The 443,994-nt window shown below is 66.0% G+C and carries 448 protein-coding genes, 7 tRNA genes, 1 pseudogene and 2 riboswitches (1 of these 458 only partly in view); of the genes and pseudogenes, 264 read left to right on the top strand and 192 right to left on the bottom strand.

Translation table 11 applies throughout. The annotated features are described in order from the left end of the window. From msrB to VGV41_RS10505, 6 genes are all read left to right on the top strand, one after another. Positions 1-312, top strand: the 3' portion of a protein-coding gene (gene msrB, locus VGV41_RS10530) for a peptide-methionine (R)-S-oxide reductase MsrB (RefSeq protein WP_326863770.1). Its footprint begins 198 nt before the window's first position; only the last 312 of its 510 coding nucleotides appear in the window; the start codon falls outside the window, past its left edge; its stop codon occupies positions 310-312. 270 nt (positions 313-582) lie between these two features. Beyond that, positions 583-2,055 carry an asparagine synthetase B family protein gene (locus tag VGV41_RS10525; protein WP_326863769.1) on the top strand — a complete coding sequence of 491 codons (1,473 nt, stop codon included), beginning with the start codon at positions 583-585 and terminating at the stop codon, positions 2,053-2,055. A gap of 15 nt (positions 2,056-2,070) precedes the next feature. Further along, positions 2,071-2,862, top strand: a complete 792-nt coding sequence (locus VGV41_RS10520; protein WP_326863768.1) for a hypothetical protein — start codon at positions 2,071-2,073, stop codon at positions 2,860-2,862. A gap of 275 nt (positions 2,863-3,137) precedes the next feature. After that, positions 3,138-4,865: a flagellar hook-basal body complex protein gene (locus tag VGV41_RS10515; protein WP_326863767.1), complete on the top strand. Its 1,728-nt coding sequence runs from the start codon at positions 3,138-3,140 to the stop codon at positions 4,863-4,865. Positions 4,866-4,899: 34 nt separating this feature from the next. Beyond that, entirely contained in the window at positions 4,900-6,771 is a 1,872-nt protein-coding gene (gene flgK, locus VGV41_RS10510) for a flagellar hook-associated protein FlgK (RefSeq protein ID WP_326863766.1), read from the top strand. Position 6,772: 1 nt separating this feature from the next. After that, positions 6,773-8,257: a flagellar biosynthesis protein FlgL gene (locus VGV41_RS10505; protein ID WP_326863765.1), complete on the top strand. Its 1,485-nt coding sequence runs from the start codon at positions 6,773-6,775 to the stop codon at positions 8,255-8,257. Between the two features lie 43 nt (positions 8,258-8,300). Here VGV41_RS10505 and flaF read toward each other — a convergent pair whose 3' ends face one another. From flaF to VGV41_RS10485, 4 genes are all read right to left on the bottom strand, one after another. Beyond that, positions 8,301-8,666 carry a flagellar biosynthesis regulator FlaF gene (gene flaF, locus VGV41_RS10500; protein ID WP_326863764.1) on the bottom strand — a complete coding sequence of 122 codons (366 nt, stop codon included), beginning with the start codon at positions 8,664-8,666 and terminating at the stop codon, positions 8,301-8,303. Beyond that, entirely contained in the window at positions 8,608-9,042 is a 435-nt protein-coding gene (gene flbT, locus VGV41_RS10495) for a flagellar biosynthesis repressor FlbT (protein WP_326863763.1), read from the bottom strand. The genes flaF and flbT overlap by 59 nt, the downstream gene beginning before the upstream one ends. Positions 9,043-9,088: 46 nt before the next feature. Further along, positions 9,089-9,904, bottom strand: a complete 816-nt coding sequence (locus VGV41_RS10490) for a hypothetical protein (protein ID WP_326863762.1) — start codon at positions 9,902-9,904, stop codon at positions 9,089-9,091. A 171-nt stretch (positions 9,905-10,075) separates the two neighbouring features. Further along, positions 10,076-10,891, bottom strand: coding sequence for a flagellin (locus VGV41_RS10485; RefSeq protein WP_326863761.1), 816 nt, complete (start codon positions 10,889-10,891; stop codon positions 10,076-10,078). Positions 10,892-11,177: 286 nt separating this feature from the next. Here VGV41_RS10485 and VGV41_RS10480 point away from each other — a divergent pair, with 286 nt between their 5' ends. Beyond that, the gene (locus VGV41_RS10480) at positions 11,178-11,735 is read left to right on the top strand and encodes a hypothetical protein (RefSeq protein ID WP_326863760.1); all 558 of its coding nucleotides are present in this window, start codon (positions 11,178-11,180) and stop codon (positions 11,733-11,735) included. A 5-nt stretch (positions 11,736-11,740) separates the two neighbouring features. Here VGV41_RS10480 and VGV41_RS10475 read toward each other — a convergent pair whose 3' ends face one another. The 3 genes from VGV41_RS10475 to VGV41_RS10465 are packed head-to-tail and all read right to left on the bottom strand — an operon-like array spanning position 11,741 to position 13,649. Beyond that, the gene (locus tag VGV41_RS10475) at positions 11,741-12,211 is read right to left on the bottom strand and encodes a hypothetical protein (RefSeq protein WP_326863759.1); all 471 of its coding nucleotides are present in this window, start codon (positions 12,209-12,211) and stop codon (positions 11,741-11,743) included. Continuing rightward, the gene (gene flgJ / locus VGV41_RS10470) at positions 12,208-12,537 is read right to left on the bottom strand and encodes a flagellar assembly peptidoglycan hydrolase FlgJ (RefSeq protein WP_326863758.1); all 330 of its coding nucleotides are present in this window, start codon (positions 12,535-12,537) and stop codon (positions 12,208-12,210) included. The genes VGV41_RS10475 and flgJ overlap by 4 nt, the downstream gene beginning before the upstream one ends. After that, positions 12,537-13,649 carry a flagellar basal body P-ring protein FlgI gene (locus tag VGV41_RS10465; protein ID WP_326863757.1) on the bottom strand — a complete coding sequence of 371 codons (1,113 nt, stop codon included), beginning with the start codon at positions 13,647-13,649 and terminating at the stop codon, positions 12,537-12,539. The genes flgJ and VGV41_RS10465 overlap by 1 nt, the downstream gene beginning before the upstream one ends. Before the next feature lie 246 nt (positions 13,650-13,895). Here VGV41_RS10465 and VGV41_RS10460 point away from each other — a divergent pair, with 246 nt between their 5' ends. From VGV41_RS10460 to VGV41_RS10450, 3 genes are all read left to right on the top strand, one after another. Next, on the top strand, positions 13,896-14,306 hold the full coding sequence (locus tag VGV41_RS10460; protein ID WP_326863756.1) for a flagellar assembly protein FliX: 411 nt from the start codon (positions 13,896-13,898) through the stop codon (positions 14,304-14,306). A gap of 226 nt (positions 14,307-14,532) precedes the next feature. Next, entirely contained in the window at positions 14,533-14,946 is a 414-nt protein-coding gene (gene dksA, locus VGV41_RS10455; RefSeq protein WP_326863755.1) for an RNA polymerase-binding protein DksA, read from the top strand. 114 nt (positions 14,947-15,060) lie between these two features. Further along, a complete protein-coding gene (locus VGV41_RS10450; RefSeq protein ID WP_326863754.1) occupies positions 15,061-16,719 on the top strand; it encodes a tetratricopeptide repeat protein in 1,659 nt (552 codons plus the stop codon). A 45-nt stretch (positions 16,720-16,764) separates the two neighbouring features. Here VGV41_RS10450 and flgH read toward each other — a convergent pair whose 3' ends face one another. From flgH to flgF, 4 genes are read right to left on the bottom strand one after another with little or no spacing between them, the layout of a single operon-like run. Beyond that, positions 16,765-17,514, bottom strand: a complete 750-nt coding sequence (flgH, locus tag VGV41_RS10445) for a flagellar basal body L-ring protein FlgH (protein ID WP_326863753.1) — start codon at positions 17,512-17,514, stop codon at positions 16,765-16,767. Between the two features lie 56 nt (positions 17,515-17,570). Then, positions 17,571-18,566 (bottom strand): flagellar basal body P-ring formation chaperone FlgA, encoded by a 996-nt coding sequence (gene flgA / locus VGV41_RS10440; RefSeq protein ID WP_326863752.1) that lies wholly within the window; start codon positions 18,564-18,566, stop codon positions 17,571-17,573. 9 nt (positions 18,567-18,575) lie between these two features. Then, on the bottom strand, positions 18,576-19,364 hold the full coding sequence (flgG, locus tag VGV41_RS10435) for a flagellar basal-body rod protein FlgG (RefSeq protein ID WP_326863751.1): 789 nt from the start codon (positions 19,362-19,364) through the stop codon (positions 18,576-18,578). A gap of 17 nt (positions 19,365-19,381) precedes the next feature. Beyond that, positions 19,382-20,134: a flagellar basal-body rod protein FlgF gene (gene flgF, locus VGV41_RS10430; protein ID WP_326863750.1), complete on the bottom strand. Its 753-nt coding sequence runs from the start codon at positions 20,132-20,134 to the stop codon at positions 19,382-19,384. Positions 20,135-20,481: 347 nt separating this feature from the next. Here flgF and fliL point away from each other — a divergent pair, with 347 nt between their 5' ends. The 5 genes from fliL (at position 20,482) to VGV41_RS10405 (ending at position 27,334) form a co-directional block, all read left to right on the top strand. Beyond that, positions 20,482-20,997: a flagellar basal body-associated protein FliL gene (gene fliL / locus VGV41_RS10425; RefSeq protein WP_326863749.1), complete on the top strand. Its 516-nt coding sequence runs from the start codon at positions 20,482-20,484 to the stop codon at positions 20,995-20,997. Positions 20,998-21,004: 7 nt separating this feature from the next. Further along, entirely contained in the window at positions 21,005-22,198 is a 1,194-nt protein-coding gene (gene fliM, locus VGV41_RS10420) for a flagellar motor switch protein FliM (protein ID WP_326863748.1), read from the top strand. Further along, entirely contained in the window at positions 22,195-22,638 is a 444-nt protein-coding gene (locus VGV41_RS10415) for a DUF6468 domain-containing protein (RefSeq protein ID WP_326863747.1), read from the top strand. The genes fliM and VGV41_RS10415 overlap by 4 nt, the downstream gene beginning before the upstream one ends. After that, on the top strand, positions 22,635-23,564 hold the full coding sequence (locus VGV41_RS10410) for a flagellar protein FlbB (RefSeq protein ID WP_326863746.1): 930 nt from the start codon (positions 22,635-22,637) through the stop codon (positions 23,562-23,564). The genes VGV41_RS10415 and VGV41_RS10410 overlap by 4 nt, the downstream gene beginning before the upstream one ends. 92 nt (positions 23,565-23,656) lie before the next feature. Next, the gene (locus tag VGV41_RS10405) at positions 23,657-27,334 is read left to right on the top strand and encodes a tetratricopeptide repeat protein (protein ID WP_326863745.1); all 3,678 of its coding nucleotides are present in this window, start codon (positions 23,657-23,659) and stop codon (positions 27,332-27,334) included. A 54-nt stretch (positions 27,335-27,388) separates the two neighbouring features. Here the strand turns inward: VGV41_RS10405 and fliP are convergent, their stop codons facing one another. Both fliP and VGV41_RS10395 read right to left on the bottom strand, forming a co-directional pair. Beyond that, complete coding sequence (gene fliP / locus VGV41_RS10400) at positions 27,389-28,084, bottom strand: flagellar type III secretion system pore protein FliP (RefSeq protein ID WP_414705085.1); 696 nt, start codon at positions 28,082-28,084, stop codon at positions 27,389-27,391. 59 nt (positions 28,085-28,143) lie between these two features. Then, complete coding sequence (locus tag VGV41_RS10395) at positions 28,144-29,211, bottom strand: FliO/MopB family protein (protein ID WP_326863743.1); 1,068 nt, start codon at positions 29,209-29,211, stop codon at positions 28,144-28,146. Positions 29,212-29,488: 277 nt separating this feature from the next. Here VGV41_RS10395 and flgB point away from each other — a divergent pair, with 277 nt between their 5' ends. The 7 genes from flgB to cckA all read left to right on the top strand — a co-directional run bounded on the left by flgB (position 29,489) and on the right by cckA (position 35,555). Then, complete coding sequence (gene flgB, locus VGV41_RS10390; protein WP_326863742.1) at positions 29,489-29,887, top strand: flagellar basal body rod protein FlgB; 399 nt, start codon at positions 29,489-29,491, stop codon at positions 29,885-29,887. A gap of 30 nt (positions 29,888-29,917) precedes the next feature. Beyond that, positions 29,918-30,328 carry a flagellar basal body rod protein FlgC gene (gene flgC, locus VGV41_RS10385; protein ID WP_326863741.1) on the top strand — a complete coding sequence of 137 codons (411 nt, stop codon included), beginning with the start codon at positions 29,918-29,920 and terminating at the stop codon, positions 30,326-30,328. Between the two features lie 20 nt (positions 30,329-30,348). Next, a complete protein-coding gene (fliE, locus tag VGV41_RS10380; protein WP_326863740.1) occupies positions 30,349-30,669 on the top strand; it encodes a flagellar hook-basal body complex protein FliE in 321 nt (106 codons plus the stop codon). Positions 30,670-30,697: 28 nt separating this feature from the next. Continuing rightward, the gene (gene fliQ, locus VGV41_RS10375) at positions 30,698-30,961 is read left to right on the top strand and encodes a flagellar biosynthesis protein FliQ (RefSeq protein ID WP_326863739.1); all 264 of its coding nucleotides are present in this window, start codon (positions 30,698-30,700) and stop codon (positions 30,959-30,961) included. A gap of 46 nt (positions 30,962-31,007) precedes the next feature. Then, positions 31,008-31,778, top strand: coding sequence for a flagellar biosynthetic protein FliR (gene fliR / locus VGV41_RS10370; protein WP_326863738.1), 771 nt, complete (start codon positions 31,008-31,010; stop codon positions 31,776-31,778). A gap of 9 nt (positions 31,779-31,787) precedes the next feature. Beyond that, positions 31,788-32,858 carry a flagellar biosynthesis protein FlhB gene (gene flhB, locus VGV41_RS10365; RefSeq protein WP_326863737.1) on the top strand — a complete coding sequence of 357 codons (1,071 nt, stop codon included), beginning with the start codon at positions 31,788-31,790 and terminating at the stop codon, positions 32,856-32,858. Positions 32,859-32,975: 117 nt separating this feature from the next. Continuing rightward, a complete protein-coding gene (gene cckA, locus VGV41_RS10360; protein ID WP_326863736.1) occupies positions 32,976-35,555 on the top strand; it encodes a cell cycle histidine kinase CckA in 2,580 nt (859 codons plus the stop codon). Between the two features lie 4 nt (positions 35,556-35,559). Here cckA and VGV41_RS10355 read toward each other — a convergent pair whose 3' ends face one another. After that, positions 35,560-35,814, bottom strand: a complete 255-nt coding sequence (locus VGV41_RS10355; protein ID WP_326863735.1) for a hypothetical protein — start codon at positions 35,812-35,814, stop codon at positions 35,560-35,562. Positions 35,815-35,992: 178 nt separating this feature from the next. Between VGV41_RS10355 and VGV41_RS10350 the strand changes: the two genes are divergently transcribed. Then, the gene (locus VGV41_RS10350; RefSeq protein WP_326863734.1) at positions 35,993-36,925 is read left to right on the top strand and encodes a Tim44 domain-containing protein; all 933 of its coding nucleotides are present in this window, start codon (positions 35,993-35,995) and stop codon (positions 36,923-36,925) included. A gap of 7 nt (positions 36,926-36,932) precedes the next feature. On the opposite strand, the gene VGV41_RS10345 is transcribed toward VGV41_RS10350, so the two are convergent. After that, a complete protein-coding gene (locus VGV41_RS10345) occupies positions 36,933-37,292 on the bottom strand; it encodes a PilZ domain-containing protein (RefSeq protein WP_326863733.1) in 360 nt (119 codons plus the stop codon). A 293-nt stretch (positions 37,293-37,585) separates the two neighbouring features. Between VGV41_RS10345 and VGV41_RS10340 the strand changes: the two genes are divergently transcribed. From VGV41_RS10340 to VGV41_RS10325, 4 genes are all read left to right on the top strand, one after another. Continuing rightward, positions 37,586-37,789, top strand: coding sequence for a cold-shock protein (locus VGV41_RS10340; RefSeq protein ID WP_326863732.1), 204 nt, complete (start codon positions 37,586-37,588; stop codon positions 37,787-37,789). 161 nt (positions 37,790-37,950) lie between these two features. Then, positions 37,951-38,613, top strand: a complete 663-nt coding sequence (locus VGV41_RS10335; RefSeq protein WP_326863731.1) for a lectin — start codon at positions 37,951-37,953, stop codon at positions 38,611-38,613. A gap of 187 nt (positions 38,614-38,800) precedes the next feature. Then, positions 38,801-40,084 (top strand): GGDEF domain-containing protein, encoded by a 1,284-nt coding sequence (locus tag VGV41_RS10330; RefSeq protein ID WP_326863730.1) that lies wholly within the window; start codon positions 38,801-38,803, stop codon positions 40,082-40,084. A 31-nt stretch (positions 40,085-40,115) separates the two neighbouring features. Further along, a complete protein-coding gene (locus tag VGV41_RS10325; protein WP_326863729.1) occupies positions 40,116-40,826 on the top strand; it encodes a glutathione S-transferase in 711 nt (236 codons plus the stop codon). On the opposite strand, the gene VGV41_RS10320 is transcribed toward VGV41_RS10325, so the two are convergent. The 6 genes from VGV41_RS10320 to VGV41_RS10295 all read right to left on the bottom strand — a co-directional run bounded on the left by VGV41_RS10320 (position 40,827) and on the right by VGV41_RS10295 (position 45,629). Beyond that, complete coding sequence (locus VGV41_RS10320) at positions 40,827-41,303, bottom strand: cupin domain-containing protein (protein WP_326863728.1); 477 nt, start codon at positions 41,301-41,303, stop codon at positions 40,827-40,829. It lies immediately after the preceding gene. Next, positions 41,300-42,241 (bottom strand): DMT family transporter, encoded by a 942-nt coding sequence (locus tag VGV41_RS10315; RefSeq protein WP_326863727.1) that lies wholly within the window; start codon positions 42,239-42,241, stop codon positions 41,300-41,302. The genes VGV41_RS10320 and VGV41_RS10315 overlap by 4 nt, the downstream gene beginning before the upstream one ends. A gap of 64 nt (positions 42,242-42,305) precedes the next feature. Next, positions 42,306-42,701: an SET domain-containing protein gene (locus VGV41_RS10310; RefSeq protein ID WP_326863726.1), complete on the bottom strand. Its 396-nt coding sequence runs from the start codon at positions 42,699-42,701 to the stop codon at positions 42,306-42,308. A 5-nt stretch (positions 42,702-42,706) separates the two neighbouring features. Continuing rightward, positions 42,707-43,180 (bottom strand): SET domain-containing protein, encoded by a 474-nt coding sequence (locus VGV41_RS10305; protein WP_326863725.1) that lies wholly within the window; start codon positions 43,178-43,180, stop codon positions 42,707-42,709. 77 nt (positions 43,181-43,257) lie between these two features. Next, positions 43,258-44,697 carry an MFS transporter gene (locus tag VGV41_RS10300; RefSeq protein ID WP_326863724.1) on the bottom strand — a complete coding sequence of 480 codons (1,440 nt, stop codon included), beginning with the start codon at positions 44,695-44,697 and terminating at the stop codon, positions 43,258-43,260. Further along, entirely contained in the window at positions 44,694-45,629 is a 936-nt protein-coding gene (locus VGV41_RS10295) for a lactate/malate family dehydrogenase (RefSeq protein WP_326863723.1), read from the bottom strand. Before VGV41_RS10295 ends, VGV41_RS10300 begins: the two co-directional genes overlap by 4 nt. Positions 45,630-45,743: 114 nt before the next feature. Between VGV41_RS10295 and VGV41_RS10290 the strand changes: the two genes are divergently transcribed. The 4 genes from VGV41_RS10290 to VGV41_RS10275 all read left to right on the top strand — a co-directional run bounded on the left by VGV41_RS10290 (position 45,744) and on the right by VGV41_RS10275 (position 48,661). Beyond that, positions 45,744-46,691 (top strand): DUF5996 family protein, encoded by a 948-nt coding sequence (locus VGV41_RS10290; RefSeq protein ID WP_326863722.1) that lies wholly within the window; start codon positions 45,744-45,746, stop codon positions 46,689-46,691. Positions 46,692-47,669: 978 nt separating this feature from the next. After that, complete coding sequence (locus VGV41_RS10285) at positions 47,670-47,987, top strand: helix-turn-helix transcriptional regulator (RefSeq protein ID WP_326863721.1); 318 nt, start codon at positions 47,670-47,672, stop codon at positions 47,985-47,987. A gap of 60 nt (positions 47,988-48,047) precedes the next feature. Further along, the gene (locus VGV41_RS10280) at positions 48,048-48,371 is read left to right on the top strand and encodes a type II toxin-antitoxin system RelE/ParE family toxin (RefSeq protein WP_326863720.1); all 324 of its coding nucleotides are present in this window, start codon (positions 48,048-48,050) and stop codon (positions 48,369-48,371) included. After that, a complete protein-coding gene (locus VGV41_RS10275) occupies positions 48,368-48,661 on the top strand; it encodes a helix-turn-helix transcriptional regulator (RefSeq protein WP_326863719.1) in 294 nt (97 codons plus the stop codon). Before VGV41_RS10280 ends, VGV41_RS10275 begins: the two co-directional genes overlap by 4 nt. Positions 48,662-48,973: 312 nt before the next feature. On the opposite strand, the gene VGV41_RS10270 is transcribed toward VGV41_RS10275, so the two are convergent. Together VGV41_RS10270 and VGV41_RS10265 are read right to left on the bottom strand one after the other, a co-directional pair. Then, positions 48,974-49,897: a reverse transcriptase family protein gene (locus tag VGV41_RS10270; RefSeq protein WP_326863718.1), complete on the bottom strand. Its 924-nt coding sequence runs from the start codon at positions 49,895-49,897 to the stop codon at positions 48,974-48,976. 44 nt (positions 49,898-49,941) lie between these two features. Continuing rightward, positions 49,942-50,271: a helix-turn-helix transcriptional regulator gene (locus VGV41_RS10265; RefSeq protein ID WP_326863717.1), complete on the bottom strand. Its 330-nt coding sequence runs from the start codon at positions 50,269-50,271 to the stop codon at positions 49,942-49,944. Positions 50,272-50,875: 604 nt separating this feature from the next. On the opposite strand from VGV41_RS10265, the gene VGV41_RS10260 reads away from it, so the two are divergent. The 5 genes from VGV41_RS10260 (at position 50,876) to VGV41_RS10240 (ending at position 57,835) form a co-directional block, all read left to right on the top strand. Further along, complete coding sequence (locus VGV41_RS10260; protein WP_326863716.1) at positions 50,876-52,519, top strand: fumarate hydratase; 1,644 nt, start codon at positions 50,876-50,878, stop codon at positions 52,517-52,519. A gap of 355 nt (positions 52,520-52,874) precedes the next feature. Further along, positions 52,875-54,218: a substrate-binding protein gene (locus VGV41_RS10255; RefSeq protein WP_326863715.1), complete on the top strand. Its 1,344-nt coding sequence runs from the start codon at positions 52,875-52,877 to the stop codon at positions 54,216-54,218. A 180-nt stretch (positions 54,219-54,398) separates the two neighbouring features. Then, positions 54,399-55,274: a branched-chain amino acid ABC transporter permease gene (locus VGV41_RS10250; protein ID WP_326863714.1), complete on the top strand. Its 876-nt coding sequence runs from the start codon at positions 54,399-54,401 to the stop codon at positions 55,272-55,274. Positions 55,275-55,283: 9 nt separating this feature from the next. After that, complete coding sequence (locus VGV41_RS10245; RefSeq protein ID WP_326863713.1) at positions 55,284-57,140, top strand: branched-chain amino acid ABC transporter ATP-binding protein/permease; 1,857 nt, start codon at positions 55,284-55,286, stop codon at positions 57,138-57,140. Further along, positions 57,137-57,835 (top strand): ABC transporter ATP-binding protein, encoded by a 699-nt coding sequence (locus tag VGV41_RS10240; protein WP_326863712.1) that lies wholly within the window; start codon positions 57,137-57,139, stop codon positions 57,833-57,835. The genes VGV41_RS10245 and VGV41_RS10240 overlap by 4 nt, the downstream gene beginning before the upstream one ends. A gap of 16 nt (positions 57,836-57,851) precedes the next feature. Here the strand turns inward: VGV41_RS10240 and VGV41_RS10235 are convergent, their stop codons facing one another. The 3 genes from VGV41_RS10235 to VGV41_RS10225 all read right to left on the bottom strand — a co-directional run bounded on the left by VGV41_RS10235 (position 57,852) and on the right by VGV41_RS10225 (position 60,191). After that, a complete protein-coding gene (locus tag VGV41_RS10235; protein WP_326863711.1) occupies positions 57,852-58,691 on the bottom strand; it encodes an SGNH/GDSL hydrolase family protein in 840 nt (279 codons plus the stop codon). Continuing rightward, positions 58,619-59,767, bottom strand: a complete 1,149-nt coding sequence (locus VGV41_RS10230; protein ID WP_326863710.1) for an OpgC domain-containing protein — start codon at positions 59,765-59,767, stop codon at positions 58,619-58,621. The genes VGV41_RS10235 and VGV41_RS10230 overlap by 73 nt, the downstream gene beginning before the upstream one ends. Before the next feature lie 130 nt (positions 59,768-59,897). Next, positions 59,898-60,191 carry a ribbon-helix-helix domain-containing protein gene (locus VGV41_RS10225; protein ID WP_326863709.1) on the bottom strand — a complete coding sequence of 98 codons (294 nt, stop codon included), beginning with the start codon at positions 60,189-60,191 and terminating at the stop codon, positions 59,898-59,900. A 381-nt stretch (positions 60,192-60,572) separates the two neighbouring features. Between VGV41_RS10225 and VGV41_RS10220 the strand changes: the two genes are divergently transcribed. Continuing rightward, positions 60,573-60,893 (top strand): hypothetical protein, encoded by a 321-nt coding sequence (locus VGV41_RS10220; protein ID WP_326863708.1) that lies wholly within the window; start codon positions 60,573-60,575, stop codon positions 60,891-60,893. Here the strand turns inward: VGV41_RS10220 and VGV41_RS10215 are convergent. The 6 genes from VGV41_RS10215 to VGV41_RS10190 form a co-directional block, all read right to left on the bottom strand. Beyond that, complete coding sequence (locus tag VGV41_RS10215) at positions 60,890-61,045, bottom strand: hypothetical protein (RefSeq protein ID WP_326863707.1); 156 nt, start codon at positions 61,043-61,045, stop codon at positions 60,890-60,892. The two genes, VGV41_RS10220 and VGV41_RS10215, sit on opposite strands and share 4 nt — an antisense overlap. 119 nt (positions 61,046-61,164) lie before the next feature. Continuing rightward, the gene (locus tag VGV41_RS10210; protein WP_326863706.1) at positions 61,165-61,332 is read right to left on the bottom strand and encodes a hypothetical protein; all 168 of its coding nucleotides are present in this window, start codon (positions 61,330-61,332) and stop codon (positions 61,165-61,167) included. A 239-nt stretch (positions 61,333-61,571) separates the two neighbouring features. Next, positions 61,572-61,742, bottom strand: coding sequence for a hypothetical protein (locus VGV41_RS10205; RefSeq protein WP_326863705.1), 171 nt, complete (start codon positions 61,740-61,742; stop codon positions 61,572-61,574). Positions 61,743-61,801: 59 nt separating this feature from the next. Continuing rightward, on the bottom strand, positions 61,802-62,002 hold the full coding sequence (locus VGV41_RS10200) for a hypothetical protein (protein ID WP_326863704.1): 201 nt from the start codon (positions 62,000-62,002) through the stop codon (positions 61,802-61,804). Positions 62,003-62,382: 380 nt separating this feature from the next. Then, complete coding sequence (locus VGV41_RS10195; RefSeq protein WP_326863703.1) at positions 62,383-62,520, bottom strand: hypothetical protein; 138 nt, start codon at positions 62,518-62,520, stop codon at positions 62,383-62,385. A 125-nt stretch (positions 62,521-62,645) separates the two neighbouring features. After that, entirely contained in the window at positions 62,646-62,909 is a 264-nt protein-coding gene (locus tag VGV41_RS10190; RefSeq protein WP_326863702.1) for a hypothetical protein, read from the bottom strand. Positions 62,910-62,980: 71 nt separating this feature from the next. On the opposite strand from VGV41_RS10190, the gene VGV41_RS10185 reads away from it, so the two are divergent. Further along, positions 62,981-63,157, top strand: a complete 177-nt coding sequence (locus VGV41_RS10185) for a hypothetical protein (RefSeq protein WP_326863701.1) — start codon at positions 62,981-62,983, stop codon at positions 63,155-63,157. A gap of 272 nt (positions 63,158-63,429) precedes the next feature. Here VGV41_RS10185 and VGV41_RS10180 read toward each other — a convergent pair whose 3' ends face one another. Together VGV41_RS10180 and VGV41_RS10175 are read right to left on the bottom strand one after the other, a co-directional pair. After that, on the bottom strand, positions 63,430-63,615 hold the full coding sequence (locus VGV41_RS10180) for a hypothetical protein (protein WP_326863700.1): 186 nt from the start codon (positions 63,613-63,615) through the stop codon (positions 63,430-63,432). A gap of 579 nt (positions 63,616-64,194) precedes the next feature. Then, positions 64,195-64,611, bottom strand: coding sequence for a cupin domain-containing protein (locus VGV41_RS10175; protein ID WP_326863699.1), 417 nt, complete (start codon positions 64,609-64,611; stop codon positions 64,195-64,197). A gap of 1,072 nt (positions 64,612-65,683) precedes the next feature. Between VGV41_RS10175 and VGV41_RS10170 the strand changes: the two genes are divergently transcribed. Continuing rightward, entirely contained in the window at positions 65,684-66,022 is a 339-nt protein-coding gene (locus tag VGV41_RS10170) for a hypothetical protein (RefSeq protein WP_326863698.1), read from the top strand. Between the two features lie 266 nt (positions 66,023-66,288). On the opposite strand, the gene VGV41_RS10165 is transcribed toward VGV41_RS10170, so the two are convergent. Together VGV41_RS10165 and VGV41_RS10160 are read right to left on the bottom strand one after the other, a co-directional pair. Continuing rightward, on the bottom strand, positions 66,289-67,200 hold the full coding sequence (locus VGV41_RS10165) for a transposase (protein ID WP_326863697.1): 912 nt from the start codon (positions 67,198-67,200) through the stop codon (positions 66,289-66,291). Between the two features lie 153 nt (positions 67,201-67,353). Continuing rightward, positions 67,354-67,428, bottom strand: a tRNA-Val gene (locus VGV41_RS10160). 141 nt (positions 67,429-67,569) lie between these two features. Here VGV41_RS10160 and VGV41_RS10155 point away from each other — a divergent pair. Then, complete coding sequence (locus VGV41_RS10155) at positions 67,570-68,631, top strand: P63C domain-containing protein (RefSeq protein WP_326863696.1); 1,062 nt, start codon at positions 67,570-67,572, stop codon at positions 68,629-68,631. Positions 68,632-68,888: 257 nt separating this feature from the next. Here VGV41_RS10155 and VGV41_RS10150 read toward each other — a convergent pair whose 3' ends face one another. After that, a complete protein-coding gene (locus VGV41_RS10150) occupies positions 68,889-69,068 on the bottom strand; it encodes a hypothetical protein (protein WP_326863695.1) in 180 nt (59 codons plus the stop codon). A 295-nt stretch (positions 69,069-69,363) separates the two neighbouring features. On the opposite strand from VGV41_RS10150, the gene recA reads away from it, so the two are divergent. The 3 genes from recA (at position 69,364) to VGV41_RS10135 (ending at position 74,898) form a co-directional block, all read left to right on the top strand. Further along, entirely contained in the window at positions 69,364-70,449 is a 1,086-nt protein-coding gene (gene recA / locus VGV41_RS10145; RefSeq protein ID WP_326863694.1) for a recombinase RecA, read from the top strand. A 481-nt stretch (positions 70,450-70,930) separates the two neighbouring features. Beyond that, on the top strand, positions 70,931-73,588 hold the full coding sequence (gene alaS, locus VGV41_RS10140; protein ID WP_326863693.1) for an alanine--tRNA ligase: 2,658 nt from the start codon (positions 70,931-70,933) through the stop codon (positions 73,586-73,588). A 107-nt stretch (positions 73,589-73,695) separates the two neighbouring features. After that, positions 73,696-74,898, top strand: coding sequence for a cyclic nucleotide-gated ion channel (locus VGV41_RS10135; RefSeq protein WP_326863692.1), 1,203 nt, complete (start codon positions 73,696-73,698; stop codon positions 74,896-74,898). 31 nt (positions 74,899-74,929) lie between these two features. Here the strand turns inward: VGV41_RS10135 and VGV41_RS10130 are convergent, their stop codons facing one another. Together VGV41_RS10130 and VGV41_RS10125 are read right to left on the bottom strand one after the other, a co-directional pair. Then, entirely contained in the window at positions 74,930-76,141 is a 1,212-nt protein-coding gene (locus VGV41_RS10130) for an NADP-dependent isocitrate dehydrogenase (RefSeq protein WP_326863691.1), read from the bottom strand. Positions 76,142-76,361: 220 nt separating this feature from the next. Further along, positions 76,362-78,584 carry an NADP-dependent isocitrate dehydrogenase gene (locus tag VGV41_RS10125; protein ID WP_326863690.1) on the bottom strand — a complete coding sequence of 741 codons (2,223 nt, stop codon included), beginning with the start codon at positions 78,582-78,584 and terminating at the stop codon, positions 76,362-76,364. Positions 78,585-78,889: 305 nt separating this feature from the next. On the opposite strand from VGV41_RS10125, the gene VGV41_RS10120 reads away from it, so the two are divergent. Both VGV41_RS10120 and VGV41_RS10115 read left to right on the top strand, forming a co-directional pair. After that, a complete protein-coding gene (locus tag VGV41_RS10120) occupies positions 78,890-80,080 on the top strand; it encodes a TrmJ/YjtD family RNA methyltransferase (protein ID WP_326863689.1) in 1,191 nt (396 codons plus the stop codon). A gap of 110 nt (positions 80,081-80,190) precedes the next feature. Further along, positions 80,191-80,565 carry a hypothetical protein gene (locus tag VGV41_RS10115; protein WP_326863688.1) on the top strand — a complete coding sequence of 125 codons (375 nt, stop codon included), beginning with the start codon at positions 80,191-80,193 and terminating at the stop codon, positions 80,563-80,565. 3 nt (positions 80,566-80,568) lie between these two features. On the opposite strand, the gene VGV41_RS10110 is transcribed toward VGV41_RS10115, so the two are convergent. After that, a complete protein-coding gene (locus tag VGV41_RS10110) occupies positions 80,569-81,342 on the bottom strand; it encodes an HpcH/HpaI aldolase family protein (RefSeq protein WP_326863687.1) in 774 nt (257 codons plus the stop codon). Positions 81,343-81,420: 78 nt separating this feature from the next. Then, a complete protein-coding gene (locus tag VGV41_RS10105; protein ID WP_326863686.1) occupies positions 81,421-81,738 on the bottom strand; it encodes a DUF1476 domain-containing protein in 318 nt (105 codons plus the stop codon). A gap of 388 nt (positions 81,739-82,126) precedes the next feature. Between VGV41_RS10105 and purC the strand changes: the two genes are divergently transcribed. The 4 genes from purC to purL all read left to right on the top strand — a co-directional run bounded on the left by purC (position 82,127) and on the right by purL (position 86,173). Further along, the gene (gene purC, locus VGV41_RS10100; RefSeq protein WP_326863685.1) at positions 82,127-82,894 is read left to right on the top strand and encodes a phosphoribosylaminoimidazolesuccinocarboxamide synthase; all 768 of its coding nucleotides are present in this window, start codon (positions 82,127-82,129) and stop codon (positions 82,892-82,894) included. Between the two features lie 98 nt (positions 82,895-82,992). Next, positions 82,993-83,238, top strand: coding sequence for a phosphoribosylformylglycinamidine synthase subunit PurS (gene purS, locus VGV41_RS10095; protein WP_326863684.1), 246 nt, complete (start codon positions 82,993-82,995; stop codon positions 83,236-83,238). 13 nt (positions 83,239-83,251) lie between these two features. Beyond that, on the top strand, positions 83,252-83,953 hold the full coding sequence (gene purQ, locus VGV41_RS10090) for a phosphoribosylformylglycinamidine synthase subunit PurQ (RefSeq protein WP_326863683.1): 702 nt from the start codon (positions 83,252-83,254) through the stop codon (positions 83,951-83,953). Beyond that, complete coding sequence (gene purL / locus VGV41_RS10085; protein ID WP_326863682.1) at positions 83,954-86,173, top strand: phosphoribosylformylglycinamidine synthase subunit PurL; 2,220 nt, start codon at positions 83,954-83,956, stop codon at positions 86,171-86,173. It abuts the gene before it with no gap. A 161-nt stretch (positions 86,174-86,334) separates the two neighbouring features. On the opposite strand, the gene VGV41_RS10080 is transcribed toward purL, so the two are convergent. Further along, complete coding sequence (locus VGV41_RS10080; RefSeq protein ID WP_326863681.1) at positions 86,335-87,216, bottom strand: cysteine rich repeat-containing protein; 882 nt, start codon at positions 87,214-87,216, stop codon at positions 86,335-86,337. Positions 87,217-87,414: 198 nt separating this feature from the next. On the opposite strand from VGV41_RS10080, the gene VGV41_RS10075 reads away from it, so the two are divergent. The 3 genes from VGV41_RS10075 (at position 87,415) to VGV41_RS10065 (ending at position 88,423) form a co-directional block, all read left to right on the top strand. Beyond that, positions 87,415-87,654: a BolA family transcriptional regulator gene (locus tag VGV41_RS10075; protein WP_326863910.1), complete on the top strand. Its 240-nt coding sequence runs from the start codon at positions 87,415-87,417 to the stop codon at positions 87,652-87,654. 144 nt (positions 87,655-87,798) lie between these two features. Beyond that, positions 87,799-88,131 carry a Grx4 family monothiol glutaredoxin gene (grxD, locus tag VGV41_RS10070; RefSeq protein WP_326863680.1) on the top strand — a complete coding sequence of 111 codons (333 nt, stop codon included), beginning with the start codon at positions 87,799-87,801 and terminating at the stop codon, positions 88,129-88,131. 13 nt (positions 88,132-88,144) lie between these two features. Next, a complete protein-coding gene (locus VGV41_RS10065) occupies positions 88,145-88,423 on the top strand; it encodes a hypothetical protein (RefSeq protein WP_326863679.1) in 279 nt (92 codons plus the stop codon). A 9-nt stretch (positions 88,424-88,432) separates the two neighbouring features. Here VGV41_RS10065 and VGV41_RS10060 read toward each other — a convergent pair whose 3' ends face one another. After that, a complete protein-coding gene (locus tag VGV41_RS10060; protein ID WP_326863678.1) occupies positions 88,433-89,308 on the bottom strand; it encodes an aldo/keto reductase family oxidoreductase in 876 nt (291 codons plus the stop codon). A 94-nt stretch (positions 89,309-89,402) separates the two neighbouring features. Between VGV41_RS10060 and VGV41_RS10055 the strand changes: the two genes are divergently transcribed. Beyond that, positions 89,403-90,299 (top strand): LysR family transcriptional regulator, encoded by an 897-nt coding sequence (locus VGV41_RS10055; protein ID WP_326863677.1) that lies wholly within the window; start codon positions 89,403-89,405, stop codon positions 90,297-90,299. Here VGV41_RS10055 and VGV41_RS10050 read toward each other — a convergent pair. Beyond that, positions 90,296-91,210: an MBL fold metallo-hydrolase gene (locus VGV41_RS10050; protein WP_326863676.1), complete on the bottom strand. Its 915-nt coding sequence runs from the start codon at positions 91,208-91,210 to the stop codon at positions 90,296-90,298. The two genes, VGV41_RS10055 and VGV41_RS10050, sit on opposite strands and share 4 nt — an antisense overlap. 93 nt (positions 91,211-91,303) lie before the next feature. After that, positions 91,304-91,921, bottom strand: coding sequence for a 30S ribosomal protein S4 (gene rpsD, locus VGV41_RS10045; RefSeq protein ID WP_326863675.1), 618 nt, complete (start codon positions 91,919-91,921; stop codon positions 91,304-91,306). Between the two features lie 296 nt (positions 91,922-92,217). Between rpsD and VGV41_RS10040 the strand changes: the two genes are divergently transcribed. Beyond that, positions 92,218-92,844: a TerC family protein gene (locus VGV41_RS10040; protein ID WP_326863674.1), complete on the top strand. Its 627-nt coding sequence runs from the start codon at positions 92,218-92,220 to the stop codon at positions 92,842-92,844. Here VGV41_RS10040 and murI read toward each other — a convergent pair. The 3 genes from murI to rpe form a co-directional block, all read right to left on the bottom strand. After that, entirely contained in the window at positions 92,841-93,626 is a 786-nt protein-coding gene (murI, locus tag VGV41_RS10035; RefSeq protein ID WP_326863673.1) for a glutamate racemase, read from the bottom strand. The genes VGV41_RS10040 and murI overlap by 4 nt on opposite strands. Before the next feature lie 93 nt (positions 93,627-93,719). Continuing rightward, complete coding sequence (gene purB / locus VGV41_RS10030) at positions 93,720-95,030, bottom strand: adenylosuccinate lyase (RefSeq protein WP_326863672.1); 1,311 nt, start codon at positions 95,028-95,030, stop codon at positions 93,720-93,722. A 123-nt stretch (positions 95,031-95,153) separates the two neighbouring features. Beyond that, positions 95,154-95,831 carry a ribulose-phosphate 3-epimerase gene (gene rpe / locus VGV41_RS10025; protein ID WP_326863671.1) on the bottom strand — a complete coding sequence of 226 codons (678 nt, stop codon included), beginning with the start codon at positions 95,829-95,831 and terminating at the stop codon, positions 95,154-95,156. A gap of 256 nt (positions 95,832-96,087) precedes the next feature. Here rpe and VGV41_RS10020 point away from each other — a divergent pair, with 256 nt between their 5' ends. Further along, complete coding sequence (locus VGV41_RS10020; RefSeq protein ID WP_326863670.1) at positions 96,088-96,888, top strand: EF-hand domain-containing protein; 801 nt, start codon at positions 96,088-96,090, stop codon at positions 96,886-96,888. Here the strand turns inward: VGV41_RS10020 and VGV41_RS10015 are convergent. Next, positions 96,868-97,839, bottom strand: a complete 972-nt coding sequence (locus VGV41_RS10015) for a Na+-dependent transporter (protein ID WP_326863669.1) — start codon at positions 97,837-97,839, stop codon at positions 96,868-96,870. The genes VGV41_RS10020 and VGV41_RS10015 overlap by 21 nt on opposite strands. Before the next feature lie 114 nt (positions 97,840-97,953). On the opposite strand from VGV41_RS10015, the gene VGV41_RS10010 reads away from it, so the two are divergent. Both VGV41_RS10010 and VGV41_RS10005 read left to right on the top strand, forming a co-directional pair. Further along, on the top strand, positions 97,954-99,198 hold the full coding sequence (locus VGV41_RS10010) for an FAD-binding oxidoreductase (protein ID WP_326863668.1): 1,245 nt from the start codon (positions 97,954-97,956) through the stop codon (positions 99,196-99,198). Next, a complete protein-coding gene (locus tag VGV41_RS10005; protein WP_326863667.1) occupies positions 99,198-100,784 on the top strand; it encodes an FAD-dependent monooxygenase in 1,587 nt (528 codons plus the stop codon). The genes VGV41_RS10010 and VGV41_RS10005 overlap by 1 nt, the downstream gene beginning before the upstream one ends. Here VGV41_RS10005 and VGV41_RS10000 read toward each other — a convergent pair. Both VGV41_RS10000 and VGV41_RS09995 read right to left on the bottom strand, forming a co-directional pair. Continuing rightward, on the bottom strand, positions 100,781-101,008 hold the full coding sequence (locus tag VGV41_RS10000; RefSeq protein ID WP_326863666.1) for a KTSC domain-containing protein: 228 nt from the start codon (positions 101,006-101,008) through the stop codon (positions 100,781-100,783). The genes VGV41_RS10005 and VGV41_RS10000 overlap by 4 nt on opposite strands. 45 nt (positions 101,009-101,053) lie before the next feature. Beyond that, positions 101,054-102,043, bottom strand: a complete 990-nt coding sequence (locus VGV41_RS09995) for a P1 family peptidase (RefSeq protein ID WP_326863665.1) — start codon at positions 102,041-102,043, stop codon at positions 101,054-101,056. 83 nt (positions 102,044-102,126) lie between these two features. Here VGV41_RS09995 and VGV41_RS09990 point away from each other — a divergent pair, with 83 nt between their 5' ends. Next, positions 102,127-102,858 carry a cytochrome c biogenesis CcdA family protein gene (locus VGV41_RS09990; protein WP_326863664.1) on the top strand — a complete coding sequence of 244 codons (732 nt, stop codon included), beginning with the start codon at positions 102,127-102,129 and terminating at the stop codon, positions 102,856-102,858. 209 nt (positions 102,859-103,067) lie between these two features. On the opposite strand, the gene VGV41_RS09985 is transcribed toward VGV41_RS09990, so the two are convergent. The 6 genes from VGV41_RS09985 to VGV41_RS09960 form a co-directional block, all read right to left on the bottom strand. Further along, positions 103,068-104,198, bottom strand: coding sequence for a branched-chain amino acid ABC transporter substrate-binding protein (locus VGV41_RS09985; protein ID WP_326863663.1), 1,131 nt, complete (start codon positions 104,196-104,198; stop codon positions 103,068-103,070). A 62-nt stretch (positions 104,199-104,260) separates the two neighbouring features. Next, positions 104,261-104,638 carry a DUF6867 family protein gene (locus VGV41_RS09980; protein ID WP_414705084.1) on the bottom strand — a complete coding sequence of 126 codons (378 nt, stop codon included), beginning with the start codon at positions 104,636-104,638 and terminating at the stop codon, positions 104,261-104,263. Beyond that, the gene (locus VGV41_RS09975; protein ID WP_326863662.1) at positions 104,638-105,363 is read right to left on the bottom strand and encodes an ABC transporter ATP-binding protein; all 726 of its coding nucleotides are present in this window, start codon (positions 105,361-105,363) and stop codon (positions 104,638-104,640) included. Before VGV41_RS09975 ends, VGV41_RS09980 begins: the two co-directional genes overlap by 1 nt. Beyond that, positions 105,360-106,265: an ABC transporter ATP-binding protein gene (locus tag VGV41_RS09970; protein ID WP_326863661.1), complete on the bottom strand. Its 906-nt coding sequence runs from the start codon at positions 106,263-106,265 to the stop codon at positions 105,360-105,362. The genes VGV41_RS09975 and VGV41_RS09970 overlap by 4 nt, the downstream gene beginning before the upstream one ends. Continuing rightward, on the bottom strand, positions 106,265-107,632 hold the full coding sequence (gene livM, locus VGV41_RS09965; protein ID WP_326863660.1) for a high-affinity branched-chain amino acid ABC transporter permease LivM: 1,368 nt from the start codon (positions 107,630-107,632) through the stop codon (positions 106,265-106,267). Before livM ends, VGV41_RS09970 begins: the two co-directional genes overlap by 1 nt. 2 nt (positions 107,633-107,634) lie before the next feature. Beyond that, on the bottom strand, positions 107,635-108,552 hold the full coding sequence (locus VGV41_RS09960) for an ABC transporter permease subunit (RefSeq protein WP_326863659.1): 918 nt from the start codon (positions 108,550-108,552) through the stop codon (positions 107,635-107,637). A 136-nt stretch (positions 108,553-108,688) separates the two neighbouring features. On the opposite strand from VGV41_RS09960, the gene VGV41_RS09955 reads away from it, so the two are divergent. The 3 genes from VGV41_RS09955 (at position 108,689) to VGV41_RS09945 (ending at position 111,110) form a co-directional block, all read left to right on the top strand. Further along, positions 108,689-109,558 (top strand): sterol desaturase family protein, encoded by an 870-nt coding sequence (locus tag VGV41_RS09955; RefSeq protein WP_326863658.1) that lies wholly within the window; start codon positions 108,689-108,691, stop codon positions 109,556-109,558. Positions 109,559-109,709: 151 nt separating this feature from the next. Next, a complete protein-coding gene (locus tag VGV41_RS09950) occupies positions 109,710-110,600 on the top strand; it encodes a helix-turn-helix domain-containing protein (RefSeq protein ID WP_326863657.1) in 891 nt (296 codons plus the stop codon). Positions 110,601-110,627: 27 nt separating this feature from the next. Further along, entirely contained in the window at positions 110,628-111,110 is a 483-nt protein-coding gene (locus VGV41_RS09945) for a DUF3828 domain-containing protein (RefSeq protein ID WP_326863656.1), read from the top strand. 30 nt (positions 111,111-111,140) lie between these two features. Here VGV41_RS09945 and VGV41_RS09940 read toward each other — a convergent pair whose 3' ends face one another. Beyond that, positions 111,141-112,559 carry an MFS transporter gene (locus VGV41_RS09940; RefSeq protein ID WP_326863655.1) on the bottom strand — a complete coding sequence of 473 codons (1,419 nt, stop codon included), beginning with the start codon at positions 112,557-112,559 and terminating at the stop codon, positions 111,141-111,143. A gap of 331 nt (positions 112,560-112,890) precedes the next feature. Between VGV41_RS09940 and VGV41_RS09935 the strand changes: the two genes are divergently transcribed. Both VGV41_RS09935 and VGV41_RS09930 read left to right on the top strand, forming a co-directional pair. Then, positions 112,891-113,415: a hypothetical protein gene (locus tag VGV41_RS09935; RefSeq protein WP_326863654.1), complete on the top strand. Its 525-nt coding sequence runs from the start codon at positions 112,891-112,893 to the stop codon at positions 113,413-113,415. 30 nt (positions 113,416-113,445) lie between these two features. Next, on the top strand, positions 113,446-113,580 hold the full coding sequence (locus VGV41_RS09930) for a hypothetical protein (RefSeq protein WP_326863653.1): 135 nt from the start codon (positions 113,446-113,448) through the stop codon (positions 113,578-113,580). Between the two features lie 18 nt (positions 113,581-113,598). Here the strand turns inward: VGV41_RS09930 and pcaC are convergent, their stop codons facing one another. Together pcaC and pcaD are read right to left on the bottom strand one after the other, a co-directional pair. After that, positions 113,599-113,988 carry a 4-carboxymuconolactone decarboxylase gene (gene pcaC, locus VGV41_RS09925; protein WP_326863652.1) on the bottom strand — a complete coding sequence of 130 codons (390 nt, stop codon included), beginning with the start codon at positions 113,986-113,988 and terminating at the stop codon, positions 113,599-113,601. A 137-nt stretch (positions 113,989-114,125) separates the two neighbouring features. Further along, a complete protein-coding gene (gene pcaD, locus VGV41_RS09920; protein ID WP_326863651.1) occupies positions 114,126-114,905 on the bottom strand; it encodes a 3-oxoadipate enol-lactonase in 780 nt (259 codons plus the stop codon). A 145-nt stretch (positions 114,906-115,050) separates the two neighbouring features. On the opposite strand from pcaD, the gene VGV41_RS09915 reads away from it, so the two are divergent. From VGV41_RS09915 to VGV41_RS09900, 4 genes are all read left to right on the top strand, one after another. Further along, complete coding sequence (locus VGV41_RS09915) at positions 115,051-115,500, top strand: carbon monoxide dehydrogenase subunit G (protein ID WP_326863650.1); 450 nt, start codon at positions 115,051-115,053, stop codon at positions 115,498-115,500. Between the two features lie 188 nt (positions 115,501-115,688). Continuing rightward, complete coding sequence (locus VGV41_RS09910; RefSeq protein WP_326863649.1) at positions 115,689-116,159, top strand: (2Fe-2S)-binding protein; 471 nt, start codon at positions 115,689-115,691, stop codon at positions 116,157-116,159. A gap of 54 nt (positions 116,160-116,213) precedes the next feature. After that, positions 116,214-118,571: a xanthine dehydrogenase family protein molybdopterin-binding subunit gene (locus tag VGV41_RS09905; protein WP_326863648.1), complete on the top strand. Its 2,358-nt coding sequence runs from the start codon at positions 116,214-116,216 to the stop codon at positions 118,569-118,571. Positions 118,572-118,591: 20 nt separating this feature from the next. Further along, positions 118,592-119,392, top strand: a complete 801-nt coding sequence (locus VGV41_RS09900; RefSeq protein WP_326863647.1) for a xanthine dehydrogenase family protein subunit M — start codon at positions 118,592-118,594, stop codon at positions 119,390-119,392. A 65-nt stretch (positions 119,393-119,457) separates the two neighbouring features. Here VGV41_RS09900 and VGV41_RS09895 read toward each other — a convergent pair whose 3' ends face one another. Together VGV41_RS09895 and VGV41_RS09890 are read right to left on the bottom strand one after the other, a co-directional pair. Then, the gene (locus VGV41_RS09895; RefSeq protein WP_326863646.1) at positions 119,458-119,931 is read right to left on the bottom strand and encodes a GlcG/HbpS family heme-binding protein; all 474 of its coding nucleotides are present in this window, start codon (positions 119,929-119,931) and stop codon (positions 119,458-119,460) included. A gap of 8 nt (positions 119,932-119,939) precedes the next feature. Then, a complete protein-coding gene (locus tag VGV41_RS09890; RefSeq protein ID WP_326863645.1) occupies positions 119,940-120,926 on the bottom strand; it encodes a tripartite tricarboxylate transporter substrate binding protein in 987 nt (328 codons plus the stop codon). A gap of 218 nt (positions 120,927-121,144) precedes the next feature. Here VGV41_RS09890 and VGV41_RS09885 point away from each other — a divergent pair, with 218 nt between their 5' ends. Further along, a complete protein-coding gene (locus VGV41_RS09885; protein ID WP_326863644.1) occupies positions 121,145-122,014 on the top strand; it encodes a polysaccharide deacetylase family protein in 870 nt (289 codons plus the stop codon). 18 nt (positions 122,015-122,032) lie between these two features. Here VGV41_RS09885 and VGV41_RS09880 read toward each other — a convergent pair whose 3' ends face one another. Next, positions 122,033-122,989: a sensor domain-containing diguanylate cyclase gene (locus VGV41_RS09880; protein WP_326863643.1), complete on the bottom strand. Its 957-nt coding sequence runs from the start codon at positions 122,987-122,989 to the stop codon at positions 122,033-122,035. 161 nt (positions 122,990-123,150) lie between these two features. Then, complete coding sequence (locus tag VGV41_RS09875) at positions 123,151-123,945, bottom strand: helix-turn-helix transcriptional regulator (protein ID WP_326863642.1); 795 nt, start codon at positions 123,943-123,945, stop codon at positions 123,151-123,153. A gap of 98 nt (positions 123,946-124,043) precedes the next feature. Between VGV41_RS09875 and VGV41_RS09870 the strand changes: the two genes are divergently transcribed. Continuing rightward, positions 124,044-124,808: a class I SAM-dependent methyltransferase gene (locus VGV41_RS09870; protein WP_326863641.1), complete on the top strand. Its 765-nt coding sequence runs from the start codon at positions 124,044-124,046 to the stop codon at positions 124,806-124,808. A 35-nt stretch (positions 124,809-124,843) separates the two neighbouring features. After that, positions 124,844-126,415, top strand: coding sequence for a tetratricopeptide repeat protein (locus VGV41_RS09865; protein ID WP_326863640.1), 1,572 nt, complete (start codon positions 124,844-124,846; stop codon positions 126,413-126,415). Positions 126,416-126,603: 188 nt separating this feature from the next. On the opposite strand, the gene VGV41_RS09860 is transcribed toward VGV41_RS09865, so the two are convergent. Then, positions 126,604-127,122 (bottom strand): VOC family protein, encoded by a 519-nt coding sequence (locus VGV41_RS09860; protein WP_326863639.1) that lies wholly within the window; start codon positions 127,120-127,122, stop codon positions 126,604-126,606. Positions 127,123-127,214: 92 nt separating this feature from the next. Here VGV41_RS09860 and VGV41_RS09855 point away from each other — a divergent pair, with 92 nt between their 5' ends. The 10 genes from VGV41_RS09855 (at position 127,215) to VGV41_RS09810 (ending at position 136,805) form a co-directional block, all read left to right on the top strand. Beyond that, positions 127,215-128,135, top strand: a complete 921-nt coding sequence (locus VGV41_RS09855) for a MoxR family ATPase (protein ID WP_326863638.1) — start codon at positions 127,215-127,217, stop codon at positions 128,133-128,135. Positions 128,136-128,408: 273 nt separating this feature from the next. Further along, a complete protein-coding gene (locus VGV41_RS09850) occupies positions 128,409-129,752 on the top strand; it encodes a VWA domain-containing protein (RefSeq protein WP_326863637.1) in 1,344 nt (447 codons plus the stop codon). 54 nt (positions 129,753-129,806) lie between these two features. Next, positions 129,807-130,130, top strand: a complete 324-nt coding sequence (locus tag VGV41_RS09845; RefSeq protein ID WP_326863636.1) for an XdhC family protein — start codon at positions 129,807-129,809, stop codon at positions 130,128-130,130. Positions 130,131-130,306: 176 nt separating this feature from the next. Beyond that, positions 130,307-131,008 carry an XdhC family protein gene (locus VGV41_RS09840; protein WP_326863635.1) on the top strand — a complete coding sequence of 234 codons (702 nt, stop codon included), beginning with the start codon at positions 130,307-130,309 and terminating at the stop codon, positions 131,006-131,008. Then, entirely contained in the window at positions 131,005-132,627 is a 1,623-nt protein-coding gene (locus VGV41_RS09835; RefSeq protein WP_326863634.1) for a molybdopterin-binding/glycosyltransferase family 2 protein, read from the top strand. Before VGV41_RS09840 ends, VGV41_RS09835 begins: the two co-directional genes overlap by 4 nt. Positions 132,628-132,693: 66 nt before the next feature. Then, a complete protein-coding gene (locus VGV41_RS09830) occupies positions 132,694-133,095 on the top strand; it encodes a DUF4189 domain-containing protein (RefSeq protein WP_326863633.1) in 402 nt (133 codons plus the stop codon). 125 nt (positions 133,096-133,220) lie between these two features. After that, the gene (locus VGV41_RS09825) at positions 133,221-133,943 is read left to right on the top strand and encodes a helix-turn-helix domain-containing protein (RefSeq protein ID WP_326863631.1); all 723 of its coding nucleotides are present in this window, start codon (positions 133,221-133,223) and stop codon (positions 133,941-133,943) included. Further along, positions 133,940-134,704: an efflux RND transporter periplasmic adaptor subunit gene (locus VGV41_RS09820; RefSeq protein WP_326863630.1), complete on the top strand. Its 765-nt coding sequence runs from the start codon at positions 133,940-133,942 to the stop codon at positions 134,702-134,704. The genes VGV41_RS09825 and VGV41_RS09820 overlap by 4 nt, the downstream gene beginning before the upstream one ends. Beyond that, positions 134,701-135,633 carry an ABC transporter ATP-binding protein gene (locus VGV41_RS09815; RefSeq protein ID WP_326863629.1) on the top strand — a complete coding sequence of 311 codons (933 nt, stop codon included), beginning with the start codon at positions 134,701-134,703 and terminating at the stop codon, positions 135,631-135,633. The genes VGV41_RS09820 and VGV41_RS09815 overlap by 4 nt, the downstream gene beginning before the upstream one ends. A 23-nt stretch (positions 135,634-135,656) precedes the next feature. Next, a complete protein-coding gene (locus VGV41_RS09810; RefSeq protein WP_326863908.1) occupies positions 135,657-136,805 on the top strand; it encodes an ABC transporter permease in 1,149 nt (382 codons plus the stop codon). Here the strand turns inward: VGV41_RS09810 and bcsS are convergent, their stop codons facing one another. Both bcsS and VGV41_RS09800 read right to left on the bottom strand, forming a co-directional pair. Continuing rightward, positions 136,806-137,546 carry a cellulose biosynthesis protein BcsS gene (gene bcsS / locus VGV41_RS09805; RefSeq protein WP_326863628.1) on the bottom strand — a complete coding sequence of 247 codons (741 nt, stop codon included), beginning with the start codon at positions 137,544-137,546 and terminating at the stop codon, positions 136,806-136,808. It abuts the gene before it with no gap. Positions 137,547-137,643: 97 nt separating this feature from the next. After that, positions 137,644-138,423: a helix-turn-helix transcriptional regulator gene (locus VGV41_RS09800; protein ID WP_326863627.1), complete on the bottom strand. Its 780-nt coding sequence runs from the start codon at positions 138,421-138,423 to the stop codon at positions 137,644-137,646. A 92-nt stretch (positions 138,424-138,515) separates the two neighbouring features. Between VGV41_RS09800 and VGV41_RS09795 the strand changes: the two genes are divergently transcribed. Beyond that, complete coding sequence (locus VGV41_RS09795; protein WP_326863626.1) at positions 138,516-139,754, top strand: MFS transporter; 1,239 nt, start codon at positions 138,516-138,518, stop codon at positions 139,752-139,754. Here VGV41_RS09795 and VGV41_RS09790 read toward each other — a convergent pair whose 3' ends face one another. The 4 genes from VGV41_RS09790 to VGV41_RS09775 form a co-directional block, all read right to left on the bottom strand. Then, complete coding sequence (locus VGV41_RS09790; RefSeq protein ID WP_326863625.1) at positions 139,755-141,050, bottom strand: gallate dioxygenase; 1,296 nt, start codon at positions 141,048-141,050, stop codon at positions 139,755-139,757. Between the two features lie 86 nt (positions 141,051-141,136). After that, a complete protein-coding gene (locus VGV41_RS09785) occupies positions 141,137-141,673 on the bottom strand; it encodes a DUF488 domain-containing protein (protein WP_326863624.1) in 537 nt (178 codons plus the stop codon). Further along, positions 141,673-142,473, bottom strand: coding sequence for a DUF72 domain-containing protein (locus VGV41_RS09780; protein WP_326863623.1), 801 nt, complete (start codon positions 142,471-142,473; stop codon positions 141,673-141,675). Before VGV41_RS09780 ends, VGV41_RS09785 begins: the two co-directional genes overlap by 1 nt. Before the next feature lie 184 nt (positions 142,474-142,657). Next, positions 142,658-143,107: a carboxymuconolactone decarboxylase family protein gene (locus VGV41_RS09775; protein ID WP_326863622.1), complete on the bottom strand. Its 450-nt coding sequence runs from the start codon at positions 143,105-143,107 to the stop codon at positions 142,658-142,660. A gap of 72 nt (positions 143,108-143,179) precedes the next feature. Between VGV41_RS09775 and VGV41_RS09770 the strand changes: the two genes are divergently transcribed. Continuing rightward, entirely contained in the window at positions 143,180-143,665 is a 486-nt protein-coding gene (locus tag VGV41_RS09770) for an Rrf2 family transcriptional regulator (RefSeq protein WP_326863621.1), read from the top strand. A 139-nt stretch (positions 143,666-143,804) separates the two neighbouring features. Here the strand turns inward: VGV41_RS09770 and groL are convergent, their stop codons facing one another. Both groL and VGV41_RS09760 read right to left on the bottom strand, forming a co-directional pair. After that, entirely contained in the window at positions 143,805-145,442 is a 1,638-nt protein-coding gene (gene groL / locus VGV41_RS09765) for a chaperonin GroEL (RefSeq protein WP_326863620.1), read from the bottom strand. 143 nt (positions 145,443-145,585) lie between these two features. Then, entirely contained in the window at positions 145,586-145,903 is a 318-nt protein-coding gene (locus VGV41_RS09760) for a co-chaperone GroES (RefSeq protein ID WP_326863619.1), read from the bottom strand. A gap of 380 nt (positions 145,904-146,283) precedes the next feature. Between VGV41_RS09760 and VGV41_RS09755 the strand changes: the two genes are divergently transcribed. Continuing rightward, positions 146,284-146,553: an usg protein gene (locus tag VGV41_RS09755; protein ID WP_326863618.1), complete on the top strand. Its 270-nt coding sequence runs from the start codon at positions 146,284-146,286 to the stop codon at positions 146,551-146,553. A 108-nt stretch (positions 146,554-146,661) separates the two neighbouring features. Here VGV41_RS09755 and VGV41_RS09750 read toward each other — a convergent pair whose 3' ends face one another. Continuing rightward, positions 146,662-147,555: a leucyl/phenylalanyl-tRNA--protein transferase gene (locus VGV41_RS09750; protein ID WP_326863617.1), complete on the bottom strand. Its 894-nt coding sequence runs from the start codon at positions 147,553-147,555 to the stop codon at positions 146,662-146,664. Between the two features lie 266 nt (positions 147,556-147,821). On the opposite strand from VGV41_RS09750, the gene guaA reads away from it, so the two are divergent. Then, the gene (gene guaA, locus VGV41_RS09745; RefSeq protein ID WP_326863616.1) at positions 147,822-149,420 is read left to right on the top strand and encodes a glutamine-hydrolyzing GMP synthase; all 1,599 of its coding nucleotides are present in this window, start codon (positions 147,822-147,824) and stop codon (positions 149,418-149,420) included. Positions 149,421-149,431: 11 nt separating this feature from the next. Next, on the top strand, positions 149,432-150,226 hold the full coding sequence (locus VGV41_RS09740; RefSeq protein WP_326863614.1) for an LOG family protein: 795 nt from the start codon (positions 149,432-149,434) through the stop codon (positions 150,224-150,226). A 31-nt stretch (positions 150,227-150,257) separates the two neighbouring features. On the opposite strand, the gene VGV41_RS09735 is transcribed toward VGV41_RS09740, so the two are convergent. The 3 genes from VGV41_RS09735 to VGV41_RS09725 all read right to left on the bottom strand — a co-directional run bounded on the left by VGV41_RS09735 (position 150,258) and on the right by VGV41_RS09725 (position 153,380). Next, positions 150,258-151,358 (bottom strand): ionic transporter y4hA, encoded by a 1,101-nt coding sequence (locus tag VGV41_RS09735; protein WP_326863613.1) that lies wholly within the window; start codon positions 151,356-151,358, stop codon positions 150,258-150,260. 129 nt (positions 151,359-151,487) lie between these two features. Further along, positions 151,488-152,120 (bottom strand): glutaminyl-peptide cyclotransferase, encoded by a 633-nt coding sequence (locus VGV41_RS09730; protein WP_326863612.1) that lies wholly within the window; start codon positions 152,118-152,120, stop codon positions 151,488-151,490. A 39-nt stretch (positions 152,121-152,159) separates the two neighbouring features. Then, complete coding sequence (locus tag VGV41_RS09725; RefSeq protein WP_326863610.1) at positions 152,160-153,380, bottom strand: helix-turn-helix domain-containing protein; 1,221 nt, start codon at positions 153,378-153,380, stop codon at positions 152,160-152,162. A 117-nt stretch (positions 153,381-153,497) separates the two neighbouring features. Here VGV41_RS09725 and VGV41_RS09720 point away from each other — a divergent pair, with 117 nt between their 5' ends. The 3 genes from VGV41_RS09720 (at position 153,498) to VGV41_RS09710 (ending at position 155,432) form a co-directional block, all read left to right on the top strand. Then, positions 153,498-154,277, top strand: coding sequence for a DUF899 domain-containing protein (locus VGV41_RS09720; RefSeq protein WP_326863609.1), 780 nt, complete (start codon positions 153,498-153,500; stop codon positions 154,275-154,277). A gap of 132 nt (positions 154,278-154,409) precedes the next feature. Continuing rightward, on the top strand, positions 154,410-155,153 hold the full coding sequence (locus VGV41_RS09715) for a DUF899 domain-containing protein (protein WP_326863608.1): 744 nt from the start codon (positions 154,410-154,412) through the stop codon (positions 155,151-155,153). A 9-nt stretch (positions 155,154-155,162) separates the two neighbouring features. After that, complete coding sequence (locus VGV41_RS09710) at positions 155,163-155,432, top strand: hypothetical protein (protein WP_326863607.1); 270 nt, start codon at positions 155,163-155,165, stop codon at positions 155,430-155,432. A 52-nt stretch (positions 155,433-155,484) separates the two neighbouring features. On the opposite strand, the gene VGV41_RS09705 is transcribed toward VGV41_RS09710, so the two are convergent. Further along, positions 155,485-156,024: a helix-turn-helix domain-containing protein gene (locus VGV41_RS09705; RefSeq protein ID WP_326863606.1), complete on the bottom strand. Its 540-nt coding sequence runs from the start codon at positions 156,022-156,024 to the stop codon at positions 155,485-155,487. A gap of 86 nt (positions 156,025-156,110) precedes the next feature. Here VGV41_RS09705 and VGV41_RS09700 point away from each other — a divergent pair, with 86 nt between their 5' ends. Continuing rightward, a complete protein-coding gene (locus VGV41_RS09700) occupies positions 156,111-156,902 on the top strand; it encodes an SDR family oxidoreductase (RefSeq protein ID WP_326863605.1) in 792 nt (263 codons plus the stop codon). 84 nt (positions 156,903-156,986) lie between these two features. Continuing rightward, positions 156,987-157,337: an ArsC family reductase gene (locus VGV41_RS09695; RefSeq protein ID WP_326863604.1), complete on the top strand. Its 351-nt coding sequence runs from the start codon at positions 156,987-156,989 to the stop codon at positions 157,335-157,337. On the opposite strand, the gene VGV41_RS09690 is transcribed toward VGV41_RS09695, so the two are convergent. From VGV41_RS09690 to VGV41_RS09680, 3 genes are all read right to left on the bottom strand, one after another. Next, on the bottom strand, positions 157,334-158,239 hold the full coding sequence (locus VGV41_RS09690) for a LysR family transcriptional regulator (RefSeq protein ID WP_326863603.1): 906 nt from the start codon (positions 158,237-158,239) through the stop codon (positions 157,334-157,336). The two genes, VGV41_RS09695 and VGV41_RS09690, sit on opposite strands and share 4 nt — an antisense overlap. Before the next feature lie 143 nt (positions 158,240-158,382). Then, positions 158,383-159,207: a universal stress protein gene (locus VGV41_RS09685; protein WP_326863602.1), complete on the bottom strand. Its 825-nt coding sequence runs from the start codon at positions 159,205-159,207 to the stop codon at positions 158,383-158,385. A 131-nt stretch (positions 159,208-159,338) separates the two neighbouring features. Next, positions 159,339-160,370, bottom strand: a complete 1,032-nt coding sequence (locus VGV41_RS09680) for a TRAP transporter substrate-binding protein DctP (protein ID WP_326863601.1) — start codon at positions 160,368-160,370, stop codon at positions 159,339-159,341. Between the two features lie 189 nt (positions 160,371-160,559). On the opposite strand from VGV41_RS09680, the gene VGV41_RS09675 reads away from it, so the two are divergent. The 3 genes from VGV41_RS09675 (at position 160,560) to VGV41_RS09665 (ending at position 164,443) form a co-directional block, all read left to right on the top strand. Continuing rightward, positions 160,560-162,179 carry a peptide chain release factor 3 gene (locus tag VGV41_RS09675; RefSeq protein ID WP_326863907.1) on the top strand — a complete coding sequence of 540 codons (1,620 nt, stop codon included), beginning with the start codon at positions 160,560-160,562 and terminating at the stop codon, positions 162,177-162,179. A 183-nt stretch (positions 162,180-162,362) separates the two neighbouring features. Next, positions 162,363-163,991 (top strand): diguanylate cyclase, encoded by a 1,629-nt coding sequence (locus VGV41_RS09670; protein ID WP_326863600.1) that lies wholly within the window; start codon positions 162,363-162,365, stop codon positions 163,989-163,991. Positions 163,992-164,257: 266 nt separating this feature from the next. Next, positions 164,258-164,443 carry a hypothetical protein gene (locus VGV41_RS09665; protein ID WP_326863599.1) on the top strand — a complete coding sequence of 62 codons (186 nt, stop codon included), beginning with the start codon at positions 164,258-164,260 and terminating at the stop codon, positions 164,441-164,443. A gap of 10 nt (positions 164,444-164,453) precedes the next feature. On the opposite strand, the gene VGV41_RS09660 is transcribed toward VGV41_RS09665, so the two are convergent. Continuing rightward, entirely contained in the window at positions 164,454-165,419 is a 966-nt protein-coding gene (locus VGV41_RS09660; RefSeq protein WP_326863598.1) for a tripartite tricarboxylate transporter substrate binding protein, read from the bottom strand. Positions 165,420-165,437: 18 nt separating this feature from the next. Beyond that, positions 165,438-166,793, bottom strand: coding sequence for an FAD-dependent oxidoreductase (locus VGV41_RS09655; RefSeq protein WP_326863597.1), 1,356 nt, complete (start codon positions 166,791-166,793; stop codon positions 165,438-165,440). Positions 166,794-166,887: 94 nt separating this feature from the next. Between VGV41_RS09655 and VGV41_RS09650 the strand changes: the two genes are divergently transcribed. The 5 genes from VGV41_RS09650 (at position 166,888) to der (ending at position 171,114) form a co-directional block, all read left to right on the top strand. Then, positions 166,888-167,469 carry an NnrU family protein gene (locus VGV41_RS09650; protein ID WP_326863596.1) on the top strand — a complete coding sequence of 194 codons (582 nt, stop codon included), beginning with the start codon at positions 166,888-166,890 and terminating at the stop codon, positions 167,467-167,469. Positions 167,470-167,475: 6 nt separating this feature from the next. Beyond that, on the top strand, positions 167,476-168,303 hold the full coding sequence (panB, locus tag VGV41_RS09645) for a 3-methyl-2-oxobutanoate hydroxymethyltransferase (RefSeq protein WP_326863595.1): 828 nt from the start codon (positions 167,476-167,478) through the stop codon (positions 168,301-168,303). Between the two features lie 139 nt (positions 168,304-168,442). Beyond that, positions 168,443-169,099 (top strand): tetratricopeptide repeat protein, encoded by a 657-nt coding sequence (locus VGV41_RS09640; RefSeq protein WP_326863594.1) that lies wholly within the window; start codon positions 168,443-168,445, stop codon positions 169,097-169,099. A gap of 9 nt (positions 169,100-169,108) precedes the next feature. Continuing rightward, a complete protein-coding gene (locus VGV41_RS09635) occupies positions 169,109-169,654 on the top strand; it encodes a hypothetical protein (protein WP_326863593.1) in 546 nt (181 codons plus the stop codon). Between the two features lie 92 nt (positions 169,655-169,746). Next, complete coding sequence (gene der / locus VGV41_RS09630) at positions 169,747-171,114, top strand: ribosome biogenesis GTPase Der (protein ID WP_326863592.1); 1,368 nt, start codon at positions 169,747-169,749, stop codon at positions 171,112-171,114. A gap of 27 nt (positions 171,115-171,141) precedes the next feature. On the opposite strand, the gene VGV41_RS09625 is transcribed toward der, so the two are convergent. From VGV41_RS09625 to VGV41_RS09585, 9 genes are all read right to left on the bottom strand, one after another. Then, positions 171,142-171,882: an SDR family NAD(P)-dependent oxidoreductase gene (locus tag VGV41_RS09625; protein WP_326863591.1), complete on the bottom strand. Its 741-nt coding sequence runs from the start codon at positions 171,880-171,882 to the stop codon at positions 171,142-171,144. Positions 171,883-172,003: 121 nt separating this feature from the next. Continuing rightward, complete coding sequence (gene purF / locus VGV41_RS09620; RefSeq protein ID WP_326863590.1) at positions 172,004-173,488, bottom strand: amidophosphoribosyltransferase; 1,485 nt, start codon at positions 173,486-173,488, stop codon at positions 172,004-172,006. Between the two features lie 5 nt (positions 173,489-173,493). Beyond that, on the bottom strand, positions 173,494-174,099 hold the full coding sequence (locus VGV41_RS09615) for a CvpA family protein (protein WP_326863589.1): 606 nt from the start codon (positions 174,097-174,099) through the stop codon (positions 173,494-173,496). A 206-nt stretch (positions 174,100-174,305) separates the two neighbouring features. Continuing rightward, positions 174,306-175,706, bottom strand: coding sequence for a DNA repair protein RadA (gene radA, locus VGV41_RS09610; RefSeq protein WP_326863588.1), 1,401 nt, complete (start codon positions 175,704-175,706; stop codon positions 174,306-174,308). Positions 175,707-176,077: 371 nt separating this feature from the next. Continuing rightward, on the bottom strand, positions 176,078-176,359 hold the full coding sequence (locus VGV41_RS09605) for a hypothetical protein (RefSeq protein ID WP_326863587.1): 282 nt from the start codon (positions 176,357-176,359) through the stop codon (positions 176,078-176,080). An 89-nt stretch (positions 176,360-176,448) separates the two neighbouring features. After that, positions 176,449-177,621, bottom strand: coding sequence for an alanine racemase (gene alr / locus VGV41_RS09600; protein WP_326863586.1), 1,173 nt, complete (start codon positions 177,619-177,621; stop codon positions 176,449-176,451). 47 nt (positions 177,622-177,668) lie between these two features. Further along, on the bottom strand, positions 177,669-179,300 hold the full coding sequence (locus VGV41_RS09595; RefSeq protein ID WP_326863584.1) for a GMC family oxidoreductase: 1,632 nt from the start codon (positions 179,298-179,300) through the stop codon (positions 177,669-177,671). Positions 179,301-179,378: 78 nt separating this feature from the next. Further along, complete coding sequence (locus tag VGV41_RS09590; protein WP_326863582.1) at positions 179,379-180,884, bottom strand: replicative DNA helicase; 1,506 nt, start codon at positions 180,882-180,884, stop codon at positions 179,379-179,381. A 444-nt stretch (positions 180,885-181,328) separates the two neighbouring features. Next, the gene (locus VGV41_RS09585) at positions 181,329-182,579 is read right to left on the bottom strand and encodes a cyclopropane-fatty-acyl-phospholipid synthase family protein (RefSeq protein WP_326863581.1); all 1,251 of its coding nucleotides are present in this window, start codon (positions 182,577-182,579) and stop codon (positions 181,329-181,331) included. A gap of 228 nt (positions 182,580-182,807) precedes the next feature. Between VGV41_RS09585 and VGV41_RS09580 the strand changes: the two genes are divergently transcribed. After that, a complete protein-coding gene (locus VGV41_RS09580; RefSeq protein WP_326863580.1) occupies positions 182,808-183,308 on the top strand; it encodes a hypothetical protein in 501 nt (166 codons plus the stop codon). Positions 183,309-183,355: 47 nt separating this feature from the next. Here VGV41_RS09580 and rplI read toward each other — a convergent pair whose 3' ends face one another. The 5 genes from rplI to VGV41_RS09555 form a co-directional block, all read right to left on the bottom strand. Beyond that, a complete protein-coding gene (gene rplI / locus VGV41_RS09575) occupies positions 183,356-183,970 on the bottom strand; it encodes a 50S ribosomal protein L9 (RefSeq protein WP_326863579.1) in 615 nt (204 codons plus the stop codon). Between the two features lie 42 nt (positions 183,971-184,012). Continuing rightward, complete coding sequence (locus tag VGV41_RS09570; protein ID WP_326863578.1) at positions 184,013-184,975, bottom strand: hypothetical protein; 963 nt, start codon at positions 184,973-184,975, stop codon at positions 184,013-184,015. 166 nt (positions 184,976-185,141) lie between these two features. Then, positions 185,142-185,390 (bottom strand): 30S ribosomal protein S18, encoded by a 249-nt coding sequence (rpsR, locus tag VGV41_RS09565; RefSeq protein WP_326863577.1) that lies wholly within the window; start codon positions 185,388-185,390, stop codon positions 185,142-185,144. A 3-nt stretch (positions 185,391-185,393) separates the two neighbouring features. Then, on the bottom strand, positions 185,394-185,855 hold the full coding sequence (gene rpsF / locus VGV41_RS09560) for a 30S ribosomal protein S6 (protein WP_326863576.1): 462 nt from the start codon (positions 185,853-185,855) through the stop codon (positions 185,394-185,396). Between the two features lie 238 nt (positions 185,856-186,093). Next, positions 186,094-186,327 (bottom strand): hypothetical protein, encoded by a 234-nt coding sequence (locus VGV41_RS09555; RefSeq protein ID WP_326863575.1) that lies wholly within the window; start codon positions 186,325-186,327, stop codon positions 186,094-186,096. A 148-nt stretch (positions 186,328-186,475) separates the two neighbouring features. Between VGV41_RS09555 and fabD the strand changes: the two genes are divergently transcribed. From fabD to gmk, 7 genes are all read left to right on the top strand, one after another. Further along, positions 186,476-187,420: an ACP S-malonyltransferase gene (gene fabD / locus VGV41_RS09550; RefSeq protein ID WP_326863574.1), complete on the top strand. Its 945-nt coding sequence runs from the start codon at positions 186,476-186,478 to the stop codon at positions 187,418-187,420. Positions 187,421-187,443: 23 nt separating this feature from the next. Continuing rightward, positions 187,444-188,181: a 3-oxoacyl-[acyl-carrier-protein] reductase gene (gene fabG / locus VGV41_RS09545; RefSeq protein WP_326863573.1), complete on the top strand. Its 738-nt coding sequence runs from the start codon at positions 187,444-187,446 to the stop codon at positions 188,179-188,181. 234 nt (positions 188,182-188,415) lie between these two features. Next, entirely contained in the window at positions 188,416-188,655 is a 240-nt protein-coding gene (locus VGV41_RS09540) for an acyl carrier protein (RefSeq protein WP_326863572.1), read from the top strand. Positions 188,656-188,786: 131 nt separating this feature from the next. Then, entirely contained in the window at positions 188,787-190,052 is a 1,266-nt protein-coding gene (gene fabF, locus VGV41_RS09535) for a beta-ketoacyl-ACP synthase II (protein ID WP_326863571.1), read from the top strand. Positions 190,053-190,296: 244 nt separating this feature from the next. After that, complete coding sequence (gene mltG / locus VGV41_RS09530; protein ID WP_326863570.1) at positions 190,297-191,538, top strand: endolytic transglycosylase MltG; 1,242 nt, start codon at positions 190,297-190,299, stop codon at positions 191,536-191,538. 72 nt (positions 191,539-191,610) lie between these two features. Beyond that, positions 191,611-192,498: a YicC/YloC family endoribonuclease gene (locus VGV41_RS09525; RefSeq protein WP_326863569.1), complete on the top strand. Its 888-nt coding sequence runs from the start codon at positions 191,611-191,613 to the stop codon at positions 192,496-192,498. Then, entirely contained in the window at positions 192,495-193,166 is a 672-nt protein-coding gene (gene gmk / locus VGV41_RS09520; RefSeq protein WP_326863568.1) for a guanylate kinase, read from the top strand. Before VGV41_RS09525 ends, gmk begins: the two co-directional genes overlap by 4 nt. Before the next feature lie 18 nt (positions 193,167-193,184). Here the strand turns inward: gmk and VGV41_RS09515 are convergent, their stop codons facing one another. From VGV41_RS09515 to lptF, 7 genes are read right to left on the bottom strand one after another with little or no spacing between them, the layout of a single operon-like run. Further along, positions 193,185-193,775 (bottom strand): L,D-transpeptidase, encoded by a 591-nt coding sequence (locus tag VGV41_RS09515; protein ID WP_326863567.1) that lies wholly within the window; start codon positions 193,773-193,775, stop codon positions 193,185-193,187. Positions 193,776-193,785: 10 nt separating this feature from the next. Then, positions 193,786-194,631, bottom strand: a complete 846-nt coding sequence (rsmA, locus tag VGV41_RS09510) for a 16S rRNA (adenine(1518)-N(6)/adenine(1519)-N(6))-dimethyltransferase RsmA (RefSeq protein WP_326863566.1) — start codon at positions 194,629-194,631, stop codon at positions 193,786-193,788. Positions 194,632-194,635: 4 nt separating this feature from the next. After that, positions 194,636-195,664 (bottom strand): 4-hydroxythreonine-4-phosphate dehydrogenase PdxA, encoded by a 1,029-nt coding sequence (gene pdxA, locus VGV41_RS09505; RefSeq protein ID WP_326863565.1) that lies wholly within the window; start codon positions 195,662-195,664, stop codon positions 194,636-194,638. Continuing rightward, a complete protein-coding gene (locus VGV41_RS09500; protein WP_326863564.1) occupies positions 195,661-196,599 on the bottom strand; it encodes a SurA N-terminal domain-containing protein in 939 nt (312 codons plus the stop codon). Before VGV41_RS09500 ends, pdxA begins: the two co-directional genes overlap by 4 nt. 54 nt (positions 196,600-196,653) lie before the next feature. Next, positions 196,654-199,137, bottom strand: a complete 2,484-nt coding sequence (locus VGV41_RS09495; protein WP_326863563.1) for an LPS-assembly protein LptD — start codon at positions 199,135-199,137, stop codon at positions 196,654-196,656. Beyond that, entirely contained in the window at positions 199,137-200,243 is a 1,107-nt protein-coding gene (gene lptG, locus VGV41_RS09490; protein ID WP_326863562.1) for an LPS export ABC transporter permease LptG, read from the bottom strand. The genes VGV41_RS09495 and lptG overlap by 1 nt, the downstream gene beginning before the upstream one ends. A 5-nt stretch (positions 200,244-200,248) precedes the next feature. After that, positions 200,249-201,409, bottom strand: a complete 1,161-nt coding sequence (lptF, locus tag VGV41_RS09485) for an LPS export ABC transporter permease LptF (protein ID WP_326863561.1) — start codon at positions 201,407-201,409, stop codon at positions 200,249-200,251. A 361-nt stretch (positions 201,410-201,770) separates the two neighbouring features. Here lptF and VGV41_RS09480 point away from each other — a divergent pair, with 361 nt between their 5' ends. The 3 genes from VGV41_RS09480 (at position 201,771) to VGV41_RS09470 (ending at position 204,477) form a co-directional block, all read left to right on the top strand. After that, positions 201,771-203,267 carry a leucyl aminopeptidase gene (locus VGV41_RS09480; protein WP_326863560.1) on the top strand — a complete coding sequence of 499 codons (1,497 nt, stop codon included), beginning with the start codon at positions 201,771-201,773 and terminating at the stop codon, positions 203,265-203,267. A gap of 7 nt (positions 203,268-203,274) precedes the next feature. Beyond that, positions 203,275-203,730: a DNA polymerase III subunit chi gene (locus tag VGV41_RS09475; RefSeq protein ID WP_326863559.1), complete on the top strand. Its 456-nt coding sequence runs from the start codon at positions 203,275-203,277 to the stop codon at positions 203,728-203,730. A gap of 108 nt (positions 203,731-203,838) precedes the next feature. Next, on the top strand, positions 203,839-204,477 hold the full coding sequence (locus tag VGV41_RS09470; protein WP_326863558.1) for a hypothetical protein: 639 nt from the start codon (positions 203,839-203,841) through the stop codon (positions 204,475-204,477). Here VGV41_RS09470 and VGV41_RS09465 read toward each other — a convergent pair whose 3' ends face one another. The 3 genes from VGV41_RS09465 to VGV41_RS09455 form a co-directional block, all read right to left on the bottom strand. Then, entirely contained in the window at positions 204,478-206,346 is a 1,869-nt protein-coding gene (locus VGV41_RS09465; RefSeq protein WP_326863557.1) for an ABC-F family ATP-binding cassette domain-containing protein, read from the bottom strand. A gap of 578 nt (positions 206,347-206,924) precedes the next feature. After that, the gene (locus VGV41_RS09460; RefSeq protein WP_326863556.1) at positions 206,925-208,001 is read right to left on the bottom strand and encodes a tartrate dehydrogenase; all 1,077 of its coding nucleotides are present in this window, start codon (positions 207,999-208,001) and stop codon (positions 206,925-206,927) included. Between the two features lie 831 nt (positions 208,002-208,832). Next, a complete protein-coding gene (locus VGV41_RS09455; protein ID WP_326863555.1) occupies positions 208,833-209,357 on the bottom strand; it encodes a DinB family protein in 525 nt (174 codons plus the stop codon). A 126-nt stretch (positions 209,358-209,483) separates the two neighbouring features. Here VGV41_RS09455 and ndk point away from each other — a divergent pair, with 126 nt between their 5' ends. The 3 genes from ndk (at position 209,484) to VGV41_RS09440 (ending at position 213,017) form a co-directional block, all read left to right on the top strand. After that, the gene (gene ndk, locus VGV41_RS09450; protein WP_326863554.1) at positions 209,484-209,906 is read left to right on the top strand and encodes a nucleoside-diphosphate kinase; all 423 of its coding nucleotides are present in this window, start codon (positions 209,484-209,486) and stop codon (positions 209,904-209,906) included. 107 nt (positions 209,907-210,013) lie between these two features. Further along, positions 210,014-210,781: a TerC family protein gene (locus VGV41_RS09445; protein WP_414705083.1), complete on the top strand. Its 768-nt coding sequence runs from the start codon at positions 210,014-210,016 to the stop codon at positions 210,779-210,781. 106 nt (positions 210,782-210,887) lie between these two features. Continuing rightward, a complete protein-coding gene (locus VGV41_RS09440; protein ID WP_326863553.1) occupies positions 210,888-213,017 on the top strand; it encodes a molybdopterin oxidoreductase family protein in 2,130 nt (709 codons plus the stop codon). Positions 213,018-213,118: 101 nt separating this feature from the next. Here VGV41_RS09440 and VGV41_RS09435 read toward each other — a convergent pair whose 3' ends face one another. The 3 genes from VGV41_RS09435 to purM all read right to left on the bottom strand — a co-directional run bounded on the left by VGV41_RS09435 (position 213,119) and on the right by purM (position 215,562). Beyond that, positions 213,119-213,562, bottom strand: a complete 444-nt coding sequence (locus tag VGV41_RS09435) for a DoxX family protein (protein WP_326863552.1) — start codon at positions 213,560-213,562, stop codon at positions 213,119-213,121. 124 nt (positions 213,563-213,686) lie between these two features. Beyond that, positions 213,687-214,340: a phosphoribosylglycinamide formyltransferase gene (gene purN / locus VGV41_RS09430; RefSeq protein ID WP_326863551.1), complete on the bottom strand. Its 654-nt coding sequence runs from the start codon at positions 214,338-214,340 to the stop codon at positions 213,687-213,689. A gap of 148 nt (positions 214,341-214,488) precedes the next feature. Then, entirely contained in the window at positions 214,489-215,562 is a 1,074-nt protein-coding gene (gene purM, locus VGV41_RS09425) for a phosphoribosylformylglycinamidine cyclo-ligase (protein ID WP_326863550.1), read from the bottom strand. A gap of 131 nt (positions 215,563-215,693) precedes the next feature. Between purM and VGV41_RS09420 the strand changes: the two genes are divergently transcribed. From VGV41_RS09420 to ppx, 5 genes are all read left to right on the top strand, one after another. After that, a complete protein-coding gene (locus VGV41_RS09420) occupies positions 215,694-216,239 on the top strand; it encodes a CDP-alcohol phosphatidyltransferase family protein (RefSeq protein WP_326863549.1) in 546 nt (181 codons plus the stop codon). Further along, positions 216,236-217,351 carry an AI-2E family transporter gene (locus VGV41_RS09415; protein WP_326863548.1) on the top strand — a complete coding sequence of 372 codons (1,116 nt, stop codon included), beginning with the start codon at positions 216,236-216,238 and terminating at the stop codon, positions 217,349-217,351. Before VGV41_RS09420 ends, VGV41_RS09415 begins: the two co-directional genes overlap by 4 nt. Beyond that, complete coding sequence (locus VGV41_RS09410; protein ID WP_414705082.1) at positions 217,348-218,034, top strand: chromosomal replication initiator DnaA; 687 nt, start codon at positions 217,348-217,350, stop codon at positions 218,032-218,034. Before VGV41_RS09415 ends, VGV41_RS09410 begins: the two co-directional genes overlap by 4 nt. A 117-nt stretch (positions 218,035-218,151) precedes the next feature. Next, positions 218,152-220,368, top strand: a complete 2,217-nt coding sequence (locus VGV41_RS09405) for an RNA degradosome polyphosphate kinase (protein ID WP_326863547.1) — start codon at positions 218,152-218,154, stop codon at positions 220,366-220,368. Further along, positions 220,304-221,887, top strand: a complete 1,584-nt coding sequence (gene ppx, locus VGV41_RS09400) for an exopolyphosphatase (protein ID WP_414705081.1) — start codon at positions 220,304-220,306, stop codon at positions 221,885-221,887. The genes VGV41_RS09405 and ppx overlap by 65 nt, the downstream gene beginning before the upstream one ends. Before the next feature lie 15 nt (positions 221,888-221,902). On the opposite strand, the gene VGV41_RS09395 is transcribed toward ppx, so the two are convergent. Genes VGV41_RS09395 through VGV41_RS09385 form a run of 3 tightly spaced genes read right to left on the bottom strand, consistent with a single transcriptional unit; the run spans position 221,903 to position 226,092 of the window. Then, the gene (locus VGV41_RS09395) at positions 221,903-223,198 is read right to left on the bottom strand and encodes a DUF5677 domain-containing protein (protein ID WP_326863546.1); all 1,296 of its coding nucleotides are present in this window, start codon (positions 223,196-223,198) and stop codon (positions 221,903-221,905) included. A gap of 32 nt (positions 223,199-223,230) precedes the next feature. Beyond that, complete coding sequence (gene rnd, locus VGV41_RS09390) at positions 223,231-224,388, bottom strand: ribonuclease D (RefSeq protein ID WP_326863545.1); 1,158 nt, start codon at positions 224,386-224,388, stop codon at positions 223,231-223,233. Between the two features lie 45 nt (positions 224,389-224,433). Continuing rightward, positions 224,434-226,092, bottom strand: coding sequence for a thiamine pyrophosphate-dependent enzyme (locus tag VGV41_RS09385; protein ID WP_326863544.1), 1,659 nt, complete (start codon positions 226,090-226,092; stop codon positions 224,434-224,436). A 152-nt stretch (positions 226,093-226,244) separates the two neighbouring features. Between VGV41_RS09385 and aspS the strand changes: the two genes are divergently transcribed. Together aspS and metA are read left to right on the top strand one after the other, a co-directional pair. Continuing rightward, entirely contained in the window at positions 226,245-228,041 is a 1,797-nt protein-coding gene (gene aspS / locus VGV41_RS09380; protein WP_326863543.1) for an aspartate--tRNA ligase, read from the top strand. Positions 228,042-228,183: 142 nt separating this feature from the next. Then, positions 228,184-228,290, top strand: a riboswitch (SAM-I-IV-variant riboswitch). A gap of 54 nt (positions 228,291-228,344) precedes the next feature. After that, complete coding sequence (gene metA, locus VGV41_RS09375) at positions 228,345-229,307, top strand: homoserine O-acetyltransferase MetA (protein WP_326863542.1); 963 nt, start codon at positions 228,345-228,347, stop codon at positions 229,305-229,307. Between the two features lie 118 nt (positions 229,308-229,425). Here the strand turns inward: metA and VGV41_RS09370 are convergent, their stop codons facing one another. After that, positions 229,426-230,349 (bottom strand): pirin family protein, encoded by a 924-nt coding sequence (locus tag VGV41_RS09370; RefSeq protein ID WP_326863541.1) that lies wholly within the window; start codon positions 230,347-230,349, stop codon positions 229,426-229,428. 208 nt (positions 230,350-230,557) lie between these two features. Between VGV41_RS09370 and VGV41_RS09365 the strand changes: the two genes are divergently transcribed. Both VGV41_RS09365 and VGV41_RS09360 read left to right on the top strand, forming a co-directional pair. Continuing rightward, positions 230,558-232,162, top strand: coding sequence for an EAL domain-containing protein (locus VGV41_RS09365; RefSeq protein WP_326863540.1), 1,605 nt, complete (start codon positions 230,558-230,560; stop codon positions 232,160-232,162). 79 nt (positions 232,163-232,241) lie between these two features. Continuing rightward, a complete protein-coding gene (locus VGV41_RS09360; protein WP_326863539.1) occupies positions 232,242-232,556 on the top strand; it encodes a glycine zipper domain-containing protein in 315 nt (104 codons plus the stop codon). A gap of 310 nt (positions 232,557-232,866) precedes the next feature. Here VGV41_RS09360 and VGV41_RS09355 read toward each other — a convergent pair whose 3' ends face one another. Further along, positions 232,867-233,073, bottom strand: coding sequence for a hypothetical protein (locus tag VGV41_RS09355; RefSeq protein WP_326863538.1), 207 nt, complete (start codon positions 233,071-233,073; stop codon positions 232,867-232,869). A 187-nt stretch (positions 233,074-233,260) separates the two neighbouring features. On the opposite strand from VGV41_RS09355, the gene clpS reads away from it, so the two are divergent. Then, complete coding sequence (clpS, locus tag VGV41_RS09350; RefSeq protein ID WP_326863537.1) at positions 233,261-233,566, top strand: ATP-dependent Clp protease adapter ClpS; 306 nt, start codon at positions 233,261-233,263, stop codon at positions 233,564-233,566. A gap of 27 nt (positions 233,567-233,593) precedes the next feature. Here clpS and VGV41_RS09345 read toward each other — a convergent pair whose 3' ends face one another. Beyond that, positions 233,594-234,601, bottom strand: coding sequence for an NADP-dependent oxidoreductase (locus tag VGV41_RS09345; protein WP_326863536.1), 1,008 nt, complete (start codon positions 234,599-234,601; stop codon positions 233,594-233,596). A 216-nt stretch (positions 234,602-234,817) separates the two neighbouring features. On the opposite strand from VGV41_RS09345, the gene VGV41_RS09340 reads away from it, so the two are divergent. Continuing rightward, positions 234,818-235,345 carry a chromate transporter gene (locus tag VGV41_RS09340; RefSeq protein ID WP_326863535.1) on the top strand — a complete coding sequence of 176 codons (528 nt, stop codon included), beginning with the start codon at positions 234,818-234,820 and terminating at the stop codon, positions 235,343-235,345. Further along, positions 235,338-235,880 carry a chromate transporter gene (locus VGV41_RS09335; RefSeq protein ID WP_326863534.1) on the top strand — a complete coding sequence of 181 codons (543 nt, stop codon included), beginning with the start codon at positions 235,338-235,340 and terminating at the stop codon, positions 235,878-235,880. The genes VGV41_RS09340 and VGV41_RS09335 overlap by 8 nt, the downstream gene beginning before the upstream one ends. A gap of 82 nt (positions 235,881-235,962) precedes the next feature. Here VGV41_RS09335 and VGV41_RS09330 read toward each other — a convergent pair whose 3' ends face one another. Then, positions 235,963-236,502: a sigma-70 family RNA polymerase sigma factor gene (locus VGV41_RS09330; protein ID WP_414705080.1), complete on the bottom strand. Its 540-nt coding sequence runs from the start codon at positions 236,500-236,502 to the stop codon at positions 235,963-235,965. Between the two features lie 5 nt (positions 236,503-236,507). After that, on the bottom strand, positions 236,508-236,729 hold the full coding sequence (locus tag VGV41_RS09325; protein WP_414705079.1) for a NepR family anti-sigma factor: 222 nt from the start codon (positions 236,727-236,729) through the stop codon (positions 236,508-236,510). A gap of 205 nt (positions 236,730-236,934) precedes the next feature. Here VGV41_RS09325 and VGV41_RS09320 point away from each other — a divergent pair, with 205 nt between their 5' ends. The 3 genes from VGV41_RS09320 (at position 236,935) to VGV41_RS09310 (ending at position 239,371) form a co-directional block, all read left to right on the top strand. Further along, the gene (locus VGV41_RS09320) at positions 236,935-237,735 is read left to right on the top strand and encodes a response regulator (RefSeq protein WP_326863532.1); all 801 of its coding nucleotides are present in this window, start codon (positions 236,935-236,937) and stop codon (positions 237,733-237,735) included. A gap of 224 nt (positions 237,736-237,959) precedes the next feature. After that, the gene (locus VGV41_RS09315) at positions 237,960-238,985 is read left to right on the top strand and encodes an HWE histidine kinase domain-containing protein (protein ID WP_326863531.1); all 1,026 of its coding nucleotides are present in this window, start codon (positions 237,960-237,962) and stop codon (positions 238,983-238,985) included. 98 nt (positions 238,986-239,083) lie between these two features. Beyond that, positions 239,084-239,371: a hypothetical protein gene (locus VGV41_RS09310; protein WP_326863530.1), complete on the top strand. Its 288-nt coding sequence runs from the start codon at positions 239,084-239,086 to the stop codon at positions 239,369-239,371. 161 nt (positions 239,372-239,532) lie between these two features. Here the strand turns inward: VGV41_RS09310 and VGV41_RS09305 are convergent, their stop codons facing one another. The 4 genes from VGV41_RS09305 to VGV41_RS09290 form a co-directional block, all read right to left on the bottom strand. Then, positions 239,533-240,552, bottom strand: coding sequence for a Kelch repeat-containing protein (locus tag VGV41_RS09305; protein WP_326863529.1), 1,020 nt, complete (start codon positions 240,550-240,552; stop codon positions 239,533-239,535). A gap of 11 nt (positions 240,553-240,563) precedes the next feature. After that, entirely contained in the window at positions 240,564-241,403 is an 840-nt protein-coding gene (locus tag VGV41_RS09300) for a sugar phosphate isomerase/epimerase (RefSeq protein WP_326863528.1), read from the bottom strand. A gap of 15 nt (positions 241,404-241,418) precedes the next feature. Beyond that, complete coding sequence (locus VGV41_RS09295; RefSeq protein ID WP_326863527.1) at positions 241,419-242,663, bottom strand: hypothetical protein; 1,245 nt, start codon at positions 242,661-242,663, stop codon at positions 241,419-241,421. A 76-nt stretch (positions 242,664-242,739) separates the two neighbouring features. Beyond that, complete coding sequence (locus VGV41_RS09290) at positions 242,740-244,074, bottom strand: MFS transporter (RefSeq protein WP_326863526.1); 1,335 nt, start codon at positions 244,072-244,074, stop codon at positions 242,740-242,742. A gap of 516 nt (positions 244,075-244,590) precedes the next feature. On the opposite strand from VGV41_RS09290, the gene VGV41_RS09285 reads away from it, so the two are divergent. The 4 genes from VGV41_RS09285 to glk all read left to right on the top strand — a co-directional run bounded on the left by VGV41_RS09285 (position 244,591) and on the right by glk (position 250,807). Beyond that, complete coding sequence (locus VGV41_RS09285) at positions 244,591-246,567, top strand: ABC transporter ATP-binding protein/permease (protein ID WP_326863525.1); 1,977 nt, start codon at positions 244,591-244,593, stop codon at positions 246,565-246,567. Between the two features lie 2 nt (positions 246,568-246,569). Beyond that, on the top strand, positions 246,570-248,348 hold the full coding sequence (locus VGV41_RS09280; RefSeq protein WP_326863902.1) for a glucan ABC transporter ATP-binding protein/ permease: 1,779 nt from the start codon (positions 246,570-246,572) through the stop codon (positions 248,346-248,348). A 132-nt stretch (positions 248,349-248,480) separates the two neighbouring features. Further along, positions 248,481-249,821 (top strand): GH1 family beta-glucosidase, encoded by a 1,341-nt coding sequence (locus VGV41_RS09275; protein WP_414705078.1) that lies wholly within the window; start codon positions 248,481-248,483, stop codon positions 249,819-249,821. Continuing rightward, positions 249,821-250,807 (top strand): glucokinase, encoded by a 987-nt coding sequence (glk, locus tag VGV41_RS09270; protein ID WP_326863523.1) that lies wholly within the window; start codon positions 249,821-249,823, stop codon positions 250,805-250,807. Before VGV41_RS09275 ends, glk begins: the two co-directional genes overlap by 1 nt. Here the strand turns inward: glk and VGV41_RS09265 are convergent. Then, positions 250,764-251,291 (bottom strand): Crp/Fnr family transcriptional regulator, encoded by a 528-nt coding sequence (locus tag VGV41_RS09265; RefSeq protein WP_326863522.1) that lies wholly within the window; start codon positions 251,289-251,291, stop codon positions 250,764-250,766. The genes glk and VGV41_RS09265 overlap by 44 nt on opposite strands. 59 nt (positions 251,292-251,350) lie before the next feature. On the opposite strand from VGV41_RS09265, the gene VGV41_RS09260 reads away from it, so the two are divergent. Beyond that, entirely contained in the window at positions 251,351-252,034 is a 684-nt protein-coding gene (locus VGV41_RS09260; RefSeq protein ID WP_326863521.1) for a hypothetical protein, read from the top strand. A 288-nt stretch (positions 252,035-252,322) separates the two neighbouring features. Here VGV41_RS09260 and VGV41_RS09250 read toward each other — a convergent pair. The 3 genes from VGV41_RS09250 to VGV41_RS09240 all read right to left on the bottom strand — a co-directional run bounded on the left by VGV41_RS09250 (position 252,323) and on the right by VGV41_RS09240 (position 256,069). Continuing rightward, a tRNA-Gln gene (locus VGV41_RS09250) sits at positions 252,323-252,396 on the bottom strand. A 94-nt stretch (positions 252,397-252,490) separates the two neighbouring features. Further along, positions 252,491-253,693 carry an MFS transporter gene (locus tag VGV41_RS09245; protein WP_326863520.1) on the bottom strand — a complete coding sequence of 401 codons (1,203 nt, stop codon included), beginning with the start codon at positions 253,691-253,693 and terminating at the stop codon, positions 252,491-252,493. Between the two features lie 21 nt (positions 253,694-253,714). Further along, complete coding sequence (locus VGV41_RS09240) at positions 253,715-256,069, bottom strand: xanthine dehydrogenase family protein molybdopterin-binding subunit (RefSeq protein WP_326863519.1); 2,355 nt, start codon at positions 256,067-256,069, stop codon at positions 253,715-253,717. Positions 256,070-256,211: 142 nt separating this feature from the next. Here VGV41_RS09240 and VGV41_RS09235 point away from each other — a divergent pair, with 142 nt between their 5' ends. Next, positions 256,212-257,384 carry a Ppx/GppA phosphatase family protein gene (locus VGV41_RS09235; protein WP_326863518.1) on the top strand — a complete coding sequence of 391 codons (1,173 nt, stop codon included), beginning with the start codon at positions 256,212-256,214 and terminating at the stop codon, positions 257,382-257,384. Between the two features lie 48 nt (positions 257,385-257,432). Then, positions 257,433-258,134, top strand: a complete 702-nt coding sequence (locus VGV41_RS09230; protein ID WP_326863517.1) for an RlmE family RNA methyltransferase — start codon at positions 257,433-257,435, stop codon at positions 258,132-258,134. Positions 258,135-258,137: 3 nt separating this feature from the next. On the opposite strand, the gene VGV41_RS09225 is transcribed toward VGV41_RS09230, so the two are convergent. Then, the gene (locus tag VGV41_RS09225; RefSeq protein ID WP_326863516.1) at positions 258,138-260,480 is read right to left on the bottom strand and encodes a tetratricopeptide repeat protein; all 2,343 of its coding nucleotides are present in this window, start codon (positions 260,478-260,480) and stop codon (positions 258,138-258,140) included. 151 nt (positions 260,481-260,631) lie between these two features. Continuing rightward, the gene (locus VGV41_RS09220) at positions 260,632-262,050 is read right to left on the bottom strand and encodes an MFS transporter (protein ID WP_326863515.1); all 1,419 of its coding nucleotides are present in this window, start codon (positions 262,048-262,050) and stop codon (positions 260,632-260,634) included. A 317-nt stretch (positions 262,051-262,367) separates the two neighbouring features. On the opposite strand from VGV41_RS09220, the gene guaB reads away from it, so the two are divergent. After that, complete coding sequence (gene guaB / locus VGV41_RS09215) at positions 262,368-263,861, top strand: IMP dehydrogenase (RefSeq protein WP_326863514.1); 1,494 nt, start codon at positions 262,368-262,370, stop codon at positions 263,859-263,861. A 43-nt stretch (positions 263,862-263,904) separates the two neighbouring features. Here the strand turns inward: guaB and VGV41_RS09210 are convergent, their stop codons facing one another. Continuing rightward, entirely contained in the window at positions 263,905-264,639 is a 735-nt protein-coding gene (locus tag VGV41_RS09210; RefSeq protein ID WP_326863513.1) for a class I SAM-dependent methyltransferase, read from the bottom strand. A gap of 378 nt (positions 264,640-265,017) precedes the next feature. Between VGV41_RS09210 and VGV41_RS09205 the strand changes: the two genes are divergently transcribed. The 4 genes from VGV41_RS09205 (at position 265,018) to VGV41_RS09190 (ending at position 269,277) form a co-directional block, all read left to right on the top strand. Continuing rightward, positions 265,018-265,443, top strand: coding sequence for an MAPEG family protein (locus tag VGV41_RS09205; protein WP_326863512.1), 426 nt, complete (start codon positions 265,018-265,020; stop codon positions 265,441-265,443). 55 nt (positions 265,444-265,498) lie between these two features. After that, on the top strand, positions 265,499-266,806 hold the full coding sequence (locus VGV41_RS09200) for an RsmB/NOP family class I SAM-dependent RNA methyltransferase (protein ID WP_326863511.1): 1,308 nt from the start codon (positions 265,499-265,501) through the stop codon (positions 266,804-266,806). A 216-nt stretch (positions 266,807-267,022) separates the two neighbouring features. Beyond that, on the top strand, positions 267,023-267,955 hold the full coding sequence (locus tag VGV41_RS09195) for a hypothetical protein (RefSeq protein WP_326863510.1): 933 nt from the start codon (positions 267,023-267,025) through the stop codon (positions 267,953-267,955). Positions 267,956-268,113: 158 nt separating this feature from the next. Next, positions 268,114-269,277 (top strand): MFS transporter, encoded by a 1,164-nt coding sequence (locus tag VGV41_RS09190; RefSeq protein WP_326863509.1) that lies wholly within the window; start codon positions 268,114-268,116, stop codon positions 269,275-269,277. Here VGV41_RS09190 and VGV41_RS09185 read toward each other — a convergent pair. The 5 genes from VGV41_RS09185 to VGV41_RS09165 form a co-directional block, all read right to left on the bottom strand. After that, positions 269,261-269,848 carry a GDSL-type esterase/lipase family protein gene (locus VGV41_RS09185; RefSeq protein ID WP_326863508.1) on the bottom strand — a complete coding sequence of 196 codons (588 nt, stop codon included), beginning with the start codon at positions 269,846-269,848 and terminating at the stop codon, positions 269,261-269,263. The two genes, VGV41_RS09190 and VGV41_RS09185, sit on opposite strands and share 17 nt — an antisense overlap. Then, a complete protein-coding gene (locus VGV41_RS09180) occupies positions 269,845-271,095 on the bottom strand; it encodes a NupC/NupG family nucleoside CNT transporter (RefSeq protein WP_326863507.1) in 1,251 nt (416 codons plus the stop codon). The genes VGV41_RS09185 and VGV41_RS09180 overlap by 4 nt, the downstream gene beginning before the upstream one ends. An 88-nt stretch (positions 271,096-271,183) precedes the next feature. After that, positions 271,184-271,705, bottom strand: coding sequence for a hypothetical protein (locus VGV41_RS09175; protein WP_326863506.1), 522 nt, complete (start codon positions 271,703-271,705; stop codon positions 271,184-271,186). A 1-nt stretch (position 271,706) separates the two neighbouring features. Beyond that, a complete protein-coding gene (locus VGV41_RS09170) occupies positions 271,707-272,465 on the bottom strand; it encodes an SDR family oxidoreductase (RefSeq protein WP_326863505.1) in 759 nt (252 codons plus the stop codon). Positions 272,466-272,567: 102 nt separating this feature from the next. Then, positions 272,568-274,832, bottom strand: a complete 2,265-nt coding sequence (locus tag VGV41_RS09165; protein ID WP_326863504.1) for a putative bifunctional diguanylate cyclase/phosphodiesterase — start codon at positions 274,830-274,832, stop codon at positions 272,568-272,570. 508 nt (positions 274,833-275,340) lie between these two features. Between VGV41_RS09165 and VGV41_RS09160 the strand changes: the two genes are divergently transcribed. From VGV41_RS09160 to VGV41_RS09135, 6 genes are all read left to right on the top strand, one after another. Next, positions 275,341-276,108, top strand: coding sequence for a competence/damage-inducible protein A (locus tag VGV41_RS09160; RefSeq protein ID WP_326863503.1), 768 nt, complete (start codon positions 275,341-275,343; stop codon positions 276,106-276,108). A gap of 17 nt (positions 276,109-276,125) precedes the next feature. Further along, positions 276,126-276,641, top strand: coding sequence for a xanthine phosphoribosyltransferase (gene gpt, locus VGV41_RS09155; protein WP_326863502.1), 516 nt, complete (start codon positions 276,126-276,128; stop codon positions 276,639-276,641). A 185-nt stretch (positions 276,642-276,826) separates the two neighbouring features. Further along, positions 276,827-277,273 carry a cupin domain-containing protein gene (locus VGV41_RS09150; RefSeq protein ID WP_326863501.1) on the top strand — a complete coding sequence of 149 codons (447 nt, stop codon included), beginning with the start codon at positions 276,827-276,829 and terminating at the stop codon, positions 277,271-277,273. A 59-nt stretch (positions 277,274-277,332) separates the two neighbouring features. Then, positions 277,333-277,418 (top strand) — tRNA-Leu (locus VGV41_RS09145). 451 nt (positions 277,419-277,869) lie between these two features. Beyond that, on the top strand, positions 277,870-278,670 hold the full coding sequence (locus VGV41_RS09140) for a hypothetical protein (RefSeq protein ID WP_326863500.1): 801 nt from the start codon (positions 277,870-277,872) through the stop codon (positions 278,668-278,670). Between the two features lie 193 nt (positions 278,671-278,863). Beyond that, entirely contained in the window at positions 278,864-279,259 is a 396-nt protein-coding gene (locus VGV41_RS09135; RefSeq protein ID WP_326863499.1) for a hypothetical protein, read from the top strand. Between the two features lie 4 nt (positions 279,260-279,263). Here VGV41_RS09135 and VGV41_RS09130 read toward each other — a convergent pair whose 3' ends face one another. The 4 genes from VGV41_RS09130 to VGV41_RS09115 all read right to left on the bottom strand — a co-directional run bounded on the left by VGV41_RS09130 (position 279,264) and on the right by VGV41_RS09115 (position 284,342). Beyond that, positions 279,264-280,025 (bottom strand): HpcH/HpaI aldolase family protein, encoded by a 762-nt coding sequence (locus VGV41_RS09130; protein WP_326863498.1) that lies wholly within the window; start codon positions 280,023-280,025, stop codon positions 279,264-279,266. 75 nt (positions 280,026-280,100) lie between these two features. Then, positions 280,101-280,841, bottom strand: coding sequence for a helix-turn-helix domain-containing protein (locus VGV41_RS09125; protein WP_326863497.1), 741 nt, complete (start codon positions 280,839-280,841; stop codon positions 280,101-280,103). Positions 280,842-280,985: 144 nt separating this feature from the next. Beyond that, a complete protein-coding gene (locus VGV41_RS09120) occupies positions 280,986-281,981 on the bottom strand; it encodes a hypothetical protein (RefSeq protein WP_326863496.1) in 996 nt (331 codons plus the stop codon). 9 nt (positions 281,982-281,990) lie between these two features. After that, positions 281,991-284,342 (bottom strand): heavy metal translocating P-type ATPase, encoded by a 2,352-nt coding sequence (locus tag VGV41_RS09115; RefSeq protein WP_326863495.1) that lies wholly within the window; start codon positions 284,340-284,342, stop codon positions 281,991-281,993. A 45-nt stretch (positions 284,343-284,387) separates the two neighbouring features. On the opposite strand from VGV41_RS09115, the gene VGV41_RS09110 reads away from it, so the two are divergent. Then, positions 284,388-284,663: a metal-sensitive transcriptional regulator gene (locus VGV41_RS09110; RefSeq protein WP_326863494.1), complete on the top strand. Its 276-nt coding sequence runs from the start codon at positions 284,388-284,390 to the stop codon at positions 284,661-284,663. Between the two features lie 126 nt (positions 284,664-284,789). Here the strand turns inward: VGV41_RS09110 and VGV41_RS09105 are convergent, their stop codons facing one another. From VGV41_RS09105 to VGV41_RS09090, 4 genes are all read right to left on the bottom strand, one after another. Next, complete coding sequence (locus VGV41_RS09105; RefSeq protein ID WP_326863493.1) at positions 284,790-284,984, bottom strand: DUF2892 domain-containing protein; 195 nt, start codon at positions 284,982-284,984, stop codon at positions 284,790-284,792. Between the two features lie 135 nt (positions 284,985-285,119). Then, a complete protein-coding gene (locus tag VGV41_RS09100; RefSeq protein ID WP_326863492.1) occupies positions 285,120-286,142 on the bottom strand; it encodes a methionine synthase in 1,023 nt (340 codons plus the stop codon). Further along, positions 286,142-287,353, bottom strand: a complete 1,212-nt coding sequence (locus tag VGV41_RS09095) for an FAD-dependent monooxygenase (RefSeq protein ID WP_326863491.1) — start codon at positions 287,351-287,353, stop codon at positions 286,142-286,144. The genes VGV41_RS09100 and VGV41_RS09095 overlap by 1 nt, the downstream gene beginning before the upstream one ends. Positions 287,354-287,380: 27 nt before the next feature. Beyond that, positions 287,381-287,629 carry a zinc-finger domain-containing protein gene (locus tag VGV41_RS09090; RefSeq protein ID WP_326863490.1) on the bottom strand — a complete coding sequence of 83 codons (249 nt, stop codon included), beginning with the start codon at positions 287,627-287,629 and terminating at the stop codon, positions 287,381-287,383. 213 nt (positions 287,630-287,842) lie between these two features. On the opposite strand from VGV41_RS09090, the gene VGV41_RS09085 reads away from it, so the two are divergent. Next, the gene (locus VGV41_RS09085; RefSeq protein WP_326863489.1) at positions 287,843-288,988 is read left to right on the top strand and encodes a hypothetical protein; all 1,146 of its coding nucleotides are present in this window, start codon (positions 287,843-287,845) and stop codon (positions 288,986-288,988) included. 24 nt (positions 288,989-289,012) lie between these two features. Here the strand turns inward: VGV41_RS09085 and VGV41_RS09080 are convergent, their stop codons facing one another. Further along, on the bottom strand, positions 289,013-289,513 hold the full coding sequence (locus VGV41_RS09080; RefSeq protein WP_326863488.1) for a ferritin-like domain-containing protein: 501 nt from the start codon (positions 289,511-289,513) through the stop codon (positions 289,013-289,015). A gap of 113 nt (positions 289,514-289,626) precedes the next feature. Between VGV41_RS09080 and VGV41_RS09075 the strand changes: the two genes are divergently transcribed. The 4 genes and pseudogenes from VGV41_RS09075 (at position 289,627) to VGV41_RS23005 (ending at position 291,807) form a co-directional block, all read left to right on the top strand. Then, entirely contained in the window at positions 289,627-290,379 is a 753-nt protein-coding gene (locus tag VGV41_RS09075) for an alpha/beta fold hydrolase (protein ID WP_326863487.1), read from the top strand. Positions 290,380-290,488: 109 nt separating this feature from the next. After that, positions 290,489-291,319 carry a serine O-acetyltransferase gene (gene cysE / locus VGV41_RS09070; protein WP_326863486.1) on the top strand — a complete coding sequence of 277 codons (831 nt, stop codon included), beginning with the start codon at positions 290,489-290,491 and terminating at the stop codon, positions 291,317-291,319. A 71-nt stretch (positions 291,320-291,390) separates the two neighbouring features. Continuing rightward, a pseudogene (locus VGV41_RS23010) lies at positions 291,391-291,573 on the top strand (DUF3126 family protein); the annotation flags it as partial. Beyond that, complete coding sequence (locus VGV41_RS23005; protein ID WP_414705087.1) at positions 291,565-291,807, top strand: DUF3126 family protein; 243 nt, start codon at positions 291,565-291,567, stop codon at positions 291,805-291,807. The pseudogene VGV41_RS23010 and the gene VGV41_RS23005, both read left to right, overlap by 9 nt. A gap of 1 nt (position 291,808) precedes the next feature. Here VGV41_RS23005 and VGV41_RS09060 read toward each other — a convergent pair whose 3' ends face one another. Further along, positions 291,809-292,513 (bottom strand): hypothetical protein, encoded by a 705-nt coding sequence (locus tag VGV41_RS09060; protein ID WP_326863484.1) that lies wholly within the window; start codon positions 292,511-292,513, stop codon positions 291,809-291,811. Between the two features lie 148 nt (positions 292,514-292,661). On the opposite strand from VGV41_RS09060, the gene VGV41_RS09055 reads away from it, so the two are divergent. Together VGV41_RS09055 and VGV41_RS09050 are read left to right on the top strand one after the other, a co-directional pair. Further along, positions 292,662-292,985, top strand: coding sequence for a DUF6949 family protein (locus tag VGV41_RS09055; RefSeq protein WP_326863483.1), 324 nt, complete (start codon positions 292,662-292,664; stop codon positions 292,983-292,985). Positions 292,986-293,041: 56 nt separating this feature from the next. Then, entirely contained in the window at positions 293,042-293,572 is a 531-nt protein-coding gene (locus tag VGV41_RS09050; RefSeq protein ID WP_326863482.1) for a gamma carbonic anhydrase family protein, read from the top strand. 152 nt (positions 293,573-293,724) lie between these two features. Here VGV41_RS09050 and VGV41_RS09045 read toward each other — a convergent pair whose 3' ends face one another. The 3 genes from VGV41_RS09045 to VGV41_RS09035 form a co-directional block, all read right to left on the bottom strand. Next, complete coding sequence (locus VGV41_RS09045; protein ID WP_414705077.1) at positions 293,725-294,393, bottom strand: transglutaminase-like cysteine peptidase; 669 nt, start codon at positions 294,391-294,393, stop codon at positions 293,725-293,727. Between the two features lie 353 nt (positions 294,394-294,746). Next, positions 294,747-295,376 carry a PilZ domain-containing protein gene (locus VGV41_RS09040; RefSeq protein ID WP_326863481.1) on the bottom strand — a complete coding sequence of 210 codons (630 nt, stop codon included), beginning with the start codon at positions 295,374-295,376 and terminating at the stop codon, positions 294,747-294,749. Positions 295,377-295,436: 60 nt separating this feature from the next. Then, positions 295,437-296,042, bottom strand: a complete 606-nt coding sequence (locus tag VGV41_RS09035; RefSeq protein ID WP_326863480.1) for a PAS domain-containing protein — start codon at positions 296,040-296,042, stop codon at positions 295,437-295,439. A 430-nt stretch (positions 296,043-296,472) separates the two neighbouring features. Here VGV41_RS09035 and VGV41_RS09030 point away from each other — a divergent pair, with 430 nt between their 5' ends. Further along, complete coding sequence (locus VGV41_RS09030; protein WP_326863479.1) at positions 296,473-297,213, top strand: rhomboid family intramembrane serine protease; 741 nt, start codon at positions 296,473-296,475, stop codon at positions 297,211-297,213. 160 nt (positions 297,214-297,373) lie between these two features. Then, positions 297,374-297,805, top strand: coding sequence for a CBS domain-containing protein (locus tag VGV41_RS09025; protein ID WP_326863478.1), 432 nt, complete (start codon positions 297,374-297,376; stop codon positions 297,803-297,805). Positions 297,806-297,819: 14 nt separating this feature from the next. On the opposite strand, the gene VGV41_RS09020 is transcribed toward VGV41_RS09025, so the two are convergent. The 3 genes from VGV41_RS09020 to VGV41_RS09010 form a co-directional block, all read right to left on the bottom strand. Beyond that, a complete protein-coding gene (locus VGV41_RS09020; RefSeq protein WP_326863900.1) occupies positions 297,820-298,788 on the bottom strand; it encodes a patatin-like phospholipase family protein in 969 nt (322 codons plus the stop codon). 220 nt (positions 298,789-299,008) lie between these two features. Next, positions 299,009-299,614, bottom strand: a complete 606-nt coding sequence (locus tag VGV41_RS09015) for a flavin reductase family protein (RefSeq protein WP_326863477.1) — start codon at positions 299,612-299,614, stop codon at positions 299,009-299,011. Between the two features lie 14 nt (positions 299,615-299,628). After that, entirely contained in the window at positions 299,629-300,201 is a 573-nt protein-coding gene (locus tag VGV41_RS09010; RefSeq protein ID WP_326863476.1) for a nitroreductase, read from the bottom strand. A 188-nt stretch (positions 300,202-300,389) separates the two neighbouring features. Here VGV41_RS09010 and dctP (VGV41_RS09005) point away from each other — a divergent pair, with 188 nt between their 5' ends. From dctP (VGV41_RS09005) to otsB, 5 genes are all read left to right on the top strand, one after another. After that, on the top strand, positions 300,390-301,484 hold the full coding sequence (dctP, locus tag VGV41_RS09005; RefSeq protein ID WP_326863475.1) for a TRAP transporter substrate-binding protein DctP: 1,095 nt from the start codon (positions 300,390-300,392) through the stop codon (positions 301,482-301,484). Next, a complete protein-coding gene (gene dctP / locus VGV41_RS09000) occupies positions 301,481-302,518 on the top strand; it encodes a TRAP transporter substrate-binding protein DctP (protein ID WP_326863474.1) in 1,038 nt (345 codons plus the stop codon). The genes dctP (VGV41_RS09005) and dctP (VGV41_RS09000) overlap by 4 nt, the downstream gene beginning before the upstream one ends. A gap of 9 nt (positions 302,519-302,527) precedes the next feature. Further along, positions 302,528-304,519: a putative bifunctional diguanylate cyclase/phosphodiesterase gene (locus tag VGV41_RS08995; RefSeq protein ID WP_326863473.1), complete on the top strand. Its 1,992-nt coding sequence runs from the start codon at positions 302,528-302,530 to the stop codon at positions 304,517-304,519. A 73-nt stretch (positions 304,520-304,592) separates the two neighbouring features. Further along, a complete protein-coding gene (locus tag VGV41_RS08990) occupies positions 304,593-305,606 on the top strand; it encodes a hypothetical protein (protein WP_326863472.1) in 1,014 nt (337 codons plus the stop codon). Further along, on the top strand, positions 305,603-306,346 hold the full coding sequence (otsB, locus tag VGV41_RS08985) for a trehalose-phosphatase (RefSeq protein WP_326863471.1): 744 nt from the start codon (positions 305,603-305,605) through the stop codon (positions 306,344-306,346). Before VGV41_RS08990 ends, otsB begins: the two co-directional genes overlap by 4 nt. Here otsB and VGV41_RS08980 read toward each other — a convergent pair. After that, positions 306,269-306,955: a septal ring lytic transglycosylase RlpA family protein gene (locus VGV41_RS08980; protein ID WP_326863470.1), complete on the bottom strand. Its 687-nt coding sequence runs from the start codon at positions 306,953-306,955 to the stop codon at positions 306,269-306,271. The genes otsB and VGV41_RS08980 overlap by 78 nt on opposite strands. A gap of 146 nt (positions 306,956-307,101) precedes the next feature. Further along, positions 307,102-308,097: a CDF family Co(II)/Ni(II) efflux transporter DmeF gene (gene dmeF / locus VGV41_RS08975; RefSeq protein ID WP_326863469.1), complete on the bottom strand. Its 996-nt coding sequence runs from the start codon at positions 308,095-308,097 to the stop codon at positions 307,102-307,104. A 180-nt stretch (positions 308,098-308,277) separates the two neighbouring features. Here dmeF and VGV41_RS08970 point away from each other — a divergent pair, with 180 nt between their 5' ends. Together VGV41_RS08970 and VGV41_RS08965 are read left to right on the top strand one after the other, a co-directional pair. Beyond that, positions 308,278-309,693: an alpha,alpha-trehalose-phosphate synthase (UDP-forming) gene (locus VGV41_RS08970; protein WP_326863468.1), complete on the top strand. Its 1,416-nt coding sequence runs from the start codon at positions 308,278-308,280 to the stop codon at positions 309,691-309,693. Positions 309,694-309,773: 80 nt separating this feature from the next. After that, positions 309,774-310,085: a cytochrome c gene (locus VGV41_RS08965; protein WP_326863467.1), complete on the top strand. Its 312-nt coding sequence runs from the start codon at positions 309,774-309,776 to the stop codon at positions 310,083-310,085. A gap of 5 nt (positions 310,086-310,090) precedes the next feature. Here VGV41_RS08965 and VGV41_RS08960 read toward each other — a convergent pair whose 3' ends face one another. Then, entirely contained in the window at positions 310,091-310,423 is a 333-nt protein-coding gene (locus VGV41_RS08960; RefSeq protein ID WP_326863466.1) for a hypothetical protein, read from the bottom strand. 2 nt (positions 310,424-310,425) lie between these two features. After that, a complete protein-coding gene (locus VGV41_RS08955) occupies positions 310,426-312,615 on the bottom strand; it encodes a hypothetical protein (protein ID WP_326863465.1) in 2,190 nt (729 codons plus the stop codon). Between the two features lie 160 nt (positions 312,616-312,775). Here VGV41_RS08955 and VGV41_RS08950 point away from each other — a divergent pair, with 160 nt between their 5' ends. Next, positions 312,776-313,681: a hypothetical protein gene (locus VGV41_RS08950; protein ID WP_326863464.1), complete on the top strand. Its 906-nt coding sequence runs from the start codon at positions 312,776-312,778 to the stop codon at positions 313,679-313,681. A gap of 1 nt (position 313,682) precedes the next feature. Here the strand turns inward: VGV41_RS08950 and thrS are convergent, their stop codons facing one another. Both thrS and yidD read right to left on the bottom strand, forming a co-directional pair. Continuing rightward, positions 313,683-315,653, bottom strand: coding sequence for a threonine--tRNA ligase (gene thrS / locus VGV41_RS08945; protein ID WP_414705076.1), 1,971 nt, complete (start codon positions 315,651-315,653; stop codon positions 313,683-313,685). A 90-nt stretch (positions 315,654-315,743) separates the two neighbouring features. Beyond that, positions 315,744-316,082, bottom strand: coding sequence for a membrane protein insertion efficiency factor YidD (gene yidD / locus VGV41_RS08940; protein WP_326863462.1), 339 nt, complete (start codon positions 316,080-316,082; stop codon positions 315,744-315,746). 502 nt (positions 316,083-316,584) lie between these two features. Here yidD and VGV41_RS08935 point away from each other — a divergent pair. After that, complete coding sequence (locus tag VGV41_RS08935) at positions 316,585-317,685, top strand: hypothetical protein (RefSeq protein ID WP_326863461.1); 1,101 nt, start codon at positions 316,585-316,587, stop codon at positions 317,683-317,685. 6 nt (positions 317,686-317,691) lie between these two features. Here the strand turns inward: VGV41_RS08935 and VGV41_RS08930 are convergent, their stop codons facing one another. Further along, entirely contained in the window at positions 317,692-318,138 is a 447-nt protein-coding gene (locus VGV41_RS08930; protein WP_326863460.1) for an iron-sulfur cluster assembly scaffold protein, read from the bottom strand. A 259-nt stretch (positions 318,139-318,397) separates the two neighbouring features. On the opposite strand from VGV41_RS08930, the gene folE reads away from it, so the two are divergent. Beyond that, entirely contained in the window at positions 318,398-319,048 is a 651-nt protein-coding gene (folE, locus tag VGV41_RS08925) for a GTP cyclohydrolase I FolE (RefSeq protein ID WP_326863459.1), read from the top strand. A 143-nt stretch (positions 319,049-319,191) separates the two neighbouring features. Continuing rightward, positions 319,192-319,617: a phosphoribosyl-AMP cyclohydrolase gene (gene hisI / locus VGV41_RS08920; RefSeq protein WP_326863458.1), complete on the top strand. Its 426-nt coding sequence runs from the start codon at positions 319,192-319,194 to the stop codon at positions 319,615-319,617. 848 nt (positions 319,618-320,465) lie between these two features. On the opposite strand, the gene VGV41_RS08915 is transcribed toward hisI, so the two are convergent. Both VGV41_RS08915 and VGV41_RS08910 read right to left on the bottom strand, forming a co-directional pair. Continuing rightward, positions 320,466-321,335 carry a CoA ester lyase gene (locus VGV41_RS08915; RefSeq protein WP_326863457.1) on the bottom strand — a complete coding sequence of 290 codons (870 nt, stop codon included), beginning with the start codon at positions 321,333-321,335 and terminating at the stop codon, positions 320,466-320,468. Between the two features lie 4 nt (positions 321,336-321,339). Then, complete coding sequence (locus VGV41_RS08910) at positions 321,340-321,822, bottom strand: MaoC family dehydratase (protein ID WP_326863456.1); 483 nt, start codon at positions 321,820-321,822, stop codon at positions 321,340-321,342. Positions 321,823-321,964: 142 nt separating this feature from the next. Here VGV41_RS08910 and VGV41_RS08905 point away from each other — a divergent pair, with 142 nt between their 5' ends. Together VGV41_RS08905 and VGV41_RS08900 are read left to right on the top strand one after the other, a co-directional pair. Beyond that, the gene (locus VGV41_RS08905) at positions 321,965-322,885 is read left to right on the top strand and encodes a lytic transglycosylase domain-containing protein (RefSeq protein ID WP_326863455.1); all 921 of its coding nucleotides are present in this window, start codon (positions 321,965-321,967) and stop codon (positions 322,883-322,885) included. A 147-nt stretch (positions 322,886-323,032) separates the two neighbouring features. After that, positions 323,033-324,229: a DUF2336 domain-containing protein gene (locus VGV41_RS08900; protein ID WP_326863454.1), complete on the top strand. Its 1,197-nt coding sequence runs from the start codon at positions 323,033-323,035 to the stop codon at positions 324,227-324,229. A gap of 66 nt (positions 324,230-324,295) precedes the next feature. On the opposite strand, the gene VGV41_RS08895 is transcribed toward VGV41_RS08900, so the two are convergent. Together VGV41_RS08895 and VGV41_RS08890 are read right to left on the bottom strand one after the other, a co-directional pair. Continuing rightward, the gene (locus VGV41_RS08895) at positions 324,296-324,868 is read right to left on the bottom strand and encodes an Hpt domain-containing protein (protein ID WP_326863453.1); all 573 of its coding nucleotides are present in this window, start codon (positions 324,866-324,868) and stop codon (positions 324,296-324,298) included. Positions 324,869-324,881: 13 nt separating this feature from the next. Next, the gene (locus tag VGV41_RS08890; protein ID WP_326863452.1) at positions 324,882-325,430 is read right to left on the bottom strand and encodes a response regulator; all 549 of its coding nucleotides are present in this window, start codon (positions 325,428-325,430) and stop codon (positions 324,882-324,884) included. Between the two features lie 227 nt (positions 325,431-325,657). Between VGV41_RS08890 and VGV41_RS08885 the strand changes: the two genes are divergently transcribed. Next, positions 325,658-326,488 carry a universal stress protein gene (locus tag VGV41_RS08885; RefSeq protein ID WP_326863451.1) on the top strand — a complete coding sequence of 277 codons (831 nt, stop codon included), beginning with the start codon at positions 325,658-325,660 and terminating at the stop codon, positions 326,486-326,488. A 36-nt stretch (positions 326,489-326,524) separates the two neighbouring features. Further along, entirely contained in the window at positions 326,525-328,021 is a 1,497-nt protein-coding gene (locus VGV41_RS08880; RefSeq protein WP_326863450.1) for an MFS transporter, read from the top strand. On the opposite strand, the gene VGV41_RS08875 is transcribed toward VGV41_RS08880, so the two are convergent. The 3 genes from VGV41_RS08875 to VGV41_RS08865 are packed head-to-tail and all read right to left on the bottom strand — an operon-like array spanning position 328,018 to position 331,406. Next, positions 328,018-330,132, bottom strand: coding sequence for a xanthine dehydrogenase family protein molybdopterin-binding subunit (locus tag VGV41_RS08875; RefSeq protein ID WP_326863449.1), 2,115 nt, complete (start codon positions 330,130-330,132; stop codon positions 328,018-328,020). The genes VGV41_RS08880 and VGV41_RS08875 overlap by 4 nt on opposite strands. Beyond that, positions 330,129-330,614 (bottom strand): (2Fe-2S)-binding protein, encoded by a 486-nt coding sequence (locus VGV41_RS08870; protein ID WP_326863448.1) that lies wholly within the window; start codon positions 330,612-330,614, stop codon positions 330,129-330,131. The genes VGV41_RS08875 and VGV41_RS08870 overlap by 4 nt, the downstream gene beginning before the upstream one ends. 21 nt (positions 330,615-330,635) lie before the next feature. Beyond that, complete coding sequence (locus VGV41_RS08865) at positions 330,636-331,406, bottom strand: NAD kinase (RefSeq protein ID WP_326863447.1); 771 nt, start codon at positions 331,404-331,406, stop codon at positions 330,636-330,638. A gap of 15 nt (positions 331,407-331,421) precedes the next feature. On the opposite strand from VGV41_RS08865, the gene cutA reads away from it, so the two are divergent. Continuing rightward, positions 331,422-331,742, top strand: a complete 321-nt coding sequence (gene cutA, locus VGV41_RS08860; RefSeq protein WP_326863446.1) for a divalent-cation tolerance protein CutA — start codon at positions 331,422-331,424, stop codon at positions 331,740-331,742. Here the strand turns inward: cutA and VGV41_RS08855 are convergent, their stop codons facing one another. Continuing rightward, positions 331,743-332,999 carry a DUF1501 domain-containing protein gene (locus VGV41_RS08855; protein WP_326863445.1) on the bottom strand — a complete coding sequence of 419 codons (1,257 nt, stop codon included), beginning with the start codon at positions 332,997-332,999 and terminating at the stop codon, positions 331,743-331,745. A gap of 4 nt (positions 333,000-333,003) precedes the next feature. Beyond that, positions 333,004-334,440 carry a DUF1800 domain-containing protein gene (locus tag VGV41_RS08850; RefSeq protein WP_326863444.1) on the bottom strand — a complete coding sequence of 479 codons (1,437 nt, stop codon included), beginning with the start codon at positions 334,438-334,440 and terminating at the stop codon, positions 333,004-333,006. A 286-nt stretch (positions 334,441-334,726) separates the two neighbouring features. Here VGV41_RS08850 and VGV41_RS08845 point away from each other — a divergent pair, with 286 nt between their 5' ends. From VGV41_RS08845 to VGV41_RS08830, 4 genes are all read left to right on the top strand, one after another. Then, a complete protein-coding gene (locus tag VGV41_RS08845; RefSeq protein ID WP_326863443.1) occupies positions 334,727-335,002 on the top strand; it encodes a hypothetical protein in 276 nt (91 codons plus the stop codon). Between the two features lie 63 nt (positions 335,003-335,065). After that, positions 335,066-335,255, top strand: a riboswitch (cobalamin riboswitch). A gap of 206 nt (positions 335,256-335,461) precedes the next feature. Then, positions 335,462-337,363 carry a TonB-dependent receptor plug domain-containing protein gene (locus VGV41_RS08840; RefSeq protein ID WP_326863442.1) on the top strand — a complete coding sequence of 634 codons (1,902 nt, stop codon included), beginning with the start codon at positions 335,462-335,464 and terminating at the stop codon, positions 337,361-337,363. A gap of 75 nt (positions 337,364-337,438) precedes the next feature. Further along, positions 337,439-338,008, top strand: a complete 570-nt coding sequence (locus tag VGV41_RS08835; protein ID WP_326863441.1) for a hypothetical protein — start codon at positions 337,439-337,441, stop codon at positions 338,006-338,008. Positions 338,009-338,066: 58 nt separating this feature from the next. After that, positions 338,067-338,483, top strand: a complete 417-nt coding sequence (locus VGV41_RS08830) for a hypothetical protein (RefSeq protein ID WP_326863440.1) — start codon at positions 338,067-338,069, stop codon at positions 338,481-338,483. Positions 338,484-338,619: 136 nt separating this feature from the next. On the opposite strand, the gene VGV41_RS08825 is transcribed toward VGV41_RS08830, so the two are convergent. The 4 genes from VGV41_RS08825 to VGV41_RS08810 all read right to left on the bottom strand — a co-directional run bounded on the left by VGV41_RS08825 (position 338,620) and on the right by VGV41_RS08810 (position 341,337). Continuing rightward, positions 338,620-338,823, bottom strand: a complete 204-nt coding sequence (locus tag VGV41_RS08825) for a cold-shock protein (RefSeq protein WP_326863439.1) — start codon at positions 338,821-338,823, stop codon at positions 338,620-338,622. A 144-nt stretch (positions 338,824-338,967) separates the two neighbouring features. Then, a tRNA-Thr gene (locus tag VGV41_RS08820) sits at positions 338,968-339,039 on the bottom strand. A 171-nt stretch (positions 339,040-339,210) separates the two neighbouring features. After that, the gene (locus VGV41_RS08815; protein WP_326863438.1) at positions 339,211-340,839 is read right to left on the bottom strand and encodes an MFS transporter; all 1,629 of its coding nucleotides are present in this window, start codon (positions 340,837-340,839) and stop codon (positions 339,211-339,213) included. A 213-nt stretch (positions 340,840-341,052) separates the two neighbouring features. Continuing rightward, positions 341,053-341,337: a hypothetical protein gene (locus tag VGV41_RS08810; RefSeq protein ID WP_326863437.1), complete on the bottom strand. Its 285-nt coding sequence runs from the start codon at positions 341,335-341,337 to the stop codon at positions 341,053-341,055. Positions 341,338-341,497: 160 nt separating this feature from the next. Here VGV41_RS08810 and VGV41_RS08805 point away from each other — a divergent pair, with 160 nt between their 5' ends. Next, positions 341,498-341,911: a hypothetical protein gene (locus VGV41_RS08805; RefSeq protein ID WP_326863436.1), complete on the top strand. Its 414-nt coding sequence runs from the start codon at positions 341,498-341,500 to the stop codon at positions 341,909-341,911. Beyond that, a complete protein-coding gene (locus VGV41_RS08800; protein ID WP_326863435.1) occupies positions 341,908-342,588 on the top strand; it encodes a hypothetical protein in 681 nt (226 codons plus the stop codon). The genes VGV41_RS08805 and VGV41_RS08800 overlap by 4 nt, the downstream gene beginning before the upstream one ends. Positions 342,589-342,645: 57 nt before the next feature. Here the strand turns inward: VGV41_RS08800 and VGV41_RS08795 are convergent, their stop codons facing one another. Beyond that, on the bottom strand, positions 342,646-343,491 hold the full coding sequence (locus tag VGV41_RS08795; RefSeq protein ID WP_326863434.1) for an RNA methyltransferase: 846 nt from the start codon (positions 343,489-343,491) through the stop codon (positions 342,646-342,648). A gap of 180 nt (positions 343,492-343,671) precedes the next feature. On the opposite strand from VGV41_RS08795, the gene VGV41_RS08790 reads away from it, so the two are divergent. From VGV41_RS08790 to VGV41_RS08735, 12 genes are all read left to right on the top strand, one after another. Further along, positions 343,672-343,756, top strand: a tRNA-Tyr gene (locus tag VGV41_RS08790). A gap of 65 nt (positions 343,757-343,821) precedes the next feature. Continuing rightward, positions 343,822-343,895, top strand: a tRNA-Gly gene (locus VGV41_RS08785). 50 nt (positions 343,896-343,945) lie between these two features. Beyond that, a complete protein-coding gene (locus VGV41_RS08780) occupies positions 343,946-345,121 on the top strand; it encodes an FAD-dependent monooxygenase (protein ID WP_326863433.1) in 1,176 nt (391 codons plus the stop codon). A 53-nt stretch (positions 345,122-345,174) separates the two neighbouring features. Then, the gene (locus VGV41_RS08775; RefSeq protein ID WP_326863432.1) at positions 345,175-346,170 is read left to right on the top strand and encodes a tripartite tricarboxylate transporter substrate binding protein; all 996 of its coding nucleotides are present in this window, start codon (positions 345,175-345,177) and stop codon (positions 346,168-346,170) included. Between the two features lie 146 nt (positions 346,171-346,316). Continuing rightward, the gene (locus VGV41_RS08770; protein ID WP_326863431.1) at positions 346,317-347,183 is read left to right on the top strand and encodes an IclR family transcriptional regulator; all 867 of its coding nucleotides are present in this window, start codon (positions 346,317-346,319) and stop codon (positions 347,181-347,183) included. A gap of 15 nt (positions 347,184-347,198) precedes the next feature. Next, entirely contained in the window at positions 347,199-348,368 is a 1,170-nt protein-coding gene (locus VGV41_RS08765) for a zinc-dependent alcohol dehydrogenase (protein ID WP_326863430.1), read from the top strand. Between the two features lie 133 nt (positions 348,369-348,501). Next, positions 348,502-349,422, top strand: a complete 921-nt coding sequence (locus VGV41_RS08760) for an FAD binding domain-containing protein (RefSeq protein ID WP_326863429.1) — start codon at positions 348,502-348,504, stop codon at positions 349,420-349,422. After that, positions 349,415-351,292: a molybdopterin-dependent oxidoreductase gene (locus VGV41_RS08755; protein WP_326863428.1), complete on the top strand. Its 1,878-nt coding sequence runs from the start codon at positions 349,415-349,417 to the stop codon at positions 351,290-351,292. The genes VGV41_RS08760 and VGV41_RS08755 overlap by 8 nt, the downstream gene beginning before the upstream one ends. 23 nt (positions 351,293-351,315) lie before the next feature. Then, positions 351,316-352,311 (top strand): xanthine dehydrogenase family protein molybdopterin-binding subunit, encoded by a 996-nt coding sequence (locus tag VGV41_RS08750; protein WP_326863427.1) that lies wholly within the window; start codon positions 351,316-351,318, stop codon positions 352,309-352,311. A gap of 15 nt (positions 352,312-352,326) precedes the next feature. Beyond that, positions 352,327-353,175 carry an MBL fold metallo-hydrolase gene (locus VGV41_RS08745; RefSeq protein WP_326863426.1) on the top strand — a complete coding sequence of 283 codons (849 nt, stop codon included), beginning with the start codon at positions 352,327-352,329 and terminating at the stop codon, positions 353,173-353,175. Positions 353,176-353,201: 26 nt separating this feature from the next. Further along, positions 353,202-354,182, top strand: coding sequence for a tripartite tricarboxylate transporter substrate-binding protein (locus VGV41_RS08740; protein ID WP_326863425.1), 981 nt, complete (start codon positions 353,202-353,204; stop codon positions 354,180-354,182). Positions 354,183-354,195: 13 nt separating this feature from the next. Then, positions 354,196-356,088 carry a thiamine pyrophosphate-dependent enzyme gene (locus VGV41_RS08735; protein ID WP_326863424.1) on the top strand — a complete coding sequence of 631 codons (1,893 nt, stop codon included), beginning with the start codon at positions 354,196-354,198 and terminating at the stop codon, positions 356,086-356,088. Between the two features lie 3 nt (positions 356,089-356,091). On the opposite strand, the gene VGV41_RS08730 is transcribed toward VGV41_RS08735, so the two are convergent. From VGV41_RS08730 to VGV41_RS08720, 3 genes are read right to left on the bottom strand one after another with little or no spacing between them, the layout of a single operon-like run. After that, entirely contained in the window at positions 356,092-356,718 is a 627-nt protein-coding gene (locus tag VGV41_RS08730; RefSeq protein ID WP_326863423.1) for a NapC/NirT family cytochrome c, read from the bottom strand. A gap of 28 nt (positions 356,719-356,746) precedes the next feature. Next, the gene (locus tag VGV41_RS08725) at positions 356,747-359,203 is read right to left on the bottom strand and encodes an MtrB/PioB family decaheme-associated outer membrane protein (protein ID WP_326863422.1); all 2,457 of its coding nucleotides are present in this window, start codon (positions 359,201-359,203) and stop codon (positions 356,747-356,749) included. Between the two features lie 57 nt (positions 359,204-359,260). Beyond that, positions 359,261-360,499 (bottom strand): DmsE family decaheme c-type cytochrome, encoded by a 1,239-nt coding sequence (locus tag VGV41_RS08720; RefSeq protein ID WP_326863421.1) that lies wholly within the window; start codon positions 360,497-360,499, stop codon positions 359,261-359,263. 398 nt (positions 360,500-360,897) lie between these two features. Between VGV41_RS08720 and VGV41_RS08715 the strand changes: the two genes are divergently transcribed. The 6 genes from VGV41_RS08715 (at position 360,898) to VGV41_RS08690 (ending at position 366,557) form a co-directional block, all read left to right on the top strand. Next, positions 360,898-361,059, top strand: coding sequence for a hypothetical protein (locus VGV41_RS08715; protein ID WP_326863420.1), 162 nt, complete (start codon positions 360,898-360,900; stop codon positions 361,057-361,059). A 108-nt stretch (positions 361,060-361,167) separates the two neighbouring features. Continuing rightward, positions 361,168-362,571, top strand: a complete 1,404-nt coding sequence (gene ccmI, locus VGV41_RS08710) for a c-type cytochrome biogenesis protein CcmI (RefSeq protein WP_326863419.1) — start codon at positions 361,168-361,170, stop codon at positions 362,569-362,571. A 144-nt stretch (positions 362,572-362,715) separates the two neighbouring features. After that, complete coding sequence (locus VGV41_RS08705; protein WP_326863418.1) at positions 362,716-363,123, top strand: c-type cytochrome domain-containing protein; 408 nt, start codon at positions 362,716-362,718, stop codon at positions 363,121-363,123. Between the two features lie 56 nt (positions 363,124-363,179). Next, entirely contained in the window at positions 363,180-363,512 is a 333-nt protein-coding gene (locus VGV41_RS08700) for a hypothetical protein (RefSeq protein ID WP_326863417.1), read from the top strand. A 277-nt stretch (positions 363,513-363,789) separates the two neighbouring features. Further along, a complete protein-coding gene (locus VGV41_RS08695; protein WP_326863416.1) occupies positions 363,790-364,257 on the top strand; it encodes a (2Fe-2S)-binding protein in 468 nt (155 codons plus the stop codon). Between the two features lie 11 nt (positions 364,258-364,268). Continuing rightward, positions 364,269-366,557 (top strand): xanthine dehydrogenase family protein molybdopterin-binding subunit, encoded by a 2,289-nt coding sequence (locus tag VGV41_RS08690; protein WP_326863415.1) that lies wholly within the window; start codon positions 364,269-364,271, stop codon positions 366,555-366,557. Positions 366,558-366,615: 58 nt separating this feature from the next. On the opposite strand, the gene VGV41_RS08685 is transcribed toward VGV41_RS08690, so the two are convergent. Continuing rightward, positions 366,616-367,581 (bottom strand): tripartite tricarboxylate transporter substrate binding protein, encoded by a 966-nt coding sequence (locus VGV41_RS08685; protein ID WP_326863414.1) that lies wholly within the window; start codon positions 367,579-367,581, stop codon positions 366,616-366,618. Positions 367,582-367,687: 106 nt separating this feature from the next. Then, on the bottom strand, positions 367,688-368,098 hold the full coding sequence (locus tag VGV41_RS08680) for a MarR family winged helix-turn-helix transcriptional regulator (RefSeq protein ID WP_326863413.1): 411 nt from the start codon (positions 368,096-368,098) through the stop codon (positions 367,688-367,690). A 194-nt stretch (positions 368,099-368,292) separates the two neighbouring features. Between VGV41_RS08680 and VGV41_RS08675 the strand changes: the two genes are divergently transcribed. From VGV41_RS08675 to VGV41_RS08665, 3 genes are read left to right on the top strand one after another with little or no spacing between them, the layout of a single operon-like run. Then, positions 368,293-368,655, top strand: coding sequence for a Rieske (2Fe-2S) protein (locus VGV41_RS08675; RefSeq protein WP_326863412.1), 363 nt, complete (start codon positions 368,293-368,295; stop codon positions 368,653-368,655). Further along, the gene (locus VGV41_RS08670; RefSeq protein ID WP_326863411.1) at positions 368,642-368,977 is read left to right on the top strand and encodes a hypothetical protein; all 336 of its coding nucleotides are present in this window, start codon (positions 368,642-368,644) and stop codon (positions 368,975-368,977) included. The genes VGV41_RS08675 and VGV41_RS08670 overlap by 14 nt, the downstream gene beginning before the upstream one ends. A 27-nt stretch (positions 368,978-369,004) precedes the next feature. Next, the gene (locus VGV41_RS08665) at positions 369,005-370,258 is read left to right on the top strand and encodes an amidohydrolase family protein (protein ID WP_326863410.1); all 1,254 of its coding nucleotides are present in this window, start codon (positions 369,005-369,007) and stop codon (positions 370,256-370,258) included. Between the two features lie 16 nt (positions 370,259-370,274). Here VGV41_RS08665 and VGV41_RS08660 read toward each other — a convergent pair whose 3' ends face one another. After that, positions 370,275-371,453, bottom strand: a complete 1,179-nt coding sequence (locus VGV41_RS08660) for a 2-methylaconitate cis-trans isomerase PrpF family protein (protein WP_326863409.1) — start codon at positions 371,451-371,453, stop codon at positions 370,275-370,277. Positions 371,454-371,555: 102 nt separating this feature from the next. On the opposite strand from VGV41_RS08660, the gene VGV41_RS08655 reads away from it, so the two are divergent. Beyond that, complete coding sequence (locus VGV41_RS08655) at positions 371,556-372,545, top strand: D-2-hydroxyacid dehydrogenase family protein (protein WP_326863408.1); 990 nt, start codon at positions 371,556-371,558, stop codon at positions 372,543-372,545. A gap of 126 nt (positions 372,546-372,671) precedes the next feature. After that, positions 372,672-373,643, top strand: coding sequence for a tripartite tricarboxylate transporter substrate binding protein (locus VGV41_RS08650; RefSeq protein WP_326863407.1), 972 nt, complete (start codon positions 372,672-372,674; stop codon positions 373,641-373,643). Positions 373,644-373,858: 215 nt separating this feature from the next. On the opposite strand, the gene VGV41_RS08645 is transcribed toward VGV41_RS08650, so the two are convergent. The 4 genes from VGV41_RS08645 to VGV41_RS08630 form a co-directional block, all read right to left on the bottom strand. Next, the gene (locus VGV41_RS08645; RefSeq protein ID WP_326863406.1) at positions 373,859-374,977 is read right to left on the bottom strand and encodes an ABC-type transport auxiliary lipoprotein family protein; all 1,119 of its coding nucleotides are present in this window, start codon (positions 374,975-374,977) and stop codon (positions 373,859-373,861) included. 35 nt (positions 374,978-375,012) lie between these two features. Continuing rightward, complete coding sequence (locus tag VGV41_RS08640; RefSeq protein ID WP_326863405.1) at positions 375,013-375,525, bottom strand: hypothetical protein; 513 nt, start codon at positions 375,523-375,525, stop codon at positions 375,013-375,015. Between the two features lie 153 nt (positions 375,526-375,678). Next, on the bottom strand, positions 375,679-377,493 hold the full coding sequence (locus VGV41_RS08635) for an ABC-F family ATP-binding cassette domain-containing protein (protein WP_326863404.1): 1,815 nt from the start codon (positions 377,491-377,493) through the stop codon (positions 375,679-375,681). Positions 377,494-377,535: 42 nt separating this feature from the next. Then, positions 377,536-377,763: a hypothetical protein gene (locus tag VGV41_RS08630; protein ID WP_326863403.1), complete on the bottom strand. Its 228-nt coding sequence runs from the start codon at positions 377,761-377,763 to the stop codon at positions 377,536-377,538. A gap of 166 nt (positions 377,764-377,929) precedes the next feature. Between VGV41_RS08630 and VGV41_RS08625 the strand changes: the two genes are divergently transcribed. From VGV41_RS08625 to VGV41_RS08425, 41 genes are all read left to right on the top strand, one after another. Continuing rightward, positions 377,930-378,005 (top strand) — tRNA-Trp (locus VGV41_RS08625). Between the two features lie 126 nt (positions 378,006-378,131). Continuing rightward, a complete protein-coding gene (gene secE / locus VGV41_RS08620; protein ID WP_326863402.1) occupies positions 378,132-378,326 on the top strand; it encodes a preprotein translocase subunit SecE in 195 nt (64 codons plus the stop codon). Positions 378,327-378,345: 19 nt separating this feature from the next. Then, complete coding sequence (gene nusG, locus VGV41_RS08615) at positions 378,346-378,909, top strand: transcription termination/antitermination protein NusG (RefSeq protein ID WP_326863401.1); 564 nt, start codon at positions 378,346-378,348, stop codon at positions 378,907-378,909. 104 nt (positions 378,910-379,013) lie between these two features. Continuing rightward, positions 379,014-379,442: a 50S ribosomal protein L11 gene (rplK, locus tag VGV41_RS08610; RefSeq protein WP_326863400.1), complete on the top strand. Its 429-nt coding sequence runs from the start codon at positions 379,014-379,016 to the stop codon at positions 379,440-379,442. Between the two features lie 6 nt (positions 379,443-379,448). Beyond that, positions 379,449-380,150 carry a 50S ribosomal protein L1 gene (rplA, locus tag VGV41_RS08605; RefSeq protein WP_326863399.1) on the top strand — a complete coding sequence of 234 codons (702 nt, stop codon included), beginning with the start codon at positions 379,449-379,451 and terminating at the stop codon, positions 380,148-380,150. A gap of 595 nt (positions 380,151-380,745) precedes the next feature. Beyond that, on the top strand, positions 380,746-381,264 hold the full coding sequence (gene rplJ / locus VGV41_RS08600) for a 50S ribosomal protein L10 (protein WP_326863398.1): 519 nt from the start codon (positions 380,746-380,748) through the stop codon (positions 381,262-381,264). 47 nt (positions 381,265-381,311) lie between these two features. Then, positions 381,312-381,689 carry a 50S ribosomal protein L7/L12 gene (rplL, locus tag VGV41_RS08595; protein WP_326863397.1) on the top strand — a complete coding sequence of 126 codons (378 nt, stop codon included), beginning with the start codon at positions 381,312-381,314 and terminating at the stop codon, positions 381,687-381,689. Positions 381,690-382,115: 426 nt separating this feature from the next. After that, positions 382,116-386,237, top strand: a complete 4,122-nt coding sequence (rpoB, locus tag VGV41_RS08590; RefSeq protein WP_326863396.1) for a DNA-directed RNA polymerase subunit beta — start codon at positions 382,116-382,118, stop codon at positions 386,235-386,237. 139 nt (positions 386,238-386,376) lie between these two features. Beyond that, entirely contained in the window at positions 386,377-390,645 is a 4,269-nt protein-coding gene (rpoC, locus tag VGV41_RS08585) for a DNA-directed RNA polymerase subunit beta' (RefSeq protein WP_326863395.1), read from the top strand. Between the two features lie 573 nt (positions 390,646-391,218). Continuing rightward, positions 391,219-391,590 carry a 30S ribosomal protein S12 gene (gene rpsL, locus VGV41_RS08580; protein WP_115688380.1) on the top strand — a complete coding sequence of 124 codons (372 nt, stop codon included), beginning with the start codon at positions 391,219-391,221 and terminating at the stop codon, positions 391,588-391,590. A gap of 83 nt (positions 391,591-391,673) precedes the next feature. Further along, the gene (gene rpsG, locus VGV41_RS08575; RefSeq protein WP_326863394.1) at positions 391,674-392,144 is read left to right on the top strand and encodes a 30S ribosomal protein S7; all 471 of its coding nucleotides are present in this window, start codon (positions 391,674-391,676) and stop codon (positions 392,142-392,144) included. 27 nt (positions 392,145-392,171) lie between these two features. After that, a complete protein-coding gene (gene fusA, locus VGV41_RS08570; protein WP_326863393.1) occupies positions 392,172-394,250 on the top strand; it encodes an elongation factor G in 2,079 nt (692 codons plus the stop codon). A gap of 41 nt (positions 394,251-394,291) precedes the next feature. Further along, a complete protein-coding gene (gene tuf / locus VGV41_RS08565) occupies positions 394,292-395,482 on the top strand; it encodes an elongation factor Tu (RefSeq protein WP_326863392.1) in 1,191 nt (396 codons plus the stop codon). Positions 395,483-395,583: 101 nt separating this feature from the next. Further along, positions 395,584-395,892 (top strand): 30S ribosomal protein S10, encoded by a 309-nt coding sequence (gene rpsJ, locus VGV41_RS08560; protein ID WP_326863391.1) that lies wholly within the window; start codon positions 395,584-395,586, stop codon positions 395,890-395,892. 19 nt (positions 395,893-395,911) lie between these two features. Beyond that, positions 395,912-396,640 carry a 50S ribosomal protein L3 gene (gene rplC, locus VGV41_RS08555; RefSeq protein ID WP_326863390.1) on the top strand — a complete coding sequence of 243 codons (729 nt, stop codon included), beginning with the start codon at positions 395,912-395,914 and terminating at the stop codon, positions 396,638-396,640. A 1-nt stretch (position 396,641) separates the two neighbouring features. Further along, complete coding sequence (rplD, locus tag VGV41_RS08550) at positions 396,642-397,262, top strand: 50S ribosomal protein L4 (RefSeq protein ID WP_326863389.1); 621 nt, start codon at positions 396,642-396,644, stop codon at positions 397,260-397,262. Next, complete coding sequence (locus tag VGV41_RS08545) at positions 397,259-397,558, top strand: 50S ribosomal protein L23 (protein WP_326863388.1); 300 nt, start codon at positions 397,259-397,261, stop codon at positions 397,556-397,558. The genes rplD and VGV41_RS08545 overlap by 4 nt, the downstream gene beginning before the upstream one ends. A gap of 12 nt (positions 397,559-397,570) precedes the next feature. Beyond that, on the top strand, positions 397,571-398,404 hold the full coding sequence (gene rplB / locus VGV41_RS08540; protein WP_326863387.1) for a 50S ribosomal protein L2: 834 nt from the start codon (positions 397,571-397,573) through the stop codon (positions 398,402-398,404). A gap of 3 nt (positions 398,405-398,407) precedes the next feature. Further along, on the top strand, positions 398,408-398,686 hold the full coding sequence (gene rpsS, locus VGV41_RS08535; protein ID WP_326863386.1) for a 30S ribosomal protein S19: 279 nt from the start codon (positions 398,408-398,410) through the stop codon (positions 398,684-398,686). A 40-nt stretch (positions 398,687-398,726) separates the two neighbouring features. Continuing rightward, positions 398,727-399,116, top strand: a complete 390-nt coding sequence (gene rplV / locus VGV41_RS08530) for a 50S ribosomal protein L22 (RefSeq protein ID WP_326863385.1) — start codon at positions 398,727-398,729, stop codon at positions 399,114-399,116. Between the two features lie 10 nt (positions 399,117-399,126). Then, positions 399,127-399,825, top strand: a complete 699-nt coding sequence (rpsC, locus tag VGV41_RS08525) for a 30S ribosomal protein S3 (RefSeq protein WP_326863384.1) — start codon at positions 399,127-399,129, stop codon at positions 399,823-399,825. A gap of 24 nt (positions 399,826-399,849) precedes the next feature. Further along, complete coding sequence (gene rplP / locus VGV41_RS08520) at positions 399,850-400,263, top strand: 50S ribosomal protein L16 (protein WP_326863383.1); 414 nt, start codon at positions 399,850-399,852, stop codon at positions 400,261-400,263. Positions 400,264-400,268: 5 nt separating this feature from the next. Beyond that, a complete protein-coding gene (gene rpmC / locus VGV41_RS08515; protein WP_326863382.1) occupies positions 400,269-400,484 on the top strand; it encodes a 50S ribosomal protein L29 in 216 nt (71 codons plus the stop codon). 11 nt (positions 400,485-400,495) lie between these two features. Next, positions 400,496-400,747 (top strand): 30S ribosomal protein S17, encoded by a 252-nt coding sequence (gene rpsQ / locus VGV41_RS08510; protein WP_326863381.1) that lies wholly within the window; start codon positions 400,496-400,498, stop codon positions 400,745-400,747. Between the two features lie 49 nt (positions 400,748-400,796). Then, the gene (gene rplN, locus VGV41_RS08505) at positions 400,797-401,165 is read left to right on the top strand and encodes a 50S ribosomal protein L14 (RefSeq protein ID WP_326863380.1); all 369 of its coding nucleotides are present in this window, start codon (positions 400,797-400,799) and stop codon (positions 401,163-401,165) included. Then, positions 401,165-401,491, top strand: coding sequence for a 50S ribosomal protein L24 (gene rplX / locus VGV41_RS08500; RefSeq protein ID WP_326863379.1), 327 nt, complete (start codon positions 401,165-401,167; stop codon positions 401,489-401,491). Before rplN ends, rplX begins: the two co-directional genes overlap by 1 nt. Continuing rightward, complete coding sequence (gene rplE / locus VGV41_RS08495) at positions 401,484-402,161, top strand: 50S ribosomal protein L5 (RefSeq protein WP_326863378.1); 678 nt, start codon at positions 401,484-401,486, stop codon at positions 402,159-402,161. The genes rplX and rplE overlap by 8 nt, the downstream gene beginning before the upstream one ends. Positions 402,162-402,207: 46 nt before the next feature. Further along, a complete protein-coding gene (rpsN, locus tag VGV41_RS08490; RefSeq protein WP_326863377.1) occupies positions 402,208-402,513 on the top strand; it encodes a 30S ribosomal protein S14 in 306 nt (101 codons plus the stop codon). Between the two features lie 13 nt (positions 402,514-402,526). Continuing rightward, on the top strand, positions 402,527-402,925 hold the full coding sequence (gene rpsH, locus VGV41_RS08485) for a 30S ribosomal protein S8 (RefSeq protein WP_326863376.1): 399 nt from the start codon (positions 402,527-402,529) through the stop codon (positions 402,923-402,925). After that, positions 402,925-403,458: a 50S ribosomal protein L6 gene (gene rplF, locus VGV41_RS08480; RefSeq protein ID WP_326863375.1), complete on the top strand. Its 534-nt coding sequence runs from the start codon at positions 402,925-402,927 to the stop codon at positions 403,456-403,458. The genes rpsH and rplF overlap by 1 nt, the downstream gene beginning before the upstream one ends. 13 nt (positions 403,459-403,471) lie before the next feature. Continuing rightward, positions 403,472-403,840 (top strand): 50S ribosomal protein L18, encoded by a 369-nt coding sequence (gene rplR, locus VGV41_RS08475; protein WP_326863374.1) that lies wholly within the window; start codon positions 403,472-403,474, stop codon positions 403,838-403,840. 69 nt (positions 403,841-403,909) lie between these two features. Next, entirely contained in the window at positions 403,910-404,488 is a 579-nt protein-coding gene (rpsE, locus tag VGV41_RS08470; protein ID WP_326863373.1) for a 30S ribosomal protein S5, read from the top strand. Positions 404,489-404,495: 7 nt separating this feature from the next. Beyond that, the gene (gene rpmD / locus VGV41_RS08465) at positions 404,496-404,690 is read left to right on the top strand and encodes a 50S ribosomal protein L30 (protein ID WP_326863372.1); all 195 of its coding nucleotides are present in this window, start codon (positions 404,496-404,498) and stop codon (positions 404,688-404,690) included. Positions 404,691-404,744: 54 nt separating this feature from the next. Then, the gene (gene rplO, locus VGV41_RS08460; RefSeq protein ID WP_326863371.1) at positions 404,745-405,278 is read left to right on the top strand and encodes a 50S ribosomal protein L15; all 534 of its coding nucleotides are present in this window, start codon (positions 404,745-404,747) and stop codon (positions 405,276-405,278) included. A gap of 138 nt (positions 405,279-405,416) precedes the next feature. Next, positions 405,417-406,748, top strand: coding sequence for a preprotein translocase subunit SecY (gene secY / locus VGV41_RS08455; protein ID WP_326863370.1), 1,332 nt, complete (start codon positions 405,417-405,419; stop codon positions 406,746-406,748). Continuing rightward, positions 406,745-407,602, top strand: a complete 858-nt coding sequence (locus VGV41_RS08450) for an adenylate kinase (RefSeq protein WP_326863369.1) — start codon at positions 406,745-406,747, stop codon at positions 407,600-407,602. The genes secY and VGV41_RS08450 overlap by 4 nt, the downstream gene beginning before the upstream one ends. A gap of 162 nt (positions 407,603-407,764) precedes the next feature. Next, the gene (gene rpsM / locus VGV41_RS08445; protein ID WP_326863368.1) at positions 407,765-408,139 is read left to right on the top strand and encodes a 30S ribosomal protein S13; all 375 of its coding nucleotides are present in this window, start codon (positions 407,765-407,767) and stop codon (positions 408,137-408,139) included. 63 nt (positions 408,140-408,202) lie between these two features. After that, positions 408,203-408,592, top strand: a complete 390-nt coding sequence (gene rpsK / locus VGV41_RS08440; RefSeq protein WP_326863367.1) for a 30S ribosomal protein S11 — start codon at positions 408,203-408,205, stop codon at positions 408,590-408,592. Positions 408,593-408,707: 115 nt separating this feature from the next. Next, positions 408,708-409,724, top strand: a complete 1,017-nt coding sequence (locus VGV41_RS08435) for a DNA-directed RNA polymerase subunit alpha (RefSeq protein WP_326863366.1) — start codon at positions 408,708-408,710, stop codon at positions 409,722-409,724. Between the two features lie 116 nt (positions 409,725-409,840). Further along, the gene (gene rplQ, locus VGV41_RS08430) at positions 409,841-410,269 is read left to right on the top strand and encodes a 50S ribosomal protein L17 (RefSeq protein WP_326863365.1); all 429 of its coding nucleotides are present in this window, start codon (positions 409,841-409,843) and stop codon (positions 410,267-410,269) included. A gap of 177 nt (positions 410,270-410,446) precedes the next feature. Then, on the top strand, positions 410,447-411,289 hold the full coding sequence (locus VGV41_RS08425) for a cytochrome c (protein WP_326863364.1): 843 nt from the start codon (positions 410,447-410,449) through the stop codon (positions 411,287-411,289). Between the two features lie 153 nt (positions 411,290-411,442). Here the strand turns inward: VGV41_RS08425 and VGV41_RS08420 are convergent, their stop codons facing one another. Next, complete coding sequence (locus tag VGV41_RS08420) at positions 411,443-412,459, bottom strand: zinc-binding alcohol dehydrogenase family protein (protein WP_326863363.1); 1,017 nt, start codon at positions 412,457-412,459, stop codon at positions 411,443-411,445. Between the two features lie 225 nt (positions 412,460-412,684). Between VGV41_RS08420 and VGV41_RS08415 the strand changes: the two genes are divergently transcribed. The 5 genes from VGV41_RS08415 (at position 412,685) to VGV41_RS08395 (ending at position 418,535) form a co-directional block, all read left to right on the top strand. Next, the gene (locus tag VGV41_RS08415; protein ID WP_326863362.1) at positions 412,685-414,079 is read left to right on the top strand and encodes a DegQ family serine endoprotease; all 1,395 of its coding nucleotides are present in this window, start codon (positions 412,685-412,687) and stop codon (positions 414,077-414,079) included. Between the two features lie 103 nt (positions 414,080-414,182). Continuing rightward, positions 414,183-415,517 carry a replication-associated recombination protein A gene (locus VGV41_RS08410; protein WP_326863361.1) on the top strand — a complete coding sequence of 445 codons (1,335 nt, stop codon included), beginning with the start codon at positions 414,183-414,185 and terminating at the stop codon, positions 415,515-415,517. Then, positions 415,514-416,338: an arylamine N-acetyltransferase gene (locus tag VGV41_RS08405; protein ID WP_326863360.1), complete on the top strand. Its 825-nt coding sequence runs from the start codon at positions 415,514-415,516 to the stop codon at positions 416,336-416,338. The genes VGV41_RS08410 and VGV41_RS08405 overlap by 4 nt, the downstream gene beginning before the upstream one ends. 317 nt (positions 416,339-416,655) lie before the next feature. Beyond that, positions 416,656-418,005 carry an RluA family pseudouridine synthase gene (locus tag VGV41_RS08400; RefSeq protein ID WP_326863899.1) on the top strand — a complete coding sequence of 450 codons (1,350 nt, stop codon included), beginning with the start codon at positions 416,656-416,658 and terminating at the stop codon, positions 418,003-418,005. A 191-nt stretch (positions 418,006-418,196) separates the two neighbouring features. Continuing rightward, the gene (locus VGV41_RS08395) at positions 418,197-418,535 is read left to right on the top strand and encodes a hypothetical protein (RefSeq protein ID WP_326863359.1); all 339 of its coding nucleotides are present in this window, start codon (positions 418,197-418,199) and stop codon (positions 418,533-418,535) included. A 163-nt stretch (positions 418,536-418,698) separates the two neighbouring features. Here the strand turns inward: VGV41_RS08395 and VGV41_RS08390 are convergent, their stop codons facing one another. Then, positions 418,699-419,559, bottom strand: coding sequence for a formate/nitrite transporter family protein (locus VGV41_RS08390; protein ID WP_326863358.1), 861 nt, complete (start codon positions 419,557-419,559; stop codon positions 418,699-418,701). Between the two features lie 104 nt (positions 419,560-419,663). On the opposite strand from VGV41_RS08390, the gene VGV41_RS08385 reads away from it, so the two are divergent. The 6 genes from VGV41_RS08385 (at position 419,664) to VGV41_RS08360 (ending at position 423,281) form a co-directional block, all read left to right on the top strand. Next, positions 419,664-419,996, top strand: coding sequence for a metalloregulator ArsR/SmtB family transcription factor (locus tag VGV41_RS08385; RefSeq protein WP_326863898.1), 333 nt, complete (start codon positions 419,664-419,666; stop codon positions 419,994-419,996). Further along, positions 419,993-420,475, top strand: coding sequence for an SRPBCC family protein (locus VGV41_RS08380; RefSeq protein WP_326863357.1), 483 nt, complete (start codon positions 419,993-419,995; stop codon positions 420,473-420,475). Before VGV41_RS08385 ends, VGV41_RS08380 begins: the two co-directional genes overlap by 4 nt. Positions 420,476-420,510: 35 nt before the next feature. Beyond that, entirely contained in the window at positions 420,511-420,954 is a 444-nt protein-coding gene (locus tag VGV41_RS08375) for an SRPBCC domain-containing protein (protein WP_326863356.1), read from the top strand. A 34-nt stretch (positions 420,955-420,988) separates the two neighbouring features. Then, entirely contained in the window at positions 420,989-421,462 is a 474-nt protein-coding gene (locus VGV41_RS08370; RefSeq protein ID WP_326863355.1) for an SRPBCC family protein, read from the top strand. After that, the gene (locus VGV41_RS08365) at positions 421,459-421,962 is read left to right on the top strand and encodes an SRPBCC family protein (protein WP_326863354.1); all 504 of its coding nucleotides are present in this window, start codon (positions 421,459-421,461) and stop codon (positions 421,960-421,962) included. The genes VGV41_RS08370 and VGV41_RS08365 overlap by 4 nt, the downstream gene beginning before the upstream one ends. A gap of 113 nt (positions 421,963-422,075) precedes the next feature. Continuing rightward, entirely contained in the window at positions 422,076-423,281 is a 1,206-nt protein-coding gene (locus VGV41_RS08360; protein ID WP_326863353.1) for a GGDEF domain-containing protein, read from the top strand. A gap of 3 nt (positions 423,282-423,284) precedes the next feature. Here VGV41_RS08360 and VGV41_RS08355 read toward each other — a convergent pair whose 3' ends face one another. From VGV41_RS08355 to VGV41_RS08340, 4 genes are all read right to left on the bottom strand, one after another. Continuing rightward, entirely contained in the window at positions 423,285-424,232 is a 948-nt protein-coding gene (locus VGV41_RS08355; protein ID WP_326863352.1) for an aldo/keto reductase, read from the bottom strand. A 181-nt stretch (positions 424,233-424,413) separates the two neighbouring features. Next, positions 424,414-425,469 (bottom strand): 2-oxoacid:ferredoxin oxidoreductase subunit beta, encoded by a 1,056-nt coding sequence (locus VGV41_RS08350; protein WP_326863351.1) that lies wholly within the window; start codon positions 425,467-425,469, stop codon positions 424,414-424,416. A gap of 162 nt (positions 425,470-425,631) precedes the next feature. Continuing rightward, on the bottom strand, positions 425,632-427,476 hold the full coding sequence (locus tag VGV41_RS08345) for a 2-oxoacid:acceptor oxidoreductase subunit alpha (protein ID WP_326863350.1): 1,845 nt from the start codon (positions 427,474-427,476) through the stop codon (positions 425,632-425,634). Beyond that, positions 427,446-429,251 carry an FAD-dependent oxidoreductase gene (locus VGV41_RS08340; RefSeq protein WP_326863349.1) on the bottom strand — a complete coding sequence of 602 codons (1,806 nt, stop codon included), beginning with the start codon at positions 429,249-429,251 and terminating at the stop codon, positions 427,446-427,448. The genes VGV41_RS08345 and VGV41_RS08340 overlap by 31 nt, the downstream gene beginning before the upstream one ends. Positions 429,252-429,669: 418 nt before the next feature. Here VGV41_RS08340 and VGV41_RS08335 point away from each other — a divergent pair, with 418 nt between their 5' ends. Next, positions 429,670-430,443, top strand: coding sequence for an ATP12 family chaperone protein (locus VGV41_RS08335; RefSeq protein WP_326863348.1), 774 nt, complete (start codon positions 429,670-429,672; stop codon positions 430,441-430,443). Positions 430,444-430,571: 128 nt separating this feature from the next. Continuing rightward, positions 430,572-431,525: a hypothetical protein gene (locus VGV41_RS08330; protein WP_326863347.1), complete on the top strand. Its 954-nt coding sequence runs from the start codon at positions 430,572-430,574 to the stop codon at positions 431,523-431,525. Here VGV41_RS08330 and VGV41_RS08325 read toward each other — a convergent pair. The 3 genes from VGV41_RS08325 to VGV41_RS08315 all read right to left on the bottom strand — a co-directional run bounded on the left by VGV41_RS08325 (position 431,500) and on the right by VGV41_RS08315 (position 433,396). After that, positions 431,500-431,889 (bottom strand): DUF4260 domain-containing protein, encoded by a 390-nt coding sequence (locus VGV41_RS08325; protein ID WP_326863346.1) that lies wholly within the window; start codon positions 431,887-431,889, stop codon positions 431,500-431,502. The two genes, VGV41_RS08330 and VGV41_RS08325, sit on opposite strands and share 26 nt — an antisense overlap. Before the next feature lie 36 nt (positions 431,890-431,925). After that, entirely contained in the window at positions 431,926-432,447 is a 522-nt protein-coding gene (locus VGV41_RS08320) for a DNA starvation/stationary phase protection protein (RefSeq protein ID WP_326863345.1), read from the bottom strand. 112 nt (positions 432,448-432,559) lie between these two features. Continuing rightward, positions 432,560-433,396, bottom strand: a complete 837-nt coding sequence (locus VGV41_RS08315; RefSeq protein WP_326863344.1) for a tetratricopeptide repeat protein — start codon at positions 433,394-433,396, stop codon at positions 432,560-432,562. 88 nt (positions 433,397-433,484) lie between these two features. On the opposite strand from VGV41_RS08315, the gene VGV41_RS08310 reads away from it, so the two are divergent. The 6 genes from VGV41_RS08310 to VGV41_RS08285 all read left to right on the top strand — a co-directional run bounded on the left by VGV41_RS08310 (position 433,485) and on the right by VGV41_RS08285 (position 439,856). Then, positions 433,485-435,011, top strand: a complete 1,527-nt coding sequence (locus tag VGV41_RS08310; RefSeq protein WP_326863343.1) for an acyl-CoA carboxylase subunit beta — start codon at positions 433,485-433,487, stop codon at positions 435,009-435,011. Between the two features lie 41 nt (positions 435,012-435,052). Next, a complete protein-coding gene (locus tag VGV41_RS08305; protein ID WP_326863342.1) occupies positions 435,053-436,738 on the top strand; it encodes a DUF262 domain-containing HNH endonuclease family protein in 1,686 nt (561 codons plus the stop codon). 112 nt (positions 436,739-436,850) lie between these two features. Further along, positions 436,851-437,399 (top strand): hypothetical protein, encoded by a 549-nt coding sequence (locus tag VGV41_RS08300; RefSeq protein ID WP_326863341.1) that lies wholly within the window; start codon positions 436,851-436,853, stop codon positions 437,397-437,399. Between the two features lie 115 nt (positions 437,400-437,514). Then, the gene (locus VGV41_RS08295) at positions 437,515-438,825 is read left to right on the top strand and encodes an FAD-dependent oxidoreductase (RefSeq protein ID WP_326863340.1); all 1,311 of its coding nucleotides are present in this window, start codon (positions 437,515-437,517) and stop codon (positions 438,823-438,825) included. 96 nt (positions 438,826-438,921) lie between these two features. Beyond that, positions 438,922-439,347, top strand: coding sequence for a cupin domain-containing protein (locus VGV41_RS08290; protein WP_326863339.1), 426 nt, complete (start codon positions 438,922-438,924; stop codon positions 439,345-439,347). A gap of 80 nt (positions 439,348-439,427) precedes the next feature. Beyond that, positions 439,428-439,856 carry a cupin domain-containing protein gene (locus VGV41_RS08285; RefSeq protein WP_326863338.1) on the top strand — a complete coding sequence of 143 codons (429 nt, stop codon included), beginning with the start codon at positions 439,428-439,430 and terminating at the stop codon, positions 439,854-439,856. A gap of 7 nt (positions 439,857-439,863) precedes the next feature. Here the strand turns inward: VGV41_RS08285 and VGV41_RS08280 are convergent, their stop codons facing one another. Then, positions 439,864-440,781: an MBL fold metallo-hydrolase gene (locus VGV41_RS08280; RefSeq protein ID WP_326863337.1), complete on the bottom strand. Its 918-nt coding sequence runs from the start codon at positions 440,779-440,781 to the stop codon at positions 439,864-439,866. Between the two features lie 155 nt (positions 440,782-440,936). Between VGV41_RS08280 and VGV41_RS08275 the strand changes: the two genes are divergently transcribed. The 4 genes from VGV41_RS08275 (at position 440,937) to VGV41_RS08260 (ending at position 442,831) form a co-directional block, all read left to right on the top strand. After that, on the top strand, positions 440,937-441,287 hold the full coding sequence (locus VGV41_RS08275; RefSeq protein ID WP_326863336.1) for a diacylglycerol kinase: 351 nt from the start codon (positions 440,937-440,939) through the stop codon (positions 441,285-441,287). Positions 441,288-441,391: 104 nt separating this feature from the next. After that, positions 441,392-441,628: a DUF4160 domain-containing protein gene (locus tag VGV41_RS08270; RefSeq protein WP_326863335.1), complete on the top strand. Its 237-nt coding sequence runs from the start codon at positions 441,392-441,394 to the stop codon at positions 441,626-441,628. Then, complete coding sequence (locus tag VGV41_RS08265) at positions 441,609-441,857, top strand: DUF2442 domain-containing protein (RefSeq protein WP_326863334.1); 249 nt, start codon at positions 441,609-441,611, stop codon at positions 441,855-441,857. Before VGV41_RS08270 ends, VGV41_RS08265 begins: the two co-directional genes overlap by 20 nt. Positions 441,858-442,009: 152 nt before the next feature. After that, positions 442,010-442,831 (top strand): Abi-alpha family protein, encoded by an 822-nt coding sequence (locus tag VGV41_RS08260; protein ID WP_326863333.1) that lies wholly within the window; start codon positions 442,010-442,012, stop codon positions 442,829-442,831. 1 nt (position 442,832) lies between these two features. Here VGV41_RS08260 and VGV41_RS08255 read toward each other — a convergent pair whose 3' ends face one another. After that, complete coding sequence (locus tag VGV41_RS08255; protein WP_326863332.1) at positions 442,833-443,621, bottom strand: SDR family oxidoreductase; 789 nt, start codon at positions 443,619-443,621, stop codon at positions 442,833-442,835. Positions 443,622-443,994 lie beyond the last annotated feature (373 nt).

Below are 443,994 nucleotides of genomic sequence, written 5' to 3'. Positions count from 1 at the left end.
GGCTCGAGCGCGCTCGACCACGAGAAGCGCAAGGGTACCTTCGCCTGCGCCGGCTGCGACCTGCCGCTGTTCTCCTCCGACACCAAGTTCGACAGCGGCACCGGCTGGCCGAGCTTCTACCAGCCGCTGGCGGGAGCGGTGGCGACCAGGACCGACCGCTCGTTCTTCATGGCCCGCACCGAAGTGCACTGCGCCCGCTGCATCGGCCATCTCGGCCACGTCTTCAATGACGGGCCGAAGCCGACGGGCCTGCGCTACTGCATGAACGGGCTGGCGCTGAAGTTCGAGCCGACCCCTGCCGGCGCGTCGTGAGGGTGGCTCCCGTTAAGTCAAAATTCACCCTGTGGCGAATATGGTGAACGAACCCTGAATGCGCGGGCGGCGCCCTGTTTTCTCGCGATTCCGGGGCAAAAAGGCCTCGGGGGGAACCGGCGGCCGTCACCGAAAGGCATGCGCATGTGCGGGGTCGCGGTCGCCATCAACTGGCCCGAAGCAGAGCTTGTTGTTCAGCGGCTGATCGGCCGGATATTGCACCGCGGTGATGTCAGCGATCCCGTTGTGTCGCCGCGGCCGGACACGGCCATGGCCACCCGCCGGCTGCGCATCGTCGATGCCGAGCACGCCATCCAGCCGCAATTCTCTTTCGACGGGCAACTGGCTGTCTCGTTCAACGGCGAGATCTACAACCACGAGGAACTGCGCGTCGAATTGACCGCGCTCGGCGTGCCGTTCCGCACCGAATCCGACACCGAGGTGCTGGCGAACGCGCTGCAGGTCTGGGGCTTCGGCGCCCTCGAACGCCTTAACGGCATGTACGCCTTCGTTGCGGTCGACGTTGGCACCGGCGAATTCCTCGCGGCGCGCGACCCGTTCGGCGTCAAGCCGCTTTATGTCGTGCAGGCGGGGCAGGGCTTCGTGTTCTGCTCGGAGATGCGGCCCCTGCTCGACACCATCGAGCGGCATCAGGTCATGCTGCTGCCGCCGGGCTACGCGCTGTCGCGCAAGTCCTGCGCGCGCTTCAAGTCGCCGGTTTTCCCACGCTCCGCTGTGCCGACCGACGCCAGCCCGGAAGCGCTCGACTACATCCTGTCCGAGGCCGTGCGCCTGCGCCTGCCGCCCGATCTGCCGGTGGCGATCTCGTTTTCCGGCGGCATCGACAGCACGCTCATCGCCCACTACACGCGGCAATACCGGCCGGAGGCGCCGGGCTATTTCGTCGGCAGCGTGAACGCGCCGGATTTCCGCTATGCCGCCGATTACGCGGCGCAGACCGGCTTCGACCTGCGCATCGTGCCGTTCGATCCCGAGAGCGACGCCGTATTCGGCCGCATCGACGAGGTCGTCGCCGCCACCGAATCCTTCGAGCCGAACCTGGTGCGCGGCGCCGTCTGCTCACTGATGGCGGCGGAGCGCATGCACGACGATGGCTTCCGAGTTGCCTTGTGCGGGGAGGGGGCGGACGAACTCTTTTGCGGTTATGCGCCGCTCGAAATCGCCTTCGCCGAGAACGACGAGAATGCGCGCGCAATCCGCGAGGACTGCCTGGGGCTCATGCACCGCATCAGCCTGCAGCGCGTCGACCGTTGCGCCATGCGCCATCAGGTCGAGATGCGCGAGCCCTATCTCGATCCGGAGGTCGTGAATTATGCGCTCGGCCTCGAAGCCGGGGCGCTGGTGCGCGACTTGAACGGGCTGCCGAGCGGCAAGATGCCGCTGCGCGGCGTCTACAATCTCTATGCCGACCAACTGCCCGCCAGCATCCGCGACCGCACCAAAGTGCCGTTCGGGGAGGGCGCCGGGCTCGACGTCTCGCCGCAGGATTCCGGCTGGAAGCGCCGCTTCGACGCGGCGATCAGCGACGCCGACTTGAGCGACGGCCAGAAGGAATTCGCCGCCTTCAGCGTGCAGACGAAGGAAGAGCTCTATTATCTGCGCAAGCTCGCGCAGACCGTCGACGTCAATCGCGTGCCGCATCTGACCGACCGCGCCTGGATCTCCTTCCCGGTGGCGCGGCATCGCGAGAAGCTGAAAGCTTACGCGCACTCCAGTCTCTGATCCGAGGGACGATTCATGCCTGAGAAGATCAACCTCGTTGTCGGCACGCCTTGCTTCGGCGGACAGATTTCGACCATCTATTTCGCCTCGATGTTCAAGCTGCAGAAGGCCGTGCGCGACGTTGCCGACGTCGAGCTGAAGGTGCAACTGCGCGACGGCGATGCCCTGATCAACCGCGCGCGGGCGAACATTGTCGCGAATTTTCTCGACGATCCGACCGCGACGCATCTTCTTTTCATCGATGCCGATATCGGCTTCGAGCCGGCGGAGGTCTTCCGCCTGCTGGCGAGCGGCCACGACATGGTCGCTGGCGCCTATCCGATAAAGCGCATCGACTGGGCGAAGGTGCGCAAGGCGATCGCGGCGAACAAGGACAATATTGGCTCCGCCGCGCTCAATTACGTGCTGGAAGTCGACGACCCGGACAATATCGTGGTGCGCGAGGGCTTCACCCGCATCCGTTACGCCGGCACCGGCTTCCTGATGATCCGCCGGCACGTGCTCGAGCAGATGTGCCGGCACCATCCCGAATTGCAGTTCAACTTCGAGCACTCGGTGTCGGGGCTTGCTAACGCCAGCCGCAACCGCTTCGCGCTCTTCGAGTGCATGATCGAGCCGGTCACCCGGCTCTATCTCAGCGAGGACTTCAGCTTCTGCAAGCGCTGGACCGACATGGGCGGCGAGATCTGGGGTGACCTCCAGAGCCGCCTCAACCACGTCGGGCCGACCACCTATTACGGAGACCTGTCGACGCAGTTCTCGCCGGCCGTGCCGGCGCCGGCCGCGGAGCTGTCGAGCGTCGCCTGAGGCGGCGCGCCGGTCCTCACCTCTCGATCAATTGCAATTTCAAGCCCTGCGCCGCGCCGGCGCGGGCATTTTCGTGCGCGCCTAGGACTTGCCGGTGGCGCACCGGCAAAAACTGCCGGGCGGCGGCAAATCATCCCCACAGGCCGGCCAGCACCGCTCGCACAAGGATTTGATTTATCTGGGCTTTTCCTTGGCACGCGGATTGCGACAGCCATTGCGATCGTCCGTGCGCCCGCTCATCGGGCGTGAGCGTCGCGTGACAGTGGAGAGACAATATGGGTCTGTTTGGCGCGCTGAATACCGCAGTGAACGGTTTGCAAAGCCAGTCCTACGCCTTGCAAAACATCTCCGGCAACATCGCGAACTCGCAAACCATCGCCTACAAGGCGATCGGCACGAATTTTTCGGATCTGCTGCCGGACGCGCCGGCCAACGAGCAGATCGCCGGCGGCGTGATCGCCAGCTCGATGGCGACCAACAACGTGCAGGGCGCGATCACCAACGCCTCCGTTTCGACCTATATGGCCATCAACGGCGACGGTTATTTCGCCGTGCAGCAGCCGACCGGTTCGAACAGCAGCGGGCCGATCTACAACAGCAATCCGATGTACACGCGCCGCGGCGACTTCCAGATGGACCAGTTCGGCTACCTGGTGAACGGCGCCGGCTTTACGCTCGAAGGCATCCCGATCGATCCGAAGACCAATGCGCCGATCGGCAACGCCGTCGCGCCCCTGCAGTTCAGCAACGCCTTCCTGCCGGCGACGGCGACCACGACGATCAGTTATGGCGCCAACCTGCCGAGCCTGCCGCACACCGGCACCTACAATGCGGCGTTCCCGGGATCCGAGCTCCTCAATGTGACCGGCTTCCACAACGACCCGACCGTTGCCGGCACTGGGGTGGTCCAGGGCCAGGATGTCACCACGTTCCTGAGCGAGTCGCTCGATGGCGGCTCGGTGACCGCCTACGATTCGTCCGGTCAGCCCGTGAACACGCAGCTGCGCTGGGCCAAGACCAACAGCACCGGCCTGCCGGCGCAGAACGCCGCGCTCACCGGCACGACCGCGCTCGGCACGGTCGACGCCAGCGGCGGCAACATCACGTTCGACATCAACGGCACGACGGTTACGCTGCAGTCGACGTTCGCCGGCTCCGGCGGCGCGGGCAAGTACAGCCCCAGCGAACTGGCAGCTGCAATCAACGGCACCGCCGGCATCACCGTCAACGCCTCGACCGACACCGCGGGTCATCTGATCCTCACCAGCACCGGCACCGCCGGCGCGGCCGACACGGTGACCCTCAACAACTTCACGGGCTCGGGCAGCCCGAATGCCAGCCTGCTCGGCTATGCATCTGCGGCCTCGGTGACGGCGAACGGCACGAACGCCGACACCGGCACCGACACCTGGAACCTGTTCTACCAGACCAACTCGACCGCAAGCGGCACGACGACCGCCTGGCAGAACGTCGGCACCAACTTCACGTTCGACGCCACCGGCAATCTCAATCCGAGCGTCAGCTCGGTGCCGCTGACCGGCGTCACCATCGACGGCACCCCGCTCGGCAACATCGCCATCAAGATCAACGGGCTGACGCAGTTCTCGTCGACCAACGGGTCGGTGACCGTCACCTCCCTCAACCAGGATGGCTATCCGCCGGGCCAGTTGCAGTCGATCTCGATCAGCGACAACGGCCGCATCACCGGCAGCTTCACCAACGGCAAGAACGTCGACCTCGCAGAGGTACCGCTCTATTCGTTCGCCAGCCCGAACAACCTGAAGGCGCTCAGCGGCGGCGCGTTCGCCGTCACCGGCGATTCCGGACCGGCGCTGGTGGGCGCGAGCGGCAAGCTGGTCGGCGGCTCGCTGGAGGGATCGAATGCGGACATCGCCGACCAGTTCACCAAGCTGATCGTGACGCAGCAGGCCTATTCGGCCAACACGCGCGTGATCACCACGGCGAACCAGATGTCGCAGGACCTGCTCAGCATGATCCGGTAAGCGGCACGCGCCGCCTTGAGGTGAATTTCAGGCAATGAGTCTTACGCAGGCACTTTCGACGGCACTGAGCGGGCTGACCGTGACCCAGACCAGCATGTCGCTGGTCGCGGGCAACGTCGCCAATGCGCAGACGCCGGGCTATGTGCGCAAGACTCCGTCCATCACCGAGAACGCCTCGGGGACGATCGGCAGCGCCGTCCAGATCGATGCGATCAACCGGGTCCTCGATCAGTTCGTGCAGGCGCAGATGCGGACCGAGTCGGCGGGCGCTGGCTACGCCGACGCGGTCAGCAACATGTACAAGCAGCTGCAGGGCATCTACGGCACGCCCGGCTCAAGCGGGACGCTGGAATCGACCTTCAACAACTTCACTTCGGCGCTGCAGGCACTCGGCACGACGCCGAACGACGGGCCGACGCAGCTGACCGTGCTCAGCGCCGGGCAGGCGCTGACGCAGCAGCTCAACAGCATGTCGAGCAGCATCCAGTCGCTGCGCGGCGAGGCCGAACTCGGCATCTCACAGGACGTCGACACGGCCAATAACGATCTGCAGCAGATCGCGCAGATCAACAGGCAGCTCGCCTCCTATTCGAAGCAGGATTCGGCTTATTCTGCGCTCCAGGACCAGCGCGACGTCTATATCGACCAGATCTCCAAGCTGATGGACGTCCGCGTTATCAACAGCGACAACAACCAGGTGTCGCTGCTGACAAGCTCGGGTGTCCAGCTCGTTAGCGGCAGTCAGGCCTCGACCCTGAGCTTTAATGCTCAGGGCGCGATGTCGGCGCAGTCGCAATGGAGTGCGGACCCGAGCAAGTCCACGGTCGGAACAATTACGCTCACCTCGCCGAACGGAGCGAAGACAGATTTGATCGCCAACGGTGCGATCCGCTCCGGCGAGATCTCCGCCTATCTGCAGATGCGCGACACCACGCTGGTGCAGGCGCAGGCCCAGCTCGACCAATTCGCCGGCGCCATGGCGAGCGGCCTCTCCGATACGACGACGCCGGGCACGGCCGCCACATCGGGCGCGCAGAGCGGCTTCGACGTCGATGTCGGCTCGCTCTCGGCCGGCAATACGGTGTCGATCACTTACACCGACACGGCGACCAACACGCAGCATCAACTGACGTTGATGCGCGTCGACGACCCGTCCGCGTTGCCGCTGAAGAATTCCGCCACCTCCAATCCCAACGACAAGGTGGTGGGCATCGATTTCTCCGGCGGCATGGCCTCGGTCGTGTCGCAGATCAACGCGGCTCTCTCCTCGACCGGCATGACGGCGTCGAACCCGTCCGGCACGACGCTGCGGATCCTCGACGACGGCGCGGCGAATACCGTCGACGTGAACGCCATGTCGACGACGGCAACGGCGACGTCGCTGACCGGGTCGGTGCAACTGCCGATGTTCACCGACGGCGGCCAGCCCTATACCGGCGCGATCACGTCGGTCGGTTCGCAGAGCGTCGGTCTCGCCGGGCGCATCACCGTGAACGGCAGCTTGCTGGCCAACCCGTCCGCGCTCGTCGCCTACCAGGCGAGCACGACGTCCGCCGATGCGACGCGGCCCAACTTCATCTACGGCCAGATGGCCAGCGCCTCGCTGGGCTTTTCACCCTCGGCGGGGATCGGCTCGGCGGCTTCGCCTTACAGCGGCACCCTCAGTTCCTACCTCAGCCAGATCACCAGCGTGCAGAGCACGGCGGCCAACAACGCCACCAACCTTCAGCAGGGCCAGGACGTCGTGCTCAGCGCGCTGCAGCAGCGTTTCACCAGCACGTCGGGCGTGAATATCGACCAGGAGATGTCGAATCTGCTCACCCTGCAGAACGCTTACGCGGCGAACGCACGCGTGATGACCACCGTCAACACCATGCTCAACGCGCTGATGCAACTGGGCCTGTAATATGTCGATCAACTCCGTCAACAACGCGATGATCCAGTCGTTGGTCAACATGCGCTCGCAGTTCACGGATTTGCAGCAGCAGCTCAGCAGCGGGCAGAAGTCCCAGACCTACGCGGGTCTCGGGGTCGGCAGCGGCCTGACGGTCAGCCTCAACGCCCAGCTTTCCGCAATCAGCGGCTTCGACAACGGCATCGACATGGCGATGACGCGCGTCGGCCTGGCGCAGACCGCGCTCAACAGCATGGGTACTATCGGCGATACGGTGAAATCGCTGGTGCTGGAAGGCAACACCACCGGCGGCAACGCCAATACGGCGCAACTGACCGCGCAATCCTCGTTGCAGCAGATTCTGGGCCTGCTCAACACGCAATCGGGCAACGGCTACCTCTTCTCCGGCAGTTCGCCGGATCAGCCTTCGGTCGCCACCTACGACGACATCATGAACGGCAGCGGTACGCGCGCCGGCCTCACGCAGATCATCAGCGAGCGCAACCAGGCCGACCTCGGCGCGAGCGGGCTTGGCCGCCTGACCCTCAGCACGGCGGGCAGTACGGCTTCGGTCGCCGAGGACGCGGTGTCGCCCTTCGGCTTCAAACTGGCGGGTGTGACCTCGAGCCTGACCAATGCCACGGTCAGCGGGCCGTCCGGCTCGCCGGCGGCGGTCTCGGTCAACTTCACCGGCGCGCCGAACGACGGCGATGCGATCACGCTCAATTTCAACCTGCCGGACGGCACCACTCAGAACCTGACGCTGACGGCGACGTCACAATCGCCGCCGGGCGCCAACCAGTTCACCATCGGCGCCACGCCGGCGGCGACTGCGGCCAATTTCCAATCGGCGCTGACGACGGCGGTGGGCGGCCTCGCGGCCACGTCGCTGAAGGCTGCGTCGACCGTGACGGCCTCGAACGACTTCTTCAACGCGGACACCAGCAGTCCGCCGCAACGCGTGGCCGGTCCGCCCTACGACACCGCGACCAGCCTGACTGCCGGCACCGCGGCGAACACCGTCATCTGGTACACCGGAGAGGACGGCGCCGGCTCGGCCCGCTCGAGCGCGTCGACGCGCATCGATCCCAGCCTTGTCGTATCGTACGGCACGCGCGCGAATGAGAGCGCGCTGCGCAATCTCGTGCAGAACGTTGCGACGCTCGCGGCGGTGACGATCTCGCCGAGCGATCCGAACGGAGCGGCTCTGAGCACGGCGCTCGGCCAGCGGCTGAGCACGGCGATGTCGGGCGGGCCCGGCGTGCAGACGATCAGCGACATCGAAACCGAGCTTGCCGGTGCCCAGGCCTCGATGAACTCGTCGAAGAGCACGCACCAGCAAACGAGCGCGACTCTCACCAACATGCTGCAGGGCATCACCGGGATCAGCAACGAGCAGGTCGGCGCCGAATTGCTGTCGCTGCAGAACCAGATGGCCGCGACGATGCAGACGACGGCGATGCTCTACCAGACGAGCCTGGTCAACTATCTGAAATAATGAACCCGATTATGCGAATATGATCGCGGCAGCGGCGCGGTGATCAGCCGCGCCCGAGCAATCCGGCGGCGATCTCGCGATTGATGCGGATCAGCGGCGCCAGCGCGTCCGGCCGCGGATTGCACTGAATCGACAGCGTCTCGTTGAAGATGTAGATGCCGAGATTGGCGATGTTCTGCCGCAGGTTGGGCGGCAGCGGGTTCTCGGAATTCGTCGCGGACGAGAGGAAGATCGACCAGAGCTTGCGGTTGTTGGTCAGCGCGGCCTCGAGCTCGGCGCTGCGGTTCTCCCAGCCGTCGCGAACCGCCTGCAGGCGCGCCGCCGCATCGAGCAGAAGATCGGCCTCGAGCTCACGCGGGTTTGCGGTCTGCTTCGCGACCGCGCCGTAGGTCCGTGCTGCGTGATGCATGGTCGAGCAGTTCCTTCTCGTAGGCGATAAGTGCCTTGGCCGACTTCAAGGCCTTATACATCGCGCCGGTTATGATGTGATTACCGATCTCCTCGATGAACGGCCATGCGCTCGGCACGGCCTCCGCGAGTTCGCGCGTGAGCGTGAAATAGGTCTCGTGATGCGGGCGAGGATCGCGTGAGGTGTAGATGATCTGTACCGCCAGATAGATGCGCTTGGCCGGCGTGTCGGCCAGATCCGGCGTCATGATCTCCTTTTCGCGCAGGATCGGTGCCTGCCCTTCGATCAGCAGGCGCGTACGCTGGTCGCCATTGGTAACCAGGCACTCACCGAGGATCAGCCGCTCGCCAGGCTTGAGTTCAACCTTGAGGCCCATTTCGATCCGCTTTCTGCGTGTTCGAAGGCGCTGGCGAGCGCCGGGATTACTGGAAGAGTCTGAGGACGTTCTGGTCCGCCTGCGCGGCGAGCGACAGCGCCGTGGTCGAGAGCTGCTGGCGCGTCTGCAAGGCGAGCAGGTTGGCGCCCTCTTCGTTCGAATCGGCGAGCGTCAGGTTGTCGGCGCCGGTCTGCAGCGTGCTGATCATCGACTTGGTGAAATCCTGGCGGACCTGCACGGTCTGCAGGTTGGCGCTCAGCCCCTGCGACTGCGACCGCAACGTCGTCAATGCCGCGGTGAGCTGGGTCGAAGCGGCGCTGATGTCGGTGGCGCCTGACCAGTTGTTGGCGGAGGCGTTGATCGCCACGGCGCCGCTGGTCAGATCGGTGACGCCGACCACGGATACTTTCGAGGTCCCGGTCTCGTTCATCGTGACCGTGAGCGTGTCGCCGTTCAGCAGGTTGATGCCATTGATGCCGGAGTCCTGCGCGAGCTGGTCGATCTGACTCCGGATCTGGTCATACTGCGTGGCGAGGTTCGCGCGGATGGTGGTGTCGGTGGTTTGCTGCGCCTGGTTGACGATCGATTGCGCCGACTGCACCAGCTTGGTGATCGACGTGATGCCGTTATTGGCGGCCTGGATGGTGTTGATCGCCGTCGACATCGAGTCGAGCAGGGCGTTGAGGTCGTTGGCGCGCCCGGTGAGATTTTGCGCGGTGAAGTAGTTGATCGGATTGTCGAGCGCAGAGTTGACGCGCTTGCCCGTGGCCAATCGATCCTGGGTCTGCGTGATCAGGTCCGAGGTCTGCTGCAGCTGCAGCAGGTTCGACCTTACGCCGGCTGAGAGAACGATATTGCTCATGGCAGTCCCTTGTCTGGCGGAAAACCGACCGAGGTATCCGCCAACAATGAATTGTTAAGGTTAATGGGGCCTTAAAGCCGGGGACTGCGGTAAAGCCTCTTTCGGTAGCCGAGGGCAAAAAAAACGGCGGCCCGAAGGCCGCCGTTTCCATCGGATTTGACGCTCTGCCGATTACTGGAAGAGGCGGAGGACGTTCTGGTCGGCCTGCGAGGCGAGCGACAGAGCCGTCGTGGACAGCTGCTGGCGGGTCTGCAGGGCGAGCAGGTTGGCGCCTTCCTGGTTCGAGTCGGCCAGGGTCAGGTCGTTCGCGCCGGTCTGCAGCGTGTTGATCGTGGCCTTGGTGAAGTCCTGGCGGATCTGCACGGTCGACAGGCTCGAGCCGAGGCTCTGGGCCTGCGAACGCAGGGTCGTCAGGGCCGAGGTCAGCGCGGTCGAGGCGGCGGTGATGTCGGTGGCGCCGGCCCAGTTGTTGCTCGAGGCGTTGATCGCCAGCTTGCTGGCGGTCGTGTCGGTGACGCCGCTGATCGTGACCGAGGACTTGCCGGTCTCGTTCAGGGTGACCGTCAGGTTGTCGCCGTTCAGCAGGTTGATGCCGTTGAAGCCGGAGTCCTGCGCGAGCTGGTCGATCTGGCTGCGGATCTGGTCGAACTGGGTGGCCAGGCTGGCGCGGGTCGTGGTGTCGGAGGTCTGCTGAGCCTGGCTGACCAGCGACTGGGCCGACTGCACGAGCTTGGTGATCGCCGAGATACCGTTGTTGGCGGCCTGGATCGTGTTGATGCCGGTCGCCATCGAGTCGAGGAGGTTACCCAGGTCGCTGGCGCGGTTGTTGAGGCCCTGAGCGGTGAAGTAGTTGTTCGGGTTGTCGAGGGCGGAGTTGACGCGCAGGCCGGTGGCCAGCCGAGTCTGGGTCTGGGTGATCGCATCCGACGTCTGCTGGAGCTGCAGCAGGTTCGAACGGACGCCCGCCGAGAGAACGATAGAGGACATAGTCGGTACCTTTCTGGTCTATATGCCGTACTGGCGCTTGAATTCGATCCAGTGGATCGGTGCCTGTGATCTCACATACGTCCAAACGGGCGCTTAAAGGTTGTGGTTAATGTTTCGTTATTTTTATTGTCCGCGCCTGCTTTTGAATCAAATTCAAATTTGCGGGCGATTGAATTTGCAATCTTAATCCGCGTGGCAAGCGGGCTATGGGTTCTGCCGGGCACAGTGTCGCCACGATTTGTTAAGGACAAAGGCGGTAGTGGTAGCGCTTCCCGCGGGCGTTCCCATGAGTATTCAGAGCAGCGGTTCGTGGATTGCCGGTGCAATGGCGGCCAGCCAGAGCTCGCTCGGCGGCATCTTCGACGCATTGACGAGCGGCAATGACGGCTCGGTGAGTTCATTCTTGGGCCAGGCATCCGGCTACGCCAACACCTTCGCCTCGATCACGCAGAATACCGTGACCAGCGCGACGAATTTCTACGCGCAGATCGCGGCGAACAACCAGCAGACGCAGCAGCAGCAACAGCTCATGGATGCTCTTGCCCAGTTGCAGGCCCAGCAGTCGATGGTTCAGCCGCAGAACACGCTCGATCCGTATATCTATTTCTCGAACGGCTCGTCGCTCGATACGACCAACAATATCCTGACGATGCCGGATGGCAGCCAGATCGACACGACGACCGGGCTCCCTTATGTGGATCCCGCCGATCTGGTCGATCTCGGCGGCGGCTCCTATCTCAACAGCAAGACCAATATCATCACGCTTTCCAACGGCACGCAGATCGACGCCGTGACCGGTCTTAAGGAGAGCCAGGTCACGAGCACGAGCAGTAGCGGCAGTTGACGGGCCTAAAGGCTGCGGCTGACGGCCAGCGGCTGGCTGTTGCGCGGGGCCGGCGCGTTGGTGCGGCCGCTCGCACCGTAGGTCGAGGGCGCCTGACGCCGGTTCATCTCGCCGGAGACGCCGCGGATGATGCCTTCCGACACGGCGTGCGCGGTGGCGATCACCGTCAGGTTCGTTTGCAGCAGGCTCTGGAAGGCGGCGTGCCGCTCGCGCAAGGCGGCGAGGGCCTGCGGCAGCGCCTTGGCGATCGCCGGCTTGGCGGTGTTGACGCGCGCGCTCTCCGCGACGTAACGCTGCGCGAGCTCGGTCTTGCGCGGCTCGAGCGCGACCGCCTCGCGCAGGCGTCCCTTGCGCATGTGCGCGGTCTCTTCCTCGACCGTCTCGATCAGGCTGTCCATGATCGTGTTGAGGTTGGCGATCGCCCGCTCGGCTTCGGCCGCGGTCGAGATCGCCATATCGGTTTCGCTCGCGCTCACTGACGATGCTCCTGATGGGCGAGCAGGCTCTGATAGACTTGGCTGGCAATGCCGATGCCGCCGGCCTTGGAGAAGCTGCGCGCATACTGATCGGTCAGCATCGAGCGCCAGACGCCGGTGGCGCCGCTGCCGCCGAACGGGCCGTCGCCGCCGATGTCGGTGTACATCTGCTGGAACATGGAATTGAGGAAGACGGCCTCGAAATCGCGGGCGGCGGTTTTCGCTTTGGCCTGCGTCGAGGTATCGACCTTGCCCTGAAGCTGCGCGTTGTTGATGAGGTCGAGCGGCGTCAGGCCGGGCGGGGGGAGGGCGACGGTGGCCGACATCACATCACCTCGATATCGGCCTGGATGGCGCCGGAGGCCTTGATCGCCTGCAGGATGGCGATCATGTCGCGCGGACCGATGCCCAGCGAGTTGAGCCCGTCGACGAGTTGCTGCAGCGAGATGCCGTTCTTGACCACGGCGAGCTTCTTGCTGTCCTCCTGCACGCCGATGCGCGTGCGCGGCACGGTGACGGTCCGACCGTTGCGCGAGAATGGCCCGGGCTGGCTGACCTGCGGCGTCTCGGAGATCGTGACGGTGAGGTTGCCCTGCGCGACCGCAACGGTCGACACGCGCACGTCGCGGCCCATGACGATGATGCCGGAGCGTTCGTCGATGACGATCTTGGCGGCCTCGTCCGGCTCGACCTGCAACTGCTCGATGTCGGTGAGCAGCTTGACGACGTTGCCGCGGTACTGCTGCGGCACGGTGAGGCCGACGGTCGCCGGATCGAGCGGCTCCGCCGTCGGCACGCCGATATAGTCGTTGATCGCGGCGGCGACACGCTTGGCGGTGGTGAGGTCTGGATTGCGCAAGGCGATGCGCAGTTGGTTCTCGCGATTGAGATTGAAGTCGATCTCGCGCTCGATGATGGCGCCGTTGGCGATGCGGCCGACGGTCGGCACGCCGCGGACGATCTTGGCGGCCTCGCCCTCGGCCGCGAAGCCGCCGATCGCAACCGAGCCCTGGCCGACGGCATAGACGTTGCCGTCGGCGCCGAGCAGCGGCGTGACCAGCAGCACGCCGCCCTGCAGGCTCTTGGCGTCGCCGAGCGATGACACCGTAATGTCCATGCGCGTGCCCTGCGTGCCGAATGCCGGCAGGTTAGCGGTCACCATCACGGCGGCGACGTTGCCGGTACGCAGCGTCTGGCCGCGGATGTTGACGCCGAGGCGCTCGAGCATCGCTTGCAGCGACTGCTTGGTGAAAGGAATGTTGTTGAGGGTGTCGCCGGTGCCGTTGAGACCGACCACCAGGCCATAACCGATGAGCTGGTTCTGACGAATACCCTCGATATTCGCCAGATCCTTGATGCGCGAGGTCGCCCCGGCGCTGACCGGGATAGATAAAGCCATCAGTGCCGCAACGAGTGCGGTACGCAATGTCCTCGTCATCACTGCTCCCCAATGTGACGTATGACTGCACATCCTTATGCGATCCGCGTGCCACGTCGGCGCGGCCCCGCAAGGTCTTGAGTCAATGTGATTTTCCTGATTCGCCGGCGCAGTAGCCGCAGGGTCCGTGTCGGCAGAAAGCGGCTCAGGCGGCAAGTTTTGCCGGGCCCTTTACCCGCGGTTAACCATACGCGGGCAGGCTGTCACGCACGGGGGCACAGGCACTCGGCCGCTGTGGGGGATTCGATGCGCATCTATGGAGCGGGCGGCACCGCGCTCGCCGCCAAGCCGGGCGCCGCGCGACGCACCGCCTCCGGCGGCTTCAGCGTCGACGAGCAGGAATCCGCGCATGGCACGGCGCAGACCGGCGGTCTGCGTTCGATCTCCACCGTCGACGCGCTGCTCGCGCTGCAAGGCATCGAGGACACAACACAAAAGAAGAAGCGGGCGGTCGCCAAGGGCCGCCATGCGCTCGACGTGCTCGATCGCCTCAAGGCCGCGCTGCTGGACGGCACGCTGGATCAGTCGGCCGTGGCGCGCCTGAAGGTCGCTGCCGAAGGACTGACCGAGGAAAGCGGCGACCCCGGCCTCGACACCGTCCTATCGGCGATCAATCTCCGGGTTGCGGTGGAACTCGCCAAGGCCGGCGTCCAGTAGCCGGCTCCGGTATCCGCAAAGGGTCGGCGGAACTGCCTTCGGCGCAGGCAGGCGGCTGCCTATCCCTTGGCAAGTCACTGAATTGTCATAGAAATCTGGCTATGAACATGCCGCGCGGAAGGTGTTGTCCGCCTGCGGACGCGCGTATATAAGCCTGCCGCAAGTAGAGGGGTAGCACTCTACTCAACGACACAAGAAGACCGAAGAAGACAGGGGAGTCAGTGGGATGTTGGCCAAGACGGCGAACTATCGGCCCTCGGACAAGGAGCCGTTCATGAACGAGCGCCAGCGGGAGTACTTCCGCACGAAGCTCCTGGCATGGCGCGAGGACATCCTGAAGGAAGCCAAGGAGACCCTGCAGCATCTGCAGGAGGAGAACCAGAATCATCCGGATCTCGCCGACCGCGCTTCCTCGGAAACCGATCGGGCCATCGAGCTGCGCGCGCGCGACCGGCAGCGCAAGCTGATCGCCAAGATCGACGAGGCTTTGACGCGCATCGACGACGGAACCTACGGCTACTGCGAGGAGACCGGCGAGCCGATCTCGCTGCGCCGCCTCGAGGCGCGCCCGATCGCGACCTTGTCGGTCGAAGCGCAGGAGCGGCACGAGCGCCGCGAGCGGGTCTATCGCGACGACTGAACGGCCGCGCACGATCCATCCGCATTCATGAAGCCCGGCGCGCGCGCCGGGCTTTGTCGTTTCGTCTATCCTTGCGGTCGTGATTCTCCTCTGACTTAACGACTCGCTGCCGCAATGGCGCTTGCCCAGACCGCAATTCAAGGCGCGGACCTCGCGCCGCTCTTCGAGAAGGCGCAGGCCGCGCATCGCGACGGCGCGCTGGCGCAGGCCGAGAAGCGTTACAAGGCTGTGCTCGCGCGCGATCCGGCTCACGTCGGCGCGCTGCATCTGCTCGGCTATCTCAACTATCAGGCCGGCCGTCCGGCGCAGGCGATGCATTATCTCACCCAGGCGCTGAAGCAGAACGGCAACTCGTCCGAGTTGCTCTCCACATACGGCCTGGTGCTGCATACGCTCGGCCGCCTCGACGAGGCGCTGACGCACTACGACGCAGCGCTGGCGCTCGCGCCGGGCGATGCCGATCTCATCAACCGCCGCGGCACGGCGTGGCTGCGTCTCGGCCGCGCGGAAGAGGCGCTTGCAGCCTTCGACCGCGTGCTCGCGTGCGACCCGCAGCATGTCGACGCGCTGGGCAATCGCGGCAACGCGCTGGTCGCGCTCAACCGTCCGGAGGAGGCGATCGCGAGCTACGACGCCGCGATGCATGCCGGCGGCGAGAGCGCGCAACTGCTGACCAATCGCGCGCACGCCTTGCGGCGGCTGGACCGGCTCGACGATGCCGTCGCCGATCTCACGCGCGCATTGGCGCGCGATGCGAACTTCGCCGAAGCGACGTTCGAACTCGCGCTGGCGCAGCTTGCGCGTGGGGACACCGCCGAGGGCTGGTCGAATTACGAGCGCCGCTGGCAGACCGGCGCCTTCGCCGGGCACCGGCGGGATTTCAAGTCGCCGCTGTGGACGGGCGCGCAGAGCCTCAAGGGCCGCACCATCCTGCTGCACGCGGAGCAGGGCTTCGGCGATGCCATCCAGTTCGTCCGCTATGCGCCGCTGGTGGCCGAACGCGGCGCCAGCGTCGTGCTCGAAGTGCAGCCCGAGCTCGCACGGCTGATGGAGAGTGTCGCCGGCGTCGCGCGTGTCGTGGCGCGCGGCGATAAACTCGTGCCATTCGATTTGCACTGTCCGCTGATGAGCCTGCCGCGCGCGTTCGGGACCAGCGTCGCCACGGTGCCGGCTGCGATTCCTTATCTCCGCGTCGGCGCGGCGGAGGTCACAGCCTGGGCGGCGCGGCTGCCGCAGGGCAGGCCGCGCATCGGGATCTGCTGGGCCGGCCGCAGTTCGCACAGCAACGACAGCAACCGCTCGCTGCCGCTCGCCCGCTTCGCCGACGTGTGGGCCGGCATCGACGCGGATGTCGTCAGCCTGCAGTACCCGCCGAGCGACGAGGAGCGCGCGCTGTTGCAACGCCGCGGTGTCGTCGATGTGTCGGCACACCTGCATGACTTCACCGACACCGCCGCCCTGATCGAAAACCTCGATCTTGTCGTGTCGGTCGATACGGCGATCGTGCACCTTGCCGGCGCGCTCGCTGTACCGACATTGCTCATGCTACCCTTCGCCGCCGACTTCCGTTGGCTGCGCGAACGCACCGACAGTCCGTGGTATCCAAACGCCGAACTATTCCGGCAGCCGCGCTTCGCGGACTGGCAGCCGGTGATCGAGGAGGTGCGGGGACATCTCGCGCTTGTGCTGGCGACGCGGCGGCCCTCGCTCTCGCATCCGGCGCCAAAACGAGCACGGCCTCCGGCAGGGGAGCTACCGGAGGCCGCACCTTAGACGCCGATTCCGCTCGCGAGACGAAAACGGCGCGGGAGCTGAGAACTAGAACGGCAGGATCACGTCCATGACCTGCTGGCCGTAGCGCGGCTGTTGCACGTCGGTGATCTGGCCGCGGCCGCCATAGGCGATGCGCGCCTGCGCGATCTTCGAGGAGTCGATCGTGTTGTCGCTCTGGATGTCCTCCGGCCGCACGATGCCGGCGACCACCAGTTCGCGCACTTCGAAATTGACCCGGATCTCCTGCTTGCCTTCGACTACGAGGTTGCCGTTCGGCAGCACCTGCGTGACCACGGCGGCGACGTTGGTCTGCAACGCTTCCGAGCGGTTGACCGAGCCCTTGCCGTCGCTCGATGCCGTCGAGTCCGCAGTGAGGATGCGGCCGGGCAGGATCGCCTTCGCCGGATTGGGAATGGTCTTGCTGCCGAGGAAGTCGGTGATGCCGGAATCCTCGGTGTTGGTGCGGCTGCGCTGCGTCTCGTTGGCGATGATCGCCTTGTCGGTGATGTTCACCTGCACGGTGAGGATGTCGCCGACCTGGTGTGCGCGCTGATCCTTGAAGAAGGCGCGCGCGCCGCTGCGCCACAGCGAGTTGGGATTGTAGGAGGCGGGCGCCGCCGCCGGCATCGGCATCTGCACCGGCTTGTAGCCAGGCGCCGCCGTCGGATTGTCAATGGCGCTGAGCTTGGGCTGCTCACCGATATTCTTCAGCCGGTCGATGGCCGCGCAACTGCTCAGGGCGGAGCTGGTGAGCAGCGCCAGGCCGATCGCACGCAAGACTTTGTAAGGTTTCATCGGTGTCGCTTTCGGGAAGGGCGCGGCTGCGCCGGACGAATTCGAACTCTCAAGGACTAGCGGCCGGAGCCGCCGATCTGCGGAAGGTTGGCGGCAAGACGGGCGGTGCCGGTGATCACGGCCACGCGGCCGGGCCCGATGACGACGCCTTGCAGCATGCGCTTGGACTGTTCGTTGAGCACCGTGATGGTGTCGCCCTGGGCGCCGCCTTCGGTGGCTTTGCCGCGCACCGTGAGCGAGAGGCCGGGCATGTCGTAGGTGAGGGTGACGATGTCGTTGCGCTGCACGAGCTCGGGACGCGTCAGGTCGCTCGGGCGCAGCGGCCGGCCGCTCGGCAGGCTGTCGCGCGCGGCGAGGCCTACGACCTGGTCGCGGTCGGTGATTGCGTCGCGACTGACTTCGGCGCGCGGCTTGCGCTCGACGCCGATGTCGGAGTCCTTGAGCAGTGCGCCGCGCTCGACGCTATGCGCCATCACCAGCACCTGGATGGTGGGAATGGCCTGGCCGCCCAAGCGGAGCGTACCGCGGCTGTCGGCGCCGGTCGGCAGGTCGATGTCGGCGTCGAAGCGGTTGCTGCGGTTGTCGTAGCTGATGCGGGTGACGCGCGGCTCGCCCAGTGCCGACGGCGAGACATACATCGCCCGCAGCGTGCGGTCGAAGGTGACCATGAGGTCCTTGGCCGCTCCGAGCTGATATTGGTCCGACAGCGCGCGCGCGACCTCGTCCTCGACAGCCTTGGCCGGGATCATCCGCGCTGCGCGAGTGACGGTCACTTCGCTGATGCCATTGGTGTCCAGCCCGATGAGCTTGTACTGCCCCACGGCCTCGGCCACCGCTTCCGCCGGCACCGTGCCGGTCATGCCGAGGTCGGGGGCGCGGAAGATCGGCACTTTGGCGATGATGCCCGCGTTGTCGACGACGTCGCCGATGCGGACGAGATCGCCGTTGACGACGACATTGGCCTTGAGCACCGGGTGCGGCGTCGCGTCCTGCGCGACGGCTGCGCTGGTGAACGCTGCGAGAAGTCCGAGAGAGAGCATGAACCGCTTCATGACCGTGCCTCAGCGCATCAGGTTGGAGACCGACTGCATCATCTGGTCGGCGGCGGAGATCACCTTCGAATTCATCTCGTAGGCGCGTTGAGCGGTGATCAGGTTGGTGATCTCGGAGACGGAATCGACGTTGGACTGCTCGAGCATGCCCTGCTGCAGGTCGCCGGCGCCGTCCGTGCCTGGCAGGCCGTCGATCGGCGTGCCGGAGGCGGGCGTCTCCTGGTAGAGGTTGTCGCCCATCGGCAGGAGGCCCGCCGGGTTGATGAAGCGGGTCATCTGCAACTGGCCGAGAATTTGCGGCGTGGTCGAGCCCTGCGGGATGACCGAGACCTGGCCCTGCGCGTTGATGGTGAGGCCAGTCGAGTTCGGCGGAATGGTGATCGCGGGCTGAAGCACGTTGCCTTGCGGCGTGACGATGCGGCCCTGAGAGTCCATGTTGAAGGAGCCGTCGCGCGTATAGGCGAAGGTGCCGTCGGGCAACTGCACCTTGAAGAAGCCATCGCCGCGGATAGCGACGTCGAGCTGGTTGCCGGTCTGCGTCAGGTTGCCCTGCGTCATCAGGCGCACGGTGCCGACCGTCTTGACGCCGGAGCCGAGGTCGATGCCGACCGGCAGCATGTTGCCCTGCGCCGAGGTCTGTGTGCCGACGCGGCTGACGTGGTCGTAGAGCAGATCCTGGAATTCGGCGCGCTGGCGCTTGTATCCGGTGGTGGTCATGTTGGCGAGATTGTTGGAGATGACCTGGACATTGAGCTCCATGGCCATCATGCCGGTCGCTGCGGTGCTCAGAGCGCGCATGACTTAAAACTCCTTCATCAATTCGGTACGGCGGCCAGCTTGTCGATCGACTGCTGGCTGACGTCGCTCTGTTGCTGCAGCATCGAGGCGATCTGCATGTAGCTGCGCGTGATCTCGATCATGCGCGACATCTCGACGACGCCGCGCACGTTGGACTTCTCCAGTTCGCCCTGCACGATCTTGGCGCCCGCGGCGGCCTGCGGCGTCACGCCGGCCGGCGGTTTGAAGGTGCTGCCGCCGTCCTTCTGCAACTGCTGCGGATTGGCGAAATTGACGACGGTCAGCGTGCCGCGCACGCTGTCGGCGGTGGAATTACCCTGGCGCGCGCTGATGGTGCCGTCGGGACTGATCGAGATCTGCCGGTCGTTGGGCTGGAACGTGATCGGGCCGCCGCTGCCGAGGACGGGATCGCCTTCCGAGGTCACCAACTGGCCGGCGGGGTTGATCTTGAACGAGCCGTTGCGCGTGTAGCGCTGACCGCGCGATGTTTGCACCGTGAAGAAACCGTCGCCGTCGATGGCGACGTCGAGCGGATTGCCGGTGCGCTGCATCCCGCCGGCGTTCATGTCGTGCCAGACGCCGCGGTCGCGCACATAGCTGACGCGCGCACCCGCGTCGGTGCGGGCGGACGAGGACAGATATTCCTCGAACAGCGAACCGTCGGCCTTGTAGCCGGTGGTGTCGACGTTGGCGATGTTGTTGGCGACGACGTCCATTTCGCGGCTAAGCGCGACCTGGCGCGACAGTCCGATCAGAAACGTATTCTGCATCGGCAACTCCCCTGATCAGCGCGGCTGAGACGAACCCTCCCGAGGCGCGTCCCGACCGTTTCATCGGTACCGCCCTGGTTCTCCCAAACCCGGGCGGCTGCCGATCCTGTTGCAGCGGTCGTGCCAACTTTGATTTGCCAATGAAATCAGATCGATGATGAAAATTACCGGTCCCGGCGGCAGGGCAAAAAGCGCAATCGACCCGGCAAAAAATTCCCGGCGCCGGGGTCGTGGAAAGCATCTGTTAACCATGCCGACCTAGCTTGCCAGTGGGGGCGCCGTTCCGCGACGCGGCATGATTTTGCCGACGTCGTCCGCCGCTCCCGGGGTGGCAATCGGGGCTGTTCATGGCAGGCAAGACCAAGAAGAAGGCTGAGGCGGCTGACGCCGAGGCGGACACCGAAGAAGCCCCGAAGGCGAAGCCGAAATTTTCCCGCAAGATGATCATCATCGCGGCCGCCGCGGTGCTGGTGCTCGGTGGCGGCGCCGGCGGCTATCTCTTCCTTGGCCACGGCAGCAAGGTCGAGAAGCCAAAGGAGGAGGCGAAGGCGAAGCCCGCCACCTTCGTCGATCTGCCGGACGTGCTCGTGAACCTCGCGAACTCCGGCAGCGAGCGTACGCAATATCTCAAGGTCAAGGTCGTGCTCGAACTGCCCGACGCGGGGCTGGTCGAGCGGATCAAGCCGCTGATGCCGCGCGTCATGGACGCGTTCCAGACCTACCTGCGGGAACTGCGGCCGACCGATTTGGACGGCTCCGCCGGGCTCTACCGGCTGAAGGAAGAGTTGACGCGTCGGGTCAACGCCGTGCTGGCGCCGAACCACATCGACGCGGTGCTGTTCAAAGAAATCGTCGTCCAGTGAGCCACTGATGGCCGGCAAGGACCAGATCGATCAGGACGCGCTCGCCGCCGAATGGGGGCAGGCGCTCGACGCCGAGACCGAAGGCGCCGCGGCGGAAAAGGCCACGGGGCCCGGTGAGGAAGCCGCCGCCCAATGGGCGGCGATGGTCGACGACGGCGAGGCGCTGCAGGGCGGCAAAGGCGGCGCCGAGCGCATCCTCAATCAGGATGAGATCGACAGTCTGCTCGGCTTCAGCCTGTCGGACGTTTCGCTCACGGACAATTCCGGCATCCGCTCGATCATCGATTCGGCGATGGTCTCCTACGAGCGTCTGCCGATGCTGGAGATCATCTTCGACCGCCTCGTGCGGCTGATGACGACCAGCTTGCGCAATTTTACCTCTGACAACGTCGAGGTCTCGCTCGATCGCATCACCTCGGTGCGTTTCGGCGATTATCTCAACTCCATTCCGCTGCCGGCGATACTCGGCGTGTTCAAAGCGGAAGAGTGGGAAAACTTCGGCCTCGTCACCGTCAATTCCAGTCTCATCTATTCGATCATCGACGTGCTGCTCGGCGGCCGTCGCGGCCAGAGTACCGTGCGCGTCGAAGGCCGGCCTTACACCACGATCGAGACGAGCCTCGTCAAGCGTCTGATCGAGGTGGTGCTCGCCGACGCCGAGCTTGCCTTCAAGCCGCTGTCGCCGGTTCGCTTCAATATCGACCGGTTGGAGACCAATCCGCGTTTCGCCGCGATTTCGCGGCCGGCCAATGCCGCGATCCTGGTGCGCCTGCGCATCGACATGGAAGACCGCGGCGGCAACGTCGAATTGCTGCTGCCCTACGCGACGATCGAGCCGATCCGCGCGACGCTTCTCCAGATGTTCATGGGCGAGAAGTTCGGTCGCGATCCCATCTGGGAGGGCCATCTCGCCACCGAGATCGGGCAGGCACAGATCGAGGTCGACGCCGTGCTCTACGAGGCGCGCCTGCCGCTGCGCCGCATGATGGATCTCGAGGTCGGCGACACGCTGATGCTGGAGCTCAAGCCCGACGCCATGGTGACCGTCCGCTGCGGCGACATCACGATGAGCGAAGGCCGCATGGGCCGCGTCGGCGACCGCGTCGCCGTGCGCGTCGCCAAACAACTGCGCAAACCGCGCACCACGTTCGCCATGTTCGAGAAGGCGGACGAGTCTAGCAATCGCCTGGAGGTTCCGTGAGCTACAATCTGGGTCTTGGCATCGAGACCATGGTCTCTATCCTGCTGCTGCTGACCATTCTCTATTGCGTGCGGCTCAACAAGCAGCTCAGGCTGCTGAAGGCCGACGAGCAGTCGCTGCGCATCACCATCTCCGAGCTCATCACCGCGACCGAGATCGCCGAGCGCGCCATTGCCGGCCTGAAGCAGACGATGCGCGAGGGCGAGCAGGTACTCAGCGCGCGCCTGCAGCGCAGCGAGGAATTGTCGGGCGAGATCGAGCAGCAGATGAAGGGCGCGGAAGCGCTGCTCGCCAAGCTCACGCGCATCGCTACGGCCGGTAGACAGATCGAGCCGGCGGCGCCGGCCACCCCGGCGGCGCCGGATCCGAAGGCAGTCGCCGCGGCGGCGCAGGCTTTCACGGAACGGGCGCGCGCCCGCTTGAACGGACTGGCGGCGTGAAGAATTATTGGCGCGATGTCAGGCTCATTCCGATCGTGCTGCTCGCCACGATCTGCCTCTTCGTGCTCAAGGTGTCCGGGATTGTCTTCGACGGCGGCTATACGCTCGCCGAGCGGCTGCAGAATCGTGGCGAGCCCGAGCTGAAAGTCACCACGGGCGAGCACATTCCCGCCTACCCCAAGATCATCCGCGAGGACCAGCGTGGCCAGACCTTCGCCGAGGCCGAGCCCGCGGCCAAGCCCAAGCCGTGGGCGCAGGAGATGTTCAATTTTAACGGCGACAGTGCCGATATCACCGGCTCCGTCGGCGAGAAGGACAAGAAAGGCGAGGACGGCAAGGACGGCAAGGAAGCCGCCAAGCCGCCGGAGAAGGTGCAGAAGATCGACGGCATGGCGGTGAGCGACACCCCGCCGGGGGATACCAAGGTCGAGGTCGGCGGCGCCGTGGTGCAGGATTCCTCCCACATCGCCTCGGCTGGCGAGCGGGCGGTGCTGGAGCGCCTGCAGGAGCGGCGCCAGGAGCTCGACGATCGCAACCGTTCCCTCGACATGCGCGAAAGCCTGCTGAAGGCGGCGGAGAAGCGCATCAACGCCAAGCTGGCCGAGTTGCGCGGCATGGAGACGCAGGTCGACGGCGCCCAGGCGTCGCGCCTGAAGAGTAATGCGGCGCGCTTCAAGGATCTCGTCGCCATGTACGAGAACATGAAGTCGAAGGACGCCGCGCGCATCTTCGACCGGCTCGACCTCAAAATCCTGGTCGATGTGTCGACGCAGATGAAGCCGGCCAAGATGGCCGAAATCATGGGGCTGATGACGCCCGAATCGGCCGAACGGCTGACCGTCGAGTTGGCCAACCGCGCCGGCGGCAACGCCAGCCCCGCCGCCGACCAGTTGCCCAAGATTCAGGGCCGACCGACGGCGCGCTAGAGCGCGGCCAATTCGCCCGGCACGGTTAAGGCTCCGTTAAACGGCCGCCTCTAGGCTCTTGCTGCCGGCACTTCGCCCGGCTGGACGGCTTCATGACGGTTCTGCCTCCTCGTTTCATGGAGATGCCAGACCGCCCGTGGCGCGCGCTTGCGCGAGCGGGTGCGTTTGCCGTTGCCGTCATTGCCTCCCTGTTGACGTTGACACCGTCGGTGCGCGCGGCCGACCCGGTGAGCGGGCAGGTGCGCGTCAGCAAGGAGACCGGCTTCTCGCGCATGGTCTTTCATTTCGACGAAGAGGTGAAGGCCAAGGTCACCCTCGACGGGATGATCATGGTCATCAAATTTGCCAAGCCGGTGAACGTCGGCGTCGACAAGCTCAATACGCTGGCGCCCGACCTGTTCAGCGCCGCCCGCCGCGATCCCGACGGCAGCGCGGTGCGCATCGCGCTGGCGCATCCGGTCAAATTCAATGTGATTCCGGCGGCGGAGCGCCTGTTCATCGATTTCCTCCCGGAGAACTGGTCGGGCGTGCTGCCGGGCCTGCCGCAATCGGTCATCAACGAGCTCGCCGACCGCGCGCAGGAGGCGACACGGCTGCTCAAGAGGCGGAATGCGGAAGCGCCGCGCGGGCCGCCGCTGGTGCGGGTGAAGGTGGCGGTGCAGCCGACCTTCACGCGCTACGTCTTTCCGCTGCCGGACCAGGCCGACGTCGTCCCCGATCAGAGCGCCGGCAAGATCACCCTGCGCTTCGACCGGCAAATCCGCTGGGACCTCGCCGATGCGCTTGCGACGCAACCGCCGGGTCTGGTTTCGATCGCCGCGGAGATGGGCATCAATTCGACCAGCGTCACCTTCGTGCTGAACGGTGCGCCGGGAGTGCACAGCTTCCGCGAGGATCGCTCGCTGGTGATCGACATCGGCCGCGACGGCAGCCGCGCCGGCGCCGCCGGGCCGAGCGGGGCCAAGGCGGCCGCACCGTTGGTCATCGACGCGCCGCAAACGGTCGCGCCGTCCACGGCGAGTGAGGCGGTGCCGAGCGGGCCGCCGCCGAAACCGGCGCCGGCACCGGCACCGGCGCCTGCAGCGCAGCCGCCTGTTCCTCCGCCAGCCAAGCCGCTGGCCGAAGCGAAGCCGCAAGCTCCCATCGCAGCGACGGCAGCCAAGCCGAAGGACGACGGCCAGCCGCATCCGCTGGCGGAAGCGTCGAAAGCGGCGGCAATGCCCGCGCCCGCGCCGGCGGACGCCGATGCGCCGGTGGTGGCGGCGATGGACCACTCCGGCGACATGCTGAAGCTGACGTTCCCGTTCGCCGCGCCGACGCCGGCCGCGGTGTTTCGCCGCGCCGACATGCTGTGGATGGTGTTCGACAGCAAGGCGAAGATCGATCTCGCCGCGGTCCGCGGCGATCCGCGGGGCATCCGTAATGTTTCCCAGCGTCGCGGGGCCGACGGCGAGGAGATCATCCGCATCCAGCTCGACCGGCCGCGCCTCATCAGCGCGACCGCGGAGGCGGGCACCTGGACGATCGAGGTCGCCGACACATTGGTGCGGCCGCCGCAGCCTTTGTTGATCGCGCGCAGCGTGGTCGGCCGCGACCGCGCCAACATCGTCATTCCTTTCGTGAAGGCGAGCGCCGTGCATCGCCTTCGCGATCCGGAGATCGGTGACCGGCTGGTGGTGGTGACCGCGCTCGCGCCGCCGCGCGGCTTCCTCAAGGATCAACATTTCGTCGAGCTGCGCACGCTCTCCTCCAGCCAGGGCATCGTGGTGCAGCCGATCGCCGACGACGTGACCGCGGCGATTGCGCCCGACAAGGTCACCATCTCCCGTCCGCACGGACTGTCGCTCTCGGCGACCGCCCTCGCGCAGGAGCAGGGCGGTGGCGTCAGCTTCCAGGACGTGACCTTCGATCCGGAAATCTGGGGCTTCGACCAGCACGCGCAGTTCTTTCCGCGGCAAACCGAATTGCTGAACAAGGCCGCAGCGGCGCCGCCGGCCAGACGCAAGGCGGCGCGCTTCGCGCTGGCGCGCTTCTATCTGGCGCAGGACATGGCCACGGAAGCCAAGGCCGTGCTCGACGTCGCATTGCCGGACAAGACGGGCGACGACGACGTCGGCGGCAAGATCCTGCGTGCTGTCGCCGAGGTGCTGATGGACCGCCCGGACGAGGCGCTGGTGGATCTCGGCTCTCCCAAGATCGGCAACCAGCAGGGCGCCAATTTGTGGCGCGGCATCGCCTTCGCGCGCGAAGGCAAATGGATCGAGGCGCGCGAGGCCTTCAAGACCTTCGACAGCAGCGTGGCGACGCTGCCGCTCGAACTGCAGCGGCTGGCGATGAGAGAGGCGTTGCGCACCGACCTCGAGGTGAGGGACTACAGCGGCGCGGCGCGGCTCATCAACGAGTTCGAAACGATCGGCGTCTCGGCGCGGATGACGCCTGAGGTCGAAGTGCTGCGCGGCCGCCTAGAAGAAGGCCTCGGCCATAAACAGGAGGCGCTGACTCATTATCGGGCGGCGATCGCCTCGAACGACCGACGTGCGGCGGCGCAGGGGCGTCTGCGCGAGATCGAGCTGCTGTGGGGCTCGCACGAGATGGTGCGCAAGGACGCCGTCGGGGCGCTCGAGATGCTCACCACCGTATGGCGTGGGGACGAGACCGAGACCGAAGGGCTCCGCCTGCTGGCGCACCTCTACACCGAGGAGCACCGCTATCGCGATGCCTTCCACGTGATGAAGACCGCGATGCTGGCGCATCCGAGCAGCGACATCACGCGCAAGATCCAGGACGAGGCGGCGGCGACCTTCGACAAGTTGTTCCTCGGCGGCGCCGGCGATCAAATGCCGGCGGTCGAGGCGCTCGGCCTGTTCTACGATTATCGCGAGTTGACGCCGATCGGCCGCCGCGGCGACGAGATGATCCGCAAGCTCGCCGACCGCCTCGTCTCCGTCGATTTGCTCGGGCAGGCCGCGGAGCTGTTGCAGCACCAGGTCGACCACCGCCTCGAGGGCGCTGCGCGGGCGCAGGTCGCCACCAAGCTCGCGACCATCTATCTGATGGATCACAAGCCGGACAAGGCGCTCGCCACGTTGCAATCGACGCGCAGCAGCGACCTCAATAACGAGCTGCGCGACCACCGCCTGCTGCTCGAGGCGCGCGCGCTGTCCGAGCTCGGCCGGCACGGGCTGGCGCTCGAATTGATTGCAAACATGCAGACATCGCAGGCGATCCGTCTGCGCGGCGACATCCTGTGGGCGGCAAAGCGCTGGCGCGAGGCAGCCGAGCAGATCGAGTTGCTCTACGGCGACCGCTGGCGCGATTTCCGGCCGCTGAACGACACCGAGCGCTCGGACATTCTGCGCGCGGCGATCGGTTATGCGATGAGCGACGAATCGATCGGGCTGATGCGGCTGCGCGAGAAGTACGCGGCCAAGATGGCCGACACGCCGGACGCGCGCGCGTTCAACGTGGTGAGCGCGCCCATCGGCACCGACGGCGCCGAATTCCAGGACGTGGCGCGCCGCGTGGCGTCGATCGACACGCTCGCCGCCTTCATCAAGGACATCGAGACGCGCTATCCGGACGAGCAGGCGGCGAAGGCGAAAGCCAAGGCGAAACCTCTCGCCAAGCCCAAGCCGCCGGCTCCCGTGCCGGCGCAGACGGTGAAGACGGCGCCGCCCAAGCCGCCCGCGCCGCCGGCAGCGCCGAAGGGCGTGCCGCTGCGTCCAGATCCGGTGCCGACCGGGTCAATCCCGGAGCGGTCGCAGCGCTAGTCCGCAACGCGATGCGTCATGCTCCGCGCAGGCGGGGTAGCCAGCGCTTTCGCCCTAGTGCCCGTAGCTCTGGATCAGCGATCCCGCCACCAGGCTCCAGCCGTCGACCAGCACGAAGAAGATCAGCTTGAACGGCAGGGACACGACGACCGGCGGCAGCATCATCATGCCCATCGACATCAGCACCGACGCGACCACCAGGTCGATGATGAGGAAGGGCAGGAACAGCAGGAAGCCAATCTCGAAGGCGCGCTTGAGCTCCGAGATCATGAAGGCCGGCACCAGCACGCGCAGCGACATGTCCTCCGGCTTCGCCGGCGGCGGCTCCTTCGCCATGTCCATGAACAGCTTGAGATCCTGCGCGCGCACGTTCTGCTGCATGAAGGCGCGCAACGGCTGGACGCCGCGGTCGAAGGCCTGCTCGGCGGTGATCTGGTTGGCGATCAGCGGGCGAATGCCCTGATCGTAGGACTGCTGCAGCGCCGGGCCCATGACGAAGGCGGTCAGGAACAGCGCCAGCGACATGATGACGGCGTTGGGCGGCGTCGTCGCGGTGCCGAGCGCCGTGCGCAACAGCGACAGCACGACGACGATACGCGTGAACGACGTCATCATCACGAGGATGGACGGCGCCAGCGACAGCACCGTCAACAGCGCGATCATCTGGATGACGCGCTCGGTGAGCCCGGAGCCCTGGCCGAAATTGATGCTGACGTCCTGCGCACCCGCAGGCGACGTCATAACCAGCATCGCCGCCGCTACCCCGACCGCCACCGTCAACAGACGGACACGGCGGCCGGAATGGCCTGTCACGATTTACCGGATGGACGGCCGAGCAAACTGGCCATCTCCTCTTCCAGGTTGTCGTAGAAGTCCTGACCCTTCGCCGGCGCTTGCGGCTTCGGTTCGGGCTTGATGTCGAGCTTCGGCTCGAGGCGCGCGACGTTGGACTCGGACTTGAACTTCGGCTCGAACAGCGGCTCGGGCTTGACGTCGAGCTTGGGCTCGTTGCGCGGCTCCGGCTTGACCTCCAGCGACGGCTCGCTGCGCGGCTTCGGCTCGCGCAGGGCCGCGCGCACTTCGGCGGGACGCGCCTGCGCCAGCGGATCGGTCACCGGCGGGCGATTGTCGGGCGTGCGGCGGAGCGCCGCTTCGAGTTGGTGCGCCATGTCGGCGAGGTTCTGGTCATGCGTTCCCGCCGGCTCGGCGACCGGCTCGGGTGGCGGCGGCACGGCGGTCACGCGCGGCACGGGAGCGGGCGTCGGCTCCGCGCGCGGCGCGACCGGTTCGGGCCGCGGCGCGAGCGCCTGCGGCGGCAGTTCGGACGCGGCGAGGCGCGACGACAGTTCGGCCGCAAGCCCGCTCAGATTCTCGGCCGGACGGGCACGCGCGCCGGGCTCCGGCGCCGTCCACGGCTCTTCGGCTGCGGCGGCGCGGAAAGCCGCACGCGCGGCCGGCGCAACGGGCGCCACCGGCGCCGGGGCAGGCGGCTCGTTGATCGGCTGCAGCGGCCAGCCGTTGTCGACCGCCGGGGTCGTCCGCGCCGAATCGCGCGGCGGCGTGTCGATGCGGCCAGCCTCGCGCGGCGCACCTGCGCGCACGATGTTGGGCTCGATCACGACGTCGCTCGGGCCGCCGATCATCAAAAGGTGCTCGATGTTGTCGCGGCGGATGAGCACGAGCCGGCGACGGCCATCAACCGTCGCGGCGTCGATCACGGCGAGGCGCGGCTGCCGGCCGCGCGCCGAGCCGCCGCCCAGACGGGCCGCACCGAAACGGCGCACCACCCAGGCGGTGATGCCGATCAAGGCGAGCACCACCACGAAGGCGATGAAGAACCGCGCGGCCAACGGCAGGCCAAACAGGGAATCGAACATACGCAAGCTCCGCTCTGGTGCCGCCGCGATCGGGCGCGAGCCGCCCGAAGTGTTAATGGACGCAGGCACAATCTGCCGACCGCATACTAACAGAGTCTGGACAAATAAAGAGGGTTTTGCGCGAAACGGCGGGTTTGGCGCCCGGCGGGGTGGTTAATGCCGCCGTCGCGTCGGCTGTCAGCCGCCCGGTTTCTTTACCGGCCGTTAACCATACACCCGGCAAAGTCTGCCTACTGCGGCTTCGGCTCGCAGGAACCGCTCAAAACGGGGGCGCTCGATGGCACTTACCGACATACCGATCTTTTCGATGCTGCGCACCCGTCTCGAATGGGCGCAGGCGCGTCAACGCGTGCTGGCCGAGAATGTCGCCAACGCCGACACGCCGAATTTCCGCCCGGCCGACCTCGCGCCGTTGAAGTTCGATTCGGCATCGCACGGCGTGCAGCCGGTGCGGCTCGCCACCACCGAGACCGGCCACATTCCCGGTCTCGGCGACACCGGGGGCGAGTTCCGCACGCAACAGCGCGGGCAGTTCGACATCCGCGCCAGCGGCAACGGCGTCAATCTGGAAGACCAGATGATCAAGGTCGCCGCCAACCAGATGGATTACCAGGCCGTGTCGGCGCTCTACGCGCGCAGCCTCAATATGCTCAAGACGGCGATCGGCAAGGCCTGACGCAGCGCGCGCGCGACAAGGAGAAGACCGATGGACTTCCTCAAGAGCATGCAGATCGCCGCGACCGGCTTGCGGGCGCAAGCCGGGCGCATGCGCGTCATCTCGGAGAATATCGCCAACGCCGATTCGACGGCCTCGTCGCCGGGCGCCGATCCCTATCGCCGCAAGATCCCGACCTTCCAGACCGAATACGATCGAGCGGTGGGCGCCAATGTCGTCGAGCTCGGCAAGACGGTCACCGACAATTCCGACTTCCAGCTCAAATACGAGCCGGGCCATCCCGCCGCTGACAAGAACGGCAACGTCAAATACCCGAACGTCAACTCGCTGGTCGAGATGACCGACATGCGCGACGCCCAGCGCTCCTATCAGGCCAACGTCAACGTCATTACCGCGACGCGCGCGATGCTTCAGCGCACGATCGACATCCTCAAGGCCTGAGCAGCAGGAAACCCTCGACCATGGCCTCACCGATCAGCGCGGCCAACGCCTATGCCAGCATCGCGCGGCTGACCTCCAACAATCCTCTCGGCGGCGGGGCCGCCGCGGCGGGCGGCGACAGCAGCACAAGCTTCGCCTCGGTGCTCAAGCAGGCGATCGGCGAGGTCGACCATATCGGCCGCAATTCGGATGCGCAGACGCGCGCGGTGGCGAGCGGCAAGGCCAATATGGTCGACGTGGTCACCGCGGTGTCGGAGACGGAGGTGGCGATCGATGCCGTCGTCGCCGTGCGCGACAAGATCATTTCGGCCTACGAAGACATCATGAAGATGCCGATCTGACGCGGCGCGAGGCAGAAACAGGGACGTTATGACCGGACCGGAAGTACTCGACGTCGCCCGCGAAGCGATCATCACCCTCGTTGTCGTCTCCGCGCCGGTGATGCTGGTCGGGCTGGTCGTCGGCGTCGTCATCTCGCTCTTGCAGGCGCTGACGCAGATTCAGGAAATGACCATCGCCTTCGTGCCGAAGATCCTGGCGATCTTCGTGTCGCTTTTGATCGCGCTGCCGTTCATGGCCGAGAAGCTGCATATGGAAATGCTGCGAATCGCCGCGCGCATCGCTACTGGTTAGGGCGGCTCGTCGCGGTTCGCGTGACCGCGCACACCGCAGGCGCTTCATGCACGTCGATATTTCATTCCTGCCTGCGCTGGGGGCGGCCTTCATCCTCGCCTTCGGGCGGATCGGCGGCATGGTGATGCTGCTGCCCGGTTTCGGCGAAGCCAATCTGCCGGCGCGCGTGCGGCTCACCATCGCGCTGGTCCTGACCGCCGTGCTGCTGCCGCTGCACCGGCAGGCCTATGCGGTCAATCTCAACTCATTGGCGCCGGTGACCGTCGAGATGGTCGAAGAGGTCGTGGTCGGTCTCGTCATCGGCATGAGCGCGCGGCTGGCGATCTCGGCGCTGCAGATCGCCGGCTCGGTCGTGGCGCAGCAACTCGGCCTCGGCTTCGTCACCTCGATCGACCCGACGCAGGGCCAGCAGGGCGCGCTGGTCGGCAACTTCCTCACCGTGCTCGGCGTGACGCTCATTTTCGCCACCGACATGCACTATTTGGTGATCGCGGCGATGAACGACAGCTATGCGGTGTTCAAGCCGGGCGAGTTGCCGTTCGCCGGGGACGTCGCCAAGCACATGACGCAGGTCGTCGCCGCCTCGTTCCGCATCGGCGTGCAACTCGCGGCGCCGTTCATCGTGTTCGGACTACTGTTCAATCTCGGGCTCGGCGTGCTGTCGCGGCTGATGCCGCAGATGCAGGTGTTCTTCATCGGCCTGCCGCTGTCGATCCTGCTCGGGCTTCTGCTGCTGGTCGCGGTGCTCGGCGCCATGATGGGCACCTTCACCGATTTCTTGCAGACGGTGCTCGGCCAACTCGCGACTCCGCCATAGGGGCACGCGATGGCCGAGACGGACGACTCCGATAAAACAGAAGAACCAAGTCAAAAGCGCTTAGACGAAGCGCTGCAGCGCGGCGACGTCGTCAAGAGCCAGGAGGTCAACACCTGGTTCGTGATGGCCGGCGCCACCTTGGTGCTGATGTCGTTTTCCGGCGGCATGAGTCGCGACCTGAGCACGACCATGCGCGGGCTCATCGCCAATGGCTGGCAGATCCGCGTCGACGGCCCGGCGTTGCCCCATCTGTTCATGACGATCGGCGGCGAGATCATCGCGGCCATCGGCCTTCCGTTCCTCATCCTCATTATCGCCGCGGCCGCGGGCAACTTCGTGCAGCACCGGCTCGTCTGGTCGGTGCAATCGCTGACACCCGACCTCTCGAAGGTGTCGCCGCTTGCCGGGCTCAAGCGTCAGTTCTCCATGCAGGCGGTCGCCAACCTCGCCAAGGGACTGGTGAAGGTGGTGCTGGTCGGTGCCGTGCTCGCCGCGCTGTTGTGGCCCGAGCGCAAGCATATGGAAGCGCTGGTGTACGCCGACCCTGCGGCGCTTCTGCCCTTCACCGCCTCCCTGGCGCTGAAGCTGATGGGCACCGTCGTCGCCATGCTCGCGGTGGTCGCCGCCGGCGATTACCTGTTCCAGTACAGGCAATGGTACGAGAAGCAGAAGATGTCGCTGCGCGAACTCAAGGAGGAGTTCAAACAGAGCGAAGGCGATCCGACCATCAAGGGCAAGCTGAAGCAGATCAGGCAGCAGCGCTCGCGCAAGCGCATGATCGCGGCGGTGCCGAAAGCCTCGGTCATCATCACCAATCCGACCCATTTCGCGGTGGCGCTGCAATACGACCGCGGCATGCCGGCGCCCATCTGCGTCGCCAAGGGCGTCGACGCGCTGGCGCTGAAGATCAGGGAGATCGCCGGCGAGCACCGCATTCCGATCGTCGAGAACCCGCCGCTCGCCCGCGCGCTGCACGCGACCGTCGAGGTCGATCAGCCGATTCCGCCCGAGCACTACAAGGCGGTGGCGGAGGTGATCGGCTACGTCATGCGGCTGCGGCGGGCCGTCGCCCGCCGTTAGGCGGCGCGACACCGCTTATCCAGAGGGCGGCCGGGCAAGCCCTTGCGGCGGCGGGCGCTCTCAGGCACCAAGAACCTGGAGCTCGCGCTGCGGCGAGAGAAGGTCGCAAAGAGCGTCATGGCAGGCCAGGACCGGGCAGGGCAGAGCGGCGAACAAGGCGAAGCGCCGGGGCGGCCGGCGTTCGACAAGAGCCAGAGCGCGCCGCGCGGCGGCTCGGTCGCCATGGTGCTGCTGGTGGCCTTGTTCCTGGTCGCGGCGGCCGGCGGTCTCGGTTATGTCGGCCGCGAGCATGCCGAAACCTATATTGTCGGCCTGCTGGCGGTGCTCGGCACCATCGGTGTGTTTGCATTGTTCGCCTCGGCAGCCGGGATTTTGCGCTGGGCCGGGCGCGACGCCGGCCATCCGCTGCTCAAGGCGGTGGTCGACAATTCGCCGGAAGGCATCCTCGTCACCGATCACGCGGGCCGCGTCTTCTACGCCAACGCCACCTATCTCGACCTGACGGGCGCCGCCGGCGTCGACGACGTGCGACCGGTCGAGCGCGTCTTCATCGGCGACCCGGACGTCTCGGAACCGGTCTACCGCCTGCTGAAGGCGGCGCGCGAAGGCCGCCGCCTGCAGGAAGAGGTTCGGCTCGCCGGCTCCGGTGACAGCGCGCGCTGGCTGCGCATGCGTGTGCGCCCGCTCGGCACGTCGAAGGCGGACGCCCGCATGACGGTGTGGTCGATCGCCGATGTCACGCGCGAACGCGAGCGGCACGAGAACGTGTTCCAGGAGTTGCAGCACGCGATCGACTATCTCGATCACGCGCCGGCCGGATTCTTTTCGGTCGATGGCGACGGCAGCATCGTTTATCTCAACGCGACCCTCGCCACCTGGCTCGATCATGATCTCGCGCAGGTCGGCGCCGGGTCGCTCAAGCTCGACGACATCGTCGCCGGCGAGGGCGCCAAGCTGCTGACCACGATCGCCGCCGCGCCAGGCGAAGTGAAGACGGAGGTCATCGACCTCGATCTGCGCACGCGCGGCGGCAAACCGGTGCCGGTGCGGCTATTCCACAAGGTCGCATTCGGCGCCGACGGGCAGGTGGGCGCCTCGCGCACGCTGGTGCTCAACCGCGCGCGCGACGGCGGCAGCGAGGCGCAGCGCGCGGCGGAGGTGCGCTTCATGCGCTTCTTCCAGAACACGCCGATGGCGATCGCCACGGTCGACCGCTTCGGCCGCATCGGCCGCACCAATGTGCGCTTCGCCTCCGCCTTCGAGAGCGTGCTCAAGGCCGATGACCGATCCATCCTCAACGTGGTCGCCGAACGCGACCGCACGGCGCTGGAAGCCGCCATTCGCCAGGCGGCGGAAGGCCGCAGCGAGATCGCGCCAGTCGAAGCGGCGCTCGCGGGCCAGGCCGAGCGCTGGGCCAACTTCTTCGTGCTCGGCGTCGAGGATGCCGACGGGGAGGGCGAAGGCGAGGCGGCCATCGTCTACGCGCTGGAGACCACCGCGCAGCGCACGCTGGAGAACCGCATCCAGCAGCAGCAGAAGATGGACACGGTCGGCCAACTTGCCGGCGGCATCGCACACGATTTCAATAACGTGCTCTCCGCCATCATGATGGCGACCGATTTCCTGCTCAACGCGCACCGACCGACCGACCCGTCCTTCAAGGACATCATGTCGATCAAGCAGAACGCCAACCGCGCCGCTGCTTTGGTGCGGCAGCTGCTGGCGTTCTCGCGCAAGCAGACCTTGCGGCCGCAGGTGCTCGATCTGAGCGAAGTGCTCAGCGATCTCGGCATGCTCCTGAAGCGCCTGATCGGCGAGAAGGTCGCGCTCGAGGTCGTGCATGGCCGCGACCTGTGGCCGGTGAAGGCCGACATTTCGCAATTCGAGCAGGTGATCGTGAATCTCGCGGTCAATGCGCGCGACGCGATGCTTGACGGTGGCAAGCTCACATTGCGTACCGCCAATGTCGAGGCGAAGGATTCCGGCAGCTTCGGCACCAAGGGCATGCCGACGGGCGACTACGTGCTGGTCGAGGTGAGCGACTCAGGCACTGGCATTCCGCAAGACATCATTGAAAAGATTTTCGAGCCGTTCTTCACCACCAAGGAAGTCGGCAAAGGCACCGGGCTCGGCCTGTCGACGGTCTACGGCATCGTCAAGCAGACCGGCGGCTACATCTATGCCGACAGCGAGCCGGGCCGCACGACCTTCCGCATCTTCCTGCCGCGGCACGTGCCGACGGCGGCGGAAACGCCGGCTGGAGAGGCGCCTGCGGTCAGCGGCGCCATGTCGGCCGCCGACACGATGGCGAAGACCGCCGCCGACCTCACCGGTGAGGGCAAGATCCTGCTGGTCGAGGACGAAGAGGGCTTGCGTGCGCTCAACGCGCGCGGGCTGGCGTCACGCGGTTACACCGTGCTCGAGGCGAGCAACGGCGTCGAGGCGATCGAGGTGCTGGAGCGCGAGGGGCAGGTCGACCTCGTGGTGTCCGACGTGGTGATGCCGGAAATGGATGGGCCGAGCCTGCTGAAGGAACTGCGGCGGCGCGATCCGAACGTGAAGGTGATCTTCGTTTCCGGCTATGCCGAGGAGGCGTTCGCGAAGAACCTGCCGAGCCAGGAGCAGTACGCGTTCCTGGCCAAGCCGTTCACGCTGAAGCAGCTCGTGGCGGAAGTGAAGAAGACCCTCGCCGAGTGACGGCTCAGTTGCAGGCCTGCGCCAATCGGATTTTCGAGAACATTTCCGACTGCAGCCGGCAGGCGAACACGCCGTGGCCGGAGAACTGCGCCTGCGGCGCCTTGAAGTAGTCGGTTTCCATCATGGCCCCGGCGGCGCCTACCGCGATGGCAAGCTCGCCCGGCGACGGCGTCAGCCGCGGCGATTGCACCGGCTCCGGTTTGGCGAAGGCAGCGCCTGTCCATGTCAAAACCGTGGCGATGGCGAGAATTGCTCGCATGGCGCGTCCCTTCCAAATCCCGTCGGCGGTGAAATGCCGGCTGGGGCGACAGGTTCCTGACGCGACTTGACGATTGCGTGACGAAACCGCCGTGCCGGTTGCCGCAGCACCCCCTTACAATGGGCCGGAACCCTGCTTATTTTGTCTGCGCCGCTTCGGCGCTGGGAGACTTACGACCATGCTTCGTCACCGCTGGCTGATCGCGCTCGCCGCGATTGCGACTGCACTGGTGCTCGTCTCGGGCGACGCAGCCAATGCGCGCGCCGGCGGTGGGTTCTCCGGCGGCAGTCGGGGGATGCGCACGTTCTCGATGCCGGCGCCGACGCGCACGGCGCCGTCGGCATCGCCGGTGCAGCGCAGCGCCACGTCGCCGGCCTCCGGCACCAATTCGCCCTATCGCAGCGGCTATCGGCCGGGCTTCTTCGGCGGCGGCCTGTTCGGCAGCCTTGCCGCCGGTTTCCTCGGCGCCGGGCTGTTCGGACTGCTGTTCGGACACGGCTTCTTCGGCGGCATGCTCGGCTTCGGCTCGGTGCTCGGGCTCGTCCTGCAGCTCGTGCTCATCTACTTCGCCGTCAAGCTCTTCTTCGCCTGGCTGCAGCGGCGCAACGTGCCGGCGTCGGCCTATGCCAGCGGCGGCGGCACGAGCTATGGCTTCTCGCCGTCCGGCGGCGGCTTCGGCGCGGGCGCGGGCGCGGCAGCGCCGGCCTCGACGCCGATCACCATCGACAAGGCGGACTACGACGCCTTCGAGCGGCTCCTCGGCGACATCCAGGAGGCGTATTCGGCGGAGGACATCAGCGCGCTGCGCGCGCGGGTGACGCCGGAGATGCTGTCTTACTTCAACGAACAACTGTCACAGAACGCCAGCCGCGGCCTGGTTGATCGCGTCAGCGACGTGCGCCTCATGCAGGGCGACCTGTCGGAAGCCTGGCGCGAAGGCGATAGCGAATACGCGACCGTGGCGATGCGCTTCACGCTCACCGACAGCATGGTCGAGCGCGGCAGCGGTCGCGTTGTCGAGGGTGGCCAGCCGGAGCAGGTGACGGAGGTGTGGACCTTCGTGCGCGCGCGCGGCGGCGCCTGGGTACTGTCGGCGATCCAGCAAGCCTGAGAGTCGGCTATTCGTTCATCGCCGCGGCGACGGCGTGCTTTGCCTCGGCGGGGCTCACCGGCTCGAGCGTTTCCCGCTGCTGTGCCGGCAGCCGCCGCTCGAACGCCACGCCAACCTGGTTTGGCTTGCGCCACACGACGCGGCAGGTACGGCGGGCGGAACCGTCTGACGTGAGCCACAACAGGAAGCGTTCCGGCACCTTGTCGGAGTAGGGCACTTCCAGCCGCGCACCGGTATCGGAAACATCCGAGAGGAAGCAGCCCGCGGTACGCCCCGACTTGAACTCGACGCGGGCCGCATAGCGCACGGGTTGGCGCCTGCTCTTGCGCTTGTCCTTGCCGGAGGAGGCCTGGATGGAGGACGGCATTGCTGGTCCGCTGCCGAAGGTTAACGTCACGCGCCGAAACGGAGAACTCTAGGGCGGCACCGCTTACCAATTGCTGAACGGGCCTTGCGGCGGTCGGTATCCGGGCGGCTTTTCCGTTGACCGTGACGGGAAATCCGTCTATCTGCCCGCCGGCAACCTGGTTTTCGGCCTCTCTTGCTGACACGCTCCCGGCTTTGGGCTGCGACTCAAGTGACCCCCCAAAACTCGGATTGTTGCCGCCGGGACGGTGTTCGGCCCGGCGATCAACGAAGAGATGCTTGAAAGGAACTACGATGGCTACCGGAACTGTGAAGTTCTTCAATACCCAGAAGGGCTACGGCTTCATTCAGCCCGACGACGGCTCGAAGGATGTGTTCGTGCACATCACCGCAGTGGAGCGCGCCGGCATGCGTTCGCTGAACGAAGGCCAGAAGGTCAGCTACGACATCGTCACCGAGCGCGGCAAGCAGGCGGCAGGCAATTTGCAGCCGATGTGAGATCGCGCGTATCGTGAACGATATCGGAGCCCGGCGGAGACGCCGGGCTTTTTGATTCCGGCGCGACGTGCGGCGCCGGAATAGCGCCACCGCCGCGGTGTTCGTCCTCTCAGCCGATGGCCGGCACTTCGCCCTCGCCATGCGGCGGGGGAGACGTCCACATGATCGATATCCGTGTCGCTGCGCCGCTTGCCGCCTGTCTCGCGCTGTTCGCTCTGACGCCGGCGCAGGCGCAACAATCCAGCATGACCTTCTTCGTCACCAGCCACGGTCCGGGCAAAGGCGCGGACCTCGGCGGTCTCGCCGGCGCCGACGCGCACTGCCAGAGCCTCGCGCAATCGGCCGGCGCGGGCGGCAAGACCTGGCACGCCTATCTGTCCACGCAAGGCGCCGGCGCGGTGAACGCGCGCGACCGCATCGGCAAGGGCCCCTGGACCAACGCCAAGGGCGTCGTCGTCGCCGCCAGCGTTGCCGATCTGCACAGCGCGAACAACAAGCTGACCAAGCAGAACAACCTCTCGGAGAAGGGCGAGGTCATCAACGGCCGCGGCGACAAGCCGAACCGGCACGACATCCTCACCGGCTCCAGGCCGGACGGGACGGCCTTCGCCGACAGCGCCGACCACACCTGCAAGAACTACACGAGCGCGACGCAGGGCTCGGTGATGCTCGGCCACAACGACCGCGAGGGGCTGCGCGACGACGAGGCCTCGCATTCCTGGAACTCGTCGCATCCGTCACGCGGGCCGGACGGCGGCTGCTCGCAGGCCGACCTGCGCTCGACCGGCGGCGACGGGCTGCTCTACTGCTTCGCCGTCAATTGACCTGACGCACCACGGCGCGCGGCCGCAGGCGGGAAGCCCCGTCGCGGCCGCGCACCATTTCCCGTTGCAGCGAATCGATTTGCCACCTGTTGACTTCCCTTGGTAGCCGATTAGGCATACAAAGCCGGCGCCGGATCGTACGCAGGGGGAGAGGCGGCACCCGTTCGGGTCGGGCGCCGTTCTGGAAATGCCCGAACTGACCAATCTGCTGCTGATGATCGGCGAAGCGCTGATCTATTTCTTCGCCCTGAGCGCGCTGTTGCGGGCGCGCAAACGCATCGGCCTCGGCGCCTTCTTCTGCGCCCTTGGCGTGATGCATTTCCTCGAGACCTATCTCGCCAGCATTCTCTACGTGCCGCTGCCGTTCGGCATCCTCGCGTCGCCCGGCTCGACGGTGCTGTTCACCGGCAAGTTGATGATGCTGCTCCTGCTCTACATCCGCGAAGACGCGGTGGTGGTGCGCCAGCCGATCTACGGCCTGTTGTTCGGCAACGTGCTCCTGTTCCTCCTCGGCTACGTCATGCGCCACCACATCGTGCCGATCGACACCACGGCCGACTTCGGCTTCCTCGACCGCATGGGCGCGCTGATGGTGTGGGGCACGGCGGTGCTGTTCTTTGACTGCATCATCATCATCCTGCTCTACGAGCGCACGCGCGCCTGGTTCGGCGACCGCGTGCTGCCGCGGCTGGCGGTGGCGGGCGCGCTCGTCCTGACCTTCGATCAGTTCGCCTTCTTCGTCGGCCTGACCATGCTGACCGGCGCGGGATGGCACGTGCTCATCGGCGGCTGGGCGGCGAAGATGGGCGCGGTCGCGATCTACAGCGTGCTCGCCGCGCTCTATCTGCAACGCTTCGAGCGGCCGATGGTGCGCGCGCGCAACGCGCCGCGCATCTCCGACGTGTTCGACCTGCTCACCTATCGCGAGCGCTACGAGGATCTGCTGGCGCGCACCGGCTGCGATGCGCTGACGGGCGCGCTCGACCGGCATTCGCTCGAGGCGCACGGTCGCCGCTCGGTGGAGCACGCCGCGGCGGTCGCCAGCCCGCTGGCGCTGCTGCTGATCGACATCGACCACTTCAAGGATTTCAACGACCGATTCGGCCACGCCGAGGGCGACCGCATGCTCAAGCGCATCGCGCTCGACATCATGGCCGGGGCGCGCATCTCCGACTTCACCTACCGCTTCGGCGGTGAGGAGTTCGTGGTCGTTGCCGAGGGCGTCGATCCGGTGGAAGCGCATGCCATGGCCGAGCGCATCCGCCGCCGCATCGCCAACGCCGGCGCCGGCAACGAGCGCGAGGTGACGGTCAGCATCGGCGTCGCCAGCTGTCCGCGCGACGGCACAGATTACGACACGCTGTTCGAGCGCGCCGACAAGCGCCTCTATGAGGCCAAGTCGGGCGGGCGGAACCGCGTCGTCGACGGCCGTGTTTCCTCCGACGCCCACGTGCGCCTGATCGCGCGCTGATATACTGCCGGGCGCCGAAACGGAGGTGCCCATGCGCTACCAGCTCTTCTATTGGCCGGGAATTCAGGGACGCGGCGAATTCGTGCGGCTGGCGCTCGAGGACGCAGGCGCCGGCTATGACGACGTCGCGCGGCAGTCCGGCGGCATGGACCGCATGATGGCCATGATGCGCGGCCCGCGCGAGAAACGGCCGCCTTATGCGCCGCCGTTCCTCAAGGCCGGCAATCTCGTCATCGCGCAGGTCGCCGAGATCCTCTTCTATCTCGGGCCGAAGCTGAAGCTCGCGCCGAAGAGTGAAGCTGACCGGCTGTGGCTGCATCAACTCGAACTCACGGTGACCGACTTCGTCAAGGAAATCCACGACACGCATCATCCGGTCGGCACCGGGCTTTACTATCAGGACCAGAAAAAGGAAGCGAAGCGCTACGCCGAGGGGTTTCTCGGCGAGCGCGCGCCGAAATATCTCGGCTATTTCGAGACGGTGCTGTCGCGCAGCGGCGGGCCGTGGCTGATGGGCCGTCGCTGCACCTACGTCGACCTGTCGATGTTCCAGCTCGTCGAAGGGCTGCGCTACGCCTTCCCGAAAGGCATGAAGCGCATCGAGAAGAAGGTGCCCGGTCTCGTCGACGTGCACGACCGCGTCGCCAGGCGACCGGGCATCAAAAAGTATCTCGCGTCCGAGCGTCGCATCCCGTTCAACGAGGACGGCATCTTCCGCCACTATCCGGAGTTGGACGCCTGATCAACCCTGCGCGGCGAGCGTCTTGCCGGCGCTGGCGACCGGTTTGGCGCCGATCAGCGCGAAGGCAATGACGCAGGGCTCGCTGCCGTTGTTGACCCAGTCGTGGATGGTGCCGCGCTGGACCATGACGTCGCCCGCCTTCAGGCGCACCGGTCCGGTTTCCATCACCATGTCGATTTCGCCGGAGATGACCACGGCGTAGTCGATCGAGTCGGTGCGGTGGTTGCGCGGCACGACGCCGGGACCGAAGCTGACGACGCGGAAGACGCTGCCGTTGGCGATAGCGGTCGGGATCTTCTTGTTCGACGGGTCGTCGTTGCCGTCATTGTTCACCGGCAGCTCTTCGGTCGACCAGATCACGCTGTAGGTCGCGCCCGGCCGTGGCGAATGCTGGTTGGTGACCTGCTCGTCGATGAGCACCGTCGAGCGCCCCTGTGCGTCATGCCCGGTGACCACGCGGCGAAGTTTCAGTGTCATCCTTTTTCTCCTTTTTCTTGCAAAAGACTCTCTCGCGCGCGGCGTTTGCGGCTGTTCTCGTGCCAGAGCAGGAACAGGCCGGATCCGACCACGATGGTCGAGCCGGCGAGCAGCGGCAGCGCCGGGATATCGTGCCAGAACACGAAGCCGAGCAGCAGCGCCCAAACGAGCGAGAAATAATAGAATGGCCCGACCGCGGCGGGCGGCGCCAACGACAGCGAGCGGGTCCACCAGTACTGGCCGACGGCGTTGATGACGCCGTTGACGAGGAGCGGCGCGAGGTCGCCATTGCTCGGCCATACGAAGCCGAACAGCGGCAGTCCGAGCGCGAAGAACAGCGCCAGGAACACCATCTGGTACATGGTCAATGTTTCGGCCGACTCGGTCGATGTCATGCCGCGCACCGCCGCGGTAACGCTGCCGTAGAGCACGGCATTGGCGAGCGCGAACAGCGCGCCGATGCGAAAGGAGTCGGCGCCCGGCGCCGCGACCAGCACCACGCCGGCAAAGCCGACCAGCAGCGCGCCGCCGCGGGCCATGCCGATGCGCTCGTTCAGCCACCATGCGGCCAGCACGGTCGCGAACAGCGGCGCGGAGAAATTGATCGCGACCGCGCCGCCGAGTGGCATCAGGCTGAAGGCGATGATGATGCAGCTCTGCGCCACCGTCTGCGTCACGCCACGGGCGGCATGGCTGCCGAGCCGGCGCGTGCGGAACACGGCGAGGCCGGTGCGCGGCAGAATGAGCACCGCCGCCGTGGCGAGCGAGGCGAGGCCGCGGAAGAAAAGCACCTCGTCGAAGGAATAGGCGGCAACCTGCCACTTCGACACCGCGCTCGACACCGCGAACATCACCGTCGCGCCGAGCATGTAGACGATGCCGAGCGGCACATGCTCGGTGCGCAGGCGTGGCGCTGGTGCGGTGGTGTCGGCGGTCACGGACAGGGGGCCTCGGGCGGGGCGCCCTGCCTAGCACGAAATGCCGCCCGGTGCAGGAGCGGGTTCACTCCCGACAGCCGGCGCACCGGCAGCCGCGCTTGAAGTACAGTTCGACGTATTCCTCGCCGTAGTCGATGGTGATCTCGGCGCCGGGCGGGATGCGCTCGAGCGCGCGGTAGACCATGCGGTCGCCCTTGAGCACGGCTTCGGCATTCGGGTCGCAGGCGTGGTTGACGTAGCGGGCGAGGTTGCGCCGCGTGGAGCCGTCGATGGTCCAACGGGTGTCGATCTCGAACAGGTACTTGTTGCCGCGGCGGCGGTCGATCTCCTGCGCCAGCCTGGTCGGGATGCGGCGGCCCAGGTATTCGACGATCTCCGCCTGCTCCTCGATCGTCTCGGTGGCGAACAGGCCGAGGCCCGTGGCCGAGCGGCCGACCCGATAGGGCTTGCGTTGCGGCATTCCGGCTATCGCTTGCTGCCGGTCCGGGCCGCCCGAGCGGCCTTGCGCTTGCGCGCCACGCGCAGTTCGGCCGCGCGCTTGGCGCGCCGCTTGCGGCAACGCGAGCACTGGCAGTTCGACTTGCCGATAACGTTCTTCAGGTAGTCGCTGCCGTAGTTGTAGGTGATCTCCTCGCCCGGCTTGATCGCCCGCAGCGTGTAGACGAACACGCGTTTGCCGCGGATCGTCGAGTCCGCGTTCGGATTGCAGGAGTGGTTGAAATAGCGGGCGATGTTCCTGCGACTTTTGCCGTCGATGGTCCACTTGCTGTTGACCTCGAACAAATAGCGGTTGCCGCGGTTCTCGGCCTTTTCTGCCGTCTTCACGTCGAGCAGAGGGCCTTTGTACTCGGCGAGCCTGACGCGTTTCTTGATCGGTCTGGTGGCGAAGATCCCCAGGCCGGTGCGGGAGCGGCCGAGGCGAAAGGGACGTACGGGCATTGGCGTCTTTGCGTTGTCAAAGGCAGCGCGCGCAATGCCAGAAGTGCGCGTCACCGTCAAATAAAACAGGGGATGGTTCAGTGCGCCGATAACGGTTCGGCGACCTTTTCCAGCGACTGCCGCTCGGCGGCAACGCCGAATACCATTTCGATCGCGGCGGCGGCAAGCATCAGCACGGCGGCGGCGACATAGCCGTAGAACAGGTTCACGCGCGAGCCGGTGCCGATCAGGGTTCCGAACAGCCAGGGCGCGGCGATGCCGCCGGCGCCGGTGCCGAGCGAATAGAAGAAGGCGATGGCCAAAGCCCGCGTTTCCAGCGGGAATATCTCGCTGACGGTGAGATAGGCCGAACTCGCCGCCGGCGAGGCGATGAAGAAGACCGCCGTCCACAATGCGGTCAGCGTCATCACGGTCAGCGCATCGATCGCGAACAGCCAGCCGGTGATCGCGAGCAGCACCGCCGACAGCGCGTAGGTCGCCGCGATCATCTGGCGGCGGCCGATGGTGTCGAACAGGCTGCCCAAAAGGTAGACACCGAGCACATTGCCGAAGGCGAAGGGCAGCAAATAGAGCCCGGTGACGCTGGGTTCGACATGGAAGAAGCGGGTCAGCACCAGCGCGTAGGTGAAGAAGATGGCGTTGTAGAGGAAGGCCTGCGCCACCATCAGCGAGAAGCCGACCAGCGCGCGCCGCCAGTAACGGCCGAACACCGTGCGCACGATGAGGCCGAAGCCGAAGGTGTGGTGCGGATGCACCGTGACGGCGTCGTCTTCGTCGACCGGGGCGAGCCGCCGGTGCGCTTCCGCCGACACCAGCCGCTCGATGCCGGCGACCGTCTTTTCCGCCTCGGCCTCGTAGCCGTGGGTGACGAGCCAGCGCGGGCTCTCCGGCACGAAGCTGCGCACGAGCAGGATGCCCAAGCCCAATACGGCGCCGATGCCGAAACCGAGCCGCCAGCCGAGGTCGACTGGCAGGAGCGCGGGATCGAGCAGCAGCACCGTCGCGCCGGAGCCGAGCGCGGCGCCGACCCAGTAGGTGCCGTTGATCATGATATCGACGCGGCCGCGCACGCGGGCCGGGATCAGTTCGTCGATGGCGGAGTTGATCGCCGCGTATTCGCCGCCGATGCCGGCCCCGGTGATGAAGCGGAAGACGGCGAAGCTCCAGAAGTCCCAGGAGAAGGCGCTGAGCAGGACGCCGACGAGATAGGTCGCGAGGGTGACGAAGAAGAACAGTCTGCGGCCGAAGCGGTCGGTCAGCCAGCCGAACAGCAGCGAGCCGAGCACGGCGCCGGTCAAATAGAACGAAGCGATGAGGCCGATATCGGCGCTGGTGAAGTGCAGCGTCGCCGGTTCCTGCAGCACGCCGGAGACGGCGCCCATCATGGTCACTTCGAGGCCGTCGAGCACCCAGGTGACGCCGAGGCCGATGACGATGAGGGTGTGGAAGCGCGTCCACGGCAGGCGGTCGAGCCGCGCCGGGATCAGCGTCCGGATCGCCGCCGGCGCGGCCGTCATCCCTTCACCCGTTGCATCGCCTTGGCGATGCTCTCGGCGCTTCTGGTGAGCGCCGCGTCCTCCTCCGCCGACAAAGCCGGCGCCAGCACCGCGACGATGCCGCCGCGGCCGACGACGCTCGGCAGCGACAATGTCACGCCGTAGTGCTCGTGATAGCTGCCGATCGGGATGGCGGCGCGCTCGTCGCGGAGGATCATCTCGGCGATGCGGCAGGCGACGATGGCGATGCCGTACTGGCTGGCGTCGTTGCCCTCGATGATGGTGATGTTGGCGTAGCGCACGTCTTTCTCGAGTGTCTCGTGCATCGCCTTGGCGTCCTCGCCGCGGCGCTTGAGCAAGTCCGCGACCGGCACGCCGCCGATGCGCGCGGTCGACCAGGCGAAGATCTGCGAGGTGCCGTGCTCGCCGAGCACCTGCGCCTCGACGGTGGCCGGGTCGACGTCGAAGTGCCGGGCCAGGTGCACACGGAAGCGCTGCGAGTCGAGATAGGTGCCGGCGCTGATGACGCGCGTGTGGCCGGCGGCCATGCGCGCGACGTCGGCGAGCGGGTCCGGCGGGTCGGTCACCACGAGCAGCACCGCCTCGGGCGCCGCCTTGACGATGCGCGGGACGATGTGGCGGTAGATCGCCGCGTTCTTGTCGAGCAGCCTGAGCCGGCCCTCACTGTCGTTGCGGTCGGTGGCCCCGCCGGTCTTCTCGTTGATGCCGGAGGTGATCATGACGACGCCGCAGCCGGCGAGGTCGGCATCGTCGCCATCGCGGATGTCGGCGCGCGGCGACAGCGGCAGGCCGTAGCGGATGTCGGTCGCCACCGCGGCCGCCGTCTTGCGCGTGCGGTTGACGAGGACGATCTCGCGCGCGGTGCCGCGATTGACGGCGGTGAGCGCGCAGGCGCAGCCGACCTTGCCCGCGCCGATGATGCCGAGTTTCATGGAAGGCCTCCGGTGGTGCACGATGAACCCTCAAGGTGAGGCGGTGTTCCTTCGAGGCGAGCCCATTGTCCGCCGTGCGCGCGCCCGCCATGATGCTCTGCGGAGGTGCCCGCGATGACCGCCAATCCCGACCGCTGGCCGGAGCTCGCCGCCGACGCCTGGCGCGACACGCGCTCGACGCTGCATCTGATGACGCAGATCGTCGGCAAGATCCGCCTGGCGCTGACGCCGTGGCAGAACCATTCCTGGCACGTGCCGCTCTACATCACCGCGCGCGGGCTCACCACCTCGCCGATCCCCGACCGCGGCCGCTCGTTCCAGATCGACTTCGACTTCATCGACCACGTGCTGTGGGTCCGCACCAGCGACGGCCATTATCGCCAGGTGATGCTGCGGCCGATGCCGGTGGCGGAATTCTACGACGAGACGATGTCGGCGCTCGAGCAGCTCGGCATCGACGTCAAGATCCGCACCATGCCGAACGAGATCGCCGATCCGATCCCGTTCGAGCAGGACTTAACGCATGCGAGCTACGACGAAATCTACGTGCGCCGGTTCTGGCACGCGCTGTTGTCGGCCAACGACGTGCTGTCACGCTTCCGCACCGGCTTCCTCGGCAAGGTGTCCCCGGTGCATTTCTTCTGGGGCTCGTTCGATCTCGCCGTGACGCGCTTTTCCGGGCGCAGCGCGCCGCCGCATCCCGGCGGCGTGCCGCACCTGCCGGACACTGTCGCGCGCGAGGCCTATTCGCACGAAGTGTCGAGCGCCGGCTTCTGGCCGGGCGGCGGCGGCGTCTATGACGAGGCGGCGTTCTACTCCTACGCCTATCCGGCGCCGGCCGGCTTCGCCGAGGCGCGCGTCACGCCGAAGGAAGCATTCTGGTCGAAGGACCTCGGCGAATTCATCCTGCCTTACGCGGCGCTGCGCGCGAGCGACGAACCCGACACGACGCTCCTGAGCTTCCTGCAGTCGACCTACGTCGCCGCCGCCGTTCTGGCGAAGTGGGACCGCAGCGCGCTCGAGTGTTCGCTGGGCGTGCCGGGGAAGTGCCGCGCGGTGTGAGCGCTTTACCCTCCCCTGGAGGGGAGGGTGAAGAACGATCGCGACTCACGCGTCGTAACTCACCGATTCAAATTTCAAACAGCGCGCATGACTCATCGCCCGTATTCTTTGCTCGGCCCCGGGTGAGCCGTCATTCCCATCCTCATCGCGCTCCCCGAACCAGGGGAGCGGAGCGCCGGGAAACGCGGGAGCGTGCGAAGCTCCCTGAGCGGTCGGCGAGACCGCCCGAGACACCGTGCGAAGGCGTCTCCTTCCTCCTTGCGATCGGAGAAAGGCGCCTCCCGGCGCTCCGCACCCGGACAAGCTTGCGCCGTCCGGGCTATTTGTGCGGCGTTCTCCTTGAGGCCCCTTGGACCGCGCTTCCGGGAAGCGACGGGGCCCGTGTTCAAGCCCCCGATCCGGAGCAGTGGCCGCCGCTCCTTCGTCGCCGCCGCGTGCAGCCCATCGTTCCGTAGAACTGCGGGCAGCCGGTCATAATGCCGGCGGACGGCTGGCCAGGGCCTCCCGAGTGCGCAGGGTGCGTACCCTCCGCCCGCGGGCGCCGCATCGACCGGACCGTTTCCGGCCCGATGAGCGCGAAAGGCCGCATCTCCGGCCTTCCGTCCCACCACTGCTCCACCCTCACAGCGCCCCATGACGGCGCCCCTGGCGAGCAGGACGGGGCGAGGATAGGCATATGGTCCACTAGGAGTCAATAGTCCTAGTAAAAGAATTTGTACAACACCTCTCTCGTCCTGAGGTGCGCGCCGGAGGCGCCCTCAAAGGACCTGGGCCCGTCAATTGTCATGGCCGGGCTTGTCACGGCCATCCCGATCAGGCCGGCGCTGTGCCCCTCTGAGCGGGGCCACCGGGACATAAGGGCGTTCACGCCCGTCTTCGACGGGCTATGCCCGGTGACGACAGGGGGAGAGCGTTGCCGCTCACAGAGTTGAGCGGCGCGCGTGCTATAATTATTCCGAAAACCTCAAGAGACAGCAGATGGCGAAGAAATCATCAAGCAAGCGCGGTAACGTATTCGCCGATCTTGGCCTGCCCAATCCGGAGCAGGAACTGCTGAAGGCGCAGCTCACACTGCAAATCTACAAGATCGTCAAGGCGCGGGGGCTGACGCAGGCGCAGGCGGGCGCGGTGCTCGGCATCAAGCAGCCGCATGTCTCGGCGCTGATGCGCAACCGCGCCGGCAACTTCTCGGTCGGACGGCTGATGGAGTTTCTGACCGCGCTCGGCCAGGACGTGCGCATCACGGTGAAGCCGGCGAAGAGGCGGGTAGGGGGGATGGACGTGGTGGCGGGGTGAGCGGCGCCTGACGTTCGCGGCCCGCTTGAAGCATTATCGCATTAGCGCTATATAGCATTAATGCGCTGGACGGTGCTGTTTCTCAATGCGGTCGTGGCGTCGGAGGTTGCGGCGCTGCCGGACGATATGCGGGCGCGGCTCGCGCGGTTCGTCAGCATCATACAGGACCTCGGCTTCGAGGCGCTGCCGCGAGACAGCGTCAAGCATCTCGAGAGCAAGTTCTGGGAACTGCGCATAACCGGGCGCGACGGGATTTCGCGGGCGATTTATGTGACTGCGAGCGGTCAACGCGTGGTCGTCCTGCGGGTTTTCGTCAAAAGGACACAAAAGACGCCTCCGCGTGAAATCGAAATTGCGCGGCAACGCGCGAAGGACGTGACATGATCAAGTTCGACACACTGCACAAAAAGTGGATGAAGGACCCGGCGTATCGGCGCGAGTACGACGCGCTGGAGGAGGAGTTCGCGCTGATCGCGGCGCGGGCGCGGGCGGGCCTCAGTCAGGCGCAACTCGCCAAACGCATGAAGACGACGCAGAGTGCCATCGCGCGGCTGGAAAGCGGCCGGGCGAAGCCGTCGACGCGTACGCTCGCCCGGTTCGCTGCGGCGACGGGGCACCGGCTGAAGATCAGCTTCGAGCCGGTGAAGAAGGGGAAGAAGAAGGCCGGAAAATAGTTCTTGTCATGGCCGGGCTTGTCCCGGCCATCCCGATCAGGCGGGCACTGTGCCCTTCTGAGCGGGGCCACCGGGACATAAGGGCGTTCACGCCCGTCTTCGACGGGCTATGCCCGGTGACGACAGAATGGTGCGGCGGCGATGCGCGACCGCGCCGGCAATTCTGCAGTCGAGCGGCTGATGGAGGCTCTCGCCGCGCGCGGCGAGGCACGTGCGGATCACGGTGAAGCCGGCGAAGAAGCGGGTGGGGGAGGTGGAGGTGGTGGGGGGTGTAGGGCGCGTCAGTGCAGGTGTGGTGTGCCGTATCGAAGGCTACTTTTGTTTGACCGAGGCGACAGGACGTTCGGCACGCAGAGTTGCTCTTAGCGTAGCTGCGCGGGCTTTAAACAAGGGGTCGATCTGCCCTGCTGCTTCGAGGCGGCCGATCAACGGCAGTGATGCCTTTTGTTTCGCCTCGGACGATGTCGCTTCCGCAATCGCTTCAAATCCTTTTCTAATCTTCAGATGCAATTTATTGGGCACCTTGTTCCCGTCCGAGGTAATGCAGACACCTGTAATTACTTTCGGCGCGCTGGCCGCGAACGCATGGGCCTTGTGCGACTTCAAGCCGAATTTGGCAATTATCTTCCGAACATTGTGCAAAACTGTCTTTGAAGCAGCAGGTCCGCTCAGGGCCATATCGTCAACATAGCAAGTCATCTCGAGCGAGAGAGATTTTGCGAGCGCCTCTATTTCATCGAACATTGGTTTAAATGCGTAATATGCGATGATCGGGCTCGCGCTGCTTCCTGTTGGGAGGTGGGAATCGAACGTCAACAGGTCGGCCAAGATGCGAGCCACATCTCTGCGACATTTCATGCCCAGTTCGAAAAATTTCAGTATTGCGGCGTGGGGGACTGAAGCAAAAAATTTCTTTACGTCTATTTTGATAACTGGGACATCGGCAGAATGTTTTGCAGCGTTAGAAAGGTATGATTTGCCCGCGACGGCCGAATGTAGATATTCTGGGACTGATACCCGAGAAAGTAGGTTATGAACCCTGCGATGTAGTATCTGAAGCTTGGGCTTCGGCTCTTGGATAGCCCGAGCTTTGGCGGTCCCGGCATTGATAGTGAAAAGTTTGAAATTGCCTGCGTCTTTAGAAAGTTCTTCAAGATCTTTTATCGTGATCGAAAGATTGCGAGTCGAAAGGCGGCGTGCGAGGTCGGCCGGGAGGCGACCGCGTATAGCCAGCAATCTTCTATTTTCAAGTCGCTGCTGCGACGGCGGCTCATGTCTGCTCAGTGTTTAATTAGAGCGTGATTATCTGAAGTTTCTTGTAGCCATTCGAGCATTTTCATAATTTTGTCGGCGGTAAAAGCCCTTGTGCGCTCGCCAAAGTCCGCAGTTTCAGCTTTTTCTGCAAATAGCATCAATGAAGACAGCGGGATTCGAAAAAAAGTTGCATATCGCTCTAGAACATCAAGGCTTGCATTCTTATGACCGCCTTCTAGTTCGGATATGAAAGACTTTGATAATTTGAGTTTGTCTGCAAGCTCGACCTGCGAAAGTCGGTGATACTGCCGTATCAATTTTAGTGCCCGGGCGTACATTTGATCGGTCTTGGTCACTGACTTTCCTTTGCTGGATAACGTCGTACTGTAGATTGTGTTCATGGGAATTTGCTTAGAAGCCACCGAACATCAGCTTCAGAAGCCTTACTGCCCGCACCGTCCACACGAGGACGAAGATTGCAGTCATTAGCGTCCGCCTGGTAACGATCCGTCGGATAAATCCGCGGACCGTCTTCCAGAATTCGGTAAACTTCTGCTCGGCGCTTGGGGGGTCAGTGGTACTTACCATTGGCCATCTCCTTGTTCATCGAGGCGGAATTGCCCCGATGCCTTCGAACAAGGAGCATCTCGAACAGAAGGACCTCTAAGCTCCCAGCGAGCATCGCGCCTTGGATGCTCGCTCTAACTCCGCCGCTCGTCGTCTCGCGGCGGTCGCCACAGAGAGACGGGCACAAAGTTGGAGGGCTCTTGCGAGCCCCAAGGGCACCTTTCACTGCCCGGTTAGGAGGCATGAATGTCCAACCAAACGCGCGACAAGTATGAGACGCGAATCGCCTAGTGTCAATGAAAGTTCGCTGATGGCGAACTTGTCCACACCTTTGCGGTTGGGCGTATTTGATCTACTGGTGCGTAACTCCGCTCTACTTTTCCGGTGCCCCCCATGAACGCCCCCACAGCCCATCCCCTGCCGCCCTACCACCACACCGCGCTCTTTCCGCTCGGTCCGGACAAGACCAAGTACCGCAAGATCACGTCCGACGGCGTGAAGGTCGAAAAGGTCATGGGCGAGGAGGTGGTGACCGTCTCGCGCGAGGCGATCCGGGCTTTGGCCGAGGCCGCGTTCATCGACATCAACCACCTGCTGCGGCCGGCGCACTTGAAGCAGTTGCGCGCCATCCTCGACGATCCGCAGGCGACCGCGAACGACCGCTTCGTCGCCTACGATCTCCTCAAGAACGCCAACATCTCGGCCGGCGGCGTGCTGCCGATGTGCCAGGACACCGGCACCGCCATCATCATGGGCAAGAAGGGCCGCCGCGTCTGGACCGACGGCGCGGACGAGGGCGCGCTCGCCGAGGGTGCGCGCGACGCCTACCTGAAGAAGAACCTGCGCTATTCGCAGCTCGCGCCGCTGTCGATGTTCGAGGAGACCAACACCAAGTCGAACATGCCGGCGCAGGTCGAGATCTACGCCGAAGGCGACGACGCCTACAAGTTCCTGTTCGTCGCCAAAGGCGGCGGCTCGGCCAACAAGACGTTTCTCTTTCAGGCGACGCCGTCGATCCTGACGCACGACCGCATGCTGGCCTTTCTCAAGGAGAAGATCCTCACCCTCGGCACGGCGGCGTGCCCGCCGTACCATCTCGCCATCGTCATCGGCGGCACCTCGGCCGAATTGAACCTGAAGACGGTCAAGCTCGCCTCGACCAAGTATCTCGACGAGCTGCCGACCGCGGGCGGCGAGGACGGCCACGCCTTCCGCGATCTGGCGATGGAGCAGGAAGTCCTGAAGATGACGCAGGCGACCGGCGTCGGCGCGCAGTTCGGCGGCAAGTATTTCTGCCACGACGTGCGCGTTATCCGTTTGCCGCGACACGGCGCGTCGCTGCCGATCGGGCTCGGCGTGTCGTGCTCGGCCGACCGCCAGGCGCTCGGCAAGATCACCCGCGACGGCGTCTATCTCGAGGAGCTCGAGCATCATCCGGCGCAGTACTTGCCGGACGTCGACGAGGGCGCGCTCGGCGGCGAGGTGGTCAAGGTCGACCTGCGCCAGCCGATGACGGAGATCCTGGCGCAGCTCACGAAGTATCCGGTGAAGACGCGGCTGTCGTTGACCGGCACCATCATCGTCGCCCGCGACCTGGCGCACGCCAAGCTGCGCGAGCGGCTCGAAAGCGGGCAGGGGCTGCCGCAGTACTTCAAGGACCACCCGGTCTATTACGCGGGACCGGCCAAGACGCCGGAGGGCTACGCCTCCGGCGCGTTCGGCCCGACCACAGCCGGGCGCATGGACTCTTATGTCGACGCCTTCCAGGCGGCCGGCGGCTCGATGGTGATGCTGGCCAAGGGCAATCGCTCGGCGGCGGTCCGCGATGCCTGCAAGAAATATGGCGGCTTCTATCTCGCCTCGATCGGCGGCAGCGCGGCCAACCTCGCCGAGCACTGCATCAAGAAGGTCGAGGTGCAGGAGTATCCCGAGCTCGGCATGGAGGCGATCTGGCGCATCGAGGTCGAGGACTTCCCCGCTTTCATCGTCATCGACGACAAGGGCAACGACTTCTTCAAGGAACTCAATCTGGGTTAGGCGGCCCCAAAGGGGACGCTGGACGTCCGGTGCCCCAACTGCAAGTTTGTGCAGTGCACGCGGGCAACGCGCGTGCAGCAAATTGCCGCGCGCCCAGCCCACGCGGCCGGCGTAGGCTGCCTCCCCGACCAAAGAAGCATTGACGGCACAGGCCGCAAACCGGGCAAATGCATTATTGATCGTGGCGGGGGCCGCGCGCCGATCGGGCACGCGTGCCGGCTCGTCTCCAACGCTGAGCGGAACTACCGGGGGCGATCCGTGCGCCGGGCGACGGCGCGGCACGAAACGACAATCAGAAACTTTAAACCAAGCATTCGAGGGGGCGACTCGAATGACCTTCAAAGGGAGGAAACCTATGAACGATTTCAGGAACGGCGTGTCACGCCGCACTCTTCTTCAAGCGGGCGCCGGGCTGGCCGGCGCCGTGGTCCTGCCGGGCGGCATGGCCATGCCGGCCTGGGGCGCCAACGAGCCGGCGATGGGCACGTGGCCGGCCGGGTCGCAGGGCGACACCGTCAACATCGGCGCCGCGGTGCCGCGCACCGGCGCCTACGCGGTGCAGGGCGAGGACGAGCTCAAGGGCATGCAGCTCGCCGTCGAGCACATCAACGACGGCAACCCGCTGATCAAGAAGATCGCACCCAAGGTCACCAAGGGCGTGCTCGGCAAGAAGGTCAACCTGGTCGTCGCCGACTCGGGCGCCAAGCCGAACGACGCGGTGCAGGCGCAGCAGCGCTTCATCAACGACAACAAGATCGTGTTGATGACCGGCTCGACCTCCTCTGCGGTCGCAGTCGCGCTCAACAAGTTCGCGCAGCGCGAACACATTCTCTATGTCACCGGCATCTCCGGATCGAACGATACCACCGGCAAGGATTGCGTGCGCTACGGCTTCCGCCAGAACTTCTACGGCGAGACGGCGGCCAACGCGATCGGCCCGGTGCTGGTGAAGGCCTACGGCAAGGGCAAGAAGGCGGCGTTCATGACGCCGGACTACACCTATGGCCACACCGTGACCAAGTCGGTCAACGACTACCTGACCAAGAACGGCGGCTGGACGATGGTGACCAACCAGGTCTCGCCGCTCGGCACCTCGGACTTCTCGCAGTACCTGACCAACATCGCCAATTCGGGCGCCGAGGTCATCATCAACGTCAACTGGGGCCGCGACGCGGTGCTCTCGGTGCAGCAGGCCAAGCAGTTCGGCCTGACGCCGAAGATGAAGATGGTGATCCCGTATCAGATCCCGTTCCTCGCCAAGGAAGTGGGAGCGGCGCTGACCGAGGGCGTCTACGCCGCCACCGACTTCTGGTGGACGCTCGAGGACAAGTACCCGCTCGCCAAGATGTTCGTCGAGGCGTTCGACAAGAAGTTCGGCTACAAGCCGGAGTGGGGCGCCAACAACTCCTACATGTCGTTCGCCATCTGGGCGCGCATGGTCTCGGAGGCGGGCACGTTCTATCCGCCGACCGTGATCAAGCAGTACGAGAAGGGCGAGACCTTCCCGTCCACCGTCGGCGACGTGCACTTCCGTGCCGAGGATCACCAGCTCGTCCGCCCGGTCATCATCGTCAAGGGCAAGGCGCCCAAGGACATGAAGAACAAGGAGGACTACTGGGAGGTTGTCGAGGTGGTGCCGGGCGCGCCGCTGATGCAGAAGCCGGACGCCTTCGGCTGCAAGCTCGGCGATTACACCTGAGCCGATGACGCCGTAACCGCGTGTCCCGGGCGCAGCGCAGCACGCAAGTGATGCGCTGCAGACCCGGGACCCCGGTTGCTTTTTGAAGAAACCGGGACCCCGCATCTGCGGTGCAACGCTAAAGCGCTGCACCGCGTGCGGGGAACGCCACACTGGATACCGCCAAGACTGGGGCGCGCGTTGATCAACTGGGCCAACTTCGTTTCGCAATGCTTCAACGGGCTGGTGCTCGGCGCGCTTCTCGCGCTGATCTCGTCCGGCCTGACCATCATCTACGGCACGCTCGGGGTTCTGAACCTCGCGCACGGCGCCATGTTCATGCTGGGCGGCTACGCCGGCTGGGTGGCCTACACCTGTAGTGGGTCGTTCATCGTGGCGGTCATCGCCGGCTCGCTGTTCGTCATGCTGGTCGGCATCGTCGTGGAGCGCGGCATCATCCGCTCGTTCTACGGCCGCCCGCACGAAGACCAGCTGCTCGTCACCTTCGGCCTGAGCATCGTCTTCGTCGAAGCGACGCGCTTCTTCTTCGGCAGCCTGTCCAAGATCGTGCCGCCGCCGGCCGGCCTCGGCGGCATCGTCAATCTCGGCTTCATGTTCTACCCGACCTACCGCCTGGCGCTGCTCGGCATCGTCGCGGTGGCGCTGGTCGGTCTCTACATCGTCCTCTACCGCACGCGCATCGGCATGATCGTGCGCGCCGGCATCGAAGACTCGGTCATGGTCGATGCGCTCGGCATCGACGTCTACAAGGTGTTCATGCTGGTGTTCGGCATCGGCGCGATGGCGGCGGGCTTCGCCGGCATCGTCAACGCGCCGGTCGTGTCGATTTCGCCCGACGTCGGCGAGACGATCCTGGTGCAGACCTTCGTCGTCGTCGTCATCGGCGGGGTCGGCTCGTTCCCCGGCGCCGTGCTCGGCGGCCTGATCGCCGGCGAAATCATCAGCATCACCTCGATGTTCAACCCCGGCTACGCCTACGTCATGCTGTTCGCGGCCATGACCCTGGTGCTGGTGCTGCGGCCTTACGGCCTGCTCGGCACCGCCGGACGCGAGTAGCCCGACGCCATGGTCAGAAAACGTCCTGTTCTCGTCGAAGCGCTGACCGCGGTCGGGCTCATTGCCGCGCCGTTCGTGCTGCCGCATCTCGGCTTCTCGCCGGCCACGATCAACCGCATCCTCATCTGGGGCCTGTTCGGCATCGGCTTCGACATCCTGTTCGGCTTCACTGGCTTGTTGTCGTTCGGCCAGTCGGCGTTCTACGGCACCGGCGGCATGGTCGCGGCCTATCTGCTGACGCAGGTGAATTTCCCCTACACCATCCCGGCGGTATTCGTCGGTGCCATCGTCGCCGGCGTCGTCGGCTACGTGATCGGCCTCATCGCGCTGCGGCGCACCGGCATCTATTTCGCCATGATCACGGTGGCGATCGCCGAGGTGTTCTTCTTCGTCGAGTTCAATCCCTTGTCCGCCTTCACCGGCGGCGAGAACGGCCTGCCGGGCGTGCCGAGCCCGTCGATCTTCCTCGGCTTCATGACGCTGAAGTTCAACACCGACTGGTCGATGTATGTCTTCCTGGCGTTCTGGTATTTCGTCGGCCTGGTCATCGCGCTGCGCATCGTGCGCTCGCCGGTCGGCGCGGTGCTCTCCGCCATACGCGACAATCCACTGCGCGCCGCCGCGGTCGGCCACAACATCCAGGGCTACAAGCTCACCGCCTTCGTCATCGCCGCCGTCTATGCCGGGTTCGCCGGCGGCCTGCTCGGCCTGATGCAGGGCTTCATGCCGCCCGACGCCTTCATGTTCGACACGTCGGGTCAGCTCATCATGCAGACGGCGATCGGCGGCGCCGGCACCCTGTTCGGGCCGCTGGTCGGCGCCACGGTCTGGCTCTATCTCAGCGACTTCTTCCAGACGACATTGCATCTCGGCGCCACCTGGAAGCTGGTGCTCGGCATCGTCTTCGTGCTGCTGGTCGTGTTCCTTCGCCGCGGCATCGTCGGCGGCCTGGTGCAACTGTGGCAGTTCGCCACCGGCCGCGGGCCGACGCATCGCGAGGCGGCCGCATCCGATCCGCACGCGGTTGCGGCCAGCGCCGTCGCGGCGGCGGCCGCGCCGGTGATCGAGTTCGTGCCGTCGCCGCGCAGGCCAAAGCCGGCGAACGGCGGCGAATTGATCCTCGAGGCGACCGGCCTGACGAAGCGTTACGGCGGCATCGTCGCCAACAACAATATCGATTTCTCGGTCAAGCGCGGCGAATTGCGCGGCATCATCGGTCCCAACGGCGCTGGCAAGTCGACCTTCTTCAAGATGCTGACCTGCGAAGTGCATCCGACCGAAGGACGCATCACGTTCGAGGGCCGCGACATCACCGGCTTCGGCGTCACGCAAGTGTGCCAGTTCGGCCTGACCAAGAGCTACCAGGTCAACCAGTTGTTCACGCGGCTGACGGTGCGCGAAAACGTCACCATCGCCGCGCTCGCCGAGAAGCGCGGGCCGTTCCGGCTCGACCTGTTTCGCAGCGTCGGGGGGGTCGATGGGCTGACGCAGCGCGTCGAGGACACGCTCAAGCTCGTGCACCTGACCGAGCGTGCCGAGCTGCCGGTGTCCGAGCTCGCCTACGGAGAGAAGCGGCGGCTCGAGATCGGCCTGGCGCTGGCGACGGCGCCGAGCCTCTTGCTGCTCGACGAGCCGCTCGCCGGCATGAGCCCGCGTGAACGCCTGGAGACGGTGCAGCTGTTGAAGTCGATCGCGCGCGGCCGCACCATGATCGTCATCGACCACGACATGGACGCGATCTTCGAGCTTGCGGAAAAGATCACGGTGCTGCGCGAAGGCTCGGTGCTGGTGGAGGGGACGCCGGAAGAGATCAAGGCGAACGCGGCGGTCCAGGAAGCCTATCTCGGCGGAGTGCACGCGCCATGAGCCTGCTCGAAGTCAAAGGCCTCAACAGCTATTACGGCGACTCGCACATCCTGTTCGACCTCAGCCTGCGCGTCGAGCAGCACGAAGTGGTGGCGCTGCTCGGACGCAACGGCGCCGGCAAGTCGACCACGCTGAAGAGCCTGATGGGCGTGGTGGCGCCGCGCGCGGGCTCGATCGTGCTCGACGGGCAGGACGTCGCCGGCCGCCCGGCGCATGCGATCGCGCGCGCCGGCATGCAACTCGTGCCGGAGGACCGCCGCATCTTCGGCAGCCTCAACGTCGAGGAAAACATCATCCTCGCCGGCCTGACGGCGCAGGGGCGATGGCCGCTCGAGCGCATCTACGACATGTTCCCGCGGCTGAGGGAACGGCGCACGAGCCGCGGCACCGACCTCTCCGGCGGCGAGCAGCAGATGCTGGCGATCGCCCGCGCGCTGGTGCGCGATCCCAAGATCATCCTGCTCGACGAGCCGTTCGAGGGGCTGGCGCCGGTGATCGTGCGCGATCTGATGCTCGCCTGCCGCAAGCTGGTTGAGGCGGGACAGACCATCGTGCTGGTGGAGCAGAACCTCGCCGCGACGCTTGCGCTGGCGAACCGCGCCTACATCATCAACAACGGCCACATCGTGCACGAAGGTCCGACCGCCGAGATCAAGGCCGACCCGACCGTGCTGCAGCGCTGGCTGGGCGTCTGAAAATCCACCGCGCGGATCAGCGTTTGCCGGCCGGAGGCGGTGCCGCCGGCGGATTTGGCGGCCGGTTCGGCAAGTGCCTGGCGAACACGCCGAGGGTGATGGCGCGGGCGACATATTGCGAGAGGCAGTTATAGCCGGCCTCGCTGCGCTCGAACTCGTCGGCCGCCGGCATCGCCGCGTTGTCGCCGCGATTGAGAATCTCGACCGCCTCGAAGAAGCGCACGACGATGACGTGCTCCTGCGCCGCGACCTTGCGCAGCGTCTCGCGAATCTTGACGTAATGCGCGTCGCGCAGCATCTGCGGCGCGAATTGCAGGCCGACCAGCACGACGTCGACCTTGTGCGCCTTGAGCCATGCGACCTGGTCGTGCACGGTGTTGGCGAACTCCTCCGACGACACGTAGGCGAGCGCGTCGTTGGTGCCGACCTGCCAGAGCACCAAGTCCGGCTCCTCCAGCGCCACCTCGTTGCGCATGCGCACGGCGGCGGCGGCGGCGAGTTCGCCGGAGACGCCGCGATTGATGATCTCGATGCGGGTGACCTTGAGGGCCGCGTGCAGCATGTCCTCGATTTGCGCCGTATAGGTGCCACCGTGGCGGCCGATGCGGCCGGGCGCGGCGCCCATCGACAGGATGCGCAAGGTGCGGCCGGCGGCAAGCGCCGCGGCGACATTCGGCAGCGGCTGCTCGTCGTTCTGCGCCGCAGTGCCGGGCGCGCAGGCCTTCGACACGAGCGTATTCTCCGGCGCGGCGGCCGGTGGCGTTTGCGCGGCGGCGAAGGCCGTCAGCGCGAGGACGAGCGCGGCGCCGGCGATGCCGGCGCGGGCCGTCCGCGTTGTCGCGATTCCGCGAGCCATGCGGTGAATGCCATGATGATGATGCCGAGCAGTACCACGGCCGTGTCGCTGGCGACAGAGCCGCGATAATAGAGACGGACCACCTGCGCCGACAGGCTGAGCAGGGAGCCGATGCAGAACACGTACAGCGAATTGCGCCCGAGCATGGCGAGGAGGCCGATAAGCGCCTCGACCGCGCGGCCGATGACCCGCGCCTCGGCCGCCTTGCGGATATAGGGCCAGGCGAAGGAGAAGACCGCGACCAGCGACAGGAACTGAATGAGCCGCATCGGCGTGTCGAAGGTCTTGTCGGCGATGAAGAACAGCTTCGGATTGGGCACTTTGGTCGGGTCCGGCCACAGGTCGAACAGGTGGATGAGCGCGCCGGCGATCACGATCGGCACGCCGACGGCGCGCAGCCAGCCGATGTTGCGGCGGGCGAAGGCGCCGAGGCCGTGCCTCGGATTGGCGCAGGCGAAGCCGAGCACGAACACGCTCTGCCAGGCGAGCGGATTGAAGAACCAGGTGCCGGCGACCGGCCAGGTCGGCAGCGTCAGGCGGAAGGCGAGCACGCACACATAGATGCCGAGCGAGACCGGCAGCAGCAGCGACGGCGCGGCGCGGTCGAGCAGGGCGAAGAACGGCGCCATCAGCATCAGCACGACATAGAGCGGCAGGATGTCGAAATAGCCGAGCTGGTGCGTGAGCATCACCAGACCGATATGCGTCGGCACCGGGTCGGAGAAGACGGCGTCGGCGTTGTGCCATTGCAGCAGCAGGGGATTGTCGAGCTCGGTGGCGCTGAGCGCGAGCATGCCGATGGCCAGCATGGTGATCAGCACCTGCGCGGCGTAGATCTCGAGCGCGCGGCCGAACAGGCGCAGCATGACATCGCGGATCGGCCGTCTCTCGCCGCGGCCCTCGGCCATCAGCCGCAGCGACCAGCCGGCGAGGAAGACGAACAGGTCGGCGGCGTCGGCGATGGAGAAATTGGCCAAGGTGTAGTTGGCGTAGACGAGGCCGGGCACGTGATCGATGAAGATCGTGATCAGCGCGAAGCCGCGCCAGAAATCTACGGCATTCGGGGCGCGCGTCATGCGTGAACGAATCCGGCGTGCCGATTCTGTTGTCCGCGCCGATTGTCGGAAGCGCGGCACGCGCGGTCAAGCGCCGGCGCCGGCGCGGCCTTTGCGGCCGCGCGGCATGTTTCGGATCGGACGGGAGGCGTCAGCTCACGTGCAGGCCGTTGCCGTTGGTGCGGTGCAATTCGCCCTCCGGCCGGCGGGCGCCGTTGGCGCGGTCGCGCACGTTCTCGAGCACGTAGACGCGAATGGCCGAGGACAGGTTGGCGTTCGACCGCTCCCGGTCGATGCGCCGCAGCAGGCTGGACACCGTCAGCTTTTCGGCATCGGCGATGGCGCGGACTTCGGTCCAGAACGGATCTTCCAGACTGACACTGGTCTTGTGCCCGCCGATGACGACCGAACGCTTGGTCACGGCAGACTTCGTGAGGCCTTCCATTGAAACTCCCCCAAGGTTGGCGACAACCGGCTCAGGCTCCGGTTAGAGCCGCAACGCCTCAGGCGAGGGTTTGTTCCTGAAAAAGAATACCCGCGTAACCGCGTGTAATGTTTGGAGATTTCAGTCGCTTGCTGCGTCGGGCTTTCGACGTAAGGGTTCCCCCGCAGCGATTCGTCAGCGCGCCTGCGCGTCGTCCCGCGGCGGCCGCGGCAGTTCGATCACCGTGTGGCAGGTCTGGCAGTCGAAGCGGTCGAAGTCGCGCCCGTCCTCGCGGGTGCGCGAGCTCTGCATGGCGACCCCACAGATCGGGCAATGGCGGATGGGAGGTCTGGGATGCGAGGTCATAGCTTGCCCTGATGACGCATCGCCGCGACCGAGCCGTTGATCCAGGTCAATGCAGATGCGCCGAGGGCCTCGCCGGACGGCGAAAAAATTTCGGACGTGTCTGACTTACATCAAAAGCCGTATTGCGCCTTCGCCGACTATCAGGACATGTGGCAGCCCGTCGCCTCCGCACCGTTCGACTGTGACCTCGAACTCGCCGTCATCGACGCGGGCGATCCGCATGCGCTGGTGTTTCCCTGCCGGCGCATTCTGGGCAGCTGGATGAATGCGGACACGAAAGAGCGGCTGGACGTGCGGCCGACGCATTGGCGGCGCTGGGATGCGGCGCGAAGCGGCGCCGAAGCGGTCGCGCGCTAACGCCGCTTGCGATCCTTCGGCGCGTTATCGGCAATCTTGGCTTCTTCTTCGGCGAGCAGACGCAGCAGCATCCGACGGCGCTGCTCGTCCGTCTCCTTCTCGAGAAGACGGCGGTAGTGGTTGATGTTGAGTTGGGCGATTGTTTTGTCCATGCCCGACCTCCAAAGCGCGGAGAGGCCCTCGCGCACGGTTCCAAATATAACGCGCTCTGCAACTATTGCGAAGCGTGAAAACCGCTGACTATCTGTAATTATACCAAAATTGGACAGGATCAGCGCTTCGACGTGGGCAGCCGGAACGTTGCTTCCAGCACCTCGGCCTTGTCGGCGAGTTCGGTGCTGATCGTTTCCAGCGCTTCCTGTACCCGCGGGTCGGTGCTGCTGCGCGCGATCTGAGTGCAACGGACGGCGAGATTACGCAGATACGCTGCGATGCTCATTTGCTGCATCGGTGAGCCCCCAAGAACCGGATTTGTTCGCGCCGTCTGTGCGGCGCCTGACGCGGACTCATAGACGATGACGCCGCGTATTACCGCATGAATTCTGCGGCGCATGGTCGCGGCGGGCAGGAAAACTCACAACTTCGCGTTGAGCCGAAGTGGTTGTTTCAACACACGAAACGCGTGAGACCCGTTGCGTCGCGTATCGAACAGAATGCGCGCGCGGTGCGTTCGCCGGTTCAGTCGGATTCGACGGTGATGACCTCGCCGCAATCGCTGCAGCGGAATGTCTTCAGCTCCGGATAGGGCCCGACGCGCGGCGTCTTGCCGACGAGCTCGAGCGCGCTGCCGCCGCAGGGACAGGCGGGCGATGTCGGCTCCGACGCGGGATTGTCGTTGGCTATCGGCATGGCCAACACATCAGGCCAGGCGGGGTTTTGCGCAACTCAGGACTTGTGCGGAGGACGGATCAGGCGGGCGCGTCACCTTCCCGGCGCGGCGGCGTCTCGTAAACGAGATCGAGCTTTTCGTTCTCTTCCGCCTGCCGGGCGAGGCGCAGGTAGCAGCGCGCGAGATGCTCCCACTCGGACGTCAGCCGTGGCGTCTCGGCGAGGCGCGCCTTCGCCCGCAACCGTGACGCCAGCACGCGATACTGCTCGGCGGGTGTCACGGGGCTGACCCCTCCCAAGTGACGAGAATGTTGCGCCGCCCACGGTTCTTGTTAGGGGCCGGAACGTCCGGCCGCCGATTTCGTTCCACCGCGCTGTCGAAGCGCAAAGGCTCAGTCAGGCCGAGCGGGTTTTGCCTCCCATTGGACGTGGCCGCAGCTATCGCAGCGGAACACGGTGAAGCCGGTCGGCTGATCGAAGCGCTTCGGCATCGTGGTCAGATAGCGCAGCGCTTCTCCGCACCGTGCGCAGGCGAGTGGCGACCGATCGTCGGGATGAACCGTCATCACGCTTGGTTTTGGCGCGAGTCGTGGCGTGCTGTCTTGCGATCACCGGACAGAATAAGTGGATTGGTGCCACGTTACCGAACAATTTGCGGCGCTCAGGTCGTCAGGATGAGGCGGATCACGCCGGCCCAGAACAGCGCCGTCAGCAGCGCCATGGCCACCAGCATGAGCGTCGCGCCGAACCGGTGCCGCCATGGCGTGGCGGCCGGCAGGCTGAACTTCGATGGGGCCATGGACATCGACTCGGAGGTTCCTGCGAGGCAATCCGTCGATACTACCAGCATACCTGTACGTCAAGGTTGCAAAACAGCGCGGCTGCATCTTCATGGCGGCGCGTGGCTCGCAGGCGCCGCCGCGGTCAGCGCTCGACGATCTTGATCTGCGCGCAGCGCTCGCAGCGGAAATAGGCGACGCGCGGCGTGTCCTGCGGATGCGCATGGTCGCGTGGCGGGATCTCGGAAAGCAGGCGGAGCTTGCCGCCGCAGGCCGCGCAATCCGTGGGATCGGCAGAGTCCTCGAGCGTATCCATCTCGTAAATTTTACATAAAACGGCAATGATGTGTATGGCTTCCGACGTAACCCGCGAAAATGTGATTTGGCATTCATGCAAACCGGTGGCCACGGCGGCCGATCGTGGCCGGCAGTGTTAGCAGCCGGACCGACACGGTTCCCCGCGTTGATGTTTATCGATCCATGTCCGACTTCGACGAGCGCATCGCGCGCTATCGCACCCGCGCACAGGAATGCCTGGCGATCGCCGACCGGATCGGCGACGAGACGCTGCGCGCGCAATATATGGACGTCGCCGAGAGCTACCTGAAGCTCGCGGAGAGCGAACTCGGGCGCGCGGCGGCGGCGCGCACGTCGTAGCGGCTCCGCGCCCGGCGCGCGGCGGCCCCGGCGACCCGGATCGCGGTCGGTGCATTTTCTCGGGAACGTCTGCCGAATTGCCGTCTTAATAGGGGTGACAGGTCGGCGGCTGCGGTTTCGTCCCCCAAGCGAGACTCCCCCTCGTAGAAGCCCCCCGCCGGCCTTCGTCAGGTGCTGGGAGGCATCGAAAGGCCGCGCCCGCCAGGCAGACGGGCGCGGCCTTTTCTTTTCGTGGTGCTCGGTCCTGCGTGCCCGGTGCACGGCCGCCGCGCTCAGTGCAGCGCCGGCTCCGCTTCCGCTTCCACTTCCGGTGCTGCGGCCAGACGGCCGCAGACAGGGCACTCGAAGACTGCGATTTCGACCCCGCCTTTGCGCGGATCGTCGACGTGCTGCAGCGCGCGGAAATTCATCGGCACGCGGCATTTGGGGCAGATATTTCCCAGATGGTGGTCATCCATGACGCGACCCCGTCTCGTTCACTTTGGCAGTGATCCAAGCACGCGGGTGCAGCGACGTCCGCATGAAATGATGCAGAGGCGATTGAATTTTACGTGACCTGACGACTAACGGTCCGTCACCGGCTCGGGAAGCAGCGGTCGGCGGCGCCGCGCCGCGCTTGTTCGGGCGTGACGTACTTGCAAACCCACCCGGGACAACAAGGCCGCATGGCGCTGCATGGCCAGTACCCCTTTTGGCACGCCAGGGCCAGCCGGTGAGCCGGCGCATGAGGCCGCAGCGACGCCGCGAGATCGGGAGCGGTGTCGCGCGCCAGGACGGACGTCGGGGCTACGAGGACCGCAGCAAGAGCGAGCATGAGAATGTGAAGCCGCATCGATCCCCTCTACAGATGCCGTTCAAGTCAGGACGGCAGTCTGCACGGTCGGCCACGAAAGTCATCTACGGGTTGTGAAAAAGGGGCCTCATTTCAAAAGGGGCCAGTACCCCTCCCGTGTAGGAAGGGGCATTCTGCAATCTGAGGGAATCAAGTGAAAGAGGCCGCCAACTGAGGCGGCCTCTGGCATCCCGCCATGCTTCCTTTATTTGGCAGTCTTGAAAACATCGACCGCGATCAGGACGACATTATCCTTGCCGACGTTGCGGTGGTAATGTGTCGTGCTGCCGGGCGTAGCCGAGGTATCGCCCGGATGCTTGACCGTCTTGCTGCCATCGGCGAGCCCAACCTCGTCCGTTCCCTGCATGAAGTAAACGACGGCGGGCCGATCCTTGTGGCTGTGGAGCCCAATGTAGCCGCCCGGTTCGATGGTGAGGACGCGCATCCGAAGTTCCCGGCCAGCCATGCCTTCGATCTCGGGTGCCAAATCGACCACTGTAGTTTTGCTGGGCTTGAAGCCCTTGTTGCCTTTGGGAGCGTCCTCGGCACTGACGGTGTTTGCGGCCCACCCCAAGAAGATGGCCGAGGCGAGCAGTGCATAAGAAAACTTGCATAAATTCATGACTGTTTCCCCTGCTATAAACACGGCATAAATGGCCGGTATGGGGATAGTCGCCCTCGTCGCAGGGTCAGTCAAATGACCTCATTCAAAAGGGGCCAGAGTGGATGGAAAGGGGCCAGTACCCACAAGCCGGTACTGGCCCCTTTAGCCACAAAAGGGACCAGTGCTCCTAACCGATAGGGGCCACTGGGTGGGAAAGAGTAGAGAGCCTAAGCGCAAGCCGCCGGTCGGTATGCAGCTAGACCCCGGCATCAAGCGACCTGTCGAAATACTGCGCGAGTGCGGGGTTGAGACGTTTGAATCCTGCGAGGGTGGCCCGGGCCATGCCTTCGCAGACCCCACAATCAGATTCCACGGTCCGCCGGAGGCGGGATGGCGGGCGCTGGCACTTTGCTTAGCCTATGGCTTCCCAGTGCTGGCACTGCGGCGCGTGTGGGATGTCCTAGATGGACACGAGCCGACAGGGCCGCACTGGGAAGTCACTTTCAGAAGACGAATTTTCTAGCCCAGCTTAGCGCAAACACTGCACCGCGGCTTGAATCCAGTCCCGTCTTTACGGTGCCACGGCTTAATCGCCTTGCCATCATGGCAATCGTCGTGGTCGTGATAGACCTCGCGATGTTTGGGCGGATATTCCGGCGAGTCCGTGTGATAGGCAGGGACTTTAGCCATTGGCGTTTCTCCCCTTATGATTGCGGGGAAAGATTACGCCTCCACACGTAAGAGTCGAGTCTACCCCCAACCAGCCGCCGGCAAAACCATTAGCGCGCGAACGATTATTGCGCCCACGGAACGACGAAGTTCCGAAAACGTTTATTCGTTACTAGGTGGTGAAATTTTCGTCACAGTTCCCCTTGCATTAGGAACTATACGTACCTACTTGGCACAGGTCTGCCATCCGGCAGACGCAGAAAGGGCCGGAGGTGTTTGCGCACCGTCCGGCCCCTTAACCCCGCTTGGTGGCAGGGAATTTCGTGATCACGTTGACAGTTATGTAGGTACGTGTAGTCAACTGTCAAGTGAAGACTTAGTTCCTTGCTGCTAGGCTCCTTCGAAAAGGAACTAGAAGCAAATGGCTATCAATTTCGAAACCGCGAACCCGCAGGCTTTGCTTGCGGCATTTAAGAAGGCCATTGACGAAGGTCACGTCGTGACGTGGTCCTACGACGCCAATGGCAATTTCACGCACACGCCTTCGCAATGGAAAGACGAGGCCGTGCTCAGGCCGAGCATCTACACCGGATGGCTTGTGATGAACTTTTATCGCCGCAAGAGCGACAAGACTTCTCCCGGCCTGTACGCCGTTTATCACGGTCGCTTCATCGAATCGATGTTGGCACACTGCGATAAATTGTTCAGCAACGGGACGGCTACCTCGATGCCCACAAACGCCGACCGTTTGGCGGCATAAGCAATAACTTACTTTGCGCCGCGGGGAGACTGCGGCGCAAAGTTTCTTTCTTCGCAAAGCTCATATTCAATCGGGTTGCCGTCAACGATTCGTATGATCGTTTGGGGCGGTTCTTCTTTTTTCTTTTCGCGCCGGCGGTTCTCAAAATTTATAATCTCGGACAAGGCACTCTCCCGCGTTGGTTGCAGCAACCAACTGTGACTCGCGAAATGGGTCTTGACAACCAACCATGGCGAGTCCGGCCGCCGCTTTGCGATTCGCGCGAGTCAGGATTTCCCTCCCTCAATTACCCGAAAGCCTTTACGACGCTCCGGGGCAGTCGGGATTGGGAGCGGCGGAACAGCAATAAGCGCGGCCTCGATTAGATCGGCCACGGCCCATACCCGGTCGGTCAGCCCAAGCGCCATCGCTGGCGTCATCCGCAGGGCTTCATGCGTGCGGCACAGATTGTAGAACGCAACGTGCAGACTGATCGCCGCAAGGTGGCAGTCGATCTTCTTTGAGAAGCCGTTGCTAAGCCGGGCGAACCGCTTTGAGCCCATGCGCAGCGTCAGGTTCTGCCGTTCGACGTAGCTGGTCGAAATGTGCTCAGGATCGCCCTCTACGGCTACGCGCTCTACGGCTACTACCTGGGCCGGCGAATAGCGGCGGGAGGCTTCCGTTACATTCAGGTGCGTTACCGAATAGGTCTTGTTGATGACGCCGTGCGCGGCCCGGCCGGCGAAGGCATCGCGGATCGCGTTCTTGTAGGGGTGGAAGCCGTCCGTCGAAATCTCCGGCACGCCGATGACGCGCTGCCGAAGATCTTGAATGAAATCGTCCGTGGTCAGGCTGTCTCGCTTGCCGGTGCGATAGCCGATGATCGCGCGGGTCGAAGCGGCCAAGGCGACATAGGTGTACTGGTCGCCTTTGACCGGTGAGGGACGGCGCATCGGGCCTTTCTGCGGATTGCGCTTGTGGCCGACGTAGGCCCACAGCTCGTCACACTCGATCCGGTGCACCCGAAGGCCAACCATCATGCGGTCGTGCAGTTCGGCGCACCCACGGCCCACGCGCAGGGCAATGCGGGCCACCGTCTTACGGTCGGTATCGGTGAGGCGGGCAACGGCACGCTGGCCGACGCCTTCGCACAGCGCGGAAATGATCTCGACTTGCTTAGAGAGGGGCAGGTTGTTCACGGCGGGGCCAATCCGACATGTTGTGGGATTGGGCCGCGTGGAAAATCAGCGCCGTAGATGCTATATTACCTACGGTCCGATGCTCCGGGGGCCAATCCCGAGGTTGAAGACCAGGGGCCGTTTCGGGTGCAACCGAGGCGGTCCCACTAGATTTGGTGCAGCGAGCCAGGTTCGAACTGACGTTTCGGGGATGTAGCCCCCGCGTCCTTACCGCTAGACGATCACTGCTCCGAACACAGAAAAAGGCCTCGTCCGGGTGCAACCGGGCGGGGCCTTTGTGCTTCTGCGCCATGCTTAGCATGAGGCGATTATGCTTGACACAAGGGTCATGTCAAGCATATTTTTAGAGTGCCAAGCATGGAGAGCCAGATGGTCGAGAAAGATAAGCAGAAGGCCGGCAAGATAGGGGGGGCGCGGCGGGCTCAAGTGCTGCCTGCGCAGCGACGTGCGGAGATTGCTCGGGCCGGCGCTGTCGCCCGGTGGGGCTTAAAAGCTACGCACAAAGGGAGCTTCCAACAGGACTTCGGCATCGATGTGGAATGCTACGTGCTGAACGATCCGGGAAAGACTGCCGTTATCAGCCAACGCGGCATGGGTGCTGCGCTGGGGTTGACGCAAGGCGGTGGTCGGCTCGCGAGTTTCATCAGAGGCGAAAGGATGGCCCGCTACGTCGGGCGCGAATTAAGAGAAAAGCTCGAAAAACCTCTTGTTTTTCAGGGGCTAGCGCCGGGCGCGAACGCGCCGGCACCGGCTACGGTGCACGGCTACGACGTGACAATGTTGATCGACCTCTGCAACGCTATCATCGCGGCGGAGGCGGATCGTAAGCTTGGCAAGCGATATGAGAAGATCGCTCGACAAGCCCACATTATCGTCGGCGCTTCAGCGAAGTCGGGAATCCAAGGTCTTGTCTATCGGCTTGCTGGCTACAATCCGTCCGCCGAAGAAGTCATCGCTGCTTTCAAACTTTATATTCAGGAGGAAGCGCGCAAGTACGAGCCAGAGTTTCCAAGCGAACTGTATGTGCAATGGTACAGGCTTTATGGCATTCCCGTCCCTGAGCGCGGCAGGCCCTGGCATTTCAAATATTTGACAGTGAATCACATCTATTACCCACTTGCGCAAAGCAGCGGGAAGATTCTGGAACTGCTTAGGGCACACAAAGCGAGCGGCGGAGACCGGGCAAAAAAGCTATTCCAGTTTTTAAACGAGATTGGAACGCGCGCATTAAGAATGCACCTTGGTCGCGTTTTAGAAATGGCCGAGTCATCTTCGGACAGATACACATACGAGCGCAAAATCACCGAACGCTTCGGCGGTCAGCAATCTTTCGATTTCCCCGTGCCGCCACCGAAAGCGGAACATATGGCTCTTCCACAGTCCGCTGGTCCGCTTTTTGAACACATGGAATCGAAAGAGGCCGCCAACTGAGGCGGCCTAGGCGATGTTTCTATTCAGTGTAGCCCCTCAGTCTCAAGCGACTTGAGTCCGCGAGCAAGTATGAGCCACGCATTAGCGGCCGAGATGAGACGGTTGGCGCGGCGTTTATCGCGCAAACGTTCTGCCTCAGCCAACTTCGCTTCAGCTATGGCCAGACATTCGTCAGATGTGTGCATACTTACGATGCTATCGATTACGGCAACCAAGATCTGTTCGAAACAGACCACTAGGGTCGAATAGGCCGGCACCTATCCTTGCATTCGCCGCGCGACGGTTTCGCTCGTCCGCAGTTCCGCCAGCATATGCCTTAATTGGCGTTCGGCGTCGGGGCATTCATGCCCCTCGCGCTTAAGTGCATCGATGGTGTTGCGTTGCTGGTCGATCCTCTCCCGAAGGTCCAGCAAGCTGTCTGGCATGAGTTCGGTCATGGCCTTTCCCCATACAACGTCGCCGACAGGAAATTACAACCGCACCGATGAAACTCCATCTGTGCGGCGGCTGATAAAGCTAATGGAAAATGGGCGCGCCCAAAAGGGGCCACCGATCAATTCAAAAGGGGCCAATCACCATGGAAAGGGGCCAGTACCCACAAGCCAAAAAGAACATATTGCGAACTGAGAACAAATAGGGTACATTGGCTTTAACAGTCGATTCCGGCGGCGCCGAAACCCCTTTCGGCCTCGCGTTGTCGGAGGGTCGATTCCCGGCCATAAGGAGCGCGACATGAGTCAGCCTGCCCTGCGTCTCGTCGAAGGATCGTCCATGGATAAGTCGAAAGCCCTGTCCGCCGCGCTCAGCCAGATCGAGCGGCAGTTCGGCAAGGGCTCGATCATGAAGCTCGGCAAGAACGACAAGACCATGGATGTCGAGTCGATCTCGACCGGGTCGCTGGGGCTCGACATCGCGCTCGGCATCGGTGGCCTGCCGCGCGGGCGGGTCGTGGAAATCTACGGACCGGAATCCTCCGGCAAAACGACTTTGGCGCTGCACACCATCGCCGAAGCCCAGAAGAAGGGCGGCATCTGCGCCTTCGTCGACGCCGAGCACGCGCTCGACGTGGTCTATGCCCGCAAGCTCGGCGTTTCCACCGACGACCTCCTGATCTCGCAGCCCGACGCCGGCGAGCAGGCCCTCGAGATCGCCGACACGCTGGTGCGCTCCGGCGCCATCGACGTGCTGGTGGTCGACTCGGTCGCCGCGCTGGTGCCGCGGTCAGAGCTGGAAGGCGAGATGGGCGACGTGCAGCCGGGCTCGCAAGCAAGGTTGATGAGCCAGGCGCTGCGCAAGCTGACCGCCTCGATCTCCAAGTCGCGCACCATGGTGATCTTCATCAACCAGATCCGCATGAAGATCGGCGTGATGTACGGCTCGCCGGAGACGACGTCCGGCGGCAACGCGCTCAAGTTCTACGCCTCGGTGCGTCTCGACATCCGCCGCATCGGCGCGATCAAGGACCGCGACGAGGTCATCGGCAACCAGACCCGCGTCAAGGTGGTGAAGAACAAGCTGGCGCCGCCGTTCAAGCAGGTCGAGTTCGACATCATGTACGGCGAGGGCGTCTCCAAGATCGGCGAGCTGATCGATCTCGGCGTCAAGGCCGGCGTGGTCGAGAAGTCGGGCGCCTGGTTCTCCTATGACAGCCAGCGCATCGGTCAGGGCCGCGAGAACGCCAAATCGTTCCTGAAAGAGAATCCGGACATGGCCGCCAAGATCGAGGCGGCGGTGCGCCAGAATTCCGGTCCGATCGCCGAGGCGATCGTCACCGGCGAGTCCGAGAAGGACGACGAGGACGACGCGACGGAGGCGTAAAGAGCCGCCGCGGGCGGGGAGGGCGTATTTCCTTTCCGCCGGCCGGGCGCGGCCACCCCCGTGCCCGTTTGTTTCCAGGCCCATAGTCCCGCGTATCGCCCCCGTCGGCACCCGGCTGCGTAAAGCGGCCGCCACCGAGGACGGGGGCGAAGGCGTTTTTTCTGTATACGGCGTGACTCTCCCGTTCGTCCCCGCGAAAGCGGGGACCCAGCGCGGCATTGCTGTGCCGAAAGGTCCGGCTGGATTCCCGCTTTCGCGGGAATGAACGAGGAGGGGCCTGTCGGCGGCGCCAAGCAGAGGCCTGTCCCTCATCCGGCTCGGGCCTGACGGCCCTCGCCACCTTCTCCCCCGTAAGAACGGGGAGAAGGAAAGGGCCCCTTCCTAGACTCTCAGCACCCCCGCCGCTAAATAACCCCGGGTAAAACATCAAGCCGGGTGGGGATTTAGCCCCTGAGGCGCAGGGGCCGAGCAGTCAAAAGCGATGAGTGGCGTCAACGATATCCGCAAGAACTTCCTCGACTTCTTCGCCCGCAACGAGCACGCGGTCGTCCCCTCGTCGCCTTTGGTGCCGCGCAACGACCCCACCTTGATGTTCACCAATGCCGGCATGGTGCAGTTCAAGAACGTCTTCACCGGCCTGGAAAAGCGTCCCTATTCGCGCGCGGCCTCGTCGCAGAAATGCGTCCGCGCCGGCGGCAAGCACAACGACCTCGACAATGTCGGCTACACCGCGCGCCACCACACCTTCTTCGAGATGCTCGGCAACTTCTCGTTCGGCGATTACTTCAAGGAACGCGCGATCGAGCTCGCCTGGACTTTGATCACCAAGGAGTTCGGCCTGCCGGCCGACAAGCTCCTCGTCACCGTCTATATCGACGACGACGAGGCCTTCGGCCTGTGGAAGAAGATCGCCGGCCTGCCCGAGAAGAAGATCCTGCGCATCGCCGGCTCCGACAACTTCTGGCAGATGGGCGACACCGGTCCCTGCGGCCCGTGCTCGGAGATCTTCTACGACCACGGTGCACACATTCCGGGCGGTCCGCCGGGCACGCCGGACGCCGAGGGCGACCGCTTCATCGAGATCTGGAATCTCGTCTTCATGCAGTACGAGCAGCTGGCCTCCGGCGAGCGCCTCGATCTGCCGCGGCCGTCGATCGACACCGGCATGGGGCTCGAGCGCATCGCCGCGGTGCTGCAGGGCACGCACGACAACTATTCCATTGATCTCTTCCGCACGCTGATCGCCGCCATCGCCGACCTCACCAAGGTGTCGCCGACCGGCGCGCAGAAGGCCTCGCACCGCGTCATCGCCGACCACCTGCGCGCCTCCTCGTTCCTCATCGCCGACGGCGTGCTGCCGTCGAACGAGGGCCGCGGCTACGTGCTCCGCCGCATCATGCGCCGCGCCATGCGCCACGCCGAACTGCTCGGGGCGAAAGAGCCGCTGATGTGGAGGCTGGTGCCGGTGCTGGTGCGCGAGATGGGCCAGGCCTATCCGGAACTGGTGCGCGCCGAGGCGCTGATCACCGAGACGCTCAAGCTCGAAGAGACGCGCTTCCGCGCCACGCTGGCGCGCGGCCTCGCCATCCTCGACGAGAAGAGCGGCAGCCTCAAGCACGGCGACATGTTCGACGGCGAGACGGCGTTCACGCTGTACGACACCTACGGTTTCCCGCTCGACCTGACGCAGGACGCGCTGCGCGCGCGCGGCATCTCGGTCGACATCGCCTCGTTCACCGACGCGATGGAGCGCCAGCGCGAGAAGGCGCGCGAGTCGCGCTTCTCCTCCGGCGAGGTCGCGACCGAGACGATCTGGTTCGGCTTGCGCGAAAAGGTCGGCGCCACCGAATTCCTCGGCTACGAGACCGAGAGCGCCGAGGGCGTCGTCGCCGCGCTGGTCAAGGACGGCCACGAGGTCACGTCGCTGAAAGCCGGCGACACCGGCCTCGTCGTCGTCAACCAGACGCCGTTCTACGGCGAGTCCGGCGGCCAGGTCGGCGACACCGGCGAGATGCGCCGCGAGGGCGTCAGGCTCACCGTCACCGACACGCAGAAGAAGGCCGGCGACCTGTTCGTGCACGTGGTCAAGGTCACCGAGGGCACGGTGAAGGCCGGCGACCCGCTGCTGCTCGAGGTGGATCACGGCCGCCGCGGCGCCATCCGCCAGAACCATTCGGCGACGCATCTACTGCACGAGGCGCTGCGCCAGGTGCTCGGCGATCACGTGGCGCAGAAGGGCTCGCTGGTCTCGCCCGACCGCCTGCGCTTCGACATTTCGCATCCGAAGCCGATCACCGCCGACGAACTGATCCGCGTCGAGGACATCGCCAACGACATCGTGTTGCAGAATGCGCCGGTGACGACGCGGCTGATGGCGCAGGACGACGCCATCGCTTCAGGCGCACGCGCGCTGTTCGGCGAAAAGTACGGCGACGAGGTGCGCGTCGTGGCGATGGGCGAGGGCTCGGGCAATATGCTCGGCTGGTCGGTGGAGCTGTGCGGCGGCACGCATGTGCGGCGCACCGGCGACATCGGCGTCATCTCCATTCTCGGCGATTCCGGCGTCGCCGCCGGCGTGCGCCGCATCGAGGCCTTGACCGGACGCGCCGCGCGCAAGGCCGCCAACCATCAGGGCGAGTTGCTCAAGCATGCCGCGGCCGAGATGAAGGTCGCGGTCGAGGACATGCCGGCGCGCATCGCCGCGCTGCTCGACGAGCGCAGGAAGCTCGAGCGCGACCTGTCCGACGCGAAGAAGAAACTGGCGATGGGCGGCGGCGCTGCCGCGGGCGCGGCGGCTGAGGGCGTGCGCGAGGTCAATGGCGTCAAGCTGATTGCCCGCGCCATCTCCGGCATCTCGCCCAAGGAATTGCCGAGCCTCATCGACGAGGCGAAGAAGCAGATCGGCTCCGGGGTCATCGCCATCGTCGCGGTCAGTGACGAAGGCCGCGCCGGCATTTCGGTCGGCGTCACCGCCGATCTCGTGGAGCGCTTCAATGCCGTCGATCTGGTCAAGAAGGGCGCCGAGGCGCTCGGCGGCAAGGGCGGCGGCGGCCGTCCCGACATGGCGCAGGCCGGCGGTCCGGACGGGTCGAAGGCCGACGCGGCGCTGAAAGCGATCGAGGCGGCGCTCGCGGGTTAGCGGTCCCGCCAGGCGGGCGCCATGGTGTTGCCTCCGGGTTTGCTCGGAGGCGACCTGAGCGGGCGCGGATGTTACCGTCGGCATCGAACGAATCTGCCGATCACCGTATGACCCACGACGGCATCAAGCATTGGCGCAGGCGAGTCTACCAGGTGCTCGATCAGGGCCCGGTCGGCGACGGCACGGCCGTGCTCGTCGACCGTCTGCTGGTGACCTTGATCCTTGTCAATCTCGTCGCGGTGGCGCTCGAATCGGTGCCGCATCTGCGCGCGGCCTACCGGCCGCTCTTCGACGTCATCGAATACGTCTCGCTCGTCGCCTTCACCGTCGAATACGCCCTGCGTGTGTGGTCGGCGGTGGAATACGGCCCGCACCGCCACATGCCGCCGATGCGCGCGCGGCTGAAATACATGCTCAGCCCGGCCGGCCTCGTCGATCTCGTCGCCGTGCTGCCGTTCTGGTTCGCGCCGCTGCTGCCGGACGACCTGCGCGTGCTGCAGGTGCTGCGCATCCTGCGCTTCTTCAAGATCGCGCGTTATTCGCCGGCCATGCGTTCGCTGCTCGACGTGCTCTACCGCGAGCGGAGGGCGCTGTTCGGCTGCGTCGTCATCACGCTCGGCACCGCGCTGGTGGCCGCCGCGCTGATGCATCTCGCGGAAGGGCGCGTGCAGCCCGACAAGCTCGGCACCATTCCCGATGCGCTGTGGTGGGCGATCGTCACCCTCGGCACCATCGGCTACGGCGACGTCGTGCCGGTGACCGCGCTCGGCAAGCTCATCGCCACGGGCACCATCTTCCTCGGCCTCGTCATGATCGCGCTGCCGGTCGGCATCATCGCCACCGCCTTCGCCGAGCAGATCCATCGCCGCGATTTCATCGTCACCTGGGCGATGATCGCGCGCGTGCCGCTGTTCGCCGAACTCGACGCGGCCGAGATCTCCGACATCATGCAGCTCTTGCGCGCGCAGGTGGCGGAGGCCGGGCAGGCGATCGTGCGCGCCGGCGAGCCGGCGCATTCGATGTATTTCATCGCCTCCGGCGAGGTGGAGATCACGGTGCGACACGAGCGGCTGCACCTCGGCGTCGGCCAGTTCTTCGGCGAGGTGGCGGTGCTGCGCCGGGCGCGGCGCTCGGCGACGGTGACGGCGCTGTCGCGCACCAGCCTGCTCGTGCTCGACGCGCAGGACCTGCACGCGCTGATGCAGCGCGACTCGCGCGTCGCCGCGCGCATCAAGGACGTGGTGGAGAAGCGGGTCGGCCAGGAGGTGGTGACGCCCAAGGGCGACATGGTGACCGAGGAGATCAAGTAGTCACCTCTCCCCGCTGTGCGGGGAGAGGGAATTAAGCCATCGCCTTCTTCAAATTCTCGTCGATCTTGTCGAGGAAGCCGGTAGTCGAGAGCCACTTCTGCTCCGGCCCGACCAGTAGCGCCAGGTCCTTGGTCATGAAGCCCGCCTCGACGGTGTCGACGCAGACCTTCTCCAGCGTGGCGGCAAACTTCGCCAGCGCCGCGTTGCCGTCGAGCTTGGCGCGATGCGCGAGGCCGCGCGTCCAGGCGAAGATCGAGGCGATCGAGTTGGTCGAGGTCTCGTGGCCCTTCTGGTGCTCGCGGTAGTGGCGCGTCACGGTGCCGTGCGCGGCCTCGGACTCGACGATCTTGCCGTCCGGCGTCATCAGCACCGAGGTCATCAGCCCGAGCGAGCCGAAGCCCTGTGCCACGATGTCCGACTGCACGTCGCCGTCGTAGTTCTTGCACGCCCAGACGTAGCCGCCCGACCACTTCAGCGACGCCGCGACCATGTCGTCGATCAGGCGATGCTCGTAAGTGAGCTTCTTGGCGGCGAACTTGTCCTTGAACTCCTTGTCGAACACCTCCTGGAAGATGTCCTTGAAGCGGCCGTCATAGACCTTGAGGATGGTGTTCTTGGTCGACAGGTAGACGGGAAAACCGCGCGACAGGCCGTAGTTGAGCGAAGCCATGGCGAAATCGCGGATCGACTGGTCGAGATTGTACATGGTCAGCGCGACGCCGGAGCCGGGGAAGTCGAACACTTCGTGCTCGATCTTCTTGCCGTCGGGCGTGACATAGCTCAGCGTCAGCTTGGCGCCCTTCGGCACCGTGATGTCGGTGGCGCGGTACTGGTCGCCGTAGGCGTGGCGGCCGATGACGATGGGCTGCGTCCAGCCCGGCACGAGGCGCGGCACGTTGCGGCAGATGATCGGCTCGCGGAAGATCACGCCGCCGATGATGTTGCGGATCGTGCCGTTCGGCGAGCGCCACATCTTCTTGAGGTTGAACTCCTTCACGCGGCCTTCGTCCGGCGTGATGGTCGCGCACTTGATCGCGACGCCGACCTTCTTCGTCATCTCGGCCGCGTCGATGGTGATCTGATCGTCGGTCTCGTCGCGCTTCTGGATGCTGAGGTCGAAATAAAGGAGATCGATATCGAGGTAAGGGTGGATCAGCTTGTCCTTGATCAGTTGCCAGATGATGCGGGTCATCTCGTCGCCGTCCATTTCGACGACGGGGTTCGTCACCTTGATCTTCGTCATTTGTGGGAGCCACCTTTCGAGCACCGGCACCGGTCGTCGGGCTGGCGGAAAAATCGGCGCGCAGAGACGCCGCCGCAGCCACGGCGGGCTCTATAGCATTGCCTTTCTTGTCACGAAAGCCGCGTTGCGCGGCACGGCCGCGCAAACAAAAGGCTCGCTCGATGGGTTCGCCACCGAGCGAGCCTTTGTGCCGGAAAAATCCGCGTGCGCGGAGCGCGCCTCAGAGCGAGGCGAGCGCGGCGTTGAGCGTCGGGCTCGGCCGCATCGCGGCTGAAGCCCTGGCGTCGTCGGGCAGGTAGTAGCCGCCGAGATCGACCGGCTTGCCCTGCACGGCGATCAGCTCGCCGTTGATCTTGGCTTCGTTTTTGGCGAGCGTCTCGGCCAGCGGCTTGAAGCGCGTCTGCAGCTCCTTGTCCTTGCTCTGCGCCGCCAGCGCCTGCGCCCAGTAGAGTGCGAGGTAGAAGTGGCTGCCGCGGTTGTCGATCTCGCCGACCTTGCGCGCGGGATTGCGGTTGTTCTCAAGGAACTGACCGATGGCCGTGTCGAGCGTCTCGGCAAGCACCAGCGCCTTGGCGTTCTTGTAGGTATGGCCCAAATGCTCGAGCGACGCGCCGAGGGCGAGAAACTCACCGAGCGAATCCCAGCGCAGATAGCCCTCTTTCTGGAACTGCTCGACGTGCTTGGGCGCCGAGCCGCCGGCGCCGGTCTCGAACATGCCGCCGCCCGCCAGCAACGGGACGACCGAGAGCATCTTGGCCGAGGTGCCGAGCTCCATGATCGGGAAAAGATCCGTCAGGTAATCCCGCAGAATGTTGCCGGTGACGGAAATTGTGTCCTGGCCTTTGCGAATCCGTTCGAGTGAAAATTTCATCGCGTCGACGGGAGCCAAAATGCGGATATCGAGCCCCTTGGTGTCTTGATCCTTCAAGTACGTTTCGACTTTGGCGATGAGCTGTGCGTCGTGCGCGCGGTTCTTGTCGAGCCAGAACACCGCAGGGGTGTTGGTGAGGCGCGCGCGGCGGACGCCGAGCTTGACCCAATCCCGCACGGCTGCGTCCTTGAGCTCGCACATCCGGAAGATGTCGCCGGTCTCGACCGGGCGCTCGAGCAGCACCTTGCCGTCGTCCGCGACGACGCGGACCGTGCCGGTCGCGGACACTTCGAAGGTCTTGTCGTGCGAACCGTACTCCTCGGCCTTCTGCGCCATCAAGCCGACGTTCGGCACCGTGCCCATGGTCTTGGGATCGAATGCGCCGTTGGCCTTACAGTCCTCGATGACCGCCTGATACAGCCGCGCATAGGCGCGATCCGGGATCACGGCCATGGTGTCGTGCAGCTTGCCGTCGGGCCCCCACATGCGGCCCGACTCGCGGATCATCGCCGGCATCGTGGCGTCGATGATGAAATCGCTGGGAACGTGCAGGCCGGTAATGCCCTTGTCGGAATTCACCATCGCGAGGGCGGGTCGTTTGGCGTACTCGGCGGCGATGTCGTCCTTGATCGCCTTCTTCTCGGCGTCCGGCAGCGTCTCGATCTTCGACAGCAGATCGCCGAACCCGTTGTTGAGGTTGACGCCGAGCTTCTTCAGCGTGGCGGCGTGCTTCTCGATCACGTCAGCGAAGTAGACGGAAACGGCGTGGCCGAAGATGATGGGATCGGCGATCTTCATCATCGTCGCCTTGACGTGCAGCGAGAACAGCACGCCTTCCTTCTTGGCGGCATTGATCTGCTCGGCGAAGAATTTGCGTAGCGCCTTGGCGCTCATGACCGACGCGTCGATGATCTCGCCGGCGGCGATCGACGTCTTCGGCTTCAGCACCGTGACGGCGCCGTCGGCACCGGCCAATTCGATGCGAACGTTGGTCGCTTTGTCGACCGTGGTCGCGATTTCCGAGCCGAAGTAGTCGCCGCTCGACATGTGGGACACGTGCGATTTGGAGTCCTTGCTCCAGGCGCCCATTTTGTGCGGGTTCTTGCGCGCGTAATTCTTGACCGCGGCGGCCGCACGGCGGTCGGAATTGCCTTCGCGAAGGATCGGGTTGACGACGCTGCCGAACACCTTGCCGTAGCGCGCCTTGATGTCCTTCTCGGCGTCGGTCGTCGGGTTGTCCGGATAATCCGGAACGTTGTAGCCCTTGCCCTGCAGTTCCTTGATCGCGGCTCTGAGCTGCGGGATCGAGGCCGAGATGTTGGGCAGCTTCATGATGTTGGCTTCGGGCCGCAGCGTGAGCTCGCCGAGTTCGGTGAGTTCGTCGTTGATGCGCTGCGCGGCGGTGAGCTTCTCGGGGAAGGTGGCGAGGATGCGGCCGGCGAGCGAAATGTCCTTCAGTGTCACGGACACGCCTGCCGCGCCGACGAAGGCCTTGACGATCGGCAGCAGGGAATAGGTCGCGAGCGCCGGGGCTTCATCGACCTTGGTCCACATGATTTCGAGATTTGGCATCCTTGCACCTCTGAGCGCCGCGCTTGTTGGGGCCGGCCGGAAACGACATTGACGGGCGCGGTGGACCGGCCCTCGAATGGATTGTTCGCGGCGGGGACGGCCGTCAGCCGGGGATCCGGCCGACGGCAATTCGGCGCGCGCCCTATAGCATCCGCACATCGCGGGTGAAAGCCTTGTGCAGGATCAACGCCGGTCGGCGGAAATGCAGCCGGCGCATGGGCGCGGCCGCGCGCCGCGGCTTGACGCGGGCGGCCGGCTTGGGCAGGGGCTGCGATGAGGGCATTGGCCCGCTTCAGGAGCAGTGCATGCCGGGCGCCGGCACCGACAAGACCAGACGCTGGCTGACGACCCCCGCGCCGGTAGTGGTGCTGGTTCAGCCGCAGCTCGGCGAGAACATCGGCGCAGCCGCCCGCGCCATGGCCAATTTCGGCCTGTCGCGGCTGCGGCTGGTGAAGCCGGTGCAGGGCTGGCCGAACGAGCGCGCGACCGTCATGGCGGCGGGCGCCGACCGCGTGCTGGAGGGGGCCGAACTCTATGACAGCCTGGAGCAGGCGATCGGCGACTGCTCTTTCGTCGTGGCGACCACGGCGCGGATGCACGACCAGGCCAAGCCCGTGATCTCGGCCGAGCAGGCGGCGGCGGAGATGGCGCCGCGCATCGCGAGCGGGGAGACGGTGGCGCTGGTGTTCGGCCGCGAACGCTACGGGCTGGAAAACCACGAGGTCGGGCAGACCGACCGCATCCTGACGCTGCCGGTCAATCCGGCCTTCGCCTCGCTCAACCTGGCGCAGGCGGTGGTGATCGTCGGCTACGAGTGGTTCAAGCTTGCCGGCCCCGGCCTGCCGTTCTCGACGAGCGAGCGCTCGCCGCCCGCACCGAAGGAGCAGATCGCCGCCTTCTTCGCCAACCTCGAAGGCGAGCTGGAGAAAGTCGAGTTCTTCCGCCCGGAAGAGAAGCGCAACGTCATGCGCGTCAACCTGCGCAATATCTTCCAGCGCCTCGACATGACGCAGCAGGACGTGCGCACGCTGCACGGCGTGGTCAACGCGCTGACGCAGGGCCGCAAGGGCTCGGCGCGCGGCGGCGTGCTCGACCGCGATGAGGCGGCGCGGCTGCGCGCGCTCGTCAACGCGCAGGGGCCGGACGGCGAGCGTGCGCCGGCGCGCGGGCTGGCCAGGCTCTTGCGCAGGAATCCGACCGAGGCCGAGCGACTGCTGTGGGAGGCGCTCACCAGCGACCGCCGCTTCGCCGGCCGCGGCTTCAAGCGGCAGGTCCCGGTCGGGCCGCACATGGCCGACTTCGTCTCGTTCTCATTGCGCACGGTGATCGACCTGGTGCCGACCGAGGAGACGGCGGAGGCCGCGCAGCATCGCGCGGACAAGCGCGCCTGGCTCGCCGCGCACGACTACAGGGTGACCGAGGTGCGCACCGAGGACCTCGAGCGCGAGGTCGCGGCGGTGCTGGAGCAACTGGCGGCCGCCATCGGCCCGGCCTGAATGCGTATGCTTGCCAAGCGGTAAACCCGCGCCCCTTGCATTTCCATTTGTCTGCAATCGGATCGCAATGGACGCGCGCTAGGCTCGCCTGACACACATCAGGGGCACCCATGTCACGCATCATCCGCCTGGCGACCGTCGCCGCCGTCCTTCTCGCCGCGCCGGCCATGGCGCAGAACATCGTCATCCAGCCGCGCCTCGGCAATGCGCCGGGCCCGAAAGGCGACATCCGCATCAATGTCGGCATGAGCTTTTTCGTCGTGGCACCGACCGACGACAGCGAACCCGCCGTCAAGGCACAGGAGCAGGCGCGGCGCGTGATCTACGAGAGCGCCGCCCGCGAATGTGAGGTGTTGCGTAGCGCCATCGCCAGCGACTGCCGGCTCGAGTCGATCAACATCAGCGTCAACCGTCAGTACGGCAACCAGATTCCGCAGGGCTTCAATGTCAGCGGCAATTTCACCTTCCACGTCACGCTGAAATAGACGTCACGCCTTCAGCGCCTTGACCTGGGCGGCGGCGCCGTCGCGCACGAGGCCGAGGTCGCTGCCGACGGTGAGGAAGCGAAAACCACGTTTCGCCATCGCCAGCGCGCGCTCCGGATCGCGGCAATAGATGCCGGGGATCTTGCCGGCCTTCCGCGCCGCATCGCCGATGCGGTCGATGGCCTCGTCCACGGCCGGCGCGTCGATGTCCTGCGCCGTGCCGCCGCTCAACGCGGTCGACAGGTCATAGGGGCCGATGAACAGCGCATCGATGCCCGGCGTCGCCGCGATGGCGTCGACATTGCCGAGCGCCGTGCGCGTCTCGATCATCGCCAATGTCAGCGTGCCGTCATTGGCTTCGCGCAGGTAGTCGGTCGAGACGGTACGGCCCTGCAGCGGCATGGCGCGCAACGGCCCCCAGCTGCGCTCGCCGAGCGGCGGGTATTTGGCGGCGGCGGCGAAGGCGCGCGCATCGCCGGCGGTGTTGATCATCGGCGCGATGATCGCCTCGGCGCCGCAGTCGAGCGCGCGCGACACCGTCGCGTAATCGTTGAGCGGCACGCGCACGCCCGGCGTACTGCCCGCGTGATGGACGGCACCAATGCCGGCGATGAGGGAGGCCATGTCCCAGAGGCCGTGCTGGCTGTCGAGGATCGCCGCTTCGTAGCCGGCGCGCGCGACCGTCTCGGCGACCAGCGGCGAGGCGGCCGTGCACCAGGCGGAGAACACGGTCTCGCCGGCCCGCAGCCGGCGGGCGAGGGAAAAGGCGTCGGTCATGGCGAAGCACCCCGTCACGGTCCCGGATCTGCGGCGCAGCGTTGCACGCTGCACCGCGTCCGGGACACGGGCCAGAACCTAGCCGGTCTTCTTGGTGGTTTCGACCGCCTGCGACAACAGGGCGCCCATCTTGGCGCGGATCTCGGCTTCGTCGACCTTGCCGGCGAGGTCCTTCACCACCTTGCGCAGCACGTCGTTGTCGCCCGCCTCCTCGAAGTCGGCGAGCACGACCTCCTTGGCGTAGGCTTCGGCGTCGGCGCCGGTCTTGCCGAGCACTTCGGCGGCCCACAGCCCGAGCATCTTGTTGCGGCGGGCCATCGCCTTGAACTGCAGTTCCTCGTCGTGCGCGAACTGTTTCTCGAAACCTTCTTCGCGCTTGTCGAATGTCGTTGCCATACCGCCCCTCGTGGTCACGATCTCTCACATAACGCGTGGGCGCGCCTGCCGGATTGATTCAGCGCAACGAATGCCGTCGGCCGATGAGGCCGCCTTGCGCTCGCGCCCGCGCGTGCACACATTCTATCGTGTTCTATCGCGCCTTGCATATCGCCGCGCCAGGGTCAAGGCAACGTCCCGGCGCGCATTTGCGGCGAAAATGCGGAGTGGAAAACACCGGATCGGATCGATTGTGTCGCCCAGACCGTTGGGCTAGGTTGCCCACGTGTCCGGAGCTTCAGCGCGAGATTCGCGCGATTCGTCCGGCCCGCCGCCGCGGATCTCGATTTCGTTTGCAACAGGAGCCACGGCAAATCCGATGGACTTTCACAAACCACGGTACACTCCAATGAGCCGCCGTCGCCGCATCTATGAAGGCAAGGCGAAGGTCCTCTATGAAGGCCCCGAGCCGGGTACTTTGATTCAACATTTCAAGGACGACGCGACCGCCTTCAACGCCAAGAAGCACGAGATCATCGAAGGCAAGGGCGTCCTCAACAACCGCATCTCCGAGTACGTTTTCCAGCACCTCAACGACATTGGCGTGCCGACGCATTTCATCCGCCGGCTCAACATGCGCGAGCAGTTGATCCGCGAGGTCGAGATCATCCCGCTCGAGATCTGCGTGCGCAACGTCGCCGCCGGCTCGCTGGCGACGCGCCTCGGCATCGAAGAGGGCACGCAGCTGCCGCGCTCGATCATCGAGTTCTATTACAAGAACGACAAGCTCAACGACCCGATGGTGTCGGAGGAGCACATCACGGCGTTCGGCTGGGCCTCGCCGCAGGAGATCGACGACATCATGGCGCTGGCCATCCGTGTCAACGACTTCCTCTCCGGGCTCTTCCTCGGCGTCGGCATCCGTCTCGTCGACTTCAAGATGGAGACCGGCCGGCTGTGGGAGAACGACACGATGCGCATCGTCGTCGCCGACGAGATTTCCCCGGACAGCTGCCGGCTGTGGGACATCAAGTCGAACGAGAAGCTCGACAAGGACCGGTTCCGCCGCGACCTCGGCGGCCTGCTCGAGGCCTATACCGAGGTGGCCAAGCGCCTCGGCATCATGGCCGAGGGCGAGCGCCCGCAGGGTACCGGCCCGGTGCTGGTGAAAGGCTGAGGACGGCGTCCCGCCGTCATTGAGCCGAATCCGCAAGGATGCTAACCGGGGGCCCTGATGGCCCCCGTTTTGCTTTTAATTCCGCGTTGGGAACCCCGATGAAAGCCCGCGTCACCGTCACCCTGAAATCCGGCGTGCTCGATCCCCAAGGCAAGGCGATCGAGGGCGCGCTGCGCTCGCTCGGCGTCGAGGGCGTCGCCAGCGTGCGCCAGGGCAAGATCTTCGACATCGAAATCGAGGGCACTCCCGACCGCGCCAAGGCGGAAGCGCTCTTGAAGCAGGCGGCGGACAGGCTGCTCGCCAATACGGTGGTCGAGAACTATCGCGTCGACGTCGTCGGCTGAGGGAGGCTCCGCGATGAAAGCCGCCGTCCTCGTCTTCCCCGGCATCAATCGCGAGCGCGACATGGCGCGCACGTTGCGCCTCGTCTCGGGCACCGCGCCGGCGATGGTCTGGCACGCCGACAGCGACCTGCCGAAGGGCACCGACCTCGTCGTGGTGCCGGGCGGCTTTTCCTACGGCGACTATCTGCGCTGCGGCGCCATCGCGGCGCGCAGCCCCATCATGAAGGCGGTGCACGACTTCGCCGCCAAGGGCGGCCTCGTGCTCGGCGTCTGCAACGGCTTCCAGATCTTGTGCGAGGCGGGCCTGCTGCCGGGCGTGCTGATGCGCAATTCGCAGCTCAAGTTCATCTGCCGCGACGTCTATCTGCGCGTCGAGCGCTCCGACACGCCGTTCACGCGCGGCTACAATGCGGGCCAGGTGATCAAGGTGCCGGTGGCGCACGGCGAGGGCAATTACATCGCCGACGGCGAGACCGTCGCGCGGCTGGAAGGCGAGGGGCGCGTGATCTTCCGCTATTCCTCGCCGGACGGGATGATCGACCCGAACTGGAATCACAACGGCGCCATGAACGCCATCGCCGGCATCATGAACGAGCGCGGCAACGTGCTTGGCATGATGCCGCATCCGGAAAATCACGTCGAAGCCGCGCTCGGCTCGACCGACGGCCGCGGCCTGTTCGCCGGGCTCGTCGATCACCTGGCGAAGGCCGCGTAAGTGCTTCCGAACTCCACACCCATTACTCCCGAAATCGTCGCGGAACACGGCCTCAAGGCCGACGAGTACGAGCGCATCTTGAAGCTCATCGGCCGCGCGCCGACGCTGACCGAGCTCGGCATCTTCTCGGCGATGTGGAACGAGCACTGCTCGTACAAGTCCTCGCGGGTGCACCTGCGCGGGCTGCCGACCAAGGCGCCGTGGGTGATCCAGGGCCCGGGCGAGAACGCCGGCGTCATCGATATCGGCGACGGACTGGCCTGCGTCTTCAAGATGGAGAGCCACAACCACCCGAGCTACATCGAGCCCTATCAGGGCGCGGCAACCGGCGTCGGCGGCATCCTGCGCGACGTGTTCACGATGGGCGCGCGGCCGATCGCCTGCCTCAACGCGCTGTCCTTCGGCGCGCCGGAGCACGCCAAGACGCGGCATCTGGTGGCCGGCGTCGTCGCCGGCATCGGCGGCTACGGCAATTCGTTCGGCGTGCCGACCGTCGCCGGCTCGGTGCGCTTCCACGCGCGCTACGACGGCAACTGCCTGGTCAACGCCATGGCGGTGGGCATCGCCAGGAAGGACCAGATCTTCTATGCGGCGGCCTCGGGCGTCGGCATGCCGATCGTCTATCTCGGTTCCAAGACCGGCCGCGACGGCATCCACGGCGCGACGATGGCCTCGGCCGAATTCGGCGCCGATGCCGAGGAGAAGCGGCCGACCGTGCAGGTCGGCGATCCGTTCTCCGAGAAGCTGCTGCTGGAAGCCTGCCTCGAAATCATGGCCAAGGGCTGCGTCATCGCCATCCAGGACATGGGCGCGGCGGGGCTCACCTCGTCGGCGACCGAAATGGGCGCCAAGGGCGATCTCGGCGTCACGCTCGATCTCGACAAGGTGCCGTGCCGCGAAGAGGGCATGACCGCCTACGAGATGATGCTCTCCGAGAGCCAGGAGCGCATGCTCATGGTGCTCAAGCCGGAGAAGGAGCAGGAGGCCGAGGCGATCTTCCGCAAATGGGGGCTCGACTTCGCCGTGGTCGGCGAGACCACGCCGACCAAGCGCTTCATCGTCAAGCACCGCGGCGAGGTAATGGCCGACCTGCCGATCACCGAACTTGGCACGGAGGCGCCGGAGTACAAGCGCCCCTTCGTCACCGGCATGAAACTCGACGAGGTGGACGCGGCGACCGTGCACCCGCCGCATGCCAACGCCGACGCGCTCGAACTGCTGCTGGCGACGCCCGACCTTTGCTCCAAGCGCTGGGTGTGGGAGCAGTACGACCACGTCATTGGGGGCAACACCGTGCAGCGGCCGGGCGGCGACGCCGCGGTGGTGCGCGTCGAGGAGGGACCGAAGGCGCTGGCGCTGACCACCGACGTGACGCCGCGCTACTGCGAGGCCGATCCGTTCGAAGGCGGCATGCAGGCGGTCGCCGAGTGCTGGCGCAACCTGACCGCGGTCGGCGCGAAGCCGCTCGCCATCACCGACAATCTCAATTTCGGCAATCCCGAGAAGCCGGAAATCATGGGCCAGTTCGTCGGCTGCGTCCGCGGCATCGCGGAGGCGTGCAAGGCGCTCGACTTCCCGGTCGTCTCCGGCAACGTCTCGCTCTACAACGAGACCAACGGCAAAGGCATCCTGCCCACGCCGTCGATCGGCGGCGTGGGCTTGCTCGACAACTTCGAACAGTCGGCCAGCATCGCCTTCAAGCACGAGGGCGAGGCCATCCTCGTCGTCGGCGAGACCACAGGCTGGCTTGGCCAGTCGATGTACCTGCGCGATCTGTGCGGACGCGAGGACGGGGCGCCGCCGCCGGTCGATCTCACCGAGGAGCGCGAGAACGGCGAGTTCGTGCGCGGCCTGATCCTCGACGGCACCGCGAGCGCTGTGCACGACGTCTCCGACGGCGGGCTGCTGGTGGCGATCGCCGAGATGGCGATGGCAGGGCACATCGGCGCGGTGCTCGAGTCGGCGCCCGACGACGTGCCGGCGCACGCTTTCTGGTTCGGCGAGGATCAGGCGCGTTATGTCGTCACCGTGCCGGCGGCCAAGGTCGAGGCGGTGCTCGCGCGTGCCCGCGACGCGAGCGTGCCCGTGTGGCGCCTCGGCGCCACCGGCGGCAATGCGCTGACGCTGCCGGGCGAGCGGCCGCTTGCCGTCGCCGATCTGCGCGGCAAATTCGAAGCATGGCTGCCGGCTTACATGGCCGGCGAAGTCACCAACGCCTGAGACGTTTCCGCGGGCACTCTTCACCTCTCCCACAGGGAGAGGTCGACGCGCGTTAGCGCGTCGGGCGAGGGGTTACAAACTCATTGAGTCAGGAACCCCGCACCCCAACCCTCTCCCCACAGGGGAGAGGGAGTGCTCAGTACTTGTGGTGATGTTTTCGTTCAGTGCAGCGGAGCCGACACCTTCATCGCCGCGCGGCAGCGGAAGGTGAGGTTCTCCTCATGCGCGGTGAGGCAGGCGAGCATCTTGCCGCCGCCGAGACCGGCGCCGCGGCAGTGCCGGATGACATCGAGTTTGCAGGCACGCAGCACGACCGCGGCGTCGACGACCGGCGCCTTCGGCTTGTGCGGCACCGGCGCCGGCTTCACCGCCACCGGCATCGCCGGCGGCATGCCGCCCGCCGGCATCGAGGCGGCGAGATCGGCGACCGAGGTGCGGCAGTTCGGCGACAGCCGTGCGCGATGCGCCTCCAGGCAGGCGAACGCCTGCGGCCCCTCCGGGACATGCTTGCACAGGCGGCGGAAGTCGGCGCGGCAGGTGAACTTCAATGCCTTCAGCTTGGCCGGGTCGGGACCGGCGGCCGGCGGCGGGGGCGGTGGGGGAGCCACGGCGGCGACCGCCGGAGCCCGGACCGGAGCCGCGGCGGCCGGCTTGATCACGTGACGCGCCGGCGGCGGCGCGGCGACCACGGCCTTTGGCGGCGGCGCGACGGTGACCGTGGCGGCCGGGGGCGGCGGTGCGGCTGCAGCGGCAGGCGCCGGCGCCATGGTCTGCGGGGTCGGCTCCGCCTTGGCGGCGGCCGGCGCCGGCATGGTCGCGCGCACGGCCGACTGGCAGGCGCCGGACAGGCTGCCGACGTTCTTCTGCAGGCACATCAGGGCGTCCTTGCCGCCTGGCGTGACGCCCGAGCAGTGCGACATGAAGTCGGAGCGGCAGTTGGCGCGCAGCGCGCTCTGCTGCGCGCTGGTGATCTGCGCCTGCGCGGTCGTGGCGGCGAGGAGCGCTGCGCCCGCGGCCAGCGTCAAAATGATGCTGTGTCTCATCGTGAAGCCTCCGGTTTCGGTTTGTCTTGGTCCGCTTTCCGCGGACGTGTGCAAACCATTGTTACCGGCGGCGCGGATATTGTCAGCGGTAAAAATTTGGGCGCAAATGGCCGCTAGGAAACCGCATGGATTCGCGCGGGCCCGGCGTTATCGCGACGGAAGCGCCGCGCGCGGCGGCAAATGAAGGAGTTTCCGGCCATGGCGATGGACGCCGGCGAAATCGAGCGGCTGATCAAGGCCAGCATCCCCGACGCGCGGGTCACCATCCGCGACCTTGCCGGGGACGGCGACCACTACTCCGCGACGGTCGTGTCCGCCTCATTCAGGGGCAAATCGCGGGTGCAGCAGCACCAGCTGGTCTACCAGGCGCTCCAGGGCCAGATGGGCGGCGTGCTGCACGCTTTGGCGCTGCAGACGGCGGCGCCGGAGAGCGCCTGAGGGCGGCATTTCGGGGCGTTCACCGATTTCCGTGACCGCCCCTTGGGTTGGCGGGGCAATCTGCGGTACATATATCGGTCAAGAGGCGGTTCGATTCCGCGCCGGCACGAGGCCGCGCGGCGTCCGCCCAACAGGACGGAATCCATGGCCATCGAGCAATTCATCGACAACGAAGTGAAGAACAACGACGTCGTGCTGTTCATGAAGGGAACCCCGCAGTTCCCGATGTGCGGCTTCTCGGGCCAGGTCGTGCAGATCCTCGACCATCTCGGCGTCAGCTACAAAGGCGTCAACGTCCTCGAATCGGACGACATCCGCAACGGCATCAAGGCCTATTCGAACTGGCCGACCATCCCGCAGCTTTACGTGAAGGGCGAGTTCGTCGGCGGCTGCGACATCATCCGCGAGATGTTCCAGGCGGGCGAATTGCAGCAGATGCTGAGCGAGAAGGGTCTCGCCGCGCAGCAGACAGCCTGATGCGCACAGCGCCGTGACGAAGGTCCTCCTGGTCGTTGCGGCGCTGGTCGATCTGGCGATTGCGGTGCTGCTCGTCGGCGTCTCCGGTTTCGTCACCGGAGGTGGGCCGGAGAGCATGAATGCGGGCGGATTTGCCGCGGCGGCCTTTTGGGCCGCCGTTATCGTTTGTATCGCCGCGCCGGTCGTCGGCTTCATCCTCATCAAGAACGGCAGGACCGCCGCCGGACTCGCTGCCGCCTTTGTGCCGCCGGCCGGGGCGCTCGCCGCGTTTCTGCTGCCGGCGCCGTATTGAGGCCGACGGTTAGGCGGCGCGCGCCGCGATCCCGTCCAGTTCGCTCATCACTTGAGCTGACAGATCCAATTCCGCCGCAGCCAGATTCTCGCGCAGATGGGCGACCGACGAGGTCCCCGGAATGAGCAGGATGTTCGGGGCCCGCTTGAGCAGCCAGGCGAGCGCGACCTGCATGGGCGTCGCGCGGAGGCTTGCGGCGACGTTCGACAGGGTCGACGACTGCAGCGGCGTGAAGCCGCCGAGCGGGAAGAACGGCACATACGCGATGCCGTCGCGGGCCAGATCGTCGATCAGCGCGTCGTCGTGCCGATGCGCCAGATTGTAGTGGTTCTGCACGCAGACGATGTCGCATATTTTGCGGCCTTCGGCGATTTGCGCCGGCGTCACGTTGCTCAGTCCAATGTGACGGACCAGGCCCTTGCGCTGAAGGTCGGCGAATACAGTGAGCTGCGGTTCGATCGAGCCTTCGGCGGGGCCGTGCACGTCGAACATGCTGCGAAAGTTGACGACATCGAGCACGTCGAGCCCGAGATTGCGCAAGTTGTCGTGCACCGCCTGCGTGAGTTCCTCCGGGGACATGGCGGGAAGCCACGATCCGTCGGCGCCGCGGCGCGCGCTGATCTTAGTGACGATGACGAGATCGTCCGGATAGGGATGCAGCGCCTCGCGGATGATCTGATTGGTGATGTGCGGGCCGTAGAAATCGCTGGTGTCGATGTGATTGACGCCGGCGGCGACCGCTTCGCGCAGCACGGCGCGGGCGGCCTCGGGGTCCTTGGGCGGTCCAAATACGCCGGGGCCGGCGAGCTGCATGGCGCCGTAGCCGAGCCGGCGCACGGTGCGGTCGGCGAGGGCATAGGTGCCGGCTTTGTCGATGGTGGTCATGATCATCTCCCTTGCAAGATGAAGGGGAGATAGGCCTTTGCTTACCCCGCGATAATTCCGCACAATATGCACGGGCTGTACGGACTATCGAACAATGCAAGTGGACCTGGCTGATCTGAACGCTTTCCTGGCGGTGGCGCGGGCCGGCGGATTTCGCGACGGTGCGCGTGCGAGTGGCCTCAGCGCCTCCGGCCTGAGCGACGCCGTGCGGCGGCTCGAGGCAAAGCTCGGGGTCAGACTGTTGAACCGCACGACGCGAAGCGTGGTGCCGACCGATGCGGGGCGCAGCCTGCTGGAACGGCTCGCTCCCGCCTTGAGCGAGGTGGAAGCCGCGCTCGACGTGGTCAATGTTTTCCGCGATCGGCCCGCCGGTACGCTCAGGCTAAACGTGCCGGTGAGCGCGGCGCGCCTGGTCCTGCCGCGCATCGTGCCGGCGTTCCTCGCCGCCTATCCGGACATCAAACTGGAGATCGTCGCCGAGGACGCCTTCGTCGATGTGCTCGCCGCCGGCTGCGATGCCGGCATCCGCTACGACGAGCGGCTGGAGCAGGACATGATCGCGGTGCCGATCGGGCCGCGGGTGCAGCGCTTCGCTGTCGGCGCGTCGCCGGCCTATCTCGATCGCCGTGGCCGGCCCGCGCACCCGCGCGATTTGCTTGGCCACGACTGCCTGCGCGGCCGCTTTTCCAGCGGCATGATGACCGCCTGGGAATTTGAGCGCGACGGCGAGGTCGTGCGGGTCGATCCGGCCGGGCCGCTCATCGTCAGCGTCGGCACGGCGACCGATCTCGCCGTCGACGCCGCGGTCGGCGGCGCCGGCATCGTTGCGCTGTTCGAAGAGTGGCTGCGGCCGTATTTTGAGAGCGGCGCGCTCGAGCCGGTGCTCGAGCCGTGGTGGCAGAGTTTCTCCGGGCCGTTTCTGTATTATCCCGGGCGGCGTCTGGTGCCGGCGCCGCTGCGCGCCTTCGTCGATTTCATCAAGACAATCTAGGCAACCGATACGAAGCGATAGGCGCCGTCCTTTCGCTCGACCATGCCGTGGCCCGGATAGGGTAGGTGGAAGCCGATCAGGCGCGAGCGGTCGGTGGCGAGGCGGTCGAGCAACTTCTTGCGGGTCGCGACGGCCTGATCCGGGACGTGGTCGGCGGCCGGGCGCCATTGCGGATAGCGGAACGAGACGATCGCGTGCGTGAGCACGTCGCCGGCGATGATCAGCCCGTCGCCGCCGGCAAGCGCCAGCGACACGTGGCCCTGCGTGTGGCCGGGGGTGTCGAGCACGTGCACGCCGGGCACCACCTCGTCGCCCGGCTTCATCATTTTCACTCGGTCCTTGAGGGCCGCGTAATTGCGACGCGCGCCGGTGACAAAGCCCGCGCGCTCCGGCGGCAGGCCGCGCAGTGCGTTGTCGCCTTCCCAGAAATTCCACTCGTTGGCGGCGACATGGAACGTCGCGTTCGGGATCTGCAACTCGTCGAACTCGTCGACCGCGCCCCAGAGATGGTCGGGATGGCCGTGTGTGAAGATCACTTTGGTGATCTTGCTCTTGTCGATGCCGGCGGCCTGGAGATTGTCCCACAACTTGCCGGCGGTCGGCATGAAGCGGCCGCCCGAGCCCATGTCGATGAGGATCAATTCGTTGTCGCGCCTGAGTAGCGTGACATTGGTCGGCGAATTGTATTGCGTGCCGCTGATGCCGGATTCCTTAAGCACCGCGTCGCGCTCCTTGTCGGGCGCGTCGGTCGCCAGGAAGCTGACCGGCAGCACGAGATGGCCGTCGCTGACGACCGTGACCTCGAAGACGCCGTGTTTGAACGTCGTCGGCGCGGCGAAAGCGGGCAGCGCGGTGGTGGCAAGGCCGGCGGCGGTGGTGGCGAGAAAGGAGCGGCGGGTGAGGGCGGTCATGCTGGGGTCCCCGGACACATTCGCCCCCCTGAATAGCAAAATCCCCCGCCTGAGGGCGAGGGATTTGCACGCTCCTGCGAAGAGGACGCGAAATCAGCGCGAATAGTACTCGACCACCAGATGCGGTTCCATGCGGACCGCATAGGGCACATCGGTGATCGTCGGGATGCGCGCGAACCTGGCCGTGAGCTTGGCGGCGTCGAGCTCGATGTAGTCCGGCACGTCGCGCTCGGCGAGCGCCTGCGACTCGAGGACGAGCGCGAGCTGCTTCGACTTCTCCTTCACCTCGACGACGTCGCCGACCTTCACGCGATAGCTCGCGATGTTGACCTTCTTGCCGTTCACCAGGATGTGGCCGTGGTTGATGAGCTGGCGCGACGCGAACGGGGTGGGCGCGAACTTGGCGCGGAACACGACCGCGTCGAGGCGGCGCTCCAGGAGGCCGATCAGATGCGCGCCCGAGTCACCCTTCATGCGGATGGCGTCGGCGTAGATGCCGCGGAACTGCTTCTCCGAGATGTTGCCGTAGTAGCCGCGCAGCTTCTGTTTGGCCTTGAGCTGCACGCCGAAGTCGGACAGCTTGCCCTTGCGGCGCTGGCCGTGCTGGCCGGGGCCGTACTCGCGGCGATTCACCGGGCTCTTCGGACGACCCCAGATGTTCTCGCCCATCCGGCGGTCGATTTTATACTTGGATTCCAAGCGCTTGGTCATCGCGTCCTCGCGTTAATGTTGATCTTTGAGGAACCGCGCCCTCCTCTGACCGGGGTCTCCCCCGGCCCGACAGGAAAAGCCTCGAAAGCGCAAGGCCTTGCCACGGGTCGCGAAACGTCTCTGGCGGCCTTTCGGGCCGCCAGGACGCGGGGGTTGTAGGAGTGAACGCGGGCGGTGTCAAACCCTTATGCTCTTGCGGGCGGGCGGCCGAGAGGCCATTTTCCGGACCGTCAGGCCGGGCCCCTCTGGCAGTCATGGGACTGCGATGTCGGACTGATTGAGCGGGGCCCGTCCCAATGACGCTTCCTTTCGACATCACGCATCAGGCGCTTGCCGCGCTGTTCCAGGTCATCGTCATCGACTTGGTGCTGGCCGGCGACAATGCCGTCGTCATCGGCATCGCCGCCGCGGGCCTGCCGCGGCAGGACCGCACGCGCGCCATCCTCGTCGGCATCGCCGCCGCCACCATCCTGCGCATCCTGTTCGCCGGCGTGGCGGTGGAAATGCTGAGCATCGTCGGGCTCGTCTTCGCCGGCGGCATCCTCCTCCTCTGGGTCTGCTGGAAGATGTGGCGCGAACTGCGCGCCGCGCATCAGGTTTCGCACGATGAAGTGGCGGCGGCGCAGGCGCATGCGCCGCGCAAGACGCTGAAGCAGGCCGCCTGGCAGATCGTCGTCGCCGACGTGTCGATGTCGCTCGACAACGTGCTGGCGGTCGCCGGCGCGGCGCGCGAGCATCCTTGGGCGCTTGTGTTCGGTCTCGGCCTGTCGATCGTGCTGATGGGCGTCGCGGCCAATCTTGTCGCACGCCTGCTCGGCCGCCACCGCTGGATTGCCTATATCGGGCTGGCCATCGTGCTTTATGTCGCGCTGGACATGATCTGGCGCGGCTTCTGGCAGATCGAGGCGCTCGCGGGCGGCTAGAAGCCGAAGGCGGCCAGCGCCTTCTTCAATGTGGGCGGCGGCATGCGGCCGGAGGTAAATTCGATCGTCTGCGTGCCGGCGACGGCCGCGACCGGACGCTCGCGCAGCAGGTCGGCAACGCGCCGGGCGATCGCCGGCGCCGGATCGAGCCATTCGACCGGCCACGGCGCCACGCGGCGGAAGCGCTCCGCCAGCAGCGGATAATGCGTGCAGGCGAGCACGATGGTGTCGGTGTGTTGGCCTTCCTCGTCGAGAAAGCAGGGCAGAATCTCGCCCGCGATCTCGACGTCGGTCGCCGGGGTGCCGGCGAGCTCCGCCTCAGCGTAAGTGGCAAGCCGCGGCGATCCCACCAAAGCAACGTGGCAGCCGGAGGCGAATTCGCGGATGAGCGCGCGGGTGTATTCGCGGCTGACCGTTGCCTGCGTGCCAAGGACGGCGATGCGCTTCGTCCGCGATTGCGCGCAGGCCGGCTTGATCGCCGGCACGGTGCCGACGAAAGGCACGGTGAAGCGGGCGCGCAGGTCGGCGAGCGCGATGACAGAGGCGGTGTTGCAGGCGACGACGATCAGGTCGGGCGCGTGGCGGGCGATCGCCGCGCCGATGACGTCGGCGATGCGCGCGATCAGCTTGTCTTCCGGCTGGTTACCGTAGGGGAAGCCGGCGTCGTCCGCGAGATAGACGAATGCCGCGTCCGGCCGCGCCGTTTTGACCTCGCGGAACACGGTCAGGCCGCCGACGCCGGAATCGAACACAAGGATGGTCGGCGGTGGTGTCTCAGGCATGGCGCGGGCGAATGGGCGGGGCGTGTTTGGCTTGCTCAGTTAGCATGAACACATGTCCCGCAGACAATGGCGGTTCGACGGCAAAGCTCGCGCTCAGGCGGCGCCGAACACGCGCCTGAAAATCGTGTCGACGTGCTTGAAGTGATGGCCGAGGTCGAAATTCGCCTCGAGCTCCTTGTCGCTGAGCGCCTTGCGCACGTCCGGATCGGCCTTGAGCAGCGCCAGGAAGTCGTTGCTCTCGCCGCTCCACACCTTCATCGCGTTGCGCTGGACGAGACGATAGGCGTCCTCGCGCGCGACGCCCTTCTGCGTCAGCGCGATCAAGACGCGCTGCGAGTGGATGAGGCCGCCGAGCCGGTCGAGGTTCTTCTGCATGTTGGCCGGGTAGACCAGCAGCTTGTCGATCAGGCCGGTGAGCCGCGCGAGGGCGAAGTCGAGCGTCACGGTCGCGTCCGGCCCGATCATGCGCTCGACCGAGGAGTGCGAGATATCGCGCTCGTGCCAGAGCGCCACGTTCTCCATCGCCGGCGTCACGTAGGCCCGCACCATGCGGGCAAGCCCGGTGATGTTCTCCGACAGCACTGGATTGCGCTTGTGCGGCATCGCCGAGGAACCCTTCTGCTTCTCGGAGAAGAACTCTTCGGCCTCCAGCACCTCGGTGCGCTGCAGATGGCGGATCTCGATCGCCAGCCGCTCCATCGACGAGGCGATGACGCCGAGCGTCGCGAAATACATCGCGTGGCGGTCGCGCGGGATGACCTGCGTCGACACCGGCTCGACGGCGAGGCCCATCGCCTTGGCGACGTGCGCTTCGACGCGCGGATCGACCTGCGCGAAGGTGCCGACGGCGCCGGAGATGGCGCAGGTCGCCACTTCCTTGCGCGCCGCGACCATGCGCTCGCGCCCGCGCGAAAATTCCGCGTAGGCCTGCGCCAGCTTCAGTCCGAACGTTGTCGGCTCGGCATGGATGCCGTGCGAACGGCCGACGGTGGGCGTCATCTTGTATTCGAAGGCGCGGCGCTTGAGCGCCGCCAGCAGCGCGTCGAGATCGGCGATGAGGAGATCGGCGGCGCGCACGAGCTGCACGTTGAGGCAGGTGTCGAGCACGTCCGACGAGGTCATGCCGGAGTGCATGTAGCGCGCTTCCGGCCCGACGATCTCGGAGACGTGCGTCAGGAAGGCGATGACGTCGTGCTTGACCTCGGCCTCGATGGCGTCGATGCGGTCGATGTCGAACTTCGCATCCTTGCCCTTGGCCCAGATCGTCTTTGCCGCATCCTTCGGAATGACGCCGAGCTCGGCCATGGCGTCGGCCGCATGCGCCTCGATCTCGAACCAGATCTTGTATTTCGTCTCCGGCGACCAGATCGCGGTCATCGCCGGGCGGGAATAGCGGGGGATCATGTTTGTTTGCCGAAAATCATTGAACCCTGTCATCGCCGGGCTTGTCCCGGCGATCTCGCTTAGATAGGCACTGCGTCCCTTATCGGGATGGCCGGGTCAAGCCCGGCCATGACAAGCAAAGCCTCACGCCGCTTCGCCACGGGCGAGCGCTGCGGCGTTGCGGATGGCGGCGATGTTGCCCTTGTAGTCGCCGCCCTTGAATACCGCCGAGCCGGCGACCAGCACATTGGCGCCGGCGCGCACGACGTCGGCGGCATTGTCCTTGGTGACGCCGCCATCGACCTCGATGTCGACCGGCCGTCCGCCGACCAGCGCGCGCACCTGCGCGACCTTGTCGAGCGCGGCCGGGATGAAGGCCTGGCCGCCGAAGCCGGGATTGACCGACATGATCAGCACGAGGTCGACGAGGTCGATGACGTGCTCGATCGTCGACACCGGCGTACCCGGGTTCATGGTGACGCCGGCCTTCTTGCCGAGCGCGCGGATCGCCTGGAGCGAGCGGTGGATGTGCGGGCCGGCCTCGACATGCACGGTGATGATGTCGGAGCCGGCTTTGGCGAAGGCTTCCAGATAGGGATCGCAGGGCGCGATCATCAGGTGCACGTCGAAAGTCTTCTTCGAGACCGGGCGCAGCGCCCTCACCACGTCGGGGCCGATGGTGATGTTGGGGACGAAGTGCCCGTCCATCACGTCGACGTGGATCCAGTCGGCGCCTGCGGCCTCGATCGCGCGGATCTCCTCGCCCAGCCGCGCGAAGTCGGAGGCGAGGATGGAGGGCGCGATGAGAAGCGGCCGTGGCATGGACGGGTCTCCGTAAGGCGTCCGCGTACCATGCGGGGCGGGCACGGGCAACGCGGGGAGGGTCCGGCATCCCCGGCAAATTGACGTCGTCACCGGCAAGTTTTGCCGGGCGCCAGCGCCGGCCGTGGCGCGGGTGATCGCGCAAAAGGCCGCAATACCGGGCTTTTCGCCGGCCGAAGGTGGTGGCGCGGCTCTTGCGTGAGGGGCAGCGGGGCGAGCACTGCCGGCATCTGCCGGTGAGTAGAGGACATGCGTTATGTCGATGTCAGTCAACTCTACGTCGAACGCGTTATCGTATATCCAGAACCTGCTTCAGTCGATGTCGAGCGGCGTCGGCGGGGCAGCCAGTACCGATCCGCTCGACAACCTGTCGCAGCTCTTCTCCGGCTCGCCGGCGAACGGCTCGACCAATCAGAGCTCCACCAGCAATGCCTTCGGGCCATCCCCGCCGCCATTCTCCAGCGGCACGATGGCGGCGCTGATGGCGCTGCAGGGGCAGGGGGCGAACGGCGCGAGCGGCAGCGGCGGTGCGCAAGGCCTGTTCTCGCAGCTCGACACTGACGGCGACGGCTCGGTCAGCAAAACCGAGTTCGAGAGCGCGCTCGGCCAGTCCGGCGTCGACACGTCGAGCGCCGATGCTCTGTTCTCCAAACTCGACCAGAATGGAGACGGCAGCGTCAGCCAAAGCGAACTGTCGTCGTCGGCGCATCGCGGTCATGGGCATGGCCACGGTCACCACATGGAGGCGAGCGGCAGTGGCGGCGGCGGCGATCAAGGCGGGCTCGCTTCGCTCCTCAACTCGACGAGCGCCAACGGAGCCTCAACGCAGACCGAGAGCAACTCCGACGGATCGTCAACGACGACCATCACCTATGCCGACGGCAGCACCGTCACCATGACGACGCCGGCTGCTGAGCAGAATGGTGGCACGTCCGGCGACGGTACGAACGGACAGACGGCCGGCGGCTCGAACAGCAACAACCTGATCCAGCAACTGATCCGGCTGCAGGCGCAACTCGTCTCGCAGCAGGGCGCCTCAGTGTCGGCCGTGGCCTGATCTCTGTCCCGGCGGCGCGGTCAGCCGCCGGGCCAGCGGCCGCAACAGATGCGGCAGGATATAGGCGGGCACCTGCGCCGCCGCGAAATAGAGCCAAGCGGTGTCGGGGATCGCGAAGCCCGTCGCCGTCAGCATCAGCCCGAGATTGCGATTGCCGGCGGCAAGCCCGATCGCCAGCGCCAGGCCGCGGCCGGCCGGCAGGAACAGCAGCGTTCCGATTGCCGTCTGCGCCAGTGACAGGGCGAAGGCGAGCAGCGTCACCCCGGCCACCAGCTTCGGAACGCTGTAGATGTGCGCGGTGACGCCGTCCATCGCGGCGATGGCGAAGATCACGAAGCTCACGACGCTCAAGCCATCGATGCGTTCGCGCTGCCGCTCGAGCCGCCCCGATCCGACGAGCCGCCGGATCACGGTCGCGACGAGCGCCGAGCCGCTGATGATCAAAAAGAGCCTGACGCCCAGCGCCAACGGGGAAGCGAGCGCCTGGCCGAGGAAGAAGTGCGTGAACAGGCTGGCCGTGACCGGCGTGACCGCCACCGAGACGATGAGCGTCGCCAGCGTGAGCGCCACGTCGAGGCCGAGCAGCGCCGCGATGGCCGGCGCCGACATCAAGGCGGGCGCCGAGATCTGCAGCACCAGGATGAAATAGAGGCCGGGGAGCGTCTGCTCGACCGCGAGGACATGGAACAAGAGGCCGAGCAGCGCCGGCGACACCAGCATCAGCCACACGGCCGCCGCGGCGATCAGCCCCGGCCGCCGGAAATGCCCCTTCAGCGCCACCGGATCGACGCGCAGGAAGGCCAGGGTCAGCATGATCACGATGACCGTGCCGAGCGACGGCTTCAGCAGCGGCGGCAGGCCGGGTAGCAACAGGCCGATGAAGATGGAAAGCGCGGCGAGCAACGTGCCGTGGCGGCCGACGAGGCTCAGCAGGGCCGCGAGTGCTTTCATTGCGGGGAAGACTCCGCCGCCCGGCGGGGCGTGCCGACCTTGATAGCGTCTTCGATAGGGACGATCTATGCCGCGCGGGCGCGCCGCGCTAGGAACGGTGGAAAAGGAGAGGACATGGCACGCACCGATGCGATCGTGCTGGGCGCGGGGATCGTCGGAACGTCCGTCGCGCTGCATCTGGCCAAGCGCGGCCTGTCGGTGGCGCTGGTCGACCGCCACGGCGTCGGCCGCGAGACATCCTACGGCAATTCCGGCGTCATCGAAGGCAGCACCATCCTGCCGCCGGCGTTCCCCTCAGATCTCGGCACGCTGGCGCGGGTCGCGCTCAAGCAGGCGAGCCAGGCGAATTATCATCTCTCGTTCCTGCCGACGATCGCACCGTGGCTCCTTGCCTTCCGCCACTACTCGCAGCCGCGGCTGATCGCCGAGACGGCGCGCCTCAACCGGCCGCTGTTCGCGCGCGCCGTGGCCGAGCACGAGGCCTTGATGGAAGAGGCCGGCGCGACCGGGCTGTTGCGCAAGACCGGCTGGCTCAAGCTCTACCGGCGGGAGGATGCGCTGCGTACGATGCGGCTCGAGTTCGATCTGGCCAAGGACTTCGGGCTGCCGCTCGACGCGCTCGATTCGGCCGGCGCACAGGCGCTCGAGCCATCGTTGCGCCCGGTGTTCCGCCACGCGGTGTTCTGGCCGAAGGCGGCGAGCATCAGTGATCCGCTGGCGCTGACGCGCGCCTATGCCGCGCGCTTCACCGCGCTCGGCGGCGTCATGGTCAACGGCGACGCGCGGTCGCTGCACCGCTCGGCCGGCCGCTGGCGCGTGGAGACGGACGAAGGCGGGCTCGATTCATCGAACGTCGTGGTGGCGCTCGGGCCGTGGGCGCCGGACGTGCTGGAGCCGCTCGGTCTCAATCTGCCGATGGCGGTGAAGCGCGGCTATCACCGGCATTTCCGCGGCGAAGGCAACGCGTCGCTGGCGCGGCCAGTAGTCGACGTCGACTTCGGCTATCTGATCACGCCGATGCAGCAGGGCATCCGGTTGACGACCGGCACGGAGTTCGCCGCCCGCGACGCGGCGGCGACGCCGGTGCAGTTCGATCGGCTAATGCCGCGGGCGCGCACGCTCTTTCCGCTCGGCGAGCGCGCCGACAATGACACCTGGATGGGCTCGCGTCCGTGCTTTGCCGACTCGCGTCCGGTGATCGGCGCGGCGCCGAAGCTGCCGGGTGTCTGGCTCGGCATCGGTCACGCGCATTGGGGCCTGACGCTCGGGCCCATCACGGGCCGCCTCATCGCCGATCTGATCACGGGCGCCACGCCGGTGGTCGATCCAGCGCCGTATCGGGCTGAAAGGTTTCTGTAATGCCGCATGACACGCAGGTCGCCATTGTCGGCGGCGGACCCGTGGGCCTCGCGCTCGCCATTTCGCTCGGTCAGCGCGGCGTGCGCTGCATCCTCGTCGAGCCGCGGACGACCATGCACCGCATCCCGAAGGGGCAGAACCTCACCCAGCGCACGCTCGAGCATTTCTGGTGCTGGGGTATCGTCGAGAACTTACGCCGCGCGCGCATGATGCCGCCGGACGCGCCGATCGGCGAAATCACCGCTTATGGCGATCTGGCGAGCGAGTACTGGCACGCGCCGCGCGGGCGCGAACTGGTGCGGCCTTATTACTTTCAGGCCAACGACCGTATGCCGCAGTACTGTATGGAGCAGGTGCAGCGCGACAAGGTGATGACGCTGCCGGCGGTCGATGCGCGGTTCGGCTGGCGCGCCACGAGCGTGACGCAGGATAATGACGGCGTGCGCGTAACGATCGTCAACGAGGCGACGCAGCAGACGGAGACGATCACCGCCGACTACGCCGTCGGCTGCGACGGCGGCAACTCGCTGGTGCGCGAGACCTGCGGCATCGCGCGCAGCGGCACCGATTTCGACAAGCTGATGGTGCTGGTCGTGTTCCGCTCGCGAGACCTGCACGAGAAGCTCAAGCGCTTTCCGCCACGCTCGACCTATCGCGTGCTGCATCCCGACTTCGAAGGCTACTGGCAGTTCTTCGGCCGCATCGACGGCGAGGAAAGCTTCTTCTTCCACGCGCCGATCCCGCGCGACACCGAACGCGAAGGCTTCGATTTCCGCGCGCCGCTGCGCCGCGCCGCCGGTTTCGATTTCGCTTGCGACATCGACTATTCCGGCTTCTGGCAACTGCGCAACGCGGTGGCCGACACCTATCGCAACGGCCGCGTCTTCATCGCCGGCGACGCCGCGCACACGCATCCGCCCTATGGCGGCTTCGGGCTGAACAACGGGCTCGAGGATGCGGTCAATCTCGGCTGGAAGCTGGCGGCGAAACTGGAAGGCTGGGGCGGTGAGTCGCTGCTCGATTCGTATTCGGCCGAGCGGCAGCCGGTGTTCCGCGACGTCGCCGAGGACTTCATCGCCGCGCGGGTTCGCCAGGAGGGCGATTTTCTCGAACGCCACGATCCGGTGCGCGACCGCACCGCGTTCGAACGCGCGTGGGACGAGCATGAAGGCGATCTCGGCAAGCGCGTGCACCGTTACGAGCCGAATTACGAGGGGTCGCCGGTTGTGATTGGCCCGCCCGGCGGCACAAGCGGCGCGCATGGCGATCATTCTTTTACGGCGCGCGCCGGCCATCATCTGGCGCCGCAGCCTTTGTCGAGCGGATGCAACGTGTTCGAGGAGTTGGGGGCGGGCTTCACGCTGCTGGCGCTCGATGCGGCGTCGGACGAGGTCGACCGCTTTGCGGCCGCGGCGCAGGCCTGCGGCGTTCCGCTGAAAATCATCCGCGATTCCGCGGCTGGCGGGCGCGAGGCCTATGGCTGCAAATTCGTGCTGGTGCGGCCGGACCAGTTCGTCGTCTTCGCCGGCGATGTGCTGCCCGCAGATGCCGAAGCACTCCTGCGACGCGTGAGCGGTCGGGATTAGGTGCGGCTCGGCGTCGCCTTCCGTTCGGTCTTGATTTCGCGACAGGCGTAGTGGTCGCGGATGTGGCTGTTGAAATAGACGCCCTTCGAGAACGAGGCGCGGAAATTGGTCGCGACGTTCGGCGGCACGGCGTCATATTCGTAGACGCGGCCGGTCACGAAGGTGACGACGAGCCGCCGCCGCTCGGGCTGGTAGGTGAAGCTGGATATCACGCTCGACGGCATGCTGCGGTCCTCGCCGGAACAACGCAGTGCCGCCGTCTTGGTTCGCTAACGGCCGAAGCGATCCTGCCAGCTGGGCAGCGCGCCGGGGAAGGACAGGGCGGTCGCTGCGTAGACGCCGCGCGCGACGGCGCGGGCCATCACATTGCCGGCGATCATGCCGAGCTCGGCCATGCCGTAATGCGGATCGGGAAGCTCGATCGCGCCGGTCGCGGCGGAGAAGATCACGTCGCCGTCGAGGGGCGTGTGCACCGGATAAATGGCGCGCGCAAAGCCGTCCTGCGCCATGACGGCGAGGCGGTTGGCCTGCGCCTTGTTCAGCTTCGCGTCGGTGGCGATAACAGCGATCGTCGTATTCTCGCGCGGCCCGCCTTTGGCGCGGATGGCGAGATCGGAGGCACTCACCCGCGGCGCGACGCCGCGGCCCCCGAATTCGCCGTCCTGTTCGAACGGCGCCGCCCAGAAATGTGGTCCGTCGCCGACCGTCGTCGTGCCGACAGCGTTGACGACGACCAGCGCACCGACGGTGATGCCGGCGCGGGTCTTTGCCGAGGCCGAGCCGACGCCGCCCTTGAGCGTCGCGGTGGTCGCGCCGAGCCCGGCGCCGGCGCTGCCGAGGGTCATGTCGCTTGAAGCGCTCGCCGCGGCGGCATAGCCGAGCTCGCGATAGGGCGGATAACGGCCCCAGGCCTTGTCGCCGCCGTTGAGCAGGTCGAACAGGATGGCGCCCGGCACGATCGGCACCACGGCCTCGCGGATGCGGAAGCCGCGGCCCTGTTCGCGCAGATAGGCTTGCACGCCGGAGGCGGCGTCGAGACCGAAGGCCGAACCGCCGGAGAGCACGATGGCGTCGATGCCCTCGACCGTCTGCGCCGGATCGAGCAGCGCGGTCTCGCGCGTGCCCGGCCCGCCGCCGCGCACGTCGACGCTGCCGGTGACGGCGCGGTCGAAGACGACGACAGTCACGCCGGAGGCGAGGGCGCGGTCGTCGGCCTGGCCGACGCGGACGCCGGGGACGTCGGTGATGAGGTTGCGCATGGCATCACTCGCTTATCACATCCGCGCCAGCGCGACACCGGGCACCTTGCCAGCGCCATATTGGGCCGTGCATGTAGGCGGCCATGCATGACGTCACCTTTCTCGCCGCCCTGATCGCCGGTCTGGTCAGCTTCCTGTCGCCCTGCGTGCTGCCGCTGGTCCCGCCCTACCTGATCTTCCTCGCCGGCACCTCGCTCGAGCGCTTCGCCGACCGCGAGCCGGAGCGGCGGGTAAAGCGCGAGACGGTGCTGGCGGCGCTCCTGTTCGTGCTCGGCTTCTCGACGGTTTTCGTGGCGCTGGGCGCCAGCGCCAGTGTGATCGGCTCGCTGATCCGCGCTTATTCCGAACCGCTGTCGATTGTCGCCGGCGTCATCATCATCGTCATGGGCCTGCATTTCCTGGGGCTGACGCCGATCGCCTGGCTGCACCACCAGAAGCGGCTCGAAGTCTCGAAGCCGGTCGGATTGTGGGGCGCCTACGTGATCGGGCTCGCGTTCGCCTTCGGCTGGACGCCGTGCATCGGGCCGATCCTCGCCGCCATCCTGGCGGTCGCCGCGTCGCAGGAGACCGTGGCGCGCGGCGCAGGCCTGCTGCTCGTCTATTCGCTCGGCCTCGGCATCCCCTTCATCATCGCCGCATTCGCCGTCGAACCCTTCGCCAAGTTCCTCGCCCGCTTCAAGCACTACCTGCGCCGCGTGGAACAGACGATGGGCGCGCTCCTGGTGCTCACCGGCATCGCCTTCCTCACCGGCAGCCTCAATCAGCTCAGCATCTGGCTGCTCGAAATATTCCCCGGCCTCGGCAAGATCGGCTGAGGGCGTCTCGTGTCCCGGGCGCGGCGCAGCACGTGAGTGATGCGCTGCAGACCCGGGACCGCCAAATCCTCCGCATTTGCAACGGCCCCGGATCTGCGTCGCAACACGCAGCTTCGCTGCCTGCCGCGCCGCGTCCGGGGCAGGCAACAAAAAAAGCCCGCCTCGCGGCGGACTTTTTGCTCTTGTGCAGATTGTGTGGAGCGACAGCGTCACTTCATCTTCGAGCAGTCGCTGCCGGGGCATTCGACATAGCTGATCTTGCCGTCCGGCTGCTTCTTCCAGACGTACATCACGTAATCGAGGCGCGTGATGTCGCCTTTCTTGTCGTAGGAAAGATCGCCGATCACCGTCTTGAAGTGCATGCCGGAGTGCATCTTCTCCGCCACCTTCTTCGGCTCGAGCGACTTGGCCGCTTCGGCGGCCTGCTTGACCACCTGCACGCCGGCGTAGCTGTACAGCGTGTAGGCTTCCGGCTCGAACTTCTTGGCGCGGAATTCCGCGACGACCGCCTTGGCTTCCGGCTTGTTGCGCGGATCGGGACCGTAGGTCATCAGCGTGCCTTCGACGCCGGGGCCGCCGACCTGCGCGAACTCGTCGGAGGTGATGCCGTCGCCGCCCATCAGCGGCGCCTTGACGCCCTGGTCGCGCATCTGCCGCACGATGAGCCCGCCCTCGGTGTAGAGGCCGCCCCAGTAGACGAGATCGGCACCGGACTGCTTGATCTTGGAGACGAGCGCCGAATAGTCCTTCTCGCCGACATTGATGCCTTCGTAGAGCACCGGCTTCATGCCGCCTTTGGCCATCGCCTTGATCGTCTCGTCGGCGAGACCCTTGCCGTAGGTGGTCTTGTCGTGGACGACGGCGATCTTCTTGCCCTTGAAGTGCTTGACGATGTAGGCGCCGGCGACCTGGCCTTGCTGGTCGTCGCGGCCGCAGGTCCGGAAGATGTTCCACATCTTTCGTTCCGTAACCTGCGGATTGGTCGAGGCCGGCGTGATCTCGAGGATGCCGTTCTCCTGATAGACCTCCGACGACGGCATGGTGACGCCGGAATTGTAATTGCCGATCACGAAGCGGACGCCGTCGGCGGCGAAGTTGTTGGCGACCGAGACGCCCTGCTTTGGATCGGAGACGTCGTCGCCGTATTCCACCGTGATCTGCTTGCCGAGAATGCCGCCGGCCTTGTTGATGTCCTCGACCGCCTGGGCGACGCCATTCTTCATCTGCGCGCCGGTGGCCGCGCTCGGGCCGGTGATCGGTCCGGCCATGCCGAATTTGACTTGCGCCGAGGCCGTTCCGGCGGCCGCCAGGGCAAAGCCCGCCGCCAGGGCCAGGGTCATGGTCCTCATCATTTCTCGTTCCTCTCCAAATATGGCGCCGCGTGAAAACGCTTGAGCCTACCTCAGCGATTCTTGGCGCGCCAGCGCAAGGGCCCGTTCGGCTCGTTGATCCAGCGATACTGGCTGACCATTTGCTGGGCGCGGGCGGCGCGGAATCCGGCAAGGCCTAAGACGAGACATGTCGTCGCATCGACCAGATAGAAATGCAGCGACACCAGGGTCCCGTCGAACAGGCTGTAGTGGATGAAGCGCACGGCGGCGGCGAGGATGAGGCTGTAGATCGCCACCTGCCGCAGCGGCCGCCAGGTTTGTGCGATAGCGCGCCCGGTCAGCCAGGCGGCGCCGCCCCCGAGCGCGACGGTGACGAGGAAGAACACGCCGAAATTGTCCTCCTCGGCCAGGAGGTGCGGAATCGAGAAGGCGTGCGCCAGCCAGTCCATCAGTGGCGGCCTCCCTCGAGATAGGCCTGACGGATCTCGGGCCGTTCGAGCAACTCGCGGCCGGTGCCGGCGAGCGTGATCAGCCCGTTCACCATCACGTAGCCGCGATGCGCAAGCTTGAGCGCGTGATAGGCGTTCTGCTCGACAAGGAACACGGTGAGGCCAGTCTCGGCATTGAGCGTTTTGATGGCGTCGAAAATCTGCCGCACGATGATCGGCGCCAGCCCGAGCGACGGCTCGTCGAGCAGCAACAGGCGCGGCCGCGCCATCAAAGCGCGCGCGATCGCCAGCATCTGCTGCTCGCCGCCGGAGAGCGTGCCGCCGCGCTGGCCGATGCGCTGCTTCAGGCGCGGGAACAGGGCGAGCACTCGCTCGAGGTCGGCGTCGAAATTCGCGCTCTCGGCGACGGTGGCGCCCATCTGCAAGTTCTCGAGCACGGTCATGCGCGAAAAGATGCGGCGGCCTTCCGGCGCCTGCGCGAGTCTGAGCCGCGCGATCTCGTGCGTCGGCAGGTGGGTGATGTCGCGGCCGTCGAAGACGACGGCGCCCTCGCGCGCGCGCGGATTGCCGCAGACCGTCATCATCAAGGTCGACTTGCCGGCGCCGTTGGCGCCGATCAGTGTGACGATCTCGCCGGCATTGACGTTCATGTCGACGCCTTTGAGCGCCATCACGCGGCCGTAGAAGGTCTTGACGCCGCGCACGCTGAGCAAAGGCGCGGTCATGCGCGCACCTCCGCCGCCACCCGCGCCACGTCCTCGTCGTCGACGCCAAGATAGGCGGCGATCACCTTCTCGTCGTTGCGCACCACCGCCGGCGCGCCATCGGCGATCTTCACGCCGTAGTCGAGCACGACGATGTGGTCAGAGATCTGCATCACCACCGACATGTCGTGCTCGATGAGCAGGATGGAGAGCCCGTCGGCGCGGATCGAGAGCAGAAGCTCGTTGAGCTCGGCACTCTCGCGCGGATTGAGCCCGGCGGCCGGCTCGTCGAGGCAGAGCAATACCGGATCGGTCAGCATGGCGCGCGCGATCTCGAGCCGCCGCTGCGCGCCGTAGGGCAGGTCGCCAGCCGGATCGTCGGCGCGGGCGGTGAGACCGATGCGGTCGAGCCAGAAACGCGCGCGCTCGACCGCCGCGCGCTCCGCCGCGCCGTACGAGGGAAAGCCGAGCACGCCGAGCAGCGTGTAGCCGGAGGCGAGCATCAGCCGGTTGTGCTGCGCCACCATCAGGTTCTCCAGCACGGTCATGCCGGGAAACAGGCGGATGTTCTGGAAGGTGCGGGCGACGCGCGCTTGCTGCGCAACGAGATAATCGGGCATGCGCTCGAGCAGAAAGAGCGCGCCGCCGTCGGCTTTGCGGCTGCGCTTGCCGCCGGCGGTGAGCGTTTCCAGCGCCGACCATGCCGAGGCCTCGCCGTGGCGCAGCGCCAGGCGGCCCTCGCTCGGCTTGTAGAAGCCGGTGATGCAGTTGAATACGGTGGTCTTGCCGGCGCCGTTCGGTCCGATCAGCGCAGTGATGTCGCCCTGCCGCGCCGCGAACGAGAGATCATCGACCGCGACAAGGCCGCCGAAGCGCATCGTGAGATGCTCGACGCTGAGCAGGATATCGGCGGCCTCCGGCATCAGCCGTGGCCTTCGCCGACGAGGTCGGCGCTGATGGTCTTGCGCTCCTTGAGGAACACCGAGGGCGAGCGCGTCGAGATCAGCCCGCGCGGCCGCCAGATCATGATCAGCACCATCGCGAAGCCGAAGATCAGCATGCGGTACTGCGTCGGATCGAATGTCGGTCCGAAGATGTCCTTGAGGAAGTCGAGATTGCGCATGATCTCGGTGCCGCCGATCATGACGATGGCGGCGATGGCGACGCCGATCTGGCTGCCCATGCCGCCGAGCACGACGATGGACAGGATCGTCGCCGACTCCAGGAACGTGAACGATTCCGGCGAAATGAAACCCTGCCGCGCGGCGAAGAACGATCCGGCGAAGCCAGCGAACATCGCGCCCATGGCGAAGGCGGTGAGCTTGGTGTTGGTGGTGTTGATGCCGAGCGAGCGGCAGGCGATCTCGTCCTCGCGCAGCGCTTCCCAGGCGCGGCCGACCGGCAGCCGGCGCAGTCGCACCGTGACGTAACAGGTGAGCAGCGCCAGCGCGAGGATCACGTAATAGAGGAAGAGCGTGCGGTAGACCGGCGTGAACGGCAGATGGAAGACCGCGGCGAAGCCGTCATCGTCGGCGTTGAACGGGATGCCGAAGAAGCTTGGGCGCGGAATGCCGCTGATGCCGGCATAGCCGTTGGTCAGCGCGACGAAGTTGACGATGACGATGCGGATGATCTCGCCGAAGGCGAGCGTGACGATGGCAAGATAGTCGCCGCGCAGGCGCAGCACCGGGAAGCCGAGCAGGACGCCCCAGAACGAGGCGAGGCAGCCGGCGAGCGGCAGCAGGATCCAGAACGAGAAGCCGAACTCCTTGGCGAGCAGCGCGTAGGAGTAGGCGCCGACGGCGTAGAAGGCGACGTAACCGAGGTCGAGCAGGCCGGCGAGCCCGACGACGATGTTCAAGCCCCAGCCGAGCATCATGTAGATGAGAATCTGAATGCCGAAATTGTCGACCCATTTCAACGCGCCGCGGAAGCCGACGAGGCCGAGGATGATCGCCGGATAGACGATGACGAAGCCGATGGCGAACGGCACGAACCATTTGCCGACGAAGGTGCGCCAGGCGGGCACTTCGGCCTTGACCGGCCTTAAGGCGCGCCGGCGCAGCCAGGGATCGACGGCGAGTGCGTAGCAGAGGCGGCCGCAGCCGATGATGGCGACCAGTGCGAACAACAGCGGCCAGCGCGTCGTGAGCACGATTTCGTTGTGGATGTTGTTGATCGTCTGGAAGCCGATCAGCGGCAGGAACACGCCAAGCGCGATCAGTGCCGTAAGCGCCGCGTCGCGGAACGCGGCGGCGACGTCGCTGCGCTGCGCTTGCACCTCCGCCATCGTCACACCTTCTCGACGTCCGGCCGGCCGAACAGGCCCTGCGGCAGGAAGATGAGCACGATGGCGAGCACGGAAAAGGCGGCGACGTCCTTGTAGTCGATGGAGAAGTAGGCCGACCACATCGTCTCGATCAGGCCGATGAGCAAGCCGCCGATCACGGCGCCGGGCAGCGAGCCAATGCCGCCGAGCACCGCGGCGGTGAAGGCCTTCACGCCGGGCACGAAGCCGTCGGAGAAGGAGACGACGCCGTAGTACATCAAATAGAGCGTGCCGGCGACGGCGGCGAGCGCGGCGGCGATCACGAACGTCATCGAGATGGTCTGATCGACATTGACGCCGACCAAAGCCGCCATCTTCTGGTCCTGCTCGCAGGCGCGTTGGGCGCGGCCGAGCCGCGTCTTGGCGACGAGATACCAGAAGCAGGCGAGCAGCACGGCGGTGACGCCCCAGATGATGAGTTGCTTCAGCGACACGGTGACGGCGTAGTTGCCGTGGTTCATCAGCACGAACTCGCCCTGCACCATCGGCGCGATCGCCTTGTTGCGCGGGCCCTGGCTGACCTGCACGAAATTGGACAGGAAGATCGACATGCCGATCGCCGAGATCAGCGGCGCCAGGCGGAACGAGCCGCGCAAGGGGCGATAGGCGACGCGCTCGATCACCCAGTTCACCAGCGAGGTGAACACCATGGCGGCGATGAGCACGAGGAACAGCGCCAGCGCGACCGAGCCGATGCCCAGCATCGTCGTCAAAATCAGGAAGGCGATGAGCGCGATGAACGCCGACACCATGAACACGTCGCCGTGGGCGAAGTTCACCATGCCGATGATGCCGAAGACCATCGTGTAGCCGATGGCGATCAGGCCATAGATGGAGCCGAGAGTGATGCCGTTAATGAGTTGCTGGATGAATACGTCCATCCCGTCCCCTGCGCCTGCCGGAAGCCGCGCCCCACACGCGTAAACGTCCGTCCGACAAGCAGTATCAGGGCCACTTGCGAGCGGCAACGCCGGAGGGCCCGGCTGTGTTATTAACTCCGCGGCAAAGGAGTGCCCTTTGACGCCGGAGAGCCAGATTGCCATTCGCTTGGGCGCCGCCGCCGGGCTGTTCGCCCTGCTGGCGCTGTGGGAGTGGCGCGCGCCGCATCGCCGGCGCGAGGCCGGCCGGGGCGGGCGCTGGTTCGGCAATCTCGGCCTTCTCGCGGTGGACCTGATCGCGGTGCGGCTTATCGCGCTGACCGCAGCGGTCGGCGCCGCGCTCCTCGTCGCCGGCAACGGATGGGGGCTGTTACCTCTGCTCCACGTGCCGTACTGGCCGGCCGTGCTCGTCAGTATCGTGGCGCTCGATCTCGTCATCTATGCCCAACACATGGCCTTCCATCATGTCCCGGTGCTGTGGCGGCTGCACCGCGTGCACCATGCCGACACCGAGCTCGATGTGACGACCGGCCTGCGCTTCCATCCATTCGAGATTCTGTTGTCGCTGGCGATCAAGGTGGCAGCGGTGGTGGCGCTGGGCGCGCCGGCTCTGGCGGTGGTGGCCTTCGAGGTGCTGCTCAACGCCACCGCGATGTTCAACCACAGCAACGTCGCCTTGCCGCTGCGCCTCGAGCCGCTGGCGCGCTGGCTCGTCGTCACGCCGCAGATGCACGAAGTCCATCATTCGGCCGACCGGCAGGAGACCGACAGCAATTTCGGTTTCAATCTGCCGTGGTGGGACCGGCTGTTCGGCACCTATCGCGCCGCGCCGGCGGCCGGAGACGACGGGGTCGTCATCGGCCTGCCGGATTTTCGCGAGCCGGCCGAGCGGACGCTGCTGCGCCTGCTGACCCAGCCGTTCCGCCGCGGCGCAGCGTCAATGCAGGCCGCCGAAGGCCCAGATCAGCAGCAGGATCGGAATCGGCACGCCGAGCAGCCAGAGCAGTAGATATCGTCCCATGTGTCGCCCCTGTGATTGCCTTGTTCGCACAGGGGAACTCGTAAGGTTGCGGCCGGTTCCTCACGGGATTTGCACACCAATTTGATGGTGGACGCGCCGCTATGGCCTCCGGTTCCGCCCTCGCTTATGGTGTCCCGCCATGGCCACCGCTGCGCTGCCGCTCTTCCACCTTTACGGCGATCCGCCGGACGACCAGGCGTTCGATTTCATCCACATCGAGACGATCGCAGCCCGCTCCACGGTGCACGACTGGACCATCCGCGCGCATCGTCACCGCAACCTGTTTCAGATCCTCGTCATCGAAACCGGCGGCGCCGACATGAGCCTGGAGACCTCGACGCTGTCGTTCACCGCGCCGGCGGTGCTGCTCCTGCCGCCGCGCATCGCGCACGGCTTCCGTTTCACGCCGCAGGTGACGACCGGCTGGGTGGTGAGCTTCACCGAGGACGTGGCCGACGCGCTCGGCGAGCAGTCGGGACAGGCGATGGCGCGGCTGAAGACGCTCGGCGCCGATCCGCTTCTGCCGCTCGCCGACGCCACCGAGGTGGCGCGCGTCGTTACTTTGTGCCGCGAGCTGCACGCCGAGAGCTTCCTTGCGCGCGAAGGCTATCGTCTCGCCATGCGCGCGCTGCTGGCGCTGATCGCGATCGAGGTGGTGCGGCTGGCGGCGAGCCGCGCGCGCAGCGGGCAGGTGACCTTGTCGCCGGCCGATCCGCGCGTCGACGAATTACGCCGGCTGATCGACGCGCATTTCCGCAACGAGCGGCTGCTCGGCTTCTACGCCGAGAAGCTGAGCATGACGCCGGACCGCCTCAACGACCACGTCAAGCGCGCGACTGGCGTCACCGCCGGACATCTCATCCGCCAGCGCGTGCTGACCGAAGCCAAGCGTCAGCTCGTCTTCACGGGCCAGGCCATCCACGAGATCGCCTACGATCTCGCCTTCTCCGATCCGTCGCATTTCACGCGCTTCTTTCGCAAGCAGACCGGCATGACGCCGCAGGCGTTCCGCGACGGCAGGGGCGGTTAGGCGTACGCCATCCGTAATAGGTTCGGCATGCTCACTCGACGTTACGTGCTATGCGCCGCCGCCGCTCTCGTCGTCGTCGCCGCACCCGCTTTGGCGGCGGATGCATCGGCGCAGGCTTTCGTCACGCAGATCTACGACGCCTACAAGGGCAAGGATTCGAAAGGCCGGCCGCTCGACAGCGACGGTGCCATCCGCCGCTATTTCGAGCCGGCGCTGGCGGCCCTGATGATCAAGGATCAGAACGCGGCAGCCAAGCGCGGCGAGGTCGGTGCGCTTGACGGCGATCCCTTCATCGATGCACAGGATTGGGAGATCGACGCGTTCGACATCAAGGTTGTCGACCTCACGCCGAACAAGGCGCAGGCCACGGTCAAGTTCACCAACCTCGGCTCGGCGCGGACGGTCGTGCTCGATCTCACGAAAATCAAGAACGATTGGCGCATCAGCGACATCACCTGGACGCGGGACGGCAAGCGGGAGAGCTTGCGCGCCCTGTTCGTGAAGAGGTGAGCGCCTGACGCCGAAGGCCCTCGGCGGCGGCTAGGCGCTTTGTTTCAGCGAGTCCTTACGCAGGAAGACGACGGCGATCAGCGCGCCGAGCAGTTCCGCGCCGCCGCCTCCGGCCAGCGCTACATGCAGACCGGCGAGGAAATCACTCGCCTCTGCCGCCTGCGGTCCGGCATGGGCGGCAAACAACGCTCCGAGAATGGCGACGCCGAGGGTGGCGCCGACCATACGCGTGGTGTTGAGCATGCCCGACGCCGTGCCGGAGCGTGCCGGCGGCAACGCGGCGACCGCGACGCCATTGACCGGCGCCGTGTTCAAACCGAGGCCGATGCCGACGACCAGCAGTGCGCACTCGATCATGATGAGGCTGCTGGCTTTGCCGACGAAGGCGAGAGTCAGAGCGCCGAGCCCCATGCAGAGCATGCCGGCCGTCATCACCACGCGCGGGCCGAGACGGTTGTTCAGAGTGCCGGCGAACTGCGAGACCACGAAGAATGCGATCGGCATCGGCATCAAGTCGAGGCCGGCGAGAAATGGCGTCGTCCCGCGCACGGTCTGGAAGTAGAGCGGCATGATGAACAGGAGCGCGTACATGCCGAACGTCATCAGTCCGGCGCAGGCGAGCGAAGCCGAGAAGGTCGGCCGCCGCAGGAATTCGAGCGGCAGCAACGGTCCCGGCGTGCGGGCCTCCACATAGACCAGCAAGCCGTAGGCGGCGACGGCGAACGCCGTCGTGCCGAGGATGAGCGGCGAAGTCCAGCCCCAGTGAGATCCTTCGATGGCGGCGAACGCGAAGGCCACGAGGCCGGCGATGGCGAGCACTTGGCCGGGCAGATCGAGCCGTCGCCCCGCCGGCTCGGCGCTTTCCCGGACCGCAGCATAAGTGAGCGCCAGCGCCGCCGCGCAGATCGGCAGGATGAGATAGAAAATGCTGCGCCAGCCGATCGTGTCCACGAGCCAGCCGCCGAGTATCGGACCGATGATGAAGGCGAGGCCGTTACAGCTGGCCCACACGCCCATCGCATGCGCGCGTTCGTGGCGCTCGGGATAGGCGAGGGCGAGCAGAACAAGCGACATCGGTACCATGAAGGCGGCGCCCAGACCGCTGACCACGCGCCCGGCGATCAGCACCGTCGCGTTCGGCGCCAGCGCGCAGACGAGCGTGCCGACGATGAACAGAGCGATGCCGAGCACGAAGATGCGGCGCCGGCCGTACAGATCGCCGAGGGTGCCGCCGGTGAGCAGCAGGCTCGCATAGACGAGATTGTAGGCATCGACGACCCATTGCATCGCGCTGATGCCGGCGTGCAGATCGGAGCCGATGCTTTTCAGCGCGAGATTGACGACCGACGTGTCGATCTGCGCGAACAGTACGGCGAGCGAGCTCGCGATGAGAACGAGGCGCGGCGCCGTCTGCGCCGCCTTCCGGTTCGATGTCGCAGCCAAGGTCATGACAAGTCCTTTCGTGGCGTCCAGTGCCGGTCTCTCTCCCGACTCGTCCCTCTCGGATGCGGCGGCGCCTTGTGCGCCTCTGCTTCCAGCCCGGGAAACGAATGTTTGTGGTCGAAAGCATCACCGTTTGTGATCGGGTCCGGTGCCATCACACCGGTAGGTGGTCTTTTGGCTTGCGCGATCCCACCCGTTTCCTGCCGTGCCAGGCGCGGTGTTCCGCTAACTCGCCTGTGGTTAAGCGGCTAACAGGTAAGGTAAAGGATCGGTTTCTTTTGCCCGTAACAGTTGAAGCGAATACGCATGGTCTTGCCTGCAAGTCAGGGAGGACACCATGCGAAAAGCTTCGGCCGCGACCGTAGCGTTGATTGTCGCCATCGCCCTTTATTTCACGCTGAGCTGGGGCGTCGACGGCCTGCGGGCTCTGGCCTCGCCGAATTACGGCCTCGACGACGTGTGGCGTTCACAACTCGTCTTCGATGCGGGCCGTCTGCTTCATCTGACGCCCATCGGTCTCATCAAGCTCGCGGCCTTCTTCGCGGCGATGAAGGTCGCCGTCGCCGGCATCTGCGGCCTGCACATCGTCGATCGCCTGCGTTCGTTCGCCGGCGGTCAGGCCGATCCGCAGGTGCTCGAGGGCGCGCTCATCATCGTCGTGATGTTCGGCTTCCTCTCGGTCGTGCCGGCGGTCTGGTCGACCAATCCGTCGATCGTGCGGGAATACGCGATCCAGATCCTGCTGGCCTGCCTCGGTCTCGCGCTGTGCATCGCCGAACGCAATCTCGCCAGCCAGATCGTGCTGCCGGCCGAGGACGACGAGACGTCGTCCGCCGCAACCGGCTCGGCGCTGCATCCCTGATCGGTTGAAAAGCCATGGCGAGGCAGTCCGATGCTCGATCGTCTGATGCCGCTGCTGCTGCTCTGGGGCCTGCGCGGCGGTCTCGCCTGGTTCGTGATGCACGAATATACATTGGAGGTCACCCAGCGCCTGGACGAGGTCGTCCGCGCGCTGGGCGGAATGTAAGCGGACCGCAAGGTCCGCTTATTTGCTTTTGCCGATCTCCTCGATCACCGCGGCCGCTTCCTTGAATGCGTGATTGGCCGCCGGCACGCCGCAGTAGATGGCCTGCTGCGGGATGATTTCCTTGATGTCGTCGTGCGAGAAGCCGCCTTCGGTCAGCGCGGCGCGCACGTGCATGCGGAATTCCTCCCACTTGTCGAGCGCGAGCATCGTGCCGATGACCAGCACGCGGCGGGTGCGCTCGTCGTAATGCGGTCGCGTCCACACCTCGCCCCAGGCGGCGCGGGTGATGAAGTCCTGGAATTCTTCGGTGAACGGGTTCTTCTTGGCGTTGGCGCGGTCGACCCAGGCATTGCCCAGCACCTTGCGCCGCTGCGCCATGCCTTTTTGGTAGCGTTCGCGTTCGTCCATCGTGATCTCCTCGAAGCGCTTCACCCGTTCGTCCCCGCGAAAGCGGGGACCCAGGGTATCAATTGAACGACTCTCATTCGTGGCTCTGGATTCCCGCTTACGCGGGAATGAACGGAGGGTAGGGCGACGGCTCCGCCTTACTTGAGGAAATCGAGCACGGCCTTGGTGAAGGCCTGCGGCTGCTCGACGTTGGAGATGTGCGCCGCGTCGAGCGCGCCGAGACGGGCGCCGGGGATCGCCTTGGCGATCACTTCACCGTTCGCGGGCGGCGTTGCCGGGTCGTGCGTGCCGACGATGACGAGCGTGGGCGCCTTGATCGTCGGATTGCTGGCACGGAAGTCGATATCGCGCACGGCGGCGACGCAGGCCATGTAACCATCGTGATCGCTGGCGACGAACATCTTGGTCATGCGCGCGATCGCCTGCGGATCGCGCTCGCGGAAGCCCTTGGTGAACCAGCGCTCCATGTTGGCGACGACCATCTCATCCAGTTGGTGCTGCTCGAGGTAGCGCAGGCGGTCGACCCACGGCGCCTTGTCGGGATAATGATAATTGGTGTTGGCGAGCACCAGCTTCTCGACGCAGTCCGGGGCATTGGCGCCGAGCCACTGGCCGTCCATGCCGCCCATCGACAGGCCGCACCAGTTGGTCTTCTTCACGCCGAGCGCGTCGAGCACCGCGAGGATGTCGCGTCCGAAACGGTCGAAGCTGTAGGGGCCCTTCGGCGCGCCGGACTTGCCGTGACCGCGGCGGTCGTAGCGGATGAGGCGGAAGTGCCTGGCGAATTCGGCCGCCTGGTCGTCCCACATGTGCAGGTCGGTGCCGAGCGAGTTGGACAGCATCAACGGCGGCGCGCTCTCGCTGCCCGAGACTTCGACATTGATCGGACAGCCGTCGTCGGTGGTGATGGTCGGCATTCCTTCCCCCGTTTGTATCGTTCTTTGCCCAAGGCGCAGCAAAGCCACCCATTAGGGGAAGGCGAGGGATGCTGCAAACCTCTTTTCATTAGCCCCCGGAAGCCTTAAAGCCCGGGGTGTTCGAGTATCGAAGGAGACGGCTCCGATGGCGATGACGATGACGGGCGAGGTGCAGCTTCCGGCCTCCCGCGAGGTGGTGTGGCAGAAGCTCAATGATGCCGAGGTCCTCAAGGCCTGCATCCCCGGCTGCGAGGAGCTGAACAAGACCTCAGACACGGAATTCCAGGCGGTGGCCGTCACCAAGATCGGGCCGGTCAAGGCCAAGTTCAAAGGCAAGGTGCAACTCACTGACCTCGATCCGCCGAACGGCTACAGGATCTCGGGCGAGGGCGACGGCGGCATTGCCGGCTTCGCCAAGGGCGGGGCGACGGTGGCCCTGAGCGACAAGGACGGCGGCACGCTGCTGACCTACAATGTCGAAGCGCAGATCGGCGGCAAGCTGGCGCAACTCGGCCAGCGGCTGGTCAACGGCGCGGCCAAGAAGCTTGCCGACGACTTCTTCCGCAACTTCGCGGCGAGCGTCGAAAAGGCCTGATCGGTATACCGCCCGGCGCATTGCGCCGCTCTAGCCGCTTGACCCGGGCTGCGGCCGGGGTCCACACTTGCGACATGTTCCAGATCGAAACTGGATCGAAATCGCCTTGATTTCGCGCCCATGCCGTCGCCGTTTCCTGGGTGGGCGGCGAAAAACGGGCAATTCGGACGAAAAGTGGGAGGAATGAGATGCCGGCCGTGTCCATGACGGTGAACGGAAAGCCTGTCACCGGCGACGTCGAAGAGCGTACTTTGCTGGTGCAATTCCTGCGCGAGAACCTGCGCCTGACCGGCACCCATGTCGGCTGCGACACCTCCCAGTGCGGCGCCTGCGTCGTGCACATCGACGGCATCGCCGGCAAGTCCTGCACCACGCTGGCGCTGCAGTGCGAGGGCGCCAACATCACCACCATCGAGGGTCTGGCCGAGCCGGGCGGCAAGCTACACCCGATGCAGGAAGCCTTCCGCGAGCATCACGGCCTGCAGTGCGGCTATTGCACGCCCGGCATGATCATGGCCGCGCTCGACATCGTGCGCCGCAACGGCCACGACCTCGACGAGCACACCATCCGCGACCAGCTCGACGGCAATCTCTGCCGTTGCACGGGCTACCACAACATCGTGAAGGCAATCGCAGCGGGCGCGAAGGCAATGGCGTAAGGCGCGGCCGCCGCCGGACGACGGAAAAGAACAGTCAACTGGGAGGAGACCGCCATGAGCGCGACCGGCATCGGCGCGGCGGTGCGCCGGAAGGAAGACCTCCGCTTCGTTACGGGTAAGGGCCAGTACACCGACGATGTGGTCCGGCCGGGCGAGACCCGCGCCGTCTTCGTGCGCTCGCCGCACGCGCGTGCACGCATCAAGAGCATCGACGCCGCCGAGGCGAAAAAGATGCCCGGTGTGCTCGCCGTGCTCACCGGCGCCGATCTCGCCGCCGACAAGATCGGCAACCTCATCTGCGGCTGGATGATCCATTCGAAAGACGGCACGCCGATGAAGATGGCGCCGCATCCGGCGCTCGCGGCGGGCACGGTCAATCACGTCGGCGATGCGGTCGCGGTGGTGGTCGCCGAGACGCGCGCGCAGGCGCGGGACGCGGCCGAGAAGGTGACGGTCGCCTACGAGGTGCTGCCCGCGGTCGTCGATCCGGCGCAGGCCAAGAGCGGACCGCAGATCCACGATATCGCGCCGAAGAATACGATCTACGAATGGTCGCTTGGCGATGCCAAGGCCACCGAGGCGGCCTTCGCCACCGCCCAGCACGTCACAAGGCTCGCCATCGTCAACAACCGGCTGGCGCCGAACGCGATCGAGCCGCGCGCCGCACTCGCCGAATACGATGCCGGCAACGATCACCTGACCTTGTGGAACACGTCGCAGAACCCGCACGTGGCGCGGCTCGTGATCTCGGCCTTCGTCGGCATCACGCCCGAGCACAAATTGCGCGTCATCGCGCCGGACGTCGGCGGCGGCTTTGGCTCCAAGATCTTCATCTACCCGGAGGAAGTCGTCTGCCTGTGGGCGGCGCGCAAGATCGAGCGGCCGGTGAAGTGGACGGCGGAGCGGTCGGAAGCCTTTGTCACCGATGCGCACGGCCGCGACCACGTCACACAGGCCGAGCTGGCGCTCGATCTCAACGGCAAGATCCTGGCGCTGCGCGCGCACACGATCGCTAATCTCGGCGCCTACATGTCGACCTTCTCGTCGTCGGTGCCGACCTATCTCTACGCGACTTTGTTGTCGGGCCAGTACGACATCCCGCACATTTACTGCGAGGTCGACGCGGTCTACACCAACACCGTGCCGGTCGATGCCTATCGCGGCGCCGGGCGGCCGGAGGCGACCTTCGTCGTCGAACGGCTGGTCGAAGTCGCGGCGCGCGAGATGGGCCTCGATCCCGTCGACCTGCGCAAACGCAACTTCATCAAATCCTTCCCGCACCAGACGCCGGTGATCATGGCCTACGACGCGGGCGACTATAGCGCCTCGCTAAAAAAGGCGCTGGAGCTCGCCGACGTGAAGGGCTTCGGCAAGCGCAAGCGCGAGAGTGCGCGCCACGGCAAACTGCGGGGCCTGGGCTACTCGACCTACATCGAGGCTTGCGGCATCGCGCCGTCGCAGGCGGTCGGCTCGCTCGGCGCCGGCGTCGGCCTGTGGGAGAGCGCGGAAGTGCGCGTCAACCCGACCGGCTCGGTCGAGGTGCTGACCGGTTCGCACGCGCACGGGCAGGGGCACGAGACGACCTTCGCTCAACTTGTGTCCGAGCGGCTCGGTATTCCATTCGACAACGTTTCGATCGTGCACGGCGACACCGACAAGGTGCAGTTCGGCATGGGCACCTACGGCTCGCGCTCCGGCGCGGTCGGCATGTCGGCGATCGTCAAGGCGCTCGACAAGATCGAAGCGAAGGCGAAGAAGGTCGCCGCGTACATGCTCGAGGCGGCCGAAGGCGACATCGAGTTCAAGGACGGCAAGTTCACCGTCGCCGGCACCGACAGGTCGGCGGCCTTCGGCGACGTCGCGCTCAATGCCTATATCGCGCACAAGTTCTCCGGTCAGGACCTGGAGCCGGGGCTGAAAGAGACCTCCTTCTACGATCCGACCAATTTCACCTTCCCGGCCGGCTGCCACATCTGCGAGGTCGAGATCGACCGCGACACCGGCAAGACCGAGATCGTCAACTGGACCGCGGTCGACGACTTCGGCACCGTGATCAATCCGATGATCGTCGAGGGTCAGGTGCATGGCGGCATCGCGCAGGGCGTCGGCCAGGCGCTGCTCGAGGGCGTCGTCTACGACAAGGACGGCCAGCTCGTGTCCGGCTCATTTATGGACTACGCCATGCCGCACGCGCACGACCTGCCGTCGTTCAAGGTGGAGACGACGGAGACCAAGTCGCCGTCCAATCCGCTCGGCATCAAGGGCTGCGGCGAGGCGGGCGCAATCGCCGCGCCGGCGGCGGTCATCAACGCGATCACCGACGCTATCGGTACCGAACAACTGGCAATGCCGGCCACCGCGCAGGCGGTGTGGTCGGCGTTGCAACACGCGACTCCGCGACAGGCGGCTTAAAGGATTTACGGGAGACAGCAATGTACAATTTCACGTTCCATCGTCCGACCACGGTCCGCCAGGCGGCCGGCCTTCTGTCGCGCAATCCGGAAGCAAAGCTGCTCGCCGGCGGGCACTCGCTGCTGCCGGTGATGAAGCAGCGGCTGGCGCAACCCTCCGCGCTCGTCGACCTGTCGCAGGTCGAGGGTCTGAGCGGCGTCGAACTCAAGGGCCGCTCGGTGGTGATCGGCGCCATGTCGCGGCATGCCGACGTCGCCAAATCCGACGTGCTCAGGGAAGCGATGCCGGCGCTCGCCTCGGTGCCGGGCTCGGTCGGCGATCCGCAGGTGCGCAACCGCGGCACCATCGGCGGCTCGATCGCCAACAACGATCCGAACGCCGACTATCCGGCGGCATTGCTCGGTCTGGGCGCGACGGTCATCACCAATAAGCGCCGCATCGCCGCCGACGATTTCTTTACCGGCATGTTCTCGACCGCGCTGGAAGACGGCGAGATCATCACCAAAGTGAGCTTCCCGATCGCCAAGAAGGCGGCCTACGAGAAGTTCAAGCATCCGGCCTCCGGCTTCGCGCTCGTCGGCGTGTTCGTGTCGAAGCGCGGCTCGGAGATCCGCGTCGCGGTCACCGGCGCCGGCTCGAGCGGCGTGTTCCGCGTCACTTCGTTCGAGGAGGCATTGAAGAAGCGCTTCTCGCCGAAGTCGCTCGAGGGCTTGACCATTCCGGCGAGCGGCATGAACAGCGACATCCACGCCTCGGCGGAATATCGCGCGCATCTCGTCGGCGTGATGGCGCGCCGGGCGGTCGCCAAGGCGACGGCGTAAGCGCAACGCCCGCGAAATCGACGACGCGCGGTCTCGCGGCCGCGCGTCGTTTTTATTTGGTGAGGTTATTTGGTCCGGCGGACGTTCACTTTGCGGCCCATGCCGGCGCAGTCCTCGTCGGTCTTGAAGCCGGCGGTGCGGATGCCGAGCGCCGCCAGTTCCTCGTCCTGTTCTTCGGTGTCGCCGGTGACGCCGACGGCGCCGATCGCGTCGCCGCTCGCCGAGCGGATCAGCATGCCGCCGCCTTCCGGGAAGATCTTGTGGTCGGTGGCGGCGAACAGATACTGCATGAAGGCGGGCTTCTCCTCGTTGCGGATGCGCACGAGGCTCGAATTGCGGCCGAGCGCTAGCGCGGCGTAGGCCTTGCCGTAGGCCATCTCGAAGCGCGCCATCGAGCAGCCGTCCTCCTTCTGGAAGGCCTTCACGACGCAGCCCGGTTCGACGACGATGACGGCGAGCGGCCGGCATTGCAGCTCGACGCCGCGCGCGATGATCGCGGCAATGATGCGGTTGGCGGCGTCGAGCGTCAGTTGCGTCATGAAGTGTCCTACTGCGGTTTCAGGCCGGCCGCCGCGATGATCGGCAGCAGGTGCTTGCGTTCGGCGACGAGGAATTCGCGTGCGCCGGTCGGGCTGGCGTCCGAGCGCGCCTCCAGCCCGGCCGCGCCGAGCGCCTGATTGAAGCCGGGGTCCTGCACCACCTTCGCGGTGATGCCGGCGATCTGATCGACGACCGGCTGTGGCAGACCGGCCGGTCCCAGCACTCCGCAGGTCAGCTGCACCACCATGCCCGGCAGGCTTTCGGTCGCCGCCGGGATTTCGGGCGCGGCTTTCAGCCGCTGCGGCGCGCAGACCGCGAGGATGCGCACCTTGCCGGCGCGATGGAAGGCGAGCACCTGGCTTGTGACGTTGGGCGTCATCATCGGCAGCACGCCGGCGACCAGATCGATCAGGCCGGGACCGGCGCCGCGATAAGGCACGTGCAGGATCTTCGGCGCGCCGATGAGCTGCTTGAACAGTTCGCCGGCGAGATGCGTGACCGTGCCGGTGCCGGCCGAGCCGTAGGAGAGCTTGTCCTGATGTTCCTTCGCGTACTTGACGAACGCGGCGAGATTGGTCGCCGGCACGCTTGGATGCACCACGATCGCCGTCGACGAGGTGGCGATCATCGAAATCGGGGTGAAGTCCTTGGTCGGGTCGTAAGGCGGACGCAGCATCAGATAGGGCGCGATGATCTGGCAGCTCGTATCGCCGAACAGGAGCGTGTAGCCGTCCGGCTTGGCACGCGCGACGGTGGCGGCGCCGATCGTGCCGCCGCCACCGCCCTGATTTTCGACCACCAAAGTGCCGAGCGGCTGACGCATGCGTTCCGCCCAGTTGCGCGCGACCGCATCGACCACGCCGCCGGCCGCGTAAGGCACGAGCAGGCGTATGTTGCCTGCCGGATATTTCGTGTCGGCGAAAGCGCTGCCGGCCCGCAGCAGGGGCGCGGCGGCGCCGGCCACAGACAACGCAATGAATTGGCGGCGATCCATGGTCATTCCTCCCCATCCGTTCTGTTGTGAGTGCGGCGGGACTTCCGCCCGCCTTTGATCGATGGTGCGGGATGCTAGCGGGCCGCGTTACGGGAATCGAGCGCCAAATCGACGCCGCAGGCATGACCGCTCGCCGGATTTGCATATTGACTTCGATGCGTAATGACCGCATCAGCCGCAGGTCTCACGCTATTCAGGCCCGCGACAGAGGATCGATCATGTCAGCACCCGCGTCATCGAAGGGTTTCACATGGCCAAATGGCGCGCGCATCGCCGTCGCGGTCACGTGCCTGATGGAGAACTGGTCGGGTGACAAGGGGCCGCCGTTCTCGGTGCAGACCACGTCGCTCAAGCCCGGCACGCACGATCGGGCAGCGATGACCTGGGGCTGGTACGGCAGCGAGCGCGGCGTGTGGCGGCTGCTCAAGATCCTCAACCACAACCAGGTGCCGGCGACCTTCGTCGCCAACGCCTATGCGATGGAGCGGGCGCCCGCAGCCGTCGATTGCATGCTGAAGACGGGACACGAGATCGCCGCCCACTCATACACGCAGGATGCGCTGATGGCGTATCTGTCGCCGGAGGAAGAGCGCGCGATCATCGAGAAGTGCGCCGGCGTGTTCAGGAAGATGACCGGCGCGCCGCCGAAAGGCTGGCTCAGTCCGGTGCTGGCGCCGACGGCGCACACCGAAGAGCTGATCGCCGAGGCCGGCTTCCTCTGGTACGGCGACTATAACCACATCGATCTGCCGTTCTGCGTGAAAACGAAAAAGGGCACGCTGGTGGCGCTGCCGCATTCCGACTTCGCCGACCATCGCGTGCTGCGCGGCAATCCGCGCGACTGGTTCGATGTGTACAAGGACACGTTCGACTATCTCTACGCCAACGAGCCGACCTCGTTCCTCAACATCACCTTGCATTGCCACTTCGGCGGCCGGCCGTTGATGGCGGCGCAGCTCGACCGGATCTTGAAATATATCCGCGGTCATGCCGACGCCTGGCTGGTGCGGCACGACGAGCTGGCCGAGTGGATCAAGGCCAACGACATCGCCGAATGGACAAACCAGCAGCGTTTCTTCGGAACGTGATTGGCCGGTAAGGCGGCGCTAGAAGCGCATCTGCTGCGGATCGAACCAGCGCAACGTGTTGCGGCCGGCGGCTTTTGCCGCGTAGAGCGCCGCGTCGGCGCGCTTGAAGGCGTCGCGCGCGCAGCAGCCGGCGATCTGCGCAAGCCCGATCGAGGCGCCGATCTGGCAGCGCTGCCAGCCGCAACGGATCGGGCGGCGCATCGCCGCGATGAACTGTTTGGCGAGCAGCACCGGCGTGCCGGCGCCCGCGCACGGCGCGAGCAGCACGGCGAATTCATCGCCGCCGACGCGGGCGACGCTCCCAGCGTCGGCGCAGACGGCGGCAAGACGCTGCGCGGCTTCCTTCAGGCACTCGTCGCCGGCGGTATGACCGAGCGAATCGTTGATCTCCTTGAAGCCGTCGAGGTCGATGAGCAGCAGCGTGCCGCCCGTATCAGGGGCGCCATCCTCGCCGCAGGCCCGCGCCAGCCGCGCCTGGAACTGGTTGCGGTTGGCGAGTCCGGTCAGTTCGTCGAACTCGGCGAGATAGCGGGTGCGCTCGGAGCGTCGTCGCTCCTCGGTGATATCCTGCTTCAGCCCGAACAGCCGGGTCGGCCTCTCGCCCGCGCACTCGACCGTCGCGGTGATGCGGATCCAGCGCTCGCCGCCGTTCGGCGTCACGATGGCGGTGTCGAGATTGAAGCCGCTGCCTTCGGCGATGGCTCGGCTGCGGATCGTATTGAGTGTCTTCAGCGATGCCGCCGGGTAACGGATGAGGGTCTGGTTGCGCCTGAGCGGTGTGTCGCGCGGAATAGCGAACATGTCGTAGGTGCCGCCCGACCATTGCAGCGTCTCGTTCGTGAGGTCGCACTCCCACAGGCCGAGCCGCGCCGCGGCGGAAGCGCGCTCGAAGATGTCGCGACTGCGCGCCATCGCCGCTTCGTGGTTGCGGATGGTGCGGGCCTGCGCCTCGACCAAGGCGGTGAGCCGTGCCACGGCGGCGGCGGTCTCCTCATGCGAGGCGGGGTCCACGTCCGTGAACCTTTCGCCGAGCGCTCTGATTGTTCCAAGCCCGCGTGTCATCGAAATGCTGAAATGGCTGTGTCCCCGGGATCGTCGAGATTAGGACGGCAGCGATTAACAAAGTCTCCCCGTGATCACGCGCCCTGCGCCGCGGGAACCAGCAAGACGAACTTTGTGTCGGGCCGGTCTGCGGGGCTATAGCTGTATTGCCGGTAGGCGAGGGCCCCGTCCTCGGGATGCGTGAAGCCGCGCAGCCCGCCTTCGCGGCCGAGCACGGTCTGCGCGTTCCATTCGGCTTCGAAGAACGCGCTGTCGCGGCGCAAGCCCTCGACCATCTCGCGCAGGCGCGGATCGTTGAGGCCACGGCTGTAATCGGCGCGGAACTCGGCGAGCAGGCGCCGGGCGCGGTCCTTCCAGTTGCGCACGAGCTTGCGCGCCGTCGGCTCGATGAAGACGTACCGGAGCAGATTGCGCTGGCAGCCCTCGGTGAGCCAGCCGACGAACAGACGCTCGGCCGCCGGGTTCCAGCAGCAGGCGTTCCAGAGGCGGTCGAGCCCGTAGGCGGGATGCGTCACCGCGGCGACGGCGGCCTGCAGCGAGGCGGGCGCGTCTGCAATCTCGGCCGGCACGGGCGCTTCCGGATCGCGACGGTCGGCGAGTTCGAACAGATAGGCCCGCTCGGCGCGCGTCAGTGCCAGCGCGCGGGCAAGCCGGCTCAATGCATGGCCGGACACCTGCACGTCGCGACCCTGTTCAATCCACGTGCACCAGGTGGGACTGATGCCGGCCCTGGCGGCGAGCTCCTCACGGCGCAGGCCGGGCGTGCGACGCCGCCCGGCGACGGCTTCCGGCGCCAGGCTCTCGCGATGCGCGCGCACGAAGTCACCGAGCAGGCGGCGGCGGTCCGGGAGGCTGTCGGGATCGGTCATGGGCCGCTCCATGGCAATGCTTATACCAGGATAAACGACAATATTGTACCATGCTATCCGCCGCGCGACAGTGCCTTCGGCAAGCAAGGAGCACATCGATGTCGCGCGCGCATGAGACAGTCGTCGACGAACAGTTCGGCCCGCGGGCAAAGGCTTATGTCGAGAGCGCGGTGCATTCCGCCGGGCAGGATCTCGATGCATTGGAGATGTTGGTGCGACAGGCCGCACCGGCGCACGCGCTCGACCTTGGCTGCGGCGGCGGGCACGTCGCCTATCGGCTCGCCAAGCACGCCCGGCGCGTGACCGCGACCGACCTGTCGGCGGAGATGCTGGCGGCGGTGCGCGCGACCGCGGCGGAGAAGGGCCTCGCCAATCTGGATACCGAGGAAGCGCCGGCAGAGAAGTTGCCGTTTGCCGACGGCACGTTCGACCTCCTCGGCTGCCGCTACTCGGCGCATCACTGGCGCGATTTCGTCGCCGGCGTGCGCGAGGCGCGGCGGGTGCTCAAGCAAGGCGCGCCGGCGGTGTTCATCGACGCCTATGCGCCCGGCGATGCCCTCTACGATACGCATGTGCAGGCGGTCGAGCTGCTGCGCGACACCTCGCATGTGCGCGACTACACGTTGGCCGAATGGGCATTGGCGCTGGAGGGCGCTGGCTTTGCCATCCGCGCGCAGCGCACCTGGCAATTGCGCATGGACTACCCGGTGTGGATCGCGCGCATGCGCACGCCCGAGGTCAGTGCACGCGCTATCCGCGCGTTGCAGATGGCCGCGTCGGCCGAGGTGCGGGCGCATTTCGCCATCGAGCCGGACGGCTCGTTCATGCTCGACATCATGATGACCGAGGTCGTCGCCGCCTAGCGTCAGCCCGGCGCGCGGGGTGCTATCCTCGCCCGATGAGTCGTCAGACCGCTGCCGTCGATTGCACCAGCATGCTGCGCGACGCCATCGCGCTGCATCAGGCCGGGCGGCTCATTGACGCCGAGCCGCTCTATCGCGCGGTGCTCGCCGCCGCACCGGACAATTTCGATGCGCTCCATCTGATCGGCGTGCTCGCGCACCAGCAGGGGCGGCACACGGAAGCGGTGGCGCTGATCGGCGCCGCGCTGGCGCAACGGCCGGACGAGCCGGTCGGGCTCGCCAATCGCAGCGCGGCGCTCAATGCGCTGCGGCGCTTCGAGGAGTCGCTCGCCGATTGCGACAAAGCGATCGCCGCCAAGCCCGACCATGTCGACGCCTTCATCAACCGCGCGCTGGCGCTCAAGGAGCTGAACCGGGCGCACGAGGCGCTGGCGAGCTGCGATAAGGCGCTGCGGCTGAAGCCGGACAGCGCCGACGCCTGCAACAATCGTGGCCTCGCGCTGATTGCCTTGCAGCGGCCGGCCGATGCCTTGGCGAGCTACGAACGCGCGCTGGCGCTCGATCCACACAACGCCGAGGCCTGCAATAACCGCGGCCTCACTTTGTACGAACTCGGCCGCATCGACGAGGCGCGCGCCAGTTTCGATCGTGCCGTCGCGATCAGGCCCGCTTTCGCGCAGGCGTACTGGAACCGGGCGCAGGCGATGCTGCTCGCCGGCGATTTCGAACAGGGCTGGCGCGCGCACGAGTGGCGGCTCAAGGCGCATCCGGAATTGCAGCGCGCGTTCGCGCAGCCATTGTGGCTCGGCGACCGGCCGCTCGCCGGCAAGACCATTTTGCTCCATGCCGAGCAGGGGCTCGGCGACACGCTCCAGTTCTGCCGCTATGCGCCGCTGGTCGCCGCGCAGGGCGCGCGCGTCGTGCTCGAGGTGCAGAAGCCGCTCGTCGATTTGCTGCGCGATCTGCCGGGTGTCGCGACCGTGGTCGCCCGCGGCGAGGCGCTGCCCGAATTCGATCTGCATTGTCCGCTCTTGAGCCTGCCGCTCGCTTTCGGCACGACGCTCGAGTCGATCCCGGCGCAAATTCCGTATCTGCACGCGCCGGAGCGCGCGTTGGCGTGGGACGCGCGTCTGGGGAGCAAGCGGCCGCGCATCGGCCTCGCCTGGTCGGGCAATGCCGGCCACAAGCGCGACCGTGCCCGCTCGATCCCGCTTTACGCGCTGCTGCCGCTATTCGACCTCGAGGCGACCTTCGTCAGCCTGCAGAAGGACGTGCGTGCCGCCGATGCGGCCGTGCTCAAGCAGACGGCGAAGATCGTCGACGTCAGCACCGACCTCGACACGTTCGCCGACACCGCGGCGCTGATCGCCCAGCTCGATCTCGTCATCGCGGTGGACACCAGCGTCGCGCATCTGACCGGCGCGCTTGGCAAGCCGTTGTGGCTGCTGCTGCCGACCGCGCCGGACTGGCGCTGGCTCACCGACCGCCACGACAGCCCGTGGTATCCGGGCGCGCGGCTGTTCCGGCAGAACGCGACGCGCGCCTGGGGGCCGGTCGTCGCCCGCGTGCGCGCGGCGTTGCAGGAGTTGATCGCGCGAAGCTCATGATACCGGCTGAAGCAGCTCCGCGCGCATGGTCTGCTCCCTCTCCCCTGTGGGGAGAGGGTGGCGTGACTCTCGAATACTGTAACCCCTCACCCGGATCGCCCATCGCGCGTCGAAGACGCGCGCAAACGCGCTTATGGGCGATCCGACCTCTCCCTATGGGAGAGGTGAAGCAGGCGTTGTGCCCAAGCCTACGCCTTGTCCAATTCGGCTAAGAGATCGTGCAGGTCGAGCGGATGCGTGAACATCTGCAAGCTTCCGTCCGGCTTCTGCGGCCACTTGTCCTTCGGCCGGTCCCAATAGAGCTCGACGCCATTGTCGTCCGGGTCGCGCAGGTAAAGCGCCTCGGAGACGCCGTGGTCGCTGGCGCCCTCGAGCGGAATCTTGGCGATCACCAGCCGCTTGAGTGCGTCGGCCAGCAGCCGCCGGGTCGGGTAGAGGATGGCGGTGTGGTAAAGGCCGGTGGTGCCGGGGGCGGGCGGGTGCCCCCCGCGGCTCTCCCAGGTGTTCAGCCCGATATGATGATGGTAGCCGCCGGCCGAGATGAAGGCGGCCCCGGGGCGGGTGGTGGTCACCTCGAAGCCGAGGACGCCGCAATAGAAGGCGAGCGCCCGATCGAGGTCGGCGACCTTCAAGTGCACGTGGCCTATGCGGACACCGGCGTCGATTGTCTGGAATTCGCGGGTCTTTTCGGCAGTTTCGGTGGACATGGGAGCTATCCCTGGCTGGCCGGGAGCGGCTTTGCTACCCACATGTAAGCCGGCCCCCGGTTCGGATAAAGTGTCACGGAGGTGACCGAGGAATGTCTGTTACACCGCTCCCCACCAGCATCGATGCCACCGTCGACCTGCTCGGCAAGGCGGGCTACATCGCCGACCGCTCGCTGGCGACAGTGCTCTATCTGGCGTTGAAGATGGGGCGGCCGATCTTCCTCGAGGGCGAGGCCGGCGTCGGCAAGACCGAGATTGCCAAGGTGCTGGCGGCGAGCCTCGGCCGCAAGCTAATCCGCCTCCAGTGCTACGAGGGCCTCGACGTCTCCGCCGCGGTCTACGAGTGGAATTACGGCGCGCAGATGATCGCCATCCGTCTCGCCGAGGCGGAAGGCGGGGGTGACCGCGAGCGCATCGAGCACGACGTGTTCTCCGAGAGATTCCTGATCAAGCGGCCGCTCCTCCAGGCGCTGGAGCCGGACCCGGACGGCGCGCCCGTGCTGCTGATCGACGAGATCGACCGCACCGACGAGGCCTTCGAGGCGTTCCTCCTGGAAGTTTTGGCCGACTTCCAGGTGACGGTGCCGGAGCTCGGCACGGTCAAGGCGCCGCACCCGCCGATCGTCGTCGTCACGTCGAACCGCACGCGCGAGGTGCACGACGCGCTCAAACGGCGCTGCCTCTATCACTGGGTCGGCTATCCCGACGCCGCGCGCGAATTGAAGATCCTGCGCACCAAGGTGCCGGGCATCGCCAAGAAATTGTCGGAGCAGGTCGTCGCCTTCGTGCAGCGTCTGCGCAAGGAAGATCTGTTCAAGGTGCCGGGCGTCGCCGAGACGCTCGACTGGGCCGGCGCGCTCACCGAACTCGACGCCGTCGCGCTCGATCCGGCCACGGTGTCGGACACGCTCGGTGTGCTGTTGAAATATCAGGACGACATTGCCCGCCTCGACACCAGCAAGGTGAAGGCGCTGCTCGACGAGGTGAAAACGGAGTTGCGGGCGGCGGAGTAATTGGACCTATCGATGCCTGACCAATCGGACATCACGAACGAAGACATTCTTCGAAGTCTCACGGATGTGGGATCTTCGATACCGATCGGTTATCTGCCCCTCAATACAGTAGAAAACCTATTGTCGATGGATGTGAACGCTCTCGCATCGAGGCTGCACGGACGAGGCTTAAGAGCAAAAATCTTTTTATCGGCACAATGCAGCATCAAGAGCGGCGCGATCTATGCCTACGACGCCGACGCCTTGCAGCACCTTCTGGATCAGGAGCGAGAGATGCTTGCCGCCTGCCGTTGGCCGCGTGACGCAGATTCGTTTGTAGATCGCCTAGCCAAGGACTGGGTCGACGATCCGGATAATCCAATCGTTGCTGTAATCGAACGCGCTTTCGGAAATCGCGCTTTTTCCCAGGATGGAAGTTCTTCCGTCGGACAGGCCGGCAAACTCGCCGACAACATCCTCTATTTCGCGCGCGCGCTGCGCGCGGCCGGCATGCCGGTCGGGCCGGGCGCGGTGCTCGATGCGGTCGAAGCCGTGCAGGTGGCGCAGGTTGGCAATCGCGACGATTTCTATTGGACTCTGCACGCCGTCTTCGTGAAGCGGCACGAGCACTCTATCCTGTTCGATCAGGCCTTCCGCATCTTCTTCCGCCGCCGCGGGCTGATGGAGAAGATGCTCGCCGCCATGCTGCCTGAGACGCTGCCGTCGGCACCGAAGCCGCCGGAGGCGGGCGCGCAGCGCATCCAGGACGCGCTGTTTGCGGGCAACCAGCGCGAGCGCGAGCAGGAGGTCGAGATCGACGCACGGCTGACCGTCTCCGATCGCGAGGTGCTGCAGAAGAAGGACTTCGCGCAGATGACCGCGGCCGAGGTCGCGCAGGCGAAAGATGCGATTGCGCGGATGGCGCTGCCCTTCGAGTTGGTGCGCACGCGGCGTCTGGCGTCCTCGCGGCGCGGCCACATCATCGACGTGCGCCGGACGCTGCGCGCCAGCATGAAGGCTGGCGGCGCCGTCATCGACCTCAAATACATGGGGCCGCGGCAGAAGGAGCCGCCTATCGTCGCGCTCCTGGATATCTCCGGCTCCATGAGCCAGTACACGCGGCTCTTCCTGCACTTCCTGCACGCCGTCACCGAGCGCGAGAAGCGCGTCACCACCTTTCTGTTCGGTACCCGGCTGACGAACGTCACCCGTTCGATCCGTCAACGCGACCCGGACGAGGCGCTCGCTGCCTGCGGCGCCAATGTCGTCGACTGGGCCGGCGGCACGCGCATCGCCACCTCGCTGGCCGAATTCAACAAGCGCTGGGCGCGGCGGGTGCTGGGGCAAGGGGCGGTGGTGCTGCTCATCACCGACGGGCTTGAGCGCGATGCCGACGATACACTATCATTCGAAATGGACCGGCTGCACCGCTCGTGCCGCCGGCTGATCTGGCTCAATCCCCTCCTGCGCTTCGAGGGCTTCGAGCCCCGCGCCAAAGGGGTGCGGACGATCCTGCCGCATGTTGATGAACTGCGGCCGATCCACAATCTCGATGCCATGAGCGACCTGGTGCGCGCGCTCGCGGGCGCGCCGGTCAAGGGCCATGATCCGAAGGAGATGCTGCGGAGCGTGGCCTGATCTTTCTTACCTCTCCCCGCTTGCGGGGAGAGGGAGAACAAGCGGAGGTTTGCAATGCTCGCACGTGACGAAGACATCCTCAAAGCCGCCGAGGACTGGCGCAAGGCCGGGCGCGGCGTGGCGCTGGCGACGGTGGTCGAGACCTGGGGCTCGGCGCCGCGGCCGGTCGGCTCCAACCTGGTCATCGATGAGGAAGGCAACTTCCTCGGCTCGGTGTCGGGCGGCTGCGTCGAAGGCGCGGTGGTGACCGAAGCCATCGATGTGATCGATAGCGGAAAGCCGAAGATGCTGGAGTTCGGCGTCGCCGACGATGCCGCCTGGAAGGTCGGCCTCTCCTGCGGCGGCACCATCCGCGTCTATGTGGAGAAAGTTAGTTAGATTGTATCGCAGCTTGCTCGCTTCACCTCCCCCTGGAGGGGGGAGGTCGCCAGCCTGAGCGAAGCGAAGGTTGGCGGGAGGGGGTGAACTTTTAGGATTCACCCCACCCCGGCTCGCTTCGCTCGCCGACCCTCCCCCTCCAGGGGAGGGTGGAAGAATGAACCGGGAGTTCTCAATTGAAACTCGACATCCTCCACACCCTCAACACCGAGCGTGACGCGCGGCGCGCTGTCGTCGTCGTCACCAACGTCGAGAGCGGCGCCCAACGCATCGTGAAAGCGGCCGACATCGGCCGTGATCCGCTCGCCGACGTGATCGACAAGCGTCTGCGCATGGCGAAAAGCGGCATGGAGGAGACGGCCGAGGGCCGCGCCTTCCTCACCGTGCACGTGCCGTCGCCTCGGCTCGTCATCACCGGCGCCGTGCACATCAGCCAGGCGCTGGCGCCGATGGGGCAACTGCTCGGCTACGACGTGACCATCGTCGATCCGCGCACCGCCTTTGCCTCGCCCGAACGCTTCCCTGACGTGAAGGTGCTCGCCGAGTGGCCGGACACGGCGCTGCCGCCGTTGAACATCGACCGCTACACCGCCTTCGTTGCGCTGACGCACGATCCGAAGATCGACGATCCGGCGTTGCTGCATGCCTTGCAGAGGGACTGCTTCTACATCGGCGCGCTCGGCTCGAAGAAGACGCATGGCCGCCGCGTCGAGCGGCTGAAGCAGGCCGGCATCCCGGATGCGGCGATTGCGCGCATCCACGCGCCCATCGGCCTGTCGCTCGGCGCGGTGTCGCCGGCCGAGATCGCGGTCTCGATCATCGCCGAGATCACGCAGTCGCTGCGCGTGAGGAGCGACAAGGCGGCGGTAGCGGCATGAAATTCGGCGCGGTCCCGGTCGGCGAAGCGCTCGGCGCCACAGCGGTGCATTCGATCCGCCAGGGCGATCTGGTGCTCAAGAAGGGCACCTTGATCCGTGCCGAGGAAATCGCCGCGCTCAACGCCGCCGGCGTCAAGGAGATCGTCGTCGCGCGGCTCGAGCCGGACGACGTCTCGGAGGACCGGGCGGCGGCCGACATCGCCGCCGCGATCGGCGGCGATAACGTACGGCTCGATCGCGCCTTTACGGGCCGCTGCAATCTGTTCGCGGAAAAGGCCGGCGTGCTGGTGGTCGATCGCGACGCGGTCGATCGTCTCAACCGCGTCGACGAGGCGGTGACGGTGGCGACGCTTGCCGCCTACAAGCCGGTGGTCGAAGGCGAGATGATCGCGACTGTGAAGATCATCCCGTTCGGCGTCGCCGGCGGCGCACGCGACAAGGCGATGGCCGAGGCGGTGCGCGTGCAGCCGGTCATCCGCGTCGCGCCCTATACGATCAAAAAAGTCGGCATCGTCTCGACGCTGCTGCCGGGCCTCGCCGCCAAGGTGATCGACAAGACGCTGAGGATCACCGAAACGCGCATCGCGCCGGCCGGGGCGCGCATCGTCATGGAAAAGCGCGTGCCGCACGAGCAGGCGGCGCTCGCGGGCGCCATCGCGCAGGTGCGTGACGCCGGTGCCGAGCTTGTCATCGTGTTCGGCGCCTCGGCCATCGCCGACCGCCGCGACGTCATCCCGATGGCGATCGAGACCGCCGGCGGCGAGATCGAGCATTTCGGCATGCCGGTCGATCCCGGCAACCTGATGCTGGTCGGCCGCATCGCCGGGCAGCCGGTGGTCGGCGCGCCGGGCTGCGCGCGCTCGCCGAAGGAGAACGGCTTCGACTGGATCCTGATGCGGTTGCTCGCCGGCCTGCCGGTCACACGAGCGGACATCACCGGTATGGGCGTCGGCGGCCTGCTGATGGAAATCGTGACGCGGCCGCAGCCGCGCGCCGAGCCGCAGCCCGAGAAGGGCAAGCGCGTCGCCGCCGTCGTGCTCGCCGCCGGCCGCTCGACGCGCATGGGCGCGGTCAACAAACTGATCGCCGAGATCGGCGGCAAGCCGCTGGTGCGCATTGCGGCCGAGCAGGCGCTCGCCTCGCACGCATCGCCGGTCATCGTCGTCACCGGCCACGAGAAGGACAAGGTCGCGGCGGCGCTCGCCGGCCTGCCGGTGCGTTTGGTGCACAATCCCGATTACGCCGAAGGCCTCGGTTCGTCATTGCGCACCGGCATCGCCGCCGTGCCGGCGGAGGCCGACGGCGCCATTGTCTGCCTCGGCGACATGCCGCAGGTCGACGCACCGCTTATCGACAAGCTCATCGCCGCCTTCGATCCCGAGAAGGGCGCGCTCGTTGTCACGCCGACGATCGACGGCCGCCGCGGCAATCCGGTGGTGTGGTCGCGCCGCTTCTTCCCCGATCTGATGGCGGTGCAGGGCGACATCGGCGCACGCAACCTGATCGGCAGCTATGCCGAGGCGGTCGTCGAAGTGCCGGTGGCCGGGGAAGGCGCGCTGATCGACGTCGACACCCCTGAGTCGCTGTCGGCGGTCAAGGCGGAAATCGAACGCGCTTGAGACTCGAATCATTGAACCGGTTCCCCGACTCACGCCAGCTTGCCGGCAATTGGGGCAGGGGCCTTCATGGCAGAGGTCTACAGACCGTTCGCCCGCGTGCTGGTGGTTGCCGCCTTGCTGGCAGCAACCGCGACGCTGATGCTCGTCACGGTGCAGACCGCACGCGCCGCCGGCGCGCTGGCGATCGGCAAGTGCGGCGCCTATGGCGAGGCTTTTGACTTCCGCAGCATCGCGGACGCCAGCAAGAGCGCGCTCGCCAAGTGCAAGGACGAGAGCTGCCGCGTCGTCGCGACGGTGAAGCGCGGCTGCGCGGCGCTGGCGGTCGATTACGCCAACCCCTGCGGCAGCCATGGCTGGGGCAAGGGGCCGCGGCTGGGCGCCAGCCAGAACGTCGCGCTGCGCTCCTGCTACACCGACGGCGCCAAGGACTGCGTCATCCGCACCTTCTTCTGCGACGCCAAGGGCTAAGGCCCCCGGCCTCCGCAATTCAGCCCGGCATACGCTTTCCGACGCCAGCGGCATCCTCCGCCCTTGCGCCAGTCGCTCCCTTGTGCTAAATATGACTGACCGGTCAGTCATATTCGAGAAAACGCATGGCCAAGCGCAAGGTCGCGACAGCGAAGCGGGAAGGGCGGACGGAGAAGCGGGGAGAGTCCGCGTCCGATGCGGCCCGGCCACGCGCCGCCGCCACGCCAGCCGCCAAACCGGCGCGCGCCGGCAAGCGCGAGACGCAAAGCATCGCGCGGCGCGAGGCCATTCTCGCCGCGGCGCTCGACGAGTTCGCCGCGCGCGGCTTCGAGGCGGCGCGGCTCGACGACGTTGCAAAACGCGCCGGCGTCGCCAAGGGCACCATCTATCTCTACTTTCGCGACAAGGAGAGCCTGTTCCAGGAACTGATCCGTACGACGCTGACGCCGATTGCCGGCATCCTCGAAGGGCTCGGCACCGTCGATGTGCCCGTGGCGATCCTGTCCGAGCGGATCGTCGACATGTTCGTACGCGAGGTCTACGAGACGCGGCGCAAGGACGTCATCCGCCTCATCCTGTCGGAAGGCCGGCGCTTCCCGCAGATCGCCGAGTTCTATTATCGCGAAGTGCTTTCACGCATCATCGCCGCCGTGCGCGCGCTGATGCGTCGCGCCGCCGCGCGCGGCGAGGTGCCCGCCGGCCTCGTTGATTTTCCGCAGCTCGTCGCCGCACCCGGACTGATAGCCATCATCTGGGGCGGATTGTTCGATCGGTTCGAGCCGCTCGACGTGCGCGCGATGATGAAGACGCATGTCGATCTGCTGTTCGGCTCGCGGAGGGCTATATGAGAGTTTCCGCCGTCGCCGCCCTCGTCGTCGCATCGCTGGCGCTGGCCGGCTGCGATTCCAGCAACCCGAACGTGCTGCAGGGCTGGGTCGAGGCCGACCTCGTCTTCGTCAGTCCCGACGAGCAGGGACGCGTCGAACTCCTGAAGGTGCGCGAAGGCGATCGCGTGCACAAAGGCGATCTCCTGTTCACCGTCGACGACGGTCTGCAGGAGGCGGACGTCGCAGTGAGGGAAACTGCGCTCGTCAACGCGCAGCAGACGTTCACGCGCGCCAAGGAATTGCTCAAGACCGCGGCCGGCACGCAGAAGACCTACGACGATGCCGAGGCGGCAGTGCGTCAGGCCAAAGCCAATCTCGATTGGTCGAAGACGCGGCTCGAGCGGCGCACCGCGCGCAGCCCGGCCGACGGCACCATTCAGCAAATCTATTTCCGGCCCGGCGAGACGGTGGCGCCAGGCCGCGCCGTGCTGTCGTTGCTGCCGCCGGAGAATTTGAAGATTCGCTTCTTCGCGCCGGAGACGCTCGTTCCCGCCATCAAATACGGCGAGACGGTCGCGGTCTCCTGCGACGGCTGCGCTGCGGATCTGAAGGCGAAAGTGACCTTCATTTCCGGCAGCGCCGAATATACCCCGCCGGTGATCTACAGCCTCGATGAGCGGGCGAAGCTCGTCTACCTGATCGAGGCGCATCCGCTGGACCCGGACAAATTCCGCGTCGGCCAGCCGGTCACCGTCACGCTGCCGGGCGGAGCGGGATCATGACGTCCGAGATCGTCATCGATGTGCACGGCCTGACCAAGAAGTTCGACGGACGTGCGGTGGTGCGCGATCTGTCGATGCAGGTGAAGCGTGGCACGATCTACGGCTTCCTTGGCCCGAACGGGTCCGGCAAGACGACGACAATCCGCATGCTTTGCGGGCTGCTCACGCCGGACGAGGGCACCGGTACCTGTCTCGGCTTCGACATCCGCACCGAGACCGACAAGATCAAGCCGCGCGTCGGCTATATGACGCAGCGTTTCAGCCTGTACGAAGACCTCTCGGTGCGCGAGAACCTGGAATTCATCGGCCGCATCTACGGACTGGCGCGGCCGCGCGAAGCTGCGCGCGCGGCGATCGAGCGCCTCGGCCTGAAGGGGCGCGAGGACCAACTGGCGCACGAGCTTTCCGGCGGCTGGAAGCAGCGCCTGGCGTTAGGGGCCTGCACGCTGCCGAGTCCGCAATTGCTGCTGCTCGACGAGCCGACCGCCGGCGTCGACCCCAAGGCGCGGCGCGATTTCTGGAACGAGATCCACGCGCTCGCCGCCGAAGGGCTCACCGTGCTCGTCTCGACGCATTACATGGACGAGGCCGAGCGCTGTCACGAGATTGCTTACATCGCTTATGGCGAGCTCATGGTGCACGGCACCGTCGAGCACGTGATTGAAGGCTCGCATCTGTCGACCTACATCGTCAGCGGCACGGATGGCCACGCGCTGGCGGCGCTGGCGGACGAACTCGCGCACACGCCCGGCATCGACATGGTGGCGCCGTTCGGGACCAGCCTGCACGTGTCGGGGCGCGATCGCGCCAAGCTCGATGCCGCCATTGCGCCGTTCCATAGCGAAGGCTTCGACTGGAAGCCGTCGCATCCGTCGCTCGAGGATGTGTTCATCGACCTGATGGGCCGCGCGCGGGACAATTTCCAATGAGCGAGGCCTCGACCACGCGCGTCATGTCGGCCACGCCGCCGCGGCGGATTCCCGGCTCCGGTTTCGGGCGCAAGACCTACGCCGTGCTGGTCAAGGAGTTCATCCAGCTCAAGCGCGACCGCGTGTCTTTCGCCATGATCATCATGGTGCCGCTGGTGCAACTGATGCTGTTCGGCTACGCCATCAACACCACGCCGCGCGACCTGCCGACGGCCGTGCTGCTGCAGGAGTCGAGCGATCTGTCGCGTTCGATTCTGGCGGCGCTGAAGAACACGCGCTATTTCAAGATCACGCAGTTGCCGCACACCGAGGCCGAGATGGATCGCCTGCTCGCTTCCGGGCAGGTGCTGTTCGCCATCGAGATCCCCGCCAATTTCGAGCGCGCCGTGCGGCGCGGCGAGTCGCCGTCGATGCTGGTCGAGGCCGATGCGACCGATCCGGTGGCGTCGGGCTCGGCCTTGAGCGCGCTCGGCGAGGTCGTGCAAACGGCGCTCGCGCATGATCGCGACATCCCGGCCGTTTCGGCGATGCCGTTCCAGATCCGCGTGCATCCGCGCTACAACCCGGCCGCCGTTACCCAGCTCAATATCGTGCCCGGGCTGGTCGGCACCATCCTCACCATGACCATGCTGATCTTCACCGCGTTGTCGGTGACGCGGGAGATCGAACGCGGCACGATGGAAAACCTTTTGTCGATGCCGATCTCGCCGGTCGAGATCATGCTCGGCAAGATCATTCCCTACATCCTGGTCGGCTTCGTACAGGCCTCGATGATCATCGCCATCGGCGTGTTGCTGTTCGGCGTGCCGATCGTCGGCAGCCTGGCGCTGCTCGCGGCGCTCAGCACCCTGTTCATCGCCACCAATCTGTCGATCGGCTACACCTTCTCGACCATCGCCCAGAACCAGCTGCAGGCGATGCAGATGACGATCATGTTCTTCCTGCCGAACATCCTGCTGTCCGGCTTCCTGTTTCCTTTCGCCGGCATGCCGCGCTGGGCGCAATGGGTGGGCGAGGCGCTGCCGCTGACGCACTACCTGCGCATCACGCGCGCAATCATGCTCAAGGGGTCGTCGATGGGCGACCTGCGTCACGACGCGATCGCGCTGTCCATCCTGATGCTGGTGGCGATGACCATCGCGGTGACGCGCTTCCGCCGCACGCTCGACTGATCACTGCCGCATCGAAAGTCCGAGCCGCAGGTACGGACTCACCATGCCGTCGGAATCGCGCGCGACACCGACCGCCCAGGACCATTCGTAATTTTCCGCCCTGAGCTCGGTGATGTGCAGGCCGAAGCGCACGTGCCGGTATCCGTCGGAGCCGAAATATTGCGTCTCCGGCCCGATGTAGAAGCCGTCCTCGAACATGTCCTCGCAGACGCGCCAGCCGACGGCGAACCGCGCGGACATATTGGTCGCGATGGTGGACAATGACAGTTCCGAGGCGACCATCGTGTCCGGCGTCGGCTCGTACCAGAGCTCGGTCGCAAAGCGCACCCCGAAGTCGCTGCCTTGCAGGCGATTGCCGGGGTCGCCGGGCCACAGTTTGTGCCGCTCGATGTCGGGGCCGAAGAACACCTTGATGTCGACGCCGTGCCGTTTGATGCGCCAGCCGGGCAGCACCTGCAGCAGCCATTCCGCGCCGACCACCTGCTCGCCGCCGAGGTCGCCGGCGTTGTAGCGGTAGAGACCGCCCGACATCAGCACCTTCAACATCAGGCCGTCGTCGTCGAAGCCGCCGGGCGCGGTGAGGAAGCCGCCATAGGTGAAGGCGCCGTTGCGCCAGATGTCGCGGCCGGAAAACAGGATCGTGGTGGCGTCTTCGTCGTCACCGGCCTGCGCGTCGCCCACACACAAAAGCACCACGGCCGCGGCGGCGAGTGCCACGCTCCAGTCCCAGCCCCGACGCATGACGCCTCACAGACGCAACACAACGAGTACCAAAATACCTGTGCAATCAAAGCGCGTCGCTGTGGGTATGTCTACTAAAACGTGTGCTGCGGTTGTGTCAGCCGGCCCGGCGCAGCCGCCGCGGCGGGCCGCCGAGGATGCGGTGGACCATCGCTGAGAATGCGCTCGCGCTGGCGTAACCCACCGCGGTCGCCGTCTCGGCAACCGAGGCGCCATCGGCAAGACGGGCAAGGCCGTCGACAGCACGCAAACGTGCCCGCCATTCGGCAAAGCCGAGGCCGGTTTCGGCGCGGAAAATGCGGGCCAGAGTGCGCCGGCTGGCGCCGGCCTCGTCGGCCCAGCGGTCGAGATCGTGGTCGATGCTGCAGTCGTCGAGCAAAGCGCGGGCGACGCGCAAAGCGCGCGCATCGCGCGGCATCGGCACGTCGAACCGTCGTTCCTCGAGCCGCGCCAGCTCGGTGAGGATCAGGCGCGCGATGATTCCGCCGCGGCCGTTCTCGTCGAAATCGACGGGCTCGTGCAGCAACGCCAGGATCAGCTCGCGCATCAGGCCGGAAATTTCCACCAGCACAGGCTGCTGCGGCAGGCTCATAGCCGCGGTCGGATCGACATAGAGCGCGCGCATCTCCACCTGGCTGCGCATGGTGATGCTGTGCGGCCATTCCGACGGCAGCCAGAGCGCGCGCGCCGGCGGCAGGATCCAGGCGGCCTGCTCCGTTTCCACGCGGAGGATGCCGGACGAGGTGTGCAGGAACTGCGCCCGGCGGTGGATGTGAAGCTGGATGTGCTCGCCAGCCGTCCGCCGGCTCGCCATCACGGCGACCGGGCGCGGCGCGTCGTCCATGTTGGGCCGATAGATCGGCCGCGATCCGGGCACTGGCAGCTCCCTGGCCTGATCGCGACGAAAATCGACCGAACATCGCCAAAAGGCAAGCGGTATACCGGGCCTGCAATGGGAGAGTCGGGACGATGAACCCCACCACGGTCGGCCATTCCGGCCACGACGAGGCGCACAAGCGCCAGCTGATCGGCTTCCTCAACTGGGCGCACGGGCTCGATCACTTCGTGCTGCTGATCTATCCGACGGTGGTGCTCGGGCTCGGCGCCGTCTACGGCCGGCCCTATTCGGATCTGATCGTCTACTCGACCGCCGCCTTCATTGCTTTCGGCGTGTTCTCGCTCCCCGCCGGCCTGCTCGCCGATCGCTGGAGCCGGCGCAACATGATGGGCATCTTCTATCTCGGCGTTGGCGGCTCGCTGGCGCTCGCCGGGCTGGCGCCGAACCTGATCGTGCTCGCCGTGGCGCTCTTCGCGATCGGCACTTTCGCCTCGATCTATCACCCGGTCGGCATGGCCATGCTGATCGAGGCCTCGCAGGCGCGGGGCCGCACGCTCGCCTTCAATGGTGTTTGCGGCAATCTCGGCGTCTCGCTCGCCGCCGGCATCAGCGCGGCGCTGGCCGCCTGGCTCGGCTGGCGCATGGCGTTCCTCGCGCCGGCCGTGCTCGCGGTGGCAACCGGCGTCGTCTATCTGTGGGTGACGCCCGACGACCGCCACCACGCCAGGATGCGCAAGAAGACTGCGGCGGTGACGATGACGGCGCGCGAGGCGGTGCTGCTGTTCGGGCTGTTCATCGGCATCGCGCTCACCGCCGGCACGGTATTCAATCTCCTGACCATCGCATTGCCGAAGATCATCGACGAGCGGCTTGCCGCGCATGTGCCGCTGCTCCTCGCCGGCAGTGTCGCCACCCTGGTGCTGATCTGCGGCGCGATCGCGCAGCTCTGCGTCGGCCGCCTGGTCGAGCGCTTCCCGCCGCATGCGCTGTTCGCCGCGATCACCGCGCTCGGCTTCCTCGGCAATCTGTGGGCGGCCTATGCCGACGGCGTCATGCTGATGGTGGCGCTCGCGGTCGCCATCGCCGCGATCTACGGGCAGGTGACGGTCAACGACATCGTGCTGGCGCGCTACACCGCCGACGCCTGGCGCGGGCGCATCTACGCGGTGCGCTATTTCCTGCTGTTCGTCAGCGCCGGCGTTGCCATCGGCATGATCGCGCTTCTGCACGACAAGGGCGGCTTTCCGCTGGTGCTGGCGGCGAACGCGGCCATCGCGCTGGCGATGTTCGTGCTGACGGCGGGTCTGGCGGTGCTGGTCGGCCATGTGGAGCGGCGGCAGCCCGAGGCGATCGCACAGGCGGCGGAGTAGTCAAGCCACCGGCTCCTCGTCCCACGCGAGCCGCTTCGCATCCGTGCCGGCCACCGAATAGAGCGCGCCCGGCGCGTTACGCGTCTTCTGGAACTCTTCGAGCGTCTCGCCGCGCATGGCCGCGTAGATGTGCAGGTTGGACACGCCGGTGACCGCGCCGAGTTTCTCCAGCATGAAGAAGGAGACGCCGTAGCGGATCATCGTCCGCCAGTCGCGGCGGCGGAGCATGTCCTGCTCCTCCGCGGAGAGACCGGCGGCGCGGGTGGCCTGGTTCTCGTCGGCGAGGAAGGCGGCGCGCTTCTCCGGCACGATCAGGTCGTGCAGGAATTTGTTGAGGCGGAAGCCCTTCACGCTGCGCGCCAAAGTGAACGGGTAGGTGCCGGTCAGCGCCTCGGCGCCGGCGAGCTGGTGGCCGATATGGCGGCGATAGTCGGCATTGACGTCGGCCATCGGTTCGACCGCCTCGTTCTCGTAGATCGCGGTGGCGATGCCGGTCATCGAAGGCAGATAATAGGTGCGATGAAGGCACTTGATGTTCGCCGACAGCGCGCCGCGCATCACGAGCCACATGATCACCTCGGCGCCCTCCATGCCGCCGAGCCGCGCATAGTCGGCCTGCGTCATGCGCGTCAGCGTGACCGGGTCCTTCTCGATGAGGTCGAGGAAGCGCTCATCCCACGCCGTGTTGTTGAAGCCGGCGCGCTCGCCGTGCACCTGGTGCGACAGGCCGCCGGTCGCCACCAGCGCGACCTTGAGGTCTTCCGGATAGCTCTCGATCGCCTTGCGCAACGACTGCCCCAGCTTGTAACAGCGCAGCGCCGAGGGCACGGGAAACTGCAGCACGCCGACCTGCAGCGGCACGATCTTTCCCGGCCACGCCGGCTCGTGCGGCCACATCATCGACAGCGGCGAGAAGCAGCCGTGATCGAGCGGCTTCCCTTGAAAGAACGACATATCGAACTCGTCGGCGACCAGCGCCGCGCCGATATGGTGCGCGAGGCCGGTGTGCCCTTTGACCGGCGGCAGGTCGCGCACGCCGCCGCCTTCATCGGCGACGGCGTAGCTGTCGCCGACGCCCAGCGCGAAGGCCGAGTAGTGATCGAAGAAGAACGAGGTGACGTGGTCGTTGTAGATGACGAAAAGCACGTCCGGCTTCTGCCCGGCGAGCCATTGCTGCACGGGGCGGAACGCCTCGAAGATCGGCTTCCACACCGGATCGTTCTGCTTCTGCCGGTCGTAGGCAAAGCCGATGGCCGGCGTATGCGAAGCGGCGACGGCGCCGATGATGCGTGCCACGTGCGTACTCCCGGATGTCGTATCGGGGAGTCTGTTTCAGCCGCAACGGTCGGCGTTGATTCAGATCAAGCGCGCTGTGGTTGCGATCAAAACAGCGGCGGGATCAGGTCGTCGACCTTGAGCGGCAGACGCTTCTCGAGGTGCGTGCAGATGACCCAGCGGTGACAGGTCTTGGGATCGCGGCAGTAGCAGAGCAGGGCGATGCGTTTGCCGGACTTCACCAGATCGGCGAGCTCGCCGAGTTCGGCCTGCGGCTCCGGCGTCCTGATGTGCTTCTCGTAGATGCGCCACAGCGTGTCGCGATCGCCGGCGCGCGCGGCCTGGCGGCCCTCGGCCGGCGTGCCGAGCTTCTGAAAATGCAGATAGGCAATGCCGGCGTCGTCGAGCGAGGCGGAAAGCTGGCGCTTGGAGAAGCCCGGCCGGCGCGACGCGGCGACGGCGCGGACGTCGACGAGCATGTCGATCTTCGCCTGCTTCAGCTCATCGAGCACGGCGGCGGGCTTTGCCTGCTCATAGCCGATGGTGAACAACGACAGTACGCTGCCGGACGTCTTCTTGCGCTTGGTTGCGGCCTTCTTCTTCGCCGCCGGCTTGCGCGTCGCCTTCTTCGCCGTCTTCACCATTACGACACCCGTTCGATCAGCGCCATGGCGGCGGCCGGCGCGCGCACCTTGGCCTCGTGGATGAAGTAGATGAAGGTGTCGCGCGGCTCTTTCTTCGCCGCCTTCTTGTCGACGTAAGCGAGATCCGTCGGCGCGCCACCTTTGGACCAGGTCCTGGCGCGGTCGGCCCACGCATCGAGCGCCTTGGGCGGATAGCCGGCCTTGAGCTTCTCGTTGCCCTTCTGCAGCCGTGCATAGACGAAGTCGGCGGTGAGGTCGGCGATCTCGGTATAGGTCTCGTGCTCGGCGTAGCAGATGGCGACGCCGGCCTTGCGCGCCAGCGCGATGAAGGCCGGCGTCTTGAAGGTGTCGTTGCGCACCTCGACCACGTGACGCAGCGTGTGGCCGTCGAACGTCTTCGGCAAGAGATCGAGGAAGCCGCCGAAGTCGGCCTCATCGAACTTCTTGGTCGGGGCGAACTGCCAGAGCAGCGGACCGAGTTTCTTGCCGAGCTCGGTGACGCCTGACTCGAGGAAGCGTTTGATCGACTCGCCCGCCTCGCTGAGCACGCGCCGGTTCACCGCGTAACGCGGGCCCTTGAGCGCGAACACGAAGCCGTCCGGCACTTCGCTCGCCCAGGCGCGGAAGGTCTTCGGTGCCTGCGTGCGGTAGAAGGTGCCATTCACCTCGATGGAGGTGAGGTGCTGCGCGGCATATTCCAGCTCGCGCGCGTGCGGCAGGCCCTTCGGATAGAAGACGCCGCGCCATGGTTCGTAGGTCCAGCCGCCGATGCCGGCGTAGATTTTGCCCTGCAGTGTCATGCGCTTGTCACGTGTTGCCGATAATGTGCCTGGTAATCGCGATGCAGTGTAGCGTCTTTGTCATCGCGTGACGGCCACTTTCGAACGGGCGACGCCGGATGAACGCGCGCCAATTCGGGTGGTCGTTTTGTTTTGCCCGAGTTCCAGCGGGCCGCGCCACCCGAAAAGCGACAGGCCTCCAGTGCTACGCCGCTTCGACGGCGGGAGCGAGCCGCGAGCCGATACCGACGCGGTTCATGGCGTTCATCAGCGCGATGACGATGGTGAGGTCGCCGATTTCCTTCTCGCTGAATTCGGTCTTCACCAGCGCATAGTCGGCGTCCGGCGCGCCGGTCTGCGCGATATTGGTGAGGCTCTCGGTCCAGGCGAGGGCCGCGCGCTCGCGCGGACTGAAAAAGGGCGCCTCCTTCCAGGTGATCAGGCTGTTGACCTTGCGCTGGTCCTCTCCGGCTTTCACGAGGTCGCGCCAGTGCAGGTCGACGCAATAGGAACAGCCGTTGATCTGGGAGACGCGCAGGTAAACGAGGTCGACAAGCTTTCGGTCGAGACCCGAGGCCTCGATGTACTGATAGAGCGGGCCGAACGCCTTGTAGCCTTCGGGCGCGACCTGGCGAAGGTTGAAACGCTGCGACATTGCGAACTCCATTGCAAAAACGGCACAATCGTATTACGGATAAAAAATATCCGCTTAGAGGCTAGCGTCAAGATGCGATTGTCGGAAGGTGTCGAGTGGGCCGTGCATGGCTGCACGGTGCTGGCCGCATTGCCGGAAGGGCGCGCGCTCGGCCCGGCCGACCTTGCGGCCTTCTTCGAGGTGCCGAGGGCGTATCTCGCCAAGCAGCTGCAGGCTTTGTCGAAAGCCGGGATTCTGAATGCATCGCGCGGACCGTCGGGGGGCTACCGGCTGGCGCGGCGGACGGACGAGATCACGCTGCGCGACATCGTACTGGCGGTCGAAGGGCCGGGCCCGTCATTTCGCTGTCAGGAGATCCGCCGCCGCGGCCCGACCGGGCAGCCGCGCCGCTGCTATCCGAAGCCGTGCGGCATCGCGCGCGCCATGTGGGCGGCCGAGCGGGTCTACCTCGCCGAACTCGGCAAGGTCACGCTCGCCAGATTGATCGCGGAGGCGGCGTACGAGGTGTCGCCGGAGCAGCAGGCGGCGATGAGCCGTTGGCTCAAGCGGGTCGCGTAAGGCCGCGGTGCGCCGAAAAGCAGAAGGCCCGGGATCGCTCCCGGGCCTCCGCGTTGGTTGATGGCGATCCCGGATCTGCGGTGCATCACTTCGCTTGCGCTTGTGCTGCACCGCGCCCGGGACGACGCTTGCGCGTCGCTTAGAAGTCCATGCCGCCGCCCATGCCGCCCGGCATGGCGGGCGCTGAGCCCTTCTTCTGCGGCAGTTCGGCAACCATGGCCTCGGTGGTGATCAAGAGGCCCGCGACCGAAGCCGCGTTCTGGATCGCCGCACGCACGACCTTGGTCGGGTCGATGATGCCCTTGGACATCATGTTCCCGTATTCGCCGTTCTGCGCGTCGAAGCCGTAGGCGTACTGATCCTTCTCGAGGATCTTGCCGACGATGACCGAGCCGTCTTCGCCCGCGTTGAACGCGATCTGACGCGCCGGCGACTGGATCGCCTTGCGGACGATGTCGACGCCGTGCTTCTGGTCCTCGTTCGCGACCTTGACCTTCTTGAGGGCCTCGGTGGCGCGCAGCAAAGCGACGCCGCCGCCCGGCAGGATGCCTTCCTCGACCGCGGCGCGGGTCGCATGCATCGCGTCGTCGACGCGATCCTTGCGTTCCTTCACCTCGACCTCGGTGGCGCCGCCGACGCGGATGACCGCGACGCCGCCGGCGAGCTTGGCCAGACGCTCCTGCAGCTTCTCACGGTCGTAGTCCGAGGTGGTCTCCTCGATCTGCGCCTTGATCTGCGCCACGCGCGCCTCGATGTCGGCCTTCTTGCCGGCGCCGTTGACGATCGTGGTGTTCTCCTTGTCGATCGACACCTTCTTGGCGCGGCCGAGCATGTTGATCGTCACGTTCTCGAGCTTGATGCCGAGGTCTTCCGAGATCGCCTGGCCGCCGGTCAGGATCGCGATGTCCTGCAGCATGGCCTTGCGGCGATCGCCGAAGCCCGGCGCCTTGACGGCCGCGACCTTCAGGCCGCCGCGCAGCTTGTTGACGACGAGGGTGGCGAGAGCCTCACCTTCCACGTCCTCGGCGACGATGAGCAGCGGCTTGCCGGTCTGCACGACCGACTCGAGCAGCGGCAGCAGTTCCTGCAGACCCGACAGCTTCTTCTCGTAGATGAGAATGTAGGGGTCTTCCATCTCCGTGCGCATCTTGTCGGCGTTGGTCACGAAGTAGGGGGAGATGTAGCCGCGGTCGAACTGCATGCCCTCGACGACGTCGAGTTCGGTCTCGAGGCTCTTGGCCTCTTCCACCGTGATGACGCCCTCGTTGCCGACCTTCTTCATGGCTTCGGCGAGGAACTGACCGATCTCCTTGTCGCCGTTGGCCGAGATGGTGCCGACCTGGGCGATCTCGTCGTTCGAGGTGACCTTCTTCGAGTTCTTCTTGAGATCCTCGACGATGGCCTCGACCGCGATGTCGATGCCGCGCTTGAGATCCATCGGATTCATGCCGGCGGCAACCGCCTTCGAACCTTCCTTGACGATCGCCTGCGCGAGCACGGTCGCCGTGGTGGTGCCGTCACCGGCGAAGTCGGACGACTTCGAGGCGACTTCGCGCACCATCTGCGCGCCCATGTTCTCGAACTTGTCCTCGAGCTCGATCTCCTTGGCGACGGTGACGCCGTCCTTGGTGATGCGGGGAGCGCCGAACGACTTGTCGAGGACCACGTTGCGGCCCTTCGGGCCGAGCGTGACCTTCACCGCGTTGGCGAGGATGTCGACACCGCGGAGCATGCGGTCGCGGGCGTCGACGGAGAATTTGACGTCCTTAGCAGCCATTGTTTCGTTTCCTTCAGGTTGCGGACCTCATCCTGAGGAGCCGCGCGCAGCGCAGCGTCTCGAAGGATGAGCTGTTTGATCTGTTGCTCTCGTCCTTCGAGACGCCCGCCTTCGGCAGGCTCCTCAGGACGAGGGCTCTGCCCTTAAGCGGCTTTCTTTTTCGCGGCGGCGCCGCCTTCGATGACGCCCATGATGTCGGACTCCTTCATGATCAGGAGATCCTGGCCGTCGATCTTGACCTCGGTGCCCGACCACTTGCCGAACAGCACGATGTCGCCGACCTTCACGTCGATCGGGGTGAGCTTGCCGCTCTCGTCGCGGCCACCCGGGCCGACGGCGACGATTTCGCCCTGGCTCGGCTTTTCCTGCGCAGTGTCCGGAATGATGATGCCACCGGCAGTCTTCTGCTCGGCGTCGATGCGCTTGACGACGACGCGGTCGTGAAGCGGGCGGAACTTCATGGCAGTCCTCCTAGATAGTTGTAAAAGCTTGGGTTTTCGGCAGCTGACTGGTCCCCATATCAGCTCCCTGAAGTGGAGATGGGCGCCCTTTGGTGGGGAGCAAGGGGCGCCGGAAGATTTTTTAGCACTCCTCTCTCAGGAGTGCCAACAAAATCAAAAGCACGTGTGGCGCCGAGGGTTAACGGCGCGCGTCCGGAACTCGGCTGGCGCGACGGCGGTTTTCCGCACCCACGCCGGAAGGATCGTGGGGACGGTTGTTAGCAGGGCTGAGGCTCTGCTGCTAACGCCTTGATTTTAAACAGTTTGTTCAACGTTTCGGCTTGAAATGCACAGCGTAGCAATTCGAAACTTGGAGCGTTGAATCGATCGGGAGAACCGGAATGATCTCGCAGGACTTCCAGAAGCAGCTTGCCGGCTATGGCCTGACCACCGCGCAAATCCTGTACCGGCGTCCGGACCACAGTTGGCTGCTGCAGACCTATGTGTGGCAGGCGTACGACATGTTCCCCGCGTTCCCCGAACTGCACCGCTTCCTGCAATTCTGGCAGGAGAAGCTGGAAGGCCCGCTGCATTCCGTCCAGGTCGCGCACTGCAAGCTGATCAAGCCGGCCGAGCTCAAGCCGGTGAACGGCGAGTTCGTGCTGCATTAGGCTGTCGTCCCGGGCGACCGCGCGAAGCGAGGAAGGCCCGGGACCCATACGCCGCCGCCGACATGAGACGCTGCGGAGTCTGGTCCCGGCCCGCGCGGGGACGACGGATCAAGATCCCGGCTGCCAGTCGGCGACGACGTTCAAATCCGCCGTGACCGACCAGCGGCCAAGCCTGTCCGGCTTGCGCGCGACCGGCGCGAGCTTCGCCAGATACTCGGCGCGCGGCACTTCGCGGAAGCCCATGTCGCGGCAGGTCGGGGTCATAAGCTTGCCGTCGTTGAAGGCGTAGCCCCAGTGCGCCAGGTGCCAGTTGAGCACGGTGAAGCCGATCTTCGACGTGTTCGGCTCGAGCGAGAACTGCGATTCCGTCGCGAACGAGCCGCCGACCGCGAGGCCATAACCGCCGCCGGCGAGCTCGCCTGTCTCGTTCCACACCTCGAAGGAATGCGCGTAGCCGGCGTCGAACGCGTCGGCATAGGCGCGCATGATGCGCGGCGTGATCCAGGTGAGATGCCAGCGGCCGGCGCGCACGCCGGCGCAGGCCTTGATGACGCCTTCGAAGTCGCGGTCGAAGGTGACGGTATAGCGAGACTGCCGCATCTGCCGGCGCAGGCGCTTGGCGATGTGCAATTCGTCGAAGAACAACAGCGAGCGCGCGGGCGGCGACCACCATTTCAGCGGGCCGGCATGCGCCAGCGGATAGAGGCCGCGCCGATAGGCCTCGAGCAGCTTCGGCAGCGTGAGGTCGTGCACGATGCCGGCGAGCCCGGCCGGTGCGGCAAGCGCGCGCTCGGGATCGGGCAGGGCGTAATCGGCGGCCAGGGTCTCGCGCGCGCACATGCGCAGCAGCGCCGGCACCCCGGCGATCCGCTTCGGGGTCAGGCCCCAGGCGAGGCCGAGCGTCCAGCGCTCCGCCGCCTCCAGCATCGTCTCGCGGAAAAGCGTGTCGCGGCGGTTGCCGCCGTGCGTTGCGAAGGTGAGGCGTTCGGCGTGGAAGGTCACGGGCGCATTCCCAACAAGTGTCTTACAGTGCGCGCCATTTGTGGCACGGCCGCGGCTAACGGGCCGTTAGCCGGGCAGGACAATCGTCATGAACGCATCCTTAAAAGCCGGGTGAAAATGCCCGTGGCCGCTGCCCACAGGGGCCGGCCGCGCGGGCTTGACCCTGCTTTGTTTGCACCGCAAATACGGGTGCCTCCCTACGGTCGTTTCGGTCGATTCCATGTCGTTCGCGACGGGCCCGTCGGATCATACGAAACGGCAGGCCCATGACCGAAAAAACGTCCGAAAAAACGTCCGACAAGACCCACGACAAAGTCCTCATCGTCGACTTCGGCTCCCAGGTCACACAGCTCATCGCGCGGCGGGTGCGGGAGGAAAAGGTCTATTCGGAGATCGTGCCGTTCCAGAAGGCGGAGCAAGCCTTCAAGGAGATGAAGCCGAAGGCGGTGATCCTGTCGGGCGGCCCGGCCTCGGTGCACGCAAAGGACGCGCCGCTGGCGCCGCAGGCGATCTACGAGGCCGGCGTGCCGGTGCTCGGCATCTGCTACGGCGAGCAGGCGATGGCGCAGCAGCTCGGCGGCAAGGTCGAGGGCGGGCATCATCGCGAGTTCGGCCGCGCCGAGGTGGAAGTCGTTTCCGACAGCCCGCTGCTCGAGGGCGTCTGGCAGAAGGGGCAGAAATATCCCGTCTGGATGAGCCACGGCGACCGCGTCACCGAGCTGCCGCCGGGTTTCAGGGTGCTCGGCACCTCGCCGAACGCGCCGATCGCCATGATCGGTGACGACCAGCGCAAGTTCTACGCCACACAGTTCCATCTCGAAGTGATGCACACGCCGCACGGCGCCGCGATCCTGCGCAACTTCGTGCGCAAGATCGCCGGGCTGACCGGCGACTGGACCATGCGCGCCTTCAAGGACGAGGCGATCGACAAGATCAGGAAGCAGGTCGGCAAGGGCCGCGTCATCTGCGGCCTTTCCGGTGGCGTCGACTCGGCGGTCGCCGCGGTGCTGATCCACGAAGCGATCGGCGAGCAGTTGACCTGTGTGCTGGTCGACCACGGCCTGATGCGGCTCGCGGAAGCCTCGAAGGTCGTGACCATGTTCCGCGACAGTTACAACATCCCGCTGGTGCACGTCGACGCGAGCGACACCTTCCTCAAGGCGCTCGAAGGCGTCGACGATCCGGAGGTCAAGCGCAAGACCATCGGCAAATTGTTCATCGACGTGTTCGAGCAGGAAGCGAAGAAGATCGCAAAAAAGGGAGAAGGACCGGCGCAATTCCTGGCGCAGGGCACGCTCTATCCGGACGTGATCGAGAGCGTGTCGTTCACCGGTGGCCCGTCGGTGACGATCAAGTCGCACCACAATGTCGGTGGCCTGCCGGCGCGCATGAACATGAAGCTGGTCGAGCCGTTGCGCGAACTGTTCAAGGACGAGGTGCGCGCGCTCGGCCGCGAGCTCGGTTTGCCCGAAGTGTTCGTCGGCCGCCATCCGTTCCCCGGACCGGGGCTCGCCATCCGCGTGCCCGGCGCGATCACCAAGGAGAAGCTCGATATCCTGCGGCTCGCCGACGAGATCTACATCGAGGAGATCCGCCGCTCGGGGCAATACGACGACATCTGGCAGGCCTTCGCCGTGCTCTTGCCGGTGAAGACGGTCGGCGTCATGGGCGACTTCCGCACCTATGAGTATGTGGTGGGCCTGCGCGCCGTGACCTCGACCGACGGCATGACTGCCGACTTCTATGCCTTCGACATGAAATTCCTCGGCCACGTGGCGACGCGCATCATCAACGAGGTGAAGGGCGTCAACCGCGTGGTCTATGACGTGACGAGCAAACCGCCCGGCACGATCGAGTGGGAGTGAGGGGGCGGACGATGAGCTCATCGGATAAGCCAGTGGCCTCCGACCGCACCCACCTCCCGTCCTACACGCTTCCCGCGCTCGACCAGGACTTCATCCTGGGCGACTCGATGCGCGGCGTCCGCTTCCTGCTCGAATACGCCAAGGCCGAGGAGGCGCTGCGCAACTGGAGTGTGCGCTCGACCATCGTCGTGTTCGGCTCGGCGCGCGTGCGCGAGAACGGTCCGGGGCGGCAGGCCTTCTGGTACGATGAGGCGCGCAAATTCGGCCGCATCGCGTCCGAGCGCGGCGGCGCGCTCAAGCCGCACGGGCACACGCGCGACAATGTCATCGCCACCGGTGGCGGGCCGGGCCTGATGGAGGCGGCGAACCGCGGCGCGACGGACGCCGGCGCGCCGTCGATCGGTTTCAACATCGCGCTGTCGCACGAGCAGCAGCCCAATTCCTACACCACGCCGGAGCTGACCTTCAGCTTCCACTACTTCGCCATGCGCAAGATGCATCTGGCGATGCGCGCCAACGCGCTGGTGGTGTTCCCGGGCGGCTTCGGCACGCTCGACGAACTGTTCGAAACCCTCAATCTGCGCATCACCGGGAAATCGCCGCCGGTCGCGACCGTGATGATCGACCGCAAGTTCTGGCAGACCGTGATCAATTTCGACGCGATGATCGCGGCCGGCACGATCGATCGGACCGATTGCAGTCTCTTCGAGTATGCCGAAGACGCGGAGGAGGCATGGACCAGGCTCGCCGCGATCGATCTCAAGGCGCACGATGGGATCGCATCGGGCCGCGTCGATCGGCCGTGACGCGATCGGCTTCGGCCTCGGACGAGGCGGATTACGGCATCGCCGACAGCAGGATGAACACGGCGAAGATGCCGAGGTGAACGGCGCCCTGCAACACGGTGGTGCGGCCTGTGCCGAGCGTGATCGTGCTCACGAACAAGGTGAGCAGCAGCAGCACGACGTCCTTGCCGATCAGGCCGAGCGTCAGTTCGCGGTGCATCAGCACGGAGATCGCCGCCACCACGGGTATGGTCATGCCGATGCTGGCGAGCGCCGAGCCGAGCACGAGATTGACGCTGCTCTGCAGCCGGTTCAGCAGCGCCAAGCGCACCGAGGCGATGCCCTCCGGCAGCAGCACCACCGCAGCGATGACGACGCCGACCACCGCCTGCGGCAGGTGGGCTGCGTGCACCGCCTTCTCCAGCGGATATGACAGCAGCTTCGCCAGCAGGATGACGGCGGTGAGCGACAGCGGCAGCAGGATGGCGCTGGCCAGCGTCACGCCGTTCGACGGCGGCGGCTCATCCGCGTCGGTATCGTCCGCGCCGGCGAGATCGAGGAAGTAGTCGCGGTGGCGCACCGTCTGCACAAACACGAACACGGCGTAGAGCGCGAGGCAGACGAAGCCGACGACGACGAGTTGCACCGGCGCCAGCCCGCCCTCGGCCCCGCCGCGCACGAAATTCGGCAGCACCATGGTCATGACCGCCAGCGTGCCGAGCACGGCGAGCCCGGCCGAGGCTGCCTCGATCTGGAAGCTCTGCTCGCGGTGGCGCTGGCCGCCGAACACGAGACAAAGCCCGATGACGGCGTTGAGCACGATCATCACCGCGGAGAACACGGTGTCGCGCGCCACCACCGCGGTGCCGCTCGCGTCGGAGAGCATGATCGATACGATCAGCGCCACTTCGATCACGGTCACCGCGACGGCGAGGATGATTGAGCCGAACGGCTCGCCGACGCGCACCGCCAGCACCTCGGCGTGATGCACGGCCGCGAACACGGCGGCAGCGAGCAGGATCGCCGCCACGGCGCTGACGAGGCCGGAGCCGCCGGCGACGACGCCGGCGAAGGCGAGCGCGATCAGCACGCCGCCGGCGCCGGGCGCGATCCACGACCAGTGCGGGATTGAGACGTGGGCCTTGTGCGCCATGACGGATGCGATCAATGCGGTTCGTGCTGCGAGCGGCGATGTCGCGCCGGTCCCGGCAGCGCGCGCGACCTGAACCGCGCGCCTGTGCCATCCTTAATGCCGAAGCCGCCGCGAACGATCAAGTGGCGCTCAGCGCCGCGACCGCTTCACCACGCGCACCTTGCCGCTGGTGCCGCCGCCGCAGAAGAACGCGTCGCCGCCGTTCGATTCCAGGCCCGACACGATCAGACCGGGCGGCATATCCACCTGTTCGAGGACTTCGCCGGTCTTCGGATCGATGCGCCGTATTTCGCTCTGCTCGTCTTCCCACGTGCCGTGCCAGAGTTCGTCATCGACCCAGCTGACGCCGGTGACGAAGCGGTTGGAGTCGATCGTGCGCAGGATTTGGCCGCTCTCGGGATCGACTTGGTGAATCTCGCGCTTGCGATGCTGCGCGACCCACAACATGCCTTCGGCCCAGGCCATGCCGGCGGCGCCGCCTTCGGGCGTCGGGATGGTGGCGATGACGCGGCCGCTGTCCGGATCGATCTTTTGGATGTGCTCGCCGGAAATCTGGTAGAGGTGCCGGCCGTCGAAGGCGGTGCCTGCATGCGCGGGCACATCGAGCGAGCGCAGCATCTTGCCGCTCGCCGGATCCATCGCGTTCAGCCTGTCGCCGGTGGCGACCCAGACATTGGCGCCGTCGTAGCTGACCCCGGCCACATTGGTGACGTCCGGAAACGGGCCGTATTCACGGACGATCTTTGCTGCCGAGCGCTTCATGGTCGCATCCTCGATTTCCGATTGCCTGATGCGCACACCTTAGCCACCGGGCGGCGGGCCCGTGAGTAACAAGCTTGTCGGGAAACCGGGCACAGGCGGCGTCATCCATCGCCGCGCGCGGGCCTGACCGACCGATTGCACTTTGCCTTTGGCGGCGAGGGCGTCGAGCGCGCGCTGCACGGTGCGCTGGCTGGCGGCAAGCGCGAGCGCCAAGGCCGAGCTTGACCAGGCCTCGCCGTCGGCGAGCAGCGCCAGCACGGCGGCGTGCTCTTCCTCGTCGGGCCGCGCCAGCACGACGACGTCGCGCGCCTCGAGCGGCGCCAGCACGAAGCCGCCCGCCGTGGCGTCGATGCTCACGATCGCGCGAAGCGCCTTGCGCAGCCGGCCGATCTCGACGCGCAGCCGCGCGCGATGGGATTCATCGGCATGTTTTGCGCGGAACGCGCGGGCGAGCAGAACTTCGCGCGAGGCGTCGTGCGGCCAGGCGTCCGCGAGCGTGCGGGCAAGCGAGAACAGCACCGGCCGGCTGTCGAGAGGCACGATCGTCCCGGCGTGCCGCACCACGTGGCGGCAGGCATCGACGATCAAAGTCTTCGACGCGAGCAGAGTTTCGACCTCGTCGAGCCGCAGCAGCCTTTCGCTGCCGCGGCTGACGAGGCGTGCGGCGGGGGTGGTCAACGCCAACGCCGCGGTCTCGACCTCGGCCAGCAGAGGTCTGATGCGTGCGGCGCGCGCGGCCTGTTCGGCCCGTTCGAGAGCTGCGCGGGCTGGCTTCGTCCTGAGATGCCTGAGCGCAATGCCGGCGACGACGAGTTCGTGCGCCGCTCGCAGCGCCGGCGGCAGCGGCGAAGGATCGAAGCCTTCGAGCAGCCGCTCGGCCTCGCCGAGGCGGCCGATGAGGATCAGGCGGCGGATCGCGAGATAATGCGCGTGCGCGGCATTGATCCGGTCGCCGCGCGCCTGCAGCGTCGCGCGTGCGGTCTCGAGCGCCTTCACGGGCCAGCTCAGATCGCGCGACACCAGCGCGATCTCGGCCTCGGCGACGGCGCAGCGTGCGCGCGCAATTGTTTCCTTCGGACCGAAGGCGCGCGCCGCGCGTCGCAGCAGCAGCTTGGCGCGGGCGAGGTCGCCGAGCTGCGCCATAGCGATGCCGCGCAGCGCCAGCGCCGGGGCGTCGTCACGCAGCGCGATGAAGTTGAGGGCGCCGAGCGGGTCGCCGCCGGCGAGGGCATGCGCGGCGGCGGTGGTCAGCGAGTCCATTCAAATCCCGCCACACTTGTCACTCCTCCCGGCCGGATGCGCCGCCTAGGTAACGTTCACGCAAGACATGCGTGGACAGCGGACGACGATCCGAATGCCGAAGAACGGAGAGAAACGATGAACACGAACACCTCAGACGGACAAGGCGGCCAGCGTACCATGAAATCGCCGCCGATTGTGTCGCGCCGGGAGTGGGACGCCGCGCGCGAGCAAATGCTGGTGAAAGAGAAAGCCTTCACGCGCGCCGGCGACGCGTTGGCCGCCGAGCGCCGGCGAATGCCGTGGACGGCCGTGGACGAGGCCTACGTGTTCGAGGAGCCCAAGGGCAAAATGCGCCTGCTCGATCTGTTCGAGGGCCGCCATCAGTTGATCATCTACCGCGCCTTCTTCGAGCCGGGCGTGCACGGCTGGCCGGAGCATGCGTGCATCGGTTGCTCGCTCGGCGCCGATCAGGTCGGCAATCTCGCTCATTTGCACGCGCGCAACACGACGCTCGCCTACGCGTCGCGGGCGCCGCAGGCCGACATCGCGCGCCTGAAAGCGCGGATGGGCTGGGACATGCCATGGTACACGATCACCGACAGTTTCGATGCCGATTTCGGCGTCGATCAATGGCATGGCCACAACGCCTTCATCCGCGACGGCGAGCGGATTTTCCGCACCTACTTCATCAACAGCCGCGGCGACGAGGCGATGGGCACCGTCTGGAGTTATCTCGACATGACGGCGCTCGGCCGTCAGGAGATATGGGAAGACTCGCCGGACGGCTACCCGCAGGAGCGGCCGTACAAGTGGTGGAACTGGAACGACAGTTACGTTCCGAACGCCGCGCCAGACCCGAAATGGGTCGCGGTGTCGGATGCGGGCGAAGCCGCCTTTCGTAAGCGCGACAGTTAATGCGGGCGGCGCCGGTCGGCGAGCCCATTCAAATCCCGCCACACTTGTCACTCCCGGCCGGCGGCTGGCCGGCGCTAGATCGAACGCACGGACAAGTCCGGCGAGCCGCCGGATCACAAGAGGAGAAACACCATGACGACACATGTCATCGCATCTCGCGACGAATGGCTGGAGGCGCGGCGGGATCTTCTGGCCGCCGAGAAGGACCTGACGCGGCGCAGCGACGAGGTCGCGCGGTTGCGCCGGCAGATGCCCTGGGTGCGGGTCGGGAAGGATTACGTTTTCGAAGGGCCCGACGGCGCCGTGACGCTCGCCGGTCTGTTCGACGGCCGGTCGCAGCTCGTCGTGCAGCAATTCATGCTGGCGCCGGGCTGGGAGCAGGGCTGCAAGAGCTGCTCTTACATGGCCGATCACACCGACGGTATGCTCGCGCATCTTGCCGCGCGCGACACGGCGATGGTGGCGATCTCGCGGGCGCCGTTCGCCGAAATCGAGCGATTCCGCCGCCGCATGGGCTGGTCGTTTCCGTGGGTGTCGTCCAGCGGCAACGACTTCAACTACGACTACGGCGTCTCGTTCACGCCGGAACAGGTCGCCGACGGCGCGCCGAAGTACAATTTCGGCAAGCCCGCCTTCAGGGACGAGTTGCCGGGTGTGAGCGTGTTCGCCAAAGACGAAGCCGGCAATGTCTTCCATACCTATTCGACCTACGGCCGCGGCGTCGAGGTGATGATGGGGACGTACCGCATGCTCGATCTGACGCCGAAGGGGCGCGACGAGCACGACGGCCACCCGATGGCCTGGGTGCGGCACCACGACCGCTACGAACCGCAGCCGGTGGCGGCCGCCACCTCCTGCTGCGCGGCAGGTCGGTGAGGCGCGGCCATGACCGACGCGCCGATGTCTCCGGTCCTGCGCCACGATGTCGGCGCCTGCACGGGGGGCGGCGCCGCCGCTCCCGGCCTGGCGCGATGGCTCGGCCTCGCCGCCGCACCGACTTTCGCGCTGATGGCGCTGTGGAACTGGGCGTCGGGCGGTGCGCCGGACATGATGTGCATGCAGCATACATTGCCGCTGAGCGGCATGGGGACGATGTATCTTCTGATGAGCGCGTTCCATGCCGCGCCGTGGCTGCGACTGATCGCGGGGCGGTGACGCCCGGCCTGTCCGATGCGTGCGAGCGCGGACCTGGCCGGTCTTCGGCCAGCTAATCGAATGATAGCGACGCGCGCGTCCCGGCGAGAATCTCTTTCGACAGCGACTCGTCATCCACCAGTCGCGCCAGCAGCACGGCGCCGACCATCGACGACCAGGTCGCGACAGCCGCGCGACGCCGCTCCTTTTCCGTGCGGCCCTTGCTCTCGGCGGCGAAGCGATCGATCTGGCGGCGCAAAGCCTCGGTCATCGCGTGGCGCAGGTCGTCCGAGCCGCGCACGGCTTCACTGCCGAGGCCGGCGAACATGCAGCCGTCGGCGCGATTGTCGCGGTGCCGGGTGCTGAGATAGTTGTCGGCATATTGTTCGGCCGGCAGGTATTTCGAGGCGGGGGCGAGCGCCTGCGCGACCGCTTCCGCCATCAGCGCCTCCTTCGATGTGAAATAGCCGTAGAACGCGCCGTGCGTCAGGCCGGCCTCCTTCATGATGTCCGCGACCGAGACGCCGTCGAAGCCGCGCTGCCGGAAGAGCCGGCCCGCCGCGGCGACGATCTGCGCCCGATGCTTCGCAACCTGTTCCTTGCTGACTTTCATGTGAGCGGTCTCCAAACCCGCTTGACTTTATACATTACTGCTATCATGAATACAATCATGATGAGCATAATGAATAGGAGAGCGTCATGAATACCCAATTACCGTCTTTCCTGATCACCGGGGCGTCCTCCGGCATCGGCGCCGTCTACGCCGACCGTTTCGCCCGGCGCGGCCACAACCTCGTGCTGGTGGCACGCGACCGCGCGCGGCTCGAGGCCTTGGCGGGCCGGCTGCGCGCCGAAACCGGGGTTGCGGTCGATGTCCTGCCGGCCGATCTCGCGGTCGCCGAGGACCTCGCGCGGGTCGAACATCGGCTGCGCGACGACGACCGCATCGGCATCCTGGTCAACAATGCGGGGATCGCCGCACCGGGCACGTTCGCCGACGCCGCCATCGATAGCGTCGACCGCCTGATCCGGGTGAATGTGACCGCGGTGACGCGGCTTGCCGCGGCGGCGGTGCCGCGCTTCGTCGCGCGCGGCGAGGGCGCCATCGTCAATGTCGCGTCCGTGCTGGCTCTGGTGCCGGAGGTTTCACTTGGCGTCTACGGCGCCAGCAAGGCCTTCGTGCTCAGCCTGTCGCAGGGACTGCAGGCGGAGCTCGGCGGCAGGGGCGTGTACGTGCAGGCGGTACTGCCGGCGGCGACCCGCACGGAGATCTGGGAACGCTCCGAACGCGATATCGACAAGCTGCAGGGCGTCATGGAGGTCGGCGAACTGGTCGACGCGGCGCTGGTCGGCTTCGACAGACGCGAGGCGGTGACGATCCCGCCGCTGGCGGATGCCGCGCAGTGGGACGCGCTGGATGCTTCGCGCAAGGCTCTATTGCCGAATCTGTTCAACGCGCACGCGGCCCAGCGCTATCGGGCGGCCGGCTGACGGCTGTGCGCAACGCCGGCGGGCGGGCTTGTGCCGTCCGCCGCGCATCTGCTTTTCTGCGCCGTCCCACAGCGAGCATCGGCCATGCCCATCACCATCTACGGCATCAAGAACTGCGACACGATGAAGAAGGCGCGCGCCTTCCTCGACAAGCACAAGGTCGACTACGCCTTCCACGACTACAAGACGGCGGGCATCGACAAGGACAGGCTCGAGGTCTGGGCGAAGAAGGCCGGCTGGGAGACCTTGCTCAACAAAGCCGGCACCACGTTCAAGAAGCTGCCCGACAAGGACAAGGACGGTCTGAGCGAGAAGAAGGCGATCGCGCTGATGCTGGCGCAGCCGTCGATGATCAAGCGGCCGGTGCTGGAGTTGCCGCGCGGCAAGCTGCTGGTCGGCTTCAAGCCGGACGATTATCAAGCCGCGATCGGCTAACGCCGCGACCGTCGTGCGACCGGGGCGGCGCCGTCGATCAGCGCGATCAGCGCGCGCTCGGCCTGCGAGGGCGTGCGATCCTTGTGCCGCAGCGCCGAGAATTGGCGTTTCGGAAATTTGAAATTCAGCGCGGTCAGCGCGCCCGCGGCGATGGCATCCTGCACGACGAGGTGCGACAACGCGGTCGCGCCGGCGCCGGCTTCGACCGCGCTCTGCACCGCTTCGTTCGACGGCAGCTCGAGCGCGACGTCGAGGTCGCTTAGTGTAAGGCCGAGAGCGGCCAGCGCGGTCTCGAGAATGGCGCGCGTGCCGGAGCCGCGCTCGCGCACGACCCAGCGCATGGCCTTGACGTCGTCGGCGCGCAGCGGCTTTTTCGCGATCTTCGTTCCCGGCGGCGCGACCAGCAGCAGTTCGTCCTCGGCGACGACCGTGACGTCGAGCGGCGCGCCATCGACGCCGCCCTCGACGAAGCCGAGATCGGCGGCGCCGTCCTGCACCATGGCGGCGACGGTCTCGGTATTGCCGATGGTCAGGCTCAGTGTCACGCCGGGGTAGGCGGCGCGGAAGCGCGCCATCAGCGGCGGCAGCCAGTAATTGCCGACGGTCTGGCTGGCGGCGAGCGCCAGCGCCCCGCGCTTCAAGCCGGCGAGATCGGCGAGTGCGCCTTCGGCGGCGGCGGCACGCGCCAGAACCGCGCGCGCCTCGATCAGGAATAGGCGGCCGGCCTGGGTCAGCGCGATGCGGCGGCCGATGCGGTCGAACAACTGTGTCGCGTGCCGCGCCTCGAGCGCGGTGATCGCGGCGCTGACCGCCGACTGCGTCAGGTTGAGGTCGGCGGCGGCGCGGGTGACGTGCTCGCGCTGCGCGACGGCGACGAAGATGCGGAGCTGCTCGAGGGTCATGACCTGGGCGGACGCCGGCGACAGGAAAGGGCGCCGACTATGAGCCGCGGGACTGTTCGACGCAACCGATGAAGCAGCCGTTATCGTTCGGCCTAGTCGAACGGAGTGAAAAGTTTGGGCTGGAGGAGGTGAAAGTTTGGGGCTCAGCCGACCGGAACCGCCAGCACCGGGCAGGGGGCCTGGCGCAGCACCTGCTCGGTGGTCGAGCCGCGGATCAGGTCGAAGACGCTGCGGTGCCCCGCCGTAGCCATGGCGATGAGGTCGGCCGGCCAGTCATTGGCGGTGTCAATGATCGCCTTGACGACATCGCCCTTTCGCAACGCCACCGGCAGCACGCGGTCCGGCTCGTTGTGGCGGGCGATGCGCGGCGGCTCCTTGCCGATGTGCAGCAGGCGCTCCTCCGCGCTCATGCCGGCGAGCAGATGCGCCAGCCCCATGGCAAAGCCGACCGCCGCCGCCGGCTTCGGTCTTTGGTCGATCGGGATGAGCACGTGGTGCAGCCGCACCTCGCCGCGCATCTGGTCGACGAAGGTGCGCCCCTTGGCCGGCACGAACAGGGTCGGCGCGGTGGTGGCACGCGCGAGCTTTTCGGCGACTGAACCGTGCAGCCAGCGCGCGACGCCCTGGCGCGCTTCGGTGGCGAGGACCATCAGGTCCGGCTTGTGCTCGGCGATGAACCGGCGCACGCCGTCTTCCGGCGCCTGCGGTTCCAGATCGACCTTGGCGACGCGCATGCCGAGCCTCGCCTCCACCGCCTGCGGCGGCTCGTCGGCGTCCATCAGCCCCCAGCGCGCCAGCGTGTCACGCACGTGCGGGAAGGCCATGACGTCATCGTCGCCGCCCGAAGGCACATGCAGGATGTAGAGCATCGCCTTGGCGACAAGCGCGATCTTGAGCGCGTGCACGAAGGCGTCGGCGCTGGCATTGGAGAAATCGGTCGGGTGGAGGACCGTCGAGATCGGCTGCATGGCGTCAGAATGGGACGTCCTGCGGCGGAAACATTGCGTCAGATCAAGCCCGCCTGTTCGGCGGCGAGGGCAGGTTACGGAAAGACCCACGGCGCCCGCCATCGACAGAGCGGCGCAAGGGGGGCGAGTCTCTAGTGCCGTTCGACCGGGGCGGGGGTCTTGTCCGCCCGGATCTTCGCCAGCATCGTTTCCGCGAGCTTGAGCAATTGCATATGACGCGCGTCCGCGGCGGCCCAGGTGTCGACGATCTCCGCGAATGCCTTCTGCGCCGCTGCCCGATCGTCGGGCGACGGTGAAGCCACCTTGCGCCGCGGGTCCATCTTGATCTGCTCGGTCACCGTCTTGTCGAAGTCTTCGTACGCCTGGATATACTGTTGCGCCGTCCACTCGCCGCTGTATTTCGTGATCAGGGTCTTCGCTTCCGCAGGCAGGCCGTCGAACACCTTTCGGTTCATCACCAGTGCGAGCGGTGCGGGGCTGGTGCCGAGCAAATAGTGGTTCGTGGTGAGGCTGCCGAAGCCGACATCGAAGAGTTGAGCTCCCGCCACCGTGGCGCCGTCGATGGCTCCGGAGGCGATGGCGGGCGAGGTTTCGTTGAAGGCGAGCGGGACCGGTGTCGCGCCGAGCTTGGCGACCGCTTTGCCTTCCGTTGCATTATTGACGCGTATTTTCTGCCCCTTGAGGTCCGCAAGAGTTTTGAGCGGCTTGCGGCTGGTGATGATCTCTGGCGCGGTGCCGTACGCGCCGATGACCACAAAATCCTGATATCCGGCCAGCGCGCCCGCCGCGACGAGCCGGGTATAGGTCAGCGTCGCTTCGCGGACGTCGTGGAACAGACCCGGAAGTTCGACCACGACATTATCGGTAAACACGTCCGGGTTCTGACCGGGGACGATGAAAGCAATGTCGGCAACGCCGCTGCGCACCTGCTGCGGCAACTCGCGCTGCACCCTGCCTAATGCGCCGCTGAAATAGACGTCGATCTCGATCAGTCCTTTGCCGTCGCGATTGACGGCGTCCACGAACGGCTTGACCGCCATCTGGTAGGCGATGGAGCGATCCGAGGTGAAAAACGAGAGCTTGAGCTTGACCGGAGCCGCCATTGCTGTCGGCGGCAACAGCGTCAGCACGACAGTCAGCATTCGCAGGAGAGACGACCGCATAGCAAGGCTCCGACGGCCGGTGCGGCCGCGATCTTTGGTCGATGTAAGTGCAGAATCACTTCCGTATTAGTCCGTAGCGCCAGCGCGACGAAACGGAACCCGCGCAATGTTAACGCGCACTGCGCGGCCGCCGTCGGCATCGATTCAAATGTGCTTGATTTTCAGGGCAAATATCGCCACATGCACGGCATGAACGTACCACTGCGCGCCGATTCTGCGCCCCAGACGCCGCTCGCCGCCGAGGTCGAGCGGCGGCGCACATTTGCGATCATCTCGCACCCGGACGCGGGTAAGACGACTTTGACCGAAAAGCTGCTGCTGTTCGGGGGCGCCATCAATCTCGCCGGGCAGGTCAAGGCCAAGCGCGACCGCCGCTCCACCCGCTCGGACTGGATGGCGATCGAGCGCGAGCGCGGCATCTCGGTCGTCACCTCGGTGATGACCTTCGATTACGACGGCCGCGTCTTCAACCTGCTCGACACGCCGGGCCACGAGGACTTCTCCGAGGACACCTATCGCACGCTGACCGCGGTCGACTCGGCGGTGATGGTGATCGACGCCGCCAAGGGCATCGAGGCACGCACGCGCAAATTGTTCGAAGTCTGCCGCCTGCGCGACATCCCGATCATCACCTTCATCAACAAAATGGACCGCGAGGCGCGCGACCCATTCGAGATCCTCGACGAGATCGAAAAGACGCTGGCGCTCGACACCACGCCGATGACCTGGCCGATCGGGCAGGGCCGCGACTTCGCCGGCACCTACGACATCGCCACCGGCGAGATGCGTCTCGTCGGTGAGAACGACAAGACTGTCGACCGCCAGCCGCTCGACGTCGACGCGCTCGCCGCCAAGAACCCGATGCTCGATGCCGCCGCCATCAAGGAAGAGCTGGCGCTGGTCAGGGAGGCCTGCCGGCCGTTCGACATGCAGGCGTTTCGCGAGGGCCATCTGACGCCGGTGTTCTTCGGCTCGGCGCTGAAGAATTTCGGCGTCAAGGATCTGCTCGATGCACTCGGTGCGCTGGCGCCGCCGCCGCGTGCGCAGGATTCCAACCTGCGCCGCATCGATGCGCACGAGAACGCGATGACCGCCTTCGTGTTCAAGATCCAGGCCAACATGGATCCCAACCACCGCGACCGCATCGCCTTCGCGCGCCTGTGCTCGGGCAAACTGCGCCGCGGCATGAAGGCCAAGCTGACGCGCACCGGCAAGCCGGTGACCCTGTCGGCGCCGCAGTTCTTCTTCGCGCAGGATCGCTCGGTCGCGGACGAGGCCTATGCCGGCGACGTGGTCGGTATCCCGAACCACGGCACCCTGCGCATCGGCGACACCTTCACCGAAGGCGAGGACATCGCCTTCCTCGGCGTGCCGAACTTCGCGCCGGAGATTTTGCGCCGCGTGAAGCTCGGCGATCCGATGAAGGCGAAGAAGTTGAAAGAGGCTCTGCAGCAGATGGCGGAGGAGGGCGTCGTGCAGGTGTTCCGCCCGCTCGACGGCGCGCCGGCTTTGGTCGGCGTGGTCGGGCCGCTGCAGCTCGACGTGCTGAAGGTGCGGCTCTCGGAGGAGTACGGCCTCGACATCGGCTTCGAGCAGCCGGAATTCCAATTGGCGCGCTGGCTGTCGTGCCCGGAGCGCAAGACGCTCGACGAGTTCGTCTCCGCCAACTACTCGTCGGTCGCCGAGGATCTCGACGGCGACAAGGTGTTCATGGCGCGCAACCAGTTCATCCTCGACTACACGCGCGAGCGCGCGCCGGACATCGTCTTCACCGACATCAAGGACGTGAAGAAGGACAAGGCGGCGTAGGAGCCCGATCTCCGCTGCCGGCCCGATGCCGCGTCACCCGACGTGCCGCCGCCGACAGACCGGCACGACGGTGGTCGCCGGTTCATCGCCCGCCGCTTAGGAGTTTTACCATTGACGTAAGTCAATCGGCTCCTCCGCGGCCGATGCTAGGTAGCGGTTTCCGACCAGTCTGCGATTGGAACTATGCAGGAAACCCCCGATACGGTGCCCGGCTTTGAACGCGCCGTGCCCGGCGCCTCGCGCCCCGGCCGCGAGACAAACCGGTTGCGGCTTTACTTTCTCGTGCCGCTGGTGATCGCAATCCTGATCACCGAGATCGTGCCGATCGTCGGCGTTTACCAATTCACACACCGCAGCACCGGCGTCGGCGGCATTCATCTGCGCCTGTCGGCGATCGAGCTTTACAGCGACACGATCGAACAACACGCGCACGCGCTGGAAACGGCGCTGGATATCCTCTCGCATGACGACAACTTGCGCGACGCATTGGCGCGCAAGGACCGCCAGGAACTGCTCGAGCACGTCGCGCCGTTGTTCGCCAAGATGAAGCGGACCTATGGCATCACCCATTTGTATTTCGAAGGCCCCGATCGCGTGAACCTGCTGCGGGTGCATGAGCCGCAGCGCTACGGCGATGTCATCAACCGCGTCACCACGATGTTGGCCGAACGCACCGGTGCGACGGCGCACGGTGTCGAGCTTGGGCCGATCGGAACCTTTACACTGCGCGTGGTCCAGCCTTGGTTCGAAGAGCGGACGCAGCGTCTGCTGGGCTATGTCGAGCTTGGCATGGAGACCCCCGAAGCCGTCGAGCGCATCCGCAAATCGCTCGGCGCCCAAGGTTTCGTCCTCGTCAAAAAGGACCTCCTGGATCGGGCCGGTTGGGAGGAGGGTATGCGTGTGTTCGGGCGGACGCCCGACTGGGGACAGTTCCCCCGTTACGTGGTGAGTAGCCAGTCGCTTCCGCAAATCCCGCCGGAACTGGCGAAACGAATCGAGACCGATCAGTTGGAGACCGCTCCGGACGAGCCGGTCATTCAGGTCGGGCAAACCTATTACCGGCCGCTGTTTGTCCCGATCCAGGACGTCGGCGGCCGTCCCGTCGCCACGGTCGCCTTGCTCGTCGACGTGTCGCACGAGATTGACACCGCCCGACTTGCGCTTCTGCTCGGCGGCATCGCCTATCTGGCCGGCGGCATCCTCTTGTTCGTCCTTTTCTATCGCCTCGTCGGCTGGCTCGGACGGCGCATTGAGGATAATCAGCAGCGGCTCGAACAGCTTGCCACGCTCGATCCGTTGACCGGTCTCTATAACCATAAAATGTATGTTTCGATCCTGAACAACGAGATCGCCCGCGCGCAACGCCACGGCCGGCCGGTGTCCTTGTTGATCGTCGACATCGATTACTTCAAGAAGATAAACGATCGATATGGCCACATGGTCGGCGATCGGGTGCTGCGGCGAATGGGGGTTGTGCTTAAGGACTCCATGCGCCGCGAAAACAGTGTGTGTCGTTACGGCGGCGAGGAATTCGCCATTATCGTCCCGGAATTCGGGGCGGAGGCGGCTGTCGAGGTCGCGGAACGGCTGAGGGATGTGGTGGAGCAGACCGCTTTCGGCAGCGGCAAAGACCAGGACATCAGGATCACCATCAGTATCGGTGTTGCCGCGTTTCCGGAATTGGCCGGTTCGGCAGACGAACTGACCACGGCGGCCGACCTCGCGCTTTACGCGGCCAAGGGCGGCGGACGAAATCGCGTGTCGCGCTACATGAAGCCGGTCACAGGCGCCAAGGTGGACATTGTCCAGTGATCCGGCGGCAGGCGGCCGGTCGATCCGCGGCGAGGTGTGCGCGACGCAGCGAGCAGCGTGCATGGCAGGGCAAGCCCGGCCATGACGAAGTGCGCCTGGGACGCGGGGGAGGTCGCTTTAGGCCGCGTTACGTAAGCCCTGCTGCCCTAATCCCGCGCGCCAACGTGCTAGCGTCCACCGCGCAATCGTCATGAACGCGCTTGTGGGGGCACGGAATGGCACAGACATCTTTGCGGCAGACGACCGAGCTCGTACTGGGCGGGCTCATGGCCGTTTCGCTTCCCGCCGCCATTATCGGCGGGACGGTGGCCATCATTCGCTTCGGCGAACCCGATGCAGCCACCGCCACCTTCGTGGCGGACCTGTTCGCCTGGGTCTTCACCGCGGCGTTTCTCGGCGCGTTCGCTCTTGCCATGGCCGAGCGGCTGAGCGTGCCGCCGCTCGAACCCTGAGCAGCGGGCGCTAGTTCACCTTCACGTTCGCCGCCTTGATGACCGGCGCCCAGCGGGCGACCTCGCGGTCGATCAGCGCGCGGAAATCCTCCGGCGACGAACCGACCGGCTCCATCAAGGTGGCGCCGAGCTTCTGCTTGACGTCCGGCTGTTTGATGATGGCGACGACGTCCTTGTTGATCCTGTCGACCATCGGCTTCGGCATGCCGCCCGGCGCGATCAGGCCCATCCAGGCGTCGGCCTCGACGTCGATGCCGCTCTCCTTCAGCGTCGGCACATCGGGCAGATAAGGCGAGCGCTTCGCCGTCGAGACGGCGAGGATCTTCAGCTTGCCCGCTTTTGCCTGCGGCACCACCGAGATTGCCGGCAGGCAGCCCATCTGCGCGTCGTTGCGGATGATGGCGGTCACCGCCTGCGGCGACGACGGATAGGGCAGGTGCACGAGCCGCGTGCCGGCCTTGATGGCGATCGCCTCCATCGCGAGATGCGACAGCGAGCCGTTGCCGATCGAGGCGAAATTGTATTTGCCCGGATTGGCCTTGATCAGCGTGACGAGGTCCTGGACCGTGTTGACCTTCAGGTCGGGATTGACCGCGAGCGCGCTCGGCTGGGTGATGAGCTGCGTGACCGCGGTGATGTCCTTCTTCGGATCGTAGGGCAGCTTCGAGAACAGCAGCGTGTTGATGGCGAGCGGGCCGCCGATCGACACGCCGATGGTGCCGCCGTCGGGCGCCGCCTTCGCCACGGCGTCGGTGCCGATATTGCCCGAGGCTCCGGGCTTGTTCTCCACCACGAAGGCGCTGTCGGGATATTCCTTCTTCAGCCCGTCGGCGATGATGCGCGCGACGATGTCGGGGGTCGAGCCGGGGCCGAACGGCACCATGATGTGCACGATCTTGGCCGGCCAGGTCTGCGCCGGCGCGGGGGCCGCGGCGGCGACGAACAGTGCGGCGGCGAGAGCGATCTTCTTGAGCATTGCCTCAATCCTCCAGGGTCAGACGTTGCGGCCGAGATAGACGCCGCCGCCTTCCAGCGTTTCTTGCAGGTTCGAAATGCTAACATCGGCGCAGGCGCGATTGCCGGCAAGCGCCAGGTGCGCGGCGGTGCCGGCGGCTTCGCCCATGACGAAGCAGGCGCCCGACACGCGCGCCGCCGACTGGCCTTCGTGCGTCATCGAGCCGCAGCGGCCGGCGACGAGCAGGTTGTCGAACGGCGCGCCGGTTTCGGTCGTTGGCACCAGCATGCGATAGGGGAGTTGGTTGAAGCCGCGCGATCCGGGGATGTCCGGCCAGCGCCAGACCACGTCGCCGGCGACATGCATCTCCAGCGGCCAGCCGTTGACGCCGATCGTGTCGGCGAAATCGGCGCAGGCGGTGACGTCGTCACCCGTGAGCGTGGCGAGGCCCTTGATGCGGCGCGTCTCGCGGATGCCGAGCTGCGGCGGAATGTCGACGATATAGGCGTCGGCAAAGCCGGGCGCCTCGCGCTTGAGGAAGTCGAAGAAGGCGCGCGCCTGCCGGCGGCCATCGATCTCGCCGGCGCTCAGGGCGCGCGCGTCGGTGCCGTCGATCGGGCGGCCGTCGGCGTCCTTCACCTGCGTGACGTTCACGCGCCATTCGCTGGTGTGCTTCTGCGGCCTTATGATCGCGCCCTTGCGCGGGAAGGCGACGCCGCGCTTCTCGGCCTCCTGCATCAGCGCCGGCACGCTCTTCCAGGCTTCGCCGGCCTTGTCCGGATCGACGTTGTTCACGCGGAACATCATGCTCGGATAGAGCATGTCGTCCTTGTCGAAGCGTGCGCCGGCGAATGCGGCGAGATCGCCGTCGCCTGAGCAGTCGACGAACACCTGCGCCCGCATCGCCATGCGGCCGGACTTCGTCTCGACGAGCAGCGCCTCGATGCGTCCGCCGCGCGCCATGACGACGCCGACGGCGAACGCGTGAAACAGGATGTCGACGCCGCGTGAGACGAGGAGATCGTCGGCAGCAATTTTGTAGGCGGCGGTGTCGTAGGCCTGCGCATGGGTCTTGCCGAGCACGAGATGCGGCGCGTTCAGGCCGCCGAGCCGGTCGATGCGGCCGATGAGGTCGTCGGCGACGCCGTGCACAACCTGGCGAATGTCGCCGAACACGTTGGCGTGCAGGCCGCAGAAATTGGTGACGCCGGCGGCGGTGCCCATGCCGCCGAGGAAGCCGTAGCGCTCGACCAGCAGCGTCCTGCGGCCGTGGCCGGCGGCGCCGGCGGCGGCGGCGATGCCGGCGGGCCCGCCGCCGAGGACAACAACGTCGTACTCGCCGCCGACCGGCGTGCGACGTTCTGGCTCTGTGACAAAGCCGGCGGTTGCGGCCATCGCCGAATTCCCATGCGGAACCGCGGCTTGCATTGGCCGCGTCTATCCTCTACTGCGGCGGCGAGCGTTTGGGCAATCGCGCGGGACACGCGACATGGGATTGGCCGTCCTCGTTCTCGGCCTGGCGGTATTCATCGCCAGCCATCTGATAGTGACCTTCCGCGACGCGCGCGCGGCAGCGATCGCGCGCCTCGGCAAGCCCGTCTACCACACGATCTTCGGCGTCCTTGCGCTCGTCGGCGTGGCGCTGATCGCCTGGGGCTATGCGGACTACCGCGCGACCGAATGGACGCAGTTGTGGTCGCCGCCGCCGTTTATGCGCCACATCACGCTCGGCCTGATGCTCATCGCGGCGATCGTGCTCGTAGCCTGGCTGGTGCCGAGCCACATTCGCGCCTGGAGCAAGTTTCCGCTGCTCCTTGCGGTCAAGATCTGGGCCTTCGCCCACCTGCTGGTGAACGGCGATCTCGGCTCGATGATCATGTTCGGCGCGCTGCTCGCCTGGGCGGTCTATGCACGCATCGCCGCGAAGCATCGCGCCGATGTGGTGTTGCCGGCGGCGCCGGCGTCGTGGCTGAACGACGTCTTCGTCGTCGTCGCCGGTGTCGCACTCTATCTCGCCCTCGGCTTCTGGTTTCATCCGCACGTCATCGGCGTGCCGGTCTTCACGAGGTAAGCAACGATGTCCGTGCAGAGCGATATGCGCCGGTTGACCGCGCCCGATATCCGCGCGCGCAAGGGCGGCGAGCCGATCGTCATGCTCACCTCGTATCACGCGCACACCGCGTCGATCGCCGACAAGCATTGCGACGTCATTCTCGTCGGCGACTCGCTCGGCATGGTGATGCACGGCCTCGAGACCACCGTGCCGGTGACGCTCGACATGATGATCCTGCAGGGGCGCGCGGTGATGCGCGGCTCGCGGCGCGCGCTCGTCGTGGTGGATATGCCGTTCGGCTCTTACGAAGCGTCGAAGGAGCAGGCGTTCATGAGCGCGGTGCGCGTGCTCAAGGAGACCGGCTGCGGCGCCATCAAGCTGGAAGGCGGCAAGCGCATGGCCGAGACCATCCGCTTCTTGGTCGAGCGCGGCGTGCCGGTTATGGCGCATGTCGGCCTGACGCCGCAGTCGATCAACACGATCGGCTCGTTCCGCGCGCAGGGGCGCGACGAGGCCGACTGGGGCCCGATCGAGCAGGACACGCTTGCCGTGTCGCAGGCCGGCGCCTTCTCGGTGGTGATCGAGGCGGTGGCCGAGCCGCTCGCCCGCAAGCTGACGGGGGCGGTGCCGATCCCGACCATCGGCATCGGCGCCAGTAACGCCTGTGACGGGCAGGTGCTGGTGATGGAGGACATGCTCGGCCTGTCGCCGCGGGTGCCGAAATTCGTCAAGCGCTACGGCGAGCTCGGCCCCGGCATCGACAAGGCGATCGCCGATTACGCCGCCGAGGTCCGCTCGCGGGCCTTCCCCGGGCCGCAGCACGTCTATCCGATGAAGGTGCCCAAAGGCTGAGACCGGCTGGTTCCGACCGCCTCCCGCCCTTCAAAATCAAAGACTTGCCGGCCGTGCCTTGCCTGTGCCACATGGCTGCCTTACGGGGTAACCCTGCGCGGGGGGTCGAAACGGCGACGCGCGAAACCGGGAGAGCGGCGTGGCCGACATCTTTCACGAAGTCGACGAGGAAGTCCGGCGCGAGCGGCTGGCCCAGATTTGGGAGCGCTACAGCTGGCTGATCGTCGGCGTCTGCGTTCTCATCGTGGTGGGCGTCGGCGGCTGGCGCGGCTACGACTGGTATATCGCCCGTCAAGCGGCGATCGCCGGCAGAGAGTTCGAAACCGCGGTCACCCTGAGCGAGCAGGGCAAGGCGGCCGACGCCGAGAAGGCCTTCGCCAAGGTCGCCGCCGAGGCGCCGGGCGGCTATCGCATCCTGGCGCGCTTCCGCGCCGCCGCTTCGCTGGCGCAGGCGGGCAAGAAGGACGAGGCGCTGAAGGCCTATGACGCGCTGGCGGCCGATCCGTCGCTGACGCAGGCCTGGCAGGATCTCGCCTCGATCCGCGCCGGCTATCTCGTGGTCGACGCCGCCCCGCTGGCGGAGATGCAGAAGCGGCTGGTGCCGCTCGCCGATTCAAACCGCGCCTTCCGCCACAGCGCGCGCGACCTGCTGGCGCTCTCGGCCTGGCGCAACAACGACGTGGCCGCCGCCAAGAAATATCTCGGCATGATGTCGGCCGACGCGGAAACGCCGCCGTCGATCCGCTCGCGCGCCGACATGCTGAGCGCGCTGATCGCCGGCAACGACAAGAGCTGAGGACGTTTCATGCGCCGCATTTCCCGCGTTGTGACGGTGGCGATGCTGCTGATCGGTGTTGCGCCGATGGTGGCGGGCTGCGCCGACGGCGAGCTCGACATGGACAAGCTCGACGTGCTCGGCCTCAACCAGAAGAAGCCGCTGCCCGGCAAGCGCGAGGCGCTGTTTCCGAACGGCGTGCCGGGCGTGGAGCAGGGCATTCCGCCGGAATACATGAAGGGCAATCTCGCCCAGCAGCCTGGGGCGGCCGTTCCCATGGGGCCGCTGACGACGCAGCCCGCAGGCTCGCCGAACGCGCAGACAGCCTCCGCGGAGCCGCCGGCCGCCGAGCAGGCGAAGGAAAAACCGAAGGCGAAACCGAAGAAGCGCGTCGCCGCCCGTCCGAAGCCGACACGCGTGCGCATCGCGCCGAAGCCGGCAGTGCAGCCGGCACAGGCGCAGCCGGCCCCCGCCCAGGCCCAGCAGCAGGCGCCGTCGCCATGGCCGGACCAGCAGCAGTCGGTGCCGGCGCCGTGGCCGTCGGCGCCGCCTCCGGGCACCTTCAGCAAGCAGTAGAGCAGCGGTCCCAACGGGTCCCGCGCACGGGACGGCGACCGCCGTCACCGAACACGGTGCGTTTTGCGCTTGCACCGGCTAGATAGGGCCGCATGAGCTTCACCGTCGCCATCGTCGGCCGGCCGAATGTCGGCAAATCCACCTTGTTCAACCGTCTCGTCGGCCGCCGCCTGGCGCTGGTCGACGATCGGCCGGGCGTGACCCGCGACCGCCGCGAAGGCGAGGCGCGGCTCGGCGACCTCGAGTTCACCGTCATCGACACAGCGGGGCTTGAGGAGTCCGCGCCGGAGAGCCTGTCCGGTCGCATGCGGGCGCAGACCGAAACCGCCATCGGCCAGGCCGACGCGATCCTCTTCATGATCGACACCCGCGCCGGACCGACGCCCACCGACCACGCATTCGCCCAGATCGTGCGCCGAGCCGGCAAGCCGACCGTGCTTGTCGCCAACAAGAGCGAAGGCCGGCACGCCGAGGAGCGGCGGCTGCAGGCCTACGAGCTCGGCCTCGGTGAACCGGTGGCGATCTCGGCCGAGCACGACGAGGGCATGGTCGACCTCTATGATGCGCTGGTGGCCGCGTTGCCGGAGCAGACTGCCGCGCAGCGCCACGAGGCCGAAGCCGAGACGCGCGGTCCGCACGCGATCCGCGTCGCCATCGTCGGCCGGCCGAACGCCGGCAAGTCGACGCTCATCAACCGGCTCATCGGCGAGGAGCGGCTGCTCACCGGCCCGGAGGCGGGCATCACCCGTGACTCCATCGCCGTCGATCTCGCCTGGCATGGCCAGCCGTTTCAGCTCTACGACACCGCCGGGCTGCGGCGGCGCTCGCGCGTGGAGGAGAAGCTGGAGAAACTGTCGGTGGCCGACGCGCTCAACGCGGTGCGCTTCGCCGAAGTGGTGGTGGTGCTGCTCGACGTCGACAACGCCTTCGAGGAGCAGGACCAGCGCATCGCCGACCTGGTGGAGCAGGAAGGCCGCGCCATCGTCATCGCCGTCAACAAATGGGATTTGAAAGAGCACACGCCCGGCGCCATCGGCAAATTGAAGCAGCAGGCGGACGAGAAGCTGACGCAGATGAAGGGCGTGCCGCTGGTCGCGGTCTCGGGCCTCACCGGCGAGGGGCTCGACCGGCTGATGCAGGCGATCGTCGACGCCTATGAGGTGTGGAACCGGCGCGTGCCGACCAGCGCGCTCAATCGCTGGTTCGAGGAGGCTGTCTCCGCCAACCCGCCGCCGGCGGTGTCGGGGCGGCGGCTCAGGCTCAATTACATCACGCAGGCCAAGGCGCGGCCGCCGAGCTTCGTCGTGTTCTGCACGCGCGCCGACGCCGTGCCCGACGCCTACAAGCGCTATCTCGTCAATTCATTGCGCGACGTGTTCGAACTGCCCGGCACGCCGATCCGGCTGATGCTGCGGGAGAAGGCGAACCCGTTCGAAGGCCGGGCGAAGCGGAAGCATTGAGCGCCCCGCACGCGGGGAGAGAGAAGATCAGTCCGGCGCGCGGAACGACAAGAACCGGCCCTTGCGATACTCCCACACCTTGCCGTTCTCGCTGCACGCGGGCAGGCACAGCGGCACGATCGCCTTGGCCACGTCTTCCGGCGGCGTCAGCGTCGCCGGATCGACGCCCGGCCAGCCGCCCGCATACATGCGCGTGCGCGTCGGCCCCGGACTGAAGGCGTTGACCTTGACGCTCGTGTTCGCGCTCTCGGCGGCGTAGGTCTGCACCAGCATGTTGAGCGCGGCCTTCGCCGCGGCGTAGGGGCCGGTATAGGCGCGGCCGAGCCAGGAGAGGCCGGAGGTGATGAACACTGCGCGGCCGGCATCCGAGCGCTTGAGCAACGCGTCCATGGTGCGGATCAGCCACCAGTTGGCGGTGACGTTGACCGCCATGCTGTTCTCGAAGTCCTTGCGCTCGACATGATCGAGCGGCGACAGCGGCCCGAGGATGCCGGCATTGCCGACCATGACGTCGAGCTTGCCGTAGCGCTCGTTGAGCGCCAGCGCGAGGCGGGCGATGCCGTCGGCATCCTTCATATCGACCGGCACCAGCGTGGCCGTGCCGCCGGCCGTCTTGATCTTGTCGTCGAGCTCTTCCAGGCCGCCGGCCGTGCGCGCCACCGCGACGACATGCGCGCCGGCCTGCGCCAGCAGCAAAGCGAGCTCGGCGCCGATGCCGCGCGAGGCGCCGGTGACGAGGGCGATGCGGTCGGCGAGAGGTTTGCTCATTGTTTAACCCTCATCCTGAAGAGGCGGCGAAGCCGCCGTCTCGAAGGATGAGGCCTCATGGTTCGAGACGCGCCTTCGGCGCTCCTCACCATGAGGAGCCACGCAGGTCAAGTCTGGCTGATCAAATCGCCTCGGCCAGCAGCGACAATTGCCGCGGGCTCGCCTGCTGGGCGTTGAGGTCGGTGAGTGCCGTCGGATAATCGCCGGTGAAGCAGTGGTCGGTGAACTGTGGCCGCGCATTGTCGCGTCCCGGATAACCCATGGCGCGGTAGATGCCGTCGACCGAGAGGAAGGAGAGGCTGTCGGCGCCGATGAACTGGCGGATGCCCTCGACGTCGTGCGTGGCGGCCAGCAGCTTCTCGGCGTCCGGCGTGTCGATGCCGTAATAGTCGGGGTGCTTGATCGGCGGCGAGGAGATGCGGAAGTGCACCTCCTTGGCGCCGGCCTCGCGCATCATCTGCACGATCTTGCGCGAGGTGGTGCCGCGCACGATAGAATCGTCGACCAGCACGATGCGCTTGCCGTTGACCACCGCGCGGTTGGCCGAGTGCTTCATGCGCACGCCCTGGTCGCGGATCGCCTGCGTCGGCTGGATGAAGGTGCGGCCGACATAGTGATTGCGGATGATGCCGAGCTCGAACGGGATGCCGGCAGCGTGGGCGAAACCGACCGCAGCCGGCACGCCCGAATCGGGCACCGGAATGATCACGTCGGCATTGGCCGGCGCCTCGCGCGCCAGCTCCGCGCCCATCGCCTTGCGCACGTCGTAGACCGGGCGGCCGCCGACGATCGAGTCGGGGCGGGCGAAATAGATGTATTCGAAGATGCAGGGCCGCGCCGCCTGCGGCGGGAACGGCTTGTGCGACTGGAAGCCATCCTCGTCGAAGACGACGACTTCGCCGTTCTCGACGTCGCGCACATAGGTCGCGCCGATGATGTCGAGAGCGCAGGTCTCCGAGGCGAGGATCGGGCAGCCGTCGAGCTTGCCGATCACCAGCGGCCGGATGCCGAGCGGGTCGCGCGCGCCGACCAGCTTCTTGTTGGTCATGCCGACGAAGGCATAGGCGCCCTCGAGCTGGCGCAGGCCCTCGATGAAGCGGTCGACGAAGCGGTTGCGCCGCGCCCGCGCCACCAGATGCAGGATGACTTCGGTGTCGCTGGTCGACTGCATCATGGCGCCGTCATGGACGAGCGCCTTGCGCAGCGAGATGCCGTTGGTGAGGTTGCCGTTGTGCGCGATGGCGAAGCCGCCGCCTTCGAGCTCGGCGAACAGCGGCTGCACGTTGCGCAGGATGGTTTCGCCGGTGGTCGAATAGCGGACATGGCCGACGGCGGCGTTGCCGGGCAGGCGGTCGATCACCTCGCGCCGGGCGAACGTGTCGCCGACGAGGCCGAGCCGCCGCTCGGAATGGAAGCGCTTGCCGTCGAAGGAGACGATACCGGCCGCTTCCTGGCCGCGGTGCTGCAAGGCGTGCAGGCCGAGCGCGGTGATGGCGGCAGCGTCCGGATGGCCGAAGATGCCGAAGACGCCGCATTCCTCGCGGAGCCGGTCCGCCTCCAGATCGAGGGGAAGCGCCGGCTCGGGGGTCTGCGGGCGTGTGTGCATTGCCGTCAGGTTCCGCTGTTGCCCGCCGGCAGGGCCGGCGGCGTCAGTTCCGAATGCTGCTGATCGGAGGCGTCGGGGCCGTCCTGATCGTCGGGCTTCGGCTTCTTCAACCTCTTCAAGATGGTGCTTTCAGGGTCATCCGGCAACATCGACATCAGCCATTGTCCCGTGCTTTGCAGCACCACTTTCGACTTGGCCCCGCGCACCCAGTCCGGCTGGCTGCGGTCGGGAACCAGCCAGGCGAAGAAGATGAAGGCGACCACGACGATGAGGAGGCCGCGGCCGAGGCCGAACAGGAAGCCCAGGGTGCGGTCGAGGGCGCCGACGCGGCTGTCCAGCACCATGTCCGAAATGCGCACGGTGACGATCGAGACGATGATCAAAGTCAGCAGGAAGACGCCGCCGATCGACACGCCTTTCGACACCGTATCGCTGGGGAAATAGCCCTGCACCAGCGGGGTGACGCGCGGGAAGGCCCACAGCGTGACCACCGCCGCGATGCCCCAGGCGGCGATCGACAGCACTTCGCGCATGAAGCCGCGAATCATGGCCAGCAGGCCGGAGATCAGCATCACGACCAGCAGAAGGACGTCGAGCAGCGTGATCGGCATCGGCGCAGGCGCTCCGTCGGAGAGATGCCATCGGCCCTGACAGTGCTTGGGCTGAGTCGGGAGCAAAGCCAATACCGCGGCTCCCGATGCGGGCGGCAACTCGACCTGAATGCTATCCGTTGAACCTTTAGCGCCCGGCGAGGGCCCCGAGCCGATCGCCGGCGGCGGCTTTGACGCCCGCTATATAGCGGGGCGTCATCCTGCCGTCACCCGTCTTCTCCGGCGGATTGGGCGGCTTTGCGGCGGCCACGTGCGGCGATATCGGCGACCAGCGAGGCGAGATTGCCGATCTCCGTTGTCCGCAAGCCCGGATCGCCGCTCTCTCGCGCCGATTCCGGCACCACGGCGGCGGTGAAACCGAGCTTGGCCGCTTCCTTCAGACGGCTCCCCGCCTGCGCCACCGGGCGCACCGCGCCGGACAGCGATACCTCGCCGAAATACACGGCCTGCGGCGGCAGCGGCGCGTCGACCAGCGACGAGACGAGCGCGGCGGCGGCGGCGATATCGGCCGCCGGCTCCTGGATGCGCATGCCGCCGGCGACGTTGAGATAGACGTCGTGACCACCGAGGCGCACGCCGCAATGGGCTTCCAGCACGGCGAGCACCATCGACAGGCGGCTCGAATCCCAGCCGACCACCGAGCGGCGCGGCGTACCGAGCGTGGACGGTGCGACCAGCGCCTGGATCTCGACCAGCAGCGGCCGCGTGCCTTCCATGCCGGCGAACACGGCGGTGCCAGGCTGGCCGAGGTCGCGCTCGGAGAGAAACAGCGCGGACGGATTGGTCACTTCGCAAAGTCCCGCGCCGGTCATCTCGAACACGCCGATCTCGTCGGTCGGGCCGAAGCGGTTCTTCACGGCGCGCAGGATGCGGAACTGGTGCGAGCCTTCGCCCTCGAAGGACAACACCGCGTCGACCATGTGCTCGACGACGCGGGGGCCGGCAATCTGCCCGTCCTTGGTGACGTGGCCGACGAGGATGATGGCCGCGCCGGTGCGCTTGGCGAAGCGGATCAACGCCTGCGCCGCGCCGCGCACCTGCGTCACCGTGCCGGGCGCGGATTCGACCGTGTCGGTCCACATGGTCTGGATCGAGTCGATGACGATGAGCTTCGGCGTCTTGCCTTCGGAGAGGGTGGCGATGATGTCCTCGACCGAGGTTTCGGAGGCGAGCTCGACCGCCGCCTCGCGCAGGCCCAGACGCTCGGCGCGCAGGCGCACCTGCGCCACCGCCTCTTCGCCGGAGATGTAGACGGCGCGCTGGCCGAGGCGGGCGAGCGCCGCGGTCGCCTGGATCAGGAGGGTCGATTTGCCGATGCCGGGATCGCCGCCGAGCAGCAGCACGGAGCCCTTGACGAAGCCGCCGCCGGTGACGCGGTCCAGTTCGCCAATGCCCGAGGCGATGCGGGGAGCGTCGGTGGCGTCGCCGGCCAGGTCCTCGAGCTTGAACAGGCGGCCTTTGCCGGGCTTGCGGCCGGGGCCGGCGGGGCGGTCGGCGCCTTCCTCGGAGAGCGTGTTCCAGTCGCCGCAGGCCTCGCACTTGCCCTGCCAGCGGTTATAGGCCGCGCCGCAGTTCTGGCAGATGAAGGTCAGACCGCGCTTGGACATGGGAATCGCCTTGAAATGCTCGGGCCGACGCTAGTGGCGTCATGAGAACATTACAAGAACATTCGTTAAGAGAAAGCGACTTTTGGACACTCGCCGTCCGGCGGCGTCGAGGAGGGGGCTCGCTCAGGGCTTTGCTCCCGAACAACTTTGAGCGACCGAGCAGAAACCAGATCAAGACCTATCCGGCTGTCCCGGGCGACCGTTTAGGGCGTGTCGCCGATGCCTTCGTGAACTCGTTCGCGAGCACTCTCACCGGCCGAAAATACAGATCGACGGACTCGTGGATATCCTTCTTGACGACATCGAGAAATCGTCCTGACTCGGAAGCTCTTTTTTTAGACGTGCGCTGGGGGCGCGTACCGGCAGACTTGCTAGACATGGCCGCCTCCCTTTTTCAAACCCAACGCCATTTCCTTCAGGAGTTTCCAAACTTCCACAAAAATAAAGAACACGAAACAGACCATATCCGCCAAAAACAGCAAAATTTCGATTACGTGGCACCCAAGTACAATCTCATATGGCGCCCCGAGTCCCTCAATCCAATGTGCTCCGAGAGAAATGATTGTCGCAACGCCGGCAAAAATACCGAAAAGAACAGCGCCGACGATTATTTGAAAGATGAAATGGCCGATGACTTTGAGTGTCTCGGTCATGGTTCCTCCGCCATCGACGGAGAGCTATGTACACCAGAAGTTGTAAATCCGCAAACGGTAGCCTGAGCAAAATTGAAACGGCCGAATAGCTAATTCCGATAAACCCGGTGATACCTGCGCCCGAGACTGGTCAGCACCTCGTAGCCGATGGTGCCGGCGCGGTTGGCGAGATGGTCCACGTCGACCTCGTCGCCGATCAATGTGACGAGATCGCCGCGACGCACCGCCTTCTCGGGCAGCGCGGAAATATCGATCGCCATCAGGTCCATCGAGATGCGGCCGGCCAGCGGGCAGCGCTTGCCGGCGACGATCGCGTCGGCGCCGGGCGCCTCGTCGGTCGCGCTCGCCGCGCGCAGGTAACCGTCGCCATAGCCGACCGCGACCACGGCGAGGCGTGCGGCGTGGCGCGACCGCCACGCGCCGCCATAGCCGACGGCGTCGCCCTTGCCGATGGTGCGCACCTGCACGACGTGCGCCTTCAATTCGACCACCGGGCGCATCGGGTTCGCCTTGCCCGGCATCGGATTGACGCCGTAGAGCGCCGCACCCGGCCGCACCATGTCACAATGCGCGCCGTTGCCGAGGAAGATGCCGGAGGAATTGGCGAGCGAAGCGGGGATGCCGCGATACAAAAGCCGCACCTCGCGGAAGAGCGCTATCTGTTTCTGGTTCGCCGGATTGTCGGGCGTGTCGGCGCAGGCGAGATGGCTGAGCACGAGCGTGATGCCGTGGTTCTCGGCGCGGATGCGCGGCGCCAAAGCCGCCGCCTCGTCGGCGGAGATGCCGAGCCGGTTCATGCCGGTGTCGATGTGCAGGGCGGCGCCGCCGCGCCAGTCCTGTCCCGAGCAGAAGGCGTCCCACTCGGCCAGTTCGACCATGCTGCCGATCACCGGCCGCGCATTGGCCTCGGCGTAGCCGGCCGTGGTGTTCGGCAAAAGGCCGTTGAGGACGTAGATGGCCGCATCGGGAACCACGGCGCGCAGGCGGCGGGCCTCGTAGAGATCGGCGACGAAGAAGGTGCGGCAGCCGGCGCGGGCGAGGTGCCGTCCGACCGGCTCGAGGCCGCAGCCATAGCCGTCGGCCTTGACCACGGCGGCGCATTCCGAGGGCATGGCGCGGCGGCCGAGCGCGCGCCAGTTGGCTTCGATCGCCGCCAGGTCGATCGTCAGGATGCCGCCGGCCTCGGCCGCCGGCGGACCGGCGGTGGTGACCGTCTCCGGAGAGGCGGCAGGCGCTTCGGCGATGACGACGGGCTGGTTCATGACCGGTCCGGTTTACCGGGACGCGGCCTTTGCGTCCATCCGCGTGGTCATACCGCCGCCGGCTCCGGCGCGGGCCGGCCGCGGATGAAGTCGGAGGCCTTGTCGGCGATCATCAAGGTCGAGGCGTTCAGATTGGCCGAGATCATGCGCGGCATGATCGAGGCGTCGACGACGCGCAGGGCCTCGAGGCCGTGCACGCGCAGGCGGTCGTCGACCACGGCGGCCGGATCGGTGGCCGGGCCCATGCGGCAGGTGCAGCCGGGATGGAACGTGGTCTGCCCGCGCGCGGCCGCGGCGGCGAGGAACTCGTCGTCACTTTGCACCTTGGGGCCGGGATAGTCCTCGAAGGCCGTGTAGGGCGCGAGCGGCGCCGAGGCGAGCAGGCGGCGCGCGAGTTTCATGCCGGCGACGACGACACGCTTGTCGAGCTCGGCGGCGAGATAGTTGGTCTGGATCTCCGGCGGCGCGAACGGATCGGACGAGCGGATGCGCACATAGCCGCGGCTCTCCGGCCGCTGCTGCCACGAGGCGACGGTCATGCCGGGCTCGTCCTCGAGCTTGCCCTGTTCGCCTTCCTTGTAGCTCGCCGGCGTGAAGGTCAGCTGCAGGTCGGAGGTCTCCGCCGTCTCGCCGGAATGCCAGAAGCAATAGACCAGCGTCGGCGACAGGCCGAGGATGCCGCGGCGCGCGAAGCCCCACTTCAGCGCTTCAAGCGCCAGATTAAGTCCGCGCGCGCGTTCGTTGATCGACTTGGCGTTCTTGACGCGCGCGACCGAGCGCGGCGCGTAATGGTCCTGCAGGCCTTCGCCGACGCCTTCGAGCGCGTGACGCACGGCGACGCCGTGCGCCTGCAGCAGCGCCGCCGGCCCGACGCCGGACAATTGCAGCAGCTGCGGCGAATTATAGGCGCCGCCGGCGAGGATCACCTCGCAGCGCGCGCGCACCTCGGTGATGTCGCCGCCGCGGCCGCCTTTGGCGTAGCGCACGCCGACCGCGCGCCGGCCCTCGAACACGATGCACGAAACGTGTGCGTGCGTGCGCACGGTCACGTTCGGCCGCTTCATCGCCGGCCGCAAAAACGCGGTGGCGGCGGACACGCGGCGGCCGTTGTGGATCGTCCGCTGCGCGTAGGCGACGCCTTCCTGCGTCGTGCCGTTGTAGTCCTTGTTGCGGGGGATGCCGAGGCTCTCCGCGCCGGCGATGAACGCCTCGCACAGCGGATCGCGCCAGTTGATGTCGGTGACGGTCAGCGCCCCGTCACGGCCGCGATAGGTGTCCTCGCCGTCGCCGATGCGCCGCTCCATGCGCCGGAAGTAGGGCAGCACGTCGGCATACCCCCACGAGCGGTTGCCGTACTGCGCCCAGGTGTCGAAGTCGCTGCGCTGGCCGCGGTTATAGATGTGGCCATTGATCGACGATGAGCCGCCGAGCGTCTTGCCGCGCGGCGAGAAGATGCGGCGGCCGGCGGTGCCTTCGCCCGGCTCCTGCGCATAGCACCAGTTGATGCGCGTATCGTAGAAGGTCTTGATGAAGCCGGCGGGCAGATGGATGTATGGGTGCCAGTCGGTCGGCCCCGCTTCCAGCACGCAGACTGTGGTGCCCTGGTCCTCGCTCAACCGGTTGGCCAGCACGCTGCCGGCGGAACCGGCGCCGACGATCACGTAATCGAACGTATCCATTCCAAGTCCCGCGCGGCCGCGACGGTGCGGCCATGCGAAGCATGCCCGCGCAGGCGCGGCGCGTCTATGCGCAGCGCATCACTCGCCGAAGCGCGCGGGCAGGTGGTCGCTCGCCGCGAGGTTGGAGAACTTGGTGATCGAGCCGTCGAACTGCAGCTCGACCGTGCCGGTGGGGCCGTGGCGCTGCTTGGCGATGATCACTTCCGCCTTGCCGCCGACCTTGTCGGCGTCGGCGAGCCACTGCGCGAACTTCTCGCGGTCGCTTTCCAGCGGCTTGCGCATCACGTGGTAGTACTCCTCGCGGTAGACGAAGAGCACCACGTCGGCGTCCTGCTCGATCGACCCCGATTCACGCAAGTCCGAGAGCTGCGGATGCTTGTCGTCGCGGCTTTCCACCTGACGCGAGAGCTGCGACAGCGCGATGACCGGCGTGTTGAGCTCCTTGGCCAACGCCTTGAGCTTGGTGGTGATCTCGGTGATCTCCTGCACGCGGTTCTCGTTCGAGCGCTTGGTCGAGCCGGAGAGAAGTTGCAGGTAGTCGATGACAATGAGGTCGAGGCCGCGCTGGCGCTTGAGCCGTCGCGCGCGGGCGGCGAGCTGCGCCACCGAAATGCCGCCGGTTTCGTCGACATAGAGCGGCAGGTTCTGCAATTCGACCGAGTAGTCCTTGATCTTCTCGAAGTCGGCTTCGCTGATGTTGCCGCGGCGGATCTGGTTCGACGGGATTTCCGTCTGCTCGGAGATGATACGGGTGGCGAGCTGCTCGGCCGACATTTCCAGCGAGAAGAAGCCGACGATACCGCCGTTGACGGTGGTCTGGTGGCCATCGGGTTTCAGCTCGCCCTGCCAGGCCTTGGCGACGTTGTAGGCGATGTTGGTGACGAGCGAGGTCTTGCCCATGCCCGGGCGGCCGGCGAGCACGATCAGGTCGGAGGGCTGAAGCCCGCCCATCATGCGGTCGAGGTCGTCGAGCCCGGTGGCGATGCCGGAGAGCTTGCCGTCGCGCTGGAAGGCATGCGCCGCCATGTCGATGGCGGTCGTCAGCGCGTTCGAGAAGCGCTGGAAGCCGCCGTCGTAACGTCCTGATTCCGCGAGGTCGTAGAGCCTGCGCTCGGCGTCCTCGATCTGGTTCTTGGGCGAAAAGTCGACCGGCGCGTCGTAAGCGACGTTGACCATGTCCTCGCCGACCAGGATCAGAGAGCGGCGGATGAACAGGTCGTAGACCGTGCGGCCGTAATCCGAGGCGTTGATGATCGTCGTCGCCTCGGCGGCGAGGCGGGCAAGATACTGGTTGACCGTCATGCCGCCGATGTCGATGGCGGCGTCGAGGAAGGTCTTCAGGGTCACCGGCGTCGCCAGCTTGCCGGCGCGGATCAGTTCGCGCGAGAGCTGGAAGATGCGCTGGTGGATCGGCTCGAAGAAGTGTTCCGGCTCGAGGAAGTCGGACACCCGGTAGAGCGCCTCGTTGTTGACAAGGATGGCGCCGAGCAGCGCCTGTTCCGCCTCGATATTGTGCGGAGCAGTGCGATAGCTCGGGCCGGGGGCCTCGAGCGGCTTGCGGGCGACTGATTCGAGCGGAGCCATGGGAATGGATACGAGCTTTCGAAGGCAAAAAGGTGGTGATTCGATACTGCGCTGCAAACGCGATCGATGAACGCGGCGGGCTACTGAAAGATCGACCGCGGTTAAGGCGACTGCCCCGCGGAGGCATTAACAACTAGTGCCCGCGTGGGCGCGGCGCCATCGCATACGGCAGTTCGCGAGTCTTATCCACGCTAGTCACCGGGAGAAGAAAGACGGCGCTTGACGGCGAGGCGCGTGCGGCGTCACCGGCGCGTGCGACGGTGCGAGATTGCTCGATATCGTTATGAAGACAGCCCGCTAACTCATTGTCGTCCCCGGGCCTGTCCCGGGGACCCCGATAAGGAAGGCACCGCCGTGCCCGCCCTTAGCGAGATGGCCGGGACAAGCCCGGCCATGACAGTGGAGAGGTGAGTGCTCTCCCCAGAGCGGGGCGGGGAAAGCCGGTTACTCGCCCGCCAGCCGCAGCGGGGCCTGGCTGCGGCCCTCGCTGGCGCGCAAGCGCTGCTCCTCGCGGCCGATGTAATCGCGGGTCATCGGCGTGACGCCCTGCCGCTTGGTGATCTGGATCTGGAAGTTCATCATGTTCTGCTCGCGGAACGACATTTCGGAGGCCGCGAGATAGAACTCCCACATGCGCACGAAGCGCCGGTCGTAGATGCGCTCGGCGTCCTCGCGATGGGCGAGGAAGCGCTCGCGCCAGGCCTTCAGCGTCTCGGCGTAATGCAGGCGCAGGATTTCGATGTCGGTGACGAGCAGGCCGGCCTTCTCGATGTACGGCAGGACCTCGGAGAGGGCGGGGATGTAGCCGCCGGGGAAGATATATTTGCCGATCCACGGATTGGTGATGCCGGGCCCCTCCGAGCGGCAGATGGAATGCAGCACCATCACGCCGTCGTCGGCAAGCAGGTCGGCGGTCTTGCGGAAGAACTCGCGGTAGTGGCCGACGCCGACATGCTCGAACATGCCGACCGAGACGATGCGGTCGAACGGGCCTTTGACGTCGCGATAGTCCTGCAGGTTGAATCGGGTGCGGTCGCCGAGGCCCCTCTCGGCGGCGCGGGAATTGGCGATGCCGTACTGCTCCTGCGACAGCGTGACGCCGGTCACGTCGGCGCCGGTCATCTCGGCGAGATAGAGGCCGAGACCGCCCCAGCCGCACCCGATGTCGAGCACGCGCTTGCCGCGTGCGAGCAGGAGCTTGGCGGCGAGATGCCGTTTCTTGGCGAGCTGCGCGTCGTCCAGCGACGCGTCCGGCGTTTCGAAATAGGCGCAGCTGTATTGCCGGTCTGCGTCGAGGAAGAGCGAATAAAGCTGGCCATCGAGATCGTAGTGATGCGCGACGTTGCGGCGCGAGCGCTTGCGCGGATTGAACTGCACGAGGCGGCGCGCGAGGTAGCGCAGGATCCACTGCGGCCGCGACCATTGCGGCAATTCCGACTTTTGTCCGAGGGCGACGGCGAGCACGTCGGCGATCGAACCCTGTTCGACGACGAGCGTGCCGTCCATATAGGCTTCGCCGAATTTGAGCTCTGGATCGAGAATGAGGCCCCACTCGGCCGAGGGCGACGTGAGCCGCACCGCAACCGGGGTACCGGTGCCGTCACCGAACCTGAATGTCTTCCCGCGCGACGTGGTCAGCGTGAAGTCGCCCCGCCGCAGAAAAGTGCCCAACAGCACTTGAAGCAACCGCTCCATCGGCCGCCTCCATCACACGATACCGACACTAAATCAGAAGCCACCCGTCGCCCGTGGCCGTAACGTACCGGCCACAATTTCGTTCAACCATGATATTTGAACAAACTTCGGGGCGATCAGCAATGCCCCTGACGGACGGCCAGGCTTGCGCTAGAGAAATGCGTGGGACCGGATGCAGCGGGCAGCGCCGAAGGCGCGGTAAGGGACTAGAGACATATGACAAAATGGATGCGTTTCGTTCTGGCGGGCGCCGGACTGTGGGCCGCTCTGGCCTTCGCCGATGCGGCCCTGGCGCAGGACAACTTCGATGCCGGCAAGACCGGCGCCCAGCTTTACGCGGCAGACTGCGCGATCTGTCACAAATCGGCACAGAGCCTCAACCGCAACGTCGGCGGGCCGTTCGGCGGGGTCGAGAGCTTTCTGCGCGAGCACTACACGGCGAGCCGCGAAGCGGCCGCGGCGATCACGGCCTATCTGAATTCGGTGGGCGGCAGCCCCGCGGCGGCTGACCGGAAGCCGGCAAAGGGCAAGCGCAAGGCTGACGACAAGAAGAAGGACGCCAAGCCGGCCAAGCCGGAAGAAAAGAAAGAGAAAAAGCCGGAGGAGAAATCCGGCGACAAGCCGGCGGAGAAGCCGGCCGACAAGAAATCCGACAAGGACAAGAAAGACAGCGGGCAGGCCGCACACCCCAAGTCCGCCGCCATTGCCAGGGCGGCCGCGCGCGGCTGAAGGGGCGACGCCGGACCGGCCGAGCCGGTCCAGCGTCCCCGCGACGCTTATTTCTCGCTCGTTTCCTCGACCGCCCCGGCGGCGGCTTCCTCGCCTTCGCCGGCCTCCGGCTGCTCGAAGAAGGTCTCGGCATTGGCGGCAGCCGCCGCGGCCTCTTCTTCCTCGTCGGTGCGGCGGATGGTGACGTTTTCGCCGCGCTTGATGCGCTCGGCCTCGTCGGCGCTGCGGGCGACGATCACGGTCACCGACACCTCGATCTCCGGATGCAGCGCGATCGGCACCTTGTACTGGCCGATCGACTTGATCGGCGCATTGATGGCGACCTGGCCCTTGGCGATCCCGGCGCCGTCCTCGGCGATCAGGCGCGCGATGTCGCGAGTCGTCACCGAGCCGAACAACTGGCCGGATTCGCTGGCCTGACGCAGCACGATGAAGCTCTTGCCGTCAACCTTCGACGCCAGCTTGCCGGCATCGCCCTTGGCCTCGAGATTGCGCTGCTCGAGGTCGGCGCGCATGCCTTCGAACTTCTTCTTGTTCTCGGCGGTGGCGCGCAATGCCTGGCCGCGCGGCAACAGGAAATTGCGGGCGAAGCCGTCCTTCACGCGCACGGTCTCGCCCATCTGGCCGAGCTTGCCGACGCGCTGCAACAAAATCACTTCCATGGTCCTTACTCCTTCTGACTGTTCAGGTTGTCTCTAAGCATTTCAAACAAGCGTGCCGCGCCGCCGCGCGACACGCGCACGTAGATGGAAAACCGTGTCGGCGAGCCCGAGCAGGCTGAGCATCAGCACCGGCCAGCCGAAGACGAGGACCGAGGCGTAGATGCCGCCGATGAGGAACGCCCGGCTCGGCTGCCCGCGGGTGATGGCATGCAGCACGGCGAAGCCGAGGATGCCGTAAGCCATGACCAGCGCCGCGGTGGCGACGCCGGCGACGATGCCGGCCATGCCGCCGGCAAAACTGACGGCGAGCGCCACCGCCAGCGCGGCGGCGGCGAGCGGCGGAAAGGTCATCGCCGGGAGGTCGGGCCACGGGCGCGGCAGGCGTCCGGAGAATTTCACGACGCGGCCGGCGAGCCAGAGGTTGATGACGTTGGTGACGGTGGCCGCGACCGCCGCAGCCGGCGGTACCACGGCAACCATGAACTCGACCAACCGCTTGCCCCGGGCGGCTGCCTGAGCGTCGGCCGCGCCCGTTTTGACCTGCAGCATGCTCGACAGCGCGTCGGACAAGTGGGTGCGGAGGCTCGCGGCGTCGAGGCCGAAATTCGGGATGGCGACGAGCACGAGCAGCACGCCGAGCAGGGCCGCCCACAGCACCAGGCGCCCGGGCGGGTACCACTCGATCCCGGCTTCCGGCGCGCCATTAGTAATGGCCGGCACGGGGCGCCCGAGCATCGCGAGGTAGCTGAGCCACCAGGCAGGCACGGCGATGCCGGCGACGAAGGCGACGACGGAGACGCCGCCGAACAGCACGGCCACCGCGAGCGTGGCGGTCAGCGCCGCGAGCAGGGCGGCCCAATGGCTCCAGCCCAGCCCGGCGATCATCACCGGCAGCGGTGCCAGATAAAAGAGGATGATGGACAGGAACGAGCCGGACGCCACCGAAGCGAACAGCAAAGCTGCCGCGGCGCCCGCACCAATTCCGATGAGTCCAAATTGCATCATCACGAGCTGTCCCGCTCTGGTGAGCGGTTAGAGGCGGATCAGATGTCCGCCCCAACCATCGGCGCCCGGGCCGATCCCGGAAGCCTCGTTTCTCGCCTCATCCCGAGGAGCGGGCGTCAGCCCGCGTCTCGAAGGATGAGGCTATTCGTTCGATCCGCAGAGCGGATCAGCGAATGACGTAAGGCAGCAGGCCGAGGAAGCGCGAACGCTTGATCGCCTGCGCCAGCTCACGCTGCTTCTTGGCCGACACCGCGGTGATGCGGCTTGGCACGATCTTGCCGCGCTCGGAGACGTAACGCTGCAACAGCTTCACGTCCTTGTAGTCGATCTTCGGCGCATTCGCGCCCGAGAACGGGCAGGTCTTGCGGCGGCGGAAAAACGGGCGGCGCGCGCCGCCCTGTGCTGCGAATGCCATTGCTTATTCCTCCGAACCGGTGGCGGCGTCGTCGTCGCGGCGCGGGCGGCGCTCGCCGCGGTCACGATCGCCGAAGCTGCGCTCGCGGTCGCCGAAGCGGCCGCCGCGATCACCACGGTCACCGCGCTCGTCGCGGTCGCGATCCGACTTGCGCATCATCGCCGAGGGGCCTTCCTCGAGCTCGTCGACGCGGATGGTCAAATAGCGCAGGACGTCTTCGGAGAGGCGCTCCTGGCGCTCGATCTCGGTGACGGCGGCGGACGGCGCATCGACGTTGATGAGCGTCATGTGCGCCTTGCGGTTCTTGTTGATGCGGTAGGTGAGGGACTTCAGGCCCCAATACTCGTTCTTGGTGACCTTGCCGCCGAGGCCGCCGATGACGTCGGAGAATTGCTTGGTGAGGTCTTCGACCTGCTGGGCGCTGAGATCCTGGCGCGCCAGAAATACGTGCTCGTAGAGGGGCATGAGGTGCCTTTCCTTGTCTTGCCCATGAACCTCGACCCTGGCGCCTAGCCCCTCGAGCCCTTCGGGAAAGGCTCGAATGCTCTGAAGGCGGGAACACGGGACGCCGGGCTTTCGCCCTACCGGCTTCATGACCGAAGGTCATGTTTCCAGCCGTCCGTTCAGCTCCCAACCAAAGTCGATGGAGTGCGCGGGTTATAGGGGTTTTTCGGGCGAATGCAAGGCGGCGGCTCTGGTCGGTTCAGGCCGCCTGCGGGCCGCCACCCGTGTAGATGTGCTGGAGCCGATCGGCCAGTTCCACCGCCAGGTCTGTGCCTTCCTTAATCTGACGGACGGTTTCCGGCCGGTAGGACCCTCGGCGGGCACGGTGCAGGGCGGCAATCAGGATTTCCAAGCTTTGCGCCATGATCCGGCGGCGGAATTCGGGATCTGTGCGCGCGCGCGCCAGATCCGCCTCCGTCGCCAGCTCGCTCATGACAATTCCTCTTCAACCGGAAGTATAAGATTAAGCGGGAGAGTCTTGTTGTCTGGTTACCGAATACCCCTGTCCGCTTGACAGCGGGGTGAGCGCAGTGTCTTTCCGCCCCGATTTCCCCACATAGTGGCAGACGGTAAGGACAGGCATGGCGGTCGCGTTTGTATTTCCCGGGCAGGGCAGTCAGACGGTGGGCATGGGCAAGGCGCTTGCCGACGCCTTCGCGCCGGCCAAGGCGGTGTTCGCCGAGGTGGACGCGGCCCTCGGTGAAAGCCTGAGCACGACGATCTTCGAAGGCCCGCAGGACAAGCTAACCCTGACCGAGAACGCACAACCGGCGCTGATGGCGGTGTCGCTCGCCGTTATGCGCGTGCTTGAGGCCGAGGCCGGACTTAGCCTCGCCCGTGATGCCGCCTTCGTTGCCGGCCATTCGCTCGGAGAATATTCGGCGCTGGCCGCGGCCGGCACGTTCAGCGTCGCCGACGCGGCGCGTCTTTTGCGCACACGCGGGCAGGCGATGCAGAAGGCGGTGCCGGTCGGCGTCGGCGCCATGGCGGCTCTGCTCGGGCTCGACTATGACGCGGCGGTCGCCGTGGCGGCCGAAGCGGCGCAGGGCGAGGTCTGCCAGGCGGCGAATGACAATGGCGGCGGCCAGGTGGTCGTCTCCGGCAACAAGGCGGCGGTCGAACGCGCGGTCGAGATCGCCAAGGGCAAGGGCGCCAAACGTGCGATGCTGCTGCCGGTGTCCGCTCCCTTCCATTGCGCGCTGATGGCGCCCGCCGCCGAGGTGATGGCCGAGGCTTTATCGAAGGTGCACGTCATGGCGCCGGTCGTGCCGGTCGTCTCGAATGTGAGGGCGAGCGCGCTCAAGGATCCGGCGGAGATCGTCAAGGCGCTGGTGGCGCAGGTGACCGGCACAGTGCGCTGGCGCGAGTCGGTCGCCTATATGGCCGCGCAGGGCGTCAGCAAATTTTATGAAATCGGCGCCGGCAAGGTGCTGAGCGGCCTCGTCAAGCGCATCGCCGACGGTGCCATCGGAACCGCCATCGGCACGCCGGACGACGTCGCCGCATTCAAGGCCGCGAAGAACTGATCGCGAGCGGGGGAGACCTGGACATGTTCGATCTGACCGGCAAGGGCGCCCTCGTCACAGGCGCGACGGGCGCCATCGGCGAGGCGATCGCGCGTGCATTGCACGCGCAGGGCGCGACCGTCGCCATTTCCGGAACCCGGCGCGAGGTTCTCGACAAACTGGCCGGCGAACTGGGTTCGCGCGTGCACGTGCTACCCTGCGATCTTGGCGACAAGGATCAGGTCGAGGCGCTGGTTCCGGCCGCCGAAGAGGCGCTGCAGAAGGTCGACATCCTGGTCGCCAATGCCGGCGTCAACCGCGACAATCTCTTCGTCCAGCTCAAGGACGAGGACTGGGACAAGGTTATCGCGGTCAACCTCACCGCCACGTTCCGGCTCAGCCGCGCCGCCGTTTCGCGCATGATGCGCCGCCGGTTCGGCCGCATTATCGGCATTTCTTCCGTGGTCGGCTTCACCGGCAACCCGGGGCAGAGCAATTACACTGCCTCGAAAGCGGGCATGGTGGGCATGATGAAGTCGGTCGCCGCCGAATATGCGCGGCGCAACATAACTGCCAACTGCATCGCACCCGGCATCATCGTCAGTGCGATGACCGACAAGCTCAACGAGAAACAGCGCGAGGCGATCATGTCGCGCGTGCCGATGGCTCGGCTGGGAACGCCGCAGGATATTGCCGCCGCGGCGGTCTATCTGGCCGCCGACGAGGCTGCCTATGTGACCGGTCAGACCATTCACGTGAATGGCGGTATGGCCATGATTTAAGGGAGGAATCGGGTTTTCCCCGCCTTGCGGGGGCACTCCCTCGTACGCTGGTCAACGGAATTGAAGTGTGGTAACCGAAATTCGGCCCGGCTGGGGCGGCCGATGGCGGAAGTCGCTGGAAGATGTCCGCGATCGGAAGTCGTCTCAACCACCGTCCACCACGACGAGGTCAAACCGCCAAGGCTGCGTCCCGACTTCGGTCGCAGCCCAATCTGAAAAAGCAGAGGTTGAACGATGAGTGATATAGCCGAGCGGGTGAAGAAGATCGTCGTGGAGCACCTGGGCGTGGAGCCCGACAAGGTGACGGACCAGGCGAGCTTCATCGATGACCTTGGCGCCGACAGTCTCGACACTGTCGAGCTGGTGATGGCGTTCGAGGAAGAGTTCGGCTGCGAAATTCCGGACGATGCCGCGGAGACGATTCTCACCGTCGGCGACGCCGTGAAATTTCTCGAAAAGAATGCGAAGAGCTGAAGGTCGCAGGCGGCCGCTCGTTTCGCTTTTCATCTTTGTTCCTTCTGCTGCGCGCCCAAAGCGCGCAGCAGAATCAATAACGGCCGCGCAAGCTTGATGGCGTGCGTGGCTGCTTTCGCGCGGAGCCGGTCATGAGGCGCGTTGTCGTCACCGGAATGGGAATGCTCACGCCGCTCGGGTGCGGCGTCGAACCGACATGGTCGCGCCTGATCAAGGGCGAGAGCGGCGCCAAGAAGATCGACACGTTCGAGGTCTCCGACATCGCCGCGAAGGTCGCCTGCGTGATCCCGCGCGGCGACGGCTCGAACGGCACATTCAACGCCGACCAGTGGATGGAGCCGAAGGAACAGCGCAAGGTCGACGACTTCATCGTCTACGCAATGTGCGCGGCCAGACAGGCGCTCGACGACGCCGGCTGGCGTCCGACGACGCATGAAGACCAGTGCGCGTCCGGCGTCATGATCGGTTCCGGCATCGGCGGCATCGAGGGCATTGCCAAGACCGCCATCGATCTGCACGAGAAGGGACCGCGGCGGGTGTCGCCGTTCTTCATTCCCGGCCGCATCATCAACCTCGCCTCGGGCTTCGTCTCGATCGCCTTCGGTCTGAAGGGGCCGAACCATGCGGTCGTGACCGCCTGCTCCACCGGTGCGCATGCGATCGGCGACGCCGCGCGCCTGGTTGCGCTCGGCGATGCCGATGTGATGGTGGCCGGCGGCACCGAATCTCCGGTCAACCGCATGGCGATGGCCGGTTTTGCCGCTCTGCGCGCGCTCTCGACCAACTTCAACGACGACCCGACTCGCGCCTCGCGCCCTTACGACAAGGATCGCGACGGCTTCGTCATGGGCGAGGGCGCCGGCTGCGTCGTGCTCGAAGAGCTCGAGCATGCCAAGGCGCGCGGCGCCAGGATCTATGCCGAGGTGATCGGCTATGGCCTGTCGGGCGACGCCTATCACATCACCGCGCCGTCGCCGGACGGTGATGGTGCCTTTCGCTGCATGACCATGGCGATGAAGCGCGCCGGGATCGCCGCCGGCGATCTCGATTACATCAACGCGCACGGCACCTCGACGCCGCTCGGCGACGAGATCGAGCTCGGCGCGGTGCAGCGGCTGGTCGGCAACAATGCCGGCACGATCTCGATGTCCTCGACCAAGTCGTGCATCGGCCATCTGCTCGGCGCCGCCGGCGCGGTCGAGGCGATCTTCTCCATCCTCGCCATCCGCGACCGCGTTGCGCCGCCGACCATCAATCTCGACAACCCCTCGGTCGAGACGCCGATCGACCTGGTGCCACACAAGGCGCGCCAGCGCGACATCGACGTAACGCTGTCGAACTCGTTCGGCTTCGGCGGCACCAACGCCTCGCTGATCTTCCGCCGCTACAACGGCTGATAGAGCGCAACGCCATCTTGGCGCGCGCCAGCCGTCCACAGGGGACAAGCGCCGCGCGCACCTGCTTTCGCCATAATTATTCCTATCTTGCGGAAGCTTCTGCTATTTTCAGGTCTGCCATCGGCGAGCCGAGGGTGAAAGCGAGCGGGCGCCGCCGGGGGCGGCGGGCCCGGAGGCTGGCGTCCGACATCACGGGGAGAATGCGGCCAGTGAACGTGCCGGTGGCGATCAAAGGAGTGGGCGCGTGACGGGCTCGCCCAGCGACGTGCCGCCGCGTTCGCCTGCGCCGCAGAACGGCGGTCAGCCGCCATTGCCGCGCAGCCCGCGGGTCGCGCTGCAGCCCGAACCCGTGCCGCCGCCGCTGCGCCGCTCGAAGCGGGCGCGCCATCCGCTGGTGGTCGTCGGCAGCGCCTTCTTCACCTTCCTGATCGTCGTCGCCGTCGCGATCGGCACCACGCTCTACGTCGGCCGCCACCGCTTCGAGGCGCCCGGTCCGCTCGCCCAGGACAAGATCGTCAACATCCCGAAGGGGCTCGGCACCCGCGACATCTCCGACCTGCTGGTGCGCGAAGGCGTCATCGACCAGCCTTACGTCTTCGTCGGCGGCGTTGTCGTGCTTAAGGCGCGCGGCGATCTCAAGCACGGCGAGTATAAATTTCCGGCGCATTCCAGCGTCGCCGAGGTCATCGGCACGCTGATCGACGGCAAGGTGGTGCAGCACGCGGTGACCGTCGCCGAGGGCCTGACCTCCGAGCAGATCGTCGACAGGCTGCAGGAAAACACTGTCCTTACCGGACCGATCAAGGAGATTCCGGCCGAGGGCTCGCTCATGCCGGAGACCTACAAGTTCACGCGCGGTACCACGCGCGAGCAGGTCATCCAGCGCATGCAGCAGGCGGACAAGCGCGCGGTGCAGGAGATCTGGGAGCATCGCGATCCGGAATTGCCGCTCAAGAGCCCGGTCGAACTGGTGACGCTCGCCTCGATCGTCGAGAAGGAAACCGGCCGGCCGGATGAGCGCTCGCGTGTCGCCGCGGTGTTCGTCAACCGGCTGCGCCGTCACATGCGGCTGCAATCCGACCCGACAATCATCTACGGCCTGGTGGGCGGCAAGGGCTCGCTCGGCCATCCGATTCTCAAGAGCGAAAAAGACCAGCCGACGCCGTACAACACCTATGTCATCGACGGCCTGCCGCCCGGTCCGATCGCCAATCCCGGGCGCGCGTCGCTGGAGGCGGTGGCGCAGCCGGCGCGCACCAAGGATCTCTATTTTGTCGCAGACGGCACCGGCGGTCACGTCTTCGCCGAGACCTACGAGCTGCATCAGAAGAACGTCGCCAAATTGCGCGCGCTGGAGCAAAACGCCGCCACCGCGGCGACGCCAGCCGTCGATCCGCCGGCGGCGCATCCGGCTGCTGTGTTGGAACCGCCCACCGCGCCGGCGCACAAGCCGGCGCCGCGCGCGAAGCATCCCGTGCGGCACTAGCGCTTGTGAGCGCCGCGCGCCGCCGCTAAGGTCGCCGCGATTTCAGTTTTTTGTTTGAGAAGAGACGATCGCATGGCTCTGTCGAGCATGACCGGATTCGCTCGCGGCCATGGGGTCGTCGGCGCCTATGCCTGGAGCTGGGAGATCAAGTCGGTCAACGCCAAAGGGCTCGACATCCGCTTCCGCCTGCCGCCGGGCTGGGACGCGGTCGAGGTGGCGGCGCGCACGCGCGCGACTCAGGCGCTGTCGCGCGGCACGGTCTACTGCAATCTCACGGCCGCGCGGCAGGGCGTGCCGCCGACGGTGAAGGTCAACGAGCCGGTGCTCAACGCGGTGATCGCCACGCTCAATCAGCTCACCGGCAGGATCGACGCCGCGGCGCCGTCGCTCGACGGCATTCTCGCCCTCAAGGGCGTGATCGAGGTGACCGAGGAGGACGAGCGCGAGGACGAGCATCGCGAAGCCGAAGCGGCGATCCTCAAGGGCTTCGACAAGGCGCTCGCAGATCTCGACGCCATGCGCAAGCACGAGGGCGATACGCTCGGGCAACTCCTGACGACGCGGCTCGACGAGATCGCCGCGCTCACGGCGCGGGCGGAGGCGGCGCCCGGCCGCAAGCCGGAGGCGATCAAGGCGCGGCTCGCCGCGCAGGTCGCCGCCCTGATCGAGGCCTCGCAGCGGTTCGACAGCGACCGCCTCTATCAGGAGGCGATCATGCTGGCGACCAAGGCCGACATCCGCGAGGAGCTGGATCGGCTCGTGTCGCACGTCGCGCAGGTGCGCAAGCTGATCGCCGAGGGCGGTCCGGCCGGACGGCGGCTCGATTTCCTGGCGCAGGAGCTCAACCGCGAATCGAATACGCTGACGGCGAAAGCCAACGACGTCGAACTGACCAATATCGGCCTGCAGTTGAAGAGCGTGGTCGAGCAGTTCCGCGAGCAGGTGCAGAACCTCGAATGAGCGACGACGCCGACATCACGCGCCGCGGCATCATGCTGGTGCTGTCCTCGCCGTCCGGCGCGGGCAAGACGACGTTGTCGCGCAACCTGCTCGAGCAGGAGAACATCGACGATCCCGGCAAGCTGGAATTGTCGGTCTCGGCGACGACGCGGCCGCGCCGGCCGAGCGAGATCGACGGCGTGCATTATCATTTCGTCGCGCGGCGCCAGTTCGAGGCGATGCGCGATCGCGGCGATCTGCTGGAATGGGCGGAGGTGCACGGCAATTTCTACGGCACCCCGCGCGATCCGGTTGAGAAGGCGCTCTCCGAGGGCCGCGACGTGCTGTTCGACATCGACTGGCAAGGCACGCGGCAACTGCTCGAGAAGATGCGCGACGACGTGGTCACCGTCTTCGTACTGCCGCCGTCTGCGGCGGAATTGAAATCGCGGCTCATTCGCCGCGCCGAGGACAGCGACGCCGTCATCGCCGAGCGGCTGCGCAACGCGGCCGAAGAATTTCTGCACTGGAACGAGTACGACTACATCTTGGTCAACCGCGATCTCGACAAGAGCTTCGCGCGGCTGCGCGCCATTCTCACCGCCGAGCGCCTGAAGCGGGTGAAGATGCCCAATCTCGAGGGCTTTGTGTCGAGGCTGCTCGCCGATCTGAAGAAGATCACGCCTTAAGCGGCGGCGGATGCGCCGCTATTGATGCTGCACCACGACCTTGGTGCCGACCGGCACGCGCTGGTACAGGTCGACGATGTCGTCATTCACGAGGCGGAAGCAGCCTGACGACACGGCCTGGCCGATCGTCTCCGGCGCGTTGGTGCCGTGGATGCGGTAGACCGTGGTGCCGATATAGAGCGCGCGGGCGCCGAGCGGATTGCCGGGTCCGCCGGCCATCCAGCGCGGCAGATAGGGCTGGCGCTGGATCATCTCCGGCGGCGGCGTCCAGTCGGGCCATTCGGCCTTGCGGCTGATCTTGTGGATGCCGCCCCACTGGAAGCCGTCGCGGCCGACGCCGATGCCGTAGCGCAAAGCGACGTTGTTGCCGAGGATCAGGTAAAGGAAGCGGTCCGCGGTGTTCACGATGATCGTGCCCGGCGGATATTCGGTCCGGTAGAAGACGGGGCCGCGGCGATACTCGTCGGGCACCTTTTCGCTCAGCGCGGTGTGATCGACGCCCGGATCGACGTCCTGCATCGTCGGCGTTGCATCGTAGGACTGCGCTACGGCCGGTGTGACGGCGCTGAGGATCAGGAGAACGGCCGCGGCGCGGAGCGTGTTCGTCATCGGCGAGCCCTCATGGTTCGCGTGCAAGCGCGCGGGCCAGATTAACGAAGCCCTCGACGGAAATCTCCTCGGCGCGCGCGGTTGGCTCCAGGCCGGCGGCCTCCAGCAGCGGCATCGGATCGACGCCAAGCGACTTGAGGCTCTGGCGCAGCATCTTGCGGCGTTGGCCGAAGGCCGCTTCGGTCGCGCGCTGCAACAGAGCCGCATCGCAAGGGAGCGGCACGGGCCGCGGCACCAGGCGTACCACGCTCGACGTCACCTTGGGCGGCGGCACGAATGCCGATGGCGCGACATCGAATAGGATCTTGGCCTCGGTGCGCCAGCCGGCGAGCACGGCGAGGCGCCCGTAGGACTTGCCGCCAGGCTTGGCGACGATGCGCTCGGCGACCTCGCGCTGGAACATCAGCACCATGGAATCGTACCAGGGCGGCCACGGCTCGACCGTCAGCCACTTCACCAAGAGCGCGGTGGCGATGTTGTAGGGGAGGTTGGCGACGATGCGCGCTCGTTCGGGTCCGAGCGGTTCGCCGAGATCGACGGTCAGCGCGTCGCCGGCGACGACATCGAGCCGGCCGGGGTAACGCGCGGCGATCTCGGCGAGCGCCGCCATCGCGCGCTCGTCACGTTCGACCGCCACGACGCGCCGGGCGCCGAGCGCGAGCAAAGCGCGCGTCAGCCCGCCGGGGCCGGGACCGACCTCGACGACGGTGACGTTCTCGAGCGGCTCGGCCGCGCGCGCGATGCGCGCGGTAAGGTTGAGATCGAAGAGGAAGTTCTGCCCGAGCGACTTCCTGGGCGAAAGGTCGTGGCGGCGGATGACTTCGCGCAGCGGCGGCAGGTCGTCGATCTGGGCCATGCGGCTAGTTTACAGCGGCCGGGGTCCGCGCCGAAAGCCGGGCTGCGAGCTTGAGCGCGGCGACGAGACTTGACGTGTCGGCGCGACCGGTGCCGGCAAGATCGAAGGCCGTGCCATGGTCGGGGGAGGTGCGCACGAAGGGCAGGCCGAGGGTGACGTTGACGCCGTGGTCGAAGGCCAGCGTCTTGATCGGGATCAGCGCCTGATCGTGATACATGCACAGCGCCACGTCGTAGGTCGCGCGGGCGGCGGCGTGAAACATCGTGTCGGCCGGCAGGGGACCGCGGGCGTCGATGCCCTCGGCGCGCAATGCCGCAACCGCGGGGGCGACGATCTCGACGTCCTCGCGGCCGATGGTGCCGTCCTCGCCGGCATGCGGGTTGAGGCCGGCGACCGAAAGGCGCGGACGCGCGACGCCGAAGCGCGCCGCCATGTCGCGGGCGACGATGCGGCCGGTGTCGACGATGAGTCGCGTCGTGAGCTGCGCGATGACGTCCTTCAGCGGGATGTGGATGGTCACCGGCACCACGGCGAGCTCGGGCGACCACAGCATCATCACCGGCATCACGGGGCGGCCGGTGGCGCGCTCGGCCAAGCGCGCGAGGTATTCGGTGTGGCCGGGATCGGTGAAGCCGGCGCGGTAGAGCACGCTCTTGGCGATCGGATTGGTCACCACGGCGCCGGCCTCGCCGGCCATCACGTCGGCGACGGCGCGGTCGATCGAGGCGATCGCTCCGGCGGCACTGCTGTCGTCGGGCCGGCCCGGCGCGGCGGTGATGCGCGCGTCGAGCGGCACGACAGGCAGGCTGGATGAAAAGACGTTCGACGCCTGCCGCGGCGTCACGCTCCTGACCGGAACATCGTTGCCGAGCGCGCGCGCGCGGGCAGCGAGGAACTCTGGATCGCCGATGACGTAGAAGGGCGGTATTGCGAGCTCGCGGCGGCGCTGCCAGACCGCCAGGGTGAGATCGGGGCCGATGCCAGCCGGCTCGCCGAGCGTCAACGCCAGCGGGAGCCCGGCCGCGTGGCTCATTTGGATTTGTACTCGATCATCGCCTGCTTGCGAATCTCTTCGAGGTACTTCTTCGATTCGATCTCGAACCGCTTGGCGAAGATCTGCTCGCGCGCTTGCTTCTTGGCAGGAGTGTCGGAGCTGCTCTCGCGCTTGTTGCACAGCGCGAACATCTGCAGTCCCTGGTTCGTCGGCTCGGGCGTCGTCAGGTGTCCGAGCTCCATCGAACCGAGCAGTTGACGGAACTGCTCCGGAAGGTCGGCGGACGAGCGCGTGACCGGCTCGCGCACCGCGACGTCGCGCATGCCGCGCGCCATCGCGAGCCCCTGCGCGCACGATACGAAACGGTTGCGCAGCTCCGTGGCTTCCTGGAGTTTCGATTTCAGGAAGCCCTCGCTGCTGCCGCGCGGCGCCAGAACGATCACCGGATAGAGCGTGTAGATGTAGCCGACGCCAGTCGACGCTTCGTGGCTCTCCATCATCGCTTTTGTCACGTCGACGTCGTTGATCTCGAGCGATGCGGAGAATTTGCCGCGGATGAGCTGGTTCCAGGCCAGTTCGGCGCGGATGCGCGCCTTCAGCGTCTGCGGGTAAATGCCGCTGCGCATCAGCACTTCCGAGAACTGCTGCGGCGAGAGGTGCTGACGCGACGCCATGGTCTGGAAGGTGTTGTCGACATCGGCATCGGTGATGTCGATGGTGTACATCTTCGCCTTGGCGATCTTGATGCGGTCATCGATCAGATCCTGGATGACCTCCTGCCGTGCCGGCGTCTTGTGCGTCGACGCGGCCATCAGCTTCGATCGCTGGGCGATGTCCAGTTCGGTGATCGGGGAGCCGTTGGCGACGACGACGACCTGCGCGGTGGCGACGGCAGGCAGCATCAGGCCGCAGAGCGTCAGCACGGCGGCGGCAAGGCTGTTGCGAAGTCCCGGCATGACAGCGATGTGCGGCATCTCATCCATCTCCAACGCGGCCGGCCGGCACATGGCGGTCGGGGCACGCGGCTGTTACAGGCCCGGCAACGTGGCGCCCGAGCTCGACGTGCCCGAGGTGCCAACGGTCTGACTGACGTTGGTGCTCCCCAGCGTGCGCAAGCTCAGCTGCAGCATGATCTGGTTGTTCGTCGTGACGGTCGGGCCGCTGTAGGAATATCCTGTCACGTAATTCAAGGCCAAGATGAGGCAATCGTCGATGTAGCCGAGGCCCACATTGGTCTGGTTGAACTTGCCGGCATTGATGTCGTAGCGGGCGCCGCCGAACAGCACCCAGTCCGAGGTCAGCTTGATCTGGGCACTGCCGAGAACGCCCTGCCGTCGGTCGAGGAAGCCGATGTCGGGCTGCGCCGCATAGTCGCCGTACAGCACGCTGAAATTCCAGCGGTCGAACGCGAGCGAGGTTTCCAGCTCGAGCCGCTTCATGTCCCAGGTCTTCTGGTCGAGGCGATAACGGGAGCTGAAGGTGAGGACGGAGTTAGGCTGATAGGACAGGCTGCCGACGTAATCCGACATGGTCTGGTCGAGGCCGCTGTCGAGGCCGGTGTTGCCCGGGCCGGTCGCGGCGTAGGAGTTCACGCCGAACAACTGGGCCGACTGGCCGAACAGGGCGGTGAAGGAGCCGGCCTTGTTGACCTGCGCGGAGTACTGCAGGCCGTAGTTCGCGCGGCCGCCGCCTTCCTCGCGGTCCCAGCCCGCGAATTTGTCGACGCGGAACAGGTTGCTCGCGTCGAAGACGAAGCTCTGCGAGTCTTCGTTCGGCCAGTGGTTGATCTGCTGCTCGTTGGGGCGTGCGATGACCTGGGCGATCGGGGTGATGGTCTGCGTGCCCCAGGACTGGACGCTGATGAACGGATAGCGGTATTCGAGCCCAACCGTCGGCATCGCGCGAACGAGATTGCTGTCGCCGGTCTGGATGAAGTTGGAGACGTTCGGGTCGTTATTGACCTGCACCGAGGCGGCGTCGGCGCGCACCGAAACGAACGGCGTGAACACCTGGCCGAAGGAGTCGGTGATGCTGCGCCGCCACTGCGATTCCGCCGAGAAGCGCGTATAGGCGCCCGGGATGCCGCGGAGCACGCAGTTCGACGCGTTCACCGCCGGGTCGGCGGTGTTGCAGGTACCGGCGAGCGAGGCGGCGTTATTGATCGCCTCGAAGTCGGCCTGGCTGCGCGACAGGCTGGTCAGGTTGGTTTTGAAACTGACCTCGCCGCCCAGAACCGGGTGATCGACCGTGTAGTCGTAATCGACCACCGGATGGATGGTCGGAATATGCGTCTGCTGATCCGCGCCGGAGAAGCCGAGATAGTAGATCGTGCGCGCGTCGAAATAGCTGCGCTTGCCGACGCCGGTCAGATACAGCTGCGAAACACCTTCGCTCGTGACCGACAGACTCTCGGGATTCTGGCGATACGCCGACAGGCTCGGATTGTAGTCGTTCAGATAATACTTGTCCGACAGCAGGACCGCGTCCCAGCCCCAGACCCACTGGGTGTTGATCGCGAACTGGCCGTTGCTCTCCAGGCTGCCGCGCCACGGCCGGTCGGCGCCGGCGGTGAAGGCGCCGGGGTCGAGCTGGTTGATGCCCGATCCGCGGATCTGATAGGCGCCGTCGAGCAGACGCTGGCGGAACTCGCCCTGCATCAGCAGGCCCTGCTTGGTCGTGACCTTCGGCGCGACGGTCGCGTCGTAGTTCGGCGCCATGGCCCAGTAGTAGGGGACTTCGACGGCGGCGCCGTACACCGAGCTCGACGAGATGGACGGGATCAGGAAGCCGGTCTTGCGCTTCACCGTCGGATCCGGCGCCGAGAAGTAGGGGAGCCACATGAGCGACGTACCGAAAAACTCGATGCTGGCGTCCTCGAAATAGATCATGTGCTCCTTCTGGTCGTGGATGATCCGCGCCGCTTTCACCTGCCACAGCGGCGGCTTTGTCGGATCGTCCTTGCAAGGAGCACAGGCGGTGTAGACGCCATTGTGGAAGACGGTGAAGTTGCCCTTCGAGCGCTCGGCGCGCGCGGCGGCCATGCGCGTCTGATCGGGCGTGTCGAGACGGAGCGAGTCGACGAAGCCGTTCCGGTAATCGTCGGACAGATCCATGATCTGCCCGTAGGTGATCTTGCCGTCCTCGTCGGTAAGGCGGACGTTGCCTTCGGCGTGCAGTCGCTTGGTGGCCTGGTCGTAGACGACCTTGTCGGCTTCGAGCGTGGAGCCGCCGTAGTAGATCTGGACGTTGCCGACGGCCGCAACGCGTTTGTTGGTGTAGTCGTAGTCGATCTCGTTCGCCTGAACGAGCATCTGCTTCTGGCCGTGCTGATCGAGCACGTCTTTCTTTTTGACGGGCGGGGGCGCCTGCGGGAATGCCAGGGACTGCGCCGCCGCCGGCTCAAGCGCGAACGCTCCGCCGCACGCCACCAGCGCGAGGACAGCCAAAAAGCGCATTGCGCTGCGGCGAAGCCGACGCAGCGCGGGCTGACGAGCGCAAACCGGCGTCGTCATCAGCCGTCCTCCTGGTACAACAAAGCAACGAAGCCCGTGAGGCCTCCCACGAGCACAGGCAACCACGCGGCCAAAGCTGGATTCAGCAGCTCGGCCCTGCTCAGATCGTCAGTCATTTTCGAGAGAACATAAAGCAGAAACCCAGCTGCCACGCCACTTAAAACCATCTTTTGTACCCCGCCGAAGCGAAAGAACCGTAAACTGACGGCGGCGGCAAGAAGCACCATGGCGGCCATCAGAAATGGCTGGGCCAGGAGCTTCTGGAACTGCAATCTATAGCCTGCCGCGACAAGTCCAGCGTGCTCGGCGATCTTGATATACAGTGGCAACTCCCAGAACGGCACAGTTTCCGGGGTGGCGAAGCTTTCCCGCGCTTGCTCGGGCGTCAGATTGGTCTTCAGGCGATAGTCCGACTGCTTGCGCGGCGGTTCACTGAGGGTGAAGACGCTGGCGTCGTGCAGGACCCAGTCGCCGGGCTCGAGCACCGCCTCGCGCGCTTCGACCCGGCTGCGGAAATGTCCCCCCTTGTCGAAGACGAAGGCGGTCACGCCACTGAGATAGATGCCCTGTTCGCGCGTGGATTGCGCGTTGATGATGGACTGACCGTCGGGCGAAGTCTGGCTGAGCCAGAAGGCGCTGCCGGTGCCGCCGATGCCGGACACGCTGGCGTCGCCTTTGCCGAACAACTCGGCCTCGTAGCGCTTCGACCGCTCCTGCAGCAGGGCGGAGAGGGGATTGTAGATCGTGGTCGCGACGCTCCCGAGCAGGAACGCCACGATGAGGGCCGGGGCGATGAATTGCCAGGCGGACATGCCGGCGGCGCGGGCGATGACGAGTTCGAGCCGCCGCGACAGGCCGAGGTAGCAGGACATCGCGCCGATCAGCACGCAGAACGGCATGATGCGCTCGGTGATCTGCGGCACGCGGAAGATCGACGTCTTGGCGACCAGCACCGGGGAGACGTGCGGGAGGTCGCTCGCGCGACGCATGAGCTCGATGTAGTCGAGCAGCGCGACCAGCAGGAAGATGCCGAGGAACACGAGCAGCACGTTGCTCAGGAAGCGAAGGCCGAAATACCGTGCGAGTGTTCCTCCGGCCGTCGACATGGCGCTCACTGCGTGGCGAAACGCGCCGTCAGGCGCTCGGTGGCAACCGCGATCCAGCGTGACAGGAACGCCGGCGGTTCAAGGATGAGGCCGCGCCGGATCACCAGGTAGCCGAATACGAACGAGGCGATGACCGCGATGTACGGCACCGCCAGCATCCACGGCATATTGGCGCCGAACACCGTGGCGGCGAATCCGATGAGGCGCACCACGCCGACTCCGGTCACGGCGCCGAGCAGGGACATGGTCCGGCTCTGACGTGTCGTACGCGGCGCGCCGAGGTAGGCGAAGGCGATCACGACGAAGGCAAGCGGATAGAGCGGCGCCATCAGCCGGTCATGCAGCTCAGCGCGGAACTGCCCCGGTTGCTCGCGATAGAACTCGTCCTTCGGATCGGGAAACAAAAGCTGCCAGAGATACCGCTCGCGGATCGAATACTTCACCGCCTGCGGTCCGCCCGAAAACTGCGACAGGTCGAAGGCGTAGCGGTCGAAAGCCACCATCGTCGGTTCCTGCTTGCTCGGTTCGCGCCGCTGGATGACGCCGGTCTGCAGCACCAGGAACGTGCCGTTCGAATTGTCGACGAGCTCGCCGGTTTCCGACAGCACGCTCAGGCGCTCTTTCGGATTGCGCCGGTCGTCGAGGAATATCCCGACCAACTGGCCGTTCGGACGGCGCTCGCGGATGCGGATGGTCACGCCGCTTTCGAGCGAGGTAAAGCGGCCGGGCTGCAGGATCGTGCTCACCACGTTGGCGCGCACCTCGGTGAGCCAGTCGCGCAGCATGCGCAGGCCCTGCGGCGCGAAGTAGGCGCTGATCGCCGTGACCATGATGGCGACGACGATGGCGACGTTCATGAAGGCGCGGAACAGGATCCAGGGCGACATGCCCGCCGCATTCATGACGATGATTTCGGAATCGGTGGATAGTTTGTTGAGCGTGTGCACGACGGCGATCAGCAGCGCGATCGGCGCGATGACGAGGACGAGCAGCGGGATGATCAGGCCTGTGATGCCGACGAAGACGAGCACCGACTGACCCTGGCTCGTCATGATGTCGACGTCGTGCAGCGCCTGGGTGACCCAGATCACCGCCGTCAGACTGATCAGCACGACCAGGAACGCAGCAAACGTCGTGCGGAAGATATAGCGGCTGATGGACCTCATCCGCGGCGTCGTCCCCCAATCCGGCAAGCCGGCGTGCCGCCCGACTCCCCAGTCGGACGCGCGACACTGAATTCTAACCCAAAGCGCCGCTCCCCGGACCCTTGATCGGCCCACAAAGTGGCCGGGCAAAGGCAGGACGCGGTCGGTATGCACAACGAAAAGTTAAGGCAGGGCCTTAGCTTAGACCCACGTCGTGCCCGTGCCGAACGATTCTCGCAAGCGAATTGCGGGTAAAATACAACGTATGCGTGTTATGCCGCGGGTGGGCTACTCGAAACGATCCGATTTCAGGCTGGCAGCGCTACGCAGGGCGCGTCATAAGGCGGCGAGGCGATGCCAGCGACAGTTCGAGGAGCCCTGGATGACCAATGCCGTGAAGCTTGGATTTGGCCCGTTGAGTGCCCCGGCCAAGGGCAGTCTGGTCGTCTTCTGCGATGATGGGCTGAAATTCGGTCCCGCCACCCGCAAGCTCATCGGCGCGGCGGCCGATCTCGTGCAGCGCGCCGCCAAGAGCGAACGCTTCACCGGCAAGGCCGGCTCGAGCCTCGATCTGATCCATCCGGAGGGGCTCAAGGTCGCCCGCCTGCTTGTGGCCGGGATCGGCAAGCGGAGCGAGCTCAAGGACTTCGTCAGGCTCGGCGGCGCCGTCATGGGCAAGTTGCCGAAGGCCGCCAGCGAAGCCACGTTCGTGGCCGAACTGCCCGACGGGCCGCTCGACGCGCAGCAGGCCGCGGATCTGGCGCAGGGCGCGCGGCTGCGCGCCTACACGTTCGATCGTTACAAGACCAGGCGCACGAACGACGACGCGAAGGGCGACAAGCGCAGTCTCACCGTGGCGGTCGCCGATGTCGCCGCCGCGCGGCGCGCTTACGGCGCGCGCGAAGCGGTCATCGACGGCGTGCTGATGGCGCGCGATCTGGTCAATGAGCCGGCCAACGTTCTCTATCCGGCGGAGTTCGCGCGCCGCACCGGCGTCTTGAAGAAGGCCGGCGTCGCCGTCGAGGTATTCGACGTCAAGGCGATGGAGAAGCTCGGCATGAACGCGCTGCTCGGCGTCGGGCAGGGCTCGGCGCACGGCAGCCGCATGGTGGTCATGCGGTGGAACGGCGGCAAGAAGGGCGAGGCGCCGGTCGCCTTCATCGGCAAGGGCGTCTGTTTCGACACCGGCGGCATCTCGATCAAGCCGGCGGCGAGCATGGAGGACATGAAGGGCGACATGGCGGGCGCGGCCTGCGTAGTTGGACTGATGCAGGCACTGGCCGCGCGCAAGGCCAGGGTCAACGCCGTCGGCCTCGTCGGGCTGGTCGAGAATATGCCGGACGGCAACGCGCAGCGCCCCGGCGACATCGTCAAATCGATGTCCGGACAGACCATCGAGATCATCAACACCGACGCGGAAGGCCGCCTCGTCCTCGCCGACGTCGTCTGGTATGCAGCACAGCGCTTCAAGCCGAAATTCATGATCGATCTGGCGACCTTGACCGGCGCCATCATCGTGGCGCTCGGGCAGGAATATGCCGGCATGTTCGCCAACAATGACGAACTCTCCGCGCGGCTCACGACCGCGGGCGAAGAGACCGGCGAGAAGGTCTGGCGCATGCCGCTCGCCGCCGAATACGACAAGATGATCGATTCCAAATTCGCCGACGTGAAGAATACCGGCGGCTCGCGCTGGGGCGGCGCCATCACCGCGGCGCAGTTCATCAAGCGCTTCGTCGACGACAAGATCCCGTGGGCGCATCTCGACATCGCCGGCACCGGCTTCGACTCGCGGCAGAACGACGTCAACCGCAGTTGGGGCTCCGGCTGGGGCGTGCGCCTGCTCGACCGGCTGGTGGCGGATCACTACGAGCGCTGATGGCATCATGACCGAGGTTCTCTTCTACCACCTGCAAGGCGGCCAGCGGCTCGACGGCGTGCTGCCGACGCTGCTCGAACGCTCGCTCGAGCGCGGCTGGCGCGTGGTGGTGCAGGGCGCTTCGGAGGAGCGCATGGAAGCGCTCGACGCGCATTTGTGGACCTATCGCGACGATAGTTTCCTGCCGCACGGCACCTGGCGCGAGACGGAAGCGGCCGAGCAGCCGATCCTGCTGGCCATGACAGAGAGCAATCCGAACGGCGCCAGCGTCCGCTTCCTCATCGACGGTGCGCCGCTGCCGCCCGACGCCGAGGCGTACGAGCGCGTCGTGCTGGTGTTCGACGGCGATGACGATGACGCCGTCGCGGCCGCACGCGCGCAATGGACTGCAGCGAAGGAGCGGGGCTTTGAAGCGACCTATTGGCAGCCGGACGACAGCGGCCGCTGGGTCAAACGGGCCTGAGATGCGCCTGGACGGCTTGCCGCCTGCCTTGCTGATGACGCAAAATCCGTCTTAACGGACAAGCAGATAGACTTCCCGGGGGAATCCGTTTTGCTGAATTTCCGACCTTTGACCAGAAAAGCGCTGATCTGCGCCGCTGCCCTCGCGCTCGCCGGGTGCTCCGCGTCGAAAATTTTCGACGACAAGAACGAGGGCGGGTTCTTCTCCAAGCCGATCGACCTCTTCAGCAGCCCGGATTGGGCGAAGCCGACGACGACGAGCGTCCAGTTGGGTCCCACCGGCCCGGTGAGCCCGGAGGACCTGGTCGGCCCCGACGGGCAGTGTCCGCCGGCGCCGCCGGCGCCGGCACAGGCGTCCGCGCCGGCCCCGGCGCCCGCCACGGAGGCGTCAAAGGCCGGCATCGGCTTCGAGGGCGGTCTGGAGTCGCCGGGCGCAGGCGGCGCCGCGGCGCCGGCGTCGACCGGGATGGGCGGTATCGCGCTCGGCATGACGGAGTGCGACGCCGTGCGCCGCGCCGGCACGCCGAGCAATGTGGCGATCAGCTCCGGCGCGGGCGGTCAGCGCCGCGTCGTGCTCACTTACCTCAGCGGCACCTGGCCGGGGATCTACACGTTCACCGGCGGCCGCCTGAAAGAGATCGATGCCGCGCCGGAGCAGTCGAAGCCGAAAGCACCGCCGAAGAAGCGCAAGGTCAAGCGCGCCAAAAGCGCGCACAGTTCGTCCACGGAACGCGAGTACGTCCGGTAGTCACGCGCTTTCGAGCGCGTGACTGGCGGTGAGCCATTCCTCTTCCGCTGCCGCAATCGCCGCCGCCGTGTCGGCGCGCGATTTGGCGATCGCCGCCGCCTTCGCCGCATCGCGGGTGAACAGGCTGCCGTCGGCGAGCGTGGCGTCGAGCTTTTCCAATTCCTTCGTCAGCCGCGCGATGTCGGCTTCCGCCTTCTGCACGCGCTTGCGCAACGGTGCGGTCTCGACGCGCTTGTCGGCGGCCGCCTTGCGCGCCTGGGCGCGGTCGGATTGCGGCGTGGCCTTTTCCGACGCGGCTTTGCCGCCGCGCTCGCTCAGCACGAATTTCACATAGTCGTCGAGATCGCCGTCGAAGGGCGTGACGCGGCCGCCCGCCACCAGCCACAGCCGGTCGGCGCAGGCTTCCAGCAAATAGCGGTCGTGCGACACCAGTATCACCGCGCCGGGATATTCGTTGATCGCCTCGATCAAGGCCGCGCGGCTGTCGATGTCGAGATGGTTGGTCGGCTCGTCGAGGATGACGAGATGCGGCGCCTGGAACGTGGCGAGCGCGAGCAGCAGCCGCGCCTTCTCGCCGCCGGACAGGTTCTTCACCGCATTGTTGCCGGCGTCGCCGGAAAAGCCGATGGCGCCGACGCGGGCGCGCACCTGCGCCTCCGGCGCGTCGGGCATCAATTCGCGCACGTGATCGTAGGGGCTTTCCTCCGGATCGAGTTCGTCGAGCTGGTGCTGCGCGAAGTAGGCGACCTTCAAATTCGCCGCGCGCGTGACAGTGCCCTGCATCGGTTCGAGCCGGCCGGCGATCAGCTTCACCAAAGTCGACTTGCCGTTGCCGTTGGCCCCGAGCAGGGCGATGCGGTCGTCATTGTCGACGCGCAGCGTGAGCTTCGACAAAACGGCGCGGCCGTCATAGCCGACGGTGACGCCGTCGGCGGCGATGATCGGCGGCGACAGCAGCTTGTCAGGCGCGGGAAAGGTAATCTCGCGCACCTCGTCGACGGTGAGCGCCGCGATCGGCTCCATCTTCGCCAGCATCTTCAGGCGCGACTGCGCCTGGCGCGCTTTCGTCGCCTTGGCGCGGAAGCGGTCGACGAAGGCCTGCAGGTGCTTGCGCTGCACCTCCTGCTTCCTGATCGCCTTCTGGTCCAGCACCATGCGCTCGGCGCGCTGCTTCTCGTAAGCCGAATAGCCGCCGCGCCATAAGGTCAATTTCTGCTGCTCGAGGGCGAGGATGTGCTGCACCGAATGATCGAGCAAATCGCGGTCGTGGCTGATGACGATCAAGGTCGCCGGATAGCGGGCGAGGTGGTCCTGCAGCCACAAGGTGCCTTCGAGATCGAGATAGTTGGTCGGCTCGTCGAGCAGCAAGAGGTCGGGCTGCGCGAACAGAGCGGCGGCGAGCGCGACGCGCATGCGCCAGCCGCCGGAAAACTCCGAACAGGGACGCTGCTGGTCCTCGTGCGAGAAGCCCAAGCCGGCAAGGATCGCGGCGGCGCGCGCCGGCGCCGCATGCGCGCCGATGTCGGCGAGGCGCGTCTGGATCTCGGCGATGCGGTGCGGATCGGTGGCGGTCTCGGCTTCGGCGAGCAACGCCGAGCGCTCGCGGTCGGCCTTGAGCACGACCTCGACCAGCGGCTCTGGCCCGTTCGGCGCCTCCTGCGCGAGGCGGCCAATGCGCCAGCGCGGCGGCAACGTGACGTGGCCGCTCTCGGCGGCGTAGTCGCCGGCGATGACGTTGAACAGCGTCGACTTGCCGGTGCCGTTGCGGCCGACCAAACCCACGCGCGCACCCTCCGGGATGCGCACGGACGCATCCTCGATCAGCGTGCGGCCGGCGATGCGGACGGTGAGGTCGTCGATGATCAGCATGGGCGCGGGTTGTGACGGAGAAGGGTTGACGATGCAAGCCATCCACGCGGCCGCATCGGTTTGAATTTCCTTCGTATGATTTTCAGCGCCGCGTCTTGTTGGCTGACGGCAAATATGGCAGCGTTTTCTTTCCTCGACCGTCCCACGCCATGAGAGAACAGATGAAACGCTTCATTGTTATCTTATCGTTCCTTCTACTGTTCGGTTTGCAATCCACCCTCGTATCAGCCGCGGTCACTACTCAACGCATTGGCAGTACATCTCCGATCACATTTGTTGCATCCAAATGTTGGCTACAAGGTGGGAACCCGCATGATAGTTGCAATCGTCCATGGTGGGCGTGCATTGCTGAGGTTAAGCGAGTGCACGGCAACTTTGCACCGTCGCTCAACGCAAAGTGCGATCAGGCGCGCCGCCAATGCGAGGCCAGACTTTGTAAGTAACCGCCTGAGGAAGGCGCGGCGAGGGCGCGGGGATGCAAGATTCGCCGTCATCCTGAGGTGCTCGGCGCGACAGCGCCGAGCCTCGAAGGATCTCTGAGCCACAGGTCCTTCGCGACCTCAGGACGACGGGAGAGATCAAGCGAGCGCCTCCGCCACCGCCTTGCCGCACTCGACCGTGTTCGCCGGACCTTTCAGGTCGCGCGTGCGCAGTTTCTCCTGCGTCAGCACGGTCTCGATCGCCTTGACGATGGCCTTGGCCGCGTCGTGCTCGCCGACATGGTCGAGCATCATCGCGCCCGACCAGATCTGGCCGATCGGATTGGCGATGCCCTGGCCGTAGATGTCCGGCGCCGAGCCGTGCACCGGCTCGAACACCGACGGAAATTTGCGCTCCGGATTGATGTTGCCCGACGGCGCGATGCCGATGGTGCCGGTGCAGGCGGGCCCGAGATCGGACAGAATGTCGCCGAACAGATTGGAGGCGACGACGACGTTGAACCAGTCCGGGTTCATGACGAAGCGCGCGGTGAGGATGTCGATGTGGAACTGGTTCCACTTCACGTCGGGATAGTTCTTCGCCATCTCCTTCACGCGCTCGTCCCAGTACGGCATGGTGATGGCGATGCCGTTCGACTTGGTCGCCGAGGTGAGATGCTTCTTCGGCGTGGCGCGGGCGAGTTCGAACGCGAACTTGAGCACGCGGTCGACGCCGATACGGCTCATCACCGTCTCCTGCACCACGACCTCGCGGTCGGTGCCGGGGAACATCTTGCCGCCGATCGCCGAATACTCGCCTTCGGTGTTCTCGCGCACGACCCAGAAGTCGATGTCGCCCGGCTTGCGGCCGGCGAGCGGCGAGGGGACGCCCGGCATCAGCCGGACAGGACGCAAATTCACGTACTGATCGAACTCGCGGCGGAACAGGATCAGCGAGCCCCACAGCGAGATGTGGTCGGGGACGCGGTCGGGCATGCCGACGGCGCCGAAATAAATGGCATCGTGCTGGCCAATCTTGTCCTTCCAGTCCTCCGGCATCATGCGGCCATGCTTCTCGTAGTAGTCGCAGCTGGCGAAATCGAAATGGTCGAGCTGCAGCGCGAAGCCGAACTTCTTCGCCGCCGCCTCGAGCACGCGCAGGCCCTCGGGCACGACCTCCTTGCCGATGCCGTCGCCGGGAATGACGGCAATGCGGTGGACGCGATTGGTGGCCATGGGGGTTTCCTCTGCGCAGACGTGTTGTTGTGAGACGCCTTCAACCATTCCGTTCAGGTCGGCGCAAGCCTGTCGCGAGGACGGCGCGTGAGAAGCAGACGCGCGTCATCGCCCGTATTCTTTGGTCGGCCCCGGGCAGGCCGTCATTCCCTTGTCTACTTCTCGTCTCCCCGAGGGGAGCGGAGCGCCGGCAGACGCGGAGGGGTGCGAACCCTCCGGTGGGCGGTTGGCGAAACACGCCCGATGGGACGTCTTACGAGCGTCCCGTTCCTCCTTGCGATCGGAGGAACGCGCCTCCCGGCGCTCCACTTGCGGCGTTCTGCGACAAGGACGGGCCGCGCTTTCGAGAACGTGGACCAGCCACGCCTGTCAGCCAGCTCCTGGCGGCAGGTCCTAATGCCTGCGAGCGGAGCCCCGCCATCGCCCGAGTGCTTCGGGATACGTTTCCCCGAAGCCCGCGGCGCCGCATCAGTCGACGGCGGGGTTTCCCCGTGGCGCCGACCCGGCGAGGTCCGGCCGTATCTCCGGCCTTCTCCTCGCCGCTGCTCCGTCTTCACGGCGTCCCATGACGACGCCCCTCGAAGAGCAGGATGGGCCTACAATAGGCATATCAGCCTAGTAGGTCAATAGTCCGCAGAAAAGAATTTGTGCTCTTCTAATCCCTCCCCTGGAAGGGGAGGGTGGCTCCGCGCGCAGCGCGGAGACGGGTGGGGTCACGTCGCAATTCAGAGCACCCCCACCCGGCGCGCAAGAGCGCGCCACCCTCCCCCGCAAGCGGGGGAGGGATAAGAAGAGGCCCTTCGCGGCCTGCACCTCAGCCTGACGCCGACCTCACACCATCGACGTCAGCCCGACGCCCGTCTCGCGCTGGTAGATGATCAGGTCGAAGCTGGGCGTCGCGTCATTGCCGACGATGGACGACAGGAGCGCGTGCGCCTGGCCGCGGTGGTGGGTCTGGTGGTTGAAGAAATGATCGAGCGCCGGCATCAGCGGCTGCTCGATGGTCTGCGGCCGCACCACGGTCGTATAGCGCAGCGCGCCGTTGAGGTCGGCGTCCGACAGCCGGTCGATGTAGCGGGTGATCAGCGTGTCTTCCTTGCGCCGCGCCGCGCGCAAGGCCTCGAAGTCGTCATAGAGGATGGCGTCGAGCGAGGGCGGCTTCGGACCGACGCCGGTGAAGCGGCGCATCCAGATGCGGTCGCCGACCAGCAGGTGGTTGAGGGTACCGTGCAGCGACTTGAAGAAGGCGCCGCGGTCGGCGCGGTAATCGGCGTCGGACACCGTGGCCGCGGCGGCATAGAGCCGCTCGTTGCACCAGGCGTTGTAGCCGGCGAACATCCGATAGCGCGATTTCATGGGTCCTCCCGGCCCGCGGCGCGATCTTGCCGCCCCGGGGACCTCCCGGTATAAGCCGCCGCAAATCAGCCGTTCCAACGATTTTCGGTCAACCGACCGATCAATTCCACTGAAGGGATGTCCACGATGGCGCTCGAGCGCACCTTTTCGATCCTCAAACCCGACGCCACCGAGCGCAACCTGACCGGCGCGATCAACGCCATGATCGAGAAGGCGGGCCTGCGCATCGTCGGCCAGAAGCGCGTCCGCATCACCAAGGAACAGGCGCAGCGCTTCTACGGCGTGCACAAGGAACGGCCGTTCTTCGGCGAACTCGTCGAGTTCATGACCTCCGGTCCTGTCGTCGTGCAGGTGCTGGAAGGCGAGAACGCGATTGCCAAGTACCGCGAGGTGATGGGCGCGACCGACCCGGCGAAGGCCGCCGAGGGCACCGTCCGCAAGGTGCACGCCAAGTCGATCGGCGAGAACTCCGTGCACGGTTCGGATTCGCCGGACAACGCCAAGATCGAGATCGCCCAGTTCTTCTCGGAGAACGAGATCGTCGGCTGAGGCGGTTCCGCCGCCGCCGATCCTGAGGCAGTCTGTTACGGCCCGTTCCCGATCACCGGGGGCGGGCCGTTCGTCTGTCTAGGGCGTTATCGGATCGGGGAGGGGACGTGCACAGTTTCAGCGACATTCTCGATCCGGCCGGCTGGAGCGCCATGCTCGCCGCGGCCTGGGTCGACATGGGCCGCGCGGAGTTCTGGACCGCGCTGGCCAAGATCGTGTGGATCAACATCCTGCTGTCGGGCGACAACGCGGTCGTCATCGCGATGGCCTGCCGCGGCCTGCCGGCGCGGCAGCGCGTCTGGGGCATGGTGCTCGGCGCGGGCGTCGCGGTCGTCCTGCGCATCCTGTTCACCGGCGTCGTCGCGTCGCTGATGCTGCTGCCGTATCTCAAGATCGTCGGCGGCGTCTTGCTGTTCTACGTGGCGGCCAAGCTCCTGGTGCCCGACGATTCCGATCGCAATGAGACCGAGGCGGTGCAGCATCTGTGGCGCGCCGTCCGCATCGTCGCGCTCGCCGACATCATCATGAGCCTCGACAACGTCATCGCCATCGCGGCGGCCGCCGACGGCCGCTTTGCGCTGCTGGCGATCGGCCTGGCGCTGTCGATCCCGCTGATCGTCGCCGGCGCGGCGCTGATCATGTCGCTGCTCGACCGGTTCCCCATCCTGGTCTGGGCCGGCGCGGCGCTGCTCGGCTGGATCGTCGGCGAGGTCATCGCCACGGATCCGGTCATCGCCGGAACCTTGCACGCCGCCTACGACGCGGGGACCGTGACGGTCGTCGACTATGTCGCGGCGGCTGTCGGTGCCGTGCTGGTCCTGACGGTCGGCGGTCTGTGGCGGCGGGCGAAACGGCCGCAGGAGAGCCCGGTCTAGGAACTGTCATGGCCGGGCTTGTCCCGGCCATCCCGATCAGGGAGGCAGTGCCTTTCTAATCGGGGTCACCGGGACAAGCCCGGTGACGACAACTATAATCCCGGCCATGAATCAAACCGTGCGGCTCACCGACGGCAAGCGGATCGGCTATTCCGCCTGTCCGCACGATTGCCCGTCGACCTGCGCGCTCGACATCGAACTCGTCGACGACCACACCATCGGCCGCGTGCGCGGCTCGAAGGACAACGACTACACGGCCGGCGTCGTCTGCGCCAAGGTCGCGCGCTACGCCGAACGCGCCAATCATCCGGATCGGCTGCTGCATCCGCTGCGCCGTGTCGGACCGAAAGGCTCCGGCCGCTTCGAGCGCATCTCGTGGGACGACGCGCTCGACATCGTCGCCGAAAAATTCAACGACGCCGAGCGGGCCCACGGCGCCGAGAGCGTGTGGCCGTATTTCTATGCCGGCACGATGGGGCTGGTGATGCGCGACGGCATCAATCGCCTGCGCCACGTGAAGAAGTATTCGGGCTTCCATTCCACCATCTGCGTCAATCCGGCCTACACCGGCTTCGCCGCCGGCGTCGGCCGCATCGCCGGACCCGATCCGCGCGAGATGGCGAAATCCGATCTGGTGGTGATCTGGGGCTCGAATGCCGTCAACACGCAGGTCAACGTGATGACGCACGCGACGCGCGCGCGCAAGGAACGCGGCGCGAAGATCGCGGCGGTCGACGTCTACATGAACGGCACCATGGAGCAGGCCGATCTGCCGGTGCTGGTGAAGCCGGGCACCGACGCCGCGCTCGCCTGCGCGGTGATGCACTGCCTGTTCCGCGACGGCTTCGCCGATTGGGACTATCTCGACACGTACACCGATGCGCCGCGCGAACTGGAAGCGCATCTCAAATCGCGCGATCCGGCCTGGGCCTCGGCGATCACCGGCACGCCGGTCGACACCATCGAGGAATTCGCCCGGCTGATCGGCGAGCGCAAGCGCGCCTATTTCCGCCTCGGCTACGGCTTCTCGCGCTCGCGCAACGGCGCCGTCTCGATGCATGCGGCGAGCTGCATCGCGGCGGTGACCGGCGCGTGGCAGTACGAAGGCGGCGGCGCCTTCCACAACAACGCCGACATCTACAAGCTCGACAAGCGCACGATCGAGGGGCTCGACGCTTTCGATCCGACGGTGCGCATGCTCGATCAGTCGCGCGTCGGCGCGATCCTCACCGGCGACCGCGAGGCGCTGTTCGGCGGACCGCCGGTGACGGCGATGATCGTGCAGAACACCAATCCGGTATCGGTCGCGCCCGACCAGACGAAAGTGAAGCAGGGCTTCGCGCGCGAGGATCTGTTCGTCTGCGTGCACGAACAGATGATGACCGAGACGGCGCAGGTCGCCGACGTCGTGCTGCCGGCGACCATGTTCACCGAGCACGACGACATCTATCGCGGCGGCGGCCATCAGTACCTCATCCTCGGGCCCAAGCTGGTCGAGGCGCCGGGCGAATGCCGCGACAACCATTTCGTCATCTGCGAGCTGGCGAAGCGCGTCGGCGCGACGCATCGCGGTTTTGAGATGACGTCGCGCGAGCTGATCGACGAGATGCTGCAGGTGTCGAAGCGCGGCACGCTCGCCGAACTCGAGGCGAACCGCTGGCTCGACTGCCAGCCGCCGTTCCGGCAGTCGCATTATCTCGACGGCTTCCCGTGGCCGGACGGCAAATTCCGCTTCAAGCCGGACTGGAAGACGGTGCCGTTCCGCAGCCCGTATCTGTCGGGGCCGGTCGAGCGTCTGCCTGCGCTGCCGGATTACGTGCCGACCAGCGAGGCTGCCGACGCCGCGCATCCGTTCCGGCTGGCGACGTCGCCGGCGCGCGGCTTCCTCAATTCCACCTTCAACGAAACGCCGACCTCGCTGGCGCACGAGAAGCGGCCGACGGTGATGATCCACCCCGATGATGCGGCCGCGCTCGGCATCGCCGAAGGCGACAAGGTTGTGCTCGGCAATACGCGCGGGCAGGTGCGGCTGCACGCCCGCCTGTTCGACGGCGTGCGGCGCGGCGTGCTGATCGCGGAATCGATCTGGCCGAATGCCGCCTACGAGGACGGCTGCGGCATCAATTCGCTGACCGGCGCCGATCCGATCGCGCCGTACGGCGGCGCCGCCGTGCACGACACCAAGGTGTGGGTGCGGCGTTCCCCGGATGCTGCGCAGCATGGAGCGCACGCGTAATGCTGCGCTGCTGATCCGGGGGGGCCGGTTGGTCTCAAGAAAGCGCGGGCCCGGGTCTGCAGCGCACCGCTATCGCGCTGCGCTGCGCCCGGGACAGGAAATCAGAGTTCCTTGCCGATCATGCGATCGACGGAGTAGGGGCCGCCGCCGCGGAGCGCGATGGCCAGGAAGATGATGCCCCACAGGAAAGTGAATTCCATGCGGCCCCAGCCGTGCGGCATCATCACTATGAAGGCGATGACCGCCATCTCGATGGCGATTGCGGCGGCAAAGAAACGCGTGAACAGGCCGATGGCGACGCAGAGGGCGCCCAAGCTCTCCAGGGTGATGGCGCCGTAGGCGAAGGCGGTGGCCGGCTCGAAGCCGGACCGCGCCATCGAGGCGGTGATGGCGGCGACGCCCGCGTGCAGCTTTCCCCAGCCGTGGGTGACGAGGATGGCACCGGCCGCGACGCGGATCAGCGGATACCAGAGGTCCGATGTCGCGTTGTAAAATCCGGCCAGGCCCGGAAAGATCAACGCCGGTTCGCCGCTGCTTCTCTGCATTTCAACCCCTCATTGAATGGACTCCGCCCCGGCAGAGTCGCGATCGGACACTACAACACCGCCCGGGGTGCCAATATTCATTGCTTCGTGATCGCCCGGCGCGAAGTTTCAATTTATGTAGATTTTAGTCGAGCGGGACGATGAGAGCGGTATGCGGCGCGGCGGCTTTCGCAATGCGGCAACGATTGCCCGCGACGCTGACGCGTCCTTCCGCCACGAGCCGCAACGCCAGCGGGTAGATGCGGTGTTCCACCGCAAGCACGCGCGCCGCCAGCGCGGCTTCGGTATCCTGGTCATGGACGGGAACCGCGCCCTGGGCGACGATCGGGCCGGAATCCATCTCCGGCACCACGAAGTGCACCGTCGCGCCGTGCAGTTTCACCCCAGCCTCCAGCGCGCGGCGGTGGGTGTCGAGCCCCTTGAAGGAGGGCAGCAGCGCCGGATGGATGTTGAGCATGCGCTGCGGCCACTGTGCGACGAACCACGGCGTCAGCAGCCGCATGAAGCCGGCCAGGCAGACGAGTTCGATGCGGTGCTGGACCAGCACATCCTGCAACGCGCGCTCGAAGGCGGCGCGGTCCTTGCCGAAGGCGCGGTGATCGACGGTTGTCGTGGCGATGCCTGCGGCGGACGCGGTGGCCAGCCCGCCGGCGTCCGGCACATTCGACACGACGAGAGCGATTTCCGCCGGATAGTCGGCGCGCTTCGCGGCCTCAATCAGCGCCGCCATGTTCGAGCCGCGGCCGGAGATCAGGACGGCGACACGCGTGCGGCTCATGTCGGCCTCTCTTCACCTCTCCCATAGGGAGAGGTCGACGCACGAAGTGCGGCGGGTGAGGGGTTACAGCATCTCCACGTCAGGAACCCCCTCACCCCAGCCCTCTCCCCGCAGGGGAGAGGGAGCCCTCTGTGCCGGTGGCGAGTCATCAGCTTTGGAGATCGAGCGCGCCGCGATAGACGACGCGCTCGTCGCCTTCGGCGCGGATGACGTGGCCGAGCTCGACCACCTGTTCGCCGCCGCCTTTGAAGGCGTCGGCGACGCGCGCGGCGTCCTTTGCCGCAGTGACGACGATCATGCCGATGCCGCAGTTGAAGGTGCGCAGCAGTTCGTTCTGCGCGATCGTGCCCACGGCGGCGAGCCACTTGAACACCGGCGTCACCGGCACCTGGCCGAGATCGATGCGCGCGCCGAGGCCCTTCGGCAGCACGCGCGGGATGTTGTCGGGGAAACCGCCGCCGGTGATGTGGGCGAGGCCCTTCACCGCGCGGGTCGTCCGGATCGCAGCGAGGCAGGATTTCACGTAGATGCGCGTCGGCGTCAGGATCGCTTCGCCGAGCGACTGCTCGGGCGCGAACGGCGCCGGCGCGCTCCACGGCAGGCCGCTCTTCTCGACCACCTTGCGCACCAGCGAATAGCCGTTCGAATGCACGCCGGAGGAAGCGAGGCCGAGGATGACGTCGCCCTCGGCGATATCGTTACGCGGCAGGATGCCGTCGCGTTCGGCGGCGCCGACCGCGAAGCCGGCGAGGTCGAAGTCGTCGCCGGCATAGACGCCGGGCATCTCGGCGGTCTCGCCGCCGATCAGCGCGCAGCCGGCGTCCTTGCAGCCGGCGGCAATGCCGGCGACCACGGCGGCGCCGGTCTCCGGCGCGAGGCGCCCGCAGGCATAGTAGTCGAGGAAGAACAGCGGCTCGGCGCCCTGCACGACGAGGTCGTTCACCGACATGGCGACGAGGTCGATGCCGATGGTCTCGTAGCGGCCGGTGTCGATGGCGATCTTGACCTTGGTGCCGACGCCGTCGGTCGCCGCCACCAGCACCGGATCCTTGAAGCCGCAGCGCTTGAGGTCGAACAGGCCGCCGAAGCCGCCGATCTCGGCGCCGGCGCCGGGGCGGGCGGTGGCGCGCACCAGAGGCTTGATCAGGTCGACCATCCGGTTGCCGGCGTCGATGTCGACGCCCGCCTGCGCGTAGGTCAATCCGCGCTCGTCTTTCGCCATGGCGGCCCTCGTTTGCGTGGGGGTCGTACGTTGGAATCGCAAGTCGTGCAATGGCCCCAAGGCCGCTATATTCTGCCGGTTAATCGAGCGGCCGGCCTGCGGGTTGGGCTGCTTCAGAAACCGGGTCACCTTTGAGCATTCCGAACCTCATTACGCTGGGACGTATCCTCCTGGTTCCGATCGTCGTTTGGGCGATCTCCTCCGGGGCGATGTGGATCGCTTTCGTGCTGTTCCTCGCCGCCGGGGTGAGCGACGCCGTCGACGGCTTCCTCGCCAAGCATTACGGCATGACCACCGTGCTCGGCGCCTACCTCGATCCGCTGGCCGACAAGGCGCTGCTGGTCTCGATCTATGTGACCCTGGGGGTCAACGACCTCTTGCCGCGCTGGCTGGTCATTTTGGTGGTCTCGCGCGACGTCATGATCGTCGGCGGCGTCATGCTGTCCTGGCTGGTCGGCAGCCCGGTGAAGATGCAGCCGCTGATCGTGTCCAAGCTGAACACGGTGGCGCAGATCGTGCTGGTCTGCGTCGTGCTCGGCTCGCTCGGCTTCCACCTGTCGCTGGGGATCGCGACCCAAGTCCTGATGTACCTGGTGGCGGCAACCACGCTACTCTCGGTGGCGGCCTATCTCACGGGATGGATGCGCCACATGAACGCGGCTACGGCGAAACAATGAATCCGCTGACGCCGGCCACGCTTGTTCCCGATCCGCGCGGACGCGACGGCATCCGCCGGCAGGTGATGTTCTGGCTCGGCGGCTTCGCCGTCATCGTGCTGGTGCTGTGGCTGCTCAGCGACATCCTGCTGCCCTTCATCATGGGCCTGGCGATCGCCTATCTGCTGACGCCGCTGACCGACCGCATGGAGCGGCACGGCGTCAACCGCCTGGCGGCGGCGCTGCTGATCATCACCGTCGTCGTGATGCTGTTCGTGCTGCTCGTGCTCTTGGTGGCGCCGGTGCTCGGCGGACAGCTCGCTTCGTTCATCGACAACATCCCGCTCTACGTCAGCAAGCTGCGCGCGCTGATGACCGATCCGAGCCGGCCCTGGCTGCAGAAGCTGCTCGGCGTCGGCTTCAACACCGACAAAGGCATCAGCGACCTGGTCAGCCAGGGCGTCGGCTATCTCACCTCGTTCCTCAAATCGCTGTGGTCGGGCGGCCGCGCGCTCGTCTCGCTGTTCTCGCTGCTGGTGGTGACGCCGGTCGTCGCCTTCTACCTGATCTACGACTGGCATCGGATGATCGACAAGGTCGACAGCTGGATCCCGGTCAAGCAGCGCGACACCGTGCGCGGGCTGGCGCGGGAGATCGATGCCGCCATCGCCGGATTCGTGCGCGGGCAGACCGCGGTCTGCATGGTGCTCGGCTCCTTCTATGCGGTGGCGCTGACGCTCAGCGGCCTGAACTTCGGCCTTCTGCTCGGTCTCATTTCCGGACTGATCACCTTCATCCCCTATGTCGGCTCGATGACCGGGCTGGTGCTGTCGCTTGCCGTCGCGGTGGCGCAGTTCTGGCCGAACTACACGTCGATCCTGACGGTGCTCGGCATCTTCCTGTTCGGCCAGTTCCTCGAGGGCAACGTTCTCTCGCCCAAGCTCGTCGGCGAGAGCACCGGCGTGCATCCGGTGTGGCTGATCTTCGCGCTGCTGGCCTTCGGCTATCTGTTCGGCTTCGTCGGCCTGCTCGTCGCCGTGCCGCTCGCCGCGACCATCGGCGTCCTCGTCCGCTTCGCCCTCACGCGCTATTTGCAGAGCTCGCTCTATACCGGCGAGGATGCAAGCGCATGACGATGTCATTCGGTCCGCGTCAGCTGGTGCTCGCGCTCGACCACGCGGTGAGCTACGCGCGCGACGATTTCCTTGCCGGTCCGTCGAACGCGGCGGCGCTGGGGCTGGTCGAGCGCTGGCCCGACTGGCCCAATCGCGTGATGGCGCTGGTCGGGCCGGAAGGTTCGGGCAAGAGTCATCTCGCGGCGATGTGGGCGGAGATCTCCGGCGCGCGCGTGCTCGCCGCCAATCTCCTGAGCGAAGAGACGTTGCCGACCGCGCTCGCCACCGGTGCGCTGGTGCTTGAGGATCTCGAACCGGAGGGGCTCGACGAGCGCGCGCTGTTTCATCTCATCAATATGGCGCGGGAGGAGGGGGCTTACGTGCTCATCACCGTCCGCACGCCGCCCTCCGCCTTCAAGGTTGCGATCCGCGATCTCGGTTCGCGGCTGCGGGCGCTGCCCGCGGTCACGCTGAGTGCGCCCGACGATACGCTGCTGCGCCTCGTGATGGTCAAGCTCGCCGCCGACCGCCAGATCGCGCTCGATCAGGGCGTGGTCAATTACGTCGCCAACCGCATCGAGCGCTCCTTCGCCGCCGCCCGCGCCGCCGTCCTGCGGCTCGACGAGGAGTCGATGCGGATGCACCGGCCGGTGACCCGGGCGCTCGCCGCCGAGCTGTTCCGCGAGGACGCGGGCGCCTGACGAAGACGAAACCATTTCGGTGGTATTGGCTTGACGCATGGGGGGCCCGGAGGGCGAACTGTCATCCGGACGCCATGAAACCCGGCTACCCCCGGTGCTTCAGGCAGGATTCTGAGCATGACGCCGCGCGGCCAAGCTGTTGCAACTGCTGAGGAAACGGCTGTCGAGCCGGCGCCGGCCACCGCCGCGCCGCCCGCCGCCGGGGACCTGCGCCAGAGCCCGGGCCGCTTCATCAACCGCGAACTGTCCTGGCTGCACTTCAACCGGCGTGTGCTCGAGGAGGCCGCCAACGAGCACCACCCGGTGCTCGAGCGGGTCCGCTTCCTCTCGATCTCGGCCAACAACCTCGACGAATTCTTCATGGTGCGCGTCGCCGGCCTCAAAGGGCAGGTGAAGCAGGGCATCACCACGCCGAGCCCGGAAGGGCTGACGCCGGGCGAGCAACTTGTCCGCATCGGCGAGGCCGTCGCCTCGCTCGCCAGCGATCAGCAGAAGCGCTGGCTGGAGCTGCGCGCCGAGCTCGCCGGCAAGGGCGTGACTTTGGTCGATGCCGACGACCTCAAGAAGGCCGAACGCGCCTGGCTGGAAGAGCACTTCCTCACCCACGTTTTCCCGCTGTTGACGCCGCTGGCCATCGATCCGGCGCACCCGTTCCCGTTCATCCCCAATCTCGGCTTCTCGCTCGCGCTGCAATTGTCGCGCGGCAAGGACGGCAAGGCGATGAACGCGCTCATCCGCATGCCGCAGAAGATCGACCGCTTCATCCGGTTGCCCGGCAGCGGCGACCAGGTGCGCCTCATCACGCTCGAGGGCGCGACCTGCGTGTTCATCGGCCGCCTGTTCCCCGGCTACAGCGTGAAGGGGCAGGGCGCCTTCCGCGTCATCCGCGACTCGGAAGTGGAAATCGAGGAAGAGGCGGAAGATCTGGTGCGGCTGTTCGAGACGGCGCTGAAGCAGCGCCGCCGCGGCTCGGTGATCCGCCTCGAGATGAACACGTCGATGCCTGCGGAATTGCGCAACTTCGTGCAGCGCGCCTTCGCGGTCGCCGACGACGAGGTGTTCCTTGTCGACGGCGTGCTGGCGCTCAACGACCTGTCGCAGCTGACGCGCATCGACCGGCCCGACCTCGAATTCGTGCCGTACAATCCGCGCTATCCGGAACGCATCCGCGACCATGGCGGCGACTGCTTCGCCGCCATCCGGCAGAAGGACCTGATCGTCCACCACCCTTATGAATCGTTCGACGTGGTGGTGCAGTTCCTGCAACAGGCGGCGCGCGATCCGAACGTGGTCGCGATCAAGCAGACGCTCTACCGCACCTCGGCGGAGTCGCCGATCATCAAGACCCTGGTGGAAGCCGCGGAGGCTGGCAAGTCGGTGACCGCGCTGGTCGAGCTCAAGGCGCGCTTCGACGAGGAAGCCAACATCCGCTGGGCGCGCGACCTCGAACGCGCCGGCGCGCAGGTCGTCTACGGCTTCATCGAATTGAAGACGCACGCCAAGCTGTCGCTGGTCGTGCGCCGCGAGGCCGGCGCGCTGGCGAGCTACGTGCACGTCGGCACCGGCAACTATCATCCGGTGACGGCGCGCATCTACACCGATTTGTCCTTCTTCACCGCCGATCCCGTGATCGCCCGCGACGTCGCGCGCATCTTCAACTACATCACCGGCTACGCCGAGCCGGGCGAGCTCGAGGCGATGGCGATCTCGCCGATCATGCTGCGCAAGCGCATCCTCGACCACATCGCGCAGGAGATCGCGCACGCCAAAGCCGGCCGGCCGGCGGCGATCTGGATGAAGATGAACGCGCTGGTCGATCCCGGCATCATCGACGCGCTGTACGAGGCCTCGCGGGCCGGCGTCGCCATCGACCTCGTCGTGCGCGGCATCTGCTGCCTGCGCCCGGGCGTGCCGGGCCTGTCCGAGAACATCCGCGTCAAGTCGATCGTCGGCCGCTTCCTCGAGCACGGCCGCATCTACTGTTTCGGCAACGGCCACGCGCTGCCGCACGCCAACGCCTCGATCTACATCTCGTCGGCCGACATGATGCCGCGCAATCTCGACCGCCGCGTCGAGGCCTTGTGCCCGATCCTCAATCCGACGGTGCACGAGCAGGTGCTCGGGCAGATCATGGTGGCGAACTTCAAGGACAACGAGCAGAGCTGGAAGGTCTTGCCGGACGGGTCTTCGACGCGCATAAAGGCGGCGCCGGGCGAGGAGCCCTTCAACGCCCACAAATACTTCATGACCAATCCGAGCCTTTCGGGCCGTGGTAAATCGCTCAAAGAATCGTCGCCCCGCAGCCTCATCCGTCAGCTCTCGCGCGAAGCGTAAAGCTCCGCGCCGCCGCGGTCCTGCGCCGAAAGGGCGCCTCGATCACGGCCCGCCGATCGCCGTCATCGACATCGGCTCGAACTCGGTCCGCCTCGTCATCTACGAAGGCCTGACGCGCGCACCGACGCCGATCTTCAACGAGAAGGTGCTCGCCGGTCTCGGTCGGCAGGTACAGACCACCGGCCTGCTGGCGCCGGAGGCGATCGAGACGGCGCTGTCGGCGCTGCGCCGCTTCCGCGCTCTGTGCGACGTGCTGGAGGTGCAGCGCATCTGGGCGATCGCCACCGCCGCCTGCCGCGACGCCGACAACGGCGAGGCCTTCATCGCGGCGGCCGAGAATATCTGCGGCGTGCGCATCGATATCCTCTCCGGCAAGCGCGAGGCGCAACTGACCGCGCTCGGCGTCGTCTCCGGCATCTACAAGCCCGACGGCATCGTCGGCGATCTCGGCGGCGGCTCGCTCGAGCTCGTCGACGTGCGCGGCGACCGCGTGCGGAAAGGTTTGACGCTGCCGCTCGGCGGCCTGGCGCTGCAGGACATTGCCGGTAAGTCGATCAAGAAGGCGGAAGCCTTCGTGCAGGACAGCCTGTCCGGCCTCGACATGCTCAGGCTCGGCCGCGACCGCACCTTCTATGCCGTCGGCGGCACCTGGCGCGCGCTGGCGCGGCTGCACATGTGGCAGACCGGCTATCCGTTCCACGTCATGCATAATTACCGCATCCCGGCGCGCGAGGCGCTCGAGTTCTCGCGGCTGGTGCATCGCGTCGACACCGAGACTTTGTCGAAGATCGAAGTCGTCAACGCCGCCCGTAGGCCGCTGCTCGCTTACGCGGCGCTGGTGCTGGAAAACCTCGTGCGCAAGATCAAGCCGCGCGACGTGGTGATCTCCGTGCTCGGCGTGCGCGAAGGGCTCCTGTACGAGCTGCTCGGCCAGCGCGAGCGCGACAGCGATCCGCTGGTCACGGCGGCGGCCGAGCTCAATCTCTTGCGCTCACGCTCGCCGCGGCACGGCGAGGAGCTGATCGACTGGACCGATCGCTTCATCGCTTCGTCGGGTCTCGACGAGACGCCCGACGAGGTGCGGCTGCGCCACACCGGCTGCCTGCTCGGCGACATCGGCTGGCGCGCGCATCCGGACTATCGCGGCGAGCAGTCGATGAACCTGATCGCGCACGGCGCCTTCGTGTCGATCGATCATCCGAGCCGCGCTTATCTCTCGCTGGCGGTGTTCTTCCGCCACGTCGGGCTCAACGAAGAAGAACTCTCGCCGCGCCTGCGCGAACTGGCGACGCCGCACATCCTCGACCGCGCGCGCGTGCTCGGCGCGGCGATGCGCGTCGCCTACATCCTCACCGCGGGCCATGACGGCGTGCTGCCGCACACGCCGATGCGCGTGAAGCGCGGGCGGCTGACGCTGCATCTGCCGGGGCAGTTCGCCGGACTGGCGAGCGACCGGCTCGCCGGCCGCCTGCGCCAGCTCGCGCGCCTGGTCGGCCGCGAGCCGGCGTTCGAGTTCTGAGGCGCACGGCGACGTTCAGCGCGCGACCTGTGACACACGGGGACTTTTACGTCGCGCACCTCGTTGGCGCGCATTCCTTCTAAATGCCCGGTCGTCGGCCTTCAGTTTAGTGTGCGCCGCCAACAAGCTCGTACCGACTTCATCGGCCAATGCATGCATCACTCTCATTGCGATCTGATTGTCGAGGGTGGGACAGAAGGTCAGAAGTAGGCTGGACATCTGTACGAGCGAGAGTGCGGTAACGTGGCCCGGATCTGCTAGGCCGGCGTTGCTTGGCCCCGCGAGCAATGTATTCGATCCACGGACTAATCCGAGTGTGAAGAATACACCTTTCGGATTTGCGTGCACGTTATGGCTAGCCATCCGGTAATATGGAGCAAGATAATCTATGCCAGCGCCTTCCTGAATGTCCGCGATGCTCGGATTGCTTTTTCCAAGATGCTTGGACGCCCAGCCTTGAGGGTTAGCAAAGTGTGGCCCGTATAGGGCTAGGGCGGACGCGCGGTCAGCTTCAATTTTACGCAGAGTATTATCAGATAGCGGCCTTTGTCCGAGGCGCCTCTGGTGTCGTTGGTATTGAATCGCTGCTTTGCGGGATTCAATCACTTCATGATGTTGATATCGCTCTGCCAATTCGTCGCCGTGGCGCTGAAGGAGATAACCGACGGCCGCGATCTCGTGCAGTGTCCGCCAGCGGGCCATAGCGCCATCTGCAAAACCGTTGCTTAGGAGGCAAAGTATCTCTTCGGCGACTTGGCACGAGCGCGCGTGGAGTTTAATGAGGATATCGAACGCCTTCTTAGATTTCTGGCCGTCAGTTCTTCCAATTACGTTGTTTGTTTCGCTGCCGTATTCACGCGCTATCGTTATGAGCATCCGTAATTTGCCGAGGCCGTCGCCCCAGCGATCCTGTAGGCGCTTGCGAAAGCTATCGAGATCGCGTCGCTGTGCTCGAGATTCGGTCGGCCATTTGCGTTTTAGTGAGCGTAGAAGGCTTTTGGATTGTTTCTCTGTAATCTGATGGATCAGTGCCGGAAATTGATCCAAAAATTTTTGAGACTTCCTCTCCAAATATCTAATATCTGAGTCAGTAAAACTTATTGATATCTTGCGCTTGCGACTGTTTTTGTTCCCGTCATCGAATTCAAAAGTCTCGAGCTTATCGACCAGAATTGTGTCGGCTAGCTGCTCGCGTTTCTGCCTGGATAGTTTAATGCCTTGAGCGCGCAGCTTTTTATCGAGCAAGTTTGCAAACAGCAGACGCGGAAGCTGTTCAAGCCAAGCGTCGATCGTCTTCTGCAGCGTATCCATGCCGATGAATGTTGGTTCACGGGTGGTGTTGTCTACGCGGTCTCGTCCTTCTCCACCGCCACGACCTTGCCCTTCTCCACGGCGAGCGCGAGCTTGCCGTGCTTCAAGGCGAGCGCCTTGTCGCCGAACAATTCGCGCCGCCAGCCCTTGAGCGCCGGCACGTCGGCTTCGTCGTCGGCGGCGATGTGGTCGAGGTCGTCGACGGTGGCGATCACCTTGGCGGCGACGCCGTTCTTCTCCGCCGTCATGCGCAAGAGCACCTTCAGGAGTTCGACCGTCGCGCCGCCATTGGCGGCCGGGCGGAAGCGCTCGAGCCGCGGCAGCGTCTTCGGATCGCGCTCGACGCCGCGCTTGACCGCCTCGACGATCTGCTCGCCCCAGCGGGAGCGCTCGAATCCCTTCGGCAGCGAGCGCAGGTGGCCGAGCCGCTCGATCGTGGTCGGCGCCTGCACGGCGATGTCGCCGATCACCTCGTCCTTGAGCACGCGCGAGCGCGGCACATCGCGCGACTGCGCCTCGCGCTCGCGCCAGGCGGCGATCTCGATGAGCACCGCCAGCTCCTTCGGCTTGCGCACGCGGCTCTTCAGCCGCTCCCAGGCGCGCTCGGGATCGGCGCGATACGTGTCCGGCGAGGTCAGCACGTCCATTTCCGCCGACACCCAGTTGGCGCGGCCGCGCTTTTGCAGGTCCTCGTCGAGCTTCAAGTAGACGTCGCGCAGATGCGTGACGTCGGAGACGGCGTAGACGAGCTGCGCGTCGGAAAGCGGCCGCCGCGTCCAGTCGGTGAAGCGGTGCGACTTGTCGAGCTGGTCGCCGGTGATGCGCTGCACCAATTGGTCGTAGGAGATCGAGTCGCCGTAGCCGAGGACCATGGCGGCGACCTGGGTGTCGAAGATCGGGTGCGGGATCTTGCCCGCCATGTTCCAGACGATCTCGATGTCCTGGCGCGCGGCGTGGAAGACCTTGACCACGTTCTCGTTGGTCAAGATGTCGAACATCGGCGCCAGATCGATGCCCGGGGCGAGCGCATCGACGACGACGGCCTCGTCGGCAGTCGCCATCTGCGCCACGCAGAGCAGGGGGTAATAGGTGGTCTCGCGCAGAAACTCGGTGTCGACGGTCACGTAGCGATGCTTCGCCATGCGTTCGCAGACGGCCGCGAGTTCCTCACTCGTCGTAATAGGCTCCATGTCAGGGCGACCTAACCTGATCCGGGGGCACCGTGACAAGCCGCATTATCGCCCTCGCACCGGCGGCATGTGGATGAACTCCCACGGGCTGGGCATCGGTCCCACCGGGACCTCGATTACGGTCGGCTCGCGCGCGGCGAAGGCCTCGCGCAAAGCGCGGCGGAGTGCCTCCGGGCCGTCGGCGCGGCGCCCGGCGGCGCCGAAGCTCCCGGCGAATTTGACGAAATCGGGGTTGGCGAGGTCGCAGGCGATCAGCCGGTTACCGAACTGCTCCTCCTGGATGCGGCGCACATTGCCGAAGGCGCCGTCCGAGAAGACGACGGCGACCAGCGGAATGCGGTGCCGCATCGCCGTGGCAAGCTCGTTGGCCGTGTACATGAAGCCGCCGTCACCATTGATCGACAGCACCGGCACGTCCGGCCGCGCGTGCTGGACGCCGAGCGCGGTGGCGTAGCCCCAGCCGAGATTGTCCTGATAGCCGGGCGAGAGGAACGTGCGCGGCTTATAGACGGGCAAGGCCAGGCGGGCGGCGAAGCCGATCTGCGTGACCTCGTCGACGGTGATGCCGTCTTGCGGTAACTCGGCACGGATCGCCGCGATGAAGGCGAGCTGCGGCGCGAGCTTCGCCAGCCGGGCACGCATTCTGGCCTGCCGCTGCTGCATTTCATCGCGGCGCGAAGGGCGGGCGGCGTTGAAGCGCGGCAGGTCCGCGATCAGCCGGCGCAGGATCGGCGCGGCGTCGCCGACGAGCGCCACTTTCGGTCGGTGCTGACGCGCCGGCTCCTCCGGGTCGGCGTCGACGCGAACGATGGCGAGGCTCTTGTCCATGCCCCACTGGGCGAACGGGTAGAAGAGCCGCGTGCCGATCGCGAGCACGGCGTCGGCCTCGCCCCACAGGTCGCGGCCGATCGGCAGGTTCACGGAGAACGGGCTCGCGTCGGAGAGCACGCCGCGCCCGCGGCGATAGGACAGGACCGGCGCCTGCAGCATCTCCGACAACTGTGTCACTTCCGGCGAGGCATCCTGAGCACCGCCGCCGACGACGATGAGGATGCGCTTGGCCTTGCCGAGCAGGCGTGCCGCCGCGCGGACCGCGTCGTCATCGACCTTTGGCGCGCGGGGCGGGGCGGGTGGCGTAATTGCACCGACTTTGCCGCGCTTGCCCCAGACGTCCATGGCGCATTCCAGCACCGCCGGGCCGGGGCGGCGCGTGGCCATGGCGCGGACGGCGCGGGCCGCCTTGGCCGGCGCCTCGGCCGGGCCGGCGAGCACGGCGTGGTGGTCGACGAGGCGGGCGACGATGCCGGTCTGGTCACGGATTTCGTGCAGGTGGCCGAGGTCGCGGCCGAGGCCGGCAGCCGGGATCTGGCCGATGAGGCCGAGCACCGGCGCGTTCATGCTGTAGGCGGTGAGCAGCGCCGCGCCGGAGTTCAGCAAGCCCGGTCCGGGCACCACGGCATAGGCCTGCGGCTTCCCCGTCGCTAGTGCCGCGCCGAGCGCCATATAGGCCGCGCCCTGTTCGTGGCGGCTGTGCACCACCGCGAGCCGGTCGGAGGCGCGCTGAAAGGCATCGAACAGGTGGTCGTTATGGACCCCGGGCAGGGCGTAGACGGTCTTGAGCCCGTGCGCGAGCAGGGTCTCGACCGTGGCCTCGGCGGTCGACAGTTCGGCGGTCTTTTTCTTGATTTTGACGGCTCTGGGCATGGTCACGTCCGGCGCGGAAACAGGCCGCCAATGTGAAGTCGGGCGGTGGTCCTGTCGAGGCGCTTGCCTTGACAAAGCCGACCCCCCATGCGCTTTTCGCGCGCCTCCACTCACCCTCGGAATCGGCACCGGAACACGGCAAGAGACCCGATATGCATCGCTATCGCTCCCACACCTGCGGCGCACTTCGCGAGGGCGATATCGGCCAGCATGTCCGGCTGTCCGGCTGGTGCCACCGCATCCGCGACCATGGCGGCGTGCTGTTCATCGACCTGCGCGACCACTACGGCCTCACCCAGGTCGTCGCCGATCCGGACTCGAAGGCGTTCAAGCTCGCCGAGACTCTGCGCTCGGAGTGGGTGGTGCGCATCGACGGCAAGGCGCGCAAGCGTCCCGCCGGCACCGAGAACCCGGACCTGCCGACCGGCCAGGTCGAGGTCTATATCGAGGAGATCGAGGTGCTCGGCCCCGCCGCCGAATTGCCGATGCCGGTGTTCGGTGATCAGGAGTATCCGGAGGACATCCGGCTCAAGTACCGCTTCCTCGATCTGCGCCGCGACAAGCTGCACAGGAATATCATGCTGCGCGGGCAGGTGATCGACTCGATCCGCCGGCGCATGAAGGAGGGCGGCTTCTTCGAATTCCAGACGCCGATCCTCACCGCCTCGTCGCCGGAAGGCGCACGCGACTTCCTGGTGCCGTCGCGGCTGCATCCGGGCAAGTTCTACGCGCTGCCGCAGGCGCCGCAGCAATTCAAGCAGCTGATCATGGTCGCGGGCTTCGACCGCTACTTCCAGATCGCGCCGTGTTTCCGCGACGAGGACGCGCGGGCCGACCGTTCGCCCGGCGAGTTCTATCAGCTCGATCTGGAAATGAGCTTCGTCACGCAGCAGGACGTGTTCGACGCGGTCGAGCCGGTGGTGCGCGGCGTGTTCGAGGAGTTCGGCCAAGGCAAGAGCGTGACGCCGAAGTTTCCGCTCATCCCGTACGCGGAAGCGATGGCCAAGTACGGCAGCGACAAGCCGGACCTGCGCAACCCCATCGTGATGCAGGACGTCAGCGACGCCTTCCGCGGCTCCGGCTTCAAGATCTTCGCCAACATTCTCGCCAACGACTCCAAAGCGCAGGTGTGGGCGATCCCGGCGCCGAAGGGCGGCAACCGCGCCTTCTGCGACCGCATGAATTCGTGGGCGCAGGGCGAGGGCCAGCCCGGCCTCGGCTACATCTTCTGGCGCGAAGGCGAGGAGGGCGGCGCCGGTCCGCTCGCCAAGAACATCGGTCCGGAGCGGACGAAGCAGATCGCCGACCAGCTCGGCCTCGGCATCGGCGACGCCGTGTTCTTCGTCGCCGGCCTGCCGAAGAATTTCGTCAAGTTCGCCGGCCTCGCGCGCACGCGCGCCGGCGAGGAGCTCGGCCTCATCGCGAAGGACAAATTCGAGTTCTGCTGGATCGTCGACTTCCCGATGTACGAGTGGAACGAGGAAGAGAAGAAGATCGACTTCTCGCACAACCCGTTCTCGATGCCGAACATGGGCGTCGAGGAATTCCTCGCGCTCGACCCGAACGACCACGAGAAGCTGCTGGCGATCAAGGCAATCCAATACGACATCGTCTGCAACGGCACCGAATTGTCGTCGGGCGCGATCCGGAACCATCGCCCTGAGGTGATGAAGAAGGCCTTCGCCATCGCCGGTTATCCGGAGGAAGTGCTCGAGCAGAAGTTCGGCGGCATGCTGCACGCGCTGTCACTCGGCGCGCCGCCGCACGGAGGCATCGCGCCCGGCATCGACCGCATCGTCATGCTGCTTGCCGGCGAGGAGAACCTGCGCGAGGTGGTGCTCTTCCCGATGAACCAGCGCGCCGAAGACTTGCTGATGGGCGCGCCGTCGGAAGTTACGGCGAAGCAGTTGCGCGAGCTCAATATCCGGCTGGATCTGCCGAAGAAGTAGCGGCGCCCGCGCGGGCCGCGTCCCACGAATGATAAGGGCCGGGCCTTTGCTTGGCCCTTTTGCGTTGGGCCGGCCGTTGCCAGGCAGCCTGCCGGGCGGAACCGGGGATCTTGCAAAATCGGCCCGGAGAGCATAGGACTATTGCCGACATCAAGAGTTGGGCTTTGCCCGACGCCAACCTGCTTCCCGAGCAAGGTGGCGCTCCCCGAAAGGGAGGATGTGGCCGAACCGGCAACGAAACGGGTCAGTCACAGTCGGTCATGCCTGGCGAAGTTTGCTCGCTGACGTGAGGACCGACAGTCCATGCCGATCAAGATTCCGGACAACCTGCCCGCCCGCTCCGTGCTGGACGCGGAAGGCGTGATGGTTCTGACCGAGACGGACGCCATCCGGCAGGACATCCGGCCGATGCGCATCGGCCTGCTCAACCTGATGCCGAACAAGGTGAAGACCGAGACGCAGTTCGCGCGTCTGCTCGGCGCCTCGCCGCTGCAGGTCGAGCTGACGCTCGTCAAGATCACCAACCACGTGCCGCGCAACACGCCGACCGATCACATCGTCTCGTTCTACCGCGACTGGCAGGACATCCGTGACCACAAGTTCGACGGCTTCATCATCACCGGCGCGCCGGTGGAGACCCTGCCGTTCGAGGAAGTCACGTATTGGGACGAGCTGCGCCGCATCTTCGACTGGACGCAGACCAACGTGCACGGCTGCATGAACATCTGCTGGGGCGCGCAGGCTGCGGTGCACCACTTCTACGGCATGAATAAATACGCGCTGAAGCAGAAGATGTTCGGAGTCTATCGGCACCGCATCCTGGCGCCGGCCTCGCCCTATCTGCGCGGCTTCTCCGACGACTTCTCAATTCCGGTGTCGCGCTGGACGGAGGTGCGGCGCGAGGACATTCCGAAGAACAGCGGCTTGACCGTGTTGATGGACTCGGACGAAGCGGGGCTGTGCCTGCTCGACGATTCCGCGCACCGCTCGCTGCACATGTTCAATCACATCGAGTACGACTCGAGTTCGCTGGGCGAGGAGTACTTCCGCGACGTCGCCGCCAACGTGCCGATCGCGGTGCCGAAGAACTATTTCCCCGACGACGATCCGCGGCAGCCGCCGCTCAATCGCTGGAAGAGTCACGCGCATCTTCTGTTCGGCAACTGGATCAACCAGATCTACCAGACGACGCCGTACCGCGTGACCGACATCGGCATCACCGCGACCGACCGTACGGGCCGCGCGCAGGCCATCGCGGCGGAGTAGGCTTGGTGTCCCGGGCGCTGCAGACCCGGGACCGCCATGAGCGCAGAGCCTCGTGCGGTCCCGGATCAGCGGTGCACCGCTAGCGCGCTGCACCGCGTCCGGGACACGCTTGCGCGTGTCACTTCTCCGGCAGCGGGATGAACTCGATCTCGTCGCCAGGCACCTTGCCGAAGTGGCCGGCCCTCCAGTCGGCCTTGGCCTGCTCGATACGATCCTGGCGCGACGACACGAAATTCCACCAGATGTGACGCGGCCCATCCATCGGCGCACCGCCGAGGATGACGAAGTGCGTATCGGTGGCGGCTTTGACCGTGATGCGGTCGCCGGCCTTGAACACCAGCAACTGCCCGGCTTCGAAGCGGTCGCCGGAAATGTCGACGGCGCCATCGATGACATAGAGCGCGCGCTCGTCGTGATCGGGATCGAACGGCAGCGTCGCGCCCGCGGTGAGATGCACGTCGCCGAAGAAGGTCTCGTGCACCACCGGCACCGGTGATGCCGCGCCATAGAGCGAGCCGACGACGACGCGCACGTTCTTGCCGGCCTCGGATACGACCGGAAATTCCTTGACCGCGTGATGCGCGAAGCCGGCGTCCATCTCCTCCTTCGCCGACGGCAGCGCCACCCACATCTGCAAGCCGTGGATCGGCTCGTGGTCGACGCGGTGCGAGCCGGGCGTGCGCTCGGAATGCACGATGCCGCGGCCGGCGGTCATCCAGTTCACCTCGCCGGGACGAATCGCCACCGCGGTGCCGAGCGAGTCGCGATGCATGATTTCGCCGTCGAACAGGTAGCTGACAGTGGCCAGCCCGATATGCGGATGCGGCCGCACGTCGAGCCCCTTGCCGCCGCGGAATTCGGTCGGCCCGAAATGGTCGAAGAAGATGAAGGGGCCGACCATGCGCGTGCGCGCCGAGGGCAGGGCCCGGCGCACGGTGAAACCGTCGCCGAGGTCGGCGGTGCGCGGCACGATCACGTTGGCCAGCGCGTCGCAGGCATAGGCATCGCCAGCCGCCGGGTCCTTGCCGGGAGAAAAACTCATGATGCGTGCTCCTTCTGACCGGCGGGACTGTGCGCGCCCGAGGCCGGGGCTGCAACCCGCCGGAATTTACCGTTCGCTAATCATCGCGGCCGCCGTCATCGGCAACCCGACGATGGCCGCTGCCAAGCTTTAAGCTTAACGCTCCCTTTACGGCAGGTATGCGTTGATGGACGCCTCGCGAAGGGGCTGGGCGGATTCCGGAATCCGGATGGGACGTGTTGCGCGCGTGCTGACGCGCCGAAACCTGATTGCCATCGTGGCTGGCGCCTTCCTCGCCAGCGTGCCTCTGCTCGTCTTCAATTTCTGGCTCGGCAGCCTCATCGACCGCCAGGGGCAGGCCGAGATCGACAGTGCCGCCAATCGCGCCGTGGCGCTGGCCGATGCGCGCCTGGCGCAGACGCTCGCTGCACTCGACGAACTCGCCGCCCAGAAGGTGTCGTCCTGCGACGCCGGCACCGCCGGGACCCTGAGCCGCGCCGCCTTCCAGGCGGCGCCGGTGAAGGAGATCGAGATCCTGTCCGCCGACGGCCGCAGCCTGTGCGAGGATAGCGGCCACGCGCCCGGCCTCGTTACGCTGCTCAGCACGCAGGCCGTGCCGTCGCGGCCCGGCGTCTGGCTCGACTTCCTGCGCGTCGACGAGACCGAGACGATGGTGCGGCTGCGCCGTCCGGCCGTTTCAGGGTCGAACCAGCTGGCGGCGCTGGTGCCGCTTCTGTTGCTGTTGCCGCAAGCCTCCATGAATGGCGGTCCGCTGAGGGCCTATGCCGGGCTCGTCACCGCCGATGGCGTCTCGATCGGCGGCGCGGGCGCGCGCCCGGACGCGAGCGATGGCGCGATCCTTACCGCGCAAGCGAGCTCCGGTGTCTTCGGCTTCCAGAGCGAGATCGCCGCGGCGCGCGGTTCGCTGCCGGCGGAGCATGGCGGCCTCCGCTGGCTCGGCGTGCTGGTCTCCGGTCTCATCATCGCCATTGCCGGCGTGCTGGTCGTGCTGCTGCCGCGGCGCAACGGCAACGACCCGGTCGCGCAATTGACCGACGCGCTCGCCGCCGGCGAGTTCGTGCCGTACTACCAGCCGATCGTCGATATCCGCTCCGGCCAGCTGCGCGGCGCCGAGGTGCTGGTGCGCTGGCGCAAGCCCGACGGCAGCCTGGTGCTGCCCGGCGCCTTCATCCCGCTCGCGGAGTCGAGCGGCCTGATCAAGGAACTGACGCTCGATTTGATGCGCCGCGTGTGCGTCGAGTCGGGGCAGGCGCTCGGCCGCCGGCCGGCGCTCAAGATATCGTTCAATTTCGCCGGCAAGCTGTTTGCCGACGAGACCATCGTCAAGGACGTGCGCAAGATCTTCCTGAACTCGCCGATCAAGCTGACGCAGGTCGTGCTGGAGGTCACCGAGCGCGACCCGATCGAGAACCTGACGCAGGCGCGCCAGATCATCGCCGCGCTGCAGGGGCTCGGCATCCGTATCGCCATCGACGACGTCGGCACCGGCCACAGCGGTCTGTCCTATATGCTCAAGCTCGGCGTCGACATCATCAAGATCGACAAGATGTTCGTCGACGCCATCGGCACCGATCGTAACTCGACCACCATCGTCGAGACGCTCGTCGACCTCGCGCACAACATGCGTATGGACGTGGTCGCCGAGGGCGTGGAGAATTTCGAGCAGGTGATGCACCTGCGCGAGGTCGGCATCCGCTCGGCGCAAGGCTACGTGTTCGCGCCGCCGCTGCCGGGCGGCGCGTTCCTGCAACTGGTCGAGGCGATCGACCCCGTCGGCGGCGGGCGCGAGGTGGCGGACCAAGAGGCGGCCTGAGCCGGCATTTGACCATCGTCAAATGCGTCAGGTCCGCGCGCGCGCATACTCGCCCCCGACAACCAAGGGGGTAAGCTTCATGCGACGGATCTTCGCGGCGCTCGTTTGCGCCGGCCTACTAAGCGCCGCCATGCCGGCGGTGCCGGCAGCGGCACAGGACAACACCATCGGCGGGGCGATCATCGGCGGTGGCGTCGGCGCCATCATCGGCGGCGCCGCCACGGGCAAGGCCGGCGGCGCCATCGCCGGCGGCATCATCGGCGCGGCAGCCGGCGCCATGCTCGGTTCGCAGCTCGAGCCGCGCCCGCACGGCTATTACTGGTATCAGGAGGATTGTTGGCGGCGCTGGCGCGACGGCAGCTATCATCGCGTGCATCGCCGCTACTGCTATTGAGCGGCATTCACCGCGTGAAATGAAAATGGGCGGCCTCACGGCCGCCCAAGTCTTAAACGCCACGCGGGAGGAACCTCGCAACGGGTCGGCAACCCGGCCGGCCCGCGTGACCGAATTCTGTATCGATTAGTCGGCCACGCCCGCGTCGATTCGTCAATTGCATTTCATGAGATTGTCACAGGTTGATTCGGCGCCGTAAGCCTCGGGCTGCCGATCAATCCGGTCCAGGAGCCGGCCAACGCGATCGGACGCCGCTGTCAGCCATTCGCGAGCGTGGGCGCGTGCGCCTGGCCGGCTCCTGAAACCGCGTTCAAGCGGCCGTCTCAATCTCGATGGCGTAGCGCGCCGAGGTCTCGAAGGCATAGCCGCAGGTGTCGCAGGTCCACAGATGGCGGACCCGGCCGCCGTCCTCCTGCCACTCGGACCACTCCGGGAGGTACAATTGTGCACCGCATTGCTGGCATTCGATGTGCGCGCTCTCGAAGGCTGCGCGCCTCTTGGTGCGGAACGGGTTCATGGGGCTTCCTCCAGTTTTTAGGCGGCGCTTCGCGCCATTGCAGCTCTCCCCACCCCATGTACGCGGCCTGTATGCTAGCGGCATGACAGCGCGAATGAAGCAGCAAGGCTGACGTAACTGCCTTGCGGGAACCGCCCATCGCGTCGGAAGATAGACAAGGCGAGCCCCGAAAGCTTCCGGAGGCGCGATGAGTCGGATCTCCGTCAAGACGCGCACGAAGACCAAAACGAAGACAGAGCGGCCGAAGCTCTACAAGGTCATCCTGCTCAACGACGACTTCACGCCGCGCGAATTCGTCGTGCTGGTGCTCAAGGCGGTGTTCCGGATGAACGAGACGACGGCCTATCGCGTGATGCTCACCGCGCATCAGAAGGGCGCCTGCGTCATCGCCGTCTATACGCGCGACGTGGCGGAGACGAAGGCGAAAGAAGCGACAGAGCTCGGTAAGTCCAAGGGCTATCCGCTCTATTTCACCACCGAGCCGGAGGAGTAGCCGCGCCGTCGGGCTTCGGATTGCTCATCAGCCGTGCCGCAAGCGGACCAGGAGCTTGCCGCTGTTCTCGCCGCGATAGAGCTGCGCAATGGCGCCGGGGCAGGCCTCGATGCCGTCGAGGATGTCCTCGCGGCAGGTGAGCCGCCCGGCGCGGATCCAGTCGGCCAGCCGCACGATCGCCTCCTCGTAGCGGTGCGCATAGTCGAAGATGAGCAGGCCGGACATGCGCGCGCGCTTCACCAGGATGTGCCGCTCGAGGCGCGGGCCCATGGGCGGCGGATCCCAGCTCGCGACCGACGCAGTGCCGCAGATGACGATGCGGGCGCCGACCGAAAGATGAGTGAGCACGGCGTCGCTGATCGCACCGGCGGTGTTGTCGAAATAGACGTCGACGCCGCGGCCGCAGGCGGCGGCGAGTTGGTCCTTGAAGTCGGGCGCCTTGTAGTCGATCGCCGCGTCGTAGCCGAACGTCTCGACGCAGGCCCGGCACTTCGCCGCGCCGCCGGCGATGCCGACCGTTCGGCAGCCGGACAGCTTCGCGATCTGCCCGACCGCCGAGCCGACCGCGCCGGCGGCGGTCGACACGACCACGGTGTCGCCCGGCTTCGGCTGGCCGAGGTCGAGCAGACCGAAATAGGCGGTGAGGCCGTTGAGGCCCAGCACGCCGAGCGACAGCGACAGCGGCAGGTCGCTCTCGCGAACCTTGCGCGTCACCGCGGCCGGTTCGGCGACGGCGTATTCCTGCCAGCCGAGCATGCCCATGACCTTGTCGCCGACGGCGAACTGCGGGTGCTGCGAGGCGACGACCTCGCCGGAGGCGAAGGCGCGCATGACCTCGCCGATGCCGACCGGCGTCGAATAATTCGCCGCGGCGCTGACCCAGCCGCGCATCGCCGGCTCGGCGGAGAGGAAATCGTTGCGCACGAGGAACTGGCCGTCGCGCAGCGGCGGCACCTCCGCCTGCCGGAGCGTGAAGTTCTCCGCCTGCGGAATGCCGTTCGGGCGCGAGGCGAGGCAGACCTGGGTGTTGCGCATGGCGTCGTTTGAGTGAGGCGAGGGGAGGGCCAGCCTGCGGCCTTACCGCGCGACCGTCAATGTGCGCGGCAAGGCCGCCATGCGGCTGCGGCGAGGCCAATTCAATTGCCAAAGCCACGACTCCGTCGCACATTCCCGCCGCTTCTCAACCCGTGGCCGCCCGTGACTCTTCCGCCGCATTCGCCGCCAGCGGCGCCTACAGCGCCGCCCTCGGTCGTGACCATCTTCGCCGTCTTCGCGCGCATCGGCTTGCTCAGCTTCGGCGGCGGCCTGAGCGGCTGGGTGTTTCGCGAAGTCGTGGTCCTGCGCAACTGGATCAGCGAGGAGGAATTCCTCTCCGGTCTCGCGCTCGCCCAGATCCTGCCCGGGACCAACATCGCCAATCTCTCGGTCTACATCGGGCAGAAGCTGCGCGGCGTGCCGGGCGTCGCCGCCGCGCTGGGCGGACTCCTGTCAGGCCCGTTCTTCGCCGTCATCGCCCTGGCGAGCGTTTATGACCGCTTCCGCAACATCCCCTATGCGGATGCGGCGATGGACGGTGTCGCAGCGGCAGCGATCGGCCTTTTGCTGATCATCGTTTTGCGCGGCACGCGCCATTCCGCGCGCAAGCCGGCCGGAGCGGTTGCTCTGGCCGCGACCTTCATCGGCGTCGGCGTGCTGCATGTCTCGCTGCTCATCGTGGTCGCCGTGGTCGGCCCGCTATCGGTGCTGGCCGCATGGCTCGGAGGCCGCGCCGATGCGTGACGATAACGTGCTGATCGCCTTGGTCGCGGTGTTCGTGCCGCTCTCGTTCGCCTCGATCGGCGGTGGCACGAGCATCCTGGCCGGCATCCAGCATCAGGCCGTCGACGTGCATCATTGGGTGACGTCGCGTGAATTCGTCGACATGTTCGCCATCTCTCGCGCCGCGCCCGGTCCCGGCTCGCTGCTGACGACCTTGATCGGCTGGCACATCGCCGGCTGGGCCGGCGCGCTGATTGCGACGCTCGCACTTTACGTGCCGTCGTCCTTGCTATGCTACGGCGTTGCCTTCGTCTGGCGGCGGCATCGCGGCAAGGTCTGGCACACTGCGCTCGAGGAAGGCCTCGCGCCGGTCGGCGTCGGCCTGATGATGGCGGGTGTTCTTGTGATCATGCAATTGAGCGGCGGCGGGGTGCTGCCCTGGCTGCTTGCGCTCGGCACGATGGCCCTGCTGTTGCGCTGGCCGAAGCTGCACCCGCTGCCTTTGTTCTTCATGGGCGGCGTCATCGCCGTGGTCGTGCGCGCTGCGGTCTCCTGATGCGCCTTCCGCCGAGGCGCGAGCGAAAAGAAAAGATCGGCCTTGTCCGGCCGATCTTACAGTCGCGCGAGGAAAATGAACTCTACTCGCCGCTCGCCAGCACGGCGCGCACGGTCTCGTCTGGGCCGAAGTCTTCGGCGCTGTTCACGTGCATCAGTTCGGCCAGGCGTGTGCGCGCGCGGTTGACGCGCGATTTGATGGTGCCGACGGCGCAGCCGCAAATATTGGCCGCTTCTTCGTAGGAGAAGCCGGAGGCGCCGACGAGGATCAGGGCCTCGCGCTGATCCTGCGGCAGTTGCGCCAGAGCCTCGCGGAATTCGCGGTACTCGACCTGGCCGTACTGCTCCGGCTGCGATTTGAGCGTTTCGGCGTAATGGCCGTCGCTGTCCTCCACTTCGCGGCGCCGCTTGCGGTATTCGGACCGGAAGTGGTTGCGCAGGATGGTGAACAGCCACGCCGACATGTTCGTGCCCGGCTGGAATGAATCGATATTCGCAAGCGCCCTCAACAGGGTTTCCTGCACCAGGTCGTCGGCGCGATCGACGTTCCCGCAAAGCGAGATCGCGAAGGCGCGCAGACTTGGCACCGCGCCGAGGACGGCTTTGCGGACTGACTCGTCCATTGCCATTAGTGCCCGTCCTTGCTGCCGTTGTTGTCGAGACGATTGAGAAGGTCGTTGAAACGGTCAGGAACGCCCTGGTTCAGGACCTCGTCGTACATGGCGCGCAACTGCTGCCCGAGACGGGCCTGGACGTCGCGGCCCAGTTTTGCCGGCTTGGCAGTGGTCTTCTTGCGAGTGGCGGCGGCTTCCATCGGGTTCTCTTGTCCCACGGGCTTACGCTCGTTCATTGGCTCTCACCCCAACCACCCTGTGCTGATCGCGGCATCTGGCGGCCCCTCCGTGTGTTCTGTCGAAACCCATGACCTGCCATATGGTTCCCCGGTTTGAGGGAACTTTTTGGGTTGGGGCACGTTGTTCGCCGCAGTAGCATCTTCGCTCGGGGGCGGGGGCCAGCGTGCCCCTTTTCTGGCCCGCACAGTTCGGGAGGGATTTTTGTCGACATCTCAGGCAGTTGCGCAGCATCTTCCGTATCTCCGCCGGTATGCCCGGGCGCTTTCGGGCAGCCAGGCCTCCGGCGACGCCTATGTGGCGGCCACCCTCGAGGCCGTCGTGCAGGACCCCAAAGTGCTGGAGCAGGGGGCGTCGACCCGAATCGCGCTGTACAAGCTGTTCACGAAAATATGGAATTCGGTCAGCCTGAACGGGAAAGCGGGCGCCGCCGAACTCAACCAGCCGGTCGAGCGGCACCTGGCGCAGATCGCGCCGAAGCCGCGTCAGGCCTTCCTGCTCATCGCGCTGGAAGGGCTGTCCGAGGACGACGCGGCCAAGGTGCTGGACATCGACGTGCCCACCTTGCGCGACCTGGTCGAGGATTCCGGGCGTGAACTGGCCGCCGAGATCGCCACCGACGTGCTGATCATCGAGGACGAGACCTTCATCGCGCTCGATCTCGAGGGCCTCGTCGAAGGCCTCGGCCATCATGTGCTCGGCGTTGCCCGCACGCACAGCGAGGCCGTGGCGCTCGCCAAGCAGAAGCGGCCGGGGATCATCCTCGCCGACATCCAGCTCGCCGACGGCTCCTCCGGCCTCGACGCAGTCAACGAGATGCTGCGCACCTTCGAGGTGCCGGTCATCTTCATCACCGCCTATCCGGAGCGCTTCCTCACCGGCGAGCGGCCGGAGCCCGCCTTCCTGATTGCCAAGCCGTTCCAGCCGGCGACGGTGTCCGCCGTTCTCAGTCAGGCCCTGTTCTTCGAACGCAACGCCCGTCCGCGCGAGCGCCGCGCCAGCTGACGGCGCATCGACCGCGCCCGGCGCAAGCCGGGCAGCAGGTTGGCTGTTCGCGATGCCGTCTTTTGGCCGGCATCGCGGCGGCGCAGGGCGCCCCCGCGGCAATGGATGCAACGGGAGGGTGACGAGGCGCGTTAGTCAGGTCTGTCCGCGTGAAATGGAGTGACTCCCGTCTGGCCTGTCGACGGGTCCAATCGCGGCGAATGGCGGTTTGTGCGGTGAATGCGTTGATCCAGAACCCTGATCCGGGAGACCAGACGAGCGAGCTGCAGCGCCTGCGCCAGGAGAACGAACGGCTGCGTCGTTATGAAAGCGCGCTGCGCGGCTCGCAGGTCAGCGTCTATACGCAGGATCGCGCCCTGCGCTACTCGTCCGCGAGCGGCCCGATGTTCGGTCATGCCGCCGACGCCATCCTCGGCTGCACCGACGACGAAATCTTCGCCCAAGGCGCCGGCGCCGCGCTGATCGCGCTCAAGCGCGAGGTGCTGACCAACGGCGAGTCGCGGCGCGGCGAGGTGGCGGTCGAAGGCGGCCCCGGGCCGCGCTGGTACGACCTGCACATCGAGCCGCTGCGCGATGGCGGCGGCACGATCACCGGACTCGCCGGAACCGTGGTCGACATCACCGAGCGCAAGGAAGGCGAGGCGCATCTGCGTCTGTTGCTGCGCGAGCTGACGCACCGCTCCAAGAACCTGCTGGCGGTGATCCAGGCGATGGCGCGGCAGACCGCGCGCCACGCCGGCTCGACCGAGGCGTTCCTGACGCAATTCGGCGCTCGGCTGCAGGCGCTGGCGGCCTCGCACGACATTCTGGTGCGCGAAAGCTGGTATGGCGCGTCGCTCGAGGAGCTCGTGCGCTCGCAGCTGACCGCCTATATCGACCGCCACGACAGTCAAATTGCCTTTGCCGGCCCGGCGATCGCGCTGAAGCCGGAGGCGGCCCAGAGCCTCGGGCTGGCGCTGCACGAGCTCGCCGCCAACGCTGCCCGGTTCGGCGCGCTGTCGGTGCCCGACGGACGGGTTTCGTTGATGTGGGAGCGCATGGCGGCCCACGATGGCGACGGGCTGTCGCTCGACTGGCGCGAGGAGCTCGGGCCGCCGGTCAAGCTGCGGCGCAAGAAGGGCTTCGGCAGCATGGTGATCGAGCGCAACCTGGCTTTGGCGGTCGGCGCGAAGGTCGATCTCGATTTTGCACCCCATGGCCTGCACTGCCACATCGTTATTCCGCCAAATCACATCGTGGCCCTGCGCTGAATCGACTTCACTGATTCGCGAGCGGCAGGAACGGAAGCATCCGGCATTCGTTTGTCTGACGTGTCCGCAAGCGCTTTGCGCGGACGCGTGGAGCGGATATGCGCGGGGTTTTCACCTTATTTGCGGGAATGGCGGCGGGCCTGGTGGTCGGCCTTGTCGCGCCGCAGGTCGACTGGGGTTTCGCCGTCGGCGCGCGTCCGCTCGTGCCCGCGGGCATGACGACGCAATCGGTGAATCGCGGGCACAAAGGCGACCGGCTCGATATGCCGGAGGTGCGCGTCGGCAAGCAGCCGGTTCCGCCGGCGAAATTGCTGATGCATGGCTGCGAGCCGGCCGCGAGCCCGCTGTCCGCGTCCGGCCAGGTGCCCGGTCGCTGCGCGGCTTGATCCGGGTCAATTGCAAATCAATTTGTCACTTCCATAACGTTGGAACTTTCGTTCCGCGCGCGTGTTGGCGCACGATTTCACGACGCTAAGCCCACCGCGCCGACTGAAAATGAAACGGCCGCCTCACCGGGCGGCCGTTTTGCTTTGGTGGGCGGTTCGCCTCAGTCGAAGGTGAAGGCGTCGTGATAGGCGCCCTGCACCTGGCCGCCGGGGACCGGGCCGCCGCCGGGCACATGCACCATGTTGCCGATGACGGCGACGGTGGCGCCGTGCAGGCCGTGGCGCGGGATCGGCATCGGCGTGCCGGCTTCCCACGCGTCGGTCTTCGGATCGTAGATCTCGTTGGTGCCGAAGACGTGGCCCGTGGCTTCCCCTCCGAACACGACGATCTTGCCGCCGATGTAGACGCAGGACGGGCCGGAGCGCGGCGTCGGCAGCGGCGCGCGGAACGACCACGAGTCGCTCTGCGGATCGTAGACGGCGTTGAGCCCGGTATTGAAGTCGTAAGAGTCCATGCGGCCGGCGATGGCGTGGATTTTGCCATCCACCACCGCGACGCCCATGTGGTCGCGCTGGCCGACGAAAGGCTGGGTCCCGGTCGAGCCGCGCATGGCGGCGCGGTCGGAATACTTGTTGCTGGCCGGGTCGTAGACCTCATGCCATTCCACCGAACGCACGTCGCGGCCGCCGAGCAGATGGATCTTGCCGTCGAGCACGATCGCCGAGATGGCGCCGCGCGGGCGCGACAGCGGCGCGATCGGCGCCCACTGGTCGGTCGCCGTGTCGTAGACGAAGCATTTGGAATGCGGGCAGCGGTTCTGCTCGACGAAACCGCCGAACGTGTAGATCTTGCTGCCGATGGACACGCCGGCGACGTGGTTGCACGGGTGCGGGAAGGGCGCCTTCAGCGACCACTGCTTGGTCTTGGAGTCGTAGACTTGATGGAAATCCTGATCGACGCGGTGCTTGGCATAGCCGGCGATGACGTGGATCTTGCCCTGACATTCCATGACGGCGTGCTCGCCGGTCGGGATCGGCAGCCGCGGCATCTCGACCCAGCGGCCCGGATTGGAGGCTTTCGGAGCAACGCTTGTGATGTAGCGCTGCTTCTCGACCGTCTTCGGAATGTCGGTGACGCTCTTGTCGTTCAGTCCGAGAAAGAGCGGAAGCTCTTCAGCCATTGTCGTGCTCCTCAACCTTGATAACTCGGGACGGCGTCCCGCAACAGTTTCCTGGTGAGCTCGACGCCTTCGCGCGCGACGTCGTAGGGAGAACGCTCCCACTGCTCGGGATTGGGCGCCTCGTAGCTGAGATAGCCGGTGTAGCCCTTCTCGTAGAGCAGGCCGAGCATCTCCTTCCACTTCACCACGCCCTTGCCCGGCGGCAGCCGGTCGGTCGGTCGGCGCACGCCGGTCACCGGGCTGGCCGACAGGTCGCTGTACTGGAAGCAGAAGATCTTCTCGGCCGGCACGTTCTCGAAGCCGCGGCCGCCGGCGCCGGAACGGGTGAAGTGATAGGCGTCGATGAGATAGCCGCAGTTCGGCTTGTCGGCGCCTTCGATCAGCTCGGTGAGCACGGCGAGCGTATTGAGCACGTCGTGTTGCGAATTGAACTCGATGCCCAGCTTCAGCCCGTATTCGGCGGCGATGTCGCCGGCGCGCTTGAGATACTTGATGGCGCCCGAAATCGGGCCCTGCACCTGGCCGGGCGCGCTCATCAGCGTGTCGCAGTTCATCGCCACGGCGTTCTCGCAGGACTCGCGGAAGTCCTTGAACAGCCGGTCGCTCTCCGCGCCGGTGGCGAACAGCCAGCCATATTCGACGCCGAGCACGCCGACGGGAATGCCGCTCTTTTTGACGAGGTCGAGGACCTGCGCGTTGCTCATGCCGGCCTCGTAGCAGCGCTTGAAATCGGTGCGGCGCAGCTCGACCGCGTCGAAGCCGCCCTGTTTCGCCGCGTCGAGCGCCGTGGCGAGCGGCGTCGTGTCGATGGTCCACATGTGCAGGGCGAGACGCCCGAACTTGTCCGTCATCCGTGTTCTTGCTCCCTAGAGGCCTTCGTATTGCAGGACGTACAGCCCGGCGTTGGTGTCGGTGAGGTACATCACGCCGTTGACATCCACGTAAACGTCGCAGGACTGGATCACCTTGGCCGGGTTCGGCCGCTGGTCGACGATGCGCTCCGGCGCCGGCGGCATGAAGTAAGCGAGCTGCTTGGGCTGGAAGGCGTCGCGGATGTCGTACACCCTTAAGCCCGCATTGTGATAGGTGGCGAAAATCAGGTCCTCGCTCTGGAACGCGCCGGGCCGGTTCTCGTGCAAGTTATGCGGGCCGAACTTGGCGCCCTTGGCGCAGAAATCCTCTTCGGTCGGCGTCGGCAGGGTCGCGATCGACACCGGGTTCTCCGGCGCGCGCACATCGACGATCCAGGTGTAGGCGAGGCCGTTGGCGCAGTTCGAGGCGGTCGCCTCGTCGGCGAGGATGAGCAGGTTGCGGCCGGGCAGGGGCAGCGGCGTGTGCGCACCGCCGCCGAAGGGCGGCGAATAGTTGCGGTGACTGAGGAGCTTCGGGTGCACCGGATCGGAGAGATCGTGCACCGTGAAGCCGCCGTCGCGCCAGGCCGCGTAACCGAGATTGCCGGCGCTGATCAGGTGATGCAGCGCCGTGCGCTTGCCGAAGGAGGCCGGCTTCTCCTCGCCGCCGGCGCGGTGCATGCCCGGGAGCCACCAGCGGCCGGCGAGCGTCGGCTTGGCCGGGTCGCTCATGTCGATGATGGCGAGCACGTGGTCGATGAAGCCCTCGAAATGCACCGACACGTAGGCGTAGCGGTCGCCGACCCACCAGATGCGATGCGCACCGAAGCCGGGCAAGTGCAGGAATGCGATCTCGCGCGGCGAGGCCGGCTGCGACACGTCGAACACGCGCACGCCGGCGGCGAAAGGCTGCTCGGTCTGCACCGCGTCGATCAGCGACTTGCCGTAATAGTCGGCCTGCGTGGCGTATTGCTGCATCGCCCAGATGTTCGGGCCGTTGACGGCGATGAGGATGTCGCCGGCGATCTGCAGATGGTGCGAACGCGTGTTCTTCGGCGCCGGCACAAAGGCGACGGTCTTCGGATTGAGCGCGTCGCGCACGTCGACGACGGAGAAGCCGTCGGCGAACATGTGGCCGATGAAGGCGTGCCCCTTGTGCAGGATCACCTGCACGCCGTCGGGCCGGCCGCCTTGATCGTCGCGGGAGAGGAAGCGGATGCCCTTGCCGGTCGCGCCGGGAACGGTTCGTTGCGTGCTCACGCGATGACCTGCCGTCTGGAAAGTGCGAGGCCCGGCGCCACAGGACGCCGGGCCTCGTTCACGTCTGCCGTCGTCCTCAGCCGGTCGGCGGCGCGATCTCGTCGAGGCCGCGCTGACGGGCCTCCGGCCCGAGTTGCGTCACGCCGATGGCGGCGATGACCAGCAGCACCGCGATGCAGGCGAATACGGCGTTCAAGCCGTAGCCCTTCTGCACCCACGGGATGGCGATGAAGATGCCCGCGGTCGAGAGGCGGCCGACGCCCGCCGCCCAGCCGAAGCCGGATGCGCGCGCATTGGTCGGGAACACCTCCGAGGCGAAGATCTGCATCGAGTTGCCGGCCACCTGGATGAAGAACACCATCACGAAGCCGGCGACCAAGAGCTCGGTGTCGTTACCGACATTGGCGAAGACGATCGCCATGATGCCGGCGCCGATGAAGGCGCAGACCGAGGTGATCTTCCGGCCGTATTTGTCGAGGGCGTACATCATGAACAGGCTGGCCACCGGCACGGCGAAGTTCATGCCGAGCGTGAAGGTCAGCGACTTCGTGATGGTGAAGCCCTTGTCGTGCATGATGTTCGGCAGCCAGCCGCCGAGGCCGATGGCGACGCCGAAGAAGGCCGAGAAGCAGACCATGCCGGCGATGACGCGCACCGGGAAGCGGCTGAACACCAGGGCGAACGGGTCGGTCTTGGTGTTGCTCGCCGCGTCCGTGGACAGCGCCTCGGTCGGACGTTTGAGGCCGAGCCGCTCGAGGATGTCGAGGGCCTCGTTGCCGCGGCCGTGCGTCGCGAGGAAGCGCGGCGACTCGGGCAGCGTGAAGCGGAACAGCCAGACGATGAGCGCGCCGATGCCGATCACGATCCAGATGCCGCGCCAGCCGATCTGATCGCGGAAGGCGAGGGTGAACAGCGTCGAAAGCGGCCAGACGCAGGCGCCGCCGATGAAATGCACGAAAGCGAGGATGCGTCCGCGGATCGCCTTCGGTGAATATTCGCCGGCATAGGCGAAGGCAAGCGGCTGCTCGCCGCCGAGGCCGAGCCCCGCGATGAAGCGGCAGGCGACCAGCATCCAGGCGGTCGAGGCGAGGCCACCGAGGATGGTGAAGACGCCGAAGATCAAGAGGTTGAATTGATAAACCGCCTTGCGACCGAAGCGGTCGCTGAACTCGCCCTGGGCGATGCCGCCGATGAACATGCCGAACACCGTGGCGCTGCCGATCATGGCGGCCTCCCCGGGGGTGGCGAACTTGGTCGAGATCATGTCGGGGATGAGCGCCCCGAGCACGATCAGGTCGATGACGTCGAAGAAATAGCCGGCGGCGATCAGCGAGATCACCTTGTAGTGCAGCTTCGACAGCTTCGCTTCGTCCAAAGCGTTGCCGACATAGGCTTCGATTGTTTGAGCCACAGCGTTCCCCTTCCCCGATTTCTGGTTGTCGTTGCCGGGATGTCCCCTGTGGAAAGGATGGTCCAGATTGTCGCACTTGGCCAGCGCTTTGCGCGCGAACGGCCGCGTTCCGTGTTGATGACGCGCCGGTTTTCGATTTGTGAAAACGACAGCAATGTTGGCCAATTTTGGTGTGCGCCCCAGTGGTGCCACTGCTGCGGCGCGGCAAAGACGCCAAATGCTGCTGAGGCTCTTTTGGCAGCGATGGCCAGACAGACGATTTCACGCCCGGAAAGACAGCTCATCCAAAGGGCGGAACCCCCGGCATAGGAAGCTCAGGCGCAGTCCTCGCAGCGGCAGTCATCGCGCCGCCGTTCGGACTTCCTGCATTGGAGCTGCGCTCCGCCGGCGCCGTCAGACATCTGTTCCTATCGAGAACGACGACCGCCGAGGCGCAGATCGTCGCTCCGAGGGATGGGCGCGCCGATTGACGTGCATCAACGCGCGATCGCGTTTCGAGCCAGAAGATTAAGACAAATGAGCCCGTTCGGGCAGGCCATTAAACGCGGCATGAAGACGGACGTTGAATCTCCTGTTCCGCCTCCGGCTCCGCGGGTTCCGCCGGGGGGCGTGTCCGGATTGCTGCAGCCCGTGCCGCCGGTCGCGGCAATCGTGCCGCTGGCCGCAGGAAAGCCTGCTTTTGCCGAAGAAATCGCGGCCGCGCCCGCGGAAAAGTTCAATCTTGTGCGCGACCTGAGCTTGTTCGCCCGGGTGCTGCGGCGCGCGGAAGGCGGACGACTTGTGCTGGCAATCTATGTTGCCTCGATCGCCGTCACGATCGCCAACATGCTCGCACAGGTGCGGCTCAACGTGTGGAACGGCCAGTTCTTCGACGCGGTGGGGCGGAAGGATCTATCGGCTTTCATCCACCTTCTGTGGACGTTCATCGCCATCATCGCGGTTCTCCTGGCGCTCACGGTGGCGCAAACCTTCCTGCAAGAGCGCTTGAAATTTCGGCTCCGTGAATGGATCGCGCGTCACCTTTTGGTCGAGTGGCTCAAACCGATGCGGATCTATCAGCTCAGTTTCGCGGGTCTGTACGGCCGCAACCCGGATCAGCGCATACAGGAGGACACTCGGCTTCTCGGCGATTACAGCGCCGACCTCGGCTGCGGCATTGTCTATTCTCTGCTTCAGATCGTCGCCTTCGTCGGCGTGCTGTGGGCTTTGTCGGCGCAGGTCACGTTCCAGGTGGCGGGTTATCAAATCGCCATTCCCGGGTACATGGTCTGGTGTGCCCTGGCTTACGCGCTGATCGGCTCCGCTCTGACCTGGCTCGTGGGGCGGCCGCTGATCGCGCTGAATGGCGAGCGATATGCCCGCGAGGCGGAATTCCGCTTCGCTCTGGTTCGGGTCAACGAGTCCGGCGAGAGCATCGCGCTGCACGGCGGTGAGAAGGACGAGCGTCGGCATCTCGAAGCGGCGCTGACGGCCGTCGTCGACACCATGCGGCGAATTTCCTCCTCCCTCGCGCAACTCACCTGGATCACGTCGGGAACCGGATGGCTGTCGCTGGTCGTTCCAATTCTCGTCGCCTCGCCAGCCTATTTCGGCGGCGCGTTGTCCCTCGGGGGCCTGATCATGGTGGCGGGCGCCTTCGCCCAGGTTCAGGGCGCAATGCGGTGGTTCGTCGATAATTTTTCCCGTCTTGCCGATTGGCGCTCGGCAATCCATCGGGTCGCCCGCTTCCGCGAGGCGCTTGACGGCCTGCCGGCGGTGGAGGCCGGCTCCCCGGAAATAAAGCGTGCACTGCATCCCGAAGGCCATCTGGCCTTCGACGGCGTGCGTATTCTTCTGCCGGACGGACACATCGTCATTGAAGACGCCAGCGTGACCGTCACGCCGGGCGAACGCGTTCTGATCGTCGGCGAGACCGGCGCGGGGAAATCGACGTTGTTCCGCGCAGTCGCGGGGCTTTGGCCGTGGGGTGCGGGGACGATACTCACGCCGCCGTTGGAGACAATGGCGTTCCTGCCGCAGCGGCCGTATCTGCCGCTCGGCACATTGCGCAATGCCGTGGTCTATCCGAGCCCGCCCGATGCTTTCTCCGATGTGGAGGTGCGACAGGCGCTGCAACGTTGCGATCTCGGCACTCTCGTCGCGAAGCTCGACAAGGTCGATCGCTGGGACAAAGAGCTGTCGCTCGGCGAGCAGGAGCGCTTGGCGTTTGTGCGGCTGCTTCTGCACAAGCCGAGCTGGGTCTTTCTTGACGAAGCGACAGCCGCGCTCGACGAGGATAGCCAGCGCCGCGTCATGAGCCTGTTCAATGAAGAATTGAAAAATACGACTGTGTTGAGCATCGGACATCGGCCCGATCTCGCGGCGTACCACACCAGGACGCTTCAGCTCGTCCATGGTGTTGACGGTGACCGCCTCAGGCTCAAGCCGGCGCCAACGCCGCCGCCGCGACGGCGCTGGCTGCAACAATTGGGCGACTGGTTGGGGGCTGATTGATGCTGGGCATCATTCGTCTGTACGGCCGCGTTCTCGCGCTGCTTGGCTCCGATAGCCGGGTCGCATGGACTTTGGCGGTGGCAAATGTGGCGCTGGCATCCGCGCAATTTGCCGAGCCGGTGCTGCTGGGTCGAATCATCGACGCGCTGACGGGGGCGCAGACGCGCGGCGAACCGCCGTCGTGGCCGCAATTGAGCGTGCTACTTTCGGCCTGGGCCGGATTCGGACTTTTCACCATCGCCTGCGGCACCCTGATCGCCCTATATGCCGACCGACTCGCGCACCGTCGCCGCCACGTCGTTCTCACGGACTATTTCGAGCACGTGCTGCAGCTTCCGCTCACCTATCACGGCAACACCCATTCCGGGCGGCTGATGAAGGTGATGTTGCAGGGCACCGACGCGCTGTGGGGGCTGTGGGTCGGGTTCTTTCGTGATCACCTCTCCTCTTTCGTCTCCTTGCTCGTGCTGCTCCCAATTTCCCTCTTCATCAATTGGCGGCTCGCTCTCTTGCTGATTGCTCTGTGCATCGTTTTCGCCGGGCTAACCGCGTTGATCGTGCGCAAGACGCAGCACCTGCAGAGCCTGGTCGAGCGTCATTACTCCGATTTGGCGGAACGTGCGTCCGACACCCTGGGCAACATCGCACTGGTTCAGAGTTTTTCGCGGCTCGAAGCGGAAGTCTTAGAGCTGCGCCAGATCGTCGAACGCCTGCTGGCCGCGCAGATGCCGGTTCTGTCTTGGTGGGCGCTCGCTGCGATGTTGACCCGGACGTCAACCACATTGACCGTGCTGGCGATCATCATCGTCGGGACGGTATTTCATATCAACGGTCAGGCGACCATCGGAGAGATGGTCACCTTCATGAGTTTTGCTGGACTCATCATTAGTAGACTCGAGCAGACGGTCACCTTTATCAACCGGGTGATGATGGAAGCGCCGCGCTTACGTGAATTCTTCCAGGTGCGGGACACGGTCCCGGCCATTCGCGACTTGCCGGACGCGGTCGATCCGGGCCGTCTCGGTGGGCTTGTCGAGTTCAAGAACGTTTCGTTCTCCTATGATGGAAAGCGGATCGCGGCAGCGGATTTGAATTTCAAAGCGATGCCGGGCGAGACGATCGCCCTGGTTGGTGCCACCGGTGCAGGTAAGTCGACGGCCATTGCACTTCTATACCGCGCCTTCGATCCGCAGTCGGGCGTGATCGAGATCGACGGCGTTGATATCCGCAAGTTCAAGTTGCTCGCGTTGCGCAGAAACATCGGCGTCGTTTTCCAGGAAGCGCTGCTGTTCAATCGATCGATTGCCGACAATCTTCGGGTCGGAAAGGCCGATGCGACCGACGCCGAGATGCGCGACGCCGCCAGGCGCGCGCAGTGCCTTGAATTCATTGAGCGGAAGTTCGAGGGCTTCGAACGGAGGGTCGGCGAGCGGGGGCGTTCGCTGTCCGGCGGCGAGCGCCAGCGGCTATCGATTGCGCGAGCACTACTGAAGGATCCGCCGATCCTTATTCTCGACGAGGCGACCAGCGCGCTCGATACCGACACCGAGGCAAAAGTCATGCTGGCACTGCACGAGGTAATGAAGGGGCGCACCACCTTCGTCATTGCGCATCGGCTGTCGACGGTGCGCAACGCGTCCCGCATCTTCGTGTTCGACGCAGGCCGCATCATCGAGGCCGGGACATTCGACGAATTGGTGAGGGCAGGCGGCCGTTTTGCCGCTCTCGCCAAGACTCAGTTCATTTCGGCTGAGCCGATGGCACTGCCGGCCGCTTCATAGAAAACGAGCACGGCGCCGGGGGCGGTCTGTAGCAGTTGAACGAGATCACATCGACGGCGCGCGCTGCGGCGTATGTCTCAATGGGAGAGGGGCGGGGGCGCCTATCGTCCCGGCTGAACAATGGAGCGACGATTGTCCGCGAGCGATCCGACGAAAGCCGACCTCTCTTATCCGGACCTTTCGGCGTTGCGGCTCGGCTTCGTCTGGGGCGTTTCCACGTCCGCCTTCCAGATCGAGGGCGCCACGCAGGCGGACGGCCGCGGCCCGAGTATCTGGGACACCTACGGACGCCTCAAGCAGACGACGAGCGGCGATACCGGCGACGTCGCCTGCGACCACTACCACCGCTATCCGGAAGACATTGCGCTGATGCGCGGCCTTGGCCTGCAGGCCTACCGCTTCTCGGTGGCGTGGCCGCGCATCCTGCCGGCCGGGCGCGGCGCCGTGAACGAGCCGGGGCTCGCCTTCTACGACCGGCTGATCGACGCCATCCTCGCCGCCGGCATCGAACCGTGGCTCTGTCTCTATCACTGGGACCTGCCGCAGGCGCTGGCCGATGCCGGCGGCTGGACCTCGCGCGACAGCGTGCAGTGGTTCGCCGACTACGCGGCCATCGTCGCCGCGCGCTATGGCGATCGTGTCAAGCGTTTCGCCACGTTCAACGAGCCGTCGATTTTCTCAATATTCACCTGGGCTCTCGGCGCGCGCGCACCCTCCGACATCGCCCCGCTGCATCGCGCGATCCATCACATCAACCTCGCGCACGGTGCGGCGGTCGATGCGATCCGCGTCCACGTCGCCGACGCCGCGATTGGCGTCATCCACAACGTGCAGCCTTGCCTGCCGTCGACGCCGGACGATGCCGGAGCGGCGCAACTGTGCGCGGCCTACTGGAATCTGGCCTTCCCCGAGCCGCAATATCGCGGCGTCTATCCGGAACTGCTGCGGCCATCGATCGAGCCGCATATCCGGCCGGGCGACCTCGACCAAATCCGCCGGCCGCTCGACTGGTTCGGACTCAATTACTACGGCCCGAGCTACATGCGGCGCGACGACACGGTGCCGGTCGGGTTCAATTTTGGACCGCAGCCGGAGGGCACGGCGACCACGCCGAACGGCTGGGCGGTGTCGGCCGATGCCTTCCGCGACACGCTCCTCGACGTTGCCGCCTATGGCGTGCCGGTCTACGTCACCGAGAATGGGCTGGGCGCGCGCGAGACACCGGGCGAGGTCGCCGACACCGCGCGCATCGACCACCTGCGCTCCTACATTGGCGCGATGAATGCGGCGGCGGCGCGCGGCGCCGACATCCGCGGCTATTTCGTCTGGTCGCTGCTCGACAATTTCGAATGGGATTCCGGCTACGCCGTCCGCTTCGGCCTCGTCTCCGTCGATTACGCCACGCAGAAACGCATTCCCAAACTGTCCTACGGCTGGTATCGCGGATTGATCGAAGCCGCGCGGAGCCGCTGATGGACGACATGGGAAACGGTATTCTGCTCGCCGACGTCGGCGGCACCAATGTCCGTTTCGCCGTGCTGCGCGGAACCGCGCTGGGGCCGGTGACGTATCTCGAAGTCGCCGATCACGCGAGCTTCGCCGATGCGGTGGCGGCCTATCTCGCCCTGGCCGGGGGAACCGTCGGCGAGGCCGTACTGGCGGTGGCGGGCGTCGTGACCGCCGAGCGTTGCGCGCTCACCAACAACGACTGGATCGTCGACGCCGTCGAATTGCGCACGCGGTTCGGTCTTTCGTCCGTGCATCTCGTCAACGACTTCGAGGCGATCGCCTGGGCGTTGCCGCAGCTGGTGCCCGCCGACCTCAAGCAGATCGGCGGCACGCGCCCTGTGGCCGGTGCACCGATGGCCGTGCTTGGCCCGGGCACGGGACTCGGCGTCGCCGCCTGCGTGCCGCACAGCGGCGGCGATTTCATCATCCACAGCGAAGGCGGGCACGCCACCGCGCCGGCCGGCAATGCGCGCGAGGCGGCGGTCATCGCCGCGCTGCGCGCCGAGTTCGAGCATGTGTCGATCGAGCGGCTCTTGTCGGGCCCGGGGCTGGAGAACATCTATCGCGCACTGGCGGCGATCGACCGCGCGCAGCCGCCGGAGCGCTCGGCGGCGGACATCGTGAAGGTGGCGCGCGATGCGACGTGCCCGGCCAGCCGCGCGGCGCTCGACATGTTCTGCGCCATGCTCGGCGACATCGCCGGCAACCTGGCGCTCACTTTCGGCGCCAAGGGCGGCGTTTACATCGCCGGCGGCGTCACCGCGCGTCTCGGCGGCGAGATCGATCGCTCCGCCTTCCGCACCCGCTTCGAGGCGAAGGGTCGCATGCGCGGCTACGTCGCGCCGATCCCGGTCTATCTGATCGTGCACAGCGATCCGGCCTTCGTCGGCTTGCGCGCGCTGACGCTTAGCGGCGCTTCGCGATCTCGCGGTAGAGTGCTTCCGGGCTGACACCGAGCTCGGCGGAAAGCCGCATCCATTCTCCTCGCGCCGGAAGCGCGCCGTGCCAGCCGAGCCAGGCGTCGAGGCGCGCGGCGACGGTTTTCATGGACAATAGCTCGGCATGGAAACGTGCATGCTGCAGCTCATGGGCGAAGCGCCGGATGAGCGCCGCGGCGAGCGCGGGGCGCTGCTCCATGCGCGCGAGCAAGGCCGGCTTCGACACGGCCCATAGGGCCGACTTCGCCACGGCGACGGCATCGCAGTGGTATGTGTCCGAATACAGTGACGCTTCCGCCAGAATGGCGCCCGGTCCGGCCCGCTGGAGCACGATCGGCGCGCCGGACTCCTGATGCCGCACCAGATGGACCGCGCCGGCGGTCACGAAAAACATCTGCCGGACCTCATCACCCTGCCGGAAGACGGCTTCGTCGGGTTCGAAGGCAAGCTCGCGCCGGGCGAGGTCCTGCAGGAAGGGGTCCAGATCGTCGAACATGATAGCAATCATGTTCTAACGGGTGCGCCTGTGGCAAGCACGGGTCAAAGGAGTCCCCCATGCGTCATCTCATTGTTCTGAGCTTACTGCTGCTTCCGGCTGCCGCGCTGGCCCAGCAGCCCGACCATCCGCATCACCCCGCCATGGCGCAGGCGGGCGCGCCCGCGAGCGGTCCGGCAATGAGCGGCATGCCGATGGATCACGCGCAGATGAACCACATGCAGATGATGCAGCAGATGGGTGCGATGCATCAGGGCGGCAGCATGGGCGCGATGCATGCGCACGGGAGCGCCGCGGCGCCGACCGAACCGGGACAGTCGGCCTTCGCCGCCATTCAGGAGATCGTGCAGATCCTCGAGGCCGACCCGCGCACCGACTGGTCGAAGGTCGACATCGAAGCCCTGCGGCAGCATCTCATCGACATGAACAACGTCACTTTGGCCGCGCACGTTGCCGGCGAACCGATCGACGGCGGCATGAAGTTCGTCGTCACCGGCGACGGCGCGGTCCGCGACTCGATCCGCCGCATGACCACTGCGCACGCGGCGACCATGGATGGCTTCGGCGGCTGGCACTTCGCCGCCAAGGATACCGACGGCGGTTCGATCTTCGAAGTGCGCGTGCCGCCGCAGGACATGGCCAAGCTCAAGGCCCTCGGCTTCATCGGCACGCTGACGCTCGGCATGCATCATCAGGAGCATCATCTGATGATCGCCCGCGGCGAGCATCCGCACGCACATTGAGCGCTCAGTGCTCCTCGCGCTCGAGCGCATCGAGCGCGGGCAGGAGCGTCGCGACGCGGTGCACCACGAACGCCGGTCGGCGAGGCGCCGATAGTTGTCGACCACCCAGTTGAATGCGCCCTGCACGGTGACGAAGGCGGCTGCGCTCTGCGTCAGTTCGCCGAGGCTCATGGCGCCCTCGGACCCGTCGGTCGCGGCAAGGATGCGCTTCATCGGTTCGTCACCCGGCAAGGTCGGGCGAGCTTAGGCCGGCGGCGAGGGACGGCAAATTGAAAAGGGAAAGGCGGCTGGCTGGGGAACTAGGATTCGAACCTAGACAAACAGAGTCAGAGTCTGTTGTGCTACCGTTACACCATTCCCCAACGGCCGAGGGGGCCGCGCGAAGCGGCCCGCAAGCGCCCTTCACATGGGCCAAAGCGGCTGCTTTGACAAGCCCTTATCTGCCCTGAAGTGACCTCATCCCCGGCGGCGGGGCCGGCTCGCCACGGTGGCGGTGGCGACCAGCGTGCAACCCGCCACCACGAGGAATACGAGGCGCGGGCTGCCGTGGTCCATGATGGCGCCGAACACCAGCGGCGCGACGATACCGCCGATGTTGAAGCCGGTGGTGACGAAGCCGAACACTTTGCCGAAGGAGCCGGGCGGGGTGACCTCGCGCACGATCATGTCGCGCGAGGGCATGATGATGCCGGAGAAGAAGCCGGCGAGCGACATCGCCGCGATCAACGCGGCGGTCGGCAGGTCGACCTCGGCGAGGAGCAGCATGAAGGCCGTGGCGGCCGCCAGACCGCTGGCGGCCACGAGGCCGTGCCGCCGCGTGCGGCTGGCCAGCACGCCGCCGATCAGCACGCCAATGGCGGTCAGCAGCAGGTTGCCGGTCAGCGCCGCGTTGGCGATGGAGACCGGGGTGCCGTAGAGCGCGCCGAAGGCGACCACCGAATAATTGTAGATGCCGCCGCTGAGCATCGCGAGCAGGACGAAGAAGAAGAGGTTGAGCAGGATCGGCGCCGACAGCAGCACATGCCAGTCGGGCCGGCCGCCGCTCCGCGCGGTCTTGCGCGGCGGTGCGGTAGGGGCGGGGTCGCGCACCGCGATCAGGACGAGGGCGACGAACAGCCCGAACACGGCCGCGCCGAGGAAGGCGCCGCGCCAGCCCCACAGGCTCTGCATCAGCAGCACGCTCGCCGGCGTCACCGCCGAGCCGAGCATGCCGGCGAAGGTGTGCACCGAGAAGGCCTGGCCGATGCGCTCGCCCCGGACGTGCTGCGACAGCAGCGCGTAATCGGCGGGGTGATAAACGGTGTTGCCGACGCCGGCGAGCCCGAACATCGCCACCAGCACTGCGAAGGAGTGGACGAGCCCGGCCACCGCAAAGGCCAGCGCGCCGAGCAACAGCCCGGCGATCAGCAGCGTGCGCGCGCCCAACCGGTCGACGAGGAATCCGGCCGGGGTCTGCAGCACGGCCGAGACGACGTTGAAGGCGGCGAAGGCGATGCCGATCTCGGTGTAGCTGACGCCATAGGCCTCGCGCACGAACGGGATGAGCGGCGCCAGCAGCAGGATGTAGAAGTGCGAGACGAAATGCGCCGCGCTCACCGCGCCGACGACGCGCCAGTGCGAGGGACGAGCGGCAGCGACCGCGTCGATCGTCTGCGTCATGTTTGCCCCGGCGCGTCGCGGTCAGCGCCGCGGCGGCGCGTTCTGGATCGCCTGCCAGATGCGCGCCGGCGTCATCGGCATCGGCAGGTCGCGGACGCCGTAATCGGACAGCGCATCGATCACCGCATTGGCGACCGTCGGCAGGCCGCCGGAGCAGCCGGCTTCGCCGCAGCCTTTGGCGCCGACCGGATTGGTCTTGGTCGGAATGCCGCGGTTGATGACGGCGATGTCGGGCGCGTTGTGCGCGCGCGGCATGGCGTAATCCATGAACGAGCCGGTGAGCAGTTGTCCCTCGGCGTCGTAGACCGCGCCTTCGAGCAGCGCCTGGCCGAGGCCCTGCACGACGCCGCCCTGGATCTGGCCTTCGACCAGCATCGGATTGACCACCGTGCCGAAATCGTTGACCGCCGTGTACTTCACCACGTCGGCGTTGCCGGTCTCCGGATCGATCTCGACCTCGGCGACGTGCACGCCATTGGGGAAGGTGCCGGGCACCGGCTCGGTGACGTGGCTGATGTCGAGCGAGGCCTTGCTGCCGTCGGACAGTGTCAGCCCGCTACGCACGCGCTCGGCGAGCTGCATGATGTCGACGGCGCGGTCGGTGCCGGCGATGACGAAGCGGCCGTTGTGGAATTCGATGTCGCCGGCGGAGGCTTCCAGCACCTGCGCGGCGATGTCCTTGCCTTTCTCGATCACCTTGTCGGCCGCCTGCATGATGGCGGTGCCGGACAGCATCGCCGAGCGCGAGCCGCCGGTGCCGCCGCCCATGACAAGCTGGTCGCTGTCGCCCTGCAGGAGCTTGATGCGCTCGAACGGCACGCCGAGCTTCTCGGTCAGGATCTGCGCGAACGGCGCGGCATGGCCCTGGCCGTAATCGAGCGTGCCGGTGACGATGGTGACGGTGCCGTCGTCGTTGAAGCGGATGCCGCCCATCTCGGTGGTGCCGGCGGCGGTGGTCTCGACGTAGCAGCCGACGCCAATGCCGCGCAGTTTGCCGGCCTTCTTGCTTTCGCGCTTGCGCTGCTTGAAGCCGGCCGCGTCGGCGGCTTCCAGCGCGGCGTCGAACAGGCCGGGGAAGTCGCCGGTGTCATAGGCCATGCCGGCGGCGGAATTGAACGGCATGTCCTTGGCGCGGATGAAGTTGCGGCGGCGCAATTCGAAGCGGTCGATGCCGAGCTCGGCCGCCGCGTAATCCATCATGCGCTCCATGTGATAGGCGCCCTCGGGGCGCCCGGCGCCGCGATACGCGGAGACCAAAGTGGTGTTGGTGAACACGCACTTCGTCGATACTTCCATCACCGGCGTGCGGTACATGCCGACATTGTTCTTGGTGACGTTGAGCGTCGGCAGCAGCGGCCCGAAAGCGGCGAGATAACCGCCCATGTTGCCGTAGCCGGCGAGCCGCAGCGCCTGGATGATGCCGCGTCTGTCGAAGGCGGCTTCCAGCGTCATGTCGAAGTCGCGGCCGTGATGGTCGGAGACGAAGCTTCCCGAGCGCTCGTCGGTCCACTTCACCGGCCGCCCGAGCACCTTCGCCGCGTGCAGGATGCAGACATATTCCGGATAGGCGGCGGCCTTCATGCCGAACGAGCCGCCGACATTGCCGGTGAGGATGCGCACCTGCTCTGGCTTGGCGCCGAGGATGTCGCGCATCATGTTCTTGAGGCCGAACACGCCCTGGCTGCACGAGTGCAGCGTCCACTTCTCGTTCGCCTTGTCGAATTCGCCGATCGCCGAGCGCGGCTCGATCGAATTGACCACGAGGCGCTGGTTGACCATCGGCAATTTGACGACGTGCGTGGCCGCGGCGAAGGCGGCGGCGACCTTGTCGGCGTCGCCGTAATGGTAGTCGAGGCAGACGTTGTCGGGCACCTCGTCATAGAGCACCGGCGCGCCGGGCTTGGCCGCCTCGCGCGCGCTCATCACCGCCGGCAACGGATCGATATCGACGACGACCGCCTCGGCCGCGTCCTTGGCCTGAGCGATCGTCGTGGCGACGACGCAGGCGACCGGGTCGCCGACGAAGCGCACCTTGTCGGCGGCGAGCGCCGGGCGCGGCTTGTAGCGGATGGGCGAGCCGTCGCGGCTCTTGATCGGCAGGTTGCATTTCAGGCCGCCATAGGCGGCGAGATCCTGCGCCGTGAGCACGGCGAGCACGCCGGGCATTCCTTTCGCCGCGGCGGTATCGATGCCGCGGATCACCCCGTGCGCCGCCGTGCTGCGCACCATCACCGCATAGGCCTGGCCGGTCAGGTTGATGTCGTCGGTATAGCGGCCCTGACCCTGCACCAGCTTGGGGTCTTCGCTGCGCTTCACCGGCTGGCCTATGCCGAACTTCATCGTGGCCAGAGCGGCTTCGGTCGTCCTGTCGTCCATGCCGGGGTGCTTTCGGATGCGTGGCTTTTGGGGCGGAACTGGTCAGATAGAGCACGCCGCCCGCTTGTACAAGAATGGCCGGAGCGGGTGAGGGTTGCGTCGCGGGCTCGCGCTGTTAGACTTTTCGCCGACGAGTGGAACAATGCCGCACCGCGTACGGAGCGCGGCGGTCTGGGGCGGCAGGAAGGTTTTGAGTGTGAGCGGCGAGGCCGGAGAGATTCCGGGCCTCGACCCCGCCGTTGATCGAGCGCCGCTTACGCGCGCCCGGTGGGGTCGGCGGTCGCCTGACAGACCCAGGGCCGGTGAATCCGGCGACCAGGGCGGCCCGACCTATGCCGCGCTCGATCTCGGCACCAACAACTGCCGTCTGCTGGTGGCGCGGCCCGCGGGCGACGGCTTCCGCGTCGTCGACGCCTTCTCGCGCATCGTTCGGTTGGGCGAGGGCGTATCGCTGTCCGGCCGCCTGAGCGAGGCGGCGATACAGCGGGCAGTCGGCGCACTCGCCGTCTGCCGCGCCAAAATGAAGAACCGCGGCGTCACGCGCGCGCGGCTGATCGCCACCGAAGCGTGCCGCGCCGCCGAGAACGGCGCCGAATTCCGCGATCGCGTGGCCAACGAGCTCGGGCTCGTCCTCGAAGTGATCGACCGCGAGACCGAGGCGCGGCTCGCCGCGACCGGCTGCACGCCGCTCATTGATCCGCAGGCCGAAGGCGTCGTGCTGTTCGACATCGGCGGCGGCTCGTCGGAGCTGGTGCGGCTCGACCGGTCGCAGGCAACGCGCCACGGCCCGCCGCTGCCGCGCATCCGCGGCTGGGTGTCGCTGCCGACCGGCGTGGTGACGCTGGCCGAGCGGCATGGCGGCATCAATGTTACGCGCGAATCCTACGAGGCGATGGTCGTCGAGGTCGGCGGCTACATCGCGCCGTTCCTGCGCGAGCATGGCGAAGGCGGCACCCACGGCATTCACATGCTCGGCACCTCCGGCACGGTAACGACCATCGCCGGCGTGCATCTCGACCTGAAGCGCTACGACCGCAACCGCGTCGATGGCTGCTGGATGAGCACCGCGGAGATCGCAGGCGTGGTCGATCGCCTGCTGGCGATGAGCTACGAGGAGCGTGTGGCGAGCCCGTGCATCGGCCCCGACCGCGCCGATCTGGTGCTCGCCGGCTGCGCCATTCTCGAGGCGATCCGCCGCGCCTTCCCCTGTCCGCGCCTGCGCGTCGCCGACCGGGGGCTGCGCGAAGGCATGCTGGTGCAGATGATGCGCGACGACGGCGTCTGGGGCAGCGGCGGGCAGGCGGCGGCAGGCTAGCCTCATTCGCTCTCCACAAAGCGCGCCGGGCCCGCTACATAGCCGGCTATGGCAACGAAGTCCGGCAAGAGCGGCAGCGGCGTCCGCGCCCTGAAGGTGCGGGTGAAGACGGCGGGCAAGCGCTCGCTGTCCTCGAAGCTGTGGCTCGAGCGCCAGCTCAACGATCCTTACGTCGCGCGCGCCAAGCGCGAAGGCTACCGGTCGCGCGCCGCCTTCAAGCTGACCGAGATCGATGACAAGGCGCATTTCCTGAAGAAGGGCGCGCGCGTGGTCGATCTCGGCGCGGCGCCCGGCGGCTGGAGCCAGGTCGCGGCCAAGCGCGTCGGCGCGCCGGAGAAGGGCAAGGTCGTCGGCATCGACATCCTGCCGATGGAGCCGGTGCCCGGCGTCACGTTCGAGGTCATGGATTTCCTCGATGCGTCCGCGCCGGAGAAATTGAAGGCGATGCTCGGCGGCGAGGCCGACGTCGTGCTCTCCGACATGGCGGCGAACGCCACCGGCCACGCGCGCACGGACCATTTGAAGATCATGGCGCTGGTCGAGCTGGCCGCCGATTTTGCGCGCGAGGTGCTGGCCCCGGGAGGCGCGTTCCTGTCCAAGGTGCTGCAGGGCGGCACCGAGGCGTCGCTGCTCGCGGGCCTCAAGCGCGACTTCGCGTCGGTGAAGCACATCAAGCCGCCGGCGAGCCGCGCCGATTCCGCCGAGCTTTATCTGCTGGCCACCGGTTTCCGCGGCGGCGCGAAGCCGTGACGATCAGCGCCAGACGTCGCTGAAGTTCGGGTCGCGCGAGCCGGCGCGATAGTAGCGGACCTGCGGTTGCCGCCGTACCGCCGGACGCCGCTCGACGACGCGCTCCGCGTGCTCGAACTCCGCGCGCAGACGGCGCTGCTCACGCTCGCGCGCGGCGATGCGGCGCTCGCGCTCGCGGCTCTTCGCCGTCGCGGCGTGTGGATGCTGCTCGGGCCGTCCATGGATAACGACCGAGCGCTCGCGGGTGAGCGTGCGGCTGTGCGCGGCGGGGTGATCGTGCGCGATGCTGCCGGTCGACGGCGCGTCGACCTCTTCTTCGCGCGTGGCCTCGACCACCGGTGCCGGTTTGGCGGCGACCGCGGCCGGCTGCGCCGGCTTCATGGTGGCCGGCTGCGCCGGCTTGGCGTCGGGCAGGGGCACCGACGCTTGTTCGACTTTCGACGCCGGTTTGGCCGGCGGCGGAACGGCGGCTTCGACGGCGGGCGCCGCCTGCGGCCGCGGCGCCGGCTGTTTTGCGCTGTCCTTGACCGGTGCCTGCCGCGCCAGCTTCTTCTGCTGCGCCGCCTCGCGCTTCTGCTCACGGTCGAGCGCGACGAGATGATCGAGCGCTTTCTTGGCGTCGGCCATCTTGCGGTCGCGCATGAGCGCGGCGCGGTAATCGCTCATCGCGCGGTCGGTCTGGCCGGCCTGCTCATAGGCCAACCCGCGCTGATAGAAGGCGCGCGCGTTCTTCGGCTCGAGCGCGATCAGCCGGTCGTAGCTCTCCGCGGCCTTGGCGTAGCTCTTCGCCTGCATCAGCACCGCGGCGCGCGCCTGCAGCACGCCGACGTTCTTCGGCTGTTTGATCAGGATCGCATCGTAGTCGGCGACGGCGCCTCCGGCATCGCCGGTGGTCTGCTTCAGTTGCGCGCGCGCCATCAGCCAGTCGGTCCGCTCGGGCGCGCGCGCCACTGCCGCGTCGAGATCGGCAAGCGCGTCGTCGGCCTTGCCGGCGGACTTCTCCAGCATCGCCAGATCGAAATAGGGCGCCGCCGGCCGCGGATCGAGCTTGATCGCCGCGCCGAGATCGGCGATCGCCTTGTCGGTGTTGCCCTTCGCCTTGTAGATCGACGCGCGCGCCATCAGCGGCGCCGGGCTGATGCCGCCGAGCGCGATCGCTTTGTCGAGATCGGCGAGCGCCTTGTCGTTGTCGTGCTTGGCGAGGAAGATCTGGCCGCGCTCGCCATAGGCCAGCGCGTTCTTGCCGTCGCCGTCGATGGCCTTGTCGAGATCGGGCAAAGCGTGCGCGTAGTCCTTCTTGCGCGCCAGCGCCGCGCCGCGCAGCGCGAAGGCAGCCGCGTTCTGCGAGTCGGCCTTGAGAATGGCATCGGCGTCGTGCACGACGCCGGCGAGGTCGCCCTCGTCGAGGCGCAGCGCGCCGCGCACCTTCAGCAGATCGGTGCTCCACGTGAACTTCAGCGCGCGGCCGATGTCTTTCATCGCAAGCTTGCGCTCGCCTTTCGCCGCGTAGGCCTCGGCGCGCAGCCTGTAGGTCGCCGGCCGCTTGTCGTCGGCGGCGACGGCGCGGTCGTAGACGGCGAGCGCCTTGTCGAGGTCGCCGCGCTTCTTCCAGATGCCGGCGATCGCGGTCAATGCCGGGATGTTCTTGTCCTGCCGCCGCGCGGCTTCCTGGTAATCGGCGAGCGCGCCGTCGAGATTGTTGCTGTCCTCGCGCGCCTGCGCGCGCAGCATGTAGACCGACGCGTCCGGCGCGGTCTTGAGCACGTGGTCGAAGTCGGCCTGCGCCCTGGCGTAGTCGCCGGTGCGCAGATAGAGCTCGCCGCGGCCGCGATAGGCGCCGGCGTCGCCGAGGCTGATCGCCTTCTGGTAATCTTCCAGGGCGCCTTCGGTGTAGCCGAGATCGCGGCGTACGGTGCCGCGGTTGACGTAGGGTGAGGCGGTGTTGGGATCGAGCTTGATGGTGGCGTCGTAATCCGCCAGCGCCTGCCCGTAATTGCCGCGCACGTACCAGGCGTTGCCGCGGTTCTGGTAGGCGGGCGCGAAATCCGGCGCGAGTTGGATCGCGCTGTTGAAGTCGCCGATCGCGTGCGGCGCGTCGCCGCGATCGAGATAGGCGAGGCCGCGCAGCTCGTAGGCGACGCCGAGCGGCTTGCCGCGCAGCCGGCCGGAATTCAGCAGCGCGGTGCAGGCGGCGATGCGCTGGTCGGCGAGGCCTTCCGTCTGCGTCGCGCACATGCGCAGGTCGCGCGTCTGCAGCGCGCGCGCGGACGTCGTCGGCAGCAAAGCGACCGCGACGGCCGCCACCGCGGCGCCCCGCATCAGCCACGCTGCCCCAAGAACACGCATTACGCTCACCGCCAAGAATGCCGAACGTTTAACAATACCGGTTAACCATATTCGGGTCCATGATATCGATGCGCATTATCGCTTTCTGCGCATGAAGCTCGCAACATCGTTAACGTCTAAAATTTTATTCAAATGCGCGTCAGGCCCGCGCTCACGCCGCCGTCTCTTCGGTCGCCGGCTTGCGCAGATGCGTGCGGTTGGACAATTCGGCGCCGGCCTCGGTGTGAAGCCGCATGAAGAACAGCACCGAGATCATCGAGACGGCCGCGACCGCGAGGAAGGCGGGGGGGAAGTCGTTTGCACCGAGTTCGCCGCCGCCGCGGATGCGCTGGGTGATGTCCACGGCCAGCGCGCCGAAGGCGACGCCGGTGGAGATGGCGAGCTGCTGCGCCACGCTGACGAGCGAAGTGGCGCGGCTGACGCGCTCGGGTTCGATGTCGGCGTAAGCGAGCGTGTTGATGCTGGTGAACTGCAGCGAGCGGAAGAAGCCGCCGATCAGCAGCAGCCCGAACATCCAAAAGACCGAAGTGGTGTTGGTAAACGTCGCGCAGACGGCAAGGAAGCTGGCGCTGATGACCGCGTTGGACAGCATCACGGTGCGAAAGCCGAAGCGGCGCAGGATGCGCGCCGCCGCCATCTTCATGGTCATGGCGCCGACCGCCGAGGCGAAGGTGACGAGGCCGGACTGGAACGGCGTCATGCCGAAGCCGATCTGCAGCATCAGTGGCAGGAGGAACGGCAGCGCGCCGATGCCCATGCGGAACACGAAGCCACCGACCACGCTGGTGAAGAAGGTCGGGATCCGGAACAACGCCAGATCGAGCGCCGGATGCGGCGTGCGCTTGGCGTGCACCAGATAGGCGACGATGGCGACGGTGCCGCCGCCGATCAGTGCGGCGACGATCCACCAGGGCAGGAAGTTGAGGCCGAGGACCGAGAAGCCGAAGGCGACGCCGGCGATGCCGACGCCGGACAAAGTCATGCCGACGAGATCGAAGGGCGCGTGATGTTCGACCTTCAGGTCCTCGATGTAGCGGCTGGCGAGGATGATGCCGAGGATGCCCATCGGCACGTTGATGAGGAAGATCCAGTGCCAGGTGGCGTAGGTGATGATGAAGCCGCCGACGGGCGGTCCGAGCACCGGGCCGATCAGCGCCGGCGTCGTCACCCACGTCATGGCGTTGACCAACTCGCGCTTGGGGATGGTGCGCACCAGCACGATGCGGCCGACCGGCGTCATCATCGCGCCGCCCATGCCCTGGAGGACGCGGGCGATGACGAAGTCGGTGAGCGAGCCGGACAGCGCGCAGCCGATCGAGCCGACGACGAAGACCGCGATCGCAGCGCGGAACACCGTGCGCGCGCCGAAGCGGTCGGCGGTCCAGCCGCTGGCGGGAATGAAGACAGCGAGAGACAGGAGATAAGAGGTGACCGCGAGCTTGAGCGCCAGCGGATTGGTGCCGAGGTCCTTGGCGATGGCCGGCAGTGCCGTGGCGATGACGGTGGAGTCCAGGTTCTCCATGAACAGCGCCACCGCGATGATCAGCGGAACGACCCGGTCGGCGCGCATCAGCATGGACTCCTTCGGCGACAATAGGGGAACGGCGGCCAAAGGAAAAACATGCGGCTGGGGACTTTGCGGGCGGGGCGGGCGGCGGCAGGTGCGGCCCGCTTCAAGCGCGATCGGGTGGCGGAAGGAAGACACATTCCACCGCCGGAGTTCATAACAGCCATCCGGCGAATTCCCTAGGAATCGGCGGGGACCCATGCTATCGACCCACGCCAACCCAAAAGCGGGCCGGAACGGCGTGGGGAAACCCCCGCGTCAGGCTTATTTTCAGCCTCAAACCGGTGTCACGCGCCCCGCGGGTGTGATGGAGTTGGCAGATGGCGGACAACAGGAACGCAAGCCCGCGCGAGGCGCTGACCTTCGACGACGTGCTGATCAGGCCCGGTCTGTCGGAGGTTTTGCCGAGCGACGTCGATGTCCGCTCGCGCATCACCCGCTCGATCCCGCTCAATCTGCCGATCGTCGCCTCGGCCATGGACACGGTGACCGAGAGCCAGATGGCCATCGCCATGGCGCAGGCCGGCGGCCTCGGCGTCATTCACCGCAATATGGAGCCGCATGAGCAGGCGGCGCAGGTCCGTCAGGTCAAGAAGTTCGAGAGCGGCATGGTGGTCAACCCGCTCACCATCGGGCCGCAGGCCGCGCTGCAGGAAGCGCTCGATTTGATGAAGGAGAACCGCATCTCCGGCATTCCGGTGGTGGAGGGCGGCGGCAATGGCGGGCCGGGCAGACTGGTCGGCATCCTCACCAATCGCGACGTGCGCTTCGCCACCGATCCGCGTCAGCGCGTCGCCGAGCTGATGACCAAGGACAAGCTCATCACCGTGCGCGAGGGCGTCAGCCAGAGCGAGGCCAAGCGGCTGCTGCACCAGCATCGCATCGAGAAGCTGCTGGTCGTCGACGACCAGTATCGCTGCGTCGGCCTCATCACCGTGAAGGACATCGAGAAGGCGGTCGCCAATCCGAACGCCTGCAAGGACGAGCAGGGCCGCCTGCGCGTCGCCGCCGCCACGACGGTCGGCGACAAGGGCTTCACCCGCACCGAGGCGCTGATCGCCGCCGGCGTCGACCTGGTCGTGGTCGACACCGCGCACGGTCATTCGCGCCTGGTGCTCGACGCGGTCACGCGCATCAAGAAACTGTCCAACCTCGTGCAGGTGGTCGCCGGCAACGTCGCCACGTCGGAAGGCGCCAAAGCGCTGATCGATTGCGGCGCCGACGCCATCAAGGTCGGCATCGGCCCGGGCTCTATCTGCACCACGCGCATCGTCGCCGGCGTCGGCGTGCCGCAGTTGACCGCGATCATGGATTGCGTCGACGCCGCCCGGGCCACCGGCACGCCGGTCATCGCCGACGGCGGCATCAAGTATTCCGGCGATCTCGCCAAGGCGATCTCGGCCGGCGCCGACTGCGCCATGGTCGGCTCGCTGCTCGCCGGCACCGACGAGACGCCGGGCGAGGTATTCCTCTATCAGGGCCGCTCGTACAAAACCTATCGCGGCATGGGCTCAGTCGGCGCGATGTCGCGCGGCTCGGCCGACCGCTACTTCCAGCAGGACATCAAGGACAGTCTGAAGCTCGTGCCGGAGGGCGTCGAGGGGCAGGTCGCCTACAAGGGCTCGGCCTCGACCGTGCTGCACCAGCTCGCCGGTGGCCTGCGCGCCGCCATGGGCTATGTCGGCGCCAAGGACATCCCGTCGCTGCACCAGAAGGCGGAGTTCGTGCGTATCACCGGCGCCGGCTTGCGCGAAAGCCATGTGCACGACGTGACCATCACGCGCGAGAGCCCGAATTATCCGACAAGGGTGTAGGCCACTCTTCGTTCGAGTCGGATACGAAGTGCCAGGTCCTGCCTTATTGAGGTTTCTGATACTTCAGCACGAACTCATCGATTGGCGTGGGCGCGTGGAAGACGATCACGTCGCGGGTATCTTCCGGATGACGCAGAAAATTGCCTGTCCCAACAAGCTTGAACCCGGCCGCTTCGACTTCCTTTCGCAAGACCGCTTCCTCGATGCGGTGTAACGTCTTCCCGACAGTAGCCCCATCGCCCGCTTTTGCAGAGTGGTCGGCGATCACCAGGTAGCCGCCCGGCTTCAACGCCGCAAAGAGCTTTCGATTCATTTCGGCACGATCGACATGCATGTATGTCATGTCGTGATATGCGAAGAAAAACGTGATGAGGTCGAGGTTGCGCACCTCCGGCGGCAGCGGGTCGTCGTAGTTCCGCACGATATGGACGACGTTCTTCATCACGGGGTTCTTGCTGCGTGCGTCAAACTTACCCTTGACCTGCCGCTCGAGGACTTCCGCCGAGTCCTGGGCATAGACGACGCCATTTGGACCGACAGCCCGCGCCAGGAGCTCGGTCGTGTAGCCAGCGCCCGCTTCCATATCGAGCACCTTCATGCCTTCTTTCACACCGGCAAAATTCAACAGTTTGACGGGATCGCGGCGCTTGTCGGTGTTTCGGTCGGCGTCGGTTCGATCGGGCGCGGAGACGATGGCGTTGTAATCTTGCGCGACCGCGTGCGTTGACAACGTGCTCGTAATCGCCAGCGCCGCAAGCGTCGCGAATATACGTTTCATGACTTTTTTGCTTTCGCGCGTGAGTGAGGACTGGCACGGCCGGCGAGTCTTTCGCGCCGCCTGCTCATTCCGGGATCATGATGCCATGATAACCGGCCTTCGACTTCCAAAACTAGTCACACCGTCACGACATTGCAACGCGCTATGAGCCGCTCAAAGGCAAACTTGCGCAAAGAACAGGGCGGCGTGCGCTGCTCGTTCCCCCGCCTCGTCCGCGTTGCGACGATCCGGAAGGCCAAAACCCGTCCACTTCCGGTCAGGGTCGGGAGCCGATCAAGGGCGCACCGCGGACTGAGGTTGGCTGGCGGCTCAACCGTCTGGATGGCGCGTGTCGTGCCGATCTGCTAGAGCGGCGGACGTGATCGCAAGGCAAAGCCGATGACCATTCGCTTCGTCCTTCTTCCGCTGTTCGTCGAGGTGCTGCTCACCTTCGGCCTGTACTTCTGGATGGCGTGGCTTCGCACGTCGCTGATCCGCAGCCGCGCCGTGCATCCGCGCGACATCGCGCTACGCGAGCCGAACTGGCCGCCGCATGTGCTCCAGGTCGCCAACGCCGCGCACAACCAGCTCGAACTGCCGCTGCTGTTCTACGTGCTGACGATCCTGTCGATCATGACGCACCACGCGGACGTGATTTTCATCGTGCTCGCCTGGATATTCGTGCTGTCGCGGCTTGCCCATGCTTGGGTGCACACGACCAGCAACCGGATATCGGTGCGGGGCCCCGTGTTCGGCCTCGGCCTACTGGTGCTGCTGATAATGTGGCTGATCTTCATCATCCGCATCCTCACCGGGCTGCCCTGAGCGGGGCCGCGCGCTTTTCCATTGAAATGACCGCGGGCAACGGCTAGGTCGCGGCATGACCCCCGCCGCCCGCCTGTCCGCCGCCATCGAGGTGATCGCCGCCATCGATGCCGAGCGCCGCCCCGCCGCCGACGCGCTGAAGGCCTGGGGCCTCGCGCACCGCTTCGCCGGCTCCGGCGACCGCGCCGCCATCGCCGGGCTCGTCTACGACGCGCTGCGCCGGCGCGCCTCGAGCGCGTACTTGATGGGCGCGGAGACGCCGCGCGCCATCGTGCTCGGCATGCTCAGGCGCGAGCGCGGCCTCGACGCCGACGCGATCGCCAGGCTCGCCGACGGTTCACGCTTCGCGCCCGAGCCGCTCAGCGATGACGAGCGCACGCGGCTTGCGTCCGGCGATCTTGCCGGCGCGCCGCCGCATGTCGCCGGCGACTACCCCGAGTGGCTCGACGCTGCTTTCGCCGCCACCTTCGGCGACGAGCGGGCGGAGGAGGGCGCGGCGCTTTCCTCGCGTGCGCCGCTCGACCTGCGCGTCAATACGCTGAAAGCGGAGCGCGAGCAGGCGCTGGCGCAGCTTGCCGACCTCGGGCCGGAACCGACGCGCTGGTCGCCCTGGGGCCTGCGCATCCGCCTTGCCGCCGAGGCAAAGAGCCCGGCGGTCCACGCCGAACCGGCGTTTCTGAAAGGTCTTGTGGAAGTTCAGGACGAGGGCTCGCAGCTTGCGGCGCTGTTCGCCGGCGCCAAGCCTGGCGAGCAGGTGCTCGACCTCTGCGCCGGCGCCGGCGGCAAGACGCTCGCGCTGGCGGCGATGATGGCGAACAAGGGGCAGATCTTCGCCACCGACGACGACAAGCGCCGGCTGGCGCCGATCCACGACCGGCTCAAGCGCTCGGGCGCCCGCAACGTGCAGGTGCGCACCCCGAAATCCATCGGCGGCGAGATCGACGACCTCAAGGCGCGCATGGACCTCGTGCTCATCGACGCGCCGTGCACCGGCACCGGTGCGTGGCGGCGCAATCCGGACGCCAAATGGCGCATGCGTCCCGGCGCCCTGGAACAGCGGCAGAAGGACCAGGCCGAGGTCCTCGACCGCGCCGCTCCGATGCTCAAGCCCGGCGGCCGCATCGCCTACGTGACCTGCTCGGTGCTGGCCGAGGAGAACGGCGGCCAGGTCCGCGCCTTCCTCGCCCGTCACCCGAGCTTCACGGCGGCGCCGGCGGCGGACGTCATGGCGCCGCTCGGCGAGCGCGCCTTCCTGTTCGGCAAGGCGGTGCGGACGACGCCGGAGGGCCTGCTGATGACGCCGCGGACCACCGAAACCGACGGCTTTTTTGTCAGTATCCTGCGGGCGGGTCAGGCTCCTTAACCAAATCGCTATGGGGACAGGTGCACTTTCCCCGATTGTGCCGCAATCACGGCCCAATAAACCCCCGAAGTTCCTATGTCTGAGCCGCACGACTTATCCAGCCGAGGCTTCCCTCCCATGTTGGTGGCGACGCGCGATCCCTTGCCCGCTCCCGGGGCGCATGACGGCTCGTCACGGCCGCCGCACGTCCCGGTTCATTCGCGCTCGAGCCGCATCATGACGGCGATGCAGATCGCCGGCTCGGTGCTGGCGATTCCGGTCGGCCTGGCCAGCGCCTATTCGGTCTATCGCGCCAATTTCTCGACCGACACGACCTGCCAGACCTTGCGCGCCAACATCATCTCGATGCTCGACCGGAAGCTCGACCCCACCACGCAGCGCATGCTGGTGCGGCACGACGTCGAGACCTTCGAGAAGACCTGCGGTGGCGTCGATCCCGACGCCGAGGCCGCGTTCCGGACGCTGCTCGCCATCGGCAAGGGCGCGCCCGCGCACGTCGCCGCGCCAGTGAAGCATGTCGAGGCGCCGGCGCGCGTCGAGCCGAAGGCGGCGAAGGCGGAGCCGGCGCACGAGGCGCCCAAGCTCGAGCTGCGCGCCGCCGTGCCGGCCGAGCCGGTGAAGGAGCACGCGCGCGAGGCTGTCCGAGAGCCGGCGAAAGTCACGCCGAAGGAGACGGCCAAAGACGTTTCCCACCCGCCGGCCAAGGAGTTGCCGAGAGACGCCAAAGCTGAGGTGAAGGAGCAGGCCAAGCCTGCCGTCGCCGACATCGCGCCGCTGCAGCAGCACGATCCCGCCGCCGACGCGCAGTGGGTCGACGCCGTGCGCAGCGCGCTGACCGCGCATTCGGAGCAGGCCGTCGAGGCGGCGCCGGTCGTGCGCGGCGCGCCGCCACGCGCCCTCGGCGAGATGGCGTCCGCGCCGTCAGCGACGAGCGCGCCTGCGACCGCCGTACCGGCAGCCACCATCGCAGCTCCCGTGCTTCCGCCGCCAACACAGGTCGGCGACCCCGATCGCACCGTCGCCGCCGCGGCGCCGGCCGCGAAGCCTGACCATCCGGTGCCGCCGGGCTCGATTCCCGATCAGGACGGTGCGGCCCCGAATGGCTGGCTGAGCAAGGTGCCCTTCGTCGGCCAGGTGCTGGCGAAGTAAGGGCGCGTCCGCGCTCCGACCGGCGCGGGTTACGCCCGGTCACATGAAATCCGGTCATCGAACTCATCGAAAACTTTGACGCCGGATTCGGGTGGCGTGCGCGGCCGCAGCCGCCTACCTAGGGCGGACGCAATGTTCCGTCCGGCGACGTCGTTCTCATGAAATCGTTTCTCGCGCGCTTCTTCCTGATGCTCGGCAACATCGTCATCGGCCTGTCGGTGCTCGCACCGGCCGGTATGCTGAGCCAACTCGCCGACGGCCTGCACGTCGGCATTCACGACGCCGGCCTGCTCGTCACCTGGGGCGCGGTGGTGCTGTGCGTCGGCTCGCCGCTGATGGCGTGGCTGACGACGCGCATGGACCGCCGCCTGCTGCTGGTCGGAACGCTGATCGTTGTCGCCGTTGCGCAGGGCGCATCGGCGCTGGCGTCGAGCTACGGCGCCGTGCTGGCGCTGCGGCTGGCAATGCTCGCCATCGCGGCGATCTATACGCCGCAGGCGGCGGCCACTGTCGGCCTCATCGTGCCGGAGGCGCGGCGGCCGAGCGCCATTGCCTTCGTCTTCCTCGGCTGGTCGCTGGCGGTCGCAGGCGGCCTGCCGCTCATCACCTTTCTCTCCGCGCATTTCGGCTGGCGCGCCGGATTTGTCGTGCTTGGCGCGGTCTCGGCGGTCATCGCCGTGCTGGTGTTCGCGACGCTGCCCCGCGGGCTGGCCGGCAAGCCGCTGTCGCTGGCGAGTTTCGCCACCATCGCCCGCAACAAGCGGCTGATGACGATCCTGATCGTGACCATGCTGCAGATCTCCGGCCAGCTCACCGTCTTCGTCTATCTCGCGCCGCTGCTGCGCCGGCTGATCGGCGCCGACAATCTCACCGTCGAGGGCTTCTTCGCGCTCTTCGGCGTGGCTGCGCTCGTCGGCAACATCGTCGCCACGGCGGTCGTCACCGCGCTCGGCACGGAGGTGACGCTGGCGCTGTTCCTGGCGGCCACGACGCTCGGCCTGGCGATGTGGACGTTGGGTGCGGCTCTGTTCGCAGCAGCGGCCGTCGCCATCTTCTTCTGGGGGCTCGGCTTCGCTGCCGTCAATTCGATGCAGCAGGCGCGCCTGGCCGAGACCGCGCCGGATCTCGCCAGCGCGTCGATCGCGCTGAACACGTCCCTTGTCTATGTCGGCCAGGCCGTCGGCTCCGGCATCGGCGGTGTGTTGTTCGCACGAGGCGCGTTCACCGCCATGGGCACTGTCGGCATCGCTTTCATGATCGCCGCCTGCGGACTGGCCGCCGTCACCTGGCAGCGCCGGCGGGTGGTCACCGCGACGCCTTGATCTGCGCGAGCAGCGCCTCGACGTGCGGCAGCATGCGCGCGACGACGATGCGGTAGCCTTCGGCATTGAAATGCGCGTGGTCGCGGGCGCGGTACTTTCCGGGCGGCAATCTGAATTGCGCGTAGGGCACGTGCGCGGCGCGCGCGATGCCGGAGAGATCGAGCGAGCCGAGGCCGATCAGCAGCACGACGATGCGCCGCTTCTGCAGGACGCGCACGATTTCGGCGACGTTGGCGCGCATCTTCGCCGCCGGAATGTGCAGGCGCAGATCGTTGGTGCCGACCTCGACCAGCACGATCTTCGTGTCGGGATCGACGGCGAGATCGAGCCGGTGCAGCGCGCCGGCCGAGGTGTCGCCGCTAATGCCGGCGTTCTTCACGACAACGTCGTGGCCCTTGGCGCGGAGCTGCCGTTGCAGTTCGGCCGGATAGGCGTCGGTGCGCGCCACCAGCCAGCCGGCGGTGGCGCTGTCGCCGAGCGCGACGATCTTCAGCGGTGCGGCTTGCGCGGCGAAAACGCCTGTGCCAACGACGACGATCAGCAGCGCCGCGAGCGTGCGAAGCAAACTCAATTCAACACCCCCACCATCGCCCCCATCAAACACGTCGTCAGCGTGCCGGACACGATCGTCTTCGGTCCCAGCGAAACGATATCGGCGCGGCGCTCCGGCGCCATCACGGTGAGCCCGGCGATCATGATGCCGAGCGAGCCGAAATTGGCAAAGCCGCACATCGCATAGAGGAGAATGAGTCGCGAGCGCGCGTCGAGCGCGTCGGCCGGCAGTTTGGCGAGCTCGAGATAGGCGATGAGCTCGTTCAAGACCGTCTTGATGCCCATCAGCGATCCGGCGGTGACCGCCTGATCCCAGGGAATGCCCATCAGCCAGCACACCGGCGCCATAACGAGTCCGAGCAATCGTTGCAGCGTGATCGACGCGCCGGCGACATCCGGCAGCAGGCTCAAAATCGCATTGGCCAGCGCCACCAGCGCCACGAGCACGACCAACATCGCGATGATGTTGAGCAGCAGTTCGAGCCCGGCGGCGGTGCCGCGCACGATGGCGTCCATGGTCGAGTCGGCGATGGCGCCGACCTCGACATGCCCCATGTCGGTGCGCTGACCCGGTCTGTCCGGCACCATCAGCATGCTGATGAGCAGCGCGCCCGGCGCGCTGACGATTGAGGCGACCAGGATGTGGCCGGCGACGTCGGGAATGACCGTCTTGAGAATGGTGGCGTAGAGCACGAACACGGTGCCGGCGATGCCGGCCATGCCGCCGGTCATTACCATGAACAGTTCGCCACGCGTCAGCCGCGCCAGATACGGTTTGATGAACAGCGGCGACTCGACCATGCCGAGGAAGATGTTGGCCGCCGTCGACAGGCCGACCGCACCGCCAATGCCCATGGTGCGCTCGAGCAGCCAGGAGAAGCCGCGCACGACCGGCGGCAGGATGCGCCAGTGGAACAGCAGCGTGGTGAGCACGCTCATCACCAGCACGATCGGCAGCGCCTGGAAGGCGAGGATGAAGTCGGCGCCCGGCGTTTTCAGGTCGAACGGCAGCGTGCCGCCGCCGAGATAGCCGAACACGAACGAGGTACCCGCGCGCGAGGCCTCGCCGATCGCATCGGCGGCGCGGCCGACCAGCGCGAACGCGACCTTGAGCTGCGGCACTTCCAGCAGAAGCACGGCGGTGGCGACGGTGACCGCAAAGGCGACGCCGACGCTTTTCCAGTCGACGGCGCGGCGGTTCTCGCTGATCAGATATGCGAAAGCGAGCAGGGCAAAGACGCCCAGCGCCGATTGCAGGTGCAACATCCTGAGCCCTCATCCGGCGCTGCGCGCGCCGGCCCCATGCGCACGATGCGCGATCGGCTCTGGCAAGGCAATGCGCGTGCCATGCCGTTTACGGCTGCGGCGGCTCGACGCGCCGCCGCACCATCGACAGCATCAGGTCCCAGGCGTTGCGGATGTTGAAGCCCAAAAGCAGCAGCACGGCGGCGGCCAGAAGCTCGAGCGACCACGGCCAGTGCCGCAGCATGGTCACCGCCGCGGCGAGCATCGCGGCATAGGCGATGCAGGGCATGAGTCCGTAAGCGAAATGGTCGGTGATGAAAGTCGTCCATCCGTTGCGGACTATCTGTACGGCGGCATAGGCCGAAACGCCCAGTCCCGCCGCCGCGCAGATCCCGATCGCCAACGGTACGACCGCCTCGTGCGACGGCATGAGTGCCAGCGCTGAGACGAAGAACACCTCCGAGAAATGGATCACCACCGAGGTGAAGAAGGCGCGCGTGGCGCCGGCGCGGGCTTCGGTCAGGAAACCGGCGCCGAGCGAGACGGCGACGAAGAGCAGCGCAACCAAGGTCGCGCCCGCAGTGCCGACCAGCACATAGAAATCGTGCCAGCGCTCGATCTCGCCCGGCATCTCAGCCGCGGCCGACGAACGGCATCGTGTTGGCCATCACCGTCATGAACAGAACGGTGGTGTCGAGCGGCAGGCCGGCGATGTAGACCACGGCGGCGCCGACGCTGTCGGCGTCCATGCGCGGCTCGATCATCTTGCGGCCGTCCGGCTGCAGCACGCCTTCGCCCTGCACCATGCGGTCGGTCAACGGCGTCGCGGCATTGCCGATGTCGATCTGGCTGACGCAGATGTCGTATTTGCGTGTGTCGAGCGAGGTCGACTTGGTCAGGCCGGTGATCGCGTGCTTGGTGGAGGTGTAAGCCACCGAATACGGCCGCGGCGTATGCGCCGAGATCGAGCCGTTGTTGATGATGCGGCCGCCGCGCGGCGACTGGTCCTTCATGATCCTGATGGCTTCCTGCGTGCACAGGAACATGCCGGTCAAATTGGTCTGCACCACGTTCATCCAGGTCTCGTAGGGCAGGTCCTCGAGCGGCACCGGCGGCGCGCCGATGCCGGCATTGTTGAACAGCACGTCGAGGCGGCCGAAGCTCGACTTCACCGTGGCAAACAGCGCCAGGATCGACTCGCGTTTGGAAACGTCGGTCGGCACCGCGAGCGCCTGCGCGCCGATGGCGTTGATCTCGCCCTTGACCTGCTCGAGCGGCTCCGGCCGGCGTCCGGCCAGCACCAGGCTGTAGCCGGCCTTGGCCAGCGCCACCGCCACCGCGCGGCCGACACCTGTGCCCGCGCCCGTGACCATTGCGATCTTCGCCGTCATGGCGTCTCCCCGTCGTGAATTTTCTGATGGCTTCCGCATAGCAACAAATCGGCGCCCGCGCCATGCGGCGCGCGCCGGCAACGCCAATACGGTCGTGTGCGGTCAGCTCGCCAGTGCGGAGGGCAGGTCGGCCGGGAGGAAAGCGCCGGGGCGGCCGAGACGGGCGGTGATCTCCTCCGCCTTCATCGACGCACCGAAGCGGAAGCCCTGCATGAAGTGCACGCCGGCGGCGCGCAGGAACAGGTGCTGGTCGGCGGTCTCGACGCCCTCGGCGGTGACCTTCATGCCGAGGCCGCGGCCGAGGCCGACCACGGCGTGCACGATCGCCGCGGCGTCGGCGGCCTTCTCGATCGAATGCACGAAGCTGCGGTCGATCTTGAGCTTGTCGAAGGGATAACGGCGCAGGTACTGCAGGCTCGAATAGCCGGTGCCGAAATCGTCGAGCGCGATGCGCACGCCCATCGCCTTCAGCCGCAGCATCGCCTGTTCGGCGCTGTCGACGTTGCCGAGCAGCACGCTCTCGGTGAGCTCGAGCTCGAGCCGCTTCGGGTCGAAGCCGGTCTCCTCGAGGATGCGCTCGACCTGGCCGACGAATTCGGGACGGCGGAATTGCAGCGGCGACACGTTCACCGCCACCGTGAGGTCCGCCCAGGCGTCGCCGTCGAGGCAGGCCTGACGCAGCACGAAGGCGCCGAGCTCGACGATGCAGCCGGTGTGTTCGGCGAGCGCGATGAACTCCGCCGGCGAGACGTCGCCGCGGGTCGGATGCCGCCAGCGGCAGAGCGCCTCGACGCCGGCGAGCTTCTCGCCGCTCTTGTCGACGATGGGCTGATATTCGACGCGCAGGTCGCCGATGGCGATGGCCTCGCGCAGGTCGCTCTCCAGCAGCTTGCGGCTCGACAGCGCCGCGTCCATCTCGGCGTCATAGATGCAGGCGCGGTTGCGGCCTTCGTTCTTGGCGCGGTAGAGCGCCATGTCGGCGTAACGCATGACGTCGGCGGCGCCCGGGCAGGTCTTGTCGATGACGGCGATGCCGATCGAAGCGCCGATGACGATGTTGTGGCCGCCGACCGAGTAGGGCGTGCAGATCGCCTTGATGATGCGCTGCGCCAGCGTCTGCATGGGCTCGGGGCCGTCGGCGATCGGCGAGATCACCGCGAATTCGTCGCCGCCGAGGCGCGCGACCAGATCGCCGCCGCGCAAGGTGTTGGACAGGCGCAGCGTGACGTTGCGGATCAGCTCGTCGCCGATGTGATGGCCGAGCGTGTCGTTGACGTCCTTGAAATGGTCGAGGTCGACGTAGAACAGCGCGGCGGTGCTGCCCGAGTTGCGCACGTCGGCGATGGTGTTCTCCAGCCGCTCGCCGAAATAGATGCGGTTGGGCAGGCCGCACAGGGGATCGTGCATCGCCAGGAAGCGCAGGCGCGATTCACCGGCAGCGATGGTCGCGGCGGTGCGGCGCATGTAGCGCAGCACGAAGGCGGCGAGCAGGGCGAAGCCGGCGAGCGCCACGGTGATGAACGGCGCGACGCTGTGGACGATGTCCGTGCCGGGCTGCTTCGGCGTCCAGGCGAAGCGGGCGATGATCGAGCCGTTGGGGGCGTGGATCTCGTCGACGATCTGGCTGGTCGCCGGGCCCGCCTTGTGCGCCGGGCGCAGGTCGCTGAGGCGCAGCTGGTCCGCGAGCATGTCGAGCAGGTCGAGGTCGACGAATTTGACGGCCACCATCAGCGGCGCGGCGAGCGCGTCGCCTTTGTCGCCCGCGACGGGCGGCGCAACGGCGGCGGCGGCGATCACCGCCGGGCGGCCGAGCAGGCGCATGAGGACTGCGACATGCGAGCGGCTGTTGGCTTCGGACGGATCGAGACGCAGCGCCGTTTTTGGCTCGGCGGCGTCGCCGTGCATGAAGGCGGCGAGGTCGGCGAGCGCCGGTGCGGCGGCGCTCAGCCAGTTCGGCGCCGGGGCGCCGCCGCTGCCGACGGCAAAGATCTGCTGGCCGCGTGCGTCGAGAATCGCCAGCGCGTCGTGGTCGAGGAAATTGTCGACCCACGGCGCGATGCGTGCGTTCATCCAGCCGGGATTGGCGTGGTCGCGGATGTTGCGCACCGCCTCGCCGGAGGTGGCGACGCTCTCGAGGTCGCGCAGCATGCGCCCGCCATAGGTCGCCAGCGCGCCGTTGAGCAGTTGCCGTTCATGACCGAGGGACACCTCATCGGCGCGCCGCGCCGACGACAGCACCGTCACCACGATGCAGACGATGGCGACGGCGACAATGGCGCCGATCGGCACGACGACGCTCAGCCGCGCGCGATCCCAATGGCTATAGGGCCGCTGCTCAGGTCTGCCCTGACGCGTCGATGACGGCACCGATGTCCCCTAAGCTTCGGTATGGCCTTGCATTTCCGGGGGAAATCTAAGGTGGTAAGTCTTGCCACGGTCTTTCAACTCACATGGCTAGATCGGCAAATTGGCATATCGCGCGTCAATTCATGGCCGGCGGTTAACGGGCGCTTAATGGCGCCACCGCGGCGCGGCCGGAATTGGAACTTCACGCCGGCGCGCGAGCTCGCCATAGGCCGGACGCACGGCGCCGTCGCGGCCCTGCATTTCGTCGAACGCGGCAACCATGACACGTCCCCAGCAGCGGGAGCGCCTCCTTAGGACGGCTCCGCGACAGCGCGCGGCAAGCTTCAGGCCAATGAAAAAAGCCTTCGAAATCCGCACGTTGCTCGGCCGGCGCGCAGCCAGCGCGGGAGCGTTGCCTATTTCTTGGGCGGCCCCGGATGGGGACAACCGGGCGTCCGGCCGGAGCGCGCTTGAGCCGTGGGAAGGGGCGGGCTAGGTGTTCGCGAGGCGACCCGCCAAGGTACTCCCCATGACCGTCAGTCCCGAGATCGTCACCGCCGCCGTTCTGGTCATCGGCGACGAAATCCTGTCCGGCCGGACGAAGGACAAGAACATCGGCTACATCGCCGACTACTGCACCGCCATCGGCATCGACCTGAAAGAGGTGCGCGTCATCTCCGACGACGAGGCGGCGATCATCGCCGCGCTCAACGCGCTGCGCAGCACTTATACCTACGTCTTCACCACCGGCGGCATCGGTCCGACGCACGACGACATCACCGCCGACTGCGTCGCCAAGGCTTTCGGCGTGCCGCTCGACGTGCATCCGGAGGCGGTGGCCATTCTAAAAGAGCGCCTCGCCAAGACCGGCGGCGAGCTCAACGAGGCGCGCCTGCGCATGGCGCGCGTGCCGCGCGGCGCCGCGCTGGTCGCCAACAAGGTGTCCGGCGCGCCCGGCTTCTGGACCGGCAACGTCATCACCATGGCCGGCATTCCCGCGGTGATGCAGGCCATGCTCGACGAGGTCGCGCCGAAACTGAAGACCGGCGCCAAGTTGATGTCGGAGACGATCCGCGCCGACGCCAAGGAAGGCGACATCGGCTCGCCGCTCGCCGCGGTCGCCAAGGCGCATCCGGAAACCATCATCGGCAGCTATCCGTTCATCGACGACAAGCTCGGGCCGAACACCAACATCGTCGTGCGTGCGCGCGATGCGCAGAAGCTCGCCGCGGCGAAGGCGGCGGTGGAGGCAATGCTGGCGCGGGTGCATGCCGAGGTCGCCACGACGACGAAGTGAGTCAGGAGAAATCCTCGATGGCGAAAGCGACCGAGCCGCCGCATCCGGAAAAAATCTTCCCCGTCTCGTGGGACCAGTTCCATCGCGACTCGCGCGCGCTCGCCTGGCGGCTGCACGCGGCCGGGCCGTTCGACGCGCTGGTCTGCATCACCCGCGGCGGCCTGGTGCCGGCGGCGATCGTTGCGCGCGAATTGAACGTGCGCATGATCGAGACGGTCTGCATCGCCAGCTATCACGACTACAAGAATCAGGGCGACATCACGGTGATCAAGGGCGTCGCCGCCGAGATCACGTCGATGCGCGGCGAGGGCAAGGGTGTGCTGATCGTCGACGACCTGGTCGACACCGGCAAGACGGCGAAGGTCGTGCGCGAACTATTGCCGGCGGCGCACTTCGCCACCGTCTACGCCAAGCCGATGGGCCGGCCGCTGGTCGACACCTTCGTGACCGAGGTGTCGCAGGATACCTGGATCTACTTCCCGTGGGATACGGGGCTGTCTTACGTGCCGCCGATCCGCGCCGGCGGAGAATGATTGCGTGCCTCGGACGCATCGCGGCACGTAAGTGCTGCGATGCAGATCCGGGGCCTTCGCAGATGCCGGCGCCCGCGACGGTCCCGGTTCTGCGGCGCACCGCTGACGCGCTGCGCCGCGCCCGGGACACGTGGCCGGAACGGTGGGCTTCGTGTAGGATGGCAAAAAACCGCAGGGAGCCCGCCATGACCGCCGCCGCCGCCAAGCACGACGCGCCCGATCTCATGTCGCGCCACGTCAAGCCGGACGAGATGCCGTGGCAAAAGCTGCAGTTCCCCGGCTGCGAGATCAAGCCGCTGTATTTCGATGCGAAGACCGGGCAGGCGACGCTGCTGTTCAAGATGGAGCCCGGCGCCACGCTGCCCGACCACGAGCACGCGCTGCTCGAGCAGACCTACGTGCTGGAGGGCTCGCTGGTCGACAAGGACGGGCCGGAGGCGGGGCTCGAGGTGAAGGCCGGCGAATTCGTCTGGCGGCCCGGCGGCAGCCGGCATTCGGCCTGGTGCCCGAACGGCGGCCTGATGATCGCGATCTTCCAGGTGCCGAACAAGTTCTTCGGCACGGACGGCAAGGTCACCGATCCCAACGGCAAGGACTGGGACGCGGCCTGGGGTCACGTCTTATCGAGATAGATTTGCAACGTCTCGCGTCGGGCTTGAACGCCGCGCGGGACGCGGCGCAAAGCCCACGTGCGGACGTGGCGGAATGGTAGACGCAACGGACTTAAAATCCGTTTCTCGTAAGGGAGTGAGGGTTCGAGTCCCTCCGTCCGCACCAGATATTTTCAATGGCTTACGAATGTCGTTTTGAAAATTGATACTCGACCAATGCCGGCAGCTTGCACAAAATGCTTGTATCGAGCGCGGCATCCTCTAGCGCGCTCTCCGGAGGAGCCTGCATAGCTGGGCACCGCTAGCCGTTTGGTTGCGCTACCAGCACCGTCAAGGCGGCATCAATTAGCCCCCCCCACGGTCACGCTCGCCTTTAGCAGCTTCTCCGAGGATACATTCGATCAGCAAGTGCGGCTGATGCTGACGCGCTGCCACATAGGCCACGCGTCATCTGGAGGCAGTGAGCGGGGTCGCCATGGTTCGTGCGCCCATTTACTGCCACGCAAATTACGCGCGGCTCGTGTCCATGGTAGGTCGCCGAATGCGCGGTCCGCGGTCGGCTTGACCACACGTGCAGCGAGTGCTGCATTAGGTACGAGCTTGGGGGAGAGAGGGGAATGTCTGCAGAAACTCAAAATGCTCCGGATCCGAGCCACCCAAATCGCGAGAAACAAAGCCGTCGCAGAAGGCTGACCGGCTACTTAGAGGAGCACGAACGTATCTTCAATGTGCTCAACACAACGATCACCGCGATATTCACAATTATCCTTGCCAGCTCGACCGTCCTCCTCTGGAAAGAGACGAAAGACCTTAGAGATTTTGCGCAGGAGCAAAGCGAAGATATGAAGGCCTCGATTCCTGAGGCCGCGCGTTCTGCCGCTGCAATGCAGGACGTTGCTAAAGCAGTTGCTAACAGTGCGAAAGCAGCGAATGAGAGCACGACGTTGTTCCGAGAGGCTAACGTCAGGCAGATGCGCGCCTATGTGACAGTGGGTTTAGGCGGCGTCGTTAGGCAGGACACGAAGACAAATTATCATTTTGAGGTACGGATGGTTCTCCAGAACCTTGGCAATACGCCAGCATATAACGTTCGGACTGTCTCTCGCGCGGGAATCTTCGATTTCCCGCCGCCGAAAAACTTCCCGTTTCCCATGATAGACGCGACTGTCCCTAAGGGCGCCGTCGTCGGCCCGCATCAGAATTACATCATCACGGCATTCGCGGATAAGCTATATTCCGATGAGGATATCAATGAAGTCGAATATGGATCAAAGAAGCGGCTCTATGTCTATGGAGCCATTACCTACGAAGACGCGTTCGGGATCAAACGACATACCAACTTTTGCCAAGTCATTTTGTACCTGAAAAACAATGGCTTTATGAGCCAGAATTCTGTGAAATATAACGACTCCGATTGATTCATGCTAAAGTGCTTGATGCATCACGCTTGGCCGTCAAATCGAAGGGTTGCGAGCCGATCCAGCGATGCGCGGTCTTCATACCCGTTACAGCGCGGCAATGCATGTCCTGCAATCGAGTCCGCGCGAATCAGTTCTTCGTCCGTCCGCCTGGCACGCATCCTGCATTGCCTTCCTCAAAGAGGAGGTTGGCATGCGAAGAATCGCCACGGTGCTCCTTGTGCTTACGGGTGCGGCCCTGATTTCGACACCGGCCATCGCGCGGTGGAAGCAGGACCACGCCAAGGCCGGTCCCGAGGAACGGGCCTGGTATCAGCGGCAGGAAACCACGGCCGAGACGCGCAAGCGCCTCGGCGCGAAATGGTACAAGTTCTGCTGCGACGATGCCGACACGGTCAAAGCGAAGTTCGCGCTGAAGGAAGACCGCTGGTTCTACCAGGCCGCCGGTGACGGCGAATGGCGCGCCATTCCGCAGGACGCCGTGCAGCAGGATGTGCAGACGCCGCACAGCGAGTCGGTGCTGTTCGTCGACGCGACCTATCTGCACGCCGGGCCGGTGTGCTTCTTCCCCGGCGGCGCAGGCGCCTGAAGCTCTAGCGCTTCGCCGCGTCGAAGAACGCCTTCGCGCCGGCGCCGATGAGCCGCGGCGCGTGCGTGTAGATGTAGCGCACGCCCTGGCCGATGACCTTGCCGACGTTCTCGGTCGAGGCCGGCATGCCGGGCGTCTTGCCGGCGCGCACGATCTTGGCGATCGTCGCGTCGATCGCCTGCGCCACCGCGGGCGCGGCCGGGTTGCCGGGGAAGCCGAGCGACTGCGACAGGTCGGACGGGCCGACGAAGAACACGTCGACGCCGTCGACCTTGAGGATCTCGTCGACGTTCGGCAGCGCCTCGGCGTGCTCGAACTGGACGATCACCACAGTCTCGTCGTTGGTCTTTTTGATATAGTCGGCGGCCGAGCCGGAAAAGCCCCAGTCATCCGGCCGCGTGCCGGCGGCGAGCCCGCGGCCATGCGCGCTGCCGAACTTGACCGAGGCGACCGCGCTCCGCGCATCGGCGGCCGTGTTGACGTGCGGCACCTGCACGCCGGCGACGCCGCGGTCCATCAAGACCTGGATGTCGATCACCGTGTTGAGCCGCGGCCGACCGATCGGCGTGATGCCGGCCGCGTCGGCGGCGATGCACATCAGTTCGACGTCGGCGGGCGACAGCGAGCCGTGCTCACAGTCGAGCAGCACCCAGTCGAAACCGGCGAAGCCGAGCATTTCGACGAGTTGCGGCGAGGGAAACATCACCGAGCAGCCCAGCGCCGGCGCGCCCGCGGCGAGTTTCGCCTTCATCCGGTTTGGTTTCATGCCCGCGCTCCCCGACACCGCTGTTCGCGCTCCGGGCGGAGCGCGACCGAACGGTGCAGGCCCGGCGGGCGAGCGTCAAGCGCGCTCGGGGGCGTCGGCCTGCGGCTGGCCGTGGTGGTTCGCGCCGTCGATGAGGATGCTCGGCTTGGCGAACTCCTCCAGCCGCTGCAGGTCGTCGACCTGGATGTCGCGGCCGGAATTGTGCACGCCGTAGCGCACGAGATAAGCGAGATTGCGCGACAGGTTTTCCGGCGCCATGCCGAGGCGGGAGGCAAGGATGCGCTTGTTGAACTTGAGTTCGACGCTGCCTTTGTTGCCGCGCGCGGTGCAGCTTTGCACGATCCACGCCGCCAGACGCTCGACGCTGGTGCGCAGCTTCTCGTTCATCAAGAGCCGCATGATGTCGCGATAGGAGTCGGCCAGTTCCTCGGCCACGGCGCGCGAGAAGCCGGCATCGCGGCGGAACGCCTCGCGGAGGACATCGGCCGGGATGCTGAGCGTGCGCGCGGACGAGACGGTGCGCACCGACTTGATGGCGACGGCGTTGCTGATGATGGAGGGCAGGTGAATCGCGGTCACCGGCTCCTCGACTTCGATGGTCGCGCTCTGGCCGTTGTGCCCGGCGAAAAGCTCGACCGCCCCTTCGACCAGGATATGAAGAACGCGCGGGCGGTCGCCCTCCTTGCCCAGCATGGTGTTCTTCGGGAAGCGATTGACCATGGCGGCGTCGCGCAACGCCCGGAAGTTCGCTTCGCTGATCGCAGCGAACAGCGGCGTCGCCCGCACGAGATCCCAGTCCGACAGAGGGTATTGCATGAAAGCCCCACAAAATTCATGCATTTGAATATTTACACCCTCACACAAGGCCGCTCAACGCGGCATTGATAAAGGTCAATCGGAAAACGATTTGGACGACGGCAAGCGGGCCCCGCCTTGGAAGTGGTCTTATGATGCCACCAATCAGGGCGCCGGCCGGACCACCACCAGCGACCCATCGGCCAGCCCCAGCGCGACCGGCGGTTTGGCGCTGTCGGCCAGCACGGCCATATCGGTCGCGGCCGCCGCGGGCAGGGCGATGCTGCCGATCTCGTGCGCCTGCGGCGTGAACCCGATGAAGTGGAGCCGCGTGCGATCCATTGACGGCACGGCGAGGTCGGCGACGCCGTCGCCGTCGAAGTCTGCCACCGCGTCCATGTCGATGGCGCGGGTGCCGGCAATGTGGTCGGCGGCGTCGGGCACGGCCGCGCGCTGGCGCAGCCGCCCGCCGTCATAGGTCCAGAGCTGCAGTTCGCCGACGACGTGCGGCTGGCGCACCAGCGCGATCTGCTTGTTGTCGTTGCCGGCGCCGGTGAAGTCGGCGATGCCGGCGACATCGAGCCAGCGATGCGGTGCGCCCAGCGCCGGCGTCTCGGCGACGATCTCGTAGCGGTTCTTGCGCAGACCGATGACCGCCAGGCTGGAGCCTTGCGTCAGCGACGATTTGATCAGCACGACCTCGTCGTGTCCGTCGCCGTCGAGATCGACAATGCGTGGCTTGAGGTCTTCGAACACGGTATCGGGCTTGAGCTTGACCGTCTGTTGCGCACCGTCGCGGCGGACGATTACGACTGCGCCGGCCTCGAGCTTGTCGCCGAGAATGCCGTGGTCGTAGCGGTCGGTCGGCTCGGCGAGCCAGGCGCGCGCGATGTCGCCTGAGCCGATGGCCACATGGCCGTCGGGTAGCGCCCCCTCGGGCCGCTCGATCTTCGGGCCCTCGTCGAGGAAGGTCAGGACTGGCCCCTTGTCGCCGATCGTCAGCCGGTACCAAAGCCCGCCGGCATTGACGTCGACGCTGCCGTCGACCGTCTCGATCGCGTCGACGCGCGCCGGTGTCGGCACGGTCTCGATGCGCCATCCTGCCGCCTGCGCCGCGGTGCCGATGAGCAAGGCGAAAGCAGCGACGATGACGGGACGCATGCATACTTCCTAGAGCGAGACGCGGCGCAGCCGCAGCGCGTTGCCGACGACGCTGACCGACGACATGGCCATGGCCGCGGCGGCGATCACCGGCGACAGCAGCAGGCCGAACACAGGATAGAGCACGCCGGCGGCGATCGGTACACCGGCGGAGTTATAGATGAAGGCAAAGAACAGGTTCTGCCGGATATTCCGCATCACCGCCGCCGAGAGCGCGCGGGCACGCACGATGCCGGTGAGGTCGCCCTTCAACAAGGTGATGCCGGCGCTTTCGATGGCGACGTCGGAACCGGTGCCCATGGCGATGCCGACGGCGGCGGCGGCGAGCGCCGGTGCGTCGTTGACGCCGTCGCCGGCCATGGCGACGACGCGGCCCTCGCGCGTGAGCTTCTCGATGACCGCGCCCTTCTGGTCGGGCAGCACCTCCGCCTCCACTTCGGTGATGCCGAGGCGGCGTGCGACTGCCTGCGCGGTGGTGCGGTTGTCGCCGGTGAGCATGACGACGCGGATGCCGGCCTCGCGCAGCGCCTCGAGCGCGGCCGGGGTCGAGGCCTTCACCGGATCGGCAATGGCGATCACGCCGGCCGCCTTGCCGTTGACGGCGAGGAACACGGCGGTGGCGCCGTCCTGGCGCATCTCCTCCGCTTGTGGCCCGAGTGGCGTCGTATCGATGTTCAGTTCAGTGAGGAAGTTGGCGTTGCCGAGCGCGAGCCGTTTGCCTTCGACCATGCCGATCACGCCCTTGCCGGCGGGCGCATCGAAGCCGCGCACCGGAGCGAGTTCGAGCTTGCGCTCGGCCGCGGCGGCGACCATGGCCGCGGCGAGAGGATGCTCGCTGCCGCGCTCGACGCTGGCGGCGAGACGCAGGATCTGCGCCTCTTCGAAACCGTCATCGGGTGCGACGGCGACCACCTTCGGCTTGCCCTCGGTCAGCGTGCCGGTCTTGTCGACGACCAGTGTGTCGATCTTCTCCATGCGCTCGAGCGCTTCGGCGTTGCGGATGAGCACGCCAGCCTGCGCACCGCGGCCGACGCCGACCATGATCGACATCGGCGTGGCGAGGCCGAGCGCGCAGGGGCAGGCGATGATGAGCACGCTCACCGCCGCGACCAGCGCGAAGGCGTAACGCGGCTCCGGCCCGAACGTCGCCCAGGCGGCGAAGGCGAGGATGGCGGCGGCGATGACGGCGGGCACGAACCAGCCGGCGACCTGATCGGCGAGGCGCTGGATCGGCGCGCGCGAGCGCTGCGCGTTGGCGACCATCTGCACGATTTGCGCGAGCAGCGTGTCGCGCCCGATCTTGTCGGCGCGCATGACGAAACTGCCCGAGGTGTTGAGCGTGCCGCCGATGACGTGCGCGTCCTTCTCCTTGGTGACCGGCATCGACTCGCCGGTGACCATGGATTCATCGAGCGAGGAGCGGCCTTCGAGTAAGGTGCCGTCGACCGGCACCTTATCGCCGGGGCGCACGCGCAATCTGTCACCGACATGCACTGCGTCGAGCGTGACCTCCTCGTCGCTGCCGTCGTCCCTGACGCGGTGCGCGGTGGCCGGTGCGAGATTGAGCAGCGCGCGGATGGCGCCGGAGGTCGCCTCGCGCGCGCGCAATTCGAGCAATTGCCCCATCAGCACCAGTACGGTGATGACGGCGGCGCTCTCGAAATAGACTGCCGGCGCGCCGGCGTGGCCGCGGAACGCTTCCGGAAAGACGCCCGGCGCGAAGGTCGCCACCACGCTGTAGATGTAGGCGACGCCGGTGCCGATGGCGATCAGCGTGAACATGTTGAGGTTGCGCGTCAGGATCGACTGCCAGCCGCGCACGAAGAAGGGTGCGCCCGCCCACAACACGACCGGCGTCGAGAAGGCGAACTGGATGGTATTGGATAGCGTCGGATCGACCCAGTTGTGCGCGCTGACGACGTGCGCGCCCATTTCCAGCACGAACACCGGCAGCGTCAGCGCCAGCCCGATCCAGAAGCGGCGGGTGAAGTCGACGAGTTCCGGGTTCGGGCCGGTGTCGGCCGACGGCATTTCCGGCTCGAGCGCCATGCCGCAGATCGGGCAGGAGCCGGGGCCTTGCTGCCGGATCTGCGGATGCATCGGACAGGTGTAGATCGCGCCCTCGACCACCGGTTCCGGTTCGCGCGGGCCGAGATATTTCTCGGGCGTGGCGGCAAACTTGGTGCGGCAGCCGCCGGAGCAGAAGTAATAGGTCTCGCCCTTGTAGGCGTGCTTGTGCGGCGTGGTCGCGGGATCGACCGTCATGCCGCAGACCGGGTCGATGACGCCACCGGCCGCCGGCGCAGCGTGATCGTGATCGTGCCCGGCATGGCCGTGATGTGCGTGCGCGGTGTCGGTCATGACGAGACCCTTGCGATGGATACCCTAGGGGGGTATATAGACGGCATGAAGACGAACAGCAAGAGCGGCAACCTGAAGCGCCTGAGCCGCATCGAAGGCCAGGTCCGCGGCCTCGCGCGCATGGTCGAAGAGGACCGCTACTGCATCGACATCGTCACCCAGATCGGCGCCGTGCGTGCCGCGCTGCGCCGTGTCGAGGAGGAGATCCTGCGCGAGCACGTCGCACATTGCGTCGAGCACGCGATCTCGTCCGGCGACAAGGCCGACCAGCGGCGCAAGGTCGCCGAGCTCATGGACGTCATGGGCCGCGCGGGGCGGTGAGTATCCGGCGAAGGAGCCGCATCTTTCGATATGTCATGGCCGGGCTTGTCCCGGCCATCCCGCTTAGGCGTGCACAGTGCCCATCTAAGCGGGGTCACCGGGACAAGCCCGGTGACGACAGAAGCGTCACTTCGTCGAGCAGCCGACCACCGTATAGGCGGGGCAGTAGCCGAAGATCGCGGTGAGGATCGGCACCACGCCGATCCAGCCGACCCAGGCCCAACTCGTGCCTGGCGCGATCCAGCCGAGCGCGAAAGCGATCAGGGCGAGGCCGACGACGACGCGCGCGATGCGGTCGAACGTTCCGACATTGACGGTCATGAGCAATGCTCCATGCGAAAGAATGGAGCGCAGGCTACCCGCTGGCGGCAGGCGGGAGTTGACCGGGATCAACAAAGGAGGGCAGGGCTGCCCGGGTCAAGTCCGGGCATGACCCGGAGGGTGTGGCACGTCGGTTCAGCCGAACCGCTCCCGCGCCAGCTTCGCGCCGGCGCCGAGCGCATTGAGCTTCGCCTCGGCGATGTCGCGCCGCATCGGCGCCATGCCGCAATTGGTGCAGGCGACGATTCTATCCTTCGGCACGAACTGCATGACGTCCTTGATGACGGCAGCGATCTCATCCGGCGTTTCGACCTTGTCGGTGGCGACGTCGATGACGCCGGCGAGCACGTCCTTGCCTTCGAGCAGGCCGAGCAGCTTCATCGGCACATGCGAGTGGATGACCTCGACCGAGACCTGGCCGATGCGGCTCTTCGCCAGCGCCGGAAAGATCTTCTCGTACTGACGCCATTCTTCGCCGAGCGCATTCTTCCAGTCGATATTGGCCTTGATGCCGTAACCGTAGCAGATGTGCACCGCGGTGCTGCATTTGAGGCCGTCGACCGCCCGCTCGAGCGCCTCGACGCCCCAGGTCGGCACTTCGTCCATGAATACGTTGAAGGCCGGCTCGTCGAACTGGATGACGTCGACGCCGTCGGCTTCGAGCGCCCGCGCCTCTTTGTTGAGCAGGTCGGCGAAAGCAAGCGCCATCCTGGCGCGGTCGCCGTAGTGCGCGTCGGCGACCGTGTCGGCGATGGTCATGGCGCCAGGCAGGGTGATCTTCAGTTTCTTCTTCGTGTGTGCGCGCGCGTGCTTCGCTTCGGCCTGATGCACGCGGCCCTTCAGCGTCAGCGCACCGCGCACCACCGGCACCATCGCCTTGTAGCGGTCGGCGCGGATGCCCATCTCGACCTTGTTGGCGAAATCGATGCCGTCGACGAATTCGAGGAAGCCGTGCACGAAGTGCTGGCGCGACATCTCACCGTCGCAGACGATGTCGATGCCGGCATCCTCCTGCACTTTGATTGCGAGCAGCGTGGCGTCGAGCTTGGCCTGCGCCAGCGCGTCGCCCGCGAGTTGCCACTTCGGCCACAGCTTGTTCGGCTCGGCGAGCCATGCGGGTTTCGGCAGGCTGCCGGCGACGGTCGATGGAAACAGCATCAGGCGAGGCTCCCGGTTTCCTCAGGCGAACGCCAAGTATAAATCCAATCGTAGTGCGCGCGCAGCCTGTCGCCACCCATGAATTTCATGCCGAGATTGCGGACGAGCGCTTCCGGCCCACTCCGCCCATAGATAGTGCCTTGCTTATGCGAGACCTGCTGCGCCCGCGCGGTGCGCAGGCGGCGCGCGCCTTCATAGGCGCGCAAGGCGTCGGCCGGGTCGTCGCGATATTCCTTCAGGCACCAGGCGAGCACGGCGGCGTCCTCGATCGCCATGCCGGCGCCTTGCGCCAGGAACGGCAGCATCGGATGCGCGGCGTCGCCAATCAGGCTCACCGGCCCTTCGCCGCCGCGGAAGGCGGCCTTGCGCTCGTACAGCGCCCATTTGAGCCAGCGCTTCGGCGTGGCGATCAAGTCGCGCGCGCGGTCATGCCAGGTCCAGCGGGCGAAATGACGCAGGATCTCCTTCGGCTCGCCGGGCGCCGACCAGCCGGCCTCGTTCCATTCGTCGTGCACGATGCCGACGATGTTGATCAGCGAACCGCCCTTGACCGGATAGTGCACGAGGTGCGCATCGAGCCCGAGCCACAGATGCACGAAGGGGGCCCGGAATTCGGCCGGCACACTGTCGGCCGGGATGAGCGCGCGCCAGGCGGTGCGGTGCGCGAACTGTGCCGGCCGCTGCCGCTTCAGGCGGGCGGCGACGTTCGACCAGATGCCGTCGGCGCCGATCAGCACCATGCCGCGCTCGTCGAACACCTGCCTGTCCTGCCGGCCGAGCACCGAGACGCCCTTCACATGCGCGGCGAAGTCCTCGACTCGCGTGCCGAGCTTGAGCGTGATGTCCATCGACGCTTGCGCCGCCGCGACCAGCGCGGCCTGCAGATCGGCGCGATGCAGCACCCAGAACGGCGCGCCGTATTTCTTCTCGGCATCGGCGAGCGGGATGCGCACGATCTCGCGCCCCGAGCCGCCGGACATCACGCGGATGGCGTGCGGCGCGACGGCATGCGGCAGCAGCCGCTCGCGTAAGCCCAAGGAGGTGAGGACGCGCGTGGCGTTCGGCGAGAGCTGCAGCCCGGCGCCGGTCTCGAGCAGTCTGTCGGCCTGTTCGAGCAGCGTCACCCGCAGGCCGGCCTTGGCCATGGTGAGCGCCGCCGTGAGCCCCGCGATCCCGGCGCCGGCGACGATGACGTGGCGCGCCTGCGTCAAGGACGTAAAGCTCCGGTCAGGCGGCGGTCAGGCGGCGTGGATGGCGGGCATGGCGCATGCCGCCGGCCGCGCCGAATGCGGGTCGAGTGTCGGATCGAATTTGTACAAGGTCGAGCAATAGGAGCAGATGATCTCGCTGTCGTCGCCCATGTCGAGGAAGATGTGCGGGTGATCGAACGGCGGCGTCGCACCCACGCACATGAACTCCTTGGCGCCGATCTCGATGACCGGCACGCCGGGATCGTTCTGGAAATGGGGGACGACGTGTTCCGCCATGAAGAAACCCTCGTGAATCGACGCAAACGGGCTGATTTGCGCGGCACCATAGCGGGGGCGGCGCGGCGTGCCTAGGCCCGTGAAGCGCGCGTCAACCATGCCGCCTGCGGCATCGGAACACCACGGAATCGCCGGGATTTTTCTCCATCGACAGGCGGCTGGCGGATAATCGCCGGACCGCGAGTCGCTGATCGCCGCGGAAAGGATCAGGGCATGCGCGACGCGAAAGGATTCGCGCCACCGGAGTTCCGACAGGAGCCGCGCCGTGCACGGCTGTGGCCGGCCGTGCTTGCGGCTGTGCTGTTCGCCGCGCTGGTCGCCTGGCTGGCGCCGCGCGGTTGGGACGCCGGGCACGCCTTTGCGCAGGAGAGCGATCCGGCGGCGGTCGCCGACCGCATGCTCGACACGAAATTCAATACCGACGTCGCGGCGTCCGGCATCGACGAGGCGCTGGCGGCGAACGACGCCGATCTTGCCAGGAGTTATCTCGACCTCGCCGATGCGCGTCACGTTGCCGTTGGCGACGACCGGCGCAAAAAGGTCGCGGCGGCGGTCGCCGATGCCGCGAGCACGACCACGGCGATGAAGAGCTTCGCTTACGGCTTCGTCAGCGGCGAGCCGACCGACGCCACGAGCTTCGCCGGCACGGCACTGGGTGATCTGTTCGTGTTCGGTGACATCCGCGACGCGGTGCGCGAGGGCGGCCGGCTGGCGATGGGCGAGAAGGCCGACACTTTGGTGCTCGGGCTTGCCTGCGTCGGTCTCGCCATCACCGCCGGCACCTATGCCACGCTCGGTGCAGAGGCGCCGGTGCGCGTCGGGCTGACCATGGCGAAGGTCGCCCGCAAGACCGGCCGGCTGAGCGAAGAACTCGCTGCATCGGTCGGCCGCATGTTGCGTGGGGTGGTCGACTGGGGCGCGCTGAAGAAGGCGATCGCCGGGGTGTCGGTCACCGAGCCGCAGCTCGCCGTGCGCGCCGCGCGCGATGCGGTGAAGGTCGAGCGCGCCGGCAAGCTCGTCGATCTCGCCCGCGATGTCGGCACCATCGAGGCGAAGGCCGGCACGCAGGCCGCGCTGGAAAGCCTCAAGGTCGCGGAGACGCCGCGCGAGATGTCGCGCGTCGCCAGGCTTGCCGGGAAGGAAGGCGGCAAGACGCGGGCGATCCTGAAGATCGGCGGCCGCACCGCCATCATGCTCGGCGGGGCTGCGCTCAGTCTCGCGAGCTGGCTGATCGGCGCGCTTATCGCCGTGCTGGGCTTCGTCGCCTCGCTCAAGCGCGGGGTCGAGCGCATGACCGAGAACCATTTGCGCCGGCGCAAGATCAAGCGTCAGCGCGCGGAGTTGCTCGCCGCGCGCTGACGTCTGTGACTGACAATCCGGCTTTTACGCCAGTTGCGCCTGGCGGTTCACCGACTTCTCGGCGAGTTTGTTCAGCAGCTTGTCGGTCTTCGATTCCTCCTCGAGCGTCTTCGACAGCAGGCCGACCGCATCCTTCAGCCCGAGCTCCTGCGCCCAGGTGCGCAACGTCCCGTAGCGCGCGATCTCGTAATGCTCCACCGCCTGCGCCGCCGCCAGCAGTCCGGCATCGAGCGCCGGCGAGTCTTTGTACTCCTCGGCGATCTCCTGGCCTTCCTCGACCAGGCCCATAATCGCCGGGCAGGTCTTGCCGTGCGGCTCCTGCTTGATCAGTGCGAACACCTGCTCGAGGCGCGCGACGTGTTCCTCGGTCTCGGTGCAGTGCTTCTCGAAGGCGGAAGCGAGCTCCTCGGACTGCGCCGCTTTCGCCAGCTTCGGCAGGGCGGTGAGGATTTTCTTTTCCGCGAAATAGATGTCCTTCAAGCTCTCGTGAAAGAGCTCGTCGAGTTGTTTCGGTTGCTTGGCCATACGCCTCTCCTTTGTCGGAACAGCAACACGGCGGCGCGCGATACGTTCCGGTCGGGCATTTGCGGGGGCCGCGAAATGCGCTAGAAGCCGCTTTCTTTTGTCATGAGCGTGACGTGCCGATATTCACACACGACGGCGTCGACATTTCCTATCTCGATGAAGGCGAGGGCGAGCCCATCGTGCTCGTGCACGGGTTCGCCTCCAACAAGGAGGTCAACTGGGTCGCGCCCGGCTGGGTGACGACGCTGACGCGCGCCGGCCGCCGCGTCATTGCACTCGACGACCGCGGCCACGGCCAGTCGAGCAAGCTCTACGACCCGGCGCTGTACAGCACGGCCCTGATGGCCGGCGACGTGCGGGCGCTGCTCGATCATCTCGGCATCGCCCGTGCCGACGTGCTCGGTTACTCGATGGGCGCGCGCATCACCGCGTTTCTCGCCGTCGACCATCCCGACACTGTGCGCTCCGCCATTCTCGGCGGCCTGGGCGTCCATCTCGTCGAAGGCGTCGGCTTGCCGACCAGCATTGCGGCAGCGCTCGAGGCGCCGAGCTTGCTCGAGGTGCCTGACCAGCAGGGCCGCATGTTCCGCACCTTCGCCGAGCAGACGAAGTCGGACCTGCGGGCGCTTGCCGCCTGCATCCGCGGCTCGCGGCAGACGCTGACGCGCGCGCAGGTGGCCGCCATCCGCGCGCCGGTGCTGGTGGCGGTCGGCAGCAAGGACGACGTCGCCGGTTCGGCGCACGAACTCGCCGCCCTCATTCCCGGTGCACAGGCGCTCGATATCCCCGGCCGCGACCACATGCTTGCGGTCGGCGACAAGGTGTTCAAACAGGGCGTTCTCGACTTCCTTAACCAGCGCGCATGACAGACCCGCGCAGCGGCGCGGGCGACATGTTTCGTATCTCCTGAGCTCTCCCAATCTGTGCTAGAAGGAATATGTAGGGGTCCTGAGAGGCGTCGGAGAATATTATTCTATGGCACAGCTTCAGACGCGGCCGGCGAAAGGCCTCGACAAGGTCGATCCGGTCTGGTCCCGCATCCGCAGCGAGGCCGAGGACATCGCGCACCGCGAGCCCGAGCTCGCCGCCTTCATCTACGAGAACATCCTGCATCACGACACGCTGGAAGGTGCGGTGACGCATCGCATCAGCCAGCGGCTCGATCATGCCGATGTGTCGGCGGAACTGATCCGCCAGGCCTATCGCGACGCGCTCGAGGACGAGCCGGCGCTCGGCGAGGTGTTCCGCGCCGACATCGTCGCCATCGTCGACCGTGATCCGGCCACCACGCGCTTCTGCGAGCCGGTGCTCTATTACAAGGGGTTCCACGCCATCCAGACGCACCGTCTGGCGCACTGGCTGTTGAGCAAGGGCCGCAAGGATTTCGCGCTCTATCTGCAGAGCCGCGCCTCGGTGGTCTTCCAGTGCGACATCAATCCTGCGGCGCGCATCGGCCGCGGCATCTTCCTCGACCATGCGACCGGACTGGTCGTCGGCGAAACGGCGGTGATCGACGACGACGTCTCGATCCTGCACGACGTCACGCTCGGCGGCACCGGCAAGGAGCACGAAGACCGGCATCCGAAAATCCGCCGCGGCGTCATGATCGGCGCCGGCGCCAAGATCCTCGGCAATATCGAGATCGGCCATTGCGCGCGCATCGCGGCCGGCTCGGTGGTGATCAAGCCGGTGCCGAACAATGTCACGGTCGCCGGCGTGCCGGCCAGGATCGTGGGCGAGGCTGGCTGCCCCGAGCCGTCGCGCGCCATGGACCAGATGCTCTCCGGCGTCATGCTCGACGGCTGAAAACCGGCGTTGGATGGCGCTTGCGCGGTCGCTCCCGATCGGGCATAGGCGTCCGATCATAAGGAGCGGCCGTGAACGTCCAGGAAATCAGAAAGCTCGACGCCTACCTCAAGAAGCTCTTCGGCAACGCGCAAATCCGCGTCGTGCCCAAGGCCGGCGACGAGGCGAACGTCTTCATTGGCGAGGATGAGATCGGCGAACTGACCGCCGATGAGGACGAGGGCGAACGTTCCTACAATTTTCGCATGGTGATCCAGCTCGGCAGCGATCCGAGCATCCAGCCGGTGCCGGCGCTCAACGCCTATCTCCGCCGCCGCTTCGACAACGACAATATCCGCGTGGTGACGCGGCCGAAGAAGATGGACTCCCTCGAGGCCTATATCGGCGAGGAGTTCCTCGGCGTGCTGTTCGTCGAGATCGAAAAGGGCCGCCGCTCCTACATCTTCGAATTGCCGATCCTCGACGTCGACCTCGAGGGCGATCTCTAGATCATTGCGGATGTAGCCGCGCCGTCAGCGTATCGACCGCGCTTGCGACCTGTTGCCAGTTGTCCAGCCAGGCGCGCGGAAAGCGGAAGGTGAGGTCGGCCTCGCCGATCCTTTTCTCCAGCAAACAGCTGCCCGAACCGATCACGCCGTGCGTGGCGCAGCGGGCGAGGAAGTGCTGCGGGTTGTTCGACTCGAAGACCAGCTCCTCGCCGGCGTAGGGCGTGTCCTTACGGAAGCCGCGCAGCGTCAGCCCCGGCGGCCCCGCGACCGGTTCGGCCACGAGATAACGCGGATAGATGGTCTCGACGCGCTGGATCGGCGACATGGTGCCGTCGGCGCCCTCGATGGAGATGAACAGCCGCTCGAGCGGCGTCGGCGGCGCGCCCGGCGGCGGCGATTTCTCCGCGGGGTCGGGCGGGGTCAGTGTCGGCCAGACGTAAGCGAGATCGACGCGCGCCTGCGTGCCGGGATGGCGCTGCACGCGCATGCGGATGGCGGCCGGTTCGATGTTGAAGGCCGTGCCCGCTACCACGATCGGCAGCGCCGGCGCGTCGAGCGCCACAGGTGCGTCCGGCCAGCGTGGCCAGAGCAGGTAGCCGACATAGGTCGCCGCCACCGCCCCGGCGATCAGCAGCACGATAAGCGGGGCGGCGAGGGGGCTGTGGCCGCGGCGGCGGCCGCGACGCGTGGTATGGGCGAAGGCCATTGCGCTGGTCCAAGTCCCTGAAGGTACGGCGTTTCGGGACGCGCCTCCGGATATAGCCGCGCATCCGTTAACCACCCGTTAAGCATGATGTGGCGGCCGGCCGGCCTCTCGGGCCTAATGGCGGCCTGTCCCGTGTTGAGGCCGCGTCATGACCCCGCAATCGATCCAGATGCTCATGTCCCTGGCGATCGGCTTTGCGGTGGCCGGCCTCTGTTGCTCCACCTATCGGCTCGTCACCGACCGCTTGCCGAGCTTCACGCTGCTGCATCGGGGGCCACGCCCCGCGACCTTCGCCGCGCTCGGGCTGCTCTTGATGTCGGCGCCGTTCCTCATCATGCGCAACACGCTGCTCGGCGGATCGGGCGAGGGCCGCTTCCGGGTGGTGTTCTTCGCCACCCTGGTCGCCGGCTTCTGGAGCCTGATGTCCGGTATGGTGGTGGTGATGACGCTGCAGGCGCTTTTCCTCACCTGAGCGCTTTTCTCCTCCGGCCGCTTCGGGCAAGTTCGCCCGCCTGACGGAGGACAAGCATGCCGATCTACGAACTCGACGGAGCCAAGCCGGAATTCCCCGGCGAAGGCGACTACTGGATCGCCGAGACGGCGACCTTGATCGGCCGCGTTCGCCTCAAGCGCAATACGAGCGTGTGGTTCGGCGCGGTGCTGCGCGGCGACAACGAGTGGATCGAGCTCGGCGAACGTTCGCAGATCCAGGACAACGCCACGCTGCACACCGATCCAGGCTTTCCGCTCACCATCGGCACGAATTGCGTCATCGGCCACAACGTCATCCTGCATGGCTGCAGCATCGGCGACGAAAGCCTCGTCGGCATGGGCGCGATCATGCTCAACGGTTCGAAGATCGGGAAGAACTGCCTGGTCGGGGCCGGCGCGGTCGTGACCGAAGGCAAGGAGTTTGCCGACAATTCGCTGATCGTCGGCGCGCCGGCGCGCGCTATCCGCACGCTCGACGACAAGGCGCGGCAGATGATCCTCGGCGGCGCCGACATTTATGTGCGGCGGTCGCAGCAATACGCCAAGGCGCTCAAGCGCATCGGCTGAGCCAATTTAAAAAAGGTGCGGCCGGGCTTGGGGGAGCCCGGCCGCGCGCAGTCCCGGTCTGGGGACGGGGAGGGGTGGGGACGTGACCGGGACCGCGTGTCTCCACCGATACTCTTTGCGATGCGCGCGCCCCGCCGGCGCGCGCCTCGTCGTCAGCGTGCCGAGACGAAAGCCGGCGCCGTGCGCGGCTCGCCCAGCGAAACCCATGTGTTCGGATCGGACTGCGACTGCCGCTTGACGAAGCGGTAGCCGGTCTTGTTCCAGGCGACGATCCGGTTCTCCTCGTTGTCGAGGATGAACTCGCCGCGGTTGGTCTTGACCGTGAGCACGGCGTGCCCGTCGCCCTTCTTGTCGCGTACGACGGTGATGAGCAGCGCCTCGCGCGGCCAGCCCGCCTTCATCAGCATCCGGCGCTTTTGCAGGACGTAATCCTCGCAATCGCCGTAGCCGTCGTCCGGATAATTCCAGCGTTCGACCACGCCCCAGTGGTCGAGATCGGTCATCGGCTTGACGGTCTCATTGACCCAGTTATTGACCTTCACCAGATCGGACCAGGCCTTCGGCGTGAGCACGATGTCGCGCGGCTGTGACGGCCTGGTCGCGCATTCGCCCTTGTATTCGGCGCAGAACTCGACCCAGCCGATCGGCGCGCGGGTGTTATCGCCGACGCTGGCGTAGCTCGCATTCGGCATTTGTGCGGCGCCGTGACCGATGGACCCGGTGCGATCGGCGGCATGTGCGCTGCCGGCGGCGAACGCCGTCATGCAGGCAAAGAGCAGCGCGCCGCCGGCGCGCAAACCCTGATGTGTACGCTTGAACATTTTGTTGTGACCCCATCCCTGTCGTGGGGCCAGATGTCGCATGAAGCTTTTGCGGTGCCGCTAAATGGAACCCGCGAATTTAAAATCAACACGAGTCGAATGCGCGGAGAATGATCGCAAATCTCAAATCGAATACGGATAAAAATGGAGAGAATACGATTTGTCTAAAATTGTCGGCATTCACCGTTGCAGGCGCGGCAGTATGCGTGTTTTGCGCGGTCGCGGCGGCGCGCGTTTACCGTGATCGCGGCAGCGGCGTGGCGGTAGAGTCGGGCCCAACGGCACCTGCACGCGCGCAAAACACGCGTCCGGACGCCGACAAGTCGAGCGATGCGATTAAGGGAAAAGAGAGGCTATTCGCCGGTAACGCCGTCTTCGACGAAATCCGAGTGCTGCAGCCGCGTGAATTCGATGGCGAAGCCGTCCTCGATATGACGGACGACGCGGCCTTGCGTCTTGCCGATCATGATCATGGCGCCGACGACGGGGCGCAGGTCGGGTGCGATCGAGATCGCGGCGCCCGACTGCGACAGGTCGATGACGCGGCAGGCGACGTTGACGCCGCTCGGCAGGATCAGCCGCGCGATCGGATTGCGCGGCGAGAAGCGGCCATGGCGGCGGTCTTCCGGCAGGTTGAGGATCTGCCGGTTGGCGAGCCAGGTGAGCTGCGCGGCAAGCTTGTCGCGCTTGCGCAGTGTCGCCGAAATGCTCATGGCGAAGCCGTTCTCGATGAGGCGGGAGATCTTGCCCTCGAGCCGGCCGAGATGGTCGACATAGGCGATGACGCGTTCGCCGGGATTGCCAACCACCGGAGCGACCAGGGCCATGCCGCCGGGCGACATGTCGATGACCTGACACGGAAATTCGCGCCGATCGGCGAGCATGTAGCGACCGAGCAGGTTGACCTTGACCCGTTGATGGCGCCGGCGTTCTTGCGCCAGCGGCAGAACCCGCGGGCTCTTCAGCTGCGTTGCGGCGGCCATTGGCGACACGTTCTCCGATAGTCGCCCAACCTATTGCCCTATTGTTAACGGGGGGTTGATTCAGCGGCCGCGATCGCCGCTCGGCGCTTCGCGGCCGCCGGAGTAGACGACGAAGCCGTGGCGCGGCCGGCCGCCGCCGGCGCCGGAGACGAAGCGGGGGGCGGCTCTGCCGCTGTCTTCGCCGAGATGGCGGAGGCTACGGAGCGAAAGTTCCACGACCGGCTTCTCGCCCAGCCAGTAAGGCGGCACGACCGGCGCCAGCACGCCCATCGCGCGAATGCGCGCGAGACCGGTATGCGCCAGCGGCAAGATCAGCATCTCGATGTCGGTCACGGAACCGTCGGCGGCCGTTCCGACCAGGCCGGCGACGGCGCCGGCGGCTTCCTCCGTCACGACCGTGACCAATTCGTCGATCTGCTTGCGGCTGTCCTCGCTCCACAACGCGGCGAAGGACTCGCCCTTGATCTCGCGGCCGAACAGCGCGCAGACCCGCGTTCCGGCGAGGCGGAAGCGCAGTTGGTCGACAAAATCGGCCGCCAGCATGAAGGTGTCGCCGAGGGCCTGGCGGATTTCTCCTGGATCGATGTCGGCGCGGTCCGGCGCCGGCCGGTTGCGCCGGCGGTCCTGCCAGTAATCGAGCACGAGAGCGGAGGAGACATGTTTCATGAGCGCCCACCTGTTCCACCGCGGGACGGTGCGGGCTCTCATCTGTCCCTCGGCGGGACACACGGGCCGGCTTTTCGCCGCGGTGTGACGTGAGCAGCGAGAGCCGTGCCGCCGGAGCGGGCGCGCGAAGGCCGCCGCGGATTAGTGTTAAAACCGCAATCCGCTTGGACGCGCGGCGGCAATCACCTACCGTGCTCGGCGAGAAGAAGGCGCCCGGCTCCAGGACCTCCGGCGCTTCAACTGATGAGGGCCGCTTCTGAGCGGCGATGTCATTGCGCCGGCGACGGCGCCAGCATCACCGGATGTTCGGCTCGAAGGAGGGCGAAAGCCCTCCTTTTTCTTTTGTGCGCGCCTATCTTGGGCGCGGGGCGCTTCGGCTTGCAGTGACGCCGGCAACGGCGTAAGGCGGGCCGCCCACCGGAACCTTTCCGTGAATCGCGAGCCCCTGTTCAACGTCCCCACCGTCGTCGCCGCGCTCGTGGCGATCATGGCTCTCATCAACGCCATCTTTCAGTATGCGCTGGCGCCTGAGCAGCAGGAGCTGGTGCTGAAGCTGTTCGCATTCATACCGGCCCGGTACGATGCCTCGATATTTCCATATCCCGGCGGCTTTGCGGGCAACCTCTGGACCTTCGTCACCTATTCGTTCCTGCACGCCAGTTGGATGCATTTCGGCGTGAACGCGATCTGGTTTCTGCCGTTCGGCAGCGCGGTGGCGCGTCGTTTCGGCACGTGGCGGTTTCTCGCTTTCTTCGCCGTGACGGCCGCGGCGGGCGCGGCGATGCATCTGGCGACGCATGCGGGCGAGCAATATCCGATGATCGGCGCCTCGGCGGCGATCTCGGGCACGATGGCGGCGGCAATGCGCTTCGCCTTCCAGCGCGGCGGACCGCTCGGCATGCTGCGCACCAATGACGAGGACGCCTACCGCGTGCCGGCGCTGCCGCTCTCCGGCGTGTTGCGCGACGCGCGCGTGCTCTTGTTTCTCGCGGTCTGGTTCGGCGTCAACATCGTGTTCGGCGTCGGTACCTTTCCATCGCTGACCGGCGGCGAGACGGTGGCCTGGCAGGCGCACATTGGCGGCTTCCTCGCCGGGCTCCTGTTGTTTGCCTGGTTCGATCCTGCGCCGGATTTGCCGCAATACGACGATTCCACCGCAATGCGGTCTTAATCTTCGCCGCGCTGCAGCGCAGGATTGATTTGACGGAACGGCAAGGCGGCACAATCGTTGGCGCTGAACCGGCGCGTGTCATGCCGGGCCGGACGAAACAGGCGCTCGAGCCGGAATACGGTTCGTTGTTCCGGTCTCCTGCGCTGACAGGGAGGCTGCCGTGAAAGTCATCGACATTCTGGCCGCCAAGGGCGGCGACGTTATCGGTATCGAACCCGCGGCGACACTGGAGACGGCGGCGAAGCTGCTGTCCAAGCATCGGATCGGCGCGGTGGTGATCTGCGGTGCGGGCGGACGACTCTCCGGCATCCTGTCGGAGCGCGACATCGTACGGGCTGTCGCCCGCGAGGGCGCGGAGGCCCTATCGTTTCCGGTTGGGCAGGTGATGACGCGCGACGTGGTCACCTGCGACGAGAACGATACCTGCGCCGAGATCATGGAGCGGATGACGGCGCACAAATTCCGCCATCTGCCGGTGTTGCGCGACAATGCGATCGTCGGACTGATCTCGATCGGCGACGTGGTCAAGCAGCGGGTCGAGGAGATCGAGCATGAGTCGGAGGCGATGCGCGATTATATTCGCAGCGCCTGAGCGCCGCTTGCGCGCTACTTGCCGCCGGCGCCGCCATTGCCGTCGGCGGCCGGGGTGAGCGCCGCGATCGCCTCGTTGATCTGCTCCAGCGATTTTTCCGCCGCTTCGGCGCCGATTGCGATGGCGTCGCTGCCGCGATGGAAGTCGAACCAGCCGATCGGACCCAGCCGCGGACTGATCAGCACGTCCGGCGGATCGCCGGCGAGGCGCGCGCGCGTGATGCGGTCCTGCATCACGTTGAAGGCTTCCACCATCACTGTCGGGATGCCGGGACGGCCGCGCCGGCCCAGCATCTTGCGCCGGAGCGACGGTTCGCGCCGGAACAGGCCGCGCAACCCCGGCACGCGCGGCAGCGTCGCGGCCGCGGCTTCCGCCAGATCCTCTTCGTCGGAGCCATGGCTGGCGATGATGGTGCCGCGGCCGAACAGATCGGAATTGAGATTGACGGCAATGACCAGCCGCGCGCCGAGCGCGCGCGCCGCCGACACCGGCACCGGGTTGACCAGCGCGCCGTCGACCAGCCAGCGGCCGCCGATGCGCACCGGCGGGAAAATGCCGGGCAGGGCGTAGGACGCGCGCAGCGCGTCGACCAGACGGCCGTGCGTCAGCCAGATTTCGTGGCCGGTGTTGAATTCGGTGGCGATGGCGGCGAAGCGCGTCGGCAGGTCGTCGATGCGCATGTCGTGCAGGCCCGCCTCAAGCGTCTTGGCAAGGTGATTGCCGGTGATGAGGCCGGAGCCCGACAGGTTGATGTCGAGATAGCTGATCACGCTGCGGACATTGAGGCTGCGCGCCCATTGCTCCAGCGTGTCGAGCTGCTGGCCGGCGTAGGTGCCGCCGACCACCGCGCCGATCGAGGTGCCGACGATGACGTCCGGCACGATGCCGTGCGCAGTCAGGACCTTGAGGACACCGATATGCGCGAAGCCGCGCGCCGCGCCACCGCCGAGAGCCAGACCGATGCTCGGCCGCTGCGGCGGCACAGGGGCCTCGGATGTGGCGGTCTCACCGTGGTTAGACCGGGTGCGCGCGAACAGTCCTTCGAAAACCAAGTCAGGAGTCTCCCCTGATGTCAGGAATGATCGGTCTGGGGCGAGCCCTGCACAAGTCCGACGCTACAACATGGTGAAAACGGCTGGTGCGGCAATCGTGTGACCGCAATGCGCGCCATGCATAGTCGGACGGTAAAAGGCGGCCCCCTGCTCAGGTTTCGGGGCGGGTCATCGAAAAGAGCGCCTCGACCACGGCGTATTGGTCATAGCCGCAGCGGGCGATCGGCTTCAGCGCCGCCGTGTCGAGCGCGCCATTAACAACGTACCGGTCGTCGATATGGACACCGATCACCTCGCCGAACACGACATGGCTGGCGAGCGGCTGATGCTTGTGGGTCTCGAGCGGCACGATGCGCACGAGCTTGCATTCGAGTGCGCAGGGTGCGGCGGCGACTCGCGGCGGCTTCACCAGGACCGAGGGCGCGGCGGTCAACCCGGCCCGCTCCATCTCGTTGACGCCGTGCGGCAGCGGCGCCGAGGTGGCGTTCATCGCATCGCGCAGGTCCCAGGTGGCGAGATTGCAGACGAACTCGCCGGTCTCCTCGATGTTGCGCACCGAGTCCTTGCGGCTCTCGCTTGCGAACATCACCATGGGCGGCCGGCTGTTGATGCCATTGAAGAAGGAGTATGGCGCGAGATTGACCTCGCCCCTGGCGCTGACGGACGAGATCCAGCCGATCGGCCGCGGCGCCACGATCGCCTTGAACGGATCGTGTGGCAGCAGGGTGCGGTCGCGCTTGTCGCAAGCGTAGAACATCGGCACCTCGCTTCTCAGGACGCGGGATAGCGGGTGACGATGTCGGCGAGCGCCGGACGGTCGCGCTCCTCCGGCGGCTTGCGCGGCCGGCCGATATGGACGAAGCCGGCGATGCGCTCATGCGGCGCAAGGCCGAGCCGGTCGAGCACGGCGCGGTCATAGGCATACCATTCGGTGATCCAGCTTGCGGCGTAACCGCTGGCGTTTGCCGCGACGACCAGCGCCATCGCCGCGGCGCCGGCGGACAGCTGCTGCTCCCATTCCGGAATCTTCACGTGCGGCGCGGCGCGGCTGATCACCGCGATCACCACCGGCGCGCGGGCGAGACGATTGCGCTCGAACGCGAGCTGATCGGCGGTCGCCTCAGGATGCAACTCCTCGAAGCGGCTGGCGATGATCGCGCCGGCGTTCGCGCGCGCCGCACCCTCGAACACGATGAAACGCCACGGCGCCAGCTTGCCGTGGTCCGGCACGCGCGAGGCGATCGTCAGCATCGTTTCGATCTCGGCAGCGCTCGGCGCCGGCCCGGTCATTTCGATCGGCTTCACCGATCGGCGGATTTTCAGGAGTTCCAGGGCGTCGGGCATTGCTTATCCTCGATACTGCGATGTCGGCGGCGCTAGCACAGGCGCGCAGAGCCGACAAATTCCCGTGCAGCCTGCGGAATCGAGCGCCGCCCGCGGAAACCGGGGCATTTCAGTAGCATCATACTACTTGGCGGTGAAGCTGGTTGATGAAGCGCAATGTCTCCAGGTGTCTTCGGAACGAAATAAGAATGATCGGCGATGCCGATCAGGTCGTCGACTCGGCGCAGGGACGACCGCGCGCCGGGCTTCAGGGTCACATCGAGGACACCGCGCGTATGGTCACGATCGTTCGGCTTCTCATATTTCTCGCGCTCCTATCGTGTCCGGCGACGCTGGCCGCCGCGCCGGCCACATTGAAGATGTCGTATTACACATCGGATCGGTCGAGCGTCTATCAGTGTTTCGTCAGTCCATTTATCGAAGCGATCAACAAGGCGGGCGCCGGAGTTATCGAAATCAGTGTTCTGTTCAGCGGAGGCTCCGCCATACCGGAGCAGCCGAAACTCGTTCGCGACGGAACGGCGGATCTCGCCGTAATCATCCCCGGCTATTCACCCCAGGAGTTTCCCGACACCTTAGTTCTGCAATTGCCGGGCCTTTATCGCGATGAGCACGAGGCGTCCATAATCTACGCGAGGTTGGCCGGAGCGGACGCGCTCCGGGATTACCAGCCCTTCGTCTTTGTCGGAGGATACGTTTCGCCCGGCGAAGACATTCACAGCCGAAAGCCGCTGACGGGGCTGGGCGACCTCAAGACTCAATCCATCCGCGTCAACAACCTCGTCGAAGCTGACGTTTTGCGGATGCTCGGTGCGACCCCGGTCCTGCTGCCGATCAATCGCACGATGGAAAATCTCAACGACGGCAAGCTCGATGGCGTGACCGTCCCTGACTATATGGTCTTTGAATTCGGGTTCGGCCGTCTGACCGCGCATCATTATCTGGCTGGCCTTGGTGGCGCGGCATTGGCGATCGTGATGAACAAGGCGAAATTTGACAGTCTGTCCCCGGCTGCGCGGGCGCTCGTGAAAAAGTACGGCGGCGAATGGCTGGCGGCACAAACGTCCGCCTGTGTGGCCGCCAAGGGCCGGGAGGTTCTCGCGGGACTGAAAGCTGACGCGCGACGCAAGGTGACAGAGCCGTCGCCTGCAGACCTTGCGACGCTGCACACAGTCTACGCCTCGGTGGTCGACGCCTGGGCTGCCGAGAGTCCGCACAACCGCGAGCTCCTCGCTTTGGTGAATGCGGAACTGGCCAAGCTGCGAAAGGAGACTCCGCGATGAAACCGTGCGTCCCAGGGCGAGCGATTGAACGTGCGGCGACCTGCTTCGCCGCACTCATTACGCTGCTGCTGCCGTCCCTGAGCCTCGCCGCTCCGGTGGAACTCAAGCTGGCATTCTTCACATCCGAGCAGAGCGACACCTTCCGCTTCGGGGTCAAGCCATTCGTCGATGCCGTCAACGCCGAGGGGCAGGGCCTTGTCAGCATCAAAGTCTATTCGGACGGAAAGCTCGGCAAGAACGTGGCCGAGCAGGCGCAGATGGTGCTGACCGGGGTTGCCGATATCGCCTGGGTGGTGCCCGGGCAGACGCCGTATCGATTTCCCGACAACGAGGTGCTGGAGATGCCCGGCCTCTTTCGCGACGTGCGGGAAGGCTCGCTTGTGTACACACGTCTTGTGGCGTCCGGCGCCCTCCGCGGTTACGACAGCTTCTTTGTCATCGGCGCCTTTGCGAGCGCACCGAGCATCATCCACAGCCGCAAGCCGATCAGATCGATCGCCGATTTCAGGGGACTCAAAATACGCACTAATAATACAATGGAAGCGGAGACGCTCGGGAGATTCGGCGCCATTCCGACGGTGATGCCTGCGTCGATGTTGGCGGACGCCTTGGCCAAAGGCACTGTCGACGCGGCCGTCGTCAGTCCCACGGGCCTATTCCAGTTTGGCGCGGCCGGCTCCGCCAAAAACCATTTTCTGCTCGCCATCGGAACAGCGCCGCTGCTCGTCGTCATGAACCGGCAACGCTTCGAGCAATTGCCCGACTCGGTAAAGGCGTTGATCCGCAAGTACAGCGGCGATCAGGCTGCGACGACATGGAACAAGTTCTTCGGGGCCAGCGAACAGGCCTCGCTCGATAAGATCAGATCGGATCCCACTCGCACGGCCGTCGAGCCATCGCCCGCCGACCGGAAAACCGCACAAGATATCTACGCGGCGCTGCTTCAAGGCTGGGCGGCAAAAGCCCCGCGCAATGCCCGGACCCTCGCCGCAATCGAAGCCCAACTCGCAACCATTCGCGCTGAGAAACAGTGAAGGCGCCTCATGAATCCGCTCTCCAACATCACGCTACGGACGTCGGTCGGGCTGCTGTTGGCAATTCTCGCAACGCTGGTCGGCGGCACCTGGCTCACCGTGAAGGTGACGACGGACCATCTGCTCTACCGGAACGCTACCGAGACGGCGCGAAACTGGGCGCAGTACTTGGCCAGCAACGTGACCGATCTGGAACAGATCGCCGCCGGCGAAAAGCCATCGTCGGCCAGTATGCAGTTTTTCCGCGCCACCGCTCGCTCCGAGAATGTCTATCGCTATGTCATTTTCAACCGATACGGCTATTCGATACTCGTTTCTGATCGTGGCGCCGTAACCGCTGTAGAGGTCTCTGACCATAGCGCTATGGCGGCGCAGTCCCTCAAAAACATCGAGACAATTGTAGATGCCAGGGCGGGCACCTCGGCGGGCGAGCCGAAATATTTTGCCGAAGCATTCGTTCCGGTCATGCTCGGAGGCCGGCCAATCGCGGTCGTGGCCGCCTATGTCGACCAGGTCGACGCGCGCGACGATTTCTTCTCGAGCTCCTTGTTGGCCGCCGTATCTTTATGCGGCCTGACGACAATCGCATTCGGCCTTCCGGCCATCGCCTGGTACCGGCGGACGCGGGAGAAAGAGCAGGCCGACCGGCGCATCCACTTTCTGGCCCACCACGACACGCTGACGGGGCTCGCCAACCGCGCGCGTGTGATCGAGCGACTCGAAGCGGCCCTGGCCGTGCGTTCGTCGACCGGCGGCCAGGTGGCGCTGCATTTCATCGATATCGACCACTTCAAGCAGGTCAACGATACGCTCGGCCATGACGGCGGCGATTTCCTGCTCAGGGCGATCGGTGAACGCTTGCGCGCGATCGTTCGCGTCGAAGACATGGTGGCCCGGCTCGGAGGCGACGAATTCGTCGTCATTCAGACAAATGTCGCGGACAAGGCCCAGGCCGAAGCATTCGCGCATCGCATCATAGAAGTCTTGAGCACCGGCAGCTTTTTCAGGGAGCAGGAAATCCGGTCGACGTTCACCATTGGCGTCGCCCTGGCGCCGGGTGACGGCAATACGGCGGAACGGCTGCTCAAGAGCGCGGACCTGGCGCTGTATGCGGGCAAGGCGGCTGGCCGCAATTGCATCCGCTTCTTCGAGCCCGAAATGGACGCGATGCTGCAGAGGCGCATCGCGCTGGAAAAGCTGATGCGCGAAGCGGTGGCGCACGACGGCTTCGTTCTTCACTACCAGCCGGTGTTCGAGATGGACAAAAAGATTCTGGTGGGCTTCGAAGCGCTTGTCCGCCTGCCGGCGCCGGACGGCACGCTGATGCCGCCGGATGTGTTTATCCCGCTTGCCGAGGAAATGCGGCTCATCGACAAGATCGGAGCGTGGGTGCTGCATGAGGCCTGTCGGGTGGCCAAGACCTGGCCGGGGCAGTTGACGGTGGCCGTGAACCTCTCGCCGGCGCAATTCGAATCCGGGATGATCGAAGCCGAGGTCGCCGACGCCTTGCGGGAATCCGGGCTTGCGCCGCGTCGCCTCGAATTGGAGATCACGGAAAGGATCCTGCTCGATAATACCGAGGCCGTTATCGGCACGCTGGGGCGCCTGAAACAGATGGGCGTGTCGATCGTTATGGATGATTTCGGCACCGGCTACTCGAGCTTGAGTTACCTTTGGAAATTCCCGTTCGACAAGATCAAGATCGATCGCAGTTTCATGGAGAGCTTCGAAAGGTCGGGTCGCGACGTCGAAACTGTGGTCAGAACCATTATCGCGCTCGGCCGCGAGATGAAGATGCGCGTGACAGTGGAGGGTGTCGAAACGGCGAGCCAGGTCGACTTCCTCTACGACGCCCAAGCCGATCAGGTGCAGGGATTCTATTTCGGCCGACCGGTGCCGGCGAAGGCAGTAAGCGCTGATCTGCTGGCGCGGTTCCTCAACTCGGCGGATGCGCCGGAAGCTCAAGACGCGCCCGGGACGCCAGCCGGTAGTAACGCCTAGAGCGGCGTTTCCGGAGGCAATGCGATCGACCTGGCTTGAAATCGCCGCGATTTCGACCGAAAACGGCGCGGTCATGCCTCGCCCCCCGATCACCGCAGCGTTGGCGCGGCGGCTTTTGCCGCTGATGGCGCTCGTCGTCTCCTGCCTGATGGTCGGGGCGGCGTTGGCCCAGGGCGCCGGCAATGGCGGATTGCTCAACGCCGCGTCCTCGGCCGGCATGATTTCGCCGAACGGCGCCGACGTCTTCGGCCCCGGTGGCGTGCTCGGCTCGCCCGGCCAATCGCTGATTATGCCCAACGGCTCGCCCGCAACCCCGATGGTGCCCGCCGGGCAGGTGGCGCTGGCCCTCGCCGCTCGCTTCGGCAAGGACGCACCGCCGATCGCCGGCGGACTCGAATGGCGTATCTATGCGGCCCGCCCCGACGCGCAGGGCAATTTTCGGTTGGTGCGCGAGGACAAGGCGCCGGCGCCGACCATGGTGCTGCCGGCGGGCAACTACATCGTCCACGTCGACTTCGGGCTCGCTACGGCGGTCAAGCCGGTGGTGCTGCGCGGACCGACGATCCACGAGATGTTCGACCTTCCGGCCGGCGCCCTGCGCATGGAAGGCCGCGTTGGCAACGCCCGCATCCCGCCGGGCCAGATTTCCTTCGAGGTCTACAAGGGCAGCCAGTTCGAGCCGGGCGATCGCCGGCCGATCGCCGAGCACGTGCCGACCGACGGCGTGCTCGTCGTGCCCGAGGGCACCTATTACATCGTCTCGAACTACGGCGACGCCAATTCGGTGGTGCGCTCCGACATCCGCGTCCAGGCCGGCAAGCTCACCGACGTCACCGTCAATCATCGCGCCGCGGCGATCACGCTCAAGCTCGTCACCGAGAAGGGCGGCGAGGCGCTCGCCAACACTGCCTGGTCGGTGCTGACGCCGGGCGGCGATGTGATCAAGGAGTCGATCGGCGCTTTCCCGCGCGTGATCCTCGCCGAAGGCGAATACCGCGCCATCGCCCGCAACGAGGGCAAGGTCTACGAGCGCGAATTCAAGGTCGTCGCCGGCGTCGACGGCGACGTCGAGGTGATGGCGCAGTGACGGACGCCATCGACGCCTTCAGCCGCATCGACCCGAAGCGTGCCGCGCTGCTGCTCGACGTCGACGGCACTTTGATCGACATCGGACCGTCGCCGTTCGAGGTCGACGTGCCGGACGAGCTGCGCGCGGCGCTGGCGCGGCTCATCGACCTCACCGACGGCGCGCTGGCGCTGGTGAGCGGCCGGCCGATCCGCGATCTCGACACTTTGTTCGCGCCGCTGAAGCTGCCGGCCGTCGGCGGCCACGGCGCCGAGACGCGCTTGCACCGCGACGAGACGCCACGGCGCATCGCCGATCTGCCGGCAAGCCTGCGTGAGTATCTGATCTCCGCCGTCACGCCCGATCCGCGCCTCGCCTACGAGGACAAGGGCTATTCGGTGGCGCTGCACTTCCGCAAGGCGCCGGAGCACGAGGCGCATCTGCGCTCGCATGTCGACAAGGGGCTGGCGATCTACCCGAAAGACCAAGTCGAGGTGCTGCCCGGCAAGGCGATGCTCGAGGTCAAGCGGCCCGGCATCAGCAAGGGCGCGGCGGTGCGCGACTTGATGACGAGAGCGCCGTTCGGCGGACGCAAGCCGGTCTTCATCGGCGACGACGTCACCGACGAGTCGGTCTTCGCGGTGATGCCGGAGCTCGGCGGCGAGAGCTTCTCCGTCGGCCGGTCATTCGCGGGCGTCCCGCACATTTTTGCCGAGCCGGCGGACGTCCGCCGCGCGCTGGCGCGGCTCGCCGGCGTCTGACGCGGCCCACCGGCTCGTCGGCAGCCTGCCGCTCGCATTGAAGCCCGCGATGATCTCCTTGCCGGTCGGCGGATTGTAGCTGGCGATCTGCGGATCGTCCGTGAGCGGTCCCGCGGTCCAGTTCTCGCCGGGAAGCGGCGTGACGACGACGTTGTTCAGCAAGCCCAAATGAAAGTCCGGATCGAAATAACGCATCGTCCGGTCGCTGAGGTCGATGATGCGGCCCGGCGCCAGCGGACCGACATCGTTGACCCTGACGATCGCTTTCATGTCGCCGCATTCGACCAGCGCAAAGGTCGGCCGGTAGTTGCGGCCGAAGCGAATGCCGCCGAACCGGTCGCGCAGATCGGTGCGGATGGCCGCCGTCCAGGTATCGGGATCATAGAATTCGCCCGACGCCGTCTCGAAACCCTCCGGCTGGTTCAGTGCGGCGAAGGGATCGTAGGTCGAGGCGATGCCGAAGATGCCGTCCTCGATCGTCAGCATGTCGTAGTGTGCGAGTTTCGCCGGCATCGATTCGAGCGGACCGGCAAAACCTTGCCGGGCCGGCAACAGAATCAGTGCGGCGAGTGTAAGCAGAAGCAGCCGGAAGACGTTCTGTCTTTGCACGCTGGCCCCCGAACGAAATTGTCGTTCGAGGGCGATTCAATCGATCACCGATAAAGTCGACGTAAAATGCCGAAGTACAAAATCCGACCGATTTTTAAGTAAAAGGCCGTCGCTTCAGCCAGCAATCCGTAACGTGTCGTCGTCGCTCATGCGGCGGCCTTGTCGTGATCGGGGCAGGGGTGCACCTCGACCGTGACATGGCTCAGGCCACGCAGATGCGCGATGCGGCGCTTGTAGACGGCCGGATCCTGCGGCCGGTCGCTGACCATCGAGACGATCGCGGCGTGATGGCCGGGGCCGAGCCGCCAGACATGCAGGTCGGCGATGCGGTCGCCCTTGATCTCCAGGTGGCGGCGGATGCGGGCGTCGAGGCCGTTGAGCGGCACGCGGTCGAGCAGCACCGCGGCGGCGTCGCGGATCAGCGTCGCCGACCAACTCAGGATGACGCCGGCGCCGACGATGCCGATGATCGGGTCGGCCGCCGACCAGCCGAACATCCAGCCGACGCCCAGGCTCGCGATCGCCAGCACCGAGGTGGCGGCGTCGGCCAGCACGTGCATGTAGGCCGCGCGCAGGTTCAGGTCGCGGTGGTGGTGTTGGTCGCCGTCGTGCGCGTGGTCATGATCGTGGTCGTGGTGATCGTGCTCATGGTGAGCGTGGCCATGCCCGTGATGATGGTGGTCGTGACTGTCGCTGAGCAGCCAGGCCGACACGACATTGACGACGAGACCGACGGCGGCGATGGCCATCGCCTGGCCATAGGCGATGGCGACCGGATGGAGGAGCCGCAGCGCGCTCTCATAGGCGATGAGGACGGCGATGATGGCCAGCACCACCGCGCTCGTGAAGCCGGCGAGTTCGCCGACCTTGCCGGTGCCGAAGGCGTAGCGCGGATCGTGCGCGCGGCGGCGCGCGTAAAGATAGGCCCAGCCGGCGACGCCGAGCGCCGCGGCATGCGTCGACATGTGCCAGCCATCGGCGGTGAGCGCCATCGAGCCGAACAGCGAGCCGCCGACGATCTCGGCGACCATCATCGCCGCGGTAATCGCCACCACGGCCCAGGTGCGCGCCTCGTTACGGGCGTGGTGCTGGCCGAGAAACACGTGCTCGTGTCTCCAGCGATCGAGATCCTGGCTGTGCATGGCGATTCCTCAATGCGGTGCCATTCTACGTAAATCATGCGGCATCGCGAGTCTACGCAGGATCAGTGCGTTGAACTTAAACGCGTTTCGCGCGTTGTTCCTTCCGGGATCATTTGCCGCACACCGGTTCGGCCGCGATTTGTTATTCAACGACTGCGTCTGACCACAAGGAGACGATAATTGCCGAGGCTCGTGGTCGTATCCAATCGCGTCGGCATTCCGGATGGCGGTACGCGTGCCGGCGGTCTTGAGGTTGCCATACGGCCGGCGCTGAAGCGGCGCGGCGGCGTCTGGTTCGGCTGGAGCGGCAAGATCACCGACGAGGAGCCCGGGAAGGCCAGGACGACTCTGGTCGAGAATGTCTCGTACGTGACAGTCGACATGCTCCGCGACGATCACGAGGAGTTCTATAACGGCTTCGCCAACCGCGTGCTGTGGCCGATCCTGCACTACCGGCTCGACCTCGCGGAATTCAGCCGCCGCGATCTCGGCGGCTATTTCCGCGTCAACGAATATTTCGCCCGCAATCTGGAGAATCTGCTGCGGCCCGACGATGTGGTCTGGGTGCACGATTATCACCTCATCCCGCTGGCCAGGGCGCTGCGCGATCGCGGGCACAAGAACAAGATCGGTTTTTTCATCCACATCCCGTGCCCGCCGCCGGAGATACTCACCGCGTTGCCCAACCATGAGCGGTTGATTCCGGCGCTCGGCGCTTACGACGTGATCGGACTGCAGACCGAGACCGACGCCGGCAATATCTGCCGCTATTTCGAGAGCGAATGCCACGTGCGGCGAGTGGAGGACGGGGCGTTCGATTTCGACGGCCGCCATGTGCGCGTCGGCGTGTTTCCTGTCGGCGTCGAGACCGAAGCCCTGGCGCGGCTCGCACGGCGCGCGATCGAAACCGCCTTCGTCCGCGAGGTGCTCGACAGTCTCTCCGGGCGCGCCATGATCATCGGCGTCGACCGCCTCGACTATTCGAAGGGCATTCCCGAGCGGCTCAATGCCTTCGAGTCCTTCCTGACCCATTTTCCCGACTGGCGCGGCAAGGTGACCTATCTGCAGATCACGCCGCGCAGCCGCACCGGCATTCCCGAATACGCCGACATCGGTCGCGTTGTCGGCGAGACGGCCGGCCGCATCAACGGAAAGTTTGGCGAGGCGTCGTGGACGCCGCTGCGCTACATCAACAAGGCGCACAGCCGCACCGCGCTCGCAGGCCTCTACCGCGCCGCGCGTGTCGGCCTGGTGACGCCGCTGCGCGACGGCATGAATCTGGTCGCCAAGGAATATGTGGCGGCGCAGAACGCGGACGATCCCGGCGTGCTCATCCTATCGCGTTTCGCCGGCGCCGCGCAGGAATGCGTGGCGGCGCTGCTGGTCAATCCTTACGATCCGGAGGCGGTCGGCGCGGCGATCAACCGCGCGCTGGGAATGCCGCTTGCCGAGCGGCGCGAGCGGCACGCGCATAACTTCCGTGTTCTGGTGAAGAACGACCTGACGCACTGGGCCGAGCGATTTCTATCGGCGCTGGAAGGGCGGCCGGCACCGGCACCCGTCCAGTACGTGCCGCGCGTCGCCAGCGGGCATTGAAGCGGCTATTGATTTAAGTCACGGCGGCCGCGCGGCGGCTGCGGCATGAAGGCACGGCCATGTCGCCGAGGATCAGCCCGATGTCCCGCTTTATCACCGCGGCCGTTGCCGTTGCCGCCGTTGCCATGCTGAGCGGTCCCGCCCGCGCGGCCGACGCGGAGCAGGGTGGGGTGCTCGCCAAGCGCTGGTGCGCCGCCTGCCACGTCGTTGCCGCCGATCAGGTGCGCGGCTCAACGCAGGCGCCGCCGTTCTCCGAAATCGCCAGGAAGCCGGGCTTCGATGCGGGCCAACTGGCGCTTTATCTGCTGCTGCCGCATCCGCGCATGCCGGACATGAACATATCGCGCGCCGAGGCGGCGGATCTCGCCGCCTATATCGCCGCGCAGCATTGACCCGCTTACTTGCGCGCCGGGGCGCGGTCGGCTTTTGCCGCCGGCATCGGCGGCAGGCAACTGAGCGAGCCGATCGTATTGGCGCCATATTGCACGAAGCCGGTCGGCGTCGGCGGCGTATGCGCCGCAGTGATCGGCAGGTAGATGTAGCACACGACACCGTCGATCGGATCGCGCCAGCGCTGGATGACCGTATCCTGCAGCGGCCCGGCGAACTGGCGCTCGAGCTTCATGCGCGGCAGCCCGGCCCACTCGCCGCCATTCTGCGCCTGCGCGGCGAAGGAGGCGGACAGTGTGGCGCCCGCAACGAAAGTCGTCAGCAGAATTTTGCGTTTCATTGTCACCATGCCATTTGTAAGCCGACCCGGCCACCGACCTGGTTGCGGTCGACGCCATAACCGATCGCCCCTACCGCCACGAGATTGTCGGTGAGCCGCAGCGCGCTCTGCACCGCGAAGGCGTTCTGACCGGCGAACGTGCCGTAGTTGACGCCGAGCGCGTAATGTTTGTGCTCGGGCAGGCTGCCGCCGCCCATCGCCATGGCCATGGCGACGCCGGAATTGGCGTCGTCGATGCGATGGTTGGCGTCGTCGATCTGGTTCTGCAGGCCGTTGATCTGGCCTTGCAGGCCGGCTGCGATGCTCGCCGTGGCGTTTTGCAGTTGCGTGAGATTGACCGCATCGGTGCCGTCCACCGCCGCCGCCACGTTGGTGACGCGCCGCTCGTTGCCGGCGGAGCCGACCGACACCGTGTTCGACGCGGTCGCGATCGAGCCCTGGCCGATGGCGACCGAATTCGTCGCGCCCGCCTGCACCGTGGCGCCCTGGCCGATGGCGGTGGAATTGGCGGCGGCGGCGCTGCTGTTCTGGCCGAGCGCGACCGATTGCGTGCCGCCGGCGCTGGCGCCGTCGCCGATGGCGGTGTTGCCGGCGGCGCCGACGCTGGCGTTGTTGCCATAGACCGACGCGTTGGTGAAGTTGTTGTCGGTCGCGCCGGGCCCGATCACCACCGAATTCGCGGCCGACACCGAGTTGGTGCCGATGGCGATGGCGTTGGTGCCGCTGGCATTGCTGTTCTGACCGATGGCGATATCGCTGGCGTCGGCGGCGGATGCATTGGTGCCGAGTGCGAGCGCGTTGCTGCCCGAGGCCGTGGTGCCGGCTCCCACGGCGGCGGAGTTGCTGCCGGTTGCCGACGCCGCGGTGCCGCTGCTGTTGACTTGAACATAGGTCGAGCTGCCGCCGCTCAGCCCAGCAAGCGTGTTGCTCAGGCTCGTCAACGTGCTGTCGACCGCGCTGAAGGCGCTCGCGACATTTGTATAAGCCGTGCCCTGGATGGTGTAGCTCGGCGCGGTGAGCTGACCGGTCCCATCTAGCACCGCGCCGAAGGCGCTCGCGATGCGCTGGTTGGCGGTGTAGAGCTCGCCCGCCGTGGCGGCGTCGGTCGAGCCCGAGGCAATCGTGCCGTCGGCGACGTTGACGATCTTGCGCTCGCCGCCCACCTTGCCGACCGACACCACATTGGCGACGTTCGCCACCGAATTCGAGCCAATGGCGACCGAATTGCTGCCGCTGGCGCCGACCTGAGCGCCATTGCCGATCGCGATGCCGTTGGCTGCGGCGGCGTTGACAAAAGCGCCGTGACCGGCACCTGACGATGAGGCGCCGCCGATAGCGATCGAATTGGTGCCGTTGGCCTGGGTATTGGCGCCGGTCGCAATGCTGTAATTGCCGACGGCGACGCTGGAGTTGCCATAGGCGGAGCTGCTTGATCCGCTGGCCGTGCTGTTATTCCCGAACGCTGAACTGCCCGCACCGGAGGCTGTCGCAAAGGCGCCGGCCGCAGAAGCTGAATTGCCTGTCGCGCTGGCGCCCGCACCGAGAGCTATGCCGTAAAGGGCATTCACATTGGCGCCGGCGCCTAAGGCAACCGCGCCGGAGGTCGCGCCCGAGCCGGCCTGTGCCCCGTTGCCGATGGCGATGCCGTTGACAGCCGCCGCATCGACATAGGCGGCGTTGCCGGCGCCGCTGGCGCTGTTGCCGCCGATGGCGATCGCGTTGGCGCCGTTCGCCTGCGTGTTTGTGCCGGTCGCGACGCTGTAGTCGCCCGCTCCCTGCGAGGATTTGCCAAGGGCGGTTGCCGCAGTGCCTGTGGCGTTACTGCCGACGCCGAACGCCGACGCGTTCGTGTTAGAAGCTGTGCTTGAGTAACCGAAGGCGCTGCTGAAATTGCCGGTGGCGGACACGCCGGCACCGACGGCCGTGGAAAACGTCCCGCTCGCCGTAGCGTTCGAGCCGAACGCCGAGGAGTTTCCGGCAGTCGCCGCCGCGTTCGTGCCGCAGGCTATGGTGCTGCCGGCCGTCGCCGTCGCGCCATCGCCGGTACCGGTCACAGTGCTGTCGCAGACGAACTGCGCCGCCGCCGGCTGCGCCGCCAGGCATGACGCGACCACCACCAAAAGCAGGGCGGCCGTGCGCAGCGATGGCAGGACGCACAGGGCCGCGCAGTTGCGCCGCCGGGAGTCGGGCACTGCGCGGCCCCTTTGACGCTGCTGCGGTTCGGTTAACAAAAAATGAGCCCCCTCAACCGTTTCGGACCCTAGAAGGGGACGTCTTGGGCGCAACTGTAGAAATTTGGGTACATCTCTGGTTTATGGTTCGCCTGTGAGCAGTCAGGCCTTCGCAGAACTCATGGTCGCGGCGCCGACGTCGCGGCAGGATGTGGCGCCGCCGGCCGCCGTTGCCGCTTTGCGCAACCAGGCCGGCTTTGCTGCTGCCATGCGGGCGTCGGCGGCGGGGTTGGTGAAGCTCTACCAGGGCAGCCATCTGCTCAACTGGCTGATGGACGACCGCGGCCGGCTGCTGTTCGGCTATTTCGCCCTCTATCTGCACGCGACGCGCGATCCGGCCGACCCGGCGTCGGGCTTGAACCCGACGCGCATGCGCATGCTGGCCTGCGATCTCGGCATCTGCAGCCCCGGCCGCGCGCTCGCCATGCTGTCGCTGATGCGCTTCGGCGGCTATCTCACGCCCGATCTCGAGGTGGCCGACCGCCGCCAGCGCCGGCTCGTCGCGACCGACAAGCTGATCAATCTTCTGCGTGAGCGCTGGCGCATCCATTTCGCCGCGATGGCGCCGCTCTTTCCCGATGGCGCGGCGATGCTGGCGGCGGTCGACGATCCCGCCTTCACGCGCGGACTGATTATCGCCATGGTCGAGCGCTTCCGCGAGGGTTTCCGCGTCACGACCCACGCGGAGGACATGGGTCTGTTCGGCGAACGCAACGCCGGCATCCTGATCTGCTCTTATCTGATCGCCGCCGGCGAGGCCGACGACACGGTGCCGCCGACGCGGCCGGTGCCGATCTCGATCGCGGCGCTGGCACGCCGCTTCGCCGTGTCGCGACCGCATGTGCTCAAGCTCTTGCGCGACGCGGAAGCCGCCGGGCTCATCGCCCGCAGCGGCGACCGCGTCCTGTTCAAGCCGGCGCTGGCCGAAGGCGCACGCAATTTCTTCGCGACGATGTTTCTTTACTACGCCGGCTCCGCCCGCGAGGCGATGGCCGCGGCAAAGCCCGCGGGCAGGGCGGCGGGATAGGCTACTCCCTCGCCCGCTTCAAATCCGGGGGCAACGCTTCCTCGGCCAGCATCGTCAGCGCTTCGTCGAGCGGCAGCACCTGCTGCTTGTCGGAGCCGAGGCGGCGGATCGACACAGCCCGCGTCTCGGCTTCCTTCTTGCCGACCACCAGCATCACCGGGACCTTGGCGAGCGAGTGCTCGCGCACCTTGTAATTGATCTTCTCGTTGCGCAGGTCGCCGTCGACGCGCAGGCCGCGGCGCCGCGCCGCCGCAACGACCTCGGCCGCGTAAGCGTCACCGTCGGAGGTGATGGTGGCGACGATCGCCTGCTTCGGCGCCAGCCACAGCGGCAGGTGCCCGGCATAATGCTCGAGCACGACGCCGAGGAAGCGCTCCATCGAGCCGCAGATGGCGCGGTGGATCATCACCGGCGTCTTCTTCGAGCCGTCGGCGGCGATGTAGAAGGCGTCGAATCGCTCGGGCAGATTGAAGTCGACCTGCGTCGTGCCGCACTGCCAGTCGCGGCCGATGGCGTCGCGCAGCACGTATTCGAATTTCGGCCCGTAGAAGGCGCCTTCGCCCGGATTGATCGCGGTCTTGATCTTCTGGTTGTGGCTGCGCGCCTCGATCTGCTTGAGCACGTCCATCATGATGGTCTCGGCGTGGTCCCACGCCGCGTCGGAACCGACGCGCTGCTCGGGGCGGGTCGAGAGCTTCACCGTGAGATCGCCGGTGAAGCCGAAATCCTGATAGGTCGACAGGATCAGGTCGTTGATCTTCAGGCACTCCTCGGCCATCTGCTCCTCGGTGCAGAACACGTGCGCATCGTCCTGCGTGAAGGCGCGCACGCGCAGCAGGCCATGCAGCGCGCCCGACGGCTCGTAGCGGTGCACGATGCCGAACTCGGCGAGCCGCAGCGGCAGCTCGCGATAGCTCCGAAGCCCGTGCTTGAAGATTTGTATGTGCCCCGGGCAGTTCATCGGCTTGATGGCGAAGACGCGCTCGTCCTCGGTATGCTCGCCGGCCGAGGTCGCCTGGAACATGTTCTCGCGGAACCAGCCCCAGTGGCCCGACGTCTCCCACAGCGACTTGTCGAGCATCTGCGGCGCGTTGACTTCCTGGTAGTCGCCTTTGAGTCGCCGCCGCATATAGGCGACGATCTCCTGAAATATCGTCCAGCCGTTGGCGTGCCAGAAGACGGTGCCGGGGCCTTCCTCCTGGAAGTGGAACAGGTCCATCTCGCGGCCGAGCTTGCGATGGTCGCGCTTCTCGGCCTCTTCCATCTGCTTGAGATAGAGGTCGAGCTCTTCCTGCTTGGCGAAGGCGGTGCCGTAAATGCGGGTCAGCATCGGATTGTTCGAGTCGCCGCGCCAGTAAGCGCCGGCCACCTTCATCAATTTGAAGGCGTTGCCGATCTTGCCGGTCGACGTCATGTGCGGACCGCGGCACAGATCGAACCAGTCGCCCTGCTTGTAGATCTTGATGGTCTGGTCTTCCGGAATGGCGTCGACCAGCTCGACCTTGAACTGCTCGCCCATGTCGCGGAACGTCTGCTTCGTCTTCTCGCGCGACCACACTTCCTTGGTGAAGGGTTTGTCGCGGGCGATGATCTCCTTCATCTTCTTCTCGATGACGGGGAGGTCTTCCGGCGTGAACGGCTGGTTGCGGTAGAAGTCGTAATAGAAGCCGTTCTCGATCACCGGGCCGATCGTCACCTGTGTGCCCGGCCACAGCGACTGCACCGCTTCGGCGAGCACGTGCGCGGCGTCGTGCCGGATCAGTTCCAGCGCGCGCGGGTCGTCGCGGTTGACGAACTCGATTTTCGCGTCGTGGTCGATCGGATCGGCGAGATCGGCGAGCGCGCCATCGAGCGCCATGGCGACGGTACGTTTCGCCAGCGAGGGCGAGATGCCCTTGGCGATGTCGAGGCCGGTTGTGCCTTGAGGGAATTCACGGCGCGCGCCGTCCGGGAAGGTCAACGTGACCATCATCGTCTCCTTGTGGCTCACTCCCACGAACGAGCGTGGGTAAGCGGGATGTCGCGGGGCAGGGGTATAGCAGCCGGAACCGGCGGCGCAACCTCACGCCGTCGGCGGCATCTCGTTGGTCCCGCGCCAGCGGCCGTAGCGCCAGGGCAGGTACCAGCGGGCGTTCGCCGGGGCCGCGGCCGGCACGAAATCGAGGCCGTGCGTGCCCCAGGGGTGGCAGCGCAGCAGCCGCGCCAGCGTCATCCAGCCGCCGGCCCACAGCCCGAACCGGCGGATCGCCTGGTCGGCGTAATCGGAACAACTGGGCAGGTGCCGGCAGCGCGGCCCGATCAGCGGCGAGAGCGTGTAGCGATAGACAGCCACCAGCGCGCGTCCGGTGAGTCGCGGCAGACGGCTCAAGAAATGCGTCGGCGGGTTGTGCTGACTGCTCACGTAAGATCCGGGATGCCGGCCAAAGAAGTTCCTGACTGGACTGCGAGATAATCAAGAGCGGAGAGCGTACAATAGTTTAGGCGCGAAGTTCCAATGCAATGGAACTGCTTTTCTCTTCATCACGACGTCTTTGGATAGCCATTTTTTTTATCTAGACCCCCGTCCACTTGCCGTTTTAAATTTGACACGAGCAAAGCGGGGGTCTGTGCGTTGCGTCATGCTCGCGCGCACGAACGCCGGCAAGCCATGCTTGCGGCGGCACAGGGAAGAAAGGGGAAAGATGTTCCGTTCCCTTACGGTCGCGGCCGCGTCGATATGCGCGGCCGGAATCCTTCTGTTCCCGGCGGCCAGTGGCGCGTCGGGACCGGGCGATCCAATGCATTTCGCGCTACGCCAACAGGGGCCGACGCAGATTTGCGGGACGACGTGCAAAACCTACGTCGTTGCATCCGGAGCCATAACAGCGGATACGCCCGCCGAGTTCCTGACCTTCGCAAAAAATTTGCAGCTCAAGGGCACGCTGGTCGTCCTCGACTCGGAAGGCGGTTCCGTGCACGGCGCGATCAAGCTCGGCCGTGAAATCCGCAGGCTCGGACTGGACACCACCGTCGGCCATGTCACCGATCTCAAGCCGGTCGGCAGCGACGCGCCGCGCGGCGTCTACGACCCGCACGCCGACTGCGAATCGATGTGCTCGTTCGTGCTGCTCGCGGGCATCCACCGTTCGGTTCCGCCGCAGGCGCGCCTGATGGTGCACCAGATCTGGCTCGGCGACCGCCGCGAGGATCCCACGGCGGCGACCTATTCGGCCGAGGACCTGGTGCTGGTGCAGCGCGACCTCGGCAAGCTCGCGGTCTACACCGCCGAGATGGGCGGCTCGATGGCGATGTACGACCTGGCGCTGCGCATCCCGCCATGGGAGCCGATGCACGTCATGACGCGCCAGGAGATCGCCGAGATGGGCGTCGAGACGCAGCCGGCCCCGGACCAGCCTTCGAGCGCCAATGTTGCGTCGGCGCTGCCGGCCGAGCCGGCGGCCACCGTGCAGCCGGCCACGCTGACCGATGGCGCCGCCGACGTCACCAAGATCAGCGAGCGCGACTGGGCCATGGTGGCTCAATCCGGCGCGGCCTCACTGGCGCGCCGGCATCCACTTACCGTCCAGGGTGACGATATCGGCAGCTTCGACCTGCACGTCTCCTGCACGACGAGCGGCTCCTACAACGCCGTGTACATCGAGCATCGGCATGAGGGCGACGACGTGCCGCTCGCGCACGCGGTGCGCACGGTCACGTTGCGTGCGGCCGGGCACGAGGCGGCGCTGAAGGTGGTCGGTTCCGATCGCCACGGCCCGGACGAGCTGGTGACCTACGCCACCGGCACGATCCCGGCCGCCATGATCGACGACTTCGGCGCGCAGGGCGACCATTCGATGTTCATCGACACGCGCAGCAAGCGGCTGTTCACCAGCATCCGCATCGGCAACACCGGCGTTGCGGCCAACCTGCCGCGCCTCGCCGCGACCTGCGCGATGCCGTCGGTGCAGCAGAAGCGGGCGGCGCTGGTGCGGCCTACGCCCGGCGCGGTCGCCTCGGCGCAATAGGAAGGCCTATTCGGCGGCCTGCTTGCCGGCCGCCTCGATCTTGTCGAGCGCCGAGACCACCGCGTCGAAGGTCAGAAGCGTCGAGGCGTGCCGCGCCTTGTAGTCGCGCACCGGCTCGAGCACCGCAACGTCGGCGAAGCGGCCGGTCGGCGGCGCGCCGTTCTCCTTGAGCATCTTGCGCACGGTTTCGCGCAGCTCGCGCAGCTCGGCCGGCTTCGCGCCGATGATGTGCCGCGCCATGATCGAGGAGGACGCCTGGCCGAGCGCGCAGGCCTTCACGTCGTGGGCGAAGTCGCTCACCTCACCGTGATCCAGCTTGAGATCGACCGTCACCGTCGAGCCGCACAGCTTGGAATGGGCGGTGGCGCTCGCATCCGGCGCGGGAAGCCGTCCGAGTCGGGGGATATTGCCCGCAAGTTCGAGGATTCGGGCGTTGTAGACGTCATTGAGCATGGGAATCGGGCCAGATCGGCAATGAACCGGTGCATTGCCTCGTTCGTGTGATGCAATATATAGGGGGCAGCCCGGTGGCGCGAGAAGGGGTTCTTGGCGCCCGTCATGGTGACTTCAGCCATGCCGAACGGGCATGCGGCGTCCAGACGCTCCGCATTGGACTAATCGGTCCATTTGCGGGTTTATGACGCGGCCACCCCGGTGACACCCCCGGTCCCGTCTCTTTCAGGCGCGGTCCGGTCGAACGGAAGGACCGTCAATGGACGCCAAGAACAAGATTGCCACGCCCTGGTCGGAGCAGGGCCGGTCGGCTCATGTGTGGGCCGCGCCGCAGCCGGCCGCACCGCGCCCCTCGCGCGAGGCCGCCGAGGCCGCCGTGCGCACGCTCATCGCCTATGCCGGCGACGATCCGGCGCGCGAAGGCGTGCTCGATACGCCCAAGCGCGTGATCGATGCTTACGAGGAAATCTTCCAGGGCTACCGCGAATGCCCGGCCGAGATTCTCGACCGCACCTTCGGCGAGACCGCCGGCTATGAAGACTTCGTGCTGGTGAAGGACATTCCCTTCAACTCGCATTGCGAACATCACATGATGCCGTTCTTCGGCAAGGCGCACGTCGCCTACATGCCGGTGGATCGCGTCGTCGGCATCTCCAAGCTGGCGCGGCTGGTCGACACCTATGCCAAGCGCCTGCAGACGCAGGAGCACATGACCTCGCAGGTCGCGACCGCGATCGAAGAGGTGCTCAAGGCGCGCGGCGTCGCGGTGATGATGGAAGCCGAGCACATGTGCATGTCGATCCGCGGCGTGAACAAGCCCGGCGCGCTGACGGTGACCACGCACTTTGCCGGCGACTTCAAGGACGCGACCGAGCAGGTCCGCTTCATGAGCCTGCTGCGCGGGCGCTAACCCACTTCAGTCCCTCACCCTGAGGAGCGCGCCGTCAGGCGCGCCTCTCGCGGGGTGAGACCCCAGCCATTTCCGACTCGTCCTTCGAGACGCCGGCCTCCGGTCGGCTCCTCAGGACGAGGGCGTTGCTGTATGGTTCCTTCATGAGCGCATCCTCCGACATCGAAGAAGGCACGACGCTGACCCCGCGCTACGACGCCAATGGCCTCGTCACGGCGGTGGTGACCGACGCGGCGAGTGGCGAACTGCTGATGGTCGCGCACATGAATGCCGAGGCGCTGGCGAAGACCATCGCCAGCGGTGAGGCCTGGTACTTCAGCCGCTCGCGGCAAGCGCTCTGGAAGAAGGGCGAGACCTCCGGCCATGTCCAGCGCGTCCTGGAACTGCGCATCGACTGCGATCAGGACGCCGTCTGGCTGCGCGTCGCACAGGAGGGCGCAGGCGCCTGCCACACCGGCCGAAGGTCGTGCTTCTACCGCAAGGTTCCGCTCGGGCAGAGCGGCGCGGTGAAGCTCGAATTCGCGGAAGCGCGCGTGTTCGATCCGGATACGGTCTATCGCAAGCCCTGAGCAGGCGTTCCTGATTTGCCGATTTAAGCCAGGCTCTTCGCAAATTCCGGTTGCGAGAATGGAATTCGCGGCGCTGACGGCGTTGGCATCTCCCGTCGTCTTGAGACGCCCGTGCGCCCTCGCTTCGAAGGACCTGTGAGCCTCATTTGACCGCGGCGCGCTTATGCCCCTTGCCGGGGAGGGATAGAAGGCAACTGCACAAATTCTTTTAATTAGGACTATTGACCGGTCCTATCCGCTGGCGTATGATCCCATCGTCCGCTTCAGCCGGGGGCGTCGTCGCGAGGCGTCTCGATTGACGGGAGCGGATGCGGTGCCCGCGGGTCCGGCCACGAACGCAGGCCGAACCCCCGGGCGGCGACGGGGCTCCACTCGCAGGCACTAGGACCTGCCGCCAGGAGCTGGCTGACAGACGTGGCTGGTCCACGTTCTCGAAAGCGTGGCCCGTGGCCGTACTGACACCGCCGTGGCGCGCCGAGAGGCGCCCGCATGTTTCGAGAGAGACATGCGGCTCAGGCTACCAATGACGCGCCTCATCGGCGCGCCACGCCCTCGGCTTATGAAGCCGAGAGCAGGGAAGGCCGGCTCACCCGGGGCCGCTCAAACAACACGGGCGATGAGTCATGCGTGGCGCGAAGCGGGCAGGTCCGCCGCGCGCAGGCTGTTTGACAGTTGAATACGTGAAAAGCGGACGCGGCTCGTTTCCCGTTCATTCCCGCGAAAGCGGGAATCCAGCGCCGAATCACAACTGGGCCCCCATCGCATGTCGGCTTTAGCCGACTTGCGCGCTTTAATGGCGGACATCAGGTAAACCTGATGTCCGCGCACGGGGGCGAACGCAGAGACTATCAATGCCCCGTGCGCGCCAGCAGCGCCTGCGCGCGTGCGAGATGCGGGCGGTCGTACATCTTGCCGTCGATGGCGACCGCGCCGGCGCCGGGCTTGGCCGCGAACGCGGCGACGACGGCCTTGGCCTTCTCGATCTGCGCCTGCGACGGCGTGAACACCTCGTTGAACACCGGCACTTGCGCCGGATGGATGGCGAGCCGCCCGGTAAAGCCGTCGCGGCGCGCGAGCTCGGTGTCCTTGCGTAACGCGTCGAGATTGCGGAAATCGACATGGATGGTTTCGATCGCCGGCAGCTTCGCCGCGGTGGCGCCGAGCAGGCACACGGCGCGGGCGAGGCGGTAGGGCTCGGTCAGCGAGCCGTCGGCCTCGCGATTGGCCTCGGCGCCGATCTCGGCGGCGAGATCCTCCGGTCCCCAGGTCATGCCGATGAGACGCTTGCTCGACCCGCGGAACGTGCCGGCGAGGAACAGGCCTTGCGCCGACTCCACCGTCTGCGCCAGCACCTTGATCGTGCCTTCGGCGAGACCGGCGAGCGCTTCCTGCGCGGCGAGCTTGGCATCGAGATGCACGACGCTGGCGCCGCCTTCCGCCTTAGGAAACAGCACCGCGTCCGGTCTGCCCGGCACGATGGCCGCGAGATCGTCGTCGGTCATGCCGGTGTCGAGGCCGTTGATGCGTACCAGCAACTGCGGCCGGTTGGCTTTAGGCGCGTTGCTCTTGAGGAAATCGAGCGCCGCGGCCCGCGCGGCGCCCTTGCGCTCCGGCGCGATCGAATCCTCGAGGTCGACGATGACCGCGTCGGCGCCGCTCGCCACCGCCTTGTCGAGCTTGTTGCCGCCGTCGGCGGGGACGAACAGAAGGGAACGCATGTGTCTATTTCGGCCGCTTGATGATGAACACGTTGCGGTGGCACTCGGCGACGAGCTTGCCGTCCTGCTTGAAGCACTGATGATGGAATTCGACGATGCCGGCGTTCGGGCGCGACTTCGATTCGCGCTTGGAGACGACGGTCGTCTGGCAACGCACGGTGTCGCCTTCGAACAGCGGGTTGGGGAAGCGCACGTCCGCCATGCCGAGATTGGCAATGGTCGTTCCGACGGTCATGTCGGAGACCTGGATGCCGATCATCAGGCCGAGCGTGAACAACGAGTTCATCAGCGGCTGGCCGAACTCGGTCTCGGTCTCGCAGAAATGGCGATCGATGTGCAGCGGCTGCGGATTGAGCGTCATGTTGGAGAACAACATGTTGTCCATCTGCGTCACCGTGCGCGTGTAGCGGTGCTCGTAGAGCTTGCCGATCTCCATGTCCTCGAAATAGAGGCCGCCGCGCCAGTGCCGCTGCGCCGTGTCAGTCATCGCCGTCTCCTCGTTCGGGGCCCGCGGGCCGCCGTTAATCGCTCGTTTACCATAATCGCCCAAGGTTCTTAACGGCTGTTAGTAGCCAACCTCAAGCAACAATCGTCAGCGAGCAGAGGCCAGCGGGGCCGGGGCAAAGTCAATGGCCGTCGACAATGTGAGCGCCATCCTGCCGCAGATCGCGGGCGCGATCCGCCAGGCGGCGAGCTCCACCGGCGCCAGCTTCGAATACCTGCTCACCACCGCGCAGATCGAATCGCACCTCAACCCCGGCGCGCAGGCGGCGACGTCCTCGGCCGGCGGGCTCTACCAGTTCATCGACCAGACCTGGCTCGCCACCGTGAAGAATGCCGGCGCGGCCTTCGGCCTCGGCCAGTATTCGCAGGCGATCGTGCAGGCGCCGGATGGCCATTTCGAGGTGCCGAACACCGCGGCGCGCACGGCGATCATGAAGCTGCGCAGCGACCCGAACGTCAGCGCGGTGATGGCCGGCGCCTTCGCGCGCAACAATGCCGCGCAGCTCGCCTCCAGTCTGGGCCGGCAGCCGAGCGAGGCCGAGCTCTACCTCGCGCATTTCCTCGGCGCCGACGGCGCCGGCAAGCTCATCTCGGCGGCGGTCAGCAATCCGCAGGCGAACGCGGCGGCGATGTTTCCGCAGGCCGCTGCCGCCAACCGCACGATCTTCTACGACGCCGCCGGCCGGGCGCGCAGCGCGGCCCAGGTCTACGGCCAGCTGACCGGCCGATTCGACGTGGCGCGCGCGCTCACCTTCTCGGGGAGCAAACCCGCTCAGGCGGTTCCGGACACGGCCGGCGTGACCCGGGTCCTCGCTGCCGCCAACGCCAATGTCCAGCAACCGGTGAAGGACACGCGGCCGCTGTTCGAATCGATCTTCACCGACCGGGTGGGCGCGGCCATGTCGCCCTCGGTGACCAGCCTGTGGGCGCCGACCGGCGCGACGGCGACGCCGACGGGCCCGATCTCGCCGGACAACGGGCCGCGCACGCTCGATCTCTTCACCGACGGCAAGCCGAACCTGCGCGGCATGTTCGGCGCGAGCTGACCGCGGCACGTTGAAATCGCGGCGCTTTCGGGCCCGGCGTGCTTAATGGCCCCTCAAAACTCATGGTGAACGGTTTGTTAGTGGTCGGGCGCTAGGCTTCTCGTCGGCCGCCGCGGTGGGCGTCCGTTGTCGCGTTGGTACCAGTTCATGATTGTCCGTCAGTTCCTTCATTGGGTCCGCGCTGCCCGTCCCGGCGAACGCGCCGAGGCCACGTCCGCGCTGGCGCGCGCCTATCTCCATTCCGATCTCTCCGTCGACGATCTCGCCGCCGCTGAAGGCGCGATGATCATGCTGCTCGACGACCCCTCGCCGCTGGTGCGGCAGGCGATGGCCGACGTATTCGCCTCGTCGCAGAAGGCGCCGCCGGTGGTGGTGCATGCGCTCGCCAGCGACCAGTTCGAGGTGGCGCAGCCTCTGCTCGATCGCTCGCCGCTGCTCGGTGATGACGATCTCGTCGACCTGATCAAGGCCGGCAAGCCGCCGGTGCAGTTGGCGATCGCCGGCCGGCCGCTGCTGACCACCACGGTCGCCGCGACAATCGCCGAGGAGGCGACCGCCGAAGCCTGTCTGACGCTGCTCGAGAATTCCGAGGCGAACATCACCTTGAGCTCGGTCGAGCGCATCATCGACCGGTTCGGCCATCTCGCCCCGGTCCGCGAGAACCTCTTGGCGCGCGATGACTTGCCGATGTCGATGCGGCAGGCACTGCTGTCGAAGCTGTCGCGCACGCTCGCCGGCTTCGTCACCGAACGGCAGTGGCTCGGTCCGCAACACGCCGAATACGCGGCGCGCGAGGCCTGCGAAAAAGCGACACTCGCGCTCGCCGCCGAGACTCCCTACGAGGAGGTCGGCGAACTGGTGCAGCATCTGCGCCGCAGCGGCCAGCTCACCGCGGGCATGCTGCTGCGCGGCCTGCTGTCCGGCAACGTCGTGCTGTTCGAGGAGGCGCTGGCGGAGCTGTCGCAGCTGTCGATCGACCGTGTCACCGGACACGTCCACGACAAGAATCTCGCCGGCTTCCGTGCCCTCTATCTGAAGGCGGAGTTGCCGGAGATCGCCTATCCGGCGTTCCGCGCCGCGCTGACCGCCTTGCGCGAAGGCGTGCTGGTGGGCGAGAGCGGCGGCGCCGCCCGGCTCAAGCGCCGCATGGTGGAGCGGGTCATCGATCTGTGCGCGGCAGAGCCGTGCGATACGGCGCTGTTCGCGCTGCTGCGGCGCTTTGCCGTCGAAGCCGCGCGCGAAGAAGCGCGACTGTTCTGCGACGATCTCGTCGCCGACGCGGCGATCGGCGCCAGAAGGCCTGCAATGACGCCCGCGATCACGGATGCGCGCGTCGCGGCCTGATGCGCCGCGGCTGAGCAATCACATCTTGCAGGATTGAAGAGGGCAGGCGGTGCCGGCCCCGCTTGCTCACATCGGGGCGAGCGACGGGCTCTTGATCTGTTCCAGCACCTCCGGCCGGTTGCGGTTCTCGGCCGTGAGAAACTCGTCGGTGACCTCGCGCAGGCGAGTGGTCAGCAACGAGGCCAGTTCACGCGCATCGGAGCGCGCATACTCGCGGTAGATGGCCCGGACGGCATCGACGTGCTGGTCGACGAGCACGGCGGGAATGCGCTTGGCGTCGGGCGTCAGTTCGATCAGCCGGCACAGGCTGTCGGCGGCCGACGCGACCGCCGGGAAGCCGAAGGTCGCGGCCTGGCCCTTGAGGTCGTGCGCCGCGTGAAACAGCGCCTCTTTTGCCTCGGTGCTGAAGCCTTCCGACGCCACCGTGCGGCGGGCCCGATCGAGACGCTCGCATTCCGATTCCATCCAGCCGTTGAATTCGCCGGCCAGCTCGGCCAGCGCTTGTTCGGCGCGCGCGATTGGATCGTCGCTCGGATCGAGCGGCTCTCGGGACACCGCCTTGCGCAGCTTGTTCTCCGGCACGATCACTTCGTGATCGCCGTAGGTCGCGACAGCCGCGGTGTTCTTGCTGGACGCCATGGTTTCCTCTTTTTCAGGCCTGCGTGCGGACCTTGTCCAGCAGCGGCGCCTGGCGAATGACGTCGGCCTTGGTGTTGCCCTTGCGGCGCTCCGGGCCGATATAGCTTGGGTTGACCAGACGTCGCCGGTCCGGACCGAAATAGGCGGCGGTCTTGATGAAGGGCCGCGGATTGGCGACGACGTTGACGATGCGCTCGTAAAGAGCTTTCGCGGAAATGGGCTTGGCCAGGAACTCGGTGACGCCGGCATCGCGCGCGGCCATCACGCGCCGCTTCTCGGAATGGCCGGTCAGCATGATGATCGAGACGTACGGGTTCGCGTTGGCGCCAGGCTGCCGGATCATCTGCGTCAGTTCGAGGCCGTCGAAGATCGGCATCGCCCAGTCGACGATGATGATGTCGGGCACGTAATGCGTGAACGCCTCGAGGCCCGACGCGCCGTCTTCCGCCTCGTAGACTTCGCGCGCGCCGAAGCCATGCAGCAGCGTGCGCAGGATTCTGCGCATGTGCGCGTTGTCGTCGATGACGAGAAAACGCAGCTTATTGAATTCGATACGGACCATAGTGCCCCCGGTATCAGGCCTCACGCCCCCGCCCGATTCCGTCCCCGCAACCTATCCATGCGGCCCTTAAGGATGGGTTTAGACTCGGGGCACAGCGGTCGCCATGGCCGGGCCCGTTGTCGTTTCCGGGCATTTTGGTCTGGATTATTCGCCGCCGCCCGGTCATTTTGACACGAATGGACAAGCGGGTTCGGTCCGTCCGGACACCGGCGCTGGGGGAGGCCGCCATGAAGTCGATCCTGATTCCGACCGAAGACCACGACACGATGCAGGCGGTGCTAGCGACCGCTCTGGTCGTCGCGCGCACCTTCGACAGTTACATGGAAGGTTTCGCCATCCGTCCGGCGGTCGGCACGTACGTAACCGTCGAGCCGGTCTCGAGCCTCGCCATTTCCGGCGCCTTCGACGAAGACACCGCGCGCGAGGCGCAGGCGCTGTTCGAGAAATTCATGCAGGGCAACGGCGTACCGCGGATGGGCGAGGGGCCGACCGTGCTGTCCTGGGGCTGGCCGCGCAGCGAGGCGACCGACGATGCCGCGCTCGGCAGCTACGGCCGGGTGTTCGACCTGATCGTGCTCGGACGGCCGGGCCGCGACGTCGAGAACGCGCGCATGCCGCCCTTGGAATCCGCGCTGTTCGAAAGCGGCAAGCCGGTGCTGATCGTGCCGAAGACAGCGCCCACGGTGATCGGGCGCAACATCCTGGTTGCCTGGAACGGCAGCACGGAGCAGGCGCATACCAACACTTTGGCCATGCCGTTCCTGAAACGCGCCGAGCGCGTGACGGTGCTCACGGTCGAGGGCAATATCGCCGACGGTCCGTCCGGCGAGATGGCGACGCAGAACCTCCGGCGGAACGGCGTGAAGGCGACGGCATTGACGGTAAAATCCGCGTCCCGCACGCCGGGCGAGATCATCCTGGACCACGCGGCATCGCTCGGTTGCGATTTGCTGGTGAAAGGCGCTTATACGCAGAGCCGGCTTCGCCAGATGATTTTCGGTGGCGCGACTCGCCACATTCTTGCAAATGCAGCCTTGCCGGTGCTGATGGCTCACTGAAGGGCGGCGGGCCAAACCTTTCGGGATTTCTCCGCCTTGTCGAATGAGCTCGAGCAGCAGGACGGCGCCGCGGTCCCCGCGAAGCATCCTGCCTTTCTCACCGTGTTCCCCTCGATCATGCTGCCGATGTTTCTGGCGGTGGTCGACCAGACGATCATCGCCACCGCGCTGCCGGCGATCGCCGCGGCCACCGGCGAGGTTGAGCGCGCTTCCTGGGTCGTCATTTCCTACCTGATCGCGGCGACGATTGCCGCGCCGATCTACGGACGCCTCGGCGATTCGTTCGGCCGCAAACCCGTGATGTACTGGGCGCTGGCGCTCTTCATCGTCGCGTCGGGATTGTGCGCGGCGTCGCCGACCATCCTGCTGCTGACGCTCGCGCGCATCCTGCAAGGTTTGGGCGGCGGCGGGCTGATGACTTTGTCGCAGGCGCTGGTCGGCGAGACCATTCCTCCGCGCGAGCGCGCACGCTACCAGGGCTATCTCGCGGCGGTGGCGGTGTGCGCCAACACCTTCGGCCCGGTCGCCGGCGGCTATCTCACCGAGCATTTCGGCTGGCAGTCGATCTTTCTCGTCAACATTCCAATCGGACTGGCCGCCGTGCTGCTGACGATGCGGCTGCCGGTGCATCATGGGGCCCGCGCGAAGTGGCGCGCCGATCCGGGCGGCCTGCTGTTCTTCACCATCTTCGTCACCGCGGCGCTGCTGGCGCTCGAGGAAGTGCAGCACGGCGATCCGTCGCGGCTGCCGGTCGGTGGCGCCTTGCTCGCGGCCGGTCTCATCGCGCTCGCTTTGCTCGTGCGCCAGGAGAATCGCACCGACTCGCCGCTCATTCCGCTGAAGCTGTTGCGTATGCCGGAGATCTGGCACAGCGACGCGCTCGCCGCCTGCCATGGCGCCGCGCTGGTGTCGCTCATCACGTTCCTGCCGGTCTATCTCGAAGTGGTACGCGGCACGACGCCGTCGGAAACGGGTCTGCTGCTGGTGCCGCTCACCATCGGCATCGGCGCCGGTTCGCTCATCACCGGACGCCTCGTCAGCACGACAGGGCGCACCACGGTGTTCCCCATAACGGGCCTCATCCTCGTCACCGCCAATCTCATGGTGCTCGCCTTTTTCGCGCAGTCGCTCGGCACCTGGAGCTTCGTGGTCCTGCTCCTGTGGAACGGGCTGTTCATGGGAACGGTGATGGGCGTGGTGCAGGTGACCGTGCAGAGCGCGGCCGGCACCATGCGGCTCGGCGAGGCGGCGGCCTCGGTGCAATTCTCGCGTTCGATCGGCGCGGCCTTCGGCACGGCGCTGGTCGGCACCATGTTGTTCGGGTGGCTAGCGATCAGCAATCCGGACGCGGCGCGCGCCTTTGCCACCATGGTCCAGCATGTCGGCGGCGACGCGCCGCCATTATCCGCGGCGCAGCGCGCGGCGATCCTGCCCGACATCGTCAGCGCCTTCCGCGCCGGCTTTCTGTTGATGGCCGCCTTTACCGCCGGCGGCCTGCTGCTGGCGGCGACCAATCCGTTGCGCCGCCTCTAATCCTTAAGCAGCGCCGCCATGATGCGCTCGCGCGTCAGCGGCAGATCGCGGATGCGGGCGCCGAGCGCGTGCGACACGGCGTTGCCGATCGCCGCCGCTGTCGGCCCGGCGGTCGCCTCGCCGACGCCGAGCGGGACCGGGTCGCGCGTATTGATGAGCTGGATGTCGATCTCCGGCACTTCCGAGAACTTGAGCACCGGATAGGTCTCCCAGTCGAAGGAGGCGACGCCGTTGTCGAAGCGCACCTGCTCCTTCAGCACCCAGCTCGCGGATTGGATGATGCCGCCCTCGAGCTGGTTGATGGCGCCGTCGGGATTGACGACGAGGCCGGCGTCGGCGGCGGCCCAGACGTGGCGCAGCCTGATTTCTTCCTCGACTTCGAGCTCGACGACGACGGCGCCGTAGGCCGCCTTGTTCTTGTAGCGGGCAAAGCCGATGCCGCGGCCGACGCCGGTGCCGCCGGCCGCCTGCGCGTCCCATTTGGCCATGGCCGCGACCTTCTCGATCACCGCACGCGCGCGCGGATCGCCAGTGATCGACAGGCGATAGGCGACCGGGTCAACGCCGGCGCGCTCGGCGAGCTCGTCGATGGCGCATTCGAGCGCGAACACGTTGGGCATGGCGCCAAGGCCGCGCAGCGAGGAGACGCGGATCGGGGTCTCCGCCACCAGATGCTGCAGGATGCGCTTCTGCGGAATGTCGTAGAGCGGCTCGGCGTTGCGCGTGGCACCGCCGCCGTTCGATTCCGGCACGTCATTGAGCGGCGGATCGGCGGGATGCTCGGGGAGGGCGTAGGCGGCGAGCAGGTTGGCGCCGCTGCCGGGACGGCCGTTGTGTGTGCCGCTCCAGATCTCTGCCGTCCAGTCGGCCGGCTTGCCATTGGCATCGACGAGCGCGCGCACCTTGACGACCATCGCGCTGGTCTTCGGCTCGTAGACGAACTCCTCCTCGCGCCGCCAGCGAAGTCGTACCGGGACGCCCGGCGTCTGCATGGCGATGATGGCGGCGTCGGCGGCGGCGTCGTCGGCGCCGTTATGGCCGTAGCAGCCCGAGCCCTGCACATGCTGCACGGTGATCTGCTCGGGCGCGAGCTTGAGCGTGCGGGCGAGCGCACCGCGCAATGGGAAGACGCCCTGGCAATGCGTCCAGACGGTGAGGTGGCCGTCCTTGAAGAGCGCCAGCCCGCAGGACGGCGAGATCGAGGCATGGGCGAGATAGCCGCGCGTATAGGTCGCCTCGAAGCGCTGCTTGCCCTGCGTATCCGTACCCTCGGGCGCGCCGAATTTGATGTCGACCATCGGCCGCTGCAGCAGCCACGCGGCCTCCTGCTGCGAAGCGGCGGGCTGCTCGACGTTGTTCCAGTTGATCGCGGTGAGCGCCGCGACCGCCGCGCGGTCGACCGCGGTCTCGTCGTCGCCGACGATGGCGAGAAAATTGCCGTTGCGGACGAGCGTGACCGGGGCTTTGGCGGCGCGCTTGATCGCCGCCTCGTCGATCGTGGCGATGCTCGCGCCGCGGCTCGGTTGCCGCACGACGCGCGCATGGCGCATGCCGGGCAGGCGCATGTCGTGGATGAATGCCGGCGCGCCGAAAACCTTGTCCGGCAGATCGAGGCGCGGGGTATTGGCGCCGATGGCGACGAACGCGCTGACCGGCTTGGCCGCGCCGGCGCCGGTCGCTGCGACGGCGAGGTTCACCTGCGGCGCCAGCGTCCAGTAATCCTCGCCGGTCGGCTGGCCGTCGCGCAGGATGGCGCCGTCGCGCACGCTCAGGACGTGCGGATCGCACGCGAGCCTCTTCGCCGCCGCCGCCATGAACAGCGCGCGCACGTCGGCGCAAGCCTGACGCAACGCAATGCCGCCCGCCTGGATCGACATGCTGCCGGCGGTGTAGCCCTCGTTCGGCGTCGTTTCGGTGTCGCCAGAATGCACGCCGATGCGCGCGAGCGAGACGTCGAGTTCATCGCTGGCGATCTGCGCCATGGCGGTGAGCACGCCCTGGCCGAGTTCGACGCGGCCGGTGAGCACGGTGACCTTGCCGCGCGTCGGGAACGCGATCCAGCGGTCGAGCCGCGGGTTGTCGTGCAGCATGGCGGGGAGGGGGGCGTTCATCGGCCGCCTCCGTTGCGCATCACGACGGCCGCCTTCTCGATGGCGCGCAGGATCCTGTTGTGCGAGCCGCAGCGGCAGATGTTGCCGTCGAGCGCCGCGGCGATCTCGGCGCGCGTCGGCGCCGGATTCTTGTCGAGCAGCGCCTTGGCCGAGACGATGATGCCGGAGAGGCAATAGCCGCACTGGCCGGCCTGCTCGTCGAGGAAGGCCTGCTGCAGCGGGTGCGGCTTCTCCTTCGTGCCGAGGCCCTCGATGGTGACAACCGCCTTGCCGGCCACCGAGTACACCGGTTTGGCGCAGGATTTCTCTGCCGCGCCGTCGATCAGCACCGTGCAGCAGCCGCATTGCTCGAGCCCGCAGCCGAAGCGGGTGCCCATCAGGCCGAGTGTGTTGCGCAGAACGTCGAGCAGTGGCGTGTTGTCGCTCAGCGGCGTCACGCTCACGGATTTGCCGTTCACTTCGAAATTGACGGTCTGCGTCATCCCGGCCCCCGCCCGGACTGTCTAGACACCGAACTGTTCGCGCAGGATGCGGTCGTCGAGATTGTGCCCCGGGTCGAACAGCAGGTTGATGGCGATCGTATGGTCCATCGTCACTTCGACGCTGCGCACCGAGCGCACCTCGTCGTGGTCGGCGACGGCCGCCACCGGCCGCTTCTCGGCCTCCGTCACCTCGATGGAGATCGTCGCCTTGTCAGGCAGCAGCGCGCCGCGCCAGCGGCGCGGGCGGAAGGGGCTGATCGGCGTCAGCGCGAGGAGCGGTGCGTTGATCGGAATGATCGGCCCCTGCACCGACAGATTGTAGGCGGTCGAGCCGGCCGGCGTCGCGACCAAGAGGCCGTCGGCGATTAATTCCGACATGCGCTCCTGTCCGTCTATGAGCACGCGCAGATGCGCCGCCTGCGCGCTCTGCCGGAACAGCGACACTTCGTTGATGGCGCGATGCTCGTGCACCTTGCCGCCCGCGTCGGTGGCGCGCATCAGCAGCGGATGGATAATCGTGGCTGTCGACTCGTCGAGCCGCTCGCGCAAATTCTCCACGGCATAATCGTTCATCAGGAAGCCGACCGTGCCGCGGTGCATGCCGTAGATCGGCTTGCCGGATTTCATGAAGTTGTGCAGGGTCTGCAGCATCAGCCCGTCGCCGCCGAGCGCGACGATGGCATCCGCCTGCGCCGGTTCCGCGTTGCCGTACATCGCCGACAGCCGCGCGTAGGCGTCGCGCGCCTCCGGCGTCTGGCCGGCGACGAAGGCGATGTTGTGAAATCGGCTCATGAGGACCCGGAAACGATGGAACGCGCGGTGCTCGTGTATACGACATGGCCCTCGCTTGTCGAGGCGGAGCGCTCCGGCCGCGTTTTGGTCGAACGGCGGCTGGCGGCCTGCGTCAACATCTTGCCCGGGATGATCTCGCATTACTGGTGGCAGGGGAAGCTCGAGCGCGGCGAGGAGACGGTCGCCCTTTTCAAGACGCGCGCCAGCCTTGCCGAGCCGCTCCGGCAGGCGGTGAAGGAGGCGCACCCTTACGAGACGCCTTCGATCATGGTGATGCCGATCGAGAGCGTCGACGCCGACTACTACGCGTGGATTCTCAAGGAGACGGAGCGGTGATCAGGCGCTGATCACCAGCCTGCCCATCGGCTTCACGCCGGCGCTGCCGGGAAACACCTTGTCGTCGAGCGCATGCGCATCGACGCGCAGGTGATCCCGTAGCACACCCTTGAGCACCGCGCGCAGGTCGGTGGTGGGCTTGAGGTCGCGGTTCTCATAAAGATGCACATCGTTGACGCCCGGCCAGTCGGCGACGACGCGGCCGCCCTTGAGCGCGCCGCCGGCAAGGAAGGCGACGGTCGCGGTGCCGTGATCGGTGCCGGCGGTGCCGTTGATGCGTGCGGTGCGGCCGAACTCGGTGACGACCGTCACCACCGTTTCTTGCCAGGCCGGACCCATGCCGCTCTCGACCGCAGCCAGCGCGCCATCGAGCGCGTCGAGCCACAGCGCGAGATGGCCGCTGGCCGCGCCTTCGTTGGCATGTGTGTCCCAGCCGTCGAAGGCGAGCGCGCCGATGCGCGGGCCATCGTCGCGGGCGAGGAATTTCGCCGCGGCGCCGGCGGAGTCGGCAAAGTACTTTTTGATGTAGGCGCCGGGGCCTTTCTGCGCCGGCATGCCGCCCTTTTGCGGGCTCATCGTCAGGCCGCCTTCGCGGGCAATCTTCGCGAGATCGACGCGCTCTTCCAGCGCGCGCGCCAGCGCCGGATCGGTGTGGCGATAGAGATCGAGCAGGCGCATCACGGTGTCCTGCGTTGCCGGCGGCAGTTTCGGCGGCGTCCATGACATCACCGGCGCGGCGCCGCGCACGATCAGCGGCGTCACCGGGCCGACGGCGAAGGCCTCCTTGCCGCCGCGCGCGCGCTCGGCCGGCGTCATCGTCGCCAGCGCGCGATTGAGCCAGCCGGTGTCGCTGGCGCCGGGCTTGATGAAGCCGCTTTCCAGCACATCCTGGCCGTCGAAATGCGAGCGCTCGCGATAGGGCGAGGCGACCGCATGCACGATTATGGCGTGGCCGGCGCGGTACATGCGCGCGAGGTTGGGCATCGCCGGATTGAGCGCGAAGAAATTATCGAGCGGCAATGCCGGGGTGGCGCTCGTGAGCGTCAGTGCGTTGTCGCCGCGCAGTCGCACCCAATCGGGATCGCCGACCGGCGCGACCGCGGCGAGCCCGTCGAGCGCGCCGCGCAGCACGATGGTGAGGAAGCGCGGATCGCGCCCTTCCGCCAGCGCCGCGCGAGGCAGATGCGTCCAGGCGAACAGCACGCCGGAAGCGAGCAGAAGTTCGCGCCGGCTCGGAGCGTGGAAGACGTTGGTCATGGCATCACCGTCTCTGGAATTCGGGCGACATGAGGAGCAGTGCCAGCGCCTGCGGCCGGCTCTCGGCGCGGCGCACGGTCTGCCGCGTCTCGGCGGAGGCGAGGGGACCGAGCACGGCATCGACCATGGCGTCCGGCTCGCTGCCGTCGTTGCCGACGAGGCGGGCGGTCTGGTTGGCGATGTCGAGGCGCTCGGCCAAACCGTCGATCCAGGCGGCGCTGTCGTCGGAGAAACCCTTCGGCGCCGGTGGCCGCCACAACGGTTCGCCGAGCAGGTTCTGCGTGTTGACGAGGCGGCGCACGTCACGGATCTGCAGGCCGCTGGCGCGCATTGCCGCCATCATCCATTCGCCCGGCTTCTTCAGCTTCGTGCGCGGCGCTTGCCAGGATTCCGGCGCGGTGACGAGCGTCTGCGTCACCTGCATCAGGTCGCCGCCGGTATCGTGGAAGCGCCTGGCCAGACGATCGACGAGATCGGGCGGCGGATTGTCGGCGACGAAATGCCGCGCGAGCTTGGTGGCAATGTGCTTCGCCGTGGCCGGGTGATGCGCGAGCATTTCCAACACGGCGCGGCCCTGGGCGAAACCGTCCTGCGCATAGCTCTTGCCGAGCACTGTCTGCGCACCGGGCTCGTGCATGCGTTCGTTGAACCAGAACTCGCCGCCGCGCTCGGGAAAGCGCCGCGGCGGGTAGACGCTCCAGCCGGTGATCACCTTGGCGAAACTCGTGACGTCGGCCTGCGTGTAGCCGGAGCGCACGCCGAGCGTATGCAACTCCATGATCTCGCGACCGAGGTTCTCATTCAGTCCCTTGTGCTGGCGCGCGCCGGCGATCGAGTCGGGTCCGAACGAGCGGGCATTGTCGAGATAGAGCAGCATCGCCGGGTGAGTTTCGGCGGCGATGAGCATGTTGGCGAACTTGCCGAGTACGTGCGGACGGATCGCCTCGCGCTCGTAGGCGCCGCACAGCGAGCGCACGAGGCCCTTGTCGGCGGAGACGCAGAAATGGTTCGACCAGAACCACGTGAGCCGCTCGACGAGGCCGACGTCGGCGTCGAGCGCGGCCTGGTAGTGCGCCTGGGCCTCGCTGAGATAGATCTTCTGCGGCAGCGGCGGTCCCGGCTTGCGCACCGACATCTCGTTCGTGTCGCCGCCGGCCATCGTGTTCGGCGCGGCCATGTCGGCGGACGCCTGCATACGGCGCGCCTCGCGCTCGCGCTTCTTCTCCTGCTGGAAGGCAACGGTGGCGCGGGCATCATCGGCGCCGCTCGCGAGCGCCGGATCGTCGATGGGCCTGGGGCCGGCCTTCAGTTCGGCGGCGAGCGCGCCGCGCGGGTCGGCGGCGACGCGCTCGATGTCGCCGGTTTTCGGACCGAAGCCGAAGCGATGCAGCGCCAGCGCCGCCTGCGCGCGGGAATCGGAAGAGACGGGATCGAGCGCCATAGCTCTCTCGACTGCTGTTGTCCGCCCCATGCGGCAAATTGAACGTGAGTCATGTCGAGACTAAGGCATCTGCGTTGGCGAAAGATGAACGCGCGATGAATATTCAAATCAAATGTCCGCGTCACGGCGTCATCGAGCGGGGCATGCAGGTGAACAACAGATAACGGCGTACTTCAGAACGCATTCAGTGCGCGACGCGCATGCTGGCACTCATGATCGAGAAGCAGTCGATCCGCCGGGATGAACGCCGGGGCGCACGGCCGCCCGTAGCCAGAGAGGATTCCCCATGCTCAAGAAAATCGCCTTCGCGCTCGTCGCCGCGAGCCTGATCGGAGCGCCCGCCCTCGCGCAGGGCACGACGCCGGCCAATACGCAAACCACCACGACCAGCGCGCCGCGGGCGACGACGAAGACCGCGGTCAAGACGCATGCCATGAAGAAGCATGCCAAGATCGTGCGCCATCACAGGAAGATGGTGAAGCACGCCAAGGTGCACACGAAGAAGCACGCCAGGCACGTTGTGCATCACGCGGTGAAGCACCCGGTCAAGAAGCCGAGCTGAGCGCTCCGCACAGGTCAAGCGCCGCGTGTTCACGCGGCGCTTGACTCTGCACAGGCTTCAGCGCCACATTTTCGCCGTGCTGGTTCCCCGGGCAACCGGGGACGAAAGAGGGAACACGGGATTTATCCGTGGCTGCCCCCGCAACTGTGAGCGGCGAGCTCGCGTCCGCATGGCCACTGGGAAACCGGGAAGGCCGGACGCAACTGGGCGACGACCCGCGAGCCAGGAGACCTGCCAGCGCGGTCACCCAACCGGTGGACGGGGCGTCCATACGGAGCGGTCTTTCGCAGCGGTGACGGCAATGCCGGTGCGAAGGCCGTGCGGCGGGTGAATTCTCCCTCCAAACGTCTTCGAAACGTCAGCGTCGCGCGCGTGCGTGCGTCCGCCGTTTCTTCGCATCGGTCCTGATGTCACCGATGCGCCCGTCCTCGACGGGCGCAAACGAAGGAACGTTGCGTGATGAGGACGAAACTCTCTCTCGCGTGCGCGGCCATGGGTGCCGCGGCGCTGATACCGGCGGCACAGGCGCAGGAGCAGCCTGTGGTATTGCCGCAGATCGTGGTCAGCGCGACCACGGTGCCGACGCCGTCGAGCGAAATCGCCAATTCGGTCACCGTCATTACCGCCGAGCAGCTCCAGCGTGAGCAACGGCGCACGGTCGCCGATGCGCTCAACACGGTGCCCGGGCTGCAGGTCGTGCAGAACGGCTCTCCCGGCGCGCAGACCGCGGTGTTCATCCGCGGCACCAATTCGAACCACGTCAAGGTGTTCATCGACGGCATCGACGTGAGCGACGCCAGCAATCCGAACGGCGCCTTCGATTTCGCGCATCTCCTGACCGCCGACATCGACAAGATCGAGGTGCTGCGCGGGCCGCAGAGCGGCCTCTACGGCGCCAGCGCCATCGGCGGCGTCATCTCCATCACTACCAAGAAGGGCGCCGGCCCGGCCAAGGTCAGCGGCTTCGTCGAAGGTGGCTCATACGGCACCTTCAACCAGGCGGTCGGCGTCAGCGGTTCGCAGGACCGGTTCAACTACAGTTTCAACGTCGCGCACTTCCGCTACGAGAACCAGCCGGTGACGCCGGCCTATATGTTGCCGCCGGGCGGGCAGGCGAAGGGCAACGCCTACGACAACAAGACCTACTCGACGCGGCTTGGCTACGACGTCAGCAAGGACCTGAGCTTCAATCTCTACGGTCACTACACCGACGCCGTCCTTCACTATTCCGACGACACCACCGATCCGGTCACCTTTCTCGGCGAAACTTTTCCGACGCAGTCGGTCTACAAGAACTACAATTTCTACGGCCGCGCCGAGGCGGTATGGAAGACGCTCGACGACCGACTTGTCAATACCTTCGCCGTCAACGAGACGAACTATGCGCGCTCGAACGCCGATCCGGCGCCGAACCCGCCGACGTCCTTCGAGTCATCGGCGCAGAAATACGAGTGGCGCGGCGCTCTCACCGTGCTGCCGGGGCAGGTCATCGTTGCCGGCCTCGAGCGGCAGAACGAGCGCGCCACCAGCGACAACCTCGACGCCAAGACCGGCAACCAGGCGGGCTTTCTCGAAATCCAGTCGGAGATCGCCAGGCGGTTCTTCTTCGTCGCCAACATCCGCCACGACGACAACGACTCGTTCGGCGGCCACAATACCTGGCGCGTGGCGCCGGCGTTCATCGTGCCGGGCACCGAAACCAAGCTGAAGGCGAGCTACGGCACCGGCTTCAAGGCGCCCGATCTCTACCAACTCTACGGCAACGGCCCGTTCGGCTTCGTCGGCAATCCGAACCTGCTGCCAGAAACGAGCCGCGGCTACGACATCGGCTTCGAGCAGCCGCTGTTCAACGACCGCGTCCGCTTCGGTGTCACGTACTTCCGCAACGACCTGCAAAACCTGATCGACTACAACGCCGCCTTCACCACTTTGGTGAACATCGGCGAGGCCGCGACCTACGGTGCGGAAGCCTTCGTGCAGGTGGCGGTGAACGATCATCTGCGCGCGCGCGTCGACTACACCCGCACGACCGCGCGCGATCTCGACAAGGGCACGGACCTGCTGCGCCGGCCGCGCGACAAGTATTCGGCGACGGTCACCTGGCAGCCGATCGACAAGCTCACGATCTCGCCGACGGTCATCTATCTCGGCCGCTGGCTCGACATCAACCGCTCGACCTTCGTCAACGAGGAGGGCGGCCGCGTGTTGGTCGTCAATCTTGCCGCCGAATACGCGCTCGATCCGCACGCCACCGTGTTCGCACGCGTCGACAACCTGTTCAACAAACAATACGAAGAGCCGCTCGGCTGGCTGCAGCCGGGGCTGTCGGCCTATGCCGGGGTGAAGTTCAGCATCGAATAGCCTGCCTGGCGAGGCCTGTCCCGCCGCCGCGTCCATGCGGTAGCATGGGGTCGCGAATCTCACGGGGGGGTGACCATGAAGACGAGCCGCATACTGATCGCGGCACTAAGTCTGACGGCGGCGGTGTCGGCCGCCGCCGCCGACGACATCGGCGACGCCATCGACGCCGCGCGCAAATCCTACCAAGCGGGCGACCTGGGGCACGCCAAGGAGTCGCTCGACCTTGCCTCGCAACTGATCGGGCAGAAGAACGCCGAAAGCTTCGCGGCGCTGCTGCCGCCGGCGCTGCCGGGCTGGACGGCGGAGAAGGCGCAGGCCAACGCCGTCGGTGCGGCCATGTTCGGCGGCGCCTCGGCGGCTTCGCGCACCTATACCAACGCCAAGGGCGACTCCGTCGAGGTCTCAATCACCGGCGACTCGGCGATGATCATGCAGTTCGGGCCGATGCTGAACAATCCGGCGCTCGCCGGCGCCATGGGCAAGCTGATCCGCGTCGGCAGCCAGCGCGCCGTGCAGACCAACGACGGCGACGTGATGATGCTGATCGCCAACAAGTTCATGGTGCAGGTGCACGGCTCGGCCGACGCCGCGGCGAAACTGTCCTATGCGCAGGCGGTGGACGTCGCCAAATTGGTCAAAATGTAGCGGGCCGCCAGAAGGAGCGGCGGCCTTGGTTGTGAGGAGACGATTGACGATGCGGTGGATGGCGCCTGGTTTGATCCTGACCGGAATGCTCGCGCTCGGCGGCTGCACGACCGACCTCGGCCCCACGCCGAGCGACCTCAAGGCGCAGTGGGAGGGGCAGAACGTCTACCCGCAGAACTTCAAGGCGGACCTGCTTGCCTTCCTGCGCACCTATCTCAACGATCCGACGGGGGTGCACAGCGCAAGCGTGGCGCAGCCCACGCTGAAGGACCGTGGCCCCGGGCAGCGTTACATCGTCTGCCTGCGCTACAACGCGCGCGACAACACCGGTGCCTATACGGGGATGAAGACCGGCGCGGCGGTCTACGTCTCGGCCAAGCTCGACGACTTCGTCGACCAGCCGAAGCAGGTGCAGGAGCTGTGCAAGGATGCCGTCTACGCGCCGTTCCCGGAACTGGAGAAGCTGACGCGCTGATAAGCGACTGCCGAAATGACTGCATTCGCGCGCCCGGTGCACGGGCGCACGATATCCGCCGGGCCGGGCGGCTCGGCGGGACAGATCGATGAGACAGAACGACGCTTAACGTCAGTCTAGGTCAGAAGACTCAGGGTCACTTGACCTTGAGGTTCTCCGCGGACGACTTTCCGCGGTTCTCGACGAGTTCGAACTGAACGCTCTGTCCTTCGTTCAGCGTGCTAAGTCCGGCGCGCTCGACAGCCGAGATGTGCACGAACACATCCTTGCCGCCGTCTTGCGGCTGGATGAAGCCGTAGCCTTTCGTCGGATTGAACCACTTAACGGTGCCCTGAGGCATGCTAGATCTCCGAGGGGTATTGCTAACCCCGGCAGTCTGGCACACTCCGAAACCGTCGAAAAGGCCGTTTCTTGGCCGTCGCGGTCGCGGGACGGCTTTATTTTTCGCGATTTCGGCTGGTCTGCTGCGCCTCGGCGCTGCCGGTGCCGGGTGAGGGGATTGAACCCCCGACCTTCGGTTTACAAAACCGCTGCTCTACCGCTGAGCTAACCCGGCGGACCGGTGGCGCTTTCGGACTGCTATCAGCGTCGCGCCCGGGCGACAAGCGGAGCAGAGGGCACGGGCGAGGGCCGGTATCAGGCACAAAAAACGCCCCGCAGCCGAGCCGCGGGGCGCTTCGTTCCGTAAAGGGCGCGGCAGCGCTTCCACGCCGCCCCGCCACACACGTCACATCGTCTCGATATCCCGGTCCTTCGTCTCCGGCAGGAAGATCAGGCCGATGACGAAGCTGAACGCCGCCACCACGATCGGGTACCAGAGGCCCGAGTAGATGTTGCCGGTCGCCGCCACGATCGCGAACACGGTCGCCGGCAGGAAGCCGCCGAACCAGCCGTTGCCGATGTGGTAGGGCAGCGACAGGCCAGAGTAGCGAATGCGCGTCGGGAACAGTTCGACCAGCCAGGCGGCGATCGGCGCGTAGACCAAGGTGACGTAGATCACCAGGATCGTCAGCAGGATCACCGTCATGACGTAGTTGATCTCGGCGGTGTTGGCGCTGGCCGGGTAGCCGTGCTTGGTGATGGCGTCGCCGAGTTTCTTGACGAAGTCCGGCGTGCCGGCCTGGATCGTCTCGTCGCCGATCTTGACGCTCGCCTTCGTCCCCGCCGGCGCCGCCTGATTCTGGTAGTTCACCGAGCGCGCGACCAGCGCCGACTTGGCGACGTCGCACGACGAGGTGAACTTCGCGGTGCCGACCGGATTGAACTGGAACGAACATTCGCCCGGATCGGCGACGACCGTCACCGGCGCCGAGGCGATGGCCGCTTCCAGCTTCGGGTTGGCGAAGTGCGCGATGCCCTGGAAGATCGGGAAGTAGGTCACCACCGCGAGCGCGAAGCCGGCGAGGATGATCGGCTTGCGGCCGATCTTGTCCGACAGCCAGCCGAACACGAGGAAGAACGGCGTGCCGATCACCAGCGCCACCGCGATCATGATCTGCGCGTTGATCGCCGGCACCTTCAGCGTCTGCGTCAGGAAGAACAGCGCGTAGAACTGTCCGCCGTACCAGACGACGGCCTCGCCGGCGGTGGCGCCGAGGAGCGCGTAGATCGCGATCTTGGCGTTCGACCATTCGCCGAAGGCTTCCGACAGCGGCCGCTTCGAGGCCTTGCCTTCGTCCTTCATGCGCTGGAAAAGCGGCGACTCGTTGAGCCGCATCCGGATCCAGATCGACACCGCGAGCAGGATCGCCGAGAGCAGGAACGGAATGCGCCAGCCCCAGGCGGCAAAGTTCGGTTCGCCCTGCGTAGTGCGGATACCGAGCACGAGCAGCAGCGCCATGAACAGGCCGACGGTCGCCGTCGTCTGGATCCACGACGTGTAATAGCCGCGCTTGCCCTTCGGCGCATGCTCGGCGACGTAGGTCGCCGCGCCGCCGTACTCGCCGCCGAGCGCGAGGCCCTGCGCAAGACGTAGACAGATGAGGATCACCGGCGCGATGATGCCGACCGACGCGTAGGACGGCAGCACGCCGATGAAGAACGTGCCGACGCCCATCAGGCTCATGGTGATGAGGAAGGTGTATTTGCGGCCGATGAGATCGCCGAGGCGACCGAAGAACAGCGCACCGAACGGACGCACGGCAAAGCCGGCCGCGAAGGCGAGCAGCGTGAAGATGAAGGCGGCGGTCGGATTGACGCCGGAGAAGAACTGCGCTGCGAGGATCGGCGCGAGCGTGCCGTAGATATAGAAGTCGTACCACTCGAACACGGTGCCGAGTGACGATGCGAAGATGACCATCCGTTCTTCGGACGTCATTCCACGCGACGTAAAGCCGGTGGCTGTTGTCGTGGACATGGGCGCTTCCCCAGAGGTTGCAGTTCGTGGCTGGGGAACAGCCTTGCGTAAAGGCCCGCTAGTGCCTGCGTGTCATTCCGAATGCCGTCCCCGCGGTAAAGCTATCCACCTGCGAGGGCGCCGTCTCTGAGTCACGAGTCTTAAATCGAAAGTCGCACACTTTATTTGCGTGGGCGATGCAGCAATAAACGTCTTATAAAAAACAGGAATAATTTACATGTTGATTGTCAATTTCTCCAGGATGTCGATCAACCAGGCGGCGGCATGCAGCACCGCGAGACGCTGCGCCAGCTTCGACTTGCGGAATGTGTCGTTGAGCAGCTTGAGCGCGCGCTTGTAGCCGGGATGGCGCTGCGCGCCGTCGCCGAGGGCACGCAACCGCTTCACCAGCTCGGTGCGTCGGTTTTCCAGCTCGTCGTATCGCTGACGGAAGGTGCCGCGCGGCTTGTCGCCGATGGCAGCAGAGGAAAGCGGTCGGCGGGTTGGCGTCGTCGTCATTAATCGTGCCTGCTCACGTCGCACTCGGATTCGCGGTGCCATGGTGCCTTGCTTGGCAGCGGGGAGGCAAACGGCACCGCGATTAATGTTACCCCACGAATGAAATCGGCAGGGTAAAGCAATCGTATACACTGCGTACCGTCGTGAGGAGTAGCGGCGGATGCGTATCTTCGGCCTCGCCATCGCAGTGGGTCTCGGCCTTGCCGGGACGGCCTCCGCGCGCGCGGCCGACCTGCCGCTGGTGCCGGCCCCCGACCGCAATGTCGGCTTGCACTATCACGCCTTCGGACGGCACGTCGCGCCGCTCGTCATCTGGGATTATGAGCCGGGCGTCGTGGTGCGCGCCTGGTGGCTGCCGCCTTGGCGCCACCGCCATTACTACCCCGCCACCGGCGAGCGGCCGCGGGTCGGCCGCCTGGAGGATTCGCGGGCGCGGCGCGCGGCGGTCGAGCCGGCCGAAACCTATTACCGCACCTGGACGACCACTTCCGCCTTCGTCCCCGAACGCCCGGCCGCGCCGGTGCGCGAGGACGTACCGGAGGCGGAGCCGCGAACGGAGCCGCCGCTGAAATGAAGACCGTGAAGCGCCTCACCCCGATTGGCATCCTGCTGGCTGCCCTGGTACTGCCGGCCGCAGCGCAGGCGCAGGCCTATGCCTCGGCGCAGCCGGCGCCGCTGTACCCGTACGCGGTGCAGTCGGGGCAGGGCTACCAGCAGCCTTACGCGGTCGAGGTGGCGCCGGGCCGGTACGTGATCCATCGCCCCGCGGCGCCGAGCGCCTACCCCTACGTCCGCTGCGCCCGCGATTGCGACACCGCGCCGGCGGAGCATCATGCGCACCGCCGCTTCGATCGTCCTCCGGAGCACAACGATCCGGCGCTGATTGAGCAGCTGCGCCACCGCGCCGGGAAGAAGGTCAAGCGCGACGTCATCAACACGACCAGGATCGTGCGCGAGAAGCCGATCGTCATCGAGCACGAGCGCGTGGTCGAGGATCCGCCGCGCGTCATCGTGCGCCGGCATTACGTCGAAGATGCGCCGGCCAAGCGAAAGCGCATGGCGACGGTGGAGACGGAAGTCGCGCCGCCGCATGGTGGCGCGCGCGAAGGCAAGGCGCGCGTCATCCGCGCCGAGGCGGAGGTGACCATTCTCGGTCCCGACCGCATGACCATCCGTCTGTTCCGCAAGCGCGCGACCAACGCCAAGGCCGAAGCGACCAAGGCGGACGCGAACAAGGCCGACGCGAAGTAGCGCGAGCGATGAGTTAGCGGGAGCGGCGGCGGGCTGGGGGGCCCGCCGTTTTGCTTTTCAGCGCCGGCGGAGGGCGCGGGTGGCGACGTAGAGCGACAGCGCCGCCGCGTTCGAGACGTTGAGGCTCTTGATTTCGCCGGGCACGTCGATGCGGGCGAGTCTGTCGCAGGTGTCGCGTGTCAGTTGGCGCAGGCCCTTGCCCTCGGCGCCGAGCACCAGAGCAAGAGGCGCACGCAGCGGCAGATCGGCAAGATCGGCTTCGCCCTCGCTGTCGAGGCCGACCAGCAGGAAGCCGCGCTCGCGCAGCTCGGTGAGCCCGCGCGCCAGATTCTGCACCTGCACCAACGGCACCAGCTCGATCGCGCCGGAAGCAGCCTTGGCCAGCGCACCGGCCGCATCGGGGCTGTGCCGCTCGGTGGTGACCATGGCGGTGGCGGCAAAGGCCGCCGCCGAGCGGAAGATGGCGCCGACATTGTGCGGATCGGTGATCTGGTCGAGCACCAGCACGATGCCTTGCGCGGGGAGGTCGGCGATCGCCGGCGAGGGCAGCGGGTCGGCCTCGAGATAGAGCCCCTGGTGCACGGCGTCGGGCAGGAGGCGCTCGTCGATGGCCGACGGCCGCACCACGTCCGGCGTCACTGTAATGCCTTCCTCCGCGAGGCGGCGTGCCGCGTTCTCGGTGGCGAGCAGCCGGCGGACATGACGGGCCGGATTGCGCAGCGCCGCGGTCACGGTGTGCCAGCCATAGAGAAGGGCGGGACCGTCGGCCTCCGCCGGGCGCAGACTCTCGCGGCGGGCGCGGGCGAAGCGCTCGCGCCGTTCGACCTGCTCGCGAGTGGCGCCCGGCTTTTCGCCGGCTTTGGCGCCGGAGCGGGGCCGGGCGGGGGGCGGTCGTGAAGCCATCGACGGGATCCGGGTTGGCCGCCCGGCGGGCGGGCGGCATGGGTTTTCCGTGCCTTACGCGATCCGCCGCCGGGCGAACAGGCCTCCATTGACTTCCACCGGTCGGCTGACCATAAAGCCGCAACCCCGACAGCGTCGGTTCCGTTTTCTCTGAGCGGTCAACGCTGTGCGCAAGGGTTTGGGAGAGTGTCCCGAGCGGCAAAGGGGGCGGACTGTAAATCCGCTGGCTATGCCTTCGTAGGTTCGAGTCCTACCTCTCCCACCAACCTTCGCGCCCGCCGGAAAGCCTTGGCCAAGGCAGCCCAAATCATCTAAATGGCGGGCCGGCGCGCGGGTGTAGCTCAATGGTAGAGCAACAGCCTTCCAAGCTGATGACGAGGGTTCGATTCCCTTCACCCGCTCCAATCCCTCTCCCAGCACCCATCTCGACCTTGCGCGCGCATCCGGAGTGAGCATGAAGCAATCTGAGCCTCTGATCGGAGTCATCGGCGCCGGCATCGGCGGCCTGGCGGCGGCGGCGGCGCTGCGCGCCCGCGGCTTCAACGTCCGGATCTTCGAGCAGGCGCAGAAGTTCGCGCGCGTCGGTGCCGGCATCCAGATGACGCCGAACCCGATGAAGGTCCTGCGCGCGCTCGGCGTCGAGCCGGAACTGCGCCGCATCAGCTTCGAGCCGGTCTCAGGCCTCAACCGCGATTACGATTCCGGCGCCGTCACCAACGAGCTGCCGCTGCGCACGGCGATCGAGGCGCGCTACGGCGCGCCGTATCTGTGCGCCCACCGCGCCGACCTGCACATGGCGATCAAGAACGTCGTGCCCGATGAGGTGATCTCGTTCGGCCGCAAGCTCGCCGGCATCGATCAGGGGCCGTCATCGGTGACATTGACATTCACGGACGGCACGGCCGAGCAGGTCGACGCGCTGATCGCCGCCGACGGCGTGCATTCGATCGTGCGCGACGCCATGCTCGGCAAGGAAGAGCCGCGCTTCACCGGCCGCGTCGCCTACCGCACGACGTTTCGGGCCTCGCTCCTCGGCGACAAGCAGATCGCGTCGTCGCGCACCAAGTGGTGGGGACCCGACCGTCACATTGTCATCTACTACGTCACCGCCAACCGCGATGAGGTCTATTTCGTCACCAGCCAGCCGGAGGATGCCGGCTGGATGACGCCGGAGTCGTGGTCGACCAAAGGCGACGTGAAGGCGCTGCGCGAGGCCTTCTCGGCGTTCCATCCCGAAGTGCGGCACGTGCTCGATTCATGTCCGGAGGTCTACAAATGGGCGCTGCTCGCGCGCGACCCGCTCCCGCGCTGGAGCGAAGGCCGCGTCGTGCTGCTCGGCGATGCCTGTCATCCGATGCCGCCTTACATGGCGCAGGGCGCGGCGATGGCGCTCGAGGACGCGATCGTGCTGGCGCGCTGCCTTGACGGGGTCGAGCCCGAGGGCTTCGCCGCCGCGTTCCGCCGCTATGAGGCGAACCGCAAGCCGCGCGCCAGCCAGATCCAGCAGAACTCCGGCAAGAACACCTGGATGCAGCACAACACCAATCCAGACTGGGTCTACGGTTACGACGCCGTGACGGCGCCGCTGACCGAAAGCACCGTCGATCCGGCGGTGAAGATCGCGTCCTGACGAAGCGAACTTTCAAAGCAAAAACAGTTCAAGAAAAGGTGGGGGAGAAAACGATGAATGTGCAGAACAAGCGGTGCCCGATGCTTGGCGCCACGCTGGCCATTGTTGCGGCGTTGACCGTCGTTGCCGCGCTGCCGGCGTCGGCGGAGACCTATCCGTCGCGTCCGGTGACGATCATCGATCCGTATCCGGCCGGCGGCCTCGGCGACATTCTGCCGCGCGCGATGGCGCAGGTGCTGCAGGAGCAGACTGGACAGACCTTCATCATCGACAACAAGCCGGGCGCGACACAGGTGATCGGCACGCGCATCGCCGCGCACGCCGCGCCGGACGGCTACACGATCCTGTTCGGCAGCGTCACCAGCATGGCGCTCAATCCGATCCTGAAGAAGAATCTGCCGTACGATCCGCTCAAGGACTTCGAGCCGATCGCGCTGACCTACGAGTCGCCGATGTATCTCGTCACGCGTCCGGGGCTGAAGGTGAGCTCGGTCAAGGACCTCATCGCGCTGGCGAAGAGCGAACCGAAGAAGCTCACTTATTCATCCGGCGGCGTCGGCTCGTCGTCGCATCTCGCCGCCGAGCTGTTCAATACGATGGCGGGCACGTCGATGACGCACGTGCCGTATTCCGGCACGGGCCCGGCGATCCGCGACACGATGGCGGGCGTCGTCGATCTCACCTTCACCGCCTCCGGGATGTCCTACGCGTCGCAAGGGCAGGTGAAAGCGCTGGCGACGACCGGCGCGACGCGATCCAAGAGCGCGCCGAACGTGCCGACGCTCGCCGAATCCGGACTGAAGGGATACGAGGCCACCATCTGGTTCGGGTTCTTCGCGCCGGCCGGTACGCCGAAACCGGTCGTCGAGCAGCTTTATGCCGAAATGAAGAAGGCGGTCGACTCGGGTGCGCTGCGCGACCGGTTACGCGCCGCCAATGACCAGGTCGAACTGGTGGCGCGGCCCGCGGACGAGTTCCGCAGTTTCATTGCCAAGGAAACCCAACGCTGGCGTGGGGTGACCGCGGCCGCGCACCTGAAGGCCCAATAACAGCCGTTGTCCTCTCTATACCCCCGCCCGGGGCGGGGGCTCTTTGCGAGATTTCGACGTAATGGAAAACAAATTCGGAAGGGTTGAAAAAAGGCGTTGATTCCTCCGGCGCCCTGGGCTTTTCTGCTGTCCGTCCGGAGCGCCCGATGGAATCTGCAGCAATCGAGACGAACGGAGCCACGCTGAACGCCGAGCGGCCTGCATCCGATGCGGCGCAGGCGGGCGTGCGCTCGGTCAAGCGCGCGCTGTCGCTGGTCAACGCCATCGCCGAGGCCGGCGGCGAGGCGGCGCTCACCGACCTGTCCGCGCGGACGAGCCTGCCGGTCTCCACCTGTCATCATCTTCTCAAGACGCTCATCGATTGCGGCTACGCGGCGCAGGTGCCGGGCAAGAAGCTCTATGTGCTCGGCACGCGCTTCATCCAGTTGAGCCATGCCTGCGTGAATTCCGACCTGCCGCGGCGGGCGCAGCCTTTCCTCGAGGCGATCAGCGAGGCGACCGGCGAGACCGTGCATCTCGCGGCCTTGCAGGGGAGCGCCATCGTCACCGTGGCCCTGCGCGAGGCGCGGCACGCGATCCGCGTCGACGCCGGCGGTGTCGGCAAGCTGGAAGCGCCGCACGCGACATCGATCGGCAAAGCGATCCTCGCCTGGCTGCCGGAGAACGAGATCCGCCGCGTGCTCGCCTCAGGCATGACGCGTTTCACCGAGCATACGATGACGGCGTTGCCCGAACTCATCGAAGCGCTGCGTCAGGTGCGCCGCGAGGGCGTCGCCTTTGACAGGGAAGAGTTCATTCCCGGCGTCATATGCATCGGCGCGCCGATCCGCGATCAGGCTGGCGCGGTGATCGGCGCGATCAGCGCCTCGATGCCGAAGATGCGGGCGAGCGACGAGCACATGGCCATGACGCGTGCCGAGATCCTGTCGGCGACCCGCGCTTTGTCCGAGGACTACGGCGCCGCGCCCGAGGCTGGCGCGGAGCAAACTACCAAAACGACCATTCCGAATTAGCTCCTGGGAGGGACGATGTACTCACCGTCTGGCGTGAAGACCAACCATAACGAATTTCCAATTCCCGACCGGCAGCGCGCTTGGGTGCTCGGCGAGCCCGGCCAGTTGAATTTCACCGAGAAGCCGGTGCCGGTGCCGAAGAAAGCGGAGGTGCTGGTGCGCATCGATGCGGTGGCAATCTGCGCGACCGACCTCGAGATCATCTATCACGGTCCGCCGGCGTCGATTCAGGGCGGTCTGCCGTTCAACAAGAACTTCACGCCGGGCCACGAATACATGGGCACGGTGGTCGCGCTCGGACCGGGCGTCGACGAGTACAAGATCGGTACCCGCGTCGCGGTCGAAATCCATGCCGGTTGCGGCCAGTGCAAACGCTGCCGCGAGGGCATGTACACGTCGTGCCACAACTACGGCCTCAATTACGGCGACGTCGACAAGGGTCACCGCGCCAACGGCTTCACCACCGACGGCGGCTTCTGCGAATACCAGGTGAACCACGTCAACACGCTTGTGCATATCCCGGACGAGATGTCGGACGAGGAGGGGACTCTCGTCGTCACCGCCGGCACGGCGATGTACGCGCTGACCGAGCTCGGTGGTCTCGTTGCCGGCGAAAGCGTCTGCGTCACCGGACCGGGACCGATCGGGCTCATGGCCGTCGCGGTCGCCAAGGCGCTCGGCGCCCAGCCTGTGATCCTCACCGGCACGCGCGACAACCGCCTGGAGATCGGCAAGCAGCTCGGCGCCGACGCGGTGGTCAACATCCGGAAGACGCCCGATGTCGTTGCCGAGGTGAAGAAGCTCAACGGCGGCAAGGGCGTCGACTACGTGGTCGAATGTTCGGCCGCGACCAGCGCGGTGAACGATGCGGTGCGCATGGTCAACCGCGGCGGCCGCGTCTGCCTCGCCGCTTTCGCGCATGAAGAGGTGCCGGTCGATGTCGCGCATATCGTGCGCAACAATATCTACCTCTACGGCATCCGCGGCGAGGGCAAGAGCGCCACGCACCGCGCCGAAGCCTTCATGCAGCAGAAGCGCTTCGATGCGACCAAGATTCACACGCACACCTTCCCGCTCGACGATCTGCCGACGGCGATCCGTTACGCCAAGGACCGGGTCGAGGACGCGATCAAGGTGGTGGTGAAGGCGAACATGGGCGCCGCGCAGAAGGTGGCGGCGGAGTGACTGTTGTCATCGCCGGGCCGGCGCGCAGCGCCGTGACCCGGTGATCCCGCTCAGGCGGGCAAGGCTGTGCCAAATGAGTCGGGATGGCCGGGACAAGCCCGGCCATGACATGCCGAGTTCGGTTCGAGGGCTCATGCTTATCTGCGAGAACTACATCGTTGCATCGACCCTGACCGACGCTTTTGCGGCGATGGCGCGGTATGGCGACCGCGGTCGCGTGGTCGCCGGCTGCACCGACACGCTGCCCTGGGCGCGCGAGGGCCGGGCTGGCGATGTCGAAATCGAGGCGCTGATCGACATCAGCAGGATTCCCGAACTCAATGTGCGCGAGCTGCGCGGCAATAAGGTTCGCATCGGCGCGGCGACGCCGATCCAGCGCTTCCTCGACGATGCGGCGCTTGCCGAAGCGATGCCGGCCATGCCGCGCTGCGCCGTGTGGTTCGCCGACGACCAGATCCGCGCGCAGGCGACGGTCGGCGGCAATGTCGTCAATTCCTCGCCGGCGGCCGACGCGACACCCTGCCTGCTGGCACACGATGCGCAGGTCGAATTGGCGCGCAGCGACGGCGGGCAGATCGTGCGGCGGCGCATGGCGCTCGCCGATTTCGTACAGGGTCCCGGCCGCACGGCGCTCGGCGAGGGCGAATTGGTCACGGCCATCGAGTGCGACGCATTGCCGGGTTATGGCGGCGCCTTCGAGAAGGTCGGCCATCGGCGCTCGCTGGTGATCTCGACCGTGTGCCTTGCTGCGCTGCTCAAGCTCGACGCATCCGGCCGCAGCATCGTGGACGTGCGATTGGCCATCGCCGGTATCGGCCCGACGCCGCAGCGGTTGCGCGAGGTCGAGGCCGCGCTGCGCGGTGCGACGCTCAATCTCGAGACGCTCGAGCGCGCGGCGGAGATGCCGGTGGCGCTGGTCGCTTCGCGCACGCGGCAGGAATACCGGCGCGAAGTGGTGCGCGCCTTCATGATGCGCGGTCTGATCAATGCGGCGAAGCGCACCGGCGCCGATGCGGCCCTGCTGTCCGGCGATCTGGAGGCGGCCTATGCCTGATTTTGCCTTCACTGCGACGATCAACGGCCGCAAGGTTCGCCGCACCGCGCAGCCGCACCAGCGGCTGCTCGACTTCCTGCGCGACGATCTCAACCTGACCGGCGCCAAGGAAGGCTGCGGCGCCGGCGAATGCGGCACCTGTTCGGTGTTCGTTGACGGCGTGCTGATGAAATCGTGCCTGCTGCCGGTCGCGAAGGCGCAGGGCGCGGTCATCGAGAGCGTCGAGTCGCTGGCGGCGACCGGAGAACTCTCGGTGCTGCAGAAGGCCTTTCACAAGGCCGGCGCCAGCCAGTGCGGCTACTGCATTCCCGGCATGGTGATGGCGGCGACCGCAGCGCTGCGCGCCAATCCCTTCGCCGGCCGTGAGGAGATCAAGGAGCGCCTCGGCGGCAACATCTGTCGCTGCACCGGCTACCAGAAGATCGTCGATGCCGTCGAGCTCGCACGGGATGTCGGCAATGGCCGCCTGCCGGCGCAGGCGCTCGACGAAGTCGCAGCGCCGGACGGCGACTTCATCGGCCGCAACATTCGCCGTATCGACGCGCCGAGCAAGGTGTCCGGCCGGCTGAAATATGCCGGCGACATGACCATGCCGGGCATGCTTCACGTGCAGGTGCTGCGCTCGCCGCATCCGCACGCGCGGATCGTCTCGCTCGACACGAGCGCGGCGTTGGCCATGGAGGGCGTCGAAGGCGTCATCACGTCGGCCGATGTGCCGGGGCAGGATGGTTTCGGCGTGTTCGTGCACGACCAGCCGGTCATGGCGCGCGACAAGGTCCGTTACGTCGGCGAGGCGATCGCCGCGGTGGCGGCCGAGGACCTGCTCACGGCCAAGCGCGCGGCGGCGGCGATCAAGGTCGAGTACGAGCTGTTGCCGGCGGTGTTCGATCCGGAAGCAGCGATGTGCCCGGGGGCGCCGGTGCTGCACGACTACGCGCCGGACAATATCACCAAGCACATTCCGATCCGCGTGGGCGACGTCGATGCGGCGTTCGCGACCTGCGATCTGGTGGTCGAGGAGAATTACGAGACGCAGCCGATCGAGCACGCCTATCTCGAGCCGGAAGCGGGCCTCGCCTACGTCGACCATGACGGCGTCGTCACCATCGTGTCGCCAGACCAGAACATCACCCATCACCGGCACATGCTGGCGAAGATCATCGCGCAGCCGATTTCGAAGGTCCGCTTCATCATGAGTCCGGTGGGCGGCGGCTTCGGCGGCAAGGAAGACATGATCTACCAGGGCATGCTCGCGCTGCTCGCAATGAAGACGCGCCGGCCGGTGCGCCTTGTGTTCACGCGCGAGGAGTCGATCCTGTCGACGGCGAAGCGTCATCCGTCGCGCACGAAACTGCGTATGGGGCTGACGGCCGATGGCCGCATCGTCGCTTCGCATTTGACCATGATCTGCGACGGTGGCGCCTACGGCCTGTCGACCGAAGGCGTCATGCGCAAGGCGGCGATCCTCGGCGCCGGGCCGTACGCCATTTCGAACGTGCGCGTCGACACTTACGGCATCTACACCAACAACACGCCGTCGGGCGCCTTCCGCTCCTTCGGGGCGCTGCAGACCCAGTTCGCGACCGAAACGCATCTCGACATCTGCGCCGAGCGGCTCGGGCTCGATCCGTTCGCGATCCGGCGCATCAACGCCATGCGCGACGGCGCGATGACGCATACCAAGCAGACGCTCGGCACAGTGAGCCTGACGCGCGTGCTCGACGCCGCCGAGAAGGCATCGGGCTGGGAGGCGGGCGCGCCCGCGTCGCGCGGGGCGACACGAACCGACCTCGACCGCGCCGACACGCGGCCGCCGGTTGCGCTCGGCGCCCGCTTTGCCGCCGAAAACAAACAAGAGGCGGCGGAATAATGGCCCGTAGGCGCGGACGAGGGATGGCGGCTTGCTGGTACGGCATCGCGCGTACCGCGACGGTCGATCGCGCCGCCGCCTGGGCTGAGATCGACGACGGTGGCTCGGCCAAGATCGTCACCGGCGTCACGGAGATCGGCGAGGGCATCCTCACCGTGCTGGCGCAGATTGCCGCGCATGAGATGGGCGTGCGGCCGGAGCATGTGGTGATCGGCGACAACGACACCGCCCGCGCGCCCGAGGCGGCGCACGCCGGCGCGACGCGGCAGACCTACATGATCGGCAACGCGGTGGCGCTCGCCTCGCGCGAGGCGCGTGGGCGTCTGGTCGACGTTATGGCTGAACTGTGGAAGGTCGAACCCGCGACGATCCGGACCGGCAACGGCGAAATCTGGGCCGAGAACACCAATCACCGCGTCAGCATGGGCGAGGCGGTGAGTTGCGCCAAGAACCGCGGCGTGGTGCCGGTCGGCTCCGCCACCTTCGGCACCGACACGACTGCCATCGCCGATGCCGAAGGCGGCGACGGCGCCGGGCGGCCGTGGCAGGCCTATGTCTTCGGCTGCCAGGTCGCGGAAGTGGAAGTGGATACCCTAACCGGCGAGGTACAGGTGCTCGGCATCTGGGCGGCACATGACGTCGGCCGCGCCGTCAATCCGCAGGGCGTCGAAGGACAGATCGAAGGCGCGGTGGTGCAAGCGCTCGGTCAGGGTCTGATGGAGGACTACAAGCTCGAGCAGGGCCACACCTCGACGCCGGGCTTCGCCAAATACATCCTGCCGACCGCGCTCGACGTGCCCAAGGTGAACTCGATCATCGTCGAAGATCCCGATCCGATCGGACCGCTCGGCGTGAAGGGCATCGGCGAGCCGGCGATGGTGCCGACGATCCCGGCGATCATGAACGCCATCTACGACGCCGTCGGCGTGCGCATCACCTCGCTGCCGGCGACGCCGGAAAAGGTGCTGATGGCCATTCGCGAGAAAGAGCGGCGCGCGACCGGGCAGGCGGCGAGGTAGGCGATGATGGCGGGGATGGCGGAACGCGTGGAGAGCGAGACGCCTTTCGGCGCCGATCTCGGCGTCATTCGCCGTCTTGCCAATCTCATCCCCGGCGCCAAGCCGACGGCGGTCAATGGAATCCGCGTGGCTGCAAGCATCCGTCCGCGCAAGCTGGTCATCGTCGGCGGCGACGATACGCCGGTGACCATGCCACGGACCGCGTTCCAGGTCGTTTATCCGGACGGCACGGTGATGCTGGACGCTGGGCTGGACGAGGCGACGCATCGCTCGTTTTCGACGCCGGACAGGCCCGAGCCCTATTTCCCCGAGGCCTTCGCGCAGGTCGAGCGCGCGCTGGAGCGGGCGCGGATGATCGTGCTCACGCATTTCCATGCCGATCACGCCGCCGGCCTGACCCAATCGCCACATTTTGGCGCTCTGGCGGCGAAGACGATCGTGTCGGTGGAGACCGCGCGCTGCCTCGTCGAGACGCCGCACCGGCCGCATCTGACAATGTCGCCGTCCGACGTCGCGCGCATGAACATCATTACCTACGACCGCACTCTCGCCGTCGCACCGGGCCTGGTGCTGATCAAGGCGCACGGTCACAGCGCCGACCATCAGATGGTGTTCATCGCGCTCGCCGACGGCCGCGAGATCCTGCATAGCGTCGACGTCGGCTGGACGCTCGACAACATCCGCGCCGTCAAGGGCAAGGCAGCGCCCTGGGTCAAGGAAGATGTGCCGGCAGTAATCGGCCAGTTGCACTGGCTGAACGCTATTCTGCGGCAGGAGCCCAACGTGCGGCTGCTGGTGACGCATGACGACGCGCTGTTTGCGTCGATGGTTGCTGAAGGAGTGATTGGATCGGAACTGCAATAGCTCAAAAACGAGAAAGGGAGGAAACAATGATCGGAAGAATCAAAAGCGCACTCGTTGTGATCGCGGCTGTAGCGGCCTTGTGCGGCGTCGCCCGCGCCGACGGCTATCCGAGCCGCACGATCACGATGATCGTGCCTTACCCGGCGGGCGGGCCGAGCGACGTCGTCGCCCGCATCATCGCCGACGGCATGAGCAAAGTGCTCAAGCAGACCATCATCATCGAGAACGTCGGTGGCGCCGGCGGCACCATCGGCACCGCGCGCGTCGCCGAGGCTGCGCCCGACGGCTACACCTTGCTGGGCGCGAGCATGGGATCGCACGTCTCTGCGCCGGCGCTCTATCCACACCTCAAATATGACTCGACCAAGGATTTCGAACCGATCGGCCTGGCGCTGCACGCGCCGGCGGCGATCGTCGCGCGCAAGGACTTTCCGGCGAACAACTTCGCCGAGTTCGTGGATTACCTGAAGAAGCATGGCAATGCCGTGAAGCAGGCACATGGCGGCATCGGCTCGTCGTCCCATATGGCCTGCCTGCTGTTCACCTCGCATCTCGGCCTGCATCCGCAACTAATCGGCTATCGCGGCACCGGACCGGCGCTCAATGACGTCATCGGCGGGCACGTCGACTTCTTCTGTGAGCAGGTGGTGAGCGTGAAGGGCGCGATCCTCGGCGGCTCGATCAAGGCCTTCGCCGTCTCGGGCGATGCCCGCTCGCCGGCGATCCCGAACGTGCCGTCGGCGAAGGAAGTCGGCGACCCTGACTTTGCCATCAATATCTGGAGCGCGGTCTTCGCCCCGAAAGGCACCCCGAAGCCGATCGTCGACAAGCTCTCCGCTGCGCTCGACAAGGCGCTCGACGATCCGGCGCTGCAGAAGCGCATGATCGATCTCGGCGGTACCGTGCCGCCGAAGGCCAATCGCGGACCGGGCCCGCTGGCGAAAGTGCTCAAGACCGACATTGCCCGCTGGAACCCGATCCTGAAGTCGGCCATGGCCGCGAAGTAAGACGAGGAAGGCGATGCTCAGTCCCGCGCACGAGAACGAGCCGACGCGTGCCATGCGCGAGCGCGCCCGCATTGTTGCGGGCGCAGGTTCGCTCGTGCGTGCGATTGAGGTCGGAGCATTGCCGAAGCTGGTGGATGCCACTTTGGCGGAGGCTCTGGTCCTGGGACTGCTCAAGCAGGGGGTGAGCAAATACTTTGCCATTTTTGGACACGGCTCGACCGAACTCGGCAATGTGCTGCGCGTCTACGAAGAGGAGGGCGTCACCCGCACGCTCAACTGCCGCAACGAGGTGGAGATGGCGCATGCTGCGACGGCACTGCGCTGGCAGTACGGTGAACTCAGCGCGGTGGTGACCTCGATCGGTCCCGGAGCGCTGCAGGCCTTTGCCGGTTCGCTGGCGGCGGCTTCCAACGGCGTTGGTGTCTATCACATCTACGGCGACGAAACGACGTACGGCGAAGGCTACAATATGCAGCAGGTGCCGAAGGAGGAGCAGGGGCTGTTTGGCCGCATAACTGCAGTGCTCGGCCAGTCCTATGTGCTGCACACGCCGGAGGGCCTGCGCGATGCGCTGCGGCGCGGCGCGCTCTGCGTCAATCATCCCTATCGCGCGGGTCCGTTCTATCTGCTGCTGCCGCTCAACACGCAGCCGGCGCGGGTCACCGTGAACCTTTCTGCCTTGCCGGAGCAACCGCAACTGCCGAAACTGGCGCCCGCCGGCGACCTCGAGCTCGCGCGGGCGGCGGAACTGATCGGCGGCGCGGCGCGCGTGGCAATCAAGGCGGGCGGCGGCACACGCGGCCATGACGCGGCAGTGCGGCGGCTGGCGGAAGCGTCCGGTGCGGCGGTCGTCCTGTCGCCGGGATCGACCGGCGTCTTACCTGACGCACATCCGCAGAACATGCACGTCGGCGGCTCCAAGGGCTCGATCAGCGGCAACTACGCGATGGGCGAGGCGGAGCTGCTGATCGTCATCGGGTCGCGCGCGGTGTGCCAGGCCGACTGCTCCGGCATCGGCTACAAGAAGGCGCGCGCGGTCATCAACATCAACGGCGATTTCGCCGATGCGCTGCATTACAACAACACTTTGGCGCTGTCCGGCGACATCGGTATTATCTGCGCGCGGCTCGCGGAGCGCGTTGCGGCGTCGCGCGCCGCGGATGGCAAAGCCGCGTGGCTCGCCGCCTGCGCCGGCAAGAAGATGGAATGGCAGGCGTTCAAGCAGCAGCGCTTCGACTGCCCGCCTCTGCAAGACGAGGTCTGGCAGCGGCCGGTGTTGACGCAACCGGCGGCGATCAAGGTCGTCGCCGACTTCGCCAGGCAGATCGGCGCGGCAAAGCTGTTCGACGCCGGCGACGTGCAGGCGAACGGCTTCCAGATCGTCGAGGATGACCGGACCGGCGACACCTATACGGAGTCGGGGGCCTCCTACATGGGCTTCGCCGTCAGCGGCCTGTTGGCCGGCGGCCACGCCGCCGTGCCGCGCTACAGCATCGCCTTCACCGGCGACGGCTCGTTCATGATGAACCCGCAGATCCTCGTCGATGCGGTCGAGCATGGCGTGCGCGGCATGATCGTTATCTTCGACAACCGCCGCATGGCAGCCATCACCGGCCTGCAATTGGCGCAATACAACGCGGATTTCCGTACCAATGACGGCGTTGCTGTCGATTACCTGCAACTCGCCGCGGCGGTGGAAGGCGTGCGCGCGCTGCATGGCGGCTACAACGCGGCGGCGCTGCGCCAGGCGCTGGACGAGGCGCATGCGCATGATGGCCTCTCGGTCGTGCATGTGCCGGTCTACGCCGGGCCGGACGAGCGCGCCGGGCTCGGCGCCTGGGGTCAGTGGAACGTCGGCAACTGGTGCGAGGGCGTGCAGGCGGAGTGGGTCCGGCAGGACCTCTGATCGCTAGTCCTTCTTCTTCTCGTCGTCATCCTCGTCGGGCATCTTCGGCAGGTGGTGCGCGATGCCCTTGTGGCAGTCGATGCAGGTCAGGCCGGCTTTCAGACCCGGCATCATGCCCTTCTGCGCCGCGTCCGACATCTTGTGGATATCGAACGCGTCTTCGCTGTGGCAATTGCGGCATTCGCGCGAGTTCGTCGCCTTCATTGTGTACCAGACGTGCTGCGCGAGCTCGAGCCGATGCGCCTCGAACTTCTCCGGCGTGCCGACGGTGCCGAGCATCTTATGCAAAAGCTCGTTGCTCGCCTGGATCTTGCGCTGGAGCTTGAAAATCCATTGGTGCGGCACGTGGCAGTCGGAGCAGATCGCCCGCACGCCTTTTGGATTCTTGTAGTGAATGGACTGCTTGTACTCCTGGTACACCGTGTCGCGCATCTCGTGACAGCCGGTGCAGAATTCGAGCGTGTTGGTCGACTCCATCGCCCAGTTGAAGCCGCCCCAGAAGATGACGCCGCCGATGCCGCCGGCGATCAACAGAGCGCCGAGCGATACGCGCGAGCTCGGGCGCCAGAAGAACGTCCAGGCGCGCGCGAGCCATGCCATCAGCGGCGTCAACTTACCTTCTTTGGCCATGGCAGTGTCCTGTGCTGGGCAGGCCGTCCTACCACTTCACCCCGAGCGAGGCGCCGATCAGGTGGGCGTTGTAGTTGGGGTTGTCGTAGGCCATCCAGGTCATGAAGCCGGTGCTGCCGACAACCGAATTCATGTAGGCCTGCATGATGTCCTGGTCGAAATTGTCGACGCTGTTGCGCTCCCACACGTAGCGCAGCTTGGCGTAGGCGGTGCCTTTGATGCCGAAGACCCGCACCGCGTCTTTATCGAACGTATATTTCGCCTGCGCCTCCAGCCGCTGCCATTGCCCTTTGATATCAGGATACTGCGGACTGGGTTGCGCGCCGCTGTCCGAGTACTGCGGCCCGCTGCTCTTTGACAGCGACATGGTGTAGCTGAGCTTCATATCGAGCTTGTCGGGAATTGCTCTCCAATTGACGCCGCCCATGAAGGTATTCACTCGATCAATGACATCCGTGTGGAACGTGTTTGCGGGTGTCAGAGCGGCGGTGCCGGTGACGGAAGTGTATTTCAAGTTTTGCTGGTACTGCTCGTTCATGTAGGACAGCAGGAACGTCGTCGACGGGTTAACCGCGTAGGCGAGTTCGATGCCTGCCCGGACGGCTTGCGAGCGGCTGAGGCCGAGCTCCGTCGCGCTGATCGAATAGTCGTCGACCTGATAGCCAAACGTCGGAGTGACTGTAAGGCCGCGAATGACGTCGATGGCGACCGAGAACTGACCTTTACTCCGCGCACGATTATCCAGATAGAACTGACGCATCGCCGTGGACGAAATCGTGTTGCAGTTGGCGGCGGCGCAGGTTGTGCTGGCCCATTGGAAGATGCTGTTAGCGGTGGAATTATAGTTGTCATACATGCGATCGGAATATGACCAACTTGCGCGCGTCGCCAGCCATATCCATGGCTTCCAATCGACGAACGCCTTACCGGTATGTTCGTTGGTGACGTCGGCGTCGGCGCGGGTCCAGTTATAGCGCTCGTAGCCGTAGCCGACGCCCAGGTTCCATTCGCGCGAAGGCCGCCAATCGAGGTCGGCGCCACCATTCTGTTTCGTGTAGGAAACCGAAAGGCTGTGCACCTTGGTGTAGGATGCGCTGGTCGACGACGCGAGCTTGGTGTCGGTGACGACCCAGTCCGGAAATAGCAATTCTGGCGTCTGATTGTCGAAGTCATAATAACGGTAGCTGAACTTCGATTTGAACTCGGGCGTGATCTGCGTCGTCACCACGTTGTTCGAGAGGAAGGTGTTGATCTGGCCGTTGAGGCTCGATGCCGGCAGAGTAGGGGGCGCGCCCATGGAGGCATAGGGCGTGGCGGTACCGCCGTTGTAGACGGTCGCCGCGCTGGTGAACGGGATAAAGCTCTCATTCTGCCGCATCATCGTATAGGCGAGGGTGCCCATGTAGCGGCTCTTGGCCGGCAGGTCCGCGCCCAGCGTCGAGGTGAAGCCGTGCGCCTGATTGTCGGGCCACAGCCCCATGGTGGCGAAAGGACTCGACGGCGACCCGTTGCTCGCGGTGGTGCCGCCGCGAGCGCATTCGCCCGGACCCGATCCGGTGCCGCAGAACGGGTTCTCGACGCTGTAGGAACTGCTGGCGTCCTGATAGACCGAACCGGCGTAGCCGAGCTTGACTGTGAACAGCTTTCCCCAAGGCGCTGTGCCCTGATACTCGCCGTTGATGCCGAAGTTCTGGGTCGTGTCGTCCACCGGTTTGGGGACCTGCGCGGTGACGCCTGTCGCTCCCGGTGAGAAAACGACGCCTTCGACCTGCGTGCCCCAGCGATGCATGTTCGAATAGTCGACGTGGATGTCCCAGGCCGTCGTCGGCGTCCAGCGGAAGTCGACCGTCGCGGTGTCGCGCCGGATGCCGATATCCGTCGTGTGCAGATTATTGGTGATGTCCCGCTGGACGGCGGTGGCGTTGGCGCCGGGGAGGGTCGCGTTTGTGCACCCGGTCGGCGGTTTGCCCGCGACGCGCGTACATCCGGCATCCTTGAACAGTGTATTGGACAGCCCGGCGGGCAGCGTCAGCGTCGTCGTGCCGACGCCGTTGTAGAGGGTCTGCGCGTTGGTGCTGTAGATGTGTGGCGTCTGATCCCAACCGACGCCGACGTAGTATTCTCCGGCCTTCGATCCGTTTACTTCGAAGCGCTGGTCGTTGTAGCCGACATTGTCGGCCCAGAAGTCGACGTTCCAGAGTCCATCCTTGGTGCCGAAGTTCAGCCAGCCGTCGGTGAATGGGCCGGGGCGGATGTCGCTGTATTCGTAGTACTTGCCGAGGCTCGTCTGGCCCTGGCTGGCGACGCCGTCCTTGCCAGGATTGTTGAGGAAGAAGCGGCCACCGGCTTCGACGTTGCCGTGGAATGCCCACCAGGTGTCCGCAACGGAAGCAGTTTCCGCGGACTGCGCCGCAGCGGGGGTCATATATGCAGCCGCTGCGGTGAGCGCCGCAGCCGCCGTCGAAAATAGCACTCGTCGTTTCATGTCCTGCGCCCCCCGGGCAGCACAACTTCACAAGCTTCAATCACCCGCACGCGCCCGCTAGCGATGCAGCAGCGCTCCCGACGGACTGTTGGTGCCGTGTACTTCGGTATGACAGTTCTGGCAGGAGCGGCTCATCGCCTGCGGGACGAGAGGTCCTGTTACGTTGCCGCCGTGCCCGAAGGTGTGGCACTCGGTGCACAGGCGCGGGCGCGAGACCTTCAGCATGAACTCGTTCACGGAGCCATGCGGGTCGTGGCAGTTCAGGCAATTTTCCCGAACGGGCAGGTGTTCGAACAGGAAGGGGCCGCGCTTCTCGGCGTGACACTTGTAACAGGTGTCGTTGATCGAGGCCGTCCGCAGCAGGCCCTCGGTGAAAGAACCGTGCGGATTATGACAATCGGAGCAGACGATCTTGCCTTCGCCCAGCGGCATATGCGAGGAGCGCGCCATCTGCGCGCGCCGGTCCTTGTGGCACTGGAAGCATGTGTCGGGCTCGAACGCGGTCTTCAGCTGGAATTTGCGCGAGACCGTCTTCATGACCGTGTGGCAGTCCGTGCAGGCGAGCCCGCGGGTCTCGTGCACGCTGCCGCTCCAGTAGGTGCGCTCGCCGCGTTCGTGGCAGCCGAGGCAGATCGTGTTGTTCTCCGCTGCGGCGCGCGAGGGGTCGTCCTTGCGGAAGGAGATAATGCCGCCAACGCCGCGGCCGCCGCCAAGGCGTGCGTGCTCGGAACCGGGGCCGTGGCAGGTTTCGCACTGGATCTTGCCCTGCTTCATCAGGCGGCCCATCAGCGTATGGCCGAAGCCTTCGGCTTGGCTCGTGTGACAGCCGAGACAGACCTTGGTGCCGACGTAACTGGCTTCGACCGTCGGTTTGGAGGCGCGGACCGGCTTGGCGGCCGGCGCAGTTGCCTGCTCCGGCGTTGTCGGCGCGTCCTTGTGGCCGCTGAAGAACTCGCGCAAGGCGTCGACGGCGTTGTCGGCCTCGGCAAGCTTGATCGTCGGCGCTAGTACGGATTGTGGCGCGCCGATATCGCGAACAAAGTCACGCAGCGCCGTGAGGCTGCCATCCGCCCGGTCGCCGGGGGCGGCAACGACGGCTTTCATGTAGGCTTGGAGATTGGCAACCGGATCGGTGATCGCGCTCGCCGCGGACGCACGTGATAGGCCGAAGAAAAGCAACAGGCTGCCGAGCGTGCAGGCCGCCACCAGGACTCGCGCGGCTACGCGGTTGCACTCGACGCGTCCGCCCGGCTTCTGCACGGACTGCGCAGAGCCTTCGCCCATGACTGCCGACATTACAGCCACCCCTTACCAAGATCGGAGTGTCGGTAATTGCAAAAGTCCGATCAAGCGGATTGTTATGTTGAACCACTTCGGAAACCCGGGATTCGTTGACGCTTATCAAAGAACATGGCCGAGCATGTAGATTTGACATCGCGCCTTGACCAAGATCAAAAACTTTAAAGTCTTGTCTTGTGCTTGCTGCATGCGTGGGCAACCAATTTTGAAGTTGCCATTCGTTGTCTGCGCGCACTCAATAGCGACGTTCGATGTTCGTTTTTTTGCGATGCAATCCGATCAACGACTCGAAGGAGAGCTACATGAAAACAATGTTATATAGGTCTCGCGCTTCGTCCAAAACGTTGGGCGAGCGCGTCGGCGTTGCGATCGGAGTCGCGAGCTTACTGTTTGGGATGGCTCAGATCGCAATTCCGACCGCCGCCCAGGCCAAGCCGGAATTCGCAGCGCAAACCGGTCTGCCGTGCGGCCAGTGCCACGTGAGCCCGGCGGGTGGCGGCAAGCTCAAGGCGTTCGGCGAGAAGTTCAAGGCGAACGGATTCAAGCTCAAGAAGTAGGGTTTTGCGTTTGCGTACAAATGAAGGTGATGCATTCCGACGTTGGTCCCCAACGCCGAAATGCATCGCGCTTTCGCAAGAGGCCCTTGCCGGCGTGCTGGTGCGACAATGACGTTATGGTTCGCCTTCGCAGTGATGACGGCGCTCGCCGCCATCGGTATCGTCTGGCCGTTATGGCGGAAGCACGACGCGCACCGCTCCGGCAGCGATGTCGTCGTCTATCGCGACCAACTCGACGAGATTGGGCGTGATCGGGTGCTGGGTCTGATCGGTCCCGCCGAAGCCGAGGCCGCGCGCATCGAAGTATCGCGGCGGATGCTCGCGGCGGCCGACCAGGGTAAGAGGATCGAGAAAGCGCCCGACGCGCCGCGGTGGCGGCGGCACATGGTGTTCGCCGCCTCGCTCACGGCGATAACGCTTGGCGCCAGCGCTCTTTACCTGCGCCTCGGCACGCCGAGCATGGCCTTCGAAGCCTCCACGCCGGCGCGGGCGTCCGCCGTTGCGGCAGGCGACTCTGTCGAGCAACTGGTTGCGCGAGCCGAAAACTACCTGACGCAGAATCCGCGGGATGCCCGCGCGTGGGAGGTGCTGGCGCCGGTCTACATGCGGGTCGGCCGCTACGGCGACGCGGCCAACGCCTGGCGCAACGTCATCCAGTTGTCGGGTGAGAATGGCGACCGGCTCGCCAATCTCGGCGAAGCGCTGGTGGCCGAGGCGAACGGCGTCGTTACTGCCGACGCCAAAAGCGCTTTCGTGCGCGCCACGGCGATCGATCCGAAATCAGTGAGCGGGCGCTATTATCTTGCGCTCGCGGCGGAACAGGACGGCCGCCGCGACGAGGCGGCACAGATCTTCCGCAGCCTTGTCGCCGATGCGCCGCCGGGTGCGCATTGGGTGGCGCAGGTACGCGATGCCATCGCCCGCCTGGACGGCCAGCCGGCGAAGTCGTTGCCCGGGCCGACGCCGGCGCAGATGCTCGCCGCCGCCAAAGAGCCGCCGACCGATCAGCAGGCCATGATTCGCAGCATGGTGGCGCGGCTCGCCGCCCGGCTGAAGCAGGATGGCTCCGATCCGGACGGCTGGGCGCGGCTCGTGCGCTCGTATTCGGTGCTTGGGGAGCCGGAGCAGGCGCGCGCAGCCGCCGCCGACGCGCGCCGGGCACTCGCCGCCGATCCGGACAAGCTCACCAAACTGGAGTCCGCGCTCAAGGGCGACGGGCCGGAAGCCCCGCCGGCCACCTCGGCTGCAACGCCGCCCGCAGCGCAGGCCACCATGCCGCAGCACGACGTGGCCGACATGGTCGCGCGCCTGGCCGCGCGGCTGAAGCAGACGGGCTCCGACCCCGAGGGCTGGCTGATGCTCACGCGCTCCTATGTGACGCTCGGCCAGAAGGACAAGGCCGCAGGCGCTATCCGCGACGCGCGCCAAGCCTTGGCGGGCGATCCCGACAAGCTTGTCCAATTCGATGATTCGATCAGGCGCTTCAACCTCGAGGATGGATTGCACCGCTGACCGGCGGCAGCAGCGGCTTTGAGCGGCGCATGTTGATGTATCTCAAGCCGCTCAAGGGACGACGGACGCAGACTTTCCGTGTCGCCGGGTGATTTCCATGTTCATCGGCGGCGTCGGCGATGAGACCAGGAATAGGAGATTGATATGAACCGCTATCTTTTCATTTGCGCCGGCACCGTCCTCCTCGGCGTCGGGGGCGTGGTGGCCGATGGCGTGCTCAAGTCGGCGCAGGTCTGCGCGGCGGAAGAGCAGGTGAGCTTTAAGGGGGACATCCAGCCGCTGCTGAAATGGCGCTGCTCCGGGTGCCACGAAGGCACCGGCGAGGGCGTGCAGAAGAGCGGGCTCGATCTGTCCAACTATGCCGGGCTGATGAAGGGCACCAAGTTCGGCCGCATGGTGATCCCGGGCGATCCGGAAAGCAGCAACCTGATGATGCTGCTCGACTGGCGCGTCGCGCCCGCGATCCGCATGCCGCACGGCAAGAAGCAACTGTCGAGCTGCGACCGCGACGCGATCCGTACCTGGATCCGGCAGGGCGCGAAGGACAACTGAAGCTACGGTCCCGGCTAAGGCACAGGCGCGGACAGAACGCGACGAGGAGACGTTCGATGTTGATCTACCGGTTCGCCGCATTCCTGACCGTCGCCGGTGCCGTCGGCTTCGCCATTTCCAGCCTGATCTTTCCGAGCGGCGCCGCCGGGCCGGTCTTCGTCGCCGCCGCGCTGTGCACCATCGCAGGTCCGCTGCTGTTTTTCTGCACCGTGATGATCGAGGTGTGGCTCGAATATTGGGCGAGCGGACATCCTGTGGTCCGCTTTGCCGGGTCCATCCCGACGGCTGGCCCGTCGTCTCCGGCCGCCGACCACTGGACGCCGGAAGGCTTGTTGCGCGAGCCGAAAGGCCCGATGAGTCCCCTCAGAGGCCGGGGCGACGAGCGCTGATGCGGCCTTAATGCGGTCGCGCGATCGCGGGCTGGCGGTGTTTGAGGTCGTGCAATATCGACTGCCGCCGCGTTGCAGGGCAGGTCAGTTTCACAGCTTTTCGCCCGGTTCCGCTCCGTTGGCCCGGGATAACCGATCACATTTTCTTTTCGCCATTCCCAAGCTTCCCGTTCTTGCCTAGCCTTCGGAGAAGAGCGTCGGCGAACGACGCCTCAACAAGACCGGCGAGGGCGGCGGCATCCGCCGCCTGTCGCGGCAGGCCAGGGAGCGACACGCCATGAATCAAAGTTTTACCCTCAATGTGAACGGGGTCAGTCATAAGATCGACGCCGATCCGGACATGCCGCTGCTCTACGCCTTGCGCGACGAGCTTGGGCTGAACAATCCGCATTTCGGTTGTGGCCTGGCGCAGTGTGGCGCCTGCACGGTGCATCTCGACGGTCAGGCGACGCGATCCTGCGTGACGCCGCTGTCGGCGGTCGGCGATGCGAAGGTCACCACTCTCGCCGGGCTCGGCACGCCGGAGAAGCCGCACCCTCTGCAGACGGCGTATGTGGAAGAGCAGGTGCCGCAATGCGGCTACTGTATCAACGGCTGGATCATGACCGCCGCCGCCTTCCTGCGTGACAAGAAAAAGCCCACAGAGGCCGAGATCAAGGATGCGCTGTCCGGCCTCAAGTGCAGGTGCGGGACGCACGTCAGTATCCTCAAAGCGGTCAAGCGCGCCGCCACGATGATGGGTTGAGGGAGGGCGTCATGACCAAGCACGAACACCGCAACGTTTTCTCCCGACGCTCCGTCCTGCTCGGCGGCGGCGCACTCGTGGTCTCCATCGGTGCGGCGCTGCCGCTCGACACGCTCATGGCGATCGACGCAGCGCAGGCGCAGGGGGCGAAGCCACCGCTGACGCCCGATCAGCTCTCGTCCTACATCGCCGTCGGCGCCGACGGCCACGTCAGCGCCTATTTCGGCAAGATGGACATGGGGCACGGCCTGCACGTCGCCATCGGTCAGATGGTGGCGGAAGAGCTCGACGTGCCGTTCAAGAGCGTCACCGTGGTGATGGGCGATACCGGCACCTCGGTGAACCAGGGCGGTGCCTCCGGCTCCACCGGCATCCAGCTCGGCGGCAAGCAGTTGCGCGCCGCGGCCGCGGAAGCGCGCCGCGTGCTGGTGGAGATGGCGGCGGCACACCTGTCGCTGCCGGCCGACAAGCTCTCCGTTAGTGACGGCGTGGTGCATGGCGGCGACGGAAAGCGTGTCAGCTACGCCGAACTCATCGGCGGCCGCTACTTCAACGTCACGCTCGACTGGAACAAGAAGTACGGCAACCCACTCTATGCGCCGGGCAAGGCCAAGCCGAAGAGCCCGAGCGCCTACAAGATTGTCGGTCAGCCCATCAAGCGCGAGGACGTCGCGCCGAAAGTGTTCGCTCAGGCCGACTTCGTCACCGACATCAAGGTGGCGGGCATGATGCACGCGCGAATGGTGCGCCCGAGCGTCGCCGGCGCGGTGCCGGTGAAGGTGGACGAGGCTTCGATCAAGGACATCGCCGGCGCGAAGGTCGTCTGGGACAAGGGCTTCCTCGCCGTCGTCGCCGAGAAGGAATGGGATGCGATCAAGGCCTCCCGCGCGCTGAAGGTGGAATGGTCGCAGCCACAGCCGGCTTTCCCGGAGCAGGCCAAGCTCTACGATCACATCCGCATGACCCCGGCGCGCAAGCGCGAGGTCGAGAAGCACAACGGCGACGTGGATGCCGCCTTCGCCAAGGCCGCCAAGATCATCGAGGCGGATTACGAGTGGCCGTTCCAGTCACATGCCAGCATGGGGCCGGCCTGCGCGCTGGTCGAGATCAAGGACGGCAAGGTTACCTGCTGGAGCGGCACGCAGAAATCGCACTTCGTGCAGCAGGGGCTCGCGGCCACCCTGAACGTGCCGGTCGATGCCGTGCGCGTGATCTGGACCCCCGGGCCGGGCTCCTACGGTCGCAACGATGCCGACGACGCCGCCATGGACGCGGCGGTGCTGGCGAAAGCCGTTGGACGTCCGGTCCGCGTGCAGTACATGCGCGACCAAGGCACGGGCTGGGACCCGAAAGGGCCGGCCTCGACGCACAGGGCGCGCGCGGCGCTCGACGCCTCAGGAAAAATGATCGCCTACGATTTCCTGAGCAAAGGCTTCTCCCGTGTCGACGTGAACACCAACGGCAGCAAGCCGTGGGACACCCTGGCCGGACAGACGACGGGCGTCGCGCTGAAGTCGGGCGACGGCTTCGGCACGCCGGCGGAATCCTATGCAGTCGAGAACAAGCGGCTCGCGTGGGAGACCATCCCGCCGCTGCTCGACCGCGCCTCGCCGCTGCGCACCTCGCATCTGCGCGACCCGGTCGGACCGCAGATTCACTTCGCCAGCGAGTCGTTCATCGACGAGGTGGCCGCCGCCGCCAACGCCGACCCGATCGAATTCCGCCTGCGCCATCTCACTGATGCGCGCGACATCGCCGTGATCAAAGCGGCGGCGGAGCGGGCGAAATGGGACACCCGCCCGTCGCCGCGGCGCGGTCAGACCGGCAACAAACTGTCCGGGCGCGGCATCGCCTACGCACAGCGGAGCGGGACGCGCGTCGCCATCATCGCCGAAGTGGAGGTCGAGCGCAGCAGCGGCAGGATCTGGGCGCGCAAGATGACGGTGGCGCACGACTGCGGGCAGATCATTAATCCGGACGGATTGGTGAAGTGCATCGAAGGCAACATCGTGCAGGGGATCAGCCGCACGCTGCTCGAGCAGGTGGCCTTCGACCGCAAGACGGTGACCAGCGTCGACTGGGTGACCTATCCAATCCTCGACATCACCGAGACGCCGGGTGAGATCGATGTCGTGCTGGTCAACCATCCGGAGATCGCGCCGTCCGGCGCCGGCGAACCGTCGAGCCGGCCGATCGCGGCGGCGATCGCCAACGCAGTCTTCGATGCAACGGGCGTGCGCATCCGCCGCGTGCCGTTGACGCCGGAGCAGGTGAAGGCGGCACTGACACAGGCGATCTAGGCTGAGCATATTGACGGCGAGCGGCAGCGCTTTTGCGCTGCCGCTTCCGCTTTGGCAGCTACTGGTGCGCTGCCAACTCGCGCACGATCGGCGTCCATTTCGCCGACTCTTCCGCCAGGAAAGCGGCGGACTTCTCCGGCGACATGACGTTGATCTCCGAGCCGAGCGCCTCGATGCGCTGACGCACGTTGGGCTCGCGCACGGCCTCGGCGAGACCGGCGTTGAGTTTTGCCACAATCGTTTTTGGCGTTCCGGCCGGCGCCATCATGGCGGTGAATGTCGAAGCGACGAGCTTTGGGTAGCCGAGCTCCGCCATCGTCGGCACGTCCGGCAGCACCGGCGAGCGCTTGTCGCTGCTGACGGCCAGCGCGCGGAGGGTGCCGGCCTTGACGAAGGGCGACGCGCTGTTGACCTGGTCAATCGTGAAATCGGCGTGCCCGCCGATCAGATCATTCACCGCCGGCGTCGTGCCGCGATACTGGACCGTCGTCCACTTCAGATTCAGCTGCCGCTTCATGTATTCGCTGAGCAGATCGTTGCTGCTGCCGATGCCGCCTTGCGCCGAGATCATCTTGCCGTCCGCCGTCTTGGCGTGAGCGATGAAGTCCTTGAAAGTCTTGTCGGCTGACTTGTTGTTGACCACCACGACAAGCGGCGTGAACGAAACCGTCGCCACCGTCTCGAAGTCCTTGTTCCAGGCGTACGGATGCTCTTTCACCAGGTCCGATGCGAACAAAATCGGTCCGTTCGCGGAGAAGAGGAAGGTGTAGCCATCCGGCGCGGCATGCGCGACGGCGAGCGCGCCGATGACGCCGCCGGCGCCGCCTTTGTTGTCGATGATGAAGGACTGATGCAGCTTCTGTTGCAGCGACTGGGCGATAATGCGGATGACCACGTCCGCATTGCCGCCGGGCGCGTAGGGGACGACGAAATGGACCGGGCGCTCCGGCCAGTTTTGCGCGGATGCGGCTGGACAGGCGAGCGCGCCGGCAAGCGCCAATACGGCGAACAATAGTCGCTTCATCTGAGTTCTCCCTGTGGCGGGCCGTCGTCGTATTCGATCGCGGCCTCTGTTTGAATGTGAGCGGCGGTTACAGACGGACGCACGCGCCGCGACAGCAGCGCATTGCTCACTCGTCCAAAACGGTATTCAGATTTGCGGTAACCCGGTGCAGCAATCGGAACAAGGTGCGGCGGTCCTCCTGGTTCAGACCGGCATAGGCGATCGTGTTCGTGTCGATGGCGCAGGGCCATAGGCGGTCCCGCAGCGCCGCGCCGCGCGCGGTCGGATAGACGAGCACCTTGCGCTTGTCGGAAGGGTCGGCCGAACGCCGGATCAGCTTTTTGCGCAAGAGTGAAACGATGACCGCCGTCGACGAGGCGCGCTCGATCCCGATGCGCCGCGACAACTCGACCTGTGTCAGCCCTTCTTCGTCCCACAGCTGCCGCAGGTGCTGGAATTCGCTAAAACTGACGCGATGCGCCGCGAGCTTATGGCGCAGCACGCGATTGAACGCGTTGTCGGCGTTGCGCAGCAGCATACCGAGACCGACCTCGGGTGCGTCGTCGTTCGCGAAAGACCTCAGATCGCGCGCCGCAGCTTTGCTGCTGATTGTGCTCACAGGGAATCCGTTTCGTGCCGTCGTTGACGCGAGTGTATGGCCCCGTACCGCTTGACGCAAGTCGTATGGGGCCATACAGTTTGCGCCATCGTGGCAAAGAGGTGCGGGTCGATATGCCGGAAGTTTTGGTCTGCGCGCAGGGCGAGATCGCCGATGGCGCCGTGCGAATCGTGAATGCAGGGCGGCTGGAGATCGGCGTCATCCGTCGGGCGGACAAGTATTTCGCCTATCGCAATCTCTGCCCGCATCAGGGCGGCCCGGCCTGCGAGGGCTTGCGCATGCCGGGCGTGCGCTCGGTGATTGAGAACGGCATCTTCCTCGGGCAGACCTTCGACGAGGACGACATGCACATCGTCTGTCCCTGGCACGGTTACGAATTCCATCTTGCGGACGGCAGCAATGTCTGTGACCCCAATATCAAGCTGCAGCGCTTCGACGTCGTGCAGCGGGACGGGGCCGTCTATGTCGTCGTCTGAGTCCTCTCTGGCAGAAGCGAGCTTCACCTCGCTCGCCGGCGAACTGGCGGGGCGTATGGCGGAGGCGGTCGACGAGCGCACGCTCGAGCGCGTGCCGGACGAGGCCCTCGGTCAGATCTTCGGCAGCCTCATCCGCGTGTTCGCGGCCAAGGCGCAGGCGGGGCCGACGCCGCGGCCGTTCGCGCGCAACAGCGGCATCGCCATCACGGACGTGGCGATCTGCTGTACCGCGCTGATGGACAGCGTCGGTCTGTCGTCGTTCGAGCTCGGCGCCTGGCAGAATATGTCGGGTCTCGGCAAGCTCGACAGGGATACACAATAAGATTTTGCGGTGCGAGGAGCGATCGCGATGAATACGCATATGAAGCCCGGCGATGTGAAATACCGTGACCTCGCCAATGAGGAGTTCGATACCCGCGTGCTGTTGGCGCATGCCAAGGAGCAGGCGCTCGTGCGCAAGTACGAGGACTTCCTGATCGTCGATGTCGACTCGCATCATTATGAAACCGACGCCTTCAACGAGATCGCGAAGTACATCTCCGATCCGGTGATGCGGCACGAGGCTCTCTTCCAGGGCATGGCGCGCGGCGGCATCACTTCGGTCGACGGCTCCTATCAGGAACTCGCGGGCCGCATCACGCGGTATCCGAATCGGCGCAAGGAGAAGGTGCCGCCGGAGCCGCATCGCGATATCACGCTGATGCACCGCTGGATGGATCCGATGGGCGTCGACATCGCCGTCATGTTTCCGACGCCGATGCTTAATCTCGCGGTCTGTCCGCGCGTCGAGCTCGAAGTTGCGCTGGCCTTCGCCTATAACCGCTGGCTCTGCGAAACGGTGCTCGACAAGGACCCGCGCATCAAGTCGATGCTCTATCTACCGTTCAACGATCCGGCGGCCTGCCTGAAGGTGGTCGAGGAGTTTGGCGATCATCCTGGCTGCGTCGGCTTCATGGTGACCGCGACGCATTACAAGGGCGTCTACGACAACGCCTATGCGCCGGTCTATTCGGCGATGCAGGAGCGCAAGCTGCCGCTCGGCTTCCACGCGGTCTTCAGCTGGGGCGACCAGAGTCTGCGGCTGACCAATCGCTTCATCGGCGTGCACGCGCTCGGCTTCGCCTGGCACAACATGCTGCACCTCACCAACTGGGTGACCAACGGCATGCCGGAGCGTTTCCCGGGCCTGAAGACGGTCTGGATCGAGAGCGGGCTCGCTTGGGTGCCGTTCCTGATGCAGCGTCTCGATAACGAGTACATGATGCGACCGTCGGACTGCCCGGAGCTGAAGAAGAAGCCGAGCGACTACATGCGCGAGATGTTCTTCACCTCGCAGCCGATGGAGATGGTGGACAACAGGGCGGCGCTGGAAGTCACCTTCCAGATGATCAATGCCGAGACGCAGCTGCTCTATTCGTCCGACTATCCGCATTGGGACATGGACCTGCCGAGCACGATCTACGACCTGCCGTTCCTGAGCGAGACGGCCAAGCGCAACATCCTCGGCGGCAATGCGCAGCGGCTGTTCAATCTCAAGCCGGTCTATGCCGACTGGAAGCAGGAGCTCCGCGGCGCGAAGGGCGGAGTGGCGGCGACGGCCTGACCAACCGCCTTCGCCTTCAACCGTAACGGCGCAGCTTCGTCTCCGAGTGCGCCACGGCGTTCGTCGGCACCGCGATCTCACCCTGCATCAGACGGCGCGCCGTGCGGAAGAGCACGGCGCTGTCCGCGGTCCATTCATTACCGGCCTGCCGCACCACGGCCCCGACCGACACCAGCCCGGAGGGATTGGCGACGCGCACCTCGCCCGCCGCATTCGCCGGCCGCGACAGCCGGTTCGGAATCGTGCCGGGCACTTGCGTCGCAACGCCGAGGTTGAGGCCGCCGGTGCCGGGAATAGCGCGGTGCGCACGCTGCATCGACATCATGCGCGTGCCGATGTCGAAATCCTCGGCCTTGTATGCCTGTCCGTCGAGGCTGGCGAAGGCGGCGGGCTTGGCGACCATGGCCATGCGCGGCGTTTGCAGCCCGACCTGATCGGGCCGCGATGCCAGGCCCATCATGACGCCCGCGCAGCGGCGCAGCTTCTCCAGGGTGTCCATCACTTTCGGTTGCGCCTCGATCTGATCCGGCGACTCGCTGCCGATGAGGCCGAGGCTTGCCGCATCGACATAGGCGATCGGCGAGGTGGCATCGACGATCGAGATCTCGAAGTGGCCGTCGCCGCCGAGATCGACCATATCGACACTGTTGCCGGTCGGCAGCAGCCTGCCGGTGACGGCCCCGTCGGGCGACAGAAAATCGAGGCGGATGCGCGCCCCGGTGCCGGCGACCCCGGCGATGACGAAGTCGCCGTCCGTTTCCGCCTTGCCGTTCGCCACCAGGAAACGCGAGTGGATGATCTTCTTCGTATTCGTCTGATGGATGCGCACCAGTGTTTCGCCGTCGCGCGCGCGAATGAGCCCTTCGTCCACGGCAAAATGGCCGACCGCCGACGACAGGTTGCCGCAATTGTTGGTCCAGTCGGCGACCACCTCGTCCACCGCGAGTTGGATGAAGGTGTAGTCGACGTCGGCGTCGGGCCGCGTCGGCGGTCCGATAATCACCGCTTTCGACAACGATGAGATGCCGCCGCCCATGCCATTGAGCTGCCGCCCGTAGGGGTCGGGACTGCCGAGCGCGGCGAGCAGGATCGGATCGCAGGCCTCGCGCTCGGCCGGCAGGTCGCGGGCGTGAAAGAAGACGCCCTTGCTGGTGCCGCCGCGATAGAACACCGCCGGAATGAAGGTCTGGCCCATGCGATCCTCGTCGATTGTCTCGCACTTCTATATACACGGCCGCGTTGCCCGTGTCCGGCGCTTCCCGGTGCACGATTCACTGAAACGGAGCAGGGTCGTTCGATGAAGATTTCGGTTCTCGACGACTACCACGACACCGTGCGAACGCTGCCGTCCTTCGCCAAGGTGGCGGGGCGTGACGTCGAGATATGGAACGACCACACCGATGACGTTGAGGTCCTCGCCGAGCGGCTCGAGGACACCGACGCGTTGGTCCTCATCCGCGAGCGCACCCAGATCCGCAAGGCGCTGCTCGAGCGCCTGCCGAAACTCAAGCTGATCAGCCAGCGCAGCGTCTATCCGCATATCGACGTTGCCACGTGTACCGCGCTCGGCATCGTCGTGTCGTCGAGCCAGCATCCGGAGGTGCCGTCGGTGGCGACCGCCGAGCTCACCTGGGGATTGATCCTCGCCGCCATGCGCCAGATCCCGCAGCAGATGGCCTCGCTGCGTGCGGGGCGTTGGCAGTGCGGCGTCGGTTCGACGCTACGCGGGAAGACGCTCGGCATCTTCGGCTACGGCCGCATCGGCCGCGCGGTGGCCGACTACGGCCGCGCCTTCGGCATGGAGGTTCTGATCTGGGCGCGGCCGTCGTCGCTGGAGCGGGCGCGGGCGGACGGCTTCGCCACGGCGGCAAGCAAGGAGGCGTTCTTTGCAGACGCTGACGTGATTAGTCTGCACATGCGTCTCGTCGACGCCACGCGCGGCATCGTGACGCGAACTGATCTGGCGCGGATGAAGCCGACGGCGCTGATCGTCAACACCAGCCGCGCCGGATTGATCGCGCCGGCTGCGCTGGTCGATGCACTCAAAGCCGGCCGGCCCGGCATGGCCGCCATCGATGTATTCGAGGAAGAGCCGTTTACCGACACGAGGCATCCGCTGCTCAACATGTCGAACGTCGTGTGCACGCCGCACATAGGCTACGTTTCGCGCGAGCAGTTCGAGGTGCACTTCATCGACATCTTCGGTCAGATCGTCGCATGGGCCGACGGTCATCCGATCAACGTCGTCAACCCCGAGGTGCTCGTGTCGGCCAACCTGCGGAGCTAGAAGGCTTTCGCGCCGTCAGAAAAATTCGTACCGTCCATGGCGCGGCAAGCCATGGGCCTGAGAGCCCGGGGGCCCTAAACGGTCCGACACAGGCCTGCCGCATATGCAATAGGGGAGGTGATGCTCATGGCTTTTTCTCGTCGTACCTTTATTCGTCTGGCTTCCGGCGCCGCGATTCTGCCCGGACTGCCGCAACTTGCTTGGGCGGAGACATATCCGTCGCGGCCCGGCAAAATCGACGTCGGCTTCCCGCCCGGCACGTCGTCCGACATTATGGCGCGTCTGGTCGCGCAGTGGCTGACCGACTACTTCCATCAGCAGTTCGTGGTCGAGAACAAGCCGGGCGCTGGCACCAATATCGCCGCCGAAACCGTGGTGCACGCGCCGGCCGACGGCTACACGATCCTTTGGGTGACGCAGACCAATTCGATCAATTCGACGCTGTACAAGCATCTGCCATTCAATTTTGACCGGGACATCGAGCCCGTAGCCGGCGTCATCACGGTGCCGACGGTGATGATGGTCAATCCCAAGGTTCCGGCGAAGACCGTCCCCGAGTTCATTGCCTACGCCAAGGCCAATCCCGGCAAGATCAACATGTCATCGCCGGGCGTCGGCAGTATCAATCACGTGCTGGGCGAACTGTTCAATATGATGACCGGTGTGAAGCTCGTGCACGTGCCGTATCGTACCAGCCAATTCCCCGATCTCGTCAGCGGGCAGGTGCAGGTCACGTTCAATCCGTTGCCGTCCTCGCTCGGCTTCATCAAAAACGGACAGTTGCGCGCGCTGGCGGTGACTTCGAAGGAGCGGCAGGCCGTGTTGCCGAACGTGCCGACCATCGGTGAATCCGTGCCGGGCTACGAGGGCACGGCCTGGTTCGGCCTTGGTGTGCCGCAGAAGACGCCAAAGGATGTAGTCACGACGTTGAACAAGGCGATGAATGCCGGACTGGCCGACGCGAAGTTCAAGGCCAAGCTGATCGAATTGGGCGGTGTGCCGATGCCCGGGTCACCGCAAGAGTTCTCCAAGTTCATCCACGAAGAAAATGCCAAGTGGGCGAAGGTGGTGAAGTTCTCCGGCGCCAAGGTCGACTGACCGCAGGTGCCGCTGGTTTGACGATAAAAGGGCCGCCCCAACGGGGCGGCCCAGGTTTGTCCCGGGAGTGGAGCGCCCGTTGGCAAGGCGCTCGCGCTACGTTGTTCAGCGTTGTCCCCCGAAACGCACTGTAGCGGCGGAACGTCGCCGTCCGCTTGCGCGCGGCGCGTGAACTCGGCTCATTTTTGGACGGTGGTTTCTAAGCGAGACGCGCGCTACAGGGTCGTCAGCGTCCAGCTCACGACCTGCTTTGCCACGTCGTTGAAGGCGGCGTTAAGCGCCGCGACGGCATCGGCCGCGTCGGTGCTTTTGGCCGCCGCCGTGGCCGAAAACAGCTGCGCGCCCGCGACGCCCTTGTCGCTGACGAGCCGCGCGGTGATTTCGACGACAGCTTTGGGTGAGGGCTGCGGCTCCAGGTAAAAGCTGCGGATACCGAGTTCGAGCCGGTATTCCGCGGCGACCTGCTCAAGCGGGCGGCTGACCTCGCCGAGTTGGTGCGCATTCTCGAAGCTCTGCACGATGCGCGCTTGCACCAGCTTGGGCAGATTGTCGGCCCACTGCGCGTTATCGACGCTCGAATAGGTGCCGTTCGCGCCGCGCAGCAGAATCTTCTGGCTGTCAAACAGGATGATGGCGTTGGGGTCGGGCACCGCCACTTGCGCCTTAAGCGGCGTCGTGGAGGGGAAGTCCGTAACGGCCGTCAGATCGTAGATCGCCGGGCCCTTCTTCGGCGCGCCCGTGCCGGTCAGGTTTTCCAGACCGCCGAGCAGACCTTCGATCCGCTTCGAATTCTTGCCCAGCATATCGGCGAATTCGGAAATGCCGCCGATCGCCGTGTTCAGCGGCTTGGCGTTCTGATCGAGGATCGTGTCGAGGCGGTGCAGGGTGGCTTGCGCGGATTCCGTCAGGTTGCGGCCGACGTCGGCGCCGGCGACGAGCACGGGCGGCTTGCCGTTTTCACTCGTCACTTTCGGCGCGTCGGGCGCGCCGCCCCTGAGCGAGATCGTCGTCGCGCCGGTCAGCCCCTGGAAGGAGACGTCGACCTTGGTATCGGCGCGGATTGGCGTTCCCGGATCGACGGAGATGGTCGCCGTCACGCGCTTGGGGAACGCGGGATCCAGGTTGACCGCGGTCACGGCGCCGACGCGCACGCCGTTGAACAGCACGTTGGCGCCGAGGTTGAGCCCCGACACCGACGTTTCGAAGCGCAGGTCATAAATGGCGCGTTGGCCAAGGCCGCCGGTGTTCTTGATCCAGTAGACGAAGCCGAAGGCGGCCAGCAGGCAGGCCAGTGCGAAGGCGCCGATCAGAACGTAGCGGGCGCGGTATTCCATAAGGCCCCCTTGTGAGGCCTCCGGCCTCGGCGCGGTCAGCGACGGCTGAGCGCGATCGCCGCCTTTACCGGTTTCCCGCCGCCAGGCGAGTCGATGGTGACGTTCTGGCGACGGCCGCGCGTCACCAGCGAGAGATTAGCGGCAAAGGCTCCACTCTCGACGTGCACGGTGATCTGATCGCCGCCCGCAGTGCCGATGGCGTTGCCGCCGATGTTGCGCGTGCGTTCGGTCCACTGACCGCTGATGTGATTGCCGGCGTCGGCCGTGAACTGGCCGGTCAGGTCGAAATTGTAGCTGTCGCTGGCGCAACGCAGATCAACATCGACTTCGTGGCCGGTCGAGCCGCGCTGCCGATAGTTCGCGTTGCAGCGGATGCGTTCGGTGGTGCCGTTGCCTGGCTGGATGCTGCCGGTGCCGCCCCAGGAGCCCACGAGCGCCGCGAACGGGCCGCTCGCGGCCTGCGCGGGGCGCGGCAGCGCGCCAAAGCCGAGAGCGAAAAGGGAGCCGCCGAGCAATGCGGCAGTCGAGAACGATGCAAATCGGGTCATGGGGCGCTGCAAGGGCAATATCCCGTTCTTGTTCATGGTGACGCGAGCGAAGGGTGCCCGCCTTAACCGCGAACGGGGCGGTTCAGGTTCCATGGCAGGATGCGCGGGACCCATGACGGAATCAAGAAAGGTGTTTCCCCTAGTATCGGACGGTCAGCCCGCAGAGCCTTCGAGTTCCTCTCGCTGGATCTCCAGCGCCAGCCAATTCTCCTCGGCCGCCGCGATTTTCTGCTGGATATCACCGAGGGCCGCGGTCGTTTTTTCAAAGGCTGCGCGGTCCTTTACGTAGAGATCCGGATCATTCAGACGAACTTGAAGCGCGGCCGCTTCGTGTTGCAGTTTGGCGATCGTGCCGGGCAGCGTTTGCAGCGCATGCTTGTCCTTGAAGCTCAGGCGCTTCCGTGTCGCCGGCGCCGGCGTCGCGGCTGTCGACTTCTCGGCCTTGGGCGCCGCGGCAGGACGGGCTTCGCGCCGGAGGTCGGCACCGCGCTGCGCCAGCATGTCGGAATAGCCGCCGGCATACTCGATCCAGCGGCCGCCGCCTTCCGGCGCGATGACGCCGCTCACCAGCCGGTCGAGGAAGTCGCGATCGTGGCTGATGAGCAGCACGGTGCCGGGATAGTCGGCGAGCACGTCCTCGAGCACGTCGAGCGTTTCCATGTCGAGATCGTTGGTCGGCTCGTCGAGCACCAGCAGGTTCGACGGCTTGGCCATCACCTGCGCCAGCATCAGCCGGCCGCGTTCGCCGCCGGAGAGCTTCGACAGGGGTGTACGTGCTTGTTCGGGTGCGAACAGGAAGTCGCGCATGTAGCCGACGACGTGTTTGGGTGTGTTGTTGACCATGACGGTGTCGCCGGCGCCGCCGGTGAGGGCGTCGGCGACGGTGGTTTCGGGGTCGAGGCTGTCGCGGTGCTGGGTCAGCGTCGCGACCTGCAGATTGGCGCCGAGCCGCACGGTGCCGCTATCCGGCGCCAGCGCGCCGGTGAGCAGGCCGATCAAAGTCGTCTTGCCGGCGCCGTTGGGCCCGACAACACCGATACGGTCGCCGCGCTGAATGCGGATCGAAAAATCCGAAACGATCGGGCGATCGCCATAGGATTTGGCGATCGTGTCCGCTTCGATCACCAGCACGCCGGAGGGCGCGGCGCTGGCGGTGGTGATGGCGGCGTTGCCTGCGGCGCCGCGATGGCTTCGGCGCCGCTCGCGCAGCGCGGCAAGTTCGCCGACGCGACGCATGTTGCGCTTGCGCCGCGCAGTGACGCCGTAGCGCATCCAGTGCTCTTCGGCGACGATCTTGCGGTCGAGCTTGTGCTGCTCGCGCTCTTCCTCGGCCAGCAGCATGTCGCGCCATTCCTCGAAATGGGCAAAGCCGCGCTCGATCCGCCGCGTGACGCCGCGGTCCAGCCACACCGTCGAACGCGTGAGATTGGAGAGGAAGCGGCGGTCGTGGCTGATGATGACCATGGCGCTGCGGCTATTGCCGAGTTCGGTCTCCAGCCACTCGATGGTCGTCAGGTCGAGATGGTTCGTCGGCTCGTCGAGCAGCAAAATGTCGGGCGAGGGCGCCAGCACGCGCGCAAGCGACGCCCGCCGCGCCTCGCCGCCGGAGAGATGCGCCGGATCCTCGTCGCCGGAGAGGGCAAGCTGATCGAGCAGGTAGCGCGCCGTGTGCGGATCGTCGGTCGGCCGCAGGCCGGCCTCGACATAAGCGCGGACGGTGGTGAAGCCAGAGAAGTCGGGCTCCTGCGGCAGATACCGCACCAGCGCCCCCGGCTGCACAAACACCGTGCCGCGGTCTGGCTCGGTCGCGCCGGCGGCGATCCTCAGCAACGTCGATTTGCCCGAGCCGTTGCGGCCGACCAGCGACACCCGTTCGCCGGGCGAGACGGAGAGTTCGGCGCCCGCCAATAACGGCGTGCCGCCGAAGGTTAGGGCAATATCCTTGAGCTGCAGGAGAGGAGGGGCCATGGCGATCCGCTACAGGCGGATCGCCGCCGGGTCAAAGCCTGTTTAGTGGGGGAAGCCGAGATAGTCGGGTGTGATGCGCACATCGATGAAGACCCGCTTGCCGGCCTTCACGGCCTTAATGTCCTCACGCACCATGCCCACCAGGTCGGCGACGGAAGTTGGCCACCACCGCCGTGCAGGACACGCCGGTTCGGCCTCGTCGATCGGCCGGACGAGCGCGATGTCCTCGATGCGGACCCCGAGAGTCCCTTTGTTGGGCGTGAGCTTCATCTTTGAGCCCCCCTGGGGTGATTTGGGCCCTGGAACGCATTATATGAGCCCGGTTGGGCGGCAAAACCGCCTGAATCGCTCCTTCATCGGGCCTTGCAAACGTCACGTGCATCATGCATGACATCCCCGCGGCGGGCCCTGTATGGTCCGCCGCATCCGCTTCCGGAGGAGCGTAGCTCAATTGGTAGAGCGTCGGTCTCCAAAACCGAAGGTTGGGGGTTCGAGACCCTCCGCTCCTGCCAGGCGGAGATCCGGCACGAGGCCGGCTTTGGGCTGATCGCCTGAGCCCGGCGCGACTGGCTCGGCCTGGCCGGGATCACACTCGGGAAGCTTTCGGTTAACGTTTGGCTGCGACAGGACTGCTTTGGATGGCAACGTCTCCCTTTAAGTTCCTTCAGGAAGTGCGCGAGGAAACGCGCAAGGTGACGTGGCCGTCGCGCAAAGAGACGATGATCACTACCGCCATGGTTTTCGTGATGGTGGCGATCGCGTCGGTGTTCTTCCTGGTAGCCGACCAGATCATGCGTATCGCCGTCACCTTCGTGCTCGGCATCGGAAGCTGAGAATTTAAGGTTTTACGAGATGAGCGACACCGCCGCCGCAACGACGTCGACCCGGCCGAAACGCTGGTACATCGTGCACGCCTACTCGAACTTCGAGAAGAAGGTCGCCGAGTCCATTCGCGAGCAAGCCAAGCAGCGCAATCTCGATGACCACTTCGAGCAGGTGCTGGTGCCGACCGAGACGGTGGTCGAGGTGCGTCGCGGCCGCAAGGTCAATGCCGAGCGCAAGTTCTTCCCGGGCTACGTGCTGGTGAAGATGGACCTCACCGACGAGGTCTACCATCTCATCAAGAACACCCCGAAGGTCACCGGCTTCCTCGGCACCGACAACAAGCCGATGCCGATCTCGGAAGCGGAAGCCCAGCGCATCCTGCAGCAGGTGCAGGAGGGCGTGGAGCGTCCCAAGCCCTCGATCTCGTTCGAGGTCGGCGAGAACGTGCGTGTCTCCGACGGCCCCTTCGCCTCGTTCAATGGTGTGGTGGAAGAGGTCGACGAGGGCCGCTCGCGCGTGAAGGTCGCGGTGTCGATCTTCGGCCGCGCGACGCCGGTGGAACTGGAATTCGGCCAGGTCGAGAAGGTCTGACCGTGTAGCGAGGCGGGCGGGATCATCCCGGCCGCGACAGAGCCAGACGTGGGAGGTGAGGCGGCCGCCAACCGCCGAGATCCGCACCACTAACGGAGTGAGATATGGCGAAGAAAGTCACTGGATTCCTGAAACTGCAGGTGCCCGCGGGCGCCGCCAACCCGTCGCCGCCGATCGGCCCGGCGCTGGGCCAGCGTGGTCTCAACATCATGGAGTTCTGCAAGGCGTTCAACGCGCAGACCCAGAAGATGGAAAAGAACACGCCGATCCCGGTGGTCATCACGACCTACCAGGATCGCTCCTTTACCTTCGAACTGAAGACGCCGCCGGTGTCGTTCTTCCTCAAGAAGGCGGCCAAGATCGACAGCGGCTCGAAGACTCCGGGCATCGCCTCCGCTGGTTCGGTGACCAAGGCGCAGATCAAGGAGATCGCCGAGCAGAAGATGAAGGACCTCAACGCCAACGATATCGAAGCGGCCATGAAGATGATCGAGGGTTCCGCCCGCTCGATGGGCCTCGCGGTGAAGGAGTAATCGGTCATGGCAATCGGAAAGCGCACGAAGGCGATCCGTGAGGGCGTCGACCGCGAGAAGGCCTACTCCATCGCGGAAGCGGTCAAGCTGGTCAAGGAACGCGCCAAGGCGAAGTTCGACGAGACGATCGAGATCGCGATGAATCTCGGCGTCGATCCCAAGCACGCCGACCAGATGGTCCGCGGCGTCTGCAACCTGCCGAACGGCTCCGGCCGCACGGTCCGCGTCGGCGTGTTCGCGCGCGGCGCCAAGGCCGAGGAGGCGAAGGCCGCAGGGGCCGACGTCATCGGCGCCGAGGACCTGTTCGAGGTCGTCAACGGCGGCAAGGTCGACTTCGACCGCTGCATCGCCACGCCCGACATGATGCCGCTCGTCGGCCGTCTCGGTAAGGTGCTCGGGCCTCGCGGCATCATGCCGAACCCGAAGGTCGGCACGGTGACCATGGACGTCACCGGCGCGGTGAAGGCGGCCAAGGGCGGCGCCGTCGAGTTCCGCGTCGAGAAGGCGGGCATCATCCAGGCCGGCGTCGGCAAGGCGTCGTTCACGGAGGCCAAGCTCGTCGAGAACATCAAGGCGTTCGCCGACGCAGTGCAGAAGGCCAAGCCGGCCGGCGCCAAGGGGCACTACATCAACCGGGTGTCGGTCTCCTCGACCATGGGCCCGGGGGTGAAAGTCGACATCCCGAGCCTGTTCGGTACGCAAGCGTAGTTAGCGCCGACGCGATCCCACATCTGACGGCCGGCGCCACCCAGCGCCGGCCGTTTCTCGTTGCGGGCTTGCGCCGGGCGGCCGCTGATTTCCTCCTATTTCCCCTTGGCAAACCGACCAATAGGGGCTAGATGGGGTCTATCGGGCGTGCTGGCCCTAGTTTGTCAGCACGCCTTTGCGCGTCTCAGCAAAACAATGGTGATCGGAAGACTTTCCTTTTGGACATCCCGGCGGGACATCTGAAAGGGGGCTCCGAAGCTGTCGCAGAGTGTGAGCGTGCAAGGCCAAGCCCCTGAAAAGGCAAGGCCAACCTGTCCAAGACTGCCGGCGCCGAGGGCCTTCGAGCCTGACGCTTAATCCCATTCCGGGGGCCAGCATAGACGGGGTCGAGACCCAAGTTTGCGCAGCTCACAAGGCTGCGCCGGTTTGGTTCGAACCTCGGAGAGCCGTTCAAGGTCGCAAGACCAAAAACGGCGGGCAGGCTGAACGTCGTCCTGCTCAAGGTTCGCGTGAACTTCAAGCGGGACGGCAGTCGCAACCGGCGGCTCCCGCAACAGGACACGCGGACAAGCCGTCAAAACCGAAAGAGCTTGCAGTGGATCGAGCGGCCAAAGCGGAGTCCATCACTGAGCTGAGCGGCGTGTTCAAAGCCGCGCAGGTCGTGGTGGTTGCTCACTATGCCGGCCTCACCGTCGCGCAAATGCAGACTCTGCGTCAGCAGATGAAGCATGCGGGCGCACAGGTGAAGGTCGCCAAGAACCGTCTGGCCAAGATCGCGCTCAAGGACACCGACGCTGCCTCAATCGCGCCCCTGCTGAAGGGGCCGACCGTGCTCGCCTATTCGGGCGATCCGGTCGCGGCACCGAAGGTGGCCATCGATTTCGCCAAGGCGAACGAGCAGTTCGTCATCCTTGGCGGCTCGATGGGCAAAACGGCTCTGGATCCGAACGGCGTGAAGGCACTCGCCTCGCTGCCGTCTCTGGACGAACTGCGCGCCAAGATCGTCGGCCTCCTCGTGGCGCCGGCGACCAAGATCGCGCAGCTCACCAACGCTCCCGCGGCCAAGGTCGCGCGCGTGGTCCATGCCTATGCATCCAAGGGCGAAGCGGCCTGACGGCTCAACTCACACAATCTCTGGTTCGAACCTGATAGGAACTGACAATGGCTGATTTGCAGAAAATCGTCGACGATCTGTCGAAGCTGACCGTCCTCGAGGCGGCGGACCTCGCCAAGATGCTCGAAGAGAAGTGGGGCGTTTCGGCTGCTGCCGCGGTGGCGGTGGCGGCGGGCCCGGCGGGCGGCGGCGCCGCCGCTGCTGCTGAAGAGAAGACCGAGTTCACCGTTGTCCTGGCTGCGGCCGGCGACAAGAAGATCGAGGTGATCAAGGAAGTGCGTGCGCTCACCGGCCTCGGCCTCAAGGAGGCCAAGGACCTGGTCGAGGGCGCGCCCAAGACGGTCAAGGAAGGCGTTGCCAAGGACGAGGCCGAGAAGATCAAGGCCACGCTCGAAAAGGTCGGCGCCAAGGTTGAGCTTAAGTAAGCAGCGCTTATTTAAGCGGAATCCCCGGACGAGACCTGGGGATCGCGAACTGACTACCGGACCCCTCGGGCGCGCTCGCGCGCCCGGGGTTTTCGGCCAGATGGCGGCCTGATGAGGGCCTCAGGAAGCAAGAGCCCATAAAGGCCAAGGAATGCGAAGGCTGTCGGGGATGAGGCGCCCGGGCTTTCGATGAGGAGAGGGTGGAAGGATACCACCCGTCTGACGAGGCCATCGCAGCCGGGCAACCGGCGCGGTGATTGGCTGGGCAACCGGCCGGACGAGATGTGAAGAGTGCGGCGGTTCGGGTTCCACCCGAATCACATAGAACCGGGCAGCCCCGACGCCTGTCCTGATGGTCGCGATGGAATGCGGCCGTTCGGAGAGGCGCCCGCGCTCCCGCCGAAATATAGAATCGAGAGAGAAACGATGGCGCAGACGTTTACCGGTCGCAAGCGCGTACGAAAGTTTTTTGGCTCAATCAAAGAAGTCGCGGAGATGCCGAACCTCATCGAGGTTCAGAAGGCATCTTACGATCAATTCCTTCTCGTCGACGAGCCGCAGGGCGGCCGCCCTGACGAGGGCCTGCAGGCCGTGTTCAAGTCGGTCTTCCCGATCAAGGATTTCTCCAACACCTCGCAGCTCGATTTCGTCGCTTACGAATTCGACCCGCCGAAGTACGACGTCGACGAGTGCCGCCAGCGCGGCATGACCTTCGCCGCGCCGCTGAAGGTGAAGCTGCGCCTCATCGTGTTCGATGTGGACGAGGAGACGGGCGCCCGTTCGGTCAAGGACATCAAGGAGCAGGATGTCTACATGGGCGACATCCCGCTCATGACCAACAACGGCACCTTCATCGTCAACGGCACCGAGCGCGTCATCGTCTCGCAGATGCACCGTTCGCCGGGCGTGTTCTTCGATCACGACAAGGGCAAGACGCACTCGTCGGGCAAGCTTTTGTTCGCCGCCCGCATCATCCCGTATCGCGGCTCCTGGCTCGACATCGAGTTCGACGCCAAGGACATCGTCTACGCGCGCATCGACCGCCGCCGCAAGATTCCGGTGACGTCGCTGCTCTATGCGCTCGGCCTGGACGGTGAGGATATCCTCGAGACCTTCTACAAGCACGTCACCTACAAGCGCGCGAAGGAAGGCTGGCGCGTGCCGTTCGACGCCAACCGCATGCGCGGCTACAAGGCGATCAACGATCTCGTCGACGCCGACACCGGCAAGGTGGTGGTCGAAGCCGGCAAGAAGCTCACCGTGCGTCAGGCGCGCCAGCTTTCGGAAAAGGGCCTCAAGGCCCTGCGCATGACCGACGAGGAACTGGTCGGCAACTACATCGCCGAGGACCTCGCCAATCCGAAGACCGGTGAGATCTACACGGAGGCCGGTGAGGAGATCACCGAGAAGAACCTCAAGGTCCTCATCGAGGCCGGTTACAAGGAGCTGCCGCTCCTCGACATCGACCACGTCAATGTCGGCGCCTACATCCGCAACACGCTCGCCGTCGACAAGAACATGACGCGCGAGGACGCACTGTTCGACATCTACCGCGTCATGCGTCCGGGCGAGCCGCCGACGGTCGACACCGCCGAGGCGATGTTCAATTCGCTGTTCTTCGACAGCGAGCGCTACGATCTCTCGGCCGTCGGCCGCGTGAAGATGAACATGCGCCTCGACCTCGACGCGCCGGACACCATGCGCGTGCTGCGCAGGGATGACATCCTCGCGGTGATCAAGACCCTGGTCGATCTGCGCGACGGCAAGGGCGAGATCGACGACATCGACCATCTCGGCAACCGCCGCGTCCGGTCGGTCGGCGAACTCATGGAGAACCAGTACCGCATCGGCCTCCTGCGCATGGAGCGCGCGATCAAGGAGCGCATGTCGTCGGTCGATATCGACACCGTCATGCCGCAGGACCTGATCAACGCCAAGCCGGCGGCCGCCGCGGTACGCGAGTTCTTCGGCTCCTCGCAGCTCTCGCAGTTCATGGACCAGACCAACCCGCTCTCCGAGATCACGCACAAGCGTCGTCTCTCGGCGCTCGGGCCGGGCGGTCTCACGCGCGAGCGTGCCGGCTTCGAAGTGCGCGACGTGCACCCGACGCATTACGGCCGCATCTGCCCGATCGAGACGCCGGAAGGTCCGAACATCGGCCTTATCAACTCGCTCGCGACCTACGCGCGCGTGAACAAGTACGGCTTCGTCGAGACGCCGTACCGCAAGGTCAAGGACGGCCGCGTCAGCGACGAGGTGGTCTATCTCTCCGCGATGGAGGAAAGCCGCCACGCGGTGGCGCAGGCCAACGCGCAGATGGATGCGAAGGGCCGGTTCATCGAAGATCTGGTCATCTGCCGCCAGGCCGGCGACGTGCACCTCGTGCCGCGCGACAAGGTCAGCTACATGGACGTGTCGCCGAAGCAGCTCGTGTCGGTTGCCGCGGCGCTCATCCCGTTCCTCGAGAACGACGACGCCAACCGCGCGCTGATGGGCTCGAACATGCAGCGCCAGGCGGTGCCGCTCGTTCGCGCCGAGGCGCCGTTCGTCGGTACCGGCATGGAAGGCGTGGTCGCCCGTGACTCGGGCGCCGCGATCGCGGCGCGCCGCACCGGTGTGGTCGATCAGGTGGACGCCACCCGTATCGTCATCCGCGCGACCGGCGAGACCGACCCGACCAAGCCGGGCGTCGATATCTACCGGCTGATGAAGTACCAGCGCTCGAACCAGAACACCTGCATCAACCAGCGTCCGCTGGTGAAGGTGGGCGATCAGGTTCAGAAGGGCGACATTATCGCCGACGGTCCCTCGACCGAGCTCGGCGAGCTCGCGCTCGGCCGCAACGTCCTCGTCGCGTTCATGCCGTGGAACGGCTACAACTTCGAGGACTCGATCCTGCTCTCCGAGCGGATCGTGAAGGAAGACGTGTTCACGTCCATCCACATCGAGGAATTCGAGGTGATGGCGCGTGACACCAAGCTCGGTCCGGAAGAGATCACGCGCGATATTCCGAACGTTTCGGAAGAAGCGCTGAAGAATCTCGACGAGGCGGGCATCGTCTACATCGGCGCGGAAGTGCACGCCGGCGACATCCTGGTCGGCAAGATCACGCCGAAGGGCGAAAGCCCGATGACGCCGGAAGAGAAGCTGCTGCGCGCCATCTTCGGCGAAAAGGCGTCCGACGTCCGCGACACGTCTCTGCGCGTGCCGCCGGGCGTGCAGGGCACCGTCGTCGAGGTGCGCGTGTTCAACCGCCACGGTGTCGAGAAGGACGAGCGCGCGCTCGCGATCGAGCGTGAGGAGATCGAGCGTCTCGCCAAGGACCGCGACGACGAGCAGGCGATCCTCGACCGTAACGTTTACGGCCGTCTCGCCGAGCTGCTCGAAGGCCGGCAGGGCATCGCCGGTCCGAAGGGCTTCAAGAAGGACTCGAAGATCACCCGCGCCGTGCTGGATGAATATCCGCGCTCGCAGTGGTGGCAGTTCGCGTCGCCCAACGACAAGCTGATGGCCGAGATCGAGGCGATCCGGAAGCAGTACGACGAGTCGAAGAAGCTGCTCGAGCAGCGTTTCCTCGACAAGGTCGAGAAGCTGCAGCGCGGCGACGAGCTGCCTCCGGGCGTGATGAAGATGGTCAAGGTCTTCGTCGCGGTGAAGCGCAAGATCCAGCCCGGCGACAAGATGGCCGGCCGCCATGGCAACAAGGGCGTGGTGTCGAAGATCGTGCCGATCGAGGACATGCCGTTCCTCGAAAACGGTACGCACGCCGACATCGTGCTCAATCCGTTGGGCGTGCCGAGCCGCATGAACGTCGGACAGATCCTCGAGACGCATCTCGGCTGGGCCTGCGCCGCGTTGGGGTTGAAGATCGGCCAGACGGTCGATCATTACAACGCCAAGCACGACGCCAAGCCGCTGAAGGAGATGCTCAAGAAGGTCTACGGCGACGACGAGACCATCAAGAGCCTCGGCGAGGATGAACTGGTCGAACTCGGCGGCAATCTGCGGCACGGCGTGCCGATCGCGACGCCGGTGTTCGACGGCGCCAAGGAGGCGGACATCGAGCACATGCTCGATCTCGCCGGCGTCGACAAATCCGGCCAGTCGACCGTCTACGACGGGCGCACCGGCGAGCCGTTCGATCGTCGCGTGACCGTCGGCTACATCTACATGCTGAAGCTGCACCATCTGGTGGACGACAAGATCCACGCCCGTTCGATCGGTCCGTACTCGCTGGTCACCCAGCAACCGCTCGGCGGCAAGGCGCAGTTCGGCGGCCAGCGCTTTGGCGAAATGGAGGTGTGGGCGCTCGAGGCTTATGGCGCCGCCTACACGCTGCAGGAAATGCTCACCGTGAAGTCGGACGACGTCGCCGGCCGTACCAAGGTGTACGAGGCGATCGTGCGCGGCGACGACACGTTCGAAGCGGGCATTCCGGAAAGCTTCAACGTGCTGGTCAAGGAGATGCGCTCGCTCGGCCTCAACGTCGACCTGTACAATTCCAAGCAGTCGAAGGACGGCGGTCAGACCGCCGAGGCAGCCGAGTAACGACACAATCCGGGAGCGGCGAGGGCGCCGCTCCCTTCATCTGGCCGGCCGCCCGCAGCGGCGCAGGCCAGAGGCTCCGCTGAGGCGGATGCCGGCAGAAAATTGAATGCAGGCCGCGGCGGCGGCCAAGGAGAACGCGATGAACCAAGAGATCATGAATCTTTTCAGCCCGCAGGCGCCGGCTCAGGTCTTCGACCAGATCCGGATCTCGATCGCCAGCCCTGAGAAGATCCTGTCCTGGTCCTACGGCGAGATCAAAAAGCCGGAGACGATCAACTACCGTACCTTCAAGCCCGAGCGCGACGGCCTGTTCTGCGCGCGCATCTTCGGGCCGATCAAGGACTACGAGTGCTTGTGCGGCAAGTACAAGCGCATGAAGTACAAGGGCATCATCTGCGAGAAGTGCTCGGTCGAGGTCACGCTGTCACGCGTGCGGCGCGAGCGCATGGGCCACATCGAGCTCGCGGCTCCCGTCGCGCACATCTGGTTCCTGAAGTCGCTGCCGAGTCGCATCGGCCTCTTGATGGACATGACGCTCAAGGATCTCGAGCGGATTCTCTATTTTGAATACTACGTCGTTCTCGAGCCGGGCCTCACCCCGCTCAAGGACCGGCAGCTCTTGTCTGAGGACGAGTACCTCAAGGCGCAGGAAGAGTTCGGCCCCGACTCGTTCACCGCGATGATCGGCGCCGAGGCGATCCGCGAGATGCTCAAGGCCATGGATCTCGACAAGCTGCAGACCGAGCTGCGCGTCGAGATGGGCGAGACCGACAGCGACATCAAGAAGAAGAAGTACGCCAAGCGGTTGAAGCTGATCGAAGCCTTCATCCAGTCCGGCAACAAGCCGGAGTGGATGATCCTCACGGTCGTGCCGGTGATTCCGCCGGACCTGCGCCCGCTCGTCCCGCTCGACGGCGGCCGCTTCGCCACGTCCGACCTCAATGATCTTTATCGCCGCGTCATCAACCGCAACAATCGTCTGAAGCGGTTGATCGAGCTGCGCGCGCCGGACATCATCATCCGCAACGAGAAGCGCATGCTTCAGGAAGCGGTCGATGCGCTGTTCGACAACGGCCGCCGCGGCCGCGTCATCACCGGCGCCAACAAGCGTCCGCTGAAGTCGCTCGCCGACATGCTCAAGGGGAAGCAGGGCCGCTTCCGGCAAAACCTGCTCGGCAAGCGCGTCGACTACTCCGGCCGTTCGGTGATCGTCGTCGGTCCCGAGCTCAAGCTGCACCAGTGCGGCCTGCCGAAGAAGATGGCGCTCGAGCTGTTCAAGCCGTTCATCTATTCGCGGCTCGACGCCAAGGGCCTGTCGACCACGGTGAAGCAGGCCAAGAAGCTCGTGGAGAAGGAGAAGCCGGAGGTCTGGGACATCCTCGACGAGGTGATCCGCGAGCATCCGGTGCTCTTGAACCGCGCGCCGACCCTGCACCGCCTCGGCATCCAGGCCTTCGAGCCGGTGCTGATCGAGGGCAAGGCGATCCAGCTGCATCCGCTCGTCTGCGCGGCGTTCAACGCCGACTTCGACGGCGACCAGATGGCCGTGCACGTCCCGCTGTCGCTCGAGGCGCAGCTGGAAGCGCGCGTGCTGATGATGTCGACCAACAACATCCTGCACCCGGCCAACGGTCAGCCGATCATCGTGCCGTCGCAGGACATCGTGCTCGGCCTCTACTACCTGTCGCTGCTGCGCGAGGGCGAGCCGGGTCAATGGAAAAAGGAACTCCACTCGGACGAGGATATCCGGAAGGATCCCAAGAAGAAAAACAGAATCGAGGGATTCTACGAAAGCATTTCCGACATCGATCACGCTTTGAACGTGAAAGCGATCACGTTGCACAGCAAGATCATGTACCGCTGGGAAGGTCTCGACGCCGAAGGAAAGCTCGTCAAGAAATGGTACGAGACCACGCCGGGCCGCGTCGTGCTCGGCTCGGTGCTGCCGCGTAACGCCAAGACCCCGTTCGACGTCGTCAACAAGCTGATGACGAAGCGCGAGATCTCGAACATGATCGACACCGTCTACCGCCACTGCGGTCAGAAGGAGACGGTGATCTTCTGCGACCGGATCATGGGGCTCGGCTTCTATCACGCGTTCAAGGCCGGCATCTCGTTCGGCAAGGACGACATGGTGGTGCCGGCGTCGAAGTGGCAGACCGTCGAGAAGACGCGCGAACTCGCCAAGGAGTTCGAGCAGCAGTACAACGACGGCCTGATCACCCAGGGCGAGAAGTACAACAAGGTCGTCGACGCCTGGTCGAAGTGCACCGAGACCATCGCCGAAGCGATGATGAAGGAGATCTCGGCCGCGAAGAAGGACGCGAACGGCCGCGAGGCGCAGATCAACTCGATCTACATGATGGCCCACTCGGGCGCCCGCGGGTCGCCGGCGCAGATGCGTCAACTCGCCGGCATGCGCGGCCTGATGGCCAAGCCGGACGGCTCGATCATCGAGACGCCGATCGTGTCGAACTTCAAGGAAGGCCTCACCGTGATGGAGTACTTCAACTCCACGCACGGCGCCCGTAAGGGTCTGGCCGACACCGCCTTGAAGACGGCGAACTCGGGCTACCTGACGCGTCGTCTCGTCGACGTGGCGCAGGACTGCATCATCACCGAGTACGACTGCGGCACCGACAAGGGCATCAACGTGCGGGCGATCATCGACGCCGGCACCGTGGTGGCCTCGCTGGCATCCCGCATTCTCGGCCGCACCACGGCCGAGGACGTCAAGGATCCGTCCTCCAGCAACATCCTCATCAAGAAGGGGACGCTGCTGCAGGAGCCGGAGGTCGACGTCATCGTCAAGGGTGGCGTTCAGGAGCTCAAGATCCGCTCTGTGCTCACCTGCGAGACCAAGAGCGGCGTCTGCGGCGCCTGCTACGGGCGCGATCTCGCCCGCGGCACGCCCGTCAATATGGGCGAGGCGGTCGGCGTCATCGCGGCGCAGTCGATCGGCGAGCCCGGCACCCAGCTCACCATGCGCACGTTCCACATCGGCGGCGCGGCGCAGATCTCCGAGCAGTCGTTCATCGAGTCGAACTTCGACGGCAAGATCGTTTTCCGTGCGCCGAACATCGCCAAGAATTCGGACGGCGAGGTGGTGGCGATGGTGCGCAACATGGTCGTCGCGGTCGTCGACCCCGACGGCACCGAGCGCGCGCATCACCGCATCCCCTACGGCGCGCGCCTGCGCGTCGGGGATGGGCAGATGATCAAGCGCGGCCAGCGCATCGCCGAGTGGGATCCCTACACCCGGCCGATGCTGACCGAGGTCGAAGGCGAGATCGAGTTCGAGGACATGGTCGACGGTCTGTCGATGTCCGAGCAGCTCGACGAGTCGACCGGCATCGCCAAGCGCGTGGTCATCGACTGGCGCACGGGCTCGTCCCGTAACCAGCAGGACCTGCGTCCGTCGATCGTGATCAAGTCGGGTGGCAAGCTCCTCAAGCTCGCCCGCGGCGGCGACGCACGCTACCAGCTCGCGGTCGACGCGATCATCTCGGTCGATCCGGGCGGTCACGTGAAGGCGGGCGACGTCATCGCGCGTATTCCGACGGAAAGCGCCAAGACGCGCGACATCACCGGCGGTCTGCCGCGGGTGGCGGAGCTGTTCGAGGCGCGGCGGCCGAAGGAAGCGGCGGTCATCGCCGAGATCGGCGGCACCGTGCGGTTCGGCAAGGACTACAAGAACAAGCGCCGTCTTTCGATCGAGCCGGCCGACAAGAGCGATGAGGCGCGCGAGTACCTGATCCCGAAGGGCAAGCACATCCACCTTCAGGACGGCGACATCATCGAGAAGGGCGACTACATCGTCGAGGGCAATCCCGCCCCGCACGACATCCTCGCCATTCGCGGCGTCGAGGAACTCGCGGCCTACCTGGTCAACGAGATCCAGGAGGTCTACCGGCTCCAGGGCGTCATGATCAACGACAAGCACATCGAAGTGATCGTTCGCCAGATGCTGCAGAAGGTCGAGATCGACGACGCCGGCGAGACCGAGCTGTTGCAGGGCGAGCAGGTCGACCGCAGCGAGATGGACGAGATCAACGTCCGGGCGGCGGAGGAGGGCAAGAAGCCGGCGAGCGGCCATCCGGTCCTCCTTGGCATCACCAAGGCCTCGTTGCAGACCCGGTCGTTTATCTCGGCCGCCTCGTTCCAGGAGACCACGCGCGTCCTCACCGAAGCCGCGGTCCACGGCAAGGCGGACACGCTCGACGGCCTCAAGGAGAACGTGATCGTCGGCCGACTCATCCCGGCCGGCACCGGTGCGATGATGAATCAGCTGCGCGAGGTTGCCACCAAGCGCGACGCCCTCATCCTCGAGGAGCGGGAGAAGGACGCGGCCAAGGCGGCCGCGGCCGCTGCCGCCGCCGAAGCGCCGGCCCTGCCTCCGGCCGAGTAGGCCAGAGGCCCATAAACCTGCGAAAAGGCCGCCCTCCGGGGCGGCCTTTTCCATTGGGTGCGGGAAGTGGGCGCGGGCCTGCCATGACGCGCACGAAAGGCCTGTCTTTCCAGCCCTTTCCGCTTGACTTGCCCGAGTCGCGCCGATACATACGCCACACTTTACGGCAGGCGGTGAGCTTCGCTTGTTCGGAACGGCCCGCCCGGCAAGACCCTGAGATCGTTGCTTTTTCTCAAGATTTTGCCGGCGCAAACGCCTCGACCAATGAAGCTCAGACGCTGCCGCTGACAGCCGATGTCAGGGTTTTGAGTGAGGGCAAAAGGTGCGGACGGGATGGTCCGCGCCTCATCGCCGTCCGAACGGGAGAGCGCCCGCCGCTAGCGATGCGGATGGCGCGTTTCCGTTTTGCGCGTGGAAACGCGATCCGCAAACGTGTTGCGGGCCGCGGCTTCGATGCCAGAGAACGCGAGCGGCGCCGCCGAGCATGGCACGGCGCCGGCGCAAAGAAAGATGCCGGGCGCCAGCCGCCCACAAGTTTCCGGCTCGACGAGCCAACCGAGGTAGCGAAGGCCAATGCCAACGATCAACCAGCTGATTGCCAAGCCGCGGCACCCGCTGAAGGCGCGCAACAAGGTTCCGGCCCTGCAGGCGTCGCCGCAGAAGCGCGGGGTCTGCACGCGCGTCTACACGACGACCCCGAAGAAGCCGAACTCGGCGCTGCGCAAGGTCGCCAAGGTACGCCTGACCAACGGCTTCGAAGTGATCGGCTACATCCCGGGCGAGGGCCATAATCTTCAGGAGCACTCGGTCGTCATGATCCGCGGCGGCCGCGTCAAGGATCTGCCGGGCGTCCGCTACCACATCCTGCGCGGCGTGCTCGACACGCAGGGCGTCAAGAACCGCAAGCAGCGCCGTTCGAAGTACGGCGCGAAGCGTCCGAAGTAACCGGAGTGAAGCGACGGTTATCCCGGGCGAGCGAAGCGAGACCCGGGATCGCCAGAGCGACAGAGAGATAGAAGAGAACGGTCATGTCCCGTCGTCACGCTGCAGAGAAGCGCGAGATCATTCCGGACCCGAAGTTCGGCAACGTCGTCGTGTCGAAGTTCATGAATGCGATCATGTACGACGGCAAGAAGTCGGTCGCCGAGCAGATCGTCTACGGCGCGCTCGAGACCATCGAAGTCAAGACCAAGCAGAACCCGCTCGGTGTGTTCCAGCAGGCGCTCGACAACGTGATGCCGTCGATCGAAGTCCGCTCGCGGCGCGTCGGCGGCGCCACCTACCAGGTGCCGGTCGAAGTTCGCACCTCGCGGCGCCAGGCGCTCGGCATTCGCTGGATCATTTCGGCGGCGCGCGACCGCAACGAGCGCACGATGACCGAGCGTCTCTCGGCCGAACTGCTCGACGCCTCGAACAACCGCGGCAACGCGGTGAAGAAGCGTGAAGACACCCACAAGATGGCGGAAGCCAACCGGGCCTTCTCGCACTACCGCTGGTAACGGCGGCTAACGGATTCAGGAACAGCTATGCCTCGCGTTCACGCCATCGAGAACTACCGCAACTTCGGCATCATGGCCCACATCGATGCGGGCAAGACGACGACGACTGAGCGGATTCTCTATTACACCGGCAAGAGCCACAAGATCGGCGAGGTGCATGAGGGCGCCGCGACGATGGATTGGATGGAGCAGGAGCAGGAGCGCGGCATCACCATCACGTCGGCCGCGACGACCGCTTTCTGGGCCGGCAAGCGCCTGAACATCATCGACACTCCCGGCCACGTCGACTTCACCATCGAGGTCGAGCGCTCGCTGCGCGTACTCGACGGTGCCGTCGTCGTGCTCGACGGCAACCAGGGCGTCGAGCCGCAGACCGAGACCGTCTGGCGTCAGGGCGACAAGTACCGCGTTCCGCGCATCGTCTTCGCCAACAAGATGGATAAGACCGGCGCCGACTTCTACAAATGCCTTCAGGATATCATCGACCGACTCGGCGCCAAGCCCGTCGCGATCCAGCTGCCGATCGGCGAGGAGAGCAACTTCGCCGGCATGGTCGATCTCGTTCTGATGAAGGCCTATCTCTGGAACAACGAGGCGCTCGGCGCCAAGTTCGACACCGTCGACATCCCGGCCGATCTCGCCGACAAGGCGAAGGAATACCGTGAGAAGCTCGTCGAAGCCGCTGTCGAGCTCGACGACGCCGCCATGTCCGATTATCTCGACGGCAAAGAGCCAAGTGTCGAGACGCTGAAGAAACTCATCCGCAAGGCGGTCATCTCCGGCGCCTTCTATCCCGTGCTCTGCGGTTCGGCCTTCAAGAACAAGGGCGTGCAGCCGCTGCTCGACGCGGTCGTCGACTATTTGCCGTCGCCGCTCGACGTGCCGGCGATCAAGGGCATCAACCCGGATAAGGAAAACGAAGAAGTCATTCGTGAACCGAAGGATGAGGCGCCGCTGGCGCTGCTCGCCTTCAAGATCATGGACGATCCCTTCGTCGGCACCATCACGTTCTGCCGTATCTATTCGGGCACGCTCAGCAGCGGCACCGGCGTGATCAACTCGACGAAAGAGCGCAAGGAACGTATCGGCCGCATGCTGCTGATGCATGCGAACAACCGCGAAGACATCAAGGAAGCTTTCGCCGGCGACATCGTCGCGCTGGCGGGCCTGAAGGAGACGCGCACCGGCGACACGCTGTGCGACCCGGATAAGCCCGTCATCCTCGAGAAAATGGAATTCCCGGAGCCGGTTATCGAGATCGCGATCGAGCCCAAGTCGAAAGCCGATCAGGAAAAGCTCGGCGTCGCGCTGGCCAAGCTCGCGGCGGAGGATCCGTCCTTCCGCGTGTCGACCGACCTCGAAAGCGGCCAGACCATCCTCAAGGGCATGGGCGAACTGCATCTCGACATCAAGGTCGACATCCTCAAGCGCACCTACAAGGTCGATGCCAACATCGGCGCGCCGCAGGTGGCGTTCCGCGAGAAGCTGACCAGGGCCGCGGAAGTCGACTACACGCACAAGAAGCAGACCGGCGGTACCGGCCAGTTCGCGCGCGTTAAGATCATTGCCGAGCCGACAGAGCCCGGCACGCCGTTCGAGTTCGAGAACGAGATCATCGGCGGTTCGGTGCCGAAGGAGTTCATCCCGGGCGTCGAGAAGGGCCTCGAGTCGGTCCTCGGCGCCGGTGTGCTCGCCGGCTTCCCGGTGGTGGACCTCAAGGTCCGCCTCATCGACGGCAAGCATCACGACGTCGACTCTTCGGCGCTGGCCTTCGAAATCGCGGCGCGCGCTGCGCTGCGCGAGGCCTTGCAGAAGGGCAAGCCGGTTCTGCTCGAGCCGATCATGAAGGTCGAGGTGGTGACGCCGGAGGATTACACCGGCTCCGTCATCGGCGACCTCAACTCGCGGCGCGGCCAAATCCAGGGCCAGGACATGCGCGGCAACGCCAACGTCATCAACGCGATGGTGCCGCTGATGAACATGTTCGGTTACGTCAACAATCTGCGGTCCATGTCGCAGGGCCGCGCGACCTTCACCATGCAATTCGACCACTACGCCGAACTGCCGGCGAACGTGTCCGCCGAAGTGCAGAAAAAATTCGCCTGATCGCAGGCGACTGAAAACCAAAGATCTGAACGGAGAGATCCATGGCCAAAGAGAAATTCAACCGGACCAAGCCGCACTGCAACATCGGCACGATCGGCCACGTCGACCACGGCAAGACGTCGTTGACAGCTGCGATCACCAAGGTTCTCGCGGAGACCGGCGGCGCAACCTTCACCGCCTACGATCAGATCGACAAGGCGCCGGAAGAGAAGGCGCGCGGCATCACCATCTCGACGGCGCACGTCGAGTACGAGACCGCCAACCGCCACTACGCGCACGTCGACTGCCCCGGCCACGCCGACTACGTGAAGAACATGATCACCGGCGCCGCGCAGATGGACGGCGCGATCCTGGTCGTGTCGGCCGCTGACGGCCCGATGCCGCAGACCCGCGAGCACATCCTGCTCGCCCGCCAGGTCGGCGTGCCGGCGATCGTCGTGTTCATGAACAAGTGCGACATGGTCGACGATCCGGAGTTGCTGGAACTCGTCGAGCTCGAGGTCCGCGAACTGCTGTCGAAGTACCAGTTCCCGGGCGACAAGATTCCGATCATCAAGGGCTCGGCGCTGATGGCGCTCGACGGCAAGGAGCCGAAGCTCGGCCACGACGCCATCCTCGAGCTGATGAAGGCGGTCGACGAGTACATCCCGCAGCCGGAACGTCCGATCGATCAGCCGTTCCTGATGCCGGTGGAAGACGTGTTCTCGATCTCGGGCCGCGGCACCGTCGTGACCGGCCGTGTCGAGCGCGGCATCGTCAAGGTCGGCGAGGAAGTCGAGATCGTCGGCATCCGTCCGACGCAGAAGACCACCGTCACCGGCGTCGAGATGTTCCGCAAGCTGCTCGATCAGGGTCAGGCGGGCGACAACATCGGCGCGCTACTGCGCGGCACCAAGCGCGAGGAAGTCGAGCGCGGTCAGGTGCTGTGCAAGCCGGGTTCGGTGAAGCCGCACACCAAGTTCAAGGCCGAGGCCTACATCCTCACCAAGGAAGAGGGCGGCCGTCACACCCCGTTCTTCACCAACTATCGTCCGCAGTTCTATTTCCGCACGACCGACGTGACCGGCGTCGTGCACCTGCCGCAGGGCACGGAAATGGTGATGCCGGGCGACAACATCGCGATGGAAGTGCACCTGATCGTGCCGATCGCGATGGAAGAGAAGCTCCGCTTCGCCATTCGCGAGGGCGGCCGCACCGTCGGCGCCGGCGTGGTGGCCTCGATCATCGAGTAAGGCTGAAAGTGCGGCCCCCGCTCGATGCGGGGGCCGACAGCTCCGCAAGCATTCGTGTTTATGCCCCTGGTTCGTGACGGGCAGGGGACGAGAGAACCAAAATGAACGGCCAGAATATCCGGATCCGGCTCAAGGCGTTCGACCACCGCATCCTCGATGCGTCGACGCGCGAGATCGTGAACACGGCCAAGCGCACCGGTGCGCAGGTCCGTGGTCCCATCCCGCTCCCGACGCGCATCGAGAAGTTCACGGTGAACCGCTCGCCGCACATCGACAAGAAGAGCCGCGAACAGTTCGAGATGCGCACGCACAAGCGCCTTCTCGACATCGTCGATCCGACGCCGCAGACCGTGGACGCGCTGATGAAGCTCGACCTGGCCGCCGGCGTCGACGTCGAGATCAAGCTCTAAAGGCCCGAGGGAAACTGACATGCGTACGGGAGTGGTCGCGCAGAAGGTCGGGATGACCCGGGTGTTCACCGAAGCCGGTGAGCACGTGCCGGTGACGGTGCTGCGCCTGGCGCAGTGCCAGGTCGTCGCCCATCGCACCAAGGACAAGAACGGCTACGTCGCGCTGCAGCTGGGTTCCGGCGAGCGCCGTACCAACAACATGAGCAAGGCCGACCGCGGTTATTTCGGCAAGCAGAACGTCGAGCCGAAGCGCAAGCTGGCGGAATTCCGCGTCTCCGACGACGCGGTGATCCCGGTCGGCGCCGAGATCACGGCCGACCATTTCGTGCCGGGACAGTTCGTCGACGTGTGCGGCATCTCGATCGGCAAGGGCTTCGCCGGCGGCATGAAGCGCTGGAACTTCGGCGGCCTGCGCGCCTCGCACGGCGTGTCGATCTCGCACCGTTCGATCGGTTCGACCGGCGGCCGTCAGGACCCCGGCAAGACCTTCAAGAACAAGAAGATGCCCGGTCACATGGGTGTCGACCGCGTCACTACGCTCAACCTGAAGGTCGTTCAGCTCGACGTCGAGCGCGGCCTGATCATGGTCGAGGGCGCGGTGCCGGGCGCCAAGGGCGGCTGGATCACCGTGCGCGACGCGGTGAAGAAGGCGCTGCCGAAGGATGCGCCGAAGCCGGGCAAGTTCCGCGAGGCGGCTGCCAAGGCTGACGCGAAGGCCGAGGCTCCGGCCCAGCAGGAGGGCGCGTGAGATGGATATGAAGATCACCACCCTCGAGGGTAAAGAGGCCGGCTCGGTGAGCCTGTCGCAGGACATCTTCGGGCTCGAGCCGCGCACCGACCTGATCCAGCGCTGCGTCAACTGGCAGCTGGCCAAGCGCCAGCGCGGCACGCACAAGGCCAAGGATCGCTCGGAGATCTGGCGCACCGGCAAGAAGATGTACGCGCAGAAGGGCACCGGCGGCGCCCGTCACGGCTCGGCCCGCGTGCCGCAGTTCCGCGGCGGCGGTCGTGCGTTCGGTCCGGTCGTGCGCAGCCATGCGACCGACCTGCCGAAGAAGGTGCGCGCGCTGGCGCTGCGCCACGCGCTGTCGTCGAAGGCCAAGGACGGCGGCATCGTCGTGCTCGACCAGGCGACGGCATCTGAGGCCAAGACCAAGGCGCTGGCCGCGCAGTTCGGCAAGCTGGGCCTGTCGAACGCGCTGATCATCGACGGCGCCACGCTCGACGCCAACTTCGCGACGGCCGCGCGCAACATCCCGAACATCGACGTGCTGCCGGTGCAGGGCATCAACGTCTACGACATTCTGCGGCGCAAGACCTTGGTGCTGACCAAGGCCGCGGTTGAGGCGCTGGAGGCGCGATTCAAATGAGCACCAGCGATCCCCGCCACTACGACGTCATCATCGCCCCGGTGATCACCGAGAAGGCGACCATGGCCTCGGAGCACAACAAGGTCATGTTCAAGGTCGCGCGCACCGCGACCAAGCCGCAGATCAAGGAAGCGGTGGAGAAGTTCTTCGACGTCAAGGTCAAGAGCGTCAACACGCTGATCCGCGAGGGCAAGTACAAGGCGTTCAAGAACCGCATGGGACAGCAGTCCGACGTCAAGCGCGCGATCGTGACTTTGGAAGAGGGTCACCGCATCGACGTGACCACGGGCCTCTAAGGGAGCGGCGCGATGGCATTGAAGACTTACAATCCGACGACGCCGAGCCAGCGCCACCTGGTCATCGTCGATCGTTCGGGCCTGCATAAGGGCGCCCCGGTGAAGTCGCTGACCGAAGGTCAGCACTCGAGCGGCGGCCGCAACAACCACGGCCGCATCACGACGCGGTTCCGCGGCGGCGGCCACAAGCAGGCCTACCGCGTCATCGACTTCAGGCGGCGCAAGATGGATGTGCCGGCGAAGGTCGAGCGGCTCGAATACGATCCGAACCGCACCGCGTTCATCGCGCTGATCAAGTACGAGGACGGCGAGCTCGCCTACATCCTGGCGCCGCAGCGCCTTGCCGCCGGCGACACCGTCGTCTCCTCGGAGAAGGCCGATATCAAGCCGGGCAACGCGCTGCCGCTCGGCAACATCCCGGTCGGCACGATCGTGCACAACGTCGAGCTCAAGATCGGGAAGGGTGGCCAGCTCGCCCGTTCCGCCGGCACCTACGTGCAGATCGTCGGCCGCGACCAGGACTACGTCATCCTGCGCCTGTCGACGTCGGAACAGCGCCTGGTGCACGGCCGCTGCATGGCGACCGTCGGCGCGGTGTCGAACCCGGACAACATGAACACGACGATCGGCAAGGCTGGTCGTCAGCGCTGGAAGGGCCGCATGCCGCACAACCGCGGCATCGTCATGAACCCGGTCGACCACCCGCACGGCGGCCGCACCAAGGGCGGCAAGCACTGGGTCACCCCGTGGGGCCAGCCGACCAAGGGCATGAAGACCCGCAAGAACAAGCGCACTACCAAATTCATCGTGGTCAGCCGTCACGACCGCAAGAAGAAGCAGAGCTAAGTCATGACTCGTTCAGCCTGGAAGGGTCCCTTCGTCGACGGTTACATCCTGCGCAAGGCCGAGGCCGCGCGCTCGTCGGGCCGTCACGACGTGATCAAGATCTGGAGCCGCCGTTCGACCATCCTGCCGCAGTTCGTCGGGATCACCTTCGGCGTCTACAACGGCCAGAAGCATGTGCCGGTGATGGTGACCGAGGAGATGGTCGGCCACAAGTTCGGCGAGTTCTCGCCGACCCGTATTTTCTACGGCCATACGTCGGACCGTAAGGCCAAGCGCGCCTAAGGGCGCGCACCAAGTCAGTCAGGATCGAGAGACGATAGTCATGGGCAAGCGCGCACGCGAAAGAGACCTCGCCGACAACGAGGCCAAGGCCGTGAGCAAGATGCTGCGGGTCTCGCCGCAGAAGCTCAACCTTGTCGCGCAGTTGATCCGCGGCAAGAAGGTCGCGAGCGCGCTCGCCGACCTGGAATTTTCGCGCAAGCGCATCGCCAAAGACGTGCGCAAGTGCCTGGAATCGGCGATCGCCAACGCCGAGAACAACCACGATCTCGACGTCGACGATCTCGTCGTCGCCGAGGCGCATGTCGGCAAGGCGCTGGTCATGAAGCGCTTCTCACCGCGCGGCCGCGGCCGGGTGGGCAAGATTTTGAAGCCGTTCTCGCATCTCACGATCGTCGTGCGTGAGGTCGAGGCGCAGCAGGCGCAGGCCTGAGGAGTTTAACATGGGTCAGAAAATCAATCCGATCGGGCTGCGCCTCGGTATCAACCGCACCTGGGATTCGCGCTGGTTCGCGGGCAAGCAGGAATACGGTTCGCTGCTGCACGAGGACATCAAGATCCGCGAAGAGCTGATGAAGCAGCTCAAGCAGGCGGCGGTGTCGCGCATCGTCATCGAGCGCCCGCACAAGAAGTGCCGCGTCACCATCCACTCGGCGCGCCCGGGCGTGGTCATCGGCAAGAAGGGCGCCGACATCGAGAAGCTGCGCAAGTCGGTCGCCAAGCTTACCGATAGCGACGTCGTCATCAACATCGTCGAGATCCGCAAGCCGGAGCTCGACGCGCAGCTGGTCGCCGAGTCCATCGCGCAGCAGCTCGAGCGCCGCGTCGCGTTCCGCCGCGCCATGAAACGCGCCGTGCAGTCGGCGATGCGCCTCGGCGCCGAGGGCATCCGCATCAACTGCTCCGGCCGTCTCGGCGGCGCCGAGATCGCGCGTCTGGAGTGGTACCGCGAAGGTCGCGTGCCGCTGCACACGTTGCGCGCCGACATCGACTACGGCGTCGCCACCGCCTTCACCACCTACGGCACCTGCGGCGTCAAGGTCTGGATCTTCAAGGGCGAGATCCTCGAGCACGACCCGATGGCGCAGGACAAGAAGATGGCCGAGGGCGACCAGGGCCGTTCGCGCCGCGAGCAGGCCTAAGGAATTCGGACAGGTCAATAAATCATGCTGCAACCGAAGCGCACCAAGTACCGCAAGGCCTTCAAGGGCCGCATCCACGGGACCGCAACGTCGGGCACCACGCTGGCCTTCGGCCAGTACGGCCTGAAGGCGCTCGAGCCGGATCGCGTCACCGCGCGCCAGATCGAGGCGGCGCGCCGCGCGCTCACCCGCTTCATGAAGCGCGCCGGCCGCGTCTGGATCCGCGTGTTCCCCGACGTGCCGGTGTCGAAGAAGCCGATCGAAGTGCGCATGGGCAAAGGCAAGGGCACGCCCGAGCTTTGGGTCGTGCGCGTCAAGCCCGGTCGCATCCTGTTCGAGGTCGACGGCATCCCGCAGGCGACCGCGAAGGAAGCCCTGACGCTTGCCGCCGCCAAGCTGCCGGTCAAGACCCGTTTCATCGAACGTATCGCCGAGTAAGAGCCATGAAATCCGCAGACGTGAGAGCGATGACGCTCGATCAGCTCGATGACGAAGTCCTCAAGCTGAAGAAGGAGCAGTTCAACCTGCGCTTCCAGCGGGCGACGGGGCAGCTCGAAAACACCTCGCGAGTGCGCACGATCCGCCGCGACATCGCCCGCATGAAGACCGTTGCCGCGCAGAAGCGCGCCGCCGAGGGCGGCGCCGCCGCCAAGAAATAAGGGTTCGAGATATGCCGAAGCGCACGCTGCAGGGCGTCGTCGTCAGCGACAAGCAGGACAAGACCGTGGTCGTCCGCGTGGAACGCCGTTTCACGCATCCGACCATGAAGAAGACCATTCGCCGATCGAAGAAGTACCATGCGCACGACGAGGGCAATACGTACTCGGTCGGCGACCTGGTGTGGATCGAGGAGCGCCGGCCGCTGTCCAAGCTCAAGTGCTGGGAAGTGATCCGGGGCGAGAAGAAACAGACCGTGCAGTAAGCGCCCGACGTGACAGTGTCAGGCGCATAACGAAGAAAAGAGCCGCATCATGATTCAGATGCAAACCAACCTCGACGTGGCGGACAACTCCGGCGCACGCCGCGTCATGTGCATCAAGGTGCTCGGCGGGTCGAAGCGGAAGTACGCCACCATCGGCGACGTCATCGTCGTTTCGGTGAAGGAGGCGATCCCGCGCGGCCGCGTCAAGAAGGGCGACGTGATGAAGGCCGTCGTGGTCCGCATCGCTAAGGAGATCAAGCGCGCCGACGGTTCGATCATCCGCTTCGACCGCAACGCCGCCGTGCTGATCAACGCCCAGGCCGAGCCGGTCGGCACCCGCATCTTCGGGCCGGTGCCGCGCGAGTTGCGCGCCAAGAACCACATGAAGATCATTTCGCTTGCGCCGGAGGTCCTCTGATGGCCGCCAAGATTCGTAAAGGCGACAAGGTCGTCGTCCTCACCGGCCGTGACAAGGGCCGCACCGGCGAAGTCGTCGAGGTGCGCCCGGCCGAAGACCGCGCCATCGTGCGCGGCGTGCACATGGTCAAGCGCCACCAGCGCCAGACGCCGCAGCAGGAAGGCGGGATCATCTCGAAGGAAGGGACGATCCACCTGTCGAACCTGGCGGTCGCCGATCCCAAGGACGGCAAGGCCACCCGCGTCGGCTTCAAGTTCGTCGGCGAAGGCGATAACCGCAAGAAGGTGCGCTTCGCGAAGCGCTCCGGGGTAGAGATCGATGGCTGATACGCAGACCGAGAAGAAGACCAAGGCCGCGCCGAAGGGCGACGCCGGCAAGGCGAAGGCGCCGAAGACCGCCGCCAAGAAAGAGGGCGGTGAGGCCAAGGCGAAGGCGCCGCGCGAGCGTTCGGACTACGTCGCGCGTCTGCGCACGCACTACGACAAGGTGGTGCGCGGCCAGATGACCGAGAAGTTCGGCTACAAGAACCCGATGCAGGTGCCGGTGATCACCAAGGTGGTGCTCAACATGGGCATCGGCGAGGGCGCCGCCGATCGCAAGAAGGTCGACAACGCCTCGCAGGACCTCACGCTGATCGCCGGCCAGAAGTCGGTTATCACCAAGTCGCGCAAGTCGATCGCGACCTACAAGCTGCGCGATGGCCAGGCCATCGGCTGCAAGGTCACGTTGCGCAAGGCGCGCATGTACGACTTCCTCGACCGCCTGGTGAACGTGGCGCTGCCGCGCATCCGCGACTTCCGCGGGCTCAACCCGAAGAGCTTCGACGGCCGCGGCAACTACTCGCTCGGCATCAAGGAGCACATCGTGTTCCCCGAGATCGATTTCGACAAGGTCACCGACAGCTGGGGCCTCGACATCACCGTCTGCACGACCGCCAAGAACGACGACGAGGCGCGGGCTTTGCTGGCGGCTTTCAACTTCCCGTTCCGGCAGTGAGGCGCGAAGCGCGATCTCATACGCGGAACCGTTAGGAGCGAAACGAATGGCGAAGAAGAGTTCGATCGAGAAGAACAACCGGAGGCGCAAGATGGCGAAGCAGTTCGCCAGCCGCCGGAGCAAGCTCAAGGCCATCGTGCAGGACAAGGATCTGCCGGTGGAGGATCGTTTCGCCGCGACCCTCAAGCTTGCCGAGCTGCCGCGCAACTCGTCGCGCACGCGCATCCGCAATCGCTGCGAGCTGACCGGCCGTCCGCGCGCCTACTACCGCAAGCACAAACTCAGCCGTATCGCTCTCCGCGAGCTCGGCAACAAAGGCCTGATCCCGGGCCTTGTGAAGTCGAGCTGGTAAGGGGGAGAGCGAGATGGCTGTCAACGATCCGATCGGCGACATGATCACCCGCATCCGCAATGCGCAGATGCGTACGAAGTCGAAGGTCTCGATGCCCGGCTCCAAGCAGCGCGAGCGCGTTGCCGAGGTGCTCAAGGCGGAAGGCTTCATCCGTGGCTACGCCAACGTGGCGCATGCCTCGGGTCGCAACGAGCTCGAGATCGAGCTCAAATATTTCGATGGGACGCCGGTGATCCGCGAGATCGAGCGCGTCTCCAAGCCGGGCCGGCGCGTTTACGCGTCGGTGAAGGCGCTGCCGCGCGTCAATAACGGCCTCGGCATCGCCATCCTGTCCACCCCCAAGGGCGTGATGGCCGACCATGACGCCCGCGACGCCAATGTCGGCGGCGAAATCATCTGTACGGTGTTCTGATGTCTCGAATCGGAAAACGTCCGGTTGCCGTCCCGTCCGGCGTCACCGCCAACGTGGAAGGGCAGACCGTCAAGGTGAAGGGCCCCAAGGGCGCGCTCCAGCTCGTGCTGCACGACGACGTGTCGGTCAGCATGGACAAGGCCGGGATCAAGGTCGAGCCGCGTCATGAGACCAAGCGCGCCCTCTCGCAGTGGGGCACCGCGCGCACGCTGGTGAACAACGTCGTCAACGGCGTCACCAAGGGCTTCGAGGAGAAGCTTGAAATCACCGGCGTCGGCTATCGCGCGGCGGTGCAGGGCAAGCAGCTCAACCTGCAGCTCGGCTTCTCGCACGACGTCAACTATCCGATCCCGCAAGGCATCACGATCGCGACGCCGAAGCCGACCGAGATCGTCATCACCGGCATCGACAAGCAGCAGGTCGGCCAGGTGGCGGCCGAAATCCGCGGCTGGCGTCCGCCGGAGCCGTACAAGGGCAAGGGCGTGAAGTACGCCGGCGAATACATCTTCCGCAAGGAAGGCAAGAAGAAATAAGAGGGCTTGCGCCATGACGAAATTGAGAGACCGGGCCGCGCGGCGGACGGCGTCTGTGCGACGCAAGATCAAGCTCGCCGGCATCAAGAACGGGCGCGCGCGCCTGTCTGTGTTCCGCTCGTCGAAACACATCCACGCGCAGCTCATCGACGACGACAAGGGTCAGACCCTGGTCGCCGCCTCGTCGCTGGAGAAGGCGATGCGTGAGGGCAAAAAGACCGGCGCGAACATCGAGGCGGCCAAGCAGGTCGGCAAACTGATCGCCGAGCGCGCCGTCGCCAAGGGCATCAAGGACGTCGTGTTCGACCGCGGCGGTTACATTTATCACGGCCGCATCAAGGCACTGGCCGAAGCCGCCCGCGAGGGCGGGCTCAACTTCTAACGGAAGATCGCATCATCCCGAAAAGTGGGAGCCGGTTTTCGGATAAGATGATGCGAAGGGAAAAAGCACATGGCACGTGAAGCGCGACGGGAACGGGAACGCAGCGGCCAGCGCGATACGCGCGAGCCGAGCGAGTTCATCGACAAGCTGGTCCACATCAACCGCGTGGCCAAGGTGGTCAAGGGCGGCCGCCGGTTCGGCTTTGCCGCGCTGGTGGTGGTCGGGGACCAGAAAGGCCGCGTCGGCTTCGGTCACGGCAAGGCGCGCGAGGTGCCGGAGGCGATCCGCAAGGCGACCGAGGCCGCCAAGCGCAGCCTGACCCGCGTGCCGCTGCGCGAAGGCCGTACGCTGCATCACGACGTCGCCGGCCGTCACGGCGCCGGCAAGGTGTTCCTGCGCGCGGCGCCTCCGGGAACCGGCATCATCGCCGGCGGTCCGATGCGCGCCGTGTTTGAGACGCTCGGCATGCAGGACGTCGTCGCCAAGTCGCTCGGCTCGTCGAACCCGTACAACGTGGTGCGCGCGACCTTCGACGCGCTCAAGCACCAGGACTCGCCGCGTTCGGTCGCGGCGCGCCGCAACATCAAGGTGTCCACGCTGCAGTCGCGTCGTCGCGAAGGCGGCGAGGCGGAAGCGACCGCGGAGTAATTTGGTCATGGCTCAGGCAAAGACGATCAAGATCGAGCAGGTCGCCAGCCCGCTGCGCAAGCATTTCGACCAGCGGCAGACTTTGGTGGGCCTCGGTCTGAACAAGATTGGCCGCGTGCGCGAGCTGCCGGACAATGCCTCGACGCAGGGCATGATCCGCAAGGTGCAGCACCTCGTCCGCGTGGTGGACGGGAAGAAGTAAGCCGTCCTTGCGCGCGGCATCGCGCGCTGGCGGAAAAGAGAACGAGGACGTGAGATGAAACTCAACCAGATCGCCGACAATGCCGGCTCGCGCAAGAACCGCATGCGCGTTGGCCGCGGCATCGGCTCGGGCATGGGCAAGACCGGCGGCCGCGGCGGCAAGGGCCAGACCGCGCGCACCGGCGTGCGCATCAAGGGCTTCGAAGGCGGCCAGATGCCGCTGCATCGTCGCCTGCCGAAGCGCGGCTTCCGCAACACCGCCTTCGCTCTGAAGCTCAACGAGATCAATCTCGGCAAGGTGCAGGTCGCGATCGATGCAGGGCTGATCGACGTCAAGGCGCCGGTCGACGCCGCCGCCATGGTCAAGGCCGGGCTGATGCGGCGCGAGAAGGACGGCGTGAAGCTGCTCGGCAACGGCGAATTCAAGGCCAAGGCCGATTTTACCGTCTTTGGCGCCTCGAAGTCGGCCAAGGAAGCCATCGAAAAGGCCGGCGGCTCGGTGAAGATCGTCAAGCTGGAGCCGGAAAAGGCCGAGGACGAGCCGAAGGGCAAGAACAAGCGCAAGGCGAAGGCCGCCGACGCCAAGTAAGGGCTGCGACCGCGACGGACGTCGCCGGCCGCAGCTTCGGACTACAGATGACAGACGCAGCGCCTATCTAAAGGCCTGTGTCATCGGCCGCGGGTCCGCGCGGTTCATGACGGCGGCGGGGCGCGGCAGGAGCGAGCGATGGTTTCGGCGGCGGAACAACTGGCGGCCAATCTCAACTTCTCGGCACTGGCCAAGGCCGACGAGCTCAAGAAGCGCATCTGGTTCACAGTTGGCGCCTTGCTCGTCTACCGGCTGGGCACCTACATCCCGCTGCCCGGCATCGACCCGGCGGCCTGGGAGCAGATCTTCAACACCCAGTCGGGTGGCATTCTCGGCATGTTCAACATGTTCTCCGGTGGCGGCATCCACCGGATGGCGATCTTCGCCCTGAACATCATGCCTTACATCTCCGCCTCGATCATCATCCAGCTGATGACGACGGTCTCGCCCTCGCTCGAAGCCTTGAAGAAGGAAGGCGAGTCGGGCCGCAAGATCATGAACCAGTACACGCGGTATCTCACCGTGGGTCTGGCGGCGGTTCAGTCCTACGGCATCGCCATCGGTCTCCAGGGCACGGGCAATGTCGTCCTGCACCCCGGCATCTTCTTCCTGATCTCGACCACGATCACGCTGACCGGGGGCACGATGTTCCTGATGTGGCTCGGCGAGCAGATCACCTCGCGCGGCATCGGCAACGGCATCTCGCTGATCATCCTCGCGGGTATCGTGGCGCAGTTGCCATCGGCGGTGGCCGGCACCCTCGAACTCGGCCGCCAGGGCGCGCTGTCGACCGGCCTCATTCTGGTGGTGATGGTGATGGCGGTCGCCGTCATCGCCTTCATCGTGTTCATGGAGCGCGCGCAGCGCCGGCTGCTGATCCAGTATCCCAAGCGCCAGGTCGGCAACCGCATGTTCGAGGGCCAGTCCTCGCATCTGCCGCTCAAGCTCAACACCTCGGGCGTTATCCCGCCGATCTTCGCCTCGTCGCTGCTCTTGCTGCCGACCACGGTCGCCAACTTCAATGCGGGCGGTGGCCCCGGCTGGCTCACGACAATGACGACGCTGCTCGGCCACGGCCGGCCGCTGTTCCTTCTTCTCTACATCGGGCTGATCGTCTTCTTCACGTTTTTCTATACGGCGGTCGTGTTCAATCCGACCGAGACCGCCGACAACCTGAAGAAGCACGGCGGCTTCGTCCCCGGCATCCGCCCTGGCGAGCGCACGGCTGAGTACATCGACTACGTGCTGTCGCGCATCACCGTCGTCGGCGCGCTCTATCTCGCCATCGTCTGCCTCATCCCGGAGATCCTGATCTCCTACGCCGCCGTGCCATTCTATTTCGGCGGCACCTCGCTGCTCATCGTCGTCAGCGTCACCATGGACACGGTGGCCCAGATCCAGGGCTACCTGCTGGCGCACCAATACGAAGGTCTGATCAAGCGGTCGAAGTTGCGGGGGCGCAATAGATGAGGCTGATTCTGCTCGGCCCGCCGGGGGCGGGGAAGGGCACGCAGGCGCAGCGGCTGGTGGCGAAGCACGGCATCGTGCAATTGTCGACTGGTGACATGCTGCGCGCCGCGGTCGCGGCGGGCACGCCCGTCGGACTGCGCGCCAAGGCCATCATGGACCGGGGCGATCTCGTTCCCGACGACGTGGTGGTGGCGATCATCGCCGACCGTATCGTCCAACCGGACGCCAAGCGCGGCTTCGTGCTCGACGGCTTCCCGCGCACCGTGCCGCAGGCCGAGGCGCTCGATAAGCTGCTCAAGGAACGCGGTCTGGAGCTCGACGGCGTGATCGAGCTCAAGGTCAACGAGGGCATCCTGCTCAAGCGCATCGAGACGCGGGTCGCCGAGATGACCGCGCGCGGCGAGAAAGTGCGCGCCGACGACAATCCTGAGGCGCTCAAGAAGCGCCTCGACGCTTACCGGGCGCAGACCGCGCCCCTGGTCGACTATTACGCCGGCACCGGGCAGCTGAAGACCGTCGACGGCATGGCACCGATCGACGACGTCACCGCCGCCATCGATGCTCTGCTCAAGCCGGCCCGTCCGGCCCGTGCGCGGGGCAAGGCGCCCGCCCGCCGGGCCAGCCGCGCCCGCAGCGCCAAGACCAAGACCGCCCGCGGCCGCGCCGCCAAGCGGGGGGTGAAGAAATCGCGTGGCAAAGCCGCCCGTCCGGCGACCGGCCGCGTCCGAAAAGCGGCCAAATCGGCCCCAAGTTCCCGCAAGAAGGCTGGCCGACCGGCCGCCAAGCGCGGCCGCGCCGGAACCCGGTCCGGGGCACGCAAAACCCGCGCCAAACGCTTGACGAGGAGCCGATGAATCCCCTAATAACCGGGGTATCCAGGAGTTTGGCGCGATGCCGGGTCCCAGAGCGGCGGGGCCGGGTGTCGTGCACTGTTTTGCGTCATCCCCTTGCGGGGTCACAAGAATTCGGCGCGCTCGGCGCGGCCGGCCGGCAACAGGCTTAATAGGAGAGAGCACGTGGCTCGTATCGCGGGCGTCAACCTTCCGACCAACAAGCGCGTCGTTATTGCGCTGCAGTACATCCATGGCATCGGGCAGAAGATCGCCAAGGACATCATGTCGAACCTCAACCTGCCGATGGAGCGGCGCGTGTCGCAACTTACGGACGCCGAGGTTCTCCAGATTCGCGAATTGATCGACCGTGACTATATGGTCGAGGGCGATCTCCGCCGCGAAGTGTCGATGAACATCAAGCGGCTCATGGACCTCGGCTGCTACCGTGGCCTGCGCCACCGCAAGGGTCTGCCGGTCCGCGGCCAGCGCACGCACACCAATGCGCGCACCCGCAAGGGCCCGGCCAAGACCATCGCCGGCAAGAAAAAGACCGCCTGATCGGACGCAATTTAAATTTGGCGCGCGCCGGTCGAAGGCGCCGCGCCGCGAAAGGGATCGAGAATGGGTAAGGAAGCCACCCGCGTCCGCCGGCGCGAACGCAAGAACATCGCCTCGGGCGTCGCGCACGTGAACGCGTCGTTCAACAACACCATGATCACTATCACCGACGCGCAGGGCAACACCATTGCCTGGTCGTCGTCGGGAACGATGGGCTTCAAGGGATCGCGCAAGTCGACCCCGTACGCCGCACAGGTCGCCGCCGAGGATGCCGGCAAGAAGGCGCAGGAGCACGGCATGCGCACCCTCGAGGTGGAGGTTTCGGGCCCCGGTTCGGGCCGTGAGTCGGCGCTGCGTGCGTTGCAGTCGGCGGGGTTCACGATCACCTCGATCCGTGACGTGACCTCGATCCCGCACAACGGGTGCCGGCCGCGCAAGCGCCGTCGCGTCTGAGCTTTAATTCGAGAGGCGGACGCGCCCCGGGCCGTCCGCCGTCCGCCTGAGATGTCCCCCACATGGCGGGTGGGGTTGCGCGAGGGGCAGCCTTGCGCCGCGGAAAGGTGAACACGTGATTCAGAAAAATTGGCAGGAACTGATCAGGCCGAACAAGCTCCAGGTGACGGCGGGGATGGATCCCGCGCGCATGGCGACGGTCGTGGCGGAGCCGCTCGAGCGCGGCTTCGGCGTCACGCTCGGCAACGCCTTGCGCCGCATCCTTCTCTCGTCGCTGCAGGGCGCGGCGGTGCAGTCGGTGCACATTGACGGTGTGTTGCACGAGTTCTCCTCGATTGCCGGCGTGCGCGAGGACGTCACCGACATGGTCCTCAACATCAAGGACATCGCCATCAAGATGCAGGGCGAAGGCCCCAAGCGCATGGTGGTGAAGAAGCAAGGCCCCGGCACGGTGACCGCCGGCGACATTCAGACCGTCGGCGACGTGGTCGTGCTCAATCCGGACCTCATCCTGTGCACCCTCGACGAGGGCGCCGAGATCCGCATGGAGTTCACGGTCAACACCGGCAAGGGCTACGTCCCGGCCGAGCGCAACCGTCCCGAGGACGCGCCGATCGGCCTCATCCCGGTCGACTCGCTGTACTCGCCGGTCAAGAAGGTCTCGTACAAGGTCGAGAACACCCGCGAGGGCCAGATCCTCGACTACGACAAGCTCACGATGAGCATCGAGACGAACGGCGCCGTTTCGCCGGAGGACTCGCTCGCTTACGCCGCGCGCATTCTCCAGGACCAGCTCAACGTGTTCGTCAACTTCGAGGAGCCGCGCAAGGCGGAAGCCGCGGAGACGATCCCGGATCTCGCCTTCAACCCGGCCTTCCTCAAGAAGGTGGACGAGCTTGAGCTCTCGGTGCGTTCGGCCAACTGCCTGAAGAACGACAACATCGTCTATATCGGCGACCTCGTTCAGAAGACGGAAGCCGAGATGTTGCGCACGCCGAACTTCGGCCGCAAGTCGCTCAACGAGATCAAGGAAGTGCTGGCGCAAATGGGCCTGCATCTCGGCATGGAAGTGCCGGGCTGGCCGCCGGAGAACATCGAAGAGCTCGCCAAGCGCTTCGAGGATCACTACTGAGAATGAATTCGCCGCAGCCAGGATCTTGGCCGCGGCGTTTTTGGGCGAACGCAGGAGGCCCACCTGCACATTGTCCGACGAACCGTCGTGACACGTAGAAGAGAAGGATCGATTCGATGCGTCACGGCAAGGTTCACCGCAAGCTTGGCAAGAAGCCGGCTCACCGCAAGGCGATGTTCGCCAACATGGCCTCGAGCCTGATCAAGCACGAGCAGATCATGACGACGCTGCCGAAGGCGAAGGAGCTGCGGCCGATCGTCGAGAAGCTCATCACGCTCGGCAAGAAGGGCGATCTTTCCGCCCGCCGCCAGGCGATCTCCGAAATCCGCGACATTGCGCAGGTCAAGAAGCTCTTCGAAGTGCTGGCGCCGCGCTACAAGGAGCGGCACGGCGGCTACACCCGCATCATGAAGGCGGGCTTCCGCTACGGCGACAACGCGCCGCGCGCGGTGATCGAGTTCGTCGACCGCGACGTCGAGGCCAAGGGCAAGGATTCAGGTCCGGTGCAGGCGAAGGCCACCGAAGAGGCGACCGCAGCCGCCTGATCTCTCATGTGTTATAGTCTCCGGAAAGGGCGGCCTCAGGCCGCCCTTTTTCGTTGTTCCGGAATTTCGCCCCCTGTGCACGACACAACGCCGCATTGGTGACAATCGTCAAGTTGCGGTAACATCCTCCCCGCAAAAAGGGCACGCCCGTCTCAGAGGGCGAGGGGAGATACCACAATGCTTCGCACGTTCGTGCTGGCCGCGGCGCTTGCCGTGGCGACGGCTGGCGCCGCCAATGCGCAGTCCGATCTGGTCAAGCGCGGCGACTATCTCGTCAACACCATCATGACCTGCGGCAATTGCCATTCGCCGAAAGGGCCGCAGGGCGACATTCCCGGCAAGCACTTCTCCGGCGGCCTGTCGTGGGACGAGCCGCCGTTCAAGGTGACGGCGCCGAATGTCACCGAGGACAAGGAGACCGGCATCGGTTCCTGGACCGACGCGCAGATCAAGCATCTGCTCCGCACCGGCGTGCGGCCGAACGGCGTCCCGATCGCGGCGGTAATGCCGGTCGGGTTCTATAAGATCATCACCGACCGCGACATGGACGCCATCGTCGCCTATCTGCGCACGCTGCAGCCGATCAAGAACAAGGTGCCGGATCCGGTCTACCGCTTCCCGGCCAAGTCGCAGACGCCGCCAGGTGCCGAGAAAGAGTACACCGCGGCGATGCTGAAGGACCCGGTGAAGCACGGTTTCTATCTTGCCACCATCGGCCACTGCTTCGAATGCCACACGCCGATGGGCCCGAAGGGGCATGACTGGAAATTCTACGGCATGGGCGGCATGGAATTCCCCGGGCCGTGGGGCAAGTCGGTGTCGCGCAACATCACCGAGAGCAAGACCAAGGGTATCGGCGCCTGGACCGACGCGCAGATCAAAACCGCGATCACCACCGGCGTCGACAAGGACGGCGCACATCTGAAACCGCCGATGGGCTTCGGCTACTATGCGCACATGACCGACGGCGATATCCACGACATCATCGCCTATCTGCGCACGGTGCCGGCGAAAGAGTGATTTTCACCTCTCCCCGCGCGCGGGGAGAGGTCGCCGCCGTCGCATAGCGATGGCGGGCGGGTGAGGGGGCGGTTCGACGATTTCGCGCGATTGAAAATGCCCCTCGCCCTGACCCTCTCCCCGTAAGAACGGGGAGAGGGAGAAGACGAAGCCTCACCACCCCGCCAGCACCACCTTGCCGATGGTGGTGCCGCTCTCGATCTGCGCGTGCGCCTTGATCAGATTGACGGCGTTGATGGGCGACAGCTCCCGCGCCGCCGTGGTGACGATCAGCCCGCCGTCGATCATCGCCGACACTTCGTTGAGCAGTCTGTGCTGCGCGATCATGTCCGGCGTCTCGAAGATGGCGCGCGTGAACATCGACTCCCAGTGCACCGACACCGCCTTGCGCTTGAGCGGGCTGATGTCGAGCGTCTTCGGGTCGTCGATCAGCGCGAACTTGCCCTGGGGCGTGATGATCGCCTCCAATTGCGGAAACGAGCGGTCGGTGCCGCTGACGCCGGCGACGAGCGCCACCTGCGCATGGCCGATGGCCTTGAGCTGATCGGCCAGCGGCTTCGCGTGATCGATGACGTGATCGGCGCCGAGCTTCATGCACCAGTCGCGCGTCTCCTTGCGCGAGGCGGTGGCGATGACCGTCAGCGCGGTGAGTTTCCTCGCAAGCTGGATCATGATCGAGCCGACGCCGCCGGCGCCGCCGATGATCAGCAGCGCGCGACCGTCCGGCGTCTTGCCGGGCGCTACGCCGAAGCGGTCGAATAGCATCTCCCAGGCGGTGATCGCGGTGAGCGGCAGCGCCGTGGCCTGCGCGAAGGACAGCGACTTGGGCTTGCGGCCGACGATGCGCTCGTCGACCAGGTGCAATTCGCTGTTGGTGCCGGGCCGCACGATCGAGCCGGCGTAGAACACCTCGTCGCCCGGCCTGAACAGCGTCACGGTTGTGCCGACCGCCTCGACCACGCCGGCGGCGTCGTAGCCGAGGATCTTGGCCGGCTCGCCGGGTTTTGCTTGGGCGCGCATGCGCACTTTGGTGTCGACCGGGTTGACCGACACCGCCTTCACCGCGACGCGCAAGTCGCGCGGCCCCGGCGTCGGCGTCTCGAGAGTGATATCGATCAGGCAGCCGGGGTCGGTGATGGGCAGAGACTTGGTATAGCCGACGGCTTTCATGGGGCAGGGCTCCGGGGAGGGCGGCGTTCGCCGGGGCGTTATTGCACGGGGAGGCAGGGGCGTATCTAGTGGCTCGCATCTGCCGGTGGCGAGTCGGCCACAGAGGGACGCCACGCCATATTGCCGCAGGCCGGCCAGACCGGTGCAGGCCCGTGCCCGACGGTCATTATTCGGCCAAGGCGGCCCTTATATCAGGTGGGGAACCCGCCGCAGGACCTTGAAGACATGATCAGGCAGTTGACCCTCGCAGTCGCTCTCGTCGCCGTTCTCGCCAGCCCCGCATGGGCGCAGGAGCGGCGGGTGCCCGCGTCGCAGGCCGAGCTTCAGCTCTCCTACGCGCCGCTGGTCAAAAAGGTCGCCCCGGCGGTGGTCAACGTTTATGCCGCCAAGGTGGTGCGCACCCGCAACCCGCTGTTCGACGATCCGATCTTCCGCCAGTTCTTCGGTGGCAACATGCCGGGCGGCGGCACGCAGATCGAGCGCTCGCTGGGCTCCGGCGTCATCGTCGATGCATCCGGCCTCATCGTCACCAACGTGCATGTCATCGAGGGCGCCGACGAGGTGAAGGTGGCGCTCAACGACAAACGCGAGTTCGAGGCGCAGGTCGTGCTCAAGGACAAGCGCAGCGACCTCGCAGTGCTGCGCATCAAGACCGGCGGCGCGAAGCTGCCCTATCTCGATCTCGGCAATTCGGATCAGTTGCAGGTCGGCGACGTGGTGCTCGCCATCGGCGATCCCTTCGGCGTCGGGCAGACCGTGACGCAAGGCATTGTTTCCGCGCTTGCCCGCAGCGACATCGGCACCAACAATTATCAGTACTTCATCCAGACCGACGCGGCCATCAATCCCGGCAATTCCGGCGGCGCGCTGATCGACATGTCCGGCAAGCTCGTCGGCATCAACAGCGCCATCTATTCGCGCTCCGGCGGCTGGCAGGGCATCGGCTTCGCGATTCCCGCCAACATGGTGCGCGTGGTGCTCGCCTCGGCGAAGAGCGGCGGCAAGGCGGTGCAGCGGCCCTGGCTCGGCGCCAAGCTGCAGCCGGTGACGCAGGACATCGCCGAGAGCCTTGGCCTCAAGCGGCCGTATGGCGCGTTGGTCGCCAATGTGCTCGACGGCAGCCCCGCCGCCCGCGCCGGCCTGAAGCCGGGCGACGTCATCTTCGCCATCGACGGCCAGGAGGTCGACGACCCGAACGCCTTCGACTATCGCTTCGCCACGCAGCCGCTCGGCGGCACGGCCAAGGTCGCCTTCGTGCGCGGCGGCAAGACGTACGACGCCACGGTGGCGCTGCAGACGGCGCCGGACCGGCCGCGCGACGAGATCGACATCCGCGGCCGCTCGCCCTTCACCGGCGCGCGCGTTGCCAATCTGTCGCCGGCGCTGGCCGACCAGATGCAGTTGCAGGGTGCCGAGTCCGGCGTGGTGGTCGTCAACGTGCCGGACAACTCCACCGCCGCCTCTTTCGGCTTCCGCCCCGGCGACATCATCGTCGACGTCAATGGCGAGCGGATCGACAAGACCGGCGATCTCGAGAAGGTCAGCGAGACGCCGGCCCGGGCCTGGCGGGTCACCATCCAGCGCGGCCGCCAGCGCATTTCCGCGGCCTTCAGCGGGTAATTTTTCTTCCGACCGGCTACTATATGACCTCATGGCCGGGGCAACCGGGACGGGCTGTCGTCCGGTCCGAACCTTCGCCGGCCGTGAGGGCGAGATTCAATTAATGGCACCCCGCAGCAAAGCGAGCGGCCCGACCCTGTTCGCGGCCGCCGGTCTCGACAAGGACGCACCGCGTCCCTTGGCCGACCGGCTGCGCCCGCAGAAGCTCGACGAGGTGGTCGGCCAGGACCACCTGCTCGGACCCGACGGCGCGCTCACCCGCATGCTGGAGACGCGCTCGCTCGGCAGCCTCGTGTTCTGGGGCCCGCCAGGCACCGGCAAGACCACCGTGGCGCGGCTGCTGGCGCAGGCGACCGACCTGCACTTCGAACAGATATCGGCGATCTTCACCGGAGTCGCCGACCTGAAGAAGGTCTTCGAGGAGGCGCGCCGCCGCCGCGAGATGGGGCAGGGCACGCTGCTGTTCGTCGACGAGATCCACCGCTTCAATCGCGCGCAGCAGGACAGCTTCCTGCCGGTGATGGAGGACGGCACCATCGTCCTCGTCGGCGCCACCACCGAGAATCCGTCTTTCGAACTGAACGCGCCGCTTTTGTCGCGCGCGCGCGTGCTGGTGTTCCGCTCGCTTGACGAGGCCGCGATCGGCAGGCTGCTCGCGCGCGCCGAGCAGATCGAAGGCCGGCCGCTGCCGCTCGATACCGACGCGCGCGCGTCGCTCATCCGCATGGCCGACGGCGACGGCCGCGCCTCGCTCACTTTGGCGGAAGAAGTCTGGCGCGCCGCGCGTCCCGACGAGGTGTTCGACCAGCAAAAGCTGCAGGAGATCGTGCAGCGCCGCGCGCCGATCTACGACAAGGCGCAGGACGGCCACTACAATCTGATCAGCGCGCTGCACAAGTCAGTGCGCGGCTCCGATCCCGACGCGGCGCTCTATTATCTCGCGCGCATGCTCGATGCCGGCGAGCCACCGCTCTACATCGCCCGGCGCGTCGTGCGCATGGCGATCGAGGATATCGGGCTGGCCGATCCGCAGGCTCTGGTGATCGCCAATGCGGCGAAGGACGCCTACGACTTCCTTGGCAGCCCCGAAGGCGAGCTCGCCATTGCGCAGGCCGTGCTCTATGTGGCAACCGCGCCGAAGTCGAACGCCGGCTACGTCGCCTACGGCGCTGCGAAGCGGGTGGCCAAGGAGGCCGGCTCGCTGCTGCCGCCGAAGCACATCCTCAACGCGCCGACCAACCTGATGAAGGACGAGGGCTACGGCCGCGGCTACGCCTACGACCACGATCAGGAAGAGGCGTTCTCGGGCCAGAACTATTTCCCCGACGCGCTGCCACGGCAGACCTTCTACGATCCGCCGGAGCGGGGATTCGAACGCGAGATCCGGAAACGGCTCGATTACTGGGCGAAGCTGCGTCGCGAGAAGGGTGGGGCATGAGTATCGATCTCGACAGGTACTTCGCGCGCGTCGGCTATGACGGGCCGCGCGAGAATTCACTGGCGACCTTGCGGCGGCTGCACGGACTGCATCCGCAGGCGATCCCGTTCGAGAACCTCGATCCGCTGCTCAAGCGGCCGGTGAAGCTCGATCTCCAGTCGCTGCAAGCCAAGCTCGTTGACGGCGGCCGCGGCGGCTATTGTTTCGAGCACAACTCGCTGTTCGCCGCCGTGCTGCGCGAGCTCGGCTACGAGGTCAGGGAGGCGACGGCGCGGGTGCGCTGGAGCGTGCCGGACGGCATGACGACGCCTCGCGTGCATTGCCTGTTGTTCGTCGAGGCAGAGGGCGAGGATTATCTCGCCGACGTCGGTTTCGGCGGCAATGTGCTGACCGCCCCGCTGCCGCTCGCCTCGCGCGAGGAACAGGAGACGCCGCACGAGCCGTTCCGTCTGGTCGATGATGACGATGGCGAGCATCTGGTGCAGGAGGCGAAGATCAACGGCCAGTGGACGCCGCTCTATGCCTTCGATTTTGCGCACACACATCCGGCCGATTACGAGATGGGCAACTGGTTTACATCGGCGCACCCTAACTCGATCTTCGTCAACGGCCTGCTCGGTGCGCGCGCCGAGGCAGGAAAGCGTTACGCCTTGCGCGACAACCAGCTCGCGGTGCATACGCTCGGCGGGACCACGGAGAAGACGACCTTGAAAAGCGCCGGCGAGCTGCGTGACGCGCTCAGCGACCTGTTCAAACTGCGCCTGGATGCGCTCGATGGCCTCGATCCGGCGCTTACCGCGCTGGCGGCGAGGACTGCATGAGCCGTGGTGGCAGCAAAGGTCCGCGCCAGCCGGGCGGCGGACGGCGTGAGGCGGGACCGCGGCAGCAGTCGCGCGGCACGCGTGGGGCTGCACGCCTCGGCAAGGGCGAGGGGCGCTTCGGCAAGAGCGAAGGGCGCGGCGACAAGCGTTTCGGCGCCAGCGAAGGCGGCAAGCGCTTTGGCGCGGGCGAGGGTGGCAAGCGCTTCGGCGCGGGTCAGGGCAGCAAGCGGTTCGGCGAAGGCGCGAAACGCTTTGGCAAGAGCGCAGGCGGCAAGCGCTTCGGCGAAGGCAGTGGCGGCAGACGCTTCGATGCGGAAGTGGGCGCCCCGCGCGAGGATCGTTTCGGCGGCCCCAGCAAGCGCTTCGGCAAACGCGACGAGCGCTCCGCCGAACGTGGCAAGCGCTTCGGCAAGCGGCCGGGTGAGGAGCACGCGCACCGGCGCGACGACGAGCGTCCCGAAGCCGGCAGGCGTTTTGGCAAAGGGGAGGGGCGCGGTTCTCCCGCTCCCCGCGTGCGGGGAGCGGGTCGGGGTGAGGGGGGCCTTCGCAAGCCTGAGCTTCGCGGCCTTGCCCCCGCACCCGACCGCGCTCGCCATAGCGCGTCGAAGACGCGCGTTGACGCGCTTATGGCGCCCGCGGTCGACCTCGCCCCGCAAGCGGCGAGAGCTGAACCCACCGCCGTGCAGACCGTCACCGTGTCGGCCGACGAGAACGGCATGCGTGTCGATCGCTTCTTCGAGGCGCGCTTCCCTGGCCTGTCGTTCAGCCACATTCAGCGCATCATCCGCAAAGGGCAGGTGCGCGTCGACGGCCGCCGCACCGAGCCGAAGGCGCGGCTGACGGCCGGCCAGTCGCTTCGTATCCCGCCATTGACTTTGGCGCCGCCGCCGCCGCGCGATGACGCGCCGCAGGCGCAGAAGGATCGCGCCTTCCTCAAGGGCATCATGCTCTATGAAGACGACGACGTGATGGTGCTCAACAAGCCGATGGGCTTGGCCGTACAGGGCGGCTCCGGCACCACCCGCCACCTCGACGGCATGCTCGGGGCGTTGCGCGGCTCACATCCCGACGCGCAGCGGCCGCGCCTCGTGCACCGGCTCGACAAGGACACCGCCGGCTGCCTGCTCGTCGCCAAGACGCGCTTTGCCGCCGCCGCGCTTGCCAAGACCTTCCGCTCGCGCTCGGCGCGCAAGATCTACTGGGCTTTGGTCGTCGGCGTGCCGAGGCCGCAGCAGGGCCGCATCTCGACTTACCTGACCAAGCAGGAGGTCGAGGAGGACTCCTACATGCGCGTCGCCGAGCACGGCGAGAAGGATGCCGTGCACGCCGTCACTTATTACGCGGTGGTCGAGACCTCGGCGCAGAAATTCGCCTGGGTGTCGCTCAAGCCGGTTACCGGCCGCACGCACCAGCTGCGCGCGCACATGGCCCATATCGGCCATCCGATCATCGGCGATCCGAAATACTTCAACATCGAGAATTGGGAATTCCCCGGCGGCATCCAGGACCGGCTGCATCTCTTGGCACGACGCATCGTCGTGCCGCATCCGCGCGGCGGCGTCATCGACATCTCGGCGCCGCTGCCGCCGCACATGGAGCAGTCGTGGAACCTGCTCGGCTTCGACGCCACCCGCTACGACCCCATCGTCGACGCGCCGGAGGAGTAGCCGCCGGAGCGGCGCGTGCTTATCTGAGGCGCATGCGTATGCTGTACGCGTTGCCAAAAACTCCGTTCATTCCCGCGAAAGCGGGAATCCAGATCGGAATATCGGGGTGGCATCGCCGCGCTGGGTCCCCGCTTTCGCGGGGACGAACGGGGGTTACGGCGCTGCTTCTGCTGGGTCTTCTTGCGCCGGCGATGGCGCACGCGCAGTACGACATCATGCGGCCCGAGCCCGGCCGTCCGCAGGAGTTGCCGACACCATGGCTGCCGCCAAAATACAAGTCGCCGCGCGGCTCGCATAACCACGTGGTGCCGGTCCCGCAGCAACAGCCCCGTTACGTCCGGCCGGTGACGCCGCCGCCGCTGCTCGTGCCGCAGACCGGGCAGGTGGTGCCGAACAATCCGGTGCTGTCGCCGTCCGGCCCGAACGGCACCGAGACCTTCCAGGACAGAGCGAGCCGCTGTGTCGGCCAGAGCAGCGCCCCCGGCGCGGGCAACCCGAACGCCTATGTGGGGACATGCGTGAATCAGTAGGTCGCCGCGGGCACTGCAGGCTCCCTCTCCCCGCTGGGGAGAGGGTTGGGGTGAGGGGGGCCTGAATCAGTGAGTTTGTAACCCCTCACCCGGGTCACCTTCGGCGACCCGACCTCTCCCTATGGGAGAGGTGAAGAGAGAGCGGCATCCGGGGCACGCAAACTCAAATCTCCTCCATCACCTGCGCATAGGAGATGAGCGCGAACAGCGCCGTGCCGCCGAGCATGTTGCCGATCAGCACCGGCACGAAGAACGAAGTGATGAAGCGCCACCATTCCCAGTCGCCGGCGAGTACGAGCATGTAGGCCTCCATGCTGCCGGCGACGACATGGGTAAAGCCACCGACCGCGATCAGCCAGGTCATCAAAGTGATCACCGGCAATTTGGCGGTCTCTGCCGCGGGCAGCATCCACACCATCGCGGCGATCAGGAATCCGGAGGTGACGGCGCGGAAGCACATCTGCCACCATGACAGGTGCGCTATCTCGCGGCTGATAGCGAGCATCGAGTCGTAGAGCTCCTGCGGCACGACCGGGAAATAGGTACTGAAGGCGGCAGCGAACAACGTGCCGGCGAGGTTGGCGACGAGCACGATCACCCACAGCCGCGACATGCGCCAGACATTATGGGGCGTGAGCTCCTTCAGCACCGGCAGCACCGCGGTGATGGTGCTCTCGGTGAACAGTTGCTGGCGGCCGAGGACCACGATGAGGAAGCCGACGCTATAGCCGAACCCGGCGACCAGAATGCGCCACGGCGCGTCCGGCAGATGCTGGCGCAGGATGCCTTGCGCCAGCAGCGAGAAGCTGATCGACAGACCGGCGGCGACGCCCGACCACCACAGGGAGGTGAGGGGGCGCTCCATCTCCTCCTCGCCGAGCCGGCGTACCACCTCGTAGATCACAGGCGAGCGCGGCGTCGACATTTCCTCGACGTCTTCGACCTCTTGGTCGGAAATGCCGCGCTGCCGGGCTGGCTGCGACCCGGCCTTCGGCTTTTGCGGTCGCTTGGGGGTGCGCGCCATGAGGGGCTGAACGCGGCGGCGTGGAACCGGGTTCCGCAGCTCTGCTGCGGTGTCTTGACAGGCAACCAAATGGTTGCCTATAAGAGTCCATGACGATCGACGCCATGGATGCGGTGTTCCGGGCGCTCGCCGATGCCAGCCGCCGCGAACTGCTCGACCGGCTGCGCGCGGAGAACGGCCAGACGCTGAGCGAGCTCTGCGCGCGCCTCGCCAAATCTGGTCCGTCAATGACGCGGCAGGCGGTCAGCAAGCATCTCGCCATCCTCGAGGAGGCGAACCTGGTCGCGACCGTCAAGCGCGGCCGCGAGAAGCTGCACTATCTCAATCCTGTGCCGATCCACGACATCGGCGAGCGCTGGATTGCGAAATTCGAACGCTCACGCCTGCAGGCGCTGAGCGATTTAAAAAAGAGCCTGGAGGCAGGAGAACAGCGATGACCAAGCCGCAATTCGTCTACGTCACCTATATCCGTTCGACGCCCGAGAAGGTGTGGGCGGCGCTCACCGATCCGCAGACGACGAAGAAATACTGGTTCGGCATCACCGCCGAAAGCGACTTCAAGGCGGGCTCGCCGTGGGCGCTCAAGTTCGAGGACGGCCGCACCGCCGACACCGGGGAAATTCTCGAAGCCGACCCGCCGCGCCGGCTCGTCATCCGCTGGCGCAACGAGTTCAAGCCGGAGATCAAGGCCGCAGGCTGGTCGCGCTGCACGATGGAAGTCGAGTTGGTCGACTACTATCCGCGCTATGCCGAGCGCTCGGTCGACGGCGGCAAGTCGGTCAAGCTCATGATCACGCACGAGGCCGAGACGGAAGCGGGCGCGCCGTTGATCGAAGCGGTGTCCACCGGCTGGCCGAAGGTTCTGTCGAACCTCAAGTCGCTGCTCGAAACCGGCGACATCGCGTTCAAGGCCTAGGACGCGGGGAAAATAGAAAATATGGGAAGGCGCTCATGCCAGACATCATGCATCTGATCAAGATTCGCGCGGGGCAAGACAGGGTCCATCAGGTGGTTTCCACTGCCGAAGGCATTCGCAACTGGTGGACGCGTGATGCCGTTCTCGATGCAAAAATCGGCGGCGCCGGTGAGTTCGGCTTCTATGGGCATCGGATGGCGATCAAGGTGCGGGTCGCCGAATTCGATCCGCCGGAGCGCGTCACCTGGGACGCCATTTCCTCCACGCACGGCGTCTTTGATGGCACCACAATCAGCTTCGGTCTCAAGTCGGGTGGAGACATCACATCCGTGCTCTTTGCGCATCGCGGCTTCAAAAGCAGCGACGACAATATCGCCAGCGCCACAACGCGGTGGGGCTTCTATCTTCTGAGCCTCAAACGCTATCTCGAAACCGGAAAGGGCGTACCCAATCCGGACGACACCGAGCTGATCCGCTGACACTGTTCGTGCGTCGAAATAAAGGAGGCGCCTGATGAGCAAGCCCACCTTCGTCTACGTCACCTACATCGCTGCGTCGCCCGAGCGCGTCTGGGAGGCGCTGACCAGGCCCGAGATGACCGAGAAATACTGGTTCGGCTACCGCGTCACGGCCGACGGCAAGGCGGGCGAGCGCATGACCGCGGTCAATCCCGCCGGGCGGCTCGCGCACGACGATCCGATCATCGAAAGCGATCCGCCGCGCAAGCTCGTCTACGGCTGGAAGCCGCTCTACAAGGACATGCCGGACGAACGGCCCTCGCGCGTCACGTTTCTGCTCGAGCCGTTCAAGGGCCAGACGCGGCTCACCGTCACGCATGACGAGTTCGAGGACGGCAGCCGCATCTTCGGCATGATCTCGAAGGGCTGGCCGGCGGTGCTGTCGAGCCTCAAGAGCTTCCTCGAGATGGGGAGGGGCCTGGAGCCCTCCTGGGGCGAGGAGGAACGCAAGCGGGCAGGTGAAGCATGATCGACGTGACGAAGTTCAAGCCGAAGACCGTCTACATCACCTACATCGACGCCACGCCGGAGGCGGTCTTCCAGGCGCTGACGACTCCCGGGTTCACGAAGCAGTATTTCGGCGGCTTCGCCATCGAGGTCGAACCGCGCACCGGCGGCGCCTTCCGCTTCCTGGCCCCGGACGGCAGCGTCCACATTGCCGGCACGGTCACCGACTGGTCGCCGCCACGCCGCTTCTCCTGCACCTGGACCATGGTGAGCATGCCGCAATACGCACTTCCGGATTGCCTCGTCACCTACGACATCGCGCAAGCTGGCGGCTGCGTGCGGCTGACCATGACGGAAGCGCATCAGTGGGCCATCCCCGACGCGATCCTGTCGGGCGGCCGCGCCGGCTGGCCGGCCATCCTGTCGAGCCTCAAGAGCGTGCTGGAGACGGGCAAGCCGCTGTCGGTGCAGATGGAGCAGCCGACCGAGATGCTCGAGGCCTTGCAGGCGCTCAAACGCTAGCGCCGGAGCCCGACATGGTTAGCGCCGATTAAGATTTCACAATGGGAACCTGCTAGGGGTTTATCAACGGCTCGGTCCTATACCGAACTTCGGGGTAAGGGGACGAAACGCCGATGGACCCGAATACGGGCGCCGCGTTCGAGAACAATCAGCTCGAGCTGAAGCCCGTCGCGGTCACCCGCTGGACGGCGCGGCTCGTCGACGCTGTGGTCGAGCAGTCCTATCTCGACAGCCGGTTCCGTGACGACCGTCGCCGTGTACTCGTGCTGATGGGCTTCATCGCCGGCGCCGGCATTCTCATCGTGGTCGGCCGCCTCCTCGCTTATCTCGACGGTCACGGCTCGCTGTTCGGCCTGTGGCCGCCGGTCGTGCCGGTACTGGTCGCCGCCCTCGGCGTCACCGTGATCCTGCGCGCGAAGTCGCCGCAGGCCATGGAAGTATCGCTGCTCTCGATCGGCGGCGTCGTCGTAGCCATCCGCTTCACGATGATGACGATCCAGCCGATCATGGCCGGCAATTGGCTGCCGCTGATGGTGACCTCGCTTTTCGTCATCTATCTCTATCTGCCGGTGCGCCTGGCGACAGGCGTCGTCTTCGCGATATTCTATTCGGGGGTGTCGGTCGCGTGGTGGCTCACCCTGTACGGCGCGCCGCTCCCCGCCGAGCAGCTCTATTTCGGCCTGTTGTGGATCGTGCTCGCCAACGGCCTCGGCTTCGCCGCCGCCAACGCGCTGCAGCGCGGCCAGCGTGTCCAGTACGCGCAGAAGCTGGTGATGCAGCAACTGCTCGCCACCGACGCGCTCACCGGCATCGCCAACCGGCGCAACTTCGACACGGCGCTCGAGCGCGAATGGCGCCGCTGCGGCCGCTCCGGGCAGCCGCTGTCGCTGCTGATGATCGACGTCGACCACTTCAAGGCCTACAACGACCGCTTCGGCCATCAGCGCGGCGACGAATGCCTGCGCCGCGTTGCGCGCGCGCTGACCGATTGTATCGGCCGCCCGGCCGATCTGGTCGCGCGCTATGGCGGCGAGGAGTTCGTCTGCCTGCTGCCCGAGGTCGGCCGGCGCGGCGCCGCCAAGATGGCGCGGCGCATGGCGGCGGCGATCGCGCGCATCGCCATTGCGCATCCGGATTCGCCGCTCGGCGCTCACGTTACCGTCAGCATCGGCGTCGCCACGGTGGCGGAAATCGCCGGTCAGTCGGAGACGCTGCTCGAGTTCGCCGACAAGCTGCTCTATGCGGCGAAGAAAGACGGCCGCGACCGCATCGTCGAGGGCGAAACGGCGGCCGGCCTGCGCATCGCGCGCGCCGCCTGACGCTCAGGCGCTCGCGCTGTCGAGCAGCTTGCGATCGTCCGCCGTGAGCTTCAGCGCCGCCGCCTTCATGATGTCGTTCAGCTGCTCGAGGCTGGTCGCGCTGGCGATCGGCGCCGTGATGAGCGGCTGCCCCATCAACCAGGCGAGTGCCACCTGCGCGAGCGTTGCTTGGTGGCGCGCCGCGACCGCATCGAGCGCCTTCAAGATGGCGAAGCCGCGCGCGTCGGCATAACGCTTGAGCCGCCCGCCGCGGCCGGGATGCTTGAGCGCCTCATCCGGCGACCGGTATTTGCCGGTCAGGAAGCCGGCGGCAAGCGCATAGTAATTGATGACGCCAAGCCCTTCGGCACGGACGATCGGCGCGTATTCGGTTTCGAATTCCTTGCGATCCGACAAGTTGTACAGCGGCTGCAGGCTTTCGTAGCGCGGCAGGCCGCCGGACTTGCTCGCCGCGAGCGACGCCTTGAGCCGCGCCGGCGTCATGTTGGAGGCGCCGATGGCGCGCACCTTGCCGTCGCCGATCAGCTTCGCATAGGCCTCCAGCGTCTCATCGACCGGCGTCTCCTCGTCGTCGAAATGCGTCTGGTAGAGGTCGATCGTCTCGACGCCGAGCCGGCGCAGCGAACCTTCCGCTGCGCGCAGGATGTACTCCTTGCGCACGCATGTCCCTTCGCCCATGTCGGAGCCGACCTTGGTCGCGATCACCACCTTGTCGCGCTTGCCGCTGTCTTTCAGCCAGCGGCCGATGACGATCTCCGACTCGCCGCCGACATGGCCGGGCGCCCAGCGCGAATAGCTGTCGGCCGTGTCGATGGCGTTGAAGCCGGCGTCGACGAAAGCGTCGAGGATGGCGGAGGAGGCGGCCTGGTCGACGTTCCAGCCGAACACGTTGCCGCCGAGCATCAGCGGCGCGATGGACAGGCCGGAGCGGCCGAGCGGGCGGAGGTTCATGCGATGGTCCTTCCGTCACCCTCCCCTGGAGGGGGAGGGTCGCCCCGCCGAAGCGCGGAGCGCGCAGGCGGGCGGGGTGGGGTGATCTTCAATGTCCAGCACCCCCTCCCGGTTCGCGTTCCGCGAACCGACCTCCCCCCTCCAGGGGGAGGTGGAGCCGTTGCTGGACGACGGATGAGGCCTATCGCAGCGACGCGTTGATCTTGTCCAGCGCCGATTGCCCCGGGCACAGCTCCGGCGCGTTGAGCGCATTGAGCGGCGCGTCGACGGTGCGCAGATGCGCGTGCAGATCCTCCGATTCCTTCTCGACGTAGAGCAGGCCGGTGACGATCTGGCCCTTGGCGGCGTGGTGCTGCAGGAATCCGAGAGCTGCCGTCCGGTCATGAAGGTCGTAATCGGCGGCGAGCTTGCGCAGCGCGATCTTCGAGCCGTCGTGCTGCTCGACGATCTCGACCGTGCCCGGCTCCTGCTTCACCTCGATCGGCATGCGCGAGGAGATGAAGTCGAGACGGTTCACGGACTCGTTGTGTTCGCGCACGAAGTCGAAGCTCTTGGTCGAGCCGGCGTGGTTGTTGAAGGCGATGCAGGGCGAGATGACGTCGATGAAGGCCGCGCCCTTGTGGGCAATCGCCGCCTTGATGACCGGCACGAGCTGGTGCTTGTCGCCGGAGAAGGAGCGGGCGACGAAGGAGGCCCCGAGCTGCAGCGCCATGGCCACGAGATCGATCGAGTTGTCGGTGTTGATGACGCCGCGTTTCGACTTCGAGCCGCGGTCGGCGGTCGCCGAGAACTGACCCTTGGTCAGGCCGTACACGCCGTTGTTCTCGACGATATAGACCATGTTGACGCCGCGGCGCAGGCAGTGCGCGAACTGGCCGAGGCCGATCGAGGCGCTGTCGCCGTCGCCGGAGACGCCGAGATAGATGAGGTCGCGGTTGGCGAGGTTGGCGCCCGTCAGCACCGACGGCATGCGCCCGTGCACCGAGTTGAAGCCGTGCGAATTGCCGAGGAAGTAGGTCGGCGTCTTCGACGAGCAGCCGATGCCGGAGATCTTGGCGACGCGATGCGGCTCGATGGCGAGTTCGAAGCACGACTGGATGATCGCCGCGGTGATCGAGTCGTGGCCGCAGCCGGCGCACAAGGTCGACACCGATCCTTCGTAGTCGCGGTGCGTATAGCCGAGCTCGTTCTTCGGCAGGTCGGGGTGATGAAATTTCGGCTTGGCAATGTAGGTCATGGCACGTCCTTTACCCTCCCCTGGAGGGGGGGGTCGGCGAGCATCGAAGATGCGAGCCGGGGTGGGGTGATCGAGAGTCACAGTCACCCCCTCCCGGTCCGCTGACGCGGACCGACCTCCCCCCTCCAGGGGGAGGTGAAGAGAAGGGGCCTGCTCCATTGTTCACGACGTCACCTTGGACGGCTTCACCTTGAGCTTCTCGAGGTGCTCACCGATGGCCTTGGCGATGAAGCGGGCGGTGATCGGCGTGCCGTCGTAATGCAGCACCGGCACCAGCCGGACGGGGTCGATGTCGCACTCGTTGACGATCAACGAGCGCAGCTGCGCGTCGCGGTTCTGCTCGACGACGAACACGAAATCGTGGTCGGCGACGAACGAGTTGACGCTCGAATGGAACGGGAAGGCGCGGACGCGCATGCGGTCGAGCGCGTGGCCCTGCGCCTCGATCATGTGGATCGCCTCATCCATCGACGGCGCGGTCGAGCCGTAATAGATGACGCCGTATTTGGTCGGCTTGCCCGACGTGGCGGTCAGCGGCTTCGGCACGATGTCCTTGGCCGTCTCGAACTTGCGCAAAAGCCGCTGCATGTTGTCGACGTAGGGCGCGCCTTCCTCGGTGTACTTCGCGTAGCGGTCGCGCGAGGTGCCGCGGGTGAAGAACGAGCCCTTGGTCGGGTGCGTGCCGGGATAGGTGCGGTAGGGGATGCCGTCGCCGTCGACATCGAGGTAACGGCCGAAGTCCTTGCCGGCTTCCAGTTCCTCCGCCGTCATCACCTTGCCACGGTCGTAGACCGCGGCGTCATCCCATTTGAACGGGCGGCAGAGGTGATGGTTCATGCCGATATCGAGATCGAGCATGACGAAGACTGGCGTCTGCAAACGATCGGCGAGGTCGAAGGCGACCGCGCCGAATTCGAAGCTCTCGGTCGGGTCCTCGGGGAACAGCAGCACGTGCTTGGTGTCGCCGTGCGAGGCGTAGGCGCAGGAAATGATGTCGCACTGCTGCGTACGCGTCGGCATGCCGGTCGAGGGGCCGGCGCGCTGCACGTCGAACAGCACCGCGGGGATTTCGGCAAAATAAGCGAGGCCGATGAATTCCTGCATCAGCGAGATGCCGGGGCCGGATGTGGCGGTGAAGGCGCGGGCGCCGTTCCAGCCGGCGCCGATGACCATGCCGATCGAGGCGAGCTCGTCCTCGGCCTGGATGATGGCGTACTTCGTCTTGCCGGTCTCGGCGTCGACGCGCAGCCTGGCGCAGTGGCGGGTGAATGCGTCGGCGAGCGAGGAGGAGGGCGTGATCGGGTACCAGGCGCACACCGTGGCGCCGCCGTAGACGGCGCCGAGCGCCGCGGCCGCGTTGCCCTCGACGAAGATGCGGTCGCCGACCTTGTCGGCCTTGCGCACCTTCAAGCCGATCGGGCACTCGAGGTTAAGCGTGGCGTAGTCGCGGCCGATGTGCAGCGCCTTGATGTTCGGCTCGATCAGCTTGTCCTTGCCCTTGTACTGCTCGCCGATCAGTTGCTCGATGACCTTCACGTCCATGTCGAGCAGCGCGCTCATCACGCCGAGATAGATGATGTTCTTGAACAGCTGGCGCTGGCGCGGATCGGTGTATTCGCGATTGCAGATGGCGGTCAGCGGCACGCCGATGACGGTGATGTCGTCGCGGAATTTCGACTTCGGGTAGGGCTTCGTAGAATCGTAGAGCAGGTAGCCGCCCGGCTCGATGCCGGCGATGTCCTTGTCGAAGGTCTGCGGGTTCATCGCCACCATGAAGTCGGTGCCGCCGCGCGCGCCCATGTGGCCGGCCTCGGTGACGCGCACCTCGTACCAGGTGGGCAACCCTTGAATGTTCGAGGGAAAGATGTTGCGCGGCGAGACCGGCACGCCCATGCGCATCACCGCGCGGGCGAACATCTCGTTGGCGCTCGCCGAGCCGGAGCCGTTGACGTTGGCGAAGCGGATGACGAAGTCGTTTACGCGGCTGAGCGGCGCTGCGGTCGGCATGACGGGCCTGCGTGAGTCATTTCCAGGAAGAATTTCTGCATGTCCCAGGCGCCGGTCGGGCACCGCTCGGCGCAGAGGCCGCAGTGCAGACAGACGTCTTCGTCCTTGACCATGACGCGGCCGGTCTTCAGCCCGTCCTGGACGTAGAGGTCCTGGGTGAGGTTATGCGCCGGCGCGGAAAGCCGCGTGCGCAGCTCTTTCTCCTCGCCGTTTTCGGTGAAGGTGATGCAATCCATCGGGCAGATGTCGACGCACGCGTCGCACTCGATGCACAGCTTGCTGGCGAACACCGTCTCCATGTCGCAGTTGAGACAGCGGTGCGCTTCCTTGAGCGCGAGTTGGACGTCGAAGCCGAGCTCGACCTCCGCCTTGATGTCCTTCAGGGCCACGGCCTTGTCGCGCAGCGGCACCTTGTGACGCTGGTCGAGCGTGATGTCGTTGTCGTAGCTCCACTCGTGGATGCCCATCTTCTGGCTCATCATCTCGACCGCCGGCAGGGGGCGGTCGGCCATGTCCTCGCCAGAGAGCATCTTGTCGATCGACACGGCGGCCTCGTGGCCGTGCGCCACCGCCCAGATGATGTTCTTCGGGCCGAAGGCGGCGTCGCCGCCGAAGAACACCTTCGGATGCGTCGAGGCGAAGGTCGTCTCGTCGACCTTGGGCATGCCCCATTTGTCGTCGAACTCGATGCCGATGTCGCGCTCGATCCAGGGGAAGGAGTTCTCCTGGCCGACGGCGACGAGCACGTCGTCGCAGGGGAAGTGCTGGTCCGGCTCGCCGGCATGCACGAGCTTGCGGCGGCCCTTGGCGTCGTACTCTGCCTTCACCTTCTCGAAGGTGATGCCGGTGAGCTTGCCGTTGTCGTGCGTGAATTCCTTCGGCACGAGGAAATTGTGGATCGGGATGCCCTCGTGCTGCGCGTCTTCCTTTTCCCACGGAGACGCCTTCATCTCCTCGAAGCCGGAGCGCACGACGACGTCGACCTGCTCGCCGCCGAGGCGCCGCGCCGAGCGGCAGCAGTCCATCGCGGTGTTGCCGCCGCCGAGCACGACGACGCGCTTGCCGATCTTTGAGATATGGCCGAACGACACGCTCGACAGCCAGTCGATGCCGATGTGGATGTTCTTGGCGGCTTCCGTGCGGCCCGGAATGTCGAGGTCGCGGCCGCGCGGCGCGCCGGAGCCGACGAAGATCGCGTCCCACCCTTCGGCGATGAGCGCCTTGAGACTATCGATGCGTTTGCTGCCGTGGAATTCGACGCCGAGATCGAGGATATAGCCGGTCTCCTCGTCGATGACCGAGTCGGGCAAACGGAATTTCGGGATTTGCGTGCGGATCATGCCGCCCGCTTTCGGGTCCTGGTCGAACACGACGCAGGTATAGCCGAGCGGGGCGAGGTCACGCGCGACGGTGAGCGAGGCGGGCCCGCCGCCGACCAGCGCGATGCGCTTGCCGTTCTTGCGCTGGGCCGGCTTCGGCATCCGCGCCTTGACGTCGTCCTTGTAGTCGGCGGCGACGCGCTTCAAGCGGCAGATCGCCACCGGCTCGTCCTCGACGCGGACGCGACGGCAGGCCGGCTCGCAAGGCCGGTCGCAGGTGCGCCCGAGCACGCCGGGAAACACGTTCGATTTCCAATTGATCATGTAGGCGTCGTCGTAACGCCCTTGCGCGATCAAACGGATGTATTCGGGGACCGGCGTGTGCGCCGGGCACGCCCATTGGCAGTCGACCACTTTGTGGAAGTAGTCCGGCGCAGCAATGTCAGTGTTCTTCATTGACTCCTCGAAACGCGGCGCCGCTACGCACGTGCAAATCGCGTCGTCGCGTCTGCCTCGACCGGCCGGCATGTCCTCCGGATCGAGCCCAACGGTCGGGCTCGATTCAGAGCCGACATATTAGTTAGTCGGGGAGGGCAAGGCTACCGTGTCCGCCCTCACAAGGCCGATATCAACCTTACAGTTGCGGTTTTCGTGGGGCTGAAACCCGCCGGTTCCCTCGATGGTGCGCCGCACAATCCGTGCGCCGGCGCACAATCGCCGCCGCGTGCCGGCCTTTCCAGCATGCTGCGGTGGGCAGCCCTTGTCCCGGCGGGCGAGACCGCCTATTCCCTCGCGCCCGTGGACGCGGCAACGCCGCAACCCCATATGACCGGCACTGCACCGCCCGCGTGTATGCCCGCACGGCCCTCCAATAATGCGTGAGATTTTCGAAGAGATATTCGTCAACCAGCCGCTCGACCCGATGGAGTCGGCGCGACGCAGCATGCGGGCAAGCCTGCGCAAGCGCTTCTACAAGGAAGCGGGCGTCGGCGACGAGGGCGAGGGCGGCTTTCCCGTGCTGCTCGACGGCAAACCTGTGCGCACGCCGGCGCGTGAGGTGCTGAGCGCGCCGACGCGTGCGCTGGCGCAGGCGATCGCCGATGAATGGCAGGCGCAGGAGGATGTCATCGACCCCGCGCGCATGCCGCTGACGCGGCTCGCCAATGCGACGATCGACGCGGTCGCGGCGCAGGCGCAGCCTGTCGCCGACGAAGTCGCGCGCTATCTCGGCAGCGATCTTGTCGTCTATCGCGCCAGCACGCCCGCCGGTCTGGCGGACCGGCAAACGCAGTTGTGGGATCCGGTCCTCGCTTTCGCGCGCGACGATCTCGGCGCGCGCTTCGTGCAGATCGAAGGCGTGGTGTTCTCGCCGCAGCCGCCGCATGCCGTCGAGGCGGCGCGCGCGCATATCCCGTCCGACGCCTGGAGGCTCGCTGCCGTCTCCTCGATCACCACGCTGACCGGGTCGGCGCTGTTGGCGCTGATGCTGACGCGCGGCGCCATCACGCCGGACGCCGCCTGGGAGGCGGCGCACCTCGACGAGGACTGGCAGATGCGGCAATGGGGCCGCGATGAGCGCGCGCTCGAACGCCGCGCCTTCCGCCGCGCCGACTTCGACGCAGCGGCGACGGTGCTGGCGCTGACTTGATAGTTGTCATTTCGGGCGCGTGCGGTTGATCTGTCATGCCCGGCCTTGTGCCGGGCATCCAGGTCTTGGCTGACCGTCAACGAGTCTTGCGTGCTATGCTCGCCCCGTAATCGCACTGGGGGCAGGCGATGAAGATCACGCTCGACATTTCCAGGCTCGTCGAAGAGGGCAAAGTCACGCCCGAAGAGGCGCAACGGCTCATCGCGCTCGCCTCGCGCGAAACCGGCTCGCTTGCCATCAATATCCTGATCGGCTTCGGCGTCGTCGCCATCGCCGCCGGCGCGGTCGCGCTGGTGCCGACACCGTTGACCGCGGTCACGCTCGGCCTGGCGCTGACCGCGGCGGGCTTCGCCGTGCTGGTCAGCCGCGTCAAGCAGTGGGACGTGCTCGGCCAGATTTGCCTGGTCATCGGCGCGCTGATGTTCTGCGGCGGCGTCATTGCTTTCGGCGAGGGCTCGCTCGCCGCGATGCTGATCGTTACCGCGGTGCTGGCGCTGATCGCCGCTGCCGCGCGTTCCAGTCTGCTAACGGTGCTTGCGGTGCTGGCCGCGTCCGCCTGCCTCGGCGCCAAGGCCGGCTACGCGCACGCGATGTATTCGCTCGCGATCTTCGAGCCGACGCTGACCATCGTTCTGTTCTCGGCGCTCGCCTTCGCGGCCTATCAGGTCTCCAAACGGTTGCCGGCCGACTACGAACGGATCGCGCTCGCCGCCGCGCGCACGGCGATCCTGCTGGTCAATTTCGGCTTCTGGATCGGCTCGCTGTGGGGCGATCCGCTGTTCCTGCTGAGCCGCATGGCGGGGAAAGCGAGGGCCGCGCCAAGGCTCGAGGACGTCGTTATTCCACACACCGTCTTCAGTATCGCATGGGCGGTGGTGCTGATCGCCGCCGCGCTGTGGGCCATGCGCATCAACCGGCGCTGGCTGGTCAACGTCGCCGCCATCTTCGGCGCCATCCACTTTTACACGCAATGGTTCGAGACGCTCGGCGCCACGCCGGTGTCGGTGCTGCTGGGCGGCCTGATGATGCTCGCGATCGCGCTGGCGCTGTGGGCGTTCAACCGCCGGCCGGCGGCGGCATAGCGGCCTTGCCGATGCGGCCGAGATGCGTGAAGCCGAAGCCGGCCTGGTATTTCAGGCCGTAGCCGAGCAGGCGGTCGAAGCCGATATGCGCGATCCAGATCAAGGCGAGCGCCAGCGGCGGGATCGCCGGAAGGAGAAGGCCGGCAATCGCCAGCGCGAGCGGTGCGACCAGCGAATGCGCGGCGTTGTAGGCAATGGCGCCGGCACGCGGGCCAGCCAGATAGCCGAGGAAGCTCAGGTCGGGGGCAAGGAAGAGCACGGCGAACAGCCACCACGCGGCGCCTGTCTCGCCGTAGAGCATGCCAGCCACGATGAGCAGTCCCGCGCCTTCCGCACGCAGCAGAAGGCGAGGGGCGCCGCTCACCGAACCCGTCTCTCCCACGTCGCCCCCTAACGCGCGTCAGTGCCCCGTCGGATCGCCACGGCGGCCGATCTCGTAGAGGAACCAGACGCGCCGCTCGGCCTCGTCGATGAAGGTCTCCAGCAGGCTGGCGGTGGCGATGTCGTTGTGCTCCTCGCAGACATCGTGCGCCTCGCGCATCGCGGCCACGACCCGCTGGTTATCCTCGCGCAGCTCGGCCAGCATGTCGTCCGGCGCGACGTAGGGCGCGTCGTTGTCGGCGATGCGGGCATGGCGGGAGATGTCGCCGATCGAGCGCAGGGTATTGCCGCCGGTCTTGCGCACGCGCTCGGCGATCACGTCGGTCATGGCGAAGATCTGATCGGCGTGCTCGTCCAGCAGCAGGTGGTAGTCGCGGAAATGCGGCCCGCTCATGTGCCAGTGGAAGTTCTTCGTCTTCATGTAGAGCGCGAAGGTATCCGCCAGAACGCCGTTGAGGGCAGCGGAAAGGTCCTTGGTGGCATTAGCGCCGAGATCGGTCGGCGTCTTCAGGCGCGGTGTGGTGGGCTTGGCGTTGTTCATGGGCACGGCTCCTCGGTTCGGTGACCCCCGGCGCGTATAGCCCCCGGCCATTATGGCCGCATGACGCGCCTTGGGAACCCATAAACCCGGGGGAGCCCCGCGGGGTTCCGGCTCAAGCCTTGCCGAGGGCGGCGATCGTCGCGCGGGCGGCCTCCGCCTCCTCCGTGCGGCCGAGCGTGGTGAGCAGGGAGGCGCGCGCCTTGAGAGCCTCCGGCAGTTGGGGCGCCAGCTTGACCGCCTGGTCGACGGCGGCGAGCGCCGCCTCGGTCTGGCCGCCCCGGCTCAGCACCCGGGCCTTGGCCAGGTGCCCGTGCGGGAATTTCGGCTCGAGCGTGATGGCGCGCTCGGTGGCGGCCAGCGCCTCGTCGGCCCGGCCGGCCGACAGCAGGGCCTGCGCGCGGTTGACGTGCGGGATGGCGACGTTCGGCTCCAGCGCGATGGCCTTGTCGTAGCTTTCGATCGCCTCGTCGACGCGGCCCAGCGCCTCCAGCGCGGTGCCGCGGTTGACCCAGTTGGGCGCGATCGGCTCGGACTCCAGCGCGCGGTCGTAGCTCGACAGCGCCTCGGAGAAGCGGCCGAGCTCGGAGAGCGCATTGCCGCGGTTGCCGTAGGCCTCGGCGAAATTGATGTCGCAGGCGAGCGCCTCGTCGAAAGCGTCGAGTGCGTCTTTCGGCTGGCCCATTTCCGACAGCGCCTTGCCGATGAGATTGTGCGCGCGCGCCTGGCCGCGGCGGAAGCTCAGCGAGCGGCGGGCGAGATCGATGCCCTCCTTGAACTGGCCTTCCTGGCAGGCGATCACAGACGAATAATACAGCGCATCGGCGTTCTGCGGATCGCGCCTCAAGACCTCGACATAGCGGTCCATGGCCTGCCGCGTTTCGCCGCGGCGGTGGTGGAAGAGGCCTTGCTCGATGAGCTGGGCGCTCGGGATCTGGCTGGTCTGGCTCATAGAGCGGGTTCTAAGGGTGCCAAGGGCGAAGGGCAATGGTATGCCTTTTGCTGGATTCCGGCGTACGGGCAGGGGTTTTAAGACGGCGATGAAGGACATCCTCGACAGGCTGGAGGCGCGGCGGGCGGAGGCCCGGCTGGGCGGTGGCGAAAGGCGCATCGAGGCCCAGCACAAGCGCGGCAAGCTGACCGCCCGCGAGCGCATCGAGCTCTTGCTCGACAAGGGCTCGTTCGAGGAGTTCGACATGTTCGTCGAGCACCGCTCCAACGAGTTCGGCATGGAGAAGCAGAAAATCCCCGGCGACGGCGTCGTCACCGGCTGGGGGACGGTCAACGGCCGCACCGTCTACCTGTTCTCCAAGGACTTCACCGTGTTCGGCGGCTCGCTGTCGGAGACGCACGCGCAGAAGATCATCAAGGTCCAGGACATGGCGATGAAGGCGCGGGCGCCGATCATCGGCCTGTTCGACGCCGGCGGCGCGCGCATCCAGGAGGGCGTCGCCGCGCTCGGCGGCTACGGCGAGGTGTTCAAGCGCAACGTCATCGCCTCCGGCGTCATCCCGCAGATCTCCGTGATCATGGGCCCCTGCGCCGGCGGCGACGTCTATTCGCCGGCGATGACCGACTTCATCTTCATGGTGCGCGACACCAGCTACATGTTCGTCACCGGCCCCGACGTGGTGAAGACGGTGACCAACGAGGTCGTGACGGCGGAAGAGCTCGGCGGCGCCAGCGTGCACTCGGCGAAGTCCGGCGTCGCCGACGGCTCGTTCGAGAACGACGTCGAGTGTCTCTTGCAGATGCGCCGGCTGATCGACTTCCTGCCCGCCAACAACGAGGCGGGCGTGCCGGAATGGCCGACGCAGGACGAGACCGACCGCATCGACGACTCGCTCGACACGCTCATTCCCGACAATCCGAACAAGCCCTACGACATCAAGGAGCTGATCCTGAAGGTCGCCGACGAGGGCGACTTCTTCGAGATCTCGCAGGCTTACGCCAAGAACATCGTCACCGGGTTCGGCCGCATTGCCGGCAAGACGGTCGGCTTCGTCGCCAACCAGCCGATGGTGCTCGCCGGCGTGCTCGACAGCGATGCCTCACGGAAGGCGGCGCGCTTCGTGCGCTTCTGCGACGCCTTCTCAATCCCCATCGTCACCTTCGTCGACGTGCCCGGCTTCCTGCCCGGCACCGCGCAGGAATACAACGGCCTGATCAAGCACGGCGCCAAATTGCTGTTCGCCTATTCGCAGTGCACGGTGCCGCTCGTTACGGTGATCACGCGGAAAGCCTTCGGCGGCGCCTATGACGTGATGGCGTCGAAGCACATCGGCGGCGATTTGAACTACGCCTGGCCGACGGCGCAGATCGCGGTGATGGGCGCCAAGGGCGCGGTCGAGATCATCTTCCGCGGCGGCACGGCCGACGAGATCGCGGCGCAGACCAAGCAGTACGAGGACCGCTTCCTGTCGCCCTTCGTCGCCGCCGAGCGCGGCTACATCGACGACGTGATCATGCCGCACTCGACGCGCAAGCGCATCGCCCGCGCGCTGGCGATGCTCAAGAACAAGCACGTCGAGTTGCCGGCGAGGAAGCATGATAATTTGCCGTTGTGAGGAGTACTGCTCACAGCAACTAAAAAGAAACGGGGGAAAAGATGGAGGCGGGCAAACGCAATATCACGGACATCTTCAACCGAATGAGGGTTTTGCAAATCCCATACTTCCAGCGTGCCTACGTTTGGGAAGAGGATAACTGGGAGCGTTTACTAAATGATTTGCAAGCCGTAGCTCGAACTCGCAGCCCGTACTTCCTGGGTTCTGTCATTCTGAAGCAGCGGCCTACTGGGGCAGACGGTTCTGCAGGCGACGTTCGCATTGTGATCGACGGCCAGCAAAGGCTGACCACGCTGCTTTTGTTCTTCAAGGTTCTGTATGCCGCTCGCGGCCAGGACGAGATGTTCAAGGCGACGTTCTTTAATTTCGCTCACCAGCTCATGCTGGACCATAACCGTCTCGACAAACCCATATTCGAAGCCATCTTAAACAACGCGTTGACGGCGGAGTTTTTAACGGAGTACGCCAGCAATAATGTTCTTGCAGCATACCGATACTTCGAAAGCAAAGCAGATAATCTTAAGTCTATTGATCCGCTCGTATTGCTTGGAAATGTCTATTTCGTCGGTATTGATCTCGGCGCGGACGAAGACGAGCAGCAGATTTTTAACACCATCAATTCGCTGGGCGTTTCACTTTCGACAGCGGAGCTACTGAAGAACGATCTCTTCAATCGTAAGAATGCCTCGGTTTATGAGGCTACATGGCTACCGGCTTTCGAAAGTTCGGAAGATGACCGACTTTATTGGACTGCCGAAATTACTGCTGGCCGTGAGCACCGCGAGAACATTGATCTGTTCATGCAATCTTACCTGCTGATGATCGTAAATTCCCCCGATGACGTCAGAGTAGACGCACTTTACGCATCGTATAAACAGTACCTGGCAGGGACAACGGACCGTGGTCAATTCATAGAAGATTTGACCAAGTGCGCTAGAATCTACAAAAGAAAAATCGATCCAGCGATCCAAGATAGGCAAGTCGCAAAGCAAGATTGGCTAGAGCGTCTGACGGTGATCGTTTTCGGGCTAAGCACGACGACGGTTGTTCCATATATACTCTATCTCCTGCACGCTTCCCAACCAGAAGAGCGAGCCGCCATCTTTCCTTTGCTGGAGGGTTACCTTGTTAGGCGGGTCATATGCAGAGAGACATCGAAAAATTACAACCGGCTCTTCGGGGCGTGGATCAAGGGCGGCGTCAAGACAGTCGCTGCCTTTAAAGCGGCTCTGATCGAGGAATCGAATACGGTCAATCGCTACCCGGATGACTCTGTGGTCCCGACCAGTGTCAAGACATCAACGCTGACTAACAAGCAGGCTCTTGTTGTGCTCTGGCTGCTGGAGTTGAGTATACGCAATGATCAGAGACAGAGCACTGCACTAAGTGGTCTTTCTCACTACAGTCTGGAGCACCTGATGCCAAAGAAGTGGCGCAATCACTGGGGTACATTGCCGCCACTCCAAGCGTCAGAGCGTGATCACGCACTACAGAAGCTCGGCAATCTTTCTTTGTTAGCTTCCGGGCTGAATACATCGATAAGCGATTCGGCTTGGGACATTAAGAAGCACGGCAGTGGTAAGCACAAAGGGCTTCTGGAATATGCAACTGGTTTAGAGACACTTTCGGAGGATCTTAAACTCTCCGAATGGAACGAGAACACTATAGCCCAACGGGCTGAACGCCTTACATCACAGATATTGAGCACATGGCCGTCTCCTATTTGAAAGCGTAGCCCGTAGGGCGGATTAGCGAAGCGTAATCCGCCGTCATTCGGTTTCGGCGCAACGCTTCGCTATTGCGCCCTACAACGCTATTCTCGCTGCGGGTGCTATTCCAATGAAACGACTGCTGACGTTCGGCCTTCTCCTGTTGGCCTCCGCGCCCGCCTTCGCCTTCGAGGGTGAAAACCTGCTGGCCGGGCTGCCGAACGGCTACAAGGTCGGTTTCCAGCAGAAGAAGGGCAGCGCCCAGATCACCGAGATGGTGCCGGCGAACGAGACCGTGCAGGGCTGGACCGAGATGGTCACCGTGCAGGTCTTCAACGGCATGAAGGGCGTCACGCCCGATCAATTCCGCGACCGCATGGTGCAACTGTGGAGCGGGGCCTGCGCCAATGCGGTGGCGGGGCCGGCTACGCAGGCGGTCGAGAACGGCTACCAAATCGCCTTCTGGATGATGAGCTGTCCGCTCAACAAGGATACCGGCAAGCCGGAAACGACCTGGTTCAAGGCGATCCAGGGCCATGACAGCTTTTACGTGGTGCAGAAGGCGTTCAAGTTCGATCCGTCGAAGGATCAAATCGTGCAGTGGACCCGATATCTGAAGGCGGTCGCAGTTTGCGACACGCGCCTGAAGGCGCGGGCTTGTCCGTCCGGCCTGCGGTAGCCGTGCTGCCGGCGCGGAAGCACGACAATTTGCCGCTGTGAGGCGTCTGACACTGCGCGGCACCGGCTGCTAAAGTGCGCCGGGGACGGCGAATCGGGGTCGGGGATCGCCGTCCGTGTTACTTCAGAACTGGTGGTATACGACGCTGCTCGGCCCCGACGCGCCGATCCGGCCGCCGCTCGCGGCTGACGTGAAAGCGGACGTGGTCGTGGTCGGCGCCGGAATGGCCGGTCTTTCGGCGGCGCTGCGCCTGGCCGACTCCGGCCACGACATCGTCCTCATCGATCGAAACATCTGCGGCGGCAGCACGTCGGGAAAAAGCGCCGGTTTCCTGACGCCGGACAGCGAGCTCGAGCTGTCGCAGATCCTGCGCCGCTTCGGCGTGGAGGGCGCGCGCCATCTCTGGGACGTTCCGGTCGCGGGCATCGAGCTCATCACATCGACCGTCCGCAAGCACGGTATTGAATGCGACCTGCAGCGGCAGGACAGCCTGTTCCTGGCGAACGACCGCTCCGGCATCGCCGACGTCCGCGAAGAGGTCGCGGCACGCAAGCAACTCGGTTACCCGGTCACCGAATACACCGCGGCGCAGGTCGCCAAGGTGATCGGCTCCGACGGGTTTCACGCCGGGGTGCGATACAGCGAGACCTACGGCATCGATGCGCTGCGCTATTGCCAGGGCGTGAAGGGCGTCCTGCTCGACCGCGGCGTCCGCATTTTCGAGAGCACGGAGGCGCATGCGATCGACGGCCACACGGTGCGGACGCACGGCGGCAGCGTGACCGCCGACCAGATCGTCGTCTGCGCCGACGCGCTGTCGCCGCATTTCTGCCGGTACGCGCCCGAGGTCGGTCACGCCGAGACCTATCTCACGATCAGCGCGCCCCTGACGGACCGCGACGTCAAGGCACTGTTTCCCGGCGATCCGTTGCAGTGCTGGGATTCGGATTTGATCTACAGCTACTGGCGGCTTACCGGCGACCAGCGCATCCTGCTCGGCGGCGGCAGCCTGTTGTCGACCTACGTCCGCAACGCGGTCACCTCGCCGCGCGTGGCCGATCACATCGTGGGGAAATTCCGCAAGAAATTTCCCGCGCTGGCCGATATCGAGTTTCTGCAATACTGGCCCGGTCTCATCGACTCGACGCGCGATCTGTTCCCGACCATCATCCGCGACCCGCAGACCCCGTGGATGCAGTTTGTCCTCGGCTGCGTCGGGCTGCCGTGGGCGGCGTTCTGCGGCGATTTCGCCGGCCGGCACGCGCTCGATACCGAAAGCCAGACCGACCACATCTTCTATGAATATTTCCGCCCCGACCGGCGCTTCCTGATGCCGTTGTGGAGCGAGCGCCTGCTCGGCAAACCGATCGTGTTCGCGCTCAACAACGCCTGGGCGAAATATTACCAGGTCGACAGGCGCGCATAGTGCGGCGCCGCCGACGCTCAAGAACGGGCATCTTGAACTGCCGCACCGCAAGCACGACAATCCGCCGCCGTGATCGTCACGCCGGAAGGACACGCAATGTCTGAAGCCGCTCGCATCGTCGTCACCCGCCAGGCGACGGAATCCACTAACACGGCGCAATCGGGCGGTCTGGCGCTGATGACCGGGGTGGGGCCGCAGGTGTCCGGCGCGTCGCGGCTCTGGTTCGGCAAGGCCATGAACGCGCCTGGCTTCCGCTCGCTGCCGCATCACCATGGCGAGGCGGAGACCGGCGCCTATGTCCTGTCCGGACGCGCCCGCATCTTCTTCGGCAAGGATTATCGGGAGTACATCGATCTTGCCGCAGGCGACTTCATGTTCGTGCCGCCGCTGCTGCCGCACCTCGAGGTGAACATGAGCACCACGGACGAGCTGTGGTGGCTCGCCTGCCGCTCGCCGGACAACATCGTGGTCAACCTGCCGGACGTCGACGACGCCACGCTGGCCGGCTATCGGCGGGCGTGACGGCGCGCACGATGGCCTTGTTGCCGTCACCGGCGCCGCCGATACTTTGCGCCGGACACCGTCGTGCAGGAGCGCACACCATGACCACGCAGGATCAATCCCGCATCGCCATCGTCAGACCGGGCCAGACCTATCGCGGCCAGCAGGGCATCACCTACGGCGCCGGCGCCTCGGCCGAGACGGTCGGCGCAACGAAGATTTGCATGAACGTGATGCCGATGCCGCCGGGCGCGCGCGCCAAGGCGCATTATCACAAGGACATCGAGACCATCGCCTATCTGCTCGACGGCGACTGCGCCATCTATTTCGGCGACGGCTTCGCGCAACGCGAAATGGTCCATGCCGGCGAGCACGTGTTCTGCCCGGCCAACCTGCCGCACGCGCCGTCGAACGAGAGCGGCAAGCCCTGCACCTGGCTGGTGGTGCATTCCTCCGGCTCGGACCAGGACGGCATCGTGCTCCTGCCGGAGCTCGACGCGAAGCTGGCGAAGATGACGGCGGCGGAGTAGGGGCGCCTCACTCCTTCACGGTCATGTAGACGACGCGCATGAAGGCCTTGGCCTGCTGCTCGCCGGCCTTCATCCTGGCGTCGAAGTCGGCGAAGGGCTTGGCCGCATAAACCTCGTCGAGGCTCTTGCCCTCTTTCACCAGCTTCGCCATGCGCTCGCGCGCGGCGATCATCATGGCGCGGTATTCGGACAGCTGCGCCTTGGTGGCGAGCGGCCCGTGCCCGGGCACGATCTTGGTGTCGTCGTTGGCCAGCGACATGTAAATGTCGGCCGCCGAAATCACGCCCTTGACGCTGCCGCCGTTCAGGAAGTCGATGTTCGGATAGCGGCCGTTGGTGAAGGTGTCGCCGGTCGACAGCACATTGGCGTCCTTGAACCAGACATAAGTGTCGCCGCCGGTATGCGCGTTGGCCGGATGCTTGAGCTCCGCGGTGCGGCCCTTGATCGTCAGCGTCATCGCGTCGGTATAGGTCTTGCTCGGCAACGCGGCGGCCTGCGCCGGCGGAAACTTCACGCCGGTGACGTTGCTGGTGGTGCCGGCGGCGAGCATGTTGCGCTCGTTGATGTGGCCGACGACGGTCGCGCCCTCGGCGGCGAAGGCGGCGTTGCCGCCGGTGTGGTCGCCGTGATGGTGCGTATTGATCAGGTAGGTGACCTTGTTCGGCGTCACCGCGGCGATCGCCGCCTTGAGCTTGTCGTGCATCGGCGCGAACTGGCCGTCGACCATGATGACGCCGTCGTCGCCGACCGCGACCGTGACGTTGCCGCCGGCGCCCTCCAGCATGTAGGTGCGGTGGCCGAGATCGGTGGTGACGACGTTGATCCTGGAGAAGTCCGGCCCGACCGGCGGCACCGGCGCCGTCTGCGCCAGGGCAGGGGCGGTGAGCGCGAGGGCGGCGAGGGCGGCGAGGGCGTGGCGGCGCATGGCGGTTCTCTCCCTTTCCGACACGAACGTTGCGGTCGGCCGGTTATTCCCCGCCATCCCGGCCCCGCTTGCCAAGGCTCGCCGGCGTAAATTTTCGTGAAGGCATTTGTGCGAGGGTGTCCGGATATTTCAGCATCCGGGCGCGGGAAGACCCCATGAAACGATGGCGGGCGGCGATCGCCAACAGCTGGAACGGCATCCTCGCCTGCGCGCGCAGCGAAGCCGCGTTCCGGGAAGAGATCGTCGCGCTTGTCCTCGCCATCCCGGCGGCGATGCTGCTCGCGTCCGACCCGTGGAAGCGGGCGCTGCTGCTGGCGCCGATCGTGCTGCTGCTGGTGATCGAACTCCTGAACACGGCGATCGAGAAGCTGTGCGACCGCCTCACCGGCGAATTCGACCCGGCCATCGGTCGCGTCAAGGACATGGGCTCCGCCGCCATCGGCGTGACGCTGATCGCGACGGCGGCGGTGTGGGTGTTCGCGGTGGTGGAGTATGTGAGGATGTAGGGGGGCGGGGCGGAGGCGAACCTTGCAAATTACGTCATGGCCGGGCTTGTCCCGGCCATCCACGTCTTGGAGGATAGGGCCAAGGGCAATGCGAGTGTGTCCGGATGCCAACCCTCCTGCGCTGGGGTCCATATCGCGCCTTCTTTTACTCGAATGAAGGCGGCGAACCCGCGCACGTGCACGTCCGCAGCGGCGGAATGGAGGCGAAATTCTGGCTGCACGACCTCTCGGTCGCCCTCAATGCCGGGTTTCCGGCCCATGAAATCGGCGATATCATTCGTCATCTGAAGCAGAATCGCGAACAGCTCTTGAGCACGTGGCATGAGCACTTTGGAAATTGACGTCGGCGACCTGCGCGCCCGTTCGGTCGAGTTCACCGCAACCGAACTTGTGGTGACGCTCGCCGACGGCCGCCGCATCGCCACGCCGCTCGCCTGGTATCCGCGGCTGTTGCGCGCCTCCGCCGCCGAGCGGCAGAATTACGAGATCATGCCGATGGGGATCCACTGGCCCGACATCGACGAGGACCTCAGCATCGCCGGGATGCTGAAGGGGCGACGAGGGGCATAGACCGCCAACCTCTCTCGTTAGCCTGAGGTTGCCCGCGCTGGAGGCGCGGGCCTCGAAGGCTCTGGGCTTCTCAATTTGCGTCATGGCCGGGCTTGTCCCGGCCATCCACGTCTTTGATACTGAGCTTGGGAACGATCCTTGTATATGACGACATGAGCGAAGACCCGAAGAGAAAACCGCCGATATCCATTGATGTTGCCGCAAAGGCATCGTTGGAGTTGAAGGCGTCGGTTCCGGAACAGGCGACCGGCAGATTGCTTGACGCGCTAACAGATATCATCAGGCCGTTTACTGAAAGTCGCGGGTTGCGAGCAGATCAGATTCGTTTGCAGCGGGAAGAAGTTGCAATCGAGATTGCGCAAAGAGCAAGGAAAAGAATGGATATTGAAGGCGGCGCCAAATCTGTGCCGAATAAAATTCTTGTACCGCTTCTCGAAAAAGCGTCTCTCGAAGATATTTCCGACGACTTCATGTTGGAGAAATGGGCAAACCTTCTGGCGTCTTCTTCAGCCGGGCAGGAGGTGCAGCCTAGGTTTGTTTCAATTCTTTCGGAAATGACAGGCGGTCAAGCACAATTATTAGATGCTCTTAAGTCTTGCTCTCCACGTGGGCGCCCCACAACCTACTATACGCGTCAACTTGCTACGGAGAGTTTTGAAAGTGAGGTGAAGCGCATATCTGGTGCTCATGGGGTAACTCGTGAAGCGCTCACCGAGTTTGCACATGGGCAGGATGGCCTGTGTTATCTCTTTTATGAAGACGATATTCCAAATACTGAGGCGTTTAGTTTGGAGGGGTTTGATGCGGGAGAGAGTCTTCTGCAACTCGAGTCCCTCGGTCTCGTTTGGGTCTTCGCGACATGGATTCTAGCACATCATCACGAAAATCATTTCAAGAGACACTTCTATATCCGCGCTCTATTAAGCCCGCTGGGTGCTGCTTTCGTAGAGGCGTGTTCGCCAGCGGAAGACTAGTTTACCGCCACCCTCCACCCCCATTCGCATACACCGTGTCCGCCGTCATGTATTCGCAGGCGTCGGAGCACATGAACAGCACCAGCTCGGCGATCTCCTCGGCTGTGCCGAAGCGCTTCATCGGCACGTCGGCGAGCATCTGCGCCTTCAGTTCCGGCGAGGTCGCCGCCGCCGCGGCGAAGGCGGTGTCGATCGGACCCGGCGAGATCGACAGGCAGCGGATGCCCTGCGTCGCGAATTCGCGCGCCACGCCCATGGTCATCGTGTTCACCGCGCCCTTGGCCGCGGCGTAGTGCACGGAGGTGCCGGGCCCGCCGCGCTTCACCGCCATGCTGGCGACGTTGACGATGACGCCGAACTTGTTCGCCAGCATGTGCGGCAGCACCGCCTGCATGGCGTAGAACGTGCCCTTGAGGTTGAGATCGAGCGTGCGCTCGAACAGGTCGTCGTCGATGTCGAGGAATTTCGAGCGGCGGATGGCCGAGCCGGCCGAGTTGAACAGGAAGTGCACGCGGTCGAAGTCGTTGAGCGCCAGCTCGATCATGTCGTCGACCGCGGCGCGCTTGGTGACGTCGATGGTCAGCGCCAGCGCCTTGCCGCCGGCGTTGGTTTTGGCGTTCTGCTGATCGATCATCTCCGAGGTCTGTTCGACGCCTGTCTCGTTGATGTCGGCGCAGACGACGTTGGCGCCCTCGCGCGCGAACACCAGCGCGGCGGCGCGGCCGATGCCGCTCGCGGCGCCGGTGATGACGATGGTCTTGCCGTGGAAGTAGTCGGGCGTCTTGGGCATGGGAGCCTCGCGCGCGTGACGGGTGAGGGGAGTATAGCGGGGCGGCCTTTCCCGTCACCCTGAGGTGCCGTCGCTGCGATTGCGGCGGCGCTCTCGCTCGCCCGGGACATTCAGCACAAATTCTTTTCTGCGGACTATGGACCTACTAGGCCGATATGCCTAAACTCCTTCCGTCCTGCTCGCCAGGGGCGCCGTCATGGGGCGCTGTGAGGGTGGAGCAGCGGTGGGACGAGAGGCCGGAGATGCGGCCTTTCGCGCTCATCGGGTCGAGGCGGGGAAACCCGCGTCGGTCGATGCGGCGCCCGCGGGCAGGCTGACGCACAGCCTGCGCTCGGGAGGCCCTGGCCAGCCGTCCGCCGGCATTACGACCGGC

This window comes from Pseudolabrys sp. (genome assembly GCF_035943735.1).
Taxonomy (GTDB): Bacteria; Pseudomonadota; Alphaproteobacteria; order Rhizobiales; family Xanthobacteraceae; genus Pseudolabrys.
This window is presented reverse-complemented; position numbering and strand designations above follow the sequence as displayed.

Excerpts from the sequence above, each read along its gene's own strand:
- VGV41_RS09780 (WP_326863623.1), bottom strand. The coding sequence starts at position 142,473 with ATGACACTGCAGGGCAAAATCTACGCCGGCATCGGCGGCTGGACCTAC.
- VGV41_RS10230 (WP_326863710.1), bottom strand. The coding sequence starts at position 59,767 with ATGACGCGCGCCCCGAATGCCGTAGATTTCTGGCGCGGCTTCGCGCTG.
- VGV41_RS09085 (WP_326863489.1), top strand. The coding sequence starts at position 287,843 with ATGCGCGACGCGAAAGGATTCGCGCCACCGGAGTTCCGACAGGAGCCG.
- dctP (WP_326863475.1), top strand. The coding sequence starts at position 300,390 with ATGATCGGCGATGCCGATCAGGTCGTCGACTCGGCGCAGGGACGACCG.
- fliM (WP_326863748.1), top strand. The coding sequence starts at position 21,005 with ATGGCCGGCAAGGACCAGATCGATCAGGACGCGCTCGCCGCCGAATGG.
- rplV (WP_326863385.1), top strand. The coding sequence starts at position 398,727 with ATGGGCAAGCGCGCACGCGAAAGAGACCTCGCCGACAACGAGGCCAAG.
- VGV41_RS09225 (WP_326863516.1), bottom strand. The coding sequence starts at position 260,480 with ATGCGTGTTCTTGGGGCAGCGTGGCTGATGCGGGGCGCCGCGGTGGCG.
- VGV41_RS10295 (WP_326863723.1), bottom strand. The coding sequence starts at position 45,629 with ATGAAACTCGGCATCATCGGCGCGGGCAAGGTCGGCTGCGCCTGCGCG.
- VGV41_RS09680 (WP_326863601.1), bottom strand. The coding sequence starts at position 160,370 with ATGCGGTCGTCTCTCCTGCGAATGCTGACTGTCGTGCTGACGCTGTTG.
- VGV41_RS08865 (WP_326863447.1), bottom strand. The coding sequence starts at position 331,406 with ATGAGCCGATTTCACAACATCGCCTTCGTCGCCGGCCAGACGCCGGAG.
- VGV41_RS09080 (WP_326863488.1), bottom strand. The coding sequence starts at position 289,513 with ATGGCCAAGCAACCGAAACAACTCGACGAGCTCTTTCACGAGAGCTTG.
- VGV41_RS08835 (WP_326863441.1), top strand. The coding sequence starts at position 337,439 with ATGAAGACGAGCCGCATACTGATCGCGGCACTAAGTCTGACGGCGGCG.
- VGV41_RS09940 (WP_326863655.1), bottom strand. The coding sequence starts at position 112,559 with ATGACCTTGGCTGCGACATCGAACCGGAAGGCGGCGCAGACGGCGCCG.
- VGV41_RS09180 (WP_326863507.1), bottom strand. The coding sequence starts at position 271,095 with ATGTTGCACCTGCAATCGGCGCTGGGCGTCTTTGCCCTGCTCGCTTTC.
- flgK (WP_326863766.1), top strand. The coding sequence starts at position 4,900 with ATGAGTCTTACGCAGGCACTTTCGACGGCACTGAGCGGGCTGACCGTG.
- VGV41_RS09230 (WP_326863517.1), top strand. The coding sequence starts at position 257,433 with ATGGCAACGAAGTCCGGCAAGAGCGGCAGCGGCGTCCGCGCCCTGAAG.
- VGV41_RS09735 (WP_326863613.1), bottom strand. The coding sequence starts at position 151,358 with ATGGCGCACAAGGCCCACGTCTCAATCCCGCACTGGTCGTGGATCGCG.
- VGV41_RS09060 (WP_326863484.1), bottom strand. The coding sequence starts at position 292,513 with ATGGCCTTCGCCCATACCACGCGTCGCGGCCGCCGCCGCGGCCACAGC.
- VGV41_RS08830 (WP_326863440.1), top strand. The coding sequence starts at position 338,067 with ATGGCGCCTGGTTTGATCCTGACCGGAATGCTCGCGCTCGGCGGCTGC.
- VGV41_RS10330 (WP_326863730.1), top strand. The coding sequence starts at position 38,801 with ATGCCCGAACTGACCAATCTGCTGCTGATGATCGGCGAAGCGCTGATC.
- VGV41_RS09775 (WP_326863622.1), bottom strand. The coding sequence starts at position 143,107 with ATGTCGCAGCGTTTCAACCTTCGCCAGGTCGCGCCCGAAGGCTACAAG.
- groL (WP_326863620.1), bottom strand. The coding sequence starts at position 145,442 with ATGGCTGCTAAGGACGTCAAATTCTCCGTCGACGCCCGCGACCGCATG.
- VGV41_RS10260 (WP_326863716.1), top strand. The coding sequence starts at position 50,876 with ATGAACGCCCCCACAGCCCATCCCCTGCCGCCCTACCACCACACCGCG.
- rnd (WP_326863545.1), bottom strand. The coding sequence starts at position 224,388 with ATGGAGCCTATTACGACGAGTGAGGAACTCGCGGCCGTCTGCGAACGC.
- purQ (WP_326863683.1), top strand. The coding sequence starts at position 83,252 with ATGAAAGCCGCCGTCCTCGTCTTCCCCGGCATCAATCGCGAGCGCGAC.
- VGV41_RS10340 (WP_326863732.1), top strand. The coding sequence starts at position 37,586 with ATGGCTACCGGAACTGTGAAGTTCTTCAATACCCAGAAGGGCTACGGC.
- VGV41_RS08780 (WP_326863433.1), top strand. The coding sequence starts at position 343,946 with ATGAAGCAATCTGAGCCTCTGATCGGAGTCATCGGCGCCGGCATCGGC.
- rplB (WP_326863387.1), top strand. The coding sequence starts at position 397,571 with ATGGCATTGAAGACTTACAATCCGACGACGCCGAGCCAGCGCCACCTG.
- fusA (WP_326863393.1), top strand. The coding sequence starts at position 392,172 with ATGCCTCGCGTTCACGCCATCGAGAACTACCGCAACTTCGGCATCATG.
- VGV41_RS09010 (WP_326863476.1), bottom strand. The coding sequence starts at position 300,201 with ATGCCCGACGCCCTGGAACTCCTGAAAATCCGCCGATCGGTGAAGCCG.
- VGV41_RS09870 (WP_326863641.1), top strand. The coding sequence starts at position 124,044 with ATGTCGCGCGCGCATGAGACAGTCGTCGACGAACAGTTCGGCCCGCGG.
- rplO (WP_326863371.1), top strand. The coding sequence starts at position 404,745 with ATGAAACTCAACCAGATCGCCGACAATGCCGGCTCGCGCAAGAACCGC.
- rplP (WP_326863383.1), top strand. The coding sequence starts at position 399,850 with ATGCTGCAACCGAAGCGCACCAAGTACCGCAAGGCCTTCAAGGGCCGC.
- VGV41_RS09590 (WP_326863582.1), bottom strand. The coding sequence starts at position 180,884 with ATGGCTCCGCTCGAATCAGTCGCCCGCAAGCCGCTCGAGGCCCCCGGC.
- VGV41_RS09815 (WP_326863629.1), top strand. The coding sequence starts at position 134,701 with ATGACGTCCGAGATCGTCATCGATGTGCACGGCCTGACCAAGAAGTTC.
- rpsC (WP_326863384.1), top strand. The coding sequence starts at position 399,127 with ATGGGTCAGAAAATCAATCCGATCGGGCTGCGCCTCGGTATCAACCGC.
- VGV41_RS10195 (WP_326863703.1), bottom strand. The coding sequence starts at position 62,520 with ATGGCCCCATCGAAGTTCAGCCTGCCGGCCGCCACGCCATGGCGGCAC.
- VGV41_RS09650 (WP_326863596.1), top strand. The coding sequence starts at position 166,888 with ATGGGATTGGCCGTCCTCGTTCTCGGCCTGGCGGTATTCATCGCCAGC.
- radA (WP_326863588.1), bottom strand. The coding sequence starts at position 175,706 with ATGTCCAAGCGCGGTCTGACCTTCATCTGCCAGAACTGCGGCGCGGCC.
- VGV41_RS09440 (WP_326863553.1), top strand. The coding sequence starts at position 210,888 with ATGAATCAAACCGTGCGGCTCACCGACGGCAAGCGGATCGGCTATTCC.
- flgF (WP_326863750.1), bottom strand. The coding sequence starts at position 20,134 with ATGCAGAATACGTTTCTGATCGGACTGTCGCGCCAGGTCGCGCTTAGC.
- VGV41_RS09570 (WP_326863578.1), bottom strand. The coding sequence starts at position 184,975 with ATGATGCAATTTGGACTCATCGGAATTGGTGCGGGCGCCGCGGCAGCT.
- VGV41_RS09795 (WP_326863626.1), top strand. The coding sequence starts at position 138,516 with ATGAACCCCACCACGGTCGGCCATTCCGGCCACGACGAGGCGCACAAG.
- VGV41_RS08930 (WP_326863460.1), bottom strand. The coding sequence starts at position 318,138 with ATGCTCAATGACGTCTACAACGCCCGAATCCTCGAACTTGCGGGCAAT.
- VGV41_RS08310 (WP_326863343.1), top strand. The coding sequence starts at position 433,485 with ATGAAGGACATCCTCGACAGGCTGGAGGCGCGGCGGGCGGAGGCCCGG.
- rpsN (WP_326863377.1), top strand. The coding sequence starts at position 402,208 with ATGGCGAAGAAGAGTTCGATCGAGAAGAACAACCGGAGGCGCAAGATG.
- flhB (WP_326863737.1), top strand. The coding sequence starts at position 31,788 with ATGGCCGAGACGGACGACTCCGATAAAACAGAAGAACCAAGTCAAAAG.
- VGV41_RS09195 (WP_326863510.1), top strand. The coding sequence starts at position 267,023 with ATGACGGCGATGCAGATCGCCGGCTCGGTGCTGGCGATTCCGGTCGGC.
- gmk (WP_326863568.1), top strand. The coding sequence starts at position 192,495 with ATGAGCGACGACGCCGACATCACGCGCCGCGGCATCATGCTGGTGCTG.
- VGV41_RS08815 (WP_326863438.1), bottom strand. The coding sequence starts at position 340,839 with ATGTCCACGACAACAGCCACCGGCTTTACGTCGCGTGGAATGACGTCC.
- VGV41_RS10155 (WP_326863696.1), top strand. The coding sequence starts at position 67,570 with ATGGTCGAGAAAGATAAGCAGAAGGCCGGCAAGATAGGGGGGGCGCGG.
- VGV41_RS09335 (WP_326863534.1), top strand. The coding sequence starts at position 235,338 with ATGCGTGACGATAACGTGCTGATCGCCTTGGTCGCGGTGTTCGTGCCG.
- VGV41_RS09465 (WP_326863557.1), bottom strand. The coding sequence starts at position 206,346 with ATGCTGATCATCGACGACCTCACCGTCCGCATCGCCGGCCGCACGCTG.
- rplX (WP_326863379.1), top strand. The coding sequence starts at position 401,165 with ATGGCCGCCAAGATTCGTAAAGGCGACAAGGTCGTCGTCCTCACCGGC.
- VGV41_RS08910 (WP_326863456.1), bottom strand. The coding sequence starts at position 321,822 with ATGACTGACACGGCGCAGCGGCACTGGCGCGGCGGCCTCTATTTCGAG.
- VGV41_RS08995 (WP_326863473.1), top strand. The coding sequence starts at position 302,528 with ATGAATCCGCTCTCCAACATCACGCTACGGACGTCGGTCGGGCTGCTG.
- VGV41_RS09190 (WP_326863509.1), top strand. The coding sequence starts at position 268,114 with ATGAAATCGTTTCTCGCGCGCTTCTTCCTGATGCTCGGCAACATCGTC.
- rplA (WP_326863399.1), top strand. The coding sequence starts at position 379,449 with ATGGCAATCGGAAAGCGCACGAAGGCGATCCGTGAGGGCGTCGACCGC.
- VGV41_RS10120 (WP_326863689.1), top strand. The coding sequence starts at position 78,890 with ATGCCGGGCGCCGGCACCGACAAGACCAGACGCTGGCTGACGACCCCC.
- VGV41_RS10325 (WP_326863729.1), top strand. The coding sequence starts at position 40,116 with ATGCGCTACCAGCTCTTCTATTGGCCGGGAATTCAGGGACGCGGCGAA.
- VGV41_RS08755 (WP_326863428.1), top strand. The coding sequence starts at position 349,415 with ATGCCTGATTTTGCCTTCACTGCGACGATCAACGGCCGCAAGGTTCGC.
- VGV41_RS08730 (WP_326863423.1), bottom strand. The coding sequence starts at position 356,718 with ATGGCCAAAGAAGGTAAGTTGACGCCGCTGATGGCATGGCTCGCGCGC.
- VGV41_RS08420 (WP_326863363.1), bottom strand. The coding sequence starts at position 412,459 with ATGAAAGCCGTCGGCTATACCAAGTCTCTGCCCATCACCGACCCCGGC.
- VGV41_RS08825 (WP_326863439.1), bottom strand. The coding sequence starts at position 338,823 with ATGCCTCAGGGCACCGTTAAGTGGTTCAATCCGACGAAAGGCTACGGC.
- VGV41_RS09770 (WP_326863621.1), top strand. The coding sequence starts at position 143,180 with ATGCGATTGTCGGAAGGTGTCGAGTGGGCCGTGCATGGCTGCACGGTG.
- VGV41_RS09435 (WP_326863552.1), bottom strand. The coding sequence starts at position 213,562 with ATGCAGAGAAGCAGCGGCGAACCGGCGTTGATCTTTCCGGGCCTGGCC.
- VGV41_RS09035 (WP_326863480.1), bottom strand. The coding sequence starts at position 296,042 with ATGAAACATGTCTCCTCCGCTCTCGTGCTCGATTACTGGCAGGACCGC.
- VGV41_RS09710 (WP_326863607.1), top strand. The coding sequence starts at position 155,163 with ATGACCGACGCGCCGATGTCTCCGGTCCTGCGCCACGATGTCGGCGCC.
- VGV41_RS08640 (WP_326863405.1), bottom strand. The coding sequence starts at position 375,525 with ATGACCCGATTTGCATCGTTCTCGACTGCCGCATTGCTCGGCGGCTCC.
- VGV41_RS10020 (WP_326863670.1), top strand. The coding sequence starts at position 96,088 with ATGTCGATGTCAGTCAACTCTACGTCGAACGCGTTATCGTATATCCAG.
- flgJ (WP_326863758.1), bottom strand. The coding sequence starts at position 12,537 with ATGTCGGCCACCGTCGCCCTCCCCCCGCCCGGCCTGACGCCGCTCGAC.
- VGV41_RS09200 (WP_326863511.1), top strand. The coding sequence starts at position 265,499 with ATGACCCCCGCCGCCCGCCTGTCCGCCGCCATCGAGGTGATCGCCGCC.
- VGV41_RS08300 (WP_326863341.1), top strand. The coding sequence starts at position 436,851 with ATGAAACGACTGCTGACGTTCGGCCTTCTCCTGTTGGCCTCCGCGCCC.
- VGV41_RS09405 (WP_326863547.1), top strand. The coding sequence starts at position 218,152 with ATGACGCCGCGCGGCCAAGCTGTTGCAACTGCTGAGGAAACGGCTGTC.
- rplI (WP_326863579.1), bottom strand. The coding sequence starts at position 183,970 with ATGGAAGTGATTTTGTTGCAGCGCGTCGGCAAGCTCGGCCAGATGGGC.
- VGV41_RS08800 (WP_326863435.1), top strand. The coding sequence starts at position 341,908 with ATGAAGACCGTGAAGCGCCTCACCCCGATTGGCATCCTGCTGGCTGCC.
- VGV41_RS10210 (WP_326863706.1), bottom strand. The coding sequence starts at position 61,332 with ATGAGCATCGCAGCGTATCTGCGTAATCTCGCCGTCCGTTGCACTCAG.
- VGV41_RS10290 (WP_326863722.1), top strand. The coding sequence starts at position 45,744 with ATGACCGCCAATCCCGACCGCTGGCCGGAGCTCGCCGCCGACGCCTGG.
- VGV41_RS09385 (WP_326863544.1), bottom strand. The coding sequence starts at position 226,092 with ATGCCCAGAGCCGTCAAAATCAAGAAAAAGACCGCCGAACTGTCGACC.
- VGV41_RS09300 (WP_326863528.1), bottom strand. The coding sequence starts at position 241,403 with ATGACGGACAAGTTCGGGCGTCTCGCCCTGCACATGTGGACCATCGAC.
- VGV41_RS09495 (WP_326863563.1), bottom strand. The coding sequence starts at position 199,137 with ATGACGACGCCGGTTTGCGCTCGTCAGCCCGCGCTGCGTCGGCTTCGC.
- VGV41_RS08950 (WP_326863464.1), top strand. The coding sequence starts at position 312,776 with ATGGTCGCGGCGCCGACGTCGCGGCAGGATGTGGCGCCGCCGGCCGCC.
- VGV41_RS08255 (WP_326863332.1), bottom strand. The coding sequence starts at position 443,621 with ATGCCCAAGACGCCCGACTACTTCCACGGCAAGACCATCGTCATCACC.
- VGV41_RS09205 (WP_326863512.1), top strand. The coding sequence starts at position 265,018 with ATGACCATTCGCTTCGTCCTTCTTCCGCTGTTCGTCGAGGTGCTGCTC.
- purN (WP_326863551.1), bottom strand. The coding sequence starts at position 214,340 with ATGAGCCGCACGCGTGTCGCCGTCCTGATCTCCGGCCGCGGCTCGAAC.
- murI (WP_326863673.1), bottom strand. The coding sequence starts at position 93,626 with ATGCCTGAGACACCACCGCCGACCATCCTTGTGTTCGATTCCGGCGTC.
- VGV41_RS08885 (WP_326863451.1), top strand. The coding sequence starts at position 325,658 with ATGAAGTCGATCCTGATTCCGACCGAAGACCACGACACGATGCAGGCG.
- VGV41_RS09715 (WP_326863608.1), top strand. The coding sequence starts at position 154,410 with ATGACGACACATGTCATCGCATCTCGCGACGAATGGCTGGAGGCGCGG.
- VGV41_RS08705 (WP_326863418.1), top strand. The coding sequence starts at position 362,716 with ATGAACCGCTATCTTTTCATTTGCGCCGGCACCGTCCTCCTCGGCGTC.
- rpsG (WP_326863394.1), top strand. The coding sequence starts at position 391,674 with ATGTCCCGTCGTCACGCTGCAGAGAAGCGCGAGATCATTCCGGACCCG.
- VGV41_RS09265 (WP_326863522.1), bottom strand. The coding sequence starts at position 251,291 with ATGTTCGACGATCTGGACCCCTTCCTGCAGGACCTCGCCCGGCGCGAG.
- VGV41_RS09515 (WP_326863567.1), bottom strand. The coding sequence starts at position 193,775 with ATGACGAACACGCTCCGCGCCGCGGCCGTTCTCCTGATCCTCAGCGCC.
- cckA (WP_326863736.1), top strand. The coding sequence starts at position 32,976 with ATGGCAGGCCAGGACCGGGCAGGGCAGAGCGGCGAACAAGGCGAAGCG.
- VGV41_RS08775 (WP_326863432.1), top strand. The coding sequence starts at position 345,175 with ATGAATGTGCAGAACAAGCGGTGCCCGATGCTTGGCGCCACGCTGGCC.
- gpt (WP_326863502.1), top strand. The coding sequence starts at position 276,126 with ATGGCGAAAGCGACCGAGCCGCCGCATCCGGAAAAAATCTTCCCCGTC.
- VGV41_RS09040 (WP_326863481.1), bottom strand. The coding sequence starts at position 295,376 with ATGGCCGCCGCAACGCAGCTGAAGAGCCCGCGGGTTCTGCCGCTGGCG.
- VGV41_RS08720 (WP_326863421.1), bottom strand. The coding sequence starts at position 360,499 with ATGTCGGCAGTCATGGGCGAAGGCTCTGCGCAGTCCGTGCAGAAGCCG.
- VGV41_RS09755 (WP_326863618.1), top strand. The coding sequence starts at position 146,284 with ATGATCTCGCAGGACTTCCAGAAGCAGCTTGCCGGCTATGGCCTGACC.
- VGV41_RS10305 (WP_326863725.1), bottom strand. The coding sequence starts at position 43,180 with ATGCCCGTACGTCCCTTTCGCCTCGGCCGCTCCCGCACCGGCCTGGGG.
- VGV41_RS09705 (WP_326863606.1), bottom strand. The coding sequence starts at position 156,024 with ATGAAAGTCAGCAAGGAACAGGTTGCGAAGCATCGGGCGCAGATCGTC.
- VGV41_RS09135 (WP_326863499.1), top strand. The coding sequence starts at position 278,864 with ATGCGAAGAATCGCCACGGTGCTCCTTGTGCTTACGGGTGCGGCCCTG.
- fabF (WP_326863571.1), top strand. The coding sequence starts at position 188,787 with ATGAGGCGCGTTGTCGTCACCGGAATGGGAATGCTCACGCCGCTCGGG.
- VGV41_RS09090 (WP_326863490.1), bottom strand. The coding sequence starts at position 287,629 with ATGGCGGAACACGTCGTCCCCCATTTCCAGAACGATCCCGGCGTGCCG.
- VGV41_RS09695 (WP_326863604.1), top strand. The coding sequence starts at position 156,987 with ATGCCCATCACCATCTACGGCATCAAGAACTGCGACACGATGAAGAAG.
- VGV41_RS09475 (WP_326863559.1), top strand. The coding sequence starts at position 203,275 with ATGACCGAGGTTCTCTTCTACCACCTGCAAGGCGGCCAGCGGCTCGAC.
- VGV41_RS09985 (WP_326863663.1), bottom strand. The coding sequence starts at position 104,198 with ATGACCCTGGCCCTGGCGGCGGGCTTTGCCCTGGCGGCCGCCGGAACG.
- rpsQ (WP_326863381.1), top strand. The coding sequence starts at position 400,496 with ATGCCGAAGCGCACGCTGCAGGGCGTCGTCGTCAGCGACAAGCAGGAC.
- VGV41_RS09555 (WP_326863575.1), bottom strand. The coding sequence starts at position 186,327 with ATGAGCGAGCTGGCGACGGAGGCGGATCTGGCGCGCGCGCGCACAGAT.
- VGV41_RS08870 (WP_326863448.1), bottom strand. The coding sequence starts at position 330,614 with ATGACGCAGACCGTCAATTTCGAAGTGAACGGCAAATCCGTGAGCGTG.
- rpsL (WP_115688380.1), top strand. The coding sequence starts at position 391,219 with ATGCCAACGATCAACCAGCTGATTGCCAAGCCGCGGCACCCGCTGAAG.
- VGV41_RS09245 (WP_326863520.1), bottom strand. The coding sequence starts at position 253,693 with ATGACGCAGACGATCGACGCGGTCGCTGCCGCTCGTCCCTCGCACTGG.
- VGV41_RS08845 (WP_326863443.1), top strand. The coding sequence starts at position 334,727 with ATGCTCAAGAAAATCGCCTTCGCGCTCGTCGCCGCGAGCCTGATCGGA.
- rpsS (WP_326863386.1), top strand. The coding sequence starts at position 398,408 with ATGACTCGTTCAGCCTGGAAGGGTCCCTTCGTCGACGGTTACATCCTG.
- VGV41_RS08770 (WP_326863431.1), top strand. The coding sequence starts at position 346,317 with ATGGAATCTGCAGCAATCGAGACGAACGGAGCCACGCTGAACGCCGAG.
- hisI (WP_326863458.1), top strand. The coding sequence starts at position 319,192 with ATGAGCGCATCCTCCGACATCGAAGAAGGCACGACGCTGACCCCGCGC.
- VGV41_RS08915 (WP_326863457.1), bottom strand. The coding sequence starts at position 321,335 with ATGCGTTCCCTTCTGTTCGTCCCCGCCGACGGCGGCAACAAGCTCGAC.
- VGV41_RS10205 (WP_326863705.1), bottom strand. The coding sequence starts at position 61,742 with ATGCCGATAGCCAACGACAATCCCGCGTCGGAGCCGACATCGCCCGCC.
- VGV41_RS09455 (WP_326863555.1), bottom strand. The coding sequence starts at position 209,357 with ATGAAATCGCGCTATCGGATGTTCGCCGGCTACAACGCCTGGTGCAAC.
- VGV41_RS08350 (WP_326863351.1), bottom strand. The coding sequence starts at position 425,469 with ATGACCTACATTGCCAAGCCGAAATTTCATCACCCCGACCTGCCGAAG.
- VGV41_RS08410 (WP_326863361.1), top strand. The coding sequence starts at position 414,183 with ATGGCACCCCGCAGCAAAGCGAGCGGCCCGACCCTGTTCGCGGCCGCC.
- fliR (WP_326863738.1), top strand. The coding sequence starts at position 31,008 with ATGCACGTCGATATTTCATTCCTGCCTGCGCTGGGGGCGGCCTTCATC.
- flgG (WP_326863751.1), bottom strand. The coding sequence starts at position 19,364 with ATGCGCGCTCTGAGCACCGCAGCGACCGGCATGATGGCCATGGAGCTC.
- VGV41_RS09540 (WP_326863572.1), top strand. The coding sequence starts at position 188,416 with ATGAGTGATATAGCCGAGCGGGTGAAGAAGATCGTCGTGGAGCACCTG.
- fliE (WP_326863740.1), top strand. The coding sequence starts at position 30,349 with ATGGCCTCACCGATCAGCGCGGCCAACGCCTATGCCAGCATCGCGCGG.
- VGV41_RS08760 (WP_326863429.1), top strand. The coding sequence starts at position 348,502 with ATGCTTATCTGCGAGAACTACATCGTTGCATCGACCCTGACCGACGCT.
- VGV41_RS10015 (WP_326863669.1), bottom strand. The coding sequence starts at position 97,839 with ATGAAAGCACTCGCGGCCCTGCTGAGCCTCGTCGGCCGCCACGGCACG.
- VGV41_RS10255 (WP_326863715.1), top strand. The coding sequence starts at position 52,875 with ATGAACGATTTCAGGAACGGCGTGTCACGCCGCACTCTTCTTCAAGCG.
- VGV41_RS10285 (WP_326863721.1), top strand. The coding sequence starts at position 47,670 with ATGGCGAAGAAATCATCAAGCAAGCGCGGTAACGTATTCGCCGATCTT.
- rpmD (WP_326863372.1), top strand. The coding sequence starts at position 404,496 with ATGGCTCAGGCAAAGACGATCAAGATCGAGCAGGTCGCCAGCCCGCTG.
- rpsK (WP_326863367.1), top strand. The coding sequence starts at position 408,203 with ATGGGTAAGGAAGCCACCCGCGTCCGCCGGCGCGAACGCAAGAACATC.
- VGV41_RS09115 (WP_326863495.1), bottom strand. The coding sequence starts at position 284,342 with ATGACCGACACCGCGCACGCACATCACGGCCATGCCGGGCACGATCAC.
- rplN (WP_326863380.1), top strand. The coding sequence starts at position 400,797 with ATGATTCAGATGCAAACCAACCTCGACGTGGCGGACAACTCCGGCGCA.
- VGV41_RS10130 (WP_326863691.1), bottom strand. The coding sequence starts at position 76,141 with ATGACGAAGATCAAGGTGACGAACCCCGTCGTCGAAATGGACGGCGAC.
- VGV41_RS08960 (WP_326863466.1), bottom strand. The coding sequence starts at position 310,423 with ATGAAACGCAAAATTCTGCTGACGACTTTCGTTGCGGGCGCCACACTG.
- VGV41_RS08645 (WP_326863406.1), bottom strand. The coding sequence starts at position 374,977 with ATGGAATACCGCGCCCGCTACGTTCTGATCGGCGCCTTCGCACTGGCC.
- rpoC (WP_326863395.1), top strand. The coding sequence starts at position 386,377 with ATGAACCAAGAGATCATGAATCTTTTCAGCCCGCAGGCGCCGGCTCAG.
- VGV41_RS10135 (WP_326863692.1), top strand. The coding sequence starts at position 73,696 with ATGACCCACGACGGCATCAAGCATTGGCGCAGGCGAGTCTACCAGGTG.
- VGV41_RS09685 (WP_326863602.1), bottom strand. The coding sequence starts at position 159,207 with ATGCAGCCGATCTCGACGGTCCTCCACCCGACCGATTTCTCCAATGCC.
- VGV41_RS09895 (WP_326863646.1), bottom strand. The coding sequence starts at position 119,931 with ATGACGCAACTGACGCTCGACGCCGCCAACCGCATCATTGCCGCGATC.
- VGV41_RS09655 (WP_326863597.1), bottom strand. The coding sequence starts at position 166,793 with ATGGCCGCAACCGCCGGCTTTGTCACAGAGCCAGAACGTCGCACGCCG.
- VGV41_RS09125 (WP_326863497.1), bottom strand. The coding sequence starts at position 280,841 with ATGCAATACCCTCTGTCGGACTGGGATCTCGTGCGGGCGACGCCGCTG.
- VGV41_RS09625 (WP_326863591.1), bottom strand. The coding sequence starts at position 171,882 with ATGAGCAAACCTCTCGCCGACCGCATCGCCCTCGTCACCGGCGCCTCG.
- VGV41_RS10405 (WP_326863745.1), top strand. The coding sequence starts at position 23,657 with ATGACGGTTCTGCCTCCTCGTTTCATGGAGATGCCAGACCGCCCGTGG.
- VGV41_RS10480 (WP_326863760.1), top strand. The coding sequence starts at position 11,178 with ATGAGTATTCAGAGCAGCGGTTCGTGGATTGCCGGTGCAATGGCGGCC.
- VGV41_RS08700 (WP_326863417.1), top strand. The coding sequence starts at position 363,180 with ATGTTGATCTACCGGTTCGCCGCATTCCTGACCGTCGCCGGTGCCGTC.
- VGV41_RS09810 (WP_326863908.1), top strand. The coding sequence starts at position 135,657 with ATGTCGGCCACGCCGCCGCGGCGGATTCCCGGCTCCGGTTTCGGGCGC.
- VGV41_RS10075 (WP_326863910.1), top strand. The coding sequence starts at position 87,415 with ATGGCGATGGACGCCGGCGAAATCGAGCGGCTGATCAAGGCCAGCATC.
- VGV41_RS09845 (WP_326863636.1), top strand. The coding sequence starts at position 129,807 with ATGCTCGCACGTGACGAAGACATCCTCAAAGCCGCCGAGGACTGGCGC.
- VGV41_RS09365 (WP_326863540.1), top strand. The coding sequence starts at position 230,558 with ATGGGACGTGTTGCGCGCGTGCTGACGCGCCGAAACCTGATTGCCATC.
- VGV41_RS09525 (WP_326863569.1), top strand. The coding sequence starts at position 191,611 with ATGGCTCTGTCGAGCATGACCGGATTCGCTCGCGGCCATGGGGTCGTC.
- VGV41_RS08850 (WP_326863444.1), bottom strand. The coding sequence starts at position 334,440 with ATGGCGCTCGATCCCGTCTCTTCCGATTCCCGCGCGCAGGCGGCGCTG.
- VGV41_RS08380 (WP_326863357.1), top strand. The coding sequence starts at position 419,993 with ATGACCAAGCCGCAATTCGTCTACGTCACCTATATCCGTTCGACGCCC.
- dksA (WP_326863755.1), top strand. The coding sequence starts at position 14,533 with ATGTTGGCCAAGACGGCGAACTATCGGCCCTCGGACAAGGAGCCGTTC.
- VGV41_RS09580 (WP_326863580.1), top strand. The coding sequence starts at position 182,808 with ATGCGTTTCGTTCTGGCGGGCGCCGGACTGTGGGCCGCTCTGGCCTTC.
- alr (WP_326863586.1), bottom strand. The coding sequence starts at position 177,621 with ATGAACCAGCCCGTCGTCATCGCCGAAGCGCCTGCCGCCTCTCCGGAG.
- VGV41_RS10110 (WP_326863687.1), bottom strand. The coding sequence starts at position 81,342 with ATGACCGACGCCTTTTCCCTCGCCCGCCGGCTGCGGGCCGGCGAGACC.
- VGV41_RS08375 (WP_326863356.1), top strand. The coding sequence starts at position 420,511 with ATGCCAGACATCATGCATCTGATCAAGATTCGCGCGGGGCAAGACAGG.
- panB (WP_326863595.1), top strand. The coding sequence starts at position 167,476 with ATGTCCGTGCAGAGCGATATGCGCCGGTTGACCGCGCCCGATATCCGC.
- clpS (WP_326863537.1), top strand. The coding sequence starts at position 233,261 with ATGAGTCGGATCTCCGTCAAGACGCGCACGAAGACCAAAACGAAGACA.
- VGV41_RS09605 (WP_326863587.1), bottom strand. The coding sequence starts at position 176,359 with ATGACCGAGACACTCAAAGTCATCGGCCATTTCATCTTTCAAATAATC.
- VGV41_RS09175 (WP_326863506.1), bottom strand. The coding sequence starts at position 271,705 with ATGCCGGGCGAGATCGAGCGCTGGCACGATTTCTATGTGCTGGTCGGC.
- VGV41_RS10125 (WP_326863690.1), bottom strand. The coding sequence starts at position 78,584 with ATGCCAAATCTCGAAATCATGTGGACCAAGGTCGATGAAGCCCCGGCG.
- VGV41_RS08725 (WP_326863422.1), bottom strand. The coding sequence starts at position 359,203 with ATGAAACGACGAGTGCTATTTTCGACGGCGGCTGCGGCGCTCACCGCA.
- grxD (WP_326863680.1), top strand. The coding sequence starts at position 87,799 with ATGGCCATCGAGCAATTCATCGACAACGAAGTGAAGAACAACGACGTC.
- secY (WP_326863370.1), top strand. The coding sequence starts at position 405,417 with ATGGTTTCGGCGGCGGAACAACTGGCGGCCAATCTCAACTTCTCGGCA.
- VGV41_RS08665 (WP_326863410.1), top strand. The coding sequence starts at position 369,005 with ATGAATACGCATATGAAGCCCGGCGATGTGAAATACCGTGACCTCGCC.
- VGV41_RS08795 (WP_326863434.1), bottom strand. The coding sequence starts at position 343,491 with ATGGCTTCACGACCGCCCCCCGCCCGGCCCCGCTCCGGCGCCAAAGCC.
- VGV41_RS10245 (WP_326863713.1), top strand. The coding sequence starts at position 55,284 with ATGGTCAGAAAACGTCCTGTTCTCGTCGAAGCGCTGACCGCGGTCGGG.
- VGV41_RS08290 (WP_326863339.1), top strand. The coding sequence starts at position 438,922 with ATGTCTGAAGCCGCTCGCATCGTCGTCACCCGCCAGGCGACGGAATCC.
- flgA (WP_326863752.1), bottom strand. The coding sequence starts at position 18,566 with ATGAAGCGGTTCATGCTCTCTCTCGGACTTCTCGCAGCGTTCACCAGC.
- lptG (WP_326863562.1), bottom strand. The coding sequence starts at position 200,243 with ATGTCGACGGCCGGAGGAACACTCGCACGGTATTTCGGCCTTCGCTTC.
- VGV41_RS10520 (WP_326863768.1), top strand. The coding sequence starts at position 2,071 with ATGCCTGAGAAGATCAACCTCGTTGTCGGCACGCCTTGCTTCGGCGGA.
- VGV41_RS08630 (WP_326863403.1), bottom strand. The coding sequence starts at position 377,763 with ATGAAGCTCACGCCCAACAAAGGGACTCTCGGGGTCCGCATCGAGGAC.
- rpmC (WP_326863382.1), top strand. The coding sequence starts at position 400,269 with ATGAAATCCGCAGACGTGAGAGCGATGACGCTCGATCAGCTCGATGAC.
- rplQ (WP_326863365.1), top strand. The coding sequence starts at position 409,841 with ATGCGTCACGGCAAGGTTCACCGCAAGCTTGGCAAGAAGCCGGCTCAC.
- VGV41_RS08390 (WP_326863358.1), bottom strand. The coding sequence starts at position 419,559 with ATGGCGCGCACCCCCAAGCGACCGCAAAAGCCGAAGGCCGGGTCGCAG.
- VGV41_RS10170 (WP_326863698.1), top strand. The coding sequence starts at position 65,684 with ATGGCTATCAATTTCGAAACCGCGAACCCGCAGGCTTTGCTTGCGGCA.
- metA (WP_326863542.1), top strand. The coding sequence starts at position 228,345 with ATGCCGATCAAGATTCCGGACAACCTGCCCGCCCGCTCCGTGCTGGAC.
- VGV41_RS08655 (WP_326863408.1), top strand. The coding sequence starts at position 371,556 with ATGAAGATTTCGGTTCTCGACGACTACCACGACACCGTGCGAACGCTG.
- VGV41_RS10310 (WP_326863726.1), bottom strand. The coding sequence starts at position 42,701 with ATGCCGCAACGCAAGCCCTATCGGGTCGGCCGCTCGGCCACGGGCCTC.
- VGV41_RS08305 (WP_326863342.1), top strand. The coding sequence starts at position 435,053 with ATGGAGGCGGGCAAACGCAATATCACGGACATCTTCAACCGAATGAGG.
- VGV41_RS09595 (WP_326863584.1), bottom strand. The coding sequence starts at position 179,300 with ATGGATACGTTCGATTACGTGATCGTCGGCGCCGGTTCCGCCGGCAGC.
- VGV41_RS10275 (WP_326863719.1), top strand. The coding sequence starts at position 48,368 with ATGATCAAGTTCGACACACTGCACAAAAAGTGGATGAAGGACCCGGCG.
- fabG (WP_326863573.1), top strand. The coding sequence starts at position 187,444 with ATGTTCGATCTGACCGGCAAGGGCGCCCTCGTCACAGGCGCGACGGGC.
- VGV41_RS10505 (WP_326863765.1), top strand. The coding sequence starts at position 6,773 with ATGTCGATCAACTCCGTCAACAACGCGATGATCCAGTCGTTGGTCAAC.
- VGV41_RS10460 (WP_326863756.1), top strand. The coding sequence starts at position 13,896 with ATGCGCATCTATGGAGCGGGCGGCACCGCGCTCGCCGCCAAGCCGGGC.
- VGV41_RS09960 (WP_326863659.1), bottom strand. The coding sequence starts at position 108,552 with ATGGACGTATTCATCCAGCAACTCATTAACGGCATCACTCTCGGCTCC.
- VGV41_RS10115 (WP_326863688.1), top strand. The coding sequence starts at position 80,191 with ATGTCACGCATCATCCGCCTGGCGACCGTCGCCGCCGTCCTTCTCGCC.
- VGV41_RS09915 (WP_326863650.1), top strand. The coding sequence starts at position 115,051 with ATGGCGATGACGATGACGGGCGAGGTGCAGCTTCCGGCCTCCCGCGAG.
- VGV41_RS10490 (WP_326863762.1), bottom strand. The coding sequence starts at position 9,904 with ATGAGCAATATCGTTCTCTCAGCCGGCGTAAGGTCGAACCTGCTGCAG.
- VGV41_RS08660 (WP_326863409.1), bottom strand. The coding sequence starts at position 371,453 with ATGGGCCAGACCTTCATTCCGGCGGTGTTCTATCGCGGCGGCACCAGC.
- secE (WP_326863402.1), top strand. The coding sequence starts at position 378,132 with ATGGCAACGTCTCCCTTTAAGTTCCTTCAGGAAGTGCGCGAGGAAACG.
- guaB (WP_326863514.1), top strand. The coding sequence starts at position 262,368 with ATGGCGGACAACAGGAACGCAAGCCCGCGCGAGGCGCTGACCTTCGAC.
- VGV41_RS09835 (WP_326863634.1), top strand. The coding sequence starts at position 131,005 with ATGAAATTCGGCGCGGTCCCGGTCGGCGAAGCGCTCGGCGCCACAGCG.
- VGV41_RS08690 (WP_326863415.1), top strand. The coding sequence starts at position 364,269 with ATGACCAAGCACGAACACCGCAACGTTTTCTCCCGACGCTCCGTCCTG.
- thrS (WP_414705076.1), bottom strand. The coding sequence starts at position 315,653 with ATGATGGTCACGTTGACCTTCCCGGACGGCGCGCGCCGTGAATTCCCT.
- dmeF (WP_326863469.1), bottom strand. The coding sequence starts at position 308,097 with ATGCACAGCCAGGATCTCGATCGCTGGAGACACGAGCACGTGTTTCTC.
- VGV41_RS09305 (WP_326863529.1), bottom strand. The coding sequence starts at position 240,552 with ATGGCTGAAGAGCTTCCGCTCTTTCTCGGACTGAACGACAAGAGCGTC.
- VGV41_RS08360 (WP_326863353.1), top strand. The coding sequence starts at position 422,076 with ATGGACCCGAATACGGGCGCCGCGTTCGAGAACAATCAGCTCGAGCTG.
- VGV41_RS09140 (WP_326863500.1), top strand. The coding sequence starts at position 277,870 with ATGTCTGCAGAAACTCAAAATGCTCCGGATCCGAGCCACCCAAATCGC.
- VGV41_RS10515 (WP_326863767.1), top strand. The coding sequence starts at position 3,138 with ATGGGTCTGTTTGGCGCGCTGAATACCGCAGTGAACGGTTTGCAAAGC.
- VGV41_RS09660 (WP_326863598.1), bottom strand. The coding sequence starts at position 165,419 with ATGCTCAAGAAGATCGCTCTCGCCGCCGCACTGTTCGTCGCCGCCGCG.
- rpe (WP_326863671.1), bottom strand. The coding sequence starts at position 95,831 with ATGCCACGGCCGCTTCTCATCGCGCCCTCCATCCTCGCCTCCGACTTC.
- VGV41_RS09615 (WP_326863589.1), bottom strand. The coding sequence starts at position 174,099 with ATGCCGATCACGCTGCTCGACGTCCTTCTGCTGGTCGTGATGCTGATC.
- alaS (WP_326863693.1), top strand. The coding sequence starts at position 70,931 with ATGAGTGGCGTCAACGATATCCGCAAGAACTTCCTCGACTTCTTCGCC.
- VGV41_RS09110 (WP_326863494.1), top strand. The coding sequence starts at position 284,388 with ATGAAGACGAACAGCAAGAGCGGCAACCTGAAGCGCCTGAGCCGCATC.
- rpsF (WP_326863576.1), bottom strand. The coding sequence starts at position 185,855 with ATGCCCCTCTACGAGCACGTATTTCTGGCGCGCCAGGATCTCAGCGCC.
- purF (WP_326863590.1), bottom strand. The coding sequence starts at position 173,488 with ATGCACACACGCCCGCAGACCCCCGAGCCGGCGCTTCCCCTCGATCTG.
- VGV41_RS09665 (WP_326863599.1), top strand. The coding sequence starts at position 164,258 with ATGGCCGTTTCGCTTCCCGCCGCCATTATCGGCGGGACGGTGGCCATC.
- rsmA (WP_326863566.1), bottom strand. The coding sequence starts at position 194,631 with ATGGCCCAGATCGACGACCTGCCGCCGCTGCGCGAAGTCATCCGCCGC.
- VGV41_RS09850 (WP_326863637.1), top strand. The coding sequence starts at position 128,409 with ATGCTTGCCGCCTGCCGTTGGCCGCGTGACGCAGATTCGTTTGTAGAT.
- rpsD (WP_326863675.1), bottom strand. The coding sequence starts at position 91,921 with ATGACCAAGCGCTTGGAATCCAAGTATAAAATCGACCGCCGGATGGGC.
- VGV41_RS08405 (WP_326863360.1), top strand. The coding sequence starts at position 415,514 with ATGAGTATCGATCTCGACAGGTACTTCGCGCGCGTCGGCTATGACGGG.
- VGV41_RS08810 (WP_326863437.1), bottom strand. The coding sequence starts at position 341,337 with ATGACGACGACGCCAACCCGCCGACCGCTTTCCTCTGCTGCCATCGGC.
- purC (WP_326863685.1), top strand. The coding sequence starts at position 82,127 with ATGAGCCGCCGTCGCCGCATCTATGAAGGCAAGGCGAAGGTCCTCTAT.
- VGV41_RS09725 (WP_326863610.1), bottom strand. The coding sequence starts at position 153,380 with ATGGACTCGCTGACCACCGCCGCCGCGCATGCCCTCGCCGGCGGCGAC.
- guaA (WP_326863616.1), top strand. The coding sequence starts at position 147,822 with ATGACCGAAAAAACGTCCGAAAAAACGTCCGACAAGACCCACGACAAA.
- VGV41_RS08650 (WP_326863407.1), top strand. The coding sequence starts at position 372,672 with ATGGCTTTTTCTCGTCGTACCTTTATTCGTCTGGCTTCCGGCGCCGCG.
- VGV41_RS08895 (WP_326863453.1), bottom strand. The coding sequence starts at position 324,868 with ATGGCGTCCAGCAAGAACACCGCGGCTGTCGCGACCTACGGCGATCAC.
- VGV41_RS09930 (WP_326863653.1), top strand. The coding sequence starts at position 113,446 with ATGCTCGATCGTCTGATGCCGCTGCTGCTGCTCTGGGGCCTGCGCGGC.
- VGV41_RS10235 (WP_326863711.1), bottom strand. The coding sequence starts at position 58,691 with ATGGCTCGCGGAATCGCGACAACGCGGACGGCCCGCGCCGGCATCGCC.
- VGV41_RS10345 (WP_326863733.1), bottom strand. The coding sequence starts at position 37,292 with ATGCCGTCCTCCATCCAGGCCTCCTCCGGCAAGGACAAGCGCAAGAGC.
- VGV41_RS09460 (WP_326863556.1), bottom strand. The coding sequence starts at position 208,001 with ATGGCCACCAATCGCGTCCACCGCATTGCCGTCATTCCCGGCGACGGC.
- fliL (WP_326863749.1), top strand. The coding sequence starts at position 20,482 with ATGGCAGGCAAGACCAAGAAGAAGGCTGAGGCGGCTGACGCCGAGGCG.
- flbT (WP_326863763.1), bottom strand. The coding sequence starts at position 9,042 with ATGGGCCTCAAGGTTGAACTCAAGCCTGGCGAGCGGCTGATCCTCGGT.
- VGV41_RS08805 (WP_326863436.1), top strand. The coding sequence starts at position 341,498 with ATGCGTATCTTCGGCCTCGCCATCGCAGTGGGTCTCGGCCTTGCCGGG.
- VGV41_RS08280 (WP_326863337.1), bottom strand. The coding sequence starts at position 440,781 with ATGCGCCGCCACGCCCTCGCCGCCCTCGCCGCCCTCGCGCTCACCGCC.
- VGV41_RS09050 (WP_326863482.1), top strand. The coding sequence starts at position 293,042 with ATGCCGATCTACGAACTCGACGGAGCCAAGCCGGAATTCCCCGGCGAA.
- VGV41_RS08890 (WP_326863452.1), bottom strand. The coding sequence starts at position 325,430 with ATGGTCCGTATCGAATTCAATAAGCTGCGTTTTCTCGTCATCGACGAC.
- VGV41_RS09820 (WP_326863630.1), top strand. The coding sequence starts at position 133,940 with ATGAGAGTTTCCGCCGTCGCCGCCCTCGTCGTCGCATCGCTGGCGCTG.
- VGV41_RS10395 (WP_326863743.1), bottom strand. The coding sequence starts at position 29,211 with ATGTTCGATTCCCTGTTTGGCCTGCCGTTGGCCGCGCGGTTCTTCATC.
- VGV41_RS10060 (WP_326863678.1), bottom strand. The coding sequence starts at position 89,308 with ATGACCACCATCGACAAAGCCGGCACCTATGCCCTCGCCGACCGCACC.
- VGV41_RS10280 (WP_326863720.1), top strand. The coding sequence starts at position 48,048 with ATGCGCTGGACGGTGCTGTTTCTCAATGCGGTCGTGGCGTCGGAGGTT.
- VGV41_RS08715 (WP_326863420.1), top strand. The coding sequence starts at position 360,898 with ATGGCTCAGATCGCAATTCCGACCGCCGCCCAGGCCAAGCCGGAATTC.
- VGV41_RS10105 (WP_326863686.1), bottom strand. The coding sequence starts at position 81,738 with ATGGCAACGACATTCGACAAGCGCGAAGAAGGTTTCGAGAAACAGTTC.
- VGV41_RS10525 (WP_326863769.1), top strand. The coding sequence starts at position 583 with ATGGCCACCCGCCGGCTGCGCATCGTCGATGCCGAGCACGCCATCCAG.
- VGV41_RS09210 (WP_326863513.1), bottom strand. The coding sequence starts at position 264,639 with ATGAAACGTATATTCGCGACGCTTGCGGCGCTGGCGATTACGAGCACG.
- VGV41_RS10240 (WP_326863712.1), top strand. The coding sequence starts at position 57,137 with ATGAGCCTGCTCGAAGTCAAAGGCCTCAACAGCTATTACGGCGACTCG.
- VGV41_RS10000 (WP_326863666.1), bottom strand. The coding sequence starts at position 101,008 with ATGCCGTCGAGCGTGATATCCAGCTTCACCTACCAGCCCGAGCGGCGG.
- VGV41_RS09120 (WP_326863496.1), bottom strand. The coding sequence starts at position 281,981 with ATGCGTCCCGTCATCGTCGCTGCTTTCGCCTTGCTCATCGGCACCGCG.
- VGV41_RS23005 (WP_414705087.1), top strand. The coding sequence starts at position 291,565 with ATGGTGATCCAGCTCGGCAGCGATCCGAGCATCCAGCCGGTGCCGGCG.
- rpsH (WP_326863376.1), top strand. The coding sequence starts at position 402,527 with ATGGCTGTCAACGATCCGATCGGCGACATGATCACCCGCATCCGCAAT.
- VGV41_RS10485 (WP_326863761.1), bottom strand. The coding sequence starts at position 10,891 with ATGTCCTCTATCGTTCTCTCGGCGGGCGTCCGTTCGAACCTGCTGCAG.
- VGV41_RS09355 (WP_326863538.1), bottom strand. The coding sequence starts at position 233,073 with ATGAACCCGTTCCGCACCAAGAGGCGCGCAGCCTTCGAGAGCGCGCAC.
- livM (WP_326863660.1), bottom strand. The coding sequence starts at position 107,632 with ATGGCGGAGGTGCAAGCGCAGCGCAGCGACGTCGCCGCCGCGTTCCGC.
- VGV41_RS10040 (WP_326863674.1), top strand. The coding sequence starts at position 92,218 with ATGACGCTTCCTTTCGACATCACGCATCAGGCGCTTGCCGCGCTGTTC.
- flgC (WP_326863741.1), top strand. The coding sequence starts at position 29,918 with ATGGACTTCCTCAAGAGCATGCAGATCGCCGCGACCGGCTTGCGGGCG.
- VGV41_RS09240 (WP_326863519.1), bottom strand. The coding sequence starts at position 256,069 with ATGGACGACAGGACGACCGAAGCCGCTCTGGCCACGATGAAGTTCGGC.
- pdxA (WP_326863565.1), bottom strand. The coding sequence starts at position 195,664 with ATGAGCCACGCGGCCGGGCTCCCGCTGGCGTTGACGCTCGGCGAGCCG.
- VGV41_RS08695 (WP_326863416.1), top strand. The coding sequence starts at position 363,790 with ATGAATCAAAGTTTTACCCTCAATGTGAACGGGGTCAGTCATAAGATC.
- VGV41_RS10320 (WP_326863728.1), bottom strand. The coding sequence starts at position 41,303 with ATGACACTGAAACTTCGCCGCGTGGTCACCGGGCATGACGCACAGGGG.
- tuf (WP_326863392.1), top strand. The coding sequence starts at position 394,292 with ATGGCCAAAGAGAAATTCAACCGGACCAAGCCGCACTGCAACATCGGC.
- VGV41_RS08765 (WP_326863430.1), top strand. The coding sequence starts at position 347,199 with ATGTACTCACCGTCTGGCGTGAAGACCAACCATAACGAATTTCCAATT.
- VGV41_RS08740 (WP_326863425.1), top strand. The coding sequence starts at position 353,202 with ATGATCGGAAGAATCAAAAGCGCACTCGTTGTGATCGCGGCTGTAGCG.
- VGV41_RS09395 (WP_326863546.1), bottom strand. The coding sequence starts at position 223,198 with ATGGATACGCTGCAGAAGACGATCGACGCTTGGCTTGAACAGCTTCCG.
- VGV41_RS09875 (WP_326863642.1), bottom strand. The coding sequence starts at position 123,945 with ATGACCGATCCCGACAGCCTCCCGGACCGCCGCCGCCTGCTCGGTGAC.
- VGV41_RS10010 (WP_326863668.1), top strand. The coding sequence starts at position 97,954 with ATGGCACGCACCGATGCGATCGTGCTGGGCGCGGGGATCGTCGGAACG.
- VGV41_RS10465 (WP_326863757.1), bottom strand. The coding sequence starts at position 13,649 with ATGACGAGGACATTGCGTACCGCACTCGTTGCGGCACTGATGGCTTTA.
- VGV41_RS09740 (WP_326863614.1), top strand. The coding sequence starts at position 149,432 with ATGAGCTCATCGGATAAGCCAGTGGCCTCCGACCGCACCCACCTCCCG.
- flaF (WP_326863764.1), bottom strand. The coding sequence starts at position 8,666 with ATGCATCACGCAGCACGGACCTACGGCGCGGTCGCGAAGCAGACCGCA.
- VGV41_RS10355 (WP_326863735.1), bottom strand. The coding sequence starts at position 35,814 with ATGCGAGCAATTCTCGCCATCGCCACGGTTTTGACATGGACAGGCGCT.
- VGV41_RS09830 (WP_326863633.1), top strand. The coding sequence starts at position 132,694 with ATGGCAGAGGTCTACAGACCGTTCGCCCGCGTGCTGGTGGTTGCCGCC.
- fliP (WP_414705085.1), bottom strand. The coding sequence starts at position 28,084 with ATGCTGGTTATGACGTCGCCTGCGGGTGCGCAGGACGTCAGCATCAAT.
- VGV41_RS08415 (WP_326863362.1), top strand. The coding sequence starts at position 412,685 with ATGATCAGGCAGTTGACCCTCGCAGTCGCTCTCGTCGCCGTTCTCGCC.
- VGV41_RS09970 (WP_326863661.1), bottom strand. The coding sequence starts at position 106,265 with ATGCCGGAGGCCGCCGATATCCTGCTCAGCGTCGAGCATCTCACGATG.
- VGV41_RS08905 (WP_326863455.1), top strand. The coding sequence starts at position 321,965 with ATGGCCGTCGACAATGTGAGCGCCATCCTGCCGCAGATCGCGGGCGCG.
- VGV41_RS10450 (WP_326863754.1), top strand. The coding sequence starts at position 15,061 with ATGGCGCTTGCCCAGACCGCAATTCAAGGCGCGGACCTCGCGCCGCTC.
- rpsE (WP_326863373.1), top strand. The coding sequence starts at position 403,910 with ATGGCACGTGAAGCGCGACGGGAACGGGAACGCAGCGGCCAGCGCGAT.
- fabD (WP_326863574.1), top strand. The coding sequence starts at position 186,476 with ATGGCGGTCGCGTTTGTATTTCCCGGGCAGGGCAGTCAGACGGTGGGC.
- VGV41_RS09415 (WP_326863548.1), top strand. The coding sequence starts at position 216,236 with ATGAATCCGCTGACGCCGGCCACGCTTGTTCCCGATCCGCGCGGACGC.
- folE (WP_326863459.1), top strand. The coding sequence starts at position 318,398 with ATGGACGCCAAGAACAAGATTGCCACGCCCTGGTCGGAGCAGGGCCGG.
- VGV41_RS09990 (WP_326863664.1), top strand. The coding sequence starts at position 102,127 with ATGCATGACGTCACCTTTCTCGCCGCCCTGATCGCCGGTCTGGTCAGC.
- VGV41_RS08385 (WP_326863898.1), top strand. The coding sequence starts at position 419,664 with ATGGATGCGGTGTTCCGGGCGCTCGCCGATGCCAGCCGCCGCGAACTG.
- rpsR (WP_326863577.1), bottom strand. The coding sequence starts at position 185,390 with ATGGCATTCGCAGCACAGGGCGGCGCGCGCCGCCCGTTTTTCCGCCGC.
- VGV41_RS09935 (WP_326863654.1), top strand. The coding sequence starts at position 112,891 with ATGCGAAAAGCTTCGGCCGCGACCGTAGCGTTGATTGTCGCCATCGCC.
- cutA (WP_326863446.1), top strand. The coding sequence starts at position 331,422 with ATGGAACGCGCGGTGCTCGTGTATACGACATGGCCCTCGCTTGTCGAG.
- VGV41_RS10215 (WP_326863707.1), bottom strand. The coding sequence starts at position 61,045 with ATGGACAAAACAATCGCCCAACTCAACATCAACCACTACCGCCGTCTT.
- VGV41_RS08315 (WP_326863344.1), bottom strand. The coding sequence starts at position 433,396 with ATGAGCCAGACCAGCCAGATCCCGAGCGCCCAGCTCATCGAGCAAGGC.
- VGV41_RS09105 (WP_326863493.1), bottom strand. The coding sequence starts at position 284,984 with ATGACCGTCAATGTCGGAACGTTCGACCGCATCGCGCGCGTCGTCGTC.
- VGV41_RS09330 (WP_414705080.1), bottom strand. The coding sequence starts at position 236,502 with ATGGACGAGTCAGTCCGCAAAGCCGTCCTCGGCGCGGTGCCAAGTCTG.
- rplK (WP_326863400.1), top strand. The coding sequence starts at position 379,014 with ATGGCGAAGAAAGTCACTGGATTCCTGAAACTGCAGGTGCCCGCGGGC.
- VGV41_RS09480 (WP_326863560.1), top strand. The coding sequence starts at position 201,771 with ATGACCAATGCCGTGAAGCTTGGATTTGGCCCGTTGAGTGCCCCGGCC.
- VGV41_RS09150 (WP_326863501.1), top strand. The coding sequence starts at position 276,827 with ATGACCGCCGCCGCCGCCAAGCACGACGCGCCCGATCTCATGTCGCGC.
- VGV41_RS09160 (WP_326863503.1), top strand. The coding sequence starts at position 275,341 with ATGACCGTCAGTCCCGAGATCGTCACCGCCGCCGTTCTGGTCATCGGC.
- VGV41_RS08965 (WP_326863467.1), top strand. The coding sequence starts at position 309,774 with ATGTCCCGCTTTATCACCGCGGCCGTTGCCGTTGCCGCCGTTGCCATG.
- VGV41_RS09100 (WP_326863492.1), bottom strand. The coding sequence starts at position 286,142 with ATGCTGTTTCCATCGACCGTCGCCGGCAGCCTGCCGAAACCCGCATGG.
- VGV41_RS08840 (WP_326863442.1), top strand. The coding sequence starts at position 335,462 with ATGAGGACGAAACTCTCTCTCGCGTGCGCGGCCATGGGTGCCGCGGCG.
- VGV41_RS10055 (WP_326863677.1), top strand. The coding sequence starts at position 89,403 with ATGCAAGTGGACCTGGCTGATCTGAACGCTTTCCTGGCGGTGGCGCGG.
- rplD (WP_326863389.1), top strand. The coding sequence starts at position 396,642 with ATGGATATGAAGATCACCACCCTCGAGGGTAAAGAGGCCGGCTCGGTG.
- ccmI (WP_326863419.1), top strand. The coding sequence starts at position 361,168 with ATGACGTTATGGTTCGCCTTCGCAGTGATGACGGCGCTCGCCGCCATC.
- lptF (WP_326863561.1), bottom strand. The coding sequence starts at position 201,409 with ATGAGGTCCATCAGCCGCTATATCTTCCGCACGACGTTTGCTGCGTTC.
- VGV41_RS08425 (WP_326863364.1), top strand. The coding sequence starts at position 410,447 with ATGCTTCGCACGTTCGTGCTGGCCGCGGCGCTTGCCGTGGCGACGGCT.
- VGV41_RS08330 (WP_326863347.1), top strand. The coding sequence starts at position 430,572 with ATGAAGATCACGCTCGACATTTCCAGGCTCGTCGAAGAGGGCAAAGTC.
- VGV41_RS09865 (WP_326863640.1), top strand. The coding sequence starts at position 124,844 with ATGAGTCGTCAGACCGCTGCCGTCGATTGCACCAGCATGCTGCGCGAC.
- rplL (WP_326863397.1), top strand. The coding sequence starts at position 381,312 with ATGGCTGATTTGCAGAAAATCGTCGACGATCTGTCGAAGCTGACCGTC.
- VGV41_RS09785 (WP_326863624.1), bottom strand. The coding sequence starts at position 141,673 with ATGGTGAAGACGGCGAAGAAGGCGACGCGCAAGCCGGCGGCGAAGAAG.
- VGV41_RS08875 (WP_326863449.1), bottom strand. The coding sequence starts at position 330,132 with ATGAACGCCCCCCTCCCCGCCATGCTGCACGACAACCCGCGGCTCGAC.
- aspS (WP_326863543.1), top strand. The coding sequence starts at position 226,245 with ATGCATCGCTATCGCTCCCACACCTGCGGCGCACTTCGCGAGGGCGAT.
- VGV41_RS08680 (WP_326863413.1), bottom strand. The coding sequence starts at position 368,098 with ATGCTGCTGCGCAACGCCGACAACGCGTTCAATCGCGTGCTGCGCCAT.
- VGV41_RS10350 (WP_326863734.1), top strand. The coding sequence starts at position 35,993 with ATGCTTCGTCACCGCTGGCTGATCGCGCTCGCCGCGATTGCGACTGCA.
- VGV41_RS09015 (WP_326863477.1), bottom strand. The coding sequence starts at position 299,614 with ATGTTCTACGCTTGCGACAAGCGCGACCGCACCCTGCTGCCACACGAT.
- VGV41_RS09360 (WP_326863539.1), top strand. The coding sequence starts at position 232,242 with ATGCGACGGATCTTCGCGGCGCTCGTTTGCGCCGGCCTACTAAGCGCC.
- VGV41_RS08260 (WP_326863333.1), top strand. The coding sequence starts at position 442,010 with ATGAGCGAAGACCCGAAGAGAAAACCGCCGATATCCATTGATGTTGCC.
- VGV41_RS09220 (WP_326863515.1), bottom strand. The coding sequence starts at position 262,050 with ATGCGCGCCGACCGGGTCGTTCCGCTGATCATCGCGGTGGCGCTGTTC.
- VGV41_RS09130 (WP_326863498.1), bottom strand. The coding sequence starts at position 280,025 with ATGAAACCAAACCGGATGAAGGCGAAACTCGCCGCGGGCGCGCCGGCG.
- VGV41_RS10005 (WP_326863667.1), top strand. The coding sequence starts at position 99,198 with ATGCCGCATGACACGCAGGTCGCCATTGTCGGCGGCGGACCCGTGGGC.
- pcaC (WP_326863652.1), bottom strand. The coding sequence starts at position 113,988 with ATGGACGAACGCGAACGCTACCAAAAAGGCATGGCGCAGCGGCGCAAG.
- VGV41_RS09700 (WP_326863605.1), top strand. The coding sequence starts at position 156,111 with ATGAATACCCAATTACCGTCTTTCCTGATCACCGGGGCGTCCTCCGGC.
- VGV41_RS09285 (WP_326863525.1), top strand. The coding sequence starts at position 244,591 with ATGAGCCCGTTCGGGCAGGCCATTAAACGCGGCATGAAGACGGACGTT.
- VGV41_RS09855 (WP_326863638.1), top strand. The coding sequence starts at position 127,215 with ATGTCTGTTACACCGCTCCCCACCAGCATCGATGCCACCGTCGACCTG.
- VGV41_RS08275 (WP_326863336.1), top strand. The coding sequence starts at position 440,937 with ATGAAACGATGGCGGGCGGCGATCGCCAACAGCTGGAACGGCATCCTC.
- VGV41_RS09730 (WP_326863612.1), bottom strand. The coding sequence starts at position 152,120 with ATGAAGCGCTCGGCAGCAAAGATCGTCCGTGAATACGGCCCGTTTCCG.
- VGV41_RS08675 (WP_326863412.1), top strand. The coding sequence starts at position 368,293 with ATGCCGGAAGTTTTGGTCTGCGCGCAGGGCGAGATCGCCGATGGCGCC.
- VGV41_RS08450 (WP_326863369.1), top strand. The coding sequence starts at position 406,745 with ATGAGGCTGATTCTGCTCGGCCCGCCGGGGGCGGGGAAGGGCACGCAG.
- recA (WP_326863694.1), top strand. The coding sequence starts at position 69,364 with ATGAGTCAGCCTGCCCTGCGTCTCGTCGAAGGATCGTCCATGGATAAG.
- VGV41_RS08265 (WP_326863334.1), top strand. The coding sequence starts at position 441,609 with ATGAGCACTTTGGAAATTGACGTCGGCGACCTGCGCGCCCGTTCGGTC.
- VGV41_RS09890 (WP_326863645.1), bottom strand. The coding sequence starts at position 120,926 with ATGGATCGCCGCCAATTCATTGCGTTGTCTGTGGCCGGCGCCGCCGCG.
- dctP (WP_326863474.1), top strand. The coding sequence starts at position 301,481 with ATGAAACCGTGCGTCCCAGGGCGAGCGATTGAACGTGCGGCGACCTGC.
- pcaD (WP_326863651.1), bottom strand. The coding sequence starts at position 114,905 with ATGCCGACCATCACCACCGACGACGGCTGTCCGATCAATGTCGAAGTC.
- VGV41_RS09670 (WP_326863600.1), top strand. The coding sequence starts at position 162,363 with ATGCAGGAAACCCCCGATACGGTGCCCGGCTTTGAACGCGCCGTGCCC.
- rpoB (WP_326863396.1), top strand. The coding sequence starts at position 382,116 with ATGGCGCAGACGTTTACCGGTCGCAAGCGCGTACGAAAGTTTTTTGGC.
- VGV41_RS09720 (WP_326863609.1), top strand. The coding sequence starts at position 153,498 with ATGAACACGAACACCTCAGACGGACAAGGCGGCCAGCGTACCATGAAA.
- VGV41_RS08285 (WP_326863338.1), top strand. The coding sequence starts at position 439,428 with ATGACCACGCAGGATCAATCCCGCATCGCCATCGTCAGACCGGGCCAG.
- VGV41_RS08370 (WP_326863355.1), top strand. The coding sequence starts at position 420,989 with ATGAGCAAGCCCACCTTCGTCTACGTCACCTACATCGCTGCGTCGCCC.
- purS (WP_326863684.1), top strand. The coding sequence starts at position 82,993 with ATGAAAGCCCGCGTCACCGTCACCCTGAAATCCGGCGTGCTCGATCCC.
- VGV41_RS09885 (WP_326863644.1), top strand. The coding sequence starts at position 121,145 with ATGTCAGCACCCGCGTCATCGAAGGGTTTCACATGGCCAAATGGCGCG.
- flgB (WP_326863742.1), top strand. The coding sequence starts at position 29,489 with ATGGCACTTACCGACATACCGATCTTTTCGATGCTGCGCACCCGTCTC.
- rplR (WP_326863374.1), top strand. The coding sequence starts at position 403,472 with ATGACGAAATTGAGAGACCGGGCCGCGCGGCGGACGGCGTCTGTGCGA.
- VGV41_RS08345 (WP_326863350.1), bottom strand. The coding sequence starts at position 427,476 with ATGCCGACCGCAGCGCCGCTCAGCCGCGTAAACGACTTCGTCATCCGC.
- flgH (WP_326863753.1), bottom strand. The coding sequence starts at position 17,514 with ATGAAACCTTACAAAGTCTTGCGTGCGATCGGCCTGGCGCTGCTCACC.
- VGV41_RS08395 (WP_326863359.1), top strand. The coding sequence starts at position 418,197 with ATGGCGCACGCGCAGTACGACATCATGCGGCCCGAGCCCGGCCGTCCG.
- VGV41_RS08750 (WP_326863427.1), top strand. The coding sequence starts at position 351,316 with ATGGCGGCTTGCTGGTACGGCATCGCGCGTACCGCGACGGTCGATCGC.
- VGV41_RS08270 (WP_326863335.1), top strand. The coding sequence starts at position 441,392 with ATGCCAACCCTCCTGCGCTGGGGTCCATATCGCGCCTTCTTTTACTCG.
- VGV41_RS09410 (WP_414705082.1), top strand. The coding sequence starts at position 217,348 with ATGACGATGTCATTCGGTCCGCGTCAGCTGGTGCTCGCGCTCGACCAC.
- nusG (WP_326863401.1), top strand. The coding sequence starts at position 378,346 with ATGAGCGACACCGCCGCCGCAACGACGTCGACCCGGCCGAAACGCTGG.
- VGV41_RS08365 (WP_326863354.1), top strand. The coding sequence starts at position 421,459 with ATGATCGACGTGACGAAGTTCAAGCCGAAGACCGTCTACATCACCTAC.
- VGV41_RS09345 (WP_326863536.1), bottom strand. The coding sequence starts at position 234,601 with ATGCGCAACACCCAGGTCTGCCTCGCCTCGCGCCCGAACGGCATTCCG.
- rplE (WP_326863378.1), top strand. The coding sequence starts at position 401,484 with ATGGCTGATACGCAGACCGAGAAGAAGACCAAGGCCGCGCCGAAGGGC.
- VGV41_RS10080 (WP_326863681.1), bottom strand. The coding sequence starts at position 87,216 with ATGAGACACAGCATCATTTTGACGCTGGCCGCGGGCGCAGCGCTCCTC.
- VGV41_RS09260 (WP_326863521.1), top strand. The coding sequence starts at position 251,351 with ATGCGTCATCTCATTGTTCTGAGCTTACTGCTGCTTCCGGCTGCCGCG.
- VGV41_RS08990 (WP_326863472.1), top strand. The coding sequence starts at position 304,593 with ATGCCTCGCCCCCCGATCACCGCAGCGTTGGCGCGGCGGCTTTTGCCG.
- VGV41_RS08545 (WP_326863388.1), top strand. The coding sequence starts at position 397,259 with ATGAGCACCAGCGATCCCCGCCACTACGACGTCATCATCGCCCCGGTG.
- VGV41_RS10185 (WP_326863701.1), top strand. The coding sequence starts at position 62,981 with ATGTCCGACTTCGACGAGCGCATCGCGCGCTATCGCACCCGCGCACAG.
- VGV41_RS09675 (WP_326863907.1), top strand. The coding sequence starts at position 160,560 with ATGAACGTACCACTGCGCGCCGATTCTGCGCCCCAGACGCCGCTCGCC.
- VGV41_RS09585 (WP_326863581.1), bottom strand. The coding sequence starts at position 182,579 with ATGGAGCGGTTGCTTCAAGTGCTGTTGGGCACTTTTCTGCGGCGGGGC.
- VGV41_RS08855 (WP_326863445.1), bottom strand. The coding sequence starts at position 332,999 with ATGACCAACGTCTTCCACGCTCCGAGCCGGCGCGAACTTCTGCTCGCT.
- VGV41_RS08355 (WP_326863352.1), bottom strand. The coding sequence starts at position 424,232 with ATGAACCTCCGCCCGCTCGGCCGCTCCGGCCTGTCCATCGCGCCGCTG.
- VGV41_RS09325 (WP_414705079.1), bottom strand. The coding sequence starts at position 236,729 with ATGAACGAGCGTAAGCCCGTGGGACAAGAGAACCCGATGGAAGCCGCC.
- VGV41_RS08735 (WP_326863424.1), top strand. The coding sequence starts at position 354,196 with ATGCTCAGTCCCGCGCACGAGAACGAGCCGACGCGTGCCATGCGCGAG.
- VGV41_RS10050 (WP_326863676.1), bottom strand. The coding sequence starts at position 91,210 with ATGACCGCCCTCACCCGCCGCTCCTTTCTCGCCACCACCGCCGCCGGC.
- VGV41_RS10180 (WP_326863700.1), bottom strand. The coding sequence starts at position 63,615 with ATGGATGACCACCATCTGGGAAATATCTGCCCCAAATGCCGCGTGCCG.
- VGV41_RS09995 (WP_326863665.1), bottom strand. The coding sequence starts at position 102,043 with ATGCGCAACCTCATCACCGACGTCCCCGGCGTCCGCGTCGGCCAGGCC.
- VGV41_RS08670 (WP_326863411.1), top strand. The coding sequence starts at position 368,642 with ATGTCGTCGTCTGAGTCCTCTCTGGCAGAAGCGAGCTTCACCTCGCTC.
- VGV41_RS08900 (WP_326863454.1), top strand. The coding sequence starts at position 323,033 with ATGATTGTCCGTCAGTTCCTTCATTGGGTCCGCGCTGCCCGTCCCGGC.
- VGV41_RS09905 (WP_326863648.1), top strand. The coding sequence starts at position 116,214 with ATGAGCGCGACCGGCATCGGCGCGGCGGTGCGCCGGAAGGAAGACCTC.
- rplF (WP_326863375.1), top strand. The coding sequence starts at position 402,925 with ATGTCTCGAATCGGAAAACGTCCGGTTGCCGTCCCGTCCGGCGTCACC.
- VGV41_RS09235 (WP_326863518.1), top strand. The coding sequence starts at position 256,212 with ATGCCGCACCGCGTACGGAGCGCGGCGGTCTGGGGCGGCAGGAAGGTT.
- VGV41_RS09635 (WP_326863593.1), top strand. The coding sequence starts at position 169,109 with ATGCGCCGCATTTCCCGCGTTGTGACGGTGGCGATGCTGCTGATCGGT.
- purB (WP_326863672.1), bottom strand. The coding sequence starts at position 95,030 with ATGATCCCCCGCTATTCCCGCCCGGCGATGACCGCGATCTGGTCGCCG.
- VGV41_RS09945 (WP_326863656.1), top strand. The coding sequence starts at position 110,628 with ATGCTCACTCGACGTTACGTGCTATGCGCCGCCGCCGCTCTCGTCGTC.
- purM (WP_326863550.1), bottom strand. The coding sequence starts at position 215,562 with ATGGCGAAAGACGAGCGCGGATTGACCTACGCGCAGGCGGGCGTCGAC.
- der (WP_326863592.1), top strand. The coding sequence starts at position 169,747 with ATGAGCTTCACCGTCGCCATCGTCGGCCGGCCGAATGTCGGCAAATCC.
- ndk (WP_326863554.1), top strand. The coding sequence starts at position 209,484 with ATGGCGCTCGAGCGCACCTTTTCGATCCTCAAACCCGACGCCACCGAG.
- VGV41_RS09980 (WP_414705084.1), bottom strand. The coding sequence starts at position 104,638 with ATGGACTGGCTGGCGCACGCCTTCTCGATTCCGCACCTCCTGGCCGAG.
- VGV41_RS08635 (WP_326863404.1), bottom strand. The coding sequence starts at position 377,493 with ATGGCCCCTCCTCTCCTGCAGCTCAAGGATATTGCCCTAACCTTCGGC.
- VGV41_RS09500 (WP_326863564.1), bottom strand. The coding sequence starts at position 196,599 with ATGCCGCACATCGCTGTCATGCCGGGACTTCGCAACAGCCTTGCCGCC.
- VGV41_RS09055 (WP_326863483.1), top strand. The coding sequence starts at position 292,662 with ATGACCCCGCAATCGATCCAGATGCTCATGTCCCTGGCGATCGGCTTT.
- glk (WP_326863523.1), top strand. The coding sequence starts at position 249,821 with ATGGACGACATGGGAAACGGTATTCTGCTCGCCGACGTCGGCGGCACC.
- VGV41_RS09690 (WP_326863603.1), bottom strand. The coding sequence starts at position 158,239 with ATGACCCTCGAGCAGCTCCGCATCTTCGTCGCCGTCGCGCAGCGCGAG.
- VGV41_RS09170 (WP_326863505.1), bottom strand. The coding sequence starts at position 272,465 with ATGACGGCGAAGATCGCAATGGTCACGGGCGCGGGCACAGGTGTCGGC.
- VGV41_RS09760 (WP_326863619.1), bottom strand. The coding sequence starts at position 145,903 with ATGAAGTTCCGCCCGCTTCACGACCGCGTCGTCGTCAAGCGCATCGAC.
- VGV41_RS09860 (WP_326863639.1), bottom strand. The coding sequence starts at position 127,122 with ATGTCCACCGAAACTGCCGAAAAGACCCGCGAATTCCAGACAATCGAC.
- VGV41_RS09950 (WP_326863657.1), top strand. The coding sequence starts at position 109,710 with ATGGCCACCGCTGCGCTGCCGCTCTTCCACCTTTACGGCGATCCGCCG.
- rplC (WP_326863390.1), top strand. The coding sequence starts at position 395,912 with ATGCGTACGGGAGTGGTCGCGCAGAAGGTCGGGATGACCCGGGTGTTC.
- VGV41_RS09045 (WP_414705077.1), bottom strand. The coding sequence starts at position 294,393 with ATGTTCAAGCGTACACATCAGGGTTTGCGCGCCGGCGGCGCGCTGCTC.
- VGV41_RS10225 (WP_326863709.1), bottom strand. The coding sequence starts at position 60,191 with ATGGAAGGCCTCACGAAGTCTGCCGTGACCAAGCGTTCGGTCGTCATC.
- VGV41_RS09825 (WP_326863631.1), top strand. The coding sequence starts at position 133,221 with ATGGCCAAGCGCAAGGTCGCGACAGCGAAGCGGGAAGGGCGGACGGAG.
- VGV41_RS10335 (WP_326863731.1), top strand. The coding sequence starts at position 37,951 with ATGATCGATATCCGTGTCGCTGCGCCGCTTGCCGCCTGTCTCGCGCTG.
- VGV41_RS09975 (WP_326863662.1), bottom strand. The coding sequence starts at position 105,363 with ATGACCGCGCCTTTGCTCAGCGTGCGCGGCGTCAAGACCTTCTACGGC.
- VGV41_RS08745 (WP_326863426.1), top strand. The coding sequence starts at position 352,327 with ATGGCGGAACGCGTGGAGAGCGAGACGCCTTTCGGCGCCGATCTCGGC.
- VGV41_RS08340 (WP_326863349.1), bottom strand. The coding sequence starts at position 429,251 with ATGAAGAACACTGACATTGCTGCGCCGGACTACTTCCACAAAGTGGTC.
- VGV41_RS09370 (WP_326863541.1), bottom strand. The coding sequence starts at position 230,349 with ATGAGTTTTTCTCCCGGCAAGGACCCGGCGGCTGGCGATGCCTATGCC.
- VGV41_RS09910 (WP_326863649.1), top strand. The coding sequence starts at position 115,689 with ATGCCGGCCGTGTCCATGACGGTGAACGGAAAGCCTGTCACCGGCGAC.
- bcsS (WP_326863628.1), bottom strand. The coding sequence starts at position 137,546 with ATGCGTCGGGGCTGGGACTGGAGCGTGGCACTCGCCGCCGCGGCCGTG.
- cysE (WP_326863486.1), top strand. The coding sequence starts at position 290,489 with ATGGCACAGCTTCAGACGCGGCCGGCGAAAGGCCTCGACAAGGTCGAT.
- VGV41_RS09900 (WP_326863647.1), top strand. The coding sequence starts at position 118,592 with ATGTACAATTTCACGTTCCATCGTCCGACCACGGTCCGCCAGGCGGCC.
- VGV41_RS08320 (WP_326863345.1), bottom strand. The coding sequence starts at position 432,447 with ATGAACAACGCCAAGCCCACCACACCGCGCCTGAAGACGCCGACCGAT.
- VGV41_RS09310 (WP_326863530.1), top strand. The coding sequence starts at position 239,084 with ATGCGCGGGGTTTTCACCTTATTTGCGGGAATGGCGGCGGGCCTGGTG.
- VGV41_RS10150 (WP_326863695.1), bottom strand. The coding sequence starts at position 69,068 with ATGACCGAACTCATGCCAGACAGCTTGCTGGACCTTCGGGAGAGGATC.
- rpsJ (WP_326863391.1), top strand. The coding sequence starts at position 395,584 with ATGAACGGCCAGAATATCCGGATCCGGCTCAAGGCGTTCGACCACCGC.
- VGV41_RS10300 (WP_326863724.1), bottom strand. The coding sequence starts at position 44,697 with ATGACGGCCGCGCCGGCGGCGATCCGGACGCTGATCCCGGCGCGGCTC.
- VGV41_RS10175 (WP_326863699.1), bottom strand. The coding sequence starts at position 64,611 with ATGAATTTATGCAAGTTTTCTTATGCACTGCTCGCCTCGGCCATCTTC.
- VGV41_RS08335 (WP_326863348.1), top strand. The coding sequence starts at position 429,670 with ATGCGTGAGATTTTCGAAGAGATATTCGTCAACCAGCCGCTCGACCCG.
- fliQ (WP_326863739.1), top strand. The coding sequence starts at position 30,698 with ATGACCGGACCGGAAGTACTCGACGTCGCCCGCGAAGCGATCATCACC.
- VGV41_RS08685 (WP_326863414.1), bottom strand. The coding sequence starts at position 367,581 with ATGAAGCGACTATTGTTCGCCGTATTGGCGCTTGCCGGCGCGCTCGCC.